Origin of the sequence: Sphingobium sp. R-21, assembly GCF_049913335.1 — a bacterium.
Taxonomy (GTDB): domain Bacteria; phylum Pseudomonadota; class Alphaproteobacteria; order Sphingomonadales; family Sphingomonadaceae; genus Sphingobium.
In genome coordinates this window covers 907,952-1,359,966 of sequence record NZ_CP184374.1, presented here as the reverse complement: position 1 = coordinate 1,359,966, position 452,015 = coordinate 907,952, and the positions used below count along the sequence as shown (strand labels likewise).

The following is a 452,015-nucleotide window of genomic DNA, read 5'->3' as shown; positions in this document are numbered from 1 at the left end:
CGGCGTGCCTTTCTCCATCGCGATGAATGCCGCGCTGCGACCCACCCTCTATGCCGTCGCGCTGGAGGGGCGGGCGAGCAACGTCTCCTTCCGCTTCGCCCGGCCGGCGATCATCCGCGTCGAGAAAACGGGATATCGCCTCGACCCGGCGACGCTGGTGCTGCCGCAGGGGCGCGTCGACCTGGCCGGGCATTTCGGCCAGCAAATGGCGATGCAGGCGCGGTTCAAGGATTTCGACCTGGCCGTCGTCAACATGGCCTCGCCGGGACTGGGGATTGGCGGGAAAGCGACCGGCACGCTGGATTTCGCGCAGAATGGGTCCGCCTTCCCGACCGCGACCACGCGCCTTGCGATCACCGACTTCCGCCGGTCCAGCCTGACCGCCGTTTCCGATCCAGTATCCATGGCGATCGAAGGCAAGCTGTCGAGCGCGGGCGGGGATATGCGTGGACTTATCCGGCGGGGCAATGCGACGCTTGGGCGCTTCGTCGCGACCCTGGCGCCGCCGGGACCGGGCGCCGGCTGGGCGGAACAGCTTGCGTCCGCCCCCCTGGGCGGCGGCATCCGCTATGCCGGGCCGGCCGATGTGCTCTTCTCCTTTGCGGGCTTGGCCGACCAGCAGTTGACCGGGCCGATCGCGGTCGCGGCGGATTTTGGCGGACGGCTGACCGCGCCCAGCCTCAACGGCATCGTCCGCGCCAATGCGCTGAGTTATGAAAATGAGACGTTCGGGACGCGCGTCACGCAGATGCGGCTGGACGGGCGCTTCACCAATGACCGGCTGGACCTGCGCGACTTTTCCGGGCGGGCGGGCGAAGGCACGGTGCAGGCCAGCGGCACGGTGGGACTGGCGGCGGAAAGCGGCTATCCGATAAACATCGCCGTGAAGCTGAACCGCGCCCGCCTGGCGCGCAGTGAGGCGATCACCAGCGTCGTCAGCGGCACGCTCTCCATCACCAACGGCCCGGCCACCGGCGGCCTGATAAAGGGCGACCTGTCGCTTCCCGAAACCCGTTATCGCGTCGCCTGGCAGGGGGGCAGCGACATCCGGCAGTTGACAGGCGTGCGCCGCAAGGGCGAGGGGACCGACCTGCTGGACCGTCGCGTGGCGGCACGGCAGGCGGCCGCCAAACCGACGGCGTGGAATCTGGACGTGCGCGTGCGGGCCGATAACGAAATCTACGTGACCGGCATGGGGCTCGATTCCGAATGGAAGACGAACATGCGCGTCACCGGCACGGCGACCGATCCGCGCGTGGTCGGCAAGATAGAGGTTATACGCGGCCGTTACAGCTTCTCAGGCCATCAGTTCGATCTGGAGCAGGGCGTCATCACCTTCAACGGGCCGATGATGAACCCGACACTGGCGATCCGTGCCGAAACGCGGATCGACGATGTGACGGCGGGCATCGCCGTGGGCGGTTCGGCGCAGCGGCCTGACATCGCCTTCGTTTCCACGCCGACGCTGCCGCAGGACGAGATATTGGCGCGGATCCTGTTCGGGGACAATGTGGCGAATCTGTCAGCCACCCAGGCGATCCAGTTGGCGGCGGCACTCAATGGGCTGCGCGGCGGCGGCGGCGGACTCAATCCGATGGGCAAGCTGCAAAATGCGTCGGGCGTGGACCGCATCGGCATTGTCGGTGGGGATGAGGCGACCGGGCGCGGCACGTCGCTCGCGGTCGGGCAGCATATCTCCAACAACATCTATGTGGAGGTGATCACCGATCCCAAGGGCTTCACCGCCACCCAGCTCGAAATCTCCCTGTCCAAGACGCTCAGCCTGTTGTCGAAGACAGGCACGAATGCGGGATCATCGGCCAATTTGCGCTATTCGAAGGATTATTGATGCCGTTTCAGGGTCGGGTGCGGCTGGATCAGCCTTCCACGGCTGGTCATGGCATGACCGGCCGGCTCAGCGCGTGCCTGCATTGTCCGCCGCCGCCGGAACCGCGGCGCCCTCGGGCGTCTGGGCCTTGGACGCGAAGATTCGCAGGCTGTCGAGCGTCTTTTCCGCCATGGTCTGATATTGCTCGCTCAGCATTTCGGGATAGACGAAGCTGGCCGTGACGATCGAACCGTCCGGCTGTTGAATCATGCGCAGCGCGACATTGTTGCCTTCGCCGTCATTGGCTGTCCCGCGATACTCCCTGTCGCCGATATAATCGCCGCTCACCCCTTCGGAGCCCTCGCTCACGGTCGAGACGATCTGTTGCAGTGTCTGGTCGCCGTCCTTCTTCTGCCAGAAGATGCGGACGTCCGCGCCTGCGCCGGGATCCTGGTAGACGACGCCGTCCGCATTGCTGGAAGCCGCATCCTTCTGCCAGCCTTCCGGGAAGGTGATGGAGAAGCCCCGTTCGACATTGACGTAATTGCGCGATTCGGGCGTGTCCGCCTTCGCCTCGGCCATCGCCTTGGCGGCGGCGGCATTGGCGGCGGCGGCGAGTTGGTCCTGGCTCGGCAGATCCTCCACCGGTTCCGCGCGGCCGCAGGCGACCAGCAGGAGCAGGGGCAGGACGAGCGACGAGGTGGCGGCGAGGGTGGCGCTTTTCATCGCTCTCCCAAAGCATAGGTGCCGCGATAATTCAACGCCGCAACCGATCACGGCGCGATGGGGTGATGGCGGTGCGGGGCGTTCAGTCCGAACCGGTGGCCGGTCAGGCGGCGCTGTCGATGCCCAGTTCCGCCAACTTGCGATAGAGGGTCGAGCGACCGATGCCCAGCCGCCGGGCCACTTCGGTCATGCGCCCGCGATAATGGCCGATGGCCAACCGAATGACGTCCGCCTCGATCTCCGCCAGTTGGCGGATATGGCCGTCCCCTTCGAACAGGGTAATGCCCGCGACCTCCCGATGCGGTTGCGGCACGATGCGCAGCCGACCGTGGGGCGCATCGCCATGGGCGCGTCCGCGGATCTGCGCGGCGATCTGCGGAAAATCCTGGGGTGTCAGGGCATCGCCCTCGCACAGCACGGCGGCGCGGAACAGCGCGTTCTGAAGCTGGCGCACATTGCCCGGCCAATCATGCTGCATCAGCAGCGCCAGCGCGTCGTCGGTCAGGCCAAGGCCGCGCAATCCCGGCTGCGTCGCGATGCGGGCAAGCAGATGGCGGCACAGCGCCGGCACGTCGCCCAACCGCTCGCGCAGCGGCGGAATGGTGAGTTGCACGACGTTGAGGCGGTAATAAAGGTCTTCGCGGAAGCGCCCTGCTTCGATCTCATCATGCAAGCGCTTGTTGGTGGCGGCGATGACGCGCACGTCGACATGGATCGGGCGGCGCGCGCCGATCGGCTGGACTTCGCCGTCCTGGAGCACGCGCAGCAGCTTGACCTGCGCGTCCAGCGGCATTTCGCTGACCTCGTCGAGGAAGATCGTGCCCATGTCGGCGGCAACGAATTTGCCGATCTGCCGGTCGAATGCGCCGGTGAAGGCGCCGCGTTCATGGCCGAACAGGTCGGATTCCACCAGATTGGCAGGGATGGCGCCGCAATTCACGGTGATCATGGCCTGCTTGTGGCGGGGCGACGCCGCGTGGATGGCGCGGGCGATCACATCCTTGCCGACGCCGCTTTCCCCCTCGATCAGCACGGGCACGCGGGCGCGGGCCGCCTTGGCCGCTATGGCGAGCGCGGCGCGGAACTGCGGTGCGGCGCCGACCACATCCTCGAAGGAGAGGGCGGCGGGGATCTTCTCCGTCAGCGGGCGCAACTCGCCCTTGCCATGCTCCCCGTTCAGCGTGGCGTTAAGCGCGGCGAGCAGCCTTTCAGGCGCGATCGGCTTGGCAAGATAGTCGGTCGCGCCGGCCCGCATCGCTTCCACCGCTACGGCGACATTATTGTGCGCGGTCAGGATCAACAGGGGCAGTGCCGGGCGACGGGCCCGCAATTCGCGGATCAGGCCTGCCGGCTCATAATTCGGGCTCCATTGATCGAGCAGGACGGCATCCAGCCGCATTCCATCCTGCGTGCCCAGCATCGCGATCGCGGTATCGCCGTCATTGACGAAGATGGTGCGCCATCCCGCCCTGGCGGCGAGAGCGGACACCAGCCTGCGCTGTGCCGGCTCGTCGTCGATCAACATCAGCATGGGAATGCCGTCGCGCGCCATCCTTACCCCTCATATGCGAACTGGCGCTGAAGTTAGGGAGGAGGGGTAAAGACCGCCTTAACCGCAAAAATTTTCTTGTTCGCTGAAGGCTTGAGGGGGACAAGGCTTGACGATAAGAGGATGCCCGCGAAACGGACAGAGAGGGACAGTGCATGGCTTCGGACGGCAATATGAAGAGCGCAACTCAGACCTATGAAGGGTTTGTCGCCCTCATCAAATGGGGAACCATCGCCTGCGCCCTGGTCGCGGCATTGGTCATATTGCTGATCGCCAGGTAGGACATTCTGCGCAAAAGCGGGCATTGAATGTCCGCTTGAAACTGATGCGACGACTGGATCCGGAGCGTGTCGCCTGCAGTTCGCGCAATACGGTCCCAGTTCCCCGGACATCTGGCCTGTTCCTGAACAGGGCGGTTCGTTCCTCCACCTGACCGCTGCGGTTCCAGAGCAACAGGACTGCCGGTCCCGGAATCCCGTCATGAGGGGGGAGCAGATGATCCCGTTCCTTCTCCTTTCCTTTTTGGCGGCTTCCATTGTCGGGGCGTTCGTCTCATTGCGGGCGCGGCCTGATGACGGCTGGGCGCTCGTTTTCGTGCTTCAGTTGCTCTCGTCCGCCATTCTTGTCGGCGGATTGATCGTCTCGGCGGAAGCGGGCAGCAGCATCGCTCGAACACTGGGCCTCCTGTCGATCGTCGCGGGCAGCGCTGCGTTTTGTGGGGGTTTCGTGGCAGCGCGGCGGCTGGACGTGCCGCCGGGGCCATGATGGAAGGCGCGAACGCGACGATCCTCGTCGGTTGGTCGCTGTCGGCCATGTTATCGGCGGCGGCGTTGCTGGTCTCGATTGCGGGTGATCTCCGGCGCGGCACGCATCTGGCGGCTACCGCGTTGATGGTCGCAGCGGCCTTGGCCCTCTATACCCATGACGTCATGGCTCTACCGCAAATCTGCGCGGCGTTGATCACCGGAAGCGCCGTGGGCCTTGCATTGGGGCGAGGCATTCCCCGATCCCGGATCCCCTTGCTGATGAGCGGTCTTGTCGGCCTGGCCGGTGTGGCTGCCGTGCTGGTCGGGGGAGCGGCTTTGCGCGATCCCCACGCTTTCGGCCTGCTGGACGATGTGTCCGATCGACTGCGCGTCGTAGGCGCCGCCGGCATTGGCGCTGGCGTCTCGTGCGGGGCGATGGCTTGCGGAGGGGCGACCGCCATGTTGCGCGGCGGACGGGCGGATCGCTGGCATATTCTCATTATCGCCGTCCTGCTGCTGGCGGCGGGCGGAGCCACGGCGGCCTTTATCGCGGCGCCGGATCCGGCCCGGCTCCTCGCCTGCATCGCCGTCGCGCTGGTGGCGGGCTGGGCGGTCACGAAACGAGCCTTGCTGGCGGGAATGGGGCCAGCGCTGGCGGTAGTGAGCGGCTTTGCCGGCTGGGCCGTGGCGGCATCCGCTTTCCTGATGGAAAACATGCCGATGGCTGTCGCGGGCGGACTGGCGGGCGCGGCGGGCAGTCTTTTCGGTATCCGGCTTTGCGTCTTTGCGGAGAGGAAGGGGCTTGCCCATGCGGGGCGCCGTCCCTAACGGTTTGCGTCAAGGGACAGGCCCGTCCGGCCTTGTCGGCGTATGGGATAAGCGGATCCATGAAGAAGCTCGGTCTGATAGGCGGTCTTAGCTGGACGTCGACGGCGCGCTATTATCAGATCATCAACCAGGCCGTTTACCGCGCCCGGGGTGGCCAGCACAGCGCGCCGCTGCTGATCGAGAGCCTGGATTTCGCGGACATAGGCCGCTCCACCACAGAGGAGGAGTGGGCTCATGCTTCCGACGTGTTGACCGCGTCGGCCCGGCGGCTGGAGCAGGGCGGCGCGGCAGCGTTGCTGATCTGCGCCAATTCCATGCATCGCGTCTATGACGAGGTGCAGGCGGGCGTCGGCATTCCGATCATCAACATCGCCGACGCCGTGGGACGCAAGATGAAGGCCGACGGCATCGAAAAGGCCGCGCTGATCGGTACGCGCAATGTCATGACGGAGAAATTCTACCGCCAGCGGCTGGTGGCGCATGGCATATCATTGCTGCCGCCCGACATGGAACTGGCCGAGAGAATCGACCGCATCGTCTATGATGAGCTGACCATCGGGAAGGTCAGCCGCGAGTCCGAACGCTATATGAAGTCGGAACTCACCGATATCGCCAAGGAGAATGTGCAGGCGGCGATCCTGGCCTGCACCGAACTGGAGATGATCGTCGACGTGCGGGCGAACGTCCTGCCGATTTATGACGGCACCAGCATCCATGCGCGGGCGGGGGTCGACGTGATCCTGGGCGATTGAATCGGTCGGCGCATGCCGCGCGGCGCCGATCTTCCCCAGCAATAAAATGCTTTCGGGGGTCTGGCTGTTTTGCCGCTTAATGGTTACATGGGCCGCCACGAATCCCCCCAGCAATCATGCCCAGCCCCGCATGAGACGCGCAACAGAAAGTGGCTTTACATGGACATCCGCCTCGGCCTCACCTTCGACGACGTGCTTTTGCAGCCCGCCGAATCCGACGTGCTGCCCAGTCAGGCGGATACCAGCACCCATGTGACCCGCGCGATCAAGCTGAACATCCCGATCCTCTCGTCCGCCATGGACACGGTGACGGAGGCGGACATGGCGATCGTCATGGCGCAGCTTGGCGGCCTTGGCGTCCTGCACCGCAACCTGTCCGTCGAGGAACAGGCGGACGCCGTACGGGCGGTCAAGCGCTTTGAAAGCGGCATGGTGGTGAACCCCATCACCATCACGCCCGACGCCACGCTGGCCGACGCGCAGATGCTGATGACCCGGCACAAGATCAGCGGCATTCCGGTGGTCGAGGCATCGGGCAAGCTGGTCGGCATCCTCACCAATCGTGACGTGCGCTTTGCCGAAAATCCGGCGCAGCCGGTCAGTGAACTGATGACCCATGACAATCTGGCCACGGTGAAGACCGGCGTCGGCCAGGACGAGGCGAGGCGCCTGCTGCACCAGCGCCGGATCGAAAAGCTGCTGGTGGTGGACGATAATTATCATTGTGTCGGCCTGATCACCGTCAAGGACATTGAAAAGGCCGTCACCTATCCGCAGGCGACCAAGGACGCATCGGGCCGCCTGCGCGTGGCGGCGGCATCGACCGTCGGCGACAAGGGGCTGGAACGCAGCAAGGCGCTGATCGATGCGGAATGCGACCTGATCGTCATCGACACCGCCCATGGCCACAGCCGGCAGGTGGCCGTCGCGGTGGAGGCGGTGAAGAAACTGTCCAACCATGTTCAGGTGGTCGCCGGCAACGTCGCCACCGCCGAGGCGACCAAGGCCCTGATCGGGGCCGGTGCCGACTGCGTCAAGGTGGGGATCGGGCCAGGCTCCATCTGCACCACACGGGTCGTCGCTGGCGTCGGCGTGCCGCAGTTGACCGCCGTCATGGATTCGGCGGAGGAAGCGGCCAGGCACGGCGTTCCGGTGATCGCGGATGGCGGCCTGCGCACCTCCGGCGACGTGGCGAAGGCGCTCGCTGCGGGCGCGGGCTGCGTCATGGTCGGATCGCTGCTCGCCGGTACCGCCGAGGCGCCGGGCGAAACCTTCCTCTATCAGGGCCGCGCCTATAAGAGCTATCGCGGCATGGGCAGCGTCGGGGCGATGGCGCGCGGCTCCGCCGACCGCTATTTCCAGGCCGACATCAAGGACCAGATGAAACTGGTGCCGGAGGGGATCGAGGGCCAGGTTCCCTTCAAGGGGCCGGCCAAGGACGTCATCCACCAGCTTGTCGGCGGCGTGAAGGCGGCGATGGGCTATACCGGCAGCGCCACCATCAAGGATTTGCAGGAGCGGGCGCGCTTCGTCCAGATCACCAATGCGGGCCTGTCGGAAAGCCACGTCCATGACGTGACCATCACGCGGGAAGCCCCCAATTATCCGACGCGGTAATCCCATTTTGAATGCTGTTCCCTTCGCGGGACAGGGGCATGGCGCATGACCCCGTCCGCGCGAGTCCAGGCCGCGATCGAACTGCTCGACGCCATCATATCGTCGGCGCGGGATGGCGGCCCGGCCGCCGACACGCTGATCGCGCGCTATTTCAAGGATCGGCGCTATGCCGGGTCGCGCGACCGGCGGGTGGTGCGCGACCATGTCTATGACGCGGTGCGCCGCGTGGCGGAGCGTCCGGACAATGGGCGCGCTGCGATGGTCGGGCTGGCTCGCGAGCGTCCGGAACTGGCCGCGCTGTTCGACGGATCGACCCATGCGCCGGCGCCGATTGCCGATGATGAAGCGGGATCGGCGGCGGGCGTCGTGCCCCGCTGGATCGACCCGTTGCTGGCGGCGCCCGTGGAACGGGACGCCTTGTTGGGCCGGGCGCCCGTCGATCTGCGCGTCAACAGGTTGAAGGCCGATCCTGACAGGGTTGCGCCGCTCTATCCCGATGCAGTGAGATTATCCGGCCTGCCCGACGCGCTGCGCCTGCCCGAAGGTGCGCCGGTCGAGCAGAGCGACCCCTGGAAATGGGGGCAGGTCGAGGTGCAGGATGTCGGGAGCCAGTTGATCTCCGCCGCCTGCGGGGCGCAGCCGGGGATGACCGTGATCGATCTCTGCGCCGGGGCAGGGGGCAAGACGCTGGCGCTGGCGAGCGCCATGGCGGGCAAGGGCATGCTGATCGCCGCCGACACCATCCGGTCGCGGCTTTCGCGGCTTGATCCGCGGGCGGAGCGGGCAGGGGCGACCTTCATCGAGACGCTGCTGCTGGATCAGGGGCATGAGGCGGGCGCGCTGGAAAGTCTGCACGGCCGTGCAGACGTGGTGCTGGTCGATGCGCCCTGTTCGGGCACCGGCACCTGGCGCCGCAATCCGGAGGCGCGCTGGCGGCTGACTCCCGCGCGGCTCGACCGGCTGGTGGCGGAGCAGGCGCGGATACTGGATTTTGCCGCGCCCTTGCTGGCGCCGGGCGGCCTGTTGGTCTACGCTACCTGCGCGCTGACGGACCGGGAGGGGCGGGATCAGGTGCGGGCATTCCTGGCACGGCATGATGGATGGAGGGCCGAACCCTTCGATGCGCCGATGGGCCGGCCCCATGGCGACGGATTGCTGCTGACGCCGGGGCATGACGGGACGGACGGTTTCTATTTCGCGCGGCTGCGACGGGCAGCGTGAAAGAGTCGATGGACAAGCGCCCGCAAAATCGCGAGACTTGGACGGAATCAGCGCCTGAAACATGGCTGGAGTTGTGCATGCGTTTTACCCCCGCCTCGATCGCCCTGGCACTATTGTTGACCACCGTTTCCAGCGTTGGGCTGACGCAACGGCCGGATTCGCAGATTTCACCGCTGTCCGTCGAATGGCAGAAGGCGGGGGAAGCGGCGCGCAAGACGGGTAATTATCAGGGTGCCACGGATGCACTGGAAAGCGCGCTGGCCGTCGATCCGCGCAACCGCATGGCCTATATCGAACTGGCCGAAGTGGCGCGGGCGCAGGGGCTGCAAGGCAAGGCGATCCGCCTGTATCGCGAAGCGCTGCTGCTGGAGCCTAATGACGTCGCCGCCCTGGTCGGCCAGGGCGAGGCGATGGTCGAGAAGGGCGCCATTGCCAAGGCAAAGGAGAATCTCGCGCAGGCACAAGGGCTGTGCAAGGCCAATTGCGCGGCTGTGGGCCAACTGGCGGTGGCGATAGAGAAAGGTCCGCCCGCTACCGTGCTGAGCGCCAAGGACAAGGTGCCCGCGCCCAAGGCTGCCGAAACCGAGACGCCTTGACGCGTTTGTCGGGGGTGTTTTTGGCCATTTGTCCTTGTCGGGCGGATTCAAATTTTACTTCTGCGATGATACAATCGGGGTAGCCCAGAAACCCAAGGTCAGCCATTTGGCGGGCGGTCGAAAATCAGCTTCTGTCAGCTTGCCGACGGAAGCGGAGGCGGCGGTCAGCTCCGTCACTTGGCTGATATATCGGTCGGCATTTTTCAGCAGCATGCCGTTAGCTGTCCTGCACTCACGGGTGTCGCCTTCGGAAGCACGGATGGTCGTTCGCCAACTACAGCTGTAGCCGCGAATAAACTCGGATTTCCTGGGATTTTCGGCCTCCCATTTCGAAGGCGAGTACAGCAAACTTTCTCCGGTTCGCGATATCGCAAGCTCAAGTGGAACCCCGTCTTCATCGCTGTCGAACCGCACCATAGCACCGGGCCATTTCAGCAGCATCTGTCGGAGATTTCGCTGTTCCCATTTCCAGGTCGCGATGTTGTCTCCCAAGCGTCTTATCATTTGCGCCTTTGACGCTCCGTTCCAGGCGTTTCGTCCATAAAGGATGACCTGGTCATTGGGGCTGTGCTTCGCATCCGGATCGAGGGGAGCCATCCATGTATGCCATTCCAGCAGGTCAACAGGAACAGAAAGCTCATCTCGGCCCAAAGCGCGGCGAACCAATGAAACCGCCCTGTAATGCCTTTCGATTGACCCTCGGCGATCATAATTTTTCTGCCAAAGAACAATCCCATCGTCCGTCAAACATTTGTCACTATACCGATCGGTTCCGTCGAAGGACCAGATATGGCATTTTTCATCAAGAACCGTATCTTCACCCTTGCCAAGATAAACCGTTGTTCCACGAGATTTTGCGGATCCATTGATTATCAGCGTCTCTCGATGCCTTGGCGGGCCAGAATATTGAATGGATATCCCGCTTTTCAGGTCCGTTATATTGGTGTGGGTCCAACCAAACTGATATCTATCTTCTCTCAGGACATTCGCGGACCGATAGATGATAACCTTGTCATCAGGCGCATCCGTTCGTTCCATAACGGCAACATAGTCGGTTGCGCCGGGGCTGCTGAAGACTGTTTTGTCTCCCTCTTTGATGAAGAACGGGCCATTGCCGGAGAATGTGCCGAAGCTTGTGTCTCGGGGCAGCATATCCTTGCCAGACGAACCGCTACACCCGGCGACAGCCAAGGCGATGATGATCATTCTCAACAAACAGGCCCACTTCGATAAGTTATTCGTCATCTACGCAAACTTGAATTACCAAATCCTCACTCCGGCTGACCAAGGACGTTTGACAGGCTGATACGATTCAGTTTGCCATCACCCATAGCTGCCGCTGCTGCCATCCACTTCATGAGCGCGGTGGCCATCCTCAGGCCAATGACCGCTTTCCAAGCCTTGCAAAAATGCTCTAGGGCGGGCGGCATGACCAATATCTTTCTCGTCATGGCAGGGGGCGCTGTCGGATCGGCCTTGCGCTATCTGACCGGGCGTCTTGCTTTCCACATGATGCCCGGTGCGTCCTGGCCCTGGGGGACGTTCGCCGCAAATGTCGTTGGCGGGTTCGCCATGGGCCTGCTCGCCGGGTGGCTGACGCGCTTCAACACCTCGGCGGGCGAGCCGATCCGTCTGCTGCTGGCGGTCGGTCTGCTCGGCGGCTTCACCACCTTTTCTTCCTTCAGCCTGGAAACCGTGCTGATGATGGAGCGCGGGCAGATGGGCGTCGCGCTCGCCTATGTGGTCCTTTCCGTCATCGGTGCGGTGGGCGCGTTGGCCGGCGGCCTGGCCTTTATGAGGAGCATCGCATGAAGGGCCGACCTCCCGCCAAGGGCTCTGGCCCTCGCAAACCAGGCGCTGCGGCTCCGGGCCGTGCGCGCGGCGCGGCGAAGGCCGCTCGCGCCCGCAAGCCAGATGCGCCCAAGGCTGCCGCCCGATCCGCTGCAAAGGTGCCGGCCGCCAAGGCGTCCGGGGCAAAGCCCGCCGCCCGGCCCGCCGCCTCTTCGCCGGCGAAGGGCGTGTCGCTGGACGTGCGGCAATTCCGCGTGGCGGCGGATGACGATGGCATACGGCTCGACCGCTGGTTCCAGCGGCATCTGCCCGACATCGGCTTCAACAGCGTCTCCCGCTGGGCGCGCACTGGCCAGTTGCGCGTCGATGGCGCCCGTGCCGCGCCGGGCGATCGCGTCGCCGAGGGACAGACCATCCGTGTCCCTCCTGCCGAGCCCAAGGCCCCCGAAACCGCAAAGCCCAGACGCGTCCGCCCGCAACTGACGGACGATCAGGCGGCCTTTGCCCAGGGGCTCGTCATCCATCGCGACGCACAGGCCATCGTCATCAACAAGCCGCCCGGTCTTGCCACGCAGGGCGGCACGAAGACGGAAGATCATGTCGACGGCCTACTCGACGCGCTGGAGTTCGACCTTGACCAGCGGCCCAAGCTTGTCCACCGGCTGGACAAGGACACGTCCGGCGCGCTGCTCATCGCGCGTACGGCCCGCTCGGCTGCCTTCTTCGCCAAGGCTTTTTCCAGCCGCACGGCGCGCAAGGTTTATTGGGCCATCGTCATGGGCGTGCCCTCCATCGAGGATGGCATGATCGAACTGCCGATCGCCAAGCAGCCGGGCACCGGCGGCGAGAAGATGCATGTGGATGAGGAGGAGGGGCTTCCCTCCCGCTCGCGCTATCGCGTGATCGAGCGTGCGGGCAATCGTGCCGCCTGGGTCGAACTGCAACCCTATACCGGTCGCACCCATCAGTTGCGCGTCCATATGGCGGCGATCGGCCATCCCATCGTCGGCGACGGCAAATATGGCGGCAAGGAGGCCTTTCTGAGCGGCACGATCAGCCGCAAGATGCACCTTCACGCCCGTCGCATCCGGGTCGATCATCCCGACGGTGGCCGGGTCGACGTGCGCGCCGACCTGCCCGATCATTTTGCCGCCAGCCTTGCCTCGCTGGGCTTTGACTTCTCCGCCGGTGACCTGCCGCTGGACGAGGAAATCGCCCGCGCGCCCACGCGGGAGGATGAGAAGAAGGCGGCCCGCGCCCACGCCAAGCAGATCCGCAAGGACCGCAAGGGCGAACGGCGGGCGCGTGGTTCTGGCGGAGCGCCGCGCAGGAAGTCATGACCAACAAGCTCGCCGTATTCGATTGCGATGGCACGCTGGTCGACAGCCAGCACAGCATCTGCGCGGCCATGATCCGCGCATTCGAGGGCGAAAATCTGGTCGCGCCGGATCGCGCGACGATCCTGTCGGTGGTCGGCCTTTCGCTTCCGCTAGCCATGGCGCGCCTGCTTCCCGATGCGGAGGTCGATTATCATGATCATCTGTCGGACCGCTACAAGCTGGCATTCCAGCAGCTTCGCCACGAAAATGCGGTGTCGGAACCCCTTTATCCCGGCATTGCGGAACTGATCCGCGAACTGGATGCCGATGGCTGGCTGCTGGGCGTGGCTACCGGCAAATCGGATCGCGGATTGCAACTCTGCCTTGGGCATCATGGCATCCACGCCCATTTCGTGACGTTGCAGACCGCCGATCGCCATCCCTCCAAGCCGCATCCCTCCATGCTGCTTACCGCCATGGCAGAGGCGGGGGCGACGCCCCAAAGCACGGTGATGATCGGCGATACCAGCTTCGACATAGACATGGCGCTGTCCGCCGGTACGCGCGCTCTGGGCGTCGGCTGGGGCTATCACACGCCGCAGGAACTGGTCAGCGCAGGGGCGCACAGCGTTGCCATGGACAGCGCCGAACTGCGCGGCCATATCCACGCTTGCCATATGGATGCCCGATGACAGGCACGCCGCCCGTTCCGCCCGTGGACCCGGACCGGGTCGCCCGCCAGCGCTTCTTCGCGCTTGGCCTGTTCCGGCTGTCGGGCGCGCTGCTGGTGATGTTCGGCTTTCTCGTGCTGATGCAGCGCTTTCATTGGGTGCAGGGAAACAGGGCGAAGGCCATGGGCGCGATCTTCGTCATCGTCGGCCTGTTCCAGTTCGTCATCGTTCCGCGCCTGCTGCTCGCATTGTTCAGGAAACCGCCGCAATCATGAAACGCTTCTACCAGGATGCTGCCGTCGTTGCGGGCGAATCCGGTTTTGAAATCCACCTTGACGGCCGCCCGGTCCGTACGCCGGCTCGTGAGCCGCTGGCGTTGCCCACCCATAGGCTTGCAGAGGCGGTTGCGGAAGAATGGCGCGCGCAGGGCGATGTGGTCGACCCCCGGTCCATGCCGTTCACCGGCCTCGCCAACGGGGCCATCGACCAGATCGCGCCCAATCGGGAGAGCTTTGCCGCTGGGATTGCCCGCTATGCCGAGAGCGACCTGCTCTGCTATCGCGCGGAAGGTCCGACGGAGCTTGTCGTCCGGGAGTCGGCGGCCTGGGACCCGCTGCTGGAATGGGCCATGGCGCGCTACGACGTCGCCTTTCGGGTGACGCAGGGTATCATTCCGGTCGCTCAGCCCGACGAGACGCTGGCACGGCTGACGGGGGTCGTGACGGCCTTTGATCCTTTCACCCTTGCAGGCCTTTCGACGCTGGTGACGCTGTCCGGCTCGCTGGTCTGTGGTCTGGCGGTGGTGGAGGGCGGCCACGATGCCGACCTGATCTGGACGGCTGCCGAGATCGACGAAGCATGGGAAGTCGAACAATGGGGCGAGGACAAGGAGGCGGCGGCCCGGTCAGCGAAGCGCAGGCACGAATTTGCCATGGCACGAGCCTTTTGTGAGACGACTCGCGCCTGACCGGGTGGGAATGACGCGGCGTCTTCGTTCAATATCAACAGGCGGGCCATCCCCTCGCGCCCGCATTCGTTGCATGACCGAGGAGTGCGCCATCTTGCTGTCCCGTTTTTCCCTCTTTGCCCTGATCACCCTGTCCGCGCCGCTCGCGCTATCGGCCCCTGCGCTGGCCCAGCAGGCGGCCCAGGCCGCTCCCGCCGCGGGGCAGATGAGCTCGGCACAGATCGCCGCCTTCAACCAGGCCGTCACTGATTTCACCGCCGGACAGACCGCGCAGCAGGCTGGCGACAATGCCGCCGCCGCCGCGAAATATGAAGCCGCACTGCCCGCCATCCGCACGGCGGTGCAGGCCGATCCCGCCAGGATCGACAATGTGAATTTCCTCGCCAATGCGCTTTATGCAGATGCGGCGGCGCAGGGCGCGCTTGGTCGGATGGACAAGGTGATCGCGCTTTACACCGAATCCGCGCCCTATTGGCGCAAGCTGGTGGAAGCGAAGCCGACCGACGCCGCCAGCCGCAATATCTTCGCTGGCATATTGATCCAGATGGGCAATCAGAAGCTGGTCGGCGGTGACAAGACGGCTGCGGACCCGCTCTATGAGGAGGCCCTTGCCCTCGCGCGCAAGTCAGTCGCGGAAAATGGCAAGGATGCGGTGTCCCGGAACATCCTGCTGTCCGCGCTGATCGGTGCCAGCCAGACCGCAAACGACCCGGCCCTGTCCGCCGAGGCGCTGACCATGGGTAAGGCCATGCTGAGCGACGGCACCATCGATGCGATGAACAAGCCCTCGATCGAGGCGATGACGGGTACGAAAGCGGGCTGACGCCGCTTTCGTACTTTGGTTCAGTCGTGCTCCCGTATCGGGTTGCGTCGTCGCGCGGGTCGCGGGAGCAGGCCGTATTTCAACCAGGTCAGTCCCGCTTCAAGCCGCTATGCCCACGATCTTGTCGGCATAGAGCAGGCGACCGGGACCCATCAGGCCGATAAATTGCGGCAGCATATGGCGGGCAAGCGCGAAACAGCCCTCGCTGCGGCCAATCTTGCCCCAGGTGGCGATATGGTTTTCGCTGACATAATCGGCGCCATGTACAACGATGGCGCGCATTTCCGCATTGTTGTTCTGGGGGTCCAGGCCCGCGAGGCGCATTGCCCGGCCATGTTGGCCCTCATAGATTTCGCTGGTCTTGAAGGCACCGGAACTGCTCGCCATCGAATTGGGCTCATTGGAAAAGCTCTGGAGCCAGCCCGAATGTTCCGGGTCGGAACCGCGGCCATGGGCGACGAGATAGGAGCTTGTCTGGCCGCCGATCAGATCGACGACATGGAAGCGCAATTCGCGTGACGGCGCGTTGAAATCGGCCAGTGCGACCCGGTCGCGCAGGGTGAACATGTGACCATGCTGATCCAGAGCAGCCTTTGCGCGCTCCAGCAGTTGTGCATAGGGCTGGGTAGCGAGCGGTCCGGTCGATGCCGGGTGTGGCGCAGGGGGAACAGCCGGTTGCGGCTGCATTTCGCCCAGCGGAGCGGCGCGCCCCGCACTGTCGGCCAGAAACGAAAAAGCCAGCCCGCTCAAAGCGAGCTTGGTAAAACTGCGACGATCCATGAATCGCAATATAGCAAAGGAGCAGCGCCAGTCCAAGGGCGGGGCAGTGTCGTCCCCGCCGTCAGTCCCGGCAATGACCGTAAAACCGCCGTCCCGCCTCCTTTTCGGGGCGGGGCGATCGCGAAGGGGACGCCGGGTCCTATTCCGTGGCGTTGGCGCCTTCGTCTCCGCCGAGGCGCGCGGTCATGCCGGTCGCGGCGGCATCGTCCTCGATTTGCTGCTGTTCGGAAATGCTGGGCGGCGGCGCGGGTTCCGGCGCGGCATTGTTGCTCGGCTCAGGCGCCGGCGCGACGGGTTCTTCCTGGATGACGTTCTCCGCAGGCGGCTCGACCAGATTATTGGTCACTGGCGCCTCTTCCTCTTTCTTGCCGCAGGCGGCGAGGACGAGCGTGCCGGCGAGGGCGACAAGGGCGAATTTGCGCATGAAGATCAATCCTTGGATGCGATGGAGGTGGCGGGCGCGGCGGTCGGATCCACGCGGCGGCTGGACGCTTCGATCTTCTCGGCCAGCAGCTTGTCCCAGCCATAGGGATCGGAACGGAAGCTCATCGTGCCGTTATTGCCGGCAAAGGCTGTCCAGTAGAGCAGGTACACGGCCACTTCCTTGGGCAGCGACACCCTCTGGGTCTTGCCGGTATCGATCAGCGACTGGATCTTGCCCGCCAGATCGGGATTGCCGGCCACCATCAGTTCCGCCAGCGGAACGGGCTTTTCCAGGCGGATGCAGCCATGGCTCGCCAATCGGTCATAGCTCGAAAACTTCGCCCGTGATGGCGTATCGTGCAGATAGACGGCGAACGGGTTGTTGAAGTCGAACTTCAACCGGCCCAGCGCGCTGTTGGGGCCCGCCGGCTGCACGATCCGCTCGCCAGTCTCCGGCGTGCCGACAATCTTGTAGCCTTGCCGGATCAGCGTGGCGCGCCCCTTGGGCCACAATTCGCGCTTCGCGATGGAGGCGGGGACGTTCCAGGGCGGATTGACGACGATCGAATGGATGCTGGACGACAGCATCGGCGTCGCGTTGTCCGGCGCGCCGGTGACGGCGCGCATCGACGTCACGGGTTCATCACCCTCGAACACTGTCAGCACCGCCGCGGCGATGTTCACCTGCACCCGGTTAACCGGCAACTCGCGGGGCATCCAGCGCCAGCGTTCCATATTCGCCATGATCGCGGCGATGCGGTCGTCCACCGGCACGTTCAATTCCTTGAGCGTCCGCGTGTCGAGCAGGCCGGTGGGATTGAGGCCATAGCGCCGCTGCGCCCGCTGTAGAACATCAACCAGCTTCTCGGTGGGCGTGACGCTCTTGTCCTCGATCGCGATGCGCGCGCGCACGACGTCCGGGGAGGAGTGCGCCGTCAGGGTCGGCCAGCCTCCCGCGTCGCGAATCCGCTCGTAATTGGCCAGGCCCTTGCGAAGTCCGTCATAGCCGGCATAGGGCGGCGTCAGGCTGAGCGCCCATTGCGGCAGCCTGTCCTCGCTGATCGCCTTGGCAAGGCCGGGGCGAGGATCGAAGCGCGCCGGCCGCAAAGCCCAGATCTCCAGGAAATCGGCGGTGTCCACGCGGCCCGTGCTCAACGCCTTCGCTCGATCCAGCACGGCGGACAGAAGGGCATCGCCCTTGAGCGTCTCGGTCGCTCTGGCCCGCGCCATCAGCCCCTGAACCGCGCCACCCCTGAGCCAGTCGTTCAGCCATTTTTCCTGCGCTGCCGTCGGTTGCGGTAGTGGCACGGGCGGCGGCGTCACCATCGCGGGCGGCAGTATCACCTGAGGCGCCGGCGGTTGAGACGAGGGCGCCGGGATGGTCGGCGCGACCGTCGGCGGCTGCGCCACTGTCGGGCTCGCGACAGCGCTCAGGAGGGAAATAATGGAAAAACGGATCAATTCGGGACGGTTCATGCTGGACCAGATAGCGCAAAGCCCGCATCGTTCAAACTCGAAGATAGCGGAAAAGATGATGCTGCATGTCGTTCACCATCCGGCTTATGTCTCTCCGGCAACAGCGGGCAGTTCCTTTCGCTTCGACAAATATGGGCTTGTGATGGAAGCGCTGAGCATGGCGGCGACAGCCTTTACCGTGCATGAACCCGCCCCGATGCAGCGCGCGTGGATAGAGGCGGTTCACGATCCGGCCTATGTCGAAGAGGTGGCGACGCAGACTGTTCCTCGGGAAAAGGAAAGGCGTATCGGCTTTCCGGTGACGGAGCGGGTGTCGCGCCGCTCCATGCTGTCGCCCGGCGGCACGTGGCTGGCGGCGCGGCTCGCCATGCAGCATGGCTATGCTGCCAATGCGGCGGGCGGCAGCCATCACGCGCTGCCCGACAGTGGGGCGGGATATTGCGTGTTCAACGACCTTGCCATCGCCGCCCACCGGCTGATCGAGGAGCGGGGGGTGAACCGCATATTGATCCTCGACCTCGACGTCCATCAGGGCGACGGTACGGCGGTGATGACTGGGGGACGGAGCGAAATCTTCACCCTCTCCATCCATGCGGAACGGAATTTCCCCGTGCGCAAGGCTCGCTCGACACTTGATATCGGCCTTCCCGATGGAACGGGCGATGAGGCCTATATGGATGCGTTGATGAAGGTTTTCCCGCGAACGCTCGACGATTTCCAGCCTGACCTGATCCTCTATCAGGCCGGCGTCGACCCGCATGTGGATGACCGGCTGGGGCGGCTGGCGCTCAGCGACGCAGGGCTGGACCGCCGCGACCGCGCGGTGATGCGCTGCGCGCGCCGTCGCGCTATTCCGCTGGCCAGCACCATGGGCGGCGGCTATGGCGAGGATCGAATGGCCGTTGCCCGCCGACATGCGGAATGCATGATCCGCCTGGCGGAAGAGGCGATGGGGGCCGGGGGCTATAGCCCGACCCTTTAGAGCGGATTTCGATCTGATTGAATCAGATCCCCGCTCTGGTTTCCTTGTTTTCCGCGATTTCTTAACCAGCGATCGGTTCCGATCGCTTGGAAATCGCTCTAATGCACCGTATCGGGGTTCACAGATTGGGCTTCGGGCGCATGCCGGCTTTCCATGATTTTCGCGGCAACCAGTCCCGCCGCGACCAGGGCGACGAAATCGCTGAAGGCCAGATAAAGAATGTAGCCCCACGGCGCATGGTTGAACACGGCCTGGCCGATATGCAGCCACAGCACCGCCGCCAGCGCGAACAGGACCGTTGCTCTCATCCTGCTGTCTGCGTCCACGAACCGCAGCATCAGCGCGATGATGACGCCGACGACCAGCGCCAGGATCAGGCCGCCGATCAGCGCGCTGGCGTCAGTCACGGGAAATCCGCCATTATTGTAGAAGATCGTTGCGACCGGACCCTTGCCATAGAGGATGGTGCCCTGGGCGGTGGACGGATCGGGAATCACATAGACGCCGGTGCCGGATGGCGTCAGCGCCTGCGCGAGGGCGGCCTGCAGGTTGCTGCCCGCGGCGGCCTCCGCACGGTGAAAGGCGAGGGCGCTGAGCGGCGTCCCCCAGAAGATGAAACCGACAATATAGAGTGTGACGCCGCCGATCAGGCCGCCCAACAGGGTCTTGAACATATGCCCTCCTGTCCTCTCAATGGCTGAGAGGCTGACGGACAAACGCCAAAGCCGCAATATCTTTCCCGACGGGCGATCAGTCGGCCGTGCGGGAAGCCTTTTCGGCGATGCCCGACACGCCCTCTCTCCGGTCGAGTTCGTCCAGCACATCGTCCAGGGAAATGTCGAGATCGGCCAGCAGCACCAGCAGGTGGAACAGCAGGTCTGCGCTTTCGCCTATCGCTCCGTCGCGATCCGACGCCATGGCGGCGATCACCGTCTCCACGGCCTCCTCGCCGACCTTCTGCGCGATCTTGGCCCGGCCGCGTGCGGTCAGCCTCGCCACATAGGACTGGTCGGGATCGGCCTTCCGCCTTTGACGGATGGTTCGTTCAAGGTCGAAAAGGGTCGCGCGCATGGCGCCATGAAGCGCCACGCGCGCGAGCCGTCAAACGAAAATTTACTTGCGCTTGCGCCGGGCAACGAAAACCCGTGCGCCGAGCGCTGCGGCGCCAAGGCCGAACAGCGCCATCTGCTCCGGTTCGGGCACTGGCGTCGGCGCGCCGCCGGACGACGAACCGCCGCCGGAGCTGCTGGAACCGCCGCACTTCTTGCCCCAGCACCACGTCGCTTCCGCCGGAGCCGCCGCACCCATCAGAGCGACCACGCCGGCGGCCAGAAGCAGCTTGTTCACATTCATCATCTTCACCCCGCTGTTGATTAGGTCAGGTGGGCGAAGAGATGCAGGCATCGTGCCATTCGAGCGAATTGCAGGCCTCGCGGGGCCGTCATGGTTAATACCGATCTGCCTTCATTGGTTAATGTAAAGGAAACCGACATTTTCGGAGCAACCGGGTCGATCAGGTGGCCCGAACGGCGATGCCCGCGGCAGCCAGCGCCTGATGCGCTTCAGCAATGCTATGTTGACCGAAGTGAAATATGGAGGCCGCGAGCACCGCGCTGGCATGCCCCTCGACAACGCCTTCGACCAGATGATGCAGGGTGCCCACGCCGCCGCTGGCGATCACGGGTACCGACACCGCGTCGGCGATGGTACGGGTAAGGGCAAGGTCATAGCCCGCCTTGGTGCCGTCCCCATCCATGGACGTGACCAGCAGTTCGCCGGCGCCCAGTTCGGCAAGACGCACCGCATGCTCCAGCGCATCGATGCCGGTGGGCTTGCGGCCGCCATGGGTGAAGATTTCCCAACGGCCGTCGCCCACCCGTCGCGCATCGACCGAGCCGACGATGCACTGGCTGCCGAAGCGGTCGGCAATGTCGGCCACCACCTCCGGCCGGGCGACCGCCGCACTGTTCACCGCGACCTTGTCCGCGCCGGCCAGCAGCAAGGCGCGGGCATCCTCCGGGCTGCGCACGCCGCCACCCACGGTCACCGGCATGAAGCAGACCTCCGCCGTGCGCCGGACCACGTCGATGATCGTGCCGCGCGCCTCATGCGTGGCGGTGATGTCGAGGAAGCAGAGCTCGTCCGCACCCGCCGCGTCATAGATCTTTGCCTGCTCGACCGGATCGCCCGCATCGCGCAGATCGATGAAGTTCACGCCCTTGACCACGCGGCCATTGGCGACGTCCAGGCAGGGGATGACGCGGGTGCGGACAGTCATGCCGCCGCCTGCGCCACCGCCAGCGCGGCCTTCAGGTCCAGCCGCCCGTCATAGAGCGCGCGGCCCGTGATCACGCCCTCAATGCCCTCGTCGGCATGCAGGCTCAGCACGCGAATGTCCGCGATCCCGGCGACGCCGCCGCTGGCGATCACCGGAATGTCGGTGGCGCGGGCCAGATCGACGGTCGCGTCGATATTGCAGCCCTTGAGCAGGCCGTCGCGGCCGACATCGGTGAACAGCAGGCTGGCCACGCCCGCATCCTCGAACCGGCGGGCAAGGTCGACCACCGGCATGTCGGACTTCTCCGCCCAGCCATCGGTCGCGACGAAGCCGTCCCGCGCATCCACCGCCACCACGATCCCGCCGGGGAAGTCCCGCGCGGCCGCCTTGACGAAGTCCGGATCCTTGAGCGCCGCCGTGCCGATGACGATGCGCGATACGCCGAGGTCGAACCAGCGTTCCACCGCCTCCCGATTGCGGATGCCGCCGCCCAGTTGCACATGGCCGGGAAAGGCCGCGACGATCGCCTCGACAGCCTCGGCATTGACAGCGCGGCCCGCAAAGCTGCCGTCCAGGTCCACCACATGCAGATGCTGCGCGCCCGCTTGCGCGAACAGCACCGCCTGGGCGGCTGGATTGTCGCCATAGACGGTGGCGCGGTTCATGTCGCCCTCGGCCAGGCGGACGACCTGGCCGCCCTTGAGGTCGATGGCGGGGAAGACGATCAGGCTCATATTATCCTCGGCGGTTTCAGGGACGCCAATCCAGAAAACGGGACAGGAAGGAAAGGCCATAGCTCTGGCTCTTTTCCGGGTGAAACTGGCAGCCGATGATCGTGTCGCGCGCCACCGCGGCGACCAGCGGCCCGCCATGATCGGTGACGGCGGCGACATCCGCCTGGTCGGCGGCCTCGAAATGATAGCTGTGCAGGAAATAGGCCTCGCCCGCATGTAGCAGCGGCGGCGTGCCGCGCAGCATCACGTCGTTCCAGCCCATGTGCGGCACCTTGATCGCGGGGTCGCTCGGCTCGATCAGCCTGACGGTGCCGGCTATCCAGCCCAGGCCTTCATGGCGGCCGAACTCTTCCCCGGCATCGGCCAGCAACTGCATGCCCACGCACACGCCCAGGAAAGGCACGCCGCGCTTGTGGACGGCTTCGTTCATCGCCTCCACCATGCCGGGGATCGCGACCAGCGCGTCACGGCAGGCGCGGAAGGCGCCGACGCCGGGCAGGACGATGCGATCCGCCCTGGTTACGACTTCCGGATCGGCGGTGATGACGGCGTGATCCGCCCCCGCCTTGCGCAGGGCGTTATGCACCGAATGAAGGTTGCCCGCGCCATAGTCGATCAGGGCAAGCGCGGTCACAGCATCCCCTTGGTCGAGGGAATGGCGTCTGCCTTGCGCGGGTCGATCTCCACCGCCTGCCGCAACGCGCGGGCGAGGCCCTTGAAGCAGCTTTCGACGATATGATGATTGTTGCTGCCGTAGAGATTTTCGATGTGCAGCGTGATCCCGGCCGCCTGGGCGAAGCTGTGGAAGAAATGCTCCACCATCTCGCTGTCCCATTCCCCGATGCTCTGGACGGTGAGGCCCACCTTGAACACCAGCCAGGGGCGGCCGGAAATGTCCAGCGACACGCGGGTCAGCGTCTCGTCCATCGGGGAATAGACGCTGCCGTAGCGGGAAATGCCGCGTTTGTCGCCAAGCGCCTTCGCCACCGCCTCGCCAATGGCGATCGCCGTGTCCTCGGTCGTGTGATGTTGGTCCACATGCAGGTCGCCGACCGTCTTCACGTCCATGTCGATCAGCGAATGACGAGACAGCTGCTCGATCATGTGATCCAGGAAGCCAATGCCCGTCGAAACGGTATAGATGCCGGTGCCGTCCAGGTTGACGGTCACGTCGATCTGCGTTTCCGCAGTATTGCGGTGAATGTCGGCCGTGCGCATGGCTGCGCCCTATAGCGCACTGTGCCCGTCTTGCAATGTGCTCGGGCAATCTTTGGCGCGGACTTGACCCGCGCCGCTGCGCCGTTAGGACATTGGCGCATGAGCGACGACCTGCCCGACAGCCTGATTCCCTATGATGAAATCGTGCAGGAGGCCCTGCGCGCAGTGGTTGGCCGCGTGCTGGGTGAGATCGAGCGGTCCGGTGGCCTGCCGGGGACGCATCATTTCTACATCACCTTCAAGACTCAGGCGGCCGGAGTGGATATTCCCCGCCATCTGGTCGAGCGCTTTCCCGACGAAATGACCATCGTGCTCCAGAACAAATTCTGGGATCTGAAGGTCAGTGACGACGAATTCGGGGTCAGCCTGACCTTCAACCAGGTGGCGGCGCACCTGACGATTCCGTTCGCCGCGATCACCGCCTTCGTCGATCCGGCGGTGAATTTCGCGCTTCAGTTCCAGGCGCAGGCCGACATTGCCCCAGAACCGCATGAAGAGGCGGAAAATGACGCGCCGCAGGTGACGACGGAGGACGGCTCCAACGTCGTGACGGTTGACTTCGGCAAGAAGAAATAAGGCTGGAATAACGGGTCGAGCCTCCCCAGATTGACGGCACTCCGGCGATTTCATGGGAGTGCCCGACTTGAACGACAGCCGCATCGAAACCGACAGCATCGGCGCCATTGACGTGCCGGCCAGCGCCTATTGGGGCGCGCAGACCCAGCGAAGCATCGAGAATTTTCCCTTCGGCGCGGGCGAACGCATGCCGATCGGCATCATCCATGCGCTGGCCATCGTGAAACAGGCGGCGGCGCGGGTGAATCGCGGCCACGGGCTTGAGTCGGGCTTGGCCGATGCCATAGAGGCTGCCGCGGCCGAGGTCGTCGCAGGCAGGCATGACGACCAGTTCCCGCTCGTCATCTGGCAGACCGGCAGCGGTACCCAATCCAACATGAACGTCAATGAGGTGATCGCCGGCATCGCCAACGAGGGCATGACGGGCAGGCGCGGCGGCAAGAGCCCCGTCCACCCCAACGACCATGTGAACATGGGCCAGTCGTCCAATGACAGCTTTCCGACCGCCCTGCACATCGCGGCGGCGCGGGCCGTAACGGCGGAACTGTTTCCGGCGCTCGACCGGCTCCACGCCGCGCTCGACGCCAAGGCGAAGGCCTGGGACGGCATCGTCAAGATCGGCCGCACGCATTTGCAGGACGCGACGCCGCTCACGCTGGGCCAGGAATTTTCCGGCTATGCCCATCAACTCTACCGCGGCCGCAAGCGGATCGAGCCGGCGGTCATGCACGGCATGATGGCGCTGGCGCAGGGCGGCACGGCGGTCGGCACCGGCCTCAATGCGCCCAAGGGCTTCGACGTGGCGGTGGCGAAGGAGATCGCGGCGCTGACCGGCCTGCCGTTCCGGGCCGCCGACAACAAGTTCGAGGCACTCGCCTCCAATGACCCGCTGGTCCATCTGTCCTCTACCCTCGCGACGCTGGCGGTGGCGCTGACCAAGATCGCCAATGACATCCGCCTGCTCGGCAGCGGGCCGCGCTCCGGCCTTGGCGAACTCGACCTGCCGGCCAATGAGCCGGGCAGCTCCATCATGCCGGGCAAGGTCAATCCCACCCAGTGCGAGATGCTGACCATGGTCGCCGCACAGGTGATCGGCAATCACCAGGCGGCGACGGTAGGCGGCCTGCAGGGGCATCTGGAACTCAATGTCTTCAAGCCGATGATCGGCGCTGCGGTGCTGCGGTCGATCCATCTGCTGAGCGTGGGGATGGAGAGCTTTGCCGAACGCTGCATAGATGGCCTGGAGGCGAATGAGAGGCGGATTGCCGAGCTGGTCGACCGCTCGCTCATGCTGGTCACTGCGCTGGCGCCGGAGATTGGCTATGACAATGCCGCCAGGATCGCGAAACATGCGCATGCCGAAGGGCTGACGCTGAGGGAGGCGGGCCTGCAACTGGGGCTGGTCGACGAGGCAAGCTTCGACCGGCTTGTTCGACCGGAAAATATGGTTTGATCCACATCACCATGGTGGAACCCGACGCGCTGCGGTACATTCATGTCCCATGAGGAAAAAATCGTCCGACAAGCCCGTCATCGCTATCCGCTCGCCCCGCAAGGACGGGCTGCTGAGAAAGGTAGCCCGCGTCGGTGCGACCGTCGTTGCTGCGCGTGTGGCCGCCGATACCGGCAAGAAGGGCGTGATCGGCCTGCTGGCGGGCATGGGCGCAAAACGGCTCATCATGCGCCATCCCATGGGCACGCTGTTCGTGACCGGCGCCTATATGGCCGGCAAGGTCTATGAGGCGAAGCGCGAGGCGGATCGCAAGCGCATGGCCAAGGCCCTGCCGGACACCAGCCCGCCGCCCATCCTGATCGAGGAGGCGCGCAAGGCTCGCAAGGGCTGACGGCGCGACAGAGTCCCCCTTGCCAAATCCCGTCCATGGCGCCAAGAGCGGCCATGGCCGACAGCAGCTCCATAGAGACGCCCGATTTCAAGCGCCGCGGCGTCCTGTTCGTTCTTTCCTCTCCGTCCGGCGCCGGTAAATCGACCATCGCGCGCAAATTGCTGGCCGCCGAGCCGGATCTTGCCATGTCCGTGTCGGCGACGACCCGCCCGATGCGGCCGGGAGAGGTCGACGGCAAGGATTATCATTTCGTCGATCTGGAAGAATTCCGGCGCATGACCGCCGATCATGAGTTCCTGGAATGGGCGCATGTCTTCGGCCAGCGCTATGGCACGCCTCGCGCTGCGGTGGAGGCGATGTTGAAGTCGGGCCGCGACGTTCTGTTCGATATCGATTGGCAGGGCGCGCAGCAGCTCCACCAGATTGCGGGCGGGGACGTGGTGCGGGTGTTCATCCTGCCGCCGTCGATGGAGGAACTGGAGCGTCGCCTGCGCGGACGGGCGACCGACAGCAATGAGGTGATCGAGGGTCGCATGTCCCGCGCCGCTGGAGAGATCGCGCATTGGGACGGCTATGATTATGTCCTGTGCAATGTGGATGCGGACGATTGTTTCCAGCGCGTCCAGACCATCCTGCATGCCGAGCGCATGAAGCGCAGCCGGCAGACGGGCCTCATCGGCTTCATCCGCAGGCTGAGCCGCTATCACCAGGAAGATTGAGGGAAGCCAGGCCAGGCCTATCCCTCAAAACCCGCTGGTTCAGCCCAATCGGGATGGACCCAGGCCATCGCCTTGAACAGCGTTCCCATTGCATCGTCGGCGGTCAGCCGCAGGCGCGCTGCCTCCACCTCTTCCGCGCGGGCCGGCGTCGTGCGGGCCAGTTGATCGGCGCGGGCGTCGATGCCGAGCTGACGCAGGAAGGCGCCCTGACCGACCGGTCCCAGCACCCGCAGCCCTGCCTGTCGCGCCATGTTGCCGATCATGGTGAAGTCGACATGGGTGGTGAGGTCGCTTTCGCCCGGCTCGATGAAAGGGTCCGCGAAACGGTGCGCGCGCACCGCCTGCAACGTATCCCCCAGCGCCGGCCCCTCATAGCCATAGTCTATGATGATAGCTGCGCCGCCCTGCCGCGCGATCCTGTGTGCGAGTTCCAGCGCGATCGCCGTGCCCGCCAGCGGCATCTCCAGTATCGCACCTTCCGGCGCTTCGGTGGCAAGGGGCGGGATGCCCGATTCGACGCGGCGATAGCCGGTGACGGGCGCGAAGCGATCGGGCTGGTCCGGATCGGGGCAGATCACCACCCGTTCGCGCCATTCCCCGCCGCTGCGCACGATCTGCCGCACGGGCAAGGCGTCGAAAAATTCGTTCGCGACGACCAGCAACGGACCCTGTTCTGGCAGGCCGGAGACGGCATCGTGATGCAGGACATTGGGGATCAGCGTCCTTTGCCGTTCACGCAGGCTGGGGCTGGTCTCCACGAAATGGACCCGGGGGACGAAGGATATGCTGGCCATCGCCCGTAGCGCGTCGGAGGCGAGCGTAGCGCGACCGGGGCCGAGTTCGACATAGCCGATATCCGGCCGGCTGCCCGACCGCATCCAGACGTCCGCCAGGCACAGCCCCACCAGTTCTCCGAACATCTGGCTGATTTCCGGCGCGGTGGTGAAGTCGCCAGCGGCGCCCAGCGGGTCGCGCGTGCCGTAATAATGCTGGTTCGCCTCCGCCATATAATGGGCGATGGAAATCGGTCCGCCTGACGCGATCTGGCGCGCCAGGCGTTCCGACAGGCTCAGCTCAACTGACACTCGCGCTGCCCGCTATCGGTTCCACGCGTATGCGGCGGCTCCGGGCGGTGAAGATCAGGTACAGGCCGCCCAGGATCATCGGCACGCACAGCCACTGGCCCATGTGCAGGCCGGTGCGGGCCGCGAATTCCATGAGCTGCGCGTCGGCTTCACGGAAATATTCGACCCCGAAGCGGAAGATGCCATAGCAGAGCAGGAAGATGCCCACCAACATGCCGGGCTTGTAGCGCGCGCGGGTTTTCCAGAAGGCAAAGGCAAGGATCAGGAACAGCACGATGCCCTCCAGGAAAGCCTCGTAGAGCTGGCTGGGATGGCGGGGGAAGGGGCCGCCGGTCGGGAAGACGATCGCCCAGGGCACGTCGGTTTCCTTGCCCCACAGTTCCCCGTTCACGAAATTGGCGAGCCGGCCGAAGAACAGGCCGAACGGTACGCAGCAGGCAACGAAATCATGGATGCGCAGCCAGGAGAGCTTTTCCTTGCGCGCCATGTAGAGAATGCCGAGCGACACGCCGACCGCGCCGCCGTGAAAGGACATGCCGCCGTTCCACAGCTTGAAGATGTCGAGCGGATGGCGAAGGATCTCGGGCTGGTAGAAGAACACATAGGCCAGCCGCCCGCCGATGATGATGCCCAGCGTCGCATAGAAGATCATGTCGTCCGCATGGCGGCGCGCCATGGGGGAACCGGGCTGGGCAATCAGCTTCAGCAGGTACCAGTAGCCGATCAATATGCCCGCCAGATAGGCGAGGCTGTACCATTTCAGCGTGAAGAAGCCGAGGTCGAGGGCAACCGGGCTGAGGCCGAGCTGGTCGAAGTGGATGGCCCCCGAAGCGGCGGCGGCAAGGTCAAGGATCAAGTTGGCGTTCCCCTTGGGAAATTCGGTCCCCGCCATAGAGCAAGGTGGGGGACTGAGGGAAGGGAGGAAGTTGATCGACCTGCTTCAGGAAGGCTGCATGTCGACCGCAGCCATGATGGGGCGCAACCGCAATGACATGTCCCGTCGCATCCCGGATGCAGAAAGGGAGCCGACGCGCAGTCCAATGCGCCGGCTCCCTCTGCGTTGATGCCCTGCGACCCAAGGCTCTCAACGACTGCACCGCCAAGACGGCGCAGCGATGTGTTACCCGTGCAGCTTCAGCGCCGTTTCCGCTATGCGGCGGCCCTGGTAGCGCGCGCCTTCCAGTTCTTCTTCGCCCGGCTGGCGGCTGCCGTCGCCACCGGTCAGCGTGGTCGCGCCATAGGGCGCACCCCCGCGTACCTTGTCGACGCCCATCTGCGCGGCAAAGCCATAGTCGAGGCCGACGATGACCATGCCGAAATGCAGCAGGTTGGTGATGATCGAGAACAGCGTGGTTTCCTGTCCGCCATGCTGGCTTGCCGTAGAGGTGAAGGCGCCGCCCACCTTGCCGTTCAGCGCACCGCGCGCCCAAAGGCCGCCGGCCTGGTCCAGAAACGCCGCCATCTGGCTCGACATGCGGCCGAAACGGGTGCCGGTGCCGACGATGATCGCGTCATAGTCGGCCAGATCGGCGACGCTCGCAATGGGGGCTTCCTGATCGAGCTTGAAATGAGCGGCCTGCGCGACTTCCAGCGGCGCCGTTTCGGGCACGCGCTTGATGTCGACCTGCGCCCCTGCGGCGGCGGCGCCTTCCGCCACGGCCTTCGCCATCGTCTCGATGTGGCCGTAGGAGGAGTAGTAGAGAACCAGAACTTTAGCCATGTGCGTCTCCATTTCATCTAATACATTGTTAATAAAAAGGTTTCAAAACAGTTGGCCGCCTGCGCCGGGGGAGGGGAAGAGCGCAGGCGGCCTTTCGGCCTGCCCAGAGGGAGGAAGGGCGGGCCTTATTCGCTGTCCACCAGGACGATTTCGGCGTCCTCGATGGCGGTGATGACGATGGGCGCGCCGCCGATGATCGCAGCGCCGTCCCGCGCCTCGAAAATCTGGCCGTCAATCTCGATCCGGCCGGTTGCCGGAACCAGATAGAGGTGGCGCCCCTCGGCACTGTCGTAGGTCACGCTCTCGCCCGCCTTGACGGTTCCGCCGAGCAGCCTGACGTCGGCGCGGACGCGCAACGCCTCGCCATCTTCGGCATGGCCGCTTGCCAGAACGACCAGCCCGCCCGATCGGTCGCCCTTCGGAAAAGGCTTGGCGCCCCAGCATGGCTGACCGCCCTTGGAGCGCGGCATGACCCAGATCTGAAAGAGGGTCGTCGTCTCGTCTTCCAGATTATATTCGGCATGGCGGATGCCGGTGCCCGCGCTCATCACCTGGACGTCGCCGGCCTCGGTACGACCTCTGTTGCCCAGGCTGTCCTGATGGGTGATCGCGCCCTTGCGGACATAGGTGATGATCTCCATGTCCGCATGCGGATGCGGCGGAAAACCCGAACGGGGGCGTATTTCATCATCGTTCCAGACGCGGATCGCGCCCCAGTTCATGCGGGCGGGATCATGATAGTCGCCAAAGGAAAAATGGTGACGCGCATTCAGCCAGCCATGATCGGCATGACCGAGAGACGCGAAGGGGCGACGCTCGATCAGGCTCCCTACTGTCATACTCATGATCAATGCCTTTCGATTGCGATGCCGGACGGTTCCGGCTTGCTTAATCCCCATCTAGCGATCAGGATCGTTTCTTGAATAAGCAGCATTGAAACGGATTGTTTCCTTATGCGTCTTCCGGATTTCGAGGCATGGGCGATGTTCGCCGCCGTGGTCGAACATCGCAGCTTCACCGACGCCGCCAAGGCACTGAGCGTGTCCAAGGCCACCGTGTCCAAGGCCGTGACGCGCCTGGAGCAGCATCTGGACACCAGCCTGTTCAGCCGCACCAGCCGTCGCCTCGCGCTGACTGAGAGCGGCAGGCGGCTGGCCGATCATGCGGCGCGCATCCTGTCCGAGGGGCAGGCAGCGGAGGAAGCGGCCAGAGATGAAACGGCCGAACTTTCCGGCATTGTCAGGCTCGGCGCACCGATGACCTTCGGCTTGCTCCGCATCGCACCGCTGGTCGCCGAGTTCACGAAGCAGAACCCGCTGGTCGACATCGACCTCCACCTCTCCGACGCACGCATCGACCTGGTGGAAATGGGCCTGGACGCCACCATCCGCATCGCCGACATGCCCGACAGTTCGCTTCGGGCCCGACGCCTGGCCGATGTCGAACTGCATGTGGTGGCGTCGCCCGCCTATCTGGCGGAACGGGGACGCCCCGCCCATCCGTCCGACCTGGGCAGCCATGATTGCCTCTGCTATTCCAACACGCCGACGCCTGAGGTCTGGCGCTTTTCGGGGCCGGGCCAGCAGAATGTCGTGGTGCAGGTACGCGCCCGCCTGACCGTCAACAGCGGCGAGGCGATGCTGCCGGCCCTGCGTGCCGGGGTCGGCATTGCCCGTCTGCCCGACTTCATCGTCGGGCAAGCGCTGGCCGCTGGTGAACTGGAAGAACTGTTGGTGGACTGGCGGCCGCCGCCGATCGGCATCCATCTGGTGACACCGCCGTCGCGGTTGCGGCCCGCGCGGGTCGATGCGGTGCTGGATTTCCTCACCCGCCATCATGGCTGCTGAGCTCTCGTTTCGAAGACGAATCCATATTGACTCCATCTGAATCATTTCGTGTTCAAAACGTTGAAAACAGATTCAAAATAGCACGACTCGTGGAATTCTGCCGGTTAGCGAAAAATTAACCTTTGTCCTTCAGAAGTTTTTTGGTTAATGAATTGGAGCGGTCGTCGTTCTCTGGGGGTGAACGGAACCGCTACGCAAAGGGGCTTCACATGCGCGTGCTGCTAATCGAAGACGAACCGACGACGGCCAAGGCGATCGAGCTGATGCTCACCACCGAGGGGTTCAACGTCTACACGACCGACCTGGGCGAAGAAGGTCTCGACCTCGGCAAGCTCTACGACTACGACATCATCTGCCTCGACCTGAACCTGCCGGACATGCACGGCTATGACGTGCTCAAGAAGCTCCGTGCGGCGAAGGTGCAGACGCCCGTGCTGATCCTGTCCGGCGTGGCGGAAATGGACAGCAAGGTTCGCTCCTTCGGCTTCGGCGCCGACGATTATGTGACGAAGCCCTTCCATCGCGAGGAACTGATCGCCCGCATCCATGCGGTGGTCCGTCGGTCCAAGGGGCATTCGCAGTCGGTTATCCGCACCGGCAAGCTGGCGGTGAACCTGGACGCCAAGACCGTGGAAGTGGACGGTAACCGCGTCCACCTGACCGGCAAGGAATATGCGATGCTGGAGCTGCTCTCGCTCCGCAAGGGCACGACGCTGACCAAGGAAATGTTCCTGAACCACCTTTATGGCGGCATGGACGAACCCGAACTCAAGATCATCGACGTCTTCATCTGCAAGCTGCGTAAGAAACTGGCGCTGGCCTGCGGCGGGGAAAATTACATCGAGACCGTATGGGGCCGCGGCTATGTGCTGCGCGATCCCGACGAAGCCGAGGAATTCGCGACCAAGGTCGCCTGATCGTACCATAGCGACGGAAGAAAAGGCTGCCGGTTCCAGTGGGATCGGCGGCCTTCTTCATTCATGTGTTCTGCGACGGGCAGAACCTGACGGCTCCGGAAAGATGCGAAATCATCGCCACTTATTATCGGTGTCCGGCCCCTGTGCACGCGTCCGAAAGCCAGGCCGTTTCGTTTCGATCGAGGGACGGAATGCGTCAGGCACATGATATCCTTCGGTCGGCCGATCGATAGTGACGCGGTTTCTGACCGCCTCCGGATTGATCTCGGCCGTCAATTGCACGCCAAAGCTCTGCCCCTTGCGCCACGCGATCCGACCATGGGCAGGCCGGCAGTCGGGCAGGAGGATGACCACGCTCTCTCCCACGGCGAGTTCGCGGTCGCACCGCCCGCCCAGGCCCATTTCCGAAACGTCGCGGACCAATATGTCGATCTCACCATGATCTGGATGACGCATACGTGCCTTCAGCAGTCTGCGCTGGCGATCATGAAGCCGCTTGGAAGCAAAATCGGAATCCGAAACGGACATTCCGTACCGTATCTCTTCAATATGGTGCCGCGACGCACCTTTGGCGACCTTCGGTTCCGTTCGACATGGCCGAAGGAACCCTATGATGTGCAATCTAGACCTTTAGGCGCGCCATGAAAAGCGCGATCATCTTAAACCATTTATATCAAAGGCTTTTGATGCCCGGTTCAGAAAGCGTGAAGGCTGGCGATCCGGTGAGGATCGCCAGCCTTCGATCAGGCGGGGAGGCGGCAATAGGGCTGAAAGCCGGGCGGGGACATGCCGCCTCCGGGCGAGGTCAGTTGGCCGCCTGATCCGAGTTTGTCGAACTGCCTGAACCGGATGCCTGTCCGCTGCCCGACAGCTGCCCAGAAGCATCAACGGATGCCAGGCCGTTTGCGCTGTTCGCCGCGCCGCTGGCGGCGCCCGCAACGCTGCCCGCGGCATTGCCGGCTACAGTACGGGTGTCATTCGCGGCATTGGCGGCGCGGTCGCGCGCTGCCCCTGCGGTGGCGCTGGCACGGTCCCTGGCCTCGCCTGCGGTTGTGGCGGCGCGATCCCGCGCTGCGCCGACGGTGCTGCCGGCCTGGTCGCGCAGGCCACCCACGGCGTTGCGCACGTCGCCGGTGCCAAGCGTGTCGGCCGTCAGGCTGCCGCTTGCCGATCCGCTGGCAGAACCCGAAGCGTTGCCGCTGTGGCTCTTGCCGTGGCGGCTGACCGATCCGGAGGCAGAACCGTTGCCGCTGCCATGGCCGGAACCGCTGGCGCCGACGCGGCCATTCTCCAGGTCGATGCTGCGGTCGAGGCCAACGCCGCCCGAACCGCTCAGCGTACCGCCCAGCGATCCGCCCACGCCGCCCATGCCGCCCAGCGCGCCACCCAGGCCGCCGCCGAGCATGCCGCCGCCACCGCCACCCAGCAACTGGGCAGAGGCGGGCGCGGCGGTGAGAGCAGCGAGAGCGGCGGTAGCAATCAGGAATTGGACTTTCATCGATCGTCTCCTTGTTCGTTGTCGATCCGATGACAGGACAACGGAAGGGCGATCCGCTTTAATCCCCGAATGTCATAAAAATTTTTCAAATATTTGAAAATCAATCATTATTTCTGCAATTGCCGCAAATGACGCTGAGCCCGGCATTGCGCTTTGCTTCCGCGCGCAAGGCCTGCACGCTGCCAGCAGCGAACAGCCGCCCCGCCACCAGCGGCGCCGCGAAGGACGTGCCGCGAACCTTGCCCTTGCCGCCATCGACCCGCGCTGCATTCATATCGGCCCCCGGCGCTGCGAAGTCGACGTGACGCGCTCGCCCGGCCTCGGGCAGGACCCGGCCGCGCCCGTCTATGCCGGTGACGGCGACTACCCCGGCATAGGAGGCGGGATAGGCCGGAGGGGCGGCCGGACCGTCATTGCCCACCGCCGCGACAATGGACAGGCCGTGTTCCCGTGCCAGTCGGATCGCGCCGGCAAGCAGTGGATTGTCCGGCCCCACCAGGCTGACTGTCACCACTTCGGTCCCGCGCGCCACCATCCAGCCCAGCGCCCGCGCGATCGCGAAGGCGCTGCCGCCCGCCGGATCATCGCCATAGACATCCGCCACCAGCAGCGGCGCGCCAGGCGCCGCACCCCTGATGCTGCCTGTCCCGCTGATCAGGGAGGCTACCGCTGTCCCATGTGCGCTGGCGCGAGGAGCGCCGCGGGCGAAGCCCCGCTGCTCGATCACGCCGCTCAGCGCCGGGTGGCGGGCGACGCCGCCGTCGATCAGGCCTGCCACCTTGCCACGCGCCGTCCCGCCCTCAGCCAGTGCGGCTGCGGAAATGCCGATCGAAGGCCCGCTGGGGAAATAGAGATTGTCGGCGCTGGCCTGTGCCTCCGGCGCGAGTGATCGGACCTGTTTCAACGCGCGCGACAGGCTTCGGCCCTGCGGCACGGTCAGACGCGCGATGCTGAGGTCCAGCCCTTCTATGGCCGCATTTTCCACGCCATAGCCGGCTGAACGCAGCGCCTCGACGCTTTCCGTCCGCGCTCCGGTCAGCAATATCACCCCGCGCCGCGCCGGCTGGCGCCGGTCGTCCAGTTCCACCTCATCCGCATGCCGCCGCAGCAGATCGTCGATTCGCGCCGCCCGCGCCGCTACCAGCCGGTCGGCCAGCCGCGCGGGCGACAATTGGTCGAGCCCAGCCTGATCCAGCGCGCCGTCCACCCGGTCCAGCACTTGCGGCACGATGCCGCCCACTGGTCCGCTGACCTGACCCAGGGTGCCGCCGGTCGCGGGTAACAACTGCGCCTGCGCGCCCGGTGCGGTCAGCAGCAGGCCTGCGACGATCCATGGACGCGTGAATTTCATCTCGACCTCTCTACCACCGACCTTTTCACAATCGGACTGCTTTACGGTCCTTTCGCTCTCAAAATGATTCATCGCGAAAAAATTTCCGATACAAGTTCCGTGTTCAGGGATGAAACGTGCGGCGATGGTCGTTTCATCCTTCAGGAAGCTGAATGGAGACCGGATGTCGTTCGAAAGCGATCTGTTGGCGATCCTGCCCCGGCTGCGCCGCTTTGCCGCCAGCCTGTCGCGGGACCGCGCCGATGCGGACGATCTTTGCCAGGCGGCGTTGGAAAAGGCGCTCCGGGCACGCGATCAATGGCAGCCGGGGACAAGACTGGATAGCTGGATGTATCGGATCATGCGCAATCTCTGGATCGATGAGGGCCGCTCCCGGCAGCGCGCCGCCCGCACCTTCGCGCCGGAGGAGGCCGGCGAGCATGTCGGCCATGCGGGCGACCGGGATGTGGAGGCGCATGTCATGCTGTCCGACGTCGACCGCGCCATGCACAGCCTGCCCGAGGAGCAGCGGGAGGCGATCGCGCTCGTACTGGTGGAGGGGCTGTCCTACAAGGAGGCGGCGGAGGTGCTGGACATTCCGATGGGCACGTTGACGTCGCGGCTGGTACGCGGGCGCGGCGCGCTCATCGAACTGCTGGGGGAAGCGGCATGACGGATATCGACGAAACCATGCTGATCGCCCTGGTGGATGGCGAACTGGACGAGGTGAGCCGGCGGCGCATCGAGCGTGCGGTGGCGGAAGACCCGGCTTTGGCGGCCCGGCTGGATATGCATGTCCGCCTGCGGGAGCGGTTGGCGGATCATTATGCGCCGATCGAGGCCGAGCCTGTGCCGGCTGCGATGCGGGCCTTGTTGCAGGCGGAGGCGAAGGTCGTCCCCCTCGCTCGTCCGGTAGCGGCGCGGCGGCACGCCTGGATGACGGGCGGCGCGATTGCTGCGAGCCTGTTGCTGGGTCTTGGCATCGGACATTTTTCCGGCGGCGGCGGCGACAGTCCGGTCGCGGTGGAGCAGGGCACCATGGTCGCGCAGGGCGAACTGGCATCAGCGCTTGAAACCCAACTGGCTTCCGCTCAGGACAGCGTGCCGATTCGCATCGGCCTCAGCTTCCGGCGCAAGGGCGGCGGCTGGTGCCGCAGCTTCGAAGGGCAGGCCATTTCGGGCGTCGCCTGTCGCCAGGAGCAGGGCTGGCAAGTGCAACAGCTTGTGCCGGGTTCGGGGCAGGAGACTGCCTATCGGCAAGCGTCTTCGGGCGATGCGCGCCTCATGGCGACTGTCGATGCCCTGATGGATGGCTCCCCCCTCGATGCCGCGCAGGAGAAAGCGGCCAAGGCCAGGCGCTGGCAATAGGACAGGCCGGGAAAGCTGGTCAGGCCCCGGTCTGCAGAAACCAGCGCCTGTCCTCTTCCAGCCCGATGGCGGTCAACAGGCCGCTGCGGAAGGCGCCGGTGTCGATGCCGATCCGGTTGGGCTGCACGTCCACATCGTCGCTGATGCTGTGGCCATGAACGATCATCTTGCCGAAATGGTGGCGATGGTTCAGGAAATCGCCCCTGATCCATCGCAGATCGGCGGCAATCTGCGCGTCGAGGGCGATCCGCGGCCGAACCCCGGCATGTACGAAGAGATAGTCGCCAAGCGGCAGCATATCGGGGAAAGCGTCGAGAAAATCGACATGATCGCGTGGGACATGCGCCAGCATCCATTGCGCGATCGCCTCGTCGTCCATCCCGGCGCTCTGCCCGGGCTCCAGGCCGTAGCTTGCCAGCGTCTCCACCCCGCCATAACGACGGAAGAGGGCGGCGGCCCGCACATTTCCGCGCGCCGCCGCCACGAACATTTCCTCATGATTGCCCTTGAGGAAATGGACGTCCTCGCCCGCATGCGCCAGGTTCATCGCCCGTTCGACCACTTGCCGCGACTGCGGTCCTCGGTCGACCAGATCGCCCAACAGGATCAGCAGCCGGGGCAAAGGGCGTCTGTCCGCTTCGTCCAGCGCGATCCTGTCGAGCAATTGGGCAAAAAGGTCGTCGCGGCCGTGAACGTCACCTATGGCATAGACGCGCCTGTCCGGGCCCACGCTGGGGGAGGGCGCGTCGTCTGGCGCCTTCCGCCTGCGGAAGGGGATCAGCATGGCGGGCCTGCCTCACACATCATGCCGCCAATGTCGCACAGCGTTACAGGCGCGGCAATGTCACGCCCTGCTGCCCCATATATTTGCCCGCCCGGTCGGCATAGCTGGTCTCGCACGGTTCGTTGCCCTTGAGGAACAGGAACTGGCACGCGCCCTCATTGGCGTAGATCTTGGCGGGAAGCGGCGTCGTGTTGGAAAATTCCAGCGTGACATGCCCTTCCCAGCCGGGTTCCAGCGGTGTCACGTTCACGATGATGCCGCACCGCGCATAGGTGGATTTGCCAAGGCAGATCACCAGCACGTCGCGGGGCACGCGAAAATATTCGACCGTGCGGGCCAGCGCGAAGCTGTTCGGAGGGATGATGCAGACATCGGTCTTGCGGTCGACGAAGCTGTTGGCGGCGAAATCCTTGGGATCGACCACGGCGCTGTCGACATTGGTGAAGATCTTGAACTCGTCCGCCACCCGCGCATCATAGCCGTAGGAGGAAAGGCCATAGCTGATGCAGCCGTCGCGTCGCTGGCTCTCCACGAACGGCTCGATCATGGCGTTGTTTTGCGCCTGTTCGCGAATCCACTTATCCGACAATATCGACATGGCTGTTCAGCTCTTTCCGGGGGTGATGCCCAAATCGGCAGGACCGAAGGCAAGGGGCAGGAGTTCGGCGACGCGATGTTCGACCAGCGCGTCTCCTTCCGGTGCAGCGCAATAGATGGCGAGCGTCCGCCCGGCCATCTGCTCGGCTTCATTCATGACCTGGCGGCATCGGCCGCAGGGGGTGACGATGGCCTCGCCCGATGCGGTGCCGTCCGCGCCCATGGCGCCGCCCACGACCGCGATCGCCTCGACATCGGCAAGGCGGCCCTGGGCATTCGCCGCCGCCAGCGCCACCGTTTCGGCGCATAGTGACAGGCCGTAACTCGCATTCTCGAAATTGCAGCCGGTCACGACCTGCCCGTCGGTCAGCCGCACCGCCGCGCCGACGGCGAAGCGACTATAGGGCGCATGCGCATGGCGCATCGCTTCCCTTGCCGCCTCGATCAGCTTTTCCGTCGCATTCATCGCGCCATCACATCCCATCGCACCGGACCGTCGATGCCGTCGATATGCCGCATATCATTGGCTGTCCACATCACCCATCTGCGCTTCCCGCTATCGGGCGCGAAGAAATTGCGGTCCAGCCACAAAGTCCGGTTGATCCCCGATGCAATGGCATATCGGGCATCGAAATCGTCGCTGACATTCAGCAGGACCGGCGTGCCCGCATGACTTTCGATCAGGTTGATGAGCGTGTTCAGTTCAGAAAGCACCGCATCCTGCCCCGGCCAGGCGTGGCAGCCCGGCTCGAACGCCAGCCTGATGACCGGCGGCAGGGCGGCATTGTCGCGCGGCACCATGGCCATGAAGCCGGTGGCCTGTTCCGAGGCACTGGCGCAGAGGCTGAAATCGAGCGCAGCGCCATAGCGCATCCCTGCCGCGCGCGCGGCGGCCCAGTTCGCCTCGAACGCCGGATCGCGAAAGCGCCCGCCGCGCGAGGCGCGGATATAGGCGAAATCGGTTCCCTGCGCCGCCAGCGTGCCCCAGTCGATCGAGCCATTGTCCGATGATACCGACACGCCCTGCGTCGGGAACGCCTCCCGATCGGGGGCCCATTCGCGCGCGTAGAGCCATCCGCCCAGCGCCATCAGGCCCAGGACGGCAAGAAGCAGGCAGAAACGAGCCATGAAATGGCCGGCGCTGATGATACGGATGCCCCTTACCCCTTGATATGCAGGACGCAGATCAGCGTGAACAGGCGACGGGCCGTGTCGAAGTCGACCTTGATCTTGCCGTCCAGCCGCTCGATCAGTGTCTCGGCGGCAGCATTGTGGATGCCCCGGCGTGCCATGTCCACCGTTTCGATCTGCTGCGGTGAAGCATTGCTGATCGCCTGGTAATAGCTGTCGCAGATCGCGAAATAATCGCGGATCGGGCGGCGGAACCGCCCAAGGCTCAGGATGATCGCCTCCAGCGGGTCGCCATTTTCACGGCGTATCTCTATGACCAGCCGGCCTTCCTCGACGCGCAGATGCACCTTGTAGGGGCCGGCATAGCCGTCCTCATGGCTGCGCTGCGGCTCGAAATAATTATCCTCCAGCAGGTCGAAGATGGCGATGCGCCGCTCCTGCTCCACATCGGCATTGCGCCAGAGGATCGTCCGCTCGTCGAGCGTGATATCGATGATGCGCGGATCGGCCATGAACGCTATGGTCAGTGCGGCGGAGCACAGGGAAATGCAACCGGGAAAAGCAGGGCGCCGGGTTGTCCACAGCTTTTCCCAATCGTTTCAATGTCGGACCTTGCGCGCCGCCGTCAGCGAAGCGATGAGGGGGCAATGGTCGAACTCGTGCAAATCAACCCCGCCGCAGAAACCGGCATCACCGAACTCCCGCGCAACGTCGAGGCGGAGGCCGCGCTGCTGGGCGCGCTCATGATCGACAACCGCATTGCCGAGGATGTGCAGCTCAAGCTGAAGCCAGAGCATTTTTTCGAGCCCTTGCACGGCCGCATCTACGAAGCGGTGATGCGGCTGGTCGAACGCGACATGGTCGCCAACCCCGTGACGCTGAAACCGATGCTGGAGCAGGATCCGGCGCTCAAGGAACTGGGCGGTGTCGGCTATCTGGCGCAATTGACGGGCAATGGCGCCGCGTTGCTGGGTGCGCGCGACTTCGCGGCGCAGATCTATGACCTCGCCCTGCTGCGCCAACTTGTCCATGTCGGGCGCGAACTGGTTGAAAGCGCTCTCGACACCAGCGAGGACGTGAATCCACGCGAACAGATCGAGCAGGCTGAGGTCGCCCTTTACAAGGTTTCCGAAGGGGAGGGGGAAACCGGCTCGGTCAAGAGCTTCGCCACCGCCACGACCATGGCGGTCCAGATCGCGGAGCGGGCGCTCAACAGTGGCGGGCATGTGTCCGGCATCACCACCGGCATCAACAGCCTGAACGAAAAGATCGGCGGCATGCACAATTCGGATCTCATGATCCTTGCGGGTCGTCCGGGCATGGGCAAGACATCGCTGGCGACCAATATCGCCTATAATGCCGCCTCGCGCTGGCTGCGCGACAATGCGGACGGCATTTCGCCGGAAAAGAATATGGGCGCGAAGACCGCCTTTTTCAGCCTGGAAATGTCCGCCGACCAGCTCGCCACGCGCGTGCTGGCGGAACAGTCGGGGATCAGCGGCGAAGCGCTGCGCATGGGCAAGATCAGCCGGTCAGACTTCCAGAATCTTTCGCGGGCAGCGCGCGAGTTGCAGGAATTGCCGCTGTTCATCGACGACACGCCTGGCCTGACCATCGCCGCGCTGCGCACGCGCGCCCGCCGTTTGAAGCGGCGGCATGACATTGGTTTCGTCGTGGTCGACTATCTCCAACTGCTCCAGGGCACGGGTAAGGGCGACAATCGCGTCAACGAAATTTCGGAAATTTCCCGCGGCCTCAAAACCTTGGCCAAGGAACTCAACTGCCCGGTTCTGGCGCTGTCCCAGCTCAGCCGCGCCGTCGAACAGCGCGAGGACAAACGGCCCCAATTGTCCGACCTTCGCGAATCAGGCTCCATCGAACAGGACGCGGACATGGTCTGGTTCGTGTTCCGCGAGGATTATTATGTCGCCGCGAAGGAGCCGGGGAACAAGGAGAGTTCCGAGCATCTGGAATGGGCGCAGGAGATGGAGCGCATCTACGGCCTTGCCGAAGTGATCATCGCCAAGCAGCGCCATGGCTCGACCGGGCGCATCCGCATGAAGTTCGATGCGAAGATCACCCGCTTCTCCGATCTGGCGGAGGGCAGCTACATGGACGATTATGAATAGCGGCGCGATGTGCAGGAAAATGGGCGCAGGAAAATGGTTCAGCCCGAAACGAAGGCCTGAAAGACCAGCGCGAGCCCGATCATGCTGACCAGATAGGCGATCGTCCGCACCACGGGCACGCCCATGCCGTAGAGCGGGAGATACACGGCCCGCGCACCCAGCCAGAGCCAGCCGCCGATCGCCGTCATCCCGCTGGTTTTCCCCGCGATCACCACGCCGATCAGGGTGATGATCGCGATGGGATAGGTTTCCAGGAAATTCGCCTGCGCCCGCACCAGCCGCCCACCGACGGGATCGAGCGGCGGCAATTCCTCATCCCGCGCACCCATATTCCACTTGGTGCCATATTGCCGCGTCTTGATATGCGCCGCCGCGAAGATGTGGACCAGCAGCAGCACGCAACTCCACGCCAATATCTTCAGCTCGACGGCCATATCCTGTCCTCCGCTCGGTCTGTCATGAACGGCGACCATATCGCGCCTGAAGGGCTCGCGCCATCAGTCTCCGTTCCGGCATAAGACGATGGCTCGCTCCGGGGCCGGCTCCGGGGTTGCTGCCCGGCTGTCAGGTCAACCGGGCATGCGCGTCGCGGGCAGGATGTCCTTTTCGGTCAGAACACCGGCTGGTTGGCCGGATCGTCCGGATCGGCGATGGGGGAGGGGATTGGCGTCACCGGCGTGTGAATGCCGCACTCCACCTTGTCCCAACCACGCCAGCGGCCAGCGCGCGGGTCTTCGCCCGGCAGCACCTTGGACGTGCACGGTTCGCAACCGATGGACAGATAGCCTTGCGCCTCCAGCGGGTGGCGCGGCAGCTTTTCCGCCTCGAAATAGGCCTCCAGATCGTCCTTCGTCCAGTCGCCCAGCGGATTGATCTTCAGACGGCCGTCTTCGATCTCGAAACGGGGCAGGTTCTGCCGCGTCACCGACTGAAACGCCTTCCGTCCGGAAATCCAGGCATCCAGGCCATTTTTCGCGCGGCTCATCGGTTCGACCTTGCGGATCTCGCAGCAGCCATCGGGGTCGTAGGACCAGCGCAGGCCCGTCTCGTCCTTCTTCGCCAGCACGTCCGCATCCGGCACGACCGTCCGGCTGTCGGTAAAGCCCAGCGTGCTGATCAGCGTTTCGCGATAATCCAGCGTCTCGCGAAACATCTTGAGCGTGTCGACGAAGATCACCGGCACGGTCCTGTCCGCCTTCGCCACCAGCGACAGCAGAACCGCGCTTTCCGTGCCGAAGGAGGAGACGACGGCGACATTCCCCGCCAGCCCCTCGGCAAAGACGGTCCTGAGCATCGAAAGCGTGTCGACGCCACTGAAGCGCGCATTGAGCGCATCCGCATCCGCCTGGGTAAAGGCGGGGCGGGCATCGATCACGTCAAGCTTGCGGGCAGGTTCAGCCATTTGCAGTCTCCGGGTGCCGCTTCGCCCAGACTGGGCGGCGGCCGTCGATCGTCTTCTGATAGACATCGTCATAACGGCGGAGCGCGCGCTCCACGGCGGCATCGTCCAGCGCCTTGTCGGGCCGGAAGCTGTCGAAGCCGCAGCGGCGCATCGCGACAATCTGGTCCACCAGCACATCGCCCACGGCGCGCAGCTCGCCGATATAGCCGGCCTCGCGCAATATCCGCGCCGCCGAATAGCCGCGCCCGTCGCCGAACGCCGGGAAATTCACCTCCACCAGCGACAGCCTGTCCAGATGGGGCAGCAATTCGCGGGCATCCTCGCCAGCTTCGATCCGGACGGCGGTCGAATTGGACTGGCCGGTGAAGGATTCGACCGTGACGGCCGGTTCCTGGCCGACTTCGCCTTCGCGGAAGGAGAGGAACTCAACCATAGATCGCCTCCTTGAAGGGCTTCATGCCAAGACGGCGATAGGTGTCGAGGAAGCGTTCACCTTCCTCCCGCTGCGCAAGATAGATGTTGGTGACCTTCTCGATCGCGTCGACCACGCCGTCCTCCGAAAAGCCGGGTCCGGTGATCTGCCCGACGCTTGCATCCTCCGCACCCGATCCGCCGAGCGAGAGCTGGAAATTCTCCACGCCCTTCCGGTCCACGCCCAGCACGCCGATATGGCCGGCATGATGATGGCCGCAGGCATTGATGCAGCCGGAAATCTTGACCTTCAGCTCGCCCAGTTCCTTCTGCCGGTCCGCCGCGGCGAACCGTTCCGACAGCTTCTGCGCCAGTGGGATGGAGCGGGCATTGGCAAGGCTGCAATAATCCAGGCCAGGGCAGGCGATGATGTCGGTGATCAGGTCCAGATTGGCCTCCGCCAGCCCGGCCTCGTCCAGCTTCTGCCAGACGGCGTGGAGGTCCGCCTTCTTCACATGCGGCAGGACCAGGTTCTGCGCATGGGTGACGCGCAGTTCGTCGAGCGAATATTGCTCGGCCAGGTCCGCCACCAGGGCGATCTGCTCTGCCGAGGCATCGCCCGGAATGCCGCCGCGCGGCTTCAGGCTGATGTTGACGATGGCATAGCCCGGCTGCTTGTGCGCCGCGACCTGCCGGTCCACCCACAGGGCAAAGGCCGGATCGTTGCGATCGACGCTGTCGTCCAGGCCCGTTTCATAGGCGGGACCAGCGAAATAGGCGCGGATGCGGTCCAGTTCCTCGGTCGGCGGGTTGAGGCCCAGCGTCCGCATATGGGCGAATTCTTCCTCGACCTGCCGCTTATATTCCTCGACACCCAGCTCGTGGACCAGGATCTTGATCCGCGCCTTGTACTTGTTGTCGCGCCGGCCATAGCGGTTATAGACGCGCAGGCACGCCTCCAGATAGGAGACGATCTCCTCCTCGGGCACGAAATCCCTGATGAGCGGGGCAACCATCGGGGTGCGGCCCATGCCGCCGCCGGCATAGACCTCCGCACCGATCCGGCCGTCGCGCGACACCAGCTTCAGGCCGATGTCGTGCAGCCGCATGGCGGAACGGTCTTCCTCGCTTGCGATCACCGCGATCTTGAACTTGCGCGGCAGGTAGGTGAATTCGGGATGGAAGGTCGACCATTGGCGCAGCAGTTCCGCCCAGGGGCGCGGATCGGCCACCTCGTCCGCCGACACCCCGGCATATTGGTCGGAAGAGATGTTGCGGATGCAATTGCCGCTGGTCTGGATGGCATGCATCTCGACCGTCGCCAGTTCGGCAAGGATGTCCGGCGCGTCGGCCAGCTTGATCCAGTTATATTGCAGGTTCTGCCGCGTCGTGAAGTGGCCGTAGCCCCGGTCATATTTCGCCGCGATCTCTCCCAGCTTGCGCATCTGGCGGGCGCTCAGCGTGCCATAGGGAATGGCAACGCGCAGCATATAGGCGTGAAGCTGGAGATAGAGGCCGTTCATCAGCCGCAGCGGCTTGAACTGGTCCTCCGTCAGTTGCCCGGCCAGACGGCGCTGGGTCTGGTCGCGAAATTCCTCGACGCGGGCGTCGACGATGGACTGGTCGTAGCTGTCGTAACGATACATGGTTCAGATCACCCAGTTGCCGGCATCGGCGTCATTCGGTTTCAGCGTCAGGTCGGGGCGCACCGTCGGCCCCAGGGCGCGGATGCGGTCCTTGATATGCGCGGGGCGCACGCCCTCTCCGGTCACGGTCGCATCGATCACATAGGCGCCCACGACCCGCAACGCGGCTTCCTCCGCGCGGGCCAGATCCTCGCCCTTGTCGCTCACGTCGACGGAATCGCCGACCTGCCGCGACCAGCCGTCGCCCGCCCACCAGATCACGTCCCCGGTGCCGAGGTCATTGCCGGTCAAAATCTTCACTTGTCAGTCTCCGCCCCAAATGTCTCCTGCGCGGCCCAGCCGGCCAGCACATCCTGCGCCAGCGCATAGGCCGCAACCTCTCCCACCACAATCAGGGCGGGACTTTTCACCTTTTCCCGCGCCACCATCTCGCCCAGATCGGCAAGCAAGGTGCGCAGCGTCCGCATGTCGGCGCGCGTGCCGTTTTCCAGCACGGCCACGGGAATCGCCGGGGACACGCCATCGGCGATCAGCTTGTCGGCAATGTCCGCCGCCGTCGCCACGCCCATATAGATGACGAGCGTGCGCCCAGCGCCGGCCAGGCCCGACCAATCCTGATCGGTCAGCCCCTTGCATTGCCCCGCAACGAAGCTGACCGCGCTCGCCGCCGCGCGGTGGGTGAGGGGCAGCTGCGCCTGCGCGGCACAGCCGATGGCGGCGCTGATGCCCGGCACGATCTCCACCGGCACCCCGGCGGCGCGGCATGCCTCCATCTCCTCGCCGCCGCGGCCGAAGATGAAGGGGTCGCCGCCCTTCAGCCGGACGACCCGGCGCCCGGCGAGCGCCAGTTCGACCAGCAGGGCATTGATCCCGTCCTGCGGCACCGAATGACGGCTGCGCTGCTTGGCGACCGAGATCAGTTCGGCTTGCGGGGAGGCAAGCGCCAGTATCTCGGCGGAAACCAGCCCGTCATGCACGATCACCTCGGCCTCGCCGATCAACCGCGCAGCGCGCAGCGTCAGCAGTTCCGGATCGCCCGGACCAGCACCGACAAGGGTGACAGTGGCAGTGGGAGTTTCAGCCATGCTGGGCAGATGGCGAAATCGGCCCGTGGTTTCAATTCAGAATGCATTGGCCAGGGCGAAGGAAAATTTGGGAGGGGTCGATCTGACGCCGTCGCCCCGACCCGACGCTCAATCGCCCATCGTGCTGGTGTCGATGTCCTTCAGGCCGACGCCGATGGACGCGCGCGGCTGCTCGATTTCCACCGACACGACCGGATAGGCGCAATAATCCGCCGCATAATAGGCGCTGGGCCGATGGTTCCCGGAAATGCCCACCCCGCCAAAGGGCGCGGAGGAGGATGCTCCGTTGGTGGGGCGGTTCCAGTTGACGATGCCCGCCCGGATATTGGCCCAGAACTGGTTATATTGTTCCGGCGATCCCCCGATCAAAGCCGCGGACAGGCCGTAGCGGGTGTTGTTCGCCTCCCGGATCGCGGATTCGAAATCCGGGACGCGGACGACCTGCAACAAGGGGCCGAACAGTTCGATGTCGGGCCGTTCGGCCATGGCGGTCACGTCGATGATCGCTGGCGTGACGAAGGGCAGCCCCTTGGTCGTGCGGACCATATGCTTGATCGGCTTGCCGCCGTTGCTCATCAGGTAGAGGAAGCTCTCCGTCAGCTGATCGGCCGCCTGATTGTCGATCACCGGGCCCATATAGGGCGCGGGGTCGGCATGGGGATGATCGACGATCAGCCGGTCGGCCAGCTTCTTGACCTCTCCGACCAGCGTGTCGGCCAACTCGTCCTTGACGATCAGCCGGCTCGCCGCGGTGCAGCGCTGCCCGCTCGACAGGAAGGCCGACTGCACGATCAGCGTCGCGGCGCTGGGGACGTCTGCCGTATCCCAGGCGACGATCGGGTTGTTCCCGCCCATTTCCAGCGCCAGTATCTTGCCCGGATTGGCGGCGAACTGCCGGTTGATCGCAATGCCCGTCTGGGCCGACCCGGTGAAGAGGATACCACTCACATCGGGATGGGCGGCCAGCGCCTTGCCCTCATCCGGGCCACCCAGCACCAGCCGGACGGCGTCCTCCGGCACGCCGGCCTCATGGTAGAGGCGCACCAGCATTTCACCTACCGCAGGCGTCTTTTCCGATGGCTTGAAGACGACGGCATTGCCTGCCAGCAGGGCAGGGACGATGTGACCGTTGGGCAGATGCGCCGGGAAATTATAGGGGCCCAGCACCGCCATGACGCCATGGGGCTTGTGCCGCACGGACTGGCGAGCGCCCATTGCCGCCTCCAGCCGCCTTTGTCCGGTGCGTTCGGAAAAGGCGGCGACGGAGATATCGACCTTGTTCATCACCGCCGTCACTTCGGTCCGCGCATCCCACAGGGGCTTGCCGGTCTCGCGCGCGATCAGGTCTGCCAGCGCCTCTTCATTGGCGCGCACGACATTGACGAAGCGGCGCAGCGTTTCGATGCGATAGGCGATGGGCTGGGCGGCCCATCTGGGCCAGGCGGCACAGGCGCGGGCAACCTCCGTCGCCACATCGCTGGCAGTCCCCTGCCACAGAAGTTCGCCAGTGGCGGGTTCGAACGAAGTCAGCGCGGCGGACATGCTGCCGATATGGCAATTAATTCCGCTTTAGGGAAGAGCCTGGCTCCCGATAGAAGCTCCGCTCAAGGCACGCCTGGCGCCTCCCCCAAAGCATCGCCCATGCGCCGGATCGCAGCCACCTTGGCATGCAGCGGCGCCCAGTCATCATCCCTGTCGATGGCGCTCCAGATCGCCTCCACCTCATCGATATGCATGGAGCAGGGCAGCGGATCGGCCCAATAGCCATGATCCTTCGGCCCCTTTGCCTCAAATCCGGCAATGGCCTCGCGAAAAGCGGCCCATTCTTCCCCGGCATAGGGCGCGCCGTCGCGCGGATCGCCGCCGCGCCAGTCGTGGAAGAAGATGTCGATGGGCCTTTGGCTGGCGATCATGCCTCGCACGGCCGCCTCGATCATGGTGGAGGCGTCATCCGTCGGCTCCACGCCCAGCCGCCAGCAGAAGCGGCGCGCCATCGCCTCGGCATAGAGTGCCGGAAAACGCTCCAACTGCTCGACCAGCGGTTCCGCCTCCACCAGCGGACGCAGCGACACGGCAAGCTGCGCCGCGTCCCAATGGATCGCCTCCGCCTGCCGTCCGAAGGCATAGAGGCCGGCATGGTCGAAATAGGCGGCTGTGAATCCCGGCTCCCATAGCGGCGTGAACCGCCACGGGCCATAGTCGAAGCTTTCGCCCGTCACATTGATATTGTCGCTGTTCAGCACGCCATGGACGAAGCCCGCCACCATATAGCTTGCCGCCAGATCGGCCGTGCGCTCCACGACCCGGCCCAGCAATTGCGCCGGCGGATTGTCCCCTGGCACTTCGCCATACAGCTTCGTCAGCGCATAGTCGACCAGCCGCTCCAGCAGCGCCCTGTCGTCGAAATAGGCGGCGCGCTGGAATGACCCGATGCGGATATGCGAGTGGCTGAGCCGCACCATCACCGCGGCACGGGTGGGGGAGGGTTCGTCATGGCGCTCCAGCGCCTCGCCCGTCTCTATGATGGAAAATGTCTTGGAGGTGTTGACGCCCAGCGCTTCGAGCATCTCCGTCGCCAATATTTCCCGCATGCCGCCCTTCAGCGTCAGCCGTCCGTCGCCGAAGCGGCTGTAGGGCGTCCGGCCCGAACCCTTTGTGCCCAGGTCCAGCAGCCGACCCGCCCCGTCGCGCAGTTGCGCGAACAGGAAGCCGCGGCCGTCCCCGATATCGGGATTGTACACGCGGAACTGATGCCCATGATAGCGCAGCGCCAAGGGCTGGGGCAGCGATCCCTCCAAAGGCCGGAATCGCCCGAAATGCGCCAGCCATTCCTCCTCGCCCAGCTCGCCCAGGCCCACCGCATCTGCCCAGCGATCGTTGCGGAAACGCAGGATGGCCTGGGGAAAGTCGGCGGCCGCGACGGGGTCGGCGAAATCGGGCTGCAGCGCGGCGATTTCATTCGCGGGGCTGAATTTGGCGGGTTGCAGGGCAGGGCGCATGCGGCGATATGGGGGATGCAGGGTGGAAGGATCAAGCAGCTTGAGCAGCTATGGCGACGGATACTGGTGGTCCCCCGATGGGCTGAGGCTCCATTATCGCGATTATGCTGGCGGGGATGACGGTCGTCCGCCCTTGCTCTGCCTGCCCGGCCTGACGCGCAACGCCCGCGATTTCGAGCCTCTCGCCGCGCGCCTTGCCGGACAATGGCGTCTCATCTGCCCCGACATGCGCGGCCGCGCCGAAAGCGCGCAGGCGAAGGATCCGATGACCTATGTCCCGCTCACCTATCTGCAGGACATCAGCCGCCTGCTGGCGGATCTGGGCATCACCCGCTTCGTCGCCATCGGCACGTCGCTGGGCGGCATCATCACCATGCTGATTGCGGCTACCCACCGCGAGTGGCTGGCGGGCGCGCTGCTCAACGATGTCGGGCCAACGCTGGAGGAGGCGGGGCTTGCGCGTATCCGCACCCATGTCGGCATCGGCCAGTCCCATCCAAGCTGGGTTCACGCCGCCCGCGCATTGGCGGAATCCAATCGCGACATCTATCCCGGCTATGGCCTCGACCAATGGCTGGCCATGGCCAAGCGGCTCTACCGCCTGAACAGCTCGGGCCGGATCGTCCTTGACTATGACATGCGCATAGCCGAGCCGCTGCGGGTCGCCGGCAGCGAGGCGAGCGTCGACATGTGGCCGGTCATGCAGGCCTTCCGCGGAATCCCGACGCTGGTGCTGCGCGGCGAGCGCTCCGACCTGCTTTCCGCCGCCACTGCCGCCCGAATGGTGGAGGAGATCGGCCCCGGCGCGGAGTGCGCGGTCATCTCCAATGTCGGTCATGCCCCGGTCCTCGATGAGCCTGAATCCGTTGCCGCCATTGATCGGCTGCTGGAGCGGGTCCTGAATGGCTGAAGCGGCTTGAGCTGGATGGAGCGTTTCTCCGCGCGGCAGTCTCGGCAGATCGACGGCCCGCCCCGGTTGCTGCATGTCCACGGCAGCTTCTCCCTTGGCGGCAAGGAGGCGCGCGCCGTGCGCCTGATGAACCTTTGGGGTGATCGCGCCCGTCACAGCATCGTCAGCGCCGCGCCCCGATTGATGAGCGCGCGCGACGCCATCGATCCCGCAACGCCCGTCGATTTCCCGGAGGCGCCACCGCTGGCCGGCAGGCCGAGCATGGCGCGGTTCAGGGCCATTGCGGCTTTCCTTGCGGATTATGACCTTGTCCTCAGCTATAATTGGGGCGCGATGGATGCGGTGATGGCGCAGCGTATCCATGGCGGCCCGCCGCTGGTTCACCATGAGGACGGCTTCAACGCGGATGAGGCGGGCGGGCTCAAGCCTCAGCGCAACCTCTATCGCCGCCTGGCGCTTCAGCGGGCCCATGCGCTGGTCGTCCCGTCCGTCCGGCTCGACGGCATTGCGCGCGATGTGTGGCGTCAGCCGCCTCGCAAGGTCCATCTAATCCGCAACGGCATAGATACGGCACGCTATGCCCTGCCGCCCCTGCCGAACGCCATTCCAGCCCTCGACCGGACGGCCGGCAAGCTGTTGGTGGGGACGGTGGCCGGCCTGCGCCCGGTCAAGAATATCCGTCGCCTCGTCCGCGCCGTCGCGCCGCATCGCGACCGGCTTCAACTGGTTGTGGTGGGGGAGGGGCCAGAGCGCGAGGCCATATTGGCGGAAGCGAGAAATCATGGCCTGGCCGACATCTGCATGGCCGGGTTCCTGCCGGAACCCTGGCGCTTCATGGGTCTGTTCGACATCTTCGCCTTGTCTTCCGACAGCGAGCAATTTCCGATCTCGCTGGTGGAGGCGATGGCGGCGGGCCTCCCGGTCGCATCTACCGATGTGGGCGACGTCGCGACCATGGTCGCGCCCGAAAATCGCTCGTTCGTCGTTCCGAACGAAACGGCCCTGTCCTCCGCGCTCGGCACGCTCGCCGACGATGCCGACCTGCGGCAACGGCTTGGCGAGGCGAATTGCCACCGCGCCCGGCGCGATTTCGCCGAAACAGCGATGGTGGATGCCTATGCCGCCCTTTATGGCCAGGCACTATCCAGCCCCCATATTTTGCGGTAGGGCGCGCCCAACTATTCGTCATCTGACCGTAAAGCTGCTATAGGGCGGCGTTCATGTGGTCGGGGGCCACGGGATTTTTGCGCGGGAGATTGCGTTGTTCAAGGGGTTGAAGCCCATCGTTTACGGCGGCCGGGAAGTCTGGCCCTTGGTAGAAGGCGGCAAGGGGGTGGCCGTTTCCAACCATGCCAGTTCCGGCGCCTGGGCGGCCGCCGGCGGCATCGGCACGGTGTCGGCCGTCAACGCGGACAGCTATGACAGCTTCGGCAACGTCATTCCCCAGATCTATCACGGCCGCACCCGTCGCGACCGCCATGAAGAACTGATCGCCTATGCCATAGACGGCGCGGTCGAACAGGTGAAGCGCGCCTTCGAAATCGCGGGCGGCAAGGGCGCGATCAATATCAACGTGCTGTGGGAGATGGGCGGCGCGCAGCGCGTCCTCCACGGTGTGCTGGAAAAGACGAAGGGAATGGTCGCGGGCGTGACCTGCGGCGCGGGCATGCCCTACAAGCTGTCGGAGATCGCAGCCTCCTACGGCGTCAACTATCTGCCCATCGTCAGTTCCGGCCGCGCCTTCCGCGCGCTCTGGAAGCGCGCCTATTCGAAGGCGTCGGAATGGCTGGCGGCGGTGGTCTATGAAGACCCGTGGCTGGCGGGCGGCCATAACGGCCTGTCCAACGCCGAAGATCCCAAGGTGCCACAGGATCCCTATCCTCGCGTCCGCGACCTGCGCGCCACCATGCGGGAGGGGGGCATTTCCGACGATGTGCCCATCGTGATGGCCGGCGGGGTGTGGGCGCTCAAGGATTGGAACGACTGGATCGACAATCCGGAACTGGGCGCGATCGCCTTCCAGTTCGGCACCCGGCCGCTGCTGACGCAGGAAAGCCCGATCCCGCAGGCGTGGAAGGAAAGGCTGATGCAGCTCGAACCCGGCGACGTGCTGCTCCATCGCTTCTCTCCCACCGGCTTCTACAGCTCAGCCGTGCGCAACCCCTTTCTGCGCCAGCTTGAAGCCCGTTCCGAACGGCAGATTCCGTTCAGCACCGAACAGGCGGGCGACCATACGCATCAGCTTGATGCTGGCGTGAAGGGCAAGAATTTCTGGGTGACGCGTGGCGACCTGCTGCGCGCTCGCGAATGGGTGGGGCGTGGTTTCACCTCCGCGCTCAAGACGCCGGACAACACGCTGGTCTTCGTCACCGAGGACGAAAGGGCAGAAATCCGCAAGGACCAGACCGATTGCATGGGCTGCCTCAGCCAGTGCGCCTTTTCGAGCTGGATGGATAGCGAGACCAACTCGACCGGCCGCCTGGCCGATCCGCGCAGCTTCTGCATCCAGAAGTCGCTGCAGGAGGCGGTGCATGGCGGCGACCTTGACAAGAACCTGCTCTTCGCCGGCCATGGTGCCTATAAGTTCAAGCAGGATCCCTTCTATTCCAACGGGTTCGTGCCGACCGTGAAGCAGCTTGTCGATCGCATCCTGATGGGCGACTGATGGCGGACATTCAGGGATTGGCGGTGCTGCATTACGACACGCCGCATTTTGATGTCGTGCGTCCGGGACAGTTCGTCCTTTGCGCGGTTTCGGGCGCGCGGATCGATCTGGAAGACCTCAAATATTGGAGCGCGGAGTTTCAGGAGGCCTATCGCGGGCCGGAGGAAGCAACCCGCTCCTTCCTGAAGCATCGTGGCGCGGATTTTCGCTAGGCGCCATAATCAGCCTGATTGCCGTAAACCCTGCCGCGCGGCCTCATTCCGGTTGGGCTCTGGCCCTTCAAGGCCGTGTTTTTTCCTTTTGGCGCGCTAATGGCGCAGCTTGCCGCACTTATCCTGTTCCTTTATCCGCGCTGATGGTTTATCCTCTGTGAACGAAGCGGCAAAGATCGCTCGAACAAGGAAGGATGGTAATGATGTCGCGGATCGACATTTTTGGTGATCGCATTTGTGTCGTGACGAGCCTGCTGATCGTGGGCTGGTTCATCTACAACGTTGCATTCTGATCGGCGTTTCACCCTCATCCTCGAACATATTGCCCTGACTCGTCGGCGGATGCCGGACTTGGTATCGGTGAAACCTGCCGCCTGACTGCCCCTAAGCAAAACTATCTTTCATATATCTACAATAGAAGTAGAGATAATCGCGAGCGCAGTGCTCCGCGGCTTTTGAAGGATGTCAGCTTGCTCCGCGTCACCAACGGCTAAAGCGCACGGTACCGAAGCGACGACGCCAGGTTTCGTGTTCCTCCTCGACAGGAGAAGACGATGACCCAGAATGCCATTCGCACCCGCCGACAGCGCCCGTTCGGCGCCAGCCCGCAGATCCATATCCCGCATTCCTCCTGGAACCGCGCCAATCGTTCAGCCGAAGGCGCGGCTCCGTTCAAGCCGGACGAATTCTGGAGTCGGCTCGGCCTTTGAACGGCGAGTGGGATTTTCCCGCGGATCAGCTTTCGGGAGCGCGGGCATTCATGCTTGCGCTCCCGTCCTCATTTGCCGTCGGGCAATGCCTGTCCTCTTCCCGGCGTCCTGCTCGTTGCCTGCCGGAAGGGAAGGCTGGCTGTCCCGCTACACCCCCGGCCGCCTTGTCAGAATAGGGTTCATGTATGCGCCCTGTCGATCCGTCGACGTTCGAAAATCCCTTTCGCTATTCCATGTCGATGCCGACGACCCAACAAAAAAGCCGCCCGGTGAGGGGCGGCTTCTCTGTTTTGGTCCGGAAAGGGAAACTCAGGCTTCTTCGGCCGGCGCTTCTTCGGCTTCCACGGCGATTTCGCCGGGTTCCGCATTCGGATCATAATCTTCGGTAAAGCCGCTCTCGTCCTTTTCGAACAGATCGGCCATCACGTCGACGCCCTGCGACTGCAGTTCGGCTTCTTCGGGCGAGCGGGCGACGTTCACCGTGATGGTCACGGCGACTTCGGGGTGCAGCGCGACCTTGACGTCGAACACGCCCAGCGTCTTGATCGGGCGTTCCAGCACGACCATCGCCTTGGTGACGTTGGTGATGCCTTCGGCATGCAGCGCTTCGACGACGTCACGGACGGCGACCGAGCCGTAGAGGTGGCCGGCGTTCGACGACTGGCGGATCAGGACGATCTGCTTGCCGTTCACGCCTTCGGCAGCCTTTTCGGCGTCCGTGCGGCGGGCGGCGTTGTCGGCCTCGATCTTCGCGCGGTTGGCTTCGAAGACCTTCTTGTTGGCGTTGTTGGAGCGCAGCGCCTTCTTGTTGGGCAGCAGGTAGTTACGGGCGTAACCGTCCTTCACGGTGACGACGTCACCAATGGCGCCCAGCTTCTCGATCCGTTCGAGGAGAATGATTTCCATGAGTCTTACTCCCTCACTTCACGATGTAGGGCAGCAGGCCCAGGTGACGGGCGCGCTTGATGGCCTGGGCCAGCTCACGCTGCTTCTTGGCGGAAACCGCGGTGATGCGGCTGGGGACGATCTTGCCGCGCTCGGACACGAAGCCCTGCAGCAGACGGACGTCCTTGTAATCGATCTTCGGCGCATCCTTGGCGGCGAAGGGGCAGCTCTTGCGGCGGCGGAAAAACGGGCGTGCCATGATTCAGATCTCCTTATTCGCCGGCGGCTTCTTCGCGCTCGCGGCGCGGGCCACGATCGCCGCGGTCACCACGATCGCCGCGCGGACCGCGCTCGGCGCGTTCCTGCTTGCGCATCATGACCGACGGGCCGGTTTCCAGCTCATCGACCTTGATGGTCATGTAGCGGATGATGTCTTCGTTGATCTGGGTCTGGCGCTCCAGTTCCGCCACGACGCCGGCGGGGGCATCGATGTTCAGCATCACATAATGCGCCTTGCGGTTCTTGGCGATCTTGTAGGCGAGGCTGCGCAGGCCCCAGGTTTCCACCTTGGTCACCTTGCCAGCATTTTCCTCGACGATCTTGGTGGCGGTTTCCGCCAGAGCGTCCACCTGCGCCTGTGCCAGATCCTGGCGCGCAAGGAACACATGCTCGTAAAGAGCCATGGGTATTGCCTCATCTGTTGGCCGATCGCTGACGCCCACCCCATGTGGAACGCCCCTCCGGCTGTCGTCCAATGCATTCATCCGCGCGGCCGCGAGTCACCCCAAGCCGTGCGAAGCGGCGCCTATGACGGAAATGCGGTGGAAAGGCAAGGATGGATTGGCGCAGAAGGATGCGGCAAATACGCCGTTGGCCTTGAGCTTGTCGAAGCCGTCTACTTCCCCTTATCCTTGTCGGCAAGAAACAGAAAGCACTTCGGCGTTCCGTCGAGGCGGTGGCCCGATCGAGCGATAGGAACGAATGCGGGTTGGCAAGGGGGGAATGTAGATGGCGGTCGGGATCGCGGCGCTTTCGCTGATTTTGCTGATGATCGCGGCCTATCGGGGGATGAGCGTCATCGTGATGGCGCCGCTGCTGGCGATGTTGGCCGTGTTCCTGACCGATCCTGCTGCCGTACCCGCGGTCTTTTCCGGCCTGTTCATGGACAAGGTCGGCAGTTTCCTGAAACTTTACTTTCCCGTTTTCCTGCTGGGCGCATTGTTCGGGAAGCTGATCGAGATTTCGGGCTTCTCGCGGGTGATCGTGACGGCCGTGATCCGGCTGGTGGGCGCCGACCGCGCGATCCCGGCGATCATGCTGGTGACCGCGCTGCTGACCTATGGCGGCGTGTCGGTCTTTGTCGCGGTGTTCGCCGTCTATCCCTTCGCCGCGGAGATGTTCCGGCAGGGCGACATTCCCAAGCGGCTCGTGCCCGCGACCATCGGACTTGGCGCCATCACCTTCACCATGGATGCGATGCCGGGAACGCCGCAGATCCAGAACATCATTCCCACCAGCTTCTTCGGCACGACCGCCTGGGCCGCGCCGGTGCTGGGGCTGATCGGATCGGCCTGCATCATGGGGCTGGGCCTTGCCTATCTGGGCTGGCGCCGGCGGACGATGCGCGCGGCGGGGGAGGGCTATGGCGCGCCCGAGACGCTGGTGAACGAACCTGAAGCAGTGGACATGGGCGAGAGGGCCGCGCATCCGCTGATTGCCCTTCTGCCGCTGCTGGTGGTGGGATTGGGCAATCTGACGTTGACCATGCTGATCCCGCGCCTGGTGCCAGGGGCGGATGTCAGCGTGTCGCTGGCCGGCCTGACCGATCCCGTCACCGTTAAGGTGGCGCAGGTCGCCGCCCTCTGGGCCGTGGAGGGCGCATTGCTGCTGGGCATCGCAACGATCCTGCTCTTCGCCTTCGCACCGGTGGCGCGGCGATTTGCCGATGGGGCAAAGGCAGCGGTGGGCGGCGCGCTGCTGGCGGGGATGAACACGGCGGTCGAATATGGCTTCGGCGCGGTGATCGCCGCGCTGCCGGGCTTTCTGATCGTGAAGGAAGCGTTGAAGGCGGTGCCCGACCCGCTGATCAATGAGGCGATCACCGTGACCTCGCTCGCCGGGATCACCGGCTCGGCTTCGGGTGGGCTGTCCATCGCTCTGGCGGCCATGGCGGAACAGTTCGCCGCGGTGGGCGATGCGGCGGGCATCCCGCGCGAGGTGCTGCACAGGGTGGCATCGATGGCCAGCGGCGGCATGGACAGCCTGCCGCATAATGGTGCCATCATAACCTTGCTCGCCGTGACCGGCCTGACCCACCGGCAGGCCTATAAGGACATTTTCGCCTTGACCCTGATCAAGACCTTCACCGTGTTCATGGTGATCGCGGTCTATTATCTGACAGGGTGGGTTTAGACGGACCCCGAAGCATGGCTCCGGGGTCCGGCTTCATTGAGACCGGCGATCGGTTCCGATCGCCTGGAAATCGCTCTAGCGGATCGCGCCGGTGATGACCGAGGCGATGATGCCGCTGGTGACCGCGACCAGAAGGGCGTCATTGCCCGACCGGACCCAGTGATAACCGCGCGGCGGCGTGCGCAGGCGATAGCCGCGATAATTGTCGATCACGCGATAGTTGCTCGCATAACGGCGGTCGAAGCGCTGGCCCTTCGCCCAGCGGCGGTGATTGTCCTTGCGGACCACCGTGGTCCTGGTGACGGTGCGGCCGTGGGGGCCATGCTTCACCACCTGATGCACTTCTCTCTGGGGTGCTGCCTGCGCCTGGCTGGCGACCATGGGGCTCGCGATCATGGTGATGGCGGTCAGGGCCGCCAGAAACTTCCTGAACATGGACTTGCTCCTTCTTCTATCTTGCCGCCGGCTGTCCCGGCGTTGAAGCAGAAGTAGGATTTATTTGTCGCACGCTTGTGCCATCGACCAGCAAGGAGTGTCGGAAATTGTAACAGAAAGGGAATGGGGCTGAACTTCCGTTCAGGATTATTCTGTTGGCCTCGACCTATTCATGGCGCAGCGCGTCTATGGGATTGAGCGCGGCGGCACGGCGCGCCGGGAAATAGCCGAATACAACCCCGATTGCCGCAGAAAAGAGGAAGGCGATCGCATTCACCTTCACGTCGAAGATGAAGGGCACCTGCATCAGCGGTGCTATGGCGACGGAGGCGACAAGCGCAAGGAACAGGCCGATCAACCCGCCCAGGCAGGACAGCACGATCGCCTCCACCAGAAACTGCATCAGCACTTCGCGCGCGACCGCGCCGATGGCAAGGCGGATGCCGATCTCGCGGGTACGTTCGGTGACGGACACCAGCATGATGTTCATGATGCCGATGCCGCCGACCAGCAGGGAAATCGCCGCCACCGCCGCCACGATCTGCGTCAATATGGTGGTGGTGCCGGTCAGCGTGTCGCTGATCTGCTTGGTATCGAAGACGTTGAAATTGTCCTCCGCCCCTGGCTTGATCTTGCGCCGCTCGCGCATGAGCTCCTCCAGGCTCGTCTGGACGACACTGGTGTCATAGGCGTCGTCCACGGCGACCATGATCTGGCTGATGTCGCGGTCGCCGGTGAAACGGCGCTGGACGAACTTGATCGGCATGACGACGACGTCGTCCTGATCACCGAAGCCGCCCTGGCCACGCGTGGCGAGCGCGCCGATCACCTGGCAGGAAACGCCCTTGATCCGCATGCGCTTGCCGACGGGATCATTGCCCTGGAACAGGTTGGTGCGCACCGTGTTGCCGATGATGCAGACGGGCTTTCCCGCCTCTTCCTCCTCCGGCATGAAGAGGCGGCCCGTATCGGCCTTCCAGCTTTGCACCTCGAAATAGGCGGCGGTGGTGCCATAGACGGTGGTGGACCAGTTGCTGCCTTCATAGATTGCCGTGCCGCTCGACTGCACCATCGGCGCGACCGCGCGGACGCCCGTCAGCTGATTTTCGATGGCGGTGAGGTCGGCCGGCTTGAAGTCGGGCGGGCGCGGGCCGCCGCCGCCCCGGCCGAAACCCTGTCCCGGGCGAAGCTGCAGCACATTGGCGCCCAGCGAACTGATCTGCTCGCGTACGGCGGCGGTCGCGCCATTGCCCAGCGTCACCATGGTGACGACCGCCGCCACCCCGATGATGATGCCCAGCGTGGTGAGGAAGCTGCGCAGCTTGTGCCGGTTGATCGCGCGGAAGGCGAGGATGACGGTGGTGCCCAGCATTTTCAGCGCGCGCCCTTGCGCAGTTTCGTCACCCTTGCGGGAATGACAGATAGAGCGAAGCCGGTCACGCCGTGACCCCCTGCTCGACGCGTTCCACCAGCCCGTCCTTGAAATGGACGATGGTCCGCGCAAAGGCGGCCATGTCCGGTTCATGCGTGACCATCAGCACGGTGATGCCGCCATTGCGGTTGAGATCGGTCAGCAGTTCCATGATCTCTACCGATCGTTCGGAATCCAGATTGCCGGTCGGTTCGTCGGCCAGCAGCACGTCGGGCTGGGTCACGATGGCGCGGGCAATGGCGACGCGCTGCTGCTGGCCGCCGGACAGTTCGGCGGGCGTGTGGTCCCACCAGTCCTTGAGGCCTACCTTGTCCAGCGCGGCCATGCCCGCTTCATAACGGGTCTTCTTGTCCTCGCCGCGATAGAGCAGCGGCAGCTCTACATTCTCCAGCGCGGTGGTGCGGGAAAGAAGGTTGAACCCCTGGAACACGAAGCCGAGATAACGGCGGCGCAGCAGCGCGCGTTGATCGCGGTCCAGCGTTTCGACATGGCGGCCCTTGAACAGGAACGATCCGCCGGAAGGCACGTCGAGGCAGCCCAATATGTTCATCGTCGTCGACTTGCCGGAACCGGACGGCCCCATGACCGCCACGAAATCGCCCTGCGTGATGTCGAGGTCGATGCCCTTCAGCGCCTGAAACGCCGTGGGGCCGGATCCGTAGATCTTGGTTACACCGCGAAGGGAGATGATGGGGTCTGTCGCCATGGGCGTCAGGTTCCGCTCTGGCGGCCGGAGCCACGCGGTTCGCGGGTCGGGCCCTGGGGCGCAGCCGGAGCGACGGGGGCGGTTTCCGGCTTCCCGTCGCCCGAATTGCCGAGCTTGCTGACGGTGGCGGGGCTGCCGTCGGTGGACGTGCCACCGTCTGACCTGCGGTTGCGGTCACGCGGCCCCCCGGCCTGCGATCCACCCTGCGGGCCGCCATTGGCCTGATCCTCGGCGGGGGCTTGCTGGCCGCTGGCAAGCTGGCCCGTGATGACGCGCATGCCGGGCTTGAGGTCGCCGCCGGTGATGACGGTACGCGCGCCATCGCTCGCACCGACGGTCACCTGCACCGCCTTGGGGTTGCCGTCCTCGCCGATGACGTAGACGGTCTGGCTGCTGCCCATTCCGAAGCTGACCTGCCGGCTCGCCCCGCCCCGGCGGAAACGGCGGGGACCGGGGATGATCTGGCTGGTGATGCCGCCGTCATTCTTGCCCGCGCTGGGCTTGAAGCGGAGCGCGCTGTTGGGGACGAGCAGCACGTCATGCAGTTCCTGCGTCACGATGTCGGCGGTCGCGGTCATGCCGGGGCGCAATATCTCGTCCTTGTTGTCCACTGACAGCACAGCCGTATAGGCCACCACCGCTCCCGCCGTGCTGCTGGCCGTGCTGCTGCCCGACGAGGAGGACGAACTGCTGCTGGCGCTGTTGGAGCCGACATTGACCCGCGTCACCCTTGCCGGAAAGGTGCGGCCGGGGAAGGCGTCGACGGAGAAATTGGCGCTCTGGCCATCCTTCACCTGTCCGACATCCGCCTCGTCCACCGAAACCTCGACCTCCATCTGTGTCAGGTCTTCCGCAATGGTGAAGAGCACCGGCGCGTTGAGCGAGGCGGCGACGGTCTGGCCCGGCTCTATATCGCGGGACAGCACGACGCCGGTCACCGGCGATACGATCTGCGCGATGGAAAGATTGGTCTGGGCCGTGGAAAGCTGGGCCTGCGAAACGTGCACCTGCGCCTGCGCCGAGCGCAGATTGGCGAGCGCGGAACTGTAGTCCGCGCGGGCGGCGTCCAGTTCCGTCTTGGCGGGAACGCGTCCGCCCGAGAGCCTGAAGACGTTGAGCTGGCGGTCCAGCGTCGCCTTGGCCAGCGCCGCCTGCGCTTCCGCCTGCGCCACGCTGGCCTGCGAGGAAGAAAGCTGCGCGCGGTTCTGGTTGATCGCGTCGACCAGCCGCCGGGTGTCAAGTTCGGCCAGCTTCTGTCCCTTGGTCACGCGATCGTTCACATCGACATAGACCGCCGTGATCTTGCCCGATTGTTCGGAACCGACATCGACCTGGTTGATGGGCTTCAGATTGCCGGTTGCGGAAACGGAGACGGTAAGGTCGCCCTTCCGCACCTCGCGCGTCGCATAGCTCGGCTTGTCGTCCCCCGAAAAGCATCGCGCAAGCAGCAGGACGAGGATCAGCAGGGCGACGCCGACGGCGCCGCGCACCGCCCATTTGCGCCACGGCTTCTGAGGCCGCGCCCCCAGAAAGTCGTTGAGGTCCTGATCGCTGGTCACATCGTTACTCATTGGGGCGATTTTCCATGTTCTGCCAGCCGCCGCCCAGCGCATTGTAGAGCTGGGCAAGGCCAAGGACCTCGTCGGATTGCGCGCTGGCAAGGCTGTTGCGCGCGTTCAAAAGGCTGTTCTCGCTCTGGGACAGCGTCTGGAAGTCGATCAGGCCCGCCTGATACTGGCTGCGCGCCAGGATCGCCGCGTTGTTCGACGCTTCATAGGCGGTCGCGAACTCCGCCTTGCGGGCGCGGGCGCTCGACAGCGATGCCATGGCATTCTCCACATCCTCCAGCGCGGTCAGCACCGTCTGCTTGTAGGCGGCGAAGGCAGCGTCGGTGGCGGCCCGCTGCGAACGCACCTGCGACGCCAGGCGGCCGCCATCGAAGATGACCTGCGCCACATTGGCGAAGACGCCGCCGGTGATGAGGCTGAACAGGTCTTTGAAACTGTTCGAAGTGGTGCCGATATTGCCGCTCAACCCCAGCGAAGGGTAAAGCCGCGCCTGCGCCACGCCGATGCGCGCGGTCGCGGCTGCCAGCGCCCGCTCGGCGGAACGCACGTCGGGGCGCTGGCGCAGCGTGTCCGCTGGAATGCCGGTTGTGATCTGCGTGGAGGCAGCGGGGATCGGGGCAGGGGTTTCAAGGCTCCGGGTCGCCTCGCCAGGAGCCTGGCCCGTGAGCACGGCAATGCGGTTGAGGCTGCCCCGGAGGCTGGCCTCAAGCTGGGGCACGGTCGCGTTGGTCTGCGCCAGTTGCGCCCGCGCCTGCTCCGCGTCGAGCGAGGAGACGAGGCCTGCCTGGAGCCGCCAGTTGGCGATGTCGTAATTGTCGCGCTGGATCGCCTGCGTCTCGCGCGCGACGCGCAACTGCGCCTGCGCCAGGCGCGCCTGCACATAGTTGGTGACGAGTTCGGAAATGATCGTCGCCCGCACATTGGCGAGGTCGTAGCCGGAGGCGGCCAGATCGGCCCGCGCCGCTTCGGCCGACCGGGAAAGCTCGCCGAACAGGTCGACCTGCCAGCTTGCACTGGCGCTGACCGAATAGCTGCTCGACCAGTTTGACCCGCCGCCGCCGATGGGATTGCCGCTGGGGTCCAGCCGCCCGCCCGCGTCACGGCTGCTGTAATTGCGTCCGCCGCTGGCCGAACCGTTCACCTGCGGCAGGAAGGCGGCGCGCGCCTGCCGCAACGACTCCCGCGCCTGGCGAAGGCGCGCCTGCGCCTGCACGATATCCAGATTGCCGGCGATCGCCTGGTCGATAAGGGCACTGAGCGCCGGATCGTCGAGGCGCCTCCACCAGGTGGCAAGCTCCGCCTCGTCGACCGGAGCGGCGGCGCCCTCCATATAGGTGGCCGGCACGCCAAGCGACGCGGGAGCGGGGGCGCGATAGCCGGGACCGGCCGCGCAGCCCGACAGGACCAGCGCGGTTCCCGCGATCCATGCAATGCGATATCGCACCTTTTCCTTAAACTCCGTCATCGTTAAAGGCGGTCCACCAAATAGAACTGCCGAATTGGGCCGGGTGCCTCAACGGTGTTTGTGTCTCAAAGTGTAACGACTTTGAAAAATTGCGCTTTTGCAGGCGCGCGCATGTAGAAGGTGGATGATGAGGGCATTTCTTTTTCCGGGGCAGGGCAGTCAGTCGGTCGGCATGGGCAAGGCGCTGGCAGACGCGAGCCCGGCCGCGAAGGAGCTGTTTCAGGAGGTCGACGACGCTCTGTCGCAGCATTTGTTCCGCATCATGACGGAAGGTCCGGAAAGCGACCTGACGCTCACGGAAAATGCGCAGCCCGCGATCATGGCCAATGCATTGGCGACACTGCGGGTGATGCAGAAGGAAGGCGGTTTCTCCCTGGCCGAAAAGGGCGATTTCGTCGCCGGCCACTCGCTGGGCGAATATAGCGCGCTCTGTGCCGCCGAAGCGTTCGATATCGGCACCACTGCCAGGCTGCTGAAGCTGCGCGGGCAGGCGATGCAGGCCGCTGTGCCGGTTGGCGAGGGCGCCATGGCGGCGCTGCTGGGCGCCGACATCGAAAAGGCGCAGGCGCTGGCGGAGGCCGCCGCCGAAGGCGAGGTCTGCACCGTCGCCAATGACAATGATCCGACGCAGGTGGTGATTTCCGGCCATCGCGGCGCGATCGAGCGCGCCGTCGCCCTGGTGAAGGAGCATGGCATCAAGCGCGGCGTGCTGCTGCCCGTGTCAGCGCCCTTCCACTGCCCGCTGATGCAGCCGGCCGCCGATGTGATGGCGCAGGCGCTGGGCAATGCCCCGATCAACACGCCGCTGCTGCCGGTCTATGCCAATGTGCTCGCAAGCGCGATCGCCGATCCGGAGGAAATCAAGCTGCGCCTCGTCGAGCAGGTGACGGGCCGCGTGCGCTGGCGCGAATCCGTCGCCGCCATGTGGGATGCGGGCGTCACCGAATTCGTCGAGCTGGGCGGCAAGGTGCTGGGTCCGATGGTCAAGCGGATAGCGCCCGACGCCACGGTCCGCAGCATCGTGACGATGGACGATGTAGAGGCGGCATTGGGGGCATTGTGAGCAACGACAAGGGAAGCGATGCGAACGCCGCTCCCATCCTGACCAGCCGCGACGGGGCCGTGCTGACGGTCACGCTGAACATGCCCGATCGGCGCAATCCGATCTCCGATCCGGCGATGGTCGATGCCCTTTGCGCCTTGTTCGAGGAGGCGGAGCGCGACCTGTCGGTGCATGTGGCGATCCTGACAGGCGCGGGAAGCGCCTTTTCCTCAGGCGGGGACCTCAATGCGATGCGCCCCGACGCCGGCGGCCTGCGCGCATCACTGCCGGCGCAGACGCGGCGCAATTACCGGGTGGGAATCCAGCGGCTGCCGCTGTTGTTCCAGGCGCTCGAGCTGCCGGTGATCGCGGCGGTCAACGGCCCGGCCATGGGCGCGGGCTGCGACCTGGCCCTGATGTGCGATGTCAGGATCGCGGCGCAGTCGGCCAGATTCGCCGAGTCCTTCGTCAAGCTGGGCATAATTTCCGGCGATGGCGGCGCGTGGCTGCTGCCGCGCATCATCGGCTTTTCCAAGGCTTCGGAACTGGCGCTGACAGGCGAGACCATCGATGCCGAAGAGGCGCTGCGGATCGGGTTGGTGAGCGAGGTGGTGCCGGATGGCGATCTGCTCGCCGCCGCCCGCAAGGTCGCCGACAGGATCGCGGCCAATCCGCCCCATGCGACGCGGATGACCAAGCGGCTGCTGCGCGCGGCGCAGACGGCGGAATTGAACCAGATCATGGAAATGGCGGGCGCGATGCAGGCGCTGGCCCATGCGACGGCGGATCATGATGAGGCGATCGACGCCTTTTTCGAACGCCGGGCGCCGAACTTCAAGGGAGACTGACATGTTCGATCTGACAGGCATGACCGCGCTGGTGACTGGCGCTTCGGGGGGCATCGGCTCCGCCATTGCAAGGGCCCTCGCGGCGCAGGGCGCCACGCTCGCCCTTTCGGGCAGCAATGAGGAGAAGCTGAAGGCCTTTGCCGCGGAACTGGGCGGCGATCACCGGACGCTGGTCTGCAACCTCGGCGATCCCGCGGCGGTCGACGGACTGGTCGGCCAGGCAGTGGAGGCGCTGGGCGGCAAGATCGACATTCTCGTCAACAATGCCGGCATCACCCGCGACAACCTGATCCTGCGCATGAAGGACGATGAATGGTCCGACGTGATCGCCGTCAATCTGGAGGCTGCCTTCCGTCTGGCCCGCGCCGCCGCCAAGCCGATGATGAAGGCGCGTTTCGGCCGCATCATCTCGATCACCTCGGTCGTGGGGGTCACCGGCAATCCGGGGCAGGCCAACTATGCCGCGTCCAAGGCGGGCATCATCGGCATGTCCAAGTCGCTGGGCCAGGAACTGGCGAGCCGCGGGATCACCGTGAACTGCGTCGCGCCCGGCTTCATCCGATCCGCCATGACCGACGCGCTGAACGATGCGCAGAAGGGCGCGATCCTGGCCAGGATCCCGGCCGGCGATTTGGGCACGGGCGAGGATATCGGCGCGGCCGTCGTCTATCTCGCCAGCAAGGAAGCGGGCTATGTCACCGGCCAGACGCTGCACGTGAACGGCGGCATGGCGATGATCTGAAGGGCACGGAAGCGCAAGACGCGGGCCCATGTCCATCGCCCGGAAATTTTCGGCATTTGCAAAATGGCGGCCTTGTGCCATCGGGACCGGCGAGTCGAATGCAGGTGGGGCGATGCCATCCGATTGTTTCTTGCCTCTTGCCTCTCGTTGGGCTTGCCTCTAGGGCATGCCTTAACAAATATTCAGAACCATCAACGATACCCAGTAAGAAGGACCACTCATGAGTGAGACCGCGGATCGCGTAAAGAAAATCGTCGTCGAGCATCTGGGCGTCGAAGCCGAAAAGGTGACCGAGGATGCAAGCTTCATCGACGATCTGGGCGCTGACAGCCTGGACATCGTTGAGCTGGTGATGGCGTTCGAGGAAGAGTTCGGCGTCGAAATCCCCGACGACGCGGCGGAGAAGATCGCCACCGTCAAGGACGCCATCGATTATATCGACAGCAAGCAGTAAGAACGTCTGGCGGCCTGACCGACATCGGGCGGGCGCAGCGTTTTAAAAGGAAATGGCTCCTCCTGTCCGGCAAAACCGGGTCTTGGGGAGCCTTTTCGTATCTGCTCCCCGTTCACAAGACCGTCTTGAATGGCTAGATGAACGGCGTTGAGCCAAAGAAGAATTTTCGGAGCAAGCATATGCGTCGTGTTGTCGTCACCGGCCTTGGCATGGTCAGCCCGCTTGGCGGGGATGTGGAAACGACCTGGAAGAATATCATCGCTTCCAAATCCGGCGCGGCGACGATCACCCGCTTCGACGCCAGCGAATATAAGTGCCGCATCGCCTGTGAGGTGAAGCCGGCCGATCATGAATATGGCTATGACGCCGGCCTTGATGTCGATCACAAGATCCAGCGGCAGGTCGACCCGTTCATCGTCTTCGGCATTTCCGCCGCCAGCCAGGCGCTGCGCGACGCCGGCCTTGACAATATGAGCGAGGAGGAGCGGCTGCGCGCCGGCTGCTCCATCGGTTCTGGCATTGGCGGCCTGCCGGGCATCGAAAGCGAATCGCTGGTGCTGGCGAACAAGGGACCGGGCAGGGTCAGCCCGCACTTCGTCCATGGACGGCTCATCAACCTGATCTCTGGGCAGGTGTCGATCAAATATGGCCTGATGGGCCCCAATCATGCCGTCGTGACGGCCTGCTCCACTGGCGCCCATTCCATTGGCGATGCCGCGCGCATGATCGCGATGGACGATGCCGACGTGATGCTGGCGGGCGGCGCGGAAAGCGCGATCTGCCCGATCGGCATCGCCGGCTTCGCGCAGGCCCGCGCGCTGTCGACCGCCTTCAACGACGCGCCGGAAAAGGCCTCGCGGCCCTATGACGTCAACCGCGACGGCTTTGTCATGGGCGAGGGCGCCGGCGTCGTCGTTCTGGAAGAATATGAGCGGGCCAAGGCGCGCGGCGCGAAAATCTATGCAGAGGTGATCGGTTATGGCCTGTCGGGCGACGCCTATCACGTCACGGCGCCCCATCCCGAAGGCAGTGGCGGCTATCGCTCGATGGAAATGGCCCTCAAAAAGTCGGGCCTCAGCCTTGCCGACATCGACTATGTAAACGCACACGGCACCTCGACCCCGCTGGGTGACGAGCTGGAACTGGGCGCGGTGAAGCGGCTGTTCGGCGAACATCTGGGCACCATGTCGATGAGCTCGACCAAGTCGGCGATCGGCCACCTGCTGGGCGGCGCGGGCGCGGTGGAGAGCATCTTCTGCATCCTGGCGCTCCGTGACCAGATCGTCCCGCCGACGCTGAACCTCGACGAGCCGAGCGAAAGCTGCAAGGGCGTCGACCTGGTTCCGCATGTCGCCAAGGAGCGCAAGGTGCGCGCGGTGCTGAACAATTCGTTCGGCTTCGGCGGCACCAATGCCTCGCTCATCATGAAGGCGGTCTGAGGCACCCGGGATGCGGCGGCTTGGCTTTGGCATGGTGCTGATCGGCCTGGCCGTCGCCGCTTTCATCGCTTTCCGATTTGTCTATGGCTGGACCGAGGCAGGGCCGGCGACGAAGGACATCACCATCGTCGTGCCCGAAGGTGCGACCATCGCGGACGCGGCCATTCTCCTGAAACAGAAGGGCGCGGTGCGCTCGGCCGACGCGTTCCTGACGCGGGCCAAGGTCTTCGGTCGGGGCAAGTCGATCAAGGCCGGGGAATTCCTGATCCCCCAGGGTGCCAGCAACTCCGACATCTTCCGTATCCTGGGCGGCGGCAAGACGCTGACCCGGCTCGTGACCATACCGGAGGGGATGCCCTCCATATTGGTGCACGAACGGCTGATGGCGAATGAGGAACTGACCGGCGACATATCCGTGCCGGCGGAAGGCAGCGTGCTGCCTGACAGCTATGCCTTCGACAAGGGCGAAAGCCGGGCGGTGGTTCTGAAGCGGATGCAGGACGCGATGAGCAGGACCCTTGCCAAAATGTGGGCCGAAAGGGCGCCGAACACCGCCGCCAGGACACCGAAGGAAGCCATTGTCCTGGCCAGCATCGTCGAGAAGGAAACGGCGGTGCCCGCGGAGCGGCCGACCGTCGCCGGTGTATACGGCAATCGGCTGAAGGCGCGCATGATGTTGCAGGCCGATCCGACGATCATCTATCCGATCACCAGGGGCAAGCCGCTTGGCCGGCGGATCAGAAAGTCGGAAATCGCGGCGGTCAACGATTATAATACATATGCGATGATCGGCCTGCCCAAGGGACCGATCGCCAATCCCGGACGCCTGTCCATCCTGGCGGTCCTGCACCCGGCGGAGACGAAGGCGCTCTACTTCGTCGCGGATGGGAAGGGCGGACATATCTTCGCGGATACGCTGCAGGAGCATAATGAGAATGTCCGCAAATGGTTCGAGATCCGCCGGGCGAGGGGGGAACTCTAGGACGGATCGCCTGATGTTTCGGCGACCTCCTTCATGAAATTGCGGGCCGCCGCATGCGAATTTGCATGAGGGGTCTTTGCCCGGCCTGCGTATTGTCGGCGAGACTATTTTGTTGTGCATCGAGATTTTCCCAACTGCCGGATGAGGCCGGCCGGCCGGAAATCGCCCTGTGGAGTGCAAGTGATGAGCGACCTCGATCAGCTGCTGGGCCAGGTGGCCGCCCGCATGCGGCATATCCCCGCCACCCCCCGTCTGGAAGCACTGGAGGATGCGGTGATGGCCGGTGTCGCCCGGCGCCGCGAACGGGCGGTGGCGCGCCGCAGCCTCGCCCTGGCCGGGATAGTCGCGATCGGCATCGGATGGGCGGGCAGCCTGGTGCCGGGCAGTCCCGCGCAGGCCGCATCACGGCCCGCGATCATCGGCATGTCGGATTACGCGCCATCGCGCCTGCTGGGGCAGTGAGCCATGCGCGGGCGGCACATGAGGGGCGGGGCATGATGGGCTTAGGGTCATGAAGGGAATCGCCCGCTACGGGCTGGTGGCGCTTGTCGCCTTTGCAGCGGCGCTGGCGGCGGTGCTGGTGGCAAGGGTCTGGATAGCACCGGAACCGCGCGTGGAGAGCGAGGTCCACGCCCTGATCCACGAAAAGCTCAGGCTCGATCCGGCGCAGGAGCAGCGCATTCACGCGTTGGAGAGCGATTTTGCCCAACGCCGCGCGTCGTTGGAGGCGGAGATGCGCGCCGACAATGCGCGACTGGCGCAGGCGATCGCGGCGGAACATGGCTATGGCCCGAAGGTGGCGGAAGCCGTCGATCGCTCGCACCATGTCATGGGAATGCTGCAGAAGGAAACGCTGAAGCATATCTTCGCCATGCGTGCCGTGCTGCGACCGGATCAGGCGGCCCAGTTTGATGCCGCTGTCGTCAATGCGCTGACCCGGCCAGCCGCGGTTCCGCCGGATCGGTGAACGCTTCGCTGGCCCGATGCAGCGATGCGGAACTGGCCGCGCTGGCGCTCGCCGGGCAGCAAAGCGCCTATGGCGAATTGATGCGCCGCCATCGGGAAGCTGTGTTCCGGGTGGCGCGGGGGCATGTCGGTGATGCGACAGAGGCGCTCGACATCACGCAGGAGACGTTCATCTCCGCCTTCACCGCCCTTGCCCGCTATGACGGCACGCGACCCTTTCGGCTGTGGATAGCGCGGATTGCCGTCAACAAATGCCGTGATTGGGCGCGGCGCAGGGCGGTGCGGCGCTTCTTCACCTTCGCGCGGCCGATCGAGGAAGCGACCGCCGTCGCGGACGGCCTGCCGACGCCCGAGGAGGCGGTCGGATCGCAAGCGGAACTGGCGCATATCCACGCGGCCATCGCGTCTCTCCCAGGCAATCTCAAGGATGTGCTGGTGCTGCGCACATTAGAGGGGGTGAGCCAGGCGGAGGCCGCGCAGATATTGGGCATCAGCGAGAAGGCGGTCGAAACGCGCCTCTACCGCGCACGCAACAAATTGGCCGAAGGGTTGAGGGATGGAGCGGCTGACCGCGTATAAGGGGGAAACCGCCCTTATTGCAGAGCTTTCCATGTCCTTCTCTCTTCCCGACGTCGATCGCCGCACCCTTGTCCGCAGCCTCTCGGGCCTGGGCGGCGCGCTCGCCCTGGGCCGGGTTTTCCCCGCCTGGGCGCAGAGCGGAACGGCGGGCCTGTCCCCGGCGCCGGGCATGTTGCAGGGCGAGACGATCGCCCTCACCGTGGCGGAGGGGCATTTTTCGGTTGGCGGCCGTTCGGCCCATGCCGTGCTGATCAACGGCACGCTGCCTGCTCCCCTCATCCGCCTTCGGGAAGGGCAGAATGTCCGGCTCTCGGTCACCAACCGGCTGCGGGAGGATACCTCGATCCACTGGCACGGCCTGATCGTGCCCTTTCAGATGGACGGAGTGCCGGGGGTCAGCTTCCCCGGCATTCGCCCCGGCGAGACCTTCACCTATGAATTTCCGGTCCGTCAGTCAGGCACCTATTGGTATCACAGCCATTCCGGCATGCAGGAGGCGGTCGGTCACTATGGTCCGATCGTGATCGATCCGGCCGGGGCCGACCCGGTGGAATTCACGCGCGAGCATGTCATCGTCCTGTCCGACTGGAGCCCGATCCACCCGCATGTCCTGTTAAAGCGCCTCAAACAGGCGGGCGGCTATTTCAACATGCAGAAGCAGACATTGTCGGGACTGCTCGCCGGAAAGGACCAGGGCGCCAAGGATCGCCTTGAATGGGGGGCCATGCGCATGGACCCGACCGACATATCCGACGTCACCGGATCGACCTACAGCTTTCTGGTGAACGGCCATGGCACGGCGGAGAACTGGACGGGCCTGTTCACGCCGGGCGAGCGAGTGCGGCTTCGCATCATCAATGCGGCGGCGATGACCAATTTCAACCTGCGCCTGCCGGGCCTGCCGATGACGGTCGTGCAGTGCGACGGCCAGCATGTGCAGCCGGTCGAAACCGACGAGCTACAGATCGGCATTGCCGAAACCTATGACGTGGTGGTGCAGCCCCCGGAAGCGAAACCCTATGCCCTCGTTGCGGAGGCGATAGACCGTTCGGGCCTGGTGCGGGCGACGCTGGCGCCCCGCATGGGCCTTGCGGCGGATGTGCCGCCGCTGCGCGACCGGCCGCTGCTGGGCATGAAGGACATGGGCATGGACATGTCGGGAATGGACATGGGGCAGGGCGGCGTCATCGACCTCAGCCAGCCCGCCAATGAGAGCATGGCCGGCCATTCGATGAAGATGCGCGACAAATCGGTGGCGCCGCAGGTGAAGATGGGGCCTGGCGTCGCGACGCTCTCGCCCATGCCTGCGGACCGGACCGCCGATCGTCCTACCGGGCTGGAGAGCGTCGATCATCGGGTGCTGACCTATGCCGATCTGAAATCGCTGACGCCCCATGCGGACACGCGCCTGCCGACGCGAACGCTGGACATCCACCTGACCGCGAACATGGAACGCTATATGTGGTCCTTCGACGGGGTGAAACTGTCCGACGGGGCAGCCCCCATTCCCTTCCGTCACATGGAACGGGTGCGGGTCAACCTCATCAACGACACGATGATGCCGCACCCGATCCATCTGCACGGCCATTTCTTCCAGCTGGTGACCGGGGCGGGCGACCATGATCCGCTCAAGCATACGGTGAATGTGCTGCCGGGAGGAAAGGTGAGTTTCGATCTTACCGCGGACGCGCTTGGGGATTGGGCCTTTCACTGCCACATGTTGATGCACATGCACGCAGGGATGATGCGGGTCGTGACCGTCCGGCATGCGGAGGAAGCAGCATGAAGCCGCTGCTTGCCGCCACGGCGCTGCTGCTTGCCGCCGCCGCCTTTCCCGTCCGGGCACAGGACCACGGTCAGATGGATCATGGGCAGATGGATCATGGGCAGATGGACCATGGCGCGATGGAGCAGGAGGATCATTCGGCCCATCAGGCGCCGGCTGCGGACGCCCATGCCGGTCATGACGGGCCCGCGTCCGATGGCGACATTCCCGCGGGCACGGCGCCCTCCGTCCCGGCTGATCATGCCGCCGATGCCTTTTACAACTCCGCCGAAATGGCACGTGCCCGCGCTGCCATGCTGAAGGAAAGCGGCGGCATGGCCTTTTCCCAGCTCATGCTTGATCGGCTGGAATATCGGATGGGCAAGGGCGCGGACGGCTATCATTGGGAGGGGGAAGGCTGGATCGGCGGCGACATCAACCGCTTCGCCTTCAAGACGGAGGGGGAGGGCGCGTTCGGCGGTCCGCTGGAACGCGCGGAAGTGCAGGCGCTCTATAGCCGCGCCATCGACCCCTGGTTCAACCTGGAAGCAGGCGTCCGCCACGATATCCGCCCCGATCCCCGGCGGACCTATGCGGTGGTTGGGATCGAGGGCCTTGCCCCCTATTGGTTCGAGGTGTCGGCCCAGGCCTTCCTGTCGAACAGGGGCGACGCCCATCTGCGGCTGGAGGGCAGCTATGACCAGCGCATTAGCCAGCGGCTGATCCTGCAACCCGCCGCGGAGATCAACGTCGCGGCCCAGGACGTGCCCGAACTCGGCATCGGCTCGGGCGTGTCCGATGTCGAGCTAGGACTGCGGCTGCGCTATGAATTCGCCCGCGAATTCGCGCCCTATGTCGGCGTCAACTGGGAACGAAAGCTGGGCGACACCGCCCGCTTTGCCCGTGCTGATGGAGAGCGGGCTTCGGCCACCAGCCTCGTGATGGGCGTGCGATTCTGGTTCTGATCGCTCCCTGATCGACAACAGGAACCGGCGGTCTCGCCATCCGTTGGAAAGGGCGGGTCTTTCAACGGAAAGGAGTGCCGCATGATCCGTCTGGCCATCATTTCGCTCGTGATCGCCGCCGTGCTCGCCATATTGGGCTTTGGCGGCGCGGCGGGCACGTTCGTGGGTATCGCGAAGTTCCTGTTCGTGCTGGCGATCGCGCTGTTCGTCATCTTCCTTGTCCTTGGCCTGATGGCTGGCAAGGGCATCAAGAATGCGATAGATCGATAACCCATGACGCAGATCGGTGCTGGAGTGGACGAAACCGGGCGGTTGATCCGCGACGAGTCAGGGTTTCTGCTCCAGCGCGATCTGGGCGGCAGCTTCCGCCTTGTCCTGCTGCGCGTCCCCGTCGACCATGTGGAAAAACGCGTGCGGGTGCAGGGCTATTATGCCGGCGACGGCATAGTGGAGGTGGAGGGAGTGGCTGCGGCCTGACGGCGCGCAGCCCTCCATCCGTTTACGGAGTAAACGACTCGCGGGGGTCGGGCGACGTCATGACGTCATGCGTGCTGACGAAACGGGCGCACGCCCCGACACCTCGGTTATTCTCCAGCGGCAGTGCGGTTTCGCAATAGGCGCACTCCGCCATCAGGCGTCCGACCATCCACTGGCTGCGACCGCAACTGGGGCAGTGATTGGCTTCCCCCGGATGATAATGAATGATGTAACCCCTTAAGGCCGGGTCGAAAGACCTGCCGGTGGCGAGGGTGGAAACTGGGCGCATCGTCTCTTCCTCCTCAGACATATATCTCGGCATCGATATGAAATCCGGAATTGCCCCCGAGCTTCACACCAGCATTGATGCAACGACGAACGTCAGAGCGAGCGACCCTTTATCATCTCTGCAAGGCCCGCTCCTTGCACCAGAACGCGACCGCAGCCCAATGTATCCCGCGCTTGATCGCGCCGTCTACAAGAAAGATTCGCCCGGCCTGTGCCATTTCGCGCCTTCGCATTTGACTTGAGGCGCGCAGGCGCTATGGCGGCGCGCATCGGGACATATTCGCTTCGGCCATGAGTGGGGGCGCATCCCGCCACCTTGCCGTCCGGTATTTTCGCCGTCCGGCGAGCTTCTGGTGGAATAGCGTCATCCTGCCTGCTCCTGGCCCGGCAACTGCGAGGAGACGCACGACTCATGACCGCCATCGGACAGGATACACTTGGCACGCGCGACACCTTGAAGGTGGGCGGCAAGGACATTGCCTATTATTCGCTGAAGAAGGCCGCGGCCAAGCTGGGCGACGTCTCGCGCCTGCCCTTCTCGATGAAGGTGCTGCTGGAAAACCTGCTCCGCTTCGAGGACGGCGTCACCGTCACCACCGCCGACATCCAGGCGATCGTCGACTGGCAGAATGACAAGGGCAAGGCCGAACGGGAGATTCAGTATCGCCCCGCCCGCGTGCTGATGCAGGACTTTACCGGCGTTCCCTGCGTCGTCGACCTCGCCGCGATGCGCGACGCGATGACTGCGCTGGGCGCCGACGCCAGCAAGATCAACCCGCAGGTCCCGGTCCACCTCGTCATCGACCACTCGGTCATGGTCGACGAATTCGGTACGCCCAAGGCGTTCGAGCAGAATGTGGAAATTGAATATCAGCGCAATATGGAGCGCTATGACTTCCTGAAATGGGGTTCCAAGTCGCTCGCCAATTTCTATGCCGTGCCCCCGGGCACCGGCATCTGCCATCAGGTGAACCTGGAAAATATCGCGCAGGCGGTCTGGTCGAGCGAAGGCCCTGACGGCGTCACCGTCGCCTATCCCGACACCTGCGTCGGCACTGACAGCCACACCACCATGATCAACGGTCTGGGCGTGCTGGGCTGGGGCGTCGGTGGTATCGAGGCTGAGGCCGCGATGCTGGGCCAGCCCGTCTCCATGCTCATTCCCGAAGTGGTCGGCTTCCGCTTCACCGGTGAATTGAAGGAAGGCGTCACCGCCACGGACCTCGTCCTCACCTGCACCCAGATGCTGCGCGCCCGTGGCGTGGTCGGCCGCTTCGTCGAATATTTCGGCCCCGGCCTTGCCACCCTGTCGCTCGCCGATCGCGCGACGCTGGCCAATATGGCGCCGGAATATGGCGCGACCTGCGGCTTCTTCGGCATTGACGACAAGACGCTGGACTATATGCGTCTCACCGGTCGCACCGAAGAGAATATCGCGCTGGTCGAAGCCTATGCGAAGGAGCAGGGCTTCTGGATCGATCCGGCGGTCGAACCGGTTTTCACCGACACGCTGGAGCTGGACCTCTCGACCGTCGTTCCCAGCCTTGCAGGGCCGAAGCGCCCGCAGGATCGCGTTGCGCTGCCGGACGTGGACGATGTCTTCAACGCCGACATGGAAAAGGTGTACAAGAAGGCCCAGGCTCGCGTTCCGGTGGAAGGCAAGGATTTCGACATTGGCGACGGCGACGTCACCATCGCCGCGATCACCAGCTGCACCAACACCTCGAACCCCGGCGTCCTCGTCGCGGCCGGCCTCGTCGCCAAGAAGGCGAACGAACTGGGCCTGAAGCCCAAGCCCTGGGTAAAGACCTCGCTGGCGCCGGGATCGCAGGTGGTTACCGACTATCTGGAAAAGGCCGGGCTTCAGTCGCATCTCGACGCCATCGGCTTCAACCTGGTCGGCTATGGCTGCACCACCTGCATCGGCAACTCCGGTCCGCTGGCCGAGCCGATCAGCAAGGCGATCAACGAAAACGGCCTGGTCGCCGCCGCCGTCATCTCCGGCAACCGCAATTTCGAAGGCCGCGTGTCTCCCGACGTGCGCGCCAACTTCCTGGCCTCGCCGCCGCTGGTTGTCGCCTATGCGCTGAAGGGTACGGTGGTCGAAGACTTCATCACCACGCCGATCGGCACGGGCAAGGACGGCCAGCAGGTGTTCCTGAAGGACATCTGGCCGACCAATGACGAAGTCGCCTCGACCATGGCGGGCTGCATGGACCGCCAGATGTTCCAGGCGCGCTACGCCAATGTGTACAAGGGCGACGCCCACTGGCAGGCGATCAACGTCACGGGTTCGGCTACCTACAGCTGGCGCGCTGGTTCGACCTATGTCGCCAACCCGCCCTATTTCGAGGGTCTGACCATGACCCCGAAGCCGGTCACCGACATTGTCGAGGCCAAGCCGCTGGCCATTTTCGGGGACTCGATCACCACCGACCATATTTCGCCGGCCGGCTCGATCAAGGCGACCAGCCCCGCGGGCAAGTGGCTGCAAGAGCGTCAGGTGGCGCAGGCCGACTTCAACAGCTACGGCGCCCGCCGCGGCCATCACGAAGTCATGATGCGCGGCACCTTCGCCAATATCCGCATCAAGAACCTGATGCTGGACGGCGTCGAGGGCGGCATGACCCGTTATGAAGGCGAAGTCATGCCGATCTACGACGCGGCGATGAAGCACAAGGCCGACGGCACTCCGCTGGTCGTCATCGGCGGCAAGGAATATGGCACCGGGTCGTCGCGCGACTGGGCGGCGAAGGGCACCAACCTGCTGGGCGTGCGCGCGGTCATCGTGGAAAGCTTCGAGCGCATCCACCGTTCGAACCTGGTCGGCATGGGCGTCCTGCCGCTCCAGTTCAAGGACGGTCAGAACAAGGACACGTTCGGCCTCACCGGCGACGAAACCTTCACCATCCAGAATGTCGCCGGCCTGAAGCCGCGCCAGGATGTGGAAGTGATCGTGAAGCGCGCCGACGGTTCCACCTTCACCTTCACCGCGCTGTGCCGCATCGATACCGTCAACGAACTGGATTATTTCCTGAACGGCGGCATCCTGCAATATGTGCTGCGCAAGCTGGCCGCCTGACCGGCGCACGCATGACTGAAGGAAAAGAGGCTCTCTCCGCAAGGGGGGAGCCTCTTTCCTTGGGAGAGGGGCCTGGAGCGGTTTCCAAGCGACCGAGCCAGACCATCATTATCCATGGGGGATGGATTGCCGATCCTGATTGAAATCGCCGGCTGGGCGGGTGCGCTGTTGATCCTGGGCGCCTATCTGCTCGTATCGAGCGGCCATGCCTCGGGCAGGTCCACCCTCTTCCAGGGGATGAACACGCTGGGTTCCGGGCTGTTCGTCATCAACACCTGGTGGCACGGCGCCATCCCGTCGACGGTCGTCAACATCATCTGGTTCGCGATCGGGACCAGCACATTGATCCGCATCGCCCGCCGATAGCCTTCATTTCAAAAACCCAAGAAAGGCTGGGGTGGCCGGCCATGCCGTCTTTGGCTAGAGCGATTTCCAAGCGATCGGAACCGATCGCTGGTCAAGAAATCGCGGAAAACAAGGAAACCAGAGCGGCGATCTGATTCAATCAGATCGAAATCCGCTCTGGCAGCATGGCGGAAATGAAAACAGCGCTGATTGTCCGACATGTGCCGCGAGAGGGTGCGGCAGGCTATCTCCAGCCGATCGAAGCTGCCGGCTATCGGATCGAGCGGATCGACGTCGCCAGTGCCGACTTTGCCGATGTCGATCTCTGCGCGCCTGACCTGCTCATCATGATGGGCGGTCCGATGGGCGTTTACGAACATGATCTGCACCCCTGGATTCCGCTCCAGATCGCAAAGCTCGCCGCCCGGCTGGAACAGGATCTGCCGACCCTGGGCGTGTGCCTGGGCAGCCAGATGATCGCCGCGGCGCTCGGCGCGTCCGTCTATTCCGGCGGGCGGATGGAACTGGGTTTCGCGCCGGTCATGTTGAACCGGGCGGGAGCCGAATCGCCGCTGCGCCATCTGGACGGGGTTCCCGTTCTGCATTGGCATAGCGACACGTTCAACCTGCCGGCCGGCGTCGAACTGCTGGCCTCCACCGAAAATTACGCGCATCAGGCCTTTCGCCGCGGATCCAAGCTGCTGGCGCTGCAATTCCACGCGGAAATGGGCGAAGATCCGCGTTTCGAGGATTGGCTCACCCATTTCTGGGCCGATCTCGACATAGCGAAGCAATGCGGCATCGCCCTGCGGCAGGACCATGCCGACCATGGCCCGGCGGCCGTCGCAGCCGGTCGCGCGATGATCGCCGAATGGCTGAGCGGGATCGAGAGCCGGGCGTCGTGATCTCCTGACCTGCGATCGGCTTTGATCGCCTGGGAAATCGTCCTAAAACTCGACCTCCAGTTCCTCGACCTCATCCTTCTCCCGGCGGGCGGCGTCGATCCATTCGCGCATCAGCTCCCAATCATTGCTCCAGTTGCAATAGGCCGCCGATTGCGCCGACAGCGCCACCGCGTAGGTCAGGAAGCGCTGCGCCACCGGCGCGAACATGGCGTCGGCCACGCTCGCCCTTTCCCCGAACAGCCAGGGGCCGCCATAGGTGTTCAGGCATTCGGTCCAGATTTCCTCGATCCGTTCGATGTCTTGCTTGGCCCCTGAAAAGACCGGAAATTTGTCGTGCCGTACCTTGAGGTTCATCGGCAGCGCCGATCGCAGGTTGATGAAGCCGGAGTGAATCTCGCCCGAAACCGATCGGCAATGCGCCCGCGCGATCCGCTCTTCGGGATAAAGCCCGGCATGCGGGTAAAGTTCATGCAGATATTCCGCAATTGCGAGCGTGTCCCAGACGCTCGCCCCCTCATGGGTCAGGCGGGGAACCAGAACCGACGGCGACAAAAGCAGCAATTCCGCCCGGTTTTCAGGATCATCGAGCGCGATCGTCTTCTCGACGACTTTCAGGCCCGCCATGCGGCACAACAACCATCCGCGCAGGGACCAGGATGAATAAGTCTTGCTGGAAATGGTCAGTTCGGCGTCGGCCATGGCATTCCTCCCGCTTCATCCCTATGTTCCCATCAATCATGATGCGGTGCAATATGGAAAACCTGTATAACGGTTTTTGCATGGGACCGAATCGGCACCGGAAGAGCTTAGGACGCGTTTGAGCAAGATGATGATGCTATATAGCGGCTATCAGGCCTGGAACGACATGATGGCCCCTGCGCGCTTGGGTGCTCAGATCGCACTTTCCTTCAGGGACAAGATGGGTCCGGTGGCGGATTGGGCCATGCCGCGCCGCATGTTCGCGTTGATGGACGTGTTCCAGGGTGCGAAGCTGACCCATCATCGGCCTGCCTATGGCATAACGCAGGTGCACAGCGGCAATGCCGTCGTGGCCGTGCGGGAAGAGGTGGCGCTGGATCTGCCTTTCGGGAACCTGCTGCATTTCGTGAAGGACGATGTGGAGGCGCCCCAGCCCAAGGTGCTGGTGGTCGCGCCCATGTCGGGCCACTTCGCGACCCTGCTGCGCAACACGGTGCAGACGCTTCTGCGTGATCATGACGTGTACATCACCGATTGGAAGAACGCCCGCGACGTACCGCTCAGCGCCGGAAGGTTCGGCTTCGACGACTATGTCGACTACATAATGATGTTCATGCGGGAAATCGGGCCGGGATCGCATCTGGTTTCGGTCTGCCAGCCCTGCGTGCCGGCCATGGTGGCGGTGTCGATCATGTCGGAGGACAAGGATGCGGCGACGCCGCGGTCCATGACTCTGATGGGCGGGCCGATCGATACCCGCGCCGCTCCGACCGTGGTCAACGAACTCGCCAATGAACAGTCGATCGAATGGTTCGAGGATAATCTGATCAGTCTGGTGCCGATGCGCTATGCCGGGCGCGGCCGGCGCGTCTACCCCGGTTTCCTTCAGCTTTCGGCCTTCATGTCGATGAACATGGACCGGCATGGCTCGGCCCATCGGGAACTTTACCAACTGCTGGCCGATGGCAAGCAGGTCGAAGCGAACAAGATCAAGACCTTTTACGAGGAATATTTCGCCGTGCTCGACATGACGGCGGAATTCTATCTGGAAACGGTCGACAAGGTGTTCCAGCGGACATTGCTGGCCAAGGGCGAGCTCACCTATCGCGGGCGGAAGGTCAATCCCGGCGCGATCCACAAGACCGCGCTGCTGACCGTCGAGGGTGAAAAGGATGATGTCTGCGCCGTGGGCCAGACCGCTGCCGCCCATGTGCTCTGCACCGGCCTGCGCCCGCATATGAAACGCCATCATCTTCAACCCGGCGTCGGCCATTATGGCGTCTTTTCCGGCAGCAAATGGGAAAAGCAGGTTTATCCTCAGGTGCGGAACATGATCCTGGCCATGAACTGAGGGCTGTCGGACGCCGTCTGCGTCCCCTTTTGAGGGAGCATCAAGGGCCTCAGCCCTCGGGGCGGGTCCAGATCCATGTGCCGCCGATCAGGGCCGCGGCCAGCGGGATCAGAAACCAGGGAAAGGGCGATAGCAGCAGCGCCAGCACCGCGCTGAACGCAAAGGCGGCCAATGCCGCCTTCTTTCCCCGCCGGCTGATCGCTCCCTTTTCCCGCCAGCGCCGGATATGCGGGCCAAAATGGCGATGTTCCAGCAACCGGGCCTCCAGCGCCGGGCTGGATCGCGCAAAGCAGAATGCCGCCAGGATCATGAACGGCACGGTCGGCAGGAGAGGCAGGAAGGCGCCGATCGCGCCCAGCCCCAGGGACAGGAAACCGCAGGCAAGGTAGAAGTGCCGCCGCATCAGGCAGCGGGCAGCCGCAGCCGGACCAGCAGGCCGCCCAGATCCTCGCTCTCCTCCAGCGCGACCGACCCGTCATAGATTTCCGCGACGTCCCGCACGATGGCAAGGCCAAGGCCCGTCCCCGGCTTCCCCGAATCCAGCCTGACGCCCCGGTCGAAAATGCGCGTGCGGTCTGCCTGGGGAATACCCGTGCCGTCATCCTCGACCAGGATTTCGACCATGGATCCCTTGCGTCCGACCGTCGCAAACACGCTGCCACCGCCATATTTTGCGGCATTCTCGATCAGATTGCCCAGCATTTCGTCCAGATCCTGCCTTTCGACCCGCACGGCGGCCTCCTTGTCGCCGTCCATGTCGATGCGCACTTCGGGATAAAGCCGCTGGACGGCGCGTTCTACCGCGTCCAGGCTGGCCCATACTTCCGCCCGGCTATGCGCCGCGCCGCGCCGGCCGACCGCTCGCGCCCGCGCCAGATGATGGTCGACCTGGCGGCGCATCGTCGTCGCTTCCCGGATCACGGTGTCGCCCAGGTCGGGCGATTGCGCGGTCGCGGCGTTCATGATCACGGTCAATGGCGTCTTCAGCGCATGGGCAAGGTTGCCCGCATGGGTCCGCGCTTCCTCCGCCTGCCGTTCATTATGGGCGAGCAGCGCGTTGAGCTCCTCCACCATCGGCAGCACCTCGGCGGGCATCGGCTCGGTCACGCGGTTCTTCTCACCCGCGCGCATCCGCACGATCTCGTGGCGAACCTTGCGCAGCGGGCGCAGCCCGTAGATCGTCTGCAGGGTCGCCAGCACGATCAGCCCCAGCGCCAGCAGGGCAAAGCTCTCGAACAGGGTCGAACGCAGCGTCTTTATCTGCGCGTCCAGCCCCTCGCGCGCCTGCGCCACCATGAACATCCATCGCGTGTTTGACCCGGGCAGGATGATGCTGCGTTCCATGACGCGCAGGTCTTCGCCCGGAAACTGGTTGCTGTCATAGATGTGCGGCGCGTCGTCATGATGCTCCGGATTGACCTTCAGCGCCCGGTCCCACAGCGAACGCGACCGCCAGTCCTCATGCCCCTTGCCGCTGATCTGGTAGTAAATGCCGCTATTGGGCTCCAGGAAACGCTGATCGGCGGGCTCGCGGTTGAACAGCACCTCGCCGTCCGGCCCGATCTCCGCCGATGCGATCATGGCGGTCAGGACATAGTTCATCCCGTCGTCGAAATTGCGCGTGATCGCATCGGACAGCACGCGGTCGAGCGCCAGCCCGCCGCCCAGCAGCAGCAGGCTGATCCACAGCGCCGCGATGCCGATCATGCGGCGGCTGAGCGATCCGGTGGAACGGACCTGCGGAGGGGAGGGGGGATCGGTCAAAAAAAGCCGAAACCTTTGTTTCCGTTCGCCCCGCGCTTGTCGAAGGGCTTCATTTTCCTTGAAGAACCAGGCTTCGACAAGCTCAGCCGAAACGGAAGGGCGGGGTTTATCGTCCCGGCTCGTCCAGGCTGTAGCCCAGGCCCCGGATGGTCGTTATGACATCCGCGCCCAGCTTCTTGCGGATGCGGGTCACGAACACCTCGATCGTGTTGGAATCGCGGTCGAAATCCTGGTCGTAGATATGCTCGATCAGCTCGGTGCGGCTGACCACCTTGCCCTTGTGGTGGAGAAGGTAGGACAGCAGCTTATATTCCTGCGCGGTGAGCTTCACCGGCTCGCCCTTCAGCGTCACCTTGCCCGATCGCGTGTCCAGCCGCACGTCGCCCGCCGTCAGCTCGCTCGACGCATTGCCCGATGCGCGACGGATCAGCGCGCGCAGCCGGGCGATCAGTTCCTCGCTCTGGAACGGCTTGGCCAGATAATCGTCGGCGCCTGCGTCCAGTCCGGCCACCTTGTCGGACCAGCTGTCCCGCGCCGTCAGCACCAGTACCGGAAAGCTGCGCCCTTCCTTGCGCCAGCGGTCCAGCACGGTAAGGCCGTCGATGGTGGGCAGGCCCAGGTCCAGGACGACCGCATCATAGCTTTCGGTCGCGCCCAGGAAATGCCCGTCCTCGCCATCGTCGGCCAGATCCACGGCATAGCCCGCCCCCTCCAGCGTGTTCCGGAGCTGTTGCCCCAGGCTAGGTTCATCTTCGACGATCAGCAGACGCATATGGCCCCGTTTCTGTTGTTATGTCCAAAGGACAAGGCGGCCGCGCCTGTCAGCGCGCCCAGCCGATTATATCGCCCGTGCGACCGTCCGCATCAACCCATACCACCTTGCCGTCCTTCACATATTTGAGGCGGTATCGATTGGTGGACGGGTTGAATTCGCTGCCCAGATAGGTGGCGCCGCCCATGGCGGCATCCACCCGGCGCTTGATGACGGAAAACGGCATGACCTGCCCGTCCAGCATCGCGCGGCGCGCGGCATCCTGCTCGTCGCGCTGGCTGCTGGCCTGGGCAGGCGGATTGGCGGCGAAAAGCGCCGCCATGACCCCCATGGCTGCTATCAGTCTTAACCGCTTCATTTCCATGACCTTGGCATAGCGGGCAGCCATTGAACAGGTGGTGAATGACGATGAGGGGGGTCGGGTTCCGGTATATGCCCCCTCCCGCAGGGTGGGAGGGGGCAGGGGGCGGGCGCTACATCAGCGATGATCTTCCAGGATGATCTTCGGCGATGAGGCTATCCCGCGCTTATTTCTCCAGCGCATATTGCACGGTCAGCGTCACCGATGACCCGACCTGTCCGGGTTCCACGGGCGTGGCAGGCGCTGAATCCGCCTTGAACCGCGCCGCCGCCATCATCGGCACGGGCGGCTGCCCGCCGCTGTTGCTCTCCGTCAGCGAAACCAGCCGTGCCGAGCGGTATCCGGCCGCCTGCGCGTAGAAATCCGCCTGCGCCCTGGCGGTCTTGAGTGCGGCCGAGCGTGCCTGCGCCAGCATCGGCGCCGGATCGCTGATCGAGAAGCTGGGCCCGCTCACATTGGTCGCGCCCGCATCGACCATGGTATCGAGCAGCCCGCCCACCTTCCGGATGTCGCGCAGTTTCACCGATAGCTGGTTCGACGCCTCATATCCGATGAAGCGCGGCGCGGAAGCCTGGCCGTCGCGGTTGCTATAGTCATATTGGGCGCTCAGATTGATCCCGCTGGTCTGGATGTCCTTCTTCGGAATGCCCGCCTTCACCAGCGTCGCGATCAGCTTGTCCATCTGCGCCGCATTGTCGCGCATCGCCTGCGCCGCGGTCTGGGCGCGGGTCTGGACCCCGGTGCCCACCGTCGCCATGTCGGGCGCCGCCTCCACGGTTTCGGTGACGTTCAACGTCACCACCGGCGCGGTTTCTGCAATGGTCACGCTGGTCTGCGCAGCGGCCGCGACGGGCAGGGCAGCGGCGGCAACGACAGCAGAGGCCATCAGGGCGAACATGGATTTCACAGGGCTTTCTCCTCAAAAAGCGATGCAGCGACATTGTGACGGCTGCGATGAATGGACGCTGACATGCGCTGAAAGCCGTCAGACAGCTTCCGGTTCCCCCTCTTGCCCCGGCTTTCCAGAACGCCTAGCTGCACGGCCATGGCGGCTCCCATTCTCTCCTTCGAAAATCTTGGCCTCTCACAGGGCACCCATTGGCTTTTCCGCAATCTTGACATTTTCGTCGGGGAACGGGATCGGCTGGCGCTGATCGGCCGCAACGGGGCGGGAAAGACCACGCTGCTCAAGCTGATCGCCGGTCAGATCGAACCGGACGAGGGCACCCGATCCTTCCGGCCCGGCGCCCGCGTCATCATGCTGGAGCAGGATCCGGATGTTTCCGGCTTCGCCACGCTGCGGGACTTCGCGCTGGCCGGCCAGTTCGCCCCGCCCGCCCATGAGGTCGACGCCATCGCCAGCCAGCTCGGCACCGATCTCAACCGTGAAGCCGCCACCGCATCGGGGGGCGAACGCCGCCGCGCCGCCATTGCCCGCGCCCTGGCGAGCGAGCCGGACCTGCTGCTGCTCGACGAACCGACCAACCATCTCGACATCGACGCGATCGACTGGCTGGAAGGGTGGCTCGGCCGCTATAACGGCGCCTTCATCGTCATCAGCCATGACCGCGCCTTCCTCACCCGCCTGACGCGCCAGACGCTCTGGCTCGACAGGGGCGGCATCCGCCGCAATGAAATCGGCTTTGGCGGTTTCGATGAGTGGATGGAGGCCGTCTATGCCGAGGAAGCCCGCGCCGCCGAAAAGCTGGACGCCAAGCTGAAGATCGAGGCGCACTGGCTGGAACGCGGCGTCACCGCCCGGCGCAAGCGCAACCAGGGCCGCCTCGCCAAATTATGGGAAATGCGCGCCCAACGCGCCGCCATGGTGGGTCCGCAGGGCGTCGCGAAAATTGCCGTCGCCAGCGACGACAACAAGACGAAAAGCGTCATCACCGCCGAACATGTCACCAAGCAATTCGGGGATCGCACAGTCATCAAGGACTTCTCGCTGCGCATCCAGCGCGGCGACCGCATCGGCATCGTTGGCGGCAACGGCGCGGGCAAGACCACGCTCCTGAAACTGCTGACCGGCGAACTCGCGCCCGACAGCGGCGAGATTCGCCAGGCCAGGTCGCTCGACATGATCTTCATCGACCAGCAGCGCAGCCTGATGCAGCCCGACCGGCGGGTCCGCGACGTCCTGGCCGAAGGCGGCGACTGGATCGACGTGCGCGGCACGCGCAAGCATGTCCACGGCTATCTCAAGGAATTCCTCTTCGACCCCTCCCTGGCGGAGGCGCGGGTCGGCACCTTGTCGGGCGGCGAACGCTCGCGCCTGCTGTTCGCGCGCGAATTCGCCCGCGAATCGAACCTGCTTGTGCTGGACGAGCCGACCAACGACCTCGACCTCGAGACGCTCGACCTGCTTCAGGAGGTCATTGCCGATTATGAAGGCACCGTGCTGATTGTCAGCCACGATCGCGACTTTCTCGACCGCACCGTGACGGTCACGCTCGGGCTGGACGGTTCCGGCACCATCGACGTGATCGTCGGCGGCTATGCGGACTGGGTCGCCAAGCGCCAGCCGAAGAACGCGCCGAGGACGGAGAAAAAGAGTGCCGCGCCGCCCCCGCCGAAAAGCGCATCGACCAAGCTCAGCTACAAGGACCAGCGCGACTTGGACCTGCTGCCAAAGCGGATCGAGGAGATAGAGGCGGCCATTGCGCGGGACGAGGAAGCGCTGGCCGATCCCAATCTCTACGGCCGCGACCCCGGCAGGTTCGACCTGCTCACCAGGGCGATCGAAAAGGCCCGCGCCGAAAAGGAAGCGGCGGAGGAACGCTGGTTGGAACTGGCGGAAAAGGCTGAAGGGCTGGGCGCCTGACGCGATTTCCAGGAAGCCCTTGCGCCGATCGCCTCATCTGTTAGCCAAGGGCAGCCAGAGGGGAAAGGCGCATGGAACAATCCGCGACGATGCAGGACGAGGATGTGATCGACGGCCATCATGCGGTCCATTATGTCAATCGCGTCGGCTGGCTGCGCGCTGCCGTTCTGGGGGCCAATGACGGCATCGTCTCCACCGCCAGCCTGCTCACCGGCATCGCGGCGTCGGGGGCGGCGCGGAACACCATCCTTCTGTCGGGCATTGCCGCGCTGGTTGCGGGCGCCATGTCGATGGCGGCGGGCGAATATGTGTCCGTCAGCGCCCAGTCCGATACGGAGCGCGCCGACCTGGCCAAGGAGAAGAAGGCGCTGGCCCAGCAGCCCCATGTGGAATGGCAGGAATTGCGCGACATCTATGTCGATCGCGGCCTGACTGCGGAGCTTGCGGGCCAGGTGGCGACGCAGTTGATGAATGTCGACGCGCTCGCCGCCCATGCGCGGGACGAACTGGGCATTTCCGACATCAGCACAGCGCGCCCGGTTCAGGCGGCGCTGACCTCTGCCGCGACTTTCTCCGTCGGCGCGATCGCCCCCGTGCTGGCCGCCGTCGCCAGTCCGGGGCACGCGATCGCCGCTGTCGCCCTCGTATCGCTGCTGTGCCTGGCGGTGCTGGGCTATGTCGGCGCGCGCCTGGGCGGTGGCGGAATAGCGCGGGCAGTGGCGCGCGTCGTCTTCTGGGGTGTTTTCGCGATGCTTGCGACATCCGGGGTAGGCAAGCTTTTCGGCGCGGCCATATGATGGGGGCAAGCCATCCGGTCCGAAGGAGAATATGACATGACAGATATCCAGCAGATTCCGCTCAAGACCATCAAGGGCGCCGACGCCAGCCTGGCCGACTATGCGGGGAAGGTGGTTCTGGTGGTCAACGTCGCCTCCAAATGCGGCCTGACCCCGCAATATGAAGGGCTGGAACAGCTTTATCGCGACTATAAGGACAAGGGGCTGGTCGTCGCCGGATTCCCCGCCAATGATTTCGGTGCCCAGGAACCGGGCAGCAACGAAGAGATCGCGACCTTCTGCACCACCAATTTCGGCGTCGATTTCCCGATGTTCGAAAAGATCGTCGTCACCGGACCGGAAAAGCACCCGCTCTACGCGGCGCTGACCGGCGCGCAGCCCGCAGCGCGGGGGGAAGGCGCCCAGTTTCGCGAAAAGCTGGTCGGCTATGGCATCACGCCCAATCCCGAACCTGAAGTGCTCTGGAATTTCGAGAAATTCCTGATCGCGAAGGACGGCAGCGTGGCGGCCCGCTTCGCACCCACGACCGCGCCCGATGATGCGGATCTGGTGGCGGCGGTAGAGGCCGAACTCGCGAAATAACGCCCAGCGCCGCCCCATGAACCAGACGCTGCTGCCGCAGATCGGCCCGGTGCTTGAGACGCTCAGCATCGTCGGCACTTTCGTCTTCGCGGCATCCGGCGCGCTGGCGGCGGCGCGCCTGCGGCAGACGCTGGTCACCTTCGCCTTCTTCGCACTGGTGACGGGGGTAGGGGGCGGAACGGTTCGCGACCTGTTGATCGGCGCGCCGGTCTTCTGGGTCCGCGACGCCGTGCCCGCGATCGCATGCATGTTGGCCGCGCTGCTCGTCTGGTGCACGCCGCGCCGCTGGTGGAGCGACAGCGCGCTCGACTGGCTGGACGCGGTCGGGCTCGCCGCCTTCGCCGTCTATGGCGCGGCCAAGGCGATGAGCTATGGCGTGCCGCCGCTGGTGGCGGCGATGATGGGCGTCGTTACCGGCTGCGTCGGCGGCATCATGCGCGACCTGCTGGCGGGGGAGCCGTCCATAGTGCTGCGTCCGGAACTTTATGTGACGGCCGCGGCGCTTGCATCGGGGCTGTTCGTCTTCCTGCGCTGGCTGGGACTCGACATTCCCGTGGCCGGTTTGATCGCCGCCTGCCTTGGTTTCCTGTTGCGGGCCGTTGCGATGCGCAGGGGGTTGGCGCTGCCGCACTATCGGTCTCAGGACTGAACCGGCGCCGGCGGGTTCATCCGCCGCGCGCCGGACAGCCATCCTCCGGACAGGTCAGCCATGCGCCTTCCTGCGCCGGGTTTCCCAACCCTTTCTGGCGGCTGCGGAGCGATCGGCCGCCGGTCGCCGCGCCGATGCCGCGCCGCCCTTCTTCCCGCCCTTGCGCGAAGAGACATGGCTGTCGGGCTTCCCCCGGCCGGATCCGGATTTGTTGCCGCCGCCCGATTCCTTGTTGACGGTGGCCCAGGCGCGCCGTTCCGCTTCCTTGCGGGATACGCCGCGATCCTCATAACCCTGTTCGATATGCTCCGCCTTGCGCTTCTGCTTGCCGGTATAGCTGCTCTTGTCACCCTGGGGCATGATCTTCTCCTTCTCCTTGCAACTGTTCCTTGCATGCGGCGTCAACGATCGATGCGGCGCGACGTTCACTTCGCTGCACAGGCGTCACGATAAGGGAACAGAGCGGTTCGGCCGGCGTTCATCAGCACATGGAGCAGCGCAATCTTCTGGAACGGCTGGCGCGGCATCTGGCGGCCGCCAATCCCGCTCTCGGCCCCGATCACTGGCAGGAGCAGGTGGAGGCCGCCGCTGGTCTGCTCGCCATCATCAAGGATCCCGACGATGTCATGTCGCAGGCGGGCGACGACCACGTCTGGCGGGCGATGATCGATGCGGCACTGCGGCAGCGCTGGGCGATCGCATCCGCCCCGGCCGCGGAACCGCCGGGCGGCACCGATGAGGAAGGCGACATCCCGCTGACGCCCGACATCGTCAGCGGCAATCGGGCCGAATGGGTCCATCTGCATGAACCACAGGAGAAGCCGAAATGAAGGGGTTGTTGAAACTGGCATTTCTCACCGGGCTGGGCACCGTGGCCTGGCGAGGTTGGAAGGAATGGCAGGCTGGCCGCAACGCATATGACCATCGCGGGACGGGCTTCTCTTCCGGCCCGGTGCGCGACGCCGGCCCGCACGAACAGCATATCGACGCGCGCGATTGGGACATGGTGGACGAGCAGGTGGATGAAAGCTTCCCTGCCAGCGACCCGCCGGGCAATTATCGCGGGCTGCATTGAGGCGCGATTGAGGCGCAGGGCCGCCGCCCTGTTCGGTCCGCCTATATCGATCCGACCCTTTGCCAATCCATTGCGCCAGGCATGCCCCGCCTCTATTGAGGCGGCTGCCGGTCCCACGCCGGGGCCAACAGGGGAATAACATCAATGCCTTCGGGTCTGATCGCGCTGCTCGATGACGTAGCGGGGATTGCCAAGCTTGCGGCCAGTTCGCTGGATGATGTTGCCGCTGCCGCGGGCAAGGCCGGGTCGAAGGCGGCGGGCGTGGTGATCGACGATACGGCAGTCACGCCGCGCTATGTCATGGGCCTGACGGCGGACCGCGAACTCCCCATCATCTGGAAGATCGCCAAGGGTTCGCTGCGCAACAAGCTGCTGTTCCTGCTTCCCGCCGCCCTGGTGCTGAGCGCCTTCGCGCCCTGGTTGCTGCCTCCCCTGCTGATGCTGGGCGGTGCCTTTCTCTGTTTCGAAGCGGCGGAAAAGCTGCTCGAAGCGGTGCAGGGCGGTCATGACCTGGTCGAAGAAGCGCTGGAAACGCACAGCTCCAGCGAACTGGAGGAGCAGAAGGTTTCCGGCGCGATCCGCACCGACTTCATTCTGTCGGGCGAAATCATGGCCATCGCCCTCGGCACCGTCGCGGCGGAACCGATATGGGAACAGGCGATCATCCTGATCGTCGTCGCCTTCCTGATCACCGCGGGCGTCTATGGCGTTGTCGGCTTCATCGTGAAGATGGACGATATCGGTCTGCATCTGGCGGAGCGGCGTTCGGCTGGCGCGCGGGTGCTGGGGCGGGCGATGGTGAAGGCCATGCCGGTGCTGATGCGGATGTTGAGCGTTGTCGGCACCGCGGCCATGCTCTGGGTCGGCGGCGGGCTGATCGTCCATGGGCTGCACGAATTTCATTGGGATCTCGTTCCCGGCGCCATCCACCATGTCGCGCAAGGCGCGGCCCACGGACTGCCCGCCATCGCTCCGGTGGTGGAATGGGTGGTGAACGCTGTGGGTGCCGGCATTGTCGGGCTGATCGTCGGCGGCATCGTCGTCGCCCTGTTGCACCTCTTCAAAAAGCACTGACCGATGCGTTCACCTTGGCGCCTGGAGGCCGGGGCGCTGACGGCGCTCGCACTGCCGATGATCGCGGGCAACATCGCCTGGGCCGGCATCGCCGCGACCGACCTGCTGCTGCTGGGCCGGCTGGGTGCGGGCGCGGTGGCGTCTGGCGCGCTGGCGATCAACCTGTTCAATGCGTTGCTGATCTTCGGCATGGGGCTGGTGACCGCCGCCGCGCCGTTGATCGCCACGGAGCGGGGGCGTCGGCGGCATTCGGTGCGCGACGTCCGGCGGACCGTGCATCAGACGCTGCGCGCGGCCACCCTGTTCGTGCTGCCCGCCTGGGCGCTGCTGTGGGAAAGCCGATCCATCCTGCTGCTGATGGGGCAGGATGCGGAACTGGCGGCCCAGGCGGGCGAACTGATGCGCGGCCTGCAATGGGCGCTGCTGCCCTTTCTGGGATTCACCACGCTGCGCAACTTCATCTCCGCGCTGGAACGGCCCGTCTGGGGCCTGATCATCATGGTCTGCGCGATCCCGTTCAATGTGCTGGTTGGCTGGACGCTGATCTTCGGCCATTTCGGTTTCCCCGCGCTGGGGATCTTCGGCGCGGGAATCGCCAGCAGCCTGTCCTCCTCCTTCCTGTTCATCGGGCTGCTTGCGGTCATACTGATCGACCGGCGGTTCCGTCGCTACCGCCTGCTGGGGCGATTCTGGACCCGTGACCGGGAACGGCACCGGGCCGTCTGGGCGCTGGGCCTGCCGATCGCGATCACGCTGGGGCTGGAGACGACGGTGTTCAACGCCTCCGCCTTCCTGATGGGATTGATCGACCGCGACTCGCTGGCGGCACACGCCGTCGCGATCCAGATCGCCGCGCTGGTCTTCATGGTGCCCATGGGCATTGGCCAGGCGGCGACCGTGCGCGTGGGCCTCGCTTATGGGAAGGGCGACCTGGCGGGGGTCGGTCGTGCGGGCTGGCTGGCGCTGGCGATCGGGACGGGGTTCGCCCTGATCGCGGCGGCGATGCTCATCGCCTTTCCGCGCCTTTTGATATCCGCTTTCCTGGACCTTGCCGATCCCGCCAACCGGCGGACCGCGACGCTTGCGGTCAGCTTCCTGGGCGTCGCGGCGCTGTTCCAGCTGGTGGACGCGGCCCAGGCCGTGGGGGCAGGGGTGCTAAGGGGCATTCGGGATACGCGCGTGCCGATGATCTTTGCCCTGATCGGCTATTGGGTGATCGGCATCGGAGTCGGCGTCGTCCTGGCCTTTCCGCTGGGGTTGCAGGGCCTTGGCATCTGGCTGGGCCTTGCAAGCGGGCTGGGCGTGGTCGCGCTGTTGCTGGTGGCGCGCTGGGTCTTGCGGGAGAGGCTGCACCTTGTGTCGCACAGGCGAAACGCCTGATCCCGCCTGGCGTGCAAGTTGTATGGCAAGTTGCACGGCGAGGTGATGGTGCGACGCACAAAGCAATTGAACCGGCGCGTCAAATCGGTAATGAAAAGCAGATTATGACCGCTCCTACCATGTTCTTCGAGGCGATTGCGCTTCAGAAATGTCTGATGGCGACCTACAACAAGATGGTCGTGAAGCTGGCCCCGCATATCCTCTATACGCGCCATGACGAGATGTTCATCGACGCGGTCACGATCGAGCGTGACGGCCGCCCCCCCAGGGAACTGAAGCTGGGCACGTTCAAGCTCGCCGGATTGAACGACGTCAGCCTGATCGACGAAAAGTTTGAGGCGATGCACGGCCTCTATGATCAGGGCGACAGCAAATATAAGGGCGTGACCCTGTTCGCTGTCGAGCCGGAGAGCGCAGCGGCCTGAAGCCGCGACGCGGGCATGAAAACGGAAAATGGGGCGGTCCTGCGGGACTGCCCCATTTCCGTTCGGGCCCATTTTCGTTCAGGCCATTTTCGTTCACTGGCATGCGGTAACAGGTTTACAGCGCATAGGGGCCTTCACCGCCGGTGCTTGCCCCGCTTCGCCCCCATGTGCCGTATGTTGGCCGGCCGCCCGCGCCGGACGCTGCCGGGCCTGACGCGATCCTTCTTGAAGCTCGGACGCTGGGGCAGGGCATCGGGCAGTTCGAAGCGCAAGGCCCCGTTGATCGGGTCCGCTTCGGCCAGCCGCAATTGCAGCCGCTGGCCGATCGTATATCGGTCCCCGCTCTCCACGCCCTCCAGCGCCCGCCCCGCCTCGTCAAAGAAGAAGCGCTCGTCGCCCAGGGTCGATACCGGCACCAGCCCGTCGCCGCCCAGCCCCTCGACCGTGGCGAAGAAGCCGAAGCTCTGCACCCCGGTGATCCGCGCCTCCACCAGGTCGCCGACATGCGCCGCCAGGAATGCCGCGACATAGCGATCGATCGTCTCGCGTTCCGCCTCCATGGCGCGGCGCTCATGCTGGCTGATCATCTCGCCGACGCGGGCCATATTCTCCATATCCTCCCCGCTCAACGAGGATCGGTCGGGTATATCCCCCTTGGGCGCGGGCAGCTCCAGCCCATAGGCGCCCACCAGCGCCCGATGCACCAGCAGGTCCGCATAGCGCCGGATCGGTGAGGTGAAATGCGCATAGGACCCCAGGGCCAGCCCGAAATGCCCCTGATTGGCGGGTGCATAATAGGCCTGCGTCTGGGTGCGCAGGATCTGCTCCATGATCTGGGGCTTCTCCTCCGCTTCGCCGACCCGGGCGATCAGCCGGTTGAAGGTGGCGGGCTTCACCACCTGGCCCAGGGCGAATTCGATGTCGAAGGTCGCAAGATAGTCCTTCAGCGCCACCAGCTTGTCCCGGCTCGGCGGTTCATGGACGCGGTACATGACCGGCGCCTTCTTCGCCTCCAGCGCCTTTGCCGCCGCGACATTGGCGGCGACCATATAATCCTCGATCAGCATATGCGCGTCGAGCCGCTCGCGCACCGCGACGCTGACGATCTTGCCATATTCGTCCAGCACCACCCGCCGCTCCGGCAGGTCCAGCGCCAGCGGCTCGCGCTTGTCCCGCGCCTTGCGCAGCAGCGCCCAGCAGGCCCAGAGCGGCTTCAGCGCCGTTTCCAGAAGCGGCTCATCCCGCGTGCCGTCCATCGCCGCCTGCGCGTCCTCATAGGTCAGCACCGCCGCCACCCGGATCACCGCGCGGGAAAAGCGCCAGCTCTTCATCTTGCCCGCGGCATCCAGCACAAAATGACAGGCCAGCGCCGCCCGGTCCTCTCCCGCGCGCAGCGAACACATGTCGGAGGAAAGCTGGTGCGGCAGCATGGGCACCACCAGATCGGGGAAATAGACGCTGTTGCCGCGCTTCCGCGCCTCCCGGTCCAGCGCGCTGCCCGGCCGCACATAATAGCTGACGTCCGCGATCGCGACGATGGCCTTGTAGCCGCCCTCATTGGCCGGATCATCGTCCAGCGCGGCCCAGACCGCATCATCATGGTCCCGCGCGTCGACCGGGTCTATGGCGACGATGGGCAGGTGCCGCAGGTCCTCCCGCTTCTCCTCATGCAGAGGGAGCCTGGAAGCCGCCACCGCCTCTTCCTCGACCCGCTCGGAAAAGACGTGGGGAATGCCGTGCTTGTGGATGGCGATCAGGCTGAAGCTGCGCGGCGCGAAGGGATCGCCCAATATGTCCGTCACCCGCGCCGTGATCCGGGGCGGGCGCCCTACCGGCTCGGCGAGCACCAGATCGCCCTTCTTCGCCGTGCCGGGGTCCGATATCGGCGTGTCCCGCCGAATGCGCTTGTCGACCGGGCGCAGCCACAGCTTGCCGCCGTCCGCCTCCTCGACCACGCCCAGCAATTCCTCGCTCGCCTTGGCAAGCTTCTTCATCGGATGCGCGACCCAGCCGCGCCCCGCTTCCTCGGTTCGCGCCAGGATCCGGTCGCCGATCGTCAGTGCGCCCCTCTTGCCCCGCTCCACGATGCGCAGCCGGGGCGCGGGCTGCCCCTCCGCCTCCCAGCGTTCCGGCGTGGCGATCAGGGTGGTGTCGTCGACATCGACGATGCGCAGCACGGTGACCTTCGGCACGCCGCCCATCTTGTGGAAGGCCCGCGCCGGACCGATGTCGATCAGCCCTTCGTCCGCCATGTCCTTCAGCAGCGCCTTGAGCGCGATCTTCTCCTGCCCCTTGAGACCGAACGCCTTTGCGATCTCCCGCTTTCCGGCCGGCTGGTCGGACGTGGCGATGAAATCCATCACCTGCTCGCGCGTCGGGAAACCGGCGGGCCGGACCTTGGTCCGGGCGGGATCGGATTTCTTCTTCTTTTCGGTGGATGCCATGGACCAGCTATAGGGAGAGCGGTTCCGCCGCGCCAGTGCGGACCGCTTCAAAGTGTGGACCGCTTCAAATCGGGGCGGCAAGATCGGGAAGCGGATTTCGTGGAGTATCCGACCGGGTGGACAGGGAAGGCCTGAAGGGCTGCCTTCTCTCAAGCGCGCCCCGTGCTCCTGCGCAGGCAGGAGCCCAGTCCTGCCCTTGGTGAATCATCGCAACAGCTGAACTGGACTCCTGCCTGCGCAGGAGCACAGGACGCTCAATGGCCAATAACGCCCATCACCGCCAAAGCCCCAGCAACAGCGCCGCCAGTCCGTGCTCGTCGGGTTTTGCGACCCGCGGCGCGCCATAGCCCCGGCACTCCAGGCAATCGGCCCGCACGCCCGCGCCGCTCACCAGCGCGCGCACATCGGCAATGGCCTGCAATGCCCAGTTCCGCTGCACGATCGCCTGCCGCCCCAGCAGGTCGCGTCCGACCATGGCAGACGACGTCCCGGCATCATCCTCATCCTCCCGATCGATGATCGACTGGACGAATTCGGCGAACTTGTCGGGTTCCTTGGCGATGCGATAGGGCTTGGCCTTGGCCGGATCGACCTTTGCCAGCTTCGCCGCCTCGGCAATCGCCTCCTCCAGCCCGCCGAAGCGATCCACCAGCCCGATCTGCCGCGCCGTGCCGCCGTCCCAGACGCGACCCTGCGCGATGGCGTCGATCTGCTGGGGGGTCTTGCGCCGCGATTGCGCGACCAGCCCGACGAAGCGGCCGTAAATATCCTCGACCCCCATCTGCATGATCCGGTCGAATTCCGGCGTCGTGCCGCCGGCAATGTCCGGCTGGCCCGACAGCGGCGTCGTCTTCACCCCGTCCGTGGTGACGCCCATCTTCGCCAGCGTTCCCTCGAAACTGGGTATGATGCCGAACACGCCGATCGATCCGGTGATCGTATCGGGCTCCGCAAAGATCACATCGGCAGGCGTTGACACCCAATAGCCGCCGCTCGCCGCCACATTGCCCATCGACACCACGACGGGCAGCCCCTCGGATTTCGCTTCCATGATGGCGCTGCGGATCTTCTCCGACGCCATGACCGATCCGCCGGGTGAATCGACCCGGACCACCAGCGCCTTCAGATCCTTTTCCGCCAGCGTCTTGCGCAGCAGCGCCGAAATCGTATCGCCCGCCGCCGTGCCCGGCCCGGCCTCGCCATCGACGATGTCGCCGGCAATGGTCAGCACGCCGATATCCCCGCCATTGGCGGGCTTGTGCGCCTTCATGTAGTTGCCAAGGTCGATGGCCGCGAAGTCGCCCGCCTTGTCGTCCGGCGCATCGCCTACGATCTCCGCCACCCGCGCTCCGAACGCCGCTTCATCACCCATCCTGTCGACCAGCCCGGCGCCCATCGCCGCCTTCGCCAGATTGCCGCCAGCGGCCTCGGCCAGGCTCGCGGGATCACGCACATAGGCCGCCAGCCTGGCCTTGGGCCGGGCCTTTGCGACTTCCTGCTGCCAATCTTCCCAAAGCGCGTCCGCCAGCGCCTGGTTGGCCTGTTTCGCTTCGGGGGACTGATCGGTCCGCGTGAAGGGCTCGACGAAGCTCTTGTAGGTGCCGACGCGATAGACATGGGTGTTGACGCCCAGCTTGTCGATCAGCCCCTTGTAATAGAGCCCCGAACCGCCGCGCCCGACGATGGCGACGCCGCCCAGCGGGTCCACCCAGCTTTCGCTCGCATGCGCGGCCAGTTGATAGCTGTCGTCGCTGTAGATGGTCGCATAGGCGAAGACCGGCTTCTTCGCCGCGCGCACCGCGTCCAGCGCCTTGCCGACCCGCGCCAGTGCGACTTGGCCGCCGCCCATGAAGCCGTCCAGGTTCAGCACGACGGCCTTCACCTTCCGGTCGTCCCGCGCGGCATCCAACGCGGCGACGATATCGGCCAGCCCATATTCCTTCGCCCGGTCGTTCCGGCCGGTCAGCAGCGCCATCGGATCGACTTCCGACGGCTGCTCGACGATGGTCCCGTCCAGTTTCAGCAGCAGCGCGCCGCTGCCCACGCTCTGCGCAGGCTTGGGCGACCAGGACAGGGCGGCATAGAGCGCCCCGAAGAACATCAGCAGGAACAGCAGCACCAACCCGTCCTTGATGGCGACCAATATGCGCCACATGCCCTTCACAAATGCCAAGTTGCCGGTTCCTTCCTTCAGCTCCTGCCTGGGCTATCCCATCGACGGACCGACTGCAATGTGGGGGCGTGCGGGGGCCGCGCAAGCTTGCGTCGGATATTTCCGGCGCTATGGGAGGGCGCAATTCTTCGCTTCTCGTGCAGGAGACACGCTTCATGCCCACGCTCGTCCTCATCCGTCATGGCCAGTCGGCCTGGAACCTTGAAAACCGCTTCACCGGCTGGTGGGACGTGGACGTGACCGAAAAGGGCGCGGAAGAAGCCCGCGCCGCGGGCCGCCTGCTCAGGGAAAAGGGGCTGGATTTCGACCAGTGCTACACCTCCGTCCAGACCCGCGCGATCAAGACGCTGAACCTGGTGCTGGAGGAAATGGGCCGCCTGTGGCTGCCGGTCGAGAAGGACTGGCGCCTCAACGAGCGTCATTATGGCGGCCTCACCGGCCTCAACAAGGCGGAGACGGCGGCCAGGCATGGTGACGATCAGGTGAAGATCTGGCGCCGCAGCTTCGACACGCCGCCGCCGCCGCTGGAGGCGGGCAGCGAATTCGACCTGTCGAAGGACCGCCGCTATGCCGGCATCGCCATTCCGTCCACGGAATCGCTCAAGGACACCATCGCCCGCGTCCTGCCCTATTGGGAGGAGCGCATCGCCCCCGACCTCAAGGCCGGCAAGCGCGTCGTCATCTCTGCCCATGGCAATTCGCTCCGCGCTCTGGTGAAGCACCTCTCCAACATTCCGGACGATGAGATCACCGAACTGGAAATCCCCACCGGCCAGCCCATCGTCTACGACCTCGACGACGACCTGGCGGCCAGGGACCGCTATTATCTTTCGGAGCGGTAAAAATCCGACCTGCTCCCGCGCGGGGCGGCTGATGGGGTGGAATGAACCAAAATCCCGCATTGCCCCCCGCCAGTCCTCCCGCTAAGGGGCTTTGCTTTCCGCATTGGCAGGGAAGTGCGAAGCGAATGACCGGGGCAGTCGAAGCCGTGCAAGTCGGTATCATCATGGGCAGCCGATCCGATTGGGAAACGATGCGGCACGCGTCGGAAACGCTCGATGCGCTCGGCGTAACCCATGAATGCAAGGTCGTCTCCGCCCACCGCACGCCCCAGCGTCTCTACGATTATGCCACGGGCGCGGTCGGCCGGGGGCTGAGGGTCATCATCGCCGGCGCGGGCGGCGCAGCGCATCTCCCCGGCATGACCGCCTCGATGACGCGCCTGCCCGTGCTGGGCGTGCCCGTGGAGTCCAAGGCGTTGAAGGGCATGGACAGCCTGCTGTCGATTGTCCAGATGCCGGGCGGCGTTCCCGTCGGCACGCTCGCCATCGGCAAGCCGGGCGCGATCAACGCCGCGCTGTTCGCCGCCTCCATCCTCGCCACGACGGATGCGGCGCTGGCGCAGCGTCTCGACGCCTGGCGCGAGAAGCAGACCAACGACGTAGCGGACACGCCCGAATAAGATGACCACCATCCCGCCCGGCTCCACCATCGGCATCCTCGGCGGCGGCCAGTTGGGCCGCATGATCGCCATCGCCGCCGCGCAGCTTGGCTATCGCACGCACATCTATGCGCCGGAAGGCAGCGGCCCGGCCGCCGATGTCTCGCCGCGCTGGACCCAGGGCGCCTATGAGGATGCCGCCGCGCTGGCGGCCTTCGCCGACAGCGTCGACGTCGTCACCTATGAGTTCGAGAATATCGATCCCTCGGCGGTCGAAGTCCTCGCCACCCACGGCCTCGTCCGCCCCGGCGCCCATGCGCTGCGCGTCGCGCAGGACCGCGTGGCGGAAAAGCGCTTCGTCTGCGATCTGGGCGGCCTGACGGCGCCCTTCGCCCCGGTCGACAGCCTCGACGACCTTGAAGAGGCGCTCGACCAGATCGGCAGCCGCGCGATCCTCAAGACCAACCGCATGGGCTATGACGGCAAGGGGCAGGCGCGCCTCTCCGATCCCGGCGACGCGGTCGGCGCATGGAACGCCATCGGCCGCCAGAGCGCCATATTGGAGGGCTTCGTTACCTTTGCCGAGGAATTCTCCGTCATCCTCGTCCGCAGCGCCCATGGCGACATCCGCTTCTGGGACAGCGCCGCCAATGTCCACAAGGACGGCATTTTGGACAGCTCCACGGTTCCTGCCGGTACGCTGATCGAGGGACAGCTTGCCGAAGCCCGCTCCCTGGCGTCGAAGGTCGCCGAAGCGCTCGACTATGTCGGCGTCCTGACGCTGGAATTCTTCGCCAGCGCCGACGGCCCGGTCTTCAACGAAATGGCCCCGCGCGTCCACAATAGCGGCCACTGGACCATCGAAGGCGCGGTGACCAGCCAGTTCGAAAACCACGTCCGCGCGATCTGCGGCCTGCCGCTGGGCGCCACCGGCCTTGCCGCGGCAAGGGTCGAAATGCGCAACCTGATCGGGGTCGAGGCCAATGACTGGCTTCAGATCCTGTCCGACCCGGCCAACCACCTGCACCTCTATGGCAAGCATGAGGCACGCCCTGGCCGCAAAATGGGCCATGTCACGCGCCTGACCCTCTGATCGACCAGCCGCTCTCGCCCGTGTCTGGCGGGCAAATACCCGCTCCCGTCCCCTGTCAGGGCCCTTCTCTTCTTCCTGAAGGGCGTTAGGTAAGGCCCATGACCAGCTCATCCGAAATCGTCCTCATCCTTGCCCGCGCCGACAATGGCGTGATCGGCAAGGATGGCGACCTGCCCTGGCGCCTGCCCGCCGACCTCCGGCATTTCAAGGCGCTCACCCTCGGTCACCCGATGATCATGGGGCGCAAGACCTTCGACAGCCTGCCTGGCCTCCTTCCCGGCCGCCGCCATATCGTTCTCACCCGCGACCAAAGCTGGACGGGGGAGGGGGCGGAAACCGCCCATGGCCCGCACGAAGCCATCGCCATGGCCGGCGCCTCCACCGCCGCCGTCATCGGCGGCGCGGATATCTACGGTCTCTTCCTCCCGCTCGCGCACCGCATCGAACTTACCGAGGTTCATGTCGATGCGGACGGCGACACCCGCATCGCCTATCCCGACCCCGCTGAATGGCGGGAAAGCGCGCGGCAGGACCATCCGGCCGAAAATGGCCGCCCCGCCTACAGCTTCGTCACTTTCCATCGTAGAGCAGGGGCCGCCGCGCATTGCCAGCGGCCGGACGCGCCCCTATAGCGCCCCCCATGGAGCGGCTGCACAGCAGCGCCCCGATGCCCGCCCATCTGCGCGGCAGCATCATGGCGCTGGGGAATTTCGACGGATTTCACGCTGGGCACCAGGCCGTGGCCCGCCGCGCCATGGAGCTTGCCCGCGCGCAGGGCCGCCCGGCGATCATCGCCACCTTCGATCCGCATCCGATGCGGCTCTTTCGCCCGGAAACACCCTGGTTCCGCCTGACCAGCCTGAACCAGCGCGAACGCCTCTTCGCCCGGGCCGGCGCCGACGCCATGCTGGTGTTCGACTTTACCCGCGAACTGGCCGCGCTGGATCCGCTGTCCTTCGTCCGCCTGCTGGTCGAATGGGGCGTGGCCGGCGTCGTCACCGGCGAGGATTTCACCTTCGGCAAGGATCGCGCCGGTTCCACCCAAACCCTTGCGGAACTGGGTGGCCCCCTTGGCCTCGTCGCCCAGGCCGTGCCGCCCGTCACCGGCACGGACGGCGGGATCATCTCCTCCACCGGCATCCGCAAGGCGCTCCAGTCCGGCGACTGCGCGACCGCCACCCGCCTGCTGACGCGCCCCTTCGCGATTGAAGGCACGGTCCAGCATGGCGACAAGCTCGGGCGCACCATCGGCTTTCCCACCGCCAATATTGACCTCGGCCATTATCTGCGGCCCCGCTACGGCATCTACGCGGTGCGCGGGCTTCTCCCCGACGGCAGGGTGCTGGACGGCGCGGCCAATCTGGGCATCCGCCCCAGCTTCGATCCGCCCAAGGAACTGCTGGAGCCGCATTTCTTCGACTTCGCCGAAAACCTCTATGATCAGGTCATCGAGGTCCAGCTCATCCACTTCCTCCGACCCGAAGCCAGATATGACGGCCTCGACCCGCTGATGGCGGCGATCGCGAAGGATTGCGAGGACGCACGGCAAATCCTTGCGGGAACGCCACACCTCGCCTAATGCCGCGCGGTTGAATTAACGTGCGCGGATCCAAATGACCGACCAGCCTAGCCAAGAAACCAAAGATTATAAGAGCACCGTTTTCCTGCCCGTCACCGACTTTCCGATGAAAGCGGGTCTCGCGCAGAAGGAACCGGCCATTCTCGCGCGCTGGGAGGAAATGGACCTTTACGGCAAGCTGCGCGATCGGCGGAAGGGCCGGACGCGCTTCATCCTCCACGACGGCCCGCCCTATGCCAATGGCGACATTCATATGGGCCATGCGATGAACAAGGTGCTGAAGGACATCATCGTCCGCAGCCAGTCCTTGCTCGGCAAGGACGCGCCCTATGTTCCCGGCTGGGACTGCCACGGCCTTCCGATCGAATGGAAGATCGAGGAGGAATATCGCAAGAAGAAGCAGAACAAGGACGAGGTTGCGCCCCAAGAATTCCGCGCCCAGTGCCGCGCCTATGCGGACAAGTGGGTGGGCGTGCAGAAGGAACAGTTCAAGCGCCTTGGCGTCATGGGCGATTGGGACGATCCCTATCTCACCATGAAGTTCGACGCCGAAGCCACGATCGTCGGCGAACTGCTGAAATTCGCGGAAAGCGGCCAGCTCTATCGCGGCGCCAAGCCCGTCATGTGGTCCCCGGTCGAAAAGACCGCGCTGGCCGAGGCGGAGGTCGAATATGAAGACATCGTCTCGACCCAGATCGACGTGGCGTTCGAGATCGAGAAAGCGCCGAACGCGCCGGAACTGGTCGGTGCTCATGCGGTGATCTGGACGACGACGCCATGGACGATCCCGGTCAATCAGGCTTTGGCTTATGGGCCGGAGGTTGAGTATGTGGCGATCCGAGGGCGCCAGCTTATCCGCAAGGAGGGCGTTGGCACTGTTACGTCCGGCGATGACATGGAAACGCATTGGGACGGCGTTGTTCTCATTGCGGCCAAACTTTTCGATGAGTTTCGTGGTCGTTCGGCATTCTTGCCTGACAATGATCAGTTCAATGAACCCCTCTGGCGCGGCAAAGGCACCGACCTCGCCGGAGCCGTCGCCCGTCACCCGATGCACGCCCTCGGCGGCTTCTTCGCCAAGTCGCGCCCGTTCCTCGCGGGCGACTTCGTCACCACCGATGCGGGCACCGGCCTCGTCCACATGGCGCCCGACCATGGCGAGGACGACTTCGCGCTCTGCAAGGCGAACGGCATCAACCCGGTCTTCGCCGTTGAAAATGACGGCAAATATCGCGAGGACTGGCTCTGGCTCGGCGGCCAGGGCTCCGTCATCAACCCCAAATTCGTCAGCAAGGACGGCCCGATCTGCACCGACCTGCGCGAAGCCGGCGGGCTGCTGGCCGCGTCCGACGATTTCAAGCACAGCTATCCCCATAGCTGGCGCTCCAAGGCGAAGATCATCTTCCGCTGCACCCCCCAATGGTTCATCCCGATGGACCAGCGGCAGGCGGGCGCGGTGGTCGAAGCGGGCGAGGGCATCCTGCCCACCCCGATCGTCACCAACGACCCGACCCTGCGCGAACTGGCGCTCGACGCGATCGAACACACCCGCTGGGTGCCGGAACGCTCGACCAACCGCATCCGCTCGATGGTGGAGGGCCGCCCCGATTGGGTCATCAGCCGCCAGCGCGCATGGGGCGTGCCCATTGCGCTCTATGTTCATCGCAAGACTGGCGAATATCTTGTTGATAAGGCAGTCAATGCCCGCATCATAGAGGCATTCAAGGGCGCAGGTGCCGACGCCTGGTTCGGCGCCGACCATCAGGCGCTGCTCGGCCCCGATTACGACCTCAACGACTATGAGGTGGTGAACGACATTCTCGACGTCTGGTTCGACAGCGGCTCGACCCACAGCTTCGTGGTGGAAGGCCGCTATGGCCCCGATGCCCGCGCCGACCTCTATCTCGAAGGCTCCGACCAGCATCGCGGCTGGTTCCAGTCGTCCCTGCTGGAGAGCAGCGGCACCCGCGGCCGCGCGCCCTATGACGCCGTCCTCACCCACGGCTTCGCGCTGGACGGGCAGGGCCGCAAGATGTCGAAGAGCCTCGGCAATGTGGTCGACCCGCTGAAGATCATCGCCGAAAGCGGCTCCGACATTCTCCGCGTCTGGGTCGCCAGCACCGACTATTTCGACGACGTCCGCATCGGCAAGGAAGTGCTGGCCGGCTCCTCCGACGCCTATCGGAAATTACGCAATACTTTCCGGTACCTGCTCGGCGCTCTTTCCGATTTCTCCGAAGAGGAGAGGTTGCCCGTCGCTCAGATGCCGGAACTGGAGCGCTACATGCTCCATCTGCTGGCAAAGCTCGACGCCGATCTCCGCAGCGTGGTCGACAAGGCGGCCGACAGCGAGAACTGGCTGGAATTCAGCCGCTACACCCGCGCGCTGATGGATTTCGCGAACAGCGACCTCTCGGCCTTCTTCTTCGACATCCGCAAGGACTGCCTCTATTGCGACGCGAAGGCGGACCCGAAGCGCCGCGCCTACCGCACCGTGCTCGACACGCTGTTCCACGCACTGGTCCGCTACGCCGCGCCGATCATCCCCTTCACGGCTGAGGAAGTGTGGCAAAGTCGCTATTCAAACCCCGAAGAAAGCGTCCATTTCCTTGAATGGCCGGAGGTCGATGCCGCCTGGCTCGACCAGGGTCTGGATGACAAATGGGCCGAAATCCGCAACCAGCGCGATCAGGTCAATGAAGCCATAGAGCCGCTGCGCCGCGAAAAGATCATCCGCTCCAGCCTGGAGGCCGATGTCACCATGGGCCAGTTGGTCCCCAGTGACGGTGTGAACTTCGCCGAAATCGCCATCGTTGCCCGTATCGAAACGGGCAAGGGCGACGGCATCATCGTCCAGCCGAGCGAATGGCACAAATGCGGCCGCTGCTGGCGCCTGCTGCCCGAAGTCCAGGAAGACGGCACGCTTTGTCAGCGTTGTGACGAGGTGCTCGCCGGATAAAACTTCCTTCTGTCCTACAGCCGGATTCCTCGGCTATAGCCCTGACGACGCAGGCTGTGGCGAGTGAACAAGACAATAATGGCGTTTTTCTGGGGTTCTATCGTGTCACCTATGTCGCTCAAATCCGTGCCGGTTCAGCGCTGATGGCCGCCGTCAACCACCGCCCCCTGGGCCTGGCCGTCGCGATCGTCACGCTGGTGCTGGACCAGTTGGTCAAATATACCGTCACCTATCCGCTGGCGCTGAAAAGCCGGATGGACGAGGGCATAGAGATCCTGCCGATCTTCCGCCTGCGCTGGCTGGAAAATCGCGGCGTTTCCATGGGCTTCTTCCACGCCGACACCAACCTGATGCGCTGGATACTCGTCGGCATGACCATGCTGATCGCGGGCTTCGTGGCAGTGTGGATGTGGCGCGAAAAGGCGCGTCAGGACGTTGTCGCGCTTGGGCTGGTGCTGGGCGGCGCCATCGGCAATATCGTCGATCGCATGCGCCTTGGCTATGTGGTTGATTATGCCGACCTGCATTTCGGCGAGTGGCGACCTTTCCTGATTTTCAACCTGGCCGACGCGGCCATCACTTTCGGCGTGCTGATCCTGCTTGCGCGGGCGCTTCTGCTGCGCGAGAAGGGCGCAAAGACGGAGTCAATGAACTGATGCGTAAACTGATCCTCGCCGCTGGCCTGATTTCGATGCTGTCCGCTTGCGGCGGTGGCGGCGGCCTCTTCAACCGTTCACGTCCCGACGAATTCGCCGTTTCGCGTCAGGCTCCGCTGGTGATCCCGCCTGACTTCGCGCTGGTTCCGCCCGCGCCCGGCACGCCTGCCGCGGCCTCCGTCGATTCGAGCAAGGCTGCGATGGAGGCGATGTTCGGTGGTCCCGCCGCCCGCAGCCCGGGCGAAAGCGCCACGCTGAACGCCGCCGGGCGCGCCAATGCGGCTGCCGGTATCCGTTCTTCCGTCGGTGATCCTGCAACCGAAGTGGTCGACAAGGGCGCCACTACCCGCGACATCATCGCCGCTCCCGAAGGTGACGGCCAGGACGCGCGCGCGGCCACGCCGCAATAATCGGTCAGCGGGAATTCAGGGCTGGTTCTCGACGAAATCCTTGAACCGGCCCAAAGTCCCGTCCCACTGGCTTTCGACCTTCGCGAGCCAATCCCTGGCCTCTGCAACGCCCTCGGGCCGCAAACGGAACAGCGCCTCCCGTCCCGACCTGGTCCGGTTGACCAGCCCGGCGCCGAGCAGGACGTCCAGATGCTTGGCCACCGCCTGACGGCTGATCGGCAATCCGTGGCCCAACTGACCGATCGAACGCTCTCCCCCATCGGAAAGGCGGCCGATCAGGTCCAGCCGCGTCGCATCGCCCAGGGCCGCAAACAGCCGGGCCGGCGCAGCGTCAACGTTCGGCATAATCGCGAATATTCTTCACCTGCTCAGCCCAGCCGCCGTCATTGTCCCGCATGACGTTGCTCCGGCGTGGTTCGGGTACCCCATCGAACCCACTTTCCCTGACGGTCAGCCGCGTGCCCGCCGCGACCGGCTCCAATATGAACTCGACCAGCGTCCATTCGGCCACGGCTACGCCGCTTTCCATCAATTGCTTGTCGCCTCCGGTCGCCGGCCATTCATAGGCGAATCGCGTCATCGGCTCGATCGCCACGACCCGCGCTTCCCAGCGATAATCCTCATATCCCGGATAGGTCATGTGCCCGGTCGATGCCTGACCCACGACAAAGGGCTGGTCCAGCGCAACCCGGAACCAGCTCCCGAACTTTTTATGATCGATCAGCGCATCCCACACCCTCTCGACGGGCGCAGCGATCTCTATCGTCTTGATGATGGAATCAGGCATATAGGCAACCTCCAGATTGCCTATATAGACTTTCAAGCAGATCATGCAACCTTATGGTTGCTTATTACGCCCGAACTTCGCTCCCTATGCCAGCGCTGTTGTGACGCAGCGCGGTCAGCACCGTGTCGACTATGGCGCTCGCGTCCAGACGCGCGTCGGCATATTGCTTTTCCGGCTTGTCCTGGTCCTGGAAGACGTCAGGCAGCCGCATGGTCCGCAATTTGAGGCCGTTGTCGATCAGTCCCTGGTCGCTGGCCAGCGTCAGTACATGGGCACCAAGGCCGCCAACAGACCCTTCCTCGATGGTCACGGCGACCTCATGCGTGGTCAACAATCTGCGGATCAGCGCTTCGTCCAGCGGCTTGGCAAAGCGCAGATCCGCAACGGTGGCCGACAGCCCCTTGGCCTCCAGCGTTTCCGCGGCCTTCAGCGCTTCCTCCAGCCGGGTACCGAGCGACAGGATCGCTACCTGTCGCCCCTCCCGCACGATCCTGCCCTTGCCGATTTCCAGCCTTTCCGGCGTGGCGGGCAGGGCGACGCCCGTGCCGTTGCCGCGCGGATAGCGCACCGCAATCGGCCCCTCGTCGTACAGGGCGCAGCTATGCACCATATGGACCAGTTCCGCCTCGTCCGCTGCCGCCATCACGACGAAATTGGGCAGGCTGGCGAGATAGGTCACGTCAAAGCTGCCGGCATGGGTCGATCCGTCGGCGCCGACCAAGCCGGCGCGGTCGATCGCGAAGCGCACCGGCAGATTCTGGATCGCCACGTCATGCACGACCTGATCATAGGCGCGCTGCAGGAAGGTCGAATAAATGGCGCAGAAGGGCCGCATGCCCTGCGCGGCAAGCCCGGCTGCGAAGGTTACGGCATGCTGTTCGGCAATGCCGACGTCGAAGGTCCGGTCGGGAAAGGCGGCGCCGAACTTGTCCAGCCCGGTTCCCGAAGGCATGGCCGCCGTGATCGCGCATATCGTCGGGTCGCGTTGCGCCTCAGCGATCAGCGCCTGGGCGAAGACGCCGGTATAGCTCGGCGGGCCGGGGGGAGCCTTGTCCTGCGCGCCCGTGACGACGTCGAACTTCTGAACGCCATGATATTTGTCCGCCGCTGCTTCGGCCGGGGCATAGCCCTTGCCCTTCTGCGTCACGACATGGACAAGGCACGGCCCCTCCGCCGCGTCGCGGACATTTTCCAGCACCGGGATCAACTGGTCGAGATTATGCCCGTCGATCGGCCCGACATAATAGAATCCCAGTTCCTCGAACAGCGTGCCGCCCATCGCCATGCCGCGCGCAAATTCGTCGGTCTTGCGCGCCGCGTTGTGAAGCGGGCGCGGAAGGCGCCGCGCGAGCCGCTTGGCAAGGTCGCGCAGGCCCAAAAACTCCCGGCTCGACACCAGCCGCGCCAGATAGGCGGAAAGGCCGCCGACCGGCGGTGCGATCGACATGTCATTGTCGTTGAGGATCACGATCAGCCGGTTGCCGGCCTCCCGGGCGTTGTTCATCGCCTCATAGGCCATGCCCGCCGACATGGAGCCGTCGCCAATGACGGCGATCGCCTTACCGGGCTGGCCCTTCATCCTGTTCGCCACGGCAAAGCCGAGGGCCGCGCTGATCGAGGTGGAACTGTGCGCCGCGCCGAACGGATCGAACTCGCTCTCCGCCCGCTTGGTGAAGCCGCTGAGGCCGCCGCCCTGCCGCAGCGTGCGGATGCGGTCGCGCCGCCCGGTCAGGATCTTGTGCGGATAGCATTGATGGCCGACGTCCCACACCAGCCTGTCGTTCGGCGTGTCGAACACATAATGGATCGCCGTGGTCAGTTCCACCACGCCAAGGCCGGAGCCCAGATGACCGCCCGTCACACCGACGGCGGAAATCATCTCCTGCCGCAATTCATCGGCCAGTTGCCGAAGCTGACCCGATTGCAGCTTTCGCAGGTCCGCGGGCCAGACGACCTGGTCGAGCAGCGGGGTGGAAGGACGATCGTTCATATAAGACATAGACTCCCGGCCGCGCTAAGCCGTTCCGATCCGAAGCGCAACGCCATCACGCGGCGCATCTGGCGCAGAGGCCCAATATCTCGATGACGGGTCGATCCGGGTGAAAACCCTCGCCGCGGGCGACGGCGCGGACCTTGTCCGTCACCTTGTCGTCGTCGACATGCGCCGCCTGCTTGCAGCGGGTGCAGACGAGGAAGATGCAGTCATGGTGACAGCCCGGATGCGCATTGGCGATATAGGCATTGGCGCTTTCCACCCGCATCGCGATGTTGTTGTTCACGAACAGGTCGAGGATGCGATAGACGCTGTTGGGGGCGACCCGCTTGCCACGCGCCTTGGATACGCTGTCGGCGATGTCATAGGCTGATGCCGGGGTATTTTGCGCTGCCAGAGCGTCGAAAATGGCTGCGCGCATCGGCGTCCATTGCTCCTGGCTCGCCTCCAGCGTGGCGCGGGCTGCATCCGCCAGGCTGTCGCCTGACGGTTCAAGATGGTCATGATGATGATCGGCCATGGGTTCAATCTAAGCCTGGGTTGGTGCGGGGGCAAGTGGCGGCCTGGATCTGTCATCCCCGCCAGTAGATCCAGGCAGTCCATATCCAGCCTGCGATCATCAGCGTTCCGCCGATGGGCGTGACCGCGCCCAGCCATTTCGGCGCGCCGAGTGCCATCGCATAGAGAGAGAACGCGAAGATCGCCGCTCCGCCCAGTTGCAGCGCCGCCGGACCCCGCGCCACCCCCATGATGGCAAGCGCGCCGACCGCATGGATCAGTTGATACAGCCCGCCGGTGCGCAACCATTCCGCTGCCTGAGGATTGGCCGCGCCATGCGCGCCAAAGGCGCCTGCCGCTATCGCCACGGCTGCCGACAATGCCGCCAGAACACCGATCATGCTTCTTCCTCCCCGTCGCCGCGCGCCAGCAGGCGCATTCGCCTGCCCGGCCGATACATTAATTCCTTCGCAGCCATCAGAGTGCCATGCTCGATCTGCAGTTCCATGCGCTGCTCGTCATTGCGGCGATACTGCCGCTCCACCTCCTCCACCTCACCGGCCGGAACGCCGAGCGCTTCCATCGCCTGCACGCCCATGCAGATAGCCGATTCGAACACCTCGCGCACGACCCCGGCCAGATCCATGTCCCTGAGCGCCAGCAATTGCCGGCGGTCGAAGGCGCGTACCAGCAAGGCCGCCTGGGGAAAGGCCTCGGCTATGGGTTCCAGCACCCGCGCGTCGAGCGAAGGATCATCGATGCAGAAGGCGATCAGTCGCGCCTCTTCCCCGCCCGAACGGCGCAGCAGGTCGATGCGCGTGCCGTCGCCATAATAGACCTTCATGTCGAAGCGGCTGGACACCTCGATCTGGGACGGCTTCTTGTCGATCAACACGACGCCGAAGCCATGGCCCATCAGCATCTGGGCGACCGTCTGCCCGAACCGGCCATAGCCCACGATGATTGCGGTGCCGCGCGGCGCGTCTTCGGGAACGGAAAAGTCCCCCTTCACCTTGGGTTTGGCGAATTCCAGCTTGCGGGCGAACAGCATCAGGAAGGGCGTCGTCGCCATGGAGAAGGTGACGATCGCGCTGAACAGGCTGGCGGCCTGGGGCGCGATCAGCAGGGCGCCCTGCGCCTGCGCGAACAGCACGAAGCCGAATTCGCCGCCCTGGCTCAACAGCAGGCCCGAGCCGATGGCCTGGTTCCATTCCATGCCGAACAATCGGGCAAGGCCGGTGATCAACGCGGCCTTGGTCAGCACCAATATCACCGCCATGCCGATGACGAACAGGGGATTGGCCGCCACCGCATGCAGGTCCAGCACCATGCCGACTGCCAGGAAGAACAGGCCGAGCAGGATGGAACGGAAGGGTTCGACATCCGCCTCTATCTCGTGCCGGTAGGGCGAATCCGCCAGCATCACGCCGGCCACGAAGGCGCCGAGCGCGGTGGAAAGGTGCAGCGCGTGCATCAGCGCCGCCGCTGCCAGCACGGTGAACAGGCCGACCACGACGAACAGTTCCCGCTCGCCCAGACGCCCCACCAGGCGGAGCAGCGGGCGCAGGATGAACCGGCCGGCCAGCACCAGCCCGGCGATGGCGGCCACCGTATAGCCGGCCATCATCCATCCCGGCGGACCGCCCATATCGGCCGGATTGCGGGACAGGGCCGCCACGATCGTGATCAGCGGGACGATCGAGAGATCCTGGAACAGCAGGATCGAGAACACCTTTTCACCAAAGGGCGAATTGATCCGCCCGCTGCTTTTGAGGCCCGGCAGCACCTGCGCCGTGGAGGACAGCGCCAGGGGCAGTCCCAGCGCGATGGCCGCGCCCCAGGTGAAGCCCGTGGTGTAGAAGATGATCGCCGTCAGCGCGCAGCCGCACAGCACCACCTGCGCCGCGCCCAGGGCAAAGATGTCGCGCTTCAGCCGCCATAGGCGGGCCGGATGCAATTCGAGCCCGACGAGGAACAACAGCAGCACGATGCCGATCTCGGCTATGGCGAGCTTCGATTCCGCTCCGCCGACAAGCCTCAGTCCCTGCGGCCCCACCAGCGCGCCCGCGACCAGATAACCGAGCACGGCGCCCAATCCCAGGCGGCGGAACAGGATGACGAACAGGACCGCCGCGCCGAGCAGGATAACGCCCTCGGACAATAATATGTCGGTAGCGGACACGGGAACCACGGCGGTCGACGCAAGCTGATCCTGCATCAGGCGTCGGCCATGCGCGCCGCTTCGGCAATGGCTTCGAAGCCCAGCCGGATGGAGGCGTGGCGAGCCGGATAGTCACGGGCAGGGGCAAGGACAGCCAGCCCCGGCCAGAAATCCAGTTCATCGCTCTCCCCCGCCAGATAGGCGGTGAGCCGGTCGCGCGCGTCCGCCAGTTCGTCGGCGGTAAGGCCGATCGCCTGTGCAGCCATCAGTGCCGCGGATGCCTGCCCCAGGGCGCAGGCCTTCACGTCCAGCCCGATGTCGGCGATCCGGCCATTTTCCATCCTGACGTCAGCGGTCACCCGCGACCCGCAGGTGGGCGACCGCTTCTCGACGCTCGCCTGCGCGTCGGGCAGCCGCCTGTGATGGGGTATGTTCGCGGCCAGCCGCAAAATGTCCTTGTTGTAGAGGGGGGCGCTCATGCCGATCCATGTAGGGCAGGAAGCGCGCCGGAGAAAGGGCGGATGGGGCCGCGAATGGCGCGGACGGTGAAAATAGTGTCGCGCGCCGGCGCAGGCAGAAGCGCATCATCGCCCGCCGCCATCAAGGTTGTTGATCGGCGGCGGCGGGCGCGGTCGGAACGATGATGCGCGGCGGGGGCGTGCTCGGCTGCGGTCCGGGAGTTGTCGGCTGCGGCCCTTGCGGCTGGTCGATCGGAAGGCGGATCTGGCCGTTCCCGACATTCACCGTCACCCCCTGCGTGTCCAGGCCCACGCTCATATTGCCCAGCCCCGCCTCCGTAGCGACATTGGCGATGGCGTTGACCAGGTCGCTGTCCTTGCTTTCCTCCGGCGCATCCTCGACCGGCTCGTTGATCGCTCCCGCCATGAAGTTGCGCCAGATGCGGGCCGGCACGCCGCCTCCCGCCGCGCCGCCGGGCAGGGGGCTGTTATCGTCATTGCCGATCCACACCGCCGTCACCAGCCCGCCTGCATAGCCGACGAAGATCGCATCGCGGCTGTCCTGGGTCGTGCCGGTCTTGCCGAAAGTGCTGGTGCGAAGGGCGGCCGCGCTGCCGGTGCCGCGATTGGCAGCGGAAGACAGGAGGTCGCGGATCATTTCCAGCTGGTCGTCGCTGAAATGCTTCTGGCGGCTCAGCAGCCGGTCGAACCAGCCCTGTTCTTCCGGAGGCAGGCCATGGGCCGGCACCGGATATGCGCCCGCCGCCACCGCCGCATAGGCTTCCGTCAATTCGACGAGCGGTATTTCCGACGTGCCGAGCGCCAGGCTCAGATCCTCCGTCAAGGGAGCGGTCACGCCCAGATCGCGCGCCACTTTGATGACATTGTCGACGCCCACCTTCTGCGTCAGCCTGACCGCCGCGACATTGCTCGATGCGGCGAAGGCCTGCCGCAATGTGATGCGCCCGCGATATTTGCCGCCATGATTGGCCGGGCGATAGCTGCCCGTGGTGATTGGCGTGTCCTCGATGAAGTCATCGGGCGTCATGCCGGCGCGGAAGGCGGCCAGATAAACGAACAGCTTGAAGGTCGAACCCGGCTGCCTCCTGGCCTGAACGGCGCGGTTGAAGGCGCTTTCGCCATAGTTCCTGCCGCCGACCATCGCCACCACGCTGCCGTCCGGCTTCATCGCCACCAACGCGGCCTGCGCCTTGCCCAGCGGCGCGCGGCGGATCGCGGCCTCCGCCAGCCTCTGTATGCGCCAGTCCAGCGTAGTCGTCACATTCTGCGCGCCATAGACCGCGCCGGCCCGGTCCCGCGCCTCCGGCAGCACCCAGTCCGCGAAATAGGTACCGCTGGTCGGATCGGGCGCATCTTGCACATTGAGCCGCGCCGGGGGCAGGGCGTCGCGTTCCGCCTTGCTGATATAGCCCGCCTCGACCATGGCCTGCGTCACCAGGGCGGCACGATCGCGCGCGCCCTTCAGGTTGGTGGTCGGGGCAAGCCGGGACGGCGCCTTCAGCAATCCCGCCAGCATCGCGGCCTGGGGGATCGTCAACCGTTCCGGCTGGCGATTGAAATAGTGCAGCGATGCCGCGCGCAGGCCATAGACATTGTCCCCGAAATAGACGTTGGACAGGTATCGCTCCAATATCTGGTCCTTGGTCAGCCATGCCTCCAGCCAGAAGGCGATCAGCGCTTCGCGCGCCTTGCGTCCGAAGGTGCGGTCGCTGGAAAGGAACACCCCCTTGGCAAGCTGCTGCGTGATCGTGCTGCCGCCCTGAGAGGAACCGCTGGACCAGAGATTGTGCCAGGCCGCGCGCGCTATGCCGCGAGGGTCGACGCCCCAATGGTTATAGAATCGTCGGTCCTCGATCGCCATGAAGGCCTGCGGCACATGCTTGGGCAGGGCAGCGATGGTAACCGGCTTGTCGATGATCGCGCCGCGCCGCGCAATCAGATGGCCGTCCGCCGACATCAGGCTGATGCTGGGCGGCGCGATCGGCTTGAGCGATCGCGACATGGGCGCGGTGACCGCAAGCCAGGCGACAAGGATCATCAGCAGCGCCAGCAGCGCCGCGACGACCCACCCGGCTATCTGTACCCGGCGCTTCCACGGCCGGGGCGGCGCGAAGGCGCTGGGCGGGCCGACGCCGAAGGCGCGCTCTGGCAGGGCATCCGGGTCGGGAGTCGTCAGGGGGTCGTTCATTGCTTCGGCCATGCTGTGTTATTTGCTTGATACGGTCAAGCATGTCCCGTGGCGGGACAGGCATGGATTAACCGTAAACAGCGGTCTTTCCGATGGTAAAGAATCCGTTAACCTGAAGGCCATGAGAAGAACTCTGGTCCTGACGAGCGAGTCGACCCGCCACCCGTTCCGCCAACGGTTGCCGCGCCATGTGCTGCGCCCAGCCGTTGCAGAGGCGAGCCGCGATCGCGCGCCGCCGTCCGACGACAATGACTGGAAGCTGTTCATGCTGAGCTTCGGCGCCTTCTTCACGGCTTTCTACAGCTTCATTTTCTAGTTTTTCGGCGATCTGCCACCGGGAAGAGCGTCCGCGCTTCCCGGTGGCAGGTCCGCCCGTATCGCCGTCTCAATCGCACGCCTTGTGCAATGTCCATGCGATCCACGCGCAGGGCAGGCACAGCGCCGCCACCAGCAGCAACTGGTTCACCACCGACAGGCCGGCGATGCTGAGGCTGATCGTCAGCAGCGACCCCAGCACCATCGCCCCTGAATTGACGATGTTGTTGGCCGCGACGGTCCGTGCCGCCTCGCACTTCTCGACGGTCGTGGTGAGGAAGGCGTAGAGCGGCACCACGAACATCCCGCCGAACGTCGCCACGCAAAGCAGGCAGAGCGACAAGGGGATCGCCAGCGGATGATGGAGGAAACCGGACAGGCTGAGCATCCTGCCGTCCGACCCGGCCATCCATAGGTCGCATATGATGTGGAAGGCGATGATGCTGATGCCCATGCCGATGACGGACGCAGGCGCATATCGGGCCGAGACATGGCCGCTCAGCAAGCGATTGATCGCCACCGATCCAATGGCGATGCCGATCGAAAAAATGCCCAGGAACAGGCTGGCTACCGATTTGTCGGCGCTCAGCACATTCTTGACCAGCGGCGGAAACTGGATGAACAGCACGGTGCCGACCGCCCAGAAGAAGCTGATCGCCATGATGGCGAGATAGAGCCGCCGGATGTGCATCGTTCCCCGCACCAGCGTGATCGAGGATCGGATGATGTGGAAGTCGATCGGCTGCCGCTCCAGCAGGGATGGCGCCGCGGGCACGTTGCGCCCTGTCAGCCAGCCGATAATGGCCGTCAGGATGATGCAGGCCGCTGCCGCCTGAACCGGGATGATCCCGGCCAATATCGTCCCGGCAAGGATGGCGATGTAGGTTCCGGCCTCGACCAGTCCGGTTCCGCCCAGCACTTCCTCGTCATGCAGATGCTGGGGAAGGATCGCATATTTGATCGGACCGAAGAAGGTCGAATGGACCCCCATGGCGAACAGCGCGAGCAGAAGGAGAGGGATGGCGAGCAGATGCACGGCCACCCCGCTCCAGATGAGCGCCAGCCCGACCGCGCCGACCGTCATGATGACGATTTCGGCCGCCTTGACGATGCGGATGATCGCGGCCTTGTCGCGCTGGTCGGCAAGCTGGCCGGACAGGGCGGACATCAGGAAGAAGGGGAGGATGAACACGCCGGTCGCCAGCGCGCTGAACCAGGTTTCCGACTTCTCGTCATTGTAGACGGAATAGACGACGAACAGCACCATCGCATTCTTGAACAGGTTGTCGTTGAACGCGCCGAGGAGCTGAGTGATGAAAAGCGGCAGAAAACGTCGCTTGTTGAGGAGCCTTAGAGAGGCTTGCATGGGCGAGGGGGTCTTCTTCGCTGTGGATGAGCGTGGCGGGGTCTAGCGACAGAAGACGGGTGAGCACAAGCCCTCCGCGCCGAATGTCGACGCCCAATCATCCCGCCATGTTGCACGCCTGCTTGTGCGGCGGCCCCGACTGTGGCAGTTCGCCGCCATGCTGACGCTGCCTAATCTGCTGACGCTTTCGCGCATATTGACGGTGCCGCTGCTGGTCGCGCTGCTGTGGCCGGCGGAGGTCGGTGCGCGCTGGACGACCGGCTACATGCTGGCCTTCGCGCTTTACTGCCTGATGGGGATCACCGATTATTTCGACGGCTATCTGGCAAGGGCGCAGGGCGCCGTATCGAAACTGGGCATTTTTCTTGATCCCATAGCGGACAAGATCATGGTCGGCGCGGTGATCCTGATGCTGGCCGCCACCCGCGATATTTCCGGCATCCATATCGCTGCGGCGATGATCATCCTGCTGCGGGAGATCGCGGTGTCGGGCCTGCGCGAGTTTCTTGCCGGACTCCAGGTTTCCGTGCCGGTGTCGCGCCTCGCCAAATGGAAGACGACCTGCCAGCTCATCGCGCTGGGTGCCCTGATTCTCGCCGGCGCAGTGCCGCAATTCCCTTTTGTTCAACTGGTCGGCATCGCCACGCTCTGGGCGGCGGCGATCTTGACCCTCGTTACGGGTTGGGACTATCTGCGCGTCGGCATCAAGCATATGGATTGAACCGTGTCCGACCTGACGCTCGTCTATTTCGCCTGGGTTCGTGAGGCCATTGGCCGCGATGAGGAACAGGTCGAACGGCCTGCCGCCGATGTCACCATCGGTGCGCTCATCGCTACGCTGGCCACGCGGGGGGCAGGCTATGCCGAAGCCTTCGCCCGTCCGGAAAAGCTGCGCGCGGCGCTGGACCAGCATTTCGTGCCGCTGGACAGCGTGATTGGCGAAGCAAAGGAACTGGCCATCTTCCCCCCGGTAACGGGCGGATGAGCCGTATCTCCATCCAGCTTGGCGATTTCGATCCCGGCGCGGAACTCGCCGCGCTGGAGGCTTTTGGTGGTGGCGGCGTCGCCAGCTTCACCGGCATCGTCCGGGGGGATGGCGACCTGGTCGCGCTCGAACTTGAACATTATCCTGCGATGACGACGGTACAGGTCGAACGCATCGTGGCGGAGGCATGCGAGCGCTGGCCTCTGCTTGGCGTGCGAGTGATCCACCGTTTCGGACGGCTGGTTCCGGGCGAGAGGATCGTGTTCGTGGGCACGGCATCCCGTCACCGAACAGCGGCGCTGGAGGCTTGCGCCTTCCTCATCGACTGGCTGAAATCCCGTGCGCCCTTCTGGAAGAAGGAACATTTTGCCGAGCGCACCGCCTGGGTGGATGCCCGCGCCGAGGATGATGAGAAGGCGGAGAGCTGGCAGCGTTGAGCCTGTCATGCACCTGTCTTGTTTTCCGCTATTTCTCGACCAGCGATCGGTTCCGATCCCCTGGAAATCGCTCCAGGATCCGTCCTAGGCAGCCGCGCTGATCTCCTGCAGGTCCGCTGCGTCGCGCAGCAGTTCCGCCAACAGCCGAAACTCCTTGTCGCGCGGGCTGTTCTTCCGCCAAACCAGCGCGATGTCCCGATGCGCGCGTTCCGAACGAAGCGGGCGAGCGGTAATCTGCGTGTGGTTGAGCAAACCGCTGGCTATCGCCATTTCGGGCATGATGGTCATCCCCAGACCGTTGTCGACCATCTGGACCAGCGTATGCAGGGACGTTCCCATCATCATCGCGCTCGCGCGAATTTCCGGCCGGTTGCACGCCGCCAACGCATGGTCCTTCAGGCAGTGCCCGTCCTCCAGCAGCAACAGCTTGGTCTCGTCGATCATCTCGGGTGAGATCCATTCGGGCGGATCGCGCGGGTCGTCGCGGGGAAAGGCGACATAAAGCCGGTCCTGGAACAGAAATTCGCTGTCCAGTTCCCCAGTCGGAAAGGGCAGGGCGAGCAGCACGCAATCCACATTGCCGTGCCGCAGGGACTCGATGGCCGCCTGCGTCGTTTCCTCGCGCAGATAGAGTTTCAGTTCCGGTCGCTCGCCACGCAGCCGGGGCAGCAGCCGGGGGAGCAGGAAGGGGGCGATGGTGGGAATGACGCTCATCCGCAGTTCGCCCGTCAACGGCTTGCCCGACGCCTCGGCGATGGCGGCCAGTTCTTCGGCCTCGCGCAGCACCCGATGCGCCTTTTCAACGATACGATCGCCCAGAGCTGTGAAGCGGACGACCCGCCGCGTCCGCTCGACCAGCGTGATGCCGATCAGCGATTCCAGCTCGCGAATACCGGCGGACAGCGTCGACTGGGTGACGAAGCAGCTATCCGCGGCCTTGCCGAAATGGCCATGCTCCTTCAGCGCGACAAGATATTGAAGCTGCTTGAGGGTGGGCATGTAACTGGACATTGATCGCTTTCCTCGATTGGAAAGCCCAATATAATTAACTCAACCAATATATCCAAGCCATTTGGCCACGCCGAACAGCGATGTGAGGGTCAGGATCGATCCCACGGCGATGAAGAGGGTTCTGGGCGCGACATGCCGGGCCAGCATCGCGCCGAAAGGTGCGGCAATCACGCCACCGATCAAAAGGCCGACCGTGTAGGTGGTGAAGGTTTCCCAGCCCAGATGCAGCAGGAAGGTCAGGCTGATGGCGGTCGTCAGGATGAATTCGACGCTGTTCACCGTGCCGATGGTATGGCGCGGGCTGGATCCCTGGATCAGCAGGTTCGACGTCACCACGGGCCCCCATCCGCCGCCGCCCGTGGCATCCATGAAGCCCCCGACCAGGCCGAGCGGCGCCACCCATTTGGGATTGCGCGCCTGGGGCGGATAATGAAAACCGCGCCATATCAGGTAGACGCCGATCGCCGTCAGATAGGCCTGCACAAAGGGTTTGATCACCGCCCCGTCCACATTGGACAGCAGATAGGCCCCGGCCACGCCCCCGACCACGCCCGGAATGATGAGGCGCGCGAACAGGCGCCAGTCGACATTTCTGTGAAGGATGTGGCTGATGGCCGACACGCCCGTCGTGAAGGTTTCGGCCGCATGGACGCTTGCCGACGCCCTGCTGGGCGGCACGCCCAGCGCCAGGAGGAGCGTGCTGGAAATGACGCCATAGGCCATGCCGAGGGCGCCGTCGATCATCTGGGCGCCGAAACCGATGAGAATGAAGGGCAGGACTTCGCCGAAACGGGCGATCAATATGTCGATCATTCACTGGTCCCTGTTACATTGTCTACCGCTTTGATTGGTATATCACGGGCCGCCAAGAAACTTTCTGTTTTATCGGACGAAGCCGAAATAGCCCACCATCTGGAAAATTCATCCTTTTGCGCTTATGTACCGCCTGGTCGGTTTTCATCAGGGGCGCTTCATGCTGCGCAATCTTATTGCCTATCTGGATTCGGTCAAAGCTCGCGATCCTGCTCCGCGTTCGCGCGCCGAAATTCTGCTCTATCCGGGTGTCTGGTCGCTGGCCTTTCACCGGGTCGCCCATCGGCTTTACCGGGCGCGCCTCTATTTCCTGGCCCGCGCGGTGAACCATTTTTCCCGGTTCCTGACCGGCAACGACATTCACCCCGGCGCGCGCATCGGCAAGCGCTTCTTCATCGATCATGGTTTCACCGTGATCGGGGAGACGGCCGAGATCGGGAATGACGTCACCCTCTACCAGAATGTGACATTGGGGGGGACGGACCCCGCCAATGGCATCGCCGGGAAGCGCCATCCGACGCTGGAAGACGGCGTGATCGTCGGTTCCGGTGCCCAGGTGCTGGGTCCGGTGCGCGTGGGCGCCCGTGCCCGCGTCGGCGCCAACGCCGTCGTGACCAAGGATGTGAAGGAGGGCGCGACCATGGTCGGCATTCCCGCGCGTCCCATGCTGGTCGACGTGACGGCCTATCAGCGGGAATTCCTGCCCTATGGCACGCCTTGCTCCGACTGCGTCGACCCGGACAAGCAGAAGCTGGAAATGCTCCAGCTTGAAATCGACCAGTTGCAGAAGCGCCTCGCCGACCTGCTGGCTGAACGGAGCAATGCGCCTGCGGATCATCTTGCCGAGCTCAGGGAGCGTGGCCGCGCCTGATGAGCAATGTGACGCCGTTTCCGTCGCAAGCGGCCCGGGGCGCGGCTGGCCCGGCCGGTCAGACCGGGTTCGATCGCCTCGAACTTCAGCGTATCATGGATCTTTACGGCCGCATGGTCGCGGCCGGGCATTGGCGCGATTACGCCATTGACATGGGGCGGGAAGCGGCGATCTTCTCCGCATTCCGCCGGTCCGCCGAGCGACCGGAATTCCGCATCGAAAAGCGGCCCTCGCTGCGTCATCGCCAGGGCATGTGGGCCTTGATCGGGGAGGCAGGCCATGTGTTGAAGCGCGGCGCCGAGCTTCAGGGCATACTCGCGCCCGTGGAACGCCGGCTGCTCAAGATCGTGGGGGATTGATCCGCTGTCTCGTGATGGCGCTGATGGATCGTTCCCTATAAAAATGCGGCTTTTCCCTGGCCCGTCTCTCAGACCCGTTCATCTTTATCGAAACATACGCATCGTTGACGCTACGGCGTTCGACGGCCATGCGCCCGCCGCCGCGACGCCGCCAAATTCGATCTTTTGTCGCGCTGTGCGAGGTGATAGCGCGTTTCCGTAAATCATGAAGGAGGGGCCTGGCCCATGAGTTTGCCGGCATTTTTGGAGGGCCGTTTGTCCCTGCCGCTGATCGGCTCGCCGATGTTCATCATCTCGCAGCCGGCGCTCGTCATCGCCCAGTGCCGCGCCGGGATTGTGGGCGCCTTTCCTTCGCTCAACGCCCGTCCGTCGGGCGTGTTCGAACAATGGCTCCAGCAATTGGGGGAAGCCTTGACGGACAGGGACGCGCCCTTCGCGGTCAACCTGATCGTGCACAAGACCAACAGCCGGCTGGAGGAGGATCTCGCTCTCTGCGTCAAATATCGCGTGCCGATCGTGATCACTTCGCTGGGCGCGCGGGAGGATGTGAACGAGGCCGTACACAGCTACGGCGGCATCGTCCTTCATGACGTCATCAACAATGTCTTCGCGCGCAAGGCGATCGAAAAGGGCGCGGATGGCCTGATCGCCGTGGCTGCGGGGGCAGGCGGCCATGCCGGCACCCTCTCGCCCTTTGCGCTGGTCGAGGAAATCCGCGCCTGGTTCGACGGGCCGCTCGCTCTCTCAGGCGCGATCGCGACCGGCCGCTCGATCGCGGCGGCGCGGATGATGGGGGCTGACTTCGCCTATATGGGGTCATCCTTCATCGCGACCGAGGAAGCCAATGCCGAACTTGCCTACAAGCAGATGATCGTCGACAGCGGGTCGGCCGACATTGTCTATTCCGACTATTTCACCGGCGTGCTCGGCAATTATCTGCGCCCCAGCATCACCGCTGCCGGGCTGGACGCAGACAATCTGCCCAAGGCTTCGCAAATGGATTTTTCCAGCGCTTCAGGTGGCGCAAAGGCGTGGCGCGATGTCTGGGGCGCGGGCCAGGGCATTGGCGCAATCCGCGGCGTCCAGCCTGCCGCCGACTTCATCGCCCAGCTCCGATCCGAATATCAGGCCGCCATCGCCGCCTTCAAAGCATAGCGGGGCCAGGCCCTTCGCAGGAAAAACTAGGCCCCAGGACGTCCCACCCAGCCTTCTGCCTTATGGCCGGATCAGAGGAAGTCCCGCAGTTCCGCGATGAAGCGGTCGAACTGGTCATGATGCAGCCAATGGCCGGCATCCGCGAATTCGACCAGCCGCGCATCCTGGAAATGCGCGGCGCGTCCGTCCTTCACCGGATTGGACGCCCAGCTATCCAGCCCCAGGCACAGGAGCGTCGGACATGCGATTCGCTCCCAGAACTGCGGCAGGCTGATGTCGGACCAGGCCTGCGGCGCGGGGTCATGGAGATAGGGATCGAATTTCCAGCGATAGCTGCCATCCTCGTTGCGATTGACGCCATGGATGGTGAGATGCATCGCCTGCTCGACCGACAGATGGTCGTTGCGCTCCCGCATGCGCGCGACCGCGGCCTCGATGGTCGGGTAATGCCGCCGCGTCTGGCGCGCGCGCCCTCGCCGCTTCTCGATCCACTGCAGCCACTGGTCCGGTTCGGCCTTTTGCGCCTGCTCCTCGATCCGGCCCGGCGACAGGCCCAGCCCTTCAATGGCGACGACCTTGGCGACCCTTTCCGGGAAAAGCCCGGCATAGCGGAGCGCGATCGAGCCGCCCAGCGAATGGCCGACCAATATCACCGGCTCCCGGCCCAGTTGCTCGATCAATTGCGCCAGATCGTAGACATAGTTCGCCGTCATATAGGAACCCTCGGCCGACCAGGCGCTGTCGCCATGGCCACGTAGGTCCGGTGCGATGACATGATAATCCTTCGCCAGCGCCCGCGCCGTCCAGTCCCAGCTGCGGGCGTGGTCGAACCCGCCATGCACCAGGATCAGCGTCGGGGCTGCACTGTTGCCCCAATCCAGATAGTGGAGGCGCATGCGCAGCGACGTGTAGAAATGGGAAGTCGGCGCGGCTTGCCTGTTCATGCGATCCTGCGGAAGAGGGTACGGGGGAGGGACGACGTTCATGTCTCTTTGGCGAACTTCCCGACGCATGCAAGGGGCTAGGGCAAGGAAATCCTTGCTTTACGCCTGTTTCGTCAAGCTTTGGTAAAGATCGCCGCCTACAGGTTGTCGGACGGCGGGGCCAACCGTACGAGCTTCTGGCCGCCCTGCGTCACCGCTGTCACGATGCGCGCCAGCTCCGCCTGCTTGAACGGTTTGTCCAGCCGGGGCCGTCGCGTCATGTTGGGCGGCAATTCGGCAAAGCCGGTGATGATCACCACGGGCAGGCCGGAGAATCGTTCGTCGATCTGATCGGCAAGCTGGGTTCCCGTCATGCCCGGCATGGCATAGTCGGTGATGACCAGGTCGACGCTGCCTTTTTCCAGCACACGCAGCGCGTCCCGTCCCGACGTCGCCTGGAATACGGTATGCCCCAGTTCCTCCAGCATGCCGGCGGTGTTCGTCAGCACCAGGTCATCGTCGTCGACCGCGAGGATCACCAGCGGCTCGGCCAGCGCCAGCATGTCGGGTATGTCCGCGACATCCTCCCTGACCTCGTCGGCCGGCGCCCAGGGCAGCCACAGCGATACCGTGGTCCCCTTGCCCGGCTCGCTGGCGATGGTCAGCAAACCGCCGCATTGTTCGGCAAAGCCATGCACCATCGACAGGCCCAGGCCCGTGCCCTTGCCGACCCCCTTGGTCGTGAAAAACGGTTCGCGCGCGCGTTCCAGCGTGGCTGCGTCCATGCCCTCGCCTTCATCGATCACGGACAGGCGCACATAGCGACCATCCGCCAGGTCGGGGCGCTGCGCCTTCGACAGCGTAGCCTCCACGCCCTCTATGATGATCCTCCCGCCGTCCGGCATGGCGTCGCGGGCGTTGACCGCCAGGTTGAGCAGAGCCAGTTCCAGTTGCGCCGGATCGGCATGGGCGGCGCTCAGTTGCAGGGGAAAGCGGGTCTCTATGGCCACACCGTTGCCCAGGGTCGTCTTCAACAGGTCCGCCATGTCCCGGACCAGCGTCACGCAATCCACGCTTCGCAGCTTCAATTCCTGCTTGCGCGCGAAGGCGAGCATGCGCTGCGTCAGCGTCGCGCCGCGCTCCGCCGCCGTCATCGCATTGTCGATATAGCGGGATATGTCCGCCCCGCTCGCCAGCCGCTGCCGCGCCAGGTCCAGACTGCCGACGATCACGGCCAGCAGATTGTTGAAATCATGGGCGACGCCGCCGGTCAGCTTGCCGATGGCATCCATCTTCTGCGCCTGGAACACCACTTCCCGCGCTTCTTCCAGCGCCAGTTGCGTCTCCCTTCGCTCGGTCAGGTCGCGCGTGATCTTGGCAAAGCCGATCAATTCACCCTGCGCGCTGCGGATCGTATCGATGATGACATGCGCCCAGAATCGGGATCCGTCCTTGCGGATGCGCCACCCCTCGGCCTCGAACCGGCCTTCGCGCGCCGCCGTATCCAGCGCTCTGGAGGGCAGCCCCGCCATGCGGTCCTCCTCCGAATAGAAGCGAGAGAAATTCTGGCCCAATATCTCTTCGGTCTTGTATCCCTTGAAGCGTTCCGCGCCCGGATTCCAGCTCGTGATCGTCCCCACGGGGTCGAGCATGTAGATCGCATAGTCGGTGACGCCCTGCACCAGAAGACGGAAGCGTTCCTCGCTGCGCCGCAATTCCTCCTCGGCGGCGCGGCGCTCCGTCAGGTCGCGGGTGACCTTGGCGAAGCCGATGAGCCGGCCGCCGGGTTCGCGGATGGGATCGATGACGACATGCGCCCAGAAACGCGATCCGTCCTTGCGCACGCGCCATCCCTCCGCCTCGAACCGCCCGGCATGTTCGGCAGTCTCCAGCGCCCGGGCGGGAAGTCCGGCCGCCTGATCCTCCGCCGTGTAGAAGCGGGAAAAATGCTGGCCGATGATCTCTTCGGCATCATAGCCCTTGAAACGCCGCGCGCCGGCGTTCCAACTGGCGACGATGCCGGTTTCCGACAGCATGTAGATGGCATAGTCGGTAACATTCTGGACCAGCAGCTCGAAGCGGTTTCCAGATCCTTCCGGCGCCGCCGTGTGCATTTGGGCATTCCCGTCGAATAGCGTGTCCGTTTCCTGCAACGCGCAGCCGCAGGGGACGTTCCGTTTGCGAAAGAAATTGTCGGCATGGGCGGAACCCGCGCGGCATTGACTTGCCCGTGCCCTACGCGCCAAGGAGGCGCCCATAGCAGCAGGATGGGACGCATATGGGCATGACCGAAGGGGTAACCGTTGTCGGCGAAGCGATGCTGGAGTTGAGCCGCGCTTCGGGGGAGGGCGGCCCGGACGGCGGCTGGAATTTGCGTTATGGCGGCGACGTCATCAATACCGCGATTCATCTGGCCCGCTGCGGCGACCAGGTGCGCTTCGCCAGCGCGATCGGCGCCGATCCCATGAGCGCGGAACTGCGCGCCGCATGGGAGGGGGAGGGGGTCGACACGTCCCTGCTGCTCGCGGCGGAGGGAAGGCTACCCGGCCTCTATGCCATAGAAACCGATGCGCAGGGCGAACGCAGCTTTCACTATTGGCGGGGAGAGGCGGCCGCCAGGCGCATGTTCGACCTGCCGGGAAGCGCCGCCATGATGGAACAGGCGGCCCGGTCGAAACTGCTGTATTTCTCGCTGATCACCCTGGCCATATTGCCCGAAGAGGCGCGCGAGAAGCTGCTGGGCCTGTGCGGCGCGGTCCGCGCCAATGGCGGCAGGGTGGCGTTCGACGGCAATTATCGCGCCCGGCTCTGGCCCGATGCGGACACGGCCCGGCAGTGGCGGGACCGGGCGATCGCCGTCAGCGATATGGGCCTGCCGACCCTCGCTGACGAAGTGGAGATGGGCGAAGTCGACGATGCCGGGGACGCCGCCCGCCGCTGGGGCGCGGATGAAGGCCGGGAGGTCGTTGTGAAGCTCGGCGCGGAGGGATGCCTGGTGGACGGGCGGATCGTTGCTCCCCCGGCAAAGCTGAGCGTCGTCGATTCGAGCGGCGCGGGCGACGCGTTCAACGGCGGCTATCTCCACGCCCGTCTCGCCGGCCGCACCCCCGGCGAAGCGGCGATCGCCGGGCATCGTCTGGCCGGATGGAATATCGGCCGCCGCGGCGCCATACCGGCCCGCGATGCCGAGGCGCCCTATGCCGATCTCTGAAATTCTCCGCCGCGATCGCGTTGACGGCACCAGGATCAAAGGCTAAGCCGCGTTCCACCCGGGCGGGTGTAGCTCAATGGCAGAGCAGAAGCTTCCCAAGCTTACGACGAGGGTTCGATTCCCTTCACCCGCTCCACCTGAAACATAAGTTCGTCATCCATCGGCCTGACTGTGGCTACACACGGCATTGCGCCAGTCGCTTGGGGTGCCAGAAGTTCCCCATGCCTTTGAAAATCATGGAAAACTGCGGCGAACGCGGCCAGATTCTGGGCGAAGGGCTTCGAAAACAACCGGGGAAATACTTTCACGGCTAAAAAGCAGCGAGATGTGCCATCTTGCCGGCTGCATGCCTGATCTCTAGACGATCGGCCCGATAGATGAGGGAAACATGGCAGCACCGAAAAACAGCTTTTCGAGCGAATACTGGAACTTGCATCGCAACAGCCTGTTGTTTTCGTCCGCGCTTTTCATCGTTTCCATCTCTTCAAAGCGCGGGACATTCAGCATCTTCGGCATGGCCTTCGAACAGGTAAGCGTTAGGGCTTTCGCGTTTCTGCTGCTGTGTGCCGCGACTTACGCGATCTTGGCCTTCGTGCTGGAATGGCAGGCAGAGTGCTGGCCCAACGTGAAGTTAGAGCAGACCAAATTGAGGGATGCTCATCGTGTGATCCATGAGTCGACCGCGAAAATGACAGTTTCTATCGAAAGCATCGAAGAGACAATCGGGCTGTATAAAAATGTAAAAGGCCCCAATATTAATGGTGAGTTGCCCTTCACGGCTGCGGTGATCGGTGAAGGCGTAAGCAATACTTTACAGAAGATGCAGCAAAGTGAGGTTCGGGCGCTTAGAGAGCAACCAGCCCACCATAGCTGCTCCGAAAACGAATTGAACCAGATGGCTCACAATAATATCGGCGCGGCAGTAGCATTTGTGGAGATTTTCCAAAGCGACGTATTTCAGCGACAGATTAGGGAGCATCAAGCTTTCCACGATAAGGCGCAGCGGCTGGAAAAGATGCTTGGCGGTATCAAGCATGACGTTGAGCAAGCTAGGGCCGCTCTGAATCGAGTACCTTTGCAGCTGATCGCTCCATTTTCCCTGGAAATGGGACGTATTGTCGTGGTCGCTGCTCTGTTCCCGGTTAGCGTTTACGCGGTAGCTGCAGCACACGCGGCAGGCCAATTGGGGCTCCACTGGTTTAATTCCCCCTTGGTAAATTGGCTAAGAGGTCTCGGATAACAATCGTTCAAACCGTGAACCTCTTTAGCGGACTGTCTAAGCGGTAACGTTGCAGCGCGACTATCGACCCGGGCAGCCGTTGTTCGCGCGGATATCCTCCCGCCGTGCAGGTCTGCCGCATCAAAGCGGCAGGCCGACATAATTTTCGGCGATGGTCGTCTGCGCCGCGACGGACGAGGCGATATAATCCAGATCCGCGAGCTGCATCCGCCTGTCAAACGCGTCATTGTCCGGGAAGCGGTGCATCAGCCGCGTCAGTTGCCAGGAGAAGCGCTCCGCCTTCCAGATCCGGGCAAGGGCGCGGTCCGAATAGCCGGCAATGGCGTCATTGTCGCCGCGCCGGAAATAGGCGACCAGCGCCTCCGACAGATAATGGACGTCGGATGCCGCAAGATTGAGCCCCTTCGCCCCGGTCGGCGGCACGATATGCGCGCTGTCGCCGGCCAGCATGAGGTGGCCGTGACGCATCGGTTCGAACACGAAGGATCGCAGCGGCGCGATCGACTTTTCCAGCGATGGCCCCCGGACGATCTGCGCGCCCGCTTCCGGCCCCAGCCTGACGGCCAGTTCATCCCACAGCCGCTCGTCCGGCCAGTCCTCGACCTTCTCGTCCAGCGGAACCTGGATATAATAGCGGCTGCGCGTCTCCGAACGCATGGACGCCAGTGCGAAGCCGCGATCATGATTGGCGTAGATCAATTCATGATTGCAGGGCGGCACGTCGGCCAGGATACCCAGCCAGCCGAAGGGATAGATTTTTTCGAAGGGCTTTCCCACCGATGCCGGAATGGCGGCACGGGAAGGGCCATGAAATCCGTCGCAGCCGCAGATGAACTGCGCATCGATCCGCCGGGTTGCGCCATTTTCGGTAAAGCTGAGATAGGGCGCGTCCCCCTCCAGGTCGTGGAGCGCCACGTCCCCCGCTTCGTAGATCACGTTGAGGCCGCGTTCGGGCGCCGCGTCCATCAGGTCACGCGTCAATTCCGTCTGTCCATAGACCATCACCTGCCGGCCGGTGAGCGCGGCGACGTCGATGCGGATGAGGCGTTCGCCATCCGCCAGATGGAAGCCGTCATGCGGCAGCCCCTCCCGGTGCATCCGTTCACCCAGGCCCAGCCGGTCCATCAGATCGGTCGTCGTCCGCTCCAGAACCCCGGCGCGAATGCGTCCAAGCACATAATCGGCCGAGGCCCGCTCCACGACGACGACGTCCAGCCCCTCGGCGCGCAGCAAATGGCCCAGCAAAAGGCCGGCCGGTCCCGCGCCGACAATGGCGACTTGCGTTTTCATGGCGTTGTTCCTCTCATGTCTTGTCCGGCTTCTTCTGGCGCGGAAGGGCCTTGCCGGCCATGGCTAAGCCAGCATATAGATTGGACGATCCAACAGCTTTTGGGCGTCATGAGCACAGCCGTTCCGACCTTCTACCTCTATGGTGAGCCGCAAAGGGCAGTCGAAGCCGGCTTTGTCCATGTGGAAAGCCTCGACGATCGATCGCGGCCCAGCGAATGGACGATCCAGCCGCACATCCATCGCGATCTCAACCATGTCATCCTGATCTGCGAAGGCGGCGGGGCCATGCGCGCCGACGGTGACACGGTGTCGTTCGATGCCCCCTGTCTGCTGCTCGTCCCCGCCGGGATAATCCACGGCTTTACCTGGCTTCGCGAATCTCTCGGCTGGGTGACGACGATTTCCGACAGCTATCTGCAACATCTCCTCAGTCGCGACGAGGACCTTCAACCGCTGTTCCGCGCTCCACATGCGGTCTCGCTGCCGCCAGCCGATTTCGCGGAGGCGGAGGCGGCCATCCAGCGCATGGCGAGGGAACTTGCCTGGTCAGGCCCCGGCCAGCGCGGCGCGGTGGAAGCGCTGCTTCTCGGCCTGCTGGTTCAGGCGCTTCGCCATGCGGCCCCCGGCGATGCTGGTGCCGCCAGCAGCGGCAGGCAGGCCCGGCTCGTGGCCCGCCTGCGCGAACGCATCGAACAGCGCTTTCGGGAACGGGATCCGGTTGCCGCCCATGCCCTCGCGCTCGGCGTCAGCGAAACGACGCTGCGCCAGGCCTGCTCCCATGTCGCGGGCATGTCTCCGGCCGCCATGGTCGATGAACGCGCCCTGTTGGAGGCGCGCCGCCTGCTCATCTATTCCAATCTTTCGATCGCGGAAATTGCCTATGCGATCGGCTTTGACGACCCGGCCTATTTCTCCCGCTTCTTCACCCGCCATGTGGGGCGCCCGCCCAGCGACTGGCGAGCCGGTGGAGGCGGGGCCAGCCGGTCGTCATGAAACGTCCAGCGGTTCGCCTTCCCAGATTTCCGTATCGACCTGCGCCTGGGCGGATTGCGGATAGCGCGGGCCGGAAACTGCGCCTCGGCTGAACAGGGCATCCGCCTGCGCCAGCGCGTCCGCTGATATGGACATGGACAATGTCGCCATATTCTCCGCCAGATGGTCGGGACTGGCGGTCCCCGGAATAGGCAGGACATGGTCCCCACGCGCCAGCAGCCACGCAAGGCTGAGTTGAGATGTCGTGCAGCCCGCCGATCGCGCAATGGCCGCGAGTTTGCCGGCCAGAAGCAGATTGGCCTCGACATGAGGCGACCTGAAACGCGGCAGCGTGGCCCGCAGGTCGGGCGGTTCCACTGCGGAGGGCGGCAGGGACCCCGTCAGCATCCCCCGTCCAAGCGGCGAGAACGCAACAAAGGCGGTTCCCAGCTCCCTGCACGCATCCAGGACCGCAATTTCGGCATTGCGGGTGAGCAGCGAATATTCCGTCTGCATCGCGGCGATCGGATGCACGGCATGGGCGCGCCGCAATGTCGCCGCCGACATTTCGGACAGGCCGATCGCCCCGATCTTCCCGGCCTCGACCGCCCGTGCCAGGGCGCCGACCGAGTCCTCTATCGGCACCTTGGGGTCCAGCCGGTGCAGATAGTACAGGTCGATATGGTCGGTGTTCAGCCGCCGCAGCGAATCCTCAAGAACACGGCCAATGGCCTCCGGCGACCCGTCCAGACCACGTTTCCCGTCGATCTCCGCGAGCACGCACTTGCTGGCCAGGGTGAATTCGGAACGGCGATGCATGATCGCGCGCCCCAGCAATTGCTCATTGGCGCCAAAACCATAGAGCGCGGCCGTGTCGAAGAATGTGACGCCCAGGTCCAGCGCGCGAAGCAACAGGCGCTCGGCATCGGCCGGTTCGGGCTTGGGCAGATAGGCGTGCGACAGGCTCATGCAGCCCAGCCCGATCGCGGACACGCTGGCTGAACCGACCCTGCGCTGCGGCAACTGGACCACGGACCTTCCTCCTTCCTCGGGAGCAGGGACAATGCCCCGCTCCCCGCTCATCCTATGCGAGCTGCTTTTCCAGTTCGCCCAGTACGCGATAGCAGTCAAACACCTTGGCGACGCTGGAATTGGGTTCGCGGCCTTCGCGGATCGCGCTGACGAACTCGCGGTCCTGCAATTCGATGCCGTTCATCGACACGGCGACCTTGCTGACGTCGATCGGTTCTTCCTTGCCGTTCACCAGATCGTCATACCGCGCGATATAGGTGCCATTGTCGCCAATATAGCGGAAGAAGGTGCCGAGCGGCCCGTCATTGTTGAAGCTCAGCGACAGGGTGCAGATCGCGCCGGTTTCGCTCTTGAGCTGGATCGACATGTCCATGGCGATGCCCAGTTCGGGATGGATCGGCCCCTGCATGGCATGGGCATCGACGATCCGCCCGGCCTGATAGGCAAAGAGGTCCACGGTATGCGCGGCATGATGCCACAGCAGATGGTCGGTCCAGCTGCGCGGCTCGCCCTTGGCATTGATGTTCCTGCGGCGGAAGAAATAGGTCTGGACGTCCATCTGCTGGATGTTCAGCTCGCCCGCGCTGATCAGATTATGGACATATTGGTGCGACGGATTGAAACGGCGGGTATGACCGACCATGCACACCAGGCCGGTTTCCTGCTGCTTCGCGAGCACGGCCTGCGCATCGGCCCAGCTGTCGGCCAGCGGGATTTCGACCTGGACATGCTTGCCCGCATTCATGCAGGCGATCGCCTGGTCCGCATGCATCTGCGTCGGGGTGCACAGGATCACCGCGTCGACATCGTCGCGGGCCAGCGTTTCATCAAGGTTGGTGGTGGCATGGCCGATGCCATATTTGGCGGCGATCGCCTGGGTCGGTTCCAGATTGCGGCCGACCAGCGAGGTGACGGTCACGCCGTCGATATTCCTGAGGCCATCGAGATGCTTTTCGCCGAACGCTCCGGCGCCCGCCAGGGCAATACGCATATCCGTCATTCCTTCTTCACTTGGTTCGTTTCACCCGCTCTCCAGCCGGCGAAAACTCTCATCCATATTCTCGTGCGCGCTGCGAAGCCTGGTGACGGACTCGACATAGGCCGGGTCTCTCGTATCCAGCAGAACGGCGGGCCATTGGGCCTGATGTTCCGCCACCGCCGTCCGAAATCGCGACACCGCCTTGCGGAAGCCGTCGAACTGCGGCGTATCGCAACCTGGCTGGCCCGCACTCACCAGCGGAATGAGAGCCCCGATCTGCTCTGCCATCCGCCGTCGCAGTCGCACCACTTCCTGCCGCCACCCATCCGTCCCGGCGCTTGAAGCCGCGGCGATCTGACGGTGAAGGAGCTGTACCTCGGCAAGCACCTGCCCGATGTCGAAGAAACGGCCGGTCACCCGATCGTTCCCACGCAACCCCGTAATGCCTGTGTCATATGACCCTCCCTTGACGCCCGTCTCCCTCTTGCCGGGGATTTTCGGGCGATGTGCCTCATGTCGGAGCGATAGGCGGTCCTCCTTCGCTGCCGGTCATGTCATATCCTTCGCCATTATCCGGCCGCAGCACAAGATGGCCGATCGCGGTGTTGGAACAGGGCACATGATAATGGCGGTGGAGCGCGCGGGTCTTGCTGCCCAATGCGCCGCGCATGATGAGCCACATCACCATCTCGATGCCCTCGCTGCCTGTTTCGCGCAGATATTCGATGTGCGGGATGCGGCGCAGATGGTCGCTCTCCCCGATCAGGCCGTCAAGGAAGCGATTGTCCCATTCCCTGTTGATGAGGCCCGCGCGCGCCCCCTGAAGCTGGTGGCTCATGCCGCCCGTGCCCCATATCTGCACGTTCAGGTCCTCGGGGAAGCTCGCCACCGCCCTGGCGATCGCCTCGCCCAGCGCCCAGCAGCGATTGCCCGACGGCGGCGGATAGGTGACGACATTCACCGCCAGCGGAACGACCTTGCACGGCCAGGCGTCGGGCTTGCCGAACATCATGGAAAGCGGGACGGTCAGGCCGTGGTCGACATCCATCTCGTTGATGATGGTCATGTCGAACTCGTCCAGGATCAGGCTCTGGGCGATATGCCAGGCGAGGTCGGGATGCCCCTCCACATCGGGGACGGCGCGCGGCCCCCAACCCTCGTCGGCGGGCTTGTAGCGTTCGCCGCAGCCGATGGCGAAGGTCGGGATGATCTTCATGTCGAAGGCCGACGCATGATCGTTGTAGACCAGGATCACGACGTCGGGTTTCTCCGCCTTCTCCCATTCGCGGGTCCAGTCATAGCCGGCGAAGATGGGCCCGAAATACTCGTCCCGATCCTTGCCGAAATCCGACGCGACGCCCAGCAGCGGCACATGGCTTGATGCGACGCCTGCGGTAATGCGGGCCATCAGCGTTTCTCCTTGATGGACCGAAGCCCTTCGGGGGAGCGGCCCCCTTTGTTCATCATCTCCCGATATTCGGGAAAGCTCATGTCGGTCATCGTGCTGACCGCCTCGGCAAAGGGCAGGCCGTCCGTCGAGAACAGCTTGGACAGGAAATAGATGTTCCCGCCCAGGTCCAGGCACGCATTATAGTCGCGCGCCAGCAACGCCTGCTTCTGCGCCTCGGTCAGCGGCCATTCGTCCATATAGGCGCGCTCGTCCGCCTTGAACCGCTCGCGATTCTCCGCCTTCATCAGGCTCATGGCGAACTGGTTCATGTGATAGCCCTGCCGCGCGCGCTTCGCGGTAAAGACGCGCGTGCCCGGAATATCCTCGAACTCGGCGAGATATTCATGAATGTCCTGATGCGCGGGGCGTTCGGTCGTCATAGTCCCCGCTCCCTCAGCATCGCGTCCAGCCGCGGGAAGACGCGGCGGGCATTGCCCTCGAAGATGGCGTGCTTTTCCTCCGCGCTGATGTCGAGCGCGTCGACATAGCGCTTGGTGTCGTCGAAATAATGACCTGTGGTCGGGTCGATCCCGCGCACGGCACCGACCATTTCGGATCCGAACAGGATATTCTTGTTGTCGATCACATCTGCCAGCAGGTCGATGCCCGGCTGGTGATAGACGCAGGTGTCGAAGAAGATGTTGTTCATCAGATGCGTGTCGAGGCTGGGCTTCTTGAGCATATCGGCCAGCCCGCGATAGCGCCCCCAATGATAGGGCACGGCGCCCCCGCCATGCGGAATGATGAAGCGGAGGGTGGGGAAATCAGCGAACAGGTCTCCCTCCAGCAACTGCATGAAGGCGATCGTGTCGGCCGCGATATAATAGCCGCCGGTCGCATGCATCGCCGGGTTGCAGCTCCCTGAAACATGGATCATCGCCGGCACGTCCAGCTCCACCATCTTCTCGTAGAACGGGTACCAGTAACGGTCGGTGAGCGGCGGATGCCGGAAATGCCCGCCGCCCGGATCGGGATTGAGGTTGCAGCCGATGAAGCCCATGTCGACGCAACGTTCCAGTTCCGCGATGCTGTTCGCCATGTCGGCCTGCGGCGACTGCGGCAACATGCACACGCCGGCAAATGTGTCGGGGAACATGGCCACGACCCTGGCGATCAGGTCGTTGCAGCGGATCGCCCATTCCCTGGCGACTTCCGCATCCCCGAAATGGGGCGCCATGGCCGATGCGCGGGGGGAGAAGATGGTCAGGTCAGCGCCGCGTTCCCTGATCAGGCGCAGCTGGTTGGACTCGATGGTGTCGCGGATCTCGTCGTCGGAAATTTCCGGATAGGCGGGGGCGGGCACGCCTGCCTTGTACGCCGCCTTCTGTTCCTCGCGCCAGGCGTCATGCCCCTTGGGCAATACGGTATAATGGCCGTGACAGTCGATGATCAGGCTCATGCGGCATCCGCCTTTCGTGCATTTGATTGAATGATCTGGCTGATCTTCGCGCCCAGCCCCTTGCCCGGCGCTTTCACGCCCAGCGCGCCGATCGCGTGCTGCCGTTCCACCGTGCCCCGGCTCATCGCGGCGCCGGTGCCCAGCCCGTCGAGCGTGCGGACCACCTCTTCCATTTCGGCGGCGCGGCGCAGGCCATGGATCATCATGCGGTCCAGATTATAGTCCGCCCGGTCGCCCCATGATTGCGCCTTGTCGCTGGCGTCCAGGGAAGCGAGCACTTCCTCGCGCACGCCCGCTGCCTCGGCCGCCAGCACGCATTCGGCGGTCAGCGCCTCCAGCCCCTTCACCATGACGGATCGGATCATCTTGATGGAGGAAGCGCGGCCGACGTTTTCGCCGACGACATTGATGTTCGAAAAGCCAAGGGCCGCCAGCCGGGACGCGGCCTGCGCGGCCATGGACCCGCTCAGCAGCAGCGGAACGGACAGGCGCGCCGGGTTGACCGGCGCCATCACCGCCACGTCGACATAATGGCCGCCCGCCGCCTCGACCAGGCGCGCGGCCTGCTCCTTCGTCTGGGGGGCGACGCTGTTCATGTCGCAATAGATCGATCCAGCGCGCAGCCATGCCGCCGCCGCCTCCGCCACGGCCAGCGCCTGGTCCGCCGTCACCAGCGACACCACCAGGTCGACGCCGGACAAGGCCTGCTCCAGCAACGGCGCATATGTCACGCCGGCTGCGGCATAGGCCTTCCGCATCGCCTGCGCGTCGGCGGGATCATCCGTCTTGCGGTCGAACACATGCGCGCGCGCGCCCCATTTGCCCGCCCCGGCAAAGGTGGACCCTGCCTCGCCAAATCCGATCAGACCCAGTTCCTGCTCCATCCTGCGGGGCATGGCGCATAGCCCGGCGGTCCGCCAATCGAATCCATGCGCCTCTTATAAGAATTTACGAATATATGTTGCCGGCCTCGGTTTCCACGGCGTCCAGGAAGCGGGCCTGCAGGCGCGTCGGACGCCAGCCCGCCCGAATGGTGACGCCGATGGTCCGGCTGACCGAACCGGGTGCCGGACCGATGCCGGCGACAATCCCCACCTCCAGTTCCAGCGCGAGCTGGTCGACCGACAGCAGCGTCAGATAATCGCCTCCCAGCAGCAACTGCCGGATCGTCATCACCGAACCGCACTCGATCGGCACGGCCGGCAACGCTCCGCCCAGCGCGGCGAACATGCGTTGCCACAATTGCCGCAGCGGTGCGCCCTCGGGCGGCAATATCCAGGGAAAACGGCGCAGGTCATCGGGGGTCCACCCGCCTGCCAGCGGATGTCCCGCCCGCCCGATGATGATCGGCCGATCCTCGAACAGCGGCCTTTGCACCAGATCCTGCCCGATCGAAGGGTCGCGCAGCGCGCCGATCATCATGTCGATCTCTCCGTCGCGCAACGGCCCGACAAGCTCCGCATGGGAGCCTTCATGGACGCTGATGTCGACATGCGGGAAGCTTGCGCGGAAACTCGCGATCGCGGCTGGCAGAAGGCGCGCGCGCGACAGCGGCATGGCGCCGACGATGATCCGCCCGCCTTCCTGCCCGCCTATGTCGGCCATGTCTTCCAGCCCGGACCGCAGCTCCGCCAGCGCCAGCCGCAACCGTCGCGCCAGCGCCGCGCCCTGCCGCGTCAGCACCAGTCCTCGACCCCGCCGCTCGGCCAGCCTGTAACCCATGGCCAGGCCCAGATCGCTTACCGCCCGGTGCAGCGAAGGTTCGGTCACGCCCGCTTCGGCCGCCGCCGCCGGGTAGCTGCCCGCCCGCGCCAGCGTCACGAATGCGCGGATCTGCGCCGCCGTGACCCGGCTGCTGCCGATCAGGCGCAATGCCGCGTCCACGCGCGGCGCCAGCGCCAGCGCCGCCTCGGTCGGGGCCATGCCGCCCGGCTGCCGTTCGAACAGCGGCAGTCCCAGTTGCGCCTCCAGCTTCGCGATGCCCTGGGTCACGGCGGGTTGCGTCAGATTGACCGCGCGGGCGCCCAGTGAGACGCTCCCCCGCTCGACGACGGCGGCCATGGCCGCAAGATGACGGATATTGAACTGGTCAGGAGCCATGGTGGATAATTAGCAAAAATTTATGGCCGGCGCATAGATCGGATTTGTCCCCATTCACCGCCTCGTTCATGGAAATGCGAATTGCATTGCATGGGGAGCAGGATCATGTCCGGCGTCGTTGTCCAGAATATCGAGCGGGCGGACCTCTCCGTCATTGACGGCCTCGCCCGATGCGGCGTCGCCACCGTGCACGAGGCGCAGGGCCGCACCGGCCTGCTGGCGCCCTATATGCGCCCCATCTACCCCGGCGCGCGGATCGCGGGCAGCGCGGTCACCATTTCGGCACCGCCGGGCGACAACTGGATGGTCCATGTCGCCATCGAGCAGTTGAAGGAAGGCGACGTCCTCCTCCTCGCGCCCACCAGTCCCTGTACCGACGGCTATTTCGGCGATCTCCTCGCAACCTCGGCACTGGCGCGGGGTTGCCGCGGGCTGATCATCGACGCCGGGGTGCGTGACGTGCGCGATCTGAAGCAGATGGACTTCCCCGTCTGGTCGAAGGCGGTACACGCCCAGGGCACGATCAAGGCGACGCTCGGCAGCGTGAACGTGCCCGTCGTCTGCGCCAACGCCCTGGTCAATCCGGGCGATGTCGTGATCGCGGACGATGACGGCGTCTGCATCGTGCCGCGCGCGAATGCCGCAGCGGTGCTGGAAAAGGCGCAGGCGCGCGAGGCGGCGGAGGAGGCGAAGCGCGTGCGGCTGGCGGCCGGGGAACTGGGTCTCGACATCTACAACATGCGGCCGCGCCTGGAAGAAATGGGGCTGAAATATGTCTGATCCCCATCGGTCCGCCCGCGTGATGTGGATGCGCGGCGGCACGTCCAAGGGCGGCTATTTCCTGAGCGAAGACCTGCCCACCGACGTCGCCGCGCGCGACGCCTTCCTGTTGCGGATCATGGGTTCGCCCGACCCGCGCCAGATCGACGGCATGGGCGGCGCCGATCCGCTGACCAGCAAGGTTGCGGTGGTGAAGAAGTCGGAGCGGGAGGGTGTCGACGTCGATTACCTCTTCCTTCAGGTCTTCGTGGACCAGGCCATCGTCAGCGACGCGCAGAATTGCGGCAACATCCTTGCGGGCGTCGGCCCCTTCGCCATCGAGCGCGGTCTCGTCGACGCGCTGGACGATGAAACCCGCGTCGCCATATTCATGGAGAATACGGGGCAGATCGCCATTGCCACGGTGAGCACACCCGGCGGCAAGCCGTGCTATGACGGTGCAGCCAGGATCGACGGCGTGCCCGGCTCCGCAGCGCCCGTCCCACTGGAGTTTCGCGACACGGCCGGCTCATCCTGCGGCGCGCTGCTACCCACCGGCAATGCCTTCGATGTGGTGGAGGGCGTGCGCGTCACATTGATCGACAACGGCATGCCCTGCGTCGTGATGAAGGCGCAGGACGTCGGCATCAGCGGCTATGAGGACCGCGAGACGCTGGACAATGACGCCGCGCTCAAATCACGGATAGAGGCGATCCGCCTGGCCGTGGGCGAGCGGATGAACCTGGGCGACGTCCGGGAAAAATCGGTCCCCAAGATGATGTTGGTCGCGACGCCCCGCAGCGGTGGCGCGGTCACGGTGCGCAGCTTCATCCCGCATCGCGCCCATGCCTCGATCGGCGTGTTGGGCGCGGTCAGCGTTACCACGGCCTGCCTGATAGAGGGTTCTCCTGCCGCCGAGGTTGCAAGCGTTCCTTCCGGCCCGCGCAAGATATTGTCGGTCGAACATCCGACCGGCGAAACCACCTGCGTGATGGAACTGGACGAAAGCGGCGCCGTCACCAGCGCGGCCATGCTGCGCACCGCTCGCAAGTTGATGGATGGAGAAGTTTTCGCATGAGCGCCCCAGAAAGCAACCGGATCGTTTCCTGGCACGCAAACCCCTCTGTCCCCAGCTTCATCCCGCCGGCGGGGGCGGTCGACGCGCATTGCCATGTCTTCGGCCCGATGGCGCAGTTCCCCTTCAGTCCCAAGGCCAAATATCTTCCTGAAGATGCCGGCCCGGACATGCTGTTCGCGCTGCGCGACCGGCTGGGTTTCGCGCGCAACGTCATCGTACAGGCAAGCTGCCATGGCACCGACAACAGCGCGACCCTGAACGGCATCGCAAGGTCGGCCGGCATGGCGCGCGGCGTCGCCGTGGTCGATCCCGCCATCACCGACGCCGAACTCGAACGACTGCACGAAGGCGGTATGCGGGGCGTGCGCTTCAATTTCCTCAAGCGGCTGGTCGACGACGCGCCCAAGGACAAGTTCCTGGAAATCGCAAAGCGTATCCAGTCGCTCGGCTGGCATGTGGTGGTCTATTTCGAAGCGGACATATTGGAGGAAATGCGTCCTTTCCTGGACGCGATTCCGACCCTGATCGTGATCGATCATATGGGACGGCCCGACGTCAGCCAGGGCCCGGACGGCATGGACATGAAGGCGTTCCGCCGCCTGCTCGACAGTCGTGATGATATATGGACCAAGGTGACCTGCCCTGACCGGCTCGATCCCAAGGGTGCGCCCTGGGACGATTTTGCCCGCTCCGTCGCGCCGCTGGTGGCGGACTATCAGGATCGGGTGCTGTGGGGCACCGACTGGCCGCATCCCAATATGGAAAAGGCCATTCCCGACGATGGCGCGCTGGTCGACATGATCCCCCGCATAGCCCCGACCGTAGAGTTGCAGCGCAAGCTGCTCGTCGACAATCCCATGCGCCTTTACTGGCCGGAAGGCTGACGGCGATTTTCCCCGGTCAAGCTGCGTGGTTTGATTGCAGTCTCGGCTTGCGGAGGATCAGATGTTCGCGGCTCTTACGGCTCGTAATCGCGGCATGGGAAGATCGCCATCGGCTGTTTGCGATATCCAGTCGATGAACCCGCCGATGCGTTTCGCGACCTTTGCGCCGTGGCCCTGGTGAATATCGGCAAGCCGATGGGCCAGATATGGGTTGGAAAAGCGATCAAGCGTCGTTGCGACATAGTCCCTGGCCTCATCACCCATTCCGTGCCGTGCGAAGCCGGGGATCACTTCGTCGTTGAAAACATCGCGTAGCGCAGCGGCTTCGTCCGGGTCGTGCATGGCATCGAGAACCGTCATCTCCCGCCGGGCGCCTGCTCGCGCCCAACGGTTGGCAAGCCAGCTATGGCCGAGATTCAGAATGTGCAACTTCAGGCGTTCGAACCGTTCCAGTTCATCGGTGATCACGATTGCGGGATGGCTGAAGGGCAGGGCAAGGCCAGGCCGGCTCCCGATCGCCCATAGTGCATAGGGTTCGGCAATCGCGCCCAGCGGTTCCAGCGGCTCGCTGACGATGCGGTCGACGAGCGTATCGGGCCAAAGGCAATCTGCATCGAGCCACCGAAGAAAGTCGGCAGGCAAAGCCAATGCGCGGGCCAGTTCGGCCACAGAGCGATGCAGCGCCTGGCCATTCGATGGAACCAGTTCGCAAGGCAGGATGGTGATGCCCCCCTTCGCAGCGGCCCAGCGGCGGTACAGCAGCGCCAGCAGCAGCAGGGCAAAACCGCCGCGAGGCGGTTCATCGCCCACCAGGGCGGTCGCAGCGGTTTCGGCGTCGCCCGGCACAACATAGCCGCTGTCGCCGGTGTTCGAGACTACATGTGTCGCTTTGGTTGTGAAAAGGTCGCGGATTTTCGTCCAATCCGTCGCAACTGCATAGCCCGCAACCACACTGCGCACCCGCGTCGTACCCTCGACCGGGCTACCGTCGATCAGCCCGCGTATGATCACGTCGAAACCGGCCGGGTCGCCAAAGGCCGTGACGCGGCTGGTGCGGGCAGCGTCGCGCGTGGTCTTGACCACGACAATGGGGGGCACGTCCGCGCCAGCGAGGCGCGCTTCATGCGCGAACAGGTCGACATGCGCCTGCAGGAATCGGCTTGTTCCAAACTGGATGATCACGCCGTCTCATTGCATGAAAGAAAATGAAATAACATATATAAAAATAGACATGAGATTCTTCAGCCTGAAAAGGAGGGGAATGGAAAGGCTCCATCCATAATTACTCATACATAAAATCACTCTTCGGCGAATTATCACGCCTTTGACCAGGGCAGCTTGTGAAGCCGGCTTACGCATCATCGCTCCGGCAAGTCAGGATAAACCTTGTGCCGGTTAAGGCGTGCGCATCCATGGAAAATCCGAACCCGGCGCCAGCGCATGGTCATAGAGCGCTTGCCTTCTTCAATATTGTATGACTAATAAGCATGCCTTGATCGAACGCGGTCTTTGGATCGCGCTTGAATGGGCAGCGCGGTGGAAGCCAGCCATCGGCATTGTTCTGGCAACGGATTCCGTCGCGCGACGATCGATAATCAAAAGGGGTGAAGGAATGCTGCGTTCGCTTTATTGGGCCAGTGCCGGATTGGCCATGATCGCCGCAGGGCCGGCATTCGCGGACGATCTTGCCGCAACCGGCGGATGGAGCGCCAATACCAAGGGTCAGGCTGCAACCCCACCGATGGGCTGGAACAGCTGGAACGCTTTTCATGGCGACATTGACGAGGAAAAGGTTCTCGCATCGGCGAACGTCATCGTTAACAGCGGACTTGCCGCCAAGGGCTTCAAGAGCATCAATATCGACGACGGCTGGTGGTGGAAGCGCGATATGGCGACAGGTCGCGTGATAATCCGCACAAAGACATTCCCGTCGGCGGCGATGCCGGACGGCTCCACCAGCTTCAGGCCGTTGACCGACCGGCTGCACGCAATGGGACTTCGGGCGGGGATTTATTCGGATATCGGGCGCAACACCTGCGGGCAGGTCTTTGGCAACGGTTCGAGCACGAACCCGGAGGGGTCTGTGGCCGAGCGCGAAGTCGGGCTTTACGGCCATGTGGATCAGGACATCGGGATCTTCTTCAAGGAATGGGGTTTCGACTACATCAAGGTCGATGGTTGCGGCATCCGCGCCCTGCCGGCTTCCAGTCCGTTGGTGAAGAACGGCACCTATCGCGCCTTTCCGCCCTTGATCGACTTCGATTCCATCCAGCGCACCGATGTCAAGGCGGTCCGCGGGTTGTTCGAGGAGGTTGCGCAGGCGCTGGACCGGCATAATCCGGACGGGCAATATACCTTCTCGCTGTGCATCTGGGGATCGGCGGACGTCCGCAGCTGGGCCGCCAAGGTCGGCAACCTGTCGCGAACGAGCGAGGATATCACCCCCCAGTGGAGCCGTATGCTTCACAACATGGACACGGCGGCGCGGCGCGAGCTTTATGCGCACCCTGGGTCTTGGAACGATCCCGACATGCTGTTTATCGGCAGCGGCGAGTTCGACGCCGCCCATATGACCGAAGCGCGCAGCCATTTCAGCATGTGGGCCATGCTCAACGCGCCGCTGATCATCGGATTCGATCTTCGCAAGGCCAATGCCGAACAGCTTGCCGTCCTGGGCAACAGCGCGATCATCGCGCTCAACCAGGATCCTGGCGGACATCAGGCCGTCCTGGCTTATGATTCCAACGATCTGCAAATCTACGTCAAGACGCTGGCGAACGGCGACAAGGCGGTTGCCCTCCTCAATCGGACCAGCGCCCCGATCGAAGCGGACCTGACGGCTGCACAGCTTAAGCTGGCCTCCGACGCGCAGATCGGCATGACCGATCTGTGGAGCGGCAAGACCATGCAGTTCGTCGGAGAGACCAAGCTGCCGGTGAGCCCCCGAGAGACGCTGGTCTATCGCGTCTCGGGCCGGCATTTGCTCCCCAATGGATCTTATCTGTCGGAGCTGCCCGGCAACGTCTATCCGGCGGTCGATGGCGTCACGGCGCGCCAGCTCGATCCCATGATTCATCGCGGGCTGGGGCCGTGGACTGGCACGCGGGGCGGGGGCGAACCGCCGCGTTACGCCGGTTGGGGCGGCGCTCGCGCCGATCGCGCTCCATGGGGCCAGGAACTGAGCATTTCCGGCACCAAATTTCCGTACGGTATCGGAATCATGGCCAATTCCCGGATCGAGGTGCGCAATCCGGGCAAGCGAAAGCTGGTTGCACAGGTAGGGATCGACGATTCAGGTGATGCCGGCGGGCGCCGGGTTCGGTTTGAAATTTATGGTGACCGAAAGCTCCTGTCCCAATCAGCATGGCAGGCTGCGGGAACAGCTCCAGCATCGATTGAGGCATCGGTTGCCGGTTATCGCATCATTGAACTGGTTGCCCGGACTGACCGGCCCGGCGGTGGTGATTTCCCGGTAAGCTGGGGCAGCGCGGCCCTGACTGACTGAGGGATGGCATAGCCGCGTCCTGCCGGGTCAGGGTTGGTCGTCATCCCTGAACCGGCAGGCGTGATATGCGCCCATCCCGATTTCAGCAGCTCCGCCTTACATCAATGAACGGGGCGTTCCCGTAGACCGATAGAGGGAGGAGGCGGACAGCCAATTAGGCCATCCGCCGGGAATGATTTCGATCACGAGGCCGGATGGATCACTTCTTGCCGGCACCCTCCAGCAGGGCGTCGAGACCTTGCTGGTCCTTGATCTCGGTCGTCCAGCGGTTGATGAGGTCACCTGTATCCCACAGGAAGGGACGAAGGCCGTTCTCCAATGCCTTTTGGGTCACATATTTCATCCAATGTGCCCGCGAGGCCAGGTGCTTTTCCAGATCCAGCGGCGTCGTGCGCCGTGGCGCGCCATATTCGCCCAGCATGACCTGTATGCCCTTGCTTACGAACATCTGGTTGGCAAGCGCCATATGGTCGTCGACAGTGGGCTCTTCACCCCAGGTGGCGTTGCGATCCGGCTCGATCGTCGAATGGAAGTCCTTACCCCAATAATAGAACATCCGACCCCATGACGCGTCCTCGGACAGGATGCAGAAATTGGGAGGACTGTAGAAATGGGGTTCCACCATCAACCGGTCGCTCACAGTGTCGGTCGGCATATGCGTCCACAAGGTCTTGGAAAGGTCCATGTTGACGTTGGGAAGCTGTAGTACCAGCACGCGATAGGCGTTCCTTCCGCCGGTGGAGCGGACCGCGTCGATGAAGCTTTGGTGATAACTGTATAGAACGTCCATCTGCGTGGCCGTGTCGCAGTTCGGCTCGTTCGCGCTGGCGAAGATCAGCCGCTCGTCAAAGTCACGCATATGCGTGGCGATCTGCTCCCAGAACGCCTTTTGTTTCGCGTTGACGGCATCCTTCTTTTCAACCGTGACGTTGTTTTCGAGCCAGCCGCCGTCCCAGTGGATGTTGAGCATGACGTACAAGTCGGCGTTGATGCAATATTGCACCACTTCCCTGACGCGATCGAGCCAGCTCGCCTTGATCTTCGCCGTGGCCTGGTCTGCATATTGATCCCACGCGCAGGGCAGGCGGATCGCATCGAAGCCGGATGCCTTGGCCTTGTCGACAAATGCCTGGGTGATCATTGGATTGCCCCAGAAGGTTTCCCCGCCCGTGGCTTCCAGCGTGTTGCCGATGTTCAGCCCGAGCTTGAACTTTGCGGCGACCTCTGCGGCGGTTCCCATGCCGGTCGAGATCGCGGAGATCGGGTTCACATTGTAGCTGGGGTAGAGGCTGGGCGGAGGGGGTGGTGGAGGCGGCGGCGGAGGAGGAGGTGGCGACGGCGGTGGTGGTGGGGGCGGGGCCAAGCCTGATTCGCTGCTGCCGCCGCAACCCGCGGTTGCCAAGGCAAGGGCTGACACGACTAGCTCACGACGCCGCAGTTTCACACGCTCTCTCCATGGTTTAGCTCATGATGGAACGCCGCCTTTCCGGTTGATGGCGTCCCGATTTTATGCCCTATCGCTCCAAAACCGTCAGAGCGGGGATTTTGCGTATATAAAAATAATAGTTCACAATTGCAAAAGAAACTCATACAAATTATGCTTTGGAGGATGATCGCGGAGGTCCTCGCATCGCGATGCCAGCGGGATACCGAAAGATGCATTGCTACATTTCTCGCGATCTGCAATGATTACTCAGACAATAATGCAAATCCGGCCGAGGAGCATGTGCAATTCGCGCTGCCGCCAGAATTTCCCGGGTCGCCATTGGTGGGATCGCAAATTGCAGGGATGGGTGATCGCCGCGATTAGCCGGGTGGAGAGAAGGGTGCCGAGTGGAGCATTGTGCCGAACATCGTGGTCGCTATCGATCTTGGGATCCAGCGCGATTGCTGCACAGCAGTGCAAAATTTAAAAATCAACTTGCATATATGCAAAAACCTTCCCTAGTTGTGAATCATGGGAAAGGATAAGAATTTGTGGGGCAATGCGCGGCTTGCGCCAATCGGCTTTGGTGGGGCGGTCATCGGCAATCTCTACCGGGCTGTGCGCGACATTGACTCGGTCCACGCGGTGCACCGTGCATGGCGAAGCGGCGTTCGGTATTTCGACACGGCGCCCTATTACGGCATGGGTTTGTCGGAGCAGCGTCTAAGAGTGGCCCTTTGCGATCTGCCGCGCGATCAGTTCGTCATTTCGACCAAGGTCGGACGCCTGCTCGACCCGACAAGCGAAAGCCTGCACCCCATGCGCGACGGATTTGCCGACCCGCTGCCGAACAAGGTGCACTTCGATTACAGCTATGATGGGGTGATGCGCTCGTTTGAAGCGAGCCTGCGCCGGCTGGGGTTGGATCGCATTGAACTGCTCTACGCGCATGATCTGGGATCGTTGACGCACGGAGCGATGCATTCGCACCATTTCGCGCAGTTCGCGGAGGGCGGTTACCGGGCCATGGACGAACTGCGCGCCAGCGGGGCGGTGGACGCGATCGGGCTTGGCGTCAATGAGACCGCGGTGATCGACCAGGCCATGGCGGTCGGACGCTTCGATTGCTTCCTGCTGGCCGGGCGTTACACCTTGCTGGAACAGGAACCGCTGAACGGATTTTTCGATCGTGTCGCAGCCCATGGGGCGCGGATCGTGGCCGGCGGCGTCTACAACAGCGGTATTCTGGCGACTGGAACGCGCTCGGGCCAACCCGTCTATTTCGACTATGCGCCTGCGCCGCCCGAGATAATCGCGCGGGTCGGTCGGATCGAGGCGCTCTGCTATGAGGCCGGAGTGCCCCTGGCTGCCGCGGCGCTGCAATTCACCCGCGCGCATCCTGTTATCGCGTCGGTTCTGGTAGGGCTTGGCAGCGCCGATCTGGTCGACCGCACGCTGGCCCTCGCGAGCGCCCCGATCCCGTCATCTTTCTGGACGGCGCTGAAGGATGAAGGAGTTATTCCGGACAACGCGCCGGTCCCTGTTGTCCAAGAGTTGCAAGGCTGACGCGGATGATCGATGCGCATCAGCACTTCTGGCAGTTGGCCAATCCGTTCACTGACTGGCCAACCCCCGACCTGGCGTTGATCCACCGGGATTTCCTTCCTGCCGACCTCGCGTCGCTGCTGGCTGATGCCGGCGTGACCGGAACCGTTCTCGTCCAGGCGGCTCCGGCGGTCGAGGAAACCCGCTTCATCCTGAAACTTGCCGAGCGGGCCGCCCATGTCAAAGCGGTGGTCGGCTGGATCGACTTTGCCGCGGCGGATGCGCTGGACCAGCTATCCGCGCTGGTTCGCCGTCCCCTGCTCAAGGGATTGCGCCCGATGATCCAGGGCGAGCCTGAACCGGGCTGGATATTGCAGTCGGCGTTCCGCCCCTTGCTGGAAGCGATGGCCTTCGCCGGGCTGCGCTTCGATGCGCTGGTGCTTCAGCACCAGATCGACGATATTGTCGCGCTCGCCGCGCAGCATCCCGATTTGCTTATCGTGCTCGATCATTGCGGCAAACCGGCCATCGCTTCCGGCGACAGCGCTGCATGGCGGAATTCCATCGCGCGGCTGGCGGCGCAACCGAACGTCTATTGCAAGGTTTCGGGCCTGTGGACCGAGGCAGGCGATGATTGGTCGGCGGCGACGATTGCCCCTTATGTCGAGGCGGTTCGCGCCGCCTTCGGTACGCAGCGGCTGATGTGGGGCAGCGACTGGCCGGTATTGAATCTGGCTGGGGGATATCGGGACTGGCTCGACCAGGCCCTGGCCCTGTTCGATGATCTCGACCCTGGCGAACGCGCCGCCGTGTTCGGCGGCAACGCGGCACGCTTCTATGGATTTTCTTATGACTGATCGCGTCCGGGTCATTGCCCTGCACCCCGCCGACAATGTGGTTATCTGCGTCGCTCCCATCGATGCAGGGGAGCAGGTGGAAATCGATGGGGCACCAGTGATCGCGGCAGGCGCGGTCGGCCTGGGGCACAAGCTGGCGCGCCGCGATTTGGCGAGCGGCGACAAGGTGATGCGCTATGGCATCCCGATCGGCACCATGACCAGCCCTGCAGCAAGAGGAGAACATGTGCACCGGCACAACCTGCGCAGCGACTATATTCCGTCGCACGAACGCGACGTGCTGCGGGACGGAGATCCGACATGAACGATGCTCCTGTCCTTTGGAATGGCTATCTTCGGCCCGACGGGCGCAAGGGCATTCGCAACGTCGTGCTGGTCGCCTATCTGGTCGAGTGCGCGCATCATGTCGCGCGCCGGATCGTGACGGAGGTGGCGGACGATAATGTCCAGCTGATCGGTTTTCCCGGCTGCTTCCCCAATGCCTATGCCGATACGATGATGACCCGACTGGCGACCCATCCCAATGTGGGCGGGGTCTTGTTGCTCTCGCTGGGCTGCGAGGGGTTCGACCGCGAAGGGTTGGCGGAACGGATTGCCCGATCCGGCCGCCCTGTGGAGACGCTGGTCATCCAGCAGCAGGGCGGCACGCGCAAGACGATCGAAGCCGGCGTGGCCAAGGCACGCGAACTGCTCGCCGTCAGCGCCGAAAGCACGCCACGGGTGCAAATGGGGATTGCCGATCTCGTCGTCGGGACGATTTGCGGCGGGTCCGACGGGACCAGTGGCATCACCGCCAATCCGGCCGTTGGTCGAACCTTCGACCGGCTGATCGCGGAACAGGGAACCTGCATCTTCGAGGAAACCGGTGAACTCATCGGTTGCGAACAGATCATGGCCGAACGAGCGATCACGCCCGAACTTGGTGTCTTGATCGAACAGGTAGTGGAAAAGGCCGAGCGCTATTATACCGTCCTTGGTTATGGCAGCTTTTCGCCCGGCAACGCCGAAGGCGGGCTGACGACGCAGGAGGAAAAGTCGCTCGGAGCCTATTCCAAGTCCGGGAACAGCCCGATTTCGGGCTTGCTCAAACCCGGCGATCATCCTTCCGGACCTGGGCTTTACCTGCTGGACGTGGTGCCTGATGGCGAAGTCCGTTTCGGCTTTCCCAATATTTCGGACAATGCCGAAATCGTCGAACTGATTGCCTGCGGTTGCCATCTGGTCCTGTTCACCACCGGGCGCGGTTCCGTGGTCGGATCGGCGATCAGTCCGGTCATCAAGATCTGCGCCAACCCCGAAACCTATGCCCGCATGTCGAGCGACATGGATGTGGACGCAGGGCGCATCCTGGCGGGTGCGGCCGATCTGGATCAGGTCGCCGACGAGATCTACGACGCTGTGGTCGATGTCGCAGGAGGCAGGCAAAGCCTTTCAGAAGAACTCGGCCACCAGGAATTCATCCTGACCTACAAGCAGTTCGAGGCGGCAGGTCCGGCCTGCCTGCCGAACAGGAGTCGAACATGACCCCCAGTCCCTTCGGCCTCACTGGCAAGAGGGCGCTGGTGACGGGCGCCGGGCAGGGGATCGGCAAAGCCTGCGCCGAATTGCTGGCAACGCAGGGCGCGGATGTCCTGGCGATCGACCGCAATGCCGAAACATTGGCGGCGCTGGCGGGATGCCGCACCCGCCTTGTCGATGTGACCGACCCTGAATCAATCGCCGCGCTTTTCGCGCAGGAGGGTGCGGCCTGGGACATTCTGGTCAATTGCGTCGGCAAGGTTCATGGCGGCACGCTGCTTGACAGTACCGAGGCCGATCTTGACGAAGCCTATGCGATCAACGTGGCGGCGATGGTCCGGGTGATCCGCGCCGTCCTGCCTGGCATGATCGGTGCGGGGGGTGGTTCGATCGTCAATATCGCCTCGGTCGCCGGCGCGATCATCGGCGTGCCCGATCGCTTCGTTTACAACACGACGAAGGCCGCCGTCGTCGGCCTGACCAAAGCCATCGCCGTGGACCATGTTGCCGAGGGCATTCGCTGCAATGCGGTTTGTCCAGGCACGGTCCGTTCGCCCTCGCTGGAGGAGCGGCTGCGCGTGACGGGTGATTTCGACGCGGCGCTTGCCCGGTTTTCAGCGCGGCAGCCAGTTGGGCGATTGGGCAAGCCGGAGGAAGTGGCGGCGGTCGTCCTGTGGCTGGCCAGCGATGCGGCGGCTTTCGTGACCGGGCAATGCCATGTCATCGACGGAGGCTGGTCCAACGCCTGACGGCAGGTGATCAAAGGAAAAGCAAAAAGGGGAGGGTGCGCAGTGTCATCCATGCATTACGAAGCAGCAGAGCCGTCAAAGAGCCATGCCGATGGCCGGGCAACCCTGGTAGAGCGCCGCTTCCTGGTGGCTTTCGCGGTGGTTACCAGCCTGTTCTTCATGTGGGCAATAGCCAATAATTTCAATGATATCCTGATCAAGCAGTTCCAGAAGGCGCTGGAACTGTCGCGGATGGAGTCGGGCCTGGTCCAGACGGCCTTCTACTTCGGCTATTTCACCTTCGCCCTTCCTGCCGGATGGTTCATTGCCCGGCACGGCTACAAGGCAGGCATCATCGCGGGGCTTGGCCTTTACGCGGCCGGCGCGCTGCTGTTCTGGCCGGCGGCCGGAGTGCGCGCCTTCGGCTTTTTCCTTGTGGCGCTCTACATCATTGCCGCGGGTCTCGCCTTTCTGGAAACCGCGGCCAATCCGCTGATCGCTGCCATGGGTCGGGAGGAGAGCGCGGCGCAGCGCCTGACTTTTGCACAAAGCTTCAACGGGCTCGGCGGTGTGATCGCGCCCTTCCTGGGCGGCGCCCTGATCTTTTCGGGCATCGAGCACAGCGCCGCCGAATTGTCGGCCATGCAACCCGCGCAGATCGAAGCCTATCGTGCGGCCGAAGCCCTTGCGGTACGGCTGCCCTATCTTGCGCTGGCTGCCGTTGTCCTCACCCTTGCCGCGATCGTGGCGCTAACGCGTTTTCCCGTGATCGCCGAAGGGCAGGGTACCGATCAATCCGGTGGCGGACTGGGCGCTGCGCTGCGCCGCCCACGCCTGCGGGCGGCGATCCTGGCCCAGTTCTTCTATGTCGGCGCACAGGTGACGGTGTGGAGCTATTTCATCAATTTCGCTCAGGACCAGACCGACATTGGTGAGAAACTGGCCGCGCAATGGCTGGGCATCAGTCTGTTTCTGTTCATGGTCGGGCGGTTCGCCGGCGCGGGGCTCATGCGCTATGTCCCCGCACCGCGACTGCTGACGGGCTACGCATTGATCGCGGCGGTACTGTGCGGCGTCGCGATGAGCGCGGGAGGAATGATCGCGGTCGTCGCGTTGGGACTGACCAGCCTGTTCATGTCGATCATGTTCCCGACCATCTTCACGCTCGGCCTTGCCGGACTGGGGCCGAGCAAGCGAATTGCCTCTTCGCTGATCGTCATGGCGATTATCGGCGGAGCCATCTTCCCGCCGCTGACCGGCCTTATGGCGGAGCGGCTTCATTCGCTGGCAATGGCGATGTTCGTGCCGCTGGTCTGTTTCCTGGTGATCGCCTGGTTCGGCCGCCGGATCACCCGTAACATGGTGATGGGAGGAGCCTGATGGCACGGCAGGTCTATGTGCTCGATCTCAGCGACGAGGCGCTGGCGGAAGAATATGAGCGGTGGCATCGGCCGGGCAACGTGCCCGCGCGGGTGTTGCAGGACATCCTTGATGCCGGCAATACGCTGATGGAGATTTATCGTACCGGCGACAGGCTGGTGATGATTACGGAGACCGCGGGCGACGTGGAGCCTCAGGATCGGACTGGCAGCGCGGAATCCCAGGCCTGGGAGGCGCAGATGGACCGGTTCCAGAAGCCGGTGCCGTCAGCCGGCAATGGCGTGAAATGGCAGCCTGCCGAACGCATTTTCATGCTGGCTGAACATCTGCGGAAGGATGTTTGACGCGATGGTTTCCGCTGGGGAAGCGCGCAAGCACGGTTAGGACGGATCGACATTCAGCCCTGACGGCCTGCAAATGTTGGCCTTTCGTGCTTCCGGTGCTCACCTACTGGAAGTACGCTGCGCGCCGGGTCACGAAAAACCACCATTTTCGGCTCGTCATCATCTGAATGTCGATCCGTCCTAGGGCTGGTAGCCCAGCCGATCGGAAATCCGCTCCGTCGTGCGGCGCAGCATGTCGCGCGCCGCGTCCATTTCGACCTTCTGCGACCCGTCGATCAATGAGAGGAACGGAATGGTCAGGGCCGCAACCACATCCTTGTCGAAACCGAAGATGGGGAAGCTGATGTCGGTGACGCCGTAGGTTATCGGGCTGGGCCGACTGTCGAAACCGGCCAGGCGGATCGCCTCCCGCCGCTCCGCCAGCCATTCGCGGTCGACCGTCACATGCCGTTCTTCCTCAACCTCGCGCACGATCCGGTCGACCCGTGCCTGGTTGGAATAGGCCAGGATCACCTGGCCCGAACAACTTTTGAGGATGTCGACGATCGTACCGACCTTCAGGGAAAATCCCCGCGTGCCAGGCTGCTCCTCACGCGCGACGACCATCCCGTGGCCCGTGGCGGGCACCACCAGATGGCAGGATTGGCCCGTTTCCAGCGCCAGCCCCTGCATTTCAGGTAAAGCGGCCCGCACCAGATCCTGCGATGGCGTGGCCCGGAACGCAACGTCCAGAAGCTTGTAGCTCACCGTGTATCGGTCTGTTGTCTGGGACTTACGCAAATATCCCAGATTCTCCATCACGACGATGATCCGGAAAAGCTCGCCCACCGTTCGCCCCAGATCGGCGGCGATTTCGCTGACCAGCGCCCCTTTGGGGTGGGTGGCGAGGTATTCGAGAACCTCAAAGGTCTTTTCGACTGCTGGTGCCGCGTAGGCGCGCTTGAGTTCGGATCGCGGCACGTTCGTTCATCCCCCTGGCATTCGATGGCGGCACCGTCATCCGATTTCGTCAATCGAAGGTTCAATTGCAACTTGAAAATATGTTTGTAAATATGCAAACAAGTGCAGACGATCACCTCATAGAGGTGCGCATCAGGGGAGAATCGGATGTCGGGCTTTACCAAGCGCCAATTACTTGGGGCACCGTTGGCGGCTGCCTTGAGTTCGGCGCTCGCTCCTGCGAGCGCCAGTGCGCGGCAGGGCGTGGCCAGGATCGCCGGCGGCCGTTTTGATTCGTCGGTCGCAAGTCTGAACAATTATGAAGTCCCTTCCTGGTTCGCCGACGCCAAATTCGGGATCTGGGCACATTGGGGTCCCCAGGCGGTTCCGGGGCAGGGCGACTGGTATGCGCGCTTCATGTATGTTCCCGGCCATCCGCATTACGACCATCACCTCAAGGCCTACGGTCATCCTTCGGAAAAGGGCTATAAGGACATCATTCCGCTCTGGATGGCGGAGAGGTTCGATCCCGATGCGCTGATGACGAAATACAAGGCGGCGGGAGCCAAATATTTCGTCTCCATGGGTGTTCATCACGACAATTTCGACCTGTGGCGCTCGCGCCATCACCGCTGGAATGCGGCGGAGATGGGGCCGAAACGCGACATTGTCGGTGCATGGCAGGCGGCGGCAAAGCGCCAGGGGCTGCGCTTTGGCGTGTCCGAGCATCTGGGGGCAAGCTATACCTGGTGGCATCCCAGCCACCTATATGATCAGTTCTGGCCTATGCTGGGCCGATCCTATGACGGTAGCGACGCCCGCTTTGCCGACCTCTACCACGACAACCGGGGTGAACCGTTCATCAATACCCCGGAGTCCTGGTATACCAAGAATCCGGCCTTTCACCGCCACTGGTTCGACCGGATCAGCGATCTGATCGACAGCTACCAGCCCGACCTGTTGTACAGCGACGGCGGCCTGCCGTTCGGGGAGACCGGGCGCAGCCTGCTCGCCCATTTCTATAACAGCAGCATAGCGCGGACCGGCAAGCTCGAAGCGGTCTATAATTGCAAGCAGACCGGCTCCGGTGAATTCCATCGCAACGCGGTGGTGCAGGACGTAGAGCGCGGGGTGCTCAAGGGCATTCAGGATCGGCCCTGGCAGACCGATACGTCCAACGCGGACTGGTTCTTCAGCGAGAACTTTCCCCATAAATCGACAGCGACGGTCATCGGCCTGCTGGCTGACATCGTCAGCAAGAACGGCAATCTCTTGCTGAACGTCACGCTCTATCCCGATGGCAGCCTGCCGCCGGAATCCGACCAGTTGCTGGTCGAACTGGCCGCATGGATGAAGGTCAACGCCGCCGCTATCCATGGCACGCGCCCGTGGAAGATCCACGGCGAGGGGCCGACCGAAACGCAGGACGGGATGTTTCGGGAAGACGTGGCCTATACGGCGCAGGACATACGGTTCACCGCAGGTGGTGGGGCCCTCTATGCGATCACTCTGGGCGAACCGCGCGGTCGCGTTTCGATCGCGTCGCTGGCCGCCGGCAATCCCCATGACCAGCGTCGGATCAGGCGCGTCACATTGCTGGGCAATCCTGCGCAACTCCATTTCCAACAGGACAGCGCGGCCCTGACGGTGACGCTGCCGGACCGACTGCCGAGCCGCCTGGCAAGCGCCCTGCGGATCGATTTCGCATGATAGGAAGGAAAGTTCAGTGAAGATGGGTGGTGAAGGGTCTTGTCCGGGACGCGGCCATTGAAGGCGATTCTGTGCGACGCGCCATTCGCGCTTTCGGTGATAGAACGAGCCCGGCCTCAGCCCGGTCCGGGTGAAGTTCTGCTGAAGATCGCGCGGGTCGGTTTGTGCGGTACCGATTATCATATTTATTCGGGGACCCAGCCTTACCTCTCCTACCCGCGGGTGATGGGGCACGAGATTTCAGGCACGGTTGCCGCGACCGGGGAAGATTCCGCCTTCGGCATTGGTCAGTTGGTGACCGTCAATCCCTATCTGGCCTGCGGCGAATGCCGTGCCTGCCGCCGCGGCAAGCCCAATTGCTGCAGCAACATCTCCGTTCTTGGCGTGCACCAGGACGGTGCAATGAGCGAATATGTGCTTGTGCCGGAAAGGGCACTGATAGACGCTACCGGGCTGTCGCCCGACCACGCTGCGATGGTTGAGTTCCTCGCGATTGGCGCTCATGCAGTGTCTCGCGCGGCTGTGCGCCGCGACGATCGTGTGCTGGTTGTCGGGGCAGGACCGATCGGCGTCGCAGTGGCGCTGTTCGCGAAGCTCGACGGTGCGGATGTGACCTTGATCGACACGCGGCAGGCCCGGCTTGATCATGCGCGCGAGAAGGTTGGCATTGCTCACACATTGTTGGTTTCCGATCAGTTGAAAGCTGATCTGGCGGCGGCAACGGACGGAGAATTCTTTGACTGCGTTTTCGATGCGACGGGTAACATCCAGGCGATGTCCGCAGGACTTGCCTATGTTGCGCACGGCGGCACTTATGTGCTGGTGAGCGTCGTCAAGGATGACCTGATTTTCCCGGATCCCGAATTTCACAAGCGTGAAACGACCTTGCTGAGCAGCCGAAACGCCACTGCGGGTGATTTTGACAGAGTAATAGCTGCCATATGCAGTGGAAAGTTGCCGATGCGTGCTCTTCATACGCACAGCGTGGCGATAAACGACCTGCCGCGCGATCTGCCCAACCTAATCGATCAGGCTGATTCCGTCCTCAAGGCAATTGTGGTCATGTGAGTCATAAATATTTGATTTATCGACAATTTAATCAGTCTGATGGTTCGAATTACAACGCTTTAAACGCCAGGAGGGTAGAAATGTCTGAGGATTATTTTTCTTGCAGAGCCTTGCGCTAAACGACCAATTTGGTTACCCATTCAATTACTCGGACAAAATGATTCGAGGGTTCGTCTGGCGTGATATCGGCTTGATCCGATGCGCGATTGTCTAACGGATTTTATAACTGATGGCTCGGTTGGGGGCCAACCTCGTGGAGGGGGCATGATGGGAAAAGTTTCCATGCATTCAAATGGGATGCTGTTTGCGGGCGCGTCGTCGCTCGCGCTGGCCATTTGTGCGACAAGTACGCCGGCATTCGCGCAAAGCACGGACGCGGCAACCAGCAAAAAAGCCGAAGATTCGGGCTCGGACTCCACGATCATCGTGACCGGCTTGCGCGGAGCGTTGCAGACGGCCGCCGTGCGCAAGAAGAATGCGGACACCGTGATGGACTCCATCACGGCGACGGATATCGGTGCCTTCCCCGACAAGTCGGTTGCGGAGGCTTTGCAGCGCGTGCCCGGCATCACGGTCAACCGTTTCGCAGTGAGCAGTGACACCGCGCACTTCTCTGCCGAACCTAACGGCGTGATCATCCGCGGCCTCCCGCAGGTCCGCAACGAGTTCAACGGCCGCGACACCTTCTCTGCGAACAGTAGTCGAGGCCTGTCGTGGAGTGACGTTCCGGCGGAGTTGCTGGGCGGCGTCGACATCTACAAGAACCAGACGGCGGACCTGATCGAGGGCGGTATCGCCGGTTCGGTCAACTTGCGTACGCGCGTTCCCTTCGACGCGAAGGGGGAACTGATACAGATCGGTGCCAAGGCCAATTATGGAGACGCGGCCAAGAAATGGTCACCGGATCTCAACGCATATTACAGCAATCGCTGGAACACCGGAATCGGTGAAATCGGTATTATGGGGCATGTCGCCTACTCGCACGTCAATACTGCATCTCTGGGTCTGCAGTCCTACCGCGCGGGCGTTTTTACTGGAGGTATGATTTCCGGCAGCCAGGACGTCAACGCCCAGTTTGGACCAGGTGCTGTCGTCATTCCGACTGGCGTAAATATGCTGGACACCACATATGAGCGTAAGCGGACGGGTGTTGCTGCGGCCGCGCAATGGCGAAGCAACGACCAGAAATGGCTGGCGACTTTCCAGTATATTCGCTCGAACTATAACAATGTGATGCGCGAGCATGGCGTTGGCGTCAACATGTTCGGAATTCCCAGCTCCGATCCGAATTACCGTTTCCAGCCGGGCTACAGCGACATTCCGGTGCCAGCCCCGGGGACCGACCCGTTTACCTTCGGGCAGGATGGCTTCATTGATCGCGGCACATTCAACATGGCTGGCGGCTGGTGGGGTCCTCCGGCGGATGAAGCCAACATGGCACTCAACTCGGATGGCACCGCCATGATCCGTAGCTGTTATGGGTGGAACACCTACCCTGAGGGCTATTGCTCGGCATCTGACCAGCACGGTGTAGGCGTCAATGCAAGCAACCGCTATTCCAAAGGTCAGAATATGACCCAGGAAGGCGGGTTCAACCTCAAATATGAGGCGACCGATAATCTTCGGTTCAATTTCGACGCACAATATGTCGATTCGACTATCAAGTTGTACGATGCTGCACTGACTTTGTCGTCATGGGCAGATGTCGAACTTGACAACCTCGGTACGCACCCGCGTATTTTGGCATTCAACGCGCCAACGAACATCGCCCAATCTCCGGGCGGACTTTCGAATCCAAACAACTATTATATCCACGACCTTGCGGACAATGTTCAGGATAGTTCGGGTCAGGAAGTGGCCATGCGCTTCGACGGCGAATGGAATACTCCGTTCGACTGGGCAGATACCGTCAAGTTCGGCGTACGCTATGCCGATCGCGATCAGCGGGTGCAAGGCAGCTCCTATAACTGGGCCAACATTGCCAATACCTGGACGCAAGGCTGCCAGTACATCTACTTCAACGCGGATTCGAAGCCGGGATCGTGCACCAGCAATGGCGTTACGACGACGTTCAACGGCTACCCCGCGAATTTCTACAAGGTGGGAGAGTTTGGCAATCCGTTCTTCGGCGGCTCGCTTGGCATGTTCCCACATGTTCCTTTCTCGTTCCTTGCCAATCACCAGCTTGACCTGTTCAGCCGCGACAAGATTTCAAATCCTGATCCAGTTACCGGCGCGGGTGGTATCGGTTCCTTTATCCCGGTCTGTAGCCGTAATGGTCAGCCAGGCACTGGCGTTCCGACGGAAATGCCCAACAGCTGTTTCGCGCAAAACGAAATCGCCGACGTGTCGGAAACGACCCGCTCTGCTTATCTGATGGTGAAGTTTGGCGGAAACGACACCTTGCACATTGGTGGGGTAAGGGTTAGCGGCAATATTGGCGTGCGTTACATCAACACGCGTGTAAAGAGCTTGGGCTTTGAGCAGTATCCGCGGCTTCAGGCCAGCCCGGAAACTGCCTGTCCGTCCACTCCGCTCGTTCCGGGCGGGTTGACCGGCAATGCGTCGCCGCCGCCGCCGCCGCAACCAGGCCAGCCTGTCCAGGTACCCTATAGCTCCATCTGCTATATGTCTCCTGAAGATGTCCAGTTTGCCATGGGTGACGGGACAGGCAAGCCCATCAACATCAAGGTGTCGCAGAATCATATCCTGCCCAGCTTCAACCTGCGCTTTGATTTCTCGCCCAAATGGGTGATGCGTCTTGCCGCGTCGAAGGCAATGTCACGACCCGATATGGGACTGTTGAGAAGCTATCTGAGTGTCAGTCAGAACTTGCCGGGCACTTCGCCTGATGATCCGCGGTGGATCAAGGACGCGCAGGGCAATATCATAGGCGCGGCACCTGAATATATGGCCAGCGCGTTCAATGCGCGTCTGAAGCCAACGACTGCATGGCAATTCGACGTGTCGCTTGAGCATTATTTTGCCAATGCCGGCATGTTCAGTCTCGCGCTGTTCCACAAGCAGTTTTACGACTATATCCAGTTCGGGCGCTTCTTTGCGGAAGTTACCAATAACGGCGTGACCCGGACGGTTCAGGTCAGTGGCCCTGCAAACGGCAAGGGTGCGAAGATCCAGGGCGCCGAGGTCGCTTATAACCGCTTCTTCGACTTCTTGCCTGAACCGTTCAATCACTTCGGCATACAGGCCAACTACACCTTCATCCGTAACAAGGGTGTGCCGAATTCGAACCTGGCGTCCATGTGGCCGGGGGTTTACACGCCCAGCACGATCAATCCGGGATCGCTCGAAGGGCTGTCGAAGCATTCCTTCAACCTCGTCGGCCTGTTTGAGAAGGGGCCGTTCGGCGCAAGGCTCGCGTACAACTGGCGGAGTCGATATCTTATCACCGCCGCCGACTGCTGCGTTGGCTTGCCGGTCTGGTCGAAGGCCTTGGGCTATCTCGATGGATCGATCCGCTACAGCGTGAACAAGAATATCGAACTGAGCATCGAAGGTAGCAATCTGCTCAATACCAAGACTGTAACCGAGCAGCAGATGTCCGATTCCCAGAGCCCTGAAGGCAAGATGATCCTGATGCAGAATAGCTGGTTCCGGCAGGATCGCAGGTTCACCTTCGGCGTGCGCTGGAAGATGGGCGGCTAAGACAAGCGGAGCGGGAATAGGGGGCGCTCCTGCGGGTGACGCCCCCTTTCTTTTTTGGCCATGAATTTGTAGCCAGAGATTTCACAACGGCCTCATGCGGACGGATGGTTTAGGATGGGCGAACCTCTGGATATCGTGATTTTGGGCGGTGGGACGGCTGGTTGGATGGCGGCAACCGCTCTCGTGACATTTCTGCCTTCGTCCCGTTGCCGCGTGCGTTTGGTTGAATCGGAGGAAATCGGAATTGTTGGCGTCGGCGAGGCGACGCTGCCGCAAATGAAGAATTTCAACGACGCGATTGGCGTCAATGAAGCGGAAATGATGCGGGCCACCAAGGGCGCGTTCAAACTTGGCATCGAATTTGTCGACTGGGGTACGAAGGGTTCGCGTTATATCCATCCCTTTGGCGCGCACGGAACGGCCGATACGGCCCACGTCTTTCATCATCGATGGGTAAGAGCCCTGCGCAGCGGCTGGGAATCCGATATTCAGGAATATTCGTTCGCCGTGCAAGCAGCGCGAATGCGCCGATTCAACTTTCCGAGCACGGATCAGGCGGCGATCGAGTCGACCTTTTCCTACGCCTACCATTTCGACGCCAGTCTTTATTCCGTGTTTCTTCGTGGACTTGCCGAACAGCGCGGGGTAATCCGCACCGAAGGCAAGGTTCGGGAAATCGTTCGCGATCCGCAAAGCGGCGATGTCCGTTCGCTGACACTAGAATCCGGAGAGTCGATTACTGGCGACCTGTTTATCGATTGTTCCGGCTTTCGTTCACTGCTGCTGGACAAGACTCTTGGGGTGGCGTGGGAAGACTGGTCCAAGTGGTTGCCATGCGATCGTGCCTTTGCCGTTCCCAGCGAGCGCGGCGAGTTTACTCCGTTCACGCGTTCCACGGCAATGGAGGCCGGCTGGCGCTGGCGCATCCCCTTGCAGCATCGTACCGGCAATGGTTATGTCTGCTCATCGTCCTTCATCAAGGAGGAGGACGCGGCCGCTTCGCTGCTACGCAGCCTGGACGCCAAACCTCTGGCAGAGCCGCGCATGCTCAGGTTCCAGGCGGGCAGGCGCGTCGTCAGCTGGGAAAAGAACTGCGTTGCCATCGGCCTTGCCAGCGGATTCCTGGAACCGTTGGAATCCACCAGCATCTACCTTATTCAGGTCGCGGTCCTCCAGCTTCTGCCATTACTCCCGATAAAGCGGATCGACCCGCGGCTGCGGGATGAATTCAACCGCCTGATCGACATGGAGTATGAACGGATCCGGGATTTCCTGATCCTGCACTATAAGCTCAACACGCGCGATGACGCCGAAATCTGGCGCTATTGCGCCGCCATGGAGGTTCCTGACAGCCTAAACCACAAGATCGAGATCTTCCGCCACAGCGGGATCATAAAGCGCTATCATGGGCTGTTTTCGCCGCCGAGTTGGCTGAGCGTGTTCGTTGGTCAGGGTCTTGTTCCTGAGGGCTATAGCCGGCTGGCAGATACAGAGCCGGAGGATGACATGATCGCCGGTCTGGATGCCTTGCGCACCATGATCCGTGACAAGGTCGGGCAAATGCCCAGCCACGATGATTTCATCGCCGATTATTGCGCGCCGGAATCCCCGCTGGCTGCGGTTACCGAGGAGGTCAGACCGTGAGGCCGGTAAACGATGTGGTGGTGATCGGCCGCGATGCTCCCGTCTGGATGGCTGCCGCGGCAATTGTTCGCTCGCTGGGCGCCGCAGGGGTCAAGGTGCGGGTGATCGAATTGCCCAGCCTGTTGAAAGCGACCGATTGCTATTCCGCGCTTCCCGCTCTGGACGGCTATCATTTGCGTGTCGGTCTGAACGATCGGCTCGTGTGGACAACGTGCAAGGCCGTGCCTGTGGCGGGCCAGCGTTTCAATGGCTGGGGCGGCGCTGGCGCCCCGTTTCTCCACGGCTATGATCGTGAAATCGCTGATGCGCCCCTCGAGTTTACGCATTTCTGGACCAAGGCCCGCCAGGATGGACTGCGGTCCGAGTTCGAGGCTTTCTCGCTCGCTGCCATGGCAGCGCGGGCTGGCCGTGTCCCTGTCCCGCAGGACGGCGCCTCCCTCCGCGCGACATTCGGCTATAACATCGATGCCCGCTCCTATGCCGTGCTGCTGCGGCATTGCACGCTCGGGCTGGGCATTGCAGTGAAGGAGGCCACGCTTGCGGACGTCGAGGTCGACGGGGACCGGATCACGGCTGTCGTGCTTGATGACGGTGAACGGGTGGAGGCCGACCTGTTTGTCGATGCCTCCGGACCGGAAGGGCTGCTGATCGGTCGCTTGCCGGACACCGAACTGGAGTCCTGGCGTGAATGGCTGCCATGCGACCGCGTCATGGTCGCGTCGGCCAGAGCACTTCAGCCGCTACCCTCGTTCAGCCAGATTTCGGCATTCGCGCAGGGGTGGATCGGGCTCTTTCCGATGCAGAATCGCACGAGCGTCGTTGCCGTATATGACAGCCGCCAAATATCCGACCAGGAAATGGCGCAAAGCCTGCCAAGCCTCGCGCGGGCGCCGGTCAACAGCGAGGTGGCAGTGTCGCCGCTCAACCAGGGCATTCGTCGTCGCTGTTGGGTAGGGAACTGCGTAGCGATCGGCGAAGCCGCCTTTTCACTTGAGCCGCTTGATGCCGTGCAGTTGCATATGGCTCATAATTGCATCTCGCAACTGATGGCGCTGTTTCCAGTCGAAGCGGGGCAGTTTCCCGAAGCGCAGACCTATGACGACATCATTCGTTGTGTCGCTTCCAATCTGCGCGATTTCCAGATCTTGCATTACAAGCTCAATCACCGGATTGGAGAGTTGTTCTGGGACCGTTGTCGCGAAACGGTCGTACCTGAAACTTTGCAACGCAAACTCGATATCTTCGCCGCGCGAGGGCATGTTCCGCTCAATGATTTCGAGACGTTTCAGACGAGTAGCTGGGCCAGTTCGTTCATCGGCCACGGGTTGATGCCGCAAAGCTTCGATCCCCGGCTTGATGCAATCGAAGAGAGCGAGCAGATTGCCGAAGTACACCTGCGAATGAAAGCTGTCATCAGCCAGGTCGAAGCTTTTCCATCAGTGGAAGATTTTATCGCACCGACACAACAGCAAGGTCAGGCGCGAGCTGCTCCTTTGCGACAGGAACAGTTGTGAACATCCGCAGCGTGTCCGCCTTCGAAGTCGTTCGTCGCCCCGGTGCGTCAAAATGTTCGGGCGTGCGCCGGCTTGATGCTCCCCGACGAGCGGATCATAGAAAGGGGTGGAGGCGAGGTGCTTTGCCCGAAGGCACTCGATCCAAGTCCTCCGCATGCGATCTGGTCGGACTGACCAGATCGCATGCGGGCTTCGGGGTTGCGGTTGATCGTAGCCGATCAGCTCCGTTTGAGTACACCTGTGAAGTGATGGATGCTGTCGCCGGTGCGAACGGTAATCGTGATCGGAAGATCGGCATCGGCCGTGGACTTCTTGTTCCGTTTCGGCATCTCGAACACCAAATATCCTCCCGAAGCAGCCTGAGGAGCCACCTGGTCTGGCATCAGCAGCTGATAAAGGGCGTCCAGTGTCTTGCCGCCGGGTTGCAGATATTCGTCATCGAGATTGCGCCTGAGCGATTCGAAATCGGTCTGGCGCGTTCCGATATTTGGAGCCGCCGCGGGAGAGTTGCCGGGCATCCCCGATTGGGTTTGTCCCATCAGCGACGACAGCGTGCTGTTGTTCTGTGCGGTGACGGCTGCTGCGCGGTTCTGCTCCCGCTTGATGAGGCCATAGCCACGATCAAACTCCGCGAGCGGGACCTTCTTGAGTTCGGAACCATCGGCCAGGGTGAGAGTCACATCGTCCGGGCCGAATTCAAACGGCTCGGTTCCGAGGTTCATGACGAGAACCCGGATGGTTCCCCGTTTGTCGGCTGCAAGGCCGGGGGCGACAATTCGTACAAGGGCGCGATCGGTCTTGTCATCCACCGCGTGGAGGCCGGCGTGGCCCTTCACCGTAGCGCCATTCGCAGGCTGCAGGTTCACCATGTAGCCATTGGCCAGCGCCGCGCCAGAAACCGAAAGTGCCGCCGCAGCCAAAAAGAGTTTTCGCAAACGCATGAACTTGCTTCCTTCGGTTGTGCAATATGGGGTGCTGCTGTTACAGGTACAAAAATCAGACAATTGCGTCAATGATCCGGCTCGCCAGTGGAACTGCCGAATAATCTGCCTGGACCGCTGAGAAAATGAGAGAGGAAACAGAACCGATGACATGGAAAATCCTTACCGCAGCAGCCTTCGTGGCGGCCATGGTTGAACCAGCGATCGCCCAGACCATACCTACGGGGCCGTTGCCGGGAACGGTGGACAGCACTGCGGCCGCCCGCAACGACAGGGCTCAGGTCGAAGGATATAACCGGATCGTCAATGAAGGCGTAAAGGTTTCCAGTCCAGGCGACCGTCGCGCGGCAAAGAGGAAAAACGGCCCGATTCTCGCTACTCCGGCCGATTTCGTCCCTGGGGCCGCCGTGCGGGACAAAAATGGCGTCCAGGTCGCAACCATCAAGGAACTCGATGAGGATGGCGCTGTTGTCAGCGCCGATAACAGGTTGGCCAAGCTGCCCATCAATTCTTTTGGCAAGGATTCCGCCGGGTTGATGATCGGCATCTCGGCCGACGAATTCCGGGCCGCCATTGCAAATACCTCGGTTCCCGCTGTGCAGGAATCCAAGATCGTCGACGCAACGGCCGCGGACATGACGCCGGGTGCCGTCATTCGTGACAGCGAGGGCGTGCCGATTGGCACGGTCGAAAAAGTGCTCGACACCGGCGTTGTCGTGGTCACCGATGGGAAGAAGGTCAAAATGGCGCTCAACTCCTTCGCGAAGGACGAGAAGGGCTTGATGATCGGCATTACGGCCAGCGAACTGAAGGCGGCCATCAACAAATAGCATCACTCGCCGGCAGCGTTGCCCAAATTGGAACGATGGATTTGGAGGGGTATTGCCCTGGCGTTGTGGTTGCGCCTCCAATCCGTGGCGGCGGCGACTGCCTTATGGGATTTGCTGATGACCCTGGACCATTTTCGTTTGTCGGATGGACAGGCGAAGGTGGGGCGGACGCGGCACCGAAAATCAGCGTCAGGACAAGTTGTGCGTCGCTCAGTTGCCATCGGGCGGCGAAAGTTTTTGCGTTCGAAATAAGGTGTTTGGTCAGGCGATGGCGGCGACCGTCGCGGGCGAAGCAGGGAGCAAGAGTTTCAACCATGTTACGAAGTTTGAGGCTGCTGCTTTGCGTTGTCGCTGCAACCATGTCGTTCGTATGTCCGATGGCCTTTGCCAAGGAAGCGAAGACGGTAATCGCCATTCCGGAAGGACGGACACGGACCATCTTTAATGCCGATTGGCATTTCGCTTTGGGATCGCACTGGGGGGCAGAGGCGGCCAATTTCGATGATGCAGCATGGGCACGGATTGGATTGCCGCACAGCTTCAGCATGCCTTATTTTCGGGCGCCCGACTTCTACACCGGCGACGGATGGTACCGCAAATCCTTCCACCTCGCCAAGATTCCCGTGGGACGGCGCCTGGAATTGGAGTTCGAGGGCGCCTTTCAGGACGCGCGGATTTATGTGAACGGCGTCGAAATCGCGCGGCACAAGGGCGGCTATACCGGTTTTCCGGTAGACATCACCAAGGCGGTGCGCCCAGGACGCAATGTAATCGCGGTATTGGTCAACAACGAATGGCAGCCAACATTACCGCCCAGGGCGGGTGAGCATGTGTTCAGCGGCGGCCTCTATCGCGACGTCTGGCTGGTCACGACCGACGAATTGCATGTGCCCTGGACCGGAACGAGGATCACCACACCGGAACTGTCGGAGTCGTCCGGCCGGGTCGCGGCCGAGACCGAGGTTCGCAATGCTGGAGCGACGTCTGCCGACGTCACGGTGCGGACGAGCGTGGTCGACGGCCATGGTCGAGCCATATCGACATTGCCCGACCAGCGGTTGACGGTAGCCCCGGGCAGCACGGCGATCGCTCGGCAATTGTCCGCGCCCATAGCGTGGCCTGGCTTGTGGAGCCCGGAAAGTCCCGTGCTGTACCGGGCGATCACCAGCCTGATCGTGAATGGCCGCGAACGGGATCGGTTCGACACCGAATTCGGCTTCCGCTGGTTTGAATGGACCGCGGATCGCGGCTTCTTCCTGAACGGCAAGCACCGTTACTTCCGCGGCGCCAACGTTCATCAGGATCAGGCGGGCTGGGGGGATGCGGTCACCAACGGTGCGATCGAACGCGATGTCAAAATGATCAAGGATGCGGGGTTCGATTTTATCCGCGGCTCACATTATCCGCACGATCCCCATTTTGCTGAGGCCACCGATCGCCTTGGCGTGATGTTCCTGTCGGAAATGAATTTCTGGGGAACGGCGGGGTTCCGCAATCCGTGGGGTGCTTCCGCCTATCCGACTGATCCCGCTCATCGCGCAGAGTTCGACGCGAACGCCAAGCAGCAATTGACCGAGATGATCCGCATCAACCGCAATCGGCCTTCGATCGTGGTTTGGGGGATGGACAACGAAGCGTTCTTCACTGCGCCCGAAACCATGCCGGACGTGCGGCGGCTGCTTTCGGAAATGGTCGCGCTGACGCATCAGCTTGATCCGACCCGCCCTGCCGCGATCGATGGCGCGCAGCGCGGCGACATCGACAAGCTGGGCGACATTGCCGGCTATAATGGCGACGGCGCCAGCCTGTTTGCCGATCCCGGCATTCCCAATTTCGTCGCCGAATATGGCACCACCATGACCAATCGGCCGGGTAAATATGAACCGGGCTGGGACGATCTGGTCAATACCCGCGGCGCGGACAAGACCAAGGAAGGTTCGTGGCGGCTGCCCTGGCGGTCGGGCGAGGTGATTTGGGCGGGTTTCGATCACGGCTCGATCGCGGGTAAACGGTTCGGCGGCATGGGTATGATCGATTATTTCCGCCTGCCCAAGCGGCAATATTACTGGTATCGTAACGCCTATGCCGGAGTGCCACCGCCGGTCTGGCCCGTTGCCGGGGAACCGGCGGCCTTGCGGATCACGACCAGCGCCCCCACCATCACGCACGGCGACGGCACCGACGACGTGCAGGTGATCGTCAGCGTGGTCGACAGCCAGGGACGGCGGCTGAGCAACAGCCCGCCGGTCCGGCTGAGCATAGAGGCCGGGCCGGGCGAGTTGCCCACCGGGCGCAGCATCGACTTTGCTCCCGATAGCGACATCGAGATCCGCGATGGCGAGGCGGCGATCGCCTTGCGCAGCTGGCAGGCAGGGATTACCCGGCTGCGCGCAACTTCGCCGGGGCTCAAGGACGGGCTGGCGACAGTGCGAACGCTGAAGGGCCCGCCATTCGTGCCCGGAAAGACCGCGCTTGCCGCGCCGCGCCCCTACACGGCCTTTGTCAGGCAGCAGCGCGAACGCCCAGGAGATGGCGAATTCGGGCTCAACAACCCGACCTTCGCCAGCAGCAGTGCGCCGGCCCACAGCTCGCGCCTGGCAAATGACGGCGATCCGTCAACCTATTGGAGCCCGGCACCGGGCGATGGCGAAATGACCCTCGCTATCGACCTGGAACGGGTGGTTGAGGTGCATTCCCTGACCATCACCTTCCCGCAATCGGCGCCCTATGGCTTCATGGCTGAAATTCTCGATGAGCAGGGGCAGTGGCGCAAGCTTGCCGAGAATTTCCCGGGCATGGAAGACGCGATCACGCGGAAGCTCGAAACCGAGCCCGTCATTGGACGACGCGTGCGCATCCGCTTCTGGCCGCCCAAGGACGCGATAGTCGGGATCTCTGAATTGCGGGTCACTGGCGCCCTGCAGAACTGACAAGAACAAGGGGAATGTGGATGATGAAAATGGTCAACCGGCGCGCGCTGCAGCCGTCTCTGGCTCTGGCTTTGGCCGCGGCGCTGCTTGCCGGCACGCCGGCACAGGCGGACCGGCGAGTGGCGGCCGATATGAGCGCAATCGCGGGCGACACCAACCAGATGTGGCGCGACAGCGTGGGCGCGGACCATGGCGGACTGTTGTTGCGGCGTGAAAATGTCGATCAGTTGGAACTGACTCAGCGCGAGATCGGATTCCGCTATATCCGCTTCCACGCGATCTTCCTGCATGACACCGATCCCTATCGCGAGATCGATGGACGACCCTATTATAATTTCGACCGGGTGGCACAGGTCTATGCCAACGCGCTCAAAGCGGGGATCAAGCCGTTCGTCGAGGTCGGCTTCATGCCGACCGACCTCGCCAGCGACAGCCGCACGATCTTTCACTGGAAGGGCAACGGTTCGCCGCCCAAGGACTGGCAGAAGTGGTCGGATTTCATCACCGCATTCACCAGGGACATGGAAGCACGGTTCGGCCGCGAGGAAGTGCGCAGCTGGCGTTTTGAGGTGTGGAATGAGCCGAACCTCGATGGCTTCTGGACCAAAGGGGATCAGGCCAGTTATTTCAAACTCTACGACACGACCGTCCGCGCGATCAAAGGCGTCGATCCCGAATTGAAGGTGGGCGGCCCGGCGACTGCCGGGGCAGCCTGGGTTCCTGAGTTCCTTGCGCACGCCAGGCAGGTCGGTTCACCCGTCGATTTCGTGACGACCCATACCTATGGCGTTGCCGGGGGCTTCTTCGATGAGAAGGGTGAGGGCGACAACCGGCTCGTGCTCGATCGCCGTGCGGTCATCAACGATGTCGACAAGGTGCGCGGGGAGATCGACCGTTCGCCCTTTCCCGGCTTGCCTCTCTACATCACCGAATGGAGCACCAGCTACAATCCGCGTGACCCGATACACGATACCTATCTCAACGCGGCGTTCATTCTCAACAAGCTGAAGGGCACCGAGAAGACGGCGCAGTCGATGAGCTATTGGGTCTATAGCGACCTGTTCGAGGAAGCAGGGCCGCCGCCGACACCCTTTCATGGGGGCTTCGGATTGCTCACGCGCGAGGGTGTGCGCAAGCCCTCCTACTTCGCCTATCGCTACCTTTCGCAGCTGGGCAAATCCGAGTTGCGGAACGGCGATGAGGAAAGCTGGCTGACCCGTGATGGCGACAATTTCTCCGGACTGATCTGGAACTACACGATCCCCGATCAAAAGCTGTCCAACCGGCCTTACTATACGCGGATTCATCCTGCGCAGAAGCTGGAGCCGGTGCGCCTGTCGCTGGCAGCAGTAAAGCCGGGCTCCTATCGCTTGCGCGTGTACCGAACCGGATACCGGGCTAACGACGCCTACACCACCTATATGGAATGGGGACGGCCGGACAAGCTGACCGACCAGCAACTGGCCCGCCTGCAAGCTCAGACCCGAGACACGCCGGAATTGGACCGGACCGTCAAGGTCGGCGTCGATGGTCGGTTCGAGCAAAAGCTTGATATCCGGACGAACGACATGTTGCTGGTGAAACTCGACCGGCAGTAACCGCCCTGGCTTAAGGCAAAGGGGCAAACAGAGAAAAGTCTGGCAGGGGATGCGCCTTCAGTTCCGGCGCATCGCCAATCGCATGGATCGATGCGTTCGAGCCATCGAACGCAGGCCATTTAGGGAGTCCCTTGCGGCCCGGCTTGCCGGTGCTGGCAAAGGCAATGACGGTTTCGGCGAGCTGGTCCGCAAGTTTTCGATCCTTCTCGCTCCACGCGCGCGGATCGACCGAGAGGTTGTCGAACAGATACTGGATTTCGGTGCCGTGCCCCGCACCGCAAGCATAATAGCATGGGCCAGCCGCTTTGGTTGGCTGGTGCGCGAAATAGTAGACATAGGGTGCGGAGCGTCCGTACCGGGCCTGCAACCGCGCCCAGTGCACCATCCGCCAACCCCACCAGTCATTGACGAACCGGACCATCGATTCCCGCGCCTGCGCATCGGTCGTGGCGGGGTAGGCGGCCAGCATCGCGGGTGAAGGGGACTGGGGCAAAAGCTCGCCCATCAACCCGGCGCTATTCCTGGCGTCGAAAGTGGTTCCGCCGGTCAGGTCTTTGCTTTCTTCCGCATTCCAACCGACCAGGAGCGGCACGTCGTTCTGCACACCGTCGCGGTAGGTCGTGGTCATGTCGGAACGGAGCAGGTGCCCGTCAATGTGGACGTTCGGTTGCCAGATGTGCTGTTGCAACTGTTCCACGCTCATCGCGCGCAAGGCTGTCAGATTGGTGGCCCCAGCCGTCCTGGCGAACACCTCGCCATTTGCTTCGGCGGTACGATTGTCGGTAAAGCGATGACTGTCCTCCGGGTTGATCGGCAGTGCATCGTTCCCGCTTTGGGCGATGGCCCTGTGGAACAGGCCTTTGGCAAGCGGCGAAGCGACCAGCACGGCGACCGATTCTCCGCCGGACGAACTGCCCATGATCGTCACCCGGCCCGGATCGCCGCCAAAGGCAGCGATATTGTCCTTCACCCAGCGCAAGGCGGCGATCTGATCGTGGATGCCCTGATTGCCCGAGACATTATCTGGCGATTCGCGCCTGAGCTCAGGGTGGGCAAAGAAACCGAAAACGCCGACCCGATAATTCAGGCTGACCACGATGGCACCGCGCTTTGCCAGATTGGCGCCATGCTGGTTGGGCTGGGTGGGTGTGCCGCCTTTCATGGCGCCACCGTGGATCCACACGATGACAGGCAGGTCTTTCGCCTCACGCGGCGCCCAGACGTTCAGGTAAAGGCAGTCTTCGCTCTTGGGGTTGGAAACCCAGGTCACGGTCTGTGCACAGGCGGGTGAAAAGGCGCGCGTCTCACGCTGGCCTGTCCATGGCACGACCGGTTGGGGCCTTCGCCAGCGCAAATCGTCCAAGGGAGGCGCGGCGAAGGGCACGCCCAGATATTCGTCAACACCCGCCTGCCGCGTTCCGACAATGGCCCCGCCGCTGACCTCAAGCGGCGGGGTTGCGGTTTGCGCGAGAGCGGAGCCGGGCCAGGCCGGCACAAGCAGTTCCGCCACCAGCAGGGCCTTCAATTTGCGCATGGCGCTGCTCCCCTGATCTGGCGTTCCGGACTATTTCTGGTCGATCTTCAGCGAGAAACCCGAGGCCGGGAGACCTGCGGGGTTATAGAGGTTGACGATAGGACTGGCCTGCCAGAGGTAGCGCACCTCGACCGCCTCCGGGTCGGCGGGCAGGGTCACCGTGTCGCCCGCAACCTCGCCGTGGACGAAGCGGCACTGCACGGCGGCATTACACAGTTCGAAACCGATCGCGCCGGCTCCGGCCATGGCGACCAGAGGTCCATGGCCAAAGCGCACCTCGATGCCCTTGGCGGTGCGCGATATGCCTGTCGGCGAAGGCCCCCGATCCTCGACCGCTTCGCCAAGCGCCAGATGGCGTGCAGCCAAGGCAAGCCTGCGCCCGACGTCCTGCTTGTTGGTCGGGTGGATATCCGCGACCTGGCCGATATCGACCGCGCTGGCCATGCCGACCTGGGGATCGGCGTCGGCAACCTGACGCTGAACGTCGCGCAATTGGCCCCATGGGTCGTCCGTTGGGGTGGAAACCAGCGGCCCCCAATTGGCGAGTTGAACCATGATGAAGGGCGTCGCGCCAAATCGCTTGCGCCAATCGGCAATCATCAGCGGCATGAGCTTGGCATAGCCCTTGGCATCGCCGGCATTGGCCTCCCCCTGATACCATGCGAAGCCCTTGACCGGGTAGTTGTGGAGCGGGGCGATCATGCCGTTGAACAGCGTGGTTCGTCCGGCGCCGCCCGTCCACGGCGCAGAGGGAAGCGCGCCAATCTGGTTTATCGGAGCGCCGGCTGCAAAACTCCATTTTTCCAGCGGGATGCTGGTTCCATCCGCCAGAGTGAGATTGCGTGGACCATCGCCCCACAGACCGCCGCCGCCGCCGCTGTCGACCACCGTAATGTCGATCAGATTTTTGCCCGGCTTGAGCGTGCCGCGCGGAACGGGGTAGTTGCGCAGGGTCGTCCATCCGCGCTCCACTCCCACGCTTTTGCCGTTGACCCGCGTGAAATCCGCGTCGTCTATGGCGCCGAGCGAAAGTTTCGCGCCTTGCTTCGCCTGCGCCGCGGTCAGGGTGATCGTGGCGCGATAATAGCCAATCCCGTCGAAGTTCGCGAGCGACGGCACCCCCCAGCTTTCCCACAAGCGCAGGCCCGGCACATCCTGCCATTTCGCGTCGGCGGGCGCGGTCTCCCTTTCGCCCAGCGCATTGCGGGTCATGCTGGTCCACTGTGCTGATGCCGCCTGCGGATCGCGGGCGTAGGTATCGAGCAGCGCAAGTTCGCCGGTGTAGCGAGGGATCGTTTGCAAGGCCTCACGGCTGATCCACTCCTCGATCGGCGATCCGCCCCAACTGGCGGCGACAAGGCCGATCGGTATTTGCTGGTGAAGCTGCAATTCGCGCCCCATGATGAAGCAGGCGGCCGAGAAATCGGCAGCCGAGGCGGGTGTTGAGACCTGCCAGGGGGTGGGGGCGGCAAACCGGTCCTGCGGCCGCGGGCTGGATTGCCGCGGAACGTTCAGCAGGCGTAGCATCGTGTTGCCTGCGCTGGCCACTTCGGCGTCCGAATTGGTCACGTGGCGCAGCGTGAATTCCATGTTCGACTGGCCCGAACAGAGCCAGACATCACCGACCATGATGTCGTCCAGGCTGATGACCTCGGTGCCGCTGCGCAGTGTGACGGCATAGGGACCACCAGCCCCGCGCGGTGGAAGGGTGATGCGCCAACGCCCTTGCGGATCGGCATTGGCCGAATAGTTTTCGGCTCCGATCGCAACCGTCACCTTGCTGCCAGGCGCGGCCTGGCCGCTGATAGGGATCGGACGATCGCGCTGAATGACCGCGTGGGAGGAAAGGGGCGTATCGAGTTCCAACGTCTGTGCGGATGCGATTGCAGGCATTGCAGATGCAGACAGCAGGAACAGGGCAGGGATCAGCTTCATTTCGGGCCTTTCAAGTTCGGGCGGAGATTCCGGAAGGCAGAACGGCTCTCTCGTCTGGCCGTCCTCCGCCGCCGCGACATGGCAGCACGCCCTGACAGCTGGATCGCCCCATGCATTTTCCGGATCGATGCCCCTTCCTCTCGGTTGATGTCATGGCTAACGAAGGATAATAAATCAGACAATAGAGATTCGAGGGAGGAGATGACTTGTTCAGTCTTGAACGGCGCAACCTGCTTGCCGGAGGCCTCGGCCTTGGCGCTATGATGTCGGCTTCGGCCCCGGCGGCAACCTTCCAGCCGAACTGGACGTCGCTGGTCGAGGGCTGGGAAACCCCGCAATGGTTCCGTGATGCCAAGTTCGGCATATGGGCTCATTGGGGACCGCAATGCCAGCCGGAGGCGGGCGACTGGTACGGCCGGTTGATGTATCTTCCTGGCAGCGGCACCTACCAGCATCACCTCTCCAATTACGGCCATCCTGCCGACACGGGGTTCATGGAGATCATCAATCGCTGGAAGGCGGAGGCCTGGGATCCGGCCGCTCTTCTGAAGCGCTACAAGCAGGTGGGCGCCAGATACTTCATGGCGATGGCCGGCCACCACGACAATTTCGACCTTTACGACAGCAGTCATCACTCGTGGAACGCGACGCGCGTGGGGCCGAAGCGGGATATTGTAGCCGGGTGGGAAAAGGCGGCCCGCGCCGAAGGTCTGCCCTTTGGTGTCAGCAATCATATCGCCCATGCCTGGCACTGGTATCAGCCCGCCTATGGCTATGATCCCGAAGGCCCGCGCGCGGGACAGCGCTATGATGCTTTCCGCCTGCGCAAGGAGGACGGCCAGGGCAAGTGGTGGGAAGGGCTCGACCCGCAGGAGCTTTATGTCGGGCCAGCTTTTGTCGCTCCGGACGGCATTGCCAGCAACAAGGCGATGGAATCCTGGCACGACGTCCATGACGGGCGCTGGCTGGAACAGGCGGCGGCAAAGAACCCCGCCTTCGTCCGCAACTGGTTGCTGCGCCAGAACGAACTGGTCGACCGGTACAAGCCCGACATGGTCTATTTCGACAACACGCGGATACCTTTCGGTTCAGTGGGCCTGGAAGCCGTGGCTCATTACTATAATCGTGCGATCGAATGGCACGGCAGCCCGAACGTAGTGCTGACGTCGAAGATTCTGACCGACTATATGCAGGGCGGCCTGATGAACGATGTCGAACGCGGCTTCTCTCCGGTCATGCGCGAGCAGCCCTGGCAGACCTGCACCTGCATCGGTGACTGGCATTACAACCGCGGACGGTTCGACCATAAGAGCTACGTACCGGCGCAAAAGGTCATCCAACGCCTGAGCGACATCGTGTCGAAGAACGGCAACCTGCTGCTGTCTGTGCCTGTGCGCGGTGACGGAACGATCGACAGCGAGGAGGAGAAGATCCTCGACGGCATTGCCGCCTGGCTGAAGGTCAATGGCGATGCGGCGATCTTCGGCAGCCGTCCCTGGCGCAGCTTCGGCGAAGGGCCGACCAGCGTACCCGGCGGACGGATGGATGAAGGCAGCGCGAGCGACTTCACCGAGCGGGACGTGCGCTTCACCACCAACAAGGGCGCGCTTTATGCCATCATGCTGCTGTGGCCGACCGGCACGGCGCGGATCGAGTCCCTTGGCAGGCGCGCGCTGGGTGGTGCGACCATAGCGAAGGCCGAACTGGTGGGCGGCGGAAAGCTGGCGTGGAAGCAGAACGACGATGCGCTGGAGATCAACTTCCCCAAGCCAGCGCGGGGGCAGATGGCGCCGGTGGTGAAGCTGCAAGGGGCGGGGCTGCTCTCTGCATCCTGACCGCAATGAAAAAGGCCGGCCCTGACAGGATCAGGGCCGGCCTTTTGCATGTCGACGGGGATGTGTCCGGTCGCCTTACCGCATGGTGATGGTGATCGGATTGCCGTCGTAGACGATTGAATATTTGCCGTTCTCCGCGAAGTCGATCGGCTGCCGCGTCGCCTTGTCGTAGAAGCGAACCGAGATTGCGCGCTTCCCCGGCATGCCGGAGAATTCGCCTTCGCGCTTGCCGATGGTCAAGCTGTGCGCGGCGTCGTTCCACTGGATCGCGACACGCGAGAAAGCGCCCTTGCGGTAGCCTTCGCTGGTGCCATCGTCTTCGTAGAGCGAATAGCTCCCGTCCGCACCTGTAAAGACGTGCAGCACGATGGGGCCATCCGGCTCTTCGCCCGTGTGTTGGATCGCCGGCCCGGTCGGCACGATGGATCCGGCACGAACGAACAAAGGCATGCGCTCATAGGGCGCAGCGGCGTCGATCTCTTGCCCGCCGGTATGGAAGGCACCGCTATTGAAGTCGTACCAGCCCGAACCGGCGGGCAAGTAGACCTTGCGGCTACGCGCCTTGAAATCGGTGACCGGAGCGACGAGGAATGCCGGGCCGAACATATATTGATCGTCGATGTTCCAGACCTTGCGGTCAGACCCGAAATCCTGGACCAGACCGCGCATGATCGATCCATCCTTGAACCAGGTATCGGCTGCGGTGGTGTAGATGTAGGGCAGCAGCCGGTAGCGCAGCTTGTCGTACCAGATCATCGATTCCTGCATCGCCGGATCCTTGTCCGAGATCAGGTAGATTTCCCGGAACGGCGTTTCCCCGTGGCTGCGGAACAGTGGCGAGAAGGCGCCGAACTGGAACCAACGCAGGTTGAGTTCGCGCCATTCCGCCAGATGCGCGGGGTCCTGGTTGGTATAGCGGTCTTCAACCGCAAAGCCGCCAATATCATGCGTCCAGTTGGGCAGGCCGGACATCGAGACGTTAACGCCAGCCGAAATCTGCTCGCGCAGATTGTCCCATCGGGCGGCCACATCGCCCGACCAGATCGCCGCGCTGGCGCGTTGCAGGCCACCAAAACCCGAACGGGTCAGGATGAAGGGGCGAACGTCCGGCCGTGCCTCGCGCAGCCCCTCGGCAACGCCGTCGACATGGACAAGCGGATAGCTGTTGAACAGCGGTTCCGCAGCGCCGATCGCCGTCGGCCCCATGGTCTTGATGCGCTGCTCGATCGACAGGTTGGAGTGGATATCCGGTTCGGTCGCGTCGAGCCACCAGGCGTCGAAGCCCTTCGATACAAGCTCGCGTTTGATCTGGTCGAAGTACATCTTGCGCGCGCCGGGCGAATAGGCATCGTAGTCGGTGTTGAGATATCCCGGCCCGACCCAGTCGAGATTCTTCATTTCAAGATTGCCATGATAGAGCCAGCCGTTCCTGTCCAGCTCCTTGGCATTTTCGGTGTTGGGATAGAATTTGGGCCAGACTGAAATCATGACCCGCGCATCGAGCGCGTGAATTTCATCGACCATGCCCTTGGGATCGGGGAATCGCTTGGGATCGAACCTGTGACTGCCCCATTGGTCCTGCGGCCAGTAGAACCAGTCCTGCACGATATTGTCGATCGGGATCTCGCGTTTGCGATATTCACGCAGCACGCCAAGCAGTTCGTCCTGGGTTTCGTAACGCTGCCGGCTTTGCCAGAAGCCATAGGCCCATTGGGGCAGCAGCGTCGCCTTGCCGGTCAGCTTCCGGTAGCCTGCAATGGACTTGTCGATCGTGCCGCCACCAACGAAATAATAGTTCACCGCCTTTCCAGTATCCGATGTCATCCACAGCGAATGCCGGTCCTTCTGGGGCAGGGGATTGTTGTGCAGGAACGCCATATATCCGGCGTTGGGGGTCCATTCGATGCGGATCTTGATCGGCTTTCCGGCAGTCATCGGCAGTTTGAAATTATGATACCAGGGGTTCCAGTTCTGACGCCAGTGATCCATGATCAGCTTGCCGTCGGCATAGACCTTGAAATAGCTTGATCCATATATCTGGAATCGGTGCTCGCCGGTCGTGTCCGCCGTCACGTCGCCCGTCCAGACCACCTGCTGTTCCTGGGTCACGACGCCTGCGGTGTTCTGCCCGCTGTCGGCTGACGCCTTGGTCGTGGCCTTTGCCGCCGTCGGCCATTTCGCCTGGTCCTCGATATATTGATAGTCGATGACATCTTCCTGACGCAGCGCGGCGCGCGACTTGCCCAGGAAATATTCGGCCTTCCAGCCCGGCTTGCCGTCGCTCGTGACCTTCAGATCCTTGCCGACGAATTCATAGGGGCGTGGATTGCCGAAGCGGGTGATGCCGTCATTGTCCCACAGCAGGCCGTATCCCCGCGTCGAAACGACATAAGGCACGGCTATCGCCATATTGTGCTGGGCGAGTTCCACGTCCTCGCCATTATAGTTCATCTGGCCGTTCTGGTGCTGGCCCAGGCCATAAAAGCCCTCGTCGGTGCCGGGATTGAACTGCTGGGACACGGTGAACCAGCGCTTGCCTTCCACGTCACGCGGGCGAAACGCACTACGCCCCGATTCCGTCAGGACAGCTTTGCCCGCGCGATCCAGAAAGCTGACCTGTCCACTGGCCAGATTGATCACCGCGCTCGCGCCGGGCAGCTTCAGCGTGACGCTGCCTTTGGACTGGGTGACCACCGGCTTTCCCGCTGGTTTGGCATTGACCATGAGGCTTTCGGGGACCTCGTTGAAATCGCCGGTGGGTACCGCAGTGACGCGGAAGCTGTCATCGCCATAGGCGATCACGCGGACCCGCTTGGCGGCACCGGCGTCAGGAGTGACCACAACGCCGTTGTCGATGGGTTGATAGCTGCCGGCGATGGCCGAGGTGCTCGCGGTGGCGAGCAGCGCAAACAGCGCGATACGGGAAAGGGACATGGCTGTATTGCTCCGGCTGATCAGTTGGGATTGCCGACGGGTATCGGCGGCGTGCCTTTGACGGCAGCGAACGTGATGCGCAGCACCTGCTCGCGATCGGTGAAGTTGAGGCCGTAATCGATCGAATCGCCGTTCCAGACGCGACGGAAAATCCATTTGCCGTTGTCGTAACGACCTTCTTCGACGCGCAGCATCATCATCGATTCAAACGGCGCCGGTTTGGAAAGGCCGAAATAGACGCGCGCCTTGAAGCCGGTGACGAGGAACTCGTTTTCGGCGATCTGGGCAACTGCGAGACCGCCGACCGGCTCGGCATTGCCGGTGGGCTTGTCCGTGCCGAACTGCCACTGACCGAAGGTAACGGTCATGTTGTACTTGCCCATGTCGACCTTCTGGCTGTGCTCGGCTTTCGGGTCGGTCGGTTCAGCCACGCCCCAGGTCTTGCCCTGCGCTGCCCAGGCGGCCCATTCCCGCTGCATCGGCGCGAACAGCCGATAGTTACGGGCGAATAATTCCATCGTCGCGTCGTCGAGATCCTTGGCGCCGAGCGGATAATTATAATAGCCTGTGTAGTCCATGCCGAACGGGGCGAAGCCAATCGAACCGCGGCCGACGACCGGGAAGAAAAACCTCGCAAAATCCCGGTCGTTCCCGGTTTCCGGGACGATCAGCGCGTTGTCAGGCCGGTCGTAATAGTCGAGATACGCCATGTAGGCCGCGTGGTCGCGAGTGTAGATATCCGGCGCCACGATATCGATCGCCGGAGCGGCGGCCTTGTACACGTCGATGACAAAGTGCACCGGGCCTCCGCTCGAATAGGTGGTCGCAGGCTGGCGGCCGAAGGCGCCGGCCAGCGCCGCGTTCACGTACATCGGCAGGGGCTTCACGGCCTTGCCGGCAGCGGCGATCTCGTCGATGTAGCTGGCGATCGACCAGGCGTGGAAGAATTCGTCGGCGTCGCCGCCGAAAACCTGACGCCATGTGCCGGGCTGCTTCTTCATCTGCTTGAGTAGTGGGGCGGGCACCTGCCCCTCGAAAAGCTTTTGCGCGACCGGGGAAAAATCGCGGACCGATCCATAGGAACCGACCTCATTTTCCGGCTGAACCATAATCACGGTGTTCTGCGGGTCGTTCTTCTTGAGATATTCCATCAGCTTCACGAAGGCCCGCTTGTCGGCCTCCAGCGTCGATCGATAGTGCGGCGAGAGGGCGTAATGGACCTCGCCTTTGGCATTGATCATGTGCGGGAAGCGCTTCTGGTCGAGCTTGACCCAGGCCGGCGCGTAAGCCGGCGCGGTGTTCTTCCAGGTTCCGAACCACAGCAGGACGAGCCGAACATTGTTTGCCCTGGCCTGGGGCAGGAGGGCGTCGAGAAAGGAGAAGTCGAATTTCCCCTCCACAGGTTCGATCTGTTCCCATCCGACCGGGACTTCGACCGTATTGGCGTGCATCTTTCGGATCGCAGGCCAGACCTCGGGAAGCATGTCGGGGTAGTTGGCCGAATTGTTGACCTGTGCTCCCAGCATCAGGAATGGCTTGCCGTCCACAATGAGCGCATGATTGCCGCCCCTGCTTTCCAGGCGCGGGATCGGATGCTCTGTCTGGGCCGCGACCGGCGCCGCGAGCAGCGCAAGCAGCAGCGCAAGGCATTTCTTCACGCTTTGCATGACATTTTCCCTTTCCAGGCGTCGTCAGTTTTGCGGCGGGCAGAAGCCGCCGGGCGCCTGTGTCGTCAATTCCACATTGGCGATCGATACGGTCAGCGGGCCGGTCGCGGACAGGCTCCATGCGGGGTGGACATGCGCCATGTCGCCGCCGCCGCGCTGGGCGAAGCATTTGAGCGGGATGCGCACCGTTTTCCATCCCCCGGCCGTGCGGAACAAGTCGGTTGCATTGATCGTGCCCCAACCCATTGTAAGCGTGACCGGGCCGCTTGCGGGGCGATCGACCCGGTAGACCATCTGCAACATCATTTCGGCATTGGTTTCAAAGCCAAGGTCGATATCCTCGCCGTCGATCGTCGCCTTCCCATTGGCCGCCGATCGCCAGCCCAATTGCATCGCGCCCTCCTGGCGCATCGCCGAATCCACCGCTGTGCGGGTGATCGCGGGATCGATCTGCAGCGTAAATGGCTTTTGGACGTGCCCATCGATATAATAGCGGCTCTTGTTGATCGGGGTGCCATCGATTCCGGGAACCTCGTCGAGCGATCCCACCTTGCCCGGCTTCGCGTAACTCAGCCCATATCCGAAGGGGAACAGCGGGTCGTAGCCCGGTTGGCCCCGGTTGAGGAGAAACTGCGCTGCTGTCCTGGGCCAGCTGAAGGAAAGCCGGCCGGTAAAGTCCTGGCGTGGCCGACCCTCGGCATCGCCGAGCAGCACATCGGCTATCCCGCCCCCCTCGCTTCCGGGCAGCCAGGCGGCAACAAAGGCGTCGGACTGGTTCAGTTCCGGATTGACCCACATCGGACGGCCGGACAGGAATACGGAGACAACCGGGATACCGGCAGCCTTCAACTTCTTGAGCAGCGCGAGGGCTTTCTTGTCGCCAGGCTCGAATTCCAGGGAGCGGATATCGCCGCTGCCCTCGGCATAGGGCTTCTCGCCGAACACGACGATCGCCAGGTCGGGCCTGGTGGCATAGCTTCCGTCCGCGCTGAAGGTCGCGCTGCCGCCGCTCGCTTTCATGGCTTCCGCGATCCCGGAAAAGATCGACTGGGCATTGGGGAAATCGGCATTGGTGTTGCCGTCCCCCTGCCAGGAAAGCGTCCAGCCCCCGGATTGTTGGCCAATGTCGTTCCCGGCGCTTCCCGCGACCAGGATATTCGCGGCTGCTTTCACCGGCAGCACGCCATCATTCTTCAGGAGAACGAGCGATTTGCGGACCGCTTCCCGCGCCAGTGCCCGGTGTTCCGGCGACCCGATCATATCGCTGCGTTGTTCGAACGGTCGGGCCGGGTTGAAGAGTCCGGCCTTGAACTTGACGCGCAGGATCCGCCTGACGGCATCGTCGATCCGGGCCATCGGGATCACCCCTGCGCGCACCTGCTTCACGGTATTATCGAACAGCCCCTTCCAGCTGTCGGGTGCCATTGCCATGTCGAGCCCGGCATTGAAGGAGGCCGGGCAGTCTGTCGCGGTACAGCCGGGAATCTGGGCATGTCCGTTCCAATCTCCGACAATGAAACCGTCAAAGCCCATCCGTTTCTTGAGAACATCGGTCAGCAGGGACTTGTTGCCGTGCATCTTGACGCCTTGCCAGCTGTTGAAGCTCGCCATGATGGTGTGCGTTCCGGCGTTGATCGCCGGAGGATAGCCCGCCGCATGAATGGCGATCAGCTGGCCTTCAGGGATATCGGTGTCGCCCTGGTCGATACCGTTGGTGGTACCGCCGTCGCCCAGAAAATGCTTGGCGCTGGCGGAGACATTTCCGGTCTGGATGGAGCCCGTTCCCGGCTTGCCTTGCAGTCCCTCGATCATGCGACCCGCATAGGCGGCGACGAGAGAAGGATCCTCCGAATAGCTTTCGTAGGTCCGACCCCAGCGATCATTCTGCGCGACCGCCAGCGTTGGAGCAAAGGCCCAGTCGATCCCGGCCGCCGTGATCTCATTTGCAGTGGCGTCCCCGATGCGACGGATCAGGTCAGGGTCGTTCGCGGCGCCCAGCGCTATATTGTGGGGAAACAGCGTTGCCCCGACCACATTGTTGTTGCCATGCACCGCGTCGATCCCGAACATGATCGGGATGGGCACGTGACCCGGACGCTTCTGCATTGCGATCTGGTTGAAGGCGTGCACAGTCGCGATCCACGGCCCGGCAGGAGAACGGTCAGGCGCGCCGATCGGTGGTGAACTGCCGCCAGCAAGGATCGAACCGAGCGGGTATTTGACAAGATCCTCCGGCTGGATCGCCGACGTATCGGCCTGGATCATCTGTCCGACTTTTTCTTCCAGCGACAGCTTGGCCAGCAGTGCGGTAATCTTCGCTTCCGTCCGGTCGTCGATCAGGCCCGCGCTGCGGGCCTGCGGCCATTTGGCAGGATCGGCCACGCCCCGTGTTTCGGCTTGGGCAGGCAGAGCGTTAGTCGCCGCCAACAAAAATGGCAGCGTCAGGCCTGACATTGCGGCCCGCTTGTGGCTAACTCTCATTTCAGACAATTCCTCCCAAACAACCATTTCTATTTGTCATACAAAATAGATGCCCGCCTATCAAGATCGGGTCGCAAGCAGGATGAAGATTTTGCTCGCGCGTTGCGCAATGCGGCAATTTGACCCTTGATCCGGAGGCACCATCAACGAAATAGCCCGACGTTGCTGCTAGGACGGGCGCACCTGCCCAAGCTTTGGGGCGGGATCAGTCGATTGGACGGATCCGAATTGCCGCACCACCACCGTCGGTCATTGTGATGGTCAGGGAATCGCCGCTGGCGACGGTGATGGATTTCGAAGTCACTTCGTTGGGCGTCGCGCCGTCCTGCCAGATTTGCGCCTCGAACCGGCCCGTGCCGAGCAGGGTGAGCGGGACGATCACGTTTCGTGCACCGCCGGCGTTCATCGCGCCGATGAACCAATCACGCCCCTTGCGTCGCGCGAGAACGATGTGGCTGTCGGGCGTGCCGTCGATGAAGCGGGTCTCGTCCCAGGCCGTCGGGACGATCCTGATGAAGTCGAACCCGCTCGCATTGGCGTATGCTTCCGGCGCGTCGGACACCATCTGGAGCGGGCTGTCGTAGACCACATACATGGCGAGCGCCTGACCCCGGCTGTTCTGGCTTACCGGCATTGATCCGTCGCTGGGTCCGGCGGCTTTCCCGCCGTTGCGGAAGCCGCCGGGGGTGTAGTCCATGGGACCCGCGAGCATGCGCGTATAGGCCAGCTTGACATTGTGCGCCGGCGTGACGGCGCCCCAGCCAATCTTGTCATACTCCGCACCCATCACCCCTTCCTGGGTGATATAGTTGGGATAGGTCCGCTGCATCCCTGCAGGCAGGAAAGCGGCATGCATGTCGAGCAGGAGTCTGCGCTTGGCGGTCTCGCGCGCCGCGCGCGTGTAGAATTCGACCATCTGCTGATCCTGCCGGTCCATGAAGTCGACCTTGATCCCCTTTATGCCCCAATTCCTGTAGTGGTCGAGCACCTCTTCCATCCGCGGTTCGAGATGTTCCCAGTGAACCCACAGCAGCAGGTCGACGCCCTTGCCCTCGGCATATTTGACGAGCGCTGGTATATCGATCCCGGGTTCGGCGCGCAGGATGTCGGTGTCCTTGTTGGCGGCGCAGCAGCCGCCGGAATTCAGGGCCCAGCCGGCGTCGATCAGGAAATAAGGCAGCCCGGAATCCGCAGCGAAGTCGATGAACTTGCGATAGCGTTCCATGGTGGGCTTTTCGCTTTGCGTTGGGCCTGACCACCAGTCCCAGGCGGCCTTGCCGGGCTTCACCCACGAAAAATCTCCGCTCGGCTGGTGCGCCAGGTTGCCGACGAGCTCAGAGGATATGAGGTCGCCGGCCCGGTCGCCCAGCATCATCACCCGCCAGGCCGTTTCAACGCCATTGCTTGACTGAACGGCAACCGAAGGACGGTCCTTGCGCGGGGTCAACTCCACTTGCAGCCTATCTCCGGAACGGCGCAGGGTTGAACCGGTATATCCTTCTATCCCCGACTGCAGAATGGCGAAATGATTGCGGCCCGAAGGCGTGGCGCAGGTTGCCAGATGGTCATAGAGCTTGTTGGGGTCGAGTGCGGAGACCGGGATGTCTTGCCATTCCCGCTCATGCGAGCCGCTGGTTTCGGTGAAAAGACAATGCGTACCGGCGGGCAGGCGATAGCCGGTTCGCTCGCCGGCGATGGCGACCGGTCTGCCGGTGGGGATGACATAGCGAAACGCAACGCCGTCATTATAGGCGCGCGCCTCTATTTCGAGGACGCGTCCGCCTGCGCCGGTTTCCTGGAAGCGGATGGTCGCACCATTGTAGTGATCGGTCGCCTGGCTGGCCTTGGTCGCAATCAATGGCAAGGTGCGATTGACCGAGCGACGTTGAACCTTCATCGATTCAAGGGCTCGGTATGGTGGCGCGTCGGCCAGGACAATGCCGAGCGGGGCCTCGTTGGCGATGGTTTCGCCGTTGCGCGTGATCGAATAGGTCGTGCCGTCCGTAGCGATACGCATTTCAACGGATCTGTCGGGCGAGGTGATGGCGATCGCCGATGTGGCTGCGAGGGCGAGAGCGAGCACTGTCTGATCTCCATTTACGATTCATTCCTATCGGGATGGATTTGCTGCGCGCCGCACCAGCGGCTCCATCGCAATCCATCTGTCCGTGGATATGTCAGACATAAAATTCAGGCAATCGTGAATTTTTCTTACGGCCTTTAAGGCAGTCGGGCTATTCTGGCCGCATGACCCGTTCGACCGCGCAATCATGGGGCCAGTGGATCGCATATTTAACTGTTATAGCACATATAAAAATTCATTTTTACCAGCCGAATCATAATTGTCTGATTGAAGGGGAATTCTGTCGATCCCTTGCATAGAATAGCGAATGTTCTAAGAGTTATTCCATTATTGGGTGAAAGCGCGTAACCGGCTGGTCAGCAGGGCTTCTGTGGACGTTGTGTTCTGTGCGGTGGAAAGGTAATTAATGAAAAAAATCGCCGCCCGGAAGGATGCCGTCAATGACGGCAAGAGATTACGCATACATGGTACGATCGCGCGCGACATCGGCATCGCTATTGTATCGGGCCGCTATAAGCCGGGAGAATTGTTGCTGGGCGAAGTCGACGCCAGCGAGCGATTGAAGATTTCGCGGACGGCCTATCGCGAATCACTGCGGATCCTGTCGGCCAAGGGCCTGGTCGAATCCCGCCCGAAGACCGGAACCAAGGTCTGTGCGCACGACAAATGGCACTTGCTGGACCCCGATGTGCTGCAATGGATGTTCGAGTTCGAACCGAGCGATTTCCTGCTTGAGAGCCTTTTCGAACTGCGCCGCTTTGTCGAACCTGAGGCTGCAGCCTTGGCCGCCATACGGCGGAACGGCGAACAGGTCGCTCGGATGGAGACGGCGATCAACAACATGGCCAAGCACACTCTTGGAACGGAGGCGGGTCGTGAGGCGGACAAGGATTTCCATTCTGCCTTGCTCGAGGCCACCGGAAATCCGTTCATCATGACGCTTACTGGCGGAGTCAGCGCGGCCGTTGCCTGGACGACCGTTTTCAAGCATCGCGTGGCGCCGCTGCGCCGCGATGCCATTCCCGATCACCGCCGGGTTTTCGAATGCGTCAAGGCCGGTGATCCGGACGCTGCACGCAAGGCCATGGCTGATCTGGTTCATCTGGCCCTGCTTGATACCAAGCCGGTGGCGACCCAAACCCGATAAATCAGCACGCGGCCGGAACTGGTGTTGGAAATTTGCTGTCAGCCGGCAGCAAAGCCATGCCCTTTTGCGACGTCATCGCAGTCAGATTGACTTGTCTGACTTAATCCTTCAAATGATGGGCGAGTGACGCTGTCAACCTGTGGGGGAAAGCCGGATTTCGTTCCAGCCAGCTCGGCTGCATAATCTGGTTGATGGCTGCTGCGGAGCGTCGCGGCGATGGCCTCTGCTCCCCCGAAGGCCACAGCCTGCCTCCATGCAAGAAAATGGAAGATGGGAGAATGGGAATGAAGTGGTTGCATCGCGTGACGATGGGGGCCGCTGCCTTGATGGTTGCCTCGGGCGTTGGCGCACAGGTGGCGGTTAACGTGTCGGTGGATACGACCAAAGCCGGACCGAAGATCGAGCGCGCGGTTTACGGTCAGTTTGCAGAGCATCTGGGCCGGGGGATCTATGAAGGCATCTGGGTCGGCCCTGACTCGAGCATTCCCAATATCAACGGTTACCGCAAGGATGTGGTTGACGCCCTGCGCAGGATCAAGGTGCCCGTGATCCGTTGGCCCGGCGGTTGCTTTGCGGATGATTATGACTGGCGCGACGGCATCGGGCCGACCGCGCAGCGGCCTGAGCGGATGAACAAGTTCTGGGGCGGTGTGCCGGAGAGCAATGCGTTCGGCACGCACGAGTTCATGAACTTTTCCGAATTGATCGGCGCGGATGCCTATGTTGCCGCGAACATGGGTTCTGCCACGCCGCGCGACACCGCGCAGTGGATGGAATATATGACCGCCGGCGGAACCTCCACTCTTGCCAGGGAGCGCCGCGCCAATGGCCGGGACAAGCCCTGGACAGTGAAGTATATCGGCGTCGGCAATGAAAGCTGGGGCTGCGGAGGGGAAATGCGTGCCGAATTTGCCGCAGACCTGAGTCGCCAGTTCGGTTCCTATGCGCGCCTTCACGCACCCGGAACCTTCCGCGTGGCGAGTGGCGGTAGCGCTGATGATTTCAACTGGACCGACGTCATGATGGAACGGGCCGGCAAGATCTTCGATGGGATCGGCCTCCATTATTATACGATCCCGGGAGACTGGGCGAAGAAGGGTCAGGCGACCGGCTTCACCGAACGGGAATGGGCCGTGACCTTGCGCAACGCGATGGCTCTGGATGGCATGATTGCGAAGCACGAAGCCATCATGGACAAGCATGATCCGAAGAAGCGCGTTGCCCTGGTGGTTGACGAGTGGGGCACCTGGTACGATCAGGAGTCGGGATCGACGCCGGGCTTCCTCTACCAGCAGAACACGATTCGCGATGCTGAGGTGGCGGCGCTGACGCTCAACATCTTCCATCGTCATACCGAACGTGTGAAGATGGCCAATATCGCCCAGATGGTGAACGTGTTGCAGGCGATGATCCTGACGGACAAGGGCCGGATGACCCTGACGCCGACCTATCATCTGTTCGACCTTTATCTTCCATTCCAGGGAGCGATCCCGTTCCCTGCGACGGTAAGCGGCCCCCATTATGTGCTGGGTAATGTCGATCTGCCGATGGTCGACGCTTCCGCGGCGAAGGATGCAAACGGCAAGATGTGGCTGGCGCTGGTCAATCTCGATCCGAACAAGTCGGCACGGGTCACCACCAATCTCACCGGCAAGGGGCAGGGCCGGGTGTTGAAGGGCGCGGCAATGGATTCGCACAACAGCTTCGACAAGCCTGAAACCGTAAAGCCGGTCGCCTATTCCGGGCGCATGGTGAACGGCAAACTTGTCTTCGATCTGCCTGCAAAGGCTGTTGCGGTGGTCGCGATCGACTGAACTCGCCCATGCACTGCGGTCGGCGTTCGTCCAGCGGGGACGAGCGCCGACCGCCGGGCCAGAGCATTTCCACTATGAGTGGAAATGCTCTGGCCTTCTGGTGCCAAATTTTCGAAGCCGTTGACCGTAAACGGTCACCTTGAAAATATTCCAAGTCCGCCACCGCGCAGGCGGCATCATCGCGCGCCAACTGTCGCCGGTTGCGACAGGCCGCCTATCAGGCCCGGTCGGCTTTCTACCAGCAGCGTGACGACATGTTCCTCGCTGCTGGCGGGCACTGCCACGGCCAGCGGAGCCTCCGCGAAGTCAGGCTTCTCCGCGACCTTGCGCCCGTCCAGCCAGATTTCCGCGCGCCCGACAATCCCGCCGAAGCGCAATATTCCGCCATTGGCCTGTACGCGGCGTCGGGCGACGAAGGTGGCGCGCAGCGAGATCCAGTTGCCTTCGCCCTGCGCTGCTTCGATCTGGCCCGTGCCGAGCCATAGCCAGCTGTTCATGTCGGAATCTATCGGTTTCCGCATCGGATCCGGCTTGTCCGGGGACGCCGGGGATTGCCGCCAGCCTTCAAGCGTCTGCACCGAAGGGGTTGGGGCAACTTGCGCGCGCGGGGTGGTTGCGACGCGCGCGATGCTCACCTGTCCGGTTCTGAGGCCCTCCGCCTGGGCAGTCAGGCGAAGCGGCCCCGCTCCGGAATCGGCGCGCACGATGACTTGTGCAAGCCCGTTGAACAACTTGCGGCTATCGCCCTTTTCGGGCTCATGGCTGTTCGGATCACCATTGCCCAGACCGATGATGGCGCCGCCCGAGATGGTGAATCGGACGGGAAGTTGCGCGGTCGGGACATGGCGGCCGCGGGCATCGACCGCATCGACGGTGATCGGCTGGACATCCTCGCCGTCGCCCGCCATGACGGTTCGGTCCGGCGTAAGGCGCAGGGCAACGGGTGCGCCGGTGGTCTCGACAAGGGCGTGGGCTACCCGCCTTCCGCCGCGATAGCCCACCGCTTCAAGGCGGCCTGGCGCCCAGGGAACCTGCCAGCGCGGCATTTCGAAACGATCGACGGCCTTTTCGCCGAGCGGCCGGCCGTTGAGGAAAAGGGCGACGCGTTCGACATTGGTCATGGCCATTACTGTGATCGGCTCGCCTTCGCGCCCGGCCCAGTTCCAGTGGGGGGCAAGGTCGAGCAGCGGCCGGTCGTCGACCCATTGGGCCCTGTGCAGCCAATATGCGGTCTTGGGAAAGCCGCACAGATCCATGATCCCGAAAAAAGAGGACGCTGAAGGCCATTCATAGGGGGTGGGCTCGCCCCGATAATCGAAGCCGGTCCAGACGAAAGCTCCCGCCACGAACGGCCTCGTCGCGACCGCCTTCCATGCCTCGCGATGCGTACTGCCCCAGCTGGAACGCTCATCGTCATAGGATGCGAAGACATGATGGTCAGGATCATTCTGGAAGGCGCCGCGCGTCATGAAGGCGCTGGTGTCTTCCGAACTGGTGATCGGTAAGTCCGGATGCGCCGCATGGAAACGGTCATACAGGCCGGGCTGGTAATTGAAGCCCACCACGTCGACCGCCTGGCTGACATTATGCGGTGTGAACAGGCCGGCGTTCATGGCCGCGGTAACCGGACGGCTGGGGTCGAGCGCCTTGACCTCGCTGGCCATCCGGCGGACCATTTCATATCCGGCCTCGCTGCCCTGCATCGGCTCTTCGTTGAACACCGACCACATGATCACGCTGGGCCGGTTGCGATCGCGCCGTACCAGCCATTGCAACTGTTCGATATAGTCTGGGCTGGTGTTGAAATTGCGGTTCTCGTTCATGACTAGCATGCCAAGCCGGTCGCAGGCGTCGAGCAGTTCGACCGGCGGTGCATTGTGCGAACAACGGATCGCATTGGAACCCATGTCCTTCAGCCTGCGGATCCTCCATTCCCACAGCGCATCGGGCATCGCGACCCCGACCCCGGCATGGTCCTGGTGATTGCAGCTTCCTTTGATCTTGAGCGGCTGGTCATTCAGGAAGAAGCCCTTGTCGGCATCGAAACGGAAGGTGCGGAATCCGATCCGCAGCACGCGTTGGTCCTCCGCATCCGTCGGACCCGCAAGGGAAAGCCGCAGGGTGTAGAGATTGGGATCATCGACGGACCAGAGGCGAGGGGAGGGGACCGCCAGTTCGAGTTTCGCCTCGGCGCTGCCTAGCGGAGGGACCTTGGCTTCGACCGTGCCCTTGGCGACGGTGCGACCCTCGGCATCGCTCAGCACCGCGTTGAGCGTCGCCATGGCCTCGGTCTTGAGAATGCTGGCCAGCGAAGCGGTGACTGGCACGGTCCATCGGCCATCGATGCCGCGCCGGGGATCGGCATGGACGCCGTCGGTGCGGATATGGACCGGCGGTCGCGTGGCAAGCCAGGCGTGGCGGTAAAGGCCCGCCCCTTCATACCACCAGCCTTCCATCTTTTCCGCGTCGACCCGGATCGCGATGATATTGAGATCATCGCCGAAACGCGCGGTCGGGGTCAGGTCGATATAGATGGAATTATACCCGCTCCAATTGTGGGCGGCGACCGATCCGTTGATCCAGATCGTGGCATTTGTCGCGATTGCGCCAAATTGCAGTTCAAGATATTTGCCGCGATCCGCCGGGTCGAGCCGCACCGCCCGCCGGTACCAGGCATAGCCGCGCTGGCGATAGCCTTGCGAGGGGTTGGCATCGCGGTCGAACGGCATGTCGACGGCCCAGTCGTGCGGCAGGTTGACAAGCGGCCAGTCCGAATCGTCGAAATTGACCGCTGCGGCGCCCTGAGCCTGACCCGCCTTGGCATTGGCATAGCTCCAGCCATGGCCTTTTATCGCGGGAAAGGGGATATCGCCCTGGTGAAACTGCCAGGCCCGGTCCAGCAGCAGGCGTCCGGGTTCTTCCGGCTCAGGGGGCAGGGACATCGTGGCGCGCGGGGGCGGCATCGGCAGTTGGAGACCGGCCGGCTCGGCGGGGATCCGCGCACCGACCTTCGCGAGCGGGGCCGAGGCAGCCACGCAGCCGATCGAGGCCAGAAATTCACGACGTTCCATCGGGCGATAGTTCCCTTGTCGATTGTGGGCTGGCCTGCCTTTTCCGGGCAGGGTTATGTCGAAGATGCTGGGATCAGGCCGTGGCTGGCGGCAAAAGCCGTGAACAGCTTGGGCCAGATGGAGGCTGGCTGGGAGGGGGGCAGGCGGACGCCGAAGCCATGCCCACCTGCTTCGAAGACATGTAGCGTCACGGGCCGCCTGGCGGCCCGCATCGCGTCATACATGGCCAGGCTGTTCGCCGAGGGAACGGCGTCGTCGTCGATCGTGCTGAGCAGGAAAACGGGCGGCGTATCGGCTGTCACGCGCCGGTTGACGGAGGCCGCGGCCAAAGCTGCGGGGGACGCCCCCGCGCCCAGAAGGTTGTCGCGCGAGCCGGCGTGGGTGAAATCGGAATCGAGGCTGATGACGGGATAGATCAGTCCGGCCACATCTGGTCGCGCCGGCAACCTGTCGGCGGCATCGACGGGGGCATAGATGGCCTCGTCGAACCGGGTCGCCAGCGAGCCTGCAAGGTGACCGCCGGCGGAAAAACCCAGCACGCCGACGCGGCCTGGATCAATACCGAAGCGGCTTGCATTGTGGCGGATGATGCGCATGGCGCGCTGCGCATCCTGCAAGGGCACGAGGCCCCGATCATGCCAGCCTTCGCCCGGAAGGCGGTAGGAGAGGATGAAAGCGGTAACGCCCAGGGCGTTGAGCCATTCCGCCTGGCTGACGCCTTCATTGTCATAGGACAGGAAAGCATATGAGCCGCCCGGCACCAGCAGCACCGCGGCGCCATTTGGCCGGGATGGACGCCATATCTCTATGGTCGGTCGGGCGATGCCGCGTATCCAGCGATCGGGTTTGGCTGGATTACGCGCCTGATCGTCGATCCGGTGCTCGATGGGCATTGCGGGGTTGTAACCGGGGGGCAGGTCGGGCCAGAGTTCCACCGCTTCGGACGTGCGGGACTTGGCGGCCTGTGCAAGGGTCGGGGCCATTGCAAGGGCAGCGCCGGCGCCCATGAATGTACGGCGGCCCAGCTTCACGCGTCGATCTTTCGGGCATTGGTCATGGCGATGGTGTCGGTCATAATTCCTCCCTGGCTGTTCAATTTTGTATGAGTATAAGGTAAGCGCCGTAGCGGTCAACGCGCTCCGCAGCGCTGGGGCCGGACAAGGTTCGTTATCGCCGAGAGGTGATCTGTTGGGAGGATTTCAATGCGGACAGGACAGGCTCTTTTGCGGGTCGGGTCGTTTCTGGCAGGCGCGTGCCTTTTCGCTGCGCAGGCTCAGGCGCAGGTTGACGCCGGCCCCTGGCCCGGCGGCAGGAAGACCGCCGTGGTCCTGACCTACGACGACTCGCTTGCCTCGCAACTTGAAATCGCCTTGCCCGCGCTGGATGCGGTGGCTCTGAAGGGCACATTCTTTCTGATCGGCAGCCAGATCCGTCCGGAGCAGGTCGAACGATGGCGGGCTGCCGCTGCCGAAGGGCACGAGCTTGGCAACCATACGGTTCGCCATGCCTGTCCGCAGGCCAGCTATCCCCCCGCGCGCAGGCTCGACACCAGCGACTCCTATGACGTGGAAATGATGATCGCCGAAATCCGCACGATGAACAGCATGCTGACGGCGATCGACGGAAAGCTCCGGCACGGCCTGGCAACGCCCTGCGGACAACATCTGGCGGGGGGCGTGGACTATCTTCCCGCGCTTCGTGCCAGCGGCCTCGTCCGCTATACCCGCAGCGCTGGGTCGTCGGACAAAAGGGAACTGGACCCGATGGACCTGCCGTGCATCTGGTTCGATGAAAAGGCCAGCGGCACCGACATGATCGCCGCGGTCCACCAGGCCGAGCGCACAGGGGGGCTGCTGATAATCGGATTTCACGGTGTGGGCGGCGATTATCTCAAGGTGAACGCCGAAGCGCATGCGCAGCTCCTCGCCTATCTGAAGGCAAATTCGAAAACCATATGGGTCGCGCCGCTCATGACGGTCATGGAATATGCCGCCCGCTGAGGAAGAATAGGCAAGATCCTGTCCAGCGCCGTCCTTGGAGCTAGCTGGACGGTTCGAGAATGAATATCGCAGTGTCGCGCGGCGCCAATGTGACTTTCAGTTCAGCCGCAGTGTCGCCGCGCACCGCGCCGGTCCAGGCATCGACGATCCGCATCGTCCGTCCACCAAGATTGGCCGAACGCTGCGAATGGTCGTCGGCCAATGGTTCCGCCTTCCAGTCGATGGCATGGCTACGCGCCGTGGACGTGCGATTGAGAATGGCCACCGCCCAACGATCGCCCGAAAGCGGGCGGGCCCAGATTTCGACTTCCGGCGTCTTGAACCAGGGGAAGCCCTGAATGCCCAGTGCGTCCTGATCGATGGCGACGATGCGCGGATTGGTCAGGATCTTGGCGATCTCGGGCTTCATCCCGACAATATCGGTTCCCGCGATCAGGGGGGCCGCCAGCATCGCCCACAGCGTGAAATGCGATCGGTTTTCCGACAGGCTGGGAAGATTGCCGACCTCCATCATGTCGGGGTCGTTCCAGTGTCCGGGGCCAGCGGCCTTGCGCAGTGCCGCCTGCTTGTCGAGAATCTCGAGCACGCCAAGGCTGCTCCAACTGCCATGACTGACCTGGCACGACCAGCAATTGGTGATGTCGCCGGTGGTGCGCCAAAGGTGGCCGACATTCTGCGCCCATTCCCACGGCTTGTTGTCGCCCCATTCGCAGATCGAGAAAACCACCGGGCGACCGGCGCGGTACAGGGCATCGCGCATCGTGGCATAGGCCTCGCGCGGGTTGCGCTGATCAGGACCGGTGCCGGTGTTGCACCAGTCATATTTCAGATAATCGACCCCCCAGCGGGCATATTGCAGAGCGTCCTGATATTCATGCCCCTGACTGCCGGGGCGGCCGCCGCAGGTCTTCGCTCCCGCGTCGGAATAAAGGCCGAACTTCAGGCCGCGGGCGTGGACATAATCCGCCAGAGCCTTCATGCCGGAGGGGAAACGCACAGGATCGGCCTGGATGAAGCCGTCCCTGTCCCGTTCACCTTGCCAGCAATCGTCGATGTTCACATAGACATAGCCCGCATCGCGCATTCCGTTGGCGACCATGGCGTCGGCGGTCCTGCGGATCAGGGTTTCATCTATGTTGCAGCCATGGTGGTTCCAACTGTTCCATCCCATCGGTGGCGTAGGGGCCAGATCAGGAAACTTCTGCGCCAGGGCCGGGCTCGCGGCGAGCGCCAGCCCGCCGAAGGTCGCCATCAGCTTCTTGAGGATCATGTCCATTCATCCCGTTGAAACACGGATCAGTTGTCAGTTGTCGAAGCGCAGCACCGTGGCGCGGCCGTCATAGCTGATCGAGCGCGTTGCCGGAGCGGCGGCGATGCCGCCGCCATGCCCGTTGCCGATGACCACGACGTTCAGCTGGCGCTGCCGGACCATGCCCGGGAAGCTGCCCTGCCGCGCACCGATCGACAGCGTGCGTCGGGCATCGTCCCACCGCAGCGCATAGCGCGCGAACTGGCCGCGTTCATAGGCGTAGGTCTCATTGTCGTCTTCGTATATCGTGAACGTGCCGTCGGCGCCGGGATAGACCCGGATTTCCAGCGGTGCGTCGGGTTTCTCCGTGGCATATTGCACGACCGGACCCATGGGGATGATCGAACCGGCCCTGACGTAGAGCGGCAGAATGTCCAGCGATGCGTCCCGTTCAACGGTCCGCCCACCTTGCAGGCGCTGGTTGTTCCAGAAATCATACCAATCCCCGCCCTGGGGCAGGTAGGTTGTCATCTTCAGGTCGTGCGACGGCGTGGCCGCAGCAAGCGCCTTGAGCTCGGTCGGCGTGCGCCAGCCGAAGCGCAGGCTCCGGCCGCCGCCGGCCTGGTAATATTCGATCCGCACCGCCACCCGCTGCCCCTTGTGCAGCGTGCGCCTGGTCGAGGCATAGCGGGCGCCCGATTCCTTCCAGTCCTCGACGACCTTCTCGCCGTCCAGGAACAGGCGGTAGCCATCGTCGCCCGCCACGCCGATTTCATATTCGCCCTCTTCGGGGGCGATCAGTTCCCCCTCCCAGCGCGCCGAAAAGTCGTTGAGCGATTTCAGCCCGGCCGGCATGTCCGCCAGCGGCGGTCCCGGCCAGTTATAATCCATCTTCGTGTCGACCAGCTTCGGTCCCGCCGGCGTGGCAAGATCGCGGCCCTGGAAATATTGCACCGAAAGGCCCGGCCGGCCATCGGCCGTGCGCAGGACAGTGGCCGGCACGGTTTCAGCCGGCGGTTGCACCAGATTGTACATTGGCCGGCTGACCGGATGGACAAGCATCGACGAGCCGAACATGAAGCTGTCGTTGATGTCGTAGGTGGCCTTGTCCGCGGCGAAATCCATCTGCAGCGGACGCATCAGGGTATAGCTGTCGTAGGTGACCTTCGCGCTCAGGCTGTAGATGTAGGGCAGCAGTCGATATCGCAGATGGACGGCGTTCAGCAGCGACTGATACATCGCCGGATCCTTGTCCTTGAAGATATAGGGCTCGCGCTCGATGCTGGTGCCGTGGACCCGCATCAGCGGATTGAACGCCGCATATTGGAACCATCGGGCGAACAGTTCGCGATAGGCCGGATTATTCTCCCCGCCGGGAAAGTCGTCCACGAAGAAGCCGCCGGTATCCTGCGTCCAGTAAGGGTTGCCGGTAACCGTCACGTTGACGCCGCCCGCGATCTGCTTCCTGAACGTTGCCCAGCTCGCGATCGTGTCGCCCGACCAGGATGAGGCGCCCGTCCGTTGCGCGCCTGCCCAGGCGGACCGGGTCAGCGTAAGCACGCGCTTGTTGCTCGTCGCGCGCTGGCCGTCATACACCCCCTCGGTCGTCAGCAATGTGTAGGGGTTCAGGTAGCGCGAAAAATCTCCCATCGCGTTGCGGCCAAGTGCCTTGATATCCCGCACATTCTCCTGGGGATCCCACATCGCCGATGTCACCTCGACCTCGGTGCCGTCCATCCACAGCGCATCCACGCCCTTGTCGAGCAGACCCGACTTCACATATTTGAAATAGATCTCGCGGCCCTTGGCGCTGTAGGCGTCGTAGACCCGCGCCTTCTTGGATATCCAGTGCAGCGGGGCGAAGCGCAGGCCCGACTGGTCGAGTTCATGGGCCAGGGCGGTGTCGTTGCCCACCGATGGCCAGATGGAGATCATCAGCTTCAGGTTGAGGTCGTGCAACGTCTTGGTCATCGCCTGCGGATCGGGATAGCGCTCGCGATCCCAGATCATGCCCGACCAGCTGCCATCCTTGTCACTGCCCCAATATTGCCAGTCCTGGACGATGTAGTCGAGCGGGAACCCCTCGCGTCGAAAGTTGCGCGCCACTTCGATCAGCCGGTCCTGGGTGGGATAGCGTTCCTTCGACATGAACAGGCCGAAAGCCTGCTTGGGATACATCGGAGCCTTCCCGGTCAGGCGGCGATAGGCGCCGACCACCGCATCCATGTTGCCGCCCGCCATCAGATAATAATCGACGCCGCCTGGCGCGTCCTCGGCCCACAGCTTCGCGCCGTCGGCACCGTCGGAAAAGCGCATCTGCGAATAGGTGTCCCACAAAACGCCATAGCCTTCTGTCGACATCATGACCGGAATGATGATGCCGATATTGGTCTGGACCAGCAGCAAGTCCTTGCCCCGCCGGTTGACCTGTTCATCGTCGGTGAAACCGAACCCGTAAATCGCCTCATCGGGCTTCAGCGTGAAGCGGTTCTCCACTTCATAGGTCGGTGCGCCGGAAATGGTCCTGGGGCTCACTGACTGCGGCGCGCCGGCCTTTTCCCGCGTCAGCAGTTTGCCGGAGGCATCGAAGAAGCTGATGGCGCCATCGCTCTTGTCGATCATCACGCGCAGCTTTTCGCCGCTCATCGTCAGCGCGGCGGCAGTTTCCTTGATCGAAAATCCTGTTGTTGCGGGCGGGCCGAGTACGACGAGACTGGGCTGGTTCCAGTAGGAATGTCCCAGGCTGGCGTTCACGCGGACAATGTCGGGGGCATAGAACAGGACCGTCTTCACGGTCCCGTCGAGCTGATATTGCACACCGTTCGTCAGTCGGACGAACCGAAAACCCGGCTGGGCAGAAACGACGGAGTCCGCAATCTGGCCGGTCGCGGAAAGCCCGCTGCGGGGCGTATCTGCCATGGCGGGCACCGCTTGAAGCGCTGTCAACGCCAAGGCCGCAGGGCCGAAATAGGGTATGATGTTCATCCTCGCCCTCGGAAATTGTCTGAGTAGATCGCCTGTGCCACGTCGCGAGACGTTATTCAAGCATCACGCGATCTCCCCCATATCGTCGTCGATCAATATAGGCTGGCGCGGGACATCCGGTCTCTTTCGGCCAGGCGTTCGAAGCGATCGCAAACACGCCCTGAACGGCTTAAAGGATGCGCATGGCGGGGGGTATCCACGCCCCGATCATCCTGTGGTGAATGCCTTGCTTCGCCGCCAACTCGGCTAAGGTCAGTTCACCCCGAATGGCCTCGTTCGGCGTGGGCCAGCCATTCGTAGGCGACCGCCTTGAAGTTGTTGGACGCCGCCACCGTCGCCGCGATCCGGTCCAGTTTGACCCGCTCGGCCGGGCGTTCGCCTCGCGTCAGCAGCTTGCGGGCGGCGTCGCGTCGTTCGCGTGCATCGCGGGCCCCCGTGTCAGGCCACACGCCGAAGGCGAGGGTCTTCTGCTTGCCGAGATAGCGGTAGTTCATCCGCCAGTAGCGCCCACCCTTGGGCGTCACATAGAGGAACAACCCGTCGACGTCGGTGAGCTTGTCACGCCCCTTGGCGGCTTTGATAGCACCGCCGAAAGCGCTATGATGGTGTCTCCCCATCAAGGAGCGGTGGACACCGTCAAATGTATCATCGGATTATTGGTATGCGGTGATATCCAGCTACTCCGTATGATCGGAGTATGTCACAGAAAACCCGCATAAACAGCCATTTACGAGACGCAATGGCACCTTCCGAGAAGGGAATATGGTGACCCCTACGGGAATCGAACCCGTGTTTCAGCCGTGAGAGGGCCGCGTCCTGACCGCTAGACGAAGGGGCCACAAGCCGCTCAGGCAGCGAGTGAGGTGCCGCGTTTAGGATCGCGTGCCGACGCCGTCAAGGGAAACTCGCACGACTTATTGCGGCACATAAAAAACCACCCCATGCGATTCGCACGGGGTGGCCAAGGTTCAGGGAGGAGACGCCTCCAAAGGGGGAGGCGCCCATACGACACACCCGAAAGGGGGGCAGGTGCGCCGTATGTTCAGTAAATAGAGAAAGTCGCGCGGTGTTTCAAGTGGCACCGTGCAACCTTTTTCCTTAAATATCTGTCACAAATGCGTAATTTGCTTAAGCGTTCGCTGCTTCCGGCGCGGAGGGCACGGCAATCGGGCCCTTCCCCTGCGCGACCTGCGCCTCGAACAGTTCACGCATGAGCTGAAGCGAAAAGAGGTGCGCATAGATCAGCGGCAACATACCGTTCTGACTGATCTTGCGAAGCTGGTCGCCCCGCATGTCGCGCAGCTTTTCCTCGTTTACCATGCGAAAACCGCGATAAACGAAGGGCTGCTCATTGCCGGGCACCTGAATGGCGACTTCGCCGTCCATTAGCAGGTCGAGATCCTTGAGGTCCTTAATGAACTGACCGGTGCGCGCCGCAGCTTGCTCGAAATCCTCGCAGAATTTCAGCACGCCCTGTGTGAGTTCGCTGGGCTTGCCGTCTTCGAACAGGGGCTGGCCCTCCTCGAATGTGCCCAGCGCGTCGCTCGTCGGATCGAAGCAGAGCGAGAGTTCGTCGCTGTCGGGGCGCAGCTTGGCCAGCATCCAGGGATAGCGGCGGACATAAGCGGGCACATAGGCCGGTCCGCGCAGCTTGCCTTCGTCGTCGAGGAAGGTGTTGACGCCTTCGCTGAGGCCCATCAGCGCCAGTGGAATCGACTCGTCACCGGCGGAAAAAATGATTGGCACGAAGCGTTGGGCGGCGACAAATTCGTCGACAGTCAGCGGGATGGCATGCTGCGTCGTCAGGAACGGCGCCGAATCGACCGTGCGGCTGCGCCAGGCGACGTGATCGACGCTGCTCAGCGGAATGAGGTCGTTGTAGAAGACGGGAAGACCGTTCGCGGGCGCGCTTGCCATGATGTGCTAGTCCATTTCCAACAAAAAGCGGCGCATATTTCCTTGCGCCGCGAGCTTGATACTGGGCCGAGTGGGATAAAGCCGTTGAGCGTGGGAGGCAATCGCTTTGTCGATGCCCCGTGCTCTGGCGGAGGCGTCTTCAGCCTTCGTCCGGTCGAGGGATCAGCTTGTCCGGGTTCATGATGCCCTGCGGGTCGAAAGCAGCCTTGATCGCCCGTAGCGCGTGCAGGCGCGCGGGACTGGCAAGGCGGCCCAGTTCCGCGCGCTTCATCTGGCCGATGCCGTGCTCGGCGGATATGGAGCCGCCCGCGGCGACGACCGCGTCGTGGACGAAAGCGTTGATCGCCAGCCCCTGAGCCGCGATCCAGGCCGGCCCGTCGGTCGTGCCCCTTGGCGCGCGGACGTGGAAATGGACGTTGCCATCGCCCAGATGCCCGAAGGAGGAAGCTGTCGTGCCCGGAAAAGCCCTTTCCGCCGCCGCCGCCGCATCCACCATGAAGGCGGGCATGCGGGCGACCGGGACGCTGATGTCATATTGAAGTGCCGGTCCCTGCGCCCGTTCCGATTCCGATAGCGATTCGCGAATACGCCAGAAGGCGTCCGCCTGCGCTTCATTGGCGGCAATCGCTGCATCGACGGCAATGCCCTGTTCCAGCGCGGTGGCCAGAGCGCCTTCCAATCGTTCGGCTGGGCCGGGATCACGCAGATCGCCATGGTCTATCTCGATCAATACATGCCAGGGCGTGCGCGTCGCGATCGGGCAACGGGTGCCGGGAATGTGCGAGAGGACATGGCCCAGTCCGTCGTCGGCAATCACCTCGAACCCCTCGACGCTGTCGCCCAGATGCGCTTCGCAAAGCCGGAGCAGAGCCAGTGCGTCAGTGGGCGAGGGGACTCCGATCCAGGCTACGGCGCGCGCGGCGATCGCGGGCACGAGGCGCAGCGAAGCGGCAGTGATGATCCCCAGGGTCCCCTCGGCGCCGATCAGCAATTGCTTGATGTCATAGCCGCGATTGTCCTTCTTGAGCGCGTCCAGGCCATAGAAGATGCTGCCGTCAGGCAGGACAGCCTCCAATCCTTCCACCAGAGCGCGCATGGTGCCGTGGCGCAGCACCTGCGTGCCGCCGGCGTTGGTGGAAATGAGGCCGCCGATCGTGGCCGAACCCTTGGCCCCAAGGCTCAGGGGAAAGCGGCGACCAGCCGCGGCGGCGGCATCGTGGAGGTTCGAGAGGATGACGCCCGCTTCGCAGACAGCCAGATTGTCTTGCGGGGACAGGCTGCGGATATGGTTCATCCGGCGCAGCGACAGGACCAGGGCGGAACCGTCTGGCGGAGGCGTGGCGCCGCCCACCATGGAAGTGTTGCCGCCTTGCGGGACAAGGGGCACGGAAAGATTGGCGGCAAGCTGGACGGCGGCCGCGACCTGCCGTGTCGTTTCAGGCTGAAGAATGGCGGCCGCTGCGCCATGATAGCGACCGCGCCAGTCGCTGAGCCACGGGGCGATATCGTCCGCATCGGTCACGACACGCTTTTCCCCCAACAGGGTCGTGAATTGCGCGATAACATCTTGTCCTATCATGGGACCGTCCTATGCCTTGGAATTCATCGGCGGTTCAACCTCTGGCACATAGCGTCTCCGTCCCAAAAGGGGTTCGACTTGTTTCATTCTGTCCTGCTGCTGTTGATGGCGCCGGCCGCCGAGCCCGTGCAATGGGCGCAACTGACGATCGAGCAACGCGTCATCATCCGCGTGCCGATGGCGAAGAGGGGCAGGGCGCCCGCTCGTCCCGCGCCGCAGGCGAGGAACGACTGGAAGGAGAAGAAGGGGCCGCGGTGCATCGCGCTGCGCTCGATTCGGTCGGCAAGCATATTGATGGACAACGCCATAGACCTCCTGCTGGCGGACAACCACCGCTATCGCGCAAGGCTGGAGCGGGGGTGCAACAGCATGGGTTTCTATTCCGGCTTCTATGTCGAGCCCGATGAGGACGGCTCGCTCTGTTCCGGACGGGACGAGTTGCAGGCGCGTAGCGGGGCGAGTTGCGCGATCGACAGTTTCCGCCGGCTGGAGCAGGCCGATCCCGACGATTAACGCCATATCTTCGCGATTTTCTTGACAAGAGGCCGATATTTTCGCAAGGCGCGCCCGATTTCCCCTGCGCTTTTCGCGCGGGTGGAGAGCCTCCTGTCCCGGACCCCTGAATGACCTTTGCCGATCTCGGCCTTTCCGACGAATTATTGAAGGCCGTTATCGAGGCCGGATATGACACGCCCACGCCCATCCAGGCCCAAGCGATCCCTCCCGTGCTGATGATGAAGGACATCATCGGCATCGCGCAGACGGGGACGGGCAAGACGGCCAGTTTCGTGCTGCCGATGATCGACATCCTTGCCCATGGTCGTGCCCGGGCGCTGATGCCGCGATCGTTGATCCTGGAGCCGACGCGGGAACTCGCGGCACAGGTGGCGGAGAATTTCGAGAAATACGGCAAATATCACAAGCTCTCCATGGCGCTGCTGATCGGCGGCGTGCAGATGGGGGACCAGGTCAAGGCGCTGGAAAAGGGCGTGGATGTCCTGATCGCGACGCCCGGCCGCCTGATGGACCTGTTCCAGCGCGGCAAGATCCTGCTCAACGGTTGCAGCATGCTGGTGATCGACGAAGCCGACCGGATGCTCGACATGGGCTTCATTCCCGATATCGAGGAAATCTGTACCAAGCTGCCGGCGCAGCGGCAGACGCTGCTGTTTTCCGCGACAATGCCGGCGCCGATCAAGAAGCTGGCCGATCGCTTCCTCAGCAATCCCAAGTCGATTGAGGTGGCGCGGCCCGCCACCGCCTCCACCAACATCACCCAGCGGCTGGTGAAGGTGGATTCGCGCAAGAAGCGCGAGGCCCTGCGCGCGATGCTGGATGCAGAGGACGTGCTGAGCGCGGTGATCTTCTGCAACCGGAAGACGACGGTGCGGGAACTCAATAAGAGCCTTCAGCGCCACGGCTACAAATCGGGCGAGATCCATGGCGACATCGACCAGTCGGCACGCATCGCTGAACTGGAGCGATTCCGGGCCGGGACGGTCAATATCCTGGTGGCGTCGGACGTGGCGGCCCGCGGGCTGGACATCAAGGGCGTGAGCCATGTGTTCAACTTCGATGCGCCCTGGCATCCGGACGATTATGTCCACCGCATCGGGCGCACCGGGCGTGCGGGGGCGAAGGGCGTCGCCTACACCTTCGTGACGTCGGATGATGCAGAGGCGATCGACAACATCCAGAAGCTGATCAAGCAGAAGATTGAGACGATCGACGCGCCTGCCGCCGCTGCTCCTGCCGCAAAGGCGAAGGAAGAGCCGCGCCGTCCCGAAAAGGATCGCAGGCCAGACAAGCGCCGCGACGACCGTCGGGAGGAACCGCGTGCCGCAAGGTCTGTCGATAATGGCGCCCGGCCGCGGCGGCCCGAACCCGTGGACGATGGCCCCGACGAGGGCTGGAACGGACCGGTCCCGGAATTTCTTTCAGTGGGATTCGGCATTTAAGGGCGCCATTGCGGGCTGGCTCGAACTGCATACTGCTTTCATCTGCGGATCTCGGCCCATCGACGGGTATTTTAGCAGGCCCCTTTAACCCACTTGGCGTTTCGCCAGCTTCCTTGCCAGCGTTCGCCGATGCATACCCAGGCGCCTTGCCGCTTCGGAGATATTGAAGTCGCTGTCCTTCAAGACTTCGTGGATATGTTCCCATTCCAGCGTCTTGATCGATGTCGGGCGCGGCGCCAGCGGTGTGGATGGATCGCCGGCAGAGCGGGCGAAGGCGGCCTCTATATCGTCGGTGTTGGAGGGTTTGGCGAGATAGTTGGACGCGCCCAGCTTGATCGCCTCTACCGCCGTCGCGATGCTGGCAAAGCCGGTCAGTACAACAATCACCATCGCCGGATCATGGGCATGCAATGTTTGCACGCATAGGAGGCCGGACTCCGCGCCCAGCTTCAGGTCAACCACCGCGAAGCCAGGTCTGCTGCCAGCCAATATCGTTTCCAGCGCCGCATGGCTGTCCGCCGTCAGCACGCCATAGCCCCGCCGTTCGAAGGAACGTTTCAGAGTCTTGGCGAACGCCGCATCATCTTCGACAATCACCAGCAGGCGATCCGTCATGGTGCCGTCTCCTCCTCCAGCGCCACTGTGCCCAGCGGCAGCCGTAGCAGGATGAGCGCTCCGCCATCCGCGCCGTTGCTCGCGCTGACGCTTCCGCCGAGCTTGCGCACGACATTGACCACAAGGAAGAGGCCCAGGCCATGGCCCTGCTTGCCCTTGCTCGACCGATAGGGCTTGCCGAAATCTTCCAGCATGGCATCGGAAAAGCCGCCGCCATTGTCGCGCACCGCGATATTGAGCGAGCTGCTGTCCCGTCCGATCAGCAGGTCGATATAGCTCGCCCCGGCTTCCCGCGCATTGTCAAGCAGGTTGCCGATGGCCTGGCGGATGACCGGATCAGCGATGATCCGCGGATAGTCATGCGGTCCGAAATCGCAGCGCAGGGGCATGCCGGGATTGGCCCTGCGCCATTCCGTGGCGATGCCTTCGATGAAATCGGGCACATTGGTCACCGCCGGCGCCTCACCCCGCGCCTCGCCCGAGGAAAGGAGTATGCCCGTAACGATTTCCTTGCAGCGCTGGACCGCCGCCTGCATTTCCTCGACCTCTTCGATCAGCGAGGGATGGACCGTGATCTCCGGCATATGCTTCCAGTCGCCCAGCACGACCGCAAGCTGGGAGAGGGGGGTGCCCAGCTCATGCGCCGCGCCGGATGCAAGCAGGCCCATGCGAACGATATGCTCCTCCTCCGCCGCCTGTTGCCTCAGCCTGGCGAGATAGGCGTCCCGCGCCTGGAGATTGCGGGTTACCGGCAGCACGAAGAGCACCAGCAGCACCGCGATCATGGTCAAACAGACCCAGGTGCCGACGATATGCAGGTCGAACAAATGCCCTTCCAGCGCGCCGTGCAGGTCAAGCGGCCGATAGTGCAGCGCCAGCAGCCCCGCGCATAGTGCCGATACGAAGACGATGCCCCAGATGCTCCAGCGGTCCAGCAGCACCGCGCCCAGTGCTACCTGCACCAGATAAAGCGAGATGAACGGGTTGGTCGCCCCCCCCGAAAGATAGAGCTGCGCCGTCAGCAGCAGCACGTCGAACAGCAGCGACAGGAACAGTTCTGCGTGGGAAACGTCCGTCCGCTTGCGCAGCGCGCCGAAACTGAGGCCATTCATCAATATCGCCATGCCGGCGATCAGCAGCATCGGTGCGATCGGCAGGCGGATGTCCATGACAAAATGCACGGCGAGGATGGTGATCAACTGCCCCGCAATAGCCAGCCATCGCAATTGCACCAGCAGCGCCAGATTCTTGCGACCCGCCGCGTGGGCGGGCCACTGGCTGGGCTGCCAGAGGGTGCTGATCGGCAGGTTCCGGTTCATTCCCGACGGTCTTTTCGCTCCTGGCGCATAACGAAGATGTACCCGCCCGCGACCATCGCCGCCAGCGCGAACCATGTGATCGCATATTGCAGATGATTGTTCGGAAATGCGACGACGGTCAGGCCGCCGACAGGGAAGGCGTCGGGATCGGCGGCGGCATCGGCGTCGATGAAATAATTGGCCAATGGTCCCCTGATCCCGCGTGCCGCAGCAATGGCCGCGACGTCGCGGGAAAACCAGCGGTCGCTTGCCGGGTCGTTGGAGCGCAGGAAACCGCCGCCCGGCTCGCTGAGCCGCAGCAGGCCGGAAACCGTCACTTCTCCCGAAGGACGCATATAGTCGCGTCGGCGGTCGGGCGGCACGAATCCACGATTGATGATGACCGTGAACCCCTCATCGGTGACGAGCGGCGTCAGCACCCAGAAACCCGCCCCCCGCACCGTGACGGCCTGCACCAGGGCAACGCTGTCGTGCATGAAGTGGCCGGAAATCCGTACCCGGCGATATTCGTCGACCCTTGCGGTCGTGCGGGGAGCGGGGATGGCGGGGGCATGAATGCGCGCGTCGACACGGGTGATCAGGTCGCGTTTCCAGGCGAGGCGCTGAACCTGCCAGGCGCCGAGGGCACAAAATCCTGCAAAAAAGAAAAGGGCGATCAGCGTCAGGCCGATCAGAAAGGCCGGGGAGCGCCTGGAGCGCTCCCCGTCTTGGGCCGTTGTCACGGCATCTCGCTCATATTCTGCATGACGCGCATTTCCTGGGTCGGACCCATGTCCATCTCCATCTGCGCATGTGGCATCATGTTCGCGTTCAGATGATACATGACCCACAAGGATCCCGACAGGACGATGACGACCAGCACCACGGTCAACATCATGGCCATGAACGACCAGCCCCCTTCGACGCGGGTGTTCATGTGCAGGAAGTAGATCATGTGGACGACGACCTGTACCGCGGCGAAGCCCATGATGACGATGCCGGTCAGTTGCGGATCGTGCAGCGCGCCGCTCATCACCAGCCAGAATGGAATGGCCGTCAGGATCACCGACAGGCCGAACCCGATCATGTAGCTGCCGAAGCTGCCGTGCGAATGGGCGTCATGATGATCGTCATGATGGTGGTCATGGCCACCGTGCGGATGGACGGCGTCGTTCACCGGAGCACTCCCATCAAATAGACAAAGGTGAAGACGCCGATCCAGATGACGTCGAGAAAGTGCCAGAACATCGACAGGCACATCAGCCGCCGCTTGTTGGCCGGGATCAGGCCCTTCCTCGCGACCTGCACCATCAGCGTGATCAGCCAGACCGAACCGAAGGTGACGTGCAGGCCGTGGGTGCCGACCAGCGTGAAGAAGGAGGACAGGAACGCCGAACGCCACGGCCCCGCGCCCTCATGGATGAGGTGCGAGAATTCGTAGAGTTCGATGAACAGGAACGCCCCGCCGAACAGCAGCGTGACGAACAGCCAGCCCTGCGTCGCGCTGACCCGGTTCTTCTCCATGGCCAGCATGGCAAAGCCGTAGGTGATCGAGGAAAAGAGCAGCATAGCGGTGTTGAGCGCGACGAGCGGAAGGTCGAACAGGTCCTTTGGTCCCGGTCCGCCGGCAAAGCTGCCGCCCAGCACCGCATAGGTGGCGAAGAGGATGGCGAAGATGAGACAGTCGCTCATCAGATACATCCAGAAGCCCAGCATGGTGCTGTGGCCTTCATGGAGGAGCGGTTCCTCAGGCAGGTGATAGGCCCGTGGTTCCATCGTTGCAGTGGCGCTGCTCATGCGTGTCAGACTCCCGCCGCGAGGATTTGCGTGCGCTCTTCCTCGGTGCGCGTCACATCCTCCGCCGGGATGTAGAAGTCGCGCTTGTAGTTGAAGGTGTGGCCGATGGCGACCGCGACGATCCCGATGAAACTCAGTGCCGCGAGCCACCAGATGTACCAGATGAGGGCGAAGCCGCACAGCGTCGCCAGCCCGGCCAGGATCACGCCTGCACCCGTGCTGCTCGGCATGTGGATCGGCTTGTAGCCGCTCAGCGGGCGCTGATAGCCGTTCTTCTTCATGTCCGCCCAGGTGTCGCCGTCATACACGATAGGCGTGAAGGCGAAATTATACTCTGGCGGGGGTGAGCTGGTCGCCCATTCAAGGGTACGGCCGTCCCAGGGATCGCCGGTCGGATCGCGAAGCTCCTCGCGTTTCCAGATGGACACGGCGAACTGGATCAGCATGGCGCCGATGCCCATCGCGATGATGCCGGCGCCGATCGCGGCGATGACGAACCAGGGCTGCAGCGAGGGGTCGTCCAGCACGCGCAGACGGCGCGTGACGCCCATCAGGCCCAGCACGTAAAGCGGGCCGAAAGCCAGCCAGAAGCCGATGTTCCAGCACCAGAAGCTGACCTTGCCCCAGAAGACGTTCAACTTGAACCCGAAGGCCTTGGGCCACCAGTAGTTGATCGCCGCGAACAGGCCGAACAACACGCCGCCGATGATCACATTGTGGAAATGCGCGATCAGGAACAGCGAGTTGTGGAGCACGAAGTCCGCAGGTGGGACCGCCAGCAACACGCCGGTCATGCCGCCGACCGTGAAGGTCAGCATGAATGCGACGGCCCACATCATCGGCAGTTCGAAACGGATCTTGCCGCGATACATGGTGAACAGCCAGTTGAACAGCTTGGCGCCCGTCGGGATCGAGATGATCATCGTCGTGATGCCGAAGAAGCTGTTGACGCTGGCGCCCGAACCCATGGTGAAGAAGTGGTGCAGCCACACCAGATAGGACAGCACCATGATGGTGCAGGTCGCATAGACCATGGAGGTGTAGCCGAAGAGCCGCTTGCCGCAGAAGGTCGAGACCACTTCGGAGAAGACGCCGAACAGCGGCAGGATGAGGATGTAGACTTCCGGATGGCCCCAGATCCAGATGAGGTTGACGTACATCATCGGATTGCCGCCAAAATCATTGGTGAAGAAGGCGGTGCCGGCATAGCGGTCCAGCGATAGCAGGACGAGCGTGGCGGTCAGGATCGGGAAGGAGGCGACGATCAGGACGTTGGCGCAGAGCGAGGTCCAGGTGAACACCGGCATCTTCATCAGCGACATGCCCGGCGCGCGCATCTTGACGATGGTCGCGATCAGGTTGATGCCCGATAATGTCGTGCCGACGCCCGCCACCTGCAGCGCCCAGATATAATAGTCGACGCCCGTCGCCGGGCTGTATGCGATGCCCGACAGCGGCGGATAGGCAAGCCAACCGGTCTGCGCGAATTCGCCCAGGAACAGCGACATCATGACCAGCACCGCGCCGCCTGTCGTCATCCAGAAGGAAAAATTGTTGAGGAAGGGGAAGCTGACGTCGCGCGCGCCGATCTGAAGCGGGACGATATAGTTCATGAGGCCGGTGATGAACGGCATCGCCACGAAGAAGATCATGATCACACCGTGGGCGGTGAACACCTGGTCGTAGTGATGGGCATTCAGATAGCCTTCGGAGCCATTGAAGGCCCATGCCTGCTGGATGCGCATCATGATCGCGTCGGCAAAGCCGCGCAGGAACATGACGAGGCCCAGCACCATGTACATGATGCCGATCTTCTTGTGATCGACGCTGGTGAACCATTCCTTCCAGAGATAGCCCCAGAGCCTGAAATAGGTGAGCGCCGCGATCAGCGCCGCGCCGCCCAGCACCACCGCGACGAAAGTCGCGACGACGATGGGCTCATGCCATGGGAAGCTGTCCCATGTCAGACGACCGAAGATCATCTGTGCTGTTGTCATTGTGCCAGTCATGGGCCTTACCGATGCTGCGCGTGCGCATCAGCGCCGCTGTGGGAAGAGTGATCGCCCGGAATCCGAGAGGCGCCCTTTGCGCCGTCGGCGGCCGGAGCGTCGGGAGCCGTCTCCTGCCCCCTGTTCTGGTCCGACTGTTCGATCACATGGCTGTCGGGAAAGTCGTAGCGCAGGCCGTTCGTGTCGCGCGCCGATTCCTTGCCTGCGCCGCCCATCATGTTGACGTGCATCAACTCGCTCATGCAGCGCTGGCCGGGGCGCGGGCAAAGATTGACCACGGCGTCGAACAGCTTGGGATCGACGGCCGAGAAATAGGCGACCGGCGCCTTCTCGCTGGGCTTGGCCAGGGTCAGATAGACGTTGCGGTCAAGGCTGGCACGGCTTGCCTTTACCCTGGCGGCCCAGGCGTCGAATGCGGCCCTGTCCAGCGCCCTGTAGGCGAAGCGCATGTGGGTGAAACCGGCGCCCGAATAGTTGGCGGATATGCCGGTGCCCGCCACCGGACGGTTTGCAACCGCGTGCAACTGCGTCTTCATGCCGGGCATGGCATAGATCTGGCCCGCGAGTTCAGGCACGTAGAAGCTGTTCATCACGGTGGAGGCGGTGATGTCGAACCGCACCGGGACATTCACGGGCAGCGCCAGCTCGTTGACCGTGGCGATGCCTAGTTCGGGGTAGATGAACAGCCATTTCCAATCGAGCGCGACGACCTCGACCGTCAGCGGCTTCACCTTGGGATCGATCGCGGTCCTGGCGTCGATGCGCTCCAGCGGCCGATAGGGGTCGAGCTTGTGCGTGCTGACCCAGGTCAACGCGCCCAGGCAGATGATGATCAGCAGGGGCGCCGACCAGATCAGCAGTTCCAGCTTGGTGGAATGGTCCCAATCCGGATCATAATCCTTGTCCGCCGCCTGGTTCGCTGCGCGGTAGCGCCAAGCGAAGAAGACGACCAGCGCCATGACAGGGACGACGATCAGCAGCATCAGCGCGGTCGAAATCAGGATCAGATCGCGCTGCTGCACCGCAATATCGCCCGACGGGTTCATCACGACCCAGTTGCAGCCCGTGAGCGGCAGCGCCAGAATCGGAGCGGACCAACGGAAAATCCAGGCCCGATCAAGGGAGAGGGGGTTTGGCATGATCGGGCGCCTATCGTTTCCGCAAGGAGTCGAACAGTGGGCAATTTGTCCCATAGTGCGCAGATGCAAAAAATGCTTGAAGCATGGGATACTGCTTAGATTCCGTGGGTTTTCTGCTATGTTGGCTATCCGTAGCCGCCGGCAGAACAAAAGATGGTTCCGGTGGCTTAGCCAAGGAGCGGATGCCGATGAGTTCACAGGCCATGACCTTCACCTCCCGATCGCTGGAGGATGATGCGCGCCTGATCAATGCGCGGGACCACAAGATCGCGCCGGGTGATATTTCCATTGGTGTGATCATTGGTCGCACCTCCGAATTTTTCGATTTCTTCGTTTACGCCATCGCCTCGGTCATCGTGTTTCCGAGCCTGGTGTTCCCCTATGTGGATGCCCTGACCGGCACCCTCTATTCCTTCGCGATCTTTGCCGTCGCCTTCATCACGCGGCCGATCGGTTCGCTGATCTTCATGGCGATCGATCGTCGCTACGGCCGTGGAACGAAGCTGACCGTCGCGCTGTTCCTGCTCGGCGGTTCGACCGCGTCCATCGCGTTCATGCCCGGTTATGCGACCATTGGCCATTATGCTGCGTTAGTGCTGATCATCTTGCGAGCCGCACAGGGCATTGCGCTTGGCGGCACCTGGGATGGTCTGGCTTCGCTGCTGTCGCTGAACGCGCCGCAGCATCAGCGCGGCTGGTACGCGATGGTGCCCCAACTCGGTGCGCCGCTGGCCTTGCTGGTGGCGAGCGGGCTGTTCGCCTTCTTCCTGCTTACCCTGACGCGCGCGGACTTCCTTGACTGGGGCTGGCGCTATCCTTTCTTCGTCGCCTTTGCCATCAATGTCGTCGCGCTGTTCGCCCGGCTGCGCATCGTGGTGACGCATGAATTCGAGCGCCTGTTCGAGCAGAAGGACCTTCAACCGTCCGAAATCCTGCCGACTGTCAAGGCGGAAGGGCGCAACATCATCATCGGCGCCTTCGCTCCGCTGGCCAGTTTCGCCCTTTTCCACATGGTGACGGTGTTCCCGTTGAGCTGGGTCGCGCTCTTCACCAACCAGCCGCTGGAACGGTTCCTGATCATCGAGATGATTGGCGCGTCCGTGGGCTTGCTGGCGATCGTCGTGTCCGGCTTCATCGCCGACCAGATCGGCCGCCGCTCGCTGCTGGCATGGTCGGCGCTTGGGATCGCGATCTTCAGCGTCATGGCGCCGCTGCTGCTGAACGGCGGCGACCTGGGTGAGGTAGCCTTCATGATCCTGGGCTTCATGCTGCTCGGCCTCGCTTTCGGCCAGTCGTCCGGCGTGGTCGCGTCCAATTTCGCAACGGAGGCGCGCTATACCGGATCGGCGCTGACGTCCGACCTGGCCTGGCTGGTCGGCGCCGGTTTCGCGCCTTTGGTGGCCTTGCTGCTATCGGTGAAATTCGGGCTGGCCGCATCGGGCATCTACCTGCTGTCCGGCGCGGTGGCGACGATGGTAGCCCTTTACATCAATAAGGAACTGGCGGGGCGCGATCGCTAAGACGGCGACGCCATCCATGAAAAGGGGCCAGGAAAGGAAGCTTTCTCTGGCCCTTTTCATATTCGCCGGAATTGCGCAGAGGCAGCGGTCCTGTTCAAGGGCGCCGACATTTCCATCGGCGCGCATTCACATGTTTCGGACGGAATCCCGCATGCGCGCCAACGCCTTCCGGTCGAACCAGCCTGTCGGAAGGGAGCGGGGCCGGAACTGCGGCAACCATTGGGCATATAGGCTGTCCATACGCCCCGGCAGTCCCGAAACGCCTTCGCGGGCCATGATGTCCGAAACGATCCGGTTCTGATAAAAACGAACCGAATAATTGATCATCCGTCGATATTGCATGCGCAGGGTGGAAGGCCTCATCAGGCTGACAGGCTCGCAGCGGAAACCCGCCTCCTCGCAGGCCAGGATGCGCTCCCGCCGCCAATCGGCATCATATCCCAGATTGGTGTGTGCCCATGCCGCCACCAGACCGTCGTCGCCGATCAGGTCCTCGGGCAGCCGCAGCCGCGTCGAACGGATCGCCGCGACGAAACGCCCCGACAGGGCGTAGAGATCGCCGAACAATCCCCGTTCCTCGCGCAACCGCTGGCGATAGGATTGTGCGGAACGCCCGTTCATCGGCATTCCAGCGGCCGCATTCGCCTCAGGCTGCGCGGCGAGATCGGACACCAGCGCGTCGATCGATCCGGCCTCGATCTCCGCATCGCCGTCCATGAAGATGACCGCATCCTCTCCGCCGCCCAGCAGGTGATGGACGAAATGGTTCCAGGTTCTTGCCTTGCCCCCAGCCGCCAGATCGTGAACGATGACATGGGCCCGTCCGCCGGATGCTTCCCGCGCTCGCGCCGCAGTATGATCGCTCGACCCGTTCACCAGAACATGGAACACGGTGTCCGCCCGATCGAGCGGCAGGGAAGCGAGGCAGAGCCCAATCCGCCGTTCCTCCTGATGCGCGAAGATGCCGACCGCGACGTTCATGATTCCTGGCGGAAATCCCAGCTTGGCTGGCCATGCCGGGTGACGTCCAGCCCCTCCGCCTCTTCGCGCGCGCTGATCCGGGCGGGACTGACCACAGACAGCATCAGTGCAATGATCGCCGTGCCCGCCATTGCCCAAAGCGCCACCGCCAAGATGCCGATCGACTGAGCCACGAAGGCGCCGCCAAGGCTGATGCCCGTTGCGAAACCGACTCCGCCCAAAGCGGGCAGCACGAAGAAGAGCAGCAGCAGCACGCCCGTCAGCCCGCCCAGTCCGTGGATCACGAAAATGTCGGCCGCATCGTCGATGTGCCGGCCCAGCAAGGCCTTGGCCAGACGGCAGATGATGGCGGCGATCATCCCGATCGCCATTGCCCCGCCCGGCCCGACCAGGGGAGCGCAGGCGGAGATCGCCACCAGCCCTGCCAACAGGCCCGAAACCAGCCCATTGGCGGTGACGCGTCCCTTGTCGATCCGTTCTACCAGCATCCATCCGAAGAGGCCCGCGCAAGCGGCGAAATGGCCGTTCAAAACAGCCGTCGCCGCATTGTCCGTCGCGCCGAACGACCATCCGCCCAATATGCCGGCCCAGCCGATCCACAACAGCAGGCCGCCTGAAATGCCCAGCACCGGGGCATGTCCCGAAGAGGGGGCGCGCCGTTTGCCGACGACGAGCGCCAGCGCCAGCGCGGAAAATCCGGCGGTCAGATGAACGACGAGCGCACCAGCGAAATCCATGACGCCCAGATTGGCGAGCCACCCGCCGCCCCAGACCCAGTGCACCACCGGCGCATAGACCAGCAACAGCCACAGCAGCGTGAACATTGCCATCCATCCCAGCCGCACCCGCCCGGCCACCGCGCCGGGTAGCAGGCCTGCGGCAAGCATCGCCAGCGCCATCTGGAACAGCACGAAAGTCGATTCCGGCACGGTCAACCCGTCGCGGAGCGCACCCAGATTGGCCAGCAACAGATGCGCCCTTCCGCCCAGCCATCCGCTGCCCGGCGCATAGGCCAGGCTGTAGCCGACAAGCGCCCACAGCAGCGAAACGCTGGCGGCAACCACCAATCCCTGCACGCCTGTCGTCAGGGCGCTACGCATGGGAGCCAGCCCCGCATGGCGCAGCGCCAATCCCGGCAGTGCCGCCAGCAGCACCAGCAGGGCGCACAGCATCATCCAGGCCGTATCGCCGCTGTCCGCCACGGCGACTTGCGCAAAAGCGGGCTGGGGCGTCACCATGATCAGGAACAGGGTAATGGCGGGCAGGCGATGCATAAGGAAATCCGGCGGTCCATATCCTGCCCGCCCTACCGCATCTGAGGTAAAGACTTGCCTAACCCTGGCTATTTCCTGGACGTTCCGGAGTTTATGAAGCCTAATAGGCCTCCCCGCCGCAACTGATCCGGCCCGTTCCGCGATTGTCGACGCTGCAGGCGGCTTTGCCCGCCACCGTCACGTCGCCTGATCCGGACGCCGACACTTTGGCCGATACCTCCGCCGTTAGCGCCACATTTCCCGGGCCGTCATTCGCCACGGTGGCCTGGCGGACCCGCAGGCCTTCCGCCATCACCGCTCCGGGACCGGTGACCCGGATGGACGCGACGCCGGTCCGACCGGAGAGGGTCGCCCGGCCGGCTCCGGCCACGCCCAGGCTGAGTTGATCAAGATCCACCGCCGCGACGCTGATGTCCCCATTGCCGCCCAGCACGATCTCCCCGCGCAGCCCTTTCATCCGGCTGACCGACACCGATCCGCCGCCGGTCAGCACCACGCGGCCGAGATCTCCCGTCGATAGGCGCAACACCGCGCGCCCGCCGGATTTTTCGCCCGGCCGGGGCCGCTCCATGGTGATGGAGAGCAGGCGGCCGGACACGTCCACCTTCAGCCGGTCCAGCATTCCCTGATCGCCCTCCGCCCGGGCCGAAGCGCCCGCGCCAGTCGTGATCACCACCTCAACCGGTGCATCGACGCGGATGACGTCGAAGCTGGTGATGGTGAAGCCGCGCGTGGCGGCCATGGCCGGAGCGATCCATGCCATCATGGCGCCTGACAGGAGCAGCAAACGAGGCAGCGGCATGACGATCTCCCAATCTTTGCGGTGATTCTGATAGGGACGGGCCGTAGCGGTTCCAAGCCCCTTGTTCGTCGCACCGGATCAGGCAAGATCGTCCGGGTTTCGAAAAGGGCATGTGGCTGATGCGCAAGTGGATTTCCGTTCTTCTGCTGGGTTTGATCAGCACTGCGGGCGTTGCCGCGCCGGATGATCGGGGCCAGGCCTGGTGGAACCATGTTCGCACGCTCGCCGACGATGGCTTTGAGGGGCGGGGCACTGGCAGGCCGGGCTATGACAGGGCGGCTGACTATGTGATCGGTCGGCTTCGGGCGCTGGGGCTGAAGCCTGCGGGAACCCACGGTTACAAACAGCCCATTGCCTTTACCGAGCAGGTGATCCTGTCGAAGGAGAGCCACGCTTCGCTGAAGGGAGCAGGTGGAGAGACTGCGCTGTCGGTGCCGGCTGACATCATTTTTTCCGGAGGAGGCGGCCCGGTCCCGGAAACCGTGACTGCGCCTCTGGTCTTCGCCGGCTATGGCCTGCACCTGCCGGAGGTGGGGCATGATGATTTTGCGGGCCTGGACCTCAAAGGCAAGATCGTGGTGGTCATATCGGGCGGCCCGGTCGGCATCTCCGGTGCGCTCAAGTCCCATGCGCGTTCGGAGCGGGCGGCATGGTTGGCAAAGCAGGGCGCGCTGGGGCTGGTCCAGCTTGTGACGCCCAGGCAGGTCGAGATTCCCTGGGACAGGCGCGTGGCGCTGGCCAGCCAACCGGCCCTGTACTTCCGCGACGCGGCCCTGCGGGAGACCCTGACGCCCTTCCTGGTCGCTCAGTTCGACCCGGCGAAATCCGCGATGCTCTTTGCCGGTTCGGGCCATGATTTCGATCAGATCGCTGCGGCTGCCGACAGTTCCGGTCCGGTCCCGGCCTTCCCGCTTGCGCAGCATCTGGACGCCAGGGTGGCGGCGAAGCGAGCGGACCTCTCCTCGCCCAATATCCTGGCAGTCATGCCCGGCGCGGACCCGCGGCTCAAAAAGGAATATGTCGTCCTGTCCGCCCATCTCGACGGATATGGCATCGGCACGCCGATCAACGGGGATGCGATCTACAATGGCGCGCTCGACAATGCATCTGGCGTGGCAAGCCTGCTGGAAATTGCGCGGACGCTGGTCGGCGGGAAGGTGAAGCCGCGCCGATCCATCCTTTTCGCGATCGTCACTGCCGAGGAGAAGGGCCTGCTCGGCTCCAGCTATTTCGTGCGGCGTCCGACAGTGCGGCAAAGGGCGATGGTGGCTGACCTGAATTTCGACATGGCGCTGCCGATCTTCCCGCTCACCAGCGTGACCCCGATCGGCTATGACCAGAGCAGCCTGGGCAAGGACGCCGAAGCGGTGAGCATGGCAATGAACCTGCCAATCACGCCCGATCCCTTCCCTGATCGGAACGTCTTCGTCCGCTCCGACCAATATAGCTTCATCCGGATGGGTATCCCCGCGCTGTTCTTCAAATATGGGTTCAAGGCGGGCACGCCCGAGGCGGTGGTCGAACGGGCATGGCGCGCCAATATCTACCATTCGCCCAGGGACGATGCGAACCAGCCGGTGATGCCGGCCGAAGCGGCCAGGCTCAACGATTATGTCGCCGCCGTCGCGCTGCGTATCGCCAATGCTGATCGGCGACCGGCCTGGAACGAAGACAGCTTCTTCCGCCGCTTCGGCAAATAGAGCGCTGCTGCTTGATCCGAGGAGGGCAGGGGCCTAAACACCGGGCCATGACCCATGCCTCCTATCCGGCGCTTCGCCTGCGCCGCACCCGTGCCTCCGCCTGGAGCCGGGCAATGCACGCCGAGAACCGCCTGACGCCCACCGACTTCATCTGGCCCCTGTTCGTCACCGAGGGACAGGGGGTGGAGGAACCGATCGGGTCGCTTCCCGGCGTTTCGCGCTGGTCGGTGGACCTGATGGTCGAGCGCGCGAGAGACGCGCAGGCGGCGGGCATTCCCTGCCTCGCGCTTTTCCCCAATACGCAGCCGGAGCGTCGCAGCGACGATGGGGAGGAGGCGCTCAATCCCGATAATCTGATGTGTCGTGCCATTCGCGCCATAAAGGATGCGGTGCCCGACATCGGCGTCCTTACTGACGTGGCCCTCGACCCCTATACCGCGCACGGGCAGGACGGGCTGCTGGACGAAGCGGGCTATGTCGTCAATGACGCCACCATCGACGTGCTGATCGGCCAGGCGCTGAACCAGGCCGCGGCAGGCGCGGACATCATCGCGCCCAGCGACATGATGGACGGCCGCGTCGGCGCCATCCGCGAGGCGCTGGAGGAGGAAGGCCACGCCAATGTGCAGATCATGGCCTATGCCGCCAAATATGCGAGCGCCTTCTACGGTCCGTTTCGCGATGCGGTGGGCTCCGGCGGGCTGCTGAAGGGCAACAAGAAGACCTACCAGATGGACCCCGCCAACAGTGCGGAAGCGCTGCGCGAGGTTGCGCTGGACATTGCGGAAGGCGCCGACAGCGTGATGGTGAAGCCGGGCCTGCCCTATCTGGACATCATCCGCCAGGTGAAGGATCGGTTCGAAGTACCGGTCTTCGCCTATCAGGTGTCGGGCGAATATGCGATGCTGGAGGCCGCCGCCGCCGTGGGGGCGGGGGACCGCGATGCGCTGGTGCTGGAAACCTTGCTGGCGTTCAAGCGTGCCGGCTGCTCAGGCGTCCTGACCTATCATGCGCTCCACGCGGCGCGGCTGCTGGGAGCCTGAAATGGCCGATCATCCCCGCCATGAACATCCCGAAGTTTCTATCATCCCCTTCAACGGCAAGACGCCCAGGATCCACCCCAGCGCCTTCATCGCGCCGGGATGCCGGATCATCGGAGACGTGGAGATCGGCCCGGACGTCAGCATCTGGTATAATTGCGTGATCCGGGCGGATGTGAACTTCGTCCATATCGGCGCCCGCACCAATATCCAGGACGGTTCGGTCGTGCATTGCGACAGCCCCGGCGATCATATCGACGGGCGGCCGTCCGAGGGTTGGCCGACGATCATCGGGGAGGATGTGCTGATCGGCCATATGGCGATGGTTCATGGTTGCGTGCTGAAGGACCGCGCCTTTGTGGGGCTGGGCGCCATCGTCATGAGCGGCGGTACGGTGGAGAGCGACGCCATGCTCGCGGCGGGCGCGCTGCTCTCGCCGGGCAAGACGGTGCCTCACCGCCAGCTTTGGGCCGGCCGCCCGGCCAAATATATGCGCGACCTGTCCGACGAAGTGCTGATCGATATGCGTGAGGGCGTCGAACATTATGTGCATAATGGCAAGGCGCATAAAGGCGCGGTCAAGGCGGCGTTCTCGGGAGAATGAGGCGCGCCTGCCGCGGAGGCGGGCCTGCCTTGCGCATTTACGGTTGAGCCAGTAGCCCCTTGAGCGCATCAAGCCGGTCATTCTGGCTGTCGACAATCGTCAGCACCGATGCGCGCGCAGCATCGATCGTTTCGATGCCGCCGCTGACCTTCCCTTCCGCCGCCGCATTACTGCGCTCGACATAGAGCACGTCCAGGCTGGCAAGCGCCGAAACGCTGTCGTTACGCGCCGATTCCAATGCGCTGAGCGCGGTCTGTGCCGCCACCCAGGCCTCGCTGGAAACCGCCGATCCCGAAGCAGCCCGCGCTGCCTTGTCCGCTGTTGGCCAGGCCTTGTCGAATGCGGTGCCGCCCGCCTGCGCCTGCGCGGTCAGCCGGTCGACACTCTGGACAAGCTCCGGTTCAGGCGCGACCGGGGAGGGCTGCGCCGCCGCCTCGGCAATGGGCGCATCCTCTATGGCGCGCTTGGCGAGCGAGGGGTAGCCCTGGAAGCTGCTGGCGCAACCAGAGAGAAACAGTGCCAGGGATGGAAGCAGCCGACGCAGATTCATGCTTCGCATCTAGGATGAGCCGTGCCGGGAGGCAAGCTTAGCGAGGCAGGGCGGCGGCTTCCCGCGCAAGCGCCTCGATCTTCGCCGGATCAACCGGCCCCTTGGGCACGACCCAGCTTCCGCCCACGCATTTGATGAAGGGCTCTGCCAGCCATTTGGGCGCGCTTTCCGCCGTGATGCCGCCGGTCGGGCAGAAGCGCGCCTGATGCAGCGGCGCCGCCAGCGCCTTGAGGGCCGGCAAACCGCCCGATGTTTCCGCGGGAAAGAATTTGAAGTGCGACAAGCCCATGTCCATGCCGCGCATGATATCGCCTGCCGTCGCCGTGCCGGGCAGGAACGGAATGCCCGCCGCGATGGCCGCCTTCCCGAGGGGTTCGGTCAGGCCGGGGCTGACGATGAAGCGCGCGCCCGCCTCCATTGCTTCATCCAGTTGCGCCGGATTGAGGACAGTGCCCGCACCGACGACGGCACCCTCGACCTGCGCCATTTCACGAATCACGTCCAGCGCCGCTGGCGTTCGCAGCGTCACTTCCAGCGCGGGCAGTCCGCCCTTCACCAGCGCCCGTGCGATAGGCAGGGCATCCTCGACCCGGTCGACCACCAGCACCGGGATCACCGGCGCCAGTTCCATCACCTGTTCAACGCTCAAGGCCATTATTTCTTCTCCCGAAAGGCTGCAGCCGCACCGTACAGCCCGATTTCGTCATGCAGGGCGAAGCGGATCGGCACCGACTTCATCAGGCTTTCAAATCGCCCCTTGGCAGTGAAGCGCTGATGGAAACTGGATTGCGGCAATATGTCCTTCATCCGCTGGGTCAGTCCACCCGCCAGCACCACCGTATGCGGTCCCTGCGCCAGCGCCAGGTCGCCCGCGACCGAGCCGTAGGACATGCAGAACCGTTCCAGCGCCCTGCGCGCGAATTCGTCGGTTCCCTCAATGGCGGCCTGCCACAGCTCGGCATCCTCCATCAGAACGACCCGGTCGTGGCCGATGGTCGCCATCGCCTTGTAGATGTTGTTGAGGCCCGGTCCCGACACGATACGTTCGGTCGATACGCGCAGGAACTTGTCGCGCAGATAGGCGAGGATCTTTTCCTCCAGCGGGTCGAGCGGGGCGAAGTCCAGATGTCCGCCCTCCGTCGCGATGACATGCGGCTCGCCATCGTCAAAGGCGATCATCGCCACGCCCAGCCCGGTGCCGGGGCCAAGGATCGTCACTCCGCCATCGCGTGGAAAGGGCCTGTCTTCGCCGAACAGCAGCGGCAGATTTTCCTTGGGCAGGCGCGCCACGGCGTGGGCGACCGCCTCGAAATCGTTGACCAGCCGCAAATGCCGGAGGCCCAGTTCCTCGTCCAGCGTATCGGGCCGGATGACCCATGCGCTGTTGGTGAGCTTGATGACCTCGCGCCCGATCGCGGTCGCGAAGGCTATGGAAGCGGAGCTTGGCAGATTACCGCCCTCGTCCTTGACGAAGGCCGCCCAGCAGGCCTGGAGGCTCGGATAGTCGGCTACCTTATATTTGCGCACCTTTCCCAATGTGGGCACATTGCGGGCATCGAGCCGCGCGCGGGCGAAACGGGCGTTGGTGCCGCCAATGTCGGCGGCGATGATGTCGGTCATATCACTCTCCTCCCGTTCGGGCTGAACATGTCAGCGCCCTGCATTTCTCTTCAAGAGAATGAGCAGCCCTTCGACAGGCTCCGGGCGAACGGGAATAATTCAGTTTAAACTTCGGTTTCCATGGCTGCCAGTATGGGCGATGCGCCCGCTTCGGCAAGATCGCTATGGTGGCGGAACAGCGCGAACAATTCGCGGCCGGTGTCATAGGGGGCGGGGGGAGGCGTCGGCATTTCGCGCCCGTCCCATTCGGCCGTGTCGACCAGCGCCTCGATCTGGCCGTTCTCGGCACAGACCCGCACCAGATCGCCGTCGCGCAGTTTGGCGATGGGGCCACCGCCCAACGCCTCCGGCGACAAATGGATCGCCGCGGGCACCTTGCCCGAAGCGCCTGACATGCGCCCGTCCGTCACCAGGGCGACGCGGAAACCTCGATCCTGCAACACGCCCAGCGCAGGGGTCAGCTTGTGCAATTCCGGCATGCCGTTTGCCCTTGGCCCCTGGAATCGCACCACGACGATCACATCGCGTTCCAGTTCACCGGCCTTGAAGGCGCGCAGCACATCGTCCTGATCGTGGAAGACGGCCGCCGGAGCCTCGATGGTCCAGCGCTCCTTGTCGACCGCGCTCACCTTCATGACGCAGCGCCCCAGATTGCCGGCCAGAAGCCGCATGCCGCCGTCCGGATTGAACGCATCGGACACCGGCCGGAGGATCGACAGATCCCGCGATTCGGGCACATCCTTCCAGACCAGCGCTTCATTCTCCAGCACCGGCTCCTTGCCGTAATCCGCCAGGCCTTGCCGCGCTACGGTCAGGATGTCGCCGTGCAGCAGTCCGTTGCCGAGCAGTTCGCGGATCACGTAACTGATGCCGCCCGCCGCATGGAAATTGTTCACATCGCCCGATCCGTTGGGATAGACCCGCGCCAGCAGCGGCACGACGTCGGAAATCTCCGCGAAATCCGTCCAGTCGATGACAATGCCCGCAGCCCTTGCGATGGCCGGCAGGTGGATCGCGTGATTTGTCGATCCGCCGGTAGCCATCAGGCCGATGATCGCGTTGACGATCGCCTTTTCATCGACGCAATGTCCCAATGGTCGATAATCATCATTGGGCTGTCCCTCCTTGGTCCAACCGATGCGCGACAATTGATGCACCGCGGCCCGCGTCAGCTCCTGTCGCAACTTAGTACCCGGATGGATGAAGGATGCGGCTGGCATGTGCAGTCCCATCATCTCCATCATCATCTGGTTACTGTTCGCCGTCCCGTAAAAGGTGCAGGTGCCCGCGCCATGATAGCTGGCGCTTTCGGATTCCAGCAATTCCTCCTTGCCTACCTTGCCCTCGGCATAGAGCTGGCGGATGCGCACTTTCTCCTTGTTGGCGAGGCCGGAAGGCATCGGCCCCGCCGGAACCAGAATGGTCGGCAGGTGCCCGAAACGGAGCGCGCCGATCAGCAGGCCCGGCACGATCTTGTCGCAGATGCCCAGAAGCAGCGCGCCTTCGAACATCGCATGGGACAGGGCGATGGCGGTTCCCAGCGCGATGGTGTCGCGGGAAAAGAGCGACAGGTCCATGCCTGCCTGCCCCTGCGTCACCCCGTCGCACATGGCCGGAACGCCGCCTGCGACCTGCGCGGTGCAGCCGACCTCCCGCGCCGCCAGCTTGATTTGCTCGGGGTAGCGGCCATAGGGCTGATGCGCGGAGAGCATGTCGTTATAGGCAGTGACTATTCCGATGTTCATCGCTCCGCCCGTGCGGATGACAGCCTTGTCTTCGCCGCTTGCGGCAAAGCCATGAGCCAGGTTTCCACAGGAAAGCTGGTCACGATTGGTGCCCGCGTCACGGCCGCGCTCGATCAGGTCCAGATATTTCCGGCGCGACGCTGCGCTGCGCTTCGTGATGCGCTCGGTGACCTCGGTGATCACCGGATGAAGATCAGTCATTCCAACTTGCTCCGTCTCGTTCGATTAGGGCAATGGCTGAGGATGGCCCCCAGTTCCCGGAAGAATAGGGGGAGGGCTTTACGCCCGCTTCCTTCCACCCGTCGATGATCGAATCGATCCACGTCCATTGCGCCTCGACCTCGTCCCGGCGCACGAACAGCGTCGCGTCGCCGACCAACAGGTCCAGGATCAGCCGCTCATAGGCGATGCGGCGGCGTTGCCCGGCAAAGGCGGCGGTCAGCGACACGTCCAGCGTCACCTCCTCCAGATGCACGTCGCGCTCCAGCCCCGGTCTTTTGCTCATGATCAGCAGGCGGATATATTCCTCCGGCTGCAGGCGGATGATGAGCGTGTTCGGTTCCAGGCCGGTTCCGCCGTTGCGCCCGAAAATGGAATGGCGCACCGGCTTGAACTGGATCAATATTTCCGACTGGCGCGTCGGCATGCGCTTGCCCGTGCGCAGGTAGAAGGGGACGCCCTGCCAGCGCCAATTGTCGATATAGGCCTTCAGCGCGACGAAGGTTTCCGTGTCGGACGGCTTGCCCAATTCGTCAGCATAGCCGGTGACGATCTGCCCGCCGACCGCGCCCGGCGTATACTGGCCGCGCACGCTATGGGTCTTGACCGTCTCGGCGGTCATGGGGCGGAGCGAACGCAACGCCTTCACCTTTTCGTCGCGCACGGCCGTGGGGTCCATACGCGCCGGCGGTTCCATGGCGATGATCGACAGGATCTGGAGGACGTGGTTCTGCACCATGTCACGCAACGCGCCCACGCCGTCATAATAGGAAACCCGGCCTTCCAGCCCCACCGTCTCACCCACGGTAATCTGCACATGGTCGATGGCCGTGGCGTTCCACAGCGGTTCGAACATGACATTGCCGAAGCGCAAGGCGAGCAGGTTCTGGACCGTTTCCTTGCCCAGATAGTGGTCGACGCGGAAAATCTGTTCCTCGGCGAACAGGGCGCCGATGCCGTCATTCACTTGCTTGGATGATGCCAGATCCTTGCCGATCGGCTTTTCCATGGCGATTCGCGTGCGGGGGGTGATCAGGCCTGCTTCGGCCAGTCCCTGGGCGGTCGGCGCGAAGAGAGACGGGGGCGTCGAGAGATAAACGGACAGGCCCTTGTCCAGCCGCCCGTCGAGCCGCTCTGCCAACGCCTTGAACTGGGCTCCATTGCCCGCCTCCACCGGTTGATAGACGATGATGTCGCGCAACTGCTTCGCGACTTCCGCATCATAGCGGTCAGCGGCAAGGAATTTCCGCAGCGCCTTGTCGATATCGTCGCGAAACTGGTCATCGGTCAGTTCTGACCGGCCCGACGCGATGATCAGGAAATCCTCCGGCAGCAGGGCGTCGGCCAGCAGATTGTACAGCGACGGGAAGATCATCCTGTGCGCCAGGTCGCCCGTGGCTCCGAACAACAGGAATGTGGCAGACGGTTCGGTCAAAGGTCTTCCCTTTTCCGTTAGTGTTTCAGGTCTGCACGAAAGCGCCCTTACACTTGGCCGCCCTCGTTACGCAAGCAGGCTATCCCGGCAAGGGTCATCTCGCAACCGCGAGAGGATGGAGGGAGTGTTTTTTGGCTGGACGCTGGCCGCCGATTTTGCCATTGGCGCTCCACCCTTGGCGTTTTCGAGGAAGATGGATCATCTTTCTCGCGGAACGCGTTTGAAGGGCATGCGGGCGTGGTGAAACTGGTAGACGCGCCGGACTCAAAATCCGGTTCCGAAAGGAGTGTCGGTTCGATTCCGACCGCCCGCACCATCTTTTTCGGATCCTGGCATCCGGCTGCCGGCCCGATGCAGGTTGCCTTCGTCATGGCTGGCTGATTTTCTGCCTTGACCGGGCAGGTCAATCCCTTGCTGCGCCCTGTTCCCTGAACCAGGGGATCATCCGGGTGATGGCATCCTCGACCCGGTCTGTGGATACCGCGAAGCTGAAACGGATGTGCCGGTGCCCGTCGACCGGATCGAAATCGATTCCGGGCGCTGTCGCTACCCCGGTTTCGCGCAGCAGTTTCTGGCAGAAGGACAGGCTGTCGTTCGTGAGATGGCCGACATCCGCATAAATGTAGAAGGCGCCGTCCGGGGGAGCGATCTCCTTCAATCCCAGGGCGGGCAGGGCAGCGAGCAGCAATTCGCGATTGCGCCGGTAGGTCGCGACATGCACCTCCAGTTCATCGATGCAGTCAAAGGCCTTCAATCCGGCATGCTGGGCCAGGGAAGGGGGCGTCAGGAACAGATTTCCCATGCGCGCCCGCGCTGTTTCTATCAGATCGGGAGGAAAGACCACCCAGCCCAGCCGCCACCCGGCCATGGAAAAATATTTGGAAAAGCTGTTCACGATGATGGCATCCGGCGTGAATTCCAGCATCGAGCGTGCAGGTTCGCCATAGTTCAGCCCGTGGTAGATCTCGTCCGAAATGATGCGAATAGCGCGCGCCCGGCAAATCTCGGCTATCCGCGCCATTTCATCGGCAGGAATGATGGTCCCGGTGGGATTGGCCGGGCTGGCGATAATCGTTCCGTCCACCCCCGAATCCAGCGCCTCCAGCGCCGCCGCGCTGATCTGATATCGTTCGGCGGATCCGCAGTCGATCTCCAGCGGCTCCAGGTAGAGCGCCTTCAACGTGTTGCGATATGCGACATAGCCGGGCCGCGCCGTCGCGATCCGCGCACCGGGTGCGAACAGGCTGGTCAGCGCCAGCACCAGCCCCGGCGACGCTCCGCACGTCAGCAGGATCTGTTCCGCTTCCACCGCCACGCCATAATATTCGCGATAGTGCCGTGCGATCCGCTCCTTCAGCGCCTGGCTTTCCCAATAGCCCATGGGATCGTTGTCGAGCACGGCATGGGCTGCGGCAATGGCAGCCGAGGGCGCACCCGTGGAAGGCTGCCCGAACTCCATGTGCAGGATGGATCGCCCTTCGGCCTCCAGCCTGTGGGCTTCGCGGCTGATGGCGATGGCGTGGAAAGGGTCGACCTGGGCAATCATGCGCTGCCTCTTATCCGCTCGGCAACCTTGTCACAATTGTTGCGTTGGCGATGGATGAATGAAACCATGCTCGATGCGCTACAATATTATGGCGCAGGCGCCGCCACCATTGCCGCCTTCATCGTCTCCCTCAATCTTGGTCGCCGCGTCACGGGCTGGGCGTTCGTCCTGTTCGTGACGTCCTCCATCGCCCTGATCGGCTGGGGCTTTCTCTCGGAGGACAGCGAAGGCATAGGCTTTCAGAATATAGCGCTGCTCCTGATCAACCTCGTTGGCGTCTGGCGTTATCTCATCTCCCGGCACAAGCCGCGCGACTGAATGTCAGGCCGAAATCCAAACCTCCACCGAAACGGCATGCTGGCATAGCGCGAGCCTGATCGGCAGTTCCTCGACGGGGCCGCCCGCCAGCGCCCGGTCATAGACCGCCCTCTTTGCCGGCCCGCCAATCTGGAGGAAGATATGTCGGCTGGCGAGAATGGCTCTTGCGCTTAACGACATCCGCTGGTGGGGGGCATCGGGCGGCATGACCGCCAGCGTCAGGGCGTCGGTGGAAAGCCCCTCCGCCAGTTCCTTCGCATTGGGAAACAAGGAAGCGGTATGCCCATCCTCACCCATGCCCAGCAGTACGATGTCGAGCGGCCAGGGCAAGCTTGCAAAGGCGGTCTCGCATTCCGCCTGTCCCGCATAGGCGTCCGCCGCATTGTTCTTCATCGGCACGACACGCGCCGCCGCAGCCTTTCCCCGCAACAGCGTTTCGCGGATCAACCGCTCATTGCTGTCCGCATGGTCAGGAGCGACCCAGCGTTCGTCGACCAGCGTCACGATCACCTTGCCCCAATCCAGGGTCGTGTCGGAAAGAGCCTCCAGCACGGGTCGGGGCGACCGTCCGCCTGACAGCGCGATGGTCGCAACGCCCCGCGTGGCTATGGCATCGTCCAGAAGCGCGACGATCCGCCGCGCCATGTCCGTTGCAGCCAGCGCGCCTTCAATGAAAAGATGTTCGGTAGGCATGTCGTTCGATCTCGGTGGACAGGAAGGCGCAGGCAGAACTCGGCGTTCACTCGCCGCGAATTTCGGTCAGCTTGCGCTCCCAGGCGAGGGCGTGGGTGACGATCTGGTCGAGATCGGCGAACCGGGGCGTCCAGGGAAACTCGGCCATGATCGCCCGATTGTCGGAGATCAGCGCATCCGGGTCGCCCGCCCGGCGTCCTTCCATCCGCCGGTCGATCTTGAGGTTCGTCACCCGGTCGACCGCGTCCAGCACCTCCAGCACCGAGAAGCCGCGCCCATAGCCGCAGTTGAGCAGGTAATTCTGCTCCGGTCTGGCCATCAACGCCTCCAATGCCAGGACATGCGCCGCCGCCAGATCGGTGACATGGATATAGTCGCGCACGCCGGTCCCGTCGGGCGTATCAAAGTCCGTTCCGAACACCGAAACATGGCTGCGCTTGCCCAGCGCGGCCTCGACCGCCACCTTGATCAGATGCGTTGCCCCCGCGGTCGATTGCCCGGTGCGCCCTTCGGGATCGGCCCCGGCCACATTGAAATAGCGCAGGGCGCAGAAGTTCACCGCATGCGCCGCGCTGACGTCGCGCAGCATATATTCGGTCATCAGCTTCGACATGCCATAGGGGTTGATCGGTCGCTGCGGCGTGCTTTCCTTGACGGGGCTTTCTTCCGGAATGCCATAGGTCGCCGCCGTCGAGGAAAAGATGAAATGCGGCACGCCCACCGCGACCACGCTCTCGATCAGGTCGCGGGTCTTGGCGCTGTTGTTATGATAATATTTGAGCGGGTTCTCGACCGATTCAGGCACCACCACCGATCCGGCAAAGTGCATCACCGCCTTTATGCCATGGTCCCGCAGCGTCTGCCGGACCAGCGGCTGGTCGGAAATGTCGCCCTCGACGAAGGTCACATCGTCGGGCACCGCCCAGCGGAATCCCGTCACCAGATTGTCGATCACGACCACGCCATAGCCAGCGTCCCGCAGCGCCAATACGGCATGGCTACCGATATAGCCCGCTCCGCCCGTGACCAGAACCGTCGGCATTTCGCTCATAAAAATAAGGTCTCCCCGGAGATATCCGGGAAGACCTAAACTAGTGGGGCAACGATTTACAGCCCATTCACGCTGCGGCGCGAGATGAAGCGGGGCGATAGAAGGTCGCGCCGCTTGCCGCCATGTCCAGCAACTGCGCGGTCGGCGCGAAGCGGTCGCCATGCATGGCGGCCAGTCGCTCCAGAACGGCCACGACATGGCCGATGCCGACCGTGTCCATATGGCTGAACGGCCCGCCGGTATAGGGCGCGAAGCCCCAGCCGAAGATCGCGCCGATATCACCATCCTCCGGCGTTTCCAGCACGCCTTCCTCAAAGCAGCGCGCACATTCGATGAGCTGGCGATAGAGCAGGCGCTCCTTGACTGCCTCCACATCGGGCTGCACGGCGGCGCGGGGGAACATATCCTCCAGACCGGCCCAGAGATGCTTCTTCTGCCCTTCGGGATAGTCATACCAGCCCTTGGCGCTTTTCCGCCCCAGTCGGCCGAGCTCGACCATGCGCGCCATCACTGCGTCGGACGGCTGCGCGACATAGGCATCGCCCAGTTCCTTCTGCGCGGCGACCACGATCTTGTGGCCCAGCTCGATGGAAACTTCGTCCCCCACCGCGAGCGGCCCCACCGGCATGCCCAGTTGCCGCCCGGCATTTTCGATCAGCGCGGGGTTGATCCCCTCGGCCACCATCTCCACGCCTTCCTGCACATAGGTGCCGAAGCAGCGCGAGGTGTAGAAGCCGCGCGAGTCATTGACGACAATCGGCGTCTTCTTGATCTGGGCGACGAAGTCGAGCGCCTTGGCGATGGCGGCAGGCCCGGTTTCCTTGCCAAGGATGATCTCCACCAGCGGCATCTTCTCGACCGGTGAGAAGAAGTGGATGCCGATGAAATTCTCCGGCTTCGACCATGCCTTCGCCAGCCTGGTGATCGGCAGGGTGGAAGTGTTGGAGCCAAAGATCGTATCCGCGCCCAGCACCTCCTCGACCTTCTTGGTCACTTCAGCCTTGATCGCGACATCCTCAAACACCGCCTCAATCACAAAGTCCGCTCCCGCGAGCGCGGCATAGTCTGTCGTGGGCGTCACGCGGGCCAGCGTCTCCGCCATCTTTTCCGGCGTCATGCCCTTGCCCAGGCGCTTCTTCAGCACATCCTCGACATGCGCCTTGCCCTTTTCCGCAAAGGCCTGATCACGGTCGAACAGCACGACCTCGATGCCCGCCTGCGCGGCAACGGTGGCTATCCCTGCACCCATCATGCCCGCGCCCAGCATGGCGAGTTTCCTCGTCGGCGCCTTGGGCTGGTCCTTCGGGCGCCGCGCGCCACGCTCGGCTGCCTGCTTGTTGACGAACAGGCTGCGGATCATGTTCGCCGCCTGCGGATCGGCGGCGACCTTGGCGAAATATTTGCTTTCGACCCGGATCGCCCGATCGATTGGCAGGAAGGCCCCTTCATAGACGGCGGAGAGCAGCGCGATCGGCGCGTTCATGTTACGCTGCGTCTGCTTGAGCGTCATCGGCAGGGCACCCGCCATGGTCTGCACGAAGGCCGGATTGAACCCGCCCGCGCCGCCGGGGAATTTGAATCCCTTGACGTCCCATGGCTGAACCGAGGCGCTGGGATTGGCCTTCACCCATTCGCGCGCGGCCTGCACCGCCGTGCCCTGCGGCACGACCTGATCGACGACCTTCATCATCGCGGCGTCAGCCGGGCGGAACAGCTTGCCCTGCAACATGTACATCAGCGACGCCTGCACGCCCATGATGCGCGGCAAGCGCTGCGACCCGCCACCACCCGGGAACAGGCCGATCAGGATTTCCGGCAACCCAAGCTGCGTCCTGGGACTGTCGCCCACGACACGGCGATGGCAGGCGAGCGCCAGTTCGAACCCGCCGCCGACGCATGTGCCCTCAATGGCGCAGGCTACCGGCTTGCCGCATGTCTCCAGCCGCCGGAACAACTGGTTCAGGACAAAGACCTTGTCGAAGATTTCAGCGGGAGAGGGGCGTCTGCCGCTTTCGCTGACCAGCATGGATCCGAAATATTTCAGGTCCATGCCCGCCATGAAGCCGCTGTCCTTGCCGGATGCGATGACGGCGCCCTTGATCGCCTCTTCAGAGGAGATGCGCGTGATCGCCTCTTCCAGATCGGCTAGGAATTCCGGGCCGATGACGTTCATCGACTGATCGGGAACATCGATCGTCAGGGTGGCAATGCCATCCGCGTCAATGTCGAAAGTGATGGTCTGCATTGGAGGCAACCTTTCCTATCTCCGTTCGTGCCGCTCGGACGCCGGGCCTGTCGAAGACTGGTATCGAAGCATTTAATCCTTCGACCTGCCATTCTGACAGGCTCGATGGTCACTCGGCACGGACGGTTCCTATGTTCAAACGCGTTCGATGATGATGCCGGTGCCCATGCCTGCGCCGACGCACAGGTTGATGAGCGCGGTGCCCTTGCCGCTGCGCTCCAGTTCATCCAGCGCCGTGCCGAGCACCATCGCTCCGGTAGCGCCCAATGGATGGCCCATCGCGATCGCGCCGCCATTGACGTTGATCTGGCCATGGTCGAGGTCCATCGCCTGCATGTAGCGCAACACCACGCTGGCAAAGGCCTCGTTCAACTCCCACAGATCGATGTCGGACTTGCTCATGCCCGCCCGGTTCAGCAGCTTGCCCGCGACGAATTCCGGCCCGGTCAGCATGATCAGTGGTTCCGAGCCGATAGAGGCCATAGCCTTTATCCTGGCGCGGGCCTTCAGCCCATATTTCTCGCCCATCGCCTTGTTGCCGACTAGCACCGCGGCCGCGCCGTCGACGATGCCGCTGCTGTTGCCGGCATGGTGGACGTGATTGACCTTCTCCAGCTCCGGATAGCGCAGCAGCGCCACGGTGTCGAAGCCTGGCATTTCCTCGCCCAGTGCCGCAAAGCTGGGCTTGAGCGCGGCCAGCGACTGCATCGTTGCGTCCGGCCGCATATGTTCGTCATGGTCGAGCACGACCTGGCCGATCACGTCCTTGACCGGCACGATCGACCTGGCGAAGCGCTTCTCATCCCAGGCCGCCTTGGCGCGGCGCTGGCTTTCGACGGCATAGGCGTCGACATCGTCCCGGCTGATCCCGAACTTGGTCGCGATCACGTCGGCGCCGATGCCCTGCGGCGCGAAATAGGTCTTGTATGCGACCGCGGGGTCCATCGCCCAGGCGCCGCCATCCGACGCCATCGGCACTCGGCTCATCGACTCCACCCCGCCACCGATGGCAAGTCCTGCCTCGCCGGAATAGACCTTCGCGGCCGCCATGTTCACGGCCTCCAGGCCCGAAGCGCAGAAGCGATTGATCTGCACGCCCGGCACGGTCTGGGCATAATCGGCATTCAGCACCGCGACGCGGGCAATGTCCGCGCCCTGCTCGCCCACCGGGGTGACGCAGCCCAGGATGACGTCATCGACATCCGCGGTATCGATTTCCGTTCGGTCCCGTACCGCTTCCAGCATCTGCGTCGCCAGCTGGATGGGGGTGATTTCGTGCAGCGACCCGTCGGCCTTGCCCCGGCCTCGGGGCGTCCTGACGGCATCATAGATATAGGCTTCCATGCTATTCGTTCCTCTCCGCTGGGCGCCGGATGTTCGCTGCGAATGTATTTACGTTTACGTAAAGTGCAAGTCTCAATCGCCACCCCGCCCGACCGTAACGTCATCGGGCTGCGACGGTTGCTCTGCATCAACCGGCTGATCGCTTCGTCATTTTACCGATTCGCGGATTTGACCCGTTGGCCTTATTCCGCTTCATGGAGGGCGTGTCAGAATCGGACCCTTCCCAAGCGCCTTCGCCCTTGTCGATCCCGATCTTCCGGGCGATCTGGTGGGCCAGCCTCGCTTCCAACTTCGGCGGGCTGATCCAGTCGGTCGGCGCGCAGTGGATGATGACCTCATTGTCCGCCTCGCCCCAGATGATAGCTCTGGTTCCGGCCGCGACGACATTGCCGATCATGTTGCTCTCGCTTTGGGCAGGCGCCGTGGCGGACAATAGTGACCGGCGCGTGGTGATGCTGCTGTGCCAGCTTTTCATGCTCCTCGTTTCCGCCCTGCTGGCTCTGTTCGCCTGGATGGGGTGGGTGACACCATGGGCGCTGCTGGGCTTCACTTTCCTTGTCGGCTGCGCCACCGCGATCAACGGGCCGGCCTGGCAGGCGTCAGTGGGGGACATGGTGCCCAGGGCGGCCCTGCCCAACGCCGTTTCGCTCAATTCCATGGGTTTCAACATGGCGCGCAGCATCGGGCCGGCGCTGGGAGGGGTGATCGTGGCGGCGGCCGGTGCGGCGGCGGCCTTCCTGGTCAACGCGATCAGCTATGTGGGCCTGGTTGCGGTGCTTGCCCGCTGGCGTCCTGAACGGCCACCTCAGCTCCTTCCGCGCGAACGCATCGGTCTCGCGATGCGGGCCGGAGTCCGCTATGTCGCCATGTCGCCCAATATCCAGATCGTCCTGCTGCGAAGCGCGGCGTTCGGCATCGGGGCAAGCGCGGTGTCGGCGATGATGCCGCTGGTTGCGCGTGACCTGCTGGGTGGTGGAGCATTGACCTTCGGCGCGCTCAGTGGGGCCTTCGGCATCGGTGCGGTGCTGGGGGCGTTGTCGACGGGGCAGTTGCGACGCCGTTTTTCGGTCGAGGCCATTGTCCGCTCGGCTGCCATCGCCCTGGCGGCCGGGACGATGCTGATGGCCGTCAGCCATTGGCTGGTCCTGGCGCTGGCGGGTTTGCTGCTGGCGGGCGCCGGCTGGGTGGTCGCCCTTTCGACCTTCAACGTTTCCGTCCAGATGTCGGCGCCCCGCTGGGTCGTGGCGCGCGCCGTGGCTCTCTATCAGATGGTGGCCTTCGGCGGCATGGCCGGCGGCGCATGGCTGTTCGGCACGCTGGCGGAGGATCATGGTGTGCTCGTAGCGCTCTACGGCGCGGCGGCTGTCCAGTTCGCCTCGGCCATGATCGGATATATCCGGCCGCTCGCGCAAATAGGCGAACAGAATCTCGATCTTCAAAATCTGTGGCGGGAACCGCAGACGATGGTTCCGATCGAGCCCCGGAGCGGTCCTGTCGTCGTCACCATAGAATATCGCATAGCTGCCGGATCGGTGGTGCCCTTCCTTGCAGCGATGAGCGAACGTCGCCGCATACGCCGTCGCGATGGCGCCCATGGATGGTCGCTGCTGCGCGATCTGGGCGATCCGGAACTGTGGCTGGAGCGCTATCATGTGTCCACCTGGCTGGACTATGTCCGCCACAACAGTCGCCGGACGGTGGCCGACAGGGCGAACAGCGAAGCGATCCACGCCCTGCACTGTGGGGCCAATCCGCCGATCGTGCATCGCATGCTGGAACGTCAGACGGGTTCGCTACCGCTTGGGCGTTCGGCCGATCCGCGGGAAATGGGCGATCCCATGACCGATCCCACCCGTTCCAGCTGATCTACGATTTCGGCTCCGTCCGTGGCTCAGGATCCAGATCCTCGGGCGTGTCGATGTCCCGCAGGTTGGCACCCATGGTTTCGATCTGCACACCGTGGCTGAGCAGCGCCCTTGCCCCCTGGTCGCCGCGCAAGGCCAGAAGTTCGGGAAAATGCTTGCGCCCGATGAATGCGGGGGGCGAGGATGAAAAGCCGTCGGTGCTCGCGACGACGGATCGGATGTCCTCGGCCGCGAGGCAGATCCGGTTGTAATGCGTCTGGGGCACGTCGGGCATGTCCGCCAGACAGACCAATATGCCGCGGCATTTCCGTATCGGCATGACATGTTCGACGGCGCGGATGATGCTGCCCGACATGCCGTCTTCCGGACGGTCATTGACGATGATGGTATAGCCGCGCCGTTCCAGCCGGCGATGCAGGACCGGGGCCTGGCTTATGGGACGCACCACCGCCACCAATTCCCCAAAGATCATGGAGGCGATGGTTTCCAGCGCATGGACGAAGACGGCCTTTCCGCGCAGGTCGGCCATCAGCTTGTCTTCTTCCCCGAAACGGGAGGAAGTGCCCGCTGCAAGGAGGACGGCGGCGATCTGTTCGGTCCGCATGGTTCCGCTGCGATGATGTGTTGCGACCCCGGTTCACCCGGTTTGGTCAGCATGTGCCACCGACGGCATGGCATGTCCAGCTTGGCAAAGGGGGCTGGCGTTCGTGCGAATCAGTCGCCATATGCCGCTGAGCAACAGAGGAGTGGTGCCGTCCATGGAATATGATCCCGACGCGGAAACTGCGGGCGAGTCGGTCAAGATCCCGGTTCCCGCGAACGTGGCCGATGCTATCCGGACATTGATCCGCTGGTCTGGCGACGATCCGGAGCGGGAAGGACTGATCGAGACGCCTGAACGCGTGGCACGCGCGTGGAAGGAATATTGCCGGGGTTATGAAGATGATCCGGCCTATCATCTTTCGCGCATCTTCCATGAGGTTGGCGGTTATGACGATGTCGTCCTGTTGAAGGACATTCCGTTCCAGTCGCATTGCGAGCATCACATGGCGCCCATCGTGGGTGTTGCGCATATCGCCTATCTGCCTGGCCAATATGTCGTGGGGATATCGAAGCTGGCGCGCGTGCTGCACGCGTTCGCCCATCGCCTTCAGGTGCAGGAGCGACTGACTTCGGAGGTCGCCAATTGTATCTGGGAGAATCTGAAGCCCCAGGGCGTCGCCGTTGTGGTCGAAGCGACGCATGGTTGCATGACCGGTCGGGGCGTTCGCACGCCCAACGTCGTCATGAAGACCAGCCGCATGCTGGGCGTGTTCCGCGATGATGAGAAGAGCCGTGAAGAAGTGCTCAAGCTGATTGCATCGTGACCGAGCCGGAAGTTCCTGCCTATCGGCCCCTTGGGGGCTCCCGGCAGCGCGAGGAACAGGCCGGTGCGCGTCCGCTGGCGCAAAAGCGGCTCGTGCTGGTGACGGGCGGCCATCGGCGGCTGGGCGGCATCATCTCCGCCGCATTCGCGCAGGCCGGCTATTCGCTGGCGATCCACGGCAGTCACGATACCCGGCTGGATTCCCATCTGGCGCTGACGCTGGAGGATAATGCGACTGAATGGGACGGCTTCACCGTCGATTTCGCCGATCCGGAAGGGGCGGAGGAGTTGGTGGCGCTGGTGGCTGAGCGCTTTGGCAGGCCGCCGGACGTGCTCGTCAACAGTGCGGCGATATTCGGACAGGACCGGCTCGACAGTGTCAATGCCGGCGACCTGATGCGCCATTATGCCGTCAACTGCGCCGCGCCCACGCTGCTCACCAAAGCCTTTGCCACGGTTCCTGCGGGAACGGGCGATCGGTGCATCGTCAACATCCTCGACCAGCGGATCGACCACCCGCATGGTGACCAACTCGCCTATACGCTTTCGAAAATGGCCCTGGCGGGACTGACGCGGCTCTCCGCCTCCACACTGGCGCCGCAGATCAGGGTCAATGCCGTCGCGCCGGGTCTTACCATCGCGACGCCGGATTATGACCACGATCAGATGGAAAGACTGTCGACCCTGATGCCGCTGGCGCGTTTGCCGCAGGCGGAGGAGATCGCCCAGGCCGTGCTCTATCTGGCGGGTGCCAGCGCCGTGACGGGCCAGACGCTCTACATCGACGGTGGCGCGCATTTGCGAAGCTATGACCGGGATTTCATGCATCTGTGCCGATAGCGGCTGCGAAGATGCGGCTCCTCAAGGACTGGCCAAGCGCCGTCTCGCTGCATAGAGCGGATCGCAATGGGTCAATGAAGGGAAACTGCAATGGCATTCGAAACGATCCTGGTCGAACAACGGGATGCGGTGACTTTGGTCACGCTCAACCGCCCGCAGGCGCTGAACGCGCTGAACAGCCAGGTGCTGAAGGATCTTGGCGCAGCCTTTGCCGCCTATGATGCCGATCCGGCACAGCGTTGCCTTGTCCTGACCGGCAGCGAAAAGGCCTTCGCCGCGGGCGCCGACATCAAGGAGATGGTGGAGAAGGAAGCAGCGGACTTCTTCCTGGAGGATTTCTTCTCCGGCTGGCAGAGCAAGGTCGTCGCGACCCGCAAGCCGTGGATTGCTGCTGTTGCCGGTTTCGCGCTGGGCGGCGGGTGCGAACTGGCGATGATGGCGGACTTCATCCTGGCGGCCGACACGGCGAAATTCGGTCAACCCGAGATCAAGCTGGGCGTAGCGCCGGGCATGGGCGGGTCGCAGCGCCTGACCCGTGCCGTGGGCAAGGCGAAGGCGATGGAAATGTGCCTGACGGGCCGCATGATGGGCGCGGAAGAGGCGGAAAGCGCCGGGCTGGTCGCTCGGATCGTTCCCGCCGCCGAACTGCTCGACGATGCGCTCAAGACCGCCGCGACCATCGCCGGCATGCCGCCCATGGCCGCGATGGTGAACAAGGAAATGGTCAATCTGACATTTGAGACCGGGCTGGCCCAGGGGATATTGACCGAGCGTCGCCTGTTCCAGATCCTGACCGCGACCGAGGACAAGAAGGAAGGCATGGAAGCCTTCGTCGGAAAACGCGCGGGCGTCTGGAAGGGGCGCTGATCGGCGGGAGGGCGCGCCCTGGAAGCGCGCCTTCGCTAGAGCGATTTCCAAGCGATCGGAACCGATCGCTGGTTAAGAAATCGCGGAAAACAAGGAATCAGAGCGGCGATCTGATTCAATCAGATCGAAACCCGCTCTAAAATCGCTGAGGGAGGGGTAGGCCGCTTACTTCCCCTCCAGCATCTCGATCATCAGCGAAAAGTCCCGCGCCGCTTCACCGCGATTGGCGAGCAATTGATAGAGCGACTCGGCCGCATTTCCCATCGGGACGCTCGCCCCCACCGAAGCTGCCGCTTCACTCGCCAGCTTTAGATCCTTCAGCATCAGCCCGACGGCGAAGCCGCCCTGATAGCCATTGTCTGACGGGCTTTGTGGTCCGACACCGGGCACCGGGCAATAGCTGGTCATCGACCAGCTCTGCCCAGACGACACGCTGGAGATATCGTAGAAGGTTTGCGGATCCAGGCCGAGCTTCTTCGCCATGGCAAAGGTTTCGCAAGTCGCGACCATCGTCGCGCCCAGCAGCATGTTGTTGCAGATCTTGGCGGCCTGGCCATTGCCGGCGCCGCCGGCGTGGATCACCGCCTTGCCCATGGCGGACAGGATCGGCTTGGCTCGGCCGAACGCCTGATCGGTGCCACCGACCATGAAGGTCAGCGTGCCGCCATTGGCTGCCGCGATACCGCCTGAAACCGGGGCATCGACCATTTCGAACCCTTTCTTGGCGGCAGCCTCCTCCACGCGCCGCGCCGTCGCGACATCGATGGTCGAACAGTCGAGGAACAGCGCATCCGCCTTCGCCGCGTCGAAGACGTCGCCCGTGTAGACGCCCTCCACATGCTTGCCCGCGGGAAGCATGGTCACGACGGCATCGGCGCCCGCAACCGCCTCCGCCGCGCTGGCGCAGCGCACCGCGCCGGCTTCGGCCGCCTTGGCCAGCGCCTCTTCCGACAGGTCGAAGGCCCGCACGGCAAAGCCGTTCTTCAGCAGGTTGACGGCCATGCCGCCGCCCATGTTGCCCAGGCCGATAAAGGCGATTGTCTGGCTCATTTCAGGCACTCCTCCTGTCTTGGAGCGCGCTGCGTCAAGCCCGACGCAACTGTGCGCTCCCGTTCTTCCTTGCCGCATCCGACCTTGCAGAGGGCCTTTCGTCGCCATTCTGCGCGATGCGCCAGATTCCTAAGTTTCCGCGACTTCCTGACCAGCGACCGGTTGCAATCGCCTGCACATCGCCTCTAACCGTCCAGTTGCGGCAGCGGCGTCCATTCCTTTTCCGGGGGCAGGGGCGCGAACAGGCTGTCGACAAGTTCTTCCGTCACATCCTGCGGCCGGGCCGGGCTCCATTTCGGCGCATTATCCTTGTCGAAGATGACGGCCCGCACGCCTTCAATGAAATCAGGACGGCGGATGACATGATAGCCGATGCGATATTCATTGCGCATATTGTCCGCAAAATCGGTGAAGGCCGCGCCCTCCACCATCTGCCGGAGCGCGACCTTGACCGTCTGTGGGGACTTGGTGGCGAGGGTGGCTGACTGCTCCCGCGCCCAATCCGATCCGTCCGCTTCCAACGCAGCCAATATGTCCTCGAACCGATCGGATGCGAAGAGGCGGCCTATCTCTTCCCGATGCGCTTCCCAGGTTGAGGGAGGCGGCACGTCGGCCATTTCATCCAGGATTTTCGCCAATGCATGGGGGCTGGCAATGATCCGGGCCTTCACCGCTTCCAGCTTATCCGACGCCATATAGTGGGTGGCGATGCCGATGGCGGCGCAATCCGCGCCCTTGATCCGCGCACCGGTCGTGGCAAGCCAGACCCCGGTCCGTCCCGGCATGCGCGGCAGGAACCAGCCGCCGCCCACGTCGGGGAACAGGCCGATGCCCGTTTCCGGCATGGCGTAGGTCGTCCGCTCCGTCGCAACGCGATAGCGCGCCGGATCGGAAATCCCGACGCCGCCGCCCATGACAATACCGTCGATGAAGGCGATGACCGGCTTTTCATAGACGAACAGCAGATGGTTCATGCGATATTCGGTGAAGAAGAAGCGCTCGGCTTCGGAACAGTCGCCCTTGGCGCTGTTGGCGATCATGGCGATGTCGCCGCCAGCACAGAAACCGCGCGAGAGCCGGGGATCACCATCGGGCGAGGGCGCATGGTCGAGCATGACGGCAACGACCGAATGATCCGTTCTCCATGCCAACAGGGCATTGATGATGGCGCTGCACATCTGCGTGTTCAGCGCATGGATTGCCTTCGGCCGGTTCAGCCTGATGCGTCCCACGCCATTGTCGACGGAAATCAGAACTTCATCAGTCATAAAATCTCCCGCGCTCATTGTCGCAGCATGTCGCGGGCGATGATCATGCGCATCACCTGGTTTGTGCCTTCCAGGATCGAATGCACGCGCAGGTCACGCCAGAAACGTTCAATGGGATAGTCCATCAGATAGCCATAGCCGCCATGCAGTTGCAGCGCTCGGTCGACCACGGAGGATCCGGTGTCGGTCGCCATCCGCTTGGCCATGGCGGCGAAGCGTGTCTTGTCCGGCGCATTCTCCGTCACCTTGACGGCCGCCGCATAGAGCAGGGTGCGCGCAGCCTGCAATTCCGTTTCCATGTCTGCCAGCATGAATTGGGTGTTCTGGAAATCGGCTATGCTCTGGCCGAACTGCTTGCGCTCCTTGGTGTAGGCAAGGGTTTCGTCGATGCAGCGCTGGGCGCCGCCGAGCGAGCAGGCCCCGATGTTGAGCCGGCCGCCGTCGAGCCCCATCATCGCTATGCGGAAACCTTCGCCCTCACCACCGACCAGATTTTCCACCGGCACCCGCACGCCATCGAAATTGACCTGGGCGGTCGGCTGCGAATGCCAGCCCAGCTTGCGCTCCAGCGCGCCGAAGCTGACCCCGGGCATGTCCTTTTCGATGACGAGGCAACTGATGCCCTTCGGCCCTTCGTCGCCGGTGCGGACCATGACGACATAGATTTCATTTTCTCCGCCGCCGGAGATGAACTGCTTGGAGCCGGTGACGACATAATGATCGCCGTCCCTTGCCGCCCGCGTCTTGAGCGCCGCCGCGTCGGACCCCGAGCCCGCTTCGGTCAGGCAATAGCTGCCGATCCGCTCCATCGGTACCATGGAGGGCAGATATTTGTCCTTCACCGCCTTGCTGCCGAAACGGTCGATCATCCAGGAAGCCATGTTGTGGATCGAAATGAAGGCGCTGGTCGACGGGCAGCCATAGGCCATCGCCTCCATGATCAGCGCCGCCTCCAACCGTCCAAGGCCGATGCCGCCGGATTCTTCCGATACATAAATGCCGCCAAAACCCAGCTCCGCCGCAGCGCGGATGGTGTCGCGGGGAAAGATATGCTTTTCGTCCCACTCCGCCGCAAAGGGCGTGATCGCATCAGCGGTGAACCGGCGCGCCATCTCCTGAATGGCCAACTGGTCCTCGGTGAGATCGAACTGGCTCACAAACTCTCCTGACGTGCGATTTGAACTTCCCTCTAGATATGATGCGGAATTGCACGCAACAACGCAGTTTTGCATAGCATCCCCGCGATTTTGCAGTTAGCGGGCGATGAATGTTCGATTGGGACGATCTCAGGGTATTTCTGGCCGTGGCGCGTACGCGCAAGATCGCGCCGGCAGCGCGGTCCCTGGGCATTGATGCGACGACGATCGCCCGGCGGCTCGCCCGTCTGGAGCGCGCTCTGGGGCCTGAACTGTTCGAAATGGGGGCGGGCGAGCGCATATTGACCGCGCACGGACAGGCGCTGCTGCGCCACGCCGAGAATGTGGAAAGCGCGGCGCTCGCGGCCATGGAGGAGGCGACGGGGCGAGGGCATCATCTGGGCGGCCAGGTGCGGCTGTCCGTGGCGGAGGGGTTTGGCACCTGGGTGCTGGCGCCGGGCCTTGCGGATTTCAACCGGCGCCATCCGGGCATCCGGCTCGATCTCATCACGGCATCGGGATTTCTCAATCCGTCGAAGCGCGAAGCCGACATGGCGGTCATGCTGGCGCGTCCGCAGCGTGGCCGGCTGTCGGTTCGGCGGATGGGCGACTATCGCCTGCATCTCTATGCGTCTCCCGCTTATCTGGCTAAGGCCGGAACGCCGCGCAATCCCGCTGACCTGCGCGCTCATGTGCTGGTCGGCTATGTGCCTGAATTCATCTTTTCGCCCGAACTCGACTATCTGGATGAGGTGGAAGCGGGGCTGGAGGCCAGTCTGCGCGCCACCAGCATCAACATGCAGCATCGCATGATCGCCGAAGGCGCCGGCATCGGCGTATTGCCCGATTTCATCGCCGCCCATGATTCCGCTCTGGCGCCGGTCATCGCCGATCAGGTGGAGATCATGCGCAGTTTCTGGCTGGTCACCCATGGCGACCTCAAGAAACTGCCGCGCATTGCGGCCGTCGCGCAATGGTTGCAGGATCGTATCGAAACCTTGAAAGCATGAGGGCGCTTTGCCAACCGGCTGCCTAAAATTCATCGACGACGCTTGTTCGGCTCGCTAAGGGAGTCCCATGATACGAACATGGTCGCGTTTCGCTCATGCAACATAAACCAAGGTGGAGTCGGGCAGTTGCCCTGCCCAACAGCGACTTTCGCACGCGGGCGGCCGAATATCTGGATTTCCTGGCCGCTTGGGTGAAGAAACCGCGCCAGACCGCCTCCGTCGTTCCCAGCAGCCGATATCTCGCCAGATTGATGGTGGAACATATCGATCCGGAGGATGGTCGCGTGATCGAGCTGGGCGGCGGCACGGGCGTTTTCACGCGCGCCATATTGGGCACTGGCCTGCCGCCTGAAAAGCTGGAGGTCGTGGAGATCAATCCCGCCTTCGCACGCGGGCTAAGGCGTCACTTTCCGCATGTTTCGGTGCTGGAAACGCCCGCCCAGATCGTTTCCACGGCAACCGCGGGAGAGGCGGGGGAATATCAGTCGGTGATCAGCGGTCTGCCGTTGCTGGCCATGGACCGCCAGATGCACGCCGACATCCTGTCCGAAAGTTTTCGCATGCTTCGTCCGGGCGGGGCCTTCATCCAGTTCACCTATTCCTTGCGCCCGCCGGTGCATCGGGAAATACTGGATGCGCTCGGACTGGACGTGGTCCGGATCGGGCAGACGGTTCGCAACTTCCCACCCGCCACCGTTTTCCGCTTTTTCCGCAAAGGCGAATAGACGGCGGTTGCGCCCGGGGCGCGGCACCCTATCTTTGCGCTTCAAAGAATAGGGGGGCATTGCCGCGCATGGCGTCCATCATCACCGTTTCCGGTCTGACCAAGAGCTATGCTTCGGGTTTTCAGGCGCTCAAGGGCGTCGACCTGGAGATAGAGGAGGGCGAGATATTCGCGCTGCTTGGGCCGAACGGCGCCGGCAAGACGACCATGATCTCCATCATCTGCGGCAATGTAAGGCCGACCGGCGGCACCGTCACCGTAGCCGGGCACGACATCATCCGCGCCTATCGCGGTTCGCGATCGGCCATCGGGCTGGTGCCGCAGGAACTGCACACCGATGCTTTTGAGCGGGTGATCGACACCGTCACCTTCTCCCGCGGCCTGTTCGGCAAGCCGCGCAACGACGCCTATATCGAGAAGGTGCTGCGCGACCTCTCGCTCTGGGACAAGCGCCACAGCAAGATCCTGGAACTGTCCGGCGGCATGAAGCGCCGCGTGATGATCGCCAAGGCGCTCTCGCATGAACCGCGCGTGCTGTTCCTGGATGAACCGACCGCGGGTGTCGACGTCGAATTGCGGCGGGACATGTGGAAGTTGATCGGGGAACTGCGCCAGACGGGCGTCACCATCATCCTTACCACCCATTATATCGAGGAGGCGGAGGAGATGGCCGATCGCGTCGGCGTCATCAACAAGGGCGAACTGGTTCTGGTCGAGGAGAAGACCGCTCTCATGAAGAAGCTCGGCAAGAAGACGCTGACGATCGTGCTGGCGGAACCGCTGTCCGTCGTCCCGCCGGAGCTTGGCGAATGGCAGGTCACACTGAAGGCGGACGGCCATGAGATCGAATATATATTCGATACCCAGGCGGAGCGAACCGGCGTGTCGTCCCTTTTGCGCAGGCTGGGTGACATGGGTCTGGGCTACAAGGATCTCAACACCGAACAGAGCAGCCTGGAGGATATATTCGTCAGTCTGGTCCATCAGGAGCAGGCGGCATGAGTGGTTTCAATTCCCAAGGGGCAAGTCGATTCAACCACCGTGCCATCTGGGCGATCTACAAGTTCGAATTGCACCGTTTCCGCCGCACATTGCTGACCGGACTGCTGGTGCCGGTGATCACCACCTCGCTCTATTTCGTGGTGTTCGGCGGCGCGATCGGTTCGCGCATGACGCAGATCGATGGCATTCCCTACGCGGCTTTCATCGTGCCCGGTCTGATCATGATGTCGATGTTCACCGAGAGCATCTTCAACGCGAGCTTCGGCATCTACATGCCGAAATTCACTGGCACCATCTATGAACTGTTGTCGGCTCCCGTTTCGGCGGTGGAGACGATCATCGCCTATGTCGGCGCGGCGGCTACCAAGTCGCTGATCGTGGGCACCATCATCTTCGTCACCGCCCATCTGTTCGTCGACATCCATGTCGCCCACCCGGTCGCGATGGTCGCCTTCATGATGCTGATCGCCATCAGCTTCTGCCTGTTCGGTTTCATCCTGGGCATATGGGCGCAGAGTTTCGAGCAGTTGCAGGTCATCCCCCTGCTGCTGATCATGCCGATGACCTTCCTGGGCGGCGCCTTCTATTCTATCCATATGCTGGCGGAGCCGTGGCGAACGATCACGCTGTTCAACCCGATCGTCTACCTCATCTCCGGTTTCCGCTGGACCTTCTTCGGACGGGGTGATGTCGGCATCGAGTTCAGCCTGCTGTTCGTCGCCGGCATGCTGGCGTTGTGCCTGGCCGCGATCGGCTGGATGTTCCGGACGGGCTATCGCCTCAAGAAATAGCGAGCGGGCAGGCTCCCCTCTGACGCCGCTGCCCGGATTCGGGATCGATGGCAGGACGGTTCAGCTCAACCGGTCGATCGCCTCTGCATCCAGGCCGCCGGGAATGATCATGATCGGGCAGGGCAGCTTGCCCGCATCTGCACCCGCGAAGTGGGAGACCAGGACGCCCGGATGGCCACTGGCGGCCGCGCCCAGCACCAGTGCCGCGACATCGTCCATTTCATCCAGCGTGCGGCGTACGATCGTCACCGGATCCCCCTGGCGCACGGTGATGCTGGGACGGATGCCGGATTCGTCGGTCAGCGTGCCAGCGGCGCTTGTCACCAGGGCTTCGGCGCGCTGAAGTGCCTCATCCTCCATGGTTGCCTGCACGCCGCCCCACTGGACGAACTCGGCAGGGGGAATGAGGGCCAGGATGCGAACCGCACCGGCCGTCTTGGCGGCCCGTCGCGCGGCGAAACGGAGCGCCGTCTCTGCCTCTGGTGATTCGTCCACCACAACCAGATATGTCCGCATCTGCTGCGTCCCTACAGAGTAACGACCATTTGGTCTTCTTCAGAACCGGCGCGCGCTGAACCCATATGGTTAGCTGTGAACCAGTGTGGTGAAATGTGGCGGATTATGGGCGGCTGCGCAAGGCTTGCCCTTGACCGTTCCGGCCAAAGCGCCGAAACGAAGCCCATCAGCCCCACGCCGGATAAGATGAGAGGCCTTCCACCCATGAGTAAGACGATCCAGATGCCCGCCCTTTCCCCGACGATGGAAGAAGGGACGCTGGCGAAATGGCTGGTGAAGGAGGGGGATACGGTATCCTCCGGCGACCTGCTCGCGGAGATCGAGACTGACAAGGCGACCATGGAATTCGAAGCGGTCGATGAGGGCGTCGTTGCGAAGATACTGGTTGCCGAAGGATCGGAAGGTGTGAAGGTCGGCACCGTCATCGCCATCATCGCGGAAGAGGGCGAGGATGTGTCTCAGGCAGCAGCAGGAAATGCCGCTCCCAAGGCGGCGCCCGCGGAGCGTGCCGCCCCGCAGGCCCAGCCGGTCGCCGCGCAGGCACCTGCGCCCGCGCCAAAGGCGGAACCGGCGCAAGCCGGGGCCGGGAAGGACCGCGTGAAGGCCAGCCCGCTGGCCCGCCGCCTGGCCGAAGCCAAGGGCCTCGACCTTGCTGGCCTTACCGGTACGGGCCCCAATGGTCGTATCGTGAAGGCGGACCTTGAAGGCGCTGCACCTGCAGCAAAGACGCCTGCTCCCGCATCCGTCGCAGCGCCTGCGGCTGCATCTGTGGCTGCTCCTGCCGCTGCGCAGGATTTCGGCATCCCGCATGAAGTCATCAAGCTCAGCGGCATGCGCAAGACGATCGCGCGGCGCCTGACGGAATCCAAGCAGCAGGTGCCCCATATTTACCTGACCGTGGATGTTCAGCTCGACAAATTGTTGAAGTTGCGCGGCGAACTCAACGCCGGCCTGGCCTCGCGAGGCGTCAAGCTGTCGGTCAACGATCTTCTGATCAAGGCGCTTGGCGTGGCGCTGATCCAGGTGCCGGAATGCAATGTGCAGTTCGCCGGCGATCAGATGCTGCAATTCCAGCGGGCGGACATTTCGGTCGCCGTGTCCATCCCAGGCGGACTGATTACCCCGATCGTGACCGAGGCCGACAGCAAGGGCGTTGCCGCCATCTCGACCGCGATGAAGGACCTTGCCAGCCGCGCCAAGGACGGCAAGCTGAAGCCGGAGGAATATCAGGGCGGCACCGCCTCGCTCTCCAATATGGGCATGTTCGGCATCAAGCAGTTCGAGGCCGTGATCAATCCGCCGCAGGGCATGATCCTGGCCATTGGCGCCGGCGAAAAGCGGCCCTTCGTCATCGACGACTCCCTGCAGATCGCGACTGTCATGTCCGCCACCGGCAGCTTCGACCATCGCGCCATTGACGGGGCCGACGGCGCCCGCCTGATGCAGGTGTTCAAGGAGTTGGTCGAAAATCCGATTGGCATGCTGGCCTGATGTCCCCGCTAGATGAGCAGCCACCGACGGAAAGTCCGGCGGTGCGGGTCATCGCCATGCCCGCCGATACCAATCCCTATGGGGATATTTTCGGCGGCTGGCTGATGAGCCTGATGGACTCGGCGGCGGGTTCCGTCGCTGCCCGCCATAGCCATGGCCGCGCGGTTACCATCGCGGTCGAGGGCATGACCTTCCTGCGTCCGGTGGTGGTCGGCGACGAGGTTTCCGTGTTCGCAAAGCTTATTTCGGTGGGCCGTACCTCCATGAAGATCGAGGTCGAAGCCTGGCGACGGACCCGTCATGACGACCGTTCCTATCGCGTGACCAAGGCGACCTTCACCTTCGTGGCGATCGGAGAAGATCGCCAGCCCCGTTCCGTGCCCGCCTTCCCGGCGGCGTAAAAAACAAAAAAGAAAAGCGAGATAGATCATGGCTGAAAATTATGATGTTATCGTTCTGGGTTCCGGCCCCGGCGGCTATGTCGCCGCCATTCGCGCCGCCCAGCTGGGCCTGAAGACCGCGATCGTCGAGCGCGAAAATCTCGGCGGCATCTGTCTGAACTGGGGCTGCATCCCGACGAAGGCCTTGCTCCGGTCGGCAGAAATCTTCCACTATATGCAGCATGCCGGCGACTATGGCCTGGCGGCGGAGAAGATCAGCGCCGACATCGCAGCGGTGGTGAAGCGCTCGCGCGGCGTTGCCAAGCAGCTCAATCAGGGCGTCACGCACCTGATGAAGAAGAACAAGATCACCATCCATATGGGTGAGGGCAAGCTGACCGGGAAAGGCAAGCTCAGCGTCACGCGCGACGGCAAGACCGAGGAACTGACGGCGAAGAACATCATCCTCGCCACCGGCGCGCGGGCGCGCGACCTGCCCGGCACGCCTGCTGACGGCAAGAGGGTCTGGACCTATCGCCATGCCATGACGCCGCCGGAGATGCCCAGCAAGCTGCTGGTCATCGGATCGGGTGCGATCGGCATCGAATTCGCCAGCTTCTACAATGACATGGGCGCCGACGTGACCGTGGTCGAGATGATGGACCGCATCGTGCCGGTAGAGGATGCCGATGTGTCCGCCTTCCTCGAAAAGGCGCTGAAGAAGCAGGGCATGACCATCCTGACCGGCGCCGGCGTCAGCGATATCAAGGTCAGCGCGAACGGCGTGAAGGCGAAGCTGAAGGACAAGACGGGCAAGGAGACGGCTGCCGAATTCAGCCATATGATCGTCGCCATCGGCATCGTTCCCAATACCGAGAATATCGGCCTCAAGGAACTGGGCGTCGCCATGGACGAGCGCGGTTTCCTGAAGACCGACGAAATGTGCCGCACCAATGTCGAGGGATTGTGGGCGATCGGCGACATCACCGCGCCGCCGTGGCTGGCGCACAAGGCGAGCCATGAGGGCGTGATCACGGCCGAAGCCATTGCCGGCAAGCATCCACATGCCATGGACCCCCGCAACATCCCTGGCTGCACCTATTGCCATCCGCAGATCGCCAGCGTCGGCCTGACCGAAGCGAAGGCCAAGGAAGCCGGTTATGAGGTGAAGGTCGGCATGTTCCCCTTCATCGGCAATGGCAAGGCCATTGCGCTTGGCGAGGCCGAAGGTTTCACCAAGACGGTCTTCGACGCCAAGACCGGCGAATTGCTGGGCGCGCACATGGTCGGTGCCGAAGTGACCGAGATGATCCAGGGCTACACGATCGGCAAGACGCTGGAGACGACGGAAGCGGAATTGATGCATACGGTCTTCCCGCATCCGACGATCTCGGAATCGATGCATGAGAGCGTGCTCGCCGCTTATGGGCGCGCGCTCCATATCTGATCGGCGTAAAGCCGTGGAGAAAGGCGCGGGGGCTTTGGCCCTCGCGCTTTTTTGCGTTTTGGGGATTGCCCTTCTCCAGCGGCAGGGATGGCTGGATGGGTTGAACTTCGGACTCATGGGCGCTGCGGGACGTGCGCGAGACAGTGGCGTCGGCGTCATGATCACCTGGATCATGCAATTTGCTTCGGCCGTGGGCGGAACGGCCGGGCGCTTCGCATTGCTGGCTGCCTGCTGCGTGGCGCTATGGCGCATGGCGTGGGCGCGCGCCCTGTGGTTGCTTTGCGCGGTTGTGGGCGGGACGCTGCTGAATCTTGCGGCCAAGCAGATATTTGCCGCGCCCCGGCCCGATCTGTTGCCGCACCTCGACCTTGTGCACAGCTACAGTTTTCCGAGCGGCCATGCGGCGGGGAATATGATCTTCTTCGGGGCACTGGCGATCCTGGGCGGGCGGCGCTCTGTCTATGTCCTGATGGCGACGGCAATCGCGCTGATCGGGATCAGCCGGGTGTGGCTGGGCGTCCATTGGCCCAGCGACGTGCTGGCCGGATGGATCGAAGGGCTGGGCTGGCTGGCGCTGTGTCGCGTCTGGCTACCAGCGGGGGGAGGGCAGGAGGAGTCGGCGGATCGGGTCATGATGCGGGGGCATTCCGTCGGCGGTGACGAAGCCATGGACCCAGAAGCTGTCGAACACCGTAGCAGCGGCAATGCACAGTAGCAGCAATGCCGATCCGCCGAACAGCACGCCGGCACCGCGAAAGGGCGCGGCGGGCATGAGGACGAGTAGCGCGAGAGGCAGGATGGGCAGGAAATAGCGTCCCTGCGTGCCCTGAATATAGTCCGCGCCGAGCGGCGTGCCCGTGAGGTACATGGCGGTTTCTATCAGCAGCGCAACCCCGGCGGCGACGGCGAGCCACCAGAGCCTTTGTCGCCAGGAAAGACCTGTGCCCGCCCCGCTGCAAACCGCGCCGGCCAGCATCGCGAGTGCCAGCGGATAGGCCAGCAAAGGCAGCAGGATAGCGTTCCAGCCAAAGCGGCCCACGATCTGAAACGCATAGACCGGCGCGCGTTCTGTCACGCTGGTCGCCAGGACATGAAGATAGGCCAGCGGGTCGTGCAGGATCACGGCAAATTGCCGGGCGAGCGGGGCTGTCGTGACCATTTCCCCCGTTTTGCGCGACATAATATGGTAGAGCGCCTGGCTCCCGCCGGAGAACTTCATCCACATAAGGAAGGCGAGCGCACCGGCCGCCATCGCGGCAAGAAGGCAATAAGGGCGAAGATCACGGCAGCTCTCTGGCCTGCGCAATCCAGCCGCCATCAACGGCAAGTAGACGCCCTTCGCCAACGCCAGCAAAGGTGCCAATAGAAGGAGGGCGAGGCCGCGCTTGGCCGTAAATCCCATAAAGCCCGCCCGCAGCGCCAAGGCGAGGCCCAGAAGGCCCGTGCCGTTGATGATCGCATCGGGGGAGAGCGAACCATTTTGATAACAGAAGGTCGGCAGCAACGCCGTGCCGAGCATGGCAAAGCGACCGAAGGGCATGAGGCGGAGCGCAACAGCAAGCGCGATCAGCGCAAACAGCGCATTCACGATCCGGCCGCTGTAGAATGCACCCAAAGGGGGCAGGCCCAAAGCCTCACCGATTGTCAGCCCGATGGCACCCGGCAGATAGAGGGTGGGCGCATAATTTGCCACATTGGGGAAATCGGCAAAGCTGCGCTCGTCGCTACGGGTTTTCCCCTCATTCCATGCCGTTTTCAGCATCGAAGGATGGAACAGGCGAACACCGGAGGAGGCTTGCACCGTAAAATGGACATCGTGCAGATCGATGGCCGAGCGACGAAGGTTCGCGCCGATCATCTCGCCACGCCTTTGGGCCAGTATGCCGCCCTCGGAAAGGAACAGCGCCTTCACATAATGCTGGTTCTCATCAGGAGCCTGAAAGGGCGGCGTGACGCAGGCAAAGAAGAGCGTCGAGATGCAGATCAACGCATAGAGCCGCTTTTCCAGGCCGGTCCATGGCGCGTGGTCCACCGTCACCGAACCTGCCAAGCTGGATATTCGTCCGTCCCGTCGCATCGATTGCCCCCTCGCCCCGGGGAGGCCTAGCAGCAAGCCCTTAATATTTCGCGCCGATGGCTGATCTGCATCGACAATTTGAGTAGCGCCCGCGTCAGGGCGGGATCAGTCTTCTTCGCGGATTTCCCGTTTTGCGGGCGGGTGCAGTCGCAGACGGCTGACGCGGCGTCCGTCGCTGTCCAGGATTTCGAGCTTCCAGCCGCTTTGGTCATGCTCGATGATTTCGCCCGGCTCAGGAACGCGACCGGCGATCACGAAGGCAAGGCCGCCCAGCGTATCGACATCCTCCTCGATGTCCGCCAGCCTTTCGTCGATTTCCTTCGCGACATCCTCCAGCTCGGCGCGCGCATCGGCTTCCCAGAGGCCGCCTTCCAGCGGCACCAGCATCGCTTCGGGTTCCTCATCATGCTCGTCCTCCACCTCGCCGACGATTTCCTCGACCAGATCCTCGAAGGTGAGCAGCCCTTCCGTGCCGGAATATTCGTCGAGCACGATGGCGAGATGGGTGCGCTTGGCCCGCATTTCCGCGAGCAGGTCGAGCGCGCCCATGCTTTCCGGGACATAAAGCGGCTGGCGGATCAGCGGCTCGAGCGTGTCGGGCACCGGCGCCTTGCCCGCCAATATGGCGAAGGCGTCGCGAATGTGGATCATGCCGACGATGGTGTCCAGATTTTCGCGATAGACCGGAATGCGGCTGTGTCCCGCTTCAGCGAACAGCGCGGCGAGATCGGTGAAACTGGCCTTTTCCTCGATCGCGACGATGTCGGCGCGGGGGACAGCCACGTCATCGACCGTATGTTCGGAAAAATGCAGGAGGTTGCGGACCATCTGGCGTTCGATGGCGGACAGGTCGCCCTTGGCAGGAGGGGCGGCGCCTTCCTCCTGCTCCTCCTCATCATATTCGTCGAGCGCATCCTCCAGCTCGCGGCGGAGGCTGTGGCTTTCCTCATCGCCAAAGAGCAGCGACTTCAGGCCGCTCCATAAACCGCCCTCGTGGCTGCTACTGTCCGATTCCTTCGAACCGTTGCCGTCCTTGGGACCGCCTTCCGCCATTGTACTTCCTGTTCCCTTGTTCAAAGCATCGCGTGTAAAGACCTTGTCCTGACCCTCAAAGGGCAGACGGCCTTCCGCTAAAGCCGATGCCGTGCAATATCAACGGTCCCCATAGGGATCGGAAATGCCCAGACTGATCAGCGACTGGGTTTCCAGCGCTTCCATCGCTTCGGCCTCGGCATCCTCCATATGATCATATCCCAGCAAATGAAAAGTCCCATGGACGATCAGATGCGCGGCATGATCGGCGATGGAGATGCCTTTCTCGGCGGCTTCCCTGGCGCAGACCCCTTCCGCCAGCACGATATCGCCCAGCAGCACCTCGCCATCGTCAGTGTTGGCCGTGCCCTCCAGAAGGTCGGCCTGAACCATGGGGAAAGACAGGACGTTGGTCGGCCGGTCCTTGTCCCGATAGGCGCGATTGAGACCATGCACCTCTTCATCATCGGTCAGCTTTACCGCGACCTCGTAAAAGGCCTCGTCCGTCGCGAAGGACGCATAGGGGCTGTGGACGATCGCAGCCGTCACAGCGCGCTGGGCCAGGATTTCCCAGTCGGTATCGGGCCAGCCCTCTTCGTGTAGGACGGCGACTTCAATCATTTCGGGCACTCCACGCCATGCGGATTTCAGGCATCGGGCCCCTCATAGGCCTGGACAATGCGGCCGACGACGGGATGACGCACCACGTCGCTGATGCCGAAAGGCACGACGGAGATGCCATCCACCCCCTCCAGTCGCGCAACGGCGTCCGCCAGGCCGGAAATGCCGGGCTGCGGCAGATCGACCTGACGGGGGTCGCCGCAGATGACCATGCGGCTGCCTTCGCCAAAACGCGTCAGGAACATCTTCATCTGGGCGACGGTGGTGTTCTGCGCTTCGTCCAGCACGATGAATGCATTGGACAGGGTGCGGCCACGCATGAAAGCGAGAGGCGCGATCTCGATCTCGCCCGATGCAATGCGGCGTTCGACCTGCTCGGCCGGCAGCGTGTCATAGAGAGCATCATAGATGGGGCGAAGATAGGGGTCGACCTTCTCCTTCATGTCGCCAGGCAGGAAGCCGAGCCGTTCACCCGCTTCAACGGCCGGGCGGGAGAGGATCAGGCGATCGACGCTGCCGGTAATGAGCTGGCTCACCGCCTGCGCGACCGCGAGATAGGTCTTGCCCGTGCCTGCCGGGCCCAGCGCGAAGATGATGTCGTTGCGGGTGAGCGCTTCCATATAGGTCACCTGCGTCGCGGAACGCGGGACGATGGTCTTCTTGCGCGTCCGGATCATGACCTTGGGCGGTTCGGCCACGTCGTGGCGAATGATGCCGTCCAGCGTCGGCTCGGCGGACATGGCGATCACGGCTTCCACCGCACCGGCATCGATTTCCTGGCCGGCGACGATGCGGTTGTACAGGCCGGTCATCACGTCGCGCGCGCGCGCCGCAGCCTCGGCGTCCCCCTCGATCTGGAGCTTGTTGCCGCGGGCCGCGATGTAGACGCCCAGGCGGTTTTCGATGGCTACCAGATTCTGGTCATATTGGCCGAAAAGAGCACCCAGCAGGTGCGGCCGGTCGAAAGTGACTTCAAGTCGTGCGCGCTCGGCGACTTCGGCCCGGTGGGTATGATTGGGTTTTTTCGACATTCAGCAGCCTCCCTTTTCATCAGTCACACTCGCGTAGGCGAGTATCCATCTCCCGTCGGCTAAGCCTGGTGGACAGGGCTGGAGATGGGTTCCCGTTGTCACGGGAACGACTGTAAGTAGGTTCAAGCGGCCTTCCTCCTGCTGGGTTGTCCGGCCAGACTGTTCGGGCCGGCGCTGATGATATCGACTTCCGCCATATCGCCGATGGAAAGTTCCGGCGCGGTGACGTGGACGGACTGAAGCCAGGGCGTCTTGCCGATAAGCTGGCCCGGATGACGGCCCTTGCGCTCCAGCAAGATGTCGGTGCGGCGGCCGACCGTGGCCGCGTTGAACTCGACCTGATGACGGTTGATCAGCGCCTGAAGGCGGGCAAGCCGTTCATCCATTACCTCCGCTGCGATCTGCCCGTCCATGTCGGCGGCAGGCGTACCGGGGCGCGAACTATATTTGAAGCTGTAGCATTGCGCATAGCGGACCTGTTCCACGATCCTCAGCGTATCCTCGAACTCGGCCTCGGTCTCGCCGGGGAAGCCGACGATGAAGTCGCCGGAAAGCGCTATGTCCGGTCGTGCCGCCCGCACGCGATCGATGATGCGCAGATAGCTGTCTGCGCTATGGCTGCGGTTCATCGCCTTCAGCACGCGGTCGTTGCCCGACTGCACGGGCAGGTGGAGAAAGGGCATCAGCTTGGGTTCGTCGCCATGGGCAGCGATCAGTCCGTCGCTCATGTCGTTGGGATGGCTGGTGGTGTAGCGGATCCGTTTCAGCGCATCGATCCTGGCCAGTTCGCGGACGAGGCCGTCCATGCCCTGGGCCCGTCCCTTGTCGTCCTCGCCGGTCCAGGCGTTGACGTTCTGGCCTAGCAAGGTGATCTCCCGCACGCCGCCGTCAACCAGCGCCTTCGCCTCGTCCAGGATCGCCGACCAGCTTCGGCTTATCTCCGCGCCACGCGTATAGGGTACCACGCAATAGGTGCAGAATTTGTCGCAGCCCTCCATGATCGTCAGGAAGGCGGTGGGCCGCGCCTGTTTGGTGCGCGCGGGGAGGGCGCCGAACTTGGACGCCAGCGGCATGTCCGTGTCGACGGCCTGCTCGCCGCGCCGCGCCTGATCGATCAGGTCTGGCAGCCGATGATAGGCCTGGGGGCCGACGACGATGTCGACATTGCGGGCACGACGCTGGATTTCGCCGCCCTCCGCCTGCGCGACGCAGCCGGCGACGGCGATCATTGGGCGGCTGCCGTCCTCGCGGATCATGCGGCCGATATCCGAATAGACCTTGTCCACCGCCTTTTCGCGGATGTGGCAGGTGTTGAGAATGACCAGATCCGCTTCTACGCCTTCGGCTGCTGCGGTCATGCCGCGCTCTCCCAGCATTTCTGCCATGCGCTCGCCATCATAGACGTTCATCTGGCAGCCGAAGGATTTGACGTGGAATGTCGCTGGAGTCTTTTGGGCGTCGTACCGATTCATGCGATCCAGCTATACAAGGGGTGCGGCTCAAGTAAAAGGCGCCAGGTGCGCGATGATGCTGCTGGCTATTCTTTCCTGTGCCATGGCGGCCAAGGCCTTGCGATCGGGGCAGATTGCCGGATCGAACGGCTCCAGGAAGCGCAGTGTGACGTCAAGCTTGCCGCTGCGTTCCATTAGTCTCTTGACGTTCGCCCCGGCCGGCTCGTTGCCATGCCAGCTGATCTCGGCGGTCGCCGGGCCATAGTCGATATGGACCGGCTGAATCCGGACTGATCGCGGAGGGGGAAGGAGCACAGCCAGCAGGGCGGGCTTGAACGGCAGGAGGCCGCTGCCGTTGCTGGTCGTGCCTTCCGGGAAAAGCGCAACCGGTTGATGCCCCGCCAAGGCCGCCCGCAGGGTGTCGAGCTGGGAGGAAAGCGCTCCCCGCCTGTCGCGGGCGACAAAAAGCGTATTGTTCTGCGCTGCCAACCAACCGATGACCGGCCAGCGCGCTATGCCGTCATGCGCGACGAAGGCCGCGCCCGTGGCGCCGCCCAGGACCAATATGTCCACCCAACTCACATGATTGGCGATGATGAAGCTGTCGCCCTGAAAGGGATGACCATCGATCCGCACGCGGGCTCCGACGGCGCGGCCCGCCAACGCCAGAAAGCGCGGCGGCCAGGGTGACCGGCGGCCAATCGCGCGCCAGAACAGATGTGGGATCAGGCAGAGCAGCAGGCTCGCGGCCAGGGCCGCCAGGCGCATGATGCGGCGGAATGCAGCCAAGCTGCCTCAGCTCTTGCGGTCGAGCGCGACGCCGTACAGTTCCATCCGATGGTCGACCAGGCGAAAGCCGAGCTTTTCCGCGATCTGCTTCTGAAGCTGCTCCAGTTCAGGATCGACGAATTCGATGACATTGCCGGTTTCGACATCGATCAGATGGTCGTGATGGGATTCGGGCGCAGCCTCATAGCGGGCGCGGCCATCCCCGAAATCGTGCCGGTCCAATATGCCCGCTTCCTCGAACAGGCGGACGGTGCGATAGACGGTCGCGATGGAGATGCCCGGATCGATCGCTGCGGAGCGCCTGTGCAACTCCTCCACATCCGGATGATCGCTCGCGTCGCTCAGCACCTGGGCAATGACGCGGCGCTGTTCGGTGATGCGCAGGCCCTTTTCATGGCAAAGGGCTTCGACGTCGATCTTGCGGTTCATGCAGGCTCACTTGGCTGGAATTCACGTGGACCGGAAAGAGCCTAGCGGCTTTCCTCCCACTATAAAAGGGGCGCGCCATCGGGCGCTCCCCTTTTTCCTTGGGCTTTACCTGTGTTTGCGCGCTTATTTGGGTGCGCGGACGCGACGGCGCTTGGTGCCGAGGCCGATTTTCTTGGCAAGGCTGCGGCGCTGTTCGGCATAGTTGGGAGCGACCATCGGATAGTCCGCCGGCAGGCTCCATTTCGCGCGATAATCTTCCGGCGTCATTTGATAATGAGTCATCAGGTGGCGCTTCAGCATCTTGAGCTTCTTGCCGTCTTCCAGGCAGATGATGTAGTCGGGCTTGATCGAAGATCGGACCGACACCGCCGGTTCCGGCTTCACTTCAGGCACCGCAGCCGGCGAAGCAAGGCCGGAAAGCGCGGCATGCACATTCTGGATCAGGGTAGATACGTCGGAGACGGCGACGCTGTTGTTCGAGACATGGGCCGCGACAATATCCGACGTCAAAGTAATGAGCAGTTCGCTCTGCGCTGATTCGATTTCCATTTCTTTTCCCTGCGAAGGCTATTGGTTGCGCGACCCGCCCGAGGAAAATCATTTCAGGAGCGGTATGGGTCAGCTATACCGATGATTTACGTTTTGCAAGGGCGGATGAAAATCACCTGAGCATATCGATACGAAAGCTCAGTGCATCATGAAGTTGTCCATCGTTGCCGCGATAGTAACCGGGGCGGCGATGTACATATTCAAATCCGGCTTTTTCATACAGGCTTATTGCCGTATTCGACGCGCGCACTTCCAGATTCATCGACGTAATGCCCCGCTTGCGCGCCGTTCTGAGGCTATCGCGCAGCAGTGCCTCGCCAATGCCTCTTCCGCGCCAGAGCGGGCTGACGGCCAGCAACAATAATTCGCATTCGTCGAGCACCGAGCGCACGAGGGCAAAGCCGACCGGCGCGGCATCGATCCGGGCGATGGTGAGCCATGTTCCGGGCATCGTCATCACCCCGGCGAGTTGCGGCAGCGTCCATGCTTCGCCAAAAGCCGGGTCGAAGGCGCGCGCCATGATTTCCATGGCGTCGCTCATGGCGTTCCGTTCGCCATCCTCATAGGAATGGAGCGTCAGGCCTGGGGTCATGGTGCGGCCCGTTCCGCCATAGGCCGTGCATCGGCCCCACGGCAATAAATGGGGGAGGGCGGCAGGGGAGCCAATCCTGCCACCAATGGATAGTCGGCGGCATCGGGATAAAGGCTGACCGCCATGCCATGGCCGCGCGCGGTCACCAATGTTTCGGCGCCGGTGCCGTAGACGGTGGAATGCTCCAATTGGTGCGCCAGTTCGGCAATGGGCGTGGAAGCCGCCTTGCCGAGCGGTTCAAGCCCATCTGCGGAAAAGGTCTGCCAGAACAATTCGCCATGGCCGCCCGTGATGGTGACGGCCACAGGTCCGCTTTGATGATATGCGGCGGCGGCCTTCGCAGCGATGATCCCGAGAGCGCTGTAGCCATGCAGCGGAATGCCCCAGGCCAGCGCCAGCGCCCGCGCCGCGGCGACGCCGATCCGCACACCCGTAAAGCTGCCGGGGCCGACATCGACGGCGATCGCATCGGCACGGCCGCCGTCTGGCAAGGCGGCAATGGCGGGCAGCAGGGCCTCCGCGTGCCCGCGTCCGACGATCTCATGAAAATGACCGAGGGGCACATCATCATCGAGCAACGCCACGGACAGCGCCTGTGTCGCGGTGTCGATGACCAATATGCGCAAAGAAAACCCCTGTAGACCGCTCGCCTGATGCGATGCCCGGCTATGCGGTTAATCGATCGGCGCGGCTTTGCCAATCATTCCCGGCAAACTGTTTTTTCGCTCAGACAGCGCGAACTTCCGTCACTTCGGGCACATAATGCTTGAGCAGCTGTTCGATGCCGTTCTTCAACGTCGCTGTGGAGGAAGGGCAGCCCGAACAGGCACCCTGCATGCGCAGATAGACGGTGCCCTTGTCGAACCCGCGATAGATGATGTCACCGCCGTCATTGGCCACTGCTGGACGAACGCGCGTGTCGATCAACTCGCGAATCTGCGCGATGATCTCCTCATCTTCCGGATCGTCGGCGAATTCTTCTTCTTCCGGCACGAAAATCTCGCCGGCGGAGCCGGGCGCGAACAACGGCATGTTGGCAGTGAAATGTTCGAGCAGGACGGAAAGAATGTCGGGTTTCACGTCGCTCCACTGCGCGCCGGGCGCGATGGTGACGGAAATGAAGTCTCCCCCGAAGAAGACGCCTGTCACGTCGCCCAGCCCGAACAGCGCGTCGGCCAGCGGCGATGCCTCCGCCTCTTCCGGTGTGGCGAAATCACGGGTGCCCATGCCCATGACCACGCGGCCGGGAATGAACTTGACGGTGGCCGGATTGGGCGTCGCTTCTGTCTCGATCAACATGCCCGCTATGTGGAGAGAAGACTGCGCAAGATCAAGCTTTCGTGCTAAATTGCGTCTCGCAAAACGCTTGGCGCCGTCGATTGAGCCCCGCCTGATGTCGAAGGGAGAGAGAAGATGAGCAACGAGACCGATATCCGCCACCGCTTCTGGACGGAATTGTCGCAAAGCCCGTTCCTGATGGTCGGCCTGAGAGGATCACCGGATCACAGCATGCCCATGACGGCGCAGCTCGATCCCGGCGCAAATCATTGCTTCTGGTTCTATACGACGCGGGAGAATCGGTTGGCCAAGGGCGGGCCGGCCATGGCGCAGTTCGCGGGCAAGGGGCATTTCCTGTTCGCCTGCGTCGACGGCACCCTGGTTGAGGAGGCGGACCCGGCGGTAATAGATCGCTATTGGACCAATGATGTCGCGAGCTGGTATCCCGGCGGGAGGCAGGACCCGCATCTGATGATGCTGCGCTTCGATCTTGGCCGCGCGGAAATCTGGCGAGCGGACATGTCGTTGGGCGGCATGTTCCGGCAGATGTTCGGCGGAGACGTGCGCGAGGAGATGCGAAGCAAGCATGTCGAGGTGACGCTTTAGGGGAGGCGAAAGGCGCCGCTTGCTTTTTCCCGACATTCCCGCCATATGCGCTGCAACGCAGCAGCGGGCTTCATGCCCCCATCAGCGATTGGCAGCGTGATCGCTTCGGCCCGGACGGGTATCGGGGCCGGCCAATGAAAGTCTGCGCCAAGCTTTGAGGCTTCCCTTTTCACGCGGGTCGTTTCGTAACCCGCCTTGCGTCCCGGCCCTGCCGGCAGGCGCCGGGGCTCATTTGTGAGTTATCATTCATGCAATTTACCGACCTTGGCCTTGCCGAGCCGATCCTGAAGGCGCTCGCCGCCAAGAAATATGGTTCGCCAACGCCCATCCAGGCGCAAGCCATTCCCGTGTTGCTCAAGGGCAAGGATCTGTGCGGCATCGCGCAGACCGGCACCGGCAAGACCGCCGCCTTCGCGCTGCCCAGCCTTGATCACTTCGCCCGCAATCCCAAGCCGACACCGCTGCAGGGTTGCCGCATGCTCGTATTGTCGCCGACGCGTGAACTGGCGGCGCAGATCGCGCAGAGTTTCCGTGACTATGGCCGCTTCCTGAAGCTGTCCGTGGAGGTCGTGTTTGGCGGCGTGCCGATCAACCGGCAGATCCGGGCGTTGGGACGGGGCGTCGATATCGTCGTCGCGACGCCGGGCCGTTTGCTCGATCTGATCGACCAGCGCGCCTTCACGATCAAGGATACCGAGATTTTCGTCCTCGATGAAGCCGACCAGATGATGGACATGGGCTTCATCCACCCGTTGAAGCGCATCGCCAAACTGCTGCCGAAGGAGCGGCAGAACCTGTTCTTCTCCGCCACCATGCCGGGTGAGATCGAGGCGCTGGCCAGTCAGTTCCTGCACGATCCGGTGAAGGTCAGCGTTGCCCCGCAATCAACGACGGCCGAGCGGGTCCGGCAGCAGGCGACCTTTGTCAATCAGGTGGAGAAGCAGGCGCTGCTCAACCTGACGATCCAGAATGAGGATATTGATCGCGCGCTCATCTTCACCCGGACCAAGCATGGCGCCGACCGGGTCGTGCGCTTTCTGGAAGGCGCAGGCATTCAGGCAGTCGCGATCCATGGCAACAAGAGCCAGGCGCAGCGCACCACCGCGCTCCAGGCCTTCCGCCATGGCCATGTGAAGCTGCTGGTAGCGACCGATATCGCGGCGCGCGGCATCGACGTGTCGGGCGTCAGCCATGTCATCAATTTCGAGCTGCCCAATGTGCCGGAGCAATATGTTCACCGTATCGGCCGCACGGCGCGGGCGGGCGCGGATGGCGTCGCAATCAGCTTCGTGGCGGACGACGAGCGGCCTTATCTGAAGGCCATCGAGCGCACGACCAAGGTGAAGCTGGACGTCGTGCCGCTGCCGGAGAATTTCGTCGAGGCGGTGCGCAATCTTCCCAAGGCCGCGCCGCAGCGCAAGGGGCGCGAGCAGACGCCGGAGCAGAAAGTGCGCCGCGCCGACGGCCAGCGTCGTTATCAGGACCAGCAGAAGCAGCAGCGCGGCAATGCCGAGCGGGCGCATCGGCCGGACGGCGAAGCCGCGAACCCGGCAAAGAAGAATTTCCGGCGGCGTCGCGGGGGCGGCGGTGTCGGCACCCATAAGGGCGCGGTTCAGAAGACCGGCGGGCGGTGAATGGCGGCCCGACTGCGGGTTTAATGATATCCGATGTGCTCCTGCCCAGGTAGGAGCCCGGTTCGCGCGATAGGATTGCAGATCGGCGGCGGGGGACCAGGTGCTCGCCGCCGCAGAACCTCCGGATGCCCAATCCGGAGGGATTTTGCGCAGCAGTCCGCGCGCTTCGTGCTTTGTCAGTGGCCATTCAGGAAAATCTCTTTAGGCTGCGCGGCCATGAGCTTTCCTTTCCGGCGTTCTGCCGCTTCGCTGTCCGTCCTTGCCCTTCTGCTTTCGGGCATTACCGCGCCTCTCTCGGCGAAAAGCGATCCAGCCGCCACGCCGGTCGCGCCGGGTTCCAGCCATGCACAGGTCAGGCCATGGCTCTATGAGAACAGCGACGTGCCCATCGATCCGGCGTGGCGCTTTGGCACATTGTCCAACGGCTTGCGCTACGCTGTCCGCCGCAACGGCGTGCCGCCGGGGCAGGTGTCGGTCAGGCTGCGGATCGACGCCGGCTCTCTGATGGAGCATCCCGATGAACTGGGATACGCCCATTTCATGGAGCATCTGACCTTCCGCGGTTCCCGCCATGTGCCGGACGGCGAATCCAAGCGCATCTGGCAGCGGCTGGGCGTCACCTTCGGCAGCGACAGCAATGCGCAGACGACCGCCACGGGAACGACCTATGCGCTCGACCTGCCGCAGACGACCCCGGCCAGCCTCGGCGAAAGCATGAAGATCCTGGCCGGCATGATGACCGATCCCAATATCGTCGACAGCGCCGTTGATGCAGAGCGGGCCGTCGTGCTGGCGGAAAAGCGGGAAAGCGACGGGCCGCAGATGCGGATTTCCGACGCCACCCGGCGGCATTTCTTCGCTGGCCAGCCGCTGGCCGATCATAGCCCGATCGGCACGGTCGCGACGCTGAATGCTGTCACGGCCGCGAAGATGGAGGCTTTCCACCAGCGTTGGTACCGACCGGAAAATGCCGTGATCTCGATTGCCGGCGATATTGATCCGGCCGTGGCGGAGCAATTGATCAAGGATAATTTCGGTCCCTGGACCGTCCCGGGCAAGGGGGCACCGCTACCCGATTTCGGCGAACCCGATCCCAAGGCGCCTGCGACCCGGGTGACGGTGGAGCCGGGCGCGCCGACGGGCCTGACCATGGCCTGGCTGCGTCCCTGGAAGCCGCATGCCGACACCATCGTCTACAATCAGGACAAGCTGACCGACATGCTGGCGCTGCAGATCATCAGCCGCCGTCTGGAACAGGCTGCGCGCAGTGGTGGCAGCTTTCTTCAGGCGAGTGTGGATCAGCAGGATATCAGCCGTTCCGCCGACGGCACCTTCGTCACCATCGTGCCGGCGGGAGAGAATTGGGAAAAGGCGCTGGGCGATGTCCGCGCGATCATAGAGGATGCGAAGGACACCCCGCCGAGCCAGATCGAAATCGACCGCGAATATGCCCAGATGGACACCGCGCTCGCCATTCAGGTCGAAAATGCGGATACGGAGGCCGGTGCCAAGCAGGCGAGCGACCTGGTAAGCGCGGTCGACATCCGCGAAACCACCGTCAGCCCGCAGGCGGCACTGGAAATCTTCCGTTCCGGCAAAGCGGGCATGACGCCGCAGAAGATATTGGATTCCACCCGGCGGCTGTTTTCCGCAGGCGTTTTTCGCGCGCAGTTGATCACCGGCAAGGTGCAGCCGGGGGTCGACGCCCGCCTGGCGGCCGCCGTCGCCGCGCCAGTCAAGGCTGCGACCAACGCCAGACTGGCGGACAAGGTCGTGACCATGGCGGACCTGCCCAAGCTTGGCGCGCCGGGCAGAGTCGTCTCTCGCACGCCCATCGGTCTGCCGGGAATGGAGAGCATCACCTTTTCCAACGGCGTCAAGCTGACCCTGTTCGCCAATGATGCGGAGACGGAGAAGGTGCGGATCAACGTCCGCTTCGGCCATGGCCAGCAGGCCTTTTCTCCTACCAGGCCAGTGCCGGGCTGGGCAGCCGACTATGCGCTGGTGGCGAGCGGGATCGGAAAGCTAGGTCAACGGGAACTGGACGATCTGACCAACGGGCGCCGCATGGGCATGGACTTCTCCATCGACGACGACGCCTTTGAAATGCAGGCGGTGACGCGGCCGGCGGACTATAAGGATCAGTTGCTGCTGTTCGCGACCAAATTGTTCGCGCCGGGATGGGATCCGGCGCCCATCGCGCGTGTGAAGACGGGGGCCGGGGTTGCCTATGATGCGATGGAACGGGCACCGGATTCGGTTCTGGCGCGTGACCTCAACTGGTTGCTGCACGACAAGGATGTGCGGTTCCGCACGCCATCACGCAATGAGATCGATGCACTGACACCGCAGGCCTTTCGCGCGACCTGGGAGCCGTTGCTGGCTTCCGGGCCCATCGAGATTCAGATATTCGGACAGGTGAAGGCCGATGACGCCATTGCGGCCGTGGCCGCGACCTTTGGTGCCTTGCCGCAGCGGACCGATGTACCTGTTCCCGCCGCGAACAAGGTCATGCGCTTTCCCGCGCATGTAGAGGCGCCGGTGGTCCTGCGCCACAAGGGTGATAAGGAGCAGGCGGCGGCTGTCATGGCCTGGCCGACCGCAGGCGGTTTCGCGCTGACCAAGGAAGCGCGGCAGCTGGAAATCCTGACCCAGATTTTCAATGATCGGCTGTTCGACAAGCTGCGCTCTACCGAAGGGGCGGCCTATTCACCCAGTGTCCAGAACAACTGGCCATTTTCCTATGAAAGCGGCGGCTATATTCTGGTGACGAGCCAGGTCCGCCCGGATCGGGTCAATTATTTCTACGGCGTGGTGAAGGATACGGCGGCGGATCTGGCCAAGAATCCGGTAAGCGATGATGAATTGCAACGGGCGGTCGCGCCGATGCGGCAACTGCTGATGCGGGCCGGGACAGGCAATGCCTTCTGGATGAACCAGATGGAGGGAGCGACCCATGATCCGCGTTATGTCCAGGCCATGCAGACCATGGCGCAGGACATGCTGACGGTCACTCCGGCCGACATTCGGGCCCTTGCTGCCAAATATCTGGTATCCGCCAGAAGCTGGTCTGCGGTCGTGTTGCCCGAAGGTGTTGCCGCCAGATGATGGATCAGGCCGGCGGGCGACCCCGTTCCAGCAACTGGCTGTAGAGCCGGACATATTCCATGTGGATCGCCCGAATTTCCGGATTGCGCGAGCCGGCGGCCAGCCGTCGGTTGCGATCCAGCCGCGCTTCGAAATAGCTGCGGTTGAACGTCATATCCATGTTCATCTCATGCCTCCCGGAACGATTTCGAGGCGAGAATGTTCATGGGCTGACAAAGTTGCCGCTTCGCGTGCAGCTATCTGCTGCAATGCGGTAGAAGGAGGGGAACCGAGGGCGGGTCGATTGGTCGTCGGTGCTGGCGCGGACATCGACCTGGTTGAGCCAGATGGCCTTCCTGAAATCCTATAGCCCGCGATTTCTCGACCAGCGATCGGTCCGGTCGTTTGGAAATCCTTCTACTTCATGGCTCGCAGGGCAGCGACGATCATGAATGCCGCGCATCGCGCCGTGCGTTCGTCGTTGATCGAAGGTCTCGACAGGCTGCGATGACCAAGGCCGAAAAGACAGGCAAGGATCATTTCCTCGGCGCTCTTCAACGCTTCCCCTGACAGGCCGGGGTTGGCCAGGCAGGCAAAATCGCTGAGGGATTTGCGCAAGCCGTTGCACATGTCGGCTATCATGTCTGCGACCCGCCCGTTGCGAAAACCTTCAGCCAGAATGTCGAAGGACAGGGCTTCGTGCGGGTTGTCCATGACATCCAGCATCAGCAGTTCGAATGTCTGCTCCACGCTGATATCGCCTGCATCAAGCCGATCCTGCAGGTGTTGGATCGTCCTTTCCCGCTCTTGCGCGTCAGCTTGGACGATCGCCTCGATAATATCTTCCTTGCCTTTGAACAGGCGGTAGATCTGGCCGACCGACACTTGGGCGGCGGAGGCCAGTTCGGCCATGGCGGTCTGGTGAAAACCATTGGCGGCGAACAGGTTTCGAGCCGCGCCCAATATGCGGTTTCTCGCATTCTGTTCATGTTGCGGCGCAACCAAAAACTTTCCCCCAGGCTTTTTTACTCTTGAACAAATTGTGGCATGTTCCTACCTGCGCCGCAACCGGAATGAACGTTCATTCCGGTAGAATGCCATTGTTGAAGACGGAGCACGGCCGATGCAAAAGGGGATATTCGTCGGATTGCTGGCCTGTGCATCCGCTCTGGCTCTGGGTGGTTGCGGGGAACAGTCACCGCCTGCGCCGCCGCCTCCCTCCGTGGGCATTGTGGAACTCACGGTGCAGAACGCGCCCCTGATGACCGAACTTCCTGGCCGTATCGCCGCGCTGGAGACGGCCGAAGTTCGCCCGCAAATCAATGGGATAATCCGCCGTCGGTTGTTCGCGGAGGGCGCGCAGGTGCGCGCCGGCCAGATGCTTTACGAGATCGAGGATGCGCCCTATCGAGCCGCTCTGGGTCAGGCTCAGGGCGCGCTGGCGCGGGCGCAGGCATCCATTCGCGCAACCGCCCTTCAGGCGCAGCGCTACCGGGATCTTGTCGGCATCAACGCGGTCAGCAGGCAGGAGGCCGACAATGCCGCGGCATCCGCTCAGCAGGCCCGCGCCGATGTTGCGGCGCAGCAGGCGGCTGTCCAGGCAGCGCGGGTGAACCAGGATTTCACGCGCATCAGGGCTCCGATATCGGGACGTATCGGGCGCTCCCTTTTCACGCCTGGCGCCCTGGTGCAGGCGGGGCAGGCCGATCCCCTGGCCACGATTCAGCGCACCGACATCGTCTATGTCGACGTCACGCAATCGGCCGCGCAGATCATCGACCTCAAGCAGGCGATGAAGGCCGGTGGAGTCGGCGTTGCCGCTGGCGCGCGCGTGCAATTGCTGCTGCCCAATGGCAGCACTTATCCGATCGAGGGGCGTCTGCAATTTTCCGAGGTGACGGTCGATCCCAGCTCGGGCGCCGTGACGTTGCGTGCGACCTTCGCCAATCCGGACGGGCTGTTGTTGCCGGGCATGTATGTCCGCGCCCGGCTGGTCGAAGGAGAGCGGAGCCAGGTGGTCCTGGCGCCGCAGCAGGGCATTTCCCGCGACGCGCGGGGCCGGGCGACCGCCATGGTCGTGGGCACGAACAACAAGGCTGAACTGCGTCAGGTCGAAACCGACCGGGCCGTGGGCGACAAATGGATCGTCACCAAAGGCCTGAAGGCTGGAGACAGGCTGATCGTGGAAGGCCTGGTCAACCTGCGGCCCGGAACGGTCGTGAAACCGGGCCCGGCTCAGCAGGTCACCGTCGCCCAGAAGCAGGCAAATGCTGGCAGGGCGAACTGACCCATGTCCCGCTATTTCATCGACAGGCCCATTTTCGCCTGGGTCATCGCCATCGTCATCATGCTGGCCGGCATGCTGGCCATACGCTCGCTGGCCGTGGCGCAATTTCCGCAGATCGCGCCGCCCGCGGTGACGATCGCCACCAGCTATCCGGGCGCGAATGCCGAAACGCTGGAAAGCACGACCACCCAGATCATCGAGCAGCAGCTGAAGGGCATCGATAACCTTCGCTATTTTTCGTCGAGCAGCGATTCCGCAGGCAATCTGAACATCACCCTGACCTTCGAGCAGGGGACCGATGCCGACATCGCGCAGGTCCAGGTGCAGAACAAATTGGCCCAGGCCACGCCCCTGCTGCCCCAGGAAGTGCAGCAGCAGGGATTGCGCGTGACCAAGTCCGCCTCGACCTTCCTGACGATCATGGCCGTCTATTCCGATGACGGCATTCACGACCAGCAGGATGCTGGCGACTTCATCGCCTCCACGTTGCAGGATCCCATCAGCCGCGTTCCCGGCGTGGGCGACACCCAGTTGATCGGTGCGCAATATGCCATGCGTATCTGGCTGGACCCTTATAAGATGGCCAATCTGGGCGTCACCACCGGCGACGTCAAATCCGCCATCAGGGCCCAGAACGCCCAGGTTTCGGCTGGTCAGATCGGCGGCACGCCGTCGCCCAGGGGGCAGGCGCTGAACGCGACCGTCACCGCGCAGTCGCGGCTCAGAACGCCCGAAGAATTCCGGCAAATCCGGCTGCGCAGCAACAGCAATGGATCGGTCGTCTATCTGGCGGATGTCGCCAGGGTCGAACTGGGTGCGGAAAGCTACAGCTTCAGCGCGAAGTTCAACGGGCATCCCGCCGCCGGCTTTGGCGTGAGATTGGCGCCGGGTGCCAATGCGCTCGATACCGTCGAAGGCGTGAAGAGCCGGGTCAAGGAATTGTCCAAGACCTTCCCAAGCTGGGTCAAATATGACTTCCCGGTCGACAATTCCACCTTCGTGAAGCTGTCGGTGGAGCAGGTCATCCATACGCTGTTTGAAGCCACGCTGCTTGTCTTCGTGGTGATGTTCCTGTTCCTGCAGAACTGGCGTGCCACGCTGATCCCCACCATCGCCGTCCCGGTCGTGCTGCTGGGATCGCTGGCGGTCCTCTATGCGGCAGGTTTCACCATCAACACCCTGACGCTGTTTGGCATGGTACTGGCGATCGGGCTGCTGGTGGATGATGCGATCGTCGTGGTCGAGAATGTGGAGCGCATCATCCAGGAGGAGGGGCTGAGCCCAAGGGAAGCCGCCAAGAAATCCATGGATGAGATCAGCGGCGCGCTGATCGGCATTGGCCTGGTGCTGTCGGCGGTATTCCTCCCCATGGCGTTTTTTGGCGGCTCGACGGGGGTAATCTTCCGCCAGTTCTCCATCACCATCGTGTCGGCGATGGTATTGTCGGTGTTGGTCGCGCTGATACTGACGCCTGCGCTTTGCGCGACGATTCTGCGGCCCAAGGGACACAGCCATATCTGGACGGGCCCTTTGGGATCGCGGTTCGGCCGGTTTTTCGACTGGTTCAACGGTAGCTTCGACCGCAATGTCGTGCGCTATGGCGCCACTGTGCAAAAGGTCGAACGGCGCTGGGGCCGGACGATGCTGGTTTATGCGTTGATCGTCGTCGGCATGGGGATCATCTTCCTGCGTCTGCCCGGCGGCTTTCTGCCGGACGAGGATCAGGGGATCATCATTACCCAGGTATCGCTGCCGGCCGGGTCCACGCTGGGGGAAACCGAAAGAACCCTGCTGAAGGTGCGCGATCATTTCGTGAAAGCCGAGGGGAATAATGTCGCGGCCGTGTTCACCATTTCCGGCTTTGGCTTTGTGGGGCAGGGACAGAATGTCGGGCTCGCCTTCGTCCGGATGAAGGATTGGTCGAAGCGGAAGGGCGCCGATAACAAGGTGTCCGCCATCGCTCTGCGCGCCAATGCCGCCTTCCGCAAGTTGACCGCCGGCATGGTGATCGCCTTCGTACCGCCCGCCGTTCAGGAACTGGGCAATGCCACCGGCTTCGACTTCCAGCTCGTCGATCGGGCCGAGCTCGGCCACGACAAGATGCTGGAGGCGCGCAACCAATTGTTGGGCATGGCGATGGCGGACAAGCGGCTGGCGCAGGTCCGGCCAAATGGACTGGAAGATACACCGCAGCTCAAGCTGAATGTCGATCAGGCGGCAGCCGGCGCGTTGGGCATTGCGCAGTCCGACGTCAACGACACCATCAGCACGGCGATGGGCAGCAGCTACGTCAACGACTTCATCGACCGCAACCGGGTGAAACGCGTTTATGTGCAGGCCGACGCACCCTTCCGCACCACGCCGGATGCGATCGGCGTGCTGCACGTGCGCGGCAGCAGCGGCGTGATGGCGCCGATTTCTGCCTTCGCGACCACCGAATGGACCCATGGTCCCGCCAAGCTGGAACGTTACAACGGCGTGCCGTCGATGCAGATCATGGGGGCGCCGGCACCCGGCGTTTCCACCGGCGAGGCCATGAGGGCGATGGAGGAGATGGCAGCAAAGCTACCGGCTGGCGTGGGCTATGAATGGAACGGGATTTCCTATGAGGAAAAGACATCGGGCGGGCAGGCGCCGGCGCTCTATGCGCTGTCCATGCTGATCGTCTTCCTGTGCCTCGCTGCTCTCTATGAAAGCTGGTCGGTGCCGATCGCGGTGATGCTGGTGGTGCCGCTTGGCGTGTTCGGGGCGGTTGTCGCGGCGACCCTGGTGGGCCTCAACAACGACATCTATCTGCAGGTCGGCCTGATCACGACCATTGGCGTGTCGGCCAAGAATGCCATCCTGATCGTCGAGTTTGCCGAGGAAAAGATGCGTGAGGGGCTATCACCCGCGCAGGCGGCGCTGGAAGCCGGCAAGCTGCGCCTGCGGCCGATCCTGATGACCAGCTTTGCCTTCGTCTTCGGCGTGCTGCCGCTGGCGGTGGCGAAGGGCGCGGGCGCCGGTGGTCAGAACGCCATCGGCTGGGCGGTAGTCGGGGGCATGCTGGCCGCCACGATATTGGCGATATTCTTCGTGCCGGTCTTCTTCACGGTCGTGAAGCGGCTGTTCCGCGAACATCATGGCAAGGACGGGGAAGGGCAAGCGGGCAACGCTCTGCCCGGCTCGCAGGAGGCACCATGACGATGAACAAGATCAAGCCGTTCTCGGCGGCTGTGCTGGTGCTGACGCTGGCGGCCTGCGACATGGCGCCCAAATATGTGCGTCCCGCCTTGCCTGTGCCGCAGGAAAGCCCGCAGGGGTCGGCCTATCCGGCCGGGCCGGGGCAGGCGATCGTCCCGGCGGATACGGCCTGGAAGGATTTCTTCGTCGATCCGCGGCTGACACGGGTCATCGAGACGTCGCTGGCCAATAATCGCGACCTGCGCATTGCCCTGGCCAATGTCGAGCAGGCGCGGGCGCAATATCGGGTACAGCGCGCAAATATATTCCCCAGGGTGACCGCCAACGGCAGCGCGACCTATCAGGACACGCCCTTCTCTCAGGTCGGGACGGGCCGAATGGACATTTACTCGGCGTCCGTCGGTGTTTCGGCATGGGAAATCGACCTGTTCGGACGACTGCGCAATCTCAGCGAGGCGGCGCAGGAGCAATATTTCGCATCAATGGAAAACCGCAATGCCGCGCAGACGGCGCTGATCGCGGAGGTTGCGAACGCCTGGCTGACCATGGCGGCCGATCAGGAGCGGTTGAGGATCGCGCGCGATCTGGAGAAGGCGTTCGGTCAGACGCTGGACCTGACCCGGGCGCGCTTTGCCAAGGGCATAGCGTCCGAACTGGAGGTGCGGCAGGCGCAGACCAGCCATGATCAGGCGCGATCCGACATCGCCCAGGCGACCACATTGGTCGCCCAGGATCAGAACGCGCTGAACCTGCTGGCCGGTACGACGGTCGCAGAAGGGTATCTGCCGGCGGCGATGCCTGAAGGCGACATCACTCTTTCCAACCTGCCCGCCGACTTGCCTTCCGCAGCCTTGCTCCGCCGCCCGGATATCATGGCGGCAGAGCATCAATTGTTGGCGGCGAACGCCAATATCGGCGCGGCACGCGCGGCCTTCTTCCCGAACATCTCGCTCACCGCCGCCTTCGGCACGTTGAGCCTTGGTCTCTCCAACCTGTTCAAGTCGGGCAGCGAGACCTGGTCGGTGGTCCCTTCCGCCAGCCTGCCGATCTTCGATTTCGGCCGTAACCGGGGCAATCTGCGCTATGCGCGAGCAACCTATGACGCCATGGTCGCGACCTATGAGAAGAGCGTGCAGACCGGCTTTCGGGAAGTGGCCGATGCGCTGGCGCGCCGCGGCACGATGACCGAGCAGCTGGAGGCGCAGAGTTCGTTGCGGGACGCGGCGCGGGTCGGCTATCGCCTGTCCGAAGCGCGCTTTCGGGCGGGCGTCGACCCGTTCCTGACCACATTGGACGCTCAGCGCACGCTCTATAATGCCGAACAGAGCCTGCTCGCGACCCGCCTGACCCGCGCTGTGAACATGATCGAACTTTATCGCGCCATGGGCGGCGGCCTGAAATAATCTTTGGCCGCAAGCAGCGGGAAGGCAGTCCGGCAGGTCATGCCCCATGCAGGTTCGGGCAAGGATTTGGAAGGGAAGGCATGACCTACGCCTGTCGCATGATGACCTCTCCGGTCGGCGAATTGACGCTGGTGGCGAACGAAGCGGGCCTGATGGCGGTGCTGTGGCAGGACGATGATCCCCGCAGGGTCCGCTTGAGCCAGCGGGTTGAGCATCGCGACCATCCGGTGTTGGACGAAGCCGCGCTCCAACTGGCGGAATATTTCGCCGGGCAGCGGGAAGCGTTCGATCTGCCGCTTCATTTCGTCGGAACGGATTTTCAGAAGAGCGTTTGGACTGCGCTGCTGACAATCCCTTTCGGGGAGACGCGAAGCTATGCCGACATTGCCCGCCAGATCGGGAAACCGTCCGCCTGCCGGGCCGTGGGTGCCGCCAATGGCCGTAACCCGCTTTCCATCATTGTCCCGTGCCATAGGGTGGTGGGTGCCAACGGCGCTTTGACAGGCTTTGCAGGTGGTTTGAAGACCAAGAGCCATCTGCTTGGCTTGGAACGGAAATTTATCTGATTTCCATTCGCAAATGGCGCACCCAAGAGGATTCGAACCTCTGGCCTTTGCCTTCGGAGGGCAACGCTCTATCCAGCTGAGCTATGGGTGCGTATTGCTGGTACGAAGGGGCGCTTAGCAAAGCCCAATCGCTCACGCCAGCATCTAAATCGCCTCAGGCCAAAGTTATTTCGTCATTTTCTCCATTGGCTGGAATTTTCCCAGGCCGCAGCTTGGTCCCCGCTGAAGGCCGCCAGTCTGATAGAGCACGGTGATGATGTCCACCGAGCAGAGCTGGGACAGGCTGGTCTTGTACATGAACCGTTTCTCGGAACCCAGGCTTGGGCAGCTCATGGGCAGGGTGTTTCGATAGACCTTGTTGCCGTTCATGATGAAGTCGATGGTCCGGTCGTCGCGAACCTCGGTGGAGCGGATCGCGGTCAGTTGGACGCAGTCGACCGCCTTTCCTGCAGGAACCAGGTTGTCGGGAGCTTTGCGGGCGAGTGCAGGGCCTGCGACGCAGACGAGCGCCGCCGCCAGGGCGAGTTTGCGGATGAGGGGGGCAGACATATCGTCTCTCCTGTTGACTGTCTGGATGACGTCGCGGAAACGCATCATCCGTCCTGTGGCTCCTTCTACCGCGCGGCGCCTGAACCGCACAATAATCAAGGATTGGCGTCGGGCGCGGGCGTCTTGGGCTTGAAACGGCAGAGATCGGCCACGATGCAGCGCCAGCATTCGGGTTTCCGAGCCTTGCAGACATAGCGGCCGTGCAGGATCAACCAGTGGTGGGCATCGCGGCGGAAGGGGCCGGGAACCCGCTTGTCGAGCTTCAGCTCGACGGCGAGCGGCGTCTTGCCCGGTGCCAGGCCAGTGCGGTTGCCGACGCGGAAGATATGGGTGTCGACCGCGAATGCCTCCTGCCCGAAGGCGGTGTTGACCACGACATTGGCGGTCTTGCGCCCGACGCCGGGCAGGGTGGTCAGGACGTCGCGGTCGTGCGGCACCTCTCCCCCGAAATCGCGCACCAGGATTTCGGACAGGGCGATGACGTTCTTCGCCTTGGCGTTGAACAGGCCGATCGTCTTGATATGCTGCTTCAGGCCCTTCTCGCCCAGGTCCACCATCTCCTGCGGTGTGTGGACCTGGCGGAAGAGTGCCCGCGTCGCCTTGTTGACGCCCACGTCCGTCGCCTGCGCGGAAAGGACGACAGCGACCAGCAACTGATAGTCATTGCCATATTCCAGCTCCGTTCTGGGCGCTGGATTGGCTTCAGCGAGGCGGCTGAAAAAATCGAAGATCTGCTCCTTCTTCATCAGCGCTTACAAACCCAGCACGCCCTTCATGCCATAGCGTCCCGTGGGCCGGCCGATCAGCCATTGCGCGCCCTTCACCGCGCCCCTGGCGAAGATGGTGCGGCTTTCGGCGCGATGACCGATTTCGATCCGCTCGCCCTCTGTCGCCAGGATGACCTGATGATCACCCGCCACCGAACCGCCGCGTAACGCGGCAAAGCCGATCGCACCCTTTGCCCGTGCTCCCGTGATGCCGTCACGACCGCGCTCGCTATGATCCGCCAGAGCAATGCCGCGCCCTCGCGCCGCAGCCTCGCCCAGAAGCAGGGCAGTGCCGGACGGTGCGTCGACCTTGTGGCGGTGATGCATTTCCACAATTTCTATGTCCCAATCGTCGCCCAGGCGCGCCGCCGCCTGTTCCACCAGCGCCGCCAGCAGATTGACGCCCAGCGAGGTATTGCCGGTCTGGAGGATCGGAATCTGTGCCGATGCGTCGTCGATCAGCGCATGATGCGCAGGTTCCAGCCCGGTGGTACCGATTAGGATCGGCTTCTTCGCCGCGATGCAGGCATTCAGATGGGCCGAAAGCGCGGCGGCCACCGAAAAGTCGATCAGCACGTCGCTTTTTTCAGCCAGCGCGATCGGATCGGTGCCGATGGGGATACCGGGAGCCAGTTCACCTTCGCCTTCGCGGTCCGTGCCTCCTGCAACTTCCAGGCCGGACTCCAGCGCGATCTGCGCGATGGCGCGGCCCATGCGCCCTGCCGCTCCGTAAATGCCGATCCGTGTCATCAATCTCATCCCCAATCTGGTCGCACGGCCGATGCCAGAACGGGGTGGCCTTGTCATCCCCGTGCCGCAAAAGCGGCTCCATGGAAATCGGCGAATGCGTTGTAGTGGCGGACAGACTGGGCTCGCGAAATATTGCCGGAACAGCGCTCCATGAGGCATAGGCCCTTCACGCCGCCATCGCACGGGACCATGACATGGACGACATTCGCAACATCGTGATCCTGACTGGAGCGGGGATTTCGGCCGAAAGCGGCCTTGCCACCTTTCGCGGACCCGACGGATTGTGGGAAGGGCATCGGGTCGAGGACGTCTGCACCCCTGAAGCCCTCGAGCGGAACGCCGCCCTGGTGCATCGCTTCTATGATGAGCGGCGAGCCAGGCTGGCCGAGGTGGAGCCCAACGCCGCGCATGAGGCGCTGGCGGCGCTTGATGCGGAATGGCCGGGCGAGTTGCTGATCGTTACCCAGAATGTCGACGATCTGCACGAGCGGGCAGGGGTGCAGCGGCTGGTTCACATGCATGGGGAGTTGCTGTCCGTCCTTTGCGCGGCTTGTGGCAAGGCCATGCGATGGACACATTCCTTGCCGCCGGGATCGATTTGCGACGGATGCGGAGGTCGAGCGTTGCGGCCCGATATCGTGTTCTTCGGAGAAATGCCGTACCAAATGGATCTGATCGACGACGCACTGCGACAAGCCGACCTGTTCGTTTCGGTCGGCACTTCCGGAGCGGTCTATCCGGCTGCCGGATTCGTGCAGACCGCGCGCCATGTGGGCGCCCGGACGCTCGAGTTGAACCTGGAGCCGTCGGCCGGCAGCTTTTATTTCGAGGAAAGCCGGATGGGCGCTGCGAGCGTCCTGGTGCCTGCGCTGGTGCGCGAACTGCTGGCTTGATCCGGAGCGATTGGGCCGCCGCGCATGGTCCGAAGATTCGCGCCCTTATTTGTTGGCGCCATCCGCCGCAATGTCTTCCTCATCCTGATACAACAGCATGACGGAGCCGTCCTGACCGTCGACCACGCGGATCGGCAGGCTCGATCGGAGTGCCGAGAGGAATGCCTTGCTGTCGGTGATGCGGAAGCGTCCGCCGACGCGGAGAGAGGAAACCCGCGTGTCGCCTATCAGGATCGGCGCCACGCGGTAGCGGTTGAATTCGTTGGCCGCCTGTTCGATCGTCTCTCCGTCCAGTTCCACCATATGCTCGCGCCAGGCAGTGCGCTGATCGATCAGACGCGGATGCAGATGGGTGAGCGATACGCTGCGCGGCTGGATCACGGCACCGCTTCCGGCGCTGATCTGCTGGCCCGGCGTGTTGCCCGTATAGGCCGTGACAGTGCCTTGCGTGACTGTCAGTTCCACCACCGCCGGACGAAGCCGCACGTTGAAGGCCGTGCCCACGGCTCTGATGACGGCGGAACGGACCTCCACGTCGAAGGGACGGGAACGGTCGTGTGAGACGTCGAAAGAAGCTTCGCCTTTCAATATGCGGACCTTGCGACCACGGTCGGTGAAACGCACTTCGGCGGCGCTGTCGCTGTTGAGGTGCAGGGTAGAGCCATCGTTGAGCGCGATGTCGCTGATCTGCCCTATCCTTGTTTCATAATGGTCCACGCCGCTGAATGTGCGAATAGTGACGATGGCGGCAATGATGAACAGCATCACCGCAATGGCGGCGGCGACCATGATGTTGCGCGAGAGGCGGCGCTGCTGCTCCTCGCTGACAATGGCCTCCAGCGGGGGCAGGTTGACTTCGGCGGCGGCGCTCTTCAGTCGCTCGGCCGCCTCCCAGGCGGCTTCGGCGCGGGCGAATGCCACGGCGTGGCGGGCATCGGCTGCGATCCAGCGGCAGACTTCAATTTCGGTTTCGGTTCCGTGGGCGCTGTTAAGCCTTGCCAGCAGGCGCGCGGCTTCCGCCTCGATCTCGTCCCTGCTTTCGCAGCCCGATTCTGGTCCCGACGCCCGCACGTTCGAAATCCGTTTCCTCACGTTCCGCCCAGGCCCGCATAACTATTGTGATCGCTTTGGCCAGATGTTTTTCAACAGTAGAAACGGACAGGGACATTTCGCCCGCTATTTCCAGCATCGATTTTTCGTGGATGCGGCGGAGAATGAAGACCCGGCGGCATTGCGGGGGAAGCGCGTCGACCATCGCCTCGACCTGGCGCAGGGCTTCACGGGCGTGGAGTTGCGCTTCCACATCATTTTGGCCCTGCAGCAGCTCCAGATCGGCGATGGTTTCGAAACTCACCACCTTGTTCCGCCGGGCCGTATCGATCACCAGATTGCGGGCAATGGTGAAAAGATAGGCGCGACCCGTGGTCACATTTTCCCAGTTGTCGGTAGCGTAGGCGCGGGCAAGAACCTCCGCGACCATATCCTCCAGTTCCTGATTGGCGGGCAGGATCCTCCGGAGACGCCCCCTGAGAGCAGCTTCCTGTGGCAGGATCACTGCCTTGAACCATTCCAGCTTAGCGCGAACCCCTTGCACGATGACCCCCTTGTTGTCAGCCGCGCCTCTCCCGCATTCATCTGTTTGTCATAGTTCAATCATGGATGCAGGGGCCTGTCCAGCGCCTGCGCAACCATTATTTCCCTTGTCTGTGGAAAACCCGCCCGCTGTGGCCAAAATATCGGTCAGCCGGGAGGAAGTTCGGGGGGCGTCCGGTCAGGCTGGTCGAAATCGGGACTATCGGGCAGGATTTCGGGCGGCTGGCCGGCCGGCGTCTCTTGCGGCGCGTCGGGGGCGGGGGCTTCGGGCGGCGATTGGGGGTTGATCCGGTCGGGGGGCGGCAATATGTCCGGCGCAGTATCGGGTCTGGTGGCCATCGTTTTTCTCCTTGGCATGGCTACGCGCGGGCGTGCAAATGGGTTCCGTTTGGACTTATCCACCGGTTATCCACAGGCTGGACCGCTTGCCCTTGCTTCATGGGCAGCTTTTCTCTATGCCGCGCCGACCGGCGACCGATGCGGGCGTGGCGAAATTGGTAGACGCGCCAGATTTAGGTTCTGGTATCGCAAGATGTGGGGGTTCGAGTCCCTTCGCCCGCACCAGTGCGCCAGACTCATGGATGCGCAGGCGCCAACGAAATTCAGCTGAAGAAAGCGTTTGAGAGAAGAGATGCAGACTGTCGAGACGTTGAACGAGGGCCTGAAGCGCGCCTACACCGTGACCATCACGTCGAAGGATATCGACGCCCGCGTGGAAAAGGAAGTGGCCGCCATCGCGCCGCAGGTGCGCATGCCCGGCTTCCGCCCCGGCAAGGTGCCCGCCAATCTCGTCAAGAAGATGCACGGCGAGTCGTTGCAGCGTGACGCGCTCAACAGCTCCATCCAGGACAGCATCCAGAAGCTGATCGCTGACCAGAAGCTGCGCCCCGCGATGCAGCCTTCGGTCGAGCTGGACGAGAATTTCGAGTTCGGCAAGGACGCCGAGGTCAAGGTCGCTCTGGAAGTGCTGCCTGAAATTACCGCGCCGAGCATCGAAGGTCTGAAGCTGGAGCGTCTGACCGTCGAAGTCGCCGACGCGCAGGTCGATGAGGCCGCCGGCCGCATCGCGACCCAGCAGGGCGCTCTGGAAGAGCATTCCGCCAGCCACAAGGCCAAGGATGGCGACACGCTGACCATCGATTTCGTCGGCAAGATCGGCGACGAAGCCTTTGAAGGCGGTTCGGCCGAGGATGTGAAGCTGAAGATCGGTTCGGGCCAGTTCATCCCGGGCTTCGAGGAGCAGCTGACCGGCGTCAAGAAGGGCGACGAGAAGACGATCACCGTCACCTTCCCCGAAGATTATGGCGCTGCGCACCTTGCGGGCAAGGAAGCGACCTTCGACATCACCGTCAAGGCGATTCTGAACGCTGACAAGCCCAAGCTGGACGATGATTTCGCCAAGTCGCTGGGACTGGAAGGTCTGGACAAGCTCAAGGAGCTGCTGAAGGGCCAGATCGAGCAGGAACATAACGGCCTGACCCGTACCTATATGAAGCGCAAGTTGCTCGACCAGTTGGCCGCTTCGCATGATTTCGACGTGCCGCCCAGCATGGTCGAGGCCGAATTCAACCAGATCTGGGCCCAGCTTCAGCATGAAGCGAGCCATGAGGAAGATCCCGAAGCGGCCCTCAAGGAGATGGAAGCGGAGAAGGAAGACTATCGCGCGATCGCGGTGCGTCGTGTCCGCCTCGGCCTGCTTCTTTCGGAAATCGGCCAGGCGAACGGCGTGGTCGTCAGCGAGCAGGAAATGAATCGCCTGATCATGCAGGCCGCGCAGCAGTACGGCCCACAGGATCGCGAGCGTTTTGTCCAATATGTCCGTCAGGACCCCATGGCGGCCGCGCAGCTTCGCGCGCCGCTCTATGAGGACAAGGTCGTCGATTTCCTCTTCGAAAAGGCTGAAATCACTGATCGTGCCGTCAGCCGCGAGGAACTGGAAGCAGCGATCGAGGCGGAGGATGGCGATCTGAAGCCGCATGTCCATGGTCCGGGCTGTGGCCATGATCACGATCATGACGAGAAGCCCAAGGCGAAGAAGGCTGCACCGAAGAAGAAGGCTGCCGATGCCGAGGCCGCGGCGCCCGTAGAGGCTGCTGCCGAAGAGGCTCCCGCCAAGAAGGCGCCGGCGAAGAAGGCCGCTGCCAAGAAGGATGAGGCCGTCGCTGAAGAGGCCGCAGCCGAGGAAAAGCCCAAGGCCAAGAAGGCTCCGGCCAAGAAGGCCGCCGCCAAGGCTGAGTGAGCTCTGCCGATATGGATGGACAAGCGCCCGGCTTCGCAAGGAAGCCCGGGCGCTTTTCATTTCGGACGCGGCATGGCAGAGGAAATCCCAAGCGGTTCCGCCATCTCCGCGAAGATGGGGTAAGTCGCCTTTGCGAGAGCATGGATCGTCTCTGGGCAATGTGCGGGGCAAGAAGGTTTGTGGGGCGATGAAGGAATTTCCGGCAGCAGGAAGCGAAGCGGGCGTAGCCATGCCGCGGGTCGCGGTCATCCTGCCCTGTTATAACGAGGCCGGCGCCATTGTTCGGACGGTGGAGGATTTCCGCCAGGCGCTCCCTTCTGCCGAGGTTTATGTCTTCGACAACAACAGCACGGACGGCAGTCGCGAACTGGCGGCCGGGGCAGGGGCGATCGTCCGGCGCGTGGCGCAGCAGGGCAAGGGCCATGTGGTCCGGCGCATGTTCGCGGATGTGGACGCCGATATCTACATCATGGCTGATGGCGACGCGACCTATGAAGCGGCTGCCGCGCCGAAGATGGTGGCGGCAATGCTCGAAGACAATCTCGACATGGTCGTGGGAGCAAGGCGCAGCGAGATTGAGGAGGCCTATCGGCGCGGGCACCGCTTCGGCAACTGGGCGCTCACCAGCCTGCTCAAGCGGCTGTTCGGGCGGAGTTTTACCGACATATTGTCCGGATATCGCGTCTTTTCCCGGCGGTTCGTCAAGAGCTTTCCTGTCCTTTCCGCCGGTTTCGAGATCGAGACGGAGATCAGCGTGCACGCGCTGGAACTCGCCATGCCGGTGTCGGAGGTGGTCACGGCCTATGGCGCACGGCCGGAAGGATCGGTGAGCAAGCTCAGTACATATCGGGACGGCTGGCGCATTTTGCGGACGATCATCACGCTCTATCGCATCGAACGGCCAATCCTCTTCTTTGGCATCATCGCCGCGCTGCTGGCATTGACAGGGCTGGTCCTCGCGGCCCCGCTGATCGTCACCTATATGAAGACGGGGCTTGTGCCGCGCTTCCCGACCGCCATATTGGTGACGGGCCTCATGATCCTCGCCACGCTTTCGGGCATGTGCGGCCTCATATTGGATACGGTGGTGCGCGGCCGTCGAGAGATTCGCCGGCTTGCCTATCTCGCCTTCAAGGCGCCTTCCGACTTCGCCCGGCGCGACTGATTGCGCCCCGTTCAGCCAAGCAATCCGACCGCGTTTCACGCGACCCCTTGAACAGTCCGTCTTTTGTGCCGATGTAGAGCACGGGCAAAAGCAACACACCCTGAAAGAGCAAAATGACCGATATCATGTCCGATCCCATGGCCGCTCTGGTCCCCATCGTCATCGAACAATCGAACCGGGGCGAGCGCAGCTTCGACATCTATTCGCGCCTCCTCCGCGAGCGGATCATCTTCGTGACCGGGCAGGTCGAGGATCATATGGCCTCGCTGATCGTCGCTCAGTTGCTGTTCCTTGAGTCGGAAAATCCGAAGAAGGACATCTGGATGTACATCAACTCGCCCGGCGGCGTGGTGACGTCCGGCATGGCGATCCACGACACGATGAAATATATCCGTCCCCAGGTCGGTACCGTCTGCATCGGCCAGGCGGCCTCCATGGGCAGTTTCCTGCTTGCCGCTGGCGAGCCGGGCAAGCGCATCGCGCTTAGCAACGCCCGCATCATGGTGCACCAGCCATCGGGCGGCGCCCAGGGCATGGCGTCCGACATCGAGATTCAGGCAAAGGAAATCCTGCGCATCCGCAGCCGCCTCAACAACCTCTACGTCCAATATACGGGGCGTTCGCTGGAGGAAGTGGAGCGCGCCATGGACCGTGACACCTTCCTGGAGGCAGAAGAGGCCAAGGCGTTCGGGCTCGTGGACGAGGTGTTCGACCGCCGCCCGGCCTTGGCGGAAACTACCGAGGGCTAAACCCATATTTGCCGCACGCGCCCTTTTCTCCCCTTGTGAAACGGGCGCGTCGCGGTCTAGGATGATCCTAGGACCACCATATCCCTCACCACAGGCGGCAGTTCGCCTGACAGAGGGAAGAGAGAATGGCGAATGACTAAGCTTACGGGCTCCGATTCTAAAAGCACGCTTTACTGCTCCTTCTGCGGCAAGTCGCAGCATGAGGTGCGTAAGCTGATTGCGGGGCCGACCGTGTTCATCTGCGATGAGTGCGTGGAACTGTGCAACGACATCATCCGCGAGGAAACCAAGGGCGGTCTCGTCGGCAAGAAGGATGGCGGCGTGCCGACCCCGCAGGAAATCTGCGATGTGCTGGACGATTATGTGATCGGCCAGAACCGGGCGAAACGCGTCCTCTCCGTCGCTGTTCACAATCATTACAAGCGCCTCAACCACGGCACGAAGCCGGGTGAGGTGGAACTGGCCAAGTCGAATATCCTGCTTGTCGGCCCTACCGGCTGCGGCAAGACGCTGCTGGCCCAGACCCTGGCCAAGACATTTGACGTGCCCTTCACCATGGCTGACGCCACCACGCTGACTGAAGCCGGCTATGTGGGCGAGGATGTGGAGAACATCATCCTCAAGCTGCTCCAGGCATCCGACTATAATGTCGAGAAGGCGCAGCGGGGCATCGTCTATATCGACGAGATCGACAAGATCAGCCGGAAGGCGGAGAACCCCTCGATCACGCGCGACGTGTCGGGCGAAGGTGTGCAGCAGGCGCTGTTGAAGCTGATGGAAGGCACGACTGCCTCGGTTCCGCCGCAGGGCGGCCGCAAGCATCCGCAGCAGGAATTCCTGCAGGTCGACACTACGAACATCCTGTTCATCTGCGGCGGGGCGTTCGCAGGCCTGGAAAAGATCATCGGCGACCGTCTGGAAGCCAAGTCGATCGGCTTCGGTGCCCATGTCGCTGCTCCCGAAGAACGCAAGACCGGCGAATTGCTGCGTCAGAGCGAACCAGAAGATTTGCTGAAATTCGGCCTCATCCCGGAGTTTGTCGGCCGTCTGCCTGTGATCGCGACGCTGGAGGATCTGGATGTGGCCGCGCTGGTCAAGATCCTGGTCGAGCCGAAAAATGCTTTGGTGAAGCAATATGCCAAGCTTTTCGACATGGAGAATGTCGAACTCAGCTTCACCGACGATGCTTTGACTGCGATCGCCAGAAAGGCGATCGAGCGGAAGACCGGTGCGCGCGGACTGCGGTCCATTCTTGAGGCGATCCTGCTCGACACGATGTTCGACCTGCCCTCGATGGAAGGCGTGGGCGAAGTGGTGGTCGACAAGGATGTGGTCGCCGGCAACAAGGAACCGATTCGCGTATTCAGCGAGAAGGATAAAAGGGCCGAAGACGCGGCCTGAATAACCTTGCTCACAGGATGAAATGAAAAGGACCGGCGAATTTTCACCGGTCCTTTTTTAATGCCGCAAGTGCATTGAAATTTTTGTTGCGTTGCAAAATTGCACCGGCGCCTGATTGGGCGACCAATATCCAGAAAAATATCTAATCTCAATGGGTTACCAGAAGGCCCATTGATCGTCCCAAGCGAATTTACGCCAGCGAGCGTTCGCGTCATTCCCACGTTATTATATTGTCGTAAAACTGTAATGGGAACATCACAGGGTCGTCGCCGTGCGTCGCTACGTGATGGCGCACTCAATGATGTGAGTAACTTAAGGGCTTGTCAGGTCGGGGTGGCCGGGGTCCCAAAGGGGAATATTGATGAGGGATCTGAAGATTTTTCTCGCCGCGTCTGTTGCGGCTATCGGTGTTGCAGGTGCTCTGGCGGTGCCGGCTTCTGCGCAGGAAACGACTTCAACAATCCGTGGCAATGTGACCAGTGCTGGCCGGCCGGTTGCAGGTGCGCAGGTCAAGGTGACGCATCTACCGACCGGAACGGTTTCCAACGCTGTTACCGATTCGTCCGGCGGTTTCACGGCGGCGGGGTTGCGCGTCGGTGGTCCCTACACGGTTGAAGTGATCGCATCTGGTTACACCAACTCCACGGTCACGGATATTCAGACCGCTGTCGGTCAGACTTTCGCCTTGCCGATCGAACTGGCGCAGGATGGGGAAGCGATCGTGGTGACCGCCGCGCGAGTGCGGGGCGCCGGCAACATTTCAGCAGGTCCGGCAAATGTCATGACGGCCGAGCAAATCAGCAGGATTGCATCGGTCAATCGCGACATTCGCGATATCGCCGCACGAGATCCGTTCGCAACGCTGGATACCAGCCAGACTACAGGCCGGCAGGTGTCGTTCGCCGGCCAGAACCCCCGGTTCAATCGCTTCACCGTCGATGGCGTGCCGATCACCGACAGCTTCGGCCTCAATCCCGATGCACTGCCCTCCCGCCGCGGTCCGGTGCCGCTAGACTCCATCGCCCAGTTCGAGACGAAGGTCGCACCCTACGATATTCGCGAGGGCTTTTTCCAGGGCGGTGTGTCCAACGCGATCTTGAAGTCGGGCACCAACGAATTCCACGGTACGGCCTTCTACACCTTCAGTTCGGATGAACTGACAGGAAAGAAGACCAAATCCTATATTCTCAATCCGACGGGACGGATCGCTCAACCCGACTTCACGAGCAAGGATTTCGGTGCCGAGATTTCCGGCCCGATCATCACGGACAAGCTGTTTTTCATGATCGCGGCGGAGCGCGTGCGCGCCGCCCGGCCCGTCGCCTTCGGCACGCAGGAGGACAATGCGGGCACGCCCGTGATCGGCGCCAGTGATGCCGATCTGGCGAGGATTACCCAGATCGCCAAGGACAGATATGGCTATGACCCTGGTGGTATCCTGCGGTCGGATGGCGACAAGGATGACCGTATCGTTGCGAAGATCGATGCCAATCTTTCAGATACGCAGCGTGTCTCGCTGACCGGTCTGTACACAAAGGACGAACTGAACGTCAGCACGACGACCGGAACGCGCGACCTGGGGCTGGAGTCCAACGCCTACAAGAAGCCGAACAAGATGAAGGCGGGCATCGTCAACTGGAATGCCGACTGGACCGATCGCTTTTCAACTGAGGCGCGTGCGCTTTACAAGACCTATGACAGCGGCCAGTTTCCGCTGATGGGCAGGAGCGCGCAGATGTCGATCTGCGCGGCACCGACGTCGGATCGCAGCACCAGCGGGGCGGTCACGACCAATGTCAGCACGGTCTGCCCCACCGGCACGCCGCAGTTTGTTTTGGGCGCGGGAGGTCCGAGCCAGTCAAACATCCTCAAAATCCGCACCTGGGGTGGATCGGTCTCGGCCAAGCTGAAGGCCGGCGACCACAATTTCCGCCTGCTGGCGGAATGGAACCACACCAAGTCGTTCAACCTGTTCGTGAACCCCTCGGCGGGCACCTATTATTTCGACAGCATCCAGGATTTCGCCAACGGCACGGCGCAGTCGTTCAGCTACAACAATGCCGGATCCCTCAATCCCTCAGATGCCGCCGCCAGCTTTTCCTATGACGCCTACACCTTCGGGTTGCAGGATGATTGGCGGGTGAACAGCCAACTGACGGTCGGGCTGGGCTTGCGTTATGACCTGTTCGGCATGGACAGCAAGCCGGCGGTGAATCCGAACTTCTCGCGTCGCTATGGCTTCACCAACGCGAGCAACATTGGCGGCATCGGTTTGCTCCAGCCCCGCTTCGGTTTCACTTACAAGCCAACGCAGCGCCTGACCGTCCGTGGAGGCGGCGGCATCTTTGGTGGTGGATCGCCGGACGTCTATATCGGGAACAGCTTTTCCAACACCGGCGTCATCAACACCTCGATCCAGGCTCGCCAGACAGATGGCGGTGTCTACCAACTGAACAGCGCAACCAATCCATCCGCGGCATCGATCCTGACCAGCCCGTCCTTCACGACCGTTCCGGCTGCGGCCGACGTGGCGGTTCAGGCTGCAGCGGCAGGGCTTTCAACCAATCCAAACGCAACCACCTCGCTCAATGCGATAGATCCAAACTTCAAGGCGCCCAATCAATATCGCGGAACCCTTTCCGTCGATTATGAAGCCAATCTTGGCGCTCTGGGAGACGGCTGGCGGTTTGGCGCAGACCTGCTTTATTCGAAGGTGCGCAGTCAGGTAATGGTTGTCGACTTGCGATCTGTGCCCATCCCGGGTTCGCTCACGCCGGACGGGCGCCAGCGCTACCGGAACCTCATTCTCGCAGCCAATGGCCAGCCGCTGAATGACACGGGTCAGGACCTGCTGCTGACCAACACCAAATATGGTCGTGGCTGGATCGGCGTGCTGCGCGCGGAAAAGAGCTGGGATTGGGGTCTGACCCTTGGTGGTGCCTACACCTATCAGGATGTGCGCGACGCAGGGGCGCTGACTTCCTCTCAGGCCGGTTCGATCTATGGCAACGGCGCGAACTATGACGCCAACTTCGGCGGTCGAGGGCATTCGAACGATGAGGTGCGTTGGGCCTTCCGCTACAACGCCTCTTTCGAAAGGGCGTTCTTCGGGGACTATAAGACGCGGATAGACATTTTCGGGACAACGCGGGCGGGCGCGCCCTACAGCTACACCATGCAGGATCTGTCGGGGCAGCGTTCCGGCGTGTTCGGCACGGCCGGCAGCGCGCTGCGCTATCTATTCTATGTGCCCACGGTGAACGATCCGAAGGTCATCTATGACAGCGAGGCAACGCGCGACCGTATCAACGCGATCATCGAAAACTCCGGCCTGAAGAACTATCGGGGGCAGATCGCGCCACGCAACGCTTTCCGGTCGAAGGCCTTCACGCGCGTTGACCTGCATCTGGAGCAGGAGGTGCCTCTGCCGCTTGGTACGCGCTTCTCGTTATTTGCGGATGTCGAGAATTTCACCAATTTGTTGAACCATAAATGGGGTCAGCAATTGCGGTCGAGCTTCCCGTTCCGAAAGGTCGTCTCAAAGGTGAGTTGTGTCAGCGCGGGCACCAACACCTGTGCGCAATATAAATATGAGCAGCCGTCCTCTGATACGGTTCTGGCGGATGAACTGGTGACGACCAACGGATCTTCGCTTTATGCGATCCGCGTTGGCGCCCGCATCAGCTTCTGATCCTCTTCATTCTGTCAAGGAAAGGGCGCGGAGTGATCCGCGCCCTCTTCATTTCAGGCAGCTATCCAGCCCGTCACGCTGCACGATGCCGATGCGGGCGGAAATGCTGTTGCCGTAGCGGCGGGTGAAGCCGTGCGGGTCTATGGCTTCGCGCTTCTTGGGAAGCGGCAGGACGGCGGCCAGGCGGGCGGCTTCGGGCCGGGTCAGATGCTGGGCGCCATGGTGGAAATAGCGGATGGCACCCGCCTGCGCGCCATATGTGCCGATGCCGGTTTCCGCGACGTTGAGATAGACTTCCATGATCCGCCGCTTGCCCCAGATCGCTTCGATGAGGAGGGTGAACCAGGCTTCCAGCCCCTTGCGGATGAAACCGCCGCCCTGGAAAAGAAACACATTCTTTGCCGTCTGTTGGCTGATGGTCGAGCCGCCGCGTATGCGCCCGCCGCTGGCATTGTGGCGCATCGCCTGGGCAATGGCGACCGCGTCGAAGCCGTGATGGCTGCAAAAGCGGCTATCCTCTGCGGCGATGGCGGCGCGCGCCATGTTCGGATCCATCTTGTCCAGGCTCATCCAGTCCTTGGTGATGCCGTTGGGGTCCAGCAGCATTGTCCAGGTCACGGGCGGGGGGATGAAGCGATAGATCACCACCATCAGCAGTGAGAGTGCGACGAAACCACCGACGATCTTGAGGATGATCCGGATCCAGCGGGAGCGGCGGCGAGGGGAAGCGGACTTGGAGTTCATATTGCCGTGGTAACGCCGTTGCGCGGCGGTGCAAGATGGAGCGGGATGGCTCGCAATTGCACCATGAGGGAAAATTTCGGACGTGAGCGCGCCCTCCACCGGACTGTTTTTGCCGGGGTGACGGCGCGAAACGAGCAGGCACGAAAAAGCCCCGGATGTTCATCCGGGGCTTTGTCCTTTACCCAATCCGATCAGATGGTGGCGAGGCGGGAAATCTTGCCCAGCTTGTCGCCTGCAATCCGCATCATGGCCTTTTGCAGTTTCTCGAACGCGCGCACCTCAATCTGGCGAACACGCTCGCGGCTGACGCCATAGACCTGCGAAAGTTCCTCCAGCGTCTTGGGTTCCTCCGCCAGGCGGCGCTCGGCCAGAATATGCTTCTCCCGGTCGTTCAGGTCATCCATCGCTTCGACCAGCATGTCGTGGCGCAGTTCGCTTTCCTGCTGGTCGGCGACCCGTTCGTCCTGAAGCGGATCGGTGTCGGCCAGCCAATCCTGCCACTGGCCCTCGCCATCTTCGCGCATCGGGACGTTGAGCGACGTGTCGCCGCCCATCGCCATGCGACGATTCATGGAGATGACATCCTCCTCCGTCACGCCCAGATCGGTGGCGATCTTCTTGACGTCGTCGGGATGCAGGTCGCCATCCTCGAAGGCTTCGATATTGTTCTTCATCCGGCGCAGGTTGAAGAACAGCTTCTTCTGCGCGGCGGTGGTGCCCATCTTCACCAGGCTCCACGACCGCAGGATGAATTCCTGGATCGAAGCGCGAATCCACCACATGGCGTAGGTCGCCAGACGGAAGCCGCGATCCGGCTCGAATTTCTTCACGCCCTGCATCAGGCCGATATTGCCCTCGCTGATCAGTTCGCTGACGGGCAGGCCATAGCCGCGATAACCCATGGCGATCTTCGCCACGAGGCGCAGATGCGAGGTCACCAGTTGCGCCGCCGCTTCCGAATCAGCATGTTCGGCATAGCGTTTTGCGAGCATATATTCCTGCTCGGGCGTCAGGATCGGAAATTTGCGGATCTCCGACAGATAGCGGTTGAGGCTGGCTTCACCGCCCAGCGCAGGAACCGCGGGGACATTGGTCTTTCCGGCCATGTCGTCACCTTTCCCTTTCATGCGCGGCGGGACCCAGAAGAGGCGTCCAAGGCGCCGTCGCAAACTTGTTCAAATCTATACGTGAAGCTCGCTTAACAGTTCCTGCATATCGACAGGGAGTTTGCTGTCGAAGCTGAGTGCCTCACCCGTTAATGGATGTATGAACCCCAGCCTTTTTGCGTGCAATGCCTGCCTTTTGAAACCCAGCGTTTCCAGTATCGATTTGAAACCTTTTCTTTCTCTACCGTAAACCGGGTCACCGATCAAGGGGTTGCCGATATGCGCCATATGAACGCGCACCTGATGCGTTCTCCCGGTCTCCAGCCTGCATTCCACCAGGGCGGCGGCGCGCAGCTTCTGCAATGTCCGGTAATGGGTCACGGCATGTTTGCCGCGTCCTTCCCGATGAACCGCCATCTTCTTTCGATCGGCGTCGGAACGGCCGATCCATGTGTCGATCGTGCCCGACAATGGTTGAGGTACGCCATAGACGATCGCAGCGTATAGCCGGTCGATCGAATGCGCCTTGAACTGCTGCGCCAACCCCTCATGAGCGCGATCGGATTTGGCTACGACCAGCAGGCCCGACGTGTCCTTGTCGATGCGGTGGACGATGCCTGGGCGCGCCACCCCGCCGATCCCGGACAGCCGACCCTGACAATGATGAAGCAGCGCATTGACCAGGGTTCCGTCCAGGTTGCCCGCAGCCGGATGGACCACCAGGCCGGCAGGCTTGTCGATGACGATCAGATCGGCATCTTCATGGATGATGTCGAGCGGTATGTCCTGTGCAGCGGCCTCAGCCGCGATCGGCGGGGGCAGGACGATGGCGAAGGCCTGTCCGGTTGTGACCTTCATTGATGGGTTTGGCATTGATGGATTTGGCATTGATGGATTTGGGAACCGGCCTGCGTTCGCATGCCGACCTTCCGTCACATGGCCCTCCAGGATCAGCGCCTTCAAGCGCTCGCGCGAAAGGTCGGGAACCAGTTCGGCAAGGGCCTTGTCGAGCCGCATGCCATCCTGCGCCTCGCTTATGGTCGCTTCAATGATGGAAACCCCCGAACCCATTGGGTAGGAACGTAGGAATGAAGGTTGCGATTTCAAGGGGTCTGCTGGAACAAATCATGTCCGAAGCGGCGGCGGACAGGCGGGAGGTCTGCGGCTTGCTCCTGGGGACGCGGGAACGGATCGAGGCAGTTCGGCCCGCGGCCAATGTCGCGGCCGACCCGGAACGCCATTTCGAACTCGATCCCGTGGTGCTGATCGCGGCTCATCGTGCGGCGCGTGCCGGCGGGGCGCGGATTCTGGGGCATTACCATTCGCATCCAGCCGGTCAGGCCGTGCCCTCCCGGACAGATGCAGCCTGCGCGGCGCCCGACAACAGCCTCTGGTTGATCGTGGGAGAGGGGATGGCCCGCCTGTGGATTGCCAGGGCGGGGCAAGACGGACGGGTGCAATTTGTCGAGGCTTTGCTCGACATCATGTGAGGGAGGGTTGCATCGCGCGGCGGGGCAGCGCATTAGCCGTTCATTCCTTCCTGTTCATTTTTCCGGCGGCAGCGAACCTTCATGACCAATCCGATCGACAGCATCGATTTTGCCAGCCTGCTCTGCTCGCGCCTGTGCCATGATCTGCTGAGTCCGGTCGGCGCGCTCAACAACGGGCTTGAACTGATGGCGGATGAGACGGATCCGGAAATGCGCCAGCGTTGCCTGGACCTGCTGGCTGACAGTGCCAAAACCTCTGCGAACAAGCTGAAATTCTTCCGCCTGGCATTCGGTTCTGCCGGCGGCTTTGGCGATGCCGTGCCGACGCATGAGGCGCGGGTGGCCATAGAGGGCATGTTCGCGGCTTCGGGACGGGTGAAGATCGGCTGGCTGGTCGAGGATGACATGCTGGAAAAGCTGCCCGTGAAGGTGCTGCTGAACTTGGCGCTGATCGCGGGCGATGCGCTGGTGCGCGGCGGTCAGCTCGACATCGGGGCGGAAAAGAGGCCAGGCGTGACAGAGATCGTCGTGCGGGCGGAAGGACCGAAGCTGGTGCTTGATCCCGACCTGCGCGCCGCTCTGGCGGGCACTTTGCCGCTGGAGGGGCTTGCGTCGCGCACATCTGCGGCTTGGATGGTGCGAACTTTGGTGACGAGCGTCGGTGGCGAGATCGCATTGTCGCCCGCCGGCGAGCCGATATTGCTGTTCGGCGCATCCATTCCTGAAGTCCGTTAAGCGCTGTCCTGCATTTCCCTGACCAGAAGGTCGATAAGGTCGGCGGCTGGCATGGCGCGAGCCAGTGGCGCACCCTGGCCTGCCCATTGCGCGCCGAAGCCGCCTTCGCCCCTGGCCCTCGCGGCAGCATTGAGCGCTTTGCCGGCATCATAGGCAATGGGATAGGCGGGGGGCTGCGCTGCTGCCTCGGCACCCCAGGCGGTGAAGCGATTGGCGAGGCAGCGGGCCGGGCGACCCGAAATGACGCGGGTCATCACAGTGTGATGGGCGGCGGCACTGGCGAGTGCGGCGCGATAGGCTTCGTCGGCGCTGCTTTCGGGGCAGGCGATGAAGGCAGTGCCAAGTTGCGCTGCGACTGCGCCAAGCGCGAGTGCGGCGCGGATGCTCTGTCCGTCCATGATGCCGCCCGCCGCAATTATGGGTAGGTTGCATCGGGTGGCGAGCAGACGGGTGAGGGCGAAGGTGCCGAGCTGGTCGTCAAGGGCTTCCGGATCAAAGGCACCCCTATGGCCGCCAGCTTCATAGCCCTGGGCGACTATGGCGTCGACGCCTGCTTGCTCTGCGGCACGCGCCTCCACCTCATTGGTCGCCGTGGCAAGCAGCAGACATCCCGCCTGTTTGAGCACGGCGATGGCGGCCGGACTGGGCAATCCGAAATGGAAGCTGACAACCGCCGGGGCGAGGTCGATCAACATCGCAAGCATCGCATCATCTTCGACGAAGCTGCGGTAGATTTCGCGCAGCGCCGCTGGAGGGCTGGCGTCATAGGCGCGGAACATCGGCGTCAGGGCAGTGAGCCAGGCCGCTTCCCTGACGGGGTCATTGCGGGCAGGCGCATGTGCGAAGAGGTTGACGTTGAACGGGCGACCGGTCTGTGCGCGGACAGCCTCTATCATCGAACGGCCGCCTTCGGCGTCGGCCGCACCCACGGCGATGGAACCAAGCGCGCCGGCGTTGGAGACAGCCGCCGCCATGGCAGGCGTCGACACACCGGCCATGGGTGCCTGGATAATCGGATGGGACAGGCCTAGCGACTCGATGAGCGACATGGACCGATTGTCGGATTTCTACTGGAGGCAGGCAATGGGCGGATTCGAGGGTAGATTCGGGCTGAAGCTGAACTTGCCGATAGGCTCATCAGGCGCGCTGCGCCTCTGCCAAGGCGTCTGATGAGATGGGCGGCCTATGAGAGTCCGTCCCGGCTGCGCAATAATCGCAACCTGTGAACTGGGCTCCTGCCTTCGCCTGAGCACGGCTTATCCACAGCGGATATCGGCGTAATTATCCCCGCCCAATCGGAAGGGGCCCGGCCGCTTGCGCGACCGAGCCCCTTTCCTCGACAGTTCCGAACGGATCAGGCCTGAATTGCTCAGGCCTGAACTGATCAGGCGCTGTAATACATGTCGAATTCGACCGGCGAGGGAGCCATTTCCCAGCGGTACACTTCGGGCCACTTGAGTTCGAGATAGGCCTCGATCTGGTCCTTGGTGAACACGTCGCCCTTCAGCAGGAAGTCGTGGTCGGCAGCCAGCGAGTTCAGCGCTTCACGCAGCGAACCGCAAACGGTCGGCACCTGGCTCAGTTCTTCCGGCGGCAGATCGTACAGGTTCTTGTCCATCGCGGCGCCCGGATGGATCTTGTTCTCGATGCCGTCGAGGCCAGCCATCAGCAGCGCCGAATAGCACAGATAGGGGTTGGCCATCGCGTCGGGGAAGCGGAATTCCACGCGCTTCGCCTTGGCGCCCGCGCCGTAGGGAATGCGGCAGGAGGCCGAACGGTTACGAGCCGAATAGGCCAGCAGAACCGGCGCTTCGAAGCCCGGCACCAGACGCTTGTAGCTGTTGGTGGTCGGGTTGGTGAAGGCATTCAGCGCCTTGGCGTGCTTGATGACGCCGCCAATGAAATAGAGGCAGGTGTCTGACAGGCCCGCATAGCCTTCGCCTGCGAAGAGGGGCTTGCCGCCTTCCCAGATCGACATGTGGGTGTGCATGCCCGATCCGTTGTCCTGGGCGATCGGCTTCGGCATAAAGGTCGCGGTCTTGCCATAGGCCTGGGCGACCATCTGCACGACATATTTGTAGATCTGCATGCGGTCGGCGGTCTGGACCAGCGTACCGAAGGTCAGGCCGAGTTCGTGCTGGGCAGCGGCCACCTCGTGGTGGTGCTTGTCGCAGGGCAGGCCCATTTCGAGCATGGTCGAAACCATTTCGGCGCGAATGTCGGTGCAGGGATCGACCGGCGCGACGGGGAAATAGCCGCCCTTGGCGCGCGGACGGTGGGCGAGGTTGCCGCCCTCATATTCCTTGCCAGTGTTGGTCGGCAGTTCGATATCGTCGATCTTGAAGAAGGATTCGCTATAGTCCGAGTTGAAGCGGACGTCGTCGAACATGAAGAATTCGGCTTCCGGACCGACATAGACGGTGTCGCCGAAGCCGGCCGACTTGACGAAGGCTTCCGCGCGCTTCGCGGTCGAACGCGGGTCGCGGCTGTACAGTTCGCCGGTGTCGGGTTCGACGATGTCGCAGAACAGGATCAGCATCGGCGTGGCGCTGAACGGATCGACATAGACGGCGTCCAGGTCGGGCTTCAGGATCATGTCCGACTCGTTGATTGCCTTCCAGCCTTCGATCGACGAACCGTCGAACATCAGGCCCTGGGTCAGTTCATCCTCGCCCAGCACCGAAGACACCATGGTCAGGTGCTGCCACTTGCCCTTGGGATCGGTGAAGCGGACATCGACCCATTCGATCTCCTTTTCCTCGATCATTTTCAGGATGTCTTTAGGCGTGTTAGCCATGTGAACCTTGCCCTTCTTTCATGATACCCCCCCGAAGGGGTAGGTTGATGTGGTCAGCCGCCAGGCCCCTGTAAGCCGGCGAGAAGTCGGTAAAATCAGATGGCGTCGCTGTCGCGCTCACCGGTGCGGATGCGGACCGCGCCTTCGATGTTGGAAATGAAGATCTTGCCATCGCCGATGCGCCCGGTCTGTGCGGCAGCCGAGATCGCTTCCACCACCCGTTCGGCCAGCGAATCGTCGACGACGACCTCCAACTTCACCTTGGGCAGGAAATCGACCACATATTCAGCGCCGCGATACAGTTCCGTATGGCCTTTCTGACGGCCAAACCCTTTGGCTTCGGTAACGGTGATGCCCGAAACGCCCACTTCGTGAAGAGCTTCCTTCACTTCGTCGAGCTTGAACGGTTTGATGATCGCTTCGATCTTCTTCATCTCTAGGTATCCCAACTCAAACGCGCGCCAGATGACGGGTTTCATCCCGCCCTTCGTCCTGATCGAGCGACGGTCTTCATGCCCCCCTAAGGCACGCGCCGCCTCTCTTCCTAATCAACTACCGTGCCAATTAGCGAATCGCCGGAAACTGCTTTCCGCGATGCAGCAACTTTTGTCCATATTGCCCGAAATACGGGCAATATCATGACGTCATGCCCATTTTTTAGGCATATCCTGGAGTCAGAGCCGATAGGGCGGCGCGTCGAGACCCGCAGGGCTCTTGGTAAAGATCTCGCAGCCGGTTTCGGTAATGCCGATGCTATGCTCGAACTGCGCGGAAAGCGTGCGATCGCGTGTCACGGCCGTCCACCCGTCCTCCAGCATCTTCACGCCCGGCTTGCCGATGTTGATCATCGGTTCGATGGTGAAGAACATGCCAGGCTTGAGCTCCGGCCCGGTGCCCGGGCGGCCGACATGGACCACCTCCGGACTGTCATGAAACACGCGGCCCAGACCATGGCCGCAGAAATCGCGCACGACGCCATAGCGGTGCTTTTCCGCGTGGCGCTGGATGGCATGACCGATGTCGCCCAGAGTGTTGCCGGGTCGCGCCTGTTCGATCCCCAGCATCAGGCATTCATAGGTAACTTCGACCAACCGCCGCGCCTTGATGGGGGCTTCACCGCAAATGTACATGCGGCTGCTGTCGCCGTGCCAGCCGTCGACCAGCGGTGTCACGTCTATGTTCAGGATATCGCCTTCCTTGAGCTTCTGCTCGCCCGGAATGCCGTGACAGATGACATTGTTGAGCGAGATGCAGCAACTGTGGGTATATCCGCGATAGCCCAGGGTCGCGGGCACGCCGCCGCCGTCCAGTGTCATGCGGCGAACAATATCGTCCAGTTCGCCGGTGGTGACGCCCGGCACGACATGGGGGGCCAGCGCGTCCAATATTTCCGCCGCCAATCGCCCCGCCTTGCGCATGCCATCGAAACCGGCCGCGTCGTAGAGCTTGATCGCGGTCGAGCGGGAAATCGGCGCGTCCGCCGTCATCGTCATATATTCGGTCATGGGGTGATTATAGGCGGTGAAGCCGCATAATGCGAGGGGGCGGCTAGGCATGGCGCACGGCAGAGGCTATGGCCTGCCCATGGCCGACCCAACCCGCATATGGACCGCCGCACTGATCGTGATCGGCGACGAGATTCTCTCGGGAAGGACGCAGGACAAGAATGTGTCGCAGATTGCGACATGGCTCAATGTGCAGGGCATTCGCCTGCGCGAAGTCCGCGTCGTCGCGGACGAGAGCGACGCGATCGTCGAGGCTGTGAACACGCTTCGGGCGCGGAACGATTATCTGTTCACGACCGGCGGCATCGGGCCGACCCACGACGATATCACCGTGGATGCCATCGCTGCGGCACTCGGGGTGCCTGTGGAAATCCATCCCGAGGCGCGAGCAATGCTCTCAAACTACTATGAAACGCGCGGCGGCCTGACCGAGGCGCGTCTGCGCATGGCCCGCGCGCCGGCCGGATCGAGCCTGATCGAAAACCGCATGTCCGGCGCTCCGGGCATCCGGCATGGCAACATCTTCATCATGGCCGGCGTTCCGCATATCACGGCGGGGATGCTGGACAGCCTGACGGGAACGCTGGAAGGTGGTTTGCCTGTGCTGTCCACCACCATAGGCTGCTGGGTGGCGGAAAGCGAGATCGCAGACCTCCTCGGCGCTACAGAGCGGGCGCATGAAGGGTGCCAGATCGGCAGCTATCCCTTTTTCCGCGAAGGACGGACAGGCGCGAATTTCGTGATCCGATCTGTCAATGCGGAGGATCTGGGCCAGTGCGTGGCGGATCTGGTTGCCGGGCTGGAACGCGGCGGCTGGCCTGTAGTCGCCGGGGGTATTTAAGCGTCCCTTCGGTTGCTTTCCGAAGGGGAGCATTCCTGGTCTGGGCGGGTCAGGCGCCCGCCCCAGCGGTGATCGATCGAATAATATTCCACATTGGACATGCTTTCGACGCCGCCTGCGATCACCATGTCGGCCGCGCCGGTCCGGATACGCATGGCAGCGTCGATCACCGCCTGGAGGCCGGAACCGCAGCGGCGGTCGAGCTGAACGCCGGGGATGGATTCCGGCAGTCCCGCCGCCAGAGCTGACCAGCGGCTGATGCAGGGCGCCTCGCCATTGCCATAGCCCTGGCCGAACGCGACATCGTCGATTCGTTCAGGGTCGATCTTCGTTCGTTCCACCAGCGCCTTGATGATGGCACCCAGATCGCCCGCCGTCATCGACTTGAGGGAACCGTCCATTTGCACGTTGCGGTCCGCCATATCCCGGGCAGTTTCAGATGTATGATATTTTGAGCGGCGCGTTTTCATGTTTCGCTTGCGCCTCGGCTCAGCCCGAATTCCTGAACGATCCGCTTCCAGATCCGCGTCCATATGTGTGCGAAGAGCGGCAAGTCGCGTTGCATCCATGCTGCGCAGCGTTATGCTGCGCTGCGTCAATTGCCGGCTGGATCCGGCCATTGGGCAACAGGCTAGGTCGCCTGACGCTCAGCCTATGATGAGGGATGAAGATCGCCACGTCGGGGTTTCCCGTAATGGCCTCGTGCGTCCTTTCATGATCGGTTGGCGGTTGTTCGAAAGCCGTTTGAAGAAGGAGAATAGTGATGCGGATCGTTATGACCGGCTCGGGCTATGTCGGCCTGGTATCCGGCGCCTGTCTCGCGGACTTCGGCCATGATGTCATCTGTGTGGACAAGGATGTGCGCAAGATCGAGTTATTGCAGGGTGGTGGCGTGCCGATTTATGAGCCAGGCCTTGCCGATCTGATCGCGCGCAATGTGAAGGCGGGTCGCCTGACTTTCACGACTGATCTTGCCGGATCGGTCAGCCAGGCCGACGTGGTGTTCATCGCCGTGGGCACGCCCGCCCGGCGGGGTGATGGTCATGCCGACCTCAGCTATGTTTACGCCGCTGCGCAGGAAATCGCGTCCAATCTGAGCGGCTTTACCGTAATCGTTACCAAGTCCACGGTTCCGGTTGGTACGGGCGATGAGGTTGACCGCATCGTCCGCGAAACCAATCCCGATGCGCAGTTCGCCGTCGCCTCCAATCCCGAATTCCTGCGCGAAGGCGCGGCGATCCAGGATTTCAAGCGCCCTGACCGCATTGTCGTCGGCATAGAGGACGAACGTGCTCGTCCGGTTATGGAGGAGGTCTATCGCCCCCTCTATCTCAATCAGGCGCCGATCCAGTTCACCGGCCGCCGGACAAGCGAGCTCATCAAATATGCCGCCAACGCCTTCCTGGCGATGAAGATCACCTATATCAACGAAATCGCCGAACTATGCGAAAATGTCGGCGCGGACGTTCAGCAGGTGGCACGCGGCATCGGTCTGGATAACCGGATTGGTTCGAAATTCCTTCATGCAGGCCCCGGCTATGGCGGCTCCTGCTTCCCGAAGGATACGCTGGCGTTGGTCAAGACGGCGGAGGATGCCGGCGCGCCGATCCGGTTGATCGAGACGACCGTGGCAATCAACGAAAGTCGCAAGCGGGCCATGGCGCGCAAGGTCGTAGCCGTTTGCAACGGATCGGTGCGCGGCAAGACGATCGCTGTGCTGGGACTGACGTTCAAGCCCAATACGGATGACATGCGCGACGCGCCGTCGATCGCGATCATCCAGGCCCTGCAGGACGGCGGCGCGCAGGTGCGGGCCTATGATCCTGAGGGGATGGATGCAGCCCGCATGATGATAACGGATGTCGACTTCTGCGATAATCCCTATGTCGCCGCGCAAGGGGCGGCCGCTGTCGTGATCGTTACCGAGTGGGATGCGCTGCGGGCGCTGGATCTGCCGCGTCTCAAGGGTGTCATGAGCGGCGACGGTCTGGTCGACCTGCGGAATATCTATCGTCCCGCCGATGCGGAGGCGGCCGGCTTTGTCTATGTCAGCGTTGGTCGCGGTGCCACTCCCGAAATAGAGGAACTGGTGCAGGCAGCAGAATAGGCTGCGGCGCACATTCCATTCCCCTGTAGGGAAGCATGGAGAAGAAGCGCTCCCGGCTTTGCGTCGGGGGCGTTATTCGTTTTCGCGAAGTCTCCGCGAAAAAAGATATCATATCGATTCTGAAAATATCGCCGATTTGGGCGATCTTCAGGCATGTTGTTCAACAACTCGTCGCAAATTTCCAAAGGATACGACGAGTCGTCGTTGACCCGAGGTTTTTGTTAACCTTCTTGGGAGACCCTATAGGGGTAACTTTGGGGGTCGCAAACCATGCCTGTCAAAATGACTGGCTCCGTTATCGGAGCCGGAATGCTTTGTATTTTCGCAGCGGGAGCCGCTACGATCATGACAACAACGTCGACATTAACCATGACGTCGACCACAACCACCAGCTCGCAGCTTCTTGCAGCCACGAGTTCGACGACCACAACGTCGACGACGAACAGTGGTTCCACGACGACGAACACTGTTTCGGATTTTTCCACCTTTGATTTCGCCAATGGGACGAGGATGCCGGAAAAGGCGACGCTTTCCCTGGGCGATGCCAGTTTTCGTCCGGGCAGCAGCGTAGCCTATGTTCCAGTGTCGCTCGACCGGCCAACACCCAATACGGTGATTGCGCGGATCACCACCGTCAACGGATCGGGTACCTATCGCGCACTGTCGGGCTATAATTACCAGACGGTCGACACTGTGGTGATCTTCCGTCCGGGCGATCCATTGGTGCAGACGGTCGCGGTTCCCATCATCGGCGCCACGGAAGGCCAGCAGTTCCAGGTAAAATTGCGGGAGGCGCCCTGGGGCGGGCTTCAGGGGCAATCGACCGCGACGGTCACGGCCAGCAGCACGGCGACGGTAACGGCCAAGGCGGCGGGAACCTTCCGGGCACCGCGCACCTTCGCGGCGACCGGCACGCTTCAGTTCGAATTGCTCAAGGGCACGCACAAACGATCGCCCGATGGCGGTTGGGATCGCTGGGCGACCTCCCTTGCCAATGGCCGGACCCAGGTCGCCAACGGGGAAACCGGTCTCTATCTCGATTCCAGTATTTTCCCTGGTATCGAGGGGCCAGTCTATTGGAGCGCCTATGGCCTCGTCCTCCACACGCAGAAGCTGAAGACGCCGATCAGCTATGGCGGGCAGAACTGGTATTATGGATCGTCGGTGCTCGATGGCCGCAACTTCCTGGCGACTCAGATCGGCTACGGCCAATATGAATGGGAAGCGAAGATGCCCAACCGGCGCGGATCATGGCCGGCATTCTGGCTCGTATCCACCAGCGGCTGGCCGCCCGAGATCGATATTTACGAGGGGTTCGGCTATCAGAGCTACTGGGATTTCGATCGCCATGTAGCCCACACCCTTCATGTCGGCACCAACAGTACCCGATATGACCAGCGGGGCATCACGATCCAGACGCAGCAGGCCTATGGCCTCAGCGGCTATTCGCAGGGCTTCCATCGTTTCGCCGTGGACATCCAGCGCGACTACATCACCTGGTTCGTGGATGGCGTCGAAACCTATCAGTCGGTCAATCCCTTCCAGGGTTTCCGCTTTTATCCGATCATGGATGTCGCGGTGAAGACCAGCGGCGCCTATGATGACGGATCGGGCGACATGGTCATCAAGAGCTTCAGGATCTACAGCGCGCCATAATGGCCCGCCCCGCGACGGGAGCGCCCGCGGCCCGCGAGGGCATAGAGGCGCCCCCAGCTCTTGACCCACTGCCCGGCGATGTCCACCCGACGCGCGCCGGGCAGCAGCAGGGTGGCCAGACCAGCGGTTCGCAATCCCAATATCGCGATGGATCGGACCAGCAATCTGGCGGTGCCGGTCCAGCCGGGCAGGGCCTTTTGCCGAGCCAGCGTTTCCGTGCAGCCGATGCGCCACATCCGTTTCAGCACCCAGGATAGCCGTGCCCGCTCAACCGGCACCCATTCGCTGACCCGGGCGTCGGGCGACCAGCCGAAGCGCGCTCCAGCCTCATGCAGTCGCGTCAGGAAATCCAGATCCTCTCCGCCGCTGCGGTTGAAGCGCGCATCGAAGAAGGGGCGTGCGATCATCTCGAAAGCCCGGCGGGTTACCAGCAGGTTGTTGCTTGCCCACAGCATGCCGGTCGCGCCCCATGGGCGTTGCTCGGCACGGAAAACCAGTGTTTCCCTGGCCCAGCGCGGCGCTGTCCCAACGAAGCAGCTATCCACCGGTCCGGCGACCACGTCGGCGCCCACCTGCGCCTGACAGATGAGGAGTGCATCAAGCCAGCCCGGCTGGGGCCACTCGTCATCGTCGATCATCGCCAGGAAGCGCATCGCCGGATCCTCCAGGGCGGCGTCGGCGATGGCGTTGCGGACCGCGCAAAGCCCCGGCTGCGCGACCGTCAGGAGCGTCATGGGCAGGCCATATCCATCGGCCAGCAGGGCGCGGACGACGGCGGACCCTTCCTGCCGAACCGGATCATTATCGGCCACCAGCACCATCACGTCGTGGCGATCGACCACGCCCGGCAGGGTCTCCAGCAGGTGGCGGAGTTGGTCCGGTCGACGGAAGGTGGGAATGGCGATCCAGATCGACGCCATCAGGCGGCTGCCTCGACCGTGGGCTTGCGGCTGCGCCCGCCACGCTGGAGCCATTTGATGAGTTGATGCCCGCGCACCTCCACAAGCGCATAGCTCGCCCAGCAGAGCAGCCAGGTCGCCACCAGCATGGCGATGATGATCAGCCCGTCGAATTCAGTGATGCCATGCCTGTGTGCGATCCCCATGCCGCGGGCGAAAACGTCACGCACCAGCGGATGCCAGAGGTAGATGGAATAGCTGATGAGGCCCAGATGGAAGCTCACCGGATTGGCCATCACCGCCCGCGCCGCCGTGCCGTTATAATAGCAGCTCAGCACCAGGGTCGGCATCAGGCATACCACCAGCAGATCGACTTTCCCCGGCAGCAGCAGCGCCAGCGCGATCAGGCCGCAGATCATGGCGAAGGCGCCGGTTCGGTCGATCAACCGCCTGCACCAGCCCTTCTCCGCACAGCGATAACTCAGCACGCCCAGCGAGAAACCGGCCAGACAGCGCAGGAGCGTCAGCACCGTGTCGCTGTCATTGACGTCCAGCGGACCGCTGGAACCTCTGCCGGACAGTGCCACCAGGCCCAATATCCCGACGCACAGCAATGCCTGGATCCACGCCGCCCGCGAAAAGGCGATGATCGCGATCAGCGGATAGATGAGGTATGCCGCGACCTCTGTGCTGACGGACCAACTGTTGCCCGCGATCGGTTCTGTTCCCCAACCCCAGCTCTGCACCATCAGCAGGTTGGAAAGAATGTTCGGTGCGTCGAGCGCGATCGCCTGGTTGCCGGAGATGTTCAGGACGATCCGCGCCATGAACACCAGCGTCACGATCAGGTGCAGCGGCCAGACCCGCGCCATGCGATTGACGAGGAAGTCGATATAGCTCGACCATCCAGGATGATTCACCACCCGGTCGTGATAGCCGAAGGAAATGACGAAGCCGCTGAGGATGAAGAAGAGATCGACCGCCAGATAGGCGCGCGAGAATAGCGGCAGGCGAAAGGCCTCGAACGCCGGATTGTGCGGAATATGGTAAAGCAAAACGGATACGGCCGCCACGCCGCGAAGGCCGGTCAGCGAGGAAATCCTCATGCTCCCGCGCTCCTCAGGACGGGGGCCGCGTCGAAAGCGGCGGCAATGGCATCCCACATCGGCTTGCGATGCATCCCTGAATCGAGGGGCAAGCCGCGCGACAATTGGCCGTCGGGCCATTTATAGTCCTTGAAATTCGACAGCCAGCTATAGCGGTCCGACAACCCCCAGCAGAGCACCGAGCGCATCGCTGGATTGTCCAATGCCACATCCAGAAAAGCTTTGGCGAACGAGGCGACTTCCTTGTCCCGCTTGTCGGGATTGGGCGGGCCGCCCTTGTCCGCCACGTCGAATTCCGTGATGGAGAGGACCAGTCCATAGCCGCGAAGCTGATCCAGAAAGCGCGCGAATACCGTCTGGCTGAAGCCTTCCTTATATGGCTTGAGATGCCCCTGAATGCCGATTGCATCCACGGGCACTTTGCGCGCCATCAGTCGGTCGAGCAGCTTCAGCATGGCGGTTCGGCGCCTCTCGCAGCGTGGAGAGTCCTGCTCCAGTCCGAAATCCGTCAGGAACCGCAGGGGCCGGGGATCGATCTCCCGCGCGCGGTGGAAGGCAATGTCGATATACTCTTCGCCCAATGCCTGCATCCACATGCTTTTTGCGCGGATGCCATCAGCGCGGCCATCATTGGGCTCAATGGCTTCATTGACGACGTCCCATTCGTCGATCTTGCCAGCGTAGCGGCGCATGGCCGTGTCGATATAGCTGGTCATCAGGGTCTGTCGCTCGGCCTGGTCGGCGGCTTGCAGAGCAGGCTCCAGCCAAGGCGGCTGCGCCGCGTACCATACCAGTGCGTGGCCCCTGGCCAGCATGCCATGCTGCTGGGCGAATGCGATGATCTGGTCAGCGCCGCTGAAATCATATTGGCCGGGCTTGGGCTCGGTCGTGCCGCGCTTCAGTTCATATTCCTCCACCACCATGTCGCATTCGCGGGCGACGGCGGCGGTGAAGTCCGGGTCTTCCCGCAACTGGCGTGACTTGATCGCGGCGCCGAAATAGCGGCCAGACCTGCGGGCATGGGCGGCAAGCCCGGCCGTGCCGCCGACTTGCGCGGCGCTCGGTGGAATCGGAGAACAGGCGGAGAGCATTGCTGCGCCAGCCAGGAATTCACGCCTTCTCATAACCTTTGTCCCTTGCCGGCCAATATGTGGGAAAGGTCGATCCAACGATCGGAAATGCGGCGATAGACCGGGTCCGGCATCACGATCTGCAACAGCACCGTCGCGGCCAGCCGAGGCCCGAATGCGCCGCGGCATACAGCACCCAGATAATAGCGCATCGCCTGCCGCCTGCTGGTCGGCCAGATGCTCTTCGCTGCATGCCAGCCCATATAGGCGGAGAAGGCGCGAGGGCTGATATGAGGGCGAAGGTCCCTCAGCCAGGTCAGGCTGCCGATACTGCCGCGGACGTGGGAAAGCCGGTCGTCGGCATGGCGATCCGCCCATATGGTGCCGGGTCGTTCCGTCATCAGAAAACGCGCCCCAGCCAGCGACAGGCGCAAGGCAAAATCTGTATCGTCGCCGAATTTCACATCTTCGCGATAGCGGACCTTCTCCGCGAGCGTTCGGCTGAGCGCCATGCTGCTGGTCTGGATGAAGCCGCGATCGCACATCAGATAGCGATCCATGGTCTCGTCATGGGCGATGGCGCGCGGCGGCTTCAGGAAATTGCGTCCCTGGCCGCGATCGGCGAGCACCTGACCATAGGCGACGACATCCCCGCTTTCCTGCAGCAACGGCAGGAGGTCGGCCAGATGGTGGGGCAGGAAACGATCGTCGCAATCCAGAAACGCGATGTAGCGCCCACGGGCATGGTCGATGCCCTTGTTGCGTGCCGCCGCCGCGCCGCGATTTTCCTGCACGATGACCTTGAGGCGCGGATCGTTGATCGCGCCCAGGGCAACCTCTGTCCCGTCGGTGGAACCGTCCACCACCACGATTACCTCGATGATCGCGATGGTCTGTTCCAAAGCGGACATGACGGCGGCGACAGCGGAATCGCGCCGCTGATAAGTGGGGATCACCACGGAAAACAGCGGTGCAGCGATGGCCGCCTTCAGCCTGGATGGAGGTTGCCAGGCGGTCATCACGAACTGGCTCCACTTGCGACGGTCTCAGCCTTGCCAAAGCGCAGGACGAAGCCGTTGACCAGCGAACGATAAAAGGGCTTGGGCAGATAGGATCGCAGCACCTGCCGGGCGATCACGCGGGGAGGGACGCCGCCGGCCACCATGCCGACGGCCAGATCCTTGATTGCCACCACCGGCCTGACTGGCGCCATATGATAGGCGAGCACCGTTGCGCGATAGCCGCGTCGCGCGCGGGTGGTGAGCATGTGGCCGCAGCGATCGAGCCAGTCGAGCGAGGTTTCATAGCCCTTCACATAGGATGTCCGCCCCGCCTCCGTGGCGTCGAGCCAGATGGTCAGCGGCTGGTCGATCATCCGGAAGCGCGCGCCGGCGCCCTGGAGGCGAACGCAGAAATCAAGATCCTGACCCTTTTTCAGCGCAGGGTCGAACAGGACCTGCTGCGCCATGCCGGTTGGCACGACCATGGTGCTGGTCTGCATGAACTGGTTGGCGCAGAACAGATATTCCCCGACATCCTCGCCTTCCCGAATGCCGCGATCGGGCCTGATCCAGTAGCGGTCGACCCCCCGGTCCACCTTCATCCGGGAATAGAGCACCGTTCGCCCGTCATCTCCCGCCAATGCCTTCGCCATGATGGAAAGCTTGCCGGGAAGGAACAGGTCGTCGGAATCCAGAAACGCGATATAGCGTCCGTCCGATGCCATGATCCCCGCGTTGCGGGCCGCGCCGCCACCCGCATTGTCCTGCCGGATATAGCGGACGCGGGGATCGCCTATGGCATCGATCACGGGACGGGGATTGTCTCTTGAACCGTCGTCGATCACGACGATCTCGAAATCCTGCCAATCCTGCGTCAGCACCGACCGGATGGTGTCACCGACGATCTCCGCACGATTGTAGAGCGGGATCACGACGGAGAAAAAGGGTTGCTTGCCCAGCGCGGCCTTGGTCATGCGCCATGCACCTTTCGATATTCTTCATAATGGATTCCGGCGAGCCCAGCGATCTTGCCCGCCGCGCGATAGAGCTTGCCAAGCCGTTCGACCCGCTTGCCCCGGTCAAGCGTGGCAATGGCGCCCAGCGACCCGACAATGAAACCTGCAACAATGCGTGGCGCTTCGTTCAGCAGCGTGCGCAGCCGCCCCTTGTGGAACCGCTCCACCATCATGTCGGTCATGCCGACCCGATAGCCGCGCATCAGCAGCCATTTGGCGGTGACGCGGCTGGCGGGGATGAGTTCGGTGACGACCGCCTCCTCCGACCAGGCGAAACGGACGCCGGCGCGCTGCATGCGGGTAAACAGCTGCTTGTCCGATCCCCCGGTGAGCGCCATGCGCTCGTCAAAGGGACGCTCCCCCATGGCGCGCAGGGCCGTGACGGCGATCAGCACATTGGCGGTGCTGTCCACCAATGCGACCGGCCCGGACTGCCCGCGCTGTTTGGGTGCAAGCAGGGGATGGTGGGCGGCCCAGGGCGCGATGGCGCTGTCCATCTCGCGCAGCACCGCGCCGCCCACTACGTCCGCCTCCCAGCGCTGCGCGGTTTCCGCCATGGCGTCGATCCAGCCAGGGGAGGCGGCCTCATCATCGTCCAGCATGGCGATATGGGTCGCGCCTGGCCGGGCCAGCGCTGCGGCGACGAGCGCGTTGCGCACGAGTGGAATGCCGCGTTCGGTAACCAGCAGGGCCTTGATCGGCCAGCGATAGCCCTTGGAGGCAAGCTTCTCGACCATGGCCATCCCTTCCTGTCGAATGGCGTCATTATCCGCCACAAGCACTTCCAGCTTGTGCCGGGTTTGTTGGGCAGCCAGGGATTCCAGGGTTCGCTGCAATCCCTGGGGTCGGTTGCAGGTGGCGATGCACAGGATGATGTCAGCCATGAACGCGCTCCTGCGGGAGATGATACCGCCGCGTCCATTGCGGACGCGGTTTGGCCTTGAAGGTGGCGTGCGCGGCCGCGATGGCCGCAAGGAAGATCACCCAGACTTGGCGATCCTTGTCGAAAAAGCTGGTTTCCAGAAGATTCTGGTACATGACGAAAACCCAGATGGCGAAGGCTGGCACCATCAGCGCCTGATTCTCCTTGGTCGAGCCGGTGAGGAACCAGTAGACCGGCAAAGCAAGAAAGCTGACCAGCAGCATGGCGAGGCCCAACGGTCCGGTGGTCACCCAGATTTCCAGATAGCCATCATGCGAATGGGCGGTCAGCATCTGGAATTGCTGATTCAAATAATCATGCGCCGGGCTGTTGGTGCCGACCTGCCAGAAGCCGCCGAAACCAGCGCCCAGATAGGGGTGGTCGGCCAGATAATCGAAGACCACCCGCCAGATCGAAACCCGGCCGGTAAAGCTGGTGGGGTCCGCGAACAGCCGTTCGATAGTCGGCTGATAGGCGATGTAGAGGCCAAGAAACCCCACCATGCCGAAGCCCAGCATCAACAGCAATATCGCGCGCTTTTGCGTATTGTCGCTCAGCGCCCGATAGATATTGCTGATAGCCAGCATGCCGACGCACAGCGCCAGCGAGGTCTTGCTCTTGGTCCCGATCACGAAAACGAAGGCCATGACCGCGAACAGTGCATAATACCATTTGCGCCGGTCGATCCATGCATTGCCGCAGACTATGAAGGTCAGAGCCATGACGGCGCCGGCGATATTCTTGTGGAAGAAGAAACCGCGCCATGCACCGATCAGCGCCTTGTCACTTTCGGTCGGAGGATGGACGGCTGCGGGTGTCAGCGGCAGAGATATCCAGCAGATGAGAAGCGAAACGATCAGCGCGGCCCGGAGAGCGTCGAAAAGCCGCTCCGGCCCGATCAGGGACAGCGCGCAGAAGGTGATATATATCACGATGAGCTGCTGCATCGCCCGCTTGAAGGATACGAACGGGTCCACGCCCCAGGTGCAGGAAATGAAGAACCAGGCCAGCATGATCGCCAGCGGCCAGAAGGTGAACCTATATTGAAGAGGATGCTTGCGGATGATCTGCACGCCAGTCAGCAGCAAGGCGAAGCCGATGAACAACAACTGCTTGAACAGGTCCGACCCGTCATTCTCCTGCGCCATCGCCACGAGTTCGTCCTGGGTGCGGGAGGCGAAGGGCTGTTGCCCGATGAAGACCATCATGAGGAAGACGAAATAGAAGATCTGGGTGATCCAGATCATGCGTATACTCTGACCCCCGCCGGTCTGCACGGGCGGGGCGGCTATGCCGCTGCGATGCCAGCTTGTTGCCATGATCAACCAGCTCCCTGCTGATCACGCCGCCATTTTCGATCGAGCCGCCAGATGCCGAGCATCATCACAAGCTGCGACAGTACGACGCCGCCGATCGAGAAGACCGGTGCGGTGCCCAGCACGATCAGCGTCACGGCGATCAGCCCGACACCGCAACTGCGCATGCTTTGCGCGGCGAGCGGGCGGAACGCCTTGCGTGCCTGGGTCATCACGCTCATCGGCGTCTGCACGCATTGAACGAGGGACAGGAGCGCGCACAGGCCCACGGCGATCATCACGAGCCGGTGATCCAGCGTCGGTTTCAGGATCAGGCCGGGAAAGGCATAGAGGGCGATGGCCGCCACCGCGCAGGTCGCCAGCCACAGCAGGACCAATGCCGCCATGAAGACCCGTTCCGACCTGATCGCCGCGCCGTGATCGCCGCGCGCCACGGCGCGGGTCAGGCGGGGACGCTCCAATTGGGTGAGGGCGGTGATGCAGACGTTGACCGGCCGGAAGAACAGCATGCCCACGGCGATCGGCGCAAAGGCCGTCGGCCCGGCAAGCAGCGTCACGATATAGCTGTGCGAATTGGAGGTCGCCTCCGTCGAGAGCACCCCGACCAGCGTCCAGGCCGACTGCTCCTTCCATACCGGGCGATAGGCGCCCAGAGCGTGGCCGGGCGCCATGGCGAAATGTCGCCGCAGATAGGCAAGGCCGAAGGGGAGAAGGCCGATGAGGCTGGCCGCCACCAGCATGCCGCCAATGGCCGACATGTCCGCGCCGGTTCGCATCGCAATCAGCAGTCCGGCGAGGATCGTCCCCGCATAAGCGAGATCCGATCGCGCGGCCCGTGCGGGCGTGTGATGCGCATAGGCATTGGAACGCCCGAACCAGCGGATCAGCGAAAGCATGCCGGCAAGGCCGAACAGCAGGGCTGCCGACGGGGAGGCTGTCGCCCATGCGATCGCTGCGCAGATCAGCCCCTGGCTGGCCGCCAGCATCAGGTTGACCGGGAAGAAGAAGTCGAAGCTCCGCGCATCGACATCGTCTCCCTGGTTCACCACGATGGTGTAGGGCGTCGACACCAGTGCATTGGACAAGCCATAGCCGAACTGGATGATCACCAGCAGGAAGGCCAGCGTGCCGATGGCCGCCGTCTCCAGATGATGGATGGAAAAGAGCTGGATCAGCAGGTGACTGACCGAGACGATCGCGGACGACAGGCTGGCCAGACCGAAGCGGCCGAACAGGCTGCCCAGGCGCTGGACGCGCCCTGTCGCAATATTTTCAGCCGCCCGGGCTTCAGCCATGGCGATGTTTCCAGATCAACCAGAGAGCGTGCGGATTCGTCGTGATATAGCGCCAGGCCAGTTCCCTTGGCCGCGTTGCCATGCGGTGCAGCCATTCGAAACCGGCCTTCTGCATCCAGATCGGCGCGCGCGGATAGTCGCCGGTGATGTAGTTGAACAGGCCCCCGCAAGTGATGATCCAGCCCGCCTTGATCCGCTCGCGATTGCGCACGCAAAATGCCTGCTCGCGCGGCTTGCCGGTGCCGACCCAAAGGACGTCGGGCGCAACCGCGTTGATCGCGTCGATTACCGCATCTTCCTCTTCGGGTTTCCAGAAGCCATTGCGTCGCCCGGCGAGGCGAAGGCTCGGCGCCAGCCTGAGGATTTCCTTCGCGCAGGCTGCGTTCACCGTCTCTTCGCCGCCCAGGAGGTAATAGCTGACCTGGGCCTCCGCCGCCGGTTTCAGGCTGTCGATGAACATGTCCGTCGTGCTCGAACGATCCGCGATAGGCGGCCCGCCGAACCAGCGGGAAGCCGCAACGACGATCTGTCCGTCAGCGTGGATCAGGTCCGCCTGCGCCAAGTTCGCCCGAAAATCGGGATCGGTGGCGTTCATCGACAGGCCCTGACCATTGGCGTCGAACACCAGAAGGGGCGATTGCTCCAGACCTTTGCGCAAGGGCGCTTCCACCAGCATCTTGGCGATCAGCGCATCCAGCGACAGGGTGGACACGGGCAATCCGCCGACATGGGCGACGGGAGCCCCAGCTCCTATGCCGGGACCAATGCCGGGGGAGGGAAGGGACTGGCGATGCGCCAGCGCCTGGTCGGCACTCATGCGATCACCGTTCCGGCGATCGGCACGCTATGACGGTCAAGATCGTCGATGACCCGGCGCATGTCGGCGATGGCGGTATCGCCCCGCCGCGCAACGATGACGACAGCGTCAAATCCCGCCAAGATGCTGCCATAGGGGGTCTGATCGCCCTTGCGCTCGGCAAGGTAGAACAGCATCGACGTATCGCGCAGGCCCCAGCCATTGGCCGTTTCCGCCAGGGGGCCGCGCGTCACCAGGCTCGCCGCGCTGCCCGACGCGCGGCCCGCAGTCATCAGCCAGAGGCCCTCTACCGCTGTTTTGGCCGCCGGCAGCAATGCGGCGCTGCCCATCAGCTGTTCGGCCAATCCGGCCTTGTTGGCGATGCGGAACAGCCGGTCGAGCGAAGGCCGACCCATGTCGACGTCGATCAACATCGTCTGCCCGTCCATCTGGGCCAGCACGACGGCAAGGTTCGCCGCCATGATGGCCGCTTCGTCGCCGGCATCTATGGCCAGCACGGCCAGCCGGAGCGCGGCGGGATCACCTTCCTTGGCGACGGCGCGGATCTTTGCGCGGACCGTCCGTACCTTGGCGGCATAGGGATCGGCGGGATCGAAGGCCGCGACGACCAGCGGATCGACCCGCTGGTCGTTCTCCGACAGCAGGGCGAAGCCGCCCTGCAAGGCCGCGAGCATGCCGGCGTCGTCCGGATTAAGCAGCCCCAGGTCCACCGCCGCGTCATGCAACGCCAAGCCCTGCGACCGGGCATGGGCCTCAACCTGATGTACCTCGGTCTCTGCGAGGAACCCATGCTCTACCGCCAGCCGGGCGAAATTATGGCTGTCCCGGGCACGGGGACGGAGCGTGGAACCGCTGCCTGCCGGACCGCCCGACGCCAGTTGATGCGGGGCGCCCGCCGTGGAACGCAGTCTCATGCGGCCTCCTGTTGCTTGAAGAATTTGGCCTGGCGCGCAGTGACTGGCACCAATTCGGTGATGACTTCGACCTCGGTCGCGCGGGTCACGCCGCCGGCAGAGCGAACGCGGGGATGAATGATTTCCATCATGATCACGGCAGCCACGCCGCCGATGAGGCCAAGCGCGATCCCGCCGATCAGCCACAGGATGACATTAGGCTTGGCAGGCAGCAGCGGCACTGTCGCCTCGTCCAGCGGACTGGCATTGGGCTGCGAGATCTGGCTCTTGAGCACCGCTTCATTGAAGCGCTGGCGCACCGTATCATAAGTCTGCCGGGCCGCGTCGACGTCCCGCTGGAGCACCATGAGCTGGTCCTGCACGTCCGACATGCGGATCATGCGGTCCTCCTGGCCAGCCATGTTGGACTTGAGATCGCCCTCCCGTCGGCTGGCTGCCACGCTGTTGGCGTTGACCGCGCCAGCCTGGCTGGCGCGGGCTGCGGCCAGCTTTGACTGAAGCTCGGACAATTGTGCCGCCGCCGCCGCCATGGTCGGGTGGTTGGGCCCCAGCGTTTTTTGCAGCTCGGACACCTTGGCGGATTGCTCCGCGACCTGCTCCTGCAAATTCTGGACGATCAGCGATCCTTCGATGTCCGATACGCTGCCCGCGCCAGCCTTGGACCGGGCTGCGGCCGCTTCCGCCTGCGCCTGGGTAAGCTGGTAGGACATGTTCTTGAGCTTCTCGGCCTCAAGGTCCATGCGGTTGATGCCGATGATGTCGTGCGCCCGCTGGAAATCGGACAGCTTCTTTTGCGCGATTTCATAGCGACGGCGCACTTCTTCCGTCTGCTCGTCGAACCATCGGGCCGATCCGCGTGCGGGAGAGGCGCGCAGTTCCACCTGTTCGCGCATGTATATCTTGGCGATCAGGTTCGCGACCTTGGCGGCGACCTGCGGATCGGCGTCCAGATACTGGATCTGGAGCACGTTGCTCTGCCGGCCGGTGGTGATGGTCATTTTCTTCGCGACCAGGTCGGCCGCCGCCTGCACCCGTGCATCTGCGGGCATGTCAGTCGGCATCGCATCGACGAAGCCCGCTTCGCGCGCCACGGCATTCATCACCTTGCCGCTGCGGATGATGTCCGTCTGCGTACCCAGGATGGCATCCGTATCCGGCTTTGGACCCTGCACCGTATTGGTGTCGGTCGGATCGGTTTGCGAAAGGTCCAGCAACAGCGACGCTGTTCCCATATATTGGCGCGGTTGCAGAAAGGCGGCGATCGCGACGAGCAGGAACAATATGCCCCCGATCATCGCCGCCGTGCGCCAGCGCGCCTGAAGCGCCGCCAGCAAGTCCATCGGGTTCATGGTCATAGCCCATCCACTCCCTTGAGCAGTGCACGCATTTCCTCCGCGGGCGATTGCACGGGCGGTGCGCTTTGCACCGGCTGTTTCGCCATCAGCAGCAGGAATTGCGGCGCCAGCGTGTCTTCGAACATCCAAAGCTCGCCATTGGGCGTCGCCACCAGGGCGGGTTGGAGCCGGATCATGGCATCGCGGGCCTGGCTTTCATTGACCGGCCCGCCGCCCAGCACCTCATGGCCGAGCTTCACGAGCCGCTCATAGCTGATGGCGGACATTTGCGATGCGACCACCGCCGCAAGAGCGATCATCCGGCGGGCCGAACCGGCTTCCCACAGGATGCGCCGGAATAGCGCGTGGGTCTGTCTGCTCATTTCCTCCCAATCTTCCAGGGCGGAAACCAGCCCCTGTTCGACGTCGGAAAGCAGCATCCGCTCGCGCCCCGCTGCCTCCGTCACCAGGGCCGCGGACATTCCGAAGAGCCGTGCATGATAGGGTGACCCCATCGCGGCGCTCGCCAGAGCGTCGAGTGCATCCTCGTCGATGGAAAGCCGGGCATTGCCTGCGCAGGACAGCAGCAGCCGTTCCAGCTCCGGCTTGGGGATTGGCGCAACCCGCTGCGGCACCAGGTGGCGGCGGAGCGAGGGATGGGCAGCGATCAGCCCCTCTATGTCGCTGGCGATGCCGACCAGCACGACCTGGACGGGAGAATGGATGTCGGTCAGCAGCTTCAGCAGCGTCGCGACATCCTGCTTGGCCGTTTCGGACTGCACCCGGTCATATTCGTCGATGATAAGGATGGAACGTTCACGCACTTCCTCCACCAGCAGGGCGGAAAGGCGCGACACGTCCAGCGGCTCGCCCATCATCCTGCGTGCCCGTTCCTGTCCCGCGCCGCTCATCGGCAATTCGGTCAGGAAGGGACGGAAGAGAGAGTCGAAATCCGCTTCTCCATTGGCTGAGGCGTAAAGCGCGACGCATCCGGCTTCATCCGCCAGATCGCCGAACACGCGGGCGAGCGAGGTCTTGCCCGAACCGCGCGTGCCGAAGATCACGGCATGCTTGCGTTGCACGACGATCGCCTCGACCAGCTTTTCCAGTTCGCTGTTGCGCCCCGCCAGCCCATGGCGGTCCGTCACGGGCATGGCGGTGTTGAACGCGGCATAGATGCTGTCGCGGCGCAGACTGATGGGCTTGATGGGCGCAGCCATCGCGCTCATGGAAAGAGGCCTGTGGGTCGGTTCCTCCAATTGCGCTTCCAGCGCGTCATGTCGGAAGCCTGGCAATGCCGGTACGTCCAGGTGCAGCGGCACGTCGTCGGGGATGGTGCGTTCGTTGCGCCTTTCCCCACTTCGGGCGAGCGACAGGAAACGATCGAAAATGCCGGATTTCTGGCCAGGCCGTGTTTGTGCGAAGCCTTGATCGAGGGTCGTCAAAACAGCTTCTCCCGGATGATGAGGACGTCCTCAGGCTTCACTGGATCATCCAGCTTGGCCTGTATTTCCTTCCCCTCCCGCCGGACTTTTATCCTTTTCGTGGAACCTGCCAGTGTCGGTCCGCCGGCGAGCGCCAATGCCTGCCGGAAACTTTGCCCCGGCACGTAGGAAAAGGCTCCGGGCTGCTGGACCTGGCCATAGACATAGATTTTTTCCGCAGGCGGCACGAAGAGCGTGTCGCCGGCCTTCAGCGGCCGCATCGCGCCTGCGCCCATGTCGGCCAGCGAAATGCGCACTGGCCCGCTGCCGTCGGCGGGCGTCAGGATCACGGCATTGGCGCCGTCCTTGGTCGATCCTCCCGCCTTGGCGAGCATCGATGCTACCGTGTAATCCCGGTCAAGCGGGTAATTGCCCGCCTGCGGCACATTGCCGAGCACCGTGACGAACCGGCTCACATAAGTGCTGACATCGACGCTGACGGACGGCTTGGTCAGATAGCCGCCGCTGGCATAGCCGGCCGCAATATCCTGCGCCAGTTGCGAGGTAGTCTTGCCCCTTGCCGGCACCGGGCCGATGAGCGCGAGAAGGACGGTGCCATCCTCCTTGATCCGGGTGGTCGTCGACAGATCCGGCTGGCCGAAGACGGAAATCTTCAGTTCGTCGTTCGGACCGAGTTGATAGCCCGAGCCAACCGCAGACGCCGCCGTGTTTTCGGCAGCGGTCTGGGCAATCGCCGTCATCGGACCCGCAATGATCAGCGGGATTAGTATGGATTTAACGAGAGTATCGGCTTTCACAGCTCATGCTCCCAATATATTGGTGTTCTAGAAATGCAGAGCAGCGCTCAATGTTATTTGCGTGCCGCTATAGTTCGAGACACTGGTGTCTGTTCTGCGAGTATAATGCTGGGCATCCAGCGTAAGATCGAAGCGATCGGAAAGTTTCCTCCTCAACAGGCCGCCAAAACGACGATTACGATCGGCCGTGATTGAATAGGGACGAAGTGCAGCATCCTGCCGGAACTTTCTGCGGTCCCATTCCGCATACAGACCGCCCGACGTCAATTCGGAGATCGAAAATTCGCCCTGGATGCGATAACTGCTATCAATGGTGAAGCCGGCGGCGATCAGGCTGTCGTTTATGATCGCACGCTCCGTCGTCGCCGTCAGCTTCAGGCGGGGAATGGCCTGTGTAGAGAGGCTGACTTTCCACCCCAGACCGTCATAGCTGCCCACGGCCGCGCTATCGCTGCTGACGTCGAGCCAGCGGACATCCGCGTCGATCTGCGTGATCGGCGTCACCGCGCGCTGGAATCTCAAGCCATAGCTGTTGATGCGATTTTCGATGCCCAGCGCGTTGCGCTTGCTGTTCACTCGCTCATAATAGGCGGTCAGCGTACCAAAACTGGGCATGGCATAGCCGACACCGCCCCGGAACGTATCGCTGGTCTGGTCGGCATAGTCGAACTCTGCGGCGTTGCGGGTCGTGTCATGCTCATAGCTTGCCACCGGGAAAAGTCCTGGCCGCTCGCACGTGAAATCCGCACCGATCGTGGAGAATTTCTGAAGATTTTCCGTCACCGCATTGATGTCGCCATAATCGGCGCGCTGCTGGCGATAGGCGGCCCTTGGGGTGATCAGGCAGGTAGCGCCGAAGCGGATATTGGCCTTTGCCTCCGTATCCAGACGCAGCTTGCTCCGCTGCTCTTCGGAAATGAAACGGTCATATCCGATCTTGCCGCGCAGGAGGATGTCGTGTCGTCCGATCGGCATGCCATAGGCCGCCTCCAGAGAGGGCGTGACGATCAGATCGGCGGTGGGCTTTTCGATGTTATCGTTCACGCGATAGATATTGTCGTCATAAAGTAGATCCAGGCCAGCCGTAAGGTGTAGGCCGTAATCACTTATTCTTTTTTCCTCCGCTGCATTTTCAATGCGCTTTGGCTCGGTTGTGTTGTCATTTTCCTGTGCACGCGAAACTGCAGGCGAGGCCGTGAGCATTGCGGCACCACTTATGGCTGCCGCAAAACAGGTGCGCGACCATGAATTCTGTCGATCGCTGGGCGCAGAATTCCGGCCCCGCAATCGCGGATTATTATATTTGTCCAAAACCAATCGACCCTTATTGCATTGCAGCAATCAGGGCATGCTAGAAGTATTTTTGCGTAAAACCACTGCCGGAAAAACAGCTTGTCGCGTCAAAACAACGGCTCGGTTCATCGCAAAGAAGGCGCGTCGGGACCAGTCCCGGCGCGCCCTGCTGCTGTTAATCTGGGAGAAAGCTTGAGCCGGATGAATCCGGTCAGAAGATCAGCCAGGCAATTGCCGATAAAGCACCGACAAAGGTCAGTATGCCGGCCCAGCGCGATAGCAGTTGCACGCCGCTCTCGGCGCGATCGACGAAAGTCGTGCTGCCGGCATGCACCGGAATCTCGCGGCGTACCTCCGCCGTTTCGATCAAAGAGGGTGCCGCTGCAACTGCTGCAAATTCTTCCGCCACGTCGATATTCCGCCGCCCATTGGTGATGACGTTAATATCCGATTTTGCGGTTAACAAATAGTTCGGACGATGGCGGCTTGGCCATCAGTTCGTCGCATATGGAGGCGAATCAGGTTCGAAATCCTGATCTGGGATAAGATAATTTGCGACGAACCGATTTTATGAGCAGTTTGTCGCAAATCTCGATTTTTCAGAGGAACCTTTTCCGCCGATCTGCGTGTTGGCGCTTCCTCGATTCGCCATCGATGTCAGGGTGCTGAACTGTATCACATACTAATAGGCGTTTTTGTGAACCAGCACGTTGAGCGTACCGAACAGGATCGCAATATCGCGCATCAGGCTCCAGCCGTGCAGATATTCCAGGTCGGCCTCGACCCTGTTCAATATGTCGCGGCGCGTTTCAGTAGCGCCGCGAAAGCCGCGGATCTGCGCCAGCCCGGTAATTCCCGGCTTCAGCGCATGGCGGTGCCAATATTGCCGGTCTACCTGCCAGAACAGTTGCTCCTCTGCCGTTGATCCCAAGGCGTGGGGGCGTGGCCCCACCAGGCTCATCTCGCCCAGCAGGACGTTGATGAGCTGCGGCAGTTCATCGATGCTGGTCTTGCGGATGAATGCCCCTACACGCGTGATGCGATTATCATCCCGCTGCGTGGAGGTTGCGCCAGCGCCGTCGCACTGCTCCACCTTCATGCTCCGGAACTTGAGTATGTGGAACAGCATGTTGCCGCGCCCGATCCGTTCCTGCTTGAAGAAAATGGGGCCAGGCGAATCCAGTTTGATAAGGATCGCGACCACCGCCATCAGCGGCGCGATCAGGATGAGCACCGGGACCGTCAATGCGATGTCCAGCAGACGCTTCTTCGCGCGGTTGGCAAGGTTCAGCGGACCGCGCGACACCACGAGCGTCGGGCTGCCGCCATAGGATTGAACGGCAAGCGGAGCCATCGGGTCCAGTTCCGGCACGATGATCTCGCCCAATATGTTGCCGCCCTTCAGCATCTGCGCCCAATCCGCCTTGCGGTCGGCGGGGCAGGATATCACCGCGCGATCATAATCGCGGAGCAGGGTGCCCAGGCGGTGCAGCATATATGGATCGTCCAGATCGGCCTTCAGTCCGACGGCTGATGCATCGACGATCACCATGCCGCTGACGTCGTCCGGAATGGTGCCGTCGTCGATGATCAGAAGTTGGGCGAACAGTCCGTCCGCAAAATTGCGGCGGACCATTTGCACGATCATGAACCGTTGCAGCACCAGCAGGCTTCCGCTGCACAATATCCCTGCCGAAACGCCAAGCCGCGACAGATGGCCGGTCGCCTTGAGCGAGAACACGACGAGCAGGAAGATCAGCAAAGTGCCAGCCAAGGCCATTGTTGCGCTGCGGCATGATTGGGTCATGCGCATCAGGCAATGGGGGTTATATGCCTGGTTGTGAAAAGCCAGGACGGCATAAACGATCATGCCGCCCGCCAGCGGTTGCCACTGCCCGTTGGCCAGCCATTGCAGCCCTGCCGCGCGCAGGCCAAGGGCGAAGCCCGTTGCAAGCGCAGCCATGTCGGCAACCAGCAGCAACAAACAAAGCCAGAGCCGCGCATTCCGCTGACCTGCGGCCGTGGCGGGCTGGCGACTGGGGATACCTTTGATCGCCAGATCAATTTTCGACATCTGCAACCCTTTTTTATGTCCTGACGTCAAACCGTGCACCGCCGTGCGGCAGCGTGTTAACCATCAGACATCCGCAGTGTTTTGATTTATGTTGCGCAGCAGCAGGGCATAAATGTTTTGGGCTGACAATCGGGCTTTAGGTGCGCGGACCCGCTTTTCCGATGATCCGTTGGTCCTGAAGGATGCTCTGCCCCAGATTTGCGACGACCCGAAATGCAGGGCGATGCCATGGCTTGCAGCCGGAGGCGCGCAGCGCATCGCCAAACCCGAATCAGCGGCAGTTTCAAGCTATTGTCCACCACCCCAGCAGAAGCAGAGTAGCAATCAGTGCCAAAGGGCCGGCCCATCGCGAAATGCGCTGGATCCCGGCTTCCATCCGTTCGTGCGGAAAATGCCAGCGGGAGGGCCTTGCCTCGCCGTTGATGCTTTCCCCGTGCACAGGATCATGCTGAGGCGCGACGGAGGCCTTCTTTCCGTCCTGGCCCTGTTCGTGTGATTTCGATGAAAGGTCGATCATGTCGCTGTCCAACCGTGCATGATGCGGCCTGCCGACAGAATAGCCCGGTTGGCCGAAAAAGAAAGCAGATTCGCATTCTGGGCAACTCGCAAGATCATCTGCGACGCATCTGCGCTCTTGGATGAAACCGCTGCGGTGATTATCCTCCCTCTCATGAAACAGGACCGACAAATCGATGCGATCGACCGCAAGATTATCGCGGCGCTGCAGGAGGACGCCACCCTTAGCCATTCCGACCTGGCGGAACGGGTTGGGGCCTCCAGCGCTTCCTGCTGGCGCCGGATCAAGGCGCTGGAGATTGCGGGTGTCTTCGCCGCTACCGTCAGGCTTGTGGATCCTGAAAAGATCGGCCGTGGCGTTAATGTCCTTTGCCACATCCGCATGCGCAGCCACGCGCAGGATGCGCGCCGCGCATTCGAGCAATTCGTTGAGAGCCGGCCAGAAATCGTCGAATGTTTTTCGATGTCTGGCGAATGGGATTATCTGATACGCGTCGTCGTGGCGGACGTCGCGGACTATAATCGCTTCCTGATGATGACCCTGTTGGGACATCCATCGGTCGCGGGCGCAGCTTCCCATTTCGCGCTGTCCATGACCAAGTTCACCACGGCATTGCCAGTCTGAAGCGGTTTTCAGTCAGATTGAACGGGATCGATCAATCGGTTGCTTTGCTTTATCGTGAACACTTGACTGGAGCGAGCAACCTGCGCCGCGATTTAACGCGGCGCGCCAAATCGGGCCGTGGTAGGGCGTGGAAATCAAGTTGTGGCAAGGAGGTCTGGTGGACGCACTAGGGCTCGAACCTAGGACCCGCTGATTAAGAGTCAGCTGCTCTACCAACTGAGCTATGCGTCCATGCCCGCGTTCGGCCTAAGCCTTGATCGTCGGGAATTTGGTGGACGCACTAGGGCTCGAACCTAGGACCCGCTGATTAAGAGTCAGCTGCTCTACCAACTGAGCTATGCGTCCACATCCGCTTTCAGCTAGTCCCGGACGGGCCGTCGCTTTGGCGTGGCCGGGCTGGTAGCAGCCGCATGGGACTTTGCAAACAGGAAATCGTGTCCTTCGGCATATTTTTGCGGGAGCGCTGGCTTTCAGCTCCAGCTTCCCGGACGATGAGGGCGCTTACCCGACCGGTCGATCGCCATGATGATGCCGACGCACAGCATGACTGTCAGCATCGATGACCCGCCATAGGACATGAACGGCAGGGGAATGCCCACCACCGGCGCCAGGCCCATCACCATCATCAGGTTGATCGCAACGTAGAAGAAGATCGTCGTGGTCAGCCCGGCCGCCACCAGCCGCGCATATCGGTCCTGCGCGCGCAGCGACACGCCTATGCCCCAGCGGAACAGCAGCATGAACGCGCCTATGAGCAGCACCCCGCCCAGCATTCCCCATTCCTCCGCCATGGTGGCGAAGACGAAATCGGTGTGCCCTTCGGGCAGATAGTCCAGATGGCTTTGCGTACCTTTCAGGAAGCCCTTGCCGAATATCCCGCCCGACCCGATGGCGATCTTCGACTGGCTGATATGATAGCCTGCACCCAGCGGATCGCTTTCGGGGTCAAGAAAGATGAGGACGCGGTTCTTCTGGTAATCGTGCAGGAAACTGAAGGCTATGGGCACGACGGCGGCCAGCGTCAGTCCCGATCCCACGAAAAGGCGCAGAGGCAATCCTGCAAGGAACATCACGGTGACCCCGCCCGCGGCGATCATGGTCGCGGTGCCGAGGTCGGGTTGAATCAGCACCAGCGACCAGGGCAGGCCGATCAACACCAGCGCGGGCCAGATGGCATTCCAGCGCCTTATCTCGCCCACTGGAAGCAGCGCATAGAAACGCGCGACCGCCAGCACGATGATCGGCTTCATGAATTCGGAGGGCTGGAGTTGCATGAAGCCCAGGTTGATCCATCTCTGGCTTCCCCCCGCGACTCCTCCGATCAGTTCGACGAGGAACAGGAAGACCAGAACGGTGCCATAGGCGGGAAAGGCAAGGCGGGCGAAGGTTTCCATGGATATCCGGCTCAACACCAGCGCCATGCCTGAAAAGATGACGAAACGAACACCCTGATTGATCGCCCAAGGGGTGATGCTGCCGCCGGCGGCGCTGTAGAGCACCAATGTCCCAAAGCCGGCGATCGCGAGCAATATGCCCAGCACTCGCCACGGGAATTGGGTCAGGGGCTCAGGTACGATGCTCATGGCGCGCTGTCTGCCGGAGGAGGAACGTCATCCGCGTCGGCTGCCGGCGCCGCCGTTGAAGCCGGGGGGCGGGGAGACGCAGTTGCCGCACCGTTGCCCTCGGCTGCGTTCATTGCATTGGCTGCTTCGGCGGGGGGGGGCTGCCCCTTCTCGATCGCTTTCGCCAGCTTGTAGGCCGCCATCTGCCGGGCCATCCGTTCGGCCGGCGGACCGCCCCAATCCTTCTCTATGGTTTCCAGCTTCTCCATCGCCTTTGCGGGGTCAAAGAGGAAGGTCATGGTGTCCGCCGCGATCATGGGCGCGTCCTCGATCCGGTTGATGTGTCCGCCATGCTCGATGATGCAGGCGATGGCATAGCGTGGATTGTCGAACGGAGCGAAGCCCTGGAACAGCGCGTGGTCGCGCAGCTTGAAGGGCAGCGAGGCGTTGCTGCGCACGCCGCCGCCGCGTTCAGCCATGGTGATGCGGCGGACCTGCGCCGTTCCGGTCTTGCCTGCCATCATCACGCCGGGCAGGGGGATGCGGGCCGCGCCGCCCGTTCCGCCGCCGTTCACCACCGCGCTCATCGCGTCGCGGATGGTCACCAGATGTTCCTCATTCACGCCCACAGGGGCTGGCGCGGGTCGGTGCGCGCCGAAGATGAAGTTGGGCATCAATTGCCGGCCCGTCGCCAATCGCGCGGCCATCACCGCCATCTGCAACGGATTGATGAGCATGTAGCCCTGACCGATGGTGGCGTTGACCGTGTCGTACACCTGCCATTTCTGATTATATTTTTTGAGCTTCCACGCCGGATCGGGGACCGTGCCGAAACTCTGGCTGGGGAAGGGAAGGTCGAACTTCTGCCCCATGCCGACGCGCCGCGCCATGCTGGCGATCCGGTCCATGCCGATCCGCTGCGCCATCTGGTAGAAATAGATATCGCAGCTTTGCGCGATCGCCCCGCGCATGTTGAGCGAACCGTGCCCGCGACGCTTATGGCAGTGGAACAGCGTGTTGCCGACCCGGATCGCACCGGGGCAGTTCACTGTGTCCATGGGTGAAATCCCCGCCTCCAGCAACGCGAGCGCCACCATCGGCTTGACCGTCGATCCTGGCGGGTAAAGCCCCTGCAGCGTCTTGTTGCGGAGCGGGACATGGTCATCCTTTGACAGCATGTCCCATTCCAGATGGCTGATGCCGTCCGAAAAGCTGTTCGGATCGAAGCTTGGCATCGACGCCATCGCCAGCACGTCGCCATTGTGGCAGTCGATCACCACCACGGAACCGCTTTGCGTCGCCAGCCGGCGCCCGGCATATTCCTGAAGGCCCGCGTCTATGGTGAGCTTGATCGCATTGCCGGGCGTGTCGGGCCGGGTGGTGAGTTCCCGCACGATCTTGCCCCGCGCCGTTACTTCTACGCGCTTGGCGCCCGGCTTGCCCGTCAATTCGCTATCGAATGCGCGCTCCAGCCCGTCCTTGCCGACCTTGAAGCCCGGCGTGATCAACAGTGGGTTCTTGCGCTCTTCATATTCCTTGGCCGACGCCGCGCCGACATAGCCGAGCAGATGCCCCACGGTCGCGCCCGCCGGATAATTGCGGGAAAAGCCCTGGCTTGGCGACACGCCGGGCAGGTCGGGCAGCCGAACGCTGACCGCCGCGAATTGGTCGTAGCTCAGCTTTTCCGCCACCTGGACCGGGCGAAACCCCGCCGATTTGTCGAGTTCCTCCTTGATCCGCTCAACCTCATCATCGCCCAGCGCCAGCAGATGGGCCAGGCTGCGGATCGTATTCTCCGCATCTGTCACCCGTTCCGGGATCAGGTCGACGCGAAAGTCGGTGCGGTTATTGGCGAGGGGGCGTCCATTGCGATCGATGATCCACCCGCGCCGGGGAGGGATCAGCGTCAGGTTGACGCGGTTGCTTTCCGAAAGGAGGTTGTATTTCTCATTCTCCGCAACGCTTATCCAGCCCATCCGTCCCACAAGCAGCGCGCCGATCGCCCCCTGCAAACCGCCCACCACCATCGCCCGGCGCGTGAAGGTGAAGGACAGGGAGGCTTCGGTAACGGTCTTCTTCTTGAGAAAAGGCAGCTTCATGCCATCACGCGCCAGCGGTCGATCCGGGCGCATTGCCGAACGACGAAGGGAAAGAGCAGGACAGTCCAGACCATTTGCGGTGCGACCAGCAGCAGTTTGATGTCTCCTCCGCCGGTGATCCGCGCGAAGAAGACGCCGCCGGCGATGCAGAAGATAATGGCGATGGCCGCGATTAACCAGTCCTGCCGATAGCTGCGCCAGACCATGCGATGTTCGATGGCGTCGATGCCAATCAGCATTATGGTCCACAGGCACATGGCCGAACCGATGGGTTGGCCGCTGGCGATATCGTCGAACAGGCCGAGCGGGACGCCGATCCAGGTGCGCCACAATTCGGGGCGCAACAACCGCCAGGAAAGCAGCAGCAGCAGACCGAAAGGAGGCATGACGGGCGATTGCGCGATCACCGGCAAAGCCGTCGCCAGCGATCCCAGCATGACCGTGATCACCGGAGTCCCCGCCAGCCGAAAGCGCGAGGGATGACGGCCAAGGCGCGGCACATGCTGCAAATGGGGATCGATCATGGGGCGGCTGCGTTCTGCGTGGCCTCCGGCACGACTGGAGCAGTCGTAGCACCGCCCTCCGGCCGGGTGACGGCTTCCTCGAAGGAGCGCTCCACCACCACCGCGTCGACCTTGGACGGGTTGGCGAGCGGCACGCCATAAGCGATCTCCCCCGCGATGCGGACGATTACCGCCACGGGAATGTTGGGCTGATAAACTCCGCCCACCCCGGATGTCACAAGCAGGTCACCTGGCTTGAATGGGTTACGCCCCGCAGCCAGCGCGCGAATCTCCAAAGTGCCGTCGCCCAGTCCCGTCGAGATGGCGGGCACGCTGTCATTGGCCCGCCGCACCGGCACGATGTTGCTTGTATCCGTCAGCAGCAACACTTCGGCCGTATTGGGCGTGGTGGTGTGGATGCGTCCGATCAGCCCCTCCGGCGCGCGCACCGGCATTCCCGGTCGAACACCCTGCCAGCGTCCGGCGTTGAGCCGCGCCAGCCGCCGCGTGCTGGTGGAGGAAGAGGCGATCAGCCGCGCCGTCAGCAATTCGCTGCCATCATCCTCGACCAGCTTCAGCAGCTTTTTCAGGCGCAGATTTTCCTGCGCCACCGCCTTTGCTTCTATGATGCGGTTGCGATCGTTCTCGACCTGCCGGCGCAGCGCCACATTCTGGGAACCCGCGTGCCAGTAGCTGGCCAGCACCTCGTCGACTGATGAAACGCCGCTCACCATATTCTTGAGCGTGACCGACGCCGGACGAGTGACCTCCGCCGTCGCGATGCGGATCGCGGCGAAGCCCGTCGGATCGAAAATGGCGACAACCACCAGAAGCAGGCCGACGGCGGCGCCCGTCATCGCCACGACATAGGAGGCGAAGAGGCTATATTGCGCCTTCCGGTTATGCCCGGGGCGTCGGCTGGGTGGCCGCGCCATGCTGCCCCCTTCAAGCGGTCTGGAGAACGCCCCGGAAGATCGGGTCCTCCATCGCCCGGCCAGTGCCGATGGCGACGCAGGTCAGCGGATCTTCAGCGATAGTGACCGGCAGGCCGGTTTCGTCACGCAGTTCATCGTCGAGCCCCTTGAGCAGCGCGCCCCCGCCGGTCAGGACGATGCCCTGGTCGACGATATCCGCAGCCAGTTCCGGCGCGGTATTTTCCAGCGCAATGCGGACGCCTTCGACGATGGTGCTGATCGGTTCGGCCAGCGCGTCCGCGATCTGTCCCTGATTGATCGAGATTTCCTTGGGCACGCCGTTCACCAGGTCACGGCCCTTGATATGGATCGTCTCGCCAACACCGTCTTCGGGTGGTTGCGCGACGCCGAACTGCTTCTTGATCCGCTCGGCTGTCGCCTCGCCGATGAGCAGATTATGGTGGCGGCGAACGAAGGAAACGATCGCTTCGTCCATCTTGTCGCCGCCCACGCGAACGGAGGTGGTATAGGCCAGGCCGCGCAGAGAAAGTACGGCGACTTCCGTCGTGCCGCCGCCAATGTCGACCACCATCGAACCAATGGGTTCCGTCACGGGCATGTCGGCACCGATGGCGGCGGCCATAGGTTCCTCGATCAGGAACACCTGGCTGGCGCCGGCATTGCTCGCCGCGTCGCGAATCGCGCGGCGCTCGACGCTGGTCGATCCCGACGGCACGCAGATCACGATCTCGGGGAAGCGCCACGGCCGCGACTTGCCGCCATGCACCTTGGTGATGAAATGCTTGATCATCTGCTCGGCCACGTCGATGTCCGCGATCACGCCGTCCCGCAGGGGGCGGATCGCTTCGATCGAATCGGGTGTCTTGCCCATCATCAGCTTGGCGTCGTCACCGACGGCCTTCACCCGCTTCACGCCGTTCAGCGTCTCTACCGCCACGACCGAGGGTTCATTGAGCACGATGCCGCGCCCCCGCACATAGACCACGGTGTTCGCCGTGCCGAGATCGATGGCCATGTCCTGAGAGGAAAGTTTGAAGAGACGCGAGAAGATCGACATGCCTGTTCCTGTGCAGCCCGCATGCCCCGGCGAAGCGAACCGGGACAGTCGGAAAGTTCGCCCCGCAATTCACATGCCCTGCAGTCGATTTTGGTTGACCAAAATTTATGGGGCTTGCGTCTCGCGGAAAGCGCTCGCTTGGGCTAGTCACTAATCAATGTCAATACGCCGTCTGCCCGAACATCTGGTCAATCGCATCGCCGCGGGCGAAGTGGTCGAAAGGCCTGCCAGCGCGCTCAAGGAAATCGTGGAAAATGCGTTGGATGCGGGATCGCGCCGGATCGCCATTCGCATCTCCAGCGGCGGGCTCGACCGGATAGAGGTAAGCGATGACGGCTGCGGCATGGCTCCCGACGAAATCGCGCTGGCGCTGGAGCGCCATGCGACGTCGAAATTGCCCGACGACGCGATCGAGAATGTCGCGACGCTCGGTTTCCGGGGCGAAGCCTTGCCTTCCATCGCCAGTGTCGCCCGTCTCTCCATCGACAGCCGTCCGCAGGGGCAGGACGGTTGGAACCGCACCGTCGACAATGGCGCTGTTGTGAACGAAGGGCCTGCCGCGCTGCCTCCAGGCACGCGCGTCACGGTCGAGCAGCTTTTCGCCCGCGTTCCCGCTCGCCGCAAGTTCCTGCGTTCGGCCAAGGCGGAATATGCCGCATGCCTCGACGTCGTTCGCCGCCTTGCCATGGCGCATCCGTCTGTCGCCTTCAGCATGGAGCATGACGGACGGCGCGTGCTGGGCGTGCAGGGGGGCGAGGCGCGGGAGGATCGCGTTGCCGCACTCACCGACCGGGCGCTGGCCGACAATCATGTCATCGTCTCGCTGGAAAGGGAGGGGGTGCGCCTGTCCGGCGTGGCCTCGCTGCCGACCTATAATCGCGGGGTGGGCGATCATCAGTTCCTGTTCGTGAATGGCCGTCCGGTGCGCGACCGGCTGCTCGTCGGGGCGGTCAGGGGTGCCTATGCCGATATGCTGGCGCGGGACCGGCATCCTGTCGTCGCGCTTTTCCTGGATGTCCCGCCGCTTGAAGTGGACGTCAACGTTCATCCCGCCAAAACCGAAGTGCGCTTTCGCGACCCGGCGCTGATCCGGGGTATGATCGTGTCCGGATTGCGCAGGGCACTGGATGCGGAGGGCTTTCGCGCCGTCCAGCATGCCGACCCGGCGGCCCTCTCCGCGTGGAAGCCGGAGCCGATCTCGCCCACACCCATCGGCGCGATGCCGATCTTCGAGGCGGTCGGCACGACCACGCCGACCTATTCGGTGGCGGAACGTCGCCCCACTTTCCTGACGCCGCCGCCCCAGGCACGTGCGGAACCCGCCGCCGCGCCAGCGCCGGAAAGCGCGAGCTTTCCCCTTGGCGTTGCTCGTGGACAGGTTGCCCGCACCTATATCGTCGCGGAGGCGGAAGATGGCCTCGTCATCGTTGACCAGCATGCCGCGCACGAAAGGCTCACGCTGGAGCGGATGCGCCGCGCCATGGAGGGGCAGGGCGTCGCCGCGCAGGCGCTGCTGCTGCCCGAAGTGGTCGAACTGGACGAGCCGGCATGCGACCGGCTGGAGGCGCGGATCGAGGAGCTCAAGGAATTCGGGCTGGAGTTGGAGCGGTTCGGTCCCGCGGCCATTCTGGTCCGCGCCACGCCTGCCATGTTGGGGCAGGGGGATGTGCAGGGTCTGGTGTCTGATCTAGCCGATGATCTGGCTGCCTATGACAGCGCCCTTGCCCTGAAGGAACGGCTGGATCTGGTCGCTGCAACCATGGCCTGTCACGGCTCCGTGCGCGCCGGCCGCATGCTGAGCGTGACCGAAATGAACGCTCTGCTGCGCGAGATGGAGATCACCCCACGCAGCGGCCAATGCAATCACGGCCGCCCGACCTGGGTGAAACTCGGCCATGGCGACATAGAAAAGCTCTTCGGCAGGAAATAGTGCCGATATTCTTCCAGAAGGACTTGCCCTGGCACTCGCCCCTTGCGCCCGCCGCCGGTTGAGGCAAGTTTCAAGCATTGCTTGGCCAGGGACAACGGAAATGAAGCGACTCCTCCTACTCCTGACGGTCCTGCCTCTGAGTGCGCAGGCTGCCCCAGGCACCTGCGCCAACCCGCTGCCCCTGGCCGAGCCATGGACAAGCTGGCCGCAAAGCGGCGACGTCATGGCCGGAGCCACGGTTTCCACAGCGCCGCGCATCATCCTCGGCAAGCCGGTGACTGCAACGCTCCGCCCCGGCGCGCAGGTTCAGTTCGCCGTTCGATCCGGCAAGTCCGCTGCGAAAAGCTATGGCGGCCTGTTTACACTGGCGGTCAAGGACGCCGCGCGTATCGGTGTGGCCCTGTCCACCGCCGGATGGGTGGATGTCGCAACCGGAACGACCGTGCGCGCATCCGTCGGCCACGGCCATGGTCCGGACTGTTCCGGTATCCGCAAGATCGTATGGTTCGACCTTCCGCCTGGCCTGCATATCATCCAGCTAAGCGGCGCGATGGCATCCTCTATCCGCATCATGGCCGCCGACTCCCGCGCCAACCAACCGCGCTAGGTAAAAGATGTTTCCTGCCGATCCGAAACCTGCGGGTGGGGAGAGCCGGGCAATCCAGACCCGGCGGCAATCATTCGGAATCAGGCCGATCGCGTCCGGAACATGGCAATGGGCTTCATCGACAGAACCGGTTCGTCGCGCTGGTTGAACAGGGTGATGTGGGTCTTCACTATTCCCATTTCCGGCCTGCTGCGCGAAGCCTTGAGATCGATCACCTCCGAAACGCCGCGCAGCGTATCGCCTGGCCGAACCGGCTGTAACCAGCGCAACTCGTCCACGCCCAGCGCGCCCAGACTGGCCGCCTGAACGCCGGGATTGCGCTGCCACATCGCCACCATCATCTTCATCGACAGGGCCGTCGTATGCCAGCCGCTGGAGGCGAGGCTGCCGAAGTGGGTTGCTGCCGCAGCTTCATCGGACAGGTGAAAGGGCTGGGGATCGAATTCGCGCGCGAAGGCAATGATCTCCTCCCGGCTGATGGTGACCGGCCCGAACTCGTTTCGGTCGCCCAGCTTCACATCTTCGAAATAGACGATCTCACTCATACCCGTTTCCTTCCGCAACGGGTGTACAGATAGTTTCCGTTTACGAAAACGTCAATTCTTGACGAGTCCGGCCAAGACCGCCTGATCCCCGTCACTCGGACGTGCTGTGATGCCCAGCAGGCGTGCCAGGACCGGGTAGACATCGACATTGGTGAAGTCGGCGGGCATCCTGAACGCCGTGTCGAAGGCGGGCCCGCTGGCGATGAACAGCGCTTGCATCTCCGGTGCCCGGTCGTCCCAACCATGATCCCCGCCGATGAAAGGCTTGGCCGGCGCAGCTTGCTGTATGGTCCAGCCGGTTTCGGCGAGGCAGAAATAGGGCGGAATGCGCCGATGCGTTCCATAGTGGAAGCGCGTCGGCATCGCGCCCTTGCGCCAGCATTGCATATGCGGCTGTGGCTTCAGCAGTGCAGCCTCCAGCGCTGCTTCATGACCCGGTTGCGCGCTGAGGCTGGCATAAGGTCCGCTTTCCACGATGCGATAGTCCGCCGGGTTCGCAATCTTGTCCAACGCGACGACCCTTTTGCTCGATTTCTGCGCCATGCCATGATCGGAAAGGATGAGAAGATTGGCTGATTGTCCCAGCGTCCTCAACCCGTTCACCAATTGGCCGATCTCGCCATCGACCTCCGCCACCGCCTGCGTCGTCTCCGCCGCATCTGGCCCAGCCGCGTGCCCGGCAGTATCTACTGCGTCGAAATAGAGCGTGAGGAAGCGTGGCCGGATCGCAGCGGGACGCCGCAACAGGTCCAGAACGCCATTCACCCGCTGCGTCCCGGAAATGGCCTGGTTGAATTGCGCCCAGTCGCTGGGCCGTGTGCCGCCGCTGATCTTGTGCGGCCATTCCGTCGCTTCGGTCCCGCCCCATGCTACATTGGAACCAGGCCAGAACAGTGTCCCTGTCCGAACGCCGGCCTTTTCGGCCGTGACCCAGATCGGTTCGGCTTCGTTCCACCAGAAGGGATCGTCCGTCGCCATCGTGAAGGTTTCACCGGGACGCGAGGTATCCTCCATCTTGTTGGCGACGATGCCGCTGCGGTCGGGCCGGTCCCCGGTCACGATGGCCCAATGGTTCGGAAAGGTCTTGGTCGGAAAGGAAGGCCGCATGGCTGCCGAGACCCCGGCGGCCGCGAGAGCCGATAGATGCGGCGTCACGCCCCGCTTCAGATAATCGGGCCTGAAGCCGTCAATCGACACCAATATCGTCACTGGCTCCCGTCGCTCGACCTGCGCGGCAGCGGATACCGGCCGTTCGCGAGCCGGCGTGCAGCCGGCCAGCGTTGAGAGGATGAGGAGGCTGGCGAGCGAAGAACGGCGTGAAAACATGTCCCGCCTTACCAGACGGACCATGACGGTAAAGTGACGAGCGCCCTATGCGTCCCCAATATGCGGCGCCATCGCCATCCATGCGCTCCGCTTCGCTTCCCGCGACATGCTGGCAAAGGCGCCGCTGGAGGAGGGAAGGTCGATCAGCGCCAACCCCGGCCGCATCCCGATCTGCCGTCGCCCGTGCAGGGCCGCCGTCCTGCCGTTGAACGCCACCGCCTCCAGTGCTGGAAGCCTGTCGATGAAAGCGGCCAGGTCACGCAGTTCCGCGCCCCGGATCGCGCTGTCCAGGCTTCCCTCCCGGTCGGCGCTCTCGATCACGTCCCACAGGCCCACGCGCCGGGCCTTCAATCGTTTCAGCCGCATGGCGTAGGGCTGGCCGCGCAGATCCTCGCCCAATACGTCGCCCATCAGCGCCCAGAAGGCATTGCCACGATGAGCATAATATTCGCCCTGCCTGATCGAAGCATCGCCCGGCAGGCTTCCCAGTATCAGCAGCCGCGTGCTTTCATCGACGCTGGGCGGAAAGGCCGCCTTGCGCCTGGCGGGCATTTGTCCCGGCCGCAGCATCAGTCGTCAGACATTGAAGCGGAACAGCATGATGTCGCCATCCTGCGTCACATATTCCTTGCCTTCGGAGCGCCACTTGCCCGCTTCCTTTGCCCCGGCCTCCCCGTTGAACTGGACATAGTCCGCATAGGCCATGGTTTCGGCGCGGATGAATCCCTTTTCGAAATCGGTATGGATCGCGCCGGCCGCCTGGGGCGCTTTCGATCCCTTGGCCACAGTCCAGGCGCGTGCCTCCTTGGGGCCCACGGTGAAGAAGGTGATGAGGCCCAGCAGTTCGTAACCCGCGCGGATGATGCGCGCCAGGCCCGCTTCCTCCAGCCCCAGGGCTTCCAGATATTCAGCGCGCTCCTCCACCGGCATGGTGATGAGTTCCGCTTCGATCGCGGCCGATACGATCACCGCCTTCGCGCCTTCGGCGGCAGCCTTCTCGAACACCCGCGCCGAATGGGCATTGCCTGCGGCCGCGCTCTCCTCCTCGACATTGCAGACATAGAGGACGGGCTTGGCGGTCAACAGTTGCGCCTGGCGAAAGATGCGCTCCTCCTCATCGTCGGCCGGCTGGGTCAGCCGCGCCGGCTTGCCGTCCCGCAGCAGGTCCAGCGCCTTGCCCAGCACGGAAGCCGCCGCCTTTGCCTCCTTGTCGCCCTGCGCAGCCTTCTTGGCGAAATTGGGGACGCGCTTCTCCAGGCTCTCCAGATCAGACAGCATCAACTCGGTCTCGACCGTATCGGCATCGGCGATCGGATCGACCTTCCCCTCGACATGGGTGATGTCGTCATCCTCGAAGCAGCGCAGCACATGGACGATGGCGTCGACCTCGCGGATATTGGCCAGGAACTGGTTGCCCAGCCCTTCGCCCTTGGACGCACCGCGCACCAGACCGGCAATATCGACGAAGGCGAGCTGCGTCTCGATGATCTTGGCCGAACCGCCGATCTTCGCGATGGTCTGCAGGCGCTGGTCGGGTACCGCGACCTGACCGACATTGGGCTCGATCGTGCAGAAGGGATAGTTCGCGGCCTGCGCAGCCTGCGTCTCCGTCAGCGCATTGAAGAGGGTGGACTTGCCCACATTGGGAAGCCCGACGATACCGCAACGAAAACCCATGATAATGCCTTCACGTCAAAACCGATGGCCGCGCCGATAGCGCTTTCGCCGCGGCTTGGCCAGAGCGCGTGCAGAGCCTGTGACGATGTCAGCGGCGGAAGAACAGCGTGACGGACGCGACGTGATTGATGCGCCGGTTGCCGCCTCGCTGGTCGATCAACTGGTTGAGATAGCCGATCTCCGCCGTCGATGCGCCGCCCAGTCCAATCTCGGCCCCGGCAAAGCTGCGCAACTGGTCGAACCCGCCCTTAGCGCCCCAGTCCGTGCTGTTGAGCGCCACAAAGCCCTCGCCATAGATGAGCGCGTTGACAGCCGTCCTGCCCAGCGGCTTTTCGTAACGCAGCATCTCCCGCAGGCGCCACCCCATGTCTCCGCCGTCGGAGCGCCAGCGCTGTTCCAGCCGCGTGCGTGATGAAAGTTCCCCGCCCCAGGGCTTGCCGATCGCCCAATTGGCCTGCTGGAAGCTGCGCTCCTCATTCACGTCACGACCGTCCCTTACCGGCAGCACGACATGGGCATAGCCCTGATAAACGGTGACGCTGGACGAGAGCTTCCAGCCCAGGGCGCCGCGCAGGAGGGTCTGATCGGCCCGCGATATGCCGTCCCCGATGCGCGGCTGAATCTCCGCAAAATAGACGAGTTTCCCGGATATCGGCCCCATGGCGGTGAGGTTCAGCCAGAACTGCTCATCCTGAACGGTCCGGGCGTTGGCGGGCATGGCGGTGGCGAACAGGGCCGAGAAGAGAGAAGGGAGCAGGCGCCGCATCAAATCCTCGAAAAAAGGAAACATGCCGCTCCTGGTGGATATTCCCGCAAAGGCAGGGACACGAAGAGCGCCGGTCATTGCCCGCGCTCTAATGGCCCATTATTTCTCCGTGATTTCCAGAAGGTAAGCTTTGGCGGCTGGCCTCAGGTAATGACGCTCGGCCGCTCCATGCCGGTGAAGCCCGATATATCGGCAACCTCCTGTGCTGCCTTCACCAGCGGCGCGAGCGCTTCGCCCGTCTCCAGCGCCAGATCGCCGTCCTTGCCCACAAAGCGTTCTATATAGACGCGCAGGGTGGCGCCCTCGGTCCCCGTTCCGGACAGGCGGAACACCACCCGCGAGCCATCGTCGAACAGGACGCGCACGCCCTGGTTGCGGCTGACGGACTGGTCGGTAGGATCGCTATAGGCAAAGTCGTCGGCGCTCATCACCGTGCCGCCGCTGTTCGTCGTGCCCGGCAGCGTTCCCAGCCCGTCCCGCAGCGCCACCATCAGCGCGTCGGCCCTGTCCTTCGCGATCGCTTCATAATCATGTCGCGCATAATAGTTGCGGCCAAAGGCGGCCCAATGCTCCGCCATGATCTGGGCGACGCTCTGTCGCCGGGCGGCCAGGATGTTGAGCCACAGCAGCACCGCCCAGATGCCGTCCTTCTCACGCACATGATCGGAGCCGGTGCCGGCGCTTTCCTCGCCGCAGATGGTGGCCATGCCGGCATCCAGCAGATTGCCGAAAAATTTCCACCCAGTCGGCGTCTCATAGAGCGGGATACCCAGCTTTTCCGCGACGCGATCGGCCGCGCCGCTGGTCGGCATGGACCGTGCAATGCCCTTGAGGCCCGTCGCATAGCCGGGTGCCAGATGCGCATTGGCCGCCAGCACGGCGAGCGAATCCGAAGGCGTGACGTAGCAATGTCGCCCGATGATCAGGTTGCGGTCGCCGTCACCATCCGAAGCCGCGCCGAAATCCGGTGCGTCCGGCCCCATCATCCGGTCGTACAATTCCCTGGCGTGAACCAGATTGGGATCGGGATGATGATGGCCGAAGTCGGGAAGGGGGGTTGCGTTGCGCACCGTGCCCGCTGGCGCGCCGAGCCGCTTCTCGAAAATCTCCACCGCATAGGGGCCCGTCACCGCGCTCATCGAGTCGAAGGAGAGGGTGAAGCCTTCCGCAATCATTGCCCGGATCGCGCCAAAGTCGAACAGCTTTTCCATCAGATCGGCATAGCTGGCGACCGGATCGACCACCTCGACCGTCATGCCGCCCAGGGTGGCGATGCCCAACGTATCGATGTCGACATCGTCCGCCTCCCATATCCGATAGCTGTCTATGGCAAGCGTTCGGGCATGAATGGCGTCGGTCACCTTTTCAGGCGCCGGGCCGCCGTTCGAGACATTATATTTGATCCCGAAATCCTCGTCCGGCCCGCCGGGATTATGGCTGGCCGACAGCACCAATCCGCCAAAAGCGCCCGACGAGCGGATCAGATGCGACGCCGCCGGGGTCGAAAGGATGCCGCCGCGTCCCACCAGCACCCGGCCGAACCCGTTGGCCGCAGCCATCTTCAGGACGATCTGGATGACCTCTCGATTGAGGTAGCGGCCATCGCCGCCGACGACCAGAGCGTGGCCTTCGAAACCTTCCAGGCTATCGAACACCGACTGGACGAAATTTTCCGCATAATGAGGCTGCTGGAAAATCCGCACTTTCTTGCGCAGGCCGGATGTGCCCGGCTTCTGATCGCTGAAAGGCTTCGTCGCGATGGTCTGTATCACCCGGATCCCCTTGGAGAGTGGAAAGTCAGGCTTACTCTATGGCGCGGGAGTGCGACATTCCGCAATCCACTCCGGCCATTTTACCGCGAGGGCAGGGCGGGCGGGCGCGCATCGCTGCCATTCGCCGCTCTGGTTCGGGACTGCGGAAGGGCAGGGCGGTGCCTAATCCGCCAATCGCAGCGCGACTTCATTCATGAACCGCGCATCGTCTCCCTGCGCCAGCCATGCCGCCTCGGCCCCGATCGCGCCCAGCATGTCGGCCAGCGCATCCATTTCGCTCTTGTGATAGTTGCCTAGCACATAGCCGTGCACCCGGTCCTTGTGACCCGGATGGCCAATGCCGATCCGCACGCGCCGAAACTCCGCCCCGATATGCGCGTCGGTCGAGCGCAGGCCATTGTGTCCCGCATTGCCACCGCCGCGCTTCACCTTGACCTTCATCGGCGCCAGATCGAGTTCGTCGTGAAAGACGGTCACATCCTGCGGCGCCAGCTTGTAGAAGCGCATCGCCTCGCCTACCGATCGCCCGCTCTCGTTCATGAAGGTCGCGGGTTTCAGCAGGATGATCTTCTCCGATCCGATGCGTCCTTCCTGCACCCAGCCCTGGAACTGCTTCTTCGGCGGCGAAAACCGATGCATGTCCGCGATCAGGTCGATTGCCATGAAGCCGACATTGTGCCGGTTCATCGCATATTGGGTGCCAGGATTGCCGAGGCCCACCCAGATCTGCATCGCCTGTCTTCTCCCAAGAAAAATCCCGCCCGCCGGTTAGGCGAGCGGGACCGTGATTTCCAGCCCGGAAAGGCTTGGCCGTAAAGCGATCAGGCGCCTTCGGCGGGGGTTTCGTTGTCGCCTTCGGCGCTCTTGAGAGCCGATGGCGCAACGATGGTCGCGACGGTGAAGTCGGTCTCGTCATGCGCGGCCTTGGCGCCCTTGGGCAGCTTCACGGCGCTGATGTGGATCGATTCGCCCACGTCGAGACCGGTCAGGTCGACAACGACGTCATCGGGAATTTCGGCCGCATCGACGATCAGTTCGATCTCATGCGCGACGATGTTGAGCACGCCGCCCCGCTTCAGGCCCGGCGAAGCCTCTTCATTCTTGAAGATGACCGGCACATTGACGTGAACGGTGGCATGTTCCGAAACGCGCAGGAAGTCGGCGTGCAGCGGACGGTCGGTCACGGGATGGAATGCAACGTCCTTCGGCAGGGTGCGGACGGACTTGCCGCCGACCTCGACCATGACGACCGAATTGAAGAAGTGGCCGGTGCCGAGCAGCTTGTTGAGGAGCTTTTCCTCGACATGGATCGACTGCGGTTCTTCATTGTTACCATAGATGACGGCGGGTACGCGGCCCTCACGGCGGAGAGCGCGGGAGGCTCCCTTGCCTGCCCGATCGCGTGCCTCTGCCGACAGCGTAAGCTGCTCGCTCATTGCGTGTCTCCAAAAGCAAATTGATGTAGGTGCCCGCCACGCCTCCAGGGATGACCATGCCGGGACCGCGGCCCAATAGCAGAAACATGTGGGAAAGCAAGGGCCGGCACTACTGCACCCGCGTCACCCTGTACCCATCGGTCCGCAACAGGTCGACCAGATTGTCCTTGCCTGCTAGATGCCCCGCACCCACGGCGATGAAGGGACGGCCCTTTAATGTGGCTACCGACTTCACCCAGTTGCGGTTGCGATCGACGAGCACGGCTTGTTCGACCACCGGATCGGGTTCCTCGTTCAGCCTGTCGACCTTCGCCAGCGCCGGCACATCACCCATGATCCAGGCATGGAGGATGCGGTCGAAGAGCGGCCGCATCTCCTTCGCCTCCCGAACCGTGTCGACCAGCAGTCGCTGCTGCGCATCAGCAGGGAGCGTGTCGAAGGCCCGGAATTGCCGCTCGACCGTCTCCAGCCCGCTTATCGGCTTGCCCGCTCCTTCGAACGCCGCAATCAGCACCGGTTCCACGCCATGATCCTGGCTGACATGCAGGGACTGCTGCGCCGCTGCCGATAGGAGCATAGCCGCCGCCCAATTTTCATAGGCCGAGAGGGTCTGGGTACTGGTGCCGCCATCTTTGACGATTGTCTCCAGCGTGGCCCGGTCCTGTTCCGGAACGCGGTTCTCCAACAGTGGCAGTCCCTGGCTCCGCCCCATCTTCTCGAACTGCGCCAGGGTTCGCGCCCGATCGCGTATCTCGGCTGATTCCAGCACCAGCCTGTCGGCCTGTCCGATGGCGTCCCGGATCCGCTGCGTCTGCCATTCGACACCCGCGGGGAGCACATGGATGGTGCCGAACAGCCAGCCGTCGATGCCTTTGCCCTCCACCCGCCAAAGCGCAGGCCCTCCGCCTGGCGGCGGGGCAGGGGGATTTTCCCCACATGCCGACAACAGGCACAGGGCGGCCAGCCCCAGCCAGCATGCCAGAACGCGGATCATCCTATTGCGTCACCCGCGCCGAAGCGACTCCCAGCGCTTTCAACTGCTCCTGCACGCTGCCCTTGCCCGCCAGATGTCCGGCGCCCACGGCAATGAAGACCGTACCCGGCTGATCGAGCCGCTGCCTGATCCACTTGGCCCAATTGGCATTACGCTGGATCAACAGCACGCGGGCCAGTTCCGGCGTCGCCTCCAGCGATTCGTTCATTTCTGCGGCCAGCTTGTCCGGTTCCCCGCCCTGCCAGTGCGCGACAAGGCTGGCGAATTCCCGGTCCATGTCCGGCAGGCCCTCGACGGTGGCTGTCAGGAACTTGACCTGTTGTTCCATCGGCAGGCCGGCGAAATAGCCCAGTTGCTGCTCCACCGTTTCCAGCGCGCCGACCTTCTTGCCGGACGCTTTGGCCGCCGCCGTCAGTACCTTTTCCGCACCGAGATCAGATTTATAGCCCAGCGCTTCCAGCGGTTTGACTGAAAGGGCCATGCCGGCCATCCAGGGATTGAACATCTCGAACGCCTGCCAGGGAAGCCCGTTCGTGCTCATTGCGGCCTGATAGCTGGCGCGATCCGCGGTGCCCAGTCGATCCGACAGCTTCACGCCATCCCGCGCCAGCGCAGCACCGGCCATGGTGGACGCCAGCCCATTGGGATCTTCCGGCTCGACGATCTCCAGGACCAGTTCGTCCGATCGATCGAAGGCGGATTTGACGCCGCCTTTGAACCAGTCGACGCCCGGCTTCATTACATGAACGGTACCGAACAGATAGATGGTTGTGTCGGCATCCTTCACCTCCCACAAGGCCGGCGTCACATAAGTGGAGCGCGCCGTGGCATCGCGGGCCGAGACGGGCTGTTCGAGCGCGCATCCGCCAAGCAGCATCATGGCGGGCGCCAGCCAACGGAAAGAGAGCCATTTCATCGGAGTTGCGGGTCCGTTTCCTGAAGGGTTTTTACTTCCATGCGTGCCGCCGCCCGCCAGGGCAAGCGGATTTACGGTTAAGGCCGCCCTCTTTTCCTTGACCCTGCGTCCTTGCTGCGCCAAGGCGCGCCGCAATCAAACCGTCATTTTTATAGCCATGATTTCTGGGGACCGCCGGTGGCGACAAGCAAAGCGCTTTCCTTTCAGGACCTGATCCTGACCCTGCACGCCTATTGGGGACGGCAGGGCTGCGTGATCCTGCAACCCTATGACATGGAAGTAGGCGCGGGGACTTTTCACCCGGCGACCACGCTGCGCAGCCTTGGCCCCGATGCATGGAACGCCGCCTATGTCCAGCCCAGCCGGCGCCCGACCGACGGCCGCTATGGCGAGAACCCCAACCGGCTCCAGCATTATTACCAGTATCAGGTGATCATGAAGCCGAGCCCGGCCAACCTTCAGGAACTCTATCTGGGATCGCTGGCGGAAATCGGCATCGATCCGCTGGTCCACGACATCCGCTTTGTCGAGGATGATTGGGAAAGCCCCACCTTGGGCGCCTGGGGTCTTGGCTGGGAGGTGTGGTGCGACGGCATGGAAGTCACCCAGTTTACCTATTTCCAGCAGATGGGCGGTTTCGACTGCAAGCCGGTGGCGGGCGAGCTGACCTATGGTCTTGAACGTCTGGCCATGTACATTCAGGGCGTCGACAGTGTGTACGACCTGCGCTTCAACGACGCGGGCGTCACCTATGGCGACGTGTTCCTCGCCAATGAGCAGCAGATGTCGAAATGGAATTTCGAGATCGCCGATACGGAAAAGCTGTTCCGCTGGTTCAAGGATGCAGAGGCCGAGTGCAAGGCGTCGCTGGAGGCTGGCGTTCCGCTCGCCGCCTATGACCAGGCGATCAAGGCGAGCCACGTCTTCAACCTGCTTCAGGCGCGCGGCGTCATCTCGGTGCAGGAACGCGCCAGCTATATCGGCCGCGTGCGCGATCTTGCGAAGGGTGCCTGCGAAAAGTGGATGGAAGTGAACGGGTGGGCCGCGTGATGACCGATTTCCTGCTCGAACTGCGTTGCGAGGAAATTCCGGCGCGGATGCAGTTGAAGGCGTCGGACGACCTCGCCCGCCTCTTCACCGAGGAACTGGCGAAGGCCGGGTTGAAGCCCGAAAGTATCGACAGCTTCGTCACGCCGCGCCGCCTTGCGCTGATCGCTCGCAACCTGCCGCTGGAAACGGCGGCTGTCAGCGAGGAGTTCAAAGGCCCGCGCACCGCTGCTCCGGCACAGGCGCTGGAAGGTTTCCTCCGCAAGACCGGCCTCGCCCAGGACCAGCTTGAGGACCGCGACGGCGTGTGGTTCGCAACCGTCAACAAAGCCGGCCGCGCAACAGCAGAGGTGCTGGCCGAAGCGATTCCCACCATCATCCGCGCCTTTCCCTGGCCCAAGTCCATGCGCTGGGGCACCGCCTCGCAGACCACCGAAAGCCTGCGCTGGGTCCGCCCGCTGCAAGGCATCGTCGCGATCCTTGGCGAGGATCTTGTGGATATGGAGATAGAAGGCGTCCGCAGCGGCTACGCCACGCTCGGCCATCGCTTCCATCATCCTGGTGAGATCACCATAGGCAGCGCGCATGACTATGTCGAAAAGCTGCGCGCCTGCCATGTGATCGTCAGCCACCAGGAACGCCAGTTGATCATCGAGGCGAAGGCCGCCGACGCCGCTGCCGCCCATGGCTATAGCGTGATCGAGGACAAAGGCCTCGTTGCCGAAAATGCAGGGCTCACCGAATGGCCGGTGCCGCTGCTGGGCGATTTCGACGCGGCTTTCCTTGAGGTTCCACCTGAAGTCATTCAGCTAACCCTTCGTATCAACCAGAAATATTTTGTCCTGCGTGATGCGTCGGGCCAGCTCGCGCCTGCCTTCATCTGCACCGCCAATATCGAGGCGAAGGATGGCGGCGCGGCGATCATCGCGGGTAATCGCAAGGTCCTTGCCGCGCGTCTGTCCGATGCACGCTTCTTCTGGGACCAGGATCGCAAGACGAAGCTGGAGGATCACGCCAGGAAGCTGGAACGCATCACCTTTCACGAAAAGCTCGGCACTGTGGCCGACAAGGTGGAACGGGTCGCAAAGCTTGCCCGCTGGCTGGTGGAAGAGGGGATCGTCAAGGGCGCGGACGCCGATCTGGCCGAGCAGGCGGCGCGCCTTGCAAAAGCAGACCTTGTCACCGAGATGGTGGGCGAATTCCCTGAACTGCAGGGCGTGATGGGCGGCTATTACGCGCGGGCCGAAGGGTTGCCTGATGCGGTGGCGGATGCCATCCGCGATCATTACAAGCCGATCGGGCAGGGCGATGAAATCCCCTGTGCGGCTACGACGGTCGCGGTTTCCCTTGCCGACAAGCTGGATACGCTGGTCGCCTTCTTCGCGGCCGGCATGTTCCCGACAGGGTCGAAGGATCCTTTCGCCCTGCGCCGCTCGGCGCTCGCGATCCTCAGCCTGCTGACGGAAAACGGCCTGCGCATGCCGCTGGCGTCGGCCATCTCCTACAGCTTCGATCTCATTCGCCGCTCCTTTCTGAACACGCAGTTGATGACCGAACTTTCCAAGCTTCGGGGCAAGGATATTGCGGGGAATCAGGAGCATCTGGACCGCCTGATGGTCAGCATCATGGCCGGCTTCAATCCAGATCGGGCCTGGACGGATATGGAACGTGACGCGGCGACGGCACTTGTCGGCGAACTGCTCGACTTTTTCGCCGATCGGCTCAAGGTGCAGCAGCGCGAAGCCGGCGTCCGTCATGATCTGATCGATGCGGTGTTTGCCCTGGGCGGCGAGGATGACCTTGTCCGCCTGCTGGCCCGCGTTACCGCTCTCCAATCGCTGGTTGCTACCGATGACGGCACCAACTTGCTCGCGGGATACAAGCGCGCCGCGAACATCCTGAAAAAGGAAGGCGTCAAGACCGCCGACAAGGTTGAACTCACCTATGTCCCCGAGCAGGCGGAGGCGGGCCTGATCGCCGCGCTTGATATCGCCGAACCGCGTGCCACGGCTGCGGTCAGGGCTGAGGATTTCGAAGGGGCCATGGCCGCACTTGCAACATTGCGAGCGCCAATCGACGCATTTTTCGAGGCCGTTACGGTCAATGACGTCGATCCGGCCAAGCGCTCTGCGCGCCTGGCGCTGCTTGCAAGAGTGCGCGAGGCGGTTCATGCGGTCGCGGACTTTTCGAAAATTACGGGCTGAAACCGAAAGATACCCGGACAACCGGGAAAATCAGTGAAGTAAGAGAGCAATTATCGTAAAAGCAGGTGCGTTTGTCGCCTGCTTGTTGTTTAAATTTTGTTGCATCGCACAAATACACGGCAATCAGTGCAGGAGAGCCGCGATTATGTTGACAATGGAAGAGGCCAGCATGAGCACGACCGCTACCCGTTATGTTTATCGTTTCGGCGGTGGCGTCGATGACGGCGGCAAAGGTGACAAGAACCTTCTTGGTGGCAAGGGCGCAAATCTGGACGGCATGGCCGCCATTGGCCTGCCGGTGCCTCCAGGCTTCACCATCACGACCGAAATGTGCACCCGCTATTATCAGGACGGCGGCGTCTATCCTGAAAGCCTGAAGGCCGAAGTCGCCAACGGAATTGTGCATATCGAGGGCATCACCGGCAAGAAATTTGGCGACAAGGCCGACCCGCTGCTCGTGTCCGTCCGCTCCGGCGCGCGCATTTCGATGCCCGGCATGATGGACACGGTGCTGAACCTTGGTCTCAATGATGAAACCGTGCTTGGTCTGGCTGCTACCTCGGGCGACGAGCGGTTCGCCTGGGACAGCTACCGACGGTTCATCCAGATGTATTCCGACGTGGTCCTGGAACTCGACCATGGCGCCTTCGAAGAGGCGCTGGAGATCGCCAAGGAAGACCAGGGATACACGCTCGACACCGAAATGACCGCCGACGATTGGAAGGCGCTCGTTGCGGAATATAAAGGTCTTGTTTCAAAGCTTTGGAACAAGCCTTTCCCGCAGGATGTCAATGACCAGCTATGGGGCGCGATCAGCGCCGTGTTCGGATCGTGGCAGGCTGATCGCGCCAAGGTCTATCGCCGCCTGAACTCGATCCCGCATGATTGGGGCACCGCCGTCAATGTGCAGGCGATGGTGTTCGGCAATATGGGCGATAGCTCGGCCACCGGCGTTGCCTTCACCCGCGACCCGGCCACTGGTGAGAATGCCTATTATGGCGAATATCTGATCAACGCCCAGGGCGAGGACGTGGTGGCGGGCATCCGCACGCCGCAATATCTCACCAAGCAGGCGCGCGAACGGGCAGGGGCCAAGCCGCTGTCGATGGAAGAGGCGATGCCGGAAACCTATGCCGAGCTGGCGCGGGTGTTCCATATCCTCGAAACCCATTATCGCGACATGCAGGACATCGAATTCACGGTGCAGCAGGGCAAGCTCTGGATGCTCCAGACCCGATCGGGCAAGCGCACCGCCAAGGCTGCGCTCAAGATCGCGGTGGACATGGCGAGTGAGGGTCTGATCACGGAGGAAGAAGCCGTGGCCCGCGTTGATCCCGCCGCGCTCGACCAGCTCCTGCACCCGACGCTCGACCCCAAGGCGCCTCGCGATGTGCTGACCAAGGGCCTGCCTGCTTCTCCGGGCGCGGCGTCGGGCGCGATCGTGTTTGACGCCGATACCGCCGAGCGCCGGAATGAACTGGGTGATTCCGTCATCCTCGTCCGCGTCGAAACCAGCCCTGAGGACATTCATGGCATGCATGCGGCCAAGGGCATCCTGACCGCGCGCGGCGGCATGACCAGCCACGCCGCCGTGGTCGCGCGCGGCATGGGCCGTCCCTGCGTCTCCGGTGCGGGCAGCCTGTCGATCGACAATGCCGCCAGGACTTTGCGCATCGATGGCCGGACGCTGAAGGAAGGCGACATCCTCACCATCGATGGTTCAACAGGCGAAGTGATGGCCGGTGAGGTCCCGACCGTGCAGCCCGAACTGGCAGGTGATTTCGGCACGCTGATGGGCTGGGCCGACAAGGTTCGTCGCCTCAAGGTCCGCGCGAATGCCGAAACTCCGCTGGATTGTCAGACAGCCCGGGATTTTGGCGCGGAAGGCGTCGGTCTCTGCCGCACCGAGCATATGTTCTTCGACGCCGCCCGCATCACCGCGGTCCGCGAGATGATCCTCGCCGACACGGAAAAGGGACGCCGGATTGCGCTGGAAAAGCTGTTGCCGGAACAGCGCGACGATTTCGCGCAGATTTTCATGGTGATGGCCGGTCTGCCCGTTACCATCCGCCTGCTCGACCCGCCGTTGCATGAATTCCTGCCGCATGGCGAAGCTGAGTTCGAGGAAGTGGCGAAGGCGGCTGGCGTGGGTGTGGAAGCGCTGAAACGCCGTGCCGCAGAATTGCATGAATTCAACCCGATGCTGGGCCATCGTGGTTGCCGTCTGGGCGTCACTTATCCCGAAATTTATGAGATGCAGGCCCGCGCCATCTTCGAAGCCGCGCTGATCATCAAGCAGCGTAGCGGCGACGCCCCGATCCCGGAGATCATGATCCCGCTCGTGGCCACGAAGAAGGAACTGGAATTGATGAAGGCGATCGTCGACAGCGTCGCCAAGCAGGTTTTCGAGGAACAGGGCGCCAGCGTCGAATATCTGGTCGGCACCATGATCGAGCTGCCCCGCGCTGCACTCAAGGCCGGCGAGATCGCTGAAGTCGGCGAATTCTTCTCCTTCGGCACCAACGACCTGACGCAGACCACGATCGGCATCAGCCGCGATGACGCCGGGCGTTTCCTGACGCAATATGTCGACAAGGGCATATTCGCCCGCGACCCCTTCGTCAGCATCGACGTGGAGGGCGTGGGCGAATTGATCGAGCTTGCCGCCGAGCGCGGCCGCGCCACCCGCGACGGCATCAAGCTCGGCATCTGCGGCGAACATGGCGGCGATCCGGCGTCTATCGCCTTTTGCGAAAAGACGGGTCTCGATTACGTATCGGCCTCGCCTTATCGTGTGCCGATTGCCCGCCTTGCTGCCGCTCAGGCAGCGCTGGCGAACCGGAAGTGACAGGAAAGGGGGCGGTTTTTCGCCCCCTTTCCTTTTAAACTGGCGTGGCGCGATGATCATGGTCCCGTGCACGGCCATGTTCGGTGCGTCCATCTAATAATCGGGCCTGTTCCCGCCATTCCTCACGGGAAATAACGCCGGGTTTGAGGCCGAGGCGTGTTTCCAGCGCGGCTTCTTGCTCTGCGCTGATTGCCGCGATCTGGTCATAGCGGTGGTAGCCGGCTTTATTGAGCGCGATTTCGTCCTGTGGCGTAATGCCGCTTATGCGGCTGAAATCGTCCCGGTCATGCGCGCGCTCAATGGTACCGACGGCAGTGCTTCCATGAACAGGAACGGATTGCCGTTCCAGTTCCGCAATCCTCTGCTGCGCAGCGGTCAGCCGGACATCCCGGTCTTTGGCCGTCTGGGCATGGGCAAGCTGTTCATCGCGCCACCAGCGCTTGTACTTGCCACGCCCGCTCATGATAAGGCCCAGCAGGAGCCCGATCAGCAGCGCAATCGCCAGCAGCGCGATTTCGTTGGGGGTAAAGGTCATTTCAGCATCCTTTCCTGCCCGTCGAACGACCGGCGCCGAACAAGGTTGCGGTTGGACATCTCCAATCGGGCAGCCTGCCAAAAAAGTGCAAAAAGAGCTTGCCCAAATGTCTGGTCGCTTCTATCTGCGCCACTCCAACGCACCCGTAGCTCAGCTGGATAGAGCATCAGACTACGAATCTGAGGGTCGGACGTTCGAATCGTTCCGGGTGCGCCATTTCCCTTGTAATCATCATTACCGCTGGCATCCGGCATGAGTTCGCCGGCACTATGCGTGCTCTGCTGCGGCATCATTTTTTTAATTGGCGACGGGCGTGTTTTGGGCTTGCCAGACTGTCCGGCCCCTTCTATCTGCCCATCCACAACGCACCCGTAGCTCAGCTGGATAGAGCATCAGACTACGAATCTGAGGGTCGGACGTTCGAATCGTTCCGGGTGCGCCATTTCCCTTGAAACGTTAAAGCAGGCGCATTCCCGTCAGGCGTTTGCGATCCGGATCAGGCCTTCCAAGTCGGCATGATCTTCCAACTGCATTGCAATCTGGTCCAGGGCATCATTTACAGATGCCTGATAATCGCCGGACGCAGCCTTGTGACCCAATCGCGCGAGAAAGGCGGAGCGCAGCGCGGTGCTGGCGAACAGGCCGTGGATATAGCTCCCCATCACCGTGCCATCGCCGTTTGATGCGCCGTCCGGACGATCGCCCTCCAGCAGCGCGAACGGGTGCAAGCAATCGGGGCCGTCGGTGCGTCCGACATGCATCTCATAGCCAGAAAAGGCCTGCCCCAGCGCGACTCCGTTCGTTCTTTCCAATATCTTGATCGCTGTGAGCCGGGTTTCCACGTTCAGCAGGCCAAGCCCTTCGACGCTGCCGGGCGATCCCTCGATCCCGTCCGGGTCTTCAATCCTGCGGCCCAGCATCTGGTAACCCCCGCAAATCCCCAATATCGGTCGCCCGCGCCGATGATGGGCGCGAATGTCGATGTCCCATCCCTGATCGCGAACCGCCTGCAGATCGGTGATCGTCGCCTTGGAACCCGGCAGGATGATGAGCGTGGCCTCAGCCGGAATGGGCTGTCCCGGCGGCACCATCATGACCTCCACCCCCGGCTCCAGTTTCAGGGGATCCAGATCGTCGAAGTTGGCGATCCGCGGCAGGATGGGGCAAGCGATCAGCAGCTTTTCGTCCAGTCCCCCCCGCCGGCGTTCGAGCACCACCGCATCCTCGCTGGGCAGGCGGCTGGCCTCGCCAAGCCAGGGAATGACGCCAAAGCCCTGCCAGCCGGTCAAATGCTCGATATGGCGATAGCCATCCTCGAACAGCGCCGGATCGCCCCGGAACTTGTTTATCAGAAAACCTCGGATCATAGCCGCATCGGCGGGATCGATCACGGCCTTGGTTCCGGCGATGGCGGCGATCACGCCGCCGCGGTCGATGTCCCCGACCAGGATCACCGGCACATCGGCTGCCCGGGCGAAGCCCATATTGGCGATGTCGCCCGCCCGTAGGTTCACTTCAGCCGGTGATCCGGCGCCCTCCACGACGACGACGTCGCATTGCGCCTGCAACCGATGATAGCTGGCGAGCACGGCCTCCAGCAATTCTCCGCGCGCCGACCGGAAATTCCCGCTGCCGAGCTTGCCGCGAACCTGGCCGTGGACGACAAGCTGCGACGTCCGGTCGGCCTGAGGCTTCAACAGTACCGGGTTCATGTCCGTATGCGGCTCGACGCCCGCGGCCATGGCCTGAAGCGCCTGCGCGCGCCCGATCTCTCCGCCATCACTGGTGACGGCAGCATTGTTGGACATGTTTTGCGGCTTGAAAGGCCGGACGCTATATCCACGCCGAACCAGTGCCCGGCAAAGGCCGGCCACCAGCAAGGATTTGCCGACGTCCGAGCCTGTTCCCTGAAGCATGATTGCAGCCATGGAGTCGCTCCTGCATGGAGCAGGCGGCAGATACAAGTCTACAGAGAGTTAAAGGGCGCTGCGTCGCAGTTCTACCGCATCCAATATCATGCCGCCGGCCATGAACACGCTGCCGGTGCAGGCCAGGGCAAGCAGATGTCCACCCGTGCCCGGATATTGCTGCATATAGACGAATCCGCGCTCGGTCGCGCCCAGGGCCAGGGCGTAGATCACCAGAAACGCCTCGAACTTCGTCTTGATCGTGAAGAGGCGCTTGATCCGTTCCATTTGGTCCCACCCGGCCTGCTTGCCGTCAGGGAACTAGATCGCCCGAAAGTTGCAAATGGTCAACAAGGGTTAACCATGATTGTTCGATGCGGGCGATCAAACGGGTATCGACAAGATCGTCGGGCACAATGGTTTCGGGCCAGTAATTTCGGACGATGTCGGCAATGCCGTCCAGCTTTGCCTCATCGACCAGGAAGCGGGGATCGATATTCGCCGGATCGGCCACCACGCGCAGGCGAAGGCAGGCGGGACCGCCGCCATTGGCCATGGACTGCCGCACGTCGACGGGGACGAGCCTGCGGATCGGACCGTTGCCCGCCACCATCTGTTCCAGCCATGCCCAGATGGCCGGCATGTCTCGCGCCTCGGTCGGCAGGATCAGCGCCATGCCTGCCCCGGGCGAAGACGAGCCGCCGTCATCGGGCAGGGTCACGAGTTGCGCATTGAAGATATAGCTGCGGATTGCGTCGGAGAGGCTTATGGCACTGGCTGGAACCTCCACGATTTCAACCGACGGCAGCTTGGCGCGGAGATCGGCGTAGAAACGCTCCTTGTCGGCAAAGGCGTGCTCATGGGTGAAAAGCACGCGCTCGTTGGCGACGGCGACGACATCATTGTGGAACGCGCCCGCCGCGATCGCTTCTTCCGACTGCATGACGAACAGGGTGCGATCCGGATCCAGCCGATGCAGCCGGGCGACAGCCTTGCTTGCCTCTATATGCTGGCGAGCGGGAAAGGGGCCGCCCGATTGGCCATAGACGAATATTTCCACTCCCGCTTCGCCATGGCTGTTACACAGGCGCATATGATTGGCCGCGCCCTCGTCGCCAAAGGGGGCGGGGACGGGGCCATGGACGGCAAAGGCCCGGCGGTCGGAAAAGACGAGTCGCAACTGAGCGAGCGTTTGCGGCCATTCATGGCTGCGATGTGGCATGGTGACGAGATTGGCGACGGTCAGATGCGTGCGCCCATCCGCCGTATCGGGAGCGGGTGAGACGGTCGCGGCATTGGCCGCCCACATGGAGGATGCCGACATCGCGGCCGCCCGGATATGCGCCTCCGCATTGCCGACATCAGTCCCCAGCGCCGACAGCCAGGCGCCATCCGGGCGCCATTGGGGCAGGAATAGGCCCTGCGTCAGTCCAAGCCGCAGGTTGGACCGCATCTTTTCTATGCCCTGCAACGCCGCCGCCCTGGGATAGGAGATCGCTCCCGCATTGCGCGCCGACGCTAGATTACCTGGGCTGAGGCCGGCATAATTGTGGCTGGGACCGACCAGGCCGTCGAAATTGATCTCTCTTGCCCTCATGCCCGTTCCGCCATGGTGAATGACTGGCCCGGCTCCAGCCCCAGCAGTTCCGCAGACGCCCGGTCGAGCGAGATGCCGCCATCGTCGCACTCCATCACGAAGGCGTAGGTGCAGCGGAAATCCGCGAGCCGTCCGGTGGTCACCAGCATCTTTTCTCCGCCCTTCTCATGCACGGCCCCCAATCGCGCATCAGACGCGTGGGCTATGGTGCGCAGCGCGTTGATCTGCCCCACCATCGTCGGGCCGCCATCGAATATGTCGACATAACCCGGATTGGTGAAACCTTCCGTCTCCAGCATGCGCATGGCCGCGCGGCCATTGGGATGGGGCATACCGATGACGCCGCGGGCACTGTCGGTCAGCATGGCGGTGTAGATCGGCGTCTTGGGCATCAGGTCGGCAATGAACTGGTTACCGTTCACTGCATTGAACTCGTCCGCTTCCTGAAAGCTCATGCCGAAAAAGCGACCCGCGAGACCATCCCAGAAGGGGGAACCGCCCGCCTCGTCGATGACCCCCCGCAGTTCCGCGATGATCCGTTCCCCAAAGCGCGCCCGATGGTTGCGGATGTAGAGATAGCGGCTGCGCGCCAGCAGCAGGCCAAGGCCCTCGGCGCGCTCGCGGGGGTGCAGGAAGAGGCCGCCAACCTCCGTCGACCCTTCCAGATCGGTGACGAGCGAGAGCATTTCCGCCCTGAAGGTGCGCGACAGTTCCCGGCTATGTTGGGTCAAAACGCCCAGCCGATAGGAATAGAAGGGCCAGCTTTGCCCTACCTTGCTGAAAATCTGGCAAGTGCCGCGGACCTGCCCCGTCTGGCCGTTTTCCAGCACCATGACGATCAGTTCGTCCTCAACCCCCTCGCTTTGCCGGGCCAGCGCCTGTTCCGTACGCTCCAGCTTCGCGACCAGCGACTTTCGGTCGGGCGGCAGATTGGTGAAGCCGCCGCCGGTCAGCTTCGCCATTTCATAGAGGGTCTGCAGATCGTCGGCGCGCGCCGTACGCATGAAAAAACTCACGCCTTCACCCCCGTCCTGAAATGCCCTTGTGCAATACGCAGCAACGTCAGCGCCGATAATTGCGCCCGTTCGGCCAGGCTGTCGACGATCAGATATTCCTTATCGCTGTGAATATCGCCGCCGCGTACACCCATGGTGTCGACCACGGGCACGCCGCAGGCCGCAATATTATTCCCATCGCACACCCCGCCGGTATCGCGCCAGGCAATGGAAATACCCAGATCGGCACCGCATTGCCGGACCAGTCCGAAAAGGGCTTCCGCCTGCGCATCCATCGGCTTGGGCGGCCGGCCGAAGCCGCCATGCAGGTGGAGCATGACTTCGTGCTCCCGCGCGATCATCGCCATGACGTCTTTCAGCAGCAGGTCGGCAGCCTGTTGGTCCGCGAAGGTCTTTGGCCGGAAATTGACGTGCAGAACCGCATGATCGGGCACGACATTATTGGGACTGCCACCCTCGATCCGTGCGGGATTGCAGGAAAAGCCGGCACCGCTCGCCGCCTTCAGCCGCAGCGCCAGGTCGGCCGCGGCGACGATGGCGTTGCGGCCCTCCTGTGGATTGCGGCCAGCGTGCGCGCTGCGCCCGGTGATGACAATAGCAAAATTGCCGCTACCGGCGCGTGCCCCCGCCAGCGTGCCGTCAGGCAATGCCGGTTCATAGGTGAGGGCGGCGAGCTTGCCCGTTGCAACCTGCTGCAACAACGCCGCCGATGAAGGGCTGCCGACCTCCTCATCGCTGTTGATGATGACGTCATAGCCCAACTGCATTACATCCGGTGCGGTTTCCACGGCACGCAAGGCTGCCAGCATGACGGCCAGCCCGCCCTTCATATCCGCCACGCCCGGTCCATTCAGCGTGACCGGATCGATCCATCGCAACGCCTGAAAGCTGTGGTCGGCGGGAAACACCGTATCCATATGGCCGGTGAGCAGGATCTGCACCGGGGCTTCAGGCCTCACCGACAGGCGCAGGTGGCTGCCATGCGCGACCATGGCCAGAGCGCCGTCGGGCCGGACTGTCTCCACCGGCGCTGGATCGACAAGGGAAATGGCGCCAGGAAGGCTGGCAAAGGCGTCGGCGAGCATGGTTGCCATGGCGGCAAGCCCGGGAAGATTGCGCGACCCGCTGTTTACCGCCGCCCATTTTTCAGTCTGGGCGAGCATGGGCGCATCTGCCGCGCTTTCCATGACGCTCTGTTCGAACGACGAAAGACCTCTCATCCTGCGAACCCTATCAGAGCGGAGGGCGCCCCTCCACCCCGCTTCTAAAAGTCGTAGGTAAGGGTCAGGCGGCTCATCGTGTCGGAATCCCGAGCCGACAGCAGCGTTTCCGATTCATATTGCACATTGTAGGAAAAGGCGGCCGACCAGCGTGTTCCGACCTTCGTCACCAGCGAAGTCAGCGAATTGAGCGTGTAGACGTCACTTTCCGCATAGCCGGACGCTGTCTGCTTGAATGTCAGCACCGGCGTCAGTCGCCAGGCGACATCCATCGATGCACGGGCGCCCAACTTGGTTTCCTGTTCACCTGCCACATATCGCGCATGCCGAATCGACGGGCCGGCATCCAGCGCCAGATCGACCGGATCGCTGACAATCAGCTTGTAACCGATACCCGCCGACGCGGTGTATCGCGCGTCATAGCCGATCGACGTGTCCCGTTCGAATTGAGTCAAGCCATAGGCAAAGCCTCTGGGATCGAACTCATAACGCGGCTCATAGCTGGCGGTGTAGCGTTCGCGCGACGTGATCCCGTTGGCGCGACGGTAATCGACGCTGGCGGCCAGCTTGTGCGACCACTGGATTCCGTTGCGTTTGACTGCGGCACTGGCGCTGATGCCGATCTCTCTTGTGGAGCCGGTGGAACGGAATCCGCCCGCTTCGAACTTGCCGGTCCACAAATCGGTAAAGCGCGCTTCTCGGATCACGGCTTCGTGCGTGGCCTTGGTCCGCGCCTTCCAACTGTTGACCATTCGCTGGATTTCGTCGGCGGAACCGGGGTTGGTCTGCTTGGCGATCTTGGCGACGGTCGCGATCTCGGTCTCATTGCCGTTGGCAATCGCGGCTTCCATCATTTCCCGGACCGACGGCGGTAGAAGCACGGGATAATCGGCCAGCGCCGGCGTGGAGAGGAGGAGAGGGAGAGGGGCCAGCCAATAACGCATGCGCCCCTTCATACCGAGACGGCAGAGGATTTTAATCCCTGTTTTCAGATCAGATCCCTGAATTCCTGAAGAATATCCCGATACAGCTTGCGCTTGAAGGGCACGATCAGGTCCGGCAGGCTGTCCGGATCGGTCCATTTCCATTCGCGAAATTCCGGATGCGCCGTCTGGATATCGATATCCTCGTCCGAACCCAGGAAGCGGGCGAGAAACCAATATTGCCGCTGGCCACGATATTTGCCGCCCCACAGCTTGCCGACCAATTCGGGCGGAAGGTCATAAAAATGCTCTTCGCGCGCCTTGGCTATGATCTCGACATGATCGCGGACGATGCCGGTTTCTTCGTTCAGTTCGCGAAGGGCAGCGGTCTTCATGTCTTCACCGTCATCGATGCCACCCTGCGGCATCTGCCAGGCCTCCACCGCATTGTCGATTCGCTGGCCGACGAACACCTTGCCCTCCATGTTGACGAGCATGATACCCACACATGGCCGATAGGCGAGTTCTGATTCATTTGGCATCGACGCCATCATAGTCCCTGGTCGTTAATCCCGAAAAGCCGGATCCGGCTCGTTGATTGTGCAGTGCAAGAATAGGCGGCAAGCGGCCGCACGTCCATGCCGGAAAAAACCCGACGCGGCGATTTGTGCTTTGCTTCGCTTCAAATGGGCGAGGGCTTGGAACAGCAGGCGGGTCATGGCATGGCCGCGTGCATGTCGGATCCCGTCATCCTCTGGTTTCGCCAGGACCTGCGTCTTGCCGATCAGGCCGCACTGGCGGCCGCCGTGCGTGATGGGCCGGTGATTCCCGTCTATGTGCTGGACGATCACGCGCCGCGCCAATGGAAAATGGGCGGCGCATCGCGCTGGTGGCTGCATCACAGCCTGGAAAGCCTGGACAATGATCTTCGGGAAAAGGGATCGCGCCTGATCCTGAGGCAGGGCAGAAGCATCGATCAGATTATCCAGTTCGCAGAAGAAACGGGCGCCCGCCGTGTCCACGCACTGCATCATTATGAGCCTTGGTGGCGCAATGCGGAGAAGGCGATCGCCAAAAAGCTGGACCTCTGCCTGCATGACGGCGCATTGCTGCTTCCGCCCGGCGCTGTGCGGACCGGCACGGGGACCAGTTACCGCATCTACACGCCGTTTGCCCGCGCCGTGATGGAGCATATGCCGCCGGCCGGGCCGGTTCGGGCACCTTCGCGGATCGATGGGCCACGACATTGGCCCCAGGGTGATTCGCTGGAGCAGTGGGCGCTTCTACCCACGAAGCCTGACTGGGCTGCCGCCTTTTCGCAGGATTGGACGCCGGGGGAGGCTGGCGCGCGGGCCAATGTCGCCGCATTCCTGGATGAGGTGGCCCAATATGACCATGCCAGAAACCTGCCGTCGCGGGAGGGAAGTTCGCGCCTGTCGCCTCATCTTCATTTCGGGGAAGTCTCACCCGCCCATGTCTGGCACCGGGTTGCCGAAGCGCCCGGCGATGCGACGACTTTCCTCAAGGAACTGATCTGGCGCGACTATGCCCATAACCAGATCTGGGCCATGCCCACCTATGGTTCGGAAAATGCGAGGCCAGCTTTCAATCACCTGCCCTGGCGCGATCTCCGCGAGGCGGGAGGCGACTTCAGCGCCTGGAAGACCGGGCGCACCGGCTATCCCATCGTCGATGCGGGCATGCGGCAGCTTTGGGCCACCGGCTGGATGCATAATCGCGTCCGCATGATCACGGCCAGCTTTCTGATCAAGCATCTGCTGATCGACTGGCGGCATGGCGCGCGCTGGTTCTGGGACACGCTGGTCGATGCGAGCTACGCCAACAACAGCGTCAATTGGCAGTGGGTTGCAGGCAGCGGCGTGGATGCCAATATATTTTCCCGGATCATGGCGCCCTTGACCCAGTCGGAGAAGTTCGATGCCGCGGCCTATATCAGGACCTGGGTGCCGGAACTGGCGCATCTGGAAGATGACATCATTCACGATCCCGACGCCCATGATGCCAGACCGCCCGATTATCCGGCCAAGTGCATCGGTCATCGGGAGGGGCGCGAAAGGGCGCTCGCCGCCTGGCGCGGGATCAAGCCATGATTGCGACGCAGTAGACCATTGGGCAGAGTGAAGGCATGAACGTCATGGAACCCCGCCGCGGCCGGGCGGCAGTGCCGATCAAGCGGCCGCTGGAGCGCCGTGCTCACGGCTGGCCGGATCATCTCGTCGCGCGGCAGTTTCACAAACTGCTCGACCGCATTGATTTGGGGCTGGAGCAGGGGGCTCTGCATGCTATTCTGCCCGACGGCAGCCAGCGCCTGCTGGGTGGTCGTGCGCCGGGACCGGAATGCGAGGTCCATCTTCGGCTCTGGCGTGCGTTGCTTCGTCTGGCCGCGGGAGGATCGGCGGGCTGGTACCGTGCCTGGGCGCGAGGGGAGTGGACCAGCCCCGACCCGGTTTCGCTGTTCGCCCTGTTCATGGCCAACGCCGCCAGTCTGGGCAATGTCGCCCGGCCGCATGGACCAGCGCGCTGGATCGGCCGATCGCTCCATTGGGCAAGGCGCAACAGCCGCAAGGGATCGCGGCGCAACATCGCCTATCATTATGATCTGGGGAATGACTTTTACCAGCTATGGCTGGACAAGGGCATGCATTATTCCAGCGCCCTGTTTCGCGACCCTGATGATCGGATCGAAAGCCTGGAACGGGCGCAACATCGAAAGGTTGATGCCATTCTCGACAGGCTCGACCTTCGTGAAGGTGATGCGCTGCTGGAAATCGGCTGTGGCTGGGGTGGCTTGGCCGAACAGGCGATGGCGCGTTGTCCGATCCGCTATGATGGCCTCACCCTTTCGGTTGAGCAGGCCGATTTCGCGCGTGACCGCCTGGGGTCGGGCGCGAACATCATATTGCGCGACTATCGCGATGCCCAGGGCCAATATGACGCCATCGCCAGCGTGGAAATGGTGGAGGCGGTAGGGCAACGCTACTGGCCTGCCTATGTTGAGGCGATCGAGCGGCTGCTCAAACCGGGCGGCCGGGCAGCGATCCAGTATATATTGATCGATGATGCGATATTCGAAGGCTATGCCAGAGGCGCGGATTTCATCCAGACCTATATTTTCCCCGGCGGCATGCTCATGTCGGAAAGCCGGTTTCGGGCGCTGGCCGAAGCGAAAGGCCTGGTGTGGCGCGATGTACGCCGTTTTGGCCTGCATTATGCTGAAACGCTGCGGCGCTGGCGCGAACGCTTTGATCGAGCTGTGGACAAAGGCTGGTTGCCGCCCGGTTTCGACCAGCATTTCGTCGACCTCTGGCGCTATTATCTGATGTATTGCGAGGGCGGCTTTCGCGGTGGAACTATCGACGTGGCGCAGGTTACGCTGGTGAAACCGGATGGTGAAACCGGATGAGGTGAGGATTGGCGGATAGCCGGTGCTGTCCGCCGGACATGGCGCGTTACGGCAGAACCATGGCCCAATCCTGCCGGCCCGCCCTCAATCCATGCGGGTCCGAAAACCGCCCGGTGTATCGGCAATCACCAGATCGACGATAGCCTGTCCCACCAGTTCAGGCGCCTTGAGCGCCGACGGATCTTCGCCGGGGAACGCACGTGCCCGCATGGCGGTGCGGGTGGCGCCAGGATCCACGATATGGGTGCGAATGGCAGAGATGTTCTTCACCTCCTCGCCATAGGCTCCCACCAGCGTTTCGAGCGCCGCCTTCGAAGCACCATAGGCGCCCCAATAAGCCCGCGGTTGTGCCCCTACCGAAGAGGTGATCGCCACCACGCGTGCATCGCCGCTCGCCCTCAGCATGCCGTCGAAAGCAGCGATCAAGGCCTGAGGCGCCGCGACGTTGAGCGTGAGCAACCGGGCAAATTCCTTGGCGTCGATGGCCGGGACCGAAGCCAGGCTGCCCAGCGTCGCGGCATTCAGCACCAATATGTCGAGCGCCTGCCACCGGCCGGAAATCGCTTGCGCCAGCCGCCCGATGCTTTCGCCGTCGATCAGGTCGAGGGGCGCGATCGTCGCGCTGCCCCCCGCCCGATGAATGCGCTCCTCCACCTCTTCCAGTCCGCCCGTGGTGCGCGCGGTCAGGATGACATGGGCGCCCGCGGCGGCAAGCGCCTCCGCAGTGGCGGCGCCGATGCCGCGGCTTGCGCCCGTGATGAGGGCGAGCTTACCGGAAAGGGACTGGGACGACATGAATATCCCTCTTGGAATCAGGAAGAAGCGAGCCCCGGAGTGGTAAAGCGCCGGGTCATCGGTATCGAGGTGGGAAAGACGATCAGACCACGCGCTCGGCCAGCAGTTCGAGCTGGTTCTGCACCACAGCCTCATCCTGGTCGGTCAGCGTCGTGGGATAGTCGCCGGTGAAGCAGGCATCGCAATATTGCGGCCGGATGTCGGCGCGCTTCGCTTCACCCAGCGCCTTGTACAAACCATCGATGGATATGAACGACAGGCTGTCGGCATGGATGAAGTCCTGCATCCCGCCGATATCCAGGCGATGCGCCAGCAACTTGGTGCGCTCTGGCGTATCGACGCCATAGAAGCAGCTATGCTTCGTCGGCGGGCTGGCGATGCGCATGTGCACTTCCTTGGCGCCTGCTTCACGCATCATTTGAACGATTTTCAGCGAGGTAGTTCCGCGCACGATGGAATCATCGATCAGGACGATGCGCTTGCCCTCGATCAGCGCGCGATTGGCATTATGCTTCAGCTTTACGCCAAGGTGCCGGACCTTGTCGCCCGGCTGGATGAAGGTGCGGCCGATATAATGTGAACGGATGATGCCCAGCTCGAAAGGAATGCTCGATTGCTGGGCATAGCCGATCGCCGCCGGCACACCGCTGTCGGGCACGGGAATGACGAAGTCCGCCTCGACCGGATTTTCGATGGCGAGCTGCGCGCCGATGGCCTTGCGGACTGAATAGACGCTGGACCCGTCGACGACGGAATCGGGGCGGCTGAAATAGACATGTTCGAATATGCAGGGGCGTGCATGCGTGTCGCCAAAGGGACGATGGCTGCGTACTTCGCCGTCATGGGTGACGATGACGAGTTCGCCTGGGTCGATCGAACGGACATGTTCCGCGCCCACGACGTCGAACGCCACGGTTTCCGAAGCGAAGATGATCGACTCGCCCAGCTTGCCCATAACCAGCGGACGGATGCCCAGCGGGTCACGGCAGGCGACCATGCCTTCGGGCGTCATCACGATCAGCGAATAGGCGCCCTCGACCTGCTTCAGCGCGTCGATGAACTTGTCGAGCAGCGTCCGGTAAGTGGACGTCGCCACCAGATGGATGATGACCTCCGTATCGGAGGTGGACTGAAAGATGGAACCTCGGCGGATCAATTCGCGACGCAGTTTCATGGCATTGGAGATATTGCCGTTGTGCGCGACGGCGAAACCCCCTGAACTCAATTCCGCGTAAAGCGGCTGGACATTGCGGAGCGATGTCTCGCCTGTAGTGGAATAGCGGACATGGCCGCAGGCGGCGGTACCGGGAAGGGCCCGAATCACTTCGTCCCGATCGAAATTGCCGGCCACATGTCCCATTGCCCGATGGGTATGGAAATCATGGCCGTCCCAGCTGGTTATGCCTGCGGCTTCCTGACCACGATGCTGGAGGGCATGAAGGCCAAGGGCGACCATGGCAGAAGCGGTTTCAGCGTTGAAGACGCCGAAAATGCCGCATTCCTCACGCAGTTTGTCGTCGTCGAACGGGTTGGTCGTAAACATGGGTTCTTGATGGTCCACTGCCGATCCTGTCCGCACCTGTCGGGCGGCTTTCGCGCGCATATAGTGCGTCAGGGACAGTTTGTCGCCTGCCTGTCACAAAAAAGGGGGGAGGTGGTTCCGGCCGGCCGCCGTTTTCGGGCGATGAAATTGGGAAAAAGGCCTACTGGCCTTGAGCCCACGGGGAAGCTAATAGCCTCGTCTCATGCATCGTTTCGCCAATCCTGCACGCTTCCTCAAAATTGCCCGGCCGTTGACCGCCTGGCTGTTCTGGCCGGGGCTTATCCTGTTGCTGACAGGCGCGGCATGCGGCCTGTTCGTGACGCCCGCGGACTATCTGCAGGGCGATACGGTGCGCATTCTCTATATTCATGTGCCTGCAGCATGGCTGGGGATGGGTGGATGGACCGGGATCGCCATCGCGGCCCTCATGCAACTCGTCTGGCGTCATCCTCTGGCGTCGATCGCGGGCCGCGCCATCGCCATGCCCGGCGCATTCTTCACGGCGATCTGTCTCATCACCGGATCGATCTGGGGGCGGCCGACCTGGGGAACCTGGTGGGAATGGGACGGGCGGATGACATCCATGCTCGTGCTGTTGTTCCTTTATCTGGGCTATATCGCGCTCGCCAACGCCAGCGCGCGACAGGGCAACGGCGGAGTGAGCCCGGTGACCGCCATTTTCGGGCTCGTCGGCGCGATCAATATCCCGATCATCAACCGCTCGGTCGTGTGGTGGAACAGCCTGCATCAGGGGCCCAGCATCACGTTGCGGGGATCAAGCATCGATGGAGCGCTTCTCTGGCCGCTCGGCTTTACCTTGATCGGATTCACCTTGCTTTTCGCCGCGATCGTGTTGATGCGCATGCGCGCCATATTGGCGCAGAACAAGATCGAAGCGCGCATGCAAAGGCTGGCGCGGGGGTGAGGATATGAACCAGTGGGCTTTCGTGATCGGCGCCTATGCGCTCACCTTTCTGGGTACGGGCTTAATCAGCCTGCTCAGCTGGCGGGCGATGCAGGGCGCTGAAAGCAGGGCATCGGCGGACAGGCCATGAAGGCAAAGCATCAAAGGCTGGTCCTTGCCGTGGTGGCGCTCGTCGCGCTCATTGGTGCGGGTCTGCTCGCCGCTTCCGCGCTGAAGGATGAGGCGGCCTATTTCTACGCGCCCTACGACGTGAAGACGAAGGGTGTCGAGCCGGGCAAGGCGATCAGGCTGGGCGGAATGGTGGTGAAGGGGAGCCTGAAGCGCGCCAGCGACGGCGTCACCATCCGTTTCAACGTCACCGATGGCAAGTCCACCGTTCCCGCGAGCTTCAAGGGAATCACCCCCGACCTTTTCCGCGAAGGATCCGGCGTCGTCGCTGAAGGAGCGTTCGATGCCGCCGGCACTTTCCAGGCGACAAACCTGCTGGCCAAGCATGACGAACGTTACATGCCTCGTGAGCTGGAAGGCATGAGCTATGATGAGAAGACCCACAAGATGAAGGTGGATCGGTGAAGCGAGGCGCACATGATCGCTGAATCCGGCCTGGCCGCATTATGGTTGGCCGCATCGTTGGCGCTGCTGCAACTGGCTCTCGCGGCGATCGGCCTGGCAGGGGGCAAGAGCGATCTGCTCGGCGCGGTCCGTCCCGTGGCGGTGGCGCAGGGCGTGCTGACGGCACTGGCGTTCGCCCTGCTGATAACCCTGTTCCTGCGGTCCGACATGTCGGTCCTGCTGGTCGCCAGCAACAGTCATTCCATGAAACCATGGCTGTACAAATTCGCCGGGACCTGGGGCAATCATGAAGGGTCGATGCTGCTGTGGGTCACGGTGATGGGAGTCGCTGGTTCGGCCGTCGCCCTGTTTGAGCGCGCCTTGCGACGCGACACGCATATGGCGACGTTGGGCGGGCAGGCTGCGATCAGCCTCGGCTTCTATGCATTTCTGCTTTTCGCCTCCAATCCCTTTGCGCGGATCGATCCGCCTGCCCCGGATGGGCAGGGGTTGAACCCGCTGTTGCAGGACCCCGGCCTAGCGTTTCACCCACCGACGCTTTATCTCGGCTATGTCGGCTTGTCCGTCGCCTTCTCCTTTGCGGTCGGCGCCTTGTTGACCCGGCAGGTCGACGCGGCCTTTGCGCGCGCAATGCGGCCCTGGGTGCTGGGCGCATGGATATTGCTGACGCTTGGTATCACGGCAGGCAGCTATTGGGCCTATTATGAGCTGGGCTGGGGTGGCTGGTGGTTCTGGGATCCCGTGGAAAACGCCTCGCTCATGCCGTGGCTGGCGGCGACAGCGCTGCTGCATAGCGTAACGGTGCTGGCAACTCGGGACGCGCTACGGGCCTGGACAGTGATGCTGGCGGTGATCGCCTTCTCCATGTCGATGGTGGGCACGTTCCTCGTCCGGTCGGGCATTTTGACCAGCGTTCATGCCTTTGCCGTCGATCCGGAGCGCGGAACCTTCATCCTGGCGCTTTTGGGCATCTACATTGGTGGTGCGCTGGCGCTGTTCGGCTGGCGCGTGGGCGCAGTCCGCGAGGGTGCGCCGTTCGAACTGGTCAGCCGGGAAACCATGCTGGTCGTCAACAACCTGCTGCTGTCCGTGATTTTAGGGCTGGTGCTGGTCGGCACGCTCTATCCGCTGCTGACTGAGGCCTTTGGGCACAAGGTGTCGGTGGGCGCACCCTATTTCGACCGTATCGCCGGACCCGTGGCGTTGGTGCTGATGATCGCCATGGTGCTGGGGCCGCTGACTCGCTGGCGGCGTGACCGGATGCGGGAGGTGATCCGCCGCATTACCGTTCCAATGGTGGCGGCCGGGCTGGTGTTCCTCGCCCTGGCGGTATTTGCCTGGGGCCGGATCGGCATATTGCCCTTTCTTGGTCTGGTGATCGCTCTGGTCGTCGCGGTGGGCAGCGTCGCACCGCTTTGGAAGCGCAATCTGTGGCGGACGCCACTTTTCACCTGGGGCATGGTGATCGCGCATCTGGGCTGTGCGGTCAGCCTCGCCGGCATGGCTTGCGATTCGGCGTTCACCGTGGAAAAGCTGGTCGCTGCCCGGCCGGGCGATAGGGTGGAGACCGCGGGCTGGACGCTTCGCTTCAGGCAGATCCTGCCGATCGCGGGCGATAACTGGACCGCGCTCCAGGCGGATATGGAAGCCAGTCGAGGCGGTGGGGAGCCGGTCCTCATCCATCCGCAGTCGCGCTTCTTTGCTTCGCCACCGACCACCACGACGGAGGCGGCTCTGCTCACGCGCTGGGACGGGCAGCTTTATGTCGTATTGGGGCAGGAGGCGGACGAAGGCCGTTGGCAGCTTCGCGTCTGGTGGAAGCCGTTCGTGACGCTGATCTGGTTCGGTGGCTTCCTGATCGCCCTTGGCGGAGCGCTGGCGCTGGTCGGACGCGAACGACGCGGATGGCTGCTCAAATGGCGCGCGCGCAAGGCTACGGAGAATGCCGCATGAAAAAGCTGCTGATCTGGCTGCCGCTGGCGCTGTTTCTTGGGTTTTTCGGGCTATTTGCAAGCGGGCTGCTGCGCCCGGACGATCGGATCATCAGCTCGAAACTGGTGGGCAAGCCATTGCCTGCGTTCGCCCTGCCTGCCGCCGCGAGCGACCGTCCGCCGCTGCAAAGTGGGGAGTTTGCGACCGGCAAGCCGCGCCTGCTCAACATCTTCGCGAGCTGGTGCGTGCCTTGCGCCGCCGAAGCGCCGCAGTTGCTGGCGCTCAAGCGGGCTGGTGTGGAAATAGACGCCATCGCCATCCGCGACGCCCGGCCCGATGTCGATGCCTTCCTCAACCGTTACGGCAATCCCTATTCCCGCATTGGGCTGGATGCACGCAGCGAGGTGCAGATCGCCATGGGATCGTCCGGCGTTCCCGAAAGCTTCATCATCGATGGCAAAGGGCGCATCGCATATCAGCATGTGGGCGACATTCGCGAGGATGACGTTCCGATGATCCTCGACCGGCTGAGGAATGCCCAATGAGGATGCTGATCGTCCTCCTGGCGCTGCTGCTGAATGCGCCTGCCCTTGCGCAGTCGGCGCTGCCGCCCGCGCCCTATGCCGACCGGCAGATCGAAGATCCGGCGCTGGAGAGAAAGGCGCGGACGCTGATGGAAACGATTCGCTGCCTTACCTGTCAGAGCCAGTCCATAGCGGACAGCAACGCCAGCATGGCCGGTGACATGCGTTCCCAGATCCGCGAACGCATCATGGCCGGCGAGGAGCCGGAACATATCCGCGCCTGGCTGATCGAACGCTATGGCGACTGGGTGAGCTATGAGCCGACGGCCGATCCGATCCTCTGGCCGCTCTGGGCCGCGCCGCTGATTCTCCTGGGATTGGGGCTGCTGCTGCTGCGCGGGCGGATCAGGCGGAGACGCCGGTCATGATCGGCTGGATCATCGCCATTGGGTTGTTGGCCCTGGTCAGCATCGCGCTGGTCGCAATCGGCCGCATACCGCGGACAGCTTGGGAAATTACGGCCGCTGCGCTGTTGTTGGGACTGGCCGGCTATGCCTGGCAGGGGCGTCCGGGGCTGGCGGGTTCGCCTCGGCAGCCGGCAGCAGGGGGCGCTGTCGCCTTCGACGAAAGACTCGCCGAGCAGCGCCGCGGCCTTGCCGAGCGCTATGGCAAGGCAGGCCCGTGGCTCATGGTCTCGGACGGTCTCGGGCGGCAGGGGAAAACGAAGGAAGCGGCCAATGTGTTGCTGTCCGGCCTGCGCGAGGCGCCAGACGACCCCAATCTTTGGCTGGGATTCGGCAATGCGCTGGTCGCGCATGCGGGCGGCGTGCTCTCTCCCGCTGCCGATTTTGCCTATCGCCGGTCGATGGCGATTGATCCTGAAGGGCCAGCGCCGCGTTATTTCTACGGATTGGCGCTGGCCCGCGCGGGCCAGCTCAAGGAAGCCCGGGCGCTTTGGGCGCCACTTGCCGCCAGCGCGCCTGAAGACAGCGAGGTCAAGAAGGAACTCGAAGCCAATATTGCGCGTATCGATGCCATGCTGGCGTCTGGAAGCCAGTAGCCGGTCGCGGCGTCTGCGGCATCATTGCCACCATCCCGCAGCCGTGATAGGGCGCGGCGGTTTGCGGGGGCTTATGGAATGACAAGACGGGCCGCTTCCCCGTTCGGGTATCCAAAGATCATGACAATTCGGCATTTTCTTCATGGCTGACGAGATCGCGGGCGCCGCGCGCGCCGATGACGAAAGCGCCCAGGATCACGGCCATGCCGGGCAAAAAGCGACAATGAAGCTGGTCGTCGGCGCGATCGGCATCGTGTTCGGCGACATCGGCACCAGTCCGCTCTACGCATTCCGGGAAACCTTTGCCGGGCATCATCATCTGGATCTCGATCCAGACCATATATTGGGTGTCATCAGCCTCATGTTCTGGTCGATGATGCTGGTTGTGACGCTCAAATATGTGACCGTCATCATGCGTGCCGACAACAAGGGGGAAGGGGGCAGCCTGGCCCTGCTTGCCCTCATCAACGGTCAAACCAGGACTCAGCGATGGTCCCGCGGTATCGTCCTGCTGGGCGTCTTTGCGACGTCACTGTTCTACGGCGATTCGATGATAACACCGGCGGTGTCGGTGCTGTCCGCGGTCGAAGGGCTGGCGGTTTACAACAGCAACCTTGCACCCCTCATTCTGCCGGCCGCGATCATCATCCTTCTCGGCCTGTTCTGGATACAGGGATTGGGGACGAACCGCGTGGCATCGCTGTTCGGGCCGATCATGATGTTCTATTTCGTCACCATCGCGGTCCTGGGCATCATCAGCATCGTCAGGACACCGGGCATTCTCTATGCCTTCAATCCCTATTGGGCGGTCATGTTCTTCGTCACCGACCCGCTGCCCGCATTCCTGGCATTGGGTGCTGTCGTGCTGGCGGTTACGGGCGCCGAAGCACTTTACGCAGATATGGGCCATTTCGGGCGCAGCCCGATCCGCGTGTCGTGGCTGGCCTTCGTGCTTCCGGCGCTGATGATGAACTATATGGGGCAGGGCGCGCTGCTGTTCCGCGAGGGTACGGCAGCTCTTCATAGCCCCTTCTATTATCTGGCGCCGCAATGGGCGCAATTGCCGCTGGTCGGTCTGGCGACGCTTGCGGCGATCATCGCCAGCCAGGCGGTGATCTCCGGCGCTTTCTCCGTCACGCAGCAGGCGATCCAGCTTGGTTTCATGCCGCGTTTGCGGATCGCGCACACCAATGCCTCGACTGCCGGGCAGATCTACATACCCCTGATCAATTGGGGGCTGATGGTCATGGTGATCCTGCTGGTGCTGGTGTTCCAGACCTCGTCCAATCTTACCGCAGCCTATGGCATCGCGGTCACGGGCGCGATGTTCATCGACAATGTTCTGCTGACGGTGCTGCTCTATCGCCTGTGGAAATGGCCGTGGTATTATTCTGCGCCGCTGTTGACCGTGCTGTTCCTGGTGGACGGCGCCTATCTTGCGGCCAACTTCACGAAGGTGCCGGCCGGCGGCTGGTTCCCGCTGTTAATTGGTTTCGTGATCTTCACCCTGCTCACCACCTGGTCGCGTGGGCGCCGGCTGGTGCAGGATCGTTTGCGCGAAGCCGCCATGCCTATCCCGGTCTTCGTCGCTTCCGCTGCGAACAGCGCGGTTCGCGTGCCTGGGACGGCGGTGTTCATGACCTCCACGCCTGACGGTGTGCCCCACGCCCTGTTGCACAATCTCAAGCACAACAAGGTGCTGCATGAGCGCGTCATCCTTCTGACCGTCAAGATCAGGGACGTGCCAGCCGTCGAGGATGACGGACGCTGCAAGCTGGAGGATCTGGGTCGCGGATTCTTCCGGCTGGTCCTGCAATATGGCTTCATGCAGGAACCCGACGTTCCCGCTGCGCTCAAGAATGTCACGGGCTGCGGTCAGGCGTTCAGGATGATGGACACCAGCTTCTTCCTGGCCCGCCAGACTCTGCTGCCGTCGGCCAAGCCCGGCATGCCGCTATGGCGTGAGAAGATTTTCGCGTGGATGCTGCGCAATGCGGAAAGTGCGATGGAATTTTTCCGCCTGCCGACCAATCGCGTGGTCGAATTGGGTAGTCAGGTCGAAATCTGAAAAAAGGCGCGGCAGAACTGCCGCGCCCCATCGTTCAAAGCGGCGTATCAGGCCGCGTCGCGGTCGGCATTGATTTCAACGAGCTGACCGCCGTTGATCGCAATCTTCTTCGGCTTCATGGCCTCTGGCACTTCGCGGACGAGTTCGATCGTCAGCAGACCATCAGCCAGATCGGCCTTTTCGACCCGCACGAAATCAGCGAGTTCAAAGCGGCGCTCGAAGCTGCGATTGGCGATGCCGACATGCAGGAAACGCGAGCGGTCGCCGCCCTGCGAATCTTCCTTGCGCCCGGTGACCTGAAGCAGGTTCTGCTGGGCAGTGATGTCGATCTCGTCCGTACGGAAGCCTGCGACGGCCAGCGTGACGCGATAGCGATCTTCGGAAATCCGTTCGATGTTGAACGGGGGATAATTGTCGCCCTGGCTCAACCTGGCGTTGTTTTCGATAAGGTCGAAAAGGCGGTCGAAGCCGACGGTCGAGCGACGATAGGGGGTAAGGTCAAAACCACGCATTGTCATAATCTCCCAAAGAGCAAAATGAACATGCCGGACCCAGAACAAGGCATCCGGCGGTACCATGTCCAACCCCATGTGGCGGCCGGACGGATGGGATATGGTTTGGGAGAAAAGGGTTTCAAGTGGTCGGATAACGGGATTTTCGATGGCAGGACGAAGGTCATGTCAGGCCGCAATCCTCGTTATGCCTGCGTCAGAAAGCGTCCGGATGGCGGGCAGTTCATGTTTGAAAATAAAAGTACCCGGGCCGCGCTGCCACGACCCGGGTACTGATGGACGATTTCTCGTCTCCCCCTTGGCCTGCCTCAACCACTTCTCAGCCCCCTAAGCTTGAAGCGGGATGCAGTATCCCTGAACCACGGCCATTTACCTGTGCTTCACAGCATGTGCTATGGATAGAGCAGGCCGCTGTCACGGGCTATTTCCGGGCGCCGATATTTTCCCTGAGAGGCTGTGGCCCCATTGCAACAATTCGGCAATGCTTGCCGTCGGTCGAGAGCATGCTAGATGGTCTGCCTGTCCCCATCGAGAGGCCATTCGCGCCATCATGATTCTGACCCGATACGAACGCATGATTGCCAAGCGATATCTGCTGCCCGGAAAGGGGGAAGGTTTCATCTTCCTCGTCGCCGGCATCAGCCTGGTAGCGGTGATGCTGGGCGTTGCGGCGCTGATCATCGTGATGAGCGTGATGAACGGTTTTCGCGCGGAACTTTTCGACAAGATTGTCGGCCTCAACGGCCATGCCGTCGTCCAGGGCTATGGCGGGCGGTTGCCTGACTGGAAGGCCATATTGAAGGAAGCGAAGGCGACGCCCGGCGTCACCAGCGCCACGCCCCTGATCGAGCAGCCGCTGCTCGGCAGCTTTCAGGGGCGGGTCGAAGCGGTGCTGGTGCGGGGCATGACCGTGAACGACATCCGCAATAATGCAACACTCAAGGCAAAGGTCGTCGCGGGCAGCCTGAGCGCGCTCACGCCCAATAGCGGCAAGGTGGCGATTGGATCGCGCCTAGCCGAAAATCTGGGCATCCAGTTGGGCGACAATATCACCATCATCAATCCGGCAGGCCGTTCGACGCCCTTCGGCACCGTACCGCGACAGGTTTCCTATCAGGTGGCCGCCATTTTCGAGGTCGGCATCTACGATTATGACAAGGCCTTTGTCGTCATGCCGGTGGAGGATGCGCAGACATTGCTGCTGCTGGGTGACGTTGTCAGCATGATCGAGGTCGAGACGGTGAACGCCGATCAGGTGGCCGCCATATTGGAGCCGCTGGCAGGAAAGGTCGCCGGTCGCGCAATCATCACCGACTGGCGGCAGATGAATGCGTCCCTGTTCGAAGCGCTTGCGGTGGAGCGCGTCGCGATGTTCGTCGTGCTTTCCATCATCGTGCTGGTGGCCGTGTTCAACATCCTCTCCTCCTTGATCATGCTGGTGCGCGCCAAGACGCGCGATATCGCGATCCTGCGTACGATGGGTGCCAGCCGCGGAGGCCTGGTGAAGATCTTCATGACCGTCGGCGTGACGATCGGCGCGCTGGGCATGGCGGCCGGGATGGTGCTGGGATTCACCTTCCTGTTCTTCCGTCAGAGCGTGGTGAACGCCATCCAGTTCCTTACGGGACAGAATCTCTGGGATCCCTCGATCCGCTTTCTCACCGAATTGCCTGCCAAGCCCGATCCTGTGGAGATTGCCACCATCTGTCTAATGGCGCTGATCTTCAGCTTCCTGGCGACGCTTTACCCAGCGTTCAAGGCGGCCAACACCGATCCTGTGCAGGTACTGCGTTATGAATGAAATATTGCAGGTCGCCGGCCTGAAGCGCAGCTTCACCCAGGGCGGCGTTACGATTGAAGTGCTGCGGGGCGTCAACCTGTCTGTAGGGCAGGGTGAGATCGTCGCGCTGCTCGGCCCGTCGGGATCGGGAAAGTCGACGCTGCTCCAGGCGGTCGGACTGTTGGAGGGCGGATTTGACGGGTCGATCCGCATTGCGGGAGAGGAAGCGGCGAAGCTGGACAATGACGGGCGGACGCGGCTGCGGAGGGATGCGCTTGGTTTCGTTTACCAGTTCCACCATCTGCTGCCGGACTTCAACGCAGTGGAGAATGTCATATTGCCGCAGGTGATCCGCGATGCGGAGATGGCGGTAGCCCGCGTCCGCGCAGAATCGCTGCTCGGTTCATTGGGGCTGGGCCATCGGCTGGAGCATCGCCCGAGCCAACTTTCGGGCGGGGAGCAGCAGCGGGTGGCCGTGGCGCGGGCGCTGGCAAATCGGCCAGCACTGGTCCTGGCGGATGAGCCCACCGGCAACCTGGACGAGCGGACCGCCGATGTCGTGCTTGCCGAATTCCTGCGGCTGGTGCGCGAGGAAGGCTCCGCAGCGCTGGTGGCAACGCATAATGAACGACTGGCGGAGAAAATGGACCGGGTCGTGCGTCTTCACGAAGGGCAGCTGGAGGAAAGCTCAGGCGTGATGTGACGCCGCATCGCGGATCGTCGCGATGACGATCTGATCGCGTCCCTGGTTCTTGGCGCGAAGCAATGCTGCATCCGCCGTCCGGACCAGCGTTTCCGCACGGCCATGTTCGGGGAAGACCGCAAGGCCGAAGGAGGCGGTGACCGGCCCCAGTTCTTCGCCCTCATGATGGACGCGCAGCGCCTGCAATTTCTGCTGCACCTGCAGGGCGCGGTCGATGGCCTGATCCTGCGCGAAGCCGGGCATCAGCAGCACAAATTCCTCTCCACCCAGGCGGAAGGCGCAATCCTTCTCCCGCAAGGCGTCGTTCAGCACGCCGCCCACGGCGCGAAGTACGGCGTCGCCCGCATCATGGCCATGCGCATCGTTGAACCGCTTGAAATGGTCTATGTCCACCATCAGGCAGGCCAGCGGTGACAGGGAATTTTCGGCGTGGGCCACCTGCTCCTTGAACACCGCATCGAACCGGCGGCGGTTCGCAAGGCCGGTCAACGGATCCGCCATCGCCATCTGCCGCAATGCATCGCGAAGCCGCAGATTGGCGAGTGCCAGGCCGATATTTTCCGCCAGCATTTCCAGATATTTTTCGGTGCGCCCGATCTGTTCGGCTGTCCGATCCTCGGGTTCCTCGACATAGAGTAGCCCGATGCTTTCACCCTGCGCCGACAGCGGGATGCAGATTGTGCGTATCTGCGGAGCCGCGTCGAAATGTTCGCAGGGAATGTCGATCAGCTCGCCGGTCGGTTTGTGTATCTGCCCGCGCCGCAGCGCCCAGCAGGTCGTCGGCGCGAATTCCTGGCCCGACTCACGGGGCGTCAACCAGTCGCACGCCTGCACCATCATGTTGCGTCGCGCGTCGTGAATGTAGAGCCGTCCGGCGAAACCGGGGGCGATCTCCGGGGCGAAACGCCGGACAACCTCGACCAGGTCGCCGGTGCAGTCACAGCCCTGGAGGCGTTGGGTCATGCGTGAGAGCTGGTCGCGCGTGATCCGGTCGGCATCCCGTTCCTGCTCCAGTCTTTGCCTTTCCAGGCCGTTTTCGCGAAAGATGCGGATAGCCTGGGCCATGTCGCCGATCTCGTCCACCTGAGGAAAGTCCGGCGGAACGGCGGCATAATCCTGCGCGGCGAGGCGCGTGACGACATCGCTCAACCGCACCACCGGCCGCAATATGCGCTGTTTCAGGATGAAGTAGAGCACGCACAGGAACAGCAGGGCGGTTGCACCCATCATGATTTCCGACACGAACCGCCATCGGCGGGCCGCTTCGGTAGCCTGACTGACGATATTCTCTGTCCGCTGGTCCAGCATATACTGGAACTTGCCAATCTGGGCGGCAATCCGATCCAGCTCGCGGCCATATTCGTCACCGAAGAGGATGGTGCGCGCGGTTTCCCCGTCGCCCCTCTGGGCAGCGCTGATCGCCGATTCCTGCTCAGCCGTCAGCGCATCGGCCCAATGCAATCCCTGCTGCAATGCTGCGAGTTCGCTGACGCTGGCCCCGCGATCGCGCAGATGGGCGATTCGTTGCTCGACAGAACGGAGCATCGCCTTCTCCCGTTGATAGGCGATGATATGCGACGGATCGCCCGCAATCACATAGGCACGGGCCTGTTCGGTTTGCCTGTAGGCGTCTTCCGCCAGCGTGGCGGTCAACTGGTCGAAAATAGCGCGCTGTTCGACGGCAGCCCGTTCCTTCTCCTCCGCGCTGGACGCCATCAGCATGACCGCACCCGAAGCCAGGGTGAGGGCCACGGTGGCGCCATAAGCATAATTGGTGATGGTAGACAGGCGCATGATCATCCCGAGCGATAGCGTTTGCCGGGCGGATGAGATCACCGGCCGGCTCGGACGATCTTGCGACTCAAAAGTTGGAGATATGTTAACCATCGGGCCAGGACGGCGTGATTTACCCACGACTTTCTGCATCTGGGGGCTGGTGCCGAATCGACGGCAATGCCTAAATGAGCGCATGCCTCATGCCGGTTTCGTTCCCCTTCGCGTCTTTTCATCTTTCACCATGCTGGAAGGGGCGATCGATCCCAAGAAGATCGCCAAACAGGCAAAGGCACTGGGCTTTCCGGCCGCCGCGATCACGGACCGCAACGGCCTTTATGGCTCCATGGCCTTTTCCGACGCCTGCAAGGACGAAGGGGTGCAACCGATCATCGGCGCCATGGTCGGCATTTCGCGGCCCGATCGGCCGGCCAATGCGGCGCCGGTTCACGACTGGATCGCGCTTTATGCGCAGGATACGGCCGGCTATGACAATCTCTGCGCGCTTGTGTCGATGGCGCATCTTGACCGTCCGGTTGAGGAAGTGCCGCATATCAGCCTCGACATGCTGGCGGGGCGTACCGAGGGCCTGATCGCCCTGACGGCTGGAGCGGAAGGCGCGCTGGCACGGCTCTTTGCCGAGGATCAACCGGTTGCGGCGCTCGCCTATGCCAAGCGGTTGGAAGCGCTGTTCCCGGACCGGCTCTATATTGAGATATGTCGCCGCTTCGACCCGGTCGAGGGAAAGGCGGAACATGAACTGCTCGACCTTGCCTATGCCCGCAACCTGCCGCTGGTCGCGACCAACCCGACCTGCTTTGCCGAGCCGCACTTCCATGAAGCGCATGATGTGATGCTTTGCATCGCCGACAGCGCCTATGTCGAGACGCCCGACCGACGGACCAGTTCGCCCGACGCCTGGATGAAGCCGGCGGCGGAAATGAAGCGGCTGTTCGAGGATCTGCCCGAAGCACTCGCCAACACGCTGGTGGTCGCACAGCGCTGCGCCGTCGCGGCACCCAAGCGCAAGCCCATATTGCCCAGCCTGGCCGGAGACATAGAAGGCGAAGCGAAGATGCTGCGCGAGCAGGCGACGGCGGGGCTGGAGGCGCGGCTCGCAAAGGCCGGCATCATCGGGGAGGAAGCGCGAAAGCCCTATTTCGACCGGCTTCAGTTCGAAACCGACATCATCATCCAGATGGGCTTCCCCGGCTATTTCCTGATCGTGGCCGACTTCATCAAATGGGCGAAAGATCATGACATTCCGGTGGGGCCGGGACGTGGTTCGGGTGCGGGGTCGGTCGTCGCCTGGGCGCTGACGATCACGGATCTCGATCCGCTGCAACTGGGGTTGCTGTTCGAACGCTTCCTGAACCCGGAACGCGTTTCCATGCCGGACTTCGACATCGACTTCTGCGAAACGCGGCGGGGCGAGGTAATCCGCTACGTCCAGCAGAAATATGGCGCGGACCATGTCGCACAGATCATCACCTTCGGAAAGCTGAAGGCGCGCGCCGTTCTGAAGGATACCGGGCGCGTCCTGCAGATGAGCTACGGCCAGGTCGACCGTCTGGCCAAGCTGGTGCCCAACCATCCGACCGACCCCTGGACGCTGGAGCGCTCCCTGAACGGCGTTGCGGAGTTCAGGGCGGAATATGACAATGACGCGCAGGTCAAACGGCTGATCGATTACGCAATGAAGCTGGAGGGGTTCCCCCGCCACAGTTCGACCCATGCGGCCGGTGTGGTGATCGGCGACAGGCCATTGTCCCAGCTTGTGCCGCTTTACCGAGATCCCCGATCGGACATGCCGGTGACGCAGTTCGACATGAAATATGTCGAGGGCGCGGGGCTGGTGAAATTCGACTTTCTGGGCCTCAAGACGCTGTCCGTCCTGCAGAAGGCGGTACAACTGCTCGCGGGCCGAGGTGTGGCGATCGACCTTGATGCGCTCGGCTGGGATGATCCGGCCGTCTATGAACTGCTTCAGCGGGGCGACACGGTCGGCGTGTTCCAGTTGGAATCGGAGGGCATGCGCAAGACGCTGGCCGCTGTGCGCCCGACCAATTTCGGTGACATCATCGCGCTTGTTTCGCTCTACCGCCCTGGGCCGATGGACAATATCCCGATGTTCGGCCGTCGCAAGAACGGGCAGGAACAGATTGAATATCCCCACATCCTGCTGAAACCGATTCTCGAAGAAACCTATGGCATCTTCGTCTATCAGGAGCAGGTGATGCAGGCCGCGCAGATCCTGGCAGGCTATTCGTTGGGCGACGCCGACCTTCTCCGCCGCGCCATGGGCAAGAAGATCAAGGCGGAGATGGACGCGCAGCGCGCGCGCTTCGTCGAAGGATGCGCACAGAGCGACATCGCGGCCGCGAAGGCAAATGAGCTTTTCGACCTGATCGACAAGTTTGCGGGCTATGGTTTCAACAAGTCGCATGCCGCCGCCTATGCGCTGCTCGCCTATCAGACGGCTTGGCTGAAGGCGCATTTTCCGGCGGAATTCTACGCCGCCTCCATGGCCTTCGACATCCATCTGACGGATAAGCTGACCGTTTTCGTCGATGACATGCGGCGCATGAGGCTGAACTGTCTTGCGCCGGACATCAACCGCAGCCTTGCGGATTTCTCGGTCGAAGCGGTGGAATATGACGGTGACGATCCGCGCCTGGGCTTTGCCGTGCGTTATGCGCTCGGCGGCCTGAAAGGCGTAGGTGAGAAGGCGATGGAGCAACTCGTGGCGGAGCGGGACGCTGGCGGACCGTTCAAGTCCCTGGACGATTTTGCCGATCGGATCGAACCGCGGCTGCTCAATCGACGACAGTTGGAAAGTCTGGCGGCCGCGGGCGCATTTGATGGCGTGCATGCCGACAGGGCGGGTGTCCATGCGGCGGCGGAGACTATCCTCAGTGTTGCCTCCAGCGCTGCGGAGGCGAGGGAAAGCGGGCAGGGCGGCCTGTTTGGAGATGTCGAAACGCCGCATGCCGACGTCCGCATTCCGCCGCATCAGACCTGGTCAACGGCGGATCGCATGGCGCAGGAAAAGGAGGCATTCGGCTTTTATTTCTCCGCGCATCCGGTCGACCGCTACCGGCATCTGGCGGAAGCCCGTGGCGCGAAAAGCTATGGCGCCATATGCACCGAACCTGTGGCGGAGGGCGGGCGCGCCAATGGCGTGATGGCGGCGATGGTCGAGGATGTCCGCTGGCGCGAAACCAAGCGGGGCGCACGCTATGCTTCCGCCACATTTTCCGACAGCAGCGGTCAGTTTCAGGCAAGCTGCTTCGATGAAGATGCGTGCAGGGCGATCGAGGATATGGCGCGCGAAGGCGATTGCGCGCTGTTGATGGTGGAATTGGACCGTATGCCGGGCGAAGAAACGCCGCGCGTTACGATCCGGGGGATCGAACCCTTCCGCCAACTGGCCAACAGTTCGCGGATGGAACTGGTGGTCGATGTGAGCGACGCAGCGGCGATCGGCACGCTCGCGCAGCTTCTTGCACGGGCCAAGGGAGGACGAAGTGAAGTCTTCCTGCGGGCGCCCGTGGGTGGGGGCAGAGCGGTGCGACTGTTCCTGGGCGACGATTATCTGATCGGCGCCGATCAGGTCGACAGCATCGCGACCATAGCAGGTTTGCGCATCGGATCGTTCGAACGCATGGAGCCCAAGGCCGATGGTTATCGCGCCCGCAACCGCCGTTCGGGTTTGCGACTGGTCGCTGGATAGGCGACAGTTCGGGGTGGCGTCCCGCAGTGAAATCTGACGGTTGTCAAAAAAGGCTCATCTGATCGCCCTCCGGCGGTCGGAACAGGTCGGTACGCAACGTCACCCGCTCGCCGGTAAAGCCCGCTCGCCGTCGCGCCTTCTGGAAACGGGCGCGGATCAGGTCGGCCCACACGCCGCCTCCCCGCATTCGGCTGCCAAAGTTCGGGTCATTGTCCCGGCCGCCCCTTATGTCGCGAATGATCGCCATTACTTTGGCGGCGCGGTCGGGATAATGTTCCTCCAGCCAGGCGCGAAATAGAGGTGCGACTTCATGCGGCAGGCGGACGGAAATATAGGTGGCGTCCAGCGCACCGGCAGAGGCGACGCGCTCGACAATATCCTCTATCTCATGATCGGTGATCGCAGGGATGATCGGGGATATGCTGGCCACGACCGGAATGCCCGACTGCGCCAGCGTCCGGATAGCCTCCATGCGCCGGAGCGGATGCGGCGCTCGCGGCTCCAATGTTCGGGCCGTGAGCGGGTTCAGCGAGGTCACCGAAATCATCACCGCGACCAGCCGCTCCTGCGCCAACCGGGTCAACAGATCCAGATCGCGCACTATGCGGTCGGATTTGGTAGTGATATAGACTGGGTGTCGACATTCCCATAATATTTCAAGGCATTGCCTGGTAATCTTCCAATCTCGTTCGATCGGCTGATAAGGATCTGTGTTGGTGCCCATCGCGATCGGGCTGACCAGATGAGACTTTCTGGAAAGCTCCTTGCGGAGAAGTGCCGCAGCATCGGGTTTGGCAAACAGGCGGGTTTCGAAATCGAGGCCCGGGGACAGGTCGTGATAGGCATGGGTCGGACGGGCAAAGCAGTAGATGCAACCATGTTCGCAGCCCCGATAGGCGTTGATCGATTGGCTGAAGGCGATATCGGGAGAATTGTTCCGGCTGATGATGGTGCGAGCGCGTTCGATGGTCACCTCTGTGCGTCGCCTTGGCGGAGCGCCGTCAATCTCGGTCAGGGCATCCAGCCAATCGCCGTCCTCCTTCCGCTCGGGCATGTTGAAGCGACGGCTTTCGCCGTTCGCCGTCGCACCTCTGCCTTTCTCCGTCGCCATGGCTCAATTAGAACATAAAGAGAACATATTGACAAGGCCCCACCCGAAGGTTCATCTAAACCCTTTGAAAAATGGGGGCATCATGCGGAAGATCATCGTCGCGGCAAGTTTGTGGATGGCGGCGCTGGCGTCGCCTTGTCTGGCGGCCGACAAGGAAGCCTGCGGCACAGGACTGATATGCGCGAGTGATCCGCAGACAGTGGTGCAGGCGTTGCAGGCCGCTGGATACAAGGCGTTGCTGAGCAAGAGCAAGCAGACCGGCAATCCGAAGATCGAAAGCGCGGCGAGCGGCTATGATTATTCGATCTTCTTCTACGAATGCGAGCAGACGCGCCATTGCGGCTCGCTGCAATTTCAGGTGAGCTTCGAGGATGACGGCGGCAATACGCCTGAGCTTGCCAATAAATGGAACAAGGACAAGAGATTCGCGCAGATGTCGGTCTGGGACGACGGGTCTCTGGCGGTTGCCTATGATGTGACGACGGTAGGCGGCCTCAATCAGAAGAATTTCGAGGATGTGATCGATTGGTGGACGGTCATGCTGGGCGAGGCGAGCAAATTCTTCAAGGAAAACCCCGCGCCTGATAAATGAGGCCGCAGTCTGCGGCGATATGTCAGCGCTCGGTCAGGCGCGGCATGAGTTCCACGAAATTGCAGGGCCGGAAACGACTGTCCAATTGGCTGACGAGTATGCCATCCCAGGCATCCTTCACCGCGCCGGTGGATCCGGGCAGAGCGAAGATATAGGTACCCCGAGCCACGCAGGCGGTCGCCCGCGACTGGATGGTCGATGTGCCGATGCTCTGATAGCTGAGCCAGCGGAACAGTTCGCCAAAGCCCGGAATCTCCTTGTCCTGCACCTGTGCCAGCGCTTCGGGGGTAATGTCGCGGCCCGTCACGCCCGTTCCCCCGGTTGTGATGATGCAATCGATCTGCGGATCGTCTATCCAGGCATGCAGGCGCGCAACGATGGCCGAGCGTTCGTCCTTCTCTATATGGCGGTCCGCCAGGATATGACCAGCGCCTGTGATGCGTTCCGCCAGTGTGTCGCCGGAACGGTCGTCGGCAACCGTGCGGCTGTCCGACACTGTCAACAATGCGATCCTGACCGGCAGGAAGGCCCGGCTTTCATCGATCGGCATCAGTCGGAACCGCCCGCGATGCTGGAGGCGATGCTGGCGCTCGCCATCGGCCTCTTCGGCGTCAGGCGCACCAGGCGCGACCCCTTGGTCCCCGGAAATGTCGGCCATAGGCCCTGCGCGATGCCGGCCAGGGAGTCCGCACTGCCCTTCGCCTGAATCTGATACATCCAGTAATTGCGCATCACGATGTTCACATAGGCGCGCGTCTCGTAATAAGGCAGGGATTCGATGAACAGCAGCGGATCGCCATTATCCTTCACTTCGCTGTTCCACCGTTCGACAGGTGCCGGACCGGCATTATAGGCGGCCATAACCTTGGGCAGCAGCCCGCCGGTCGCGCTCATGTCGCGCAGGTTTTCAAGATAGCGCTGGCCATATTCCATATTGGTCGACGGCACGAACAATTGGTCGGACGCGGAAAGACCCATCAGGTTGCCTGTGCTGGGCAGTACCTGCATCAGCCCTCTGGCGCCCGCGCTGCTCACGACATCCCGCCGGAACCCCGATTCCTGAAGCGTATGGGCATAGATGAGCGCCGGGTCGACGCGCCACCCGCCATCGGGCCGCCAATTGGGTGCGGGAAAGCGCGCGAAACTGCCAGGCTGCTTGCCGGCTGGTCCGTTATGGGCCAGCCAGAGCTGCGTTTCGGGCATGTTGAGCGTGCTCGCCAGCCGGATCAACGCCTCATACTGGCCGGTACCGCCGATCTTCGCCTGATAACGGAGGATCTGGTCGGCCCGTGCCGTTTCCCCAATTGCGGAAAGAGCGATCGCAGCCCGGACATTCGGACTATCCTTGAGTTGCTGCCATTCAGCAACGCCGAAGCGGGGGGCGGAGGGCGCGCCGCCCAGCGGTTCCGCCAGCGTTTCCCGGGCCAAGAGGCCATAGAAGCTTTCTTCAGAACGGGCTGCGGTTTTCAGCAGGTTTTCGACGCGCTCTGGCTCCCCGCAGACCATATAGGCACGTGCAGCCCAATAAGCGCCGGCTGCGCGCATGTCGCTGTTGCTGGCAAGCGCAGCGACATTGCCAAAGGCGGAGGCAGCAGCGCGACAGTCATTCTGTCGCCAGGCTGCAAGTCCTGTCGTCCAATGGGCCTGGACTGTCCAATCACCGCCGCTCCGGCTTTCGAGAGCCTTTGCCGCCATGCGCCGCGCGTTCGCATCATCGCTTTCGATATAATAGGCCCAGGCGACGCGCTGTCGCACTTCGGTCAGGCCCTCCGGCGTCAGCCCGGCCTCCCCGGCACCGAGCACAGCTTCGGCGCCGGCTGGATCGTCATTCTTGATGAACGTCTGAATCTGGCCGACCAGCGCCTGGGCTAGAGGATCTGTCTTCACCGCGGCGACATATTCGCGGCGCGGCGCAGCGCCCAGCCAGACCATTTTCTGAACCTGGGGCAGGGTAGGCAGGATCGTGGCGCCGCGCTTTTGCGCGAGGCGGGAAAGCTGATCAGCCTTGTCCAGCCACGGCGCCTTGTTGATGAGGTCGAGCAATTCGAACAGTTCGACCCTGGGCGAATTCTTTGCGAGATAAAGCTCGGCCAAGGCCACCGGACGGAATGCATCCTGCGCATCGAGCGCCGCGATCATCGCCTTCGCATCGATCCACCGCTGGTCCCGCAAAGCCGCGTAGATGGAACTATACCGGCCTTTGTCCCCATCGCTCAATTGCAGGGGCGAGGACGACATATCCCTGTATGTCGCTGGAATGGAGTCAGCCGTATCGGCCTGTGCCGGCATCACTGTAGCTGCCGTGAAGGCCAGCGCTGCGACGCATGACGAAAAGGCGGTGGCGCGGATCACTTAGTCATTTCCTCGATCAGACCTTGCATGACACGCCAGCATTCTGCCTTTGCCGCGGGCTGGCCAAGCAGCAAACGCGGGTGAAATGTGGCGAAGGCGGGTAAAGTGCCGCCATCATGGTTAAATTTCCGTAAACCTGAATCGGCCGTGGGCATCAGCGTGCGGATCGTCCGATCGCCCAACAACAGCAATCTTTGCGGTGAAGCAAACATCACATGTGTGCGCATGCGCGTTGCGGCCAATGCAAGATCCGTCGCCTCTACCATCGCACCTGGCGGGCGGGACAGGAAAAGGGAGGCCAGATGGACGTCCTGCCGATCGAGGCCAATCGCCCGCAACATGGCGTCGAACAATTGTCCCGCACGATCGCTGAACAGGACTCCTGCCTCTAAATCGGCGGGATCGGGCATGTCGGTAATGACCATGAGCGGCGCATTGACAGGCCCCGCAGGCATGATGGCAGCGCCCGGCCAGCGCCGCTCCGGCTGCGCAGCGTCTTCCGCCAGCCAGGTTATGAAGGCTTCGAAAGACTGGGGCCGGGTCAAGGTGGCACCATCATCCGCAGCGGAAATCCGCGGGCGCGCCGCGTCCTGAACAGGGCGCAGCCAATTCATCGGCTCCTCCCCGACGGCGCAATCAACGCCGGCCAGACTCCACCATGCCATATAGGCATTGGCGGTTTCCGCCAGATTTTCCATCAATAATCCCCGCATCGATTGTCTTGGGCCAGAGGTTGACGCCGTGGTCAAGTTTCTTCATCGCCCTGAATGGCAAAACGTTTGGGTAGCGCGGCGACCGGATCGGGAAGGAAAGCCGGCGCTGTCGACGGAATGGAGGGAATATGAGCGAACGGGATTCGATGCCCTATGACATCGTCATCGTCGGTGGCGGGCCGGCGGGCCTGTCTTCGGCCATCAGGCTGAAGCAACTCGCGAACGAGGCGGGGCAGGAACTGTCGGTATGCGTGCTGGAAAAGGGCTCGGAAATCGGCGCCCATATCCTGTCGGGCGCGGTCGTCGATCCCAAGGCGCTGGATGAACTATTCCCTGAATGGCGCGACATGGGCTGCCCGATGGCAGAGGTGCCGGTCACGGACAATCAGCACTGGTTCCTCAGCAAGGGCGGCAAGGTCAGTATGCCGCACATCATGACGCCGGGCTGGATGCACAACAAGGGCACCTATACCGGATCTCTGGGCAATCTCTGCCGCTGGCTGGCCGAACAGGCCGAGGGGCTGGGCGTCGAAACCTTCCCCGGCTTCGCGGCCGCGGAAATCCTCTACAATGAGGACGGGTCAGTCAAAGGCGTGGCGACCGGCGACATGGGCGTCGACCGGGAGGGCAACCGCAAGCCCGACTATCAGCCTGGGTTGGAATTGCATGCGCGCTACACCTTCTTTGCGGAAGGCGCGCGTGGCCATCTCACCAAGATCCTGAAGCGCCAGTTCGCGCTCGACGCCGACAGCGAGCCGCAGGTCTATGGCCTGGGAATGAAGGAATTGTGGGACATCGACCCCGCCAAGCACAAGCCAGGCCTGGTGATCCATACGCAGGGATGGCCGCTGACCGACGCCTATGGGGGCGGCTTCCTCTATCATCAGGCCAATGGGCAGGTGGCGCTCGGCTTTGTGGTGGGCCTTGGCTATCGCAACCCCTATCTGTATCCCTTCGAGGAATTCCAGCGCTGGAAGCAGCATCCGGAAATCCGCAAATATCTGGAGGGCGGCCGTCGCGTCTCCTATGGCGCGCGGGCGATCAACGAGGGCGGTTGGCAGTCTATTCCCAAGCTCGCCTTCCCGGGCGGCGCGCTGATCGGTTGTTCGGCAGGCTTCGTCAACGTCCCTCGCATCAAGGGCACGCACACCGCGATGAAGTCGGGCATGCTGGCGGCCGAAGCGGCGTTCGCTGCTATTCAGGGTGAGCGGTCGAGCGACGTGCTGGACGATTATGAGGCGAATCTTCGGTCGAGCTGGATCGCGACCGAGCTGCAACTGGTGAAGAACGCCGAGCCTTTGCTGTCGAAGTTCGGCAACACCATCGGTACCGCGCTGGCGGGCATCGACATGTGGATGCGTACGCTGAAGATCGGCCTGCCCTTTACGATGAAGCACAAGCCCGATGCCGAGAAGCTTTGGCGCAAGGATGCGTCGATGAAGATAGACTATCCCAAGCCCGATGGGGTGATCAGCTTCGACCGGCTGTCGTCGGTGTTCCTGTCGAACACCAATCATGAGGAGGATCAGCCGGTTCATCTGCAGCTCAAGGATCCGGCGATTCCGATTTCCTACAACCTGCCCCTTTATGACGAACCGGCGCAACGCTATTGTCCCGCGGGCGTCTATGAAGTGGTCGGGGTGGACGAGGGTAATCCGCGCTTCCAGATCAACGCGCAGAATTGCGTTCACTGCAAGACCTGCGATATCAAGGATCCGACCCAGAACATCAACTGGGTCGTGCCAGAGGGCGGTGGAGGGCCGAACTATCCGAATATGTAGGCGTCTGTTTGCTTCGATGATGCTGGTGCTGCCCGCCGCGGCGGGTGCATCGGTGGATCCCGGCAGCGCATTGCATGCCTATATGCGGGGGCGGCTGGCCGATGAGGATGGCGCTCCCGGCCTTGCGCTCAAGAGCTATCGGCAGGCGCTGGCCAGTGACCCGGCCAGCCTGGAGGTCGCAAGGCGCTCCTATTTCCAGGCGGTGATAAGCGGCGACATGGCGCTGGCGCTGCGTTCCGCCGCCGTGCTGGAGAGCGAGGGCATTCTCCCTCGCGACGGCACCCTGCTTCGGATTGCGGACGCGCTGAACCGCAAGGATTGGCCAGGCGCCCGTCTGTTGGTCGACCATATGGTTGCGGAGGGCAATTTCGCCTTTCTCGCGCCGATCATGCGCAGTTGGATTTCGGTGGGGGAAGGGCGTTATGCCGCGCCTGTCATCGATCCTGATGACCGCTTCGCTTCGCTGGCAAGGCGTTATCTGGGCGAGCATCTGGCGCTGCAGGCCCTGGGCAGGGGCGATCTTCAGGCCGCCCAGCCGGCGATCAATCGGGCCCTCGCGCTTCGGACTGCGGACACGGACGAAATGCGGCTGCTTTTCGCCGGGCAGTTGGCGGCGCGAGGCGCGAAGGCGGAGGCGCTTGCGCTTCTGCCTGAAACCCAGGCCAATTTCACGCGGGCGCGCGACGACATCGCCAGCGGCAGGGCTCTCTCGCCCTATGGCAGGGCGCTGACGGCGGGGCAGGGTTTTGCCCGGCTGCTTGCCCGGTTAGCTGCCGATATATCCTCGGATGGCAGTACGGGGTCGCTGGGGATCAGGCTTGCGCGAATCGCCGCCTTTGCCGATCCCAACGGGGCTGCGCCGCGCATCGTCGCCGCAGATCTGCTGAGCCGCGGCGGCTATGTGGCCTATGCCGTCGAGGAAGCCCGGATGGTTCCCGGTGCCGGCTGGTATGGTGCGCTGGCCCAGGCTGAACTGGTCGAGGCGTTGGCGGCGGCGGGCCAGCGGCCGGAGGCGATAGCGCTTGCTCGCAAACTGGCGGCCGTGCCCCATGCGGAGCCGGAGCGCCACGTTCGGTTGGGTCAGTTGCTGATGCAGGAAAAGGACTACCGGGCGGCCGCAGAGGCCTTCCGCACGGCGCAGGCCGGCTATTCGAACGACGCCGTTCCCTGGACGCTGCTGTTGTTCGAAGGCAGCGCGCTGGAACAGGGCGCGCGCTGGGACGAGGCGCGTGCCGTGCTGGAGCGGGCCGCGAGATTGGCGCCCGATGAACCCGCTGTGCTCAACTATCTGGGCTATGCGCAGATCGAGCGGCGGCAGAATATGGACGCGGCGCTGGCGCTGCTGAAGAAAGCGAGCGCGCTGAAGCCGGAGGATGCATCGATCACTGATTCCCTGGGCTGGGCGCAGTTCGTGACGGGTGACATCGATGCCGCGGTGCCAGTTCTGGAGCGGGCAGCGGCCGGAGCGCCGTCGGACGCTACCATCAACGAACATCTGGGTGATGCGCTTTGGGCCGCGGGACGCCGATATGAGGCCCGCTATGCCTGGCGCGCGGCAGCCATCTTCGCTGAGGGAGAGACGGCGCGGCGCCTGGCTGCCAAGACGAGAGAGGGGATGAAGCCCGAATATGCCGCACGCTGAAGCGGAAAATTTTGCCGGCTGCCCGTTTGAGGCCGGCGAACTGGTTGAAACCGCATTCGCCAAGATCAATCTGGCGCTGCATGTCCGCGGGAAACGGGCAGACGGTTATCATGCGCTGGAAAGCCTGTTCGTCTTCACCGAATTGGGTGACCGGCTGACCGGCCGCATACGCGCCGATGGTCAAGTCAGCCTTGAAATAGACGGACCCTTTGGATCGCTGCTGGATGCCGGCCCGGATAATCTGGTGATCCGCGCCGCCCGCGCGTTGCAGGCGCATCTGGGGGAAGATCTTGGCGCTGATCTGAAATTGACCAAGATTTTGCCCGTCGCATCGGGAATTGGCGGAGGTTCGGCCGATGCCGCGGCTACACTGCGGTTGCTGACGCGGCTCTGGAACGCTCCCATGCCGCCGGAGGTCCTGGAGCGCATCGCCTTGTCCCTTGGGTCGGATGTACCAGCATGTATCGGCAGCATCCCGCAAATGGTGCGCGGAAGGGGCGAGATATTGCAACCGCAAGCCGTCGAAAACCTCTCCGCGATGCCGATCCTGCTCGTCAATCCCGGCGTCGCCCTGTCGACCGCGCAGGTCTTCGGTCGCTGGGATCAGCGTGATCGAGGACCGCTTGAGGCAATGGGGCTGGAGCAGCTTGTGAGCGAGGGACGCAATGATCTGGAGCAGCCTGCCATTGCCATGGAGCCGGTCATCGCGGATGTGCTGGCGGCGCTGGGTGCCTGCGCCGGATTGCGCCTTGCCCGGATGTCCGGATCGGGCGCGACATGTTTTGCCCTGTTCGATACGGATCGGCGGATGGCGGAGGCGGCGACCGCCCTGCGTGCCGCTCAAAGCGGATGGTGGATTGCGGAGACAAGGATCAGGGCGGCATGAGCGAGGCCTTCACACAGATCGACGGCGGCGACCTCAACATCCTGATCATTGCTGATCATGCGTCGGCTCACGTCCCAACGGACATCGATCTGGGAATTGATGCCGCCTTGCTGAGAGATCATATCGCGATCGACATCGGCGTGGCGGAGGTCAGCGCGCTGCTGGCGAGGGAATTGGGCTGCAGGGCGGTGCTGGGTGGCGTTTCGCGCCTCGTCATCGACCTTAATCGGGAAGAGGATGCGCCCGGCCTGCTGCCCGTCATGAGCGACGGCCACGTCATTCCGGGAAACCGTCATGCCGACCTGGCCGAACGGATGATACGCTTCCATCATCCCTATCACCATCATGTGGCGCGGCTGCTCGACGGCATGGCTTCGCCGTTCATCCTGTCGGTCCACAGTTTCACGCCCGGCCTTGCCAGCGATCCGAGCCAGAAGCGCCCCTGGGATATCGGCGTCCTCTATAACCAGGACGGCAGGGCAGCGCGGATCGCCATTCCCATGCTGGAGGAGGCGGGTCTGAAGGTAGGGGATCAGTTGCCCTATTCGGGCAAGGTGCTGAATGCCACGATGAACCGCCATGCGGAGGGGAACGGCATTCCCTATCTGGGGATAGAAATGCGACAGGATCTGGTCGGCGATGCTGAGGGGCAAAGGCGATTTGCCGGCATATTGGGGCCCGTGGTCCTGGAATGCCGCAGGCGTTTGGCCTGATGGCCGGCGCGCAGGAATGACAAGGCCCGGCGTCCTAGTTGGCAGTTTCTTCCTGTGCCTGGCGCTGGCCGGATGCGGCCGTCGTTCAGGGGCTGGGGAACAGGCTGGCGAAGGACAGGAAAGGATTTCCTGCGCAATCGGTCCAGGCGTAGGGTGGACAGAGGATTGCCTGGTCGAACAGGATCGCGATCTGCTGACCGTGCGTCACGTGGATGGCGGCTTCCGGCGCTTCCAGATAGTCCATGACGGGCGCGGGGTCGTGCCCGCGGATGGAGCCGAGCAGGCCGCGATTGTGGTCGTCGGCAAGGGCATGATCGAGTTGAGCGTCGGACAGGATCGCTATCGCCTTCCCGCGCGCCTTTCCGAAAGGAAGAGTTAATGCAGAGCCATGCGATCCTGACGGCAGCCGAGATGCGGCAGGCGGAACAGGCCGTCATCGCCGCCGGCGTCCCCGAATATACGCTGATGGAGCGCGCAGGGGCCGCAACTGCAGAGATTATCTGGCGTGCAGGTGGCAAACGCGATCTGCTGGTTCTCTGCGGTCCCGGCAATAATGGTGGCGACGGGTTCGTGATCGCGCGACTCCTTCGGGCGCGTGGCGTGCCGGTGCGCGTTGCTGCTCTTGGCGAAAGCCGGACGGAATCGGGCATGAAGGCGCGCACGGCATGGGGTGGTCCCGTTGAAGCCTTGGTTGATGCCGCGCCGGCGACGCAGATCGTGGACGCATTATTCGGGACAGGCCTGTCGCGTGGATTGGACGCGAAGGTCGCGACGACACTGTGCGCCCTAACCGATCAGGCGAGCTTCAGCTATGCCGTGGACCTGCCGAGCGGCGTGGAGACGGATGGCGGCGCACTTCTGTCCCATGTACCCGTCATGGGGGTCTGTATCGCACTGGGTGCGCTCAAGCCCGCGCATCTGTTGCAGCCGGCGGCCGGATGCTGGCGGCGGCTGGTCTGCGCTGACATCGGCATCGACGTCTCCGGTGCGAAGATGCACCGGCTGGCGCGGCCGCAACTGGATCCGCCGGGCGCTGCCGCGCATAAATATAGCCGTGGGCTGGTGGCAATTGTCGGCGGCGAAATGGCCGGCGCAGGACTGCTCGCGAGCGAGGCGGCTGCGCGCGCGGGGGCGGGCATGGTCCGTCACTTGGTTCAGGAAGTGGCCCATGGCGGTCCGGCCGCCATCATCGCACAGCATACCCGTGAGGCGGACGATGTGGCGAATGCTCTGGATGACGGCCGGTTCAGGGCCGTCCTGGCAGGGCCGGGGCTGGGGCGCGGGAGCGTGGCTGCCGATCGGTTGAAGGCAGCACTTGCCGCTGGGCATCCCCTCATTCTGGATGCCGACGCATTGGTCCTGCTCGCGGAACAGGGGTTGGACGCCATCCCGCCGAATTCGATCCTGACACCCCATGAGGGGGAATTTGTCCGCCTGTTCGGCGACTTGCCGGGCAGCAAGGTGGAGCGCGCGTTGGCGGCGGCGAAGCGGGCGCGCTCCACGTTGATCTACAAGGGCAGCGATAGTGTCATCGCAGCGCCCGACGGTCGCGCCGTTCTTTCGCCACCGGGTTCCTCCTGGCTATCGACGGCGGGGACGGGAGACGTTCTGGCGGGACTGGTCGCCGCTCGGCTCGCCGTCACGGGAGACGGATTCCGGGCGGCGTGCGAAGCGCTGTGGCTGCATGGTGAGGCGGCAAGGCGGGCGGGAGCGGCCTTCATCGCGGACGATTTGCTTGTGGAACTGCCAGCGGCTATCGCATCCCGCCTGTGACCGATCCTGATACCGAAATCATCGTCCGCGTCGCCGCCAAGGGCGATGGCGTGACCGCCCATGGCCGCCATGTTCCGCTTGCTGCGCCGGGCGACCGGATAGCGGAGGATGGCCGCGTGCTGCGAGGGCCGCATCATGTCGACGCGCCATGCGTGCACTTTCCGGCCTGTGGCGGATGCGAGTTGCAGCATATTGACGATGCAAGCTACGCGGAGTTCGTGACCGCGCGCGTTACGGGAGCCCTGGCGGGACAGGGCGTGACAGCCGACCTGCTCCTGCCGCCGCATATCTCCCCGCCGAAGGTTCGCCGCCGCGCATCGCTGCGGGCGAGCAGACAGGGACGCAAGGTCGTCGTCGGCTTTGCTGAATCGGGCAGTCACAGGTTGATCGACCTCACGATGTGCGAAGTCCTTGATCCCCGGCTGTTCGCGCTGACGGGGCCGCTGAAGAATCTGTGCGCAGTCATCCTGCCGGAAAAGCAGGCCGCACATGTGCGGATGTCGCTGACCGATCAGGGCGTCGACCTTTTGCTGGAAGGCGTGCGGATTGAAGGGCTTGCCGCCGATGAGGCGCTTCTGGCCTTTGCGCAGAACCATCGACTCGCTCGCGTGACCATCGATGAGGGGGACGGGCCGCAGACCCGATGGGAGCCGGATTCGGTCACGGTCAGCTTTGGCGGCGTGCCGGTCGCCTTTCCGCCTTTCGCCTTTCTTCAGGCAACACCTGATGGTGAGGCTGCGCTTGCGCAGGAAGCGGGGGCAGCCATGCCGGCGGAGGGAGCCATTGCCGACCTCTTCTGTGGCCTTGGCACATTCGCCCTGGCATTGGGGGACGGGCGCCCGGTCTATGCGGCGGAGGCTGCGCGCGACCTTGTCCTCTCCCTCAAATCGGCGGCAAATCGTGCGCAGCGCCGGATGGTGGCCGATCATCGCGATCTGTTCAGGCGGCCGTTGACGACTGCGGAGATCGACCGCTTTGCCGGGGTCGTCATCGATCCGCCGCGCGCTGGCGCCAGGGAACAGGTGATGCAGCTTGCCGCGTCGCGCGTGCCGGTCATCGCCTATATCTCCTGCAATCCTGCCAGTTTCGCGCGGGATGCGGCGCATCTGGTTGCGGGCGGCTACCGACTGGAAAGAGTGCGTCCGGTGGGGCAGTTCCGCTGGTCCACTCATGTGGAGCTGGTCGGCATCTTCCGGCGCTGAAAGCATTAGCCCCTCGCCGCGGGGGAGTGCGGCGAGGGGCCTTGCATCCTCTCCTTTAGGGGGAGGCCTTCGCCTCTACCCGAGCTTGATGACAGTTGCGCGACGACGGGCCGGAACCGCATCGACATAGAGGCTGGCCATCGGCTCATCCTCCACTTCGACGACCGCTTCCGACGTGAAGCCGTTGAAGCCGGTGCGCATCGCAGCGCCATAGGCGCCGAGCATGCCGATCTCTATATAATCGCCCGCCTGCACGTCGTCCGGTAGCATGAAGGGGCCGACCATATGGTCCATATCGTCGCAGGTGGGACCATAGAAGGAGAAGCCGGTCAACTCCGCCTCGCTCTCTTCCCCACGCAGCAAGGCCACCGGGAAGCGCCAGCCGATATGAGCCGCGTCGAACAGGGCGCCATAGGCACCGTCATTGATATAGAGTTCGTTGCCCCGACGCCGTTCGACGCGCACGACGACCGAGCTGTATTCGGCGGACAGGGCGCGGCCGGGTTCGCACCACAGTTCGGCCGAATAGCTGATCGGCAGGCTTTCGAACCCGCGGTGGATCGCGTCGAAATAATTTTCGAGCGCGACCGGCTCCATGCCCGGATAGATGGACGGGAAACCGCCGCCGACATCGATGATGTCGACCGTGACCGCCGCATCGACAATGGCGGCGCGCACGCGCTCTATGGCGTCGCTATAGGCCTGCGGGCTCATCGCCTGGCTGCCGACATGGAAGCAGATGCCCAGCGCATCGGCCGCCTGACGCGTCGCCAACAGTAGTTCGCGGGTCTCGCCCAGCTCGGCGCCGAATTTCGACGCAAGGCTGAGTTCGGAATGTTCGGAAGAAACGCGCAGCCGCACGCACAGCTCAAGATCGGTCGCATCGTTCGTGGCGCGCATGATCTTCGCCAGCTCGTCCAGCGTGTCGAGCGAGAAGGTGCGCACGCCATGGACGTGGTATGCCTCCGCAATCGCTTCCTCTGCCTTCACTGGGTGCATGAAGCACAGCTTGCCTTCGCCTTGCAGCGTCTCCGCCACCAGGCGCACCTCCGCGATGGACGCCACGTCGAAATGCGTGATGCCCGAAGCGAAGAGAGTGCGGATCAGATCAGGAGACGGATTCGCCTTGACCGCATAGAGCGAGCGTCCCGGAAACTTCTCAGAGAAGAAGCGGGCGGCCCGGGCCGCAGCCTGGGGACGAATCAGCGTTACCGGTGCTGCCGGTTTGAGGGCGGTCGCTACCCCCAGCGCGCTATGATGCTTGTGCAACTCAAGGGACCTCCAGTGTAGTCGTTGGCAAAGAAGCTGCCTTGCGGTGGAAGTCCCATGGGGCAGCGGAAGGGCGATATATGCGGCAGGGGTCCCGCTGTAAAGCGCGTGTGTAAAATTTGTTGCGCTGGCGGCTATGAGATGTGCGTCAGGAGAGACGGGACTTGAAATCCTGGTAGGAAAACTGCCGGATTTGCCTGAGTTCGTCGGTTTCGGAGTTCCAGAGCCAGATGGCGGGCAACGGCACGCCATTGAATGTGTTGGTCTTTACCATGGAATAATGGGCCTGATCGAGGAAGGCGATCCGTCGTCCCGGAGTCGCGCCGCTGGGCACGCGATAGTCGCCGATGATGTCCCCGGCGAGGCAGGATGGACCGCCGAGTCGCGTGACGGGCCCATCGGATTGCTCATGCAGCATGGCCGGGCGGTAGGGCGCCTCGATCACGTCGGGCATGTGGCAGGTGGCGGAGATGTCCGTGATCGCGACGGGCATGCCGTTGTCGATCACGTCGAGGATTTCACCGACCAATATGCCCGCGTCCAGCGCCATCGCCTCGCCAGGCTCGATATAGAGTTCAAGGCCGGTTCGGGCCTTTGTCGCCTGGAGGAAGGCGATCAGTTCGTCGATCTGGTAATCGGCGCGCGTCACATGGTGCCCGCCGCCGAAGTTCAGCCATTTGAGGCCGCCGACATGGGGCATGATGCGCGATTCGATGGCGGCCCAGGTACGCTGGAGCGGCAGAAAATCCTGCTCGCACAGATTGTGGACATGAAGTCCGTCGACGCCCACCAGATGTTCGGCACGCAGTTGGTCGATGGGAAAGCCGAGGCGGCTATGGGGTTGGGACGGGTCATATTTGGGCACCTCGCCCTCCGCATGGAGGGGGTTGAGGCGCAGGCCGATGTCGAAGTTCACACCGTTCATTCGAGCATCGTCGATGATCGGGCGCAGGCGTGCGATCTGGCCGGGGCTGTTGAAGATGACATGGTCCGAAATGCGGAGGATTTCGGCCAGATCTTCGGGTTTGTAGGCAGCGCAGTAAGTGGCGACTTCGCCGCGATATTCTTCCCGGCCCAGGCGCGCTTCATAAATGCCGGAGGCGCAGACGCCGTCGAGATATTCGCCGATCACGGACCCAAGCGACCACATGGAAAAGGCCTTGAGCGCGCCCAGCACCCTGATGCCTGCGCGGTCGCGAATGTCGCGCAGGACCGAGAGGTTGCGGCGCACCGCAGCCTCGTCCACCACGAAGGCGGGCGAAGGGACGCGGTGCAGGTCGAAATGGGCGAAGGCGGCGGGATCGCCGGCTTTGGTTTCCATCTACGTTCCATTCGATGCCGTGTTCCTGCGCAGGCAGGAACCCAGTTCAGACGGCGGGACTGGGCTCCTGCCTTCGCAGGAGCATGTTGATTTAAAAGTCCAGCGGCGCGGCCAGTTCCTTCACCTGCCAGGGCAGGCCGTGCGCGTTCAGCATGTCCATGAAGGGATCGGGATCGAACTGTTCGATGTTGAACACGCCGCCACCTTCGGATTGCGGGGCCTTCCACGCGCCGGTGAGCATCAGCGCGGCACCGATCATCGCCGGGACGCCGGTGGTGTAGCTGACCGCCTGGTTGCCGGTTTCGGCATAGGCGTCCTCATGGTCGCAGACATTGTAGACATAGACCGTCTTCTGGCTTCCGTCCTTCAAGCCGGTGGCGATGTCGCCGATGTTCGTCTTGCCCTTTGTGGTCGGACCCAGGCTGGACGGCTCGGGCAGAACGGCCTTCAGGAACTGGAGCGGGATGATCTCCTGACCGTTGTACATCACGGGATCGATGCGGGTCATGCCGACATTCTGGAGCACTTCCAGATGCTTCAGATAGGCGTCGCCAAAGGTCATCCAGAAGCGGATGCGCTTGATTTCGGGATAGTGTTTGGCGAGGCTTTCCAGTTCCTCATGATACATGAGGTACATGTTCTTTTCGCCGACCTGATCGAAGTCGAAGACCTGCTTGTGCTTGAGCGCCGGGCCTTCGACCCATTTGCCGCCCTCCCAGTGGCGCGACGGCGCGGTGACTTCGCGGATGTTGATTTCCGGATTGAAGTTGGTGGCGAAATGCTGGCCGTGGTCGCCGCCATTGCAGTCGAGAATGTCGAGCGTGTCGATCCGGTCGAGCAGATGCTTCTTGATGTAGGACGCAAAGACGCTGGTCACGCCGGGGTCGAAGCCCGAACCCAGCAGGGCCGTGATGCCGGCTTCCTTGAAACGCTCCTGATAGGCCCATTGCCAGCTATATTCGAACTTGGGCGTGTCGCGCGGTTCGTAGTTGGCGGTGTCGAGATAGTCGGTCTTGGTCGCGAGGCAGGCGTCCATGATCGCCAGGTCCTGATAGGGCAAAGCGAGGTTGACGACCAGCCTGGGCTGCACCTTCTCGATAAGGGCAATGGTTTCCTCGACATTATCAGCGTCGACCTGCGCCACGTCGATGGTGACGCCGGTGCGGGCCTTGACCGATTCGGCGACCTTTTCGCAAGAGACGATGCGGCGGCTGGCGAGCGTGATGTGGCTGAAGATATCAGGGTTCATCGCCATCTTGTGAACCGCGACAGACCCGACGCCGCCCGCGCCAATGACCAGAACCTTGCTCAATTCAACTGCTCCATAGCTGTGCCGCGCCTGACGCGCGAAAGCGCCCATATAGGGGCTGTGCGTGACAGCGCAAAGTCAGTCTGTTCAGAAGCTGGCGCCGTCGACTTTTTTGATTTTGAGCGCGTCGATATCGACGTCCGGCACGCAGCGCAGGTTGATGGCGCGCATCGGGCCATTGGGCGACTTGCCGAGCGCGAAGGGCTGCGTGCCGCAGGTGGCGCAGAATTGATGGGTGATGTTGTGCTTGTAGAATTGATAGTCGGTGAGCTTGTCCGCGCCGCTGTCGAGGGTGAACTGGTCGGCGGGTACGAAGGTCAGCACGAAGCCTTTGCGGCTGCAATGGGAGCAGTTGCAGGTCATGGCTTCGGTCGGCGCGTCGGCGGCGACGGTGAAGGTGACTGCGCCGCAGTGGCAGCTTCCGGTGTAGGGCATGGGGACTCTCCTTTTGAGGGGAGTTTATGGCGTTGAGATGTTTAAGGGAATGACGGAGTTGGGTGGCAAAGTCGCTGTTCGACTATGGGAGCTTACGAACGCTCCCCAGATAGTCACGCTTGCCAATCGGGACGCCGCTCATGCGAAGAATGTCATAGGCTGTGGTCACGTGAAAATAGAAATTGGGTTGGGAAAAGCTCATGAAGAAGTCCCTTCCTATGAAATTCCAGAGCAGCTTGTCCCCGATCGTGAATGTCGTCGGTTTGTCGCTCAACTTGTCCAAGTCGGCGACGCTGAGCGCCTCAAGCGCCTTCATCGCTTCGCCGACCCTGGCCTTTAGGCCGTCGAAGCTGTCGGGCGGCGGCGTAGTATCCGGCGAAAAATTCCCATGCTGGACGCCATGGATCGCGCCGATTGAATGGACCGTGCAGCTTTTTACCTGATAGGCAAAGTCGAACATGTCAGGGGCAAGCCTCGCATGGATCAATTGCCCAGCCGGGAGCCCCTGCTCATTGCAATAGGCTTCCGCTTTTTCAAGCAGTCCCAGGACCGACTTCAACAGTTGAAGGCAACCCGGCACGAAGGCATCGTAGAGCGTCATTGTCTATCTCGTCCTTTGCGGAAGGCATGAAACAGGATGGACTATGTGATGGCGCATCTCACCGAGGTCCGCAATTGGTCGCTTTCATCCAACTGCGCCTGACTTCGCTTCGCTCAGCAAGGCTTCAATCCTTCTCCCGCCGAGTGAGAAGGATATGGGGCGTCAGCTTACCAGCCGCCTCAACCCCGCCACCGTATCCGCTTCCGCCGCAGGCTTGTCCCGCCTGATCCGGGCGATGCGGGGGAAGCGCATCGCCAGGCCCGATTTGTGGCGTTTGCTCTCATGGATGCTGTCGAAGGCGACCTCCAGCACCAGCGATTTCTCCACCTCGCGCACCGGGCCGAAGCGGTTTGTCGTGTTGGTGCGCACGAAGCGGTCGAGCCATTTCAGCTCCTCGTCGGTGAAGCCGCTATAGGCCTTCCCAACCGGCAGCAGTTCGCCATCCTCCGTCCAGCAGCCAAAGGTATAGTCCGAATAGAAGGATGAACGTTTACCGTGGCCGCGCTGGGCATACATCATCACGCAATCGGCGGTCAGGGGATCGCGTTTCCATTTATACCAGAGCGCGGCCTTCCGCCCGGCGACATAGGGGCTGTCGCGGCGTTTGAGCATCACGCCTTCGATGGCGGCGTCGCGGGCGCCTGCGCGGATGTCGGCTAGCTGGAGGAAATCCTGCGCTTCTATGAGGACGGAGATGTCGAAGCGGTGGGGGGGCAGCCGGGGGACGATGGTTTCGAGCCTTGCGCGGCGCTGAGCCCAAGGAAGGGCGCGCAGGTCTTCGTCGGCGTCGAGCAATATGTCGTAGAGACGGACGAAGGCGGGATAGTCCTCCATCATCTTCGTCGTGACGGCCTTGCGGCCCAGGCGTTGCTGGAGCGCGTTGAAGCTGGCGGCCTCGCCACCCTGAAATTCGCCTTTGACGAGCAGTTCGCCGTCGAGGACCGCGTGATGGTGGAAGGCTTCGGCTATGTCGGGGAAACTGCCCGTGATGTCGTCGCCTGCGCGGCTGTAGAGGCGCGTCTGCGCGCCCGTGCCGACGATCTGGACGCGAATGCCGTCCCACTTCCATTCGGCGGCATAGTCGGAGAGGTCGACGCTCTCCACCTCCAGCGGGTGGGCGAGCATGAAGGGACGGAAGAAGGGCGTGCCGGCGGGGTCGGGGCGATCGGATCGGCCCTCCGCCCAGGCGAACAGTTCGGCATAGGGCGGCGCCAGGGCGTGCCAGCATTCTTCCACATCGTCGACATCCAGGCCGAAGGCCTGGGCGAAGCCGGTCTTGGCGAGGCGGGCCGAAATGCCTACGCGCAGGCCCCCGGTCGCCAGTTTGAGGAGAGCGAAGCGTCCCGGGGCGTCGAGATGGTCCATCATCTTCGCCAATGTCGCGGGCGCGGCGGCCCGGCTGGTGTCATGGAGGCGGTCGACCATGGCGGAAAGGGTGAGGGAGCCGTCATCCACCTCCTGCGGCTGGTCCTGCGCCTTGGGCCAGAGGAGGGCCACGGTTTCGGCGAGGTCGCCGACATAGTCGCGGCTCATGTCGAACAGCACCGGATCGACGCGGGCGCGGGTCATTTCCGCTATGGTAGAGGCCTTGACGGTTTTCAGGTCCAGATTGCCGGTGAGGGCGGCGAGCGCCCAGCCACGGTCCGGGTCGGGGGCATCGCGCATATAGCTGGCGATCAGGTTCAGCTTGCCGTTGCGGGAGCGGGTGTAGACGAGGCCGTCGAGGAGTTGGGAAAATTGTCTCATCTCACCAGCCGCGCACCTTTCTCTGGAAGATTGGCGATGGCGTCGAAGGGGGCAGTCCAGAGGAGGAGATCGCCGGGCGCATCACCCCTCATCCTCATCTTCGCGGCCGACCAGCGCGAGGGCGCGGGCGCGCATCTGGTGGGTCATGCACCAATGGAGCAGGGCTTCCTCCCGGCCATGGGTGATCCAGGTTTCTGCGGGGGCGACTTCGCGGATGGTGTCGGTCAACTCGTCCCAGTCGGCATGGTCGGAAATCACCAGCGGCAATTCCACATTGCGCTGCCGGGCGCGCTGGCGGACGCGCATCCAGCCTGACGCCATGGCGGTGATGGGGTCGGGCAGGCGGCGGCTCCAGCGGTCATTGAGGGCGGAGGGTGGTGACAGGATGATGCGGCCGCGCATTTCTCCGGCGGGGAGGCCGGTTGCCGGGCGGAGATCGCCCAGGGGGACGCCGAACTGTTCGTAAAGGGCGCACATCCGCTCCAGCGCGCCATGGATGTGGATCGGGTCGTGATGCCCCCTGGCGCGCAGTTCGCAGATCAGGCGCTGCGCCTTGCCAAGGGCATATGCGCCGACCAGGATGCAGCGTTCCGGATTGGCGTGCAGGGCCGCAAGCAGCCGGTCGACCTCGCTGCCCGTATCGGGATGGCGGAAGACGGGAAGGCCGAATGTCGCTTCGGTGACGAAGATGTCGCAGGGCACGGGTTCGAACGCCTTGCAGGTGGGATCGGGGCGGCGCTTGTAATCGCCGGTGACGACGATGCGTTCGCCCGCATGGGACAACAGGATCTGCGCCGAACCCAGCACATGGCCGGCGGGCACATAGCTGATCGTGACCCCGTTCATGCGGATCTCTTCGCCATAGGAGACCGCCGTGCCCGATGCAGTGCCGTAGCGCAGGGCCATGATCGCCAGGGTTTCCCGCGTCGCCCAGACATGGCCGTGCCCGCCGCGCGCATGATCGGCATGGCCATGGGTGACGAGTGCGCGTTCCTGCGGGACGGAAGGATCGATCCAGGCATCCGCGGGGCGGACATAGATGCCGGTGGGGTGTGGTTCGATCCAGTGAGGCATTGCTGAGGAAGAAGGTGGAACGCGCCGCTTGGTTCCGCAAGGGCTTCATATTGTCGTAACCGGATCGTCACGGGGACGACATGCCATTGCCCTAAGCGCGCCGGGACGACCGATGGCGAGGAGGCGCGGCACATGGCATCTACGGCTCACCAGAATGTAATCCGCGCGGTGCACCGGCATCGGCATCTGTCAAGGCAGGGGTTGTTGGAGCGGGCCTTCACCTTCGCCTTCCGGGGCCTTGTCTACGCGCAGATCTGGGAAGATCCGCAGGTCGACATGGAAGCGCTGGCGATCGGGCCGGACAGCCATGTCGTCACCATCGCTTCGGGCGGGTGCAATGTCCTGAGCTATCTGACGGCCAATCCCGCGAGGATCACCGCGGTCGACCTTAACACCGCGCATATCGCGCTCAACCGGTTGAAGCTGGCGGCGGCGCAGGCGCTGCCCGACCATGAGGCGTTCCATCGCTTCTTCGCCAGGGCGGACAGCAAGGAGAATGTGGCGGCTTATCGCGCCTTCGTCGCGCCTGTGCTGGACGATGCGACGCGGCGCTACTGGGAAGGGCGGGATTTCATCGGGCGGCGGCGGATCGGCGGCTTTGCGCGGGGGATCTACCGGCATGGGCTGCTCGGGCGCTTCATCGGTGCAGCACATCTGCTGGCGCGGTTGCATGGCGTCGATCCGCGCCGGATGCTGGACGCGAAGTCGCGCGAGGAGCAGCGGGCGATCTTCGAAACAGAATTGGCGCCGGTGTTCGACAGCGCGTTCATGCGGTGGCTGACGAGCCAGCCTGCTTCGCTCTTCGGCCTTGGCATTCCGCCCGCGCAATATGAGGCGCTGGCCGGGGACGAGCGGATGGACAGCGTGCTGAAGGCGCGGCTGGAGAAGCTGGCCTGCGGTTTCGACCTCAAGGACAATTATTTTGCGGTGCAGGCCTTTGGACGCGGTTATGCCGGCGGGACTGGCCCCTTGCCGCCCTATTTGCAGGCGGCGAACCATGCAGCCGTGGTGGAGCGCGCCGGGCGGGCGGACGTCCGGCATGGGAATTTCACCGACTTCCTGGCGTCGCAACAAGCCGGGTCGGCGGATCGCTACATCCTGCTCGACGCGCAGGACTGGATGGATGATGCGCAGTTGAATGCGCTCTGGGCGCAGATCACGCGGACGGCCAGGCCCGGTGCGCGGGTGCTGTTCCGGACGGCGGGCGAGCCGAGCATCCTGCCGGGCCGGGTCGATGACGCGCTGCTGGCGCGCTGGGTCTATCGGGCCGGGGAATCACGCGACTATACGGCGCGGGATCGTTCGGCCATCTATGGCGGCGTCCACCTCTATGTGCTGGGCGACGCGTGATGACGGGCGGGCATGGGGGGCTGATGGACAGCGTCTATCGGCGCCAGCGGCATATTTATGACCTTTCCCGCAAATTCTACCTGCTGGGGCGCGATGGTCTGATTGCCGATCTGACCCCGCCGACCGGTGGGGCGGTGCTGGAGATTGGTTGCGGCACCGGGCGCAACCTGATCGCCGTGGGCAAGGCCTGGCCGGAAGCGCGGCTTTACGGGGTCGACATATCCGAAGCGATGCTGAAGACGGCGCGGAAGGCCGTGATGAAGGCGGGGCTGGCGGATCGCGTCGTGCTGGCGCGGGGCGATGCCTGCGCTTTCGATGCAGGGGCGCTGTTCGGGCGGGAGCGGTTCGAGCGGGTGTTCATCAGCTATGCGCTGTCGATGATACCGGATTGGGAAAGCGCTTTGCGGCAGGCCGCAGGGTGCGTGGCGCCGGGCGGCAAGCTGGAGTTTGTCGATTTCGGGCAACAGGATGGTCTGCCGGGCTTCTGGAGGCGGGCCCTGTTCGGATGGCTCGCCCGATTCCATGTGTCGCCGCGGGCGGGACTGGGGCAGGCGATCGGAAGAGTGGCGGCGGACCTGGGCGGCTTTCCGCATAGCCGGAGCCTGTATCGGGGCTATGCGGTCAGGGGCGGGTTGATCCGGCTGTGAATCTTGGAAGGCGACCGTTCAGGCCGCCTTCCTGAATTCCAGTTCCAGACGATCCCAGATTTCCACCAGGGCATCGACCAGTTCGCGCATCATCGCTTCGCTGTGCGCCGGTCCCGGCGTGAAGCGCAGGCGTTCCGTGCCGCGCGGCACGGTGGGGTAATTGATCGGCTGCACATAGGCGCCATATTCCGCGAGCAAAATGTCGCTGATCCGCTTCGCCTTGACCGGATCGCCCACCATCAGCGGGACGATGTGCGTCACCGATGGCATGACCGGCAGGCCGGCTTCGGCCATCAGGCGCTTCAGGGTCGCGGCGGACGCCTGCTGGCCTTCGCGTTCCTCGCTCGACTGCTTGAGGTGGCGCACGCTGGCCAGCACGCCGGCCACGAGTACCGGGGAGAGGGAGGTGGTGAAGATGAAGCCCGGCGCATAGCTGCGGATCACGTCCACGATCATCTGGTCGGCGGCGATATAGCCGCCCATGACGCCGAACGCCTTGCCCAGCGTGCCTTCGATGATGGTCAGACGATGTGCGACATCATCGCGTTCTGAAATGCCGCCGCCGCGCGGGCCGTACATGCCGACTGCATGAACCTCGTCCAGATAGGTGAGCGCGTTGAATTCGTCCGCCAGGTCGCAGATCGCCGCTATCGGGGCGACGTCGCCGTCCATCGAATAGACGCTTTCAAAGGCAATCAGCTTGGGCACGTCGGGATCTTCGGCGGCGAGAAGTTCGCGCAGATGGTCGACGTCATTATGGCGGAAGACGCGCTTTTCGCAGCCCGAATTGCGGATGCCCGCGATCATCGAGGCGTGGTTCAGTTCGTCGGAGAAGATGATGCAGCCGGGCAGGATCCGGGCGAGGGTAGAGAGCGTCGCTTCATTCGAGACATAGCCCGAAGTGAACAGCAGCGCGCCTTCCTTGCCGTGCAGGTCGGCGAGTTCCGCCTCCAGATCCACATGATAATGGGTGTTGCCGCCGATATTGCGGGTGCCGCCGGAGCCTGCGCCGACATCGTGCAGCGCCTCTTCCATCGCGGCGACGACCTTGGGATGCTGGCCCATGGCGAGATAGTCGTTGGAACACCAGACGGTGATGGGCTTTGGCCCATTATGGCCGTGGAAGCAGCGGGCGTTGGGGAAGGCGCCCTTGTTGCGCAGGATGTCGATGAAAACGCGATAACGGCCTTCGCTATGCAGCCGGTCGATCGCCTGCGTGAAGATGTGCTTGTAGTTCACCTGAAAGCCCAGTCCCTATTCCCGCTTCCCCTCTTTCGAGGGGCATTTACCTGCTGTGTCCGCCCATTACCAGTGATAAACGTTCGCAGCCTTAGGGAGAATTACCTATCACACTGATAGAAAGGCTTGCGATTGGACCAAAGGTCCACCCGTTTCAAAGGCCCTCCATCCGCTGCAGCCCATAGCCGGCAAGCGCGGCGCGCAGAGGTTCGACGCCCTGGTCCAGCCGCGTGAACAGCGCTGTTCCGGGGGACGGGGCGGACGGCCATTCCTGCCCCACTGTCAGGTAGGCGATGCGGCGCGCAATGCCCTCACCCCCATGCACGAAGCGGAGCGGGCGCGGCGATGCGGCGGCCAGTTCGGCCTCTACCAGCGGAAAATGCGTGCAGGCGAGGACCACTATGTCCATCCTGTCGCCGCCGGGCTGATCGAGCAGGCCGGCCAGCGCGTCGCGCGCTATGGCAGGATCGAGCGGTTCGCCGCGCAATTTCGCCTCGGCAAGCTGGACCAGCGCGGCCGACCCATGGCGCAGGACCGTGCAATCGGCGCCATGTTCGGCCGCGAGCCGGTCGACATAGGGCTGGCGCACCGTGGCGTCCGTGCCAAGCACGCCGAAGACGCGGCTTTGGGACAGCAGGGCGGCGGGCTTGATCGCCGGCACCGTGCCGACGACGGGAATGTCGAGCGCCGCGCGCACCGCCGGCAGCGCGATGGTGGAGGCGGTGTTGCAGGCGATGACGGCCAGTCGCGGGCGGTATCGTTCCACCAGCCGGCCCAGCAGGGCGGGAACGCGGGCGGCGATTTCCGCCTCGCTCTTGGTTCCATAGGGGAAGCCTGCACTGTCGGCCGCATAGACGACCGGCGCGTTGGGCAGTGCGGCGCGTGCCGGGCCAAGGATGGAAAGCCCGCCGACGCCGGAATCGAAGAACAGCAGGGGTGCATGGGGTGCGACGGTCATTATGCCCGATATGTCGCGACGTCCGGCATTCCTGTCAACGGGCGGCCTGTCAACGGCTGGGCTGTCAACGGGCGGCCTTTCATCGGGCGGCTGCCCAGGCCGGGTTCCGGTGTGTGCAAGGCGCCCCTCCAAGGGTTGCCCGGCGCGCCGGGAACGCTATGGTCGCGCCGCAACCATAATGGCGAGATCATGACTCCTCCCTGGCTACTTCCCGCATTCGTCCTGCTGATCGGTTATCTGCTGGGTTCCATTCCCTTCGGCCTGCTGCTGACGCGCGTCACCGGCGCGGGCGACCTGCGCAAGATCGGGTCGGGGAATATCGGCGCGACCAATGTGCTGCGGACCGGGCGCAAGGGGCTGGCGGCGGCGACGCTGCTGCTCGACCTGCTGAAGGGCGCGGCGGCGGTGCTGATCGGTTCGGCGCTGATCGAGGGCGGTGGGCCGATGGCGGGCGCCATGGCCTTTATCGGCCATTGCTATCCGGTCTGGCTCCGTTTTGCCGGTGGCAAGGGCGTGGCGACGATGATGGGCGTGGTGACGGCGCTGTACTGGCCGGCGGGAATCGTCTTCGCGGTCGTGTGGCTGGGGGCGCTGTTCGGGACGAAATGGTCCTCCGTCGGCGGCATGTCGGCGGCGGTGAGCGCGCCCGTCGCCATGTGGTGCCTTGGCCGGATCGACCTGGTCCCCGTCGCGCTGGCGCTCGCGCTGATCGTGCTATGGCGGCACCGGGCGAATATCGCGCGGCTTGCCAGGGGGACGGAGCCGAAGGTCGGTGCTTCGAAAAAGGCTGCGGGCGGGGAATGAGCGAGCAGGAGCGGTTCAACCGCCTGCGCCTGATCCGTTCGCCGCGCATCGGCCTCGTGACATTCCGCCAGTTGATGGCGCGCTTCGGCACGGCGGGCGAGGCCTTGCGCGCCGTGCCGGACATGGCGGCGCGGGGCGGGGGCAAGGCGAGCATCATCGACGCGCAGATCGTCGAACAGGAAATTGCGCGCAGCCGGGCGGCTGGCGCGCGCTATCTCATCATCGGCGATGCCGATTATCCCTTCCTGCTGGACCAGATGGAAGGCGCGCCGCCGGCGCTGATCGTGCGCGGGCATGTGTCGCTGGCGGGGCGCGAATGCGTGGCGATGGTGGGCGCGCGCAATGCCTCCGCCGCGGCATGCCGTTTCGCCCGAACGCTGGCGCAGGAACTGGGGCAGCGAGGCGCCGTGGTGGTTTCGGGGCTGGCGCGGGGAATTGACACCGCCGCGCATCAGGGCGCGCTGGAAAGCGGCACCATCGCCGTCATCGCCTGCGGCATCGACATCGCCTTTCCGCCTGAAAATGCCGAGTTGCAGGAGCGGTTGGCGGAGGAAGGATTGCTGGTCACCGAGCATCCGCCGGGCACGCAGCCCCTGGCGCGGCAGTTTCCGGCGCGCAACAGGATCATCGCCGGGCTGGCGAGGGGCACCGTTGTCGTCGAGGCGGCGCCCAGGTCCGGCTCGCTGATCACGGCGCGGCTGGCGGGCGAGGCGGGGCGGGAGGTCATGGCCGTGCCCGGTTCCCCGCTCGATCCCCGCGCCCAGGGATGCAACCAGCTGATTCGGGAGGGCGCGGTGCTGATCCAGAGCGCCGCCGACGTGATCGAGGCGATCGGCGCCATCGATCCGCGCATGGTTCGCCAGCCGGGAAGCGATTTTTCGGGCGAGCCGCCGTCGGGCGACGTGGCCGATCGGGAGCGGGCGTCGATCGTCGCGCTGCTGGGTCCGGCGCCCGTGCCGGTGGACGAACTGATCCGCTTGTCCGGCCTTGGCCCCGCGGTCGTGCAGACGGTGCTGCTGGAACTGGAGCTTGCGGCGCGGCTGGAGCGGCATGCGGGGGGAAAGGTCAGCCTGTCCTGAGCGCGAGCGTTATGCCGCATGTTCGGATGCCCGCTGCATCGCGGCGGGTTGACGGGGGGACAAAACAGCTTTCAGACTCGCGCGTGTACGTGAGAGACAATTTGAACCGGGGCATGAATGCAACTTGTCATCGTTGAATCGCCGGCCAAGGCGAAGACCATCGAAAAATATCTGGGCGGCGATTTCCACGTGCTGGCCAGCTATGGGCATATTCGCGACCTGCCGCCGAAGGACGGGTCGGTGGACCCCGACAACGGCTTTGCCATGAGTTGGGAAAATTATGGCGACAAGGGCAAGCAGCTGAAAGCCATAACCGATGAAGCCAGGAAGGCGACGCGCCTGATCCTGGCGACTGACCCTGATCGCGAAGGGGAGGCCATCAGCTGGCATGTGCAGGAGGTGCTGCGCGCCAAGAAGGCGCTGCCTCAGAAGGTCGACCGCGTCACCTTCAACGCAATCACCAAGCAGGCGGTGACGGACGCGATGGCGCAGCCGCGCGCGTTGGACGAGGATCTGATCGACGCCTATCGGGCGCGGCGGGCGCTGGATTATTTGGTGGGCTTTACCCTGTCGCCGGTGCTGTGGCGCAAGTTGCCGGGCGCCAAGTCGGCGGGGCGCGTGCAGTCGGTGGCGTTGCGGCTGGTGGTCGAGCGCGAGCGCGAGATCGAGAGTTTCGTGCCGCAGGAATATTGGTCCGTCGCGGCCGAGATGGAGCAGGGTGGACAGGGCTTCACCGCCCGGCTGGTCAGGTGGCGCGGGGAGAAGATCGACCGGCTGACCATCGGCAGGGAAGGCGACGCCATGGCCGCGAAGGCGGATGTGGAGGCGGGGCGATTCACCGTCGAGAAGGTCGAGACCAGGCCGGTTTCGCGCAACCCTCCGCCGCCGTTCACGACCTCGACGCTCCAGCAGGAGGCGGCGCGCAAGCTCGGCTTCTCGGCCAGCCATACGATGCGGGTCGCGCAGCAGCTCTATGAGGACGGCGCGATCACCTATATGCGTACCGACGGCGTGCAGATGGACGGCAGCGCCATTTCCGCCGCGCGCAAGGCGATCGCGGAGCGCTATGACGGCGGCTATCTGCCCGAAAAGCCGCGCCAATATCAGACCAAGGCCAAGAATGCCCAGGAAGCGCACGAAGCCATCCGTCCGACCGAATTTGGTCGTGAAAAGGTCGGTTCGGGCGATCATGCGCGGCTTTACGACCTGATCTTCAAGCGGGCGCTGGCAAGCCAGATGGCTTCGGCGCGCATGGAGCGGACCACCGTCGATCTGGTGGATGCGACCGGGCAACATGGGCTGCGCGCCACGGGTCAGGTGGTGATCTTCCCGGGATTCCTGGCGCTCTATGAAGAGGGCCGTGACGATCCTGAGCGCGGCTCCGGCAAACAGGCCTCCGCCGATGCCGAGGAGGATGACAGCAAGCTGCTGCCGCGCATGGTCGCGGGCGACGCTCCGGCGAAGAAGAAGGTGACGGCGGAGCAGCATTTCACCCAGCCGCCGCCGCGTTATTCGGAAGCGTCGCTGGTCAAGAAGCTGGAGGAACTGGGGATCGGGCGTCCGTCCACCTATGCCTCCACGCTTCAGGTGCTCAAGGACCGCGACTATGTGCGGGTGGAGAAGAACCGCTTCTTCGCCGAGGAGAGCGGGCGGCTGGTGACGGCCTTCCTCGAGCGTTTCTTCGAACGCTATGTCTCCTATGACTTCACCGCGGGGCTGGAAGAAGAACTGGACGATATTTCCGGCGGCCGCGCCCAGTGGCAGGCGGTGCTGGAAGCCTTCTGGCGCGACTTCAAGCCGAAGACCGCCGAGGTGATGGAGCAGAAGCCGTCCGACATCACGGCGGAGCTGGACAAGTTCCTGGAGCCGATGCTGTTTCCGCCCAGGGCCGACGGCAGCAATCCGCGCGCCTGCCCCATGTGCGGCGACGGGCAGTTGGCGCTGCGTGGCGGACGCTTCGGGGCGTTCATTGCCTGCTCCAACTATCCTGAGTGCAAATATACGCGGAAGTTCGGCCAGCCGGGCGGCAAGGAAGGCGACGAGGATACGGGTCCGGAGGTGCTGGGCAAGCATCCGGAAACCGGGCAGGACATCGTCCGGAAATCCGGGCGTTTCGGCCCCTATATCGAGATGGGCGAGGGGAAGGAGGCCAAGCGCGGTTCCATTCCCAAGGACCTGCCCGATGGCGAGATGACGCTGGATTGGGCCGTGAAGCTGTTGAGCCTGCCCCGCGAGGTCGGGCTGCATCCGGAGACGGGCAAGCCGATCGTGGCCAATATCGGGCGTTTCGGGCCCTATTTGCTGCATGACGGCAAATATGGCCGCCTGTCATCGACCGCCGAGATTTTCGAGGTGGGGATGAACAGCGCCGTCGCCAAGCTGGCCGACGCGGCGAACAAGGGCGGGCGGGGGGCTTCCTCGCGGGAGCCGTTGAAGGTGCTTGGCAAGCATCCGCGCACGGAGGTCGAGATCAAGCTGATGGCGGGGCGCTATGGCCCTTATGTGACCGACGGCACGACCAATGCGACCTTGCCCAAGACGATCGAGCAGGAAGCCTTGACGCTGGAGGAGGCGGCGCAGCTGATCGACGCGCGGGCTGCGGCGGCGCCGGCGAAGAAGGGGAAGAAGGCTCCGGCGAAAAAGGGTGCGGCCAAGAAGCCTGCTGCGAAAAAGGCGCCTGCGAAGAAGAAGGTGGCGGCGGAATAGCCACCCTTCAAGCGAGGCGCGACGTGCTCCTGCCTGCGCAGGAGCACGTCGCATTATTGGATGGATTCACTCCACCCAATCCAGACCGATGTCGCGGTAGATGAAGCGGTCATCCTCCCAATCCTCCTTCACCTTGACGTGGAGGTAGAGATGGACCTTGACGCCCAGCAGGCTGGCGAGTTCGGCGCGCGCCTTTGATCCGATTTCCTTGAGGCGCTGACCGCCCTTGCCCAGCACGATCGCGCGCTGGCTGGGGCGGCCGACCAGTATCTGCTGGTGGATTTCGACGGAACCGTCCTCGCGCTCGCTATATTTTTCGGTGTCCACTGCGGCGGCATAGGGCAGTTCGGCATGGAGTTGGTGATAGAGCTGTTCGCGGGTGATCTCGGCGGCCAGCATGCGATCGGTGGCGTCGGAAACCTGATCCTCAGGGAAATGCCAGGGGCCTTCCGGCATGGCCCTGGCAAAGGCGGCCTTGAGTTCGGGAAGGCCATCGCCGGTGGCGGCGCTGACGAAAAATGTCTCGGCGATATCGAGCTGCTCGTAGAGCTTCTGGGTGTGGACCAGCAGCTTTTCCTTGATGGCGATATCGACCTTGTTGAGGATCAGCCATTTCTTTTCCGGGCGGGCGGCGAGGGCGGAAATGATCGGTTCCATCTTGGCGCCCAGCCCGGCCTTGCCGTCGACGACCAGCGCGATCAGGTCAGCGCCCTGCGCGCCGCCCCAGGCGGCCTGCACCATGGCGCGGTCCAGCCGGCGTCGGGGGGCGAAGATGCCGGGCGTGTCGACCAGCACCATCTGCGCGTCGCCCTCGATCGCGACGCCCATGACGCGGGTTCGGGTGGTCTGCGCCTTGGGGCTGGTAATCGCCACCTTCTGGCCGACAAGGGCATTTACCAGCGTCGATTTGCCCGCATTGGGGGCGCCGACGATGGCGATTACGCCGCAGCGTTGATTGTCGAGATCGATCGTCAAACAAGAACTCCGTTCACCCGGCGCCTTTCGCCGGGCTTCTTTCCTACCGTAAAATCAGGCTTTGGGACAGGATCAGCCGCCCAGCTTTTCCAACAGGGCCTTTGCCGCCGCCGTTTCCGCTTCCTGCTTGGAACCGCCCGATGCGCTTGCCTCGCCCGCGCCCCTGATGCTGACGGTGACCGTGAATTTCAGGGCGTGGTGCGGGCCGGAGCGGTCGGTCATCGCATATTCCGGCGGCTTGCGCTTGTTGGCGGCCGCCCATTCCTGAAGAGCGGATTTGGGGTGTTTGGGCGCGCTCGCCTGGGTATCGACGCGGTCGGCCCAGAGGCGGCGAACCAAGGCGCGGACTTCCTCCAGCCCGCCTTCCAAATAGAGCGCGCCGATCAGCGCCTCCATGACGTCGCCCAGGACATTGTCGCTGTCCGCCGCGCCATCGTCGCGGGCCTGCTTTCCCAGCACCAGATGAGCGGGAACCCCGGCGCTGCGGGCGACGTCGGCACAGGTCTCGCCCGATACCAGGGCGTTGAAGCGGCGGGAGAGCTTGCCTTCCGGTTCGCCGGAAAAGCGGTCATAGAGCCATTCCGCGACCAGCAGGCCGAGTATGCGGTCGCCAAGAAATTCCAGCCGTTCGTAATTCACCGCACTGGCGCTGCCATGGGTCAGCGCCTGATCGAAGGCGGCCGGATCCCGCGGCGTGCGGCCGATCAGGGTCTTGAGCCAGCCTTCGGTGTCCGGTTTCGTCAAAAGCCTTCCCCGATCCGGCTCCAGCGCGCGGCGGTGAACCATGTCCAGGGCAGCAGCCAGTTCGCGCTGCCGTCGGTCGAGAAGACGGAGACCATCGCCTTCCCCACCAGATTTTCCTCCGGCACCAGGCCGATGCCGCCACCTTCGACCGCCGGGAAGCGGCTGTCCGCGCTGCGATCCCGATTGTCGCCCATCATGAAGAGATGGCCTTCCGGCACGACCACCGTGTCGCGGTCGTCGGCCGCGCCGTCCGGTACCAGGTCAAGCACATTGTAGCTTTTGCCGCCCGGCAGCGTCTCCCGATATTGGGGATAGCGGCACTGGCGCCCGCCATCGGGTGCGGCTTCCTCGAACTTCGGGCGGTAGCAGGGGGAGGGGCTGCCTTCCTTTTCCGCCGCGTCGACCATATTGGGGGTGACGGGTATGACGAGGTCGGCCACCTTCTGCTTGGGAATCGCCTGGCCGTTCAGATAGACGGTGCCGCCGCGTACCGAGATCATGTCGCCGGGCAGACCGATGACGCGCTTGATATAGTCGTTCTTCTGGTTTGGCGGCGCCTTGAACACCACCACGTCGCCGCGATGGGGCGTGGATGCGAAGATGCGGCCGGGGATCAGCGGGATGCCGAAGGGCAGGGAATAGCGCGAATAGCCATAGGGCCATTTCGCCACCAGCAGATAATCCCCGATCAGCAGGCGCGGCTGCATCGATTCCGACGGGATGTTGAAGGGCGATACGATGAAGCTGCGAAGGACGAAGACGAACACCGCCAGCTTTGCGAGAAACCAGAGGAAATCCCGCGTTTCGGATTTTGCGCTCATGCTTTGGTCGTCTTTTCCTTCATTTCGCCCTGAAAACAGGCCGTCGCGGCTTTTGCGGGTTAGTAAAGCCGCCGTCAAGCGCGCTAGAGCGCGTCGCGTCAAATCCGACTCATCCAGCGCGTTCTATTCTTTTGATGTCGCATCGTTTTTGCGCAAAACCGGTTCCCGCTTCTGCGCACGATGCTCCAGGATGGATCGCCATTCAGCGCTGACGGCCCGCACATGATGATTTGCCGCGCTTCCGATGTTCCTATGCTGCACGAAAAACCGCCATTTTTCGGTTCGTCATCCTATGAAAGGCAACCCTTTTCGACGACCGGGCGATCGTCACCCGATAGACCCTTGCCGCCTGATTTTTCCTGCTTGACGGTGCAATAGCGGAACGACTTGGCTAGGATGGCAAGAATCGACAGGTGCAGCGTCGGTGTCGACCAACAGCGAAACAAGAGGATATTCCCAATGCCCAGCCCTGCACTGGCAGCGCTTTCGGCTCTTCCCCAGGCTGATCTGAAGTCCATCTTCACGACCGATCCCGACCGGTTGAGCAAATTCACCCTGACGCACGGGCCGATCCGCTTCGACTGGTCGAAGACGCACCTGACCGACGAATTGTTCGACGGTTTCCTGAAGCTGGCGGAGGAACAGGGCTTTGCCGCGCAGCGTGACGCCCTGTTCGCGGGCGAGGCGGTGAACAACACGGAAGGGCGCGCCGCCGAACATCCCGCCGAGCGGGGCGAGGGCAATGCGGACAGCGTGGCGCGGGCCAAGATGTTCCATGCGCGGATGCGCGCGCTGATCGATGCGATCGAGGGCGAGGCGCTGGGGCCGATCCGGCACATCCTGCACATCGGCATCGGCGGATCGGCGCTGGGCCCCGACCTGATCATCGACGCCTTGGGCGGGGACGGCGCGCGCTACGATGTCGCGATCGTCTCCAATGTGGACGGCACCGCCATGGAACGGGCGATTTCGCGTTTCGACCCGGAAGCGACGCTGATCGCTGTGGCCTCCAAGACCTTCACCACGACCGAAACCATGCTGAACGCGGCGAGCGCGATCAACTGGATGGTCGAGGCAGGCGTGGAAGACCCTTATGGCCGGGTGATCGCGCTGACGGCGGCGCCGGACCGGGCGATCGAATGGGGCGTGGACGAAACCCGCGTGCTGCCCTTTGCCGAAAGCGTGGGCGGGCGTTATTCGCTGTGGTCGTCCATCGGTTTTCCGGCGGCGCTGGCGTTGGGCTGGGACGCTTTCGAGAGCCTGCTGGAAGGGGCGGCGGCGATGGACCGGCATTTCCGCCTGTCCGATCCCAAGGCCAATGCGCCTTTGATCGCGGCCTTTGTCGACCAATATTATGCACGGGTGCTGGGTTGCCAGACGCGCGCGCTGTTCGCCTATGACGAGCGGTTGCGGCTGCTGCCCTCCTATCTCCAGCAACTGGAAATGGAGAGCAACGGCAAGAGCGTGATGCGGGACGGCCAGCCGGTGGACGGTCCCACGGCGCCGATCACCTGGGGCGGCGTCGGCACGGACGCGCAGCATGCGGTGTTCCAGTTGCTGCACCAGGGTACGATCCTGACGCCGGTCGAATTCATCGCCTCGATCGAGCCGGGCCATGCGCTTGATCCCGCGCATCACCGCGCGCTGCTGGTGAACTGCTTTGCCCAGGGCGCGGCCCTGATGCGGGGCAAGGACAATGCGGCCGATCCGGCACGGGCCTATCCCGGCAATCGTCCTTCGACCACGATCCTGCTGAATGACGTGACGCCGGAGGTGCTGGGCGCCCTGATCGCCTTCTACGAGCATCGGACCTTTGCCAATGCGGTGCTGATGAGGATCAATCCCTTCGACCAGTTCGGGGTGGAACTGGGCAAGGAGATTGCCAGGTCCATCGAGGCGGAGGGGCCGAGGGGGTTCGATCCCTCGACCATGGCGCTTATCGACATCGCGCTGGGCGGTGTTTGACGATCGGGTCTTTCCGGTTTCGGGAAGCAAGAAGCATTTGTAACTCCGCTGGCGAAGCTCCATATGCGGGCCCAGTCCAGCGGAGGGATGAATGAGCAATTACGACTTCGACCTTTTCGTCATCGGTGCGGGATCGGGAGGGGTCAGGGCGTCGCGGGTGGCCGCGGCGCACGGTGCAAAGGTCGCCGTGGCCGAGGAATATCGCGTCGGCGGCACCTGCGTCATTCGCGGCTGCGTGCCCAAGAAGCTGCTCATCTATGGCGCGCATTTTGCCGAGGACCTGAAGGATGCGCGGCGTTTCGGCTGGAACGTGCCCGATTGCGGTTTCGAATGGACGACGCTGCGCGACAATGTGCTGGCGGATGTCGACCGGCTGGAGGGGCTCTACAGGAACACGCTCGACAGCCACAAGGTCGAGCTGATCGCGGAACGCGCCACGATCACCGGGCCGCATGGCGTGAAGCTCGCCAGCGGGCGGCAGGTGAGCGCGAAACATATCCTCATTTCCACCGGCGCCTGGCCCATCATTCCCGATATCGAGGGCGCGGAGCATGGCGTGACGTCCAACGAGGTGTTCCATCTGGAGGAATGCCCCAAGCGGATCGTGATCGTCGGCGGCGGCTATATCGCCAATGAATTTGCCGGCATCTTCCACCAGTTCGGCAGCCATGTGACGATCGTCAACCGATCAGGCACGCTGCTGCGCGGCTATGACGAGCAGATCCGCGACCGATTGCTCCAGATCTCGACGATGAAGGGGATTAATTTCCGCTTCAATGCGGAGATGGAGAAGATCGAGAAGAATGAGGACGGCACTTTATGCGTCCGGTTCAGGAACGGCGATCCGGTCGCCTGCGACCTGCTGGTCTTCGCGACCGGGCGCAAGCCGCATGTCGATGGGCTGGGCCTGGAAAATGCCGGGGTCGAGCTGAACGACAAGGGCGCGATCAAGGTCGATGAATATAGCCGCACGAGCTGCGAGAGCATCTATGCGGTGGGCGACGTCACCGACCGGATGCAACTGACGCCGGTGGCGATCCGCGAGGGGCATGCCTTTGCGGACACGGTGTTCGGGGACAATCCGCGCACGGTGGATTACAGCTGCATCCCCTCCGCCGTGTTCAGCCATCCGCCGCTGGCCGGCGTCGGCCTAACCGAAGCGCAGGCGAAGAACAAGCTGGGCACGGTGAAGGTCTACACGTCCGACTTCCGGCCGATGAAGAACGTGCTGGCCGGGCGGGACGAGCGGGCGCTCTACAAGATGGTGGTGGATGCGACGACCAATCGCGTGGTCGGGCTGCACATGATCGGGCCGGATGCGCCGGAGATATTGCAGGCAGCTGCGATTGCGGTGAAGGCGGGCCTTACCAAGCAGCAGTTCGACGACACGGTCGCCCTGCATCCGAGCATGGCCGAGGAACTGGTGCTGCTGAAATAGGATCGGGAGCGGAGGACGGGCTGCCCGGACGGGTTCAGCCCTCCGCCACGAAGGTCAGGACCAGCGCGTCGCGCCAGGCCGGTTGCGCCGGATCGACGCCATGGATCTCAGTGACGCCGTGCAGGATGCGGTGGTCGTCGATCAGTACGGCATCGCCCGCCTGCGCCAGGGTGAATTCGCCCAGCGGCTGGCCGTCGGGAGCGCCGATCCGGGTCACGCCCTCGCCGACATTGCGGCGGTCGACCAGCATCACGAACACCCAGTCCACGCCGTCGCGGTGCATGCCCTCCGGCGTCGGGCGGCCGGCCTCCGCCAGGCTTGCCTCGATGCGGAACTGATGCATTTCGACATGCTGCGGCCCGGCGAGCGGGAAGCTGCGCGCGCAGAAGGCGAAGATGGAACGCATCGCGCCATTGTCGATCGTGGCCTGTTCCACGGGGTCGAACCAGCGCTGCACGTCGCCGTTCAGCGGATTATAGTCGCGGCTCTGGAAATGGGGCTGATGCGGTTTGCGCGTGAACCGGCCCTGGTCGTAGGCGAAGGTCGCGTGGCGGCGGCGGCGGTAGCGACCGCCGTCCGCCATGTAGAGGTCGGGACCAAGGTCGTTCCAGCTGCGGACGAGCGCTGCCCAGTGGTCCGCCGCGATCGCGAGCTGCCCGAACAGCCGGGGACCGTCCAGGCGCGCGAAGCCCGCGGCCTCCAGTTGCTGCCGAAGGGGGGTGTCCGCCAATATGTCCGTGTCGCGCATCCATCTTTCCTAACGGAAGGGACGGACGAGCGACAGGGCCAGTTCCCGCATTCAGGATTGCCGCATGTTCCCGGGCTCAGGCGATCGTTGGAACGATCCCGCCCTCCGCCCTTATGGCGGCGCCGTTGGTGACGGCAGCGAGCGGGCTGGCGAGATAGGCGACCATCGATCCGATCTCGTCCGCCTCTATCAAACGGCGGATGAGGGAGAGCGGACGCATCGTCCGGAAGAACTCCGCCTCGCGATCGGCCTCCGGCGCGTCCTTGTTGTCGACTACGGACTGGATGAAATCGACTATCCCTTCCGACCGGGTGGGGCCGGGGAGGACGGAATTGACGGTCACGCCGGTGCCTCTGGTCTGTTCGGCAAGGCCGCGGGCGATGGCGAGCTGGGCCGTCTTGGTCATGCCGTAATGGATCATCTCTCCTGGGATCACCAATGCGCTTTCGCTGGCGATGAAGATGATGCGGCCCCAGTTCCGGTCGAGCATGCGGGGGAAATAATGGCGGGCAAGGCGCGCGCCGCTGACCACATTGACCTCGAAGAAGCGATGCCAGTCCTCATCCGAGATTTCGGTGAAGGGCCTGGCCTCATAGATGCCCAGATTGTTGACGAGGATGTCGATATCGGGCGCGGCCTCGACAAGGGTGGCTGCGCCGGCGGCCGTGGCGGCGTCGGCCAGTATCGGCCGGATCCTGCCCGATTGGGCGAGTTGCGCGGCGGCCTCGTCCAGCTTGTTCTGGTTGCGGCCGGTGATGACGACTTCGACACCTTCTTCGGCAAGGCGTTTGGCTATGGCAAAGCCGATTCCGGCGGTCGATCCGGTGACGAGCGCGGTCTTGCCGCTGAGTTTCAGATCCATGGGGCAACTCCTGTCTTGCGTGGTTGGGCGCAGAGATAGGAGAAGCAGTCATTGATGATTAGAATGATCGTCGTCACTATAGAAGTGATTCAAGATCATGAGTGGCATATGGATAACCGCTTCGGGGACATAGAGACATTTCTGGCCGTGGCGCAGGAGGGCAGCCTTGCCTCCGCCGCCCGGACATTGCGGCTGACCCCGTCCGCCGTCAGCCGAAGCATCGCGCGGCTGGAGCAGCGTCTTGGCGTCACCTTGCTGCGGCGGACAACGCGATCCCTGGCGCTGACCATGGAAGGCGCGGCCTATCGGGACCGGATGACCGCCCTGATGGCGGAAATGACCGATGTCGAAAGCAGGCTGGGGCAGGAGGACCAGGGACCGCGAGGGCTGTTGCGGGTGAATGCCTCCGTATCCTTCGGCATCCACTGCCTCTTGCCGATCCTGCCCCGGTTTCTGGCGCGGCATCCGGCGGTGACGGTCGATCTGGCGCTATCCGACGCGGTGGTGGACCTGGTGGAGGAGAGGGCCGACATCGCCATCCGGATCGGACCGTTGCGCGACACGCGGTTGCGGGCGAAGAAGCTGGGGCACAGCCGCATGGTGCTGGTCGCCAGTCCCGCCTATCTGGCTGAGCGGGGCACGCCGCGCACGCCCGACGATCTTGAAGGGCATGACTGCTTGCAATTCAGCTTTCGCAGGTCGGTGGACAGCTGGGCGTTCCGGATTGGGGGGCGCACGGTGATGCGGCCGGTACAGGGGCGTTTCTTCGGCAATTCCGGCGAGGTCGTTCGGCAGATGGCGATCGCGGGCGGCGGCATAGCGCGGCACGGGCGGTTCCACGTCGCCGCCGACCTGCGGGAAGGTCGGCTGGTCGAGGTGCTGGGCGATTTCAGCACGGGCGACGGCGAGGATATTCACGCCCTCTATTCCGCTCAGGACCGGCTGGCGGCGCGGCTGAGGGCCTTTCTCGACTTTCTGGAGGAAGAGCTGGAACTGCCGGTTTAGAGCGGGCTTCGATCTGGATTCCCTTTCTTAAGCAGCGATGCCTGGAAATCGCTCTAGCCAATCCAGTAGGGCACGATCTGGCGGTTGTCGGGATCTACGCGGATAGGTCGGTCGGCCGGTGGGAAGGCACGCTGGTCGCAGCTTTGGCGGGGGCAGAGGCGGCAGGTAACGCCTATGGGGGTCGCCGCGCCCTCCACCTCCAGCTGCAGGCCGTCGGCATAGACGAAATTGGCGGCGTGCGCGATTTCGCAGCCCAGCACGACGGCGAAGCGGCGCGGCGTGCGGCTGTAGCTGCCGGAGGGTTTCACCAGCCCCTTCGCCATGGACACATAGCGGACCCCGTCTGGCGTTTCGCCGAGCTGCACGTTGATCCGGTCGGGGACCGCCACCGCTTCATGGACGTTCCAGAGCGGACAGGCGCCGCCGAAGCGGGCGAACTGCAATCGGGTGGCGCTATGGCGCTTGGTGATGTTGCCAGCCATGTCGACACGGCAGAAGAAGAAGGGGATGCCCCGCAGGCCGGGCCGTTGCAGCGTCGAGAGGCGATGGCAGGCCTGTTCGAAGCTGACGCCGAAGCGGCGGGCGAGGCGGTCTATGTCATGGCGCACTTCGCGAGCGGCTTCGCGGAAGGGCGCATAGGGCATCAGCAGCGCCCCCGCGGCATAGTTGGCAAGGCCGATGGCGAGCAGGCGGTCCGCGCCAGGGACGGGCAATGCCGCCTTGTTGACGACGTCGGCGATCACGGCCTGCCCCTCCAGCATCGTCAATTGATGGGCGAGCATGAACTTGCGGCTCTCGGTCGGGAGGGCGGCGTTCACGAACAGCCGCTTTTCGCTGCTGGTATAGGAGCGGAGAGCGGAATCCGGCGTTTCCGCGATCAGCGTTTCAATGCCGTGGCGACGGGCGAGCGCCTCCACCAGCATGCCTTCGTCGAGCGTCTGGCCGGCGGTGAAGCTGGCAGCCATGTCCTCCGCCAGGCAGTCCAGGACATGGACGTAATTGCCCGCTTCGTGGAACCAGTCGCGCGCCGCCTCCCAGGGGAGGCGGGCCTGCACCGCATGGTCGTTGGCGATCGCCTCCTCGATCATGTTGATGCGTTCATTGGCGCGCATATGGGCATTGTAGAGGTCGACATAGCGCGCCGCGAATTCGGGGAATTGCAGGTGCAGCTTCTCGATCCGTTCCGGCTCCATCGGGACGCCGGGCAGTTCGGGATGGGCAAGGGCGAAGGTGAAGGCGCCAAGAAGCTGCTCCTCCTCCCGGCTGTCGAAGCTGGCCCAGTCGGTGGGAAAGGCGCTGGCGACGGCCGCCTTGACCTTCGCCGTCAGGGGGCGGTCGTCATTCTCAAGCTGACTGAGATAGGATACCGATATGCCGAGCGCATGCGCCATGGTCGACTGGTCCATGCGATGGTCCAGGCGGAGCTGGCGCAGGCGCGGACCTGCGAAGATTCGATTGCCACGAGCCATGGATCGTCCATAATTTGCAAAATCGCGATTTGCAAATTGGCAAAATTGCATTTGCGAAAATGCGGAAAGATTGAAATGGGGCGGACATAGACGTCCGCGACAAGCCGGAGAAAAGCCAGATATGTCGAAGCTCGCCATTATCGAACAGCTCGAAGCCAAGCGGGAGGCCGCCCGTCTGGGTGGCGGACAGCGCCGCATCGACGCGCAACATGCCAAGGGCAAGCTGACCGCGCGGGAACGGCTGGACGTGCTGCTGGACGAGGACAGCTTCGAAGAGCTGGACATGTATGTCGAGCATAACTGCATCGACTTCGGCATGGATGGGCAGCATATCCCCGGCGATGGCGTCGTCACCGGATCGGGCACAATCAACGGCCGGCTGGTTTATGTCTTTTCGCAGGATTTCACCGTCTATGGCGGCGCGGTGTCGGAACGGCACGCGATGAAGATCTGCAAGATCATGGACATGGCGCTGAAGGTCGGTGCGCCCGTGATCGGCCTTAACGATAGCGGCGGCGCGCGCATCCAGGAAGGCGTGGCTTCGCTCGCCGGTTATGCCGAGATTTTCCAGCGCAACGTGCTGGCTTCGGGCGTAGTGCCGCAGATCAGCGTGATCATGGGGCCGTGCGCGGGCGGTGCGGTCTATTCGCCTGCCATGACGGACTTCATCTTCATGGTGAAGGACAGCAGCTTCATGTTCGTGACTGGCCCGGACGTGGTCAAGACCGTCACCAACGAGATGGTGACGCAGGAGGAACTGGGCGGCGCGGTGACGCATACGACCAAGTCCGGTGTGGCGGACGTGGCGTTCGAAAATGACATCGAGGCATTGCTGGCGGTGCGCGACTTCGTCGATTTCCTGCCGGCGTCCAACAAGGAACCCGTGCCGGAACGGCCGAGTGCGGACCCGTGGGACCGGATCGAGGAAAGCCTGGACACGTTGATCCCGGCCAATGCGAACCAGCCCTATGACATGCATGAGCTGATCCGGAAGGTGGTGGACGAGGGCGATTTCTTCGAGGTGCAGCCGGCGCATGCGGGCAACATCCTCTGCGGCTTCGGGCGGATCGAGGGCAAGACGGTCGGCATCATCGCCAATCAGCCGATGGTGCTGGCGGGTGTGCTGGACATCAACTCGTCCAAGAAGGCCGGGCGGTTCGTGCGCTTCTGCGACGCGTTCGAGATTCCGATCGTCACCTTTGTCGATGTGCCGGGCTTCCTGCCGGGAACGGCGCAGGAGCATAGCGGCATCATCAAGCATGGCGCGAAGCTGCTGTTCGCCTATGCCGAGGCGACCGTGCCGAAGATCACCGTCATCACGCGCAAGGCCTATGGCGGCGCCTATGACGTCATGTCCTCCAAGCATCTGCGCGGCGACCTCAACTATGCCTGGCCGACCGCCGAGATCGCGGTGATGGGCGCGAAGGGCGCGGTGGAGATCATCTTCCGCGGCAAGACGCCGGAAGAGATTGCCGAGAAGACGAAGGAATATGAGGACCGCTTCGCCAATCCGTTCGTGGCGGCGAGCAAGGGCTTCATCGACGAGGTGATCCAGCCGCATTCGACCCGCAAGCGGATTGCTCTGGGGCTGCGCAAGCTGCGCAACAAGAGCCTCGAAAACCCGTGGAAGAAGCACGACAATATTCCGCTCTGAGGAGAGGGCAGTCATGAAACTCGGTCGCTTGAACCATATCGGCGTTGCCACCCCCTCGCTGGAAGCGTCGCTGGCCTATTATCGCGACGTCATGGGCGCGACGCTGACGCACGAGCCGTTCGACCTGCCCGCCCAGGGCGTGAAGGTGTGCTTCGTCGATACGCCGGGCGAAAATGGCACGGCAGGCACACAGATCGAGCTGATCGAGCCTTTGGGCGAGAACAGCCCGATCCACGGCTTCATCGCCAAGAACCCGGCCGGTGGGCAGCATCATATGTGCTATGAAGTGCCCGACATTCATGAAGCCAAGGCCTGGTTCGAAAAGCTGGGCAAGAAGGTGCTCGGCGAGCCGCGCATCGGCGCGCATGGGACGCTGATCTTCTTCGTCCACCCCAAGGATATGAACGGGGTGCTCACTGAAATCATGGAAACGCCGAAAGAGGGCGCGCATTGATATGACCGAGAAGCCGACGCTGGACCAGTGGGCCGCCGCCGCCGCCAAGGAGGTGAAGGGCAAGGATCTGAACTGGGATACCCCGGAAGGTATCACGGTGAAGCCGCTCTACACGGCCGAGGACGTGACCGTCGATCCGGGCCTGCCCGGCTTCGCACCGTTCACGCGCGGGGTGCGCGCGTCCATGTATGCGGGGCGCCCCTGGACCATCCGGCAATATGCGGGCTTCTCGACGGCAGAGGAATCCAATGCCTTCTATCGCCGCAATCTGGCGGCGGGGCAGAAGGGGCTCAGCGTCGCCTTCGACCTTGCCACCCATCGCGGTTATGACAGCGACCATCCCCGCGTCGTCGGCGACGTCGGCAAGGCTGGCGTGGCGATCGACACGATCGAGGACATGAAGATCCTGTTCGACGGCATTCCGCTCGACCAGATGTCGGTTTCCATGACCATGAACGGCGCGGTGATCCCGATCCTCGCCTTCTTCATCGTCGCGGGCGAGGAGCAAGGGGTCGAGCGCAAGCTGCTCGACGGGACCATCCAGAACGACATCCTCAAGGAGTTCATGGTCCGCAACACCTATATCTATCCGCCCGAGCCGAGCATGCGGATCATTTCGGACATTTTCGGCTATACGAGCCGCGAGATGCCCAAGTTCAACAGCATCTCCATCTCCGGCTATCATATGCAGGAAGCCGGGGCGACGCAGGTGCAGGAACTGGCCTTCACCATCGCGGATGGTGCGGAATATGTGCGCTATGGCGTGGCTTCGGGCCTCGATATCGACAAGTTCGCGGGGCGGCTGAGCTTCTTCTTCGCCATCGGCATGAACTTCTTCATGGAGATCGCCAAGCTGCGCGCTGCCCGCGTGCTGTGGCATCGGGTCATGACGAAGCTGGGCGCGAAGGACGAGCGCAGCAAGATGCTGCGCACCCATTGCCAGACGTCGGGCGTGTCGCTGACGGAGCAGGACCCCTATAACAACGTCATGCGCACCACCATCGAGGCGATGGCGGCGATGCTGGGCGGCACGCAGTCGCTGCATACCAATGCGCTGGACGAGGCGATCGCGCTGCCGACCGACTTTTCGGCCCGCATCGCGCGCAACACGCAGATCGTCATCCAGGAAGAGACGGGCATGTGCAATGTCGTCGATCCGCTGGGCGGCAGCTATTATATCGAGAGCCTGACCCAGCAACTGGTCGACGCGGCGCAGGAGATCATCGACCGCGTCGAGGCCGAGGGCGGCATGGCGAAGGCCGTGGGCGCCGGCTGGCCCAAGGCGATGATCGAGACCGCCGCCGCCGCCCGTCAGGCGCGGGTCGACCTGGGCGAGGACGTGATCGTCGGCGTCAACAAATATCGCCTGGCGAACGAGGACCTGCTGGAAACGCTGGAGGTCGACAACACCAAGGTTCGCGAGGCGCAGATCGCCCGCATCAACCGGGTGAAGGCGGAGCGCGACGAGGCTGCGTGTCAGGCCGCGCTGGATGCGCTGCGTGCAGCGGCGGCCGGGCCGCAGTCGATCGAGAACAACCTCCTTGCCCATGCGGTCGAAGCGGCGCGGGCGCGTGCCACGCTGGGCGAAATCTCCTCCGCCATGGAGGACAGCTTCAACCGTTACGGCACGGTGCCGACGCCGGTGAAGGGCGTCTATGCCGAGCCTTATGCGCAGGATAGCCGCTGGAAACAGGTACTTGACGGGGTGCAGGCCGTCGAGCGGCGCCTCGGTCGCAAGCCGAAGATCCTTATCGCCAAGATGGGGCAGGACGGCCATGACCGGGGCGCCAACGTGATCGCTTCCGCCTTTGGGGACATGGGTTTCGACATCGTGTCGGGTCCGCTGTTCCAGACGCCGGAGGAAACGGTGGTGCTGGCGCTCGACAGCGGCGTCGATGTGGTGGGGGCTTCGTCGCTGGCCGCGGGGCACAAGACGCTGATCCCCGAACTCATCCGGCAGCTTCGGGAAAAGGGCCGGAACGACATCAAAGTGATCGCGGGCGGGGTCATTCCGCCGCAGGATTATGACTTCCTCCGTGACGCGGGCGTTCAGGGGATTTATGGACCGGGCTCCAACGTCGTGGAATGCGCCGCAGATGTGCTGCGCCTCCTCGGCCACAACATGCCCCCGGCGGGGCTGGAGGAAGCCGCATAATGACACCCACTGCCAAAGTCCTTGGCCGCACTGACTGGACCCGCGACGAGATCGCCGCGCTGTTCGACCTGCCCTTCAACGACCTGATGTTCGAGGCGCAGTCGATCCACCGGGCGAATTTTCCGCGCAATGAAGTGCAGTTGTCGACCCTGCTGTCGATCAAGACGGGCGGCTGCCCGGAGGATTGCGGCTATTGCAGCCAGTCGACCGAGGCGGAAAGCGGCCTCAAGGCCACCAAGCTGATGGACGTGCAGGCCGTGCTCCAGGCGGCGGCGCAGGCCAAGGACCATGGTTCGGGCCGTTTCTGCATGGGCGCTGCGTGGCGCAATCCCAAGGAACGGGACATGCCCAAGCTCATCGAGATGGTGAAGGGCGTTCGCCAGATGGGCATGGAAACCTGCATGACGTTGGGCATGCTGTCGTCGACCCAGGCGAAGCAACTCGCGGATGCGGGGCTGGATTATTATAATCACAATATCGACACTTCGCCGGAAAATTACGCCAACGTCATTACCACCCGGACCTTCGAGGACCGGATCGAGACGCTGGAAAATGTGCGCGATGCAGGCATCAATGTGTGCTGCGGCGGGATCGTCGGCATGGGCGAGACGCGGAGCGACCGGATCGGCTTCCTGCATGCCCTGGCGACCATGCCCCACCCTGAGAGCGTGCCGATCAATGCGCTGGTTCCCGTCGAGGGTACGGTGTTGGGCGACATGCTGAAGGACACGCCGCTCGCGAAGATCGACGAGGTGGAGTTCGTCCGCACCGTCGCCGTGGCGCGTATCGTCATGCCGCAGTCGATGGTACGGCTCTCGGCAGGTCGCGAAAGCATGAGCGAGGCGTGTCAGGCGCTGTGCTTCATGGCGGGCGCGAACAGCATCTTCACCGGCGACAAGCTGCTGACGGCGGCGAACGCTGGCGACGACAAGGATAGTGCGCTGCTTTCCAAGCTTGGGCTGACACCGATGATGGCGCAGCCGCATGGGCATTTGGAAGCGGCGGAGTGAGAAAGAGGCTGCCGCTGTTAATCGGCGGCTTCTTCACCTTCATCCTTGTCCTTTGGACTATCCAGACAATCGTTTTCCTTAGAGATCATACATAAAGAGCGGAAGCCGAGGACATAGATGGCAATCACCAAGATCCTGATCGCGAACCGTGGCGAAATTGCGTGCCGCGTCATCCGCACGGCGCGGAAGATGGGCATCAAGACCGTGGCGGTCTATTCGGATGCGGACGCGCGCAGTCCCCATGTGCTGATGGCGGATGAGGCGGTGCATCTGGGCCCGCCGCCTGCTGCCCAGTCCTATCTGCTGGCCGACAAGATTATCGAAGCCTGCAAGGCGACCGGCGCGGACGCGGTGCATCCGGGCTATGGCTTCCTTTCGGAGCGTGAGAGCTTCCGCAAGGCGCTCGACGCCGAGGGCATCATCTTCGTGGGGCCGCCCGCCAATGCCATCGCCGCCATGGGCGACAAGATCGAGTCCAAGAAACTCGCCAAGGCCGCGGGCGTCAATGTGGTTCCCGGCTATGTCGGCGTGATCGAGGATACGGAGCATGCCGTCCGCATCTCCAACGAGATCGGCTATCCGGTGATGATGAAGGCTTCGGCCGGCGGCGGCGGCAAGGGCATGCGCCTTGCCTATAGCGAGCAGGACGTGCGCGAGGGCTTTGAGGCGACCAAGCGCGAGGGGTTGAACAGCTTTGGCGACGACCGCGTCTTCATCGAGAAGTTCATCGAAAGCCCGCGCCATATCGAAATCCAGATACTGGGCGATCAGCACGGCAACATCGTCTACCTCAACGAACGCGAATGTTCGATCCAGCGCCGCCACCAGAAGGTGGTGGAGGAAGCGCCTTCGCCCTTCGTATCCCCCGAAATGCGCAGGAAGATGGGCGAGCAGTGCGTCGCCCTGGCCCGCGCGGTCGGCTATTTCAGCGCGGGTACGGTCGAACTGATCGTGTCGGGCGCGGACAAGACCGGCGACGGATTCTATTTCCTGGAGATGAACACCCGCCTGCAGGTGGAGCATCCGGTCACGGAAGAGATCACCGGCCTCGACCTGGTCGAGCAGATGATCCGCGTCGCCAATGGCGAGGAACTGTCCTTCCGCCAGGAAGATGTGAAGATCAACGGCTGGGCGATCGAGAACCGCGTCTATGCGGAGGATCCCTATCGTGGCTTCCTGCCTTCGACCGGCCGCCTGATCCGCTACAATCCGCCTGAAACGGGTGCGGACGAAACGGGCGCGCTGGTGCGCGTGGATGACGGCGTGGTCGAAGGCGGTGAGGTCAGCATGTTCTACGACCCGATGATCGCCAAGCTGATCACCTGGGCGCCGACCCGTCTGGAGGCCATCGACAAGCAGATCGCGGCGCTGGACCTGTTCGAGATCGAGGGGCCGGGGCACAATATCGACTTCGTCTCCGCGCTGATGCAGCATGAACGATTCCGTTCGGGCAACATCACCACCGGCTTCATCGCGGAGGAATATCCGGAGGGGTTCACCGGCGCTCCGGCTTCCGAAACGCTGCTGAAGCGCCTGTCGGCCATCGGCGCCTTCGCCGCCATGGCGCAGGCGGACCGGGCGCGGCGGATCGACGGGCAGTTGGGCAAGCGCCTGTCTCCGCCGACCGATTGGCAGGTGAAGATCGGTGACGCGATCCACGATGTCGTGATCAACGGCGATGACGTCACGGTCGACGGCGAAGCCATGGAACTGGCGCTGGAATATACGCCCGGCGACCGGCTGATCGAGGCGGAGTTCGGCGAGGAGCAACTGGCGGTGAAGATCGCGCCGGTGCGGTCGGGCTTTGTGCTGACCGTCCATGGCGCCAGCCACAAGCTGCGCATCCTGCCCGCCCATGCGGCGGTGCATGCCCGGCACATGATCGAGAAGATCCCGCCAGACCTGTCGCGTTTCCTGATCTGTCCGATGCCCGGCCTTCTGGTCGCGCTGAACGTCCGGGAAGGGGACAAGGTCGAGGCTGGCCAGCCGCTTGCCGTGATCGAGGCGATGAAGATGGAGAATATCCTGCGCGCGCAGAAGGCGGGCGTGATCAAGAGCGTGTCCGCCGCGCAGGGCGAAAGCCTGCCGGTGGATGCGATCATCCTGGAACTGGAATAATCGGGCGGCGCCAAGGGAAAGTCGGGATGCGCCTCTCGACTTTTCCGCCGCCGGCATTGCGAGCGATCGGTTCCGATCGCCTGGAAATCGCTCTGGATTTCTTGCTTTCCGCGATTTCTTAACCAGCGATCGGTTCCGATCGCTTGGAAATCGCTCTAGCATGACCGCATGCATGTGAACCACGATTCCGGGGCGGTCGCCGCCGACCCCATCGGCTTCGACGATTTCCTGAAGGTGGACATCCGCGTCGGCACCATCGTTTCGGCAGAAGCTTATCCGGAGGCGCGCAAGCCCGCCTACAAGCTGCTGATAGATTTCGGGGCTGCCATCGGGCTGAAGAAATCAAGCGCGCAGATTACCGAAAATTATGCGGTCGAGGAACTGGCGGGCCGGCAGGTCGCGGCGGTCGTCAATTTTCCGCCGCGGCAGATCGGGAAATTCATGTCCGAGGTGCTGACTTTGGGTTTCGCGGATGAGGCGGGAGCGGTGATGCTGTTCGCGCCCGACCGGGTGGTGCCGAACGGGTCTCGCCTGTTCTGATCGGTAGGGCATAACCGGCCGGGGCAGATGCGCTGCCGATGCCGATGGCGCTTGCAGGGGTTCGGTGCGGCGGTAGAACGGGCACAGGGAAATCGTGCAGTCGAACGGGGGTGGAATGAGGGACGATGCGGCCGACGCCGACTATGTGATGGACGCAAGGCGCGACCGGCTGGTAATCACCGCGTCGGCGCTCGGCACATTATTCGAATGGTATGATTTCTACATCTACGGCGTGCTGGCTCCGATCATCGGCAGGACATTCTTCCCGACCGACAATCCGACCGTCGAACTGCTCTATTCTCTCGCGGGGTTCGCCGTCGGCTTCGGCTTCAGGCCGCTGGGCGCCGTGTTGTTCGGCTATCTGGGCGACAGACTGGGGCGGAAATATACCTTCCTGGCGACGATCATGCTGATGGGGGCAGCAACCGCGGGGGTCGGGCTGACGCCTTCGGCCGCAAGCATTGGCATCGCCGCGCCGATCATCCTCATCATGCTGCGCATTGCGCAGGGACTGGCGCTTGGCGGCGAATATGGCGGTGCCGCCATCTATGTCGCCGAACATGCGCCCCCGCGCCGGCGCGGCTTTTACACCAGCTTCATCCAGGCCGGCGTGATCGGCGGCTTCATCCTTTCCCTGATCGTCGTGATCGGCACGCAATGGATCGTCGGCAAGGCGGTATGGGACGATTGGGGATGGCGGCTGCCCTTCATCTTCTCGCTGGCGTTGCTGGCGATTTCGCTCTGGATGCGGCTGATGCTGCGTGAAAGCCCGGTGTTCGTGGCGATGAAGGCGGGGGGCGCGCAATCCCGCAATCCGCTGAAGGAAGCCTTCACCTATCCCGGCAACAAGCGGCGGATGCTGGTGGCGATGATCGGGATCGCGGCGGGCTTTACCGTGATCGCCTATACGGTGATGTTCCAGGCGCTCTATTTTCTTCAGAACGGGCTGCATGTCGCATCCGGCATGGCGCAGCTCCTCGTTGGAGGCAGTGCTTTTGCGGGCGTGGCGGCCTTCATCTTCTTCGGCTGGCTGTCCGACCGGGTGGGCCGGAAAAAGCCCATCGTCATCGGCTATGCGCTGGTCCTGCTGCTGCTGATGCCGCTTTATCAATTCATGGGCAGCATGGCCAATCCCGCCCTCTATCAGGCGGCGCAGCGCGCGCCGGTGGTCGTGAGCGGGCCTGATTGCCGCTTCGACCCCTTCGCGAAGGTTCAGCCAACCGCCTGCGGCAAGTTGCTCGATCATTTTTCCAAGCGCGGCATTCCTTATGAAAAGCGCGAGGCTGCGGTGTCCTCCGTCAGCATTGGTGCGGCGAGCGTCGCCGATATCAGCGCGCAAGGGCTGGATGCGGCGCTGCATGACGCGGGCTATGCCTCCGCGCCCGTGACGCCGGACTGGCCCCGCGTCATGCTGCTTTTCATGGCCCTGTTGCTGCTCTGGACGCTGTCGGGGGCGACCTATGGGCCGGTGGCGGCGTTGCTGTCGGAATATTTTCCGGCGCGGATACGCTATAGCTCGCTGTCGATCCCCTATCATATCGGGACCGGCTATTTCGGCGGGTTCCTGCCGCTGGTCAGCCAGTATATCGTGGCGCGGACGGGGGATCCCTATGCCGGGCTGTGGTATACGATGGCGGTGGTGGCAGCGGCGCTGTTGACCTGCATCATCGCCCTGCCGGAAACGCGCGGGGCACGGATGGATGCCTGATCCCTCGACGCTGGCGTCGCGCAGCGCTATCGGACAGGCGATGGCTGATTTTTCCGCACCGCTGCGCCTGCGCCTGGATGGCGACGCCCTGCTTGCCAATTGGCGCTGGTTGAAGCGGCTGGGCGGCGCAGCGGCATGCGGGGCCGCGATCAAGGCCAATGGATATGGGCTGGGCAGCACGGCGGTCATGCGGCGCCTTCTGGAAGCGGGGTGCCGGGATTTCTTCGTATCCAACTGGGCCGAGGCGGCCGTGCTGGAGCCGTTGGTCGGCGAGGGCGTGTCGCTTTCCGTGCTGCATGGCGTGCGGGAGGAGGACATGACCGTTGCGCTGGCCTCCCGCGCCAGGCCGGTGCTGTGCACGGAAGGGCAGATTGCCCGATGGAGAGCGGCGGGCGGCGGGCCGTGCGACGTCATGGTCGACACGGGCATGAACCGGCTGGGGCTGGATTGGCGGGGTGATGTGTCAGCGCTAGTTGCGCGGATGGACATTGTGACGCTGCACAGCCATCTGGCCTCCGCCGACGAGGATACGCCGCTCAGCCAGGACCAGCTCGAACGGTTTTCAGCGCTGCGGAGCCAGGTGAGGGCGGCGCGCTACAGCCTGGCGAACAGCGCGGGGATCTGCCTCGGCGCGGCCTATGCCTTTGATATGACGCGGCCGGGAATAGCGCTCTATGGCGGAGTGCCGCGAGAGGAGGCCGCCGGACATATCAGGCAGGTGGTCTTTCCCGAGGCCCAGGTGCTGCAACGCCGCCGCGTCCGGGCTGGCGATACGATCGGCTATAATGCGACCCATCGGGCAGCGGCGGAGATGGAGATCGCGGTGGTGAACCTGGGCTATGCGGACGGATATCTGCGCGGATTTTCCGGGCGGGGTTCCATGGCCGTGGGCGACAAAAGCCTGCCGGTGGTGGGGCGGGTGTCGATGGACTTGACCGCTGTCGACGTGTCCACGTTGCCCGACATTGCGGAGGGGGATTGGCTGGGCGTCGATTATGCGCTGGTGGAGGCGGCGGCGGTTTCCGGCTTGTCGCAATATGAGTTGCTGACCGGTCTTGGCGCGCGCTTCGATCGGATCTGGCGCTGACATGAAAAGGGCCGCCGATCCGCAAGGGGATCGGCGGCCCAGCCATTATTCCATCACTGGCTCAGGGCCGTTCGACGCACATGGCGACGCCCATGCCGCCGCCGATGCAGAGGGTCGCAAGGCCCTTCTTCGCGTCGCGCTTCTGCATCTCGTAGAGCAGGGTGGTGAGAACGCGGGCGCCGGACGCGCCGATCGGATGGCCGATGGCGATCGCCCCGCCGTTTACATTGACCTTTTCAGCATCCCAGCCCAGTTCCTGGCCGACGGCCAGCGCCTGCGCGGCGAAGGCTTCGTTGGCTTCGATGAGGTCGAGATCCGCGAGCGACCAGCCAGCCTTGGCCAGCGCCTGACGACTTGCCGGGGCCGGGCCGATGCCCATGATCGAGGGATCGACGCCGCAGGTCGCGAAACCGGCGATGCGCGCCAGAACCTGCGCGTTGCGCCGGGACGCTTCGTCGGCGCTCATCAGCACGAGGGCGGCGGCGCCGTCGTTGATGCCGCTGGCATTGGCGGCGGTGACGGTGCCGTCCTTCTTGAATGCGGGACGCAGGGCCTGCATCGCATCCAACGTGGCGCCGGCGCGAATATATTCGTCGGCGTCGACGATGGTGTCGCCCTTGCGTCCCTTGACGGTCACGGCGGCAATCTCATCCTGGAAGCGGCCCGATGCGCGGGCGGCCTCCGCCTTGTTCTGGCTGCTGACGGCGAATGCGTCCTGCGCTTCGCGGCTGATCTGATATTTTTCGGCCAGGTTTTCGGCCGTGATGCCCATATGATAATTGTTGAAGGCGTCGGTCAGGCCGTCATGCGTCATCGTGTCGATGAAGGAGATCGGTCCCATTTTCGCGCCGGCGCGCAGATATTGGGCGTGCGGCGCGAGGGACATGCTTTCCTGGCCGCCCGCGACCATGATGCGCGCATCGCCCGCCCGGATCGCCTGTGCCGCCAGGGCAACGGCGCGCAGGCCCGAACCGCAGAGCTGGTTGAGGCCGATGGCGGTCCGCTCGACCGGGATGCCGGCGTTGACGGCGGCCTGACGGGCGGGGTTCTGGCCCTGGCCGGCGGTCAGCACCTGGCCCAGGATGACTTCGTCCACTTCCTCCGGCGCGACGCCGGCCTGTGCAAGTGCCGCGACGATGGCGGTGCGGCCCAGTTCATGCGCAGGAGTCGATCCGAACGCGCCCATGAAGCTGCCGACGGCGGTACGCTTGGCAGCGATGATGACGATGTCTGACAAAGTCTGATCCTCAATTCCAGGGGGTGATGTTTTCGCGGCTGCACATATCATCATCCGCCATGGCTGGAAAGCCATTGGGACAGCGGCTCCCACAGCAATGCCCGGGCCGCGCCGCCCACGATCATGCCGACATGGCCAAGCATCAAGCTTATGTTCTCTGCCATCTGTGGCGCGGCGGCGGCGGGGACGATGCGGTCGGTTGTGGAACGGATCGAAAGCGTGGGACAGGAGAGCCGGCCAGGATCGATCGCCAGTCCGTCGACATGCCATTCGCCCCGCCCGCTCGCATTCGCAGCGTAGAACCCCTCGAAAAGATCACGACCCGCAGCAAAGCTGAGCGGCGGGCCGCCATTGGCCCAGTCCTCCACCGCGAGAAAGGCCTGTTCTTCATGAGAATGGGGCGCCATGTCGGCGAAGGCGGCATATTTGCGAATCGTCCGGCCAGGATCCATCGCCCAGAAGCCGGATTGCAGCACCTCCATCGGTACATAGCCCAGTCGCTCGCACATCGGCCTGGAGCCTTGCCAGAGCGACCCGATCTCCTGAAGGTCGGCGGCCGGGAAGCCGTCGAAATTCCAGGGGGCCGCGATCGTCGCCAGCGCCCGTGCCGGTTGCAATGCCGCCGCCGCGATCGCCAGATTTCCGCCAAGGCAATATCCGACGATGATCGGTGTTCGCTGCAGGCTGCCCAGCATCGGCAGCAGGCGCTCCGTCACGTGCCGGTCGAGGCCCAGCGCGCCATCGTCCGCGGCCGGCGTGCCCCAGTCGACCAGATAGGCATCATGCCCTGCTGCACTCATGTGGCGCAGCATGGAGCGGCTGGCCGAGAGGTCCAGCACCTGCGGCGGGTTGATCAGCGAAGGCACGAACACCACCGGATGGCGCCCGTTTTCCGTCCCATATCGAAGCAGCCTGGCGCTGCCCGCGCGGGCGACGACGGGGACCGGAGCGGGCGGGGCAGGGCGGTCAGCTTCCTGATATCTCCGCAAGCCCTGGAAAGCCCGTTTGCGCAGTTCGGCATCGCTCTCCGTTTCGCGCCATAAAATATTGAGAAAAAGGGGTAAGGGCCGCGGTCCATGTTGCGGCGCGGCATTCGCTTGTGCTATTGCGGAAAATACAGGTGTGGGAGAGGTATCCATGGCCAAATCTAAGACCGCGAACGAATCCGAACCGGTCGTTATCAAGAAGTACGCTAACAGGCGGCTCTATAACACAGAAACGTCGAGCTACATCACGCTGGATCTTTTGTCGCAGATGACTCGTGAGGGGCGCGAGTTCGTTGTCGTCGATGCGAAGACCGGAGAGGACATCACGCATAATGTCCTGACGCAGATCATCATGGAGGAGGAGCAGAGGGGCAAGAACATGCTGCCCGTCAACTTCCTGCGCCAGTTGATCGCCATGTACGGCGATTCCATGCAGTCCATGGTGCCGCAATATCTGGAAGCGTCGATGGACGCGTTCCGCAAGAACCAGCAGCAATTTCAGGAAGCCATGAAGGGCGCCTTCGGAGGAGGCCCGCTGGCCGAGATCGCCAAGCGCAACATGCAGATGTTCGAAGCGGCGGCGAGCGCCTTTGGCACCGGCATGCCGGGGATGCCCGGAATGCCGGGCATGACGGCGCCTGCGCCGGCGACGGCTGCCGATGAGAGCAAGGATGACGAGATTGCCCAGCTCAAGGCGCAACTGGCGGCGCTGAATGCGAAGATCGACAAGCTGAGTTGAGATCTTGGCAAAGGCCGACAGACTTGAGCGACTGGACGTCCGTCGCGAGGAAATGGAAGCGGAGTATCGTGACGCGCTGATCGCGGCGCTCCGCGAGACGGCAAGCGGCCGCTGGGGCTTGTTCGGCCATAATGACGATCGCTGGGCGCGGGCAAATGCCCAGCCGGCGATCGATCGCCTGGAAGAGCTGGCCGACGACATCGATCGGCTTCGCAGCCAATTGAGCCTCGACGTCTTCGCACTGCACCGGGAATTTCTGGCGGCTCGGGGCAAGCCCGCTGCCGATGCCGTCGGCGAACCCAAACAAGCGAAGGCCTGGCTGGAACAATTGGGCGCGGGCGCCTGATCCGGGATTGCTTGCTCGCCTGACGTCCGCCTCTTCTGCGGGTCGCCCTGCTCTTCTGGGGGTCGACATGGGCGGCGCGGTTCGCCTATGGCGCGCCATCCACTCGAATTTAAGGTCGATCCCGTGAAGCACGCCCTTTCCGTTACCCGCGATCAGGATTTCGCCGCCTGGTATCAGGCCGTCATTTCCGAAGCCGACATGGCCGAGGAAAGCGGCGTGCGCGGGTGCATGGTCATCCGGCCATGGGGTTATGGCATATGGGAACGGATGCAGAAGCTGCTGGACGAGCGCATCAAGGCGACCGGCCACGAAAACTGCTATTTCCCGCTGTTCATCCCGCTGTCCTATTTCGAGAAGGAGGCGGAGCATGTCGACGGCTTTGCCAAGGAAATGGCGGTCGTCACGCATCACCGGCTGATCCAGAAGGACGGGAAGATGATCCCGGACCCCGAAGCCAGGCTGGAGGAGCCGCTGGTGGTTCGCCCGACTTCGGAGACGGTGATCGGCGCGGCATTTTCCCGCTGGGTGCAGAGCTGGCGCGATTTGCCGGTGCTGATCAACCAATGGGCCAATGTCGTCCGCTGGGAAATGCGCACCCGCATGTTCCTGCGCACCGCCGAATTCCTCTGGCAGGAGGGGCATACGGCGCATGCCACCGTCGATGAGGCGATGGAAGAGACGCTCAAGATGCTGGAAGTCTATCGCAGCTTTGCCGAAGAATGCGTCGCCTTGCCGGTGATCGCGGGTGAGAAGCCGGAAAATGAGCGCTTTCCCGGTGCCGTGGCGACCTATTCCATCGAGGCGATGATGCAGGACGGCAAGGCGTTGCAGGCGGGAACGTCGCATTTCCTGGGCACGACCTTCTCATCGGCGCAGAACATCAAGTTCCAGAATGCCGAGGGGCAGCAGGAACTGGCGCAGACGACAAGCTGGGGCGTTTCCACGCGGATGATCGGCGGGCTGATCATGGTGCATGGCGACGATGACGGGCTGCGCGTGCCACCGCGGGTGGCGCCCTATCAGATCGTCGTCGTGCCCATGCTGCGCGATACGGACGAGGATGCGGCGATCCTGGAATATTGCAGCAATCTGGTGACGGAACTCAACAAGCAGGATGTGTTCCGCGAGCCGGTGCGCGCGCTGCTGGACCGGCGGCCCGCCAAGGCCGCGAACAAGCGCTGGAGCTGGGTCAAGAAGGGCACGCCGATCGTGATCGAGGTCGGCGGGCGTGACATGGCGGGTGGCAATGTGTCCGTCATTCGGCGTGATCGGCTCTATCGTGAGGATGGGAAGCTCGATAGCCAGGTCGTGGCCAAGGATGATTTCCTGGGCAGTGTGGCCGGGATGATCGAGGAGATCCAGCAGGCGCTGTTCGCGGACGCGCAGGCGCGGCTGCTGGGGAATATCGACAAGTCGGTGACGTCGCTCGATGGGCTCAAGGCCTATTTCGGGGCGAGCAGGAAGCCGGGTTGGGCGCTGGTGCAGTGGGCCAAGCCGACCGGGGCTGCGCTCGACAAGGTGGTTGAGTGGTTGAAGGGCGAGAAGCTGACGCTGCGCAATATTCCCTCTGATGCGGAAGCGGCCGACGGCGTTTGCGTGTTTACCGGCGAGAAGGCGGTGGAGCGGGTGCTGGTGGGGCGCAGCTACTGACTTTTAATCGGTAGGTGAAGTCGGGACCGGTCCCGACTTCACGTGATTGACAGAGGCGTCTGAATAACATGGTGTCAGTAAGGGCCAGGTTCGCCCTTACAGCACATATTTGCTGAGGTCGGTGTTGCGCGCGATCGCGCGCAACTGCTTTTCCACATAGGCGGCGTCGACCAGCAGCGTTTCGCCCTGGCGGTCCTCCGCGTCGAAGCTCACATCCTCCAGCAGTTTTTCCATCACCGTCTGGAGGCGGCGGGCGCCGATATTCTCGACCTCGCTGTTCACTTCGGCGGCGATTTTCGCCACGGCGCGGATGCCGTCGGGCGTCAGGTCGATGGTGACGCCTTCGGTTGCCAGCAATGCGCGATATTGCGCAACAAGGCTGGCCTTGGTGTCGGACAGGATCGACACGAAATCATCCTCGGTCAGGCCCTTCAACTCCACCCGGATCGGTAGGCGGCCCTGCAGTTCCGGCAGCAGGTCACTGGGCTTTGCGACATGGAAGGCGCCGCTGGCGATGAACAATATATGGTCGGTCTTGAGCGGACCATATTTGGTCGAGACCGTCGTGCCCTCGATCAGCGGGAGCAGATCACGCTGCACGCCCTCGCGGCTGACGGAGCCGCCGCGCACGTCGCTGACGGCGATCTTGTCGATCTCGTCGATGAAGACGATGCCGTTCTGCTCCGCGCTGGTGATGGCGACGCGGGCGACATCGTCCTGGTCCAGGCGCTTGTCCTGCTCCTCCTCGACCAGCTTGTCCCAGGCGTCCACCACGCGCAGCTTGCGCCGCTTCTTCTGCTGCTGCCCGAAGGCCTTGGACATCATGTCGCTGAGGTTGATCATGCCGATCTGGCCGCCCATGCCGGGGATTTCCATGGGCATGGAGGGGCTGTCGGCGACTTCCACCTCGACCTCGACATCGTTCATCTGGTTGTTCTCGATCCGCTGGCGAAAGGAGAGGCGCGTGGCCTCGCTCGCTTCCTTGCCGGTGAGCGCGTCGAGCAGGCGGGACATGGCGGCTTCGGACGCGGCTTCGCGCACCGCTTCGCGACGGCGATCCTTTTCCAGACGCACGGCTTCCTCGACCAGGTCGCGCACGATCTGTTCGACGTCGCGGCCGACATAGCCCACTTCGGTGAACTTGGTGGCCTCCACCTTGACGAAGGGCGCGTCGGCGAGCTTGGCGAGGCGCCGGCTGATCTCCGTCTTGCCGCAGCCGGTGGGCCCGATCATCAGGATGTTCTTGGGCGTCACCTCTTCGCGCAGGTCGGCGGGAAGGCGCTGGCGCCGCCAACGGTTGCGCAGCGCGACCGCAACGGCGCGCTTGGCGTCGGCCTGGCCGATGATATGCGCGTCGAGGGCGGAAACAATGGCTTTGGGGGTCAGATTGTCGTTCATCTTCATCTCACTCCCCTCCCGCATGCGGGAGGGGCCGGGGGTGGGGGCGACTGCCTCAGCAATCGCGTGCAGCGGTTCGGGACAGGCTGGAGGCTCGTCTTGCCCGCGGGAGGCGCGCCATTATGTGGCAGATGCCAGTTCTTCGACCACAAGCTGGTCGTTGGTGTAGACGCAGATTTCCGCCGCCACCTGCATCGCCTTGCGCGCAAGTGTTTCGGCGTCTTCCTCATATTCCACCAGCGCGCGCGCTGCCGCGAGAGCGAAATTGCCGCCCGAACCGATGGCTGCCACGGTGCCCTTGGGATGGGACACCGGTTCCAGCACATCGCCATTGCCCGTCAGGATCAGCGTCACGTCCTTGTCAGCGACGATCATCATCGCCTCCAGGTTGCGGAGATATTTGTCGGTTCGCCAATCCTTCGCCAGTTCGACGGCGGCGCGCATCAACTGTCCGTTGTGACGCTCCAGCTTGGCCTCTAGCCGCTCGAACAGGGTGAAGGCGTCCGCCGTGGCACCGGCGAACCCGCCGATCACCGAGCCGTCGTGAAGACGGCGGACCTTGCGGGCATTGGGCTTCATCACCGTCTGGCCCATGGAAACCTGGCCGTCGCCGGCCACGATCACCTTTCCGTTCTTGCGTACCGACATGATCGTCGTGCCATGCCAGACCGGCATGGATTGGGAGCGTTGGTCGTTCATGGCCGGCATATGGGAGCGATGGCGACGACGCGCAAGCATCGCCTGCACAAGCGCTGAATCGTGTCATTTTCTGGACAGATTTATTTCAATTCGTTCAGGAACCAACCTGGCGCAATTGACATTGTGCAACGCAGCAACAATCATTCAGCCATGTTGCAGAGAGGCAAGACCATGACCCTCCGGGCCAGAGCGCAGGAAAAGGTCGAGCGGGCGGGAATATCCAACTATTCCTTCGATCAGGATGTGCTGGTGATGTGCGGCGTGCGCTACACCATCGCGGCCTGCGACTGCGGTGAGCCGGAATGCGACGGCGTCCGGCTGGAGAAGGATGCGGCCGTCGCCAGCCGCATCCTCCAGTAAATGGGCCGGCTTCGGTAAACGAGCCGGTTGCCCGATCAATTAATGGCTTTTTCCCCGGCGCGACCGACGGATTCGATGTCGCGACCCGCACCCTTGACGGTGTTGCAAGCGGCCAGCGAGGTAAGAAGCAGCCCGGCAATGACGAGGGCGACGGTTTGACGCATGAACATGCACTCCTTTTGAAAGCGTATCGACTATAACGCGGATGGCGCGAATAAGTCCATTTTCGGAAAATTGCTTGTTGCACTGCTTGACAGGCGGCGCGGTGGATGCCAATGGCCGCCTCCTCCTTGAAAGGGGGCGCGTAGCTCAGCGGTAGAGCACACCCTTCACACGGGTGGGGTCACAGGTTCAATCCCTGTCGCGCCCACCATGACCTGCCTGGGCGCGGTCATGGTTTTTCCAGGAAATATTATTTCCCAACATTGATCTTTTCATCCGCTTGACGCTAATTTCGCGCCCATGTGCTGCTGCTTCGTCGCGGCTCAAGCAAGGGATGAAAATGTCGCCATATCTGAAATGCGGTGCGGCTGTCGGCGTGCTGCTGCTCTCCGTGATATCCGCCCAGGCGCAGGAAAAGCTGACGCTGGAGCGGGTGTTTGCCAGTCCCGACCTGTCCGGTCCACAGCCCAGAGCGCTGAAGCTGTCCCCTGACGGCAGGCTGGTGACGCTGTTGAAACCCCGGCCCGATGAAAAGGAGCGGCTTGATCTCTGGGCGGTGGACAGCTCCACGGGTGCGGAGTGGATGCTGGTCGATTCCAGGAAGACCGGCAGCGGCGCGGAGCTTTCGGAGGCGGAGAAGATGCAGCGGGAGCGGGATCGCTCCGTTGCGGGCAGTACCGGCATCGTCAGCTATGACTGGTCGCCGGACGGCAAGTCCATCCTCGTGCCGGTCGACGGGGACCTCTATCTGGCGGCGCTGGACGGGAAGGTGACCCGGCTCACCGACACGCCGGATGGCGAGTTGAACGCGGTGGTCAGTCCAAAGGGCGGCTATGTCTCCTTCGTGCGTGGCGGCGATTTCTTCGTCCAGCCGATGGGCGGGACGGAAAGGCAGTTGACGCAGGGTGCCAGAGGCACGGTAAGCTGGGGCGTGGCCGAGTTTGTCGCGCAGGAGGAAATGGACCGGCGCACAGGCTATTGGTGGTCGCCGGACGACAGGTTGATCGCGGTCACGCGCGTGGATGAAGGGCCCGTCGGCGTGGTCACCCGTACCGCCATCGGCGGCGAGGGCACCAAAGTATATGAGCAGCGCTATCCGGCAGCCGGAACGCCCAATGCATTGGTCGACCTCTATGTGATGAAGCCGGAGGGCGGCACGCCGGTGAAGGTCGATCTCGGCGCGGAAAAGGACATTTATCTCGCCCGCGTCGATTGGTCGAAGGACGGCAAGACGCTTTACGTCCAGCGCGAGAGCAGGGACCAGAAGACGCTGGACCTGCTGGCGGTCGATCCGGCGACGGGAAAGGCGCGGGTGATCCTGACCGAAAGGGCGAAGAGCTGGATCAACCTCAGCAATAATTTCACGCCGCTGCGGGACGGCAGCTTCCTGTGGTGGTCGGAAAAGACCGGCCACGGGCATCTCTACCATGTGCGGGGCAGCCAGTGGACGGCGCTCACCAGCGGCAACTGGGAGGTGCGCGACGTGGTGAGCGTGGATGAGGGCGCGAAGGGGGGCGGGGGCACCGTCTATTTCACCGGCAACAGAGAGACGCCGCTGGAACAGCAGCTTTATGCCGCGCCGATCGCCAAGGCTGGGCCGTTGCGGCAATTGACCTCGGCCGGGTGGTGGAACGACGCCGTGATGGATGGCGCGGCCAGCCGGATCGTGGTTTCCCGAAGCAATACCGATCAACCGCGCCAGGTCTATCTCGCCGATAATTCAGGCAAGCGGCTGCAATGGCTGTCGGAAAATGCGATCAAGGGCGACCATCCCTATGCGCCCTATCTTGCCAGCCATGTGAAGACGAAATTCGGGACCATCAGGGCTGCGGACGGATCGACGCTCTACACCCGGATCATGACGCCGCCCCTGGAGGCCGGAAAGCGCTATCCGGTCTTCATGCTGCATTATGGCGGGCCTGGCACCGGGCGGCAGGTCACCAATTCCTGGGGTTCGCCCATCTACCAATATCTGGTGGACCAGGGCTGGATCGTCTTCGTTCTGGACAATCGCGGCACGCCCGACCGCGGCAAGGCGTTCGAGGACCAGATCTACCACGCCATGGGAACGGTCGAGGTGGAGGACCAGCTTGCGGGCGTGAACTGGCTCAAGAGCCAGCCCTATGTCGATCCCAGGCGGATCGCGACCTATGGCTGGTCCTATGGCGGCTATATGTCGCTCAAGCTGCTGGAAAAGGCGCCGGGGGTCTTCTCGGCGGCGGTGGCGGGCGCGCCGGTCACGAAATGGGAGTTGTACGACACCCATTATACCGAGCGCTATCTCGGCCAGCCGCAGGAGAAGCCCAGCGCCTATCCCGGCTCCGGCGCGGTCGAGGAGGCGGTCAAGATCAGCGATCCACTATTGCTGATCCACGGCATGTCGGACGATAATGTGGTGTTCGACAATTCGACCGCCTTGATGGCCAGGATGCAGGGGGCGGCCGTGCCGTTCGAGATGATGGTCTATCCGGGCCAGACACATCGTGTGGGCGGGCCGGGGATCAGCGTCCATCTGTGGCGGACGATCGAGAATTTTCTCGCGCGGCATGGGGTGGGGCCGGAAACGCCTGGCGAATAACTGTTTCCTGTTCCTGCCTTTGCAGGAGCACGGAACCTCAACAGGATGCGTAGTGCCAAGAAGCCCGGCTTTGACGCAATAAACGGCTTGTCACTGGACAAATGGTGCAATGCCGCTATGGCGCGCACTCCGCAATGCAAGCATCGAGTGGAGTGTCAAGTCATGGGTTACAAGGTCGTCGTCGTGGGAGCCACCGGAAATGTGGGCCGCGAGATGCTGACCATTCTCGCCGAGCGCGAGTTCCCGATTGACGAGATCGCGGCGGTAGCCTCGCCCCGGTCGCAGGGCGCCGAAATTGATTTCGGTGACACCGGCAAGACGCTCAAATGCAAGAATATCGAGCATTTCGATTTCACCGGCTGGGATATCGCCCTGTTCGCCGCGGGTTCCGGCCCGACGGCCGAATATGCGCCCAAGGCGGCGGCCGCAGGATGCGTGGTGATCGACAATTCGTCGCTCTACCGCATGGACCCGGACGTGCCGCTGATCGTGCCCGAGGTGAATCCGGATGCGATCGACGGCTATAAGCGTAAGAACATCATCGCGAACCCGAACTGCTCGACCGCGCAGATGGTCGTGGCATTGAAGCCCCTGCATGACGCCGCGACGATCAAGCGCGTGGTCGTCGCCACCTACCAGTCGGTTTCCGGCGCGGGCAAGGCGGGCATGGACGAACTGTTCGAACAGTCGCGCAACATCTTCGTGGGCGATCCGGCCGAGCCGAAGAAGTTCACCAAGCAGATCGCCTTCAACGTGATCCCGCACATCGACGTCTTCCTGGACGATGGTTCGACCAAGGAAGAATGGAAGATGGTCGCGGAGACGAAGAAGATCCTTGATCCCAAGGTGAAGGTCACGGCGACCTGCGTGCGCGTGCCCGTGTTCGTCGGCCATAGCGAGGCGCTGAACATCGAGTTCGAGAAGGAAATCTCGGCCAAGGAAGCGCAGGACATCCTGCGCGAGGCGCCCGGCGTGATGCTCGTCGACAAGCGCGAGGATGGCGGTTACGTCACCCCTGTCGAATGCGTGGGCGACTATGCAACCTTCATCAGCCGCGTGCGCGAGGATTCGACCATCGAAAACGGTCTGAACCTCTGGTGCGTCAGCGACAATCTGCGCAAGGGCGCCGCGCTCAACGCGGTGCAGATTGCGGAACTGCTGGGCCGCCGGCACCTGAAGAAGGGCTGAGGCGCCCGATGATCTCCGGCGCTGTGGGGGTCTGGAAATCCGTTCCAGTCCAGCAGCGCCGGATGATCATGATGCTGGTCGCGGCCATTCTGGCCGCGAATGTCGACCAGCCCTATCCCGAACTCGCGCCGCTACAGCACGGCCCGACCATGTTGCTGGCTCTTGCCGCGCCATGGCTGCTGCATCGCTGGCCCCTGTCGAACGGGTCGGCGGGATGCGTCCTGCTGTTCCTGCTGCTGCACACGCTTGGCGGACGCTATATCTATTCCTATGTGCCCTATGATGCCTGGGCGCGGGCGATCAGCGGGCATGATGTTTCAGACACGTTCGGGCTGGCGCGCAACGGTTATGACCGGCTGGTCCATTTCGCATTCGGCGCCCTGCTGACCGCGCCTTTCGCGGAGCTGGCGCGGCGTCATGGCGCGATGCGGCCGGGTTGGAGCCTGGCCTTCGCCTTTGCCTTCGTCGGATTGGTAAGCGCCGTATACGAGATTTTCGAATGGTTGCTGAGCGTGTTCGCTGCCGGGCAGACCGCGGACTGGTATAATGGCCAGCAAGGCGACATATGGGACCCGCAGAAGGACATGGCAGCCGCGCAGATCGGCAGCGCGTTGGCGCTTCTCTGGCTTTGCGCCACTCGACAAGGGTGGGGCGAGGCCATATCGCCGGACCCGCATTCATCCCCGGACCCGCATTCATCCAAGGAGTAGCCCAGTGTCCGACCTGCCCGTCGAAAAGTTGGAAATCAAAGGCCTGGGTGGGCTTCCCCTTGCCGTGCACATGGTGGGGGCGGGCCGTGACCTGGTGCTGATCCACGGCTATTTCTCCAATGCCTACACCAACTGGATACGCTATGGCCATGCCGCGAAGCTGGTGGAAGCGGGCTTTCGCCTCATCATGCCCGACCTGCGCGGCCATGGCGAAAGCGGCAAGCCGCATGATCCCGTCGCCTATCCGCCGGACGCATTGACGGAGGATGGGCTGGCGCTGATCGAGCAGCTCGGGCTGACCGACTATGATCTGGGCGGCTATTCGCTGGGCGCCCGGACGACGGTGCGGATGCTGGCGCGGGGCGCGACGCCGCGCAAGGTGATCCTGGCCGGCATGGGGCTGCGTGGCCTGGTGCAGACGCTGGACAATGGCGGCTATTATCGCAACGTCCTGACCAATCTGGGTAGCTTTGAGCGCGGCACGTCGGAATGGATGACGGAGGCCTTCCTCAAGACCACCAAGGGCGATCCGGTCGCGATGCTGAACATCCTCAACACCTTCGTCGATACGCCGAGGGAGGTCATCGCCGGGTTCCAGCAGCCCGTCGAGGTGATTTGCGGGGCCGACGACCGGGACAATGGCGTCGCGCAGGAACTGGCGAAACTGCTGCCCAACGGGCGCTATGTCGAGGTTCCGGGGAACCACATGAATGCGGTGACCCGGAAGGAACTGGGGCAGGCGATGGTGGATTTCCTGACGGCCTGAAGCGCAGGAGCCGGTGCTTACCGAAAGGGCGGCTCGTTGAAGGCGCGCAGCTTGCGGCTGTGCAGCTTCGGCCCCTCCTGCCGCAGCAGTTCGCAGGTCATCAGGCCCACCCGCAAATGGCCCGCAATGGCTTCCTCATAGAAGCGGTTGGCCTGCCCCGGCAATTTCAGTTCGCCATGGATCGGCTTGTCCGAAACGCAGAGCAGCGTTCCATAAGGCACCCGAAACCGATAGCCCTGCGCGGCGATCGTCGCCGACTCCATGTCTATGCCGACCGCACGCGACAGGCTGAAGCGCAGCGCCGAACTGGAGTAGCGCAGTTCCCAGTTGCGGTCGTCGGTCGTGACGACCGTGCCCGTGCGCAGGCGACGCTTGAAATCCTCCCGGTTGTCACCGCCCAGCACGGCTTCGGCCGCCTTCGCCAGCGCCACCTGGACCTCCGCAATGGCGGGAACAGGGATTTCCGGCGGCAGCATCTCATCCAGCACATGATCATCGCGCAGATAGGCGTGCGCCAGCACATAGTCGCCGATCCGCTGGCTGGGGCGCAGGCCGCCGCAATGGCCGATCATCAGCCAGGCTTCCGGGCGCACCACGGCCAGATGATCGCAGATGGTCTTTGCATTGGAAGGGCCGACGCCGATATTGACCAGCGTGATCCCGCTGCGATCGGGCGCGATCAGGTGATAGGCGGGCATCTGGTGCCGGCGCCATGCGCTGTCCGCGATCATCCGGGCGGGATCGGCGGTTTCCGGCGTCACATAGACTCCGCCTGCCCCGGACAGCGCGGTGTAGCGGTTTCCCTCCCGCTGCAATTCGGCACAGGCCCAGGCCACGAATTCGTCCACATAGCGATGATAGTTGGTGAACAGGATGTAGCGCTGCACATGCTCCGCCGGCGTGCCGGTATAATGTTTGAGCCGCGCCAGCGAGAAATCCGTGCGCAGTCCATCGAACAGGGCAAGCGGCCTTTCGCCCGCGCTGTCCTGCATGAACAGGCCGTCGGCGATCTCATCCCCGATTTCCGCCAGTTCGGTGGCCGGGAAGTGGCGCGCGAGTTCGGTCGGCGGCGTGCCATCCAGCGCGCTCATGTCCAGGCCGTCCAGGACATAGGGAAAGGGAATCTGCTGCTCGCTGATCCCCGTTTCGACCGTCACGCCATAATCGCGGACGAGAAGGTCGATCTGTTCGGCCAGATAATCGCCGAACATGGCGGGACGGGTGACGGTCGTCACATAGCGGCCAGGCCTGGACAGCCGCGCGAAGGAACGGCCGGGGGGCGGCGCGTCCGACTCGCCATGATGGGTGATCCGCAATTCCGGATAGCAGAAACGTCCATCCGTCCGGGCTTCGGGAACCGGAACGCTGCCGTCGCTGGCGTAGGCACGCATGGCCTGGCGGAGATTTTCGATGGAATTCCGATAGATTTCGTCGAGCTCAGCGACGATCGCACTGCCGATGCTTTTTGTCATCGAACCTTGGTAACGCACTAATGTGACCGAAGAAAGATGCGCGCCCGATCAGAGGCGCGCATCCTGCAAGATTCAGATCTGATCGAGCATATATTCGGCCGACGACACCTTGTAATCGCCCGGCGCCTCGACATTCAGTTCCGCGACGACGCCGTCCTTGACGATCATGGAGAAACGCTGACCGCGCGTGCCCATGCCGAACTTGCTGCCGTCCATGGTAAGGCCGACTGCCTGTGCGAAATCCGCATTGCCGTCCGCCAGCATCGTCACCTTGCCATCGGCGTTGGCGGACTTGCCCCAGGCGCCCATGACGAAAGCGTCGTTGACGGCGGTGCAGGCGATCTCATCGACGCCCTTGCCCTTCAGTTCTTCCGCCTTCTCTACGAAGCCGGGCAGATGCCGCGCGGAACAGGTGGGCGTGAAGGCTCCCGGCACGGAAAAAAGCGCGACGGTGCGGCCGGCGAAGAAATCGTCCGAAGCGACCTGCTCGGGGCCGTTTTCGGTCATCTTGACGAAAGTGGTGCTGGGGACGCGTTCGCCCTTCGAAATGGTCATCGTCTGCCTCCTGGCCTTGTTTGGGTCGGCGGCACGTTGGGCTTGGAGGCCGGTCTGTCAAGGGGTTGCGCGGAATATGGCGCACTGCCCCTTCCAAGCGATGGCTCGCCATTGGCAAAGGCGGCAAGGCGCGTATATTTGACGGATGACCCCAACACGCTCCTATGCCGGTCAATTCCTGCTCGCCCTGCCGGGGATGGAGGACATGCGGTTCGATCATTCCGTCATCGCCATGTGCGTGCATGACGAGGGCGGATCGCTGGGCATTGCCGTCAGCGACGAGATTGACGGCGTCAGCCTGCATGACCTGTTGGAGAGCTTTGACATCGAGCCGCGCAATGTCCCGGATGTGCCCGTGCTGCGCGGTGGGCCGGTGGAACCCCGGCGCGGCTTCGTCCTGCATTCGCTCGACTGGGGTGGGCATGACATGGTGGCCGTGGGCGAGGGATGGGGCCTGTCCGGTTCGCTCGAAATCCTGAAGGCGATTGCGGAAGGGAAGGGGCCGAGTCGCTATCTGGTCGCCCTGGGCTATGCTGGCTGGGGCGCGGGACAACTGGACGAGGAAATGAACGGCGAAAGCTGGTTCCCGACCAACTGCACCGCCGAGCTTCTGTTCGACGTCCCTGCGGCTCGGAAATGGTCCGCCGCCTATGCCTCTGCCGGAGTCGACGCCTCCCATCTGGTCAGCGGTGCGGGATCGGCCTGACCCGCAGGTCGGATCGCAGCCGTCAGCATGAGGGCTGCGATGGCTTGTTTCTCCATCGTAGCTGAACCCTTTGTGGTGAAATTCAGCTAAGCTTCGTCGTTGATGGTCCGTCAAGGACGGGTGCAGCCTTGCCCTCTGCCGCTACGATCGGCCCGCATCGGTCGGACATGCCTTGGGACATCACCACCGCATTGGCGGCAGAGGATTCTTCGTCTCAGGAGCCGGTGAAGGTCGCGTTGCGCGGCCCGGCGGAATAGACATAAAGAAAACTTTATATTGAGTTGCCATGGACGGCGGCGATTGGTAAAGCCCAGCCCATCGCCGCCGTTCGTTCATTCGGGCGGCGGCCTCAATCTTAACGATATGGAGACAGGCTCGTGGCCACCGCACCCGCCACCCAGGCGCAGGATTATGTGATCCGCGACATCAGCCTTGCCGCTTTCGGCCGCAAGGAAATCGAAATCGCGGAAACCGAAATGCCGGGCCTGATGGCCCTGCGCGCCGAATTCGGCGCCGCCAAGCCGCTGAAGGGCGCGCGCATCACGGGGTCGCTGCACATGACGATCCAGACCGCCGTGCTGATCGAGACGCTGGCGGAACTGGGCGCTGAAATCCGCTGGGCATCGTGCAACATCTTCTCCACCCAGGATCATGCCGCCGCCGCCATCGCGGCGCGGGGCATCCCGGTGTTCGCCGTGAAGGGCGAGACGCTGGAGGAATATTGGGACTATGTCATCCGCATCTTCGATTGGGGTGACACGGTCTGCAACATGATCCTGGACGATGGCGGGGACGCCACCATGTTCGCGCTGTGGGGCGCCCGCGTCGAGGCCGGGGAAGAGCTGTTCACCCCCGGCAACGAAGAAGAGGAAATTTTCGTCGCCACGCTGAAGCGGTTCCTGGCGGAGCGTCCGGGTTATCTGACGGAGACGGTCAAGGCCATCAAGGGCGTGTCGGAAGAGACCACCACGGGCGTCCACCGCCTTTATGAGCTGGCGAAGAAGGGCAAGCTGCCTTTCCCGGCGATCAACGTCAACGACAGCGTCACCAAGTCGAAGTTCGACAATCTCTATGGTTGCAAGGAATCGCTGGTCGACGCGATCCGCCGCGCCACCGACGTCATGCTGGCCGGCAAGGTTGCCGTGGTCGCCGGTTTCGGTGACGTGGGCAAGGGTTCCGCCGCTTCGCTCCGCAACGGCGGCGCGCGCGTGCTGGTCACCGAAATCGATCCGATCTGCGCATTGCAGGCGGCGATGGAGGGCTATGAAGTCGTCACGATGGAAGAGGCGGCCAGCCGCGCGGATATTTTCGTCACCGCGACCGGCAATGAGGACGTCATCACCGTCGATCACATGCGCGCGATGAAGAACATGGCGATCGTCTGCAACATCGGCCATTTCGACAGCGAGATCCAGATCGCGGGCCTCAACAACATGAAGTGGACCGAGATCAAGCCGCAGGTCGACGAGGTGGAGTTTGCCGACGGGAAGAAGATCATCGTCCTGGCCAAGGGTCGACTGGTGAACCTTGGCTGCGCCACCGGCCATCCGAGCTTTGTCATGTCCTCGTCCTTCACCAACCAGGTGCTGGCGCAGATCGAGCTTTGGACCAAGTCGGGCGAATATAAGAACGAAGTCTATGTGCTGCCCAAGCATCTGGACGAGAAGGTCGCAGCGCTTCACCTGGAGAAGCTGGGCGTGAAGCTGTCGAAGCTGACGCCCAAGCAGGCCGCCTATATCGGCGTGACGCAGGAAGGTCCGTTCAAGCCGGATCATTACCGCTACTGATCCAGAGCATTTTTCAACTTGGCCGTTTTCGGCCAGTTCGAAAGTGCTTTGCGGGGACGGGAAGGGGAGGCGTTGACCTCCCCTTTTTTTGCGAGCGGTCTCGGCCTCAGTACAGCGACGAAGGGGACGAAAAATGCCGTTCTGTCGTACCGCTGTCGTCCTTCGGTTTGTGGATCAGCGGCACTCCGCCTGATGCAGATCGCTCAAGCGGTTGGATGTTGCTCGAATTTCAGATGTCCTTCCGCCGCCACTTCGGTCGCATCTATCCGCGCGACACGGGCCGCCGGCGGACCTTGGCCGGCCAGGGCAATGAACCGCTCGACCGCATCATCCTGCCCTTCGACCAGCGCCTCGACGCTGCCGTCGATACGATTGCGGACCCATCCCGCAAGGCCGAGTCGACGGGCGGCCTCTACCGCCCAACCGCGGTAGAATACGCCCTGCACCTTTCCATGGATCGTCAGGTGCCGGGCGACAGTTCCCATCAATGCACCCGCTTGATCCAGGTCTGGCCGTCGCGGCTTTCGACCTTGAAATTCTTGATCGAGCGGACGAGGTCGGACAGCCGCTTGAACCCATAGTTGCGGGTGTCGAAGCTGGAGCGGTTGCCCGCAAGCTGGCCGACTTCGCTGAGGCGGGCAAAACCCTGATCGTCGCGTTTGACGGCGTTATAGGCGTCGATCAGCAGCTTGACGAGATCGGGCGCGACCTCGGTGGCGTCGGGGGAGGCGGGTTCCTCCATCGATTCCAGCTCAACGGGCGTCTCTCTTGTGCTGGTAAGCGCGCCGACATCGATGAAGCGGGTGCAGGCGCTGCGGAACGCCTGCGGCGTCTTGTCAGTGCCGAAGCCGTAGACCGGCAGGCCTTCCTGCCGGATGCGCGTGACCAGCGGCGTGAAATCGCTGTCGCTCGACATCAGGCCGAAGCCCGTGACGCGACCCGACGCCATGAGATCCATGGCGTCGATCGTCATCTTCATGTCCGTCGCATTCTTGCCCCTGGTCAGGTCGAACTGCTGCTGCGTTTCGATCGCCTGCGTCACGGCCTGCCGCGCCCAACCCTTCAGCGCGGGCTTGCTCCAGTTGCCGTATGCGCGCCTTATGTTGACCGTGCCCAGTTCCGCCAGAACGGTCAGCACCGGATCGAAATGATCGGCAGAGACATTGTCTGCATCGATCAGCAGGGCGATATTGCCGCTGGGGATCGATGCGACCATCAGCCTTCCAGCGCCGCCGGGCTGAACTGTCCGCTCGCTTCGTCCAGCAGGTGAAGCTGGCCGTCGGCAATCGCGAAGAAGGCACCGACCAGCCTGATCTCGCCGGTCCGTTCCTTGGCGCGGACGCAGGGAAAGCTGCGCAGGTTGGCCAGGCTGACCTTGACGCCTTCCTGTTCCATGGCCCGTTCCGCGTCGCGGCTGCGGTCATCGCCGAAGCGTTCCACCACCTTCTCCCGCGCTTCGTCGAGCAGTTCGATCCAATTGTGGATGAAGCCGCCCTCGCCGGGGGGCGCATCTTTCAGCGAATGGCTGAGAGCCGCCTTGCAACCGCCGCATTTGCCATGGCCCATGACGACGATCTCTCCGACCTTCAGCACCTGAACGGCGAATTCCAGCGCCGCGGACACGCCGTGGCGGCCGGGGTTGGTTTCGAAGGGCGGGACCAGCGCAGCCACGTTGCGCACCACGAAAATCTCGCCAGGGCTGGTGTCGAATATCTGCGCGGGATCGACTCGGCTGTCGGAACAGGCGATCACCATGACGCGCGGGCTTTGCCCTTCGTTGAGTTCGTCCCATCGTCCCCGCTGCATCGTCCAGCCCGTATTCCGGAAACGGCGATAGCCGGCGAGCATGTCAGCAAAATCGGTCATGCGCCGGTCTGTGCCGAACAATGATGGGGCTGGCAAGAGCGCTCTCGCATCGCTATCTGGGGCGCATGACCGATATCGTCCCGATCCCCGCGCCCGCCGCGCGGCCCGAACGCACCCGCAAGCCCGACTGGATTCGCGTCAAGGCGCCAACCAGCCCCGGCTATAACGAGACGCGCAAGCTGATGCGGGAAAAGGGACTTGCGACGGTGTGCGAGGAAGCAGCCTGCCCGAACATCGGGGAATGCTGGACCAAGAAGCATGCGACCGTGATGATCCTGGGCGATGTGTGCACGCGGGCCTGCGCCTTCTGCAACGTCAAGACTGGCATGCCGCGCAAGGTGGATCCCAACGAGCCGCAGAACCTGGCCGACGCCTGCGCGGAAATGGGGCTGGAGCACATCGTCATCACCTCCGTCGATCGCGACGACCTGCCCGATGGCGGCGCGTCGCAGTTCGTGAAGGTGATCGAGGCGTTGCGCCGCACGACGCCGGACACGACCATCGAAATCCTTACCCCTGATTTCCGCAACAAGCATGAACGCGCGGTCGAGATGATCGTGGCTGCGCGGCCCGACGTCTACAACCATAATCTGGAGACGGTGCCGCGTTTGTACCCCACCATCCGGCCCGGCGCGCGCTATTATGCGTCCTTGCGGTTGCTGGAGACGGTGAAGAAGCTCGATCCGTCAATCTTCACCAAATCCGGCATCATGCTGGGGCTGGGGGAGGAACGGCTGGAAGTCCACCAGGTGATGGACGACATGCGATCGGCCGATATCGATTTCCTCACCATGGGTCAGTATCTTCAGCCCACGCCCAAGCATGCCAAGGTGATGGAGTTCGTCACCCCCGCGGCGTTCAACGCCTATGCGGCGATTGCGCGGGCCAAGGGCTTCCTGCAGGTGGCATCCAGCCCGCTTACGCGATCCAGCTATCATGCGGGCAAGGATTTTGCCGAGATGCGCGCGGCCAGAGAGGCTCAACTGGCGAAGGCAGCCCGATAAGCCGATGCCCAAGCATAACGAAACGAGGCCGCTTCCCTATACGCCTGAACAGATGTTCGACCTGGTGGCGAATGTCGAGGCCTATCCCGAATTCCTGCCCTGGGTCAGCGCGATCCGGGTCCGGTCCGATAGCGATTCGGAAATGGTCGCGGACATGATCGTCGGCTTCAAGGGGATCAAGGAGAGCTTCACCTCCCGCGTGCACAAGCACCGGCCGGATCACGTGCGGGTCGATTATCTCGACGGGCCGCTCAAGCATCTCCACAATGAATGGAACTTCCGCGATGACGGCAAGGGCGGGGTGCTGGTTGATTTCGAGGTCGAGTTCGAATTCAAGAACAGGCTGTTCGAGATGCTGGCGGGGCAGATGTTCGACAAGGCGCTGCGCAAGATGATCGGCGCCTTCGAGACCCGCGCGGCGGAGCTTTACGGCGCCGGCGAGTCGGGCAGCAATAGTTCGAGCGCGCAGAGCGCCGCCTGAAGGCGGACGCCGCCCCGGCCCGTATCTCCGAAATAATGCATGTCGGCGACGATCTTGTCGGGGCTGGCGCCGCGTTCGGCGCGGGCGAAAACGACGGTGCCGACGGGTTTCTGTTCCGATCCGCCGCCGGGACCGGCTATGCCTGTGATCGCGACGGCGACATTGGCGTGGCTCTTGTTGAGCGCGCCCTGAGCCATCGCCCAGGCAGTGGCGATGGAAACGGCGCCGAAAGTTTCAATGACATCCTGAGAAACCTTCAGAAGTTCGCTTTTCATGTCATTGGAATAAGTAATAAATCCGGCTTCGAACACTTCTGATGAGCCGGCTATTTCGGTCAGCGCGGCGGACACCAGTCCGCCCGTGCAGCTTTCCGCCACGGCAATGGTACGACCGGCGCGCCGGTTGGCGCTGATGACGCGCTCGGCCAGGTCGACCAGCTGCGCGGGAAGGATGTTATCGGGCATGGAGTCAGATTAGCGCGGGGAGGGAGAGGGTGGCAACAGCCTGTGCGGCGATACCTTCCCGGCGTCCGGCAAAGCCCAGCCGTTCCGTGGTGGTCGCCTTCACGCTGACCCGATCCAGGGTAATGCCCAGGATTTCGGCGATCCGGTTGCGCATGGCGTCACGGTGGGGGCCGATTTTCGGCGCCTCGCAGATCAGCGTCAGGTCGACATGCTCGATAAAGCCGTCCCGTTTTGCGACGCGTCCCGCCGCATATTCCAGGAAGCGGGACGAGGCCGCGCCGCGCCATTGAGGGTCGGAAGGCGGAAAATGGCTGCCTATGTCGCCCTCCGCCAGGGCGCCGAGCAGGGCATCGACTAGGGCGTGGATCGCCACATCCGCGTCGCTGTGCCCGGCCAGGCCCCGATCGTGCGGAATGCGTATGCCGCACAGCCAGAGCTCCTCTTCGGGCGCAAGTCGGTGGACATCATAGCCCATGCCCGTCCGCACGCTTCGAGCAGCGCCCAGTCGGGCTTCGGCGCGCGCAAAATCTTCAGCATAGGTCAATTTTTCCAGCCTTTCATCGCCCGCGACCAGCATGACGTCATGACCCGATTGCCGCACCATCTGGGCATCATCGGTTGCTTCCTGTGTACTGTCCCATAGCCGGTGCGCAGCCAGCAAGGCGTCGAAGCGAAAGGCCTGGGGCGTCTGGACACGGAACAGGCCATTGCGGTCGACGACCTCAGCGGCATTGTCCTGCTCGCTCCTGACCAATGTGTCTGCGACCGGCAAAACAGGGATCGCACCGATTGCCCCTTCCAAAGCGGCAAGCAGCCGATCGATCACCGGCGCAGGAAGAAAGGGGCGGGCCGCGTCATGAACGAATATGCGCGCCGCGCCGCCGGCGGAGGCGATATGCTCCAGGCCGGCGCGCACCGACCCACGACGGCTGTCGGCGCCCTGAACGATTGCCCCGACGGCACGATTTCCCAGCATGGCCCGCACATCGTCTTCCTGCCCCGCACCCACCACCAGCACGATGGAATCGATAGCCGGATGGCGTGCCAGCGCGTCGACGGCATGGATGAGAACCGGCTTGCCGCCGATCGGCCGGAATTGCTTGGGGATGTCGCCGCCCGCGCGGCTGCCCTGTCCTGCTGCAACCAGCAGGGCGACGGTTCGGTCTGTCATGGCCGCGCCTGTACCGCAGTGCCGGAGCGACCGCCAGCCCCGCTTCGCTTGCCGAGGATGCGGATTTCCGCTAAGGGCTGCCTGTTTTTTAGGCAGTGACGGAACGATGCAGAGGCTTTCCCCGATTTCCATAGGTCCGGTGACGATTGACATGCCGGTCGTGCTGGCGCCCATGACGGGCGTGACGGACATGCCGTTCCGCACGCTGGTGCGCCGCTATGGCTCCGGCCTGAACGTGACGGAGATGATCGCCACGGCGGCCATGATCCGCGAGACCCGCCAGTCGCTGCAGAAGGCGGCATGGCATCCGCTGGAGGAACCCGTTTCCATGCAGCTTGCCGGCTGCTCGCCCACGGAAATGGCGGAAGCGGCGAAGCTCAACGCCGATCGCGGCGCCGCGATCATCGATATCAACATGGGCTGCCCGGTGAAAAAGGTGGTGAACGGCGATGCCGGCAGCGCCCTGATGCGTGATCTACCGCTCGCCGCTTCGCTGATCGACGCCACCGTCAAGGCTGTCGACGTGCCCGTCACGGTCAAGATGCGCATGGGTTGGGACCATGCCAGCCTCAACGCGCCCGAACTGGCCCGGATCGCAGAGGATCTGGGTACGAAGCTGATCACGGTCCACGGCCGTACGCGCTGCCAGATGTACAAGGGGTCGGCGGACTGGGCCTTTGTCCGCAGCGTGAAGGAAGCGGTGTCGCTGCCCGTCATCGTCAATGGGGACATCTGCTCCATCGACGATGCCGAGACAGCGCTGGAGCAGAGCAGCGCCGATGGCGTGATGATCGGGCGGGGCGCCTATGGCCGGCCTTGGCTGATCGGTCAGGTGATGCACTGGTTCCGCACGGGCGAGCGCCTGGCCGATCCCTTGCTGGACGAGCAATATCGCGTGATTACGGAACATTATCGCGCGATGTTGGAGCATTATGACAGTCACACTGGCGTGAACATGGCCCGCAAGCATATCGGCTGGTACACCAAGGGGCTGCCGGGCTCTGCCGAGTTCCGCAACGCAGTGAACCAGGAGCCGGACGGTGATGTCGTGCTGGACATGCTTGCGCGCTTCTACGAACCGCTGATTGCCGACGAGGGTCTGGTAGAGACACGCAAGGCGGCATGACGGCGGACATGACCACCATCCCATCGCTTCGACCGCAGCGGGATGGGCCATCGCTTTCCGAACTCATGACTGCGCTGCCGGTCGCAACTTTGGTGGTGCGGCCGGACAACAGCATCGCCGACGCCAATGTCCGCGCCGAAACGCTGCTCAACATGGCGCGTTCAGCCATAGTCGGAAGCGATATAGCGCGGACCATCCGCATGGCGGAGATGGGGGCGCGCTTCGACATCTGGCATAGCAACAAGCCGATCGCGGCCTATGACATTCGCGTGCATGCCGGACGCACGGCGGAGATGGAAGTCGACCTGATGATCGCGCCTATCGTGGATCATGAAGGCTGGCGCGTGGTATCGGTCCACACCCAGAGCCAGGCGCGCAAGATCGGCCATCGCGGCACGGCGGGAGGCGCGCGCTCGGCCATCGGCGCAGCGGCGATCCTGGCGCATGAGATCAAGAATCCCCTGTCGGGCATAAGGGGCGCGGCTCAATTGCTGGAATCGGGCAATGGCGGGCGCGACGCCGCTTTGACGCAACTCATCTGCAATGAGGTGGATCGGATAGCCGCGTTGATCGACCGGATGCAGGATTTCACCACGGACCGGACCCTGGAATGCCGCAGCGGCAATATCTACCCGCTGATCGACCGGGCGGCGAATATCGCCGCCGCCGGATTTGCAAGAAATATAAAGATCATAAAGAGTTATGATCCATCCCTGCCATTTGCCAATATCAACGAGGACGCGCTGGTGCAGGTGATGATCAACCTGCTCAAAAATGCTGCGGAAGCGCTGGAGCATTGCAAGAAGCCGCGCATTCGCGTGGAAACGGCGTTTCGCCACGGTGTGTCGGTGGTTGTCGGCAAGGGGAAGGGCAGCGCGGTGCTGCCCATCGAAATCCTGGTCGTCGACAATGGTCCCGGGGTGCCGGAGCATATATTGGACCACCTGTTCAATCCCTTCATCACCGGCAGGCGGGACGGGACGGGACTGGGGCTGGCGCTGGTGGACAAGCTGGTGCGCGACATGAGCGGGTTCGTGCAATATTCGCGCGATCATCAGGCAGGGGAATCGACCTTCCGAATCCTGCTGCCGATGGGGACTGGATGAAGACGGCAGGGTGATGGCGGTGACAGGCTCGATCTTGATGGTGGATGACGATCCGGCGATCTGCCTCGTCGTCGGTGAGGCCCTGCGGCGGCAGGGATACAGGGTGAAGACGGCGGCATCGATCCGGGAGCGCAGCGTCCTGCTGGAAAGCTTTTCGCCTGATGTCCTGATCACGGACGTCATGTTGCCGGACGGTGACGGGCTGGACGGCATTGCGGACATATTGGAGCGGCGCCCCGCGCTCAGCATCATCATCCTGTCGGCGCAGAACACGCTGAACACGGCGATCCGCGCCACGGAAAAGGGCGCGTTCGAATATCTGCCCAAGCCCTTCGATCTGAACGAGCTCACGCGCGCGGTGTCCGATGCGATCGGATCGGGCAAGGGAGCTGCCGAGGAAGCGACCGATAGCGGGTTGCCGCATGACGGACTGCCGCTGGTGGGGCGCTCCCCGGCGATGCAGGAGGTCTATCGGACCATCGCCCGTGTCCTGTCGAACGACCTCAGCATATTGGTGCTGGGGGAATCCGGCACGGGCAAGGAACTGGTGGCCGAGGCGATCCACAGCCTGGGTCAGCGGCGGACACGACCCTTTGTGGCGATCAACATGGCCGCCATTCCGCGCGAATTGATCGAGGCGGAACTGTTTGGTTATGAAAAGGGCGCCTTCACCGGAGCCCATGCCCGCACCGCCGGCAAATTCGAGCAGGCGCAGGGCGGCACGCTGTTCCTGGACGAGATCGGCGACATGCCGATGGAGGCGCAGACGCGGCTGCTGCGCGTTTTGCAGTCGGGCGAAGTCACGACCGTGGGCGGCTCCAAACCGGTGAAGGTGAATGTTCGCATCATCGCAGCCACCAACAAGGACCTGCCCAGGCTGATCGAGGAGAATCGCTTCCGGCAGGATCTCTATTATCGGCTGAACGTGGTTCCCATCGCGTTGCCGGCACTGCGCGAGCGGCGGGAAGATGTGATCCTGCTTGCTCGCCACTTCCTTGATCGCGCGGCGCAGGAGGGGCTGCCGCGCAAGGCGCTGTCCGACGATGCCGCGCAATTGCTGATGGCCTATCATTGGCCCGGAAATGTGCGGGAGCTGCAGAATATCATGCAGCGGCTGGCGGTGTTGAGCCGCGAGAATGTGATCACGGCCGATCTGCTGCGCAACAGCCTGCCGCTGGATGCCGTTCCGGCCGATTATGCCGCGCCCGGCGATCTGCTGGGCCAGGCGGTGCGGGAATGGGCAAAGCGGCAACTGGGCATCGGCCTTACCCAGCCGAACCGAAGCCTGCATGATGACCTGCTGGCCGTGGTGGAGCCGATCCTGTTCCAGGAAACGCTGGCCAGCGTCGATGGAAACCAGATCCGCGCCGCCGGGTTGCTCGGCATCAACCGGAACACGCTGCGCAAGAAGCTGACCGATTACGGCCTCGATCCCTTGCAGCTTCGGATCGCCGATTAAGGCATCGGCCGACGGTCCGGTCGCTGGCGACGAAGCGAAAGCGCTTTTCGACCGGAAGCCATTTGTTCATCAATTACTGTGTTTGATCGGGCACATTAATGTTGTAACCAAGCCACTATGGAAGGCGCAGTAACTCTTCCGGCGCGGGGCCGGGCATGGAAAAGGCGTTTTCCGCTTTTCCTGCGCCGTCGGCTTGCCGCGGTGGTGGAGGCTGTGACGCTCGTCCTGTTTCTGGGCATGGCGGGGATCACCTATTTCCTGCTGAGCGGACAGGGGCAGTCATACACATTGCTGACGCCGCCCATAGTGGCGCTGCTGCTGGTGGCGAACCTGGTGCCAGCCATTGCGCTGCTCGTGCTGCTGGGGCGGCGGGTGGCGAAGCGGCGCGCGGCTCAGTCAGCGATCGGCAGCGACGGTCAGTTGCACGTTCGGCTGGTGGCGATCTTCTCCATTGTCGCCAGCGTGCCGATGCTGCTGGTCGTGATCTTCGCCTCCCTGCTCTTTCAATATGGCGTGCAATTCTGGTTTTCCGACAGTGCACGGGGCATGTTGCAGAACGCCAGCGATCTGGCGCGGGGCTATTATGAGCAGAACCTGCGCGACGTGCGCGACGAAACCGTCACCATGGCGAGCGACCTGCGCGATTATCTGGCTCAGTCGAAGGTTTCCAGTCCACGCTTTGCGGAAGGCTATATCTACCAGGTAGTCACGCGGAAGCTGAACCGCTCGGCGATCATCGAGATCGGGAAGGACGGCGTGGCGCGCACGGCGGCTACGGTCGATCCGGAAAGCCGGCCGGTTTCGGAAATGCTGACCCCCGATGTGGTGAAGCGGCTGGCCTCCGGCGAGGATGTGGTGGTTGCGGCGAAGCCCAACCAGATCGAAGCGGTGACGCTGCTCTACCCCAATGCGAAAATCTATCTCTACGCCACCCGCGATTCCGGATCGACGGCCTTCAGCAATGTGGAACGGGCGCAGAAGGTGTTGTCGGATTACGACATATTTGCCGCACAGTCCCGCGCGCTGCAGTTGCGGTTCAACATATTGCTGTTCGTGGGGTCGCTGCTGCTGGTCGGCGTGGCTGTGTATATCGCGCTCAAGGTCGCAGACTGGATGGTGCGGCCGGTGAACGAACTGGTGATGGCGGCACGGCGAATCACGGCGGGCGACCTGTCGGCCCGCGTGACCAGTCCCCAGAGCCGGGACGAGATCGGCACGCTGGCCGCAGCCTTCAACCGCATGACCCAGCGCCTGGAGGCGCAGACCGGGGCGCTGGTGGCGGCGAACAGCCAGCTTGACGAGCGGCGCGCCTTTATCGAGGCGATCCTGTCGGGCGTGTCGGCCGGCGTGTTGTCGGTGGATCGCGAAGGTATCATCCTGCTGCTCAACAGCTCGGCGGCGGCCCTGCTGGTGAGGGAGGGGGACGATCCGGTAGGGCGGCCGCTGACCGAAATTTCCCCCGAACTGGCCTCGCTCATCACGTCCGAGGATGGCGCCGGCATCGTTCAGATCCGCGCCCATGGCGATGTACGGACGCTGGCGGTCAAGGTGTCGGAGGACGCATCGCGCCACATTCTGACATTCGACGATATCACCCAGCAGCTTTCCGATCAGCGCCGCGCCGCCTGGTCCGACGTGGCGCGGCGCATCGCGCATGAGATCAAGAATCCGCTCACCCCGATCCAGCTCGCCGCTGAACGGTTGCAGCGCCGCTATGCCGAGGAAGTGACGAGCGACAGGGCCACCTTCACCCGCCTGACCGGCACGATCGTGCGCCAGGTCGGTGACCTGCGCCGTATCGTGGATGAATTCTCCTCCTTCGCGCGCATGCCAAAGCCGGTGTTCCGGCGCGAGCGGGTCGACGATATCGCTCGCCATGCGCTGTTCCTGCATGAAGTCGCCCATCCCGACATTCGCTTCCAATATCATTCGACGGACAGCGATGCGGAATTGGTATGCGATCGCCGGCAACTGGGGCAGGCGCTCACCAATATCGTCAAAAATGCCGTTGAGGCGATCGAGCCCAAGACCGTCTCGGACGGCGATGACTGGCGTGGCCAGGTCTCCATGAGTGTGGAGCATGATGGCGGCAATCTGCTGATTGCGGTGCAGGATAATGGCATTGGCCTGCCCCCGGAACGCGAACGCATTTTAGAGCCATATATGACGACCCGGACCAAGGGCACGGGCTTGGGCCTGGCGATCGTGAAGAAGATTGTCGAGGAACATATGGGTGAAATCCGCTTCGACGATGCCGACGGTGGGGGCGCTCGTGTGGCCCTGCGCTTTCCGGTGGCGGCGCTCGAAAAATTGGAAGAGGGGCAGGTCATTGCCTTGTCCCATGGTAAAACGACTGGAAAAGTGACGGCCAATGGCGCTTGATATTCTGATAGTCGACGATGAAGAGGACATTCGCGATCTGGTGGCGGGTGTCCTGGAGGATGAGGGTTTCGCCACGCGCACGGCCGCGAACAGCGACAGCGCGATCGAGGCGCTGGATGCGCGGCGCCCTTCGCTGGTGCTGCTGGACGTCTGGTTGCAGGGTTCCAGGCTCGATGGCCTGGAACTGCTGGACGAGATAAAGCGGCGGGATGCGACCATTCCGGTGCTGATGATCTCCGGCCACGGCAATATCGACACCGCCGTCGCCGCCATTCGCAAGGGGGCAGCGGATTTCATCGAAAAGCCTTTCGAGGCGGACCGGCTTCTGCATCTCGTATCGCGGGCAACCGAAACCGAACGGCTGCGGCGCGAGAACCAGGTGCTGCGGGCGCGCTTCGGGCAGGATGATGAGCTTACCGGCACATCGGCGGCGATCAATGCCGTTCGCGCCACCATCAAGAAAGTCGCGGGTACGGGCAGCAGGGTGCTGATTTCCGGACCCGCCGGGGTGGGCAAGGAAGTCGCCGCACGCATGCTGCACAGCTGGAGCGGACGGGCCGATGCTCCCTTCATCATCGTCGCCGCGGCGCGGATGGACCCGGATCGCGTCGAGGAAGAACTGTTCGGCGTCGAAGATCCGAGCGGACTGGTGCGTCCGGGCTATCTGGAGCAGGCGCATGGCGGTACGCTCTACCTGGATGAGATCGCGGACATGCCGCTCACGACGCAGGCGAAGATCCTGCGCGTGCTGACCGACCAGAGCTTCACCCGCGTCAGCGGACAGCGGCAGGTCAAGGTGGACGTGCGCGTCATTTCCTCGACCGCGCTCAACCTGGCGAGCGAGATCGAGGAGCGGCGTTTCCGCGAGGACCTCTTCTATCGGCTCAACGTCGTGCCGCTGGTCATTCCGCCTCTGGCCGAGCGGCGGGACGATATTCCTCCGCTGGTCGAACATTATCTCGCGCGTTTCGCGGCGGAACGCCGGGTTCCGTCGCCGGAAATCGCCAGCGACGCCATGGCCGCGCTCCAGGCCAATGAATGGCCGGGCAATGTCCGCCAGCTTCGCAATGTCATCGAACGCACCATGATCCTGGCTCCGGGCGAGCGGATCGGAAGGATCGAACTGGACATGCTGCCGCCCGAACTCACCAGCAATGGTGGTTCGGAAGGCATGGGTCAGTCCGCGATCATGGGCGCGCCCCTTCGGGAGGCGCGGGAAAGTTTCGAGCGCGAATATCTGCGCATCCAGATCCGGCGCTTTTCGGGCAATATTTCCCGCACCGCAACCTTCATCGGCATGGAACGTTCGGCGCTTCACCGGAAGTTGAAGCTGCTGGGTATTACGGATGGGAAGGACGGTTGAGGCAAAGAGAGGCCTCTTCAGCCAAACTGGGCATGGACGGCTCTTCGCAATTGCGGTAGACTTGCCTCGCTTCCGACAGGCGGAGGCGAGCAAGACATCCTGCTTAAGGGTGCGAGCGCGGGTAACGTCCCGCCAATAAAGGACTGGTGAAGACCATGGCCGACAAAGTGAACAACCTTCAAGACATCTTCCTGAACAGCCTGCGCAAGAGCAAGACGCCGGTGACCATGTTCCTGGTCAAGGGCGTTAAATTGCAGGGTATCATTACCTGGTTCGACAATTTTTCCGTCCTGCTGCGGCGCGACGGGCAGTCGCAACTGGTATACAAGCATGCGATATCGACCGTCATGCCTGCTCAATCCATGGACCTTACCGATCTGCGCAAGGCGAGTGACGGCAACGGCAAGTCGAAGCTGCTCCAGGAAATCTTCCTGAGCGCGGTGCGCAAGTCGGGCAGCCCGGTGACCATGTTCCTGGTGAACGGCGTCATGTTGCAGGGCGAAATCGCCGCCTTCGATCTTTTCTGCATGCTGCTGGAACGGGACGGCATGGTCCAGCTCGTTTACAAGCATGCCATTTCCACCGTGCAGCCGCTGCACGCGCTCGACCTCACCGGCGAGGGTGAGGGCGAGGATTGAACGCTTTTTCTTGTCTCTGCCGGGTTTCCCGTGAAGCCGGCAGAGGCGGGAAGCGTTAAGCCGTCATGGCCGTTTTCAACCGAGATTCAGCTGATGAAGTATCGCGTGGTGCACGCGCCATTGTTGTGCGCGCCGATGTCCATGGTCCGGAACGGCGTGACAGCGATGCGCGGCTGGACGAGGCGAGGGGGCTTGCCCTGGCTATCGGCATCGACGTGCGCGCAGCGCAGGCCTTCCGTGTGCGCGATCGAAAGCCGGCGACCCTGTTTGGTAGCGGACAGGTGGATCAGATCGCGACGCTGGCGCGGGCGGAAGATGCCGAACTGGTCATTGTCGACAATGCGCTCAGCCCCGTGCAGCAGAGCAATCTGGAAAAGGCGACCGAAACGAAGGTCATCGACCGGACCGGCCTGATCCTGGAAATTTTCGGTGAGCGTGCGGCGACCAATGAGGGGCGCCTGCAGGTCGAACTGGCGCATCTGGACTATCAGGCAGGACGGCTGGTGCGCAGTTGGACCCACCTGGAGCGGCAGCGGGGCGGTTTCGGCTTTCTTGGCGGTCCCGGTGAAACGCAGATCGAAGCGGACCGTCGGATGATCCGCGATCGCATGGCGAAGATCAGGCGCGAACTGGATCAGGTGACGAAGACGCGCGGCCTGCATCGGGCACGGCGGCAACGTGCGCCCTGGCCCGTGATCGCGCTGGTGGGTTATACCAATGCGGGCAAGTCAACGCTGTTCAACCGCCTGACCGGGGCTGACGTCATGGCGGAGGATCTGCTGTTCGCGACGCTTGACCCCACCATGCGTCAGATCGCCCTGCCGGGACTGGACAAGGCCATTCTTTCCGACACTGTGGGGTTTGTTTCTGACCTGCCGACGCAGTTGATCGCCGCATTTCGCGCCACGCTGGAAGAGGTGCTGTCGGCCGATCTGATCATCCATGTCCGCGATATTGCACATCCTGACAGCGAAGCGCAGCGCGACGACGTGATGGACGTACTGGCCGAGCTTGGCGTCGCGGGGGAAGGGGCGCTTGACGCGAGCGAGGGTAGTGATCCGCCGCCCATTATCGAAGCGTGGAACAAGCTGGACCTGCTGGACGAAGAGGCTGCGCTACTGGCGCGCGAGACCGCTGCGCGGCGGAACGATGTGGTCATCCTGTCCGCTTTGACCGGGGAGGGGGTCGACGACCTTCAGCGGGCCATCAGCAGCCGGCTGACCGCCGGTGCGCGAGTGCACCAGTTGCATGTGCCCCTTTCTGATGGCGCGGCCATGGCGTGGTTGCACGAACATGGCGATGTGATTGGAAGCAAGGCCGATGGCGCGGACATGCTGGTGGATGTCCGCCTGTCCGATTCCGCATTGGCGCGGTTCCTCAAGCGTCTTGGGAAATAGCCTTTCGGGTCGCCGCCCTGTCGCCGGGAAACCACTCTATTTCGCCTGTCGTAACCGCTCCTTTGCCTGCAGCCACAAGCCTTCCTTCTTATCGAGGGAAAGGGCGACGAAATCGTCGCCGGCCAAGGCTTCCATGATGCGGAAGCGCTTGTCGAACTTGCCGCTCGCCGCGCGCAGGGCAACCTCCGGATCGACTTTCAGATGGCGGGCGAGGTTGACCACGGCAAAGAGAAGATCGCCCACTTCCTCCTCTCGTTCGGATTGGGAAGTCGCCTCCCGCACTTCGTCCAGTTCTTCCTCGATCTTGGCCATGACACCGCCAAGATCGGGCCAGTCGAACCCTGTTCGGGCGGCGCGGTTCTGGAGCTTTTCAGCGCGGAGCAGGGCTGGAAGGGCTGTGGCGACGCCCGCCAGCGCGCTCGGATCAGATTCCTTTTCGGCACGCTCGGCCGCCTTGATGGCTTCCCATTGGGCGTGGCCGTCCTTCCTGTCTGTTCCTTCGCCGAAGACATGGGGATGGCGGCGGATCATCTTTTCCGTGATACCGTCGATGACCTCCTGCAATGTGAAATGACCCGCCTGTTCCGCCATGCGGCTGTGGAACGCCACCTGCAGCAGCAGATCGCCAAGTTCATCGCGCAGGGCCGCCATGTCGTCACGTTCTATGGCGTCGGCGACTTCGTAAGCTTCCTCGATCGTATAGGGCGCGATGCTGGCAAAATCCTGTTCGATATCCCAGGGGCAACCCGTTTCCGGATCGCGCAAACGCGCCATGACATTGGCGAGCGGCATGATGTCGGCGGGATTCGCCTTGCTGTTGGATGACATGCGGTACTCTGGATTGAGGAGATCTATGGCAGGGATAGATTGTCGGGACGCAGAAGGCCAGCTTGTCGAGCAGCTATCTGTTCCTGCCGGTTAGAGAAGACACTTTCCGTCCCCGATAGAAATGACACTCTTGAGATCAGCAGGGGCTGCGTGGAGCCCTTGGGATAGCGCAGCGCAGACCCTGCTGATGGCGTAACAGTGGTGGGGAAGGGCACGGACCCGCTGCGACGGCAGCGGGCTCGGTCAGAACCGCTTTAGCGCGCCTTCACGAACTCGAGCGTGCCGCGCGCCCGTAACTCCGCCGGGCTGAGCCGGGGACGACGTTTGAGCTTTGCCCCGCCCAACCGGCGTCCGTCGATCTTCACCGGCGCCTCCGGTTCGGGGAACAGATGCGCGGGCTGGTCGCGGCGAGCAGGGGCATAGTTGTTCCGCTGCCGGTGATGCGGCGCGATCGCTTGGATCTCTTTTGCTAGCGCCAGTGCCGCGTCGAGATGCTTGTTATCGACGATGGCAGGTTGATTGATCCGGGGCATCTTGTCGAACAGGCTATAGGGAAGGGAGCGCCCCTCGTGGCGGATCTCGACTGTGCCGTCAGGATATTCACAGACATCCACGCGCTTGCGCACCAGTTCCTTGCTGATCGGGTTCGGCTCCAGAAGGAACAGCACTTTGTTATAGTGCAGCGTCAGCGCGGCCGTGACCGTCCGCTGTTCGCGCCAGACCATGACGGAGTGCAGATCATCCCGCAGTGCCAGAGGGCGGTGTAGATCACGACTGTCTGCGGCCGGACGAGCGAAGCGCGCATTGTGCCCAACCATGTAGCTCGGCAGAAAGACGTTCGCTTCTTCGATCGACGAGATACCTTCCAGGCGCATCGCTTTGATCAGGCGGTCCTGCAATGTGCCGTTCGCCCGCTCGACCCGGCCCTTGGCTTGGGGTGAGTTGGCGCAAATGATCTCGATGTTCAGCGCATCGAGCGCGCGCCCGAAATGCGTCATGCCGTCACCCTTGGCGGTCGCTTTAGCGTTGCGGAAGACTGTGTGCTTGTCGGAATAAAGGGCCACCGGCTTGCCGTGCCGCTCGATATATTCGCGCGTCGCTTCCATGTAGGAAAAGGTGCTTTCGCTCTCGACCATCTTGAGGTGCATCAACTCGCTGGTCGCGTCGTCTATGTAGACGAGCAGCGTGCATCGCGGTCCGCGGTCCTCAAACCAGTCATGATCCGAGCCGTCGATCTGGATCAGCTCGCCACGACACTCCCTGCGGTGGCGCGGTTGATATGGGCGAGACCGGCGAGCTGCGCGATCCTGCCACAGACCAGCCTCAATCATCATCTGCCGCAATGTCTCACAGCCCACCGCGATATCGTGGCGCTCCGCCAGATACTCACGCGCCAGGGTCGGTCCAAAATCCGCATAATGCTCGCGGACCAGTGACAGGATCCGCTCGCGAAAGGCATTGCTGTGACGTCGGTTGCTCGGCCGACCACGTTTGCGCGACACCAGGCCTGAAGCGCCTTCAACTCGGAGACGTTCAAGCAACCGGAAAATCTGCCGGCGCTTCAAGCCCAGCAACATCGCCGCATCCTCAACCCGAAGTTCGCCGCGGTCCACGCGCGACAATGTGTCAAACCGCGAAAGCTCGCCATGGCTCATCGCCACCACCGTCATAAGCGCGTCCTCCCGAACTGCCAGGAGGACCATGCCACCGGACTCTGCTAAGGACGCCCGAGGGTGTCATTTCTATCTAGCAGAGGGGTGTCATTTCTATCCGGCGCTTACACTATCAAAGTCCGATAATAAGGATTATGTTAAATTTAACGGGCTGGACACTCAGTCTTCCAATATCAGGCTGTGCCGCTGCGTGTCGCGCATGCGTATGTAAACGATCAGCGAAATACCGATCATCACCGTCACATAGATATAGAAGGCCTGCTCCACACCGAGCTTCTTGAACCAGAGCGCGACTAATTCCGCCGTGCCGCCGAACATGGTATTGGCCAGCGCATAAGGCAGCGCCACGCCCAGTGCCCGGATATGCGCTGGAAACAGTTCCGCCTTCACGACGGCGTTGATCGAGGTGTAGCCGGTTACGATCACCAGCCCGGCCATCACCAGCAGCCCGGCCATCCATGGGTCCTTGGTCACGGCCAGCGTCGCGAAGATGGGATAAGTGCAGGTGACGCCCAGCAGACCAAAGCCGATCATGAGCGGCTTGCGCCCGATACGGTCGGAAAGAGCGCCGCCGAGAGGCTGGATCAGCATGAAAACAAAGAGCGTTATCCCATTGATCTGGGATGCTGCTTCACGGCTGATGCCGCTGGTGTTGACGAGGAATTTCTGCATGTAGATGGAATAGGCGTAGAAGGCGATCGTGCCGCCCGCGGTCAGCAACATGACTGTCAGCGTCTCTTTCGGATGCCGGGTTACCAGTTCCACGAAACCCGATCTGGGCGCACCCTCTGCCTGGGCTTTGGCGAAGCTCTGCGTTTCGGCCAGGCCGCGCCGCAGCCAGAAGACGATGATCGCCAGCGCCCCGCCAATCAGGAAAGGAATGCGCCAGCCCCACGCATCCAGTTCAGCCTCGGTCAGCATGGCCTGAAGCGCCAACAGGACGCAGATGGCGACAAGCTGGCCGGCTATCAGCGTGACATATTGAAAGCTGGAGAAAAAGCCGCGGTGATTGCGCCCCGCCATTTCGGACAAATAGGTCGCGCTGGCGCCATATTCGCCGCCGATTGACAATCCCTGCATCAGGCGCGCCAGCACAAGCAGTAGCGGCGCGCCAACCCCGATACTGTCATAGGATGGCGTGACCGCGATCAGCAGCGAACCGGCGCACATCAGCGCCACGGACAAGGTCAGGCCGCTCTTGCGACCATGGCGATCGGCATAGACGCCCATCAGCCAGGCGCCGATGGGGCGCATCAGGAAGCCGACCGCGAAAATGCCGGCGGCGCTCAGCAACTGAGCGGTGCGGTCTTCGCTGGGGAAGAAATGCTGGGCGAAATAGAGGGTGAAGGCCGAATAGGCATACCAGTCATACCATTCCACCAGATTGCCCGTGGAACCGCCGATCACGGCTTTCAGGCGCTGTCGCTGATCGGGCGCGGCTATGTATGACGTCATGGTGTCAGCACCATCTCTCCATTCTGGACGGACCAGCTTTTCAGCCGTGACAGCATGTTCATCCCGATCACATTGACATCGCCAAAAGCCGGGGAAACGACAATGTCGAGATCGCTGGCGCGGATTGGGCCGACGACCAGCGTGGCGATTGTCGAGCGCTTGGCGTCGATCTTGCCGTTGGCGGTCATCATGCTGACGCCGGACGCATTCAGGTCGAAATTGAGGCCGGCGGCGCGCGCCGCCTCCACTGACAATGCGGTCACGCTGGCCCCGCTGTCGATCAGAAAGCGTGTCGGGTTCCCGTTGACCATTCCCTCGACCCAATAATGGCCGTCGGGCGCAACGGGTATTCGCAGTGCCTGCCCCTCCACGCGCGCGGTGGGCAAGGCTGTCGGCATATCATTGGTCGCCAGTGCGGGAGATCCGCCCCCTTCCCCCTTGATACGGCTGGCAAACAGGCCGTATTTCTCGCCAGCCTTGAACAGTCCAAGCAGCGCCGCGAAGATGACGATCCATAGCATGGCCATACGCAAGAGGCCGCCCATCGGCGCCCGCCGCGCGAGCAAGGCCGATCCGACCAGGACCAACGCCAGCACGTACCAGAGACTGGACATTGCCTGATCGCCACCCATTTCCCTGCCCCTTATGATGCGCCCAGTTCGGCCACCAGCCCGTCATAACCCGGTTCGACGCCCGCCGGGAGTGTTCGGCAAAGCGACGCATAATCCATGCTCTGGTCCATATGGATCAATATGGCGCGGCGCGGTCGCACGGCCTGTACGGCATCCAGGGTAAGCGCCAGATGCGCGTGGGTTGGATGCGGCCGTTCCCGCAAGGCGTCGACCACCCAGATGTCCAGCGCATCGTACAGTGCCATCATATCAGTCGTTATATCATGAAAATCAGTAGCATAGCCAATGGAATGGCCATCATACGTGAAACGGAATCCGGTGGAGAATATCTCGCCATGGGGCTGGTCGGTGCAGGCGATGCTGATGTCCCCGATGCGCAGGCCATCCGGCAGCGGATGCGGTTCGATCGTCGGATGATAGCCATGACGCCCTTCGAAGGCATAACCGAAGCGCTCCCGGAGCAAGCGAAGCGTCTGCGGGCGCGCATAGCCGGGGACAGGCGTGCCGCGATGGTGGTAAAGCTGACGGACATCGTCCAGGCCGTGGCTGTGGTCGGCATGGTCATGCGTCCACAGGATCGCGTCGATATGGATCACGTCGGCCGCGAGCAACTGCGCACGCATGTCCGGTGATGTGTCGATCAACAACCGGGTCGTGGGGCTTTCGATCAGGATCGATGCCCGGGTGCGGCGGTTCCTGGGCTCCTGCGGATCACAGGCGCCCCAATCATTGCCGATGCGAGGCACGCCCGAGGAGGTGCCGCTTCCCAGGATGGTGAGCTTGAGGCTCATGCTGCCTTGCTGAAAAGCGTACGGAAATTGGCTGCTGTTGCCTCAGCCAGTTGCTCGACGCTTTCGCCCCGTAAATTCGCCAGAAAACGGGCAGTGTCGGCCACGAAGGCGGGTTCGCACGGCTTGCCGCGATGGGGCACGGGCGCGAGGAAAGGAGCGTCGGTTTCGATCAGCAGCCTTTCGAGCGGCAGACGGGCAGCCGTTTCCTGAAGATCCCTGGCGTTCTTGAAGGTCACGATACCCGAAATGCTGATGTAGAAACCCAGTTCCATCGCTGCATCGGCAAAGGCGCCGCTGGCGGTAAAACAATGGATGACCCCGCCATAGGTCCCCTTCCCCATTTCATCGCGCATGATGGCCAGCGTGTCCTCCTCCGCATCGCGGGTGTGGACGATCAGCGGCAGGCCGGTTTCGCGAGAGGCGGCGATATGGGACCGGAAGCTGCGTTGCTGCCGCTCGCGATCGCTATGGTCGTAATAATAATCCAGGCCGGTCTCGCCTATGCCGACGATGCGTGGATGGGCCGCCCGTTCGACCAGCTTCGCGGTGTCGACATGTGGATGCTCGTCCGCTTCATGGGGGTGAATGCCGACGGTCGCCCACACATCCGTTTCGCGCAAGGCCGTTGCCAGCACATCGTCCCATTCGCTTTCGCGCGTGGCAATGTTGAGCATCAGGTCGACTCCAGCGCCCCTCGCCCGTTCGAGCACATTATGCTGATCGTCGATCAACCCCTTGTAATTCAAGTGACAATGGCTGTCTATGAACATGACGTCACGCCTCTTCAGCGGGCAGTTCGAGGCGCGGGAAGAGCGGCTTGGGCGTGCTCAGGGCAAAGCCGGACGCACGAAGCTGCGTATACCAGTCGCTGCCGATGGCAGAATAGTTCCTGCCATTCTCGGCTGTCCCCATCTGCTCGAGCAGGGCGGAGGCGCTTGCGGGAATGATCGGCTGGACGATGATGGCAAGGTCGGCGATCGCTTCGTAAAGGGTGGCGAGCACCGCCTCCATCCTGGCAGGATCGGTCTTGCGGAGCGTCCAGGGCGCCTGGGCATCGATATAGGCGTTGCAGGCAAACACCGCGCGCATCCACGCTTCGATGGCTGTCGAGGGCGCAAGGTCCGCCATAGCGGCCTGGAAGGTCCGGGCCGCTTCCCCGACCGTTGCAAGAAGATCGCGATCGACCTCCTGCGCTGCGGGTTCGGGCAGGCGACCCTCCAGATTCTTGGCAATGAAGCTCAGCGTTCGCTGGGCGAGATTGCCGAAGCTGTTGGCGAGGTCGCTGTTCGAACGGGCGACGATCGCCTCCGCGCTGTAGCTGCCGTCATTGCCGAAGGTGACTTCCGACAGCAGGAAATAGCGGAGCTGATCCACGCCGAAGCGTTCGGCCAATTCCATCGGATCGGCCACATTGCCGAGCGACTTCGACATCTTCTCTCCCCGGTTGAGGAGGAAGCCGTGACCGAAGACCTGCCTGGGCAAGGGCAGCCGCGCACTCATCAGGAAGGCTGGCCAGTAAACGGTATGAAAACGCACGATATCCTTGCCGATGACATGCGTGATATCGCCACCTTCCGACCAGTAGCGGGCCATGCGGTCCGCATCATCGGGATAGCCGCAGCCCGTGAGATAGTTGGTGAGCGCGTCCACCCACACATACATGACATGGCCGTCGCTGCCGGGCACCTTGACGCCCCAGTCGAAGCTGGTGCGCGACACGCTGAGGTCGGACAGGCCACCCTCCACGAAGCGCATTATCTCATTGCGGCGGCTGTCAGGCTGGATGAAATCCGGCTGGCTGGTGTAAAGTTCCAGCAATTTCTGCTGATAGGCGGACAGGCGGAAGAACCAGCTTTCCTCCACCGTCCATTCGACAGGCGTGCCCTGGGGCGAGAGCTTCTGCCCGCCCTCTCCTTCGACCAGTTCCTTTTCGTCGTAAAAGGCTTCATCGCGGACGGAATACCAGCCTTCATAGCGGCCGAGATAGAGATCGCCATTGGCCTCCATCGCCTGCCAGATCGCCTGGCTTGCGCGGTGATGATCCGGCTCGCTGGTGCGAATGAAGCGATCATAGCTGATGTTGAGACCATCATTCATAGCCTTGAAATATCCTGACATTTCGTCAGCGAGTGCGCGCGGCTCCATGTCCCTGTTGCGCGCGGTCTGGGCCATTTTCAGGCCATGTTCGTCCGTTCCGGTCTGAAAGAAGACGTCGCGGCCCATCATACGCTGGAAACGGGCGATCGCATCCGTTGCGATCACTTCATAGGCATGGCCGATATGCGGGCGGCCATTGGGGTAGCTGATGGCTGTCGTGATGGTATAGGGCTTGGACATGCGCCCTCCCTAGCGGGTGTTAGTCCCGGCGCAAAGCCGCTTTTCAGCGGGCAAGGGCGGCGACATGCCCGGCAAGTTCGAAAACCACGGCCCCCGGTTCAAGCGACAGGATGACGGCTCCCCCGGCAAGCTGGCGTGCTGCTTCCCAATGGTCCAGCGCCTTGCCGAGATCGCTCCCCTTGCGTTGGCGCGCCGCCGCCGCGATGAAGGCCGGCGCCCGCTCAAGAAACGCCTCATAACGGGGCCGGGCGCTCTTTGACGCCAGCATCCTGGCCAGCATTAGTCGCTGGCGGTTGCCAGGGTCGCCGCCAGCGGCAATGGCGGCCAACGAATTTTCGATGTCCACTATGTTGAGGCCCGCATAGCGTAACGCTTTGCCGGGAGACCCCTCACCTGCCTGGATCAGCGCGGTCAGTTCATCCGGAGAAAGACTGTCGTCCGTCGCGCGCAAAATGCTGCGCATGGCCTCTTCGTTCAACATGTCGAAGCGCAGGGTACGGCAGCGGGAGCGGATAGTCGGAAGCAGCCGGCCGGGCGCATGACTGACCAGCAGGAACAGCATATCGGCCGGCGGCTCTTCCAGATTCTTGAGCAGCGCATTTGCCGCGCCGCGCTCCAGATCGTCGGCACTGTCGATGACCACGATCCGCCGTGACGACATGGAGGGCGCCGACTGGATCAGGCGCTGGAGGCTCCGGATCTGATCGACCGTGATGTTGCGGGCGGTGCCGCTTTCCTTTTCCAGGCAGAACAGCTCGGCATAGTCGGGATGGGCATCCGCCTCGAACAGGCGGCGGGTCGGATGATCCTGCGGCACGTCCAGCCCATCAGCCGTGATGGGCGGCCCTGCCGCCTCCGCCAGCAGGCGCAGCGCCATGGCGCGGGCGAAGCTTGCCTTGCCAATGCCCCACGGGCCAGCAAGGATCCAGCCGTGGTGCAGACGACCGCTCCGCGCGGCATCGAGCAGCGTGCGGGCCTGCGCGTCATGGCCGATGAGTGACGTCATGGCAGCAGGTCCTGCAACGCCTGAAGCAGCCGTGCCGTCACTGCCCCGGCGTCTCCCGAAGCGTCGACGGCAAGGAAGCGCGCCGGTTCCTGTTGGGCGAACCGATGAAAGGCTGTTGCCACGGCGAGATGAAAATCCCGGTCGCGTCCCCCGATCCTGTCGGCCGCATCTCCATCGCGAGAACGGGCACGCGCGCTCGCTTCCTCCTCTGGCAAGGTGAGGAAGAGGGTCCGGTCGGGCAGGAAACCGTTGCTGCCAATCCGGTGAAGCGCCAATATATCCGCATCCGTCAGCTCGCTTGCGCCCTGATAGGCGCGGCTGCTGTCCAGAAAGCGGTCGGAAAGCACCCATGCGCCCCGCTCCAGCGCCGGACGGATCGTCTTTTCCACATGATCGGCACGGGCAGCAGCGAACAACAGCGCTTCGGCGCGGGGGCTCCAGCGGTCGGCTCCCCCGGTCAGCAACAGGGCGCGAATGGCCTCCGCCCCTTCGCTGCCGCCCGGCTCGCGCGTTTCCACGACTTCCACGCCGCGCGCGCGCAGGGCGGCGGCAAGGGCCCGCAACTGGGTCGACTTGCCTGCACCTTCCCCGCCTTCCAGCGAGATGAAGCGGCCCCGCGTCGTCCCTGCGGCCGTCACCCGAAGAAGGACTTCAGCCCGTTCCACAGTCGACCGAAAATGCCGGCTTCAGCGACATCCTCACCCGCGACCAGTGGCAGGATCTGGGGCGGCGTGTCAGGCGTGGAGACGATCAGCTGCGCAATCCTCTGCCCCTTGGTGATGGGCGCCTTGATCGGGCCGGTATAGGCGACCTTGACCGAGATGTTGGACGAAGCGGCGCGCGGCAATGTCACCGCCATATCCTGCGCCGCGACCAATGGAACGCTGGTTGCGCTGCCGAGCTGCACCTCGGCGGTTTCGACGGTCTGTCCCTTCTTGAAGAGCGGCTGCGCCTTCCACGCGCGGAAGCCCCAGTCCATGAAGCGCACCGACTCCTCGATCCGCTGGTTGTAGGTGCCCAGCCCTGCCACGACCATGACCAGGCGGCGTCCCTCCTGTTCCGCCGATCCGGTGAAGCCGAAGCCGGCTTCTTCGGTGTGTCCGGTCTTGAGACCATCGGCTCCGGCGACCTTGCCCAATATGGGATTGCGATTGCCCTGCTCGATATCCGCGCCGCCCATCGTCTTGCCCCAGGTGAAGCTGCGCGTGGCGTAGAATTTCTTGTAGAGGTTGGGCGTTTCCTCGATCGTCGCTTCGGCCAGCGCCGCAAGGTCGGC

At 63.2% G+C, this 452,015-nt stretch carries 423 protein-coding genes, 10 tRNA genes and 1 pseudogene (2 of these 434 running past the window's edge); 203 read left to right on the top strand and 231 right to left on the bottom strand.

Annotated elements, in window-relative coordinates; translation table 11 throughout:
- Positions 1-1,849: the final stretch of a translocation/assembly module TamB domain-containing protein gene (locus ACN9MX_RS06400; RefSeq protein ID WP_426387386.1), read on the top strand. Its footprint begins 2,339 nt before the window's first position; 1,849 of the gene's 4,188 nt are visible here — the last part of the coding sequence; its start codon lies off the left edge, out of view; the stop codon is at positions 1,847-1,849.
- Positions 1,850-1,915: 66 nt separating this feature from the next.
- Here ACN9MX_RS06400 and ACN9MX_RS06395 read toward each other — a convergent pair whose 3' ends face one another.
- Entirely contained in the window at positions 1,916-2,554 is a 639-nt protein-coding gene (locus ACN9MX_RS06395; RefSeq protein ID WP_363734457.1) for a hypothetical protein, read from the bottom strand.
- Positions 2,555-2,657: 103 nt separating this feature from the next.
- Positions 2,658-4,106 carry a sigma-54-dependent transcriptional regulator gene (locus tag ACN9MX_RS06390; RefSeq protein ID WP_363734458.1) on the bottom strand — a complete coding sequence of 483 codons (1,449 nt, stop codon included), beginning with the start codon at positions 4,104-4,106 and terminating at the stop codon, positions 2,658-2,660.
- Between the two features lie 170 nt (positions 4,107-4,276).
- Between ACN9MX_RS06390 and ACN9MX_RS06385 the strand changes: the two genes are divergently transcribed.
- From ACN9MX_RS06385 to ACN9MX_RS06355, 7 genes are all read left to right on the top strand, one after another.
- The gene (locus tag ACN9MX_RS06385; protein ID WP_363734459.1) at positions 4,277-4,384 is read left to right on the top strand and encodes an aa3-type cytochrome c oxidase subunit IV; all 108 of its coding nucleotides are present in this window, start codon (positions 4,277-4,279) and stop codon (positions 4,382-4,384) included.
- Positions 4,385-4,598: 214 nt separating this feature from the next.
- Complete coding sequence (locus ACN9MX_RS06380; RefSeq protein ID WP_426387385.1) at positions 4,599-4,868, top strand: proton-translocating transhydrogenase family protein; 270 nt, start codon at positions 4,599-4,601, stop codon at positions 4,866-4,868.
- Positions 4,865-5,677, top strand: coding sequence for an NAD(P)(+) transhydrogenase (Re/Si-specific) subunit beta (locus ACN9MX_RS06375; protein ID WP_426387384.1), 813 nt, complete (start codon positions 4,865-4,867; stop codon positions 5,675-5,677). The genes ACN9MX_RS06380 and ACN9MX_RS06375 overlap by 4 nt, the downstream gene beginning before the upstream one ends.
- A gap of 59 nt (positions 5,678-5,736) precedes the next feature.
- Positions 5,737-6,429, top strand: coding sequence for an aspartate/glutamate racemase family protein (locus ACN9MX_RS06370; protein WP_363734462.1), 693 nt, complete (start codon positions 5,737-5,739; stop codon positions 6,427-6,429).
- 159 nt (positions 6,430-6,588) lie between these two features.
- On the top strand, positions 6,589-8,046 hold the full coding sequence (gene guaB, locus ACN9MX_RS06365) for an IMP dehydrogenase (RefSeq protein WP_133652362.1): 1,458 nt from the start codon (positions 6,589-6,591) through the stop codon (positions 8,044-8,046).
- 45 nt (positions 8,047-8,091) lie between these two features.
- Complete coding sequence (locus ACN9MX_RS06360; protein ID WP_426387383.1) at positions 8,092-9,267, top strand: RsmB/NOP family class I SAM-dependent RNA methyltransferase; 1,176 nt, start codon at positions 8,092-8,094, stop codon at positions 9,265-9,267.
- A gap of 77 nt (positions 9,268-9,344) precedes the next feature.
- Positions 9,345-9,863 carry a tetratricopeptide repeat protein gene (locus ACN9MX_RS06355; protein ID WP_133652360.1) on the top strand — a complete coding sequence of 173 codons (519 nt, stop codon included), beginning with the start codon at positions 9,345-9,347 and terminating at the stop codon, positions 9,861-9,863.
- Between the two features lie 54 nt (positions 9,864-9,917).
- Here the strand turns inward: ACN9MX_RS06355 and ACN9MX_RS06350 are convergent, their stop codons facing one another.
- Positions 9,918-11,069 (bottom strand): hypothetical protein, encoded by a 1,152-nt coding sequence (locus ACN9MX_RS06350; protein ID WP_426387382.1) that lies wholly within the window; start codon positions 11,067-11,069, stop codon positions 9,918-9,920.
- A gap of 222 nt (positions 11,070-11,291) precedes the next feature.
- On the opposite strand from ACN9MX_RS06350, the gene crcB reads away from it, so the two are divergent.
- The 6 genes from crcB (at position 11,292) to ACN9MX_RS06320 (ending at position 15,434) form a co-directional block, all read left to right on the top strand.
- Positions 11,292-11,675: a fluoride efflux transporter CrcB gene (gene crcB, locus ACN9MX_RS06345; protein WP_426387381.1), complete on the top strand. Its 384-nt coding sequence runs from the start codon at positions 11,292-11,294 to the stop codon at positions 11,673-11,675.
- Positions 11,672-12,994, top strand: coding sequence for an RluA family pseudouridine synthase (locus ACN9MX_RS06340; RefSeq protein WP_426387380.1), 1,323 nt, complete (start codon positions 11,672-11,674; stop codon positions 12,992-12,994). Before crcB ends, ACN9MX_RS06340 begins: the two co-directional genes overlap by 4 nt.
- Positions 12,991-13,665 carry an HAD-IA family hydrolase gene (locus tag ACN9MX_RS06335; protein ID WP_363734468.1) on the top strand — a complete coding sequence of 225 codons (675 nt, stop codon included), beginning with the start codon at positions 12,991-12,993 and terminating at the stop codon, positions 13,663-13,665. The genes ACN9MX_RS06340 and ACN9MX_RS06335 overlap by 4 nt, the downstream gene beginning before the upstream one ends.
- Positions 13,662-13,919 carry a hypothetical protein gene (locus ACN9MX_RS06330; protein ID WP_363826426.1) on the top strand — a complete coding sequence of 86 codons (258 nt, stop codon included), beginning with the start codon at positions 13,662-13,664 and terminating at the stop codon, positions 13,917-13,919. The genes ACN9MX_RS06335 and ACN9MX_RS06330 overlap by 4 nt, the downstream gene beginning before the upstream one ends.
- Positions 13,916-14,611 carry an ATP12 family chaperone protein gene (locus ACN9MX_RS06325; RefSeq protein WP_426387379.1) on the top strand — a complete coding sequence of 232 codons (696 nt, stop codon included), beginning with the start codon at positions 13,916-13,918 and terminating at the stop codon, positions 14,609-14,611. Before ACN9MX_RS06330 ends, ACN9MX_RS06325 begins: the two co-directional genes overlap by 4 nt.
- 73 nt (positions 14,612-14,684) lie before the next feature.
- Positions 14,685-15,434, top strand: a complete 750-nt coding sequence (locus ACN9MX_RS06320; RefSeq protein ID WP_426387378.1) for a hypothetical protein — start codon at positions 14,685-14,687, stop codon at positions 15,432-15,434.
- Positions 15,435-15,533: 99 nt separating this feature from the next.
- On the opposite strand, the gene ACN9MX_RS06315 is transcribed toward ACN9MX_RS06320, so the two are convergent.
- The 3 genes from ACN9MX_RS06315 to ACN9MX_RS06305 form a co-directional block, all read right to left on the bottom strand.
- On the bottom strand, positions 15,534-16,214 hold the full coding sequence (locus tag ACN9MX_RS06315) for a murein L,D-transpeptidase catalytic domain family protein (protein ID WP_426387377.1): 681 nt from the start codon (positions 16,212-16,214) through the stop codon (positions 15,534-15,536).
- Positions 16,215-16,353: 139 nt separating this feature from the next.
- The gene (locus ACN9MX_RS06310) at positions 16,354-16,638 is read right to left on the bottom strand and encodes a hypothetical protein (RefSeq protein ID WP_363734473.1); all 285 of its coding nucleotides are present in this window, start codon (positions 16,636-16,638) and stop codon (positions 16,354-16,356) included.
- A 5-nt stretch (positions 16,639-16,643) separates the two neighbouring features.
- Positions 16,644-18,113 (bottom strand): L,D-transpeptidase family protein, encoded by a 1,470-nt coding sequence (locus ACN9MX_RS06305; RefSeq protein WP_426387376.1) that lies wholly within the window; start codon positions 18,111-18,113, stop codon positions 16,644-16,646.
- A gap of 58 nt (positions 18,114-18,171) precedes the next feature.
- On the opposite strand from ACN9MX_RS06305, the gene ACN9MX_RS06300 reads away from it, so the two are divergent.
- Complete coding sequence (locus ACN9MX_RS06300; RefSeq protein WP_426387484.1) at positions 18,172-19,095, top strand: histone deacetylase family protein; 924 nt, start codon at positions 18,172-18,174, stop codon at positions 19,093-19,095.
- Between the two features lie 98 nt (positions 19,096-19,193).
- Here ACN9MX_RS06300 and ACN9MX_RS06295 read toward each other — a convergent pair whose 3' ends face one another.
- The 7 genes from ACN9MX_RS06295 to hisB all read right to left on the bottom strand — a co-directional run bounded on the left by ACN9MX_RS06295 (position 19,194) and on the right by hisB (position 23,325).
- Entirely contained in the window at positions 19,194-19,769 is a 576-nt protein-coding gene (locus ACN9MX_RS06295) for a hypothetical protein (RefSeq protein WP_363734475.1), read from the bottom strand.
- Between the two features lie 76 nt (positions 19,770-19,845).
- Entirely contained in the window at positions 19,846-20,166 is a 321-nt protein-coding gene (locus ACN9MX_RS06290) for a phosphoribosyl-ATP diphosphatase (protein ID WP_363755049.1), read from the bottom strand.
- A gap of 42 nt (positions 20,167-20,208) precedes the next feature.
- Positions 20,209-20,448, bottom strand: a complete 240-nt coding sequence (locus tag ACN9MX_RS06285) for a PEP-CTERM sorting domain-containing protein (RefSeq protein WP_363735353.1) — start codon at positions 20,446-20,448, stop codon at positions 20,209-20,211.
- A gap of 160 nt (positions 20,449-20,608) precedes the next feature.
- Positions 20,609-21,373 (bottom strand): imidazole glycerol phosphate synthase subunit HisF, encoded by a 765-nt coding sequence (gene hisF, locus ACN9MX_RS06280; RefSeq protein ID WP_133652348.1) that lies wholly within the window; start codon positions 21,371-21,373, stop codon positions 20,609-20,611.
- Entirely contained in the window at positions 21,370-22,107 is a 738-nt protein-coding gene (hisA, locus tag ACN9MX_RS06275; RefSeq protein ID WP_133652403.1) for a 1-(5-phosphoribosyl)-5-[(5-phosphoribosylamino)methylideneamino]imidazole-4-carboxamide isomerase, read from the bottom strand. The genes hisF and hisA overlap by 4 nt, the downstream gene beginning before the upstream one ends.
- 16 nt (positions 22,108-22,123) lie before the next feature.
- The gene (gene hisH, locus ACN9MX_RS06270; protein WP_363734476.1) at positions 22,124-22,741 is read right to left on the bottom strand and encodes an imidazole glycerol phosphate synthase subunit HisH; all 618 of its coding nucleotides are present in this window, start codon (positions 22,739-22,741) and stop codon (positions 22,124-22,126) included.
- Positions 22,738-23,325: an imidazoleglycerol-phosphate dehydratase HisB gene (gene hisB / locus ACN9MX_RS06265; protein WP_133652346.1), complete on the bottom strand. Its 588-nt coding sequence runs from the start codon at positions 23,323-23,325 to the stop codon at positions 22,738-22,740. Before hisB ends, hisH begins: the two co-directional genes overlap by 4 nt.
- Before the next feature lie 99 nt (positions 23,326-23,424).
- Between hisB and ACN9MX_RS06260 the strand changes: the two genes are divergently transcribed.
- Genes ACN9MX_RS06260 through gmk form a run of 4 tightly spaced genes read left to right on the top strand, consistent with a single transcriptional unit; the run spans position 23,425 to position 26,464 of the window.
- Positions 23,425-23,901 (top strand): SspB family protein, encoded by a 477-nt coding sequence (locus tag ACN9MX_RS06260; protein ID WP_133652345.1) that lies wholly within the window; start codon positions 23,425-23,427, stop codon positions 23,899-23,901.
- A gap of 52 nt (positions 23,902-23,953) precedes the next feature.
- The gene (gene fumC, locus ACN9MX_RS06255; RefSeq protein WP_426387375.1) at positions 23,954-25,354 is read left to right on the top strand and encodes a class II fumarate hydratase; all 1,401 of its coding nucleotides are present in this window, start codon (positions 23,954-23,956) and stop codon (positions 25,352-25,354) included.
- Positions 25,355-25,403: 49 nt separating this feature from the next.
- On the top strand, positions 25,404-25,745 hold the full coding sequence (locus tag ACN9MX_RS06250) for a hypothetical protein (protein ID WP_426387374.1): 342 nt from the start codon (positions 25,404-25,406) through the stop codon (positions 25,743-25,745).
- Between the two features lie 53 nt (positions 25,746-25,798).
- On the top strand, positions 25,799-26,464 hold the full coding sequence (gmk, locus tag ACN9MX_RS06245; RefSeq protein ID WP_363734479.1) for a guanylate kinase: 666 nt from the start codon (positions 25,799-25,801) through the stop codon (positions 26,462-26,464).
- 17 nt (positions 26,465-26,481) lie between these two features.
- Here gmk and ACN9MX_RS06240 read toward each other — a convergent pair whose 3' ends face one another.
- The 4 genes from ACN9MX_RS06240 to ACN9MX_RS06225 form a co-directional block, all read right to left on the bottom strand.
- Entirely contained in the window at positions 26,482-27,549 is a 1,068-nt protein-coding gene (locus ACN9MX_RS06240; RefSeq protein WP_363734480.1) for a class I SAM-dependent methyltransferase, read from the bottom strand.
- Positions 27,539-28,441, bottom strand: coding sequence for a prolipoprotein diacylglyceryl transferase (lgt, locus tag ACN9MX_RS06235; RefSeq protein WP_426387373.1), 903 nt, complete (start codon positions 28,439-28,441; stop codon positions 27,539-27,541). Before lgt ends, ACN9MX_RS06240 begins: the two co-directional genes overlap by 11 nt.
- A 228-nt stretch (positions 28,442-28,669) precedes the next feature.
- Positions 28,670-29,269 (bottom strand): NAD(P)H:quinone oxidoreductase, encoded by a 600-nt coding sequence (gene wrbA, locus ACN9MX_RS06230; RefSeq protein WP_363734482.1) that lies wholly within the window; start codon positions 29,267-29,269, stop codon positions 28,670-28,672.
- 125 nt (positions 29,270-29,394) lie between these two features.
- Positions 29,395-30,114 carry a pirin family protein gene (locus ACN9MX_RS06225; RefSeq protein WP_363826401.1) on the bottom strand — a complete coding sequence of 240 codons (720 nt, stop codon included), beginning with the start codon at positions 30,112-30,114 and terminating at the stop codon, positions 29,395-29,397.
- Positions 30,115-30,222: 108 nt separating this feature from the next.
- Here ACN9MX_RS06225 and ACN9MX_RS06220 point away from each other — a divergent pair, with 108 nt between their 5' ends.
- Positions 30,223-31,116: a LysR family transcriptional regulator gene (locus ACN9MX_RS06220; protein WP_133652337.1), complete on the top strand. Its 894-nt coding sequence runs from the start codon at positions 30,223-30,225 to the stop codon at positions 31,114-31,116.
- A gap of 209 nt (positions 31,117-31,325) precedes the next feature.
- On the top strand, positions 31,326-32,033 hold the full coding sequence (gene ctrA, locus ACN9MX_RS06215) for a response regulator transcription factor CtrA (protein ID WP_025549663.1): 708 nt from the start codon (positions 31,326-31,328) through the stop codon (positions 32,031-32,033).
- Positions 32,034-32,144: 111 nt separating this feature from the next.
- Here the strand turns inward: ctrA and ACN9MX_RS06210 are convergent, their stop codons facing one another.
- The 3 genes from ACN9MX_RS06210 to ACN9MX_RS06200 form a co-directional block, all read right to left on the bottom strand.
- Positions 32,145-32,489 (bottom strand): hypothetical protein, encoded by a 345-nt coding sequence (locus tag ACN9MX_RS06210; protein WP_363734484.1) that lies wholly within the window; start codon positions 32,487-32,489, stop codon positions 32,145-32,147.
- A gap of 349 nt (positions 32,490-32,838) precedes the next feature.
- The gene (locus tag ACN9MX_RS06205; protein WP_426387372.1) at positions 32,839-33,531 is read right to left on the bottom strand and encodes a hypothetical protein; all 693 of its coding nucleotides are present in this window, start codon (positions 33,529-33,531) and stop codon (positions 32,839-32,841) included.
- A gap of 100 nt (positions 33,532-33,631) precedes the next feature.
- Entirely contained in the window at positions 33,632-34,882 is a 1,251-nt protein-coding gene (locus ACN9MX_RS06200; protein ID WP_426387371.1) for a S8 family serine peptidase, read from the bottom strand.
- A gap of 163 nt (positions 34,883-35,045) precedes the next feature.
- Between ACN9MX_RS06200 and ACN9MX_RS06195 the strand changes: the two genes are divergently transcribed.
- The gene (locus tag ACN9MX_RS06195) at positions 35,046-35,534 is read left to right on the top strand and encodes an RNA polymerase sigma factor (protein ID WP_363734487.1); all 489 of its coding nucleotides are present in this window, start codon (positions 35,046-35,048) and stop codon (positions 35,532-35,534) included.
- Entirely contained in the window at positions 35,531-36,229 is a 699-nt protein-coding gene (locus ACN9MX_RS06190; protein WP_363734488.1) for an anti-sigma factor family protein, read from the top strand. The genes ACN9MX_RS06195 and ACN9MX_RS06190 overlap by 4 nt, the downstream gene beginning before the upstream one ends.
- A 19-nt stretch (positions 36,230-36,248) precedes the next feature.
- Here ACN9MX_RS06190 and ACN9MX_RS06185 read toward each other — a convergent pair whose 3' ends face one another.
- From ACN9MX_RS06185 to ACN9MX_RS06165, 5 genes are read right to left on the bottom strand one after another with little or no spacing between them, the layout of a single operon-like run.
- A complete protein-coding gene (locus ACN9MX_RS06185; RefSeq protein WP_426387370.1) occupies positions 36,249-37,013 on the bottom strand; it encodes a metallophosphoesterase in 765 nt (254 codons plus the stop codon).
- A 43-nt stretch (positions 37,014-37,056) separates the two neighbouring features.
- A complete protein-coding gene (gene dcd, locus ACN9MX_RS06180) occupies positions 37,057-37,611 on the bottom strand; it encodes a dCTP deaminase (protein ID WP_133652330.1) in 555 nt (184 codons plus the stop codon).
- Between the two features lie 6 nt (positions 37,612-37,617).
- On the bottom strand, positions 37,618-38,076 hold the full coding sequence (locus ACN9MX_RS06175; RefSeq protein ID WP_426387369.1) for a cytidine deaminase: 459 nt from the start codon (positions 38,074-38,076) through the stop codon (positions 37,618-37,620).
- Positions 38,073-38,738, bottom strand: coding sequence for a glycoside hydrolase family 25 protein (locus ACN9MX_RS06170; protein WP_426387368.1), 666 nt, complete (start codon positions 38,736-38,738; stop codon positions 38,073-38,075). The genes ACN9MX_RS06175 and ACN9MX_RS06170 overlap by 4 nt, the downstream gene beginning before the upstream one ends.
- A gap of 32 nt (positions 38,739-38,770) precedes the next feature.
- Positions 38,771-39,253: a UPF0262 family protein gene (locus ACN9MX_RS06165; RefSeq protein WP_025549400.1), complete on the bottom strand. Its 483-nt coding sequence runs from the start codon at positions 39,251-39,253 to the stop codon at positions 38,771-38,773.
- A 135-nt stretch (positions 39,254-39,388) separates the two neighbouring features.
- Here ACN9MX_RS06165 and ACN9MX_RS06160 point away from each other — a divergent pair, with 135 nt between their 5' ends.
- Complete coding sequence (locus ACN9MX_RS06160; protein WP_363734492.1) at positions 39,389-40,870, top strand: replicative DNA helicase; 1,482 nt, start codon at positions 39,389-39,391, stop codon at positions 40,868-40,870.
- Between the two features lie 38 nt (positions 40,871-40,908).
- On the opposite strand, the gene ACN9MX_RS06155 is transcribed toward ACN9MX_RS06160, so the two are convergent.
- The 8 genes from ACN9MX_RS06155 to ACN9MX_RS06120 form a co-directional block, all read right to left on the bottom strand.
- Positions 40,909-41,304, bottom strand: coding sequence for an MAPEG family protein (locus ACN9MX_RS06155; RefSeq protein WP_133652326.1), 396 nt, complete (start codon positions 41,302-41,304; stop codon positions 40,909-40,911).
- A 176-nt stretch (positions 41,305-41,480) separates the two neighbouring features.
- Positions 41,481-42,272 (bottom strand): phosphoadenylyl-sulfate reductase, encoded by a 792-nt coding sequence (locus ACN9MX_RS06150; RefSeq protein ID WP_133652325.1) that lies wholly within the window; start codon positions 42,270-42,272, stop codon positions 41,481-41,483.
- Positions 42,265-42,705, bottom strand: a complete 441-nt coding sequence (locus ACN9MX_RS06145; RefSeq protein WP_363734494.1) for a DUF934 domain-containing protein — start codon at positions 42,703-42,705, stop codon at positions 42,265-42,267. The genes ACN9MX_RS06150 and ACN9MX_RS06145 overlap by 8 nt, the downstream gene beginning before the upstream one ends.
- The gene (locus tag ACN9MX_RS06140; RefSeq protein ID WP_363755018.1) at positions 42,698-44,329 is read right to left on the bottom strand and encodes a nitrite/sulfite reductase; all 1,632 of its coding nucleotides are present in this window, start codon (positions 44,327-44,329) and stop codon (positions 42,698-42,700) included. Before ACN9MX_RS06140 ends, ACN9MX_RS06145 begins: the two co-directional genes overlap by 8 nt.
- A 3-nt stretch (positions 44,330-44,332) precedes the next feature.
- Entirely contained in the window at positions 44,333-44,629 is a 297-nt protein-coding gene (locus ACN9MX_RS06135; RefSeq protein ID WP_133652322.1) for a DUF2849 domain-containing protein, read from the bottom strand.
- Entirely contained in the window at positions 44,626-45,414 is a 789-nt protein-coding gene (gene cobA, locus ACN9MX_RS06130) for a uroporphyrinogen-III C-methyltransferase (protein WP_426387367.1), read from the bottom strand. The genes ACN9MX_RS06135 and cobA overlap by 4 nt, the downstream gene beginning before the upstream one ends.
- A gap of 108 nt (positions 45,415-45,522) precedes the next feature.
- Complete coding sequence (astD, locus tag ACN9MX_RS06125; RefSeq protein WP_363734497.1) at positions 45,523-46,956, bottom strand: succinylglutamate-semialdehyde dehydrogenase; 1,434 nt, start codon at positions 46,954-46,956, stop codon at positions 45,523-45,525.
- A gap of 62 nt (positions 46,957-47,018) precedes the next feature.
- Positions 47,019-48,413 (bottom strand): protein adenylyltransferase SelO family protein, encoded by a 1,395-nt coding sequence (locus ACN9MX_RS06120; protein WP_426387366.1) that lies wholly within the window; start codon positions 48,411-48,413, stop codon positions 47,019-47,021.
- A gap of 40 nt (positions 48,414-48,453) precedes the next feature.
- Between ACN9MX_RS06120 and ACN9MX_RS06115 the strand changes: the two genes are divergently transcribed.
- The 5 genes from ACN9MX_RS06115 (at position 48,454) to ACN9MX_RS06095 (ending at position 52,910) form a co-directional block, all read left to right on the top strand.
- Positions 48,454-49,323 carry an alpha/beta fold hydrolase gene (locus ACN9MX_RS06115; RefSeq protein WP_363734499.1) on the top strand — a complete coding sequence of 290 codons (870 nt, stop codon included), beginning with the start codon at positions 48,454-48,456 and terminating at the stop codon, positions 49,321-49,323.
- Between the two features lie 15 nt (positions 49,324-49,338).
- Positions 49,339-50,490, top strand: a complete 1,152-nt coding sequence (locus ACN9MX_RS06110; RefSeq protein WP_426387365.1) for a glycosyltransferase family 4 protein — start codon at positions 49,339-49,341, stop codon at positions 50,488-50,490.
- 94 nt (positions 50,491-50,584) lie between these two features.
- Positions 50,585-51,988, top strand: a complete 1,404-nt coding sequence (locus ACN9MX_RS06105; protein WP_426387483.1) for an NAD(P)H-dependent flavin oxidoreductase — start codon at positions 50,585-50,587, stop codon at positions 51,986-51,988.
- On the top strand, positions 51,988-52,200 hold the full coding sequence (locus tag ACN9MX_RS06100) for a DUF2093 domain-containing protein (RefSeq protein WP_133652316.1): 213 nt from the start codon (positions 51,988-51,990) through the stop codon (positions 52,198-52,200). The genes ACN9MX_RS06105 and ACN9MX_RS06100 overlap by 1 nt, the downstream gene beginning before the upstream one ends.
- A 554-nt stretch (positions 52,201-52,754) precedes the next feature.
- The gene (locus ACN9MX_RS06095; RefSeq protein ID WP_166666310.1) at positions 52,755-52,910 is read left to right on the top strand and encodes a hypothetical protein; all 156 of its coding nucleotides are present in this window, start codon (positions 52,755-52,757) and stop codon (positions 52,908-52,910) included.
- A 309-nt stretch (positions 52,911-53,219) separates the two neighbouring features.
- Here ACN9MX_RS06095 and rplI read toward each other — a convergent pair whose 3' ends face one another.
- The 3 genes from rplI to rpsF are packed head-to-tail and all read right to left on the bottom strand — an operon-like array spanning position 53,220 to position 54,478.
- A complete protein-coding gene (rplI, locus tag ACN9MX_RS06090; protein WP_133652315.1) occupies positions 53,220-53,816 on the bottom strand; it encodes a 50S ribosomal protein L9 in 597 nt (198 codons plus the stop codon).
- A gap of 13 nt (positions 53,817-53,829) precedes the next feature.
- Positions 53,830-54,054 (bottom strand): 30S ribosomal protein S18, encoded by a 225-nt coding sequence (rpsR, locus tag ACN9MX_RS06085; protein WP_004212076.1) that lies wholly within the window; start codon positions 54,052-54,054, stop codon positions 53,830-53,832.
- 13 nt (positions 54,055-54,067) lie between these two features.
- A complete protein-coding gene (gene rpsF, locus ACN9MX_RS06080; protein ID WP_363734501.1) occupies positions 54,068-54,478 on the bottom strand; it encodes a 30S ribosomal protein S6 in 411 nt (136 codons plus the stop codon).
- 325 nt (positions 54,479-54,803) lie between these two features.
- Between rpsF and ACN9MX_RS06075 the strand changes: the two genes are divergently transcribed.
- Positions 54,804-56,207 (top strand): GntP family permease, encoded by a 1,404-nt coding sequence (locus ACN9MX_RS06075; protein WP_426387364.1) that lies wholly within the window; start codon positions 54,804-54,806, stop codon positions 56,205-56,207.
- A 75-nt stretch (positions 56,208-56,282) separates the two neighbouring features.
- On the opposite strand, the gene ACN9MX_RS06070 is transcribed toward ACN9MX_RS06075, so the two are convergent.
- The 5 genes from ACN9MX_RS06070 to ACN9MX_RS06050 all read right to left on the bottom strand — a co-directional run bounded on the left by ACN9MX_RS06070 (position 56,283) and on the right by ACN9MX_RS06050 (position 61,813).
- Complete coding sequence (locus tag ACN9MX_RS06070; protein WP_426387363.1) at positions 56,283-56,642, bottom strand: RcnB family protein; 360 nt, start codon at positions 56,640-56,642, stop codon at positions 56,283-56,285.
- Between the two features lie 166 nt (positions 56,643-56,808).
- Positions 56,809-58,014, bottom strand: coding sequence for an ABC transporter permease (locus ACN9MX_RS06065; RefSeq protein WP_363734504.1), 1,206 nt, complete (start codon positions 58,012-58,014; stop codon positions 56,809-56,811).
- A gap of 64 nt (positions 58,015-58,078) precedes the next feature.
- On the bottom strand, positions 58,079-58,780 hold the full coding sequence (locus ACN9MX_RS06060; RefSeq protein WP_133652310.1) for an ABC transporter ATP-binding protein: 702 nt from the start codon (positions 58,778-58,780) through the stop codon (positions 58,079-58,081).
- Positions 58,781-58,785: 5 nt separating this feature from the next.
- Positions 58,786-60,351 (bottom strand): efflux RND transporter periplasmic adaptor subunit, encoded by a 1,566-nt coding sequence (locus ACN9MX_RS06055; RefSeq protein ID WP_426387362.1) that lies wholly within the window; start codon positions 60,349-60,351, stop codon positions 58,786-58,788.
- On the bottom strand, positions 60,344-61,813 hold the full coding sequence (locus ACN9MX_RS06050; protein ID WP_363734506.1) for an efflux transporter outer membrane subunit: 1,470 nt from the start codon (positions 61,811-61,813) through the stop codon (positions 60,344-60,346). Before ACN9MX_RS06050 ends, ACN9MX_RS06055 begins: the two co-directional genes overlap by 8 nt.
- A gap of 127 nt (positions 61,814-61,940) precedes the next feature.
- On the opposite strand from ACN9MX_RS06050, the gene fabD reads away from it, so the two are divergent.
- The 13 genes from fabD to ACN9MX_RS05985 all read left to right on the top strand — a co-directional run bounded on the left by fabD (position 61,941) and on the right by ACN9MX_RS05985 (position 72,072).
- On the top strand, positions 61,941-62,876 hold the full coding sequence (gene fabD / locus ACN9MX_RS06045) for an ACP S-malonyltransferase (protein ID WP_363735356.1): 936 nt from the start codon (positions 61,941-61,943) through the stop codon (positions 62,874-62,876).
- Complete coding sequence (locus ACN9MX_RS06040; protein ID WP_363734507.1) at positions 62,873-63,703, top strand: crotonase/enoyl-CoA hydratase family protein; 831 nt, start codon at positions 62,873-62,875, stop codon at positions 63,701-63,703. The genes fabD and ACN9MX_RS06040 overlap by 4 nt, the downstream gene beginning before the upstream one ends.
- Before the next feature lies 1 nt (position 63,704).
- On the top strand, positions 63,705-64,445 hold the full coding sequence (fabG, locus tag ACN9MX_RS06035; protein WP_363734508.1) for a 3-oxoacyl-[acyl-carrier-protein] reductase: 741 nt from the start codon (positions 63,705-63,707) through the stop codon (positions 64,443-64,445).
- A 220-nt stretch (positions 64,446-64,665) separates the two neighbouring features.
- The gene (locus ACN9MX_RS06030; protein ID WP_007689016.1) at positions 64,666-64,899 is read left to right on the top strand and encodes an acyl carrier protein; all 234 of its coding nucleotides are present in this window, start codon (positions 64,666-64,668) and stop codon (positions 64,897-64,899) included.
- A 179-nt stretch (positions 64,900-65,078) separates the two neighbouring features.
- Entirely contained in the window at positions 65,079-66,338 is a 1,260-nt protein-coding gene (fabF, locus tag ACN9MX_RS06025; protein ID WP_363755006.1) for a beta-ketoacyl-ACP synthase II, read from the top strand.
- A 10-nt stretch (positions 66,339-66,348) separates the two neighbouring features.
- The gene (mltG, locus tag ACN9MX_RS06020; protein ID WP_426387361.1) at positions 66,349-67,320 is read left to right on the top strand and encodes an endolytic transglycosylase MltG; all 972 of its coding nucleotides are present in this window, start codon (positions 66,349-66,351) and stop codon (positions 67,318-67,320) included.
- Positions 67,321-67,503: 183 nt separating this feature from the next.
- The gene (locus ACN9MX_RS06015; protein ID WP_426387360.1) at positions 67,504-67,782 is read left to right on the top strand and encodes a hypothetical protein; all 279 of its coding nucleotides are present in this window, start codon (positions 67,504-67,506) and stop codon (positions 67,780-67,782) included.
- Positions 67,783-67,831: 49 nt separating this feature from the next.
- Entirely contained in the window at positions 67,832-68,287 is a 456-nt protein-coding gene (locus tag ACN9MX_RS06010) for a periplasmic heavy metal sensor (RefSeq protein WP_363826345.1), read from the top strand.
- Complete coding sequence (locus ACN9MX_RS06005) at positions 68,284-68,865, top strand: RNA polymerase sigma factor (RefSeq protein ID WP_426387359.1); 582 nt, start codon at positions 68,284-68,286, stop codon at positions 68,863-68,865. The genes ACN9MX_RS06010 and ACN9MX_RS06005 overlap by 4 nt, the downstream gene beginning before the upstream one ends.
- A gap of 31 nt (positions 68,866-68,896) precedes the next feature.
- On the top strand, positions 68,897-70,651 hold the full coding sequence (locus ACN9MX_RS06000; RefSeq protein ID WP_426387481.1) for a copper resistance system multicopper oxidase: 1,755 nt from the start codon (positions 68,897-68,899) through the stop codon (positions 70,649-70,651).
- Positions 70,648-71,595, top strand: a complete 948-nt coding sequence (locus ACN9MX_RS05995) for a copper resistance protein B (RefSeq protein WP_426387358.1) — start codon at positions 70,648-70,650, stop codon at positions 71,593-71,595. Before ACN9MX_RS06000 ends, ACN9MX_RS05995 begins: the two co-directional genes overlap by 4 nt.
- Positions 71,596-71,676: 81 nt before the next feature.
- Positions 71,677-71,865: a DUF1328 domain-containing protein gene (locus ACN9MX_RS05990; protein ID WP_007688211.1), complete on the top strand. Its 189-nt coding sequence runs from the start codon at positions 71,677-71,679 to the stop codon at positions 71,863-71,865.
- A 3-nt stretch (positions 71,866-71,868) separates the two neighbouring features.
- Positions 71,869-72,072 carry a DUF5818 domain-containing protein gene (locus ACN9MX_RS05985; RefSeq protein ID WP_133652298.1) on the top strand — a complete coding sequence of 68 codons (204 nt, stop codon included), beginning with the start codon at positions 71,869-71,871 and terminating at the stop codon, positions 72,070-72,072.
- 22 nt (positions 72,073-72,094) lie between these two features.
- On the opposite strand, the gene ACN9MX_RS05980 is transcribed toward ACN9MX_RS05985, so the two are convergent.
- A complete protein-coding gene (locus tag ACN9MX_RS05980; protein WP_363734515.1) occupies positions 72,095-72,361 on the bottom strand; it encodes a hypothetical protein in 267 nt (88 codons plus the stop codon).
- Between the two features lie 411 nt (positions 72,362-72,772).
- On the opposite strand from ACN9MX_RS05980, the gene acnA reads away from it, so the two are divergent.
- The 3 genes from acnA (at position 72,773) to ACN9MX_RS05965 (ending at position 76,692) form a co-directional block, all read left to right on the top strand.
- Positions 72,773-75,442, top strand: a complete 2,670-nt coding sequence (acnA, locus tag ACN9MX_RS05975) for an aconitate hydratase AcnA (RefSeq protein ID WP_363734516.1) — start codon at positions 72,773-72,775, stop codon at positions 75,440-75,442.
- A gap of 126 nt (positions 75,443-75,568) precedes the next feature.
- Positions 75,569-75,808 (top strand): CBU_0592 family membrane protein, encoded by a 240-nt coding sequence (locus ACN9MX_RS05970; protein ID WP_363734517.1) that lies wholly within the window; start codon positions 75,569-75,571, stop codon positions 75,806-75,808.
- A 173-nt stretch (positions 75,809-75,981) separates the two neighbouring features.
- Complete coding sequence (locus tag ACN9MX_RS05965; protein ID WP_426387357.1) at positions 75,982-76,692, top strand: glutamine amidotransferase; 711 nt, start codon at positions 75,982-75,984, stop codon at positions 76,690-76,692.
- A gap of 42 nt (positions 76,693-76,734) precedes the next feature.
- On the opposite strand, the gene ACN9MX_RS05960 is transcribed toward ACN9MX_RS05965, so the two are convergent.
- Positions 76,735-77,391, bottom strand: a complete 657-nt coding sequence (locus tag ACN9MX_RS05960) for a glutathione S-transferase (RefSeq protein WP_363734519.1) — start codon at positions 77,389-77,391, stop codon at positions 76,735-76,737.
- 127 nt (positions 77,392-77,518) lie between these two features.
- Between ACN9MX_RS05960 and ACN9MX_RS05955 the strand changes: the two genes are divergently transcribed.
- A complete protein-coding gene (locus ACN9MX_RS05955; protein WP_363734520.1) occupies positions 77,519-78,742 on the top strand; it encodes a polyhydroxyalkanoate depolymerase in 1,224 nt (407 codons plus the stop codon).
- Between the two features lie 49 nt (positions 78,743-78,791).
- Here the strand turns inward: ACN9MX_RS05955 and ACN9MX_RS05950 are convergent, their stop codons facing one another.
- The 5 genes from ACN9MX_RS05950 to ACN9MX_RS05930 form a co-directional block, all read right to left on the bottom strand.
- Positions 78,792-79,145 carry a YbaN family protein gene (locus ACN9MX_RS05950; protein WP_363734521.1) on the bottom strand — a complete coding sequence of 118 codons (354 nt, stop codon included), beginning with the start codon at positions 79,143-79,145 and terminating at the stop codon, positions 78,792-78,794.
- Positions 79,145-80,449, bottom strand: a complete 1,305-nt coding sequence (locus tag ACN9MX_RS05945; RefSeq protein ID WP_363755260.1) for a sensor histidine kinase — start codon at positions 80,447-80,449, stop codon at positions 79,145-79,147. The genes ACN9MX_RS05950 and ACN9MX_RS05945 overlap by 1 nt, the downstream gene beginning before the upstream one ends.
- Positions 80,450-80,612: 163 nt before the next feature.
- Positions 80,613-81,278: a response regulator transcription factor gene (locus ACN9MX_RS05940; protein ID WP_044662519.1), complete on the bottom strand. Its 666-nt coding sequence runs from the start codon at positions 81,276-81,278 to the stop codon at positions 80,613-80,615.
- Positions 81,279-81,327: 49 nt separating this feature from the next.
- Positions 81,328-81,666: a hypothetical protein gene (locus ACN9MX_RS05935; RefSeq protein WP_414714620.1), complete on the bottom strand. Its 339-nt coding sequence runs from the start codon at positions 81,664-81,666 to the stop codon at positions 81,328-81,330.
- A gap of 139 nt (positions 81,667-81,805) precedes the next feature.
- Positions 81,806-82,546 (bottom strand): SIMPL domain-containing protein, encoded by a 741-nt coding sequence (locus ACN9MX_RS05930; protein ID WP_426387356.1) that lies wholly within the window; start codon positions 82,544-82,546, stop codon positions 81,806-81,808.
- Between the two features lie 138 nt (positions 82,547-82,684).
- Between ACN9MX_RS05930 and ACN9MX_RS05925 the strand changes: the two genes are divergently transcribed.
- The 4 genes from ACN9MX_RS05925 to ACN9MX_RS05910 all read left to right on the top strand — a co-directional run bounded on the left by ACN9MX_RS05925 (position 82,685) and on the right by ACN9MX_RS05910 (position 86,491).
- Positions 82,685-84,463, top strand: coding sequence for an ABC-F family ATP-binding cassette domain-containing protein (locus ACN9MX_RS05925; protein WP_363754988.1), 1,779 nt, complete (start codon positions 82,685-82,687; stop codon positions 84,461-84,463).
- A 71-nt stretch (positions 84,464-84,534) separates the two neighbouring features.
- A complete protein-coding gene (locus ACN9MX_RS05920) occupies positions 84,535-85,260 on the top strand; it encodes a VIT1/CCC1 transporter family protein (RefSeq protein WP_426387355.1) in 726 nt (241 codons plus the stop codon).
- A gap of 36 nt (positions 85,261-85,296) precedes the next feature.
- A complete protein-coding gene (locus ACN9MX_RS05915) occupies positions 85,297-85,842 on the top strand; it encodes a glutathione peroxidase (protein ID WP_363734524.1) in 546 nt (181 codons plus the stop codon).
- Positions 85,843-85,858: 16 nt separating this feature from the next.
- Entirely contained in the window at positions 85,859-86,491 is a 633-nt protein-coding gene (locus ACN9MX_RS05910; protein ID WP_363734525.1) for a trimeric intracellular cation channel family protein, read from the top strand.
- Between the two features lie 54 nt (positions 86,492-86,545).
- Here ACN9MX_RS05910 and ACN9MX_RS05905 read toward each other — a convergent pair whose 3' ends face one another.
- Positions 86,546-86,851: a plasmid stabilization protein gene (locus ACN9MX_RS05905; protein ID WP_363754986.1), complete on the bottom strand. Its 306-nt coding sequence runs from the start codon at positions 86,849-86,851 to the stop codon at positions 86,546-86,548.
- Between the two features lie 128 nt (positions 86,852-86,979).
- Between ACN9MX_RS05905 and ACN9MX_RS05900 the strand changes: the two genes are divergently transcribed.
- The 5 genes from ACN9MX_RS05900 to ACN9MX_RS05880 all read left to right on the top strand — a co-directional run bounded on the left by ACN9MX_RS05900 (position 86,980) and on the right by ACN9MX_RS05880 (position 90,445).
- Positions 86,980-87,321 (top strand): hypothetical protein, encoded by a 342-nt coding sequence (locus ACN9MX_RS05900; RefSeq protein ID WP_363826322.1) that lies wholly within the window; start codon positions 86,980-86,982, stop codon positions 87,319-87,321.
- Positions 87,318-87,566, top strand: coding sequence for a hypothetical protein (locus tag ACN9MX_RS05895; protein WP_363734528.1), 249 nt, complete (start codon positions 87,318-87,320; stop codon positions 87,564-87,566). Before ACN9MX_RS05900 ends, ACN9MX_RS05895 begins: the two co-directional genes overlap by 4 nt.
- 144 nt (positions 87,567-87,710) lie before the next feature.
- A complete protein-coding gene (locus ACN9MX_RS05890) occupies positions 87,711-88,640 on the top strand; it encodes a DUF808 domain-containing protein (protein WP_426387354.1) in 930 nt (309 codons plus the stop codon).
- Positions 88,641-88,643: 3 nt separating this feature from the next.
- Positions 88,644-90,020 carry an MATE family efflux transporter gene (locus tag ACN9MX_RS05885; RefSeq protein ID WP_363734530.1) on the top strand — a complete coding sequence of 459 codons (1,377 nt, stop codon included), beginning with the start codon at positions 88,644-88,646 and terminating at the stop codon, positions 90,018-90,020.
- A gap of 104 nt (positions 90,021-90,124) precedes the next feature.
- Entirely contained in the window at positions 90,125-90,445 is a 321-nt protein-coding gene (locus ACN9MX_RS05880) for a hypothetical protein (RefSeq protein WP_133652280.1), read from the top strand.
- Positions 90,446-90,579: 134 nt separating this feature from the next.
- On the opposite strand, the gene rnr is transcribed toward ACN9MX_RS05880, so the two are convergent.
- Both rnr and sppA read right to left on the bottom strand, forming a co-directional pair.
- Positions 90,580-92,889, bottom strand: a complete 2,310-nt coding sequence (gene rnr / locus ACN9MX_RS05875) for a ribonuclease R (RefSeq protein ID WP_426387480.1) — start codon at positions 92,887-92,889, stop codon at positions 90,580-90,582.
- 274 nt (positions 92,890-93,163) lie between these two features.
- Positions 93,164-95,062 carry a signal peptide peptidase SppA gene (gene sppA / locus ACN9MX_RS05870; RefSeq protein ID WP_426387353.1) on the bottom strand — a complete coding sequence of 633 codons (1,899 nt, stop codon included), beginning with the start codon at positions 95,060-95,062 and terminating at the stop codon, positions 93,164-93,166.
- A 155-nt stretch (positions 95,063-95,217) separates the two neighbouring features.
- Here sppA and gpmA point away from each other — a divergent pair, with 155 nt between their 5' ends.
- From gpmA to ACN9MX_RS05830, 8 genes are all read left to right on the top strand, one after another.
- Positions 95,218-95,904, top strand: a complete 687-nt coding sequence (gpmA, locus tag ACN9MX_RS05865) for a 2,3-diphosphoglycerate-dependent phosphoglycerate mutase (RefSeq protein ID WP_363734532.1) — start codon at positions 95,218-95,220, stop codon at positions 95,902-95,904.
- A gap of 125 nt (positions 95,905-96,029) precedes the next feature.
- Entirely contained in the window at positions 96,030-96,524 is a 495-nt protein-coding gene (gene purE, locus ACN9MX_RS05860) for a 5-(carboxyamino)imidazole ribonucleotide mutase (protein WP_363734533.1), read from the top strand.
- A gap of 1 nt (position 96,525) precedes the next feature.
- Positions 96,526-97,596 carry a 5-(carboxyamino)imidazole ribonucleotide synthase gene (locus ACN9MX_RS05855; RefSeq protein WP_426387352.1) on the top strand — a complete coding sequence of 357 codons (1,071 nt, stop codon included), beginning with the start codon at positions 96,526-96,528 and terminating at the stop codon, positions 97,594-97,596.
- A 98-nt stretch (positions 97,597-97,694) separates the two neighbouring features.
- A complete protein-coding gene (locus ACN9MX_RS05850; RefSeq protein WP_363826316.1) occupies positions 97,695-98,228 on the top strand; it encodes a dihydrofolate reductase in 534 nt (177 codons plus the stop codon).
- Between the two features lie 8 nt (positions 98,229-98,236).
- Entirely contained in the window at positions 98,237-99,175 is a 939-nt protein-coding gene (locus ACN9MX_RS05845) for a bifunctional riboflavin kinase/FAD synthetase (RefSeq protein ID WP_426387351.1), read from the top strand.
- Between the two features lie 34 nt (positions 99,176-99,209).
- Entirely contained in the window at positions 99,210-102,134 is a 2,925-nt protein-coding gene (ileS, locus tag ACN9MX_RS05840; protein ID WP_426387350.1) for an isoleucine--tRNA ligase, read from the top strand.
- Between the two features lie 143 nt (positions 102,135-102,277).
- Entirely contained in the window at positions 102,278-102,790 is a 513-nt protein-coding gene (gene lspA / locus ACN9MX_RS05835) for a signal peptidase II (RefSeq protein ID WP_363735363.1), read from the top strand.
- On the top strand, positions 102,790-103,200 hold the full coding sequence (locus tag ACN9MX_RS05830; RefSeq protein WP_133652272.1) for a DUF3035 domain-containing protein: 411 nt from the start codon (positions 102,790-102,792) through the stop codon (positions 103,198-103,200). Before lspA ends, ACN9MX_RS05830 begins: the two co-directional genes overlap by 1 nt.
- A gap of 15 nt (positions 103,201-103,215) precedes the next feature.
- On the opposite strand, the gene ACN9MX_RS05825 is transcribed toward ACN9MX_RS05830, so the two are convergent.
- The 8 genes from ACN9MX_RS05825 to ACN9MX_RS05790 form a co-directional block, all read right to left on the bottom strand.
- Positions 103,216-103,545 (bottom strand): ArsR/SmtB family transcription factor, encoded by a 330-nt coding sequence (locus ACN9MX_RS05825; protein WP_426387349.1) that lies wholly within the window; start codon positions 103,543-103,545, stop codon positions 103,216-103,218.
- Positions 103,532-103,987, bottom strand: a complete 456-nt coding sequence (locus ACN9MX_RS05820) for an SRPBCC family protein (RefSeq protein WP_426387348.1) — start codon at positions 103,985-103,987, stop codon at positions 103,532-103,534. The genes ACN9MX_RS05825 and ACN9MX_RS05820 overlap by 14 nt, the downstream gene beginning before the upstream one ends.
- Before the next feature lie 64 nt (positions 103,988-104,051).
- Positions 104,052-105,986 carry a 1-deoxy-D-xylulose-5-phosphate synthase gene (gene dxs / locus ACN9MX_RS05815; RefSeq protein WP_363826301.1) on the bottom strand — a complete coding sequence of 645 codons (1,935 nt, stop codon included), beginning with the start codon at positions 105,984-105,986 and terminating at the stop codon, positions 104,052-104,054.
- Positions 105,987-106,032: 46 nt separating this feature from the next.
- Positions 106,033-106,500: a Fur family transcriptional regulator gene (locus ACN9MX_RS05810; RefSeq protein WP_363826298.1), complete on the bottom strand. Its 468-nt coding sequence runs from the start codon at positions 106,498-106,500 to the stop codon at positions 106,033-106,035.
- Between the two features lie 52 nt (positions 106,501-106,552).
- Positions 106,553-106,879, bottom strand: coding sequence for a DUF423 domain-containing protein (locus ACN9MX_RS05805; RefSeq protein ID WP_363734542.1), 327 nt, complete (start codon positions 106,877-106,879; stop codon positions 106,553-106,555).
- Positions 106,876-108,696, bottom strand: a complete 1,821-nt coding sequence (locus ACN9MX_RS05800; RefSeq protein ID WP_426387347.1) for a monovalent cation:proton antiporter-2 (CPA2) family protein — start codon at positions 108,694-108,696, stop codon at positions 106,876-106,878. The genes ACN9MX_RS05805 and ACN9MX_RS05800 overlap by 4 nt, the downstream gene beginning before the upstream one ends.
- Positions 108,696-109,118 carry an iron-sulfur cluster assembly scaffold protein gene (locus ACN9MX_RS05795; RefSeq protein WP_363734544.1) on the bottom strand — a complete coding sequence of 141 codons (423 nt, stop codon included), beginning with the start codon at positions 109,116-109,118 and terminating at the stop codon, positions 108,696-108,698. Before ACN9MX_RS05795 ends, ACN9MX_RS05800 begins: the two co-directional genes overlap by 1 nt.
- A gap of 121 nt (positions 109,119-109,239) precedes the next feature.
- On the bottom strand, positions 109,240-111,318 hold the full coding sequence (locus ACN9MX_RS05790; RefSeq protein WP_426387346.1) for a transglycosylase domain-containing protein: 2,079 nt from the start codon (positions 111,316-111,318) through the stop codon (positions 109,240-109,242).
- Positions 111,319-111,427: 109 nt separating this feature from the next.
- Here ACN9MX_RS05790 and ACN9MX_RS05785 point away from each other — a divergent pair, with 109 nt between their 5' ends.
- On the top strand, positions 111,428-111,622 hold the full coding sequence (locus ACN9MX_RS05785; RefSeq protein WP_363734546.1) for a hypothetical protein: 195 nt from the start codon (positions 111,428-111,430) through the stop codon (positions 111,620-111,622).
- Between the two features lie 69 nt (positions 111,623-111,691).
- Here the strand turns inward: ACN9MX_RS05785 and ACN9MX_RS05780 are convergent, their stop codons facing one another.
- On the bottom strand, positions 111,692-112,987 hold the full coding sequence (locus tag ACN9MX_RS05780) for an MFS transporter (protein ID WP_363734547.1): 1,296 nt from the start codon (positions 112,985-112,987) through the stop codon (positions 111,692-111,694).
- Positions 112,988-113,144: 157 nt separating this feature from the next.
- Here ACN9MX_RS05780 and pgsA point away from each other — a divergent pair, with 157 nt between their 5' ends.
- Genes pgsA through ACN9MX_RS05765 form a run of 3 tightly spaced genes read left to right on the top strand, consistent with a single transcriptional unit; the run spans position 113,145 to position 114,409 of the window.
- Entirely contained in the window at positions 113,145-113,708 is a 564-nt protein-coding gene (gene pgsA, locus ACN9MX_RS05775; protein WP_133652261.1) for a CDP-diacylglycerol--glycerol-3-phosphate 3-phosphatidyltransferase, read from the top strand.
- Between the two features lie 3 nt (positions 113,709-113,711).
- On the top strand, positions 113,712-113,972 hold the full coding sequence (locus ACN9MX_RS05770; RefSeq protein ID WP_363826291.1) for a MoaD/ThiS family protein: 261 nt from the start codon (positions 113,712-113,714) through the stop codon (positions 113,970-113,972).
- Complete coding sequence (locus ACN9MX_RS05765; protein ID WP_363734549.1) at positions 113,969-114,409, top strand: molybdenum cofactor biosynthesis protein MoaE; 441 nt, start codon at positions 113,969-113,971, stop codon at positions 114,407-114,409. The genes ACN9MX_RS05770 and ACN9MX_RS05765 overlap by 4 nt, the downstream gene beginning before the upstream one ends.
- A gap of 84 nt (positions 114,410-114,493) precedes the next feature.
- Here ACN9MX_RS05765 and ACN9MX_RS05760 read toward each other — a convergent pair whose 3' ends face one another.
- Together ACN9MX_RS05760 and ACN9MX_RS05755 are read right to left on the bottom strand one after the other, a co-directional pair.
- Positions 114,494-115,420 carry a hydrogen peroxide-inducible genes activator gene (locus ACN9MX_RS05760; protein WP_133652258.1) on the bottom strand — a complete coding sequence of 309 codons (927 nt, stop codon included), beginning with the start codon at positions 115,418-115,420 and terminating at the stop codon, positions 114,494-114,496.
- Positions 115,421-115,459: 39 nt separating this feature from the next.
- The gene (locus ACN9MX_RS05755) at positions 115,460-116,233 is read right to left on the bottom strand and encodes a sulfite exporter TauE/SafE family protein (RefSeq protein WP_363734550.1); all 774 of its coding nucleotides are present in this window, start codon (positions 116,231-116,233) and stop codon (positions 115,460-115,462) included.
- Between the two features lie 160 nt (positions 116,234-116,393).
- Here ACN9MX_RS05755 and epsC point away from each other — a divergent pair, with 160 nt between their 5' ends.
- From epsC to ACN9MX_RS05740, 3 genes are all read left to right on the top strand, one after another.
- Entirely contained in the window at positions 116,394-117,104 is a 711-nt protein-coding gene (epsC, locus tag ACN9MX_RS05750) for a serine O-acetyltransferase EpsC (RefSeq protein WP_363734551.1), read from the top strand.
- Positions 117,104-117,463, top strand: a complete 360-nt coding sequence (locus tag ACN9MX_RS05745; RefSeq protein WP_363734552.1) for a DUF2794 domain-containing protein — start codon at positions 117,104-117,106, stop codon at positions 117,461-117,463. Before epsC ends, ACN9MX_RS05745 begins: the two co-directional genes overlap by 1 nt.
- Before the next feature lie 225 nt (positions 117,464-117,688).
- A complete protein-coding gene (locus ACN9MX_RS05740; RefSeq protein WP_363754964.1) occupies positions 117,689-118,618 on the top strand; it encodes an NAD(P)H-dependent flavin oxidoreductase in 930 nt (309 codons plus the stop codon).
- A gap of 71 nt (positions 118,619-118,689) precedes the next feature.
- On the opposite strand, the gene ACN9MX_RS05735 is transcribed toward ACN9MX_RS05740, so the two are convergent.
- The gene (locus tag ACN9MX_RS05735) at positions 118,690-119,562 is read right to left on the bottom strand and encodes an alpha/beta fold hydrolase (RefSeq protein ID WP_363734554.1); all 873 of its coding nucleotides are present in this window, start codon (positions 119,560-119,562) and stop codon (positions 118,690-118,692) included.
- 137 nt (positions 119,563-119,699) lie between these two features.
- Positions 119,700-121,655 carry a PAS domain S-box protein gene (locus tag ACN9MX_RS05730; protein ID WP_426387345.1) on the bottom strand — a complete coding sequence of 652 codons (1,956 nt, stop codon included), beginning with the start codon at positions 121,653-121,655 and terminating at the stop codon, positions 119,700-119,702.
- Between the two features lie 164 nt (positions 121,656-121,819).
- On the opposite strand from ACN9MX_RS05730, the gene ACN9MX_RS05725 reads away from it, so the two are divergent.
- The 3 genes from ACN9MX_RS05725 (at position 121,820) to ACN9MX_RS05715 (ending at position 123,992) form a co-directional block, all read left to right on the top strand.
- On the top strand, positions 121,820-122,752 hold the full coding sequence (locus ACN9MX_RS05725; protein ID WP_426387344.1) for a sugar kinase: 933 nt from the start codon (positions 121,820-121,822) through the stop codon (positions 122,750-122,752).
- A gap of 62 nt (positions 122,753-122,814) precedes the next feature.
- Positions 122,815-122,888: transfer RNA gene (locus tag ACN9MX_RS05720), tRNA-Gly, on the top strand.
- Positions 122,889-123,140: 252 nt separating this feature from the next.
- Positions 123,141-123,992, top strand: a complete 852-nt coding sequence (locus ACN9MX_RS05715) for a hypothetical protein (protein ID WP_426387343.1) — start codon at positions 123,141-123,143, stop codon at positions 123,990-123,992.
- A gap of 120 nt (positions 123,993-124,112) precedes the next feature.
- On the opposite strand, the gene pobA is transcribed toward ACN9MX_RS05715, so the two are convergent.
- Positions 124,113-125,282 carry a 4-hydroxybenzoate 3-monooxygenase gene (pobA, locus tag ACN9MX_RS05710; protein ID WP_426387342.1) on the bottom strand — a complete coding sequence of 390 codons (1,170 nt, stop codon included), beginning with the start codon at positions 125,280-125,282 and terminating at the stop codon, positions 124,113-124,115.
- Positions 125,283-125,390: 108 nt separating this feature from the next.
- Here pobA and ACN9MX_RS05705 point away from each other — a divergent pair, with 108 nt between their 5' ends.
- The gene (locus ACN9MX_RS05705) at positions 125,391-126,275 is read left to right on the top strand and encodes a helix-turn-helix domain-containing protein (protein WP_426387340.1); all 885 of its coding nucleotides are present in this window, start codon (positions 125,391-125,393) and stop codon (positions 126,273-126,275) included.
- On the opposite strand, the gene ACN9MX_RS05700 is transcribed toward ACN9MX_RS05705, so the two are convergent.
- The 8 genes from ACN9MX_RS05700 to ACN9MX_RS05665 form a co-directional block, all read right to left on the bottom strand.
- Positions 126,270-127,286 (bottom strand): aldo/keto reductase, encoded by a 1,017-nt coding sequence (locus ACN9MX_RS05700; RefSeq protein ID WP_363734560.1) that lies wholly within the window; start codon positions 127,284-127,286, stop codon positions 126,270-126,272. The genes ACN9MX_RS05705 and ACN9MX_RS05700 overlap by 6 nt on opposite strands.
- A gap of 52 nt (positions 127,287-127,338) precedes the next feature.
- Entirely contained in the window at positions 127,339-128,277 is a 939-nt protein-coding gene (locus ACN9MX_RS05695) for a Gfo/Idh/MocA family oxidoreductase (protein WP_363754849.1), read from the bottom strand.
- 30 nt (positions 128,278-128,307) lie between these two features.
- Positions 128,308-128,682 (bottom strand): hypothetical protein, encoded by a 375-nt coding sequence (locus ACN9MX_RS05690; protein ID WP_426387339.1) that lies wholly within the window; start codon positions 128,680-128,682, stop codon positions 128,308-128,310.
- Between the two features lie 94 nt (positions 128,683-128,776).
- The gene (locus ACN9MX_RS05685; protein ID WP_363754847.1) at positions 128,777-129,673 is read right to left on the bottom strand and encodes a class III extradiol dioxygenase subunit beta; all 897 of its coding nucleotides are present in this window, start codon (positions 129,671-129,673) and stop codon (positions 128,777-128,779) included.
- Positions 129,673-130,095 carry a protocatechuate 4,5-dioxygenase subunit alpha gene (gene ligA / locus ACN9MX_RS05680; RefSeq protein ID WP_363734565.1) on the bottom strand — a complete coding sequence of 141 codons (423 nt, stop codon included), beginning with the start codon at positions 130,093-130,095 and terminating at the stop codon, positions 129,673-129,675. The genes ACN9MX_RS05685 and ligA overlap by 1 nt, the downstream gene beginning before the upstream one ends.
- Complete coding sequence (locus ACN9MX_RS05675) at positions 130,092-131,114, bottom strand: amidohydrolase family protein (RefSeq protein WP_363734566.1); 1,023 nt, start codon at positions 131,112-131,114, stop codon at positions 130,092-130,094. The genes ligA and ACN9MX_RS05675 overlap by 4 nt, the downstream gene beginning before the upstream one ends.
- The gene (locus ACN9MX_RS05670) at positions 131,111-131,998 is read right to left on the bottom strand and encodes a DUF1932 domain-containing protein (protein WP_426387478.1); all 888 of its coding nucleotides are present in this window, start codon (positions 131,996-131,998) and stop codon (positions 131,111-131,113) included. The genes ACN9MX_RS05675 and ACN9MX_RS05670 overlap by 4 nt, the downstream gene beginning before the upstream one ends.
- A gap of 64 nt (positions 131,999-132,062) precedes the next feature.
- Positions 132,063-133,214, bottom strand: a complete 1,152-nt coding sequence (locus ACN9MX_RS05665) for a LysR family transcriptional regulator (protein WP_363754843.1) — start codon at positions 133,212-133,214, stop codon at positions 132,063-132,065.
- Between the two features lie 105 nt (positions 133,215-133,319).
- Between ACN9MX_RS05665 and ligK the strand changes: the two genes are divergently transcribed.
- The 3 genes from ligK to ACN9MX_RS05650 are packed head-to-tail and all read left to right on the top strand — an operon-like array spanning position 133,320 to position 135,935.
- Positions 133,320-133,994: a 4-carboxy-4-hydroxy-2-oxoadipate aldolase/oxaloacetate decarboxylase gene (gene ligK / locus ACN9MX_RS05660; RefSeq protein ID WP_363734568.1), complete on the top strand. Its 675-nt coding sequence runs from the start codon at positions 133,320-133,322 to the stop codon at positions 133,992-133,994.
- Positions 133,987-135,051, top strand: coding sequence for a 4-oxalomesaconate tautomerase (locus ACN9MX_RS05655; RefSeq protein WP_426387338.1), 1,065 nt, complete (start codon positions 133,987-133,989; stop codon positions 135,049-135,051). Before ligK ends, ACN9MX_RS05655 begins: the two co-directional genes overlap by 8 nt.
- The gene (locus ACN9MX_RS05650) at positions 135,048-135,935 is read left to right on the top strand and encodes an amidohydrolase family protein (RefSeq protein ID WP_363826270.1); all 888 of its coding nucleotides are present in this window, start codon (positions 135,048-135,050) and stop codon (positions 135,933-135,935) included. Before ACN9MX_RS05655 ends, ACN9MX_RS05650 begins: the two co-directional genes overlap by 4 nt.
- A gap of 57 nt (positions 135,936-135,992) precedes the next feature.
- On the opposite strand, the gene ACN9MX_RS05645 is transcribed toward ACN9MX_RS05650, so the two are convergent.
- Complete coding sequence (locus ACN9MX_RS05645; RefSeq protein WP_426387337.1) at positions 135,993-137,117, bottom strand: mannitol dehydrogenase family protein; 1,125 nt, start codon at positions 137,115-137,117, stop codon at positions 135,993-135,995.
- Between the two features lie 430 nt (positions 137,118-137,547).
- Between ACN9MX_RS05645 and ACN9MX_RS05640 the strand changes: the two genes are divergently transcribed.
- A complete protein-coding gene (locus ACN9MX_RS05640) occupies positions 137,548-139,440 on the top strand; it encodes an NPCBM/NEW2 domain-containing protein (protein WP_426387336.1) in 1,893 nt (630 codons plus the stop codon).
- Positions 139,441-139,639: 199 nt separating this feature from the next.
- On the opposite strand, the gene ACN9MX_RS05635 is transcribed toward ACN9MX_RS05640, so the two are convergent.
- Complete coding sequence (locus ACN9MX_RS05635) at positions 139,640-140,710, bottom strand: glycoside hydrolase family 5 protein (protein WP_426387335.1); 1,071 nt, start codon at positions 140,708-140,710, stop codon at positions 139,640-139,642.
- A 687-nt stretch (positions 140,711-141,397) separates the two neighbouring features.
- Here ACN9MX_RS05635 and ACN9MX_RS05630 point away from each other — a divergent pair.
- Genes ACN9MX_RS05630 through ACN9MX_RS05600 form a run of 7 tightly spaced genes read left to right on the top strand, consistent with a single transcriptional unit; the run spans position 141,398 to position 147,238 of the window.
- Positions 141,398-142,432, top strand: coding sequence for an aldo/keto reductase (locus ACN9MX_RS05630; RefSeq protein WP_426387334.1), 1,035 nt, complete (start codon positions 141,398-141,400; stop codon positions 142,430-142,432).
- A gap of 5 nt (positions 142,433-142,437) precedes the next feature.
- Positions 142,438-143,268 carry an amidohydrolase family protein gene (locus ACN9MX_RS05625; RefSeq protein ID WP_426387333.1) on the top strand — a complete coding sequence of 277 codons (831 nt, stop codon included), beginning with the start codon at positions 142,438-142,440 and terminating at the stop codon, positions 143,266-143,268.
- Positions 143,261-143,572 carry a UxaA family hydrolase gene (locus ACN9MX_RS05620; RefSeq protein ID WP_363734576.1) on the top strand — a complete coding sequence of 104 codons (312 nt, stop codon included), beginning with the start codon at positions 143,261-143,263 and terminating at the stop codon, positions 143,570-143,572. Before ACN9MX_RS05625 ends, ACN9MX_RS05620 begins: the two co-directional genes overlap by 8 nt.
- Entirely contained in the window at positions 143,569-144,792 is a 1,224-nt protein-coding gene (locus ACN9MX_RS05615; protein WP_363734577.1) for a UxaA family hydrolase, read from the top strand. The genes ACN9MX_RS05620 and ACN9MX_RS05615 overlap by 4 nt, the downstream gene beginning before the upstream one ends.
- Complete coding sequence (locus ACN9MX_RS05610; RefSeq protein WP_426387332.1) at positions 144,789-145,535, top strand: SDR family oxidoreductase; 747 nt, start codon at positions 144,789-144,791, stop codon at positions 145,533-145,535. The genes ACN9MX_RS05615 and ACN9MX_RS05610 overlap by 4 nt, the downstream gene beginning before the upstream one ends.
- A gap of 51 nt (positions 145,536-145,586) precedes the next feature.
- A complete protein-coding gene (gene fucP / locus ACN9MX_RS05605; protein WP_426387331.1) occupies positions 145,587-146,894 on the top strand; it encodes an L-fucose:H+ symporter permease in 1,308 nt (435 codons plus the stop codon).
- The gene (locus tag ACN9MX_RS05600; protein WP_363826245.1) at positions 146,894-147,238 is read left to right on the top strand and encodes an L-rhamnose mutarotase; all 345 of its coding nucleotides are present in this window, start codon (positions 146,894-146,896) and stop codon (positions 147,236-147,238) included. The genes fucP and ACN9MX_RS05600 overlap by 1 nt, the downstream gene beginning before the upstream one ends.
- 180 nt (positions 147,239-147,418) lie before the next feature.
- On the opposite strand, the gene ACN9MX_RS05595 is transcribed toward ACN9MX_RS05600, so the two are convergent.
- Entirely contained in the window at positions 147,419-148,198 is a 780-nt protein-coding gene (locus ACN9MX_RS05595; RefSeq protein WP_133652229.1) for an IclR family transcriptional regulator, read from the bottom strand.
- Between the two features lie 147 nt (positions 148,199-148,345).
- Between ACN9MX_RS05595 and ACN9MX_RS05590 the strand changes: the two genes are divergently transcribed.
- The 5 genes from ACN9MX_RS05590 to ACN9MX_RS05570 all read left to right on the top strand — a co-directional run bounded on the left by ACN9MX_RS05590 (position 148,346) and on the right by ACN9MX_RS05570 (position 157,779).
- Complete coding sequence (locus ACN9MX_RS05590) at positions 148,346-149,887, top strand: alpha-L-fucosidase (RefSeq protein WP_426387330.1); 1,542 nt, start codon at positions 148,346-148,348, stop codon at positions 149,885-149,887.
- Positions 149,888-149,944: 57 nt separating this feature from the next.
- Complete coding sequence (locus tag ACN9MX_RS05585) at positions 149,945-150,955, top strand: zinc-binding alcohol dehydrogenase family protein (protein WP_426387329.1); 1,011 nt, start codon at positions 149,945-149,947, stop codon at positions 150,953-150,955.
- A gap of 264 nt (positions 150,956-151,219) precedes the next feature.
- Entirely contained in the window at positions 151,220-154,621 is a 3,402-nt protein-coding gene (locus ACN9MX_RS05580) for a TonB-dependent receptor (RefSeq protein ID WP_363826241.1), read from the top strand.
- A 114-nt stretch (positions 154,622-154,735) separates the two neighbouring features.
- Positions 154,736-156,265 (top strand): tryptophan halogenase family protein, encoded by a 1,530-nt coding sequence (locus ACN9MX_RS05575; RefSeq protein ID WP_426387328.1) that lies wholly within the window; start codon positions 154,736-154,738, stop codon positions 156,263-156,265.
- Entirely contained in the window at positions 156,262-157,779 is a 1,518-nt protein-coding gene (locus ACN9MX_RS05570; protein WP_426387327.1) for a tryptophan 7-halogenase, read from the top strand. The genes ACN9MX_RS05575 and ACN9MX_RS05570 overlap by 4 nt, the downstream gene beginning before the upstream one ends.
- Before the next feature lie 218 nt (positions 157,780-157,997).
- On the opposite strand, the gene ACN9MX_RS05565 is transcribed toward ACN9MX_RS05570, so the two are convergent.
- Positions 157,998-158,720 carry a hypothetical protein gene (locus ACN9MX_RS05565; RefSeq protein ID WP_363734586.1) on the bottom strand — a complete coding sequence of 241 codons (723 nt, stop codon included), beginning with the start codon at positions 158,718-158,720 and terminating at the stop codon, positions 157,998-158,000.
- A gap of 146 nt (positions 158,721-158,866) precedes the next feature.
- Between ACN9MX_RS05565 and ACN9MX_RS05560 the strand changes: the two genes are divergently transcribed.
- From ACN9MX_RS05560 to ACN9MX_RS05550, 3 genes are all read left to right on the top strand, one after another.
- Entirely contained in the window at positions 158,867-159,550 is a 684-nt protein-coding gene (locus tag ACN9MX_RS05560) for a hypothetical protein (RefSeq protein WP_363734587.1), read from the top strand.
- Positions 159,551-159,864: 314 nt separating this feature from the next.
- Entirely contained in the window at positions 159,865-162,480 is a 2,616-nt protein-coding gene (locus tag ACN9MX_RS05555) for a glycoside hydrolase family 2 TIM barrel-domain containing protein (RefSeq protein ID WP_426387326.1), read from the top strand.
- A 20-nt stretch (positions 162,481-162,500) separates the two neighbouring features.
- Positions 162,501-164,078, top strand: coding sequence for a GH39 family glycosyl hydrolase (locus ACN9MX_RS05550; RefSeq protein WP_426387325.1), 1,578 nt, complete (start codon positions 162,501-162,503; stop codon positions 164,076-164,078).
- Positions 164,079-164,088: 10 nt separating this feature from the next.
- Here ACN9MX_RS05550 and ACN9MX_RS05545 read toward each other — a convergent pair whose 3' ends face one another.
- A complete protein-coding gene (locus ACN9MX_RS05545) occupies positions 164,089-165,612 on the bottom strand; it encodes a carboxylesterase/lipase family protein (RefSeq protein WP_426387324.1) in 1,524 nt (507 codons plus the stop codon).
- 30 nt (positions 165,613-165,642) lie between these two features.
- Positions 165,643-167,547 carry a sialate O-acetylesterase gene (locus ACN9MX_RS05540; RefSeq protein WP_426387323.1) on the bottom strand — a complete coding sequence of 635 codons (1,905 nt, stop codon included), beginning with the start codon at positions 167,545-167,547 and terminating at the stop codon, positions 165,643-165,645.
- A 260-nt stretch (positions 167,548-167,807) separates the two neighbouring features.
- Here ACN9MX_RS05540 and ACN9MX_RS05535 point away from each other — a divergent pair, with 260 nt between their 5' ends.
- Positions 167,808-169,382: an alpha-L-fucosidase gene (locus ACN9MX_RS05535; RefSeq protein ID WP_426387477.1), complete on the top strand. Its 1,575-nt coding sequence runs from the start codon at positions 167,808-167,810 to the stop codon at positions 169,380-169,382.
- 75 nt (positions 169,383-169,457) lie between these two features.
- Here the strand turns inward: ACN9MX_RS05535 and ACN9MX_RS05530 are convergent, their stop codons facing one another.
- The 4 genes from ACN9MX_RS05530 to ACN9MX_RS05515 form a co-directional block, all read right to left on the bottom strand.
- Entirely contained in the window at positions 169,458-172,316 is a 2,859-nt protein-coding gene (locus ACN9MX_RS05530) for a TIM-barrel domain-containing protein (protein WP_426387322.1), read from the bottom strand.
- A gap of 20 nt (positions 172,317-172,336) precedes the next feature.
- Positions 172,337-173,983 carry a DUF5597 domain-containing protein gene (locus tag ACN9MX_RS05525; RefSeq protein ID WP_426387321.1) on the bottom strand — a complete coding sequence of 549 codons (1,647 nt, stop codon included), beginning with the start codon at positions 173,981-173,983 and terminating at the stop codon, positions 172,337-172,339.
- A gap of 24 nt (positions 173,984-174,007) precedes the next feature.
- Positions 174,008-176,464: a glycoside hydrolase family 3 N-terminal domain-containing protein gene (locus tag ACN9MX_RS05520; protein WP_426387320.1), complete on the bottom strand. Its 2,457-nt coding sequence runs from the start codon at positions 176,462-176,464 to the stop codon at positions 174,008-174,010.
- A gap of 205 nt (positions 176,465-176,669) precedes the next feature.
- Positions 176,670-178,547, bottom strand: a complete 1,878-nt coding sequence (locus ACN9MX_RS05515) for a glycoside hydrolase family 97 protein (protein WP_426387319.1) — start codon at positions 178,545-178,547, stop codon at positions 176,670-176,672.
- A gap of 406 nt (positions 178,548-178,953) precedes the next feature.
- Between ACN9MX_RS05515 and ACN9MX_RS05510 the strand changes: the two genes are divergently transcribed.
- Positions 178,954-179,694, top strand: coding sequence for a FadR/GntR family transcriptional regulator (locus ACN9MX_RS05510; protein WP_426387318.1), 741 nt, complete (start codon positions 178,954-178,956; stop codon positions 179,692-179,694).
- Between the two features lie 284 nt (positions 179,695-179,978).
- Complete coding sequence (locus tag ACN9MX_RS05505) at positions 179,979-181,508, top strand: alpha-N-arabinofuranosidase (protein WP_426387317.1); 1,530 nt, start codon at positions 179,979-179,981, stop codon at positions 181,506-181,508.
- A gap of 176 nt (positions 181,509-181,684) precedes the next feature.
- On the opposite strand, the gene galA is transcribed toward ACN9MX_RS05505, so the two are convergent.
- Both galA and ACN9MX_RS05495 read right to left on the bottom strand, forming a co-directional pair.
- On the bottom strand, positions 181,685-184,579 hold the full coding sequence (gene galA, locus ACN9MX_RS05500; protein WP_426387316.1) for a beta-galactosidase GalA: 2,895 nt from the start codon (positions 184,577-184,579) through the stop codon (positions 181,685-181,687).
- A 53-nt stretch (positions 184,580-184,632) separates the two neighbouring features.
- Entirely contained in the window at positions 184,633-185,586 is a 954-nt protein-coding gene (locus ACN9MX_RS05495; protein WP_426387476.1) for an alpha/beta hydrolase, read from the bottom strand.
- 315 nt (positions 185,587-185,901) lie between these two features.
- On the opposite strand from ACN9MX_RS05495, the gene ACN9MX_RS05490 reads away from it, so the two are divergent.
- Positions 185,902-186,579, top strand: coding sequence for a polysaccharide deacetylase family protein (locus ACN9MX_RS05490; protein ID WP_426387315.1), 678 nt, complete (start codon positions 185,902-185,904; stop codon positions 186,577-186,579).
- Between the two features lie 40 nt (positions 186,580-186,619).
- Here ACN9MX_RS05490 and ACN9MX_RS05485 read toward each other — a convergent pair whose 3' ends face one another.
- The 6 genes from ACN9MX_RS05485 to ACN9MX_RS05460 form a co-directional block, all read right to left on the bottom strand.
- Positions 186,620-187,849: a glycoside hydrolase family 27 protein gene (locus ACN9MX_RS05485; RefSeq protein ID WP_426387314.1), complete on the bottom strand. Its 1,230-nt coding sequence runs from the start codon at positions 187,847-187,849 to the stop codon at positions 186,620-186,622.
- Positions 187,850-187,882: 33 nt separating this feature from the next.
- Positions 187,883-190,747: a TIM-barrel domain-containing protein gene (locus ACN9MX_RS05480; RefSeq protein ID WP_426387313.1), complete on the bottom strand. Its 2,865-nt coding sequence runs from the start codon at positions 190,745-190,747 to the stop codon at positions 187,883-187,885.
- A gap of 323 nt (positions 190,748-191,070) precedes the next feature.
- Entirely contained in the window at positions 191,071-191,430 is a 360-nt protein-coding gene (locus tag ACN9MX_RS05475) for an Arm DNA-binding domain-containing protein (protein ID WP_426387312.1), read from the bottom strand.
- Positions 191,431-191,576: 146 nt separating this feature from the next.
- Positions 191,577-191,651 (bottom strand) — tRNA-Glu (locus tag ACN9MX_RS05470).
- A gap of 290 nt (positions 191,652-191,941) precedes the next feature.
- Complete coding sequence (locus tag ACN9MX_RS05465) at positions 191,942-192,730, bottom strand: SapC family protein (RefSeq protein WP_363754793.1); 789 nt, start codon at positions 192,728-192,730, stop codon at positions 191,942-191,944.
- Positions 192,731-192,869: 139 nt separating this feature from the next.
- Positions 192,870-194,309, bottom strand: a complete 1,440-nt coding sequence (locus ACN9MX_RS05460; RefSeq protein ID WP_426387311.1) for an FAD-binding oxidoreductase — start codon at positions 194,307-194,309, stop codon at positions 192,870-192,872.
- A 78-nt stretch (positions 194,310-194,387) separates the two neighbouring features.
- Here ACN9MX_RS05460 and ACN9MX_RS05455 point away from each other — a divergent pair, with 78 nt between their 5' ends.
- Together ACN9MX_RS05455 and ACN9MX_RS05450 are read left to right on the top strand one after the other, a co-directional pair.
- Complete coding sequence (locus tag ACN9MX_RS05455) at positions 194,388-194,822, top strand: hypothetical protein (protein ID WP_426387310.1); 435 nt, start codon at positions 194,388-194,390, stop codon at positions 194,820-194,822.
- A gap of 110 nt (positions 194,823-194,932) precedes the next feature.
- On the top strand, positions 194,933-196,267 hold the full coding sequence (locus tag ACN9MX_RS05450) for a DEAD/DEAH box helicase (RefSeq protein WP_363826199.1): 1,335 nt from the start codon (positions 194,933-194,935) through the stop codon (positions 196,265-196,267).
- An 84-nt stretch (positions 196,268-196,351) separates the two neighbouring features.
- On the opposite strand, the gene ACN9MX_RS05445 is transcribed toward ACN9MX_RS05450, so the two are convergent.
- Genes ACN9MX_RS05445 through cyoA form a run of 7 tightly spaced genes read right to left on the bottom strand, consistent with a single transcriptional unit; the run spans position 196,352 to position 203,125 of the window.
- A complete protein-coding gene (locus ACN9MX_RS05445; RefSeq protein ID WP_133652204.1) occupies positions 196,352-196,882 on the bottom strand; it encodes a response regulator transcription factor in 531 nt (176 codons plus the stop codon).
- Positions 196,879-198,201, bottom strand: coding sequence for an ATP-binding protein (locus ACN9MX_RS05440; RefSeq protein ID WP_363826196.1), 1,323 nt, complete (start codon positions 198,199-198,201; stop codon positions 196,879-196,881). The genes ACN9MX_RS05445 and ACN9MX_RS05440 overlap by 4 nt, the downstream gene beginning before the upstream one ends.
- Positions 198,198-198,923, bottom strand: a complete 726-nt coding sequence (locus ACN9MX_RS05435; protein ID WP_426387309.1) for an SURF1 family protein — start codon at positions 198,921-198,923, stop codon at positions 198,198-198,200. The genes ACN9MX_RS05440 and ACN9MX_RS05435 overlap by 4 nt, the downstream gene beginning before the upstream one ends.
- Complete coding sequence (gene cyoD / locus ACN9MX_RS05430; protein WP_363754781.1) at positions 198,920-199,357, bottom strand: cytochrome o ubiquinol oxidase subunit IV; 438 nt, start codon at positions 199,355-199,357, stop codon at positions 198,920-198,922. Before cyoD ends, ACN9MX_RS05435 begins: the two co-directional genes overlap by 4 nt.
- Positions 199,354-199,977, bottom strand: a complete 624-nt coding sequence (gene cyoC, locus ACN9MX_RS05425) for a cytochrome o ubiquinol oxidase subunit III (RefSeq protein WP_426387308.1) — start codon at positions 199,975-199,977, stop codon at positions 199,354-199,356. Before cyoC ends, cyoD begins: the two co-directional genes overlap by 4 nt.
- Positions 199,978-199,982: 5 nt before the next feature.
- On the bottom strand, positions 199,983-201,986 hold the full coding sequence (gene cyoB, locus ACN9MX_RS05420) for a cytochrome o ubiquinol oxidase subunit I (protein ID WP_426387307.1): 2,004 nt from the start codon (positions 201,984-201,986) through the stop codon (positions 199,983-199,985).
- A gap of 5 nt (positions 201,987-201,991) precedes the next feature.
- Positions 201,992-203,125 carry a ubiquinol oxidase subunit II gene (gene cyoA / locus ACN9MX_RS05415; protein WP_426387306.1) on the bottom strand — a complete coding sequence of 378 codons (1,134 nt, stop codon included), beginning with the start codon at positions 203,123-203,125 and terminating at the stop codon, positions 201,992-201,994.
- A gap of 188 nt (positions 203,126-203,313) precedes the next feature.
- Here cyoA and ACN9MX_RS05410 point away from each other — a divergent pair, with 188 nt between their 5' ends.
- On the top strand, positions 203,314-204,645 hold the full coding sequence (locus tag ACN9MX_RS05410) for an MFS transporter (RefSeq protein ID WP_133652197.1): 1,332 nt from the start codon (positions 203,314-203,316) through the stop codon (positions 204,643-204,645).
- A gap of 126 nt (positions 204,646-204,771) precedes the next feature.
- Here ACN9MX_RS05410 and ACN9MX_RS05405 read toward each other — a convergent pair whose 3' ends face one another.
- The 3 genes from ACN9MX_RS05405 to ACN9MX_RS05395 form a co-directional block, all read right to left on the bottom strand.
- Entirely contained in the window at positions 204,772-205,626 is an 855-nt protein-coding gene (locus ACN9MX_RS05405; protein ID WP_426387305.1) for a glycosyltransferase, read from the bottom strand.
- Complete coding sequence (locus ACN9MX_RS05400; protein ID WP_426387304.1) at positions 205,623-206,900, bottom strand: ammonium transporter; 1,278 nt, start codon at positions 206,898-206,900, stop codon at positions 205,623-205,625. Before ACN9MX_RS05400 ends, ACN9MX_RS05405 begins: the two co-directional genes overlap by 4 nt.
- A 100-nt stretch (positions 206,901-207,000) precedes the next feature.
- Entirely contained in the window at positions 207,001-207,702 is a 702-nt protein-coding gene (locus ACN9MX_RS05395; RefSeq protein WP_426387303.1) for a head GIN domain-containing protein, read from the bottom strand.
- 119 nt (positions 207,703-207,821) lie between these two features.
- Here ACN9MX_RS05395 and ACN9MX_RS05390 point away from each other — a divergent pair, with 119 nt between their 5' ends.
- From ACN9MX_RS05390 to ACN9MX_RS05380, 3 genes are read left to right on the top strand one after another with little or no spacing between them, the layout of a single operon-like run.
- Complete coding sequence (locus ACN9MX_RS05390; protein WP_426387302.1) at positions 207,822-209,402, top strand: M28 family metallopeptidase; 1,581 nt, start codon at positions 207,822-207,824, stop codon at positions 209,400-209,402.
- Between the two features lie 47 nt (positions 209,403-209,449).
- The gene (gene hemB, locus ACN9MX_RS05385) at positions 209,450-210,445 is read left to right on the top strand and encodes a porphobilinogen synthase (RefSeq protein ID WP_363826176.1); all 996 of its coding nucleotides are present in this window, start codon (positions 209,450-209,452) and stop codon (positions 210,443-210,445) included.
- 1 nt (position 210,446) lies between these two features.
- A complete protein-coding gene (locus ACN9MX_RS05380) occupies positions 210,447-211,046 on the top strand; it encodes a gamma carbonic anhydrase family protein (RefSeq protein ID WP_363826173.1) in 600 nt (199 codons plus the stop codon).
- A gap of 37 nt (positions 211,047-211,083) precedes the next feature.
- Here ACN9MX_RS05380 and ACN9MX_RS05375 read toward each other — a convergent pair whose 3' ends face one another.
- The 5 genes from ACN9MX_RS05375 to zwf all read right to left on the bottom strand — a co-directional run bounded on the left by ACN9MX_RS05375 (position 211,084) and on the right by zwf (position 216,615).
- Positions 211,084-211,596, bottom strand: coding sequence for a hypothetical protein (locus ACN9MX_RS05375; protein WP_426387301.1), 513 nt, complete (start codon positions 211,594-211,596; stop codon positions 211,084-211,086).
- 37 nt (positions 211,597-211,633) lie between these two features.
- A complete protein-coding gene (gene eda / locus ACN9MX_RS05370) occupies positions 211,634-212,251 on the bottom strand; it encodes a bifunctional 4-hydroxy-2-oxoglutarate aldolase/2-dehydro-3-deoxy-phosphogluconate aldolase (RefSeq protein ID WP_363754767.1) in 618 nt (205 codons plus the stop codon).
- The gene (glk, locus tag ACN9MX_RS05365) at positions 212,251-213,216 is read right to left on the bottom strand and encodes a glucokinase (RefSeq protein ID WP_426387300.1); all 966 of its coding nucleotides are present in this window, start codon (positions 213,214-213,216) and stop codon (positions 212,251-212,253) included. Before glk ends, eda begins: the two co-directional genes overlap by 1 nt.
- 104 nt (positions 213,217-213,320) lie before the next feature.
- Positions 213,321-215,162, bottom strand: a complete 1,842-nt coding sequence (edd, locus tag ACN9MX_RS05360) for a phosphogluconate dehydratase (RefSeq protein ID WP_426387299.1) — start codon at positions 215,160-215,162, stop codon at positions 213,321-213,323.
- Positions 215,155-216,615: a glucose-6-phosphate dehydrogenase gene (zwf, locus tag ACN9MX_RS05355; RefSeq protein ID WP_133652186.1), complete on the bottom strand. Its 1,461-nt coding sequence runs from the start codon at positions 216,613-216,615 to the stop codon at positions 215,155-215,157. Before zwf ends, edd begins: the two co-directional genes overlap by 8 nt.
- A 231-nt stretch (positions 216,616-216,846) precedes the next feature.
- On the opposite strand from zwf, the gene ACN9MX_RS05350 reads away from it, so the two are divergent.
- A tRNA-Leu gene (locus ACN9MX_RS05350) sits at positions 216,847-216,931 on the top strand.
- Between the two features lie 87 nt (positions 216,932-217,018).
- Here ACN9MX_RS05350 and ACN9MX_RS05345 read toward each other — a convergent pair.
- Positions 217,019-218,161 (bottom strand): aminotransferase class I/II-fold pyridoxal phosphate-dependent enzyme, encoded by a 1,143-nt coding sequence (locus tag ACN9MX_RS05345; RefSeq protein WP_363826163.1) that lies wholly within the window; start codon positions 218,159-218,161, stop codon positions 217,019-217,021.
- Positions 218,162-218,215: 54 nt separating this feature from the next.
- On the opposite strand from ACN9MX_RS05345, the gene ACN9MX_RS05340 reads away from it, so the two are divergent.
- Positions 218,216-218,479, top strand: coding sequence for a hypothetical protein (locus tag ACN9MX_RS05340; RefSeq protein ID WP_133652184.1), 264 nt, complete (start codon positions 218,216-218,218; stop codon positions 218,477-218,479).
- A gap of 3 nt (positions 218,480-218,482) precedes the next feature.
- On the opposite strand, the gene pgl is transcribed toward ACN9MX_RS05340, so the two are convergent.
- The 4 genes from pgl to ACN9MX_RS05320 all read right to left on the bottom strand — a co-directional run bounded on the left by pgl (position 218,483) and on the right by ACN9MX_RS05320 (position 223,812).
- Positions 218,483-219,172, bottom strand: a complete 690-nt coding sequence (pgl, locus tag ACN9MX_RS05335; protein WP_426387298.1) for a 6-phosphogluconolactonase — start codon at positions 219,170-219,172, stop codon at positions 218,483-218,485.
- 46 nt (positions 219,173-219,218) lie between these two features.
- The gene (gene galE, locus ACN9MX_RS05330) at positions 219,219-220,223 is read right to left on the bottom strand and encodes a UDP-glucose 4-epimerase GalE (RefSeq protein WP_363734624.1); all 1,005 of its coding nucleotides are present in this window, start codon (positions 220,221-220,223) and stop codon (positions 219,219-219,221) included.
- 67 nt (positions 220,224-220,290) lie between these two features.
- Complete coding sequence (locus tag ACN9MX_RS05325; RefSeq protein ID WP_363734625.1) at positions 220,291-222,468, bottom strand: 3-hydroxyacyl-CoA dehydrogenase NAD-binding domain-containing protein; 2,178 nt, start codon at positions 222,466-222,468, stop codon at positions 220,291-220,293.
- Between the two features lie 135 nt (positions 222,469-222,603).
- Positions 222,604-223,812, bottom strand: coding sequence for an acetyl-CoA C-acetyltransferase (locus ACN9MX_RS05320; RefSeq protein WP_363826154.1), 1,209 nt, complete (start codon positions 223,810-223,812; stop codon positions 222,604-222,606).
- Between the two features lie 194 nt (positions 223,813-224,006).
- Here ACN9MX_RS05320 and ACN9MX_RS05315 point away from each other — a divergent pair, with 194 nt between their 5' ends.
- On the top strand, positions 224,007-225,677 hold the full coding sequence (locus ACN9MX_RS05315) for an MFS transporter (protein ID WP_426387475.1): 1,671 nt from the start codon (positions 224,007-224,009) through the stop codon (positions 225,675-225,677).
- 1 nt (position 225,678) lies between these two features.
- Here ACN9MX_RS05315 and ACN9MX_RS05310 read toward each other — a convergent pair whose 3' ends face one another.
- The gene (locus ACN9MX_RS05310; RefSeq protein ID WP_363734627.1) at positions 225,679-226,281 is read right to left on the bottom strand and encodes a nucleotidyltransferase family protein; all 603 of its coding nucleotides are present in this window, start codon (positions 226,279-226,281) and stop codon (positions 225,679-225,681) included.
- A gap of 154 nt (positions 226,282-226,435) precedes the next feature.
- Between ACN9MX_RS05310 and folE the strand changes: the two genes are divergently transcribed.
- From folE to ACN9MX_RS05295, 3 genes are all read left to right on the top strand, one after another.
- Complete coding sequence (gene folE / locus ACN9MX_RS05305) at positions 226,436-227,044, top strand: GTP cyclohydrolase I FolE (RefSeq protein WP_363734628.1); 609 nt, start codon at positions 226,436-226,438, stop codon at positions 227,042-227,044.
- The gene (locus ACN9MX_RS05300) at positions 227,041-227,883 is read left to right on the top strand and encodes an SDR family oxidoreductase (protein ID WP_363734629.1); all 843 of its coding nucleotides are present in this window, start codon (positions 227,041-227,043) and stop codon (positions 227,881-227,883) included. Before folE ends, ACN9MX_RS05300 begins: the two co-directional genes overlap by 4 nt.
- A 90-nt stretch (positions 227,884-227,973) precedes the next feature.
- Positions 227,974-228,750, top strand: coding sequence for an enoyl-CoA hydratase-related protein (locus tag ACN9MX_RS05295; RefSeq protein WP_426387297.1), 777 nt, complete (start codon positions 227,974-227,976; stop codon positions 228,748-228,750).
- 165 nt (positions 228,751-228,915) lie between these two features.
- Here ACN9MX_RS05295 and mmsB read toward each other — a convergent pair whose 3' ends face one another.
- The 3 genes from mmsB to ACN9MX_RS05280 all read right to left on the bottom strand — a co-directional run bounded on the left by mmsB (position 228,916) and on the right by ACN9MX_RS05280 (position 232,225).
- On the bottom strand, positions 228,916-229,878 hold the full coding sequence (gene mmsB, locus ACN9MX_RS05290; RefSeq protein WP_414714713.1) for a 3-hydroxyisobutyrate dehydrogenase: 963 nt from the start codon (positions 229,876-229,878) through the stop codon (positions 228,916-228,918).
- A 107-nt stretch (positions 229,879-229,985) separates the two neighbouring features.
- The gene (locus ACN9MX_RS05285; protein WP_426387296.1) at positions 229,986-231,068 is read right to left on the bottom strand and encodes an enoyl-CoA hydratase/isomerase family protein; all 1,083 of its coding nucleotides are present in this window, start codon (positions 231,066-231,068) and stop codon (positions 229,986-229,988) included.
- A gap of 14 nt (positions 231,069-231,082) precedes the next feature.
- A complete protein-coding gene (locus ACN9MX_RS05280; protein ID WP_363826141.1) occupies positions 231,083-232,225 on the bottom strand; it encodes an acyl-CoA dehydrogenase family protein in 1,143 nt (380 codons plus the stop codon).
- 110 nt (positions 232,226-232,335) lie between these two features.
- Between ACN9MX_RS05280 and ACN9MX_RS05275 the strand changes: the two genes are divergently transcribed.
- From ACN9MX_RS05275 to ACN9MX_RS05260, 4 genes are all read left to right on the top strand, one after another.
- Positions 232,336-233,214, top strand: coding sequence for a LysR family transcriptional regulator (locus tag ACN9MX_RS05275; RefSeq protein ID WP_363734634.1), 879 nt, complete (start codon positions 232,336-232,338; stop codon positions 233,212-233,214).
- A gap of 95 nt (positions 233,215-233,309) precedes the next feature.
- Positions 233,310-233,939, top strand: a complete 630-nt coding sequence (locus ACN9MX_RS05270) for a class I SAM-dependent methyltransferase (RefSeq protein ID WP_363734635.1) — start codon at positions 233,310-233,312, stop codon at positions 233,937-233,939.
- 68 nt (positions 233,940-234,007) lie between these two features.
- The gene (locus ACN9MX_RS05265; protein WP_133652169.1) at positions 234,008-234,940 is read left to right on the top strand and encodes an ABC transporter ATP-binding protein; all 933 of its coding nucleotides are present in this window, start codon (positions 234,008-234,010) and stop codon (positions 234,938-234,940) included.
- Entirely contained in the window at positions 234,937-235,731 is a 795-nt protein-coding gene (locus ACN9MX_RS05260; RefSeq protein ID WP_133652168.1) for an ABC transporter permease, read from the top strand. The genes ACN9MX_RS05265 and ACN9MX_RS05260 overlap by 4 nt, the downstream gene beginning before the upstream one ends.
- Before the next feature lie 60 nt (positions 235,732-235,791).
- Here ACN9MX_RS05260 and ACN9MX_RS05255 read toward each other — a convergent pair whose 3' ends face one another.
- Entirely contained in the window at positions 235,792-236,247 is a 456-nt protein-coding gene (locus ACN9MX_RS05255; protein WP_363734638.1) for a universal stress protein, read from the bottom strand.
- Between the two features lie 204 nt (positions 236,248-236,451).
- Between ACN9MX_RS05255 and ACN9MX_RS05250 the strand changes: the two genes are divergently transcribed.
- From ACN9MX_RS05250 to ACN9MX_RS05235, 4 genes are read left to right on the top strand one after another with little or no spacing between them, the layout of a single operon-like run.
- Positions 236,452-237,738 carry a pyruvate dehydrogenase complex dihydrolipoamide acetyltransferase gene (locus ACN9MX_RS05250; RefSeq protein ID WP_363754747.1) on the top strand — a complete coding sequence of 429 codons (1,287 nt, stop codon included), beginning with the start codon at positions 236,452-236,454 and terminating at the stop codon, positions 237,736-237,738.
- Complete coding sequence (locus ACN9MX_RS05245) at positions 237,738-238,139, top strand: acyl-CoA thioesterase (RefSeq protein ID WP_363734640.1); 402 nt, start codon at positions 237,738-237,740, stop codon at positions 238,137-238,139. Before ACN9MX_RS05250 ends, ACN9MX_RS05245 begins: the two co-directional genes overlap by 1 nt.
- A gap of 28 nt (positions 238,140-238,167) precedes the next feature.
- Positions 238,168-239,565, top strand: a complete 1,398-nt coding sequence (gene lpdA / locus ACN9MX_RS05240; protein WP_426387295.1) for a dihydrolipoyl dehydrogenase — start codon at positions 238,168-238,170, stop codon at positions 239,563-239,565.
- The gene (locus ACN9MX_RS05235; RefSeq protein WP_426387294.1) at positions 239,543-240,280 is read left to right on the top strand and encodes a phosphatase PAP2 family protein; all 738 of its coding nucleotides are present in this window, start codon (positions 239,543-239,545) and stop codon (positions 240,278-240,280) included. The genes lpdA and ACN9MX_RS05235 overlap by 23 nt, the downstream gene beginning before the upstream one ends.
- A gap of 84 nt (positions 240,281-240,364) precedes the next feature.
- Here ACN9MX_RS05235 and ACN9MX_RS05230 read toward each other — a convergent pair.
- The 11 genes and pseudogenes from ACN9MX_RS05230 to ACN9MX_RS05180 form a co-directional block, all read right to left on the bottom strand.
- Positions 240,365-241,642, bottom strand: a pseudogene (locus ACN9MX_RS05230) (DUF2142 domain-containing protein); the annotation flags it as partial.
- Between the two features lie 105 nt (positions 241,643-241,747).
- Positions 241,748-242,695, bottom strand: a complete 948-nt coding sequence (locus tag ACN9MX_RS05225; RefSeq protein WP_363734643.1) for a hemolysin family protein — start codon at positions 242,693-242,695, stop codon at positions 241,748-241,750.
- 99 nt (positions 242,696-242,794) lie between these two features.
- Complete coding sequence (gene ybeY, locus ACN9MX_RS05220; protein ID WP_363734644.1) at positions 242,795-243,295, bottom strand: rRNA maturation RNase YbeY; 501 nt, start codon at positions 243,293-243,295, stop codon at positions 242,795-242,797.
- A gap of 26 nt (positions 243,296-243,321) precedes the next feature.
- Complete coding sequence (locus ACN9MX_RS05215; RefSeq protein ID WP_363734645.1) at positions 243,322-244,326, bottom strand: PhoH family protein; 1,005 nt, start codon at positions 244,324-244,326, stop codon at positions 243,322-243,324.
- A gap of 122 nt (positions 244,327-244,448) precedes the next feature.
- On the bottom strand, positions 244,449-245,798 hold the full coding sequence (miaB, locus tag ACN9MX_RS05210) for a tRNA (N6-isopentenyl adenosine(37)-C2)-methylthiotransferase MiaB (RefSeq protein WP_426387293.1): 1,350 nt from the start codon (positions 245,796-245,798) through the stop codon (positions 244,449-244,451).
- Between the two features lie 27 nt (positions 245,799-245,825).
- Positions 245,826-246,566 (bottom strand): lysophospholipid acyltransferase family protein, encoded by a 741-nt coding sequence (locus ACN9MX_RS05205; protein WP_426387292.1) that lies wholly within the window; start codon positions 246,564-246,566, stop codon positions 245,826-245,828.
- Between the two features lie 6 nt (positions 246,567-246,572).
- The gene (locus ACN9MX_RS05200) at positions 246,573-246,995 is read right to left on the bottom strand and encodes a Fur family transcriptional regulator (RefSeq protein WP_133652157.1); all 423 of its coding nucleotides are present in this window, start codon (positions 246,993-246,995) and stop codon (positions 246,573-246,575) included.
- A gap of 123 nt (positions 246,996-247,118) precedes the next feature.
- On the bottom strand, positions 247,119-247,544 hold the full coding sequence (locus ACN9MX_RS05195) for a MucR family transcriptional regulator (protein ID WP_363734648.1): 426 nt from the start codon (positions 247,542-247,544) through the stop codon (positions 247,119-247,121).
- Between the two features lie 112 nt (positions 247,545-247,656).
- Positions 247,657-248,136 carry a ribosomal protein S18-alanine N-acetyltransferase gene (gene rimI, locus ACN9MX_RS05190; protein WP_363734649.1) on the bottom strand — a complete coding sequence of 160 codons (480 nt, stop codon included), beginning with the start codon at positions 248,134-248,136 and terminating at the stop codon, positions 247,657-247,659.
- Positions 248,133-248,762 carry a tRNA (adenosine(37)-N6)-threonylcarbamoyltransferase complex dimerization subunit type 1 TsaB gene (gene tsaB, locus ACN9MX_RS05185; RefSeq protein ID WP_363734650.1) on the bottom strand — a complete coding sequence of 210 codons (630 nt, stop codon included), beginning with the start codon at positions 248,760-248,762 and terminating at the stop codon, positions 248,133-248,135. Before tsaB ends, rimI begins: the two co-directional genes overlap by 4 nt.
- 100 nt (positions 248,763-248,862) lie before the next feature.
- A complete protein-coding gene (locus tag ACN9MX_RS05180) occupies positions 248,863-249,435 on the bottom strand; it encodes a NifU family protein (protein ID WP_133652153.1) in 573 nt (190 codons plus the stop codon).
- A 114-nt stretch (positions 249,436-249,549) separates the two neighbouring features.
- Between ACN9MX_RS05180 and ACN9MX_RS05175 the strand changes: the two genes are divergently transcribed.
- The 3 genes from ACN9MX_RS05175 (at position 249,550) to ACN9MX_RS05165 (ending at position 254,762) form a co-directional block, all read left to right on the top strand.
- Positions 249,550-250,020 carry a pyridoxamine 5'-phosphate oxidase family protein gene (locus tag ACN9MX_RS05175; RefSeq protein ID WP_363734651.1) on the top strand — a complete coding sequence of 157 codons (471 nt, stop codon included), beginning with the start codon at positions 249,550-249,552 and terminating at the stop codon, positions 250,018-250,020.
- Between the two features lie 248 nt (positions 250,021-250,268).
- A complete protein-coding gene (locus ACN9MX_RS05170) occupies positions 250,269-251,654 on the top strand; it encodes a DEAD/DEAH box helicase (protein ID WP_363734652.1) in 1,386 nt (461 codons plus the stop codon).
- A gap of 216 nt (positions 251,655-251,870) precedes the next feature.
- On the top strand, positions 251,871-254,762 hold the full coding sequence (locus ACN9MX_RS05165; protein WP_363826122.1) for a M16 family metallopeptidase: 2,892 nt from the start codon (positions 251,871-251,873) through the stop codon (positions 254,760-254,762).
- A gap of 4 nt (positions 254,763-254,766) precedes the next feature.
- On the opposite strand, the gene ACN9MX_RS05160 is transcribed toward ACN9MX_RS05165, so the two are convergent.
- Both ACN9MX_RS05160 and ACN9MX_RS05155 read right to left on the bottom strand, forming a co-directional pair.
- A complete protein-coding gene (locus ACN9MX_RS05160; RefSeq protein WP_426387291.1) occupies positions 254,767-254,928 on the bottom strand; it encodes a hypothetical protein in 162 nt (53 codons plus the stop codon).
- A gap of 230 nt (positions 254,929-255,158) precedes the next feature.
- Positions 255,159-255,746, bottom strand: coding sequence for a TetR/AcrR family transcriptional regulator (locus ACN9MX_RS05155; RefSeq protein WP_363826120.1), 588 nt, complete (start codon positions 255,744-255,746; stop codon positions 255,159-255,161).
- 118 nt (positions 255,747-255,864) lie between these two features.
- On the opposite strand from ACN9MX_RS05155, the gene ACN9MX_RS05150 reads away from it, so the two are divergent.
- From ACN9MX_RS05150 to ACN9MX_RS05135, 4 genes are all read left to right on the top strand, one after another.
- On the top strand, positions 255,865-257,028 hold the full coding sequence (locus ACN9MX_RS05150; RefSeq protein WP_426387290.1) for an efflux RND transporter periplasmic adaptor subunit: 1,164 nt from the start codon (positions 255,865-255,867) through the stop codon (positions 257,026-257,028).
- 3 nt (positions 257,029-257,031) lie between these two features.
- A complete protein-coding gene (locus tag ACN9MX_RS05145) occupies positions 257,032-260,211 on the top strand; it encodes an efflux RND transporter permease subunit (RefSeq protein WP_363826118.1) in 3,180 nt (1,059 codons plus the stop codon).
- Positions 260,212-260,213: 2 nt separating this feature from the next.
- Positions 260,214-261,614 (top strand): efflux transporter outer membrane subunit, encoded by a 1,401-nt coding sequence (locus ACN9MX_RS05140; protein ID WP_426387474.1) that lies wholly within the window; start codon positions 260,214-260,216, stop codon positions 261,612-261,614.
- A gap of 80 nt (positions 261,615-261,694) precedes the next feature.
- Positions 261,695-262,180: a methylated-DNA--[protein]-cysteine S-methyltransferase gene (locus ACN9MX_RS05135; RefSeq protein ID WP_363734656.1), complete on the top strand. Its 486-nt coding sequence runs from the start codon at positions 261,695-261,697 to the stop codon at positions 262,178-262,180.
- A 14-nt stretch (positions 262,181-262,194) separates the two neighbouring features.
- Here ACN9MX_RS05135 and ACN9MX_RS05130 read toward each other — a convergent pair.
- The 4 genes from ACN9MX_RS05130 to dapB form a co-directional block, all read right to left on the bottom strand.
- Positions 262,195-262,271 (bottom strand) — tRNA-Arg (locus tag ACN9MX_RS05130).
- Between the two features lie 74 nt (positions 262,272-262,345).
- The gene (locus ACN9MX_RS05125; protein WP_414714711.1) at positions 262,346-262,729 is read right to left on the bottom strand and encodes a hypothetical protein; all 384 of its coding nucleotides are present in this window, start codon (positions 262,727-262,729) and stop codon (positions 262,346-262,348) included.
- Between the two features lie 95 nt (positions 262,730-262,824).
- Positions 262,825-263,475 (bottom strand): endonuclease III, encoded by a 651-nt coding sequence (nth, locus tag ACN9MX_RS05120; RefSeq protein ID WP_363734658.1) that lies wholly within the window; start codon positions 263,473-263,475, stop codon positions 262,825-262,827.
- Between the two features lie 6 nt (positions 263,476-263,481).
- The gene (dapB, locus tag ACN9MX_RS05115; protein ID WP_426387289.1) at positions 263,482-264,246 is read right to left on the bottom strand and encodes a 4-hydroxy-tetrahydrodipicolinate reductase; all 765 of its coding nucleotides are present in this window, start codon (positions 264,244-264,246) and stop codon (positions 263,482-263,484) included.
- A 194-nt stretch (positions 264,247-264,440) separates the two neighbouring features.
- On the opposite strand from dapB, the gene ACN9MX_RS05110 reads away from it, so the two are divergent.
- On the top strand, positions 264,441-265,139 hold the full coding sequence (locus ACN9MX_RS05110) for an NAD-dependent deacylase (protein ID WP_426387288.1): 699 nt from the start codon (positions 264,441-264,443) through the stop codon (positions 265,137-265,139).
- Positions 265,140-265,184: 45 nt separating this feature from the next.
- Here the strand turns inward: ACN9MX_RS05110 and ACN9MX_RS05105 are convergent, their stop codons facing one another.
- The 3 genes from ACN9MX_RS05105 to ACN9MX_RS05095 all read right to left on the bottom strand — a co-directional run bounded on the left by ACN9MX_RS05105 (position 265,185) and on the right by ACN9MX_RS05095 (position 267,071).
- Positions 265,185-266,210 carry a FecR family protein gene (locus ACN9MX_RS05105; protein WP_363734661.1) on the bottom strand — a complete coding sequence of 342 codons (1,026 nt, stop codon included), beginning with the start codon at positions 266,208-266,210 and terminating at the stop codon, positions 265,185-265,187.
- Positions 266,128-266,733, bottom strand: coding sequence for an RNA polymerase sigma factor (locus tag ACN9MX_RS05100; RefSeq protein WP_133652140.1), 606 nt, complete (start codon positions 266,731-266,733; stop codon positions 266,128-266,130). Before ACN9MX_RS05100 ends, ACN9MX_RS05105 begins: the two co-directional genes overlap by 83 nt.
- Positions 266,734-266,879: 146 nt before the next feature.
- A complete protein-coding gene (locus tag ACN9MX_RS05095) occupies positions 266,880-267,071 on the bottom strand; it encodes a hypothetical protein (RefSeq protein ID WP_363734662.1) in 192 nt (63 codons plus the stop codon).
- A 140-nt stretch (positions 267,072-267,211) separates the two neighbouring features.
- Between ACN9MX_RS05095 and ACN9MX_RS05090 the strand changes: the two genes are divergently transcribed.
- From ACN9MX_RS05090 to ACN9MX_RS05065, 6 genes are all read left to right on the top strand, one after another.
- Positions 267,212-267,296, top strand: a tRNA-Leu gene (locus tag ACN9MX_RS05090).
- Positions 267,297-267,363: 67 nt separating this feature from the next.
- A complete protein-coding gene (gene tig / locus ACN9MX_RS05085) occupies positions 267,364-268,971 on the top strand; it encodes a trigger factor (protein WP_426387287.1) in 1,608 nt (535 codons plus the stop codon).
- A 187-nt stretch (positions 268,972-269,158) separates the two neighbouring features.
- A complete protein-coding gene (locus ACN9MX_RS05080; RefSeq protein WP_426387286.1) occupies positions 269,159-270,136 on the top strand; it encodes a glycosyltransferase family 2 protein in 978 nt (325 codons plus the stop codon).
- 113 nt (positions 270,137-270,249) lie between these two features.
- Positions 270,250-270,885, top strand: coding sequence for an ATP-dependent Clp endopeptidase proteolytic subunit ClpP (gene clpP / locus ACN9MX_RS05075; protein WP_426387285.1), 636 nt, complete (start codon positions 270,250-270,252; stop codon positions 270,883-270,885).
- A 132-nt stretch (positions 270,886-271,017) separates the two neighbouring features.
- Entirely contained in the window at positions 271,018-272,286 is a 1,269-nt protein-coding gene (clpX, locus tag ACN9MX_RS05070; RefSeq protein WP_176590957.1) for an ATP-dependent Clp protease ATP-binding subunit ClpX, read from the top strand.
- Between the two features lie 361 nt (positions 272,287-272,647).
- Entirely contained in the window at positions 272,648-275,977 is a 3,330-nt protein-coding gene (locus ACN9MX_RS05065) for a TonB-dependent receptor (RefSeq protein ID WP_426387284.1), read from the top strand.
- Positions 275,978-276,025: 48 nt separating this feature from the next.
- Here the strand turns inward: ACN9MX_RS05065 and mtgA are convergent, their stop codons facing one another.
- The 3 genes from mtgA to ACN9MX_RS05050 all read right to left on the bottom strand — a co-directional run bounded on the left by mtgA (position 276,026) and on the right by ACN9MX_RS05050 (position 278,898).
- Positions 276,026-276,721 carry a monofunctional biosynthetic peptidoglycan transglycosylase gene (mtgA, locus tag ACN9MX_RS05060; protein ID WP_363825910.1) on the bottom strand — a complete coding sequence of 232 codons (696 nt, stop codon included), beginning with the start codon at positions 276,719-276,721 and terminating at the stop codon, positions 276,026-276,028.
- Between the two features lie 191 nt (positions 276,722-276,912).
- The gene (rpoH, locus tag ACN9MX_RS05055) at positions 276,913-277,827 is read right to left on the bottom strand and encodes an RNA polymerase sigma factor RpoH (protein WP_133652132.1); all 915 of its coding nucleotides are present in this window, start codon (positions 277,825-277,827) and stop codon (positions 276,913-276,915) included.
- Between the two features lie 75 nt (positions 277,828-277,902).
- A complete protein-coding gene (locus ACN9MX_RS05050) occupies positions 277,903-278,898 on the bottom strand; it encodes an RluA family pseudouridine synthase (RefSeq protein WP_426387283.1) in 996 nt (331 codons plus the stop codon).
- A 17-nt stretch (positions 278,899-278,915) separates the two neighbouring features.
- Here ACN9MX_RS05050 and ACN9MX_RS05045 point away from each other — a divergent pair, with 17 nt between their 5' ends.
- Both ACN9MX_RS05045 and ACN9MX_RS05040 read left to right on the top strand, forming a co-directional pair.
- A complete protein-coding gene (locus ACN9MX_RS05045) occupies positions 278,916-279,317 on the top strand; it encodes a Mov34/MPN/PAD-1 family protein (RefSeq protein WP_426387282.1) in 402 nt (133 codons plus the stop codon).
- 81 nt (positions 279,318-279,398) lie between these two features.
- On the top strand, positions 279,399-280,052 hold the full coding sequence (locus tag ACN9MX_RS05040) for a histidine phosphotransferase family protein (protein WP_133652129.1): 654 nt from the start codon (positions 279,399-279,401) through the stop codon (positions 280,050-280,052).
- Here the strand turns inward: ACN9MX_RS05040 and ACN9MX_RS05035 are convergent.
- The 4 genes from ACN9MX_RS05035 to map form a co-directional block, all read right to left on the bottom strand.
- Positions 280,049-281,101 (bottom strand): NAD(P)H-dependent flavin oxidoreductase, encoded by a 1,053-nt coding sequence (locus tag ACN9MX_RS05035; RefSeq protein WP_426387281.1) that lies wholly within the window; start codon positions 281,099-281,101, stop codon positions 280,049-280,051. The two genes, ACN9MX_RS05040 and ACN9MX_RS05035, sit on opposite strands and share 4 nt — an antisense overlap.
- Positions 281,102-281,436: 335 nt before the next feature.
- On the bottom strand, positions 281,437-282,849 hold the full coding sequence (glnA, locus tag ACN9MX_RS05030) for a type I glutamate--ammonia ligase (protein WP_363734670.1): 1,413 nt from the start codon (positions 282,847-282,849) through the stop codon (positions 281,437-281,439).
- Between the two features lie 95 nt (positions 282,850-282,944).
- Complete coding sequence (locus ACN9MX_RS05025) at positions 282,945-283,283, bottom strand: P-II family nitrogen regulator (RefSeq protein WP_007685085.1); 339 nt, start codon at positions 283,281-283,283, stop codon at positions 282,945-282,947.
- Between the two features lie 240 nt (positions 283,284-283,523).
- Positions 283,524-284,354, bottom strand: a complete 831-nt coding sequence (gene map, locus ACN9MX_RS05020; protein WP_363755240.1) for a type I methionyl aminopeptidase — start codon at positions 284,352-284,354, stop codon at positions 283,524-283,526.
- 79 nt (positions 284,355-284,433) lie between these two features.
- Here map and ACN9MX_RS05015 point away from each other — a divergent pair, with 79 nt between their 5' ends.
- Positions 284,434-285,195 carry a competence/damage-inducible protein A gene (locus ACN9MX_RS05015; RefSeq protein WP_363735371.1) on the top strand — a complete coding sequence of 254 codons (762 nt, stop codon included), beginning with the start codon at positions 284,434-284,436 and terminating at the stop codon, positions 285,193-285,195.
- Here ACN9MX_RS05015 and ACN9MX_RS05010 read toward each other — a convergent pair.
- Positions 285,192-285,617 carry a beta-ketoacyl synthase N-terminal-like domain-containing protein gene (locus ACN9MX_RS05010; RefSeq protein ID WP_426387280.1) on the bottom strand — a complete coding sequence of 142 codons (426 nt, stop codon included), beginning with the start codon at positions 285,615-285,617 and terminating at the stop codon, positions 285,192-285,194. The two genes, ACN9MX_RS05015 and ACN9MX_RS05010, sit on opposite strands and share 4 nt — an antisense overlap.
- Before the next feature lie 341 nt (positions 285,618-285,958).
- Between ACN9MX_RS05010 and ACN9MX_RS05005 the strand changes: the two genes are divergently transcribed.
- Both ACN9MX_RS05005 and ACN9MX_RS05000 read left to right on the top strand, forming a co-directional pair.
- Positions 285,959-287,302 carry a UDP-glucose dehydrogenase family protein gene (locus ACN9MX_RS05005; protein ID WP_363734672.1) on the top strand — a complete coding sequence of 448 codons (1,344 nt, stop codon included), beginning with the start codon at positions 285,959-285,961 and terminating at the stop codon, positions 287,300-287,302.
- 309 nt (positions 287,303-287,611) lie between these two features.
- Positions 287,612-288,958: a glycoside hydrolase family 16 protein gene (locus ACN9MX_RS05000; RefSeq protein ID WP_426387279.1), complete on the top strand. Its 1,347-nt coding sequence runs from the start codon at positions 287,612-287,614 to the stop codon at positions 288,956-288,958.
- Here ACN9MX_RS05000 and ACN9MX_RS04995 read toward each other — a convergent pair.
- The 14 genes from ACN9MX_RS04995 to ACN9MX_RS04930 are packed head-to-tail and all read right to left on the bottom strand — an operon-like array spanning position 288,943 to position 304,093.
- Positions 288,943-289,878 (bottom strand): glycosyltransferase family 2 protein, encoded by a 936-nt coding sequence (locus ACN9MX_RS04995; RefSeq protein WP_426387278.1) that lies wholly within the window; start codon positions 289,876-289,878, stop codon positions 288,943-288,945. The genes ACN9MX_RS05000 and ACN9MX_RS04995 overlap by 16 nt on opposite strands.
- Positions 289,878-290,963, bottom strand: coding sequence for an acyltransferase family protein (locus tag ACN9MX_RS04990; RefSeq protein ID WP_363825886.1), 1,086 nt, complete (start codon positions 290,961-290,963; stop codon positions 289,878-289,880). Before ACN9MX_RS04990 ends, ACN9MX_RS04995 begins: the two co-directional genes overlap by 1 nt.
- Positions 290,960-292,087, bottom strand: a complete 1,128-nt coding sequence (locus ACN9MX_RS04985; protein ID WP_133652120.1) for an endo-1,4-beta-xylanase — start codon at positions 292,085-292,087, stop codon at positions 290,960-290,962. The genes ACN9MX_RS04990 and ACN9MX_RS04985 overlap by 4 nt, the downstream gene beginning before the upstream one ends.
- Positions 292,084-293,052 (bottom strand): glycosyltransferase family 2 protein, encoded by a 969-nt coding sequence (locus ACN9MX_RS04980; RefSeq protein ID WP_363734677.1) that lies wholly within the window; start codon positions 293,050-293,052, stop codon positions 292,084-292,086. The genes ACN9MX_RS04985 and ACN9MX_RS04980 overlap by 4 nt, the downstream gene beginning before the upstream one ends.
- Positions 293,052-294,008: a glycosyltransferase family 2 protein gene (locus ACN9MX_RS04975; RefSeq protein WP_363825883.1), complete on the bottom strand. Its 957-nt coding sequence runs from the start codon at positions 294,006-294,008 to the stop codon at positions 293,052-293,054. The genes ACN9MX_RS04980 and ACN9MX_RS04975 overlap by 1 nt, the downstream gene beginning before the upstream one ends.
- Positions 294,005-294,934 carry a glycosyltransferase family 2 protein gene (locus ACN9MX_RS04970; protein WP_363825880.1) on the bottom strand — a complete coding sequence of 310 codons (930 nt, stop codon included), beginning with the start codon at positions 294,932-294,934 and terminating at the stop codon, positions 294,005-294,007. Before ACN9MX_RS04970 ends, ACN9MX_RS04975 begins: the two co-directional genes overlap by 4 nt.
- Positions 294,927-296,291 carry an O-antigen ligase family protein gene (locus tag ACN9MX_RS04965; RefSeq protein WP_363734680.1) on the bottom strand — a complete coding sequence of 455 codons (1,365 nt, stop codon included), beginning with the start codon at positions 296,289-296,291 and terminating at the stop codon, positions 294,927-294,929. Before ACN9MX_RS04965 ends, ACN9MX_RS04970 begins: the two co-directional genes overlap by 8 nt.
- A gap of 2 nt (positions 296,292-296,293) precedes the next feature.
- Positions 296,294-297,583: a polysaccharide biosynthesis protein gene (locus ACN9MX_RS04960; RefSeq protein WP_363734681.1), complete on the bottom strand. Its 1,290-nt coding sequence runs from the start codon at positions 297,581-297,583 to the stop codon at positions 296,294-296,296.
- Positions 297,576-298,400, bottom strand: a complete 825-nt coding sequence (locus ACN9MX_RS04955; protein WP_363825878.1) for a WecB/TagA/CpsF family glycosyltransferase — start codon at positions 298,398-298,400, stop codon at positions 297,576-297,578. Before ACN9MX_RS04955 ends, ACN9MX_RS04960 begins: the two co-directional genes overlap by 8 nt.
- Positions 298,397-299,314, bottom strand: coding sequence for a capsular biosynthesis protein (locus tag ACN9MX_RS04950; protein WP_363734684.1), 918 nt, complete (start codon positions 299,312-299,314; stop codon positions 298,397-298,399). The genes ACN9MX_RS04955 and ACN9MX_RS04950 overlap by 4 nt, the downstream gene beginning before the upstream one ends.
- A complete protein-coding gene (locus ACN9MX_RS04945; RefSeq protein WP_363734686.1) occupies positions 299,311-300,663 on the bottom strand; it encodes a GNVR domain-containing protein in 1,353 nt (450 codons plus the stop codon). The genes ACN9MX_RS04950 and ACN9MX_RS04945 overlap by 4 nt, the downstream gene beginning before the upstream one ends.
- A 2-nt stretch (positions 300,664-300,665) precedes the next feature.
- Complete coding sequence (locus ACN9MX_RS04940; protein WP_363825876.1) at positions 300,666-302,093, bottom strand: ATP-binding protein; 1,428 nt, start codon at positions 302,091-302,093, stop codon at positions 300,666-300,668.
- Positions 302,090-302,890 carry a polysaccharide biosynthesis/export family protein gene (locus ACN9MX_RS04935; RefSeq protein WP_363734690.1) on the bottom strand — a complete coding sequence of 267 codons (801 nt, stop codon included), beginning with the start codon at positions 302,888-302,890 and terminating at the stop codon, positions 302,090-302,092. Before ACN9MX_RS04935 ends, ACN9MX_RS04940 begins: the two co-directional genes overlap by 4 nt.
- Before the next feature lie 27 nt (positions 302,891-302,917).
- Entirely contained in the window at positions 302,918-304,093 is a 1,176-nt protein-coding gene (locus tag ACN9MX_RS04930; protein ID WP_414714616.1) for a hypothetical protein, read from the bottom strand.
- Here ACN9MX_RS04930 and ACN9MX_RS04925 point away from each other — a divergent pair.
- Positions 304,086-304,379 carry a hypothetical protein gene (locus ACN9MX_RS04925; RefSeq protein ID WP_363825872.1) on the top strand — a complete coding sequence of 98 codons (294 nt, stop codon included), beginning with the start codon at positions 304,086-304,088 and terminating at the stop codon, positions 304,377-304,379. The genes ACN9MX_RS04930 and ACN9MX_RS04925 overlap by 8 nt on opposite strands.
- A 15-nt stretch (positions 304,380-304,394) precedes the next feature.
- Here ACN9MX_RS04925 and ACN9MX_RS04920 read toward each other — a convergent pair whose 3' ends face one another.
- The 3 genes from ACN9MX_RS04920 to ACN9MX_RS04910 all read right to left on the bottom strand — a co-directional run bounded on the left by ACN9MX_RS04920 (position 304,395) and on the right by ACN9MX_RS04910 (position 306,774).
- A complete protein-coding gene (locus ACN9MX_RS04920) occupies positions 304,395-304,592 on the bottom strand; it encodes a hypothetical protein (protein ID WP_363734695.1) in 198 nt (65 codons plus the stop codon).
- Between the two features lie 273 nt (positions 304,593-304,865).
- Positions 304,866-306,257 (bottom strand): sugar transferase, encoded by a 1,392-nt coding sequence (locus ACN9MX_RS04915; protein ID WP_363734696.1) that lies wholly within the window; start codon positions 306,255-306,257, stop codon positions 304,866-304,868.
- Positions 306,258-306,540: 283 nt separating this feature from the next.
- Positions 306,541-306,774 carry a hypothetical protein gene (locus tag ACN9MX_RS04910; RefSeq protein WP_363825869.1) on the bottom strand — a complete coding sequence of 78 codons (234 nt, stop codon included), beginning with the start codon at positions 306,772-306,774 and terminating at the stop codon, positions 306,541-306,543.
- 153 nt (positions 306,775-306,927) lie between these two features.
- Here ACN9MX_RS04910 and ACN9MX_RS04905 point away from each other — a divergent pair, with 153 nt between their 5' ends.
- The gene (locus tag ACN9MX_RS04905) at positions 306,928-307,398 is read left to right on the top strand and encodes an Lrp/AsnC family transcriptional regulator (RefSeq protein WP_133652386.1); all 471 of its coding nucleotides are present in this window, start codon (positions 306,928-306,930) and stop codon (positions 307,396-307,398) included.
- Positions 307,399-307,553: 155 nt separating this feature from the next.
- Here the strand turns inward: ACN9MX_RS04905 and ACN9MX_RS04900 are convergent.
- From ACN9MX_RS04900 to ACN9MX_RS04870, 7 genes are all read right to left on the bottom strand, one after another.
- A tRNA-Lys gene (locus ACN9MX_RS04900) sits at positions 307,554-307,629 on the bottom strand.
- Between the two features lie 38 nt (positions 307,630-307,667).
- Positions 307,668-307,743, bottom strand: a tRNA-Lys gene (locus ACN9MX_RS04895).
- Between the two features lie 125 nt (positions 307,744-307,868).
- Positions 307,869-308,981, bottom strand: a complete 1,113-nt coding sequence (gene rodA / locus ACN9MX_RS04890; RefSeq protein WP_363734697.1) for a rod shape-determining protein RodA — start codon at positions 308,979-308,981, stop codon at positions 307,869-307,871.
- Positions 308,978-311,059, bottom strand: a complete 2,082-nt coding sequence (gene mrdA / locus ACN9MX_RS04885) for a penicillin-binding protein 2 (protein WP_363754713.1) — start codon at positions 311,057-311,059, stop codon at positions 308,978-308,980. Before mrdA ends, rodA begins: the two co-directional genes overlap by 4 nt.
- On the bottom strand, positions 311,056-311,583 hold the full coding sequence (mreD, locus tag ACN9MX_RS04880) for a rod shape-determining protein MreD (protein WP_133652103.1): 528 nt from the start codon (positions 311,581-311,583) through the stop codon (positions 311,056-311,058). The genes mrdA and mreD overlap by 4 nt, the downstream gene beginning before the upstream one ends.
- Positions 311,580-312,497, bottom strand: coding sequence for a rod shape-determining protein MreC (mreC, locus tag ACN9MX_RS04875; protein ID WP_363825867.1), 918 nt, complete (start codon positions 312,495-312,497; stop codon positions 311,580-311,582). The genes mreD and mreC overlap by 4 nt, the downstream gene beginning before the upstream one ends.
- A gap of 10 nt (positions 312,498-312,507) precedes the next feature.
- Positions 312,508-313,554, bottom strand: coding sequence for a rod shape-determining protein (locus ACN9MX_RS04870; protein WP_007685698.1), 1,047 nt, complete (start codon positions 313,552-313,554; stop codon positions 312,508-312,510).
- A 157-nt stretch (positions 313,555-313,711) separates the two neighbouring features.
- Here ACN9MX_RS04870 and mutL point away from each other — a divergent pair, with 157 nt between their 5' ends.
- Both mutL and ACN9MX_RS04860 read left to right on the top strand, forming a co-directional pair.
- The gene (mutL, locus tag ACN9MX_RS04865; RefSeq protein ID WP_363734704.1) at positions 313,712-315,484 is read left to right on the top strand and encodes a DNA mismatch repair endonuclease MutL; all 1,773 of its coding nucleotides are present in this window, start codon (positions 313,712-313,714) and stop codon (positions 315,482-315,484) included.
- Positions 315,485-315,584: 100 nt separating this feature from the next.
- Positions 315,585-316,091: a hypothetical protein gene (locus ACN9MX_RS04860; RefSeq protein WP_363825865.1), complete on the top strand. Its 507-nt coding sequence runs from the start codon at positions 315,585-315,587 to the stop codon at positions 316,089-316,091.
- 80 nt (positions 316,092-316,171) lie between these two features.
- On the opposite strand, the gene ACN9MX_RS04855 is transcribed toward ACN9MX_RS04860, so the two are convergent.
- The 10 genes from ACN9MX_RS04855 to ACN9MX_RS04810 form a co-directional block, all read right to left on the bottom strand.
- Entirely contained in the window at positions 316,172-316,636 is a 465-nt protein-coding gene (locus tag ACN9MX_RS04855; RefSeq protein ID WP_133652099.1) for a MaoC family dehydratase, read from the bottom strand.
- Between the two features lie 51 nt (positions 316,637-316,687).
- Positions 316,688-317,962: an ectonucleotide pyrophosphatase/phosphodiesterase gene (locus ACN9MX_RS04850; RefSeq protein WP_363825862.1), complete on the bottom strand. Its 1,275-nt coding sequence runs from the start codon at positions 317,960-317,962 to the stop codon at positions 316,688-316,690.
- 45 nt (positions 317,963-318,007) lie between these two features.
- Positions 318,008-318,532, bottom strand: coding sequence for a DNA-deoxyinosine glycosylase (locus ACN9MX_RS04845; RefSeq protein ID WP_363825859.1), 525 nt, complete (start codon positions 318,530-318,532; stop codon positions 318,008-318,010).
- Between the two features lie 6 nt (positions 318,533-318,538).
- Positions 318,539-319,639 carry a redox-regulated ATPase YchF gene (gene ychF, locus ACN9MX_RS04840; protein WP_363734714.1) on the bottom strand — a complete coding sequence of 367 codons (1,101 nt, stop codon included), beginning with the start codon at positions 319,637-319,639 and terminating at the stop codon, positions 318,539-318,541.
- Between the two features lie 88 nt (positions 319,640-319,727).
- Complete coding sequence (locus ACN9MX_RS04835; protein WP_363735372.1) at positions 319,728-320,405, bottom strand: DUF2490 domain-containing protein; 678 nt, start codon at positions 320,403-320,405, stop codon at positions 319,728-319,730.
- A gap of 143 nt (positions 320,406-320,548) precedes the next feature.
- Positions 320,549-322,177 carry an alpha-D-glucose phosphate-specific phosphoglucomutase gene (locus tag ACN9MX_RS04830; protein ID WP_363825857.1) on the bottom strand — a complete coding sequence of 543 codons (1,629 nt, stop codon included), beginning with the start codon at positions 322,175-322,177 and terminating at the stop codon, positions 320,549-320,551.
- Positions 322,178-322,339: 162 nt separating this feature from the next.
- Complete coding sequence (gene pth, locus ACN9MX_RS04825; protein WP_363754709.1) at positions 322,340-322,909, bottom strand: aminoacyl-tRNA hydrolase; 570 nt, start codon at positions 322,907-322,909, stop codon at positions 322,340-322,342.
- Between the two features lie 89 nt (positions 322,910-322,998).
- Positions 322,999-323,613 (bottom strand): 50S ribosomal protein L25/general stress protein Ctc, encoded by a 615-nt coding sequence (locus ACN9MX_RS04820; RefSeq protein ID WP_133652093.1) that lies wholly within the window; start codon positions 323,611-323,613, stop codon positions 322,999-323,001.
- A gap of 109 nt (positions 323,614-323,722) precedes the next feature.
- On the bottom strand, positions 323,723-324,607 hold the full coding sequence (locus ACN9MX_RS04815) for a TraB/GumN family protein (RefSeq protein WP_363825854.1): 885 nt from the start codon (positions 324,605-324,607) through the stop codon (positions 323,723-323,725).
- Position 324,608: 1 nt separating this feature from the next.
- Positions 324,609-325,523: a TraB/GumN family protein gene (locus ACN9MX_RS04810; protein WP_363825851.1), complete on the bottom strand. Its 915-nt coding sequence runs from the start codon at positions 325,521-325,523 to the stop codon at positions 324,609-324,611.
- Positions 325,524-325,700: 177 nt separating this feature from the next.
- Between ACN9MX_RS04810 and ACN9MX_RS04805 the strand changes: the two genes are divergently transcribed.
- The 3 genes from ACN9MX_RS04805 to ppdK all read left to right on the top strand — a co-directional run bounded on the left by ACN9MX_RS04805 (position 325,701) and on the right by ppdK (position 331,622).
- Positions 325,701-326,573, top strand: a complete 873-nt coding sequence (locus tag ACN9MX_RS04805; protein ID WP_133652090.1) for a glycine--tRNA ligase subunit alpha — start codon at positions 325,701-325,703, stop codon at positions 326,571-326,573.
- Positions 326,573-328,774, top strand: a complete 2,202-nt coding sequence (gene glyS / locus ACN9MX_RS04800; protein ID WP_363825848.1) for a glycine--tRNA ligase subunit beta — start codon at positions 326,573-326,575, stop codon at positions 328,772-328,774. Before ACN9MX_RS04805 ends, glyS begins: the two co-directional genes overlap by 1 nt.
- A gap of 145 nt (positions 328,775-328,919) precedes the next feature.
- Entirely contained in the window at positions 328,920-331,622 is a 2,703-nt protein-coding gene (ppdK, locus tag ACN9MX_RS04795) for a pyruvate, phosphate dikinase (RefSeq protein ID WP_363825845.1), read from the top strand.
- A 34-nt stretch (positions 331,623-331,656) separates the two neighbouring features.
- On the opposite strand, the gene ACN9MX_RS04790 is transcribed toward ppdK, so the two are convergent.
- Entirely contained in the window at positions 331,657-332,157 is a 501-nt protein-coding gene (locus ACN9MX_RS04790; RefSeq protein ID WP_363734724.1) for a hypothetical protein, read from the bottom strand.
- Positions 332,158-332,296: 139 nt separating this feature from the next.
- Between ACN9MX_RS04790 and ACN9MX_RS04785 the strand changes: the two genes are divergently transcribed.
- Positions 332,297-332,373: transfer RNA gene (locus ACN9MX_RS04785), tRNA-Arg, on the top strand.
- A 149-nt stretch (positions 332,374-332,522) separates the two neighbouring features.
- Positions 332,523-332,599, top strand: a tRNA-Arg gene (locus tag ACN9MX_RS04780).
- A gap of 34 nt (positions 332,600-332,633) precedes the next feature.
- Here the strand turns inward: ACN9MX_RS04780 and ACN9MX_RS04775 are convergent.
- From ACN9MX_RS04775 to ACN9MX_RS04745, 7 genes are read right to left on the bottom strand one after another with little or no spacing between them, the layout of a single operon-like run.
- On the bottom strand, positions 332,634-334,085 hold the full coding sequence (locus tag ACN9MX_RS04775; protein WP_363825842.1) for a cobyric acid synthase: 1,452 nt from the start codon (positions 334,083-334,085) through the stop codon (positions 332,634-332,636).
- A gap of 48 nt (positions 334,086-334,133) precedes the next feature.
- On the bottom strand, positions 334,134-334,352 hold the full coding sequence (locus ACN9MX_RS04770) for a hypothetical protein (protein WP_133652086.1): 219 nt from the start codon (positions 334,350-334,352) through the stop codon (positions 334,134-334,136).
- A gap of 25 nt (positions 334,353-334,377) precedes the next feature.
- Positions 334,378-335,661, bottom strand: a complete 1,284-nt coding sequence (locus ACN9MX_RS04765; RefSeq protein ID WP_363734728.1) for an N-succinylarginine dihydrolase — start codon at positions 335,659-335,661, stop codon at positions 334,378-334,380.
- The gene (locus tag ACN9MX_RS04760) at positions 335,658-336,677 is read right to left on the bottom strand and encodes an arginine N-succinyltransferase (RefSeq protein WP_363754695.1); all 1,020 of its coding nucleotides are present in this window, start codon (positions 336,675-336,677) and stop codon (positions 335,658-335,660) included. The genes ACN9MX_RS04765 and ACN9MX_RS04760 overlap by 4 nt, the downstream gene beginning before the upstream one ends.
- On the bottom strand, positions 336,674-337,897 hold the full coding sequence (locus ACN9MX_RS04755; RefSeq protein WP_363825839.1) for a hydrolase: 1,224 nt from the start codon (positions 337,895-337,897) through the stop codon (positions 336,674-336,676). The genes ACN9MX_RS04760 and ACN9MX_RS04755 overlap by 4 nt, the downstream gene beginning before the upstream one ends.
- Before the next feature lie 44 nt (positions 337,898-337,941).
- Positions 337,942-338,841, bottom strand: a complete 900-nt coding sequence (locus ACN9MX_RS04750) for a DUF481 domain-containing protein (RefSeq protein ID WP_363734734.1) — start codon at positions 338,839-338,841, stop codon at positions 337,942-337,944.
- A gap of 44 nt (positions 338,842-338,885) precedes the next feature.
- Complete coding sequence (locus ACN9MX_RS04745) at positions 338,886-339,371, bottom strand: RNA pyrophosphohydrolase (RefSeq protein ID WP_363825837.1); 486 nt, start codon at positions 339,369-339,371, stop codon at positions 338,886-338,888.
- 183 nt (positions 339,372-339,554) lie between these two features.
- Between ACN9MX_RS04745 and ACN9MX_RS04740 the strand changes: the two genes are divergently transcribed.
- Positions 339,555-340,931 carry a cryptochrome/photolyase family protein gene (locus tag ACN9MX_RS04740; protein WP_426387276.1) on the top strand — a complete coding sequence of 459 codons (1,377 nt, stop codon included), beginning with the start codon at positions 339,555-339,557 and terminating at the stop codon, positions 340,929-340,931.
- A gap of 35 nt (positions 340,932-340,966) precedes the next feature.
- A complete protein-coding gene (locus ACN9MX_RS04735; protein WP_426387275.1) occupies positions 340,967-342,244 on the top strand; it encodes a class I SAM-dependent methyltransferase in 1,278 nt (425 codons plus the stop codon).
- An 84-nt stretch (positions 342,245-342,328) separates the two neighbouring features.
- Here the strand turns inward: ACN9MX_RS04735 and ACN9MX_RS04730 are convergent, their stop codons facing one another.
- Both ACN9MX_RS04730 and purF read right to left on the bottom strand, forming a co-directional pair.
- A complete protein-coding gene (locus ACN9MX_RS04730; RefSeq protein WP_363734742.1) occupies positions 342,329-343,039 on the bottom strand; it encodes an SDR family NAD(P)-dependent oxidoreductase in 711 nt (236 codons plus the stop codon).
- A gap of 82 nt (positions 343,040-343,121) precedes the next feature.
- Positions 343,122-344,582, bottom strand: a complete 1,461-nt coding sequence (gene purF / locus ACN9MX_RS04725) for an amidophosphoribosyltransferase (RefSeq protein WP_363735376.1) — start codon at positions 344,580-344,582, stop codon at positions 343,122-343,124.
- A 202-nt stretch (positions 344,583-344,784) separates the two neighbouring features.
- On the opposite strand from purF, the gene ccmC reads away from it, so the two are divergent.
- The 8 genes from ccmC to ACN9MX_RS04685 all read left to right on the top strand — a co-directional run bounded on the left by ccmC (position 344,785) and on the right by ACN9MX_RS04685 (position 351,664).
- On the top strand, positions 344,785-345,507 hold the full coding sequence (gene ccmC, locus ACN9MX_RS04720; RefSeq protein ID WP_363754685.1) for a heme ABC transporter permease CcmC: 723 nt from the start codon (positions 344,785-344,787) through the stop codon (positions 345,505-345,507).
- 4 nt (positions 345,508-345,511) lie between these two features.
- Positions 345,512-345,637, top strand: a complete 126-nt coding sequence (locus ACN9MX_RS04715) for a hypothetical protein (RefSeq protein ID WP_363734745.1) — start codon at positions 345,512-345,514, stop codon at positions 345,635-345,637.
- A complete protein-coding gene (gene ccmE, locus ACN9MX_RS04710; protein ID WP_363734747.1) occupies positions 345,634-346,080 on the top strand; it encodes a cytochrome c maturation protein CcmE in 447 nt (148 codons plus the stop codon). Before ACN9MX_RS04715 ends, ccmE begins: the two co-directional genes overlap by 4 nt.
- A 12-nt stretch (positions 346,081-346,092) precedes the next feature.
- The gene (locus tag ACN9MX_RS04705) at positions 346,093-348,033 is read left to right on the top strand and encodes a heme lyase CcmF/NrfE family subunit (RefSeq protein ID WP_426387274.1); all 1,941 of its coding nucleotides are present in this window, start codon (positions 346,093-346,095) and stop codon (positions 348,031-348,033) included.
- A complete protein-coding gene (locus tag ACN9MX_RS04700; RefSeq protein WP_208108035.1) occupies positions 348,030-348,557 on the top strand; it encodes a redoxin family protein in 528 nt (175 codons plus the stop codon). Before ACN9MX_RS04705 ends, ACN9MX_RS04700 begins: the two co-directional genes overlap by 4 nt.
- Complete coding sequence (locus ACN9MX_RS04695) at positions 348,554-348,964, top strand: cytochrome c-type biogenesis protein (protein ID WP_363825820.1); 411 nt, start codon at positions 348,554-348,556, stop codon at positions 348,962-348,964. Before ACN9MX_RS04700 ends, ACN9MX_RS04695 begins: the two co-directional genes overlap by 4 nt.
- Entirely contained in the window at positions 348,961-349,596 is a 636-nt protein-coding gene (locus ACN9MX_RS04690) for a tetratricopeptide repeat protein (RefSeq protein WP_426387273.1), read from the top strand. The genes ACN9MX_RS04695 and ACN9MX_RS04690 overlap by 4 nt, the downstream gene beginning before the upstream one ends.
- A gap of 142 nt (positions 349,597-349,738) precedes the next feature.
- The gene (locus tag ACN9MX_RS04685) at positions 349,739-351,664 is read left to right on the top strand and encodes a potassium transporter Kup (RefSeq protein WP_363734754.1); all 1,926 of its coding nucleotides are present in this window, start codon (positions 349,739-349,741) and stop codon (positions 351,662-351,664) included.
- 47 nt (positions 351,665-351,711) lie between these two features.
- On the opposite strand, the gene ACN9MX_RS04680 is transcribed toward ACN9MX_RS04685, so the two are convergent.
- Positions 351,712-352,176, bottom strand: a complete 465-nt coding sequence (locus ACN9MX_RS04680) for an Hsp20 family protein (RefSeq protein ID WP_363734755.1) — start codon at positions 352,174-352,176, stop codon at positions 351,712-351,714.
- Between the two features lie 550 nt (positions 352,177-352,726).
- Between ACN9MX_RS04680 and ACN9MX_RS04675 the strand changes: the two genes are divergently transcribed.
- Both ACN9MX_RS04675 and ACN9MX_RS04670 read left to right on the top strand, forming a co-directional pair.
- Positions 352,727-353,977 carry a lipoprotein-releasing ABC transporter permease subunit gene (locus tag ACN9MX_RS04675; RefSeq protein WP_363754682.1) on the top strand — a complete coding sequence of 417 codons (1,251 nt, stop codon included), beginning with the start codon at positions 352,727-352,729 and terminating at the stop codon, positions 353,975-353,977.
- A complete protein-coding gene (locus ACN9MX_RS04670) occupies positions 353,970-354,659 on the top strand; it encodes an ABC transporter ATP-binding protein (RefSeq protein ID WP_133652068.1) in 690 nt (229 codons plus the stop codon). Before ACN9MX_RS04675 ends, ACN9MX_RS04670 begins: the two co-directional genes overlap by 8 nt.
- Here the strand turns inward: ACN9MX_RS04670 and ACN9MX_RS04665 are convergent.
- On the bottom strand, positions 354,645-356,453 hold the full coding sequence (locus ACN9MX_RS04665; protein WP_426387271.1) for a diguanylate cyclase: 1,809 nt from the start codon (positions 356,451-356,453) through the stop codon (positions 354,645-354,647). The genes ACN9MX_RS04670 and ACN9MX_RS04665 overlap by 15 nt on opposite strands.
- Before the next feature lie 175 nt (positions 356,454-356,628).
- Between ACN9MX_RS04665 and dnaE the strand changes: the two genes are divergently transcribed.
- A complete protein-coding gene (gene dnaE, locus ACN9MX_RS04660; protein ID WP_426387270.1) occupies positions 356,629-360,165 on the top strand; it encodes a DNA polymerase III subunit alpha in 3,537 nt (1,178 codons plus the stop codon).
- A 43-nt stretch (positions 360,166-360,208) separates the two neighbouring features.
- On the opposite strand, the gene ACN9MX_RS04655 is transcribed toward dnaE, so the two are convergent.
- Positions 360,209-361,276 (bottom strand): PA0069 family radical SAM protein, encoded by a 1,068-nt coding sequence (locus ACN9MX_RS04655; RefSeq protein WP_426387269.1) that lies wholly within the window; start codon positions 361,274-361,276, stop codon positions 360,209-360,211.
- 82 nt (positions 361,277-361,358) lie between these two features.
- Between ACN9MX_RS04655 and ACN9MX_RS04650 the strand changes: the two genes are divergently transcribed.
- Positions 361,359-361,868, top strand: coding sequence for a YbjN domain-containing protein (locus ACN9MX_RS04650; protein ID WP_426387268.1), 510 nt, complete (start codon positions 361,359-361,361; stop codon positions 361,866-361,868).
- A 22-nt stretch (positions 361,869-361,890) separates the two neighbouring features.
- On the opposite strand, the gene moaB is transcribed toward ACN9MX_RS04650, so the two are convergent.
- From moaB to ACN9MX_RS04635, 3 genes are read right to left on the bottom strand one after another with little or no spacing between them, the layout of a single operon-like run.
- Positions 361,891-362,418 carry a molybdenum cofactor biosynthesis protein B gene (gene moaB / locus ACN9MX_RS04645; protein WP_363734763.1) on the bottom strand — a complete coding sequence of 176 codons (528 nt, stop codon included), beginning with the start codon at positions 362,416-362,418 and terminating at the stop codon, positions 361,891-361,893.
- Positions 362,418-364,220: a lytic transglycosylase domain-containing protein gene (locus ACN9MX_RS04640; protein ID WP_426387267.1), complete on the bottom strand. Its 1,803-nt coding sequence runs from the start codon at positions 364,218-364,220 to the stop codon at positions 362,418-362,420. The genes moaB and ACN9MX_RS04640 overlap by 1 nt, the downstream gene beginning before the upstream one ends.
- Positions 364,217-364,921 (bottom strand): uracil-DNA glycosylase family protein, encoded by a 705-nt coding sequence (locus ACN9MX_RS04635; RefSeq protein ID WP_426387473.1) that lies wholly within the window; start codon positions 364,919-364,921, stop codon positions 364,217-364,219. The genes ACN9MX_RS04640 and ACN9MX_RS04635 overlap by 4 nt, the downstream gene beginning before the upstream one ends.
- Positions 364,922-365,061: 140 nt before the next feature.
- Here ACN9MX_RS04635 and ACN9MX_RS04630 point away from each other — a divergent pair, with 140 nt between their 5' ends.
- The 7 genes from ACN9MX_RS04630 to ACN9MX_RS04600 are packed head-to-tail and all read left to right on the top strand — an operon-like array spanning position 365,062 to position 372,930.
- A complete protein-coding gene (locus tag ACN9MX_RS04630; RefSeq protein ID WP_426387266.1) occupies positions 365,062-366,714 on the top strand; it encodes a 4Fe-4S dicluster domain-containing protein in 1,653 nt (550 codons plus the stop codon).
- Between the two features lie 19 nt (positions 366,715-366,733).
- Entirely contained in the window at positions 366,734-368,356 is a 1,623-nt protein-coding gene (locus tag ACN9MX_RS04625) for a tetratricopeptide repeat protein (protein WP_363735377.1), read from the top strand.
- Positions 368,343-369,242, top strand: coding sequence for a 4-(cytidine 5'-diphospho)-2-C-methyl-D-erythritol kinase (locus ACN9MX_RS04620; RefSeq protein ID WP_363754318.1), 900 nt, complete (start codon positions 368,343-368,345; stop codon positions 369,240-369,242). The genes ACN9MX_RS04625 and ACN9MX_RS04620 overlap by 14 nt, the downstream gene beginning before the upstream one ends.
- Entirely contained in the window at positions 369,239-369,955 is a 717-nt protein-coding gene (locus ACN9MX_RS04615) for an N-formylglutamate amidohydrolase (protein ID WP_426387265.1), read from the top strand. Before ACN9MX_RS04620 ends, ACN9MX_RS04615 begins: the two co-directional genes overlap by 4 nt.
- A 16-nt stretch (positions 369,956-369,971) precedes the next feature.
- The gene (locus ACN9MX_RS04610) at positions 369,972-370,334 is read left to right on the top strand and encodes a hypothetical protein (RefSeq protein WP_363734769.1); all 363 of its coding nucleotides are present in this window, start codon (positions 369,972-369,974) and stop codon (positions 370,332-370,334) included.
- Complete coding sequence (locus ACN9MX_RS04605) at positions 370,334-371,728, top strand: NAD(P)H-hydrate dehydratase (protein ID WP_426387263.1); 1,395 nt, start codon at positions 370,334-370,336, stop codon at positions 371,726-371,728. Before ACN9MX_RS04610 ends, ACN9MX_RS04605 begins: the two co-directional genes overlap by 1 nt.
- Positions 371,725-372,930: a class I SAM-dependent RNA methyltransferase gene (locus ACN9MX_RS04600; RefSeq protein WP_426387262.1), complete on the top strand. Its 1,206-nt coding sequence runs from the start codon at positions 371,725-371,727 to the stop codon at positions 372,928-372,930. Before ACN9MX_RS04605 ends, ACN9MX_RS04600 begins: the two co-directional genes overlap by 4 nt.
- Before the next feature lie 75 nt (positions 372,931-373,005).
- On the opposite strand, the gene ACN9MX_RS04595 is transcribed toward ACN9MX_RS04600, so the two are convergent.
- From ACN9MX_RS04595 to ACN9MX_RS04565, 7 genes are all read right to left on the bottom strand, one after another.
- On the bottom strand, positions 373,006-374,199 hold the full coding sequence (locus ACN9MX_RS04595) for a type III PLP-dependent enzyme (protein ID WP_363734772.1): 1,194 nt from the start codon (positions 374,197-374,199) through the stop codon (positions 373,006-373,008).
- 148 nt (positions 374,200-374,347) lie between these two features.
- The gene (locus tag ACN9MX_RS04590; RefSeq protein WP_426387261.1) at positions 374,348-375,520 is read right to left on the bottom strand and encodes a carboxynorspermidine decarboxylase; all 1,173 of its coding nucleotides are present in this window, start codon (positions 375,518-375,520) and stop codon (positions 374,348-374,350) included.
- A 91-nt stretch (positions 375,521-375,611) separates the two neighbouring features.
- The gene (locus tag ACN9MX_RS04585; RefSeq protein ID WP_363734774.1) at positions 375,612-376,832 is read right to left on the bottom strand and encodes a saccharopine dehydrogenase family protein; all 1,221 of its coding nucleotides are present in this window, start codon (positions 376,830-376,832) and stop codon (positions 375,612-375,614) included.
- 84 nt (positions 376,833-376,916) lie between these two features.
- The gene (locus ACN9MX_RS04580; protein WP_426387260.1) at positions 376,917-377,264 is read right to left on the bottom strand and encodes a GFA family protein; all 348 of its coding nucleotides are present in this window, start codon (positions 377,262-377,264) and stop codon (positions 376,917-376,919) included.
- 82 nt (positions 377,265-377,346) lie between these two features.
- Positions 377,347-377,865 (bottom strand): DUF1993 domain-containing protein, encoded by a 519-nt coding sequence (locus ACN9MX_RS04575; protein WP_426387259.1) that lies wholly within the window; start codon positions 377,863-377,865, stop codon positions 377,347-377,349.
- Between the two features lie 162 nt (positions 377,866-378,027).
- On the bottom strand, positions 378,028-379,611 hold the full coding sequence (locus tag ACN9MX_RS04570) for a cisplatin damage response ATP-dependent DNA ligase (protein WP_426387258.1): 1,584 nt from the start codon (positions 379,609-379,611) through the stop codon (positions 378,028-378,030).
- Positions 379,612-379,692: 81 nt separating this feature from the next.
- Positions 379,693-380,685, bottom strand: a complete 993-nt coding sequence (locus tag ACN9MX_RS04565; protein WP_363825771.1) for a ligase-associated DNA damage response exonuclease — start codon at positions 380,683-380,685, stop codon at positions 379,693-379,695.
- A 132-nt stretch (positions 380,686-380,817) separates the two neighbouring features.
- On the opposite strand from ACN9MX_RS04565, the gene ACN9MX_RS04560 reads away from it, so the two are divergent.
- Both ACN9MX_RS04560 and ACN9MX_RS04555 read left to right on the top strand, forming a co-directional pair.
- A complete protein-coding gene (locus ACN9MX_RS04560) occupies positions 380,818-382,035 on the top strand; it encodes a DUF3419 family protein (protein WP_426387257.1) in 1,218 nt (405 codons plus the stop codon).
- Positions 382,035-382,682, top strand: coding sequence for a class I SAM-dependent methyltransferase (locus tag ACN9MX_RS04555; RefSeq protein WP_426387256.1), 648 nt, complete (start codon positions 382,035-382,037; stop codon positions 382,680-382,682). The genes ACN9MX_RS04560 and ACN9MX_RS04555 overlap by 1 nt, the downstream gene beginning before the upstream one ends.
- Positions 382,683-382,700: 18 nt before the next feature.
- Here ACN9MX_RS04555 and hemA read toward each other — a convergent pair whose 3' ends face one another.
- A complete protein-coding gene (gene hemA, locus ACN9MX_RS04550) occupies positions 382,701-383,921 on the bottom strand; it encodes a 5-aminolevulinate synthase (protein WP_363734783.1) in 1,221 nt (406 codons plus the stop codon).
- Positions 383,922-384,075: 154 nt separating this feature from the next.
- Positions 384,076-384,879 (bottom strand): glutamate racemase, encoded by an 804-nt coding sequence (gene murI / locus ACN9MX_RS04545; protein ID WP_363734784.1) that lies wholly within the window; start codon positions 384,877-384,879, stop codon positions 384,076-384,078.
- A gap of 189 nt (positions 384,880-385,068) precedes the next feature.
- Here murI and plsY point away from each other — a divergent pair, with 189 nt between their 5' ends.
- The 3 genes from plsY to topA all read left to right on the top strand — a co-directional run bounded on the left by plsY (position 385,069) and on the right by topA (position 389,468).
- Positions 385,069-385,683 carry a glycerol-3-phosphate 1-O-acyltransferase PlsY gene (gene plsY / locus ACN9MX_RS04540; RefSeq protein ID WP_426387472.1) on the top strand — a complete coding sequence of 205 codons (615 nt, stop codon included), beginning with the start codon at positions 385,069-385,071 and terminating at the stop codon, positions 385,681-385,683.
- Positions 385,680-386,762 carry a DNA-processing protein DprA gene (gene dprA, locus ACN9MX_RS04535; protein WP_426387255.1) on the top strand — a complete coding sequence of 361 codons (1,083 nt, stop codon included), beginning with the start codon at positions 385,680-385,682 and terminating at the stop codon, positions 386,760-386,762. The genes plsY and dprA overlap by 4 nt, the downstream gene beginning before the upstream one ends.
- 117 nt (positions 386,763-386,879) lie before the next feature.
- Entirely contained in the window at positions 386,880-389,468 is a 2,589-nt protein-coding gene (topA, locus tag ACN9MX_RS04530) for a type I DNA topoisomerase (RefSeq protein WP_426387254.1), read from the top strand.
- A gap of 66 nt (positions 389,469-389,534) precedes the next feature.
- Here the strand turns inward: topA and era are convergent, their stop codons facing one another.
- The 3 genes from era to lepB all read right to left on the bottom strand — a co-directional run bounded on the left by era (position 389,535) and on the right by lepB (position 392,008).
- Positions 389,535-390,443, bottom strand: a complete 909-nt coding sequence (gene era, locus ACN9MX_RS04525) for a GTPase Era (RefSeq protein WP_426387253.1) — start codon at positions 390,441-390,443, stop codon at positions 389,535-389,537.
- A 72-nt stretch (positions 390,444-390,515) separates the two neighbouring features.
- Positions 390,516-391,229 carry a ribonuclease III gene (rnc, locus tag ACN9MX_RS04520; RefSeq protein ID WP_363734788.1) on the bottom strand — a complete coding sequence of 238 codons (714 nt, stop codon included), beginning with the start codon at positions 391,227-391,229 and terminating at the stop codon, positions 390,516-390,518.
- On the bottom strand, positions 391,184-392,008 hold the full coding sequence (lepB, locus tag ACN9MX_RS04515) for a signal peptidase I (protein ID WP_133652043.1): 825 nt from the start codon (positions 392,006-392,008) through the stop codon (positions 391,184-391,186). Before lepB ends, rnc begins: the two co-directional genes overlap by 46 nt.
- Before the next feature lie 459 nt (positions 392,009-392,467).
- Between lepB and pgi the strand changes: the two genes are divergently transcribed.
- Together pgi and gor are read left to right on the top strand one after the other, a co-directional pair.
- Positions 392,468-393,973 carry a glucose-6-phosphate isomerase gene (gene pgi / locus ACN9MX_RS04510; protein ID WP_426387252.1) on the top strand — a complete coding sequence of 502 codons (1,506 nt, stop codon included), beginning with the start codon at positions 392,468-392,470 and terminating at the stop codon, positions 393,971-393,973.
- 91 nt (positions 393,974-394,064) lie between these two features.
- The gene (gor, locus tag ACN9MX_RS04505; protein WP_363754281.1) at positions 394,065-395,411 is read left to right on the top strand and encodes a glutathione-disulfide reductase; all 1,347 of its coding nucleotides are present in this window, start codon (positions 394,065-394,067) and stop codon (positions 395,409-395,411) included.
- Positions 395,412-395,445: 34 nt separating this feature from the next.
- Here gor and ACN9MX_RS04500 read toward each other — a convergent pair whose 3' ends face one another.
- Entirely contained in the window at positions 395,446-396,159 is a 714-nt protein-coding gene (locus tag ACN9MX_RS04500) for a 2OG-Fe dioxygenase family protein (protein ID WP_426387251.1), read from the bottom strand.
- A 76-nt stretch (positions 396,160-396,235) separates the two neighbouring features.
- A complete protein-coding gene (locus tag ACN9MX_RS04495) occupies positions 396,236-397,021 on the bottom strand; it encodes an SDR family NAD(P)-dependent oxidoreductase (protein WP_426387250.1) in 786 nt (261 codons plus the stop codon).
- Between the two features lie 108 nt (positions 397,022-397,129).
- On the opposite strand from ACN9MX_RS04495, the gene ACN9MX_RS04490 reads away from it, so the two are divergent.
- A complete protein-coding gene (locus tag ACN9MX_RS04490) occupies positions 397,130-398,026 on the top strand; it encodes a LysR family transcriptional regulator (protein WP_363754278.1) in 897 nt (298 codons plus the stop codon).
- Between the two features lie 53 nt (positions 398,027-398,079).
- Here the strand turns inward: ACN9MX_RS04490 and ACN9MX_RS04485 are convergent, their stop codons facing one another.
- Positions 398,080-399,495 (bottom strand): helix-turn-helix domain-containing protein, encoded by a 1,416-nt coding sequence (locus tag ACN9MX_RS04485; protein WP_363734794.1) that lies wholly within the window; start codon positions 399,493-399,495, stop codon positions 398,080-398,082.
- A gap of 121 nt (positions 399,496-399,616) precedes the next feature.
- Here ACN9MX_RS04485 and ACN9MX_RS04480 point away from each other — a divergent pair, with 121 nt between their 5' ends.
- The 8 genes from ACN9MX_RS04480 (at position 399,617) to alr (ending at position 410,221) form a co-directional block, all read left to right on the top strand.
- Positions 399,617-401,149 (top strand): acyl-CoA carboxylase subunit beta, encoded by a 1,533-nt coding sequence (locus ACN9MX_RS04480; protein ID WP_426387249.1) that lies wholly within the window; start codon positions 399,617-399,619, stop codon positions 401,147-401,149.
- A 13-nt stretch (positions 401,150-401,162) separates the two neighbouring features.
- Positions 401,163-401,603 (top strand): methylmalonyl-CoA epimerase, encoded by a 441-nt coding sequence (gene mce / locus ACN9MX_RS04475; protein ID WP_363734795.1) that lies wholly within the window; start codon positions 401,163-401,165, stop codon positions 401,601-401,603.
- Between the two features lies 1 nt (position 401,604).
- Positions 401,605-403,758: a methylmalonyl-CoA mutase gene (scpA, locus tag ACN9MX_RS04470; RefSeq protein WP_426387248.1), complete on the top strand. Its 2,154-nt coding sequence runs from the start codon at positions 401,605-401,607 to the stop codon at positions 403,756-403,758.
- Positions 403,758-404,768 (top strand): biotin synthase BioB, encoded by a 1,011-nt coding sequence (bioB, locus tag ACN9MX_RS04465; RefSeq protein WP_363754273.1) that lies wholly within the window; start codon positions 403,758-403,760, stop codon positions 404,766-404,768. Before scpA ends, bioB begins: the two co-directional genes overlap by 1 nt.
- A 117-nt stretch (positions 404,769-404,885) precedes the next feature.
- Positions 404,886-406,886, top strand: coding sequence for a biotin carboxylase N-terminal domain-containing protein (locus tag ACN9MX_RS04460; protein ID WP_426387247.1), 2,001 nt, complete (start codon positions 404,886-404,888; stop codon positions 406,884-406,886).
- A 168-nt stretch (positions 406,887-407,054) separates the two neighbouring features.
- Entirely contained in the window at positions 407,055-407,426 is a 372-nt protein-coding gene (locus ACN9MX_RS04455) for a tRNA-binding protein (RefSeq protein WP_133652031.1), read from the top strand.
- A 115-nt stretch (positions 407,427-407,541) separates the two neighbouring features.
- Complete coding sequence (locus ACN9MX_RS04450; RefSeq protein WP_426387246.1) at positions 407,542-409,134, top strand: MFS transporter; 1,593 nt, start codon at positions 407,542-407,544, stop codon at positions 409,132-409,134.
- A gap of 40 nt (positions 409,135-409,174) precedes the next feature.
- Positions 409,175-410,221, top strand: a complete 1,047-nt coding sequence (gene alr, locus ACN9MX_RS04445; RefSeq protein WP_426387471.1) for an alanine racemase — start codon at positions 409,175-409,177, stop codon at positions 410,219-410,221.
- Between the two features lie 61 nt (positions 410,222-410,282).
- On the opposite strand, the gene ACN9MX_RS04440 is transcribed toward alr, so the two are convergent.
- The gene (locus tag ACN9MX_RS04440) at positions 410,283-411,458 is read right to left on the bottom strand and encodes an acetyl-CoA C-acetyltransferase (RefSeq protein ID WP_426387245.1); all 1,176 of its coding nucleotides are present in this window, start codon (positions 411,456-411,458) and stop codon (positions 410,283-410,285) included.
- A 50-nt stretch (positions 411,459-411,508) separates the two neighbouring features.
- A complete protein-coding gene (locus tag ACN9MX_RS04435) occupies positions 411,509-412,597 on the bottom strand; it encodes an alpha/beta hydrolase (protein WP_426387244.1) in 1,089 nt (362 codons plus the stop codon).
- On the opposite strand from ACN9MX_RS04435, the gene phaR reads away from it, so the two are divergent.
- The 3 genes from phaR (at position 412,596) to proS (ending at position 415,179) form a co-directional block, all read left to right on the top strand.
- Positions 412,596-413,183: a polyhydroxyalkanoate synthesis repressor PhaR gene (phaR, locus tag ACN9MX_RS04430; protein WP_363734802.1), complete on the top strand. Its 588-nt coding sequence runs from the start codon at positions 412,596-412,598 to the stop codon at positions 413,181-413,183. The two genes, ACN9MX_RS04435 and phaR, sit on opposite strands and share 2 nt — an antisense overlap.
- A gap of 4 nt (positions 413,184-413,187) precedes the next feature.
- Complete coding sequence (locus ACN9MX_RS04425) at positions 413,188-413,529, top strand: hypothetical protein (protein ID WP_363734803.1); 342 nt, start codon at positions 413,188-413,190, stop codon at positions 413,527-413,529.
- A gap of 123 nt (positions 413,530-413,652) precedes the next feature.
- A complete protein-coding gene (proS, locus tag ACN9MX_RS04420; RefSeq protein ID WP_426387470.1) occupies positions 413,653-415,179 on the top strand; it encodes a proline--tRNA ligase in 1,527 nt (508 codons plus the stop codon).
- Between the two features lie 96 nt (positions 415,180-415,275).
- On the opposite strand, the gene hslU is transcribed toward proS, so the two are convergent.
- Both hslU and hslV read right to left on the bottom strand, forming a co-directional pair.
- A complete protein-coding gene (hslU, locus tag ACN9MX_RS04415; protein WP_363735382.1) occupies positions 415,276-416,577 on the bottom strand; it encodes an ATP-dependent protease ATPase subunit HslU in 1,302 nt (433 codons plus the stop codon).
- Positions 416,578-416,697: 120 nt separating this feature from the next.
- Positions 416,698-417,276: an ATP-dependent protease subunit HslV gene (gene hslV, locus ACN9MX_RS04410; protein WP_414714615.1), complete on the bottom strand. Its 579-nt coding sequence runs from the start codon at positions 417,274-417,276 to the stop codon at positions 416,698-416,700.
- Positions 417,277-417,447: 171 nt separating this feature from the next.
- On the opposite strand from hslV, the gene ACN9MX_RS04405 reads away from it, so the two are divergent.
- Positions 417,448-417,636 carry a hypothetical protein gene (locus ACN9MX_RS04405; protein ID WP_363734806.1) on the top strand — a complete coding sequence of 63 codons (189 nt, stop codon included), beginning with the start codon at positions 417,448-417,450 and terminating at the stop codon, positions 417,634-417,636.
- 35 nt (positions 417,637-417,671) lie between these two features.
- On the opposite strand, the gene ACN9MX_RS04400 is transcribed toward ACN9MX_RS04405, so the two are convergent.
- Positions 417,672-417,800, bottom strand: a complete 129-nt coding sequence (locus ACN9MX_RS04400) for an entericidin A/B family lipoprotein (RefSeq protein ID WP_007685859.1) — start codon at positions 417,798-417,800, stop codon at positions 417,672-417,674.
- Positions 417,801-417,934: 134 nt separating this feature from the next.
- Here ACN9MX_RS04400 and ACN9MX_RS04395 point away from each other — a divergent pair.
- The 5 genes from ACN9MX_RS04395 to ACN9MX_RS04375 all read left to right on the top strand — a co-directional run bounded on the left by ACN9MX_RS04395 (position 417,935) and on the right by ACN9MX_RS04375 (position 423,040).
- Positions 417,935-418,009 (top strand) — tRNA-Val (locus tag ACN9MX_RS04395).
- Between the two features lie 129 nt (positions 418,010-418,138).
- Positions 418,139-420,376 (top strand): alpha/beta fold hydrolase, encoded by a 2,238-nt coding sequence (locus ACN9MX_RS04390; RefSeq protein WP_426387243.1) that lies wholly within the window; start codon positions 418,139-418,141, stop codon positions 420,374-420,376.
- A gap of 162 nt (positions 420,377-420,538) precedes the next feature.
- Positions 420,539-421,564 carry an aspartate-semialdehyde dehydrogenase gene (locus ACN9MX_RS04385; protein ID WP_133652022.1) on the top strand — a complete coding sequence of 342 codons (1,026 nt, stop codon included), beginning with the start codon at positions 420,539-420,541 and terminating at the stop codon, positions 421,562-421,564.
- A gap of 8 nt (positions 421,565-421,572) precedes the next feature.
- Positions 421,573-422,274, top strand: a complete 702-nt coding sequence (locus tag ACN9MX_RS04380) for a DUF2238 domain-containing protein (protein WP_426387242.1) — start codon at positions 421,573-421,575, stop codon at positions 422,272-422,274.
- 4 nt (positions 422,275-422,278) lie between these two features.
- Complete coding sequence (locus tag ACN9MX_RS04375) at positions 422,279-423,040, top strand: alpha/beta fold hydrolase (protein WP_363825730.1); 762 nt, start codon at positions 422,279-422,281, stop codon at positions 423,038-423,040.
- Between the two features lie 17 nt (positions 423,041-423,057).
- Here ACN9MX_RS04375 and ACN9MX_RS04370 read toward each other — a convergent pair whose 3' ends face one another.
- Complete coding sequence (locus ACN9MX_RS04370; protein ID WP_426387241.1) at positions 423,058-424,512, bottom strand: AMP nucleosidase; 1,455 nt, start codon at positions 424,510-424,512, stop codon at positions 423,058-423,060.
- 72 nt (positions 424,513-424,584) lie between these two features.
- The gene (locus tag ACN9MX_RS04365) at positions 424,585-425,067 is read right to left on the bottom strand and encodes a peroxiredoxin (RefSeq protein ID WP_133652018.1); all 483 of its coding nucleotides are present in this window, start codon (positions 425,065-425,067) and stop codon (positions 424,585-424,587) included.
- Between the two features lie 145 nt (positions 425,068-425,212).
- Between ACN9MX_RS04365 and ACN9MX_RS04360 the strand changes: the two genes are divergently transcribed.
- Complete coding sequence (locus ACN9MX_RS04360) at positions 425,213-425,773, top strand: YqgE/AlgH family protein (RefSeq protein WP_363734811.1); 561 nt, start codon at positions 425,213-425,215, stop codon at positions 425,771-425,773.
- 377 nt (positions 425,774-426,150) lie between these two features.
- Entirely contained in the window at positions 426,151-427,560 is a 1,410-nt protein-coding gene (ahcY, locus tag ACN9MX_RS04355) for an adenosylhomocysteinase (protein ID WP_363734812.1), read from the top strand.
- Between the two features lie 203 nt (positions 427,561-427,763).
- Here ahcY and ACN9MX_RS04350 read toward each other — a convergent pair whose 3' ends face one another.
- The 3 genes from ACN9MX_RS04350 to ACN9MX_RS04340 are packed head-to-tail and all read right to left on the bottom strand — an operon-like array spanning position 427,764 to position 429,426.
- Positions 427,764-428,045, bottom strand: a complete 282-nt coding sequence (locus ACN9MX_RS04350; RefSeq protein WP_426387240.1) for an acylphosphatase — start codon at positions 428,043-428,045, stop codon at positions 427,764-427,766.
- On the bottom strand, positions 428,045-428,776 hold the full coding sequence (locus tag ACN9MX_RS04345; protein WP_363734814.1) for an NYN domain-containing protein: 732 nt from the start codon (positions 428,774-428,776) through the stop codon (positions 428,045-428,047). Before ACN9MX_RS04345 ends, ACN9MX_RS04350 begins: the two co-directional genes overlap by 1 nt.
- Positions 428,776-429,426, bottom strand: a complete 651-nt coding sequence (locus tag ACN9MX_RS04340) for a carbonic anhydrase (protein WP_363734815.1) — start codon at positions 429,424-429,426, stop codon at positions 428,776-428,778. The genes ACN9MX_RS04345 and ACN9MX_RS04340 overlap by 1 nt, the downstream gene beginning before the upstream one ends.
- 20 nt (positions 429,427-429,446) lie before the next feature.
- Here ACN9MX_RS04340 and lipA point away from each other — a divergent pair, with 20 nt between their 5' ends.
- A complete protein-coding gene (gene lipA / locus ACN9MX_RS04335) occupies positions 429,447-430,430 on the top strand; it encodes a lipoyl synthase (protein WP_363754247.1) in 984 nt (327 codons plus the stop codon).
- A 4-nt stretch (positions 430,431-430,434) separates the two neighbouring features.
- Positions 430,435-430,911, top strand: coding sequence for a type II toxin-antitoxin system RatA family toxin (locus ACN9MX_RS04330; protein WP_363734816.1), 477 nt, complete (start codon positions 430,435-430,437; stop codon positions 430,909-430,911).
- Here ACN9MX_RS04330 and ACN9MX_RS04325 read toward each other — a convergent pair.
- Together ACN9MX_RS04325 and ACN9MX_RS04320 are read right to left on the bottom strand one after the other, a co-directional pair.
- Complete coding sequence (locus ACN9MX_RS04325; RefSeq protein WP_363734817.1) at positions 430,857-431,375, bottom strand: CinA family protein; 519 nt, start codon at positions 431,373-431,375, stop codon at positions 430,857-430,859. The two genes, ACN9MX_RS04330 and ACN9MX_RS04325, sit on opposite strands and share 55 nt — an antisense overlap.
- 4 nt (positions 431,376-431,379) lie before the next feature.
- Positions 431,380-432,546 carry a bifunctional 2-C-methyl-D-erythritol 4-phosphate cytidylyltransferase/2-C-methyl-D-erythritol 2,4-cyclodiphosphate synthase gene (locus ACN9MX_RS04320; RefSeq protein WP_426387239.1) on the bottom strand — a complete coding sequence of 389 codons (1,167 nt, stop codon included), beginning with the start codon at positions 432,544-432,546 and terminating at the stop codon, positions 431,380-431,382.
- Positions 432,547-432,652: 106 nt separating this feature from the next.
- Here ACN9MX_RS04320 and dusB point away from each other — a divergent pair, with 106 nt between their 5' ends.
- From dusB to hflX, 7 genes are all read left to right on the top strand, one after another.
- Entirely contained in the window at positions 432,653-433,672 is a 1,020-nt protein-coding gene (dusB, locus tag ACN9MX_RS04315; RefSeq protein ID WP_426387237.1) for a tRNA dihydrouridine synthase DusB, read from the top strand.
- A complete protein-coding gene (locus ACN9MX_RS04310) occupies positions 433,669-434,778 on the top strand; it encodes a two-component system sensor histidine kinase NtrB (RefSeq protein ID WP_363734821.1) in 1,110 nt (369 codons plus the stop codon). The genes dusB and ACN9MX_RS04310 overlap by 4 nt, the downstream gene beginning before the upstream one ends.
- A 13-nt stretch (positions 434,779-434,791) precedes the next feature.
- Positions 434,792-436,237 carry a nitrogen regulation protein NR(I) gene (gene ntrC / locus ACN9MX_RS04305; RefSeq protein ID WP_363734823.1) on the top strand — a complete coding sequence of 482 codons (1,446 nt, stop codon included), beginning with the start codon at positions 434,792-434,794 and terminating at the stop codon, positions 436,235-436,237.
- Positions 436,238-436,354: 117 nt separating this feature from the next.
- Positions 436,355-438,619 carry a sensor histidine kinase gene (locus ACN9MX_RS04300; RefSeq protein ID WP_426387236.1) on the top strand — a complete coding sequence of 755 codons (2,265 nt, stop codon included), beginning with the start codon at positions 436,355-436,357 and terminating at the stop codon, positions 438,617-438,619.
- The gene (locus tag ACN9MX_RS04295) at positions 438,609-439,982 is read left to right on the top strand and encodes a sigma-54-dependent transcriptional regulator (RefSeq protein ID WP_133652005.1); all 1,374 of its coding nucleotides are present in this window, start codon (positions 438,609-438,611) and stop codon (positions 439,980-439,982) included. The genes ACN9MX_RS04300 and ACN9MX_RS04295 overlap by 11 nt, the downstream gene beginning before the upstream one ends.
- Before the next feature lie 155 nt (positions 439,983-440,137).
- The gene (hfq, locus tag ACN9MX_RS04290) at positions 440,138-440,620 is read left to right on the top strand and encodes an RNA chaperone Hfq (RefSeq protein ID WP_133652004.1); all 483 of its coding nucleotides are present in this window, start codon (positions 440,138-440,140) and stop codon (positions 440,618-440,620) included.
- 65 nt (positions 440,621-440,685) lie between these two features.
- Positions 440,686-442,017 carry a GTPase HflX gene (hflX, locus tag ACN9MX_RS04285; RefSeq protein ID WP_426387235.1) on the top strand — a complete coding sequence of 444 codons (1,332 nt, stop codon included), beginning with the start codon at positions 440,686-440,688 and terminating at the stop codon, positions 442,015-442,017.
- Between the two features lie 36 nt (positions 442,018-442,053).
- On the opposite strand, the gene mazG is transcribed toward hflX, so the two are convergent.
- The 10 genes from mazG to ACN9MX_RS04235 all read right to left on the bottom strand — a co-directional run.
- Positions 442,054-442,845, bottom strand: coding sequence for a nucleoside triphosphate pyrophosphohydrolase (mazG, locus tag ACN9MX_RS04280; RefSeq protein ID WP_363825712.1), 792 nt, complete (start codon positions 442,843-442,845; stop codon positions 442,054-442,056).
- Positions 442,846-443,099: 254 nt separating this feature from the next.
- On the bottom strand, positions 443,100-444,515 hold the full coding sequence (locus ACN9MX_RS04275; protein ID WP_426387469.1) for an ISNCY family transposase: 1,416 nt from the start codon (positions 444,513-444,515) through the stop codon (positions 443,100-443,102).
- Positions 444,516-444,677: 162 nt separating this feature from the next.
- Entirely contained in the window at positions 444,678-445,973 is a 1,296-nt protein-coding gene (locus ACN9MX_RS04270) for an MFS transporter (protein WP_363825709.1), read from the bottom strand.
- Positions 445,970-446,605, bottom strand: a complete 636-nt coding sequence (locus ACN9MX_RS04265) for a retropepsin-like aspartic protease family protein (RefSeq protein WP_363825707.1) — start codon at positions 446,603-446,605, stop codon at positions 445,970-445,972. The genes ACN9MX_RS04270 and ACN9MX_RS04265 overlap by 4 nt, the downstream gene beginning before the upstream one ends.
- An 11-nt stretch (positions 446,606-446,616) precedes the next feature.
- Positions 446,617-447,396, bottom strand: a complete 780-nt coding sequence (locus ACN9MX_RS04260; protein WP_363734831.1) for an MBL fold metallo-hydrolase — start codon at positions 447,394-447,396, stop codon at positions 446,617-446,619.
- Complete coding sequence (locus ACN9MX_RS04255) at positions 447,393-448,166, bottom strand: TatD family hydrolase (protein ID WP_363754241.1); 774 nt, start codon at positions 448,164-448,166, stop codon at positions 447,393-447,395. The genes ACN9MX_RS04260 and ACN9MX_RS04255 overlap by 4 nt, the downstream gene beginning before the upstream one ends.
- Before the next feature lie 4 nt (positions 448,167-448,170).
- Positions 448,171-449,733, bottom strand: a complete 1,563-nt coding sequence (gene metG / locus ACN9MX_RS04250) for a methionine--tRNA ligase (protein WP_363825705.1) — start codon at positions 449,731-449,733, stop codon at positions 448,171-448,173.
- A 43-nt stretch (positions 449,734-449,776) separates the two neighbouring features.
- On the bottom strand, positions 449,777-450,739 hold the full coding sequence (locus ACN9MX_RS04245; protein WP_363825702.1) for an AAA family ATPase: 963 nt from the start codon (positions 450,737-450,739) through the stop codon (positions 449,777-449,779).
- Positions 450,736-451,377: a dTMP kinase gene (tmk, locus tag ACN9MX_RS04240; RefSeq protein WP_363734836.1), complete on the bottom strand. Its 642-nt coding sequence runs from the start codon at positions 451,375-451,377 to the stop codon at positions 450,736-450,738. Before tmk ends, ACN9MX_RS04245 begins: the two co-directional genes overlap by 4 nt.
- Positions 451,374-452,015 carry the 3' portion of a D-alanyl-D-alanine carboxypeptidase family protein gene (locus ACN9MX_RS04235; protein ID WP_363825700.1) on the bottom strand. 522 nt of this gene lie beyond the right edge of the window, so 642 of the gene's 1,164 nt are visible here — the last part of the coding sequence; the start codon falls outside the window, past its right edge; its stop codon occupies positions 451,374-451,376. Before ACN9MX_RS04235 ends, tmk begins: the two co-directional genes overlap by 4 nt.

Coding starts and splice junctions, on each gene's coding strand:
- ACN9MX_RS06340 (WP_426387380.1), top strand. CDS start 11,672: ATGAAGGGCCGACCTCCCGCCAAGGGCTCTGGCCCTCGCAAACCAGGC.
- rodA (WP_363734697.1), bottom strand. CDS start 308,981: ATGAGCATCGTACCTGAGCCCCTGACCCAATTCCCGTGGCGAGTGCTG.
- ACN9MX_RS04245 (WP_363825702.1), bottom strand. CDS start 450,739: ATGACGTCACTCATCGGCCATGACGCGCAGGCCCGCACGCTGCTCGAT.
- ACN9MX_RS06395 (WP_363734457.1), bottom strand. CDS start 2,554: ATGAAAAGCGCCACCCTCGCCGCCACCTCGTCGCTCGTCCTGCCCCTG.
- ACN9MX_RS05630 (WP_426387334.1), top strand. CDS start 141,398: ATGGGAAAGGATAAGAATTTGTGGGGCAATGCGCGGCTTGCGCCAATC.
- ACN9MX_RS05735 (WP_363734554.1), bottom strand. CDS start 119,562: ATGAACAGGCAAGCCGCGCCGACTTCCCATTTCTACACGTCGCTGCGC.
- ACN9MX_RS05080 (WP_426387286.1), top strand. CDS start 269,159: ATGAAGGAATTTCCGGCAGCAGGAAGCGAAGCGGGCGTAGCCATGCCG.
- ACN9MX_RS05520 (WP_426387320.1), bottom strand. CDS start 176,464: ATGAGAGTTAGCCACAAGCGGGCCGCAATGTCAGGCCTGACGCTGCCA.
- ACN9MX_RS05740 (WP_363754964.1), top strand. CDS start 117,689: ATGAGTTTGCCGGCATTTTTGGAGGGCCGTTTGTCCCTGCCGCTGATC.
- ACN9MX_RS05960 (WP_363734519.1), bottom strand. CDS start 77,391: ATGGCCGACGCCGAACTGACCATTTCCAGCAAGACTTATTCATCCTGG.
- ACN9MX_RS05795 (WP_363734544.1), bottom strand. CDS start 109,118: ATGAGCGCCCCCCTCTACAACAAGGACATTTTGCGGCTGGCCGCGAAC.
- ACN9MX_RS05560 (WP_363734587.1), top strand. CDS start 158,867: ATGACATGGAAAATCCTTACCGCAGCAGCCTTCGTGGCGGCCATGGTT.
- ACN9MX_RS06325 (WP_426387379.1), top strand. CDS start 13,916: ATGAAACGCTTCTACCAGGATGCTGCCGTCGTTGCGGGCGAATCCGGT.
- ACN9MX_RS05810 (WP_363826298.1), bottom strand. CDS start 106,500: ATGGCCGATCATCATCATGACCATCTTGAACCGTCAGGCGACAGCCTG.
- ACN9MX_RS05285 (WP_426387296.1), bottom strand. CDS start 231,068: ATGACTGATGAAGTTCTGATTTCCGTCGACAATGGCGTGGGACGCATC.
- ACN9MX_RS05475 (WP_426387312.1), bottom strand. CDS start 191,430: ATGGGGAGACACCATCATAGCGCTTTCGGCGGTGCTATCAAAGCCGCC.
- ccmE (WP_363734747.1), top strand. CDS start 345,634: ATGAAGGCAAAGCATCAAAGGCTGGTCCTTGCCGTGGTGGCGCTCGTC.
- ACN9MX_RS04380 (WP_426387242.1), top strand. CDS start 421,573: ATGATCTCCGGCGCTGTGGGGGTCTGGAAATCCGTTCCAGTCCAGCAG.
- ACN9MX_RS04365 (WP_133652018.1), bottom strand. CDS start 425,067: ATGACCATTTCGAAGGGCGAACGCGTCCCCAGCACCACTTTCGTCAAG.
- ACN9MX_RS05140 (WP_426387474.1), top strand. CDS start 260,214: ATGAACAAGATCAAGCCGTTCTCGGCGGCTGTGCTGGTGCTGACGCTG.
- ACN9MX_RS05755 (WP_363734550.1), bottom strand. CDS start 116,233: ATGATCGACATATTGATCGCCCGTTTCGGCGAAGTCCTGCCCTTCATT.
- ACN9MX_RS05505 (WP_426387317.1), top strand. CDS start 179,979: ATGAAGTGGTTGCATCGCGTGACGATGGGGGCCGCTGCCTTGATGGTT.
- ACN9MX_RS04855 (WP_133652099.1), bottom strand. CDS start 316,636: ATGAGTGAGATCGTCTATTTCGAAGATGTGAAGCTGGGCGACCGAAAC.
- ACN9MX_RS05990 (WP_007688211.1), top strand. CDS start 71,677: ATGATCCGTCTGGCCATCATTTCGCTCGTGATCGCCGCCGTGCTCGCC.
- ACN9MX_RS05655 (WP_426387338.1), top strand. CDS start 133,987: ATGTCTGATCCCCATCGGTCCGCCCGCGTGATGTGGATGCGCGGCGGC.
- ACN9MX_RS06030 (WP_007689016.1), top strand. CDS start 64,666: ATGAGTGAGACCGCGGATCGCGTAAAGAAAATCGTCGTCGAGCATCTG.
- ACN9MX_RS06050 (WP_363734506.1), bottom strand. CDS start 61,813: ATGACGGAGTTTAAGGAAAAGGTGCGATATCGCATTGCATGGATCGCG.
- dcd (WP_133652330.1), bottom strand. CDS start 37,611: ATGTCGATATTGTCGGATAAGTGGATTCGCGAACAGGCGCAAAACAAC.
- ACN9MX_RS05110 (WP_426387288.1), top strand. CDS start 264,441: ATGGACGACATTCGCAACATCGTGATCCTGACTGGAGCGGGGATTTCG.
- ACN9MX_RS04400 (WP_007685859.1), bottom strand. CDS start 417,800: ATGCGTCAAACCGTCGCCCTCGTCATTGCCGGGCTGCTTCTTACCTCG.
- ACN9MX_RS06390 (WP_363734458.1), bottom strand. CDS start 4,106: ATGGCGCGCGACGGCATTCCCATGCTGATGTTGATCGACGACGAGCCG.
- ACN9MX_RS05550 (WP_426387325.1), top strand. CDS start 162,501: ATGATGAAAATGGTCAACCGGCGCGCGCTGCAGCCGTCTCTGGCTCTG.
- ACN9MX_RS04995 (WP_426387278.1), bottom strand. CDS start 289,878: ATGGCGTCGATCTGGATCGCCATTCCCACCTTCCGTCGACCGGACCAA.
- ACN9MX_RS05045 (WP_426387282.1), top strand. CDS start 278,916: ATGAAGGTTGCGATTTCAAGGGGTCTGCTGGAACAAATCATGTCCGAA.
- ACN9MX_RS05295 (WP_426387297.1), top strand. CDS start 227,974: ATGGCATTCGAAACGATCCTGGTCGAACAACGGGATGCGGTGACTTTG.
- ACN9MX_RS05095 (WP_363734662.1), bottom strand. CDS start 267,071: ATGGCCACCAGACCCGATACTGCGCCGGACATATTGCCGCCCCCCGAC.
- ACN9MX_RS05065 (WP_426387284.1), top strand. CDS start 272,648: ATGAGGGATCTGAAGATTTTTCTCGCCGCGTCTGTTGCGGCTATCGGT.
- lipA (WP_363754247.1), top strand. CDS start 429,447: ATGATGGGGCTGGCAAGAGCGCTCTCGCATCGCTATCTGGGGCGCATG.
- ACN9MX_RS04560 (WP_426387257.1), top strand. CDS start 380,818: ATGGCATCTACGGCTCACCAGAATGTAATCCGCGCGGTGCACCGGCAT.
- ACN9MX_RS05340 (WP_133652184.1), top strand. CDS start 218,216: ATGAATGAAACCATGCTCGATGCGCTACAATATTATGGCGCAGGCGCC.
- ACN9MX_RS05670 (WP_426387478.1), bottom strand. CDS start 131,998: ATGGAGCAGGAACTGGGTCTGATCGGATTTGGCGAGGCAGGGTCCACC.
- ACN9MX_RS04950 (WP_363734684.1), bottom strand. CDS start 299,314: ATGAGACTGCGTTCCACGGCGGGCGCCCCGCATCAACTGGCGTCGGGC.
- ACN9MX_RS05270 (WP_363734635.1), top strand. CDS start 233,310: ATGCAACATAAACCAAGGTGGAGTCGGGCAGTTGCCCTGCCCAACAGC.
- ACN9MX_RS06250 (WP_426387374.1), top strand. CDS start 25,404: ATGAGGAAAAAATCGTCCGACAAGCCCGTCATCGCTATCCGCTCGCCC.
- mreD (WP_133652103.1), bottom strand. CDS start 311,583: ATGATCGATCCCCATTTGCAGCATGTGCCGCGCCTTGGCCGTCATCCC.
- ACN9MX_RS06210 (WP_363734484.1), bottom strand. CDS start 32,489: ATGCGTCATCCAGATCATGGTGAGATCGACATATTGGTCCGCGACGTT.
- ACN9MX_RS05170 (WP_363734652.1), top strand. CDS start 250,269: ATGCAATTTACCGACCTTGGCCTTGCCGAGCCGATCCTGAAGGCGCTC.
- ACN9MX_RS05625 (WP_426387333.1), top strand. CDS start 142,438: ATGATCGATGCGCATCAGCACTTCTGGCAGTTGGCCAATCCGTTCACT.
- ACN9MX_RS05000 (WP_426387279.1), top strand. CDS start 287,612: ATGCTTTGTATTTTCGCAGCGGGAGCCGCTACGATCATGACAACAACG.
- ACN9MX_RS04915 (WP_363734696.1), bottom strand. CDS start 306,257: ATGTCGAAAATTGATCTGGCGATCAAAGGTATCCCCAGTCGCCAGCCC.
- ligA (WP_363734565.1), bottom strand. CDS start 130,095: ATGACGACCGAACGCCCCGCGCATCAGGACATTCATGAATATCTCGCC.
- ACN9MX_RS06150 (WP_133652325.1), bottom strand. CDS start 42,272: ATGGCTGAACCTGCCCGCAAGCTTGACGTGATCGATGCCCGCCCCGCC.
- ACN9MX_RS05255 (WP_363734638.1), bottom strand. CDS start 236,247: ATGCGGACATATCTGGTTGTGGTGGACGAATCACCAGAGGCAGAGACG.
- ACN9MX_RS05855 (WP_426387352.1), top strand. CDS start 96,526: ATGACCACCATCCCGCCCGGCTCCACCATCGGCATCCTCGGCGGCGGC.
- ACN9MX_RS05260 (WP_133652168.1), top strand. CDS start 234,937: ATGAGTGGTTTCAATTCCCAAGGGGCAAGTCGATTCAACCACCGTGCC.
- cobA (WP_426387367.1), bottom strand. CDS start 45,414: ATGGCTGAAACTCCCACTGCCACTGTCACCCTTGTCGGTGCTGGTCCG.
- acnA (WP_363734516.1), top strand. CDS start 72,773: ATGACCGCCATCGGACAGGATACACTTGGCACGCGCGACACCTTGAAG.
- ACN9MX_RS04340 (WP_363734815.1), bottom strand. CDS start 429,426: ATGACCGATTTTGCTGACATGCTCGCCGGCTATCGCCGTTTCCGGAAT.
- ACN9MX_RS05620 (WP_363734576.1), top strand. CDS start 143,261: ATGACTGATCGCGTCCGGGTCATTGCCCTGCACCCCGCCGACAATGTG.
- ACN9MX_RS05980 (WP_363734515.1), bottom strand. CDS start 72,361: ATGCGCCCAGTTTCCACCCTCGCCACCGGCAGGTCTTTCGACCCGGCC.
- ACN9MX_RS06320 (WP_426387378.1), top strand. CDS start 14,685: ATGACCGAGGAGTGCGCCATCTTGCTGTCCCGTTTTTCCCTCTTTGCC.
- mce (WP_363734795.1), top strand. CDS start 401,163: ATGAAACTCGGTCGCTTGAACCATATCGGCGTTGCCACCCCCTCGCTG.
- ACN9MX_RS05005 (WP_363734672.1), top strand. CDS start 285,959: ATGCGGATCGTTATGACCGGCTCGGGCTATGTCGGCCTGGTATCCGGC.
- mazG (WP_363825712.1), bottom strand. CDS start 442,845: ATGTCATCCAACAGCAAGGCGAATCCCGCCGACATCATGCCGCTCGCC.
- ACN9MX_RS04385 (WP_133652022.1), top strand. CDS start 420,539: ATGGGTTACAAGGTCGTCGTCGTGGGAGCCACCGGAAATGTGGGCCGC.
- ACN9MX_RS04555 (WP_426387256.1), top strand. CDS start 382,035: ATGACGGGCGGGCATGGGGGGCTGATGGACAGCGTCTATCGGCGCCAG.
- ACN9MX_RS04775 (WP_363825842.1), bottom strand. CDS start 334,085: ATGGCTGCAATCATGCTTCAGGGAACAGGCTCGGACGTCGGCAAATCC.
- ACN9MX_RS05760 (WP_133652258.1), bottom strand. CDS start 115,420: ATGTCCAGTTACATGCCCACCCTCAAGCAGCTTCAATATCTTGTCGCG.
- ACN9MX_RS04835 (WP_363735372.1), bottom strand. CDS start 320,405: ATGCGGCGCCTGCTCCCTTCTCTCTTCTCGGCCCTGTTCGCCACCGCC.
- ACN9MX_RS05675 (WP_363734566.1), bottom strand. CDS start 131,114: ATGAGCCTGATCATCGACTGTCACGGCCATTATACCGTATTGCCCAAG.
- ACN9MX_RS05325 (WP_363734625.1), bottom strand. CDS start 222,468: ATGCAGACCATCACTTTCGACATTGACGCGGATGGCATTGCCACCCTG.
- fabD (WP_363735356.1), top strand. CDS start 61,941: ATGAGGGCATTTCTTTTTCCGGGGCAGGGCAGTCAGTCGGTCGGCATG.
- pgsA (WP_133652261.1), top strand. CDS start 113,145: ATGCTGACGCTGCCTAATCTGCTGACGCTTTCGCGCATATTGACGGTG.
- ACN9MX_RS05685 (WP_363754847.1), bottom strand. CDS start 129,673: ATGGCCCGCATTACCGCAGGCGTCGCATCAAGCCATGTGCCGCTGCTG.
- ACN9MX_RS05580 (WP_363826241.1), top strand. CDS start 151,220: ATGATGGGAAAAGTTTCCATGCATTCAAATGGGATGCTGTTTGCGGGC.
- rimI (WP_363734649.1), bottom strand. CDS start 248,136: ATGACCCCAGGCCTGACGCTCCATTCCTATGAGGATGGCGAACGGAAC.
- ACN9MX_RS04580 (WP_426387260.1), bottom strand. CDS start 377,264: ATGCCCTACACCGGAAGCTGCCACTGCGGCGCAGTCACCTTCACCGTC.
- ACN9MX_RS04815 (WP_363825854.1), bottom strand. CDS start 324,607: ATGATCCGCGTTCTGGCATGCTGGCTGGGGCTGGCCGCCCTGTGCCTG.
- ACN9MX_RS05145 (WP_363826118.1), top strand. CDS start 257,032: ATGTCCCGCTATTTCATCGACAGGCCCATTTTCGCCTGGGTCATCGCC.
- ACN9MX_RS05955 (WP_363734520.1), top strand. CDS start 77,519: ATGATGATGCTATATAGCGGCTATCAGGCCTGGAACGACATGATGGCC.
- wrbA (WP_363734482.1), bottom strand. CDS start 29,269: ATGGCTAAAGTTCTGGTTCTCTACTACTCCTCCTACGGCCACATCGAG.
- ACN9MX_RS05790 (WP_426387346.1), bottom strand. CDS start 111,318: ATGGCCGAAGCAATGAACGACCCCCTGACGACTCCCGACCCGGATGCC.
- ACN9MX_RS04820 (WP_133652093.1), bottom strand. CDS start 323,613: ATGAGCGAGCAGCTTACGCTGTCGGCAGAGGCACGCGATCGGGCAGGC.
- ACN9MX_RS05525 (WP_426387321.1), bottom strand. CDS start 173,983: ATGCAAAGCGTGAAGAAATGCCTTGCGCTGCTGCTTGCGCTGCTCGCG.
- pgl (WP_426387298.1), bottom strand. CDS start 219,172: ATGCCTACCGAACATCTTTTCATTGAAGGCGCGCTGGCTGCAACGGAC.
- ACN9MX_RS04735 (WP_426387275.1), top strand. CDS start 340,967: ATGAACGTCATGGAACCCCGCCGCGGCCGGGCGGCAGTGCCGATCAAG.
- ACN9MX_RS04860 (WP_363825865.1), top strand. CDS start 315,585: ATGAAGCGACTCCTCCTACTCCTGACGGTCCTGCCTCTGAGTGCGCAG.
- ACN9MX_RS06315 (WP_426387377.1), bottom strand. CDS start 16,214: ATGGATCGTCGCAGTTTTACCAAGCTCGCTTTGAGCGGGCTGGCTTTT.
- ACN9MX_RS05175 (WP_363734651.1), top strand. CDS start 249,550: ATGAGCAACGAGACCGATATCCGCCACCGCTTCTGGACGGAATTGTCG.
- ACN9MX_RS05450 (WP_363826199.1), top strand. CDS start 194,933: ATGACCTTTGCCGATCTCGGCCTTTCCGACGAATTATTGAAGGCCGTT.
- hslU (WP_363735382.1), bottom strand. CDS start 416,577: ATGAACGACAATCTGACCCCCAAAGCCATTGTTTCCGCCCTCGACGCG.
- ACN9MX_RS05235 (WP_426387294.1), top strand. CDS start 239,543: ATGGGCGCGCGCTCCATATCTGATCGGCGTAAAGCCGTGGAGAAAGGC.
- ACN9MX_RS06220 (WP_133652337.1), top strand. CDS start 30,223: ATGCGTCTTCCGGATTTCGAGGCATGGGCGATGTTCGCCGCCGTGGTC.
- ACN9MX_RS05765 (WP_363734549.1), top strand. CDS start 113,969: ATGAGCCGTATCTCCATCCAGCTTGGCGATTTCGATCCCGGCGCGGAA.
- ACN9MX_RS05135 (WP_363734656.1), top strand. CDS start 261,695: ATGACCTACGCCTGTCGCATGATGACCTCTCCGGTCGGCGAATTGACG.
- dprA (WP_426387255.1), top strand. CDS start 385,680: ATGAGCGAGCAGGAGCGGTTCAACCGCCTGCGCCTGATCCGTTCGCCG.
- ACN9MX_RS04870 (WP_007685698.1), bottom strand. CDS start 313,554: ATGTCGATCTTCTCGCGTCTCTTCAAACTTTCCTCTCAGGACATGGCC.
- ACN9MX_RS04310 (WP_363734821.1), top strand. CDS start 433,669: ATGACGGCGGACATGACCACCATCCCATCGCTTCGACCGCAGCGGGAT.
- ACN9MX_RS05540 (WP_426387323.1), bottom strand. CDS start 167,547: ATGAAGCTGATCCCTGCCCTGTTCCTGCTGTCTGCATCTGCAATGCCT.
- ACN9MX_RS06295 (WP_363734475.1), bottom strand. CDS start 19,769: ATGTTCAAGACCCTGTTGGGCGGCCTGATCGGCGGCGTCACACTCTAT.
- ACN9MX_RS04960 (WP_363734681.1), bottom strand. CDS start 297,583: ATGGCTGAAGCCCGGGCGGCTGAAAATATTGCGACAGGGCGCGTCCAG.
- ACN9MX_RS04295 (WP_133652005.1), top strand. CDS start 438,609: ATGGCGCTTGATATTCTGATAGTCGACGATGAAGAGGACATTCGCGAT.
- ACN9MX_RS04965 (WP_363734680.1), bottom strand. CDS start 296,291: ATGGCAACAAGCTGGCATCGCAGCGGCATAGCCGCCCCGCCCGTGCAG.
- ACN9MX_RS05640 (WP_426387336.1), top strand. CDS start 137,548: ATGCTGCGTTCGCTTTATTGGGCCAGTGCCGGATTGGCCATGATCGCC.
- rnr (WP_426387480.1), bottom strand. CDS start 92,889: ATGGCATCCACCGAAAAGAAGAAGAAATCCGATCCCGCCCGGACCAAG.
- hemB (WP_363826176.1), top strand. CDS start 209,450: ATGACCCATGCCTCCTATCCGGCGCTTCGCCTGCGCCGCACCCGTGCC.
- ACN9MX_RS04370 (WP_426387241.1), bottom strand. CDS start 424,512: ATGACAAAAAGCATCGGCAGTGCGATCGTCGCTGAGCTCGACGAAATC.
- ACN9MX_RS04750 (WP_363734734.1), bottom strand. CDS start 338,841: ATGCGTTATTGGCTGGCCCCTCTCCCTCTCCTCCTCTCCACGCCGGCG.
- ACN9MX_RS05965 (WP_426387357.1), top strand. CDS start 75,982: ATGAAAACAGCGCTGATTGTCCGACATGTGCCGCGAGAGGGTGCGGCA.
- miaB (WP_426387293.1), bottom strand. CDS start 245,798: ATGAATCGGTACGACGCCCAAAAGACTCCAGCGACATTCCACGTCAAA.
- ACN9MX_RS04330 (WP_363734816.1), top strand. CDS start 430,435: ATGCCCAAGCATAACGAAACGAGGCCGCTTCCCTATACGCCTGAACAG.
- ACN9MX_RS05945 (WP_363755260.1), bottom strand. CDS start 80,449: ATGATCGGCATCGCGGCGCTGTGGATCAGCCTGCTGCTGCTGGGCGGC.
- ACN9MX_RS04975 (WP_363825883.1), bottom strand. CDS start 294,008: ATGACCAAGGCCGCGCTGGGCAAGCAACCCTTTTTCTCCGTCGTGATC.
- cyoB (WP_426387307.1), bottom strand. CDS start 201,986: ATGACTGGCACAATGACAACAGCACAGATGATCTTCGGTCGTCTGACA.
- ACN9MX_RS04360 (WP_363734811.1), top strand. CDS start 425,213: ATGACCCCAACACGCTCCTATGCCGGTCAATTCCTGCTCGCCCTGCCG.
- ACN9MX_RS04670 (WP_133652068.1), top strand. CDS start 353,970: ATGAATGAAATATTGCAGGTCGCCGGCCTGAAGCGCAGCTTCACCCAG.
- dnaE (WP_426387270.1), top strand. CDS start 356,629: ATGCCTCATGCCGGTTTCGTTCCCCTTCGCGTCTTTTCATCTTTCACC.
- cyoA (WP_426387306.1), bottom strand. CDS start 203,125: ATGCCAAACCCCCTCTCCCTTGATCGGGCCTGGATTTTCCGTTGGTCC.
- ACN9MX_RS05395 (WP_426387303.1), bottom strand. CDS start 207,702: ATGCCGCTGCCTCGTTTGCTGCTCCTGTCAGGCGCCATGATGGCATGG.
- ACN9MX_RS05545 (WP_426387324.1), bottom strand. CDS start 165,612: ATGCGCAAATTGAAGGCCCTGCTGGTGGCGGAACTGCTTGTGCCGGCC.
- phaR (WP_363734802.1), top strand. CDS start 412,596: ATGGCCAAATCTAAGACCGCGAACGAATCCGAACCGGTCGTTATCAAG.
- ACN9MX_RS05345 (WP_363826163.1), bottom strand. CDS start 218,161: ATGATTGCCCAGGTCGACCCTTTCCACGCCATCGCCATCAGCCGCGAA.
- ACN9MX_RS04265 (WP_363825707.1), bottom strand. CDS start 446,605: ATGGGTGGCGATCAGGCAATGTCCAGTCTCTGGTACGTGCTGGCGTTG.
- ACN9MX_RS05375 (WP_426387301.1), bottom strand. CDS start 211,596: ATGAATCTGCGTCGGCTGCTTCCATCCCTGGCACTGTTTCTCTCTGGT.
- ACN9MX_RS04740 (WP_426387276.1), top strand. CDS start 339,555: ATGTCGGATCCCGTCATCCTCTGGTTTCGCCAGGACCTGCGTCTTGCC.
- fumC (WP_426387375.1), top strand. CDS start 23,954: ATGGGAGTGCCCGACTTGAACGACAGCCGCATCGAAACCGACAGCATC.
- ACN9MX_RS05195 (WP_363734648.1), bottom strand. CDS start 247,544: ATGGAAATCGAATCAGCGCAGAGCGAACTGCTCATTACTTTGACGTCG.
- ACN9MX_RS05825 (WP_426387349.1), bottom strand. CDS start 103,545: ATGCCGAACGTTGACGCTGCGCCGGCCCGGCTGTTTGCGGCCCTGGGC.
- ACN9MX_RS06355 (WP_133652360.1), top strand. CDS start 9,345: ATGCGTTTTACCCCCGCCTCGATCGCCCTGGCACTATTGTTGACCACC.
- mmsB (WP_414714713.1), bottom strand. CDS start 229,878: ATGCGGCAAGGAAGAACGGGAGCGCACAGTTGCGTCGGGCTTGACGCA.
- pth (WP_363754709.1), bottom strand. CDS start 322,909: ATGCAGATCTGGGTGGGCCTCGGCAATCCTGGCACCCAATATGCGATG.
- ileS (WP_426387350.1), top strand. CDS start 99,210: ATGACCGACCAGCCTAGCCAAGAAACCAAAGATTATAAGAGCACCGTT.
- ACN9MX_RS04350 (WP_426387240.1), bottom strand. CDS start 428,045: ATGGGAACTGTCGCCCGGCACCTGACGATCCATGGAAAGGTGCAGGGC.
- topA (WP_426387254.1), top strand. CDS start 386,880: ATGCAACTTGTCATCGTTGAATCGCCGGCCAAGGCGAAGACCATCGAA.
- ACN9MX_RS05920 (WP_426387355.1), top strand. CDS start 84,535: ATGGAACAATCCGCGACGATGCAGGACGAGGATGTGATCGACGGCCAT.
- ACN9MX_RS04605 (WP_426387263.1), top strand. CDS start 370,334: ATGCAGAGCCATGCGATCCTGACGGCAGCCGAGATGCGGCAGGCGGAA.
- hisB (WP_133652346.1), bottom strand. CDS start 23,325: ATGCGCACGGCCGACATTCACCGCAATACTGCGGAAACGCAGATCGAC.
- ACN9MX_RS05380 (WP_363826173.1), top strand. CDS start 210,447: ATGGCCGATCATCCCCGCCATGAACATCCCGAAGTTTCTATCATCCCC.
- ACN9MX_RS04615 (WP_426387265.1), top strand. CDS start 369,239: ATGAGCGAGGCCTTCACACAGATCGACGGCGGCGACCTCAACATCCTG.
- ACN9MX_RS05265 (WP_133652169.1), top strand. CDS start 234,008: ATGGCGTCCATCATCACCGTTTCCGGTCTGACCAAGAGCTATGCTTCG.
- ACN9MX_RS05465 (WP_363754793.1), bottom strand. CDS start 192,730: ATGGCAAGCGCGCCCGCGAACGGTCTTCCCGTCTTCTACAACGACCTC.
- ACN9MX_RS06140 (WP_363755018.1), bottom strand. CDS start 44,329: ATGTATCGTTACGACAGCTACGACCAGTCCATCGTCGACGCCCGCGTC.
- ACN9MX_RS06310 (WP_363734473.1), bottom strand. CDS start 16,638: ATGCGCAAATTCGCCCTTGTCGCCCTCGCCGGCACGCTCGTCCTCGCC.
- ACN9MX_RS06155 (WP_133652326.1), bottom strand. CDS start 41,304: ATGGCCGTCGAGCTGAAGATATTGGCGTGGAGTTGCGTGCTGCTGCTG.
- mtgA (WP_363825910.1), bottom strand. CDS start 276,721: ATGAACTCCAAGTCCGCTTCCCCTCGCCGCCGCTCCCGCTGGATCCGG.
- ACN9MX_RS05725 (WP_426387344.1), top strand. CDS start 121,820: ATGGGCATGACCGAAGGGGTAACCGTTGTCGGCGAAGCGATGCTGGAG.
- ACN9MX_RS04945 (WP_363734686.1), bottom strand. CDS start 300,663: ATGAACCCGATGGACTTGCTGGCGGCGCTTCAGGCGCGCTGGCGCACG.
- ACN9MX_RS04930 (WP_414714616.1), bottom strand. CDS start 304,093: ATGCTCACGGCCTCGCCTGCAGTTTCGCGTGCACAGGAAAATGACAAC.
- ACN9MX_RS05705 (WP_426387340.1), top strand. CDS start 125,391: ATGAGCACAGCCGTTCCGACCTTCTACCTCTATGGTGAGCCGCAAAGG.
- ACN9MX_RS04810 (WP_363825851.1), bottom strand. CDS start 325,523: ATGAAATGGCTCTCTTTCCGTTGGCTGGCGCCCGCCATGATGCTGCTT.
- ACN9MX_RS04655 (WP_426387269.1), bottom strand. CDS start 361,276: ATGGCGACGGAGAAAGGCAGAGGTGCGACGGCGAACGGCGAAAGCCGT.
- ACN9MX_RS04325 (WP_363734817.1), bottom strand. CDS start 431,375: ATGCCCGATAACATCCTTCCCGCGCAGCTGGTCGACCTGGCCGAGCGC.
- ACN9MX_RS06070 (WP_426387363.1), bottom strand. CDS start 56,642: ATGTTCAGGAAGTTTCTGGCGGCCCTGACCGCCATCACCATGATCGCG.
- ACN9MX_RS05900 (WP_363826322.1), top strand. CDS start 86,980: ATGGAGCAGCGCAATCTTCTGGAACGGCTGGCGCGGCATCTGGCGGCC.
- ACN9MX_RS06165 (WP_025549400.1), bottom strand. CDS start 39,253: ATGGCCGATCCGCGCATCATCGATATCACGCTCGACGAGCGGACGATC.
- ACN9MX_RS04705 (WP_426387274.1), top strand. CDS start 346,093: ATGATCGCTGAATCCGGCCTGGCCGCATTATGGTTGGCCGCATCGTTG.
- mrdA (WP_363754713.1), bottom strand. CDS start 311,059: ATGAAGCTGCCTTTTCTCAAGAAGAAGACCGTTACCGAAGCCTCCCTG.
- ACN9MX_RS06160 (WP_363734492.1), top strand. CDS start 39,389: ATGGTCGAACTCGTGCAAATCAACCCCGCCGCAGAAACCGGCATCACC.
- metG (WP_363825705.1), bottom strand. CDS start 449,733: ATGTCCAAGCCCTATACCATCACGACAGCCATCAGCTACCCCAATGGC.
- eda (WP_363754767.1), bottom strand. CDS start 212,251: ATGGCCTTGAGCGTTGAACAGGTGATGGAACTGGCGCCGGTGATCCCG.
- hisF (WP_133652348.1), bottom strand. CDS start 21,373: ATGACTGTCCGCACCCGCGTCATCCCCTGCCTGGACGTCGCCAATGGC.
- ACN9MX_RS05510 (WP_426387318.1), top strand. CDS start 178,954: ATGAAAAAAATCGCCGCCCGGAAGGATGCCGTCAATGACGGCAAGAGA.
- ACN9MX_RS05830 (WP_133652272.1), top strand. CDS start 102,790: ATGCGTAAACTGATCCTCGCCGCTGGCCTGATTTCGATGCTGTCCGCT.
- lepB (WP_133652043.1), bottom strand. CDS start 392,008: ATGAGCGCAAAATCCGAAACGCGGGATTTCCTCTGGTTTCTCGCAAAG.
- ACN9MX_RS05780 (WP_363734547.1), bottom strand. CDS start 112,987: ATGCAAGCCTCTCTAAGGCTCCTCAACAAGCGACGTTTTCTGCCGCTT.
- ACN9MX_RS04845 (WP_363825859.1), bottom strand. CDS start 318,532: ATGCTGCGGCCGGGACAAATGCCCGCCAGGCGCAAGGCGGCCTTTCCG.
- rpoH (WP_133652132.1), bottom strand. CDS start 277,827: ATGGCCGGAAAGACCAATGTCCCCGCGGTTCCTGCGCTGGGCGGTGAA.
- ACN9MX_RS04745 (WP_363825837.1), bottom strand. CDS start 339,371: ATGGCGTCGATGCCAAATGAATCAGAACTCGCCTATCGGCCATGTGTG.
- ACN9MX_RS05800 (WP_426387347.1), bottom strand. CDS start 108,696: ATGCAGGATCAGCTTGCGTCGACCGCCGTGGTTCCCGTGTCCGCTACC.
- ACN9MX_RS04260 (WP_363734831.1), bottom strand. CDS start 447,396: ATGAGCCTCAAGCTCACCATCCTGGGAAGCGGCACCTCCTCGGGCGTG.
- fabF (WP_363755006.1), top strand. CDS start 65,079: ATGCGTCGTGTTGTCGTCACCGGCCTTGGCATGGTCAGCCCGCTTGGC.
- alr (WP_426387471.1), top strand. CDS start 409,175: ATGGCTGATTTTTCCGCACCGCTGCGCCTGCGCCTGGATGGCGACGCC.
- ACN9MX_RS05650 (WP_363826270.1), top strand. CDS start 135,048: ATGAGCGCCCCAGAAAGCAACCGGATCGTTTCCTGGCACGCAAACCCC.
- ACN9MX_RS06360 (WP_426387383.1), top strand. CDS start 8,092: ATGACCCCGTCCGCGCGAGTCCAGGCCGCGATCGAACTGCTCGACGCC.
- ACN9MX_RS04435 (WP_426387244.1), bottom strand. CDS start 412,597: ATGGATACCTCTCCCACACCTGTATTTTCCGCAATAGCACAAGCGAAT.
- ACN9MX_RS04630 (WP_426387266.1), top strand. CDS start 365,062: ATGAGCGAACGGGATTCGATGCCCTATGACATCGTCATCGTCGGTGGC.
- ACN9MX_RS04255 (WP_363754241.1), bottom strand. CDS start 448,166: ATGTTCATAGACAGCCATTGTCACTTGAATTACAAGGGGTTGATCGAC.
- ACN9MX_RS05315 (WP_426387475.1), top strand. CDS start 224,007: ATGGAGGGCGTGTCAGAATCGGACCCTTCCCAAGCGCCTTCGCCCTTG.
- ACN9MX_RS06000 (WP_426387481.1), top strand. CDS start 68,897: ATGTCCTTCTCTCTTCCCGACGTCGATCGCCGCACCCTTGTCCGCAGC.
- bioB (WP_363754273.1), top strand. CDS start 403,758: ATGACACCCACTGCCAAAGTCCTTGGCCGCACTGACTGGACCCGCGAC.
- ACN9MX_RS04275 (WP_426387469.1), bottom strand. CDS start 444,515: ATGACGGTGGTGGCGATGAGCCATGGCGAGCTTTCGCGGTTTGACACA.
- purF (WP_363735376.1), bottom strand. CDS start 344,582: ATGTTTACGACCAACCCGTTCGACGACGACAAACTGCGTGAGGAATGC.
- ACN9MX_RS04905 (WP_133652386.1), top strand. CDS start 306,928: ATGAAACAGGACCGACAAATCGATGCGATCGACCGCAAGATTATCGCG.
- ACN9MX_RS04755 (WP_363825839.1), bottom strand. CDS start 337,897: ATGAGAGGTCTTTCGTCGTTCGAACAGAGCGTCATGGAAAGCGCGGCA.
- ACN9MX_RS05715 (WP_426387343.1), top strand. CDS start 123,141: ATGGCAGCACCGAAAAACAGCTTTTCGAGCGAATACTGGAACTTGCAT.
- ACN9MX_RS06075 (WP_426387364.1), top strand. CDS start 54,804: ATGGCGGTCGGGATCGCGGCGCTTTCGCTGATTTTGCTGATGATCGCG.
- ACN9MX_RS06185 (WP_426387370.1), bottom strand. CDS start 37,013: ATGCTGATCCCCTTCCGCAGGCGGAAGGCGCCAGACGACGCGCCCTCC.
- ACN9MX_RS04345 (WP_363734814.1), bottom strand. CDS start 428,776: ATGGTCGCATCGATCCCCAGCGGCAATATCGCCCTGCTGATCGATGCA.
- ACN9MX_RS05445 (WP_133652204.1), bottom strand. CDS start 196,882: ATGACGGATCGCCTGCTGGTGATTGTCGAAGATGATGCGGCGTTCGCC.
- dapB (WP_426387289.1), bottom strand. CDS start 264,246: ATGACACGGATCGGCATTTACGGAGCGGCAGGGCGCATGGGCCGCGCC.
- ACN9MX_RS05225 (WP_363734643.1), bottom strand. CDS start 242,695: ATGGCGGAAGGCGGTCCCAAGGACGGCAACGGTTCGAAGGAATCGGAC.
- lgt (WP_426387373.1), bottom strand. CDS start 28,441: ATGGCGGGGACCGAATTTCCCAAGGGGAACGCCAACTTGATCCTTGAC.
- ACN9MX_RS04715 (WP_363734745.1), top strand. CDS start 345,512: ATGAACCAGTGGGCTTTCGTGATCGGCGCCTATGCGCTCACCTTTCTG.
- astD (WP_363734497.1), bottom strand. CDS start 46,956: ATGTCCGCCGCGCTGACTTCGTTCGAACCCGCCACTGGCGAACTTCTG.
- ACN9MX_RS05485 (WP_426387314.1), bottom strand. CDS start 187,849: ATGATCCTCAAGAAGCTGATGGCGACCTTCGGCGGGCTGGCGCTCGCC.
- tig (WP_426387287.1), top strand. CDS start 267,364: ATGCAGACTGTCGAGACGTTGAACGAGGGCCTGAAGCGCGCCTACACC.
- ACN9MX_RS04270 (WP_363825709.1), bottom strand. CDS start 445,973: ATGACGTCATACATAGCCGCGCCCGATCAGCGACAGCGCCTGAAAGCC.
- ACN9MX_RS04680 (WP_363734755.1), bottom strand. CDS start 352,176: ATGCGTGGTTTTGACCTTACCCCCTATCGTCGCTCGACCGTCGGCTTC.
- galE (WP_363734624.1), bottom strand. CDS start 220,223: ATGAGCGAAATGCCGACGGTTCTGGTCACGGGCGGAGCGGGCTATATC.
- ACN9MX_RS04690 (WP_426387273.1), top strand. CDS start 348,961: ATGATCGGCTGGATCATCGCCATTGGGTTGTTGGCCCTGGTCAGCATC.
- ntrC (WP_363734823.1), top strand. CDS start 434,792: ATGGCGGTGACAGGCTCGATCTTGATGGTGGATGACGATCCGGCGATC.
- ACN9MX_RS04765 (WP_363734728.1), bottom strand. CDS start 335,661: ATGAGGGCAAGAGAGATCAATTTCGACGGCCTGGTCGGTCCCAGCCAC.
- ACN9MX_RS05940 (WP_044662519.1), bottom strand. CDS start 81,278: ATGCGTCTGCTGATCGTCGAAGATGAACCTAGCCTGGGGCAACAGCTC.
- ACN9MX_RS05950 (WP_363734521.1), bottom strand. CDS start 79,145: ATGCGGCGGCACTTCTACCTTGCCTGCGGTTTCCTGTCCCTGGGGCTG.
- ACN9MX_RS05695 (WP_363754849.1), bottom strand. CDS start 128,277: ATGCGTATTGCCCTGGCGGGCGCCGGAGCGTTCGGCGAAAAGCATCTC.
- ACN9MX_RS05480 (WP_426387313.1), bottom strand. CDS start 190,747: ATGGCAGATACGCCCCGCAGCGGGCTTTCCGCGACCGGCCAGATTGCG.
- pobA (WP_426387342.1), bottom strand. CDS start 125,282: ATGAAAACGCAAGTCGCCATTGTCGGCGCGGGACCGGCCGGCCTTTTG.
- ACN9MX_RS04490 (WP_363754278.1), top strand. CDS start 397,130: ATGGATAACCGCTTCGGGGACATAGAGACATTTCTGGCCGTGGCGCAG.
- ACN9MX_RS05935 (WP_414714620.1), bottom strand. CDS start 81,666: ATGGCTGCCCGCTATGCCAAGGTCATGGAAATGAAGCGGTTAAGACTG.
- ACN9MX_RS04675 (WP_363754682.1), top strand. CDS start 352,727: ATGATTCTGACCCGATACGAACGCATGATTGCCAAGCGATATCTGCTG.
- ACN9MX_RS04990 (WP_363825886.1), bottom strand. CDS start 290,963: ATGAGGATTTCCTCGCTGACCGGCCTTCGCGGCGTGGCGGCCGTATCC.
- ACN9MX_RS05880 (WP_133652280.1), top strand. CDS start 90,125: ATGACCGCTCCTACCATGTTCTTCGAGGCGATTGCGCTTCAGAAATGT.
- ACN9MX_RS04320 (WP_426387239.1), bottom strand. CDS start 432,546: ATGACAGACCGAACCGTCGCCCTGCTGGTTGCAGCAGGACAGGGCAGC.
- ACN9MX_RS05850 (WP_363826316.1), top strand. CDS start 97,695: ATGACCAGCTCATCCGAAATCGTCCTCATCCTTGCCCGCGCCGACAAT.
- ACN9MX_RS04390 (WP_426387243.1), top strand. CDS start 418,139: ATGTCGCCATATCTGAAATGCGGTGCGGCTGTCGGCGTGCTGCTGCTC.
- ACN9MX_RS04620 (WP_363754318.1), top strand. CDS start 368,343: ATGCCGCACGCTGAAGCGGAAAATTTTGCCGGCTGCCCGTTTGAGGCC.
- ACN9MX_RS05025 (WP_007685085.1), bottom strand. CDS start 283,283: ATGAAGAAGATCGAAGCGATCATCAAACCGTTCAAGCTCGACGAAGTG.
- ACN9MX_RS05460 (WP_426387311.1), bottom strand. CDS start 194,309: ATGATAGGACAAGATGTTATCGCGCAATTCACGACCCTGTTGGGGGAA.
- ACN9MX_RS05215 (WP_363734645.1), bottom strand. CDS start 244,326: ATGTCGAAAAAACCCAATCATACCCACCGGGCCGAAGTCGCCGAGCGC.
- ccmC (WP_363754685.1), top strand. CDS start 344,785: ATGCATCGTTTCGCCAATCCTGCACGCTTCCTCAAAATTGCCCGGCCG.
- ACN9MX_RS05915 (WP_363734524.1), top strand. CDS start 85,297: ATGACAGATATCCAGCAGATTCCGCTCAAGACCATCAAGGGCGCCGAC.
- ACN9MX_RS05575 (WP_426387328.1), top strand. CDS start 154,736: ATGGGCGAACCTCTGGATATCGTGATTTTGGGCGGTGGGACGGCTGGT.
- ACN9MX_RS05200 (WP_133652157.1), bottom strand. CDS start 246,995: ATGAACCGCAAGATCGACGTCGAAGCCCTTTGCCATGAAAAGGGCCTG.
- ACN9MX_RS06305 (WP_426387376.1), bottom strand. CDS start 18,113: ATGAACCGTCCCGAATTGATCCGTTTTTCCATTATTTCCCTCCTGAGC.
- ACN9MX_RS05745 (WP_363734552.1), top strand. CDS start 117,104: ATGAGCAATGTGACGCCGTTTCCGTCGCAAGCGGCCCGGGGCGCGGCT.
- glyS (WP_363825848.1), top strand. CDS start 326,573: ATGACCGATTTCCTGCTCGAACTGCGTTGCGAGGAAATTCCGGCGCGG.
- ppdK (WP_363825845.1), top strand. CDS start 328,920: ATGTTGACAATGGAAGAGGCCAGCATGAGCACGACCGCTACCCGTTAT.
- ACN9MX_RS05615 (WP_363734577.1), top strand. CDS start 143,569: ATGAACGATGCTCCTGTCCTTTGGAATGGCTATCTTCGGCCCGACGGG.
- ACN9MX_RS04625 (WP_363735377.1), top strand. CDS start 366,734: ATGCTGGTGCTGCCCGCCGCGGCGGGTGCATCGGTGGATCCCGGCAGC.
- ACN9MX_RS05565 (WP_363734586.1), bottom strand. CDS start 158,720: ATGCGTTTGCGAAAACTCTTTTTGGCTGCGGCGGCACTTTCGGTTTCT.
- ACN9MX_RS04650 (WP_426387268.1), top strand. CDS start 361,359: ATGCGGAAGATCATCGTCGCGGCAAGTTTGTGGATGGCGGCGCTGGCG.
- rpsR (WP_004212076.1), bottom strand. CDS start 54,054: ATGGCACGCCCGTTTTTCCGCCGCCGCAAGAGCTGCCCCTTCGCCGCC.
- gor (WP_363754281.1), top strand. CDS start 394,065: ATGAGCAATTACGACTTCGACCTTTTCGTCATCGGTGCGGGATCGGGA.
- ACN9MX_RS05495 (WP_426387476.1), bottom strand. CDS start 185,586: ATGGGCGCCGGCGCTGCCCTTGCAATGGCCCCGACCCTTGCACAGGCC.
- ACN9MX_RS05590 (WP_426387330.1), top strand. CDS start 148,346: ATGTCGGGCTTTACCAAGCGCCAATTACTTGGGGCACCGTTGGCGGCT.
- plsY (WP_426387472.1), top strand. CDS start 385,069: ATGACTCCTCCCTGGCTACTTCCCGCATTCGTCCTGCTGATCGGTTAT.
- ACN9MX_RS04700 (WP_208108035.1), top strand. CDS start 348,030: ATGAAAAAGCTGCTGATCTGGCTGCCGCTGGCGCTGTTTCTTGGGTTT.
- folE (WP_363734628.1), top strand. CDS start 226,436: ATGGAATATGATCCCGACGCGGAAACTGCGGGCGAGTCGGTCAAGATC.
- ACN9MX_RS04910 (WP_363825869.1), bottom strand. CDS start 306,774: ATGATCGACCTTTCATCGAAATCACACGAACAGGGCCAGGACGGAAAG.
- ACN9MX_RS06170 (WP_426387368.1), bottom strand. CDS start 38,738: ATGGCTCGTTTCTGCCTGCTTCTTGCCGTCCTGGGCCTGATGGCGCTG.
- ACN9MX_RS06350 (WP_426387382.1), bottom strand. CDS start 11,069: ATGATCATCATCGCCTTGGCTGTCGCCGGGTGTAGCGGTTCGTCTGGC.
- ACN9MX_RS06380 (WP_426387385.1), top strand. CDS start 4,599: ATGATCCCGTTCCTTCTCCTTTCCTTTTTGGCGGCTTCCATTGTCGGG.
- fabG (WP_363734508.1), top strand. CDS start 63,705: ATGTTCGATCTGACAGGCATGACCGCGCTGGTGACTGGCGCTTCGGGG.
- ACN9MX_RS05180 (WP_133652153.1), bottom strand. CDS start 249,435: ATGTTGATCGAGACAGAAGCGACGCCCAATCCGGCCACCGTCAAGTTC.
- ACN9MX_RS06060 (WP_133652310.1), bottom strand. CDS start 58,780: ATGGCGACAGACCCCATCATCTCCCTTCGCGGTGTAACCAAGATCTAC.
- ACN9MX_RS06175 (WP_426387369.1), bottom strand. CDS start 38,076: ATGAATGCGACGGAAAAGCTGATCGAGGCGGCAAGGGAAGCGATGCGC.
- ACN9MX_RS06335 (WP_363734468.1), top strand. CDS start 12,991: ATGACCAACAAGCTCGCCGTATTCGATTGCGATGGCACGCTGGTCGAC.
- ACN9MX_RS06290 (WP_363755049.1), bottom strand. CDS start 20,166: ATGCGCGCGACCCTTTTCGACCTTGAACGAACCATCCGTCAAAGGCGG.
- ACN9MX_RS04570 (WP_426387258.1), bottom strand. CDS start 379,611: ATGAGACAATTTTCCCAACTCCTCGACGGCCTCGTCTACACCCGCTCC.
- ACN9MX_RS05150 (WP_426387290.1), top strand. CDS start 255,865: ATGCAAAAGGGGATATTCGTCGGATTGCTGGCCTGTGCATCCGCTCTG.
- ACN9MX_RS05010 (WP_426387280.1), bottom strand. CDS start 285,617: ATGGCGGACCGCAACGTGCAAATGGACGGTTCCCTCAAGTCGATGACG.
- rpsF (WP_363734501.1), bottom strand. CDS start 54,478: ATGGCTCTTTACGAGCATGTGTTCCTTGCGCGCCAGGATCTGGCACAG.
- clpP (WP_426387285.1), top strand. CDS start 270,250: ATGACCGATATCATGTCCGATCCCATGGCCGCTCTGGTCCCCATCGTC.
- rplI (WP_133652315.1), bottom strand. CDS start 53,816: ATGGAAATCATTCTCCTCGAACGGATCGAGAAGCTGGGCGCCATTGGT.
- dxs (WP_363826301.1), bottom strand. CDS start 105,986: ATGTCTTATATGAACGATCGTCCTTCCACCCCGCTGCTCGACCAGGTC.
- ACN9MX_RS04450 (WP_426387246.1), top strand. CDS start 407,542: ATGAGGGACGATGCGGCCGACGCCGACTATGTGATGGACGCAAGGCGC.
- ACN9MX_RS05275 (WP_363734634.1), top strand. CDS start 232,336: ATGTTCGATTGGGACGATCTCAGGGTATTTCTGGCCGTGGCGCGTACG.
- ACN9MX_RS06100 (WP_133652316.1), top strand. CDS start 51,988: ATGGCGGACATTCAGGGATTGGCGGTGCTGCATTACGACACGCCGCAT.
- ACN9MX_RS04300 (WP_426387236.1), top strand. CDS start 436,355: ATGGAAGGCGCAGTAACTCTTCCGGCGCGGGGCCGGGCATGGAAAAGG.
- ACN9MX_RS06260 (WP_133652345.1), top strand. CDS start 23,425: ATGAGCGACGACCTGCCCGACAGCCTGATTCCCTATGATGAAATCGTG.
- ACN9MX_RS04790 (WP_363734724.1), bottom strand. CDS start 332,157: ATGACCTTTACCCCCAACGAAATCGCGCTGCTGGCGATTGCGCTGCTG.
- ACN9MX_RS04495 (WP_426387250.1), bottom strand. CDS start 397,021: ATGGATCTGAAACTCAGCGGCAAGACCGCGCTCGTCACCGGATCGACC.
- edd (WP_426387299.1), bottom strand. CDS start 215,162: ATGACTGATCTTCATCCGGTGATCACCGAGGTCACCGAGCGCATCACG.
- ACN9MX_RS05805 (WP_363734542.1), bottom strand. CDS start 106,879: ATGATCGGTGTTCTGGCGGCATTGTCGGCAGCCGTGGCGATAGCGGCA.
- ACN9MX_RS05410 (WP_133652197.1), top strand. CDS start 203,314: ATGAGTTCACAGGCCATGACCTTCACCTCCCGATCGCTGGAGGATGAT.
- ACN9MX_RS04665 (WP_426387271.1), bottom strand. CDS start 356,453: ATGCGCCTGTCTACCATCACCAATTATGCTTATGGCGCCACCGTGGCC.
- ACN9MX_RS05890 (WP_426387354.1), top strand. CDS start 87,711: ATGCCTTCGGGTCTGATCGCGCTGCTCGATGACGTAGCGGGGATTGCC.
- ACN9MX_RS04850 (WP_363825862.1), bottom strand. CDS start 317,962: ATGTTTTCACGCCGTTCTTCGCTCGCCAGCCTCCTCATCCTCTCAACG.
- lspA (WP_363735363.1), top strand. CDS start 102,278: ATGGCCGCCGTCAACCACCGCCCCCTGGGCCTGGCCGTCGCGATCGTC.
- ACN9MX_RS06120 (WP_426387366.1), bottom strand. CDS start 48,413: ATGCGCCCTGCCCTGCAACCCGCCAAATTCAGCCCCGCGAATGAAATC.
- scpA (WP_426387248.1), top strand. CDS start 401,605: ATGACCGAGAAGCCGACGCTGGACCAGTGGGCCGCCGCCGCCGCCAAG.
- gpmA (WP_363734532.1), top strand. CDS start 95,218: ATGCCCACGCTCGTCCTCATCCGTCATGGCCAGTCGGCCTGGAACCTT.
- crcB (WP_426387381.1), top strand. CDS start 11,292: ATGACCAATATCTTTCTCGTCATGGCAGGGGGCGCTGTCGGATCGGCC.
- glnA (WP_363734670.1), bottom strand. CDS start 282,849: ATGGCTAACACGCCTAAAGACATCCTGAAAATGATCGAGGAAAAGGAG.
- ACN9MX_RS05400 (WP_426387304.1), bottom strand. CDS start 206,900: ATGCATCGCCTGCCCGCCATTACCCTGTTCCTGATCATGGTGACGCCC.
- ACN9MX_RS05925 (WP_363754988.1), top strand. CDS start 82,685: ATGGCGGCTCCCATTCTCTCCTTCGAAAATCTTGGCCTCTCACAGGGC.
- ligK (WP_363734568.1), top strand. CDS start 133,320: ATGTCCGGCGTCGTTGTCCAGAATATCGAGCGGGCGGACCTCTCCGTC.
- ACN9MX_RS04485 (WP_363734794.1), bottom strand. CDS start 399,495: ATGGCTCGTGGCAATCGAATCTTCGCAGGTCCGCGCCTGCGCCAGCTC.
- clpX (WP_176590957.1), top strand. CDS start 271,018: ATGACTAAGCTTACGGGCTCCGATTCTAAAAGCACGCTTTACTGCTCC.
- ACN9MX_RS06330 (WP_363826426.1), top strand. CDS start 13,662: ATGACAGGCACGCCGCCCGTTCCGCCCGTGGACCCGGACCGGGTCGCC.
- ACN9MX_RS04575 (WP_426387259.1), bottom strand. CDS start 377,865: ATGACGCTCTACGATGCCTTCGTGCCGGGTTGCCTTCAACTGTTGAAG.
- ACN9MX_RS05995 (WP_426387358.1), top strand. CDS start 70,648: ATGAAGCCGCTGCTTGCCGCCACGGCGCTGCTGCTTGCCGCCGCCGCC.
- ACN9MX_RS06385 (WP_363734459.1), top strand. CDS start 4,277: ATGAAGAGCGCAACTCAGACCTATGAAGGGTTTGTCGCCCTCATCAAA.
- ACN9MX_RS05665 (WP_363754843.1), bottom strand. CDS start 133,214: ATGGCTCCTGACCAGTTCAATATCCGTCATCTTGCGGCCATGGCCGCC.
- moaB (WP_363734763.1), bottom strand. CDS start 362,418: ATGCCGATCGATGAAAGCCGGGCCTTCCTGCCGGTCAGGATCGCATTG.
- cyoC (WP_426387308.1), bottom strand. CDS start 199,977: ATGAGCAGCGCCACTGCAACGATGGAACCACGGGCCTATCACCTGCCT.
- ACN9MX_RS04970 (WP_363825880.1), bottom strand. CDS start 294,934: ATGGCTGACATCATCCTGTGCATCGCCACCTGCAACCGACCCCAGGGA.
- ACN9MX_RS05820 (WP_426387348.1), bottom strand. CDS start 103,987: ATGCCTGATTCCATCATCAAGACGATAGAGATCGCTGCGCCCGTCGAG.
- ACN9MX_RS05440 (WP_363826196.1), bottom strand. CDS start 198,201: ATGAACCGGAACCTGCCGATCAGCACCCTCTGGCAGCCCAGCCAGTGG.
- ACN9MX_RS04590 (WP_426387261.1), bottom strand. CDS start 375,520: ATGGAAACCAAAGCCGGCGATCCCGCCGCCTTCGCCCATTTCGACCTG.
- hfq (WP_133652004.1), top strand. CDS start 440,138: ATGGCCGACAAAGTGAACAACCTTCAAGACATCTTCCTGAACAGCCTG.
- hisA (WP_133652403.1), bottom strand. CDS start 22,107: ATGAGCCTGATCGTCTTCCCCGCCATCGACCTCAAGGGCGGCCAGGTC.
- galA (WP_426387316.1), bottom strand. CDS start 184,579: ATGGAACGTCGTGAATTTCTGGCCTCGATCGGCTGCGTGGCTGCCTCG.
- ychF (WP_363734714.1), bottom strand. CDS start 319,639: ATGGGTTTTCGTTGCGGTATCGTCGGGCTTCCCAATGTGGGCAAGTCC.
- ACN9MX_RS05610 (WP_426387332.1), top strand. CDS start 144,789: ATGACCCCCAGTCCCTTCGGCCTCACTGGCAAGAGGGCGCTGGTGACG.
- ACN9MX_RS05730 (WP_426387345.1), bottom strand. CDS start 121,655: ATGCACACGGCGGCGCCGGAAGGATCTGGAAACCGCTTCGAGCTGCTG.
- ACN9MX_RS04500 (WP_426387251.1), bottom strand. CDS start 396,159: ATGCGCGACACGGACATATTGGCGGACACCCCCCTTCGGCAGCAACTG.
- ACN9MX_RS04460 (WP_426387247.1), top strand. CDS start 404,886: ATGGCAATCACCAAGATCCTGATCGCGAACCGTGGCGAAATTGCGTGC.
- ACN9MX_RS06055 (WP_426387362.1), bottom strand. CDS start 60,351: ATGAGTAACGATGTGACCAGCGATCAGGACCTCAACGACTTTCTGGGG.
- ACN9MX_RS05015 (WP_363735371.1), top strand. CDS start 284,434: ATGGCCGACCCAACCCGCATATGGACCGCCGCACTGATCGTGATCGGC.
- ACN9MX_RS05845 (WP_426387351.1), top strand. CDS start 98,237: ATGGAGCGGCTGCACAGCAGCGCCCCGATGCCCGCCCATCTGCGCGGC.
- ACN9MX_RS04405 (WP_363734806.1), top strand. CDS start 417,448: ATGACCCTCCGGGCCAGAGCGCAGGAAAAGGTCGAGCGGGCGGGAATA.
- ACN9MX_RS06285 (WP_363735353.1), bottom strand. CDS start 20,448: ATGAATGTGAACAAGCTGCTTCTGGCCGCCGGCGTGGTCGCTCTGATG.
- ACN9MX_RS05600 (WP_363826245.1), top strand. CDS start 146,894: ATGGCACGGCAGGTCTATGTGCTCGATCTCAGCGACGAGGCGCTGGCG.
- ACN9MX_RS06200 (WP_426387371.1), bottom strand. CDS start 34,882: ATGAAATTCACGCGTCCATGGATCGTCGCAGGCCTGCTGCTGACCGCA.
- ACN9MX_RS06195 (WP_363734487.1), top strand. CDS start 35,046: ATGTCGTTCGAAAGCGATCTGTTGGCGATCCTGCCCCGGCTGCGCCGC.
- ACN9MX_RS05245 (WP_363734640.1), top strand. CDS start 237,738: ATGTCCCCGCTAGATGAGCAGCCACCGACGGAAAGTCCGGCGGTGCGG.
- ACN9MX_RS05050 (WP_426387283.1), bottom strand. CDS start 278,898: ATGGGTTCGGGGGTTTCCATCATTGAAGCGACCATAAGCGAGGCGCAG.
- ACN9MX_RS05910 (WP_363734525.1), top strand. CDS start 85,859: ATGAACCAGACGCTGCTGCCGCAGATCGGCCCGGTGCTTGAGACGCTC.
- ACN9MX_RS06065 (WP_363734504.1), bottom strand. CDS start 58,014: ATGCTGGGCACCACCGTCATCCTCGCCTTCCGCGCGATCAACCGGCAC.
- ACN9MX_RS04685 (WP_363734754.1), top strand. CDS start 349,739: ATGGCTGACGAGATCGCGGGCGCCGCGCGCGCCGATGACGAAAGCGCC.
- hflX (WP_426387235.1), top strand. CDS start 440,686: ATGGCCGTTTTCAACCGAGATTCAGCTGATGAAGTATCGCGTGGTGCA.
- ACN9MX_RS05985 (WP_133652298.1), top strand. CDS start 71,869: ATGACGCAGATCGGTGCTGGAGTGGACGAAACCGGGCGGTTGATCCGC.
- ACN9MX_RS05885 (WP_363734530.1), top strand. CDS start 88,644: ATGCGTTCACCTTGGCGCCTGGAGGCCGGGGCGCTGACGGCGCTCGCA.
- rnc (WP_363734788.1), bottom strand. CDS start 391,229: ATGGTTCACCGCCGCGCGCTGGAGCCGGATCGGGGAAGGCTTTTGACG.
- ACN9MX_RS06095 (WP_166666310.1), top strand. CDS start 52,755: ATGACCCAGAATGCCATTCGCACCCGCCGACAGCGCCCGTTCGGCGCC.
- lpdA (WP_426387295.1), top strand. CDS start 238,168: ATGGCTGAAAATTATGATGTTATCGTTCTGGGTTCCGGCCCCGGCGGC.
- ACN9MX_RS04480 (WP_426387249.1), top strand. CDS start 399,617: ATGTCGAAGCTCGCCATTATCGAACAGCTCGAAGCCAAGCGGGAGGCC.
- ACN9MX_RS05555 (WP_426387326.1), top strand. CDS start 159,865: ATGTTACGAAGTTTGAGGCTGCTGCTTTGCGTTGTCGCTGCAACCATG.
- guaB (WP_133652362.1), top strand. CDS start 6,589: ATGGACATCCGCCTCGGCCTCACCTTCGACGACGTGCTTTTGCAGCCC.
- ACN9MX_RS05530 (WP_426387322.1), bottom strand. CDS start 172,316: ATGTCCCTTTCCCGTATCGCGCTGTTTGCGCTGCTCGCCACCGCGAGC.
- ACN9MX_RS06205 (WP_426387372.1), bottom strand. CDS start 33,531: ATGAAAGTCCAATTCCTGATTGCTACCGCCGCTCTCGCTGCTCTCACC.
- gmk (WP_363734479.1), top strand. CDS start 25,799: ATGGCCGACAGCAGCTCCATAGAGACGCCCGATTTCAAGCGCCGCGGC.
- ACN9MX_RS06300 (WP_426387484.1), top strand. CDS start 18,172: ATGCTGCATGTCGTTCACCATCCGGCTTATGTCTCTCCGGCAACAGCG.
- ACN9MX_RS05040 (WP_133652129.1), top strand. CDS start 279,399: ATGACCAATCCGATCGACAGCATCGATTTTGCCAGCCTGCTCTGCTCG.
- ACN9MX_RS06370 (WP_363734462.1), top strand. CDS start 5,737: ATGAAGAAGCTCGGTCTGATAGGCGGTCTTAGCTGGACGTCGACGGCG.
- ACN9MX_RS04565 (WP_363825771.1), bottom strand. CDS start 380,685: ATGCCTCACTGGATCGAACCACACCCCACCGGCATCTATGTCCGCCCC.
- ACN9MX_RS06015 (WP_426387360.1), top strand. CDS start 67,504: ATGAGCGACCTCGATCAGCTGCTGGGCCAGGTGGCCGCCCGCATGCGG.
- ybeY (WP_363734644.1), bottom strand. CDS start 243,295: ATGATTGAAGTCGCCGTCCTACACGAAGAGGGCTGGCCCGATACCGAC.
- ACN9MX_RS06190 (WP_363734488.1), top strand. CDS start 35,531: ATGACGGATATCGACGAAACCATGCTGATCGCCCTGGTGGATGGCGAA.
- ACN9MX_RS04695 (WP_363825820.1), top strand. CDS start 348,554: ATGAGGATGCTGATCGTCCTCCTGGCGCTGCTGCTGAATGCGCCTGCC.
- ACN9MX_RS04985 (WP_133652120.1), bottom strand. CDS start 292,087: ATGAGAAGGCGTGAATTCCTGGCTGGCGCAGCAATGCTCTCCGCCTGT.
- ACN9MX_RS05390 (WP_426387302.1), top strand. CDS start 207,822: ATGCGCAAGTGGATTTCCGTTCTTCTGCTGGGTTTGATCAGCACTGCG.
- map (WP_363755240.1), bottom strand. CDS start 284,354: ATGACCGAATATATGACGATGACGGCGGACGCGCCGATTTCCCGCTCG.
- ACN9MX_RS06010 (WP_363826345.1), top strand. CDS start 67,832: ATGAAGGGAATCGCCCGCTACGGGCTGGTGGCGCTTGTCGCCTTTGCA.
- ACN9MX_RS06225 (WP_363826401.1), bottom strand. CDS start 30,114: ATGAGTATGACAGTAGGGAGCCTGATCGAGCGTCGCCCCTTCGCGTCT.
- pgi (WP_426387252.1), top strand. CDS start 392,468: ATGCCCAGCCCTGCACTGGCAGCGCTTTCGGCTCTTCCCCAGGCTGAT.
- ACN9MX_RS05405 (WP_426387305.1), bottom strand. CDS start 205,626: ATGAACGTCGCGGTCGGCATCTTCGCGCATCAGGAGGAACGGCGGATT.
- hslV (WP_414714615.1), bottom strand. CDS start 417,276: ATGAACGACCAACGCTCCCAATCCATGCCGGTCTGGCATGGCACGACG.
- murI (WP_363734784.1), bottom strand. CDS start 384,879: ATGACCGTCGCACCCCATGCACCCCTGCTGTTCTTCGATTCCGGCGTC.
- ACN9MX_RS05785 (WP_363734546.1), top strand. CDS start 111,428: ATGAGAAGAACTCTGGTCCTGACGAGCGAGTCGACCCGCCACCCGTTC.
- mutL (WP_363734704.1), top strand. CDS start 313,712: ATGTCAATACGCCGTCTGCCCGAACATCTGGTCAATCGCATCGCCGCG.
- mreC (WP_363825867.1), bottom strand. CDS start 312,497: ATGGCGCGGCCACCCAGCCGACGCCCCGGGCATAACCGGAAGGCGCAA.
- ACN9MX_RS05165 (WP_363826122.1), top strand. CDS start 251,871: ATGAGCTTTCCTTTCCGGCGTTCTGCCGCTTCGCTGTCCGTCCTTGCC.
- ACN9MX_RS05905 (WP_363754986.1), bottom strand. CDS start 86,851: ATGCCCCAGGGTGACAAGAGCAGCTATACCGGCAAGCAGAAGCGCAAG.
- nth (WP_363734658.1), bottom strand. CDS start 263,475: ATGAAGAAGGAGCAGATCTTCGATTTTTTCAGCCGCCTCGCTGAAGCC.
- ctrA (WP_025549663.1), top strand. CDS start 31,326: ATGCGCGTGCTGCTAATCGAAGACGAACCGACGACGGCCAAGGCGATC.
- ACN9MX_RS05895 (WP_363734528.1), top strand. CDS start 87,318: ATGAAGGGGTTGTTGAAACTGGCATTTCTCACCGGGCTGGGCACCGTG.
- ACN9MX_RS06110 (WP_426387365.1), top strand. CDS start 49,339: ATGGAGCGTTTCTCCGCGCGGCAGTCTCGGCAGATCGACGGCCCGCCC.
- ACN9MX_RS06145 (WP_363734494.1), bottom strand. CDS start 42,705: ATGGTTGAGTTCCTCTCCTTCCGCGAAGGCGAAGTCGGCCAGGAACCG.
- ACN9MX_RS04955 (WP_363825878.1), bottom strand. CDS start 298,400: ATGAGTGCCGACCAGGCGCTGGCGCATCGCCAGTCCCTTCCCTCCCCC.
- ACN9MX_RS05310 (WP_363734627.1), bottom strand. CDS start 226,281: ATGCGGACCGAACAGATCGCCGCCGTCCTCCTTGCAGCGGGCACTTCC.
- ACN9MX_RS05160 (WP_426387291.1), bottom strand. CDS start 254,928: ATGAACATGGATATGACGTTCAACCGCAGCTATTTCGAAGCGCGGCTG.
- fucP (WP_426387331.1), top strand. CDS start 145,587: ATGCATTACGAAGCAGCAGAGCCGTCAAAGAGCCATGCCGATGGCCGG.
- purE (WP_363734533.1), top strand. CDS start 96,030: ATGACCGGGGCAGTCGAAGCCGTGCAAGTCGGTATCATCATGGGCAGC.
- ACN9MX_RS05250 (WP_363754747.1), top strand. CDS start 236,452: ATGAGTAAGACGATCCAGATGCCCGCCCTTTCCCCGACGATGGAAGAA.
- mltG (WP_426387361.1), top strand. CDS start 66,349: ATGCGGCGGCTTGGCTTTGGCATGGTGCTGATCGGCCTGGCCGTCGCC.
- glk (WP_426387300.1), bottom strand. CDS start 213,216: ATGACCGACATCATCGCCGCCGACATTGGCGGCACCAACGCCCGTTTC.
- ACN9MX_RS05125 (WP_414714711.1), bottom strand. CDS start 262,729: ATGTCTGCCCCCCTCATCCGCAAACTCGCCCTGGCGGCGGCGCTCGTC.
- ACN9MX_RS05535 (WP_426387477.1), top strand. CDS start 167,808: ATGATGTCGGCTTCGGCCCCGGCGGCAACCTTCCAGCCGAACTGGACG.
- ACN9MX_RS04770 (WP_133652086.1), bottom strand. CDS start 334,352: ATGGAACGGATCAAGCGCCTCTTCACGATCAAGACGAAGTTCGAGGCG.
- ACN9MX_RS04980 (WP_363734677.1), bottom strand. CDS start 293,052: ATGACCGCCTGGCAACCTCCATCCAGGCTGAAGGCGGCCATCGCTGCA.
- ACN9MX_RS04455 (WP_133652031.1), top strand. CDS start 407,055: ATGCATGTGAACCACGATTCCGGGGCGGTCGCCGCCGACCCCATCGGC.
- epsC (WP_363734551.1), top strand. CDS start 116,394: ATGCTGCGCAATCTTATTGCCTATCTGGATTCGGTCAAAGCTCGCGAT.
- ACN9MX_RS04610 (WP_363734769.1), top strand. CDS start 369,972: ATGACAAGGCCCGGCGTCCTAGTTGGCAGTTTCTTCCTGTGCCTGGCG.
- ACN9MX_RS04730 (WP_363734742.1), bottom strand. CDS start 343,039: ATGTCGTCCCAGTCCCTTTCCGGTAAGCTCGCCCTCATCACGGGCGCA.
- ACN9MX_RS06375 (WP_426387384.1), top strand. CDS start 4,865: ATGATGGAAGGCGCGAACGCGACGATCCTCGTCGGTTGGTCGCTGTCG.
- dusB (WP_426387237.1), top strand. CDS start 432,653: ATGCAGAGGCTTTCCCCGATTTCCATAGGTCCGGTGACGATTGACATG.
- ACN9MX_RS05035 (WP_426387281.1), bottom strand. CDS start 281,101: ATGTCGCTCATCGAGTCGCTAGGCCTGTCCCATCCGATTATCCAGGCA.
- ACN9MX_RS05320 (WP_363826154.1), bottom strand. CDS start 223,812: ATGGAAGCCTATATCTATGATGCCGTCAGGACGCCCCGAGGCCGGGGC.